This window comes from Flavobacterium hungaricum (assembly GCF_015182285.1).
Classification (GTDB): domain Bacteria; phylum Bacteroidota; class Bacteroidia; order Flavobacteriales; family Flavobacteriaceae; genus Flavobacterium; species Flavobacterium hungaricum.
Genome location: NZ_PRDM01000001.1, coordinates 1441790 through 1781887 on the forward strand (window position 1 = coordinate 1441790; position 340098 = coordinate 1781887).

The following is a 340098-nucleotide window of genomic DNA, read 5'->3' on the forward strand; positions in this document are numbered from 1 at the left end:
TATTTTCGTTATTGATCTATCAATATTATGATATGCCGTTAGATAAATTAAGAAAAAAATGGGTTTCAAGAAGAATGTAATAAGTATAAAGTATCTGCACAATTAATTTATTTTAAATCGAAGTAATGCTAAATCGAATAAAGGGACATCCGCATTATTACAAAGCGCTTCATTGGGGAAAGTTAATAAGTATTACAGGTTCTGCACAGATTATTATTCAAGTGGTAGGCTTTGCAAGCGGTCTTTTGATTATACACTTATTATCTGTAAATGAGTATGCGCTTTATACTTTGTCTAACACTATGCTTGGAACCATGACGCTGTTAGCTGACGGAGGTATCGGAACTGGAGTATTTTCGCAAGGAGGACAGCATTGGCAGGATAAGGAAAAACTAGGTGTTATCTTGGCAACAGGACTTAGTATGCGCCGCAAATTTGCCATTGGAAGTCTTATTTTTGCAGTGCCATTATTGATGTATCTATTGTTGCGTAATGGTGCAAACTGGTTAATTACGATATTAATTGTAGCTTCTTTGATTCCTGCTTTTTTTGCAGCGCTATCAGATTCGCTGCTGGAAATTTTTCCTAAACTTCATCAGGATATACTTCCATTACAAAAGAACCAGGTATCAGTAGGAATTTGGCGTTTGATTTTGACGGGCTTAACAATTTTTATTTTCCCTTATTCGTTTATAGCCATTTTAGCAAGCGGAATTCCGCGAATTTATGGAAATATAAAGCTTCGTAAAATTGCTGAAACTTTTGTAGATAATAAGCAGACCACTGATCCTGTTGTTGAAAAAGAGATTATGTCTATCGTTAAGCGAGTACTGCCAGGTGCAATTTACTATTGCTTATCAGGTCAAATTACTATTTGGCTGATTTCCATTGCAGGAAATACCGCATCAGTTGCACAAATTGGTGCATTGGGCCGAGTATCTGTTTTACTAGGAGTATTAGCGTCCTTATTTTCTACTTTATTGGTTCCTCGTTTTGCCAGACAAAAGAGTGACTTCAAAGTATTGCTGAACCAATTTTTATTAAATGTTTTCCTTTTAATAATTGTATGTATAATACTCGTTACTTGTGTTTTTCTGTTCTCAAATCAATTTCTATGGATATTGGGCGGAAATTATAGAGGCTTGAACACAGCGCTGGTTTTAAATGTAACAGGAAGCTGTTTGGGATTAATAACCGGATTCCTATTTTCGCTTAGTTCCAGCAGAGGGTGGCTTATTAATCCTTACTTGTATATTGCCAGTAATTTACTATCTATCGTAATTGGTATTTTCTTATTTGATATTTCATCTTTAATGGGGGTTTTGTATTTCAATATATTCATTTCAGTTGTTCAGGCTGTAATATACTCCTCATACACGTTTGTTAAAATTTATAAATTGAGATCAGTTTAGTTTAATCATTTTGAATATTTATTATATGAATAATCGATTAGTATCTGTTTGCATACCGGTTTATAATGCGGCAAAATACATCGAAGAGACAGTAAATTGTTTCCTATTGCAAACGTATGACAATATAGAAATAATTATACAAGATGATTTTTCGACAGATGGAACATGGGAAATTCTAAATGATTTATTTGGCAGAAACCTCAAAGTAAGTTTGTTTAGAAATGAAAAAAATCTTGGAATTGGTCCCAACTGGAATAATGCTTATGACAGGGCCACAGGCGAATATGTTGTTATTGCAAATGCAGATGATATTCACAACAATACCTTCATAGAAAAAGCTGTAGAAAAACTGACAGATCCACAAATAGATTTCGTGTCATTTAAATATAAAATGTATTTCGAAAAAACAGGTTTAAAGAAATTTACATCAAAAAATGAATTTATGAAATCTGGTTATGTTGAAAATGCATTCGAAAAAATTGCATTTGAGAATCCTTTTCACATCATTTTCACGGTCTTTAGAAAGAAAAAACTAGAAGAAATCAAGTTGAATGGCCAGCTCTTCTTAAACACTCAGGTTTGTGATGCTGAGTTGATGCTGCGATACGCAGAAAATAGAAAATTATACTATTGTGACGAAGTAATAGGGTATTACAGAATTCACGAAACCAATAATTCAACTATTCCGTTAGGCGAATTGAAAAGTTATTATAATGATGTTCTTCCTATTTGGCATTCTACGCTCTCTAAGAAGTTTGGGTATAAATTTAGAAAAGGGATCATTATGGGAACGCTGTTCTATATTAAGGCAATGGTAAAAGGCAAAAGTCCATGGAATTACAAACTATTTTCTAACATGCTTTGGTTTTCAATAAGTTGACTTTATAAAAATGAGAAAAATTATATCAGAGTTTAGATTGTACCTCTGCAATCATTTAATATCACATATTCCAAGTCATTCTATACGGTTGTTTTATTATCGCAAGATTATGAATTTTAAGATTGGCAAAGGAAGTACAATTTGTATGAATTGCAAGTTTGATGCTGCAAAAGGATTAGAGATTGGTCTTGATTCTGTAATTAATAGCGGATGCAGAATTGATACCAGAGGCAATTTAAAAATAGGAAATAATGTTTCCATTTCTGAGGAAGTAATTATTCTAACTGCTGATCATGATGAGTTATTCGACCATGCTCAAGCACGCAATAAAGAAGTTGTAATAGAAGATTACGTATGGATAGGAACAAGAGCTATGGTTTTGCCAGGTTTACATATCAAATATGGTGCAGTCATAGCGGCTTCGGCAACAATAACTAAAGATGTTGAATCTTGTAATGTAGTGGCTGGAATTCCCGCAAAGTTCATCAAAATGAGAACCAATAATTTTAATTACAGCGCCAGATATAGAAGATTATTTCAATAAATTATGAATAACGATTTTTGCATTATTTCAAATAATTGTTGGGGAGCGGAGATCTATATAGAGCGTCAGATCGAATATAATTCGCCCTTTGTAGGATTATTTATTCCGCCGCTTCAGTTTGTTAAAATGGCAAACAACTTGCCCGAATACCTTAGACAGGAATTAGTATTTAAGCAGGAAACTCAGTTTAAAGAATATGAAGAACTTTATCTGAAAGAGAAATATCCACTTGCATTGCTAGGTGATATTGAAATTCACTTTTTGCATTATAAAGATGAGAAGGAAGCTTTATCAAAATGGAAAAGAAGATTGAAAAGAATGCCAGAAGATGCATCCAATTGGTTTGTTAAAGCATGTGACAGAGAAATAAATGAATGGCCCAAATTTATTACACTATGGAATTCTATTCGCTATAAAAAAGTTTTCTTTTCGGCCAAAAAAAGAACCGGAATCAATTATTTAATTTCAATTACAGAGTCATACGATAATTATGTAACCGACGGAAAATCATTGTATCTCTTGTCAAAAGATTATTTTGATGTTGATAACTGGATCGATTCAAAAGGCTCTTCCTGGAGGGTAAAAAATATTTCGTACAAACGCAGTTTGCAATTTCTATTTACCAAACTAAAATATAAAATCAAGAAACCATGAACGGTATAAGTGTAATAGTTTGCTGCTACAACAGTGTTAGTAGATTGAAACCAACAATTGAACACTTGCAAAATCAAATCAATATAGCAGTAGGTCAGTGGGAAATACTGATCATTGATAATGCTTCTACAGATGCTACTTTTGAATTTGCCAATAATTTGTGGCAAAACAGCAAAACAGCAGACAGTCCCAACTTTAGAGTAATCAAAGAGGCAACACCTGGATTAACTGCAGCCCGAATGTGCGGTATAAAGAATTCTAGTTTTGACTTTTTATTATTTTGTGATGATGATAACTGGTTGTCAAATAATTATTTAAGTGATGCATTGGGTATCATCAACAATAATCCGAATGTGGGTATTATTGGAGGATATGGTTTGCCAGTATTTGAAGGGAAGGAGCCTCCTTTATTTTGGGAAAACCAATATCATACTTTGGCAGTCGGTTCGCAATATTTACAAGAGGGCAATATAACCAATACCCGAAAAGTGGTATATGGAGCAGGAATGATTGTAAATAAAAAGGCTTTTGCAGAATTGGTAGATGAGTATGAATTTGAGTTTCAAACCACAGGTAGAATTGGGACCTCATTGGTAAGTAGTGAAGATCATGAGTTATGTTTGGCCGTGGGTATGATTGGTTATGAAGTCTTATGGTACAAAAAGTTACAGTTTTATCATTACATTCCAAAAAGCAGAACTGAAATTAAGTATTATAAAAAATTATTTTTAGGCTTCGGACTTTCCAGCCCAATGTTGATAGGATATTATCTTGATAGAATAAACCCCATAAACTTAAAAAATGATTATAGATACATTGCTTCCAGAAATATTAAAAAGATGATATCCATTTACATAAAAATTTTCTATCAACGAATTATTCTTCAAAAAAGCGAATATCAGATATTACATCTTTTGCAGCAATTGTATTCAAATTTAGGAAGTTTCAAAACCACAATTAAAGTCAAAAATAGGATTAGAGACAGTTTTTTAAAAACAAGATTGTATAAATTAAACTAGCAACTATAGACATTCAAATTAAAAATGGAGATTGTTACAACACTTTTTGAAGGGCATTATGAAAAAGGCGTGGGAGCTTTAGTGAATTCTTTGGCTCGGTCTTCTTTTAAGGGAATAATTTATGTTGGATACAGGGGAGACCTTCCTGTATGGATCAATCAACTACAAAAATCAGATCAGACTTTCAAGATTGGAAATGATGTTCAGTTGGTTTTTGAATTATTGGATGTTGAGATGCACTTCGGCTATTATAAACCTTCTTTTATGAAAAAGGTAGCTGAAGCAAATGCAGATCTGACCAATATCTATTATTTTGATCCTGATATTGTGGTCAATGCGCCTTGGTCATTTATATCAAACTGGACAAATAATGGAGTATCAGTTTGCCTTGATAATTGTTTTCCCTTTGTACATCATACGCATCCATGGAGGAAAGAATGGCAAAAACTTGCCAATAATAAATCAACCTGCGAATTGAATTATTATGCAAATAGTGGTTTTATAGGCATACATAAAGATAGTTTGGCATTATTGGATCGATGGGTTTCATTAACTGAAAAGTATAAAGACATTGATGGAGATTTGTCCAGATTTGAAAAAGACGGTTATCGCGCCTTCAAAGGTGATCAGGATTTGTTGAATGCGGCAATGACGATATCTCAAGATATTTCTTTTAGCGTCATTGGAAGTGAGGGAATGGGATTTACAGATCCGGCTTACTTGATGGCCCATGCAGTTGAAACAGTAAAACCTTGGAAAAATAACTTCATCAAACAACTCGTATCGAAAGGTTTTAAACCCAGTACTGCGGCAAAAATGTTTTTCAACTACTGTCAATATCCAATCGAAATTTATTCTAAATCGCAATTGAAAATAAAAAAAATGGATATTAAGCTCGCTTCTATAATGGGCAGAATGCTGGGCTGATAAAGTGCCAGTAATAAATTGAATAATGATTGAGCTGCTTACATGAAAAATAACATAAATGAAAATACTTTTTTTATGTGGTTCTTTAGAGCCTGGTTCTGATGGTGTTGGTGATTATACCCGCCGTTTGGCAGGAGAACTTGTCAGGAACGGACATCAGGTGATAATTGTGGCTTTAAGTGATAATCATGTAAGGGAAGTTAGTGCTGAAATGCAGCAATGTGAAGGAAGCATTATCTCTGTATTGCGTATACCACATTTTGTGCCATCAAAACTACGCTACAATAAAACGGCGCAATACATAAAAGACTTTAGCCCCGATTGGATAAGCTTGCAATTTGTTCCCTACAGTTTTAACTCAAAAGGATTGCCTTTTTTGCTGCCAGCGTTCCTAAAGAAATTCAAAGGAAAGCACAAATGGCATATCATGTTTCATGAATTATGGCTGGGAATAGACAAGGAAGCTCCATTTAAGCATAAATGCATCGGGAGATTACAGCAAGTTATAATTAAAAACATAATTCGTACGACCAGACCCAATAGCGTTCATACGCAAAATAAATTGTATCAATTTTTTCTGAAGAAACACAACATTGATGCGCAGGTTTTACCTATTTGCGGTAATATACCGTTAGCAGCTGAAAAAAGGGAAAGTGCTGACTTTACTCAATTTGTGTTATTTGGCAGTATTCATTTTGGAGCGCCTTTTAAGGATTTTGTAGATGATTTAATGCGCAATTCAAAACTATTTATCAAACCAATAAAATTTATTTTTATTGGAAAAAATGGAGAAGAGCTGGAAGCTTATAAAACTACACTTGAAAATTATGCTATTTCTTATAAAGTATTGGGCATTCAATCTGAAAATGTTATCTCGCAAGTGCTTGCTGAAAGCGATTTTGGAATATCTACAACGCCTTATTTTCAGACAGAAAAAAGCGGGGTTTATGCAGCTTACAGAGAACACCGATTAAGTACAATTTGTGTTGCTCGAAAATGGACACCAATTAATGGGAAATACGAAATACCGCAAATTATTAAATATGAAAAAGATAATTTAAATCTCATTTATAAAAAAAATGAAGTATTTGATTTGCAAGTTATGACAAGTCAATTTGTTAATTCAATTTCCATATTATGAAATTACTAGTATCTCATCCGACTTTAAATGCAAATTCAAAAAATTTGGTTACTGGATTATTAAATAATAAACTGCTTTATAAATTATTTACTTCAGTAGCAATATTTCCAGATCAGTTATTATACAAATTAGGCAGTAATTCAAAGTTAAAAGATTTAAGAAGAAGAAATTTAGACAAGGCATGGCAGCCCTATACCTGTTCAAAATCTTTTTTTGAGTTTGGACGTTTACTAGCATCAAAACTGCAGTTGAGGTATTTGACTAGACACGAAAAAGGTTTTTTTTGTATAGATAAGGTTTATGAGAATCACGAAAAATGGGTTGCAAATAATTTGGCTAAAGCAAAAAAAGATGGTTTGTCAGCGGTGTACGGATATGAAGATGGTGCATTGGCCACTTTTACAAAAGCAAAGCAATTAGGTCTGTATTGTGTTTATGATTTGCCTATTGGTTACTGGAAAAGTGCGCGGCGGCTATTAGAAAAAGAGCTCGACATCAATCCAGAATGGTCAAGTACATTAACAGGATTTAATGATTCTGTAGATAAGTTAAATAGAAAAGATCAAGAATTGGCGCTTGCAGATGTAATTTTTGTAGCAAGTAGTTTTACCAAAAAAACGCTGCAAGAATATTCAGGAAATTTGCCGGAAATAAAAATTATACCGTACGGCTTTCCAGAAGCAAATGAAAAAAAAGTATATCAACCCCTGGTAAATCGTAAACTCAAAGTTTTGTTTGTGGGAGGGCTTTCTCAAAGAAAAGGAATTTCGTATTTATTTGAAGCAGTCGAAGGATTAAAAGATAAAGTTGAATTAACTGTTGTTGGGCATAAAGCAGTTACTGATTGTAAGGCACTGAATCAAGCTTTAGAGCAGCATCAATGGATTCCAACATTATCTCATACTCAAGTTTTGAATTGTATGCGAGAGCATGATGTCCTTGTTTTTCCTTCTCTTTTTGAAGGTTTTGGGCTGGTAATTACGGAGGCAATGTCACAAGGAGTACCGGTTATCACGACCGAGCGAACGGCAGGTCCAGATATCATAATACATGACACAGACGGATGGATTGTTCCAGCAGGATCTTCAATAGCAATTAATCAAGTTTTTACTAAAATTTTTGAAAAACCAGAGATATTGGAGCAGTTTGGGCTAGCGGCTCAAAGTAAAGCTCAAAGCAGGCCGTGGTCCGTTTATGGACAAGAAATGGCAGAAGCACTTTCTTCGTTAAAGATCTTATAAACAATTTGAATAAATGGATATAGCTAAAGAACAGCTTTTGGAACCAAAAACATATCATTCTTTAAAAATAGCTATTTGGCTGTATTTTTTACTTTGGATTTTTGAAGGTGCTTTACGCAAATGGATTTTACCTAGTTTGGCGACACCTTTATTAGTTGTTCGTGATCCAATTGCGGTATATATTATTCTAAGAGCTCTTAATTTAAAGGTCAATTTTATAACTCCATACATAGTTTTAGGTTATATTTTTACTCTATTAAGCCTTGCAATTGCTTTATGTTTTGGTCATGGTAATCTTTTTGTAGGCCTTTATGGGGCAAGGATTATGTTAGTTCATTTTCCTCTGATTTTTATCATCGGAAAAGTTTTTACAAAAGAGGATGTGCTCAAAATGGGACGATTTTTATTAGTGATGAATATTGTCATGACCATCATTGTATACTTCCAATTTAGTAGTCCGCAGACAGCTTTGATTAATGTTGGAATTGGAGGTGAAGGAAGTGCAGGATTTTCTGGAGCAATGGGATATAGCAGACCGCCTGGAACCTTTTCGTTTATATCGGGTTTGGCTAGTTTTTATACTGCGGTGTCCGTTTTTATTTTTTATTTCTGGTTGTCTAAAGAGCGTTGCTCCAAGATTTTACTCATAATAAGTACCGTTACTTTGATAATTGCTTTGCCGCTGACTATAAGTCGCGGTGCCGTAATGGCTGTTCTCATAGTGGCCTTGTTTGCTGTAATAGCATCAGTGACTTCCAGTAAAATGATTGCTAAATTAATTGTCAGCACAATTGTTTTTGGTTTAGTGATATATGCTTTGCAAGAGTACTCTACAACATTTAAGCTGGGTATAGAGGTATTTATGGATCGAGTTGATTCTGCCAATAAATCAACTGCCGGCGGTGGTTTAAAGGATTCCATTTTTTTAAGAATTTTCAATGACTTAACAGAACCAATTAGTGATTTATTCATTCAGCCCGTGTTTGCAGGTAATCTCGGAATGGGTACAAATGCCGGTGCACAAATGCTGAATGGAAAAATTACTTTTCTGATTTCCGAGACCGAGTTTGGTCGTTTAGGTGGTGAGCAGGGTATTCTTTTTGGCGGGGGACTGATTATTTTACGATTAGTTTTAGCACTAAGTATGGCCGTTCAATCATTTAGATTGCCACGGGAAGAAAAATTGCTTCCCTTCATTCTTTGCGGAGCGGCAGTTGTTACGATAATTCAGGGACAATGGGCTCAACCCAGTATTCTGGGATATGCTACAATTATGGCAGGTTTAGTTCTGGCTATTTTGATGAAAGCTGACACTCCTTTACAAAAAACGAATTTATGATTTCAAAGCTGATTTTGATTGGTAATTATAAGCCTGATAAGCAATTTAGTATGCTGATTTTCGAAGGATTAATGGCTGATGGATATAAAAAGGCCAAACTTCAGGTTAATGTTATTCGTCCTCGAGAAATATGCAGGAAGTTAGGTTTTAATAAACCCATTTTGATAAAATGGCTGGCCTATAGTGATAAATTTCTCTTATTTCCCATAGAACTATTTTTGATAAGAAGCTTGCATTTTGTTTTACTTAAAAAAGTCAATTATCATATATGTGATCATTCAAATGCTTTTTATCTCAACTTTTTGCCTAAAAATAAAACGATCATAACATGTCATGATGTTTTGGCAATAAGAGCAGGTTTGGGATTTGCAGGCACATATTGCTCAGCAACAAAATCGGGTAAAATTTTGCAGAAAATAATTTTAAAAGCACTTTCAGGAGCAAATAAATTAGTGGCGGTATCTGAATTTACATTAAACCAATTGATCGAAATTGACACAAAACCCAACATCAACAAAAAATGGATCTGTATTCATAATGCTTTGTCTGAAAAATTTGTGCCGCTATCTGCAGATCAAATTAAAGAGGAGCTTACTAATTTTCAACAATTAAAAAATAAAGCCATCATTTTGCATGTAGGTTCTGATTTGGAACGCAAAAACAGAAAATTGCTAATCCACATGATTCATGAACTGCAAAACGATTGGGACGGATTATTGGTGCTGGCTGGAGAAGCTTTAGGAGCAGAGCTTCTTGAATTAATTCAAAAATTAAATGTTTCTGATCGAATTGTACACATTAACAGCCCTAGTAACAAAGAAATTATAGCACTTTATTCGATGTGTGAGGCCATGATTTTTCCGTCTTATTCAGAAGGTTTTGGCTGGCCTATAATTGAGGCACAAGCTTGTGGTGCACCTGTTATAACAAGCAACAAAGCACCTATGATGAGCGAAGTAGGCGGCAAAGCAGCCTTATATGCAGATCCAGACAATGCAGCAGCTTTTGCAAATCAATTTTTAAAAATTAAAAATAAAGCGTTTAGAAATCAGATTATAAAATTTGGCTATGAAAACGCAAAACGGTTTGATTTTGACACTACTGTCCATAAGTACATTGAATTAATAAATAATTAAACATGGTGGTGCTCAAATTAATCATTGTTTTATTGCCTTGGCGATTGAAACGTTTTGTGTTGGTTCAATTTTTTAAATATGAAATTCATCCCTCGGCTAGAATTGGGCTTTCCTGGATTTATCCTAAAAAATTGATCATGAGTTCTCATTCCAATATAGGGCATTTTAATGTAGCCGTAAATTTAGGTTTAATAAAAATTGAACAATACTCTAGTATAGCAAGAGGTAACTGGATTACAGGATTTCCGGATGACAGTAATTCTCAACATTTTTCACATCAGCCAGATCGCAAATCACATTTAATAATGGGACAGCATTCTGCCATCACTAAAAATCACCATATCGACTGCACCAATACCATTCAAATTGGGAATTTTGTTACCATTGCAGGTTATGCCAGTCAATTTTTGAGTCATTCTATTAATATTGAATTGAATATTCAGGACAGTCAGCCCATAACGATAGGCGATTATTGTTTTTTAGGAACTGCATCAACTGTTTTGGGTGGAGCAAATTTACCTTCTTACAGTGTTCTTGGTGCAAACTCTTTACTAAACAAAACTTTTACAACTCCATATCATTTATACGGTGGAAATCCAGCCAAGGAAATCAAAGAATTGCCAAAAGATCTTAAATATTTTACCAGAGAAGTTGGCTTTGTTATATAATAAATAACCGTCACAAAATAATCAACCAATGAAAGTAATCCACTACATAGCCAGCATAGATAAAAGTGGTGGAGGAACTACAGAATATATGCGTTTGTTAAGTAAAGCATTAAAGGAGGACACTTCACTTACTATTGCGACAGGAATTTCTAAGGATCCCATAACTATTGATGGGGTATCCATAAGCTTTTTTGATAATAATATTTTAAGATGGTTTTCTTTGATTAGAGAGTTTCGTGTTTTCCTTAAAAATGAAAAACCTGATATTGTCCATATTAACGGAATTTGGAGCCCTCAAAACTGGGGTTTTCAAAAAGTCGCACAAGAGTTAAAAATAAAAGTGCTTTTGTCGCCGCACGGTATGTTAGAGTCATGGATTCTGGAGCACAACCCTTTTAAAAAAAAACTAGCGCTCCTGTTATTTCAAAATAAAGCCATAAGAAAAGTGGATCATATTCATGCAACAGCTCAAATGGAAAAAGACAGTATTAGAAAATTGGATTTCAAAAATGAAATTACAATTGTACCAAACGGTATAGATTTGACTGAATGCAAAAGTTTTAAAGTGGTTTATGGAAGCAAAAAGGTAGTTTTCCTTTCGCGAATTCACCCTAAAAAAGGCATTGAAATTTTGTTAGAAGCTTGGCGTAATTGCAATACTAAAGGCTGGACTCTGGAAATTGCCGGCAGCGGAGACGAGGCTTATACAGCAAATCTAATTCAGAGTTGTCAGGATTTGCAAAATGTATATTTTGTTGGTGCTTTCTATCAGGAAGCCAAATGGAATTTTCTGCGCTCAGCAGATGTTATGGTGCTGCCTACTTATAGTGAAAATTTTGGCATTGTCGTCGCAGAAGCTCTGGCAGCTGGAATTCCAGTGATCACAACAACAGGAACACCATGGCAAGATTTGGATAGTTACAACTGCGGCTGGTGGATTGATTTATCAGTTGAAAATTTACAGTCGACTTTAGTAAAGGTTTTTAATACGCCAGTAAACCAATTGCAAGAAATGGGAATTGAAGGTAAAAAGCTTGTCAAAGAAAAGTATGATATACAGGTAGTAGGAAAAAAAATGGTTGAATTATATAATACTATTTAAAACATGAAAATAACAATAGTTCAAGGCGCTTTTTATCCAGTTCCGCCAATATTGGGCGGAGCTGTAGAAAAAATATACTTCAAATTAGGACAGGAGTTTGCAGATTTAGGACACGAGGTAACACACATTAGCAAAACTCATCCATCTTTTGTAAATAAAGAAACCATAAACGGAGTATCACATATTCGGGTTAAAGGTTTTTCAACTCCAAAAAGCTTACTAATTTTAAAATTTTATGATTTAGTATATACTTTAAGAACATTGAAACATATTGATAGTGATATCGTAGTTTCGAATACTTTTTGGCTGCCAATTTTTTTTAGAAATAAAACAAAAGGTAAAATTTATGTCAGTGTAGAGAGAAGACCAAAATGGCAGATGAAATTTTACACGAATGTTTGGAAATTCAGAGCTTGTTCTCCAATGATTTTTGATTTAGTTAAAGAAAGACTTAAGCCCAAATATCATAACAAAGTTTCATACATCCCTAATCCTGTTCCATTTCAAATAAAAGATTTTAAAACAGATAAGACCAACAGTATTTTATTTGTAGGTCGTCTCGACAAGGAAAAAGGAGTGCATATTTTAATAGATGCTTTTAATTCGATTCCAGATCCTATTTCCAAAAATTGGACATTGGACATTGTAGGCCCTTGGGAGTTAGCAGAAGGAGGGGGAGGAGAAGCTTACTATGAAAGTTTAAAAAGCAAGAACGGAAATGTAAATTTTGCAGGTCCTATTTACGATCAAGATGCCTTATCTAAATTTTATTTCGAATCTAAAATTTTTTGTTACCCAATACAAGACGGAACTGGAGATGCCGGTCCTGTAGCTCCTCGGGAAGCAATGTCTTACGGATGTGCCACCGTTCTCTCTAATCACGATTGTTTTAATGAATATGCCCGTGACGAAATAAACTGTTTGAGATTCAATCAAAGCAGTGAAAAACAGACAGAGCAGCTTTCGGAACAATTAATAAGGCTGATGACTGATTTACAGCTTCGCGAAAAAATTTCTTTAAACGGAAGAAAAATTTTTGATGACTTTTCTACTGCTAAAATTGCAAAAATGTTTATTGACGACTTTCAAACAGTATTAAATGAATAGCGCCACTATAGAACACAGTCAAAATTCGCCTTATGACTCACCTTGGACATTATCGTATCGATTAAAAATGCTGCTTTGGGAATATGCCTGGTTACTGTTTTGCAGCTGGACACCAAAACCAGCTAATTCATGGAGATTGTTCTGGCTTAAATTATTTGGCTGCACGATTTATGGAAAACCCTTTGTACATCAAAGAGCCAGAATTCAAATTCCGTGGAATCTTACAATGCACGATCATTCTTGTCTGGGAGACAGAGCCAATGCTTATACATTGGGAAAAATAGAAATTTTTGAACATGCTACAATAGCACAAGAAGCTTATCTATGCACAGGAACTCATGCTTTTGATAAAGCTTCCTTAAATCTGATTACCAGTAAAATTACCATAGAAAAAAATGTCTTTGTAGGTGCCAGAGCTTTTATAATGCCAGGAATAACAGTAAGAGAAAATGCTGTTATTGGATCAGGAAGTCTTGTAACTAAAGATATTGAGAGAAATGCTATAGTGGGAGGAAATCCTGCAAAATTTATTAAATATAGAGTTATTGCATAATTTCTATTTAAAGACTATTCCTCTTAGTTGTTTTTTATTATCTAAAAATTGTTGATGGCAATTCGATCGTCACAATGTATTCTGTAAAAATTTAAATCTAGAAGTTTTGAGTAAAATTCCAATTTCTGTAATCGTATCAGTCAAAAATGAAGCGCTGAATTTACCATCTTGCTTGGCTAAATTAAAGCGGTTTGACCAAATAATTGTAGTAGATTCTGGAAGCACAGATGATACCACAATTATAGCTGCCGCTCTGGGAGCCGAAGTATTGCAATTTCAATGGAACGGCAAGTTTCCTAAAAAACGCAATTGGGCAATCCAGAACGCAGACATCCGCCACGAATGGATTTTGTTTTTGGATGCCGATGAATTTGTTACTGATGAATTTGTCAGCGAAATAGCAATTAAAACCCAAGACCCTTCCTATAATGGTTTTACCATACGATTTGAAAACTATTTTATGGGTAGAAAACTAAGATACGGTTATGGGTTTCAAAAATCAGCACTCTTTAGGAAATCCAAAGGCGCTTACGAAAAAATAGAAGAAGATTTGTGGAGTCATCTGGATATGGAAGTACATGAACATCCTATTATCGAAGGCAAAGTTGGAGTCATAAAAGCAAAAGTAGCTCACAAAGATTTTAAAAATTTAGAACACTATATAGCAAAACACAATGCTTATTCTACTTGGGAGGCACAACGATATTTACAGCTTAAAGAAACCAAGAACGTTCTTTTGTCTATCAATCAAAAAATTAAATATAGCCTTCTTAGTACAGGACTGCTTCCAGCTGTTTATTTCTTGGGGGCGTACTTTTTAAAATTAGGATTTTTAGACGGGAAAGAAGGATTTTATCTGGCACGTTTTAAGTCACATTACTTTTTTCAAATTCAAACTAAAATTGATTCAATAAAAAATAATATCGAATTAAAATGAAAAGAATATTGATAACAGGCGGGGCTGGATTTGTAGGTTCGCATTTATGCAAAAGATTATTAAATGAAGGAAATGAAGTAATTTGCCTGGACAATTATTTTACTGGAGCAAAATCCAATATTATTGAACTCATCGATAATCCCTACTTTGAAATAGTTAGACACGACATAACGGAGTCTTATTATGCTGAGGTAGATGAAATTTATAATTTGGCGTGTCCAGCATCTCCTGTGCATTATCAGTACAATCCAATAAAAACAATAAAAACTTCTGTAATGGGAGCTATTAATGTACTGGGGCTGGCAAAACGTGTTAATGCTAAAGTTTTGCAGGCCAGTACCAGCGAAGTCTACGGAGATCCTCTTGTGCATCCGCAGACAGAAAGCTATTGGGGGCATGTAAACCCAATTGGAATTCGTTCTTGTTATGATGAAGGCAAGCGTTGTGCAGAAACGTTGTTTATGGATTATCACAATCAGAATAAGGTTGCCATAAAAATCATCCGAATTTTCAATACTTATGGACCTAATATGAATCCGGTTGATGGAAGAGTGGTTTCTAACTTTATCGTACAAGCCTTGCAAGGAAAAGATATAACCATTTTTGGAGATGGTTTACAAACCCGTTCATTTCAATACATTGATGATTTGATTGAAGGCATGACAAGGATGATGGCTTCAAGTCTGGAGTTTCTCGGTCCTGTGAATTTAGGAAACCCAAACGAATTTACGATGCTTGAACTGGCAGAGGCAATTATTGAACTTATTGGTTCTAAATCAAAAATCATTCATCTGGATCTGCCGCAAGACGATCCGAAACAAAGAAAGCCAGATATTTCCCTGGCAAATAATAAACTGGACGGATGGCAGCCTAAAATCCAGCTTCGCGAAGGCTTGGTCACAACCATCAATTACTTTGATAAGCTATTACTTAATTCCTAAACCTTTTTTAGCAAAAACAAACAATTTACTATCGCTGTTTAACCAAAAAAAATACTATATGAGAGTAACTGTTATTACGGTATGTTTTAACCGAAAAGAGACCATCGAAAAGACCATAAAAAGTGTTTTGAATCAGCAATATAATGATATTGAATACATTATTATTGATGGCAATTCTACAGATGGAACCAAAGATATTATTGAGTCTTACAGCGATAAAATAAGTCAATATGTTTCAGAACCTGATAAAGGTATGTACGATGCAATAAACAAAGGGCTTCAACTAGCAACAGGAGAAATTGTTGGACTAATGCATTCTGATGATGAATTTTATGATAACAGAGTTATTAGCAGAATTGTAAATCAATTTGATTTTGATGAAGATATCGATGGCGTTTATGGCGATGGTGTTTATGTATCAAATGACCTGCAGGAAAAAATGATTCGAAATAGAATAGGAGGAGCTTTCAATCGTCAAAAAATCAAAATGGGCTGGCTGCCTTTACATCCTACAGTTTATTTAAAAAAGTCAGTAATTGATAAAAATGGCGCTTACAACTTGGACTTTAAAATCGCTTCTGATACTGACTTTCTGCTGCGTTATTTGTACAAAAACCATATTAAGCTGGGTTACATAAACAACTATATCGTTAAAATGAGAATGGGAGGCATGAGCACAAGTCTTAGATCTGCTTTTGAAGTTTTATATGAAGATTATAAAGTTTATAAATCACACGGTCTCTCTGCCATTTTTACTGTGTTTCTTAAAAAAACCAGTGCTTTAAGACAGTATATGCTTCATTACTAATAATTAAAAAGAATTTCCGACCACACAAAAAAAATCATCAAAAGAAACAAGTTTTAAGAGCCTTCAAATGCTGTTTGGTAATGCAATTTTAAACAACAATTGAGTAACGTTTAAGTATTCAAATAGCAGCTTAATACATTTTTTAAACCATTACATTACTACTAAATATTACAATTAACATGAAAAAAAATCTATTACTGATCATTTTGCTGCCTTTAGTGATATTGCAGTCTTGTACGACAAGAAAAGAAATGCTGTATTTGCAAGATGTTGATAAATATGCCAATACAAATTTAAATTACGTATCCACCAAAATACAGACCAATGATATCTTAAAAATAGAAGTTGGCGATCTTAATCCTGTGGTAGCAGCACCTTTCAATATTAGTTCAGGATCAGCCAGCGCACAATCTTCAGTAGAAATGATGAAATTATCTGGTTATTTAGTAACACCAAAAGGTTTTGTCATGATGCCAATTTTAAATGAAATTAAAGTAGGCGGTTTAACACCAACAGAAGCAGAAGTCGTGATCAAAAATCGTCTGATAAATGAGGGTTATTTAGTAAATCCAACTGTGCAGGTTCGAGTATTAAATAACAAATTTACCATTTTAGGCGAGGTAAATGCTCCAGGGGTAATTCCTTTTACTGAGGAGTCCATCAGTGTACTGGATGCAATAGGATTAGCAAAAGATTTAACCTATTCAGCAATAAGAAAAGACATACAGCTTATAAGAGAACAAGATGGGAAACGCTTAGTCTATCATATCGATTTGACTACTGCTCACTGGATGTCTAATCCCAATTTTAGGATAAGGCAAAATGATGTTATAGTAGTAACGCCTAATAAGCTAAAAGCAAACAGCGGCGGCTTAATAAAAGATCCATTGCAGGTTCTAGGAATTGCGGCCTCTCTTTTAGCAATTATCTTACTTATAGCTAAATAGTAAGATCTGACAAACTACTTAAGTAGTTGAGTATTTGACCCAAATTATATGTTATTAATGCCATTATTTCTAAATTAAATTATTATGGATTTTAAAAAAGAGTTTTTAAAGTATTTTCATTACTGGCCGTGGTTTTTGCTAAGCTTAACTGTATTTGTGGGAGCCGCTTTTATTTTTATAAAAATTGTGCCGCCAACATATGAATCATCTGCTTTAATCTTTATTGATAAAAAACAAGAAGATAAATCACCAATAATTACTATTAATGCAAGTCAAAAAAGTGATGAAGATGATTTGGAAGAAGAAATCAGACTGGTGACATCCAATGAGTTTTTGATTAATGTAGTAAGAAAGATGAACTTAAGTTTTAGTTATTTTGAAAAAGAATATTCAATTCAAAATAACGTAGTACATGAAGTTCCTTTTGTCCTGATACCTACAGTTTCAAATGACCTTTTACCTGTGGTTTCTTATGAAATTAAAGTAGATAAAGGCGGATTTATTATTACTGAGCCAGAATCTAAAACCGTTTACACAATTAAAGGTTATGATGGAAAACAAGTTATAAACGATTTGCCATTTAGAATTCGATTATCATCTAAAGCAGCGAAAAATCCCGCTGATTATTTTGAGAGTGAGTACAAAGTAAGTTTAGAACCTACGAGCGTAGCTTTAAAAAATTTAAAGGCGGCACTTGTCGTTCTGCCTGATGAAAATTCGAAAGGAACCTTACAATTAAGTCATACAGGAGTGAGTCCTGATCGTTCCCGAAAAATATTGACAGAAATTATCTTTTTACTGGATAAAAGCCTTATTCAAAATAAACAAAAAGTATACAACAATACCGTTACGTATTTAAAGGAAAGGATAAAAAACTTCGCAAAAGAAAAAGATTCGATTGAAAGTATAAAAGAGCAATACATGCAAAATAATGATATTGCTGAATTGCAAACATATGTTGTAGAGGAAACTGCTGACAGAAGCCAGAAAAAAGTAAATTCTATGCTGAATGAAAAGCAGATCGTGCTTGCCAGCTATGCAATTAGTGATGTAAAGAAATCGGGTCCGACAGAATCATTGGGGGCGGATTATAATATAGAGGCACCAGGAATAAAGCAGATGCTTCTGAATTATAACACAAAACTCATGGACAGTCAATTGATACTAGAAAGAGCACAAAAAAATAATCCTACTTATATCGCGGTAGTATCACAGATGAAGATTCAGAAGCAAGAAATTCTTAACGCTTTAGAAGGATATTTAAGTTTTTTGAATCAAGCAAACAAGGTTAATAAAACCGAACAAAGCATTGCCGATTCAAAAGTGAGAAGTATTCCAACCAAAGACAAAGTGTTAGGGAATATCAACAGCCATCTTAGTATGAAAGAAGAGACTTATGTTGCTTTATTACAGAAAAAAGAAGAAGCTGATATGAGTGGTGCAATTGTCGAATCCAACTTAAAAACGTTAAACTTGCCTGAAACGAATTATTCGGCAATTTACCCAAAACCAAAATCATTTATGTTAGGCAGTTTCATGTTTGGAATGCTGCTTCCTTTTGGCATTATATACGGACGTTTTTTCTTAGATACTAAAATCCATAGTGAAGAAGATATTCATAAAATAATAGGCGATATTCCTATTCTGGGACATATTCCTAAAATAAATAATAATGAAAAGCTAGACAACTCGGCAACCTCACGATCTTATATAGCAGAGGCAACAAGAGTTTTGGCTTCAAACATATCCTATTTGCTGCCCAAAAAAGAAGAAAGCAGGGGGAGCGTAATATTATTTACTTCTTCTATTCAGGGAGAAGGAAAATCATTTTGTGCCTTTCATAGTGCAATAACAGCGAGTACGATGAATAAAAAAGTGCTTTTGATTGGTATCGATTTAAGAAATCCCCAGCTGCATGATTATTTTGGAGTCGATAGAAATGAGTTAGGCCTTACGGCTTATTTGGCGAATAAAAGTGACGACTGGAAAGGATTCGTGTACAAAGACATTAAATTTTCTAAAAATCTCGATGTTCTTTTTGCCGGACTGCCGCCTCCAAATCCTTCTCAATTGCTTACAAATTCTAATTTCGAAACATTAATTGAAGAGGCAAAAAAGGAGTATGATTTTATAGTACTGGATACAGCTCCTGTACAAGTGGTATCTGATACGCTCAATTTTAGTCATTTGGCCGATGTGACAATATTTGTTGCAAAATATGATTATACCGATAAAAACAACCTATTTGGTTTAAATAATTTTATTAAAAAAAAGCAATTAAAAAATGTAGGTATTATTATTAATGGAGTAAACATGAAAACCGCTTACGGCTATGGTATGAACTACGGTTATAAATACCAAGAAGCAAAAGTAAAAAAACGTTGGTATCAAAGAAGTACTAGTTAATATCAATTTTAAGCAAATTCATTTTAGTTAATAAAAGAGGTTTTTGCTGCAATCAAATATTAAAAAATGTTTCATAAAATAGTTCGATTGGCATTGATTTTAGTTATCGGTATCGTTTTTTATTTTTCATGGCTGCCAGATCCTAGTCTTCATAGTGAAAGTTATCTGCCTAGATGGATTTTGAACTGGAGCAGCCAAAATTATAATTTGCGTACTGCCGTTCCTTTCGTAGTGGTAGGTTTTCTTTTAGAAGCCTATACTAGCGGCAGGAACTCAAATGAGCCACATGAGAATAGAAATCTGAATTTTATGCAGCTTATTGTAATCACTGCAATCATTGCGTGTACAGCCGAAGGAGGTCAATTTTTTATTAATCGAAGAAGTCCAGATTTTATGGATGTTTTTTATGGAATTGCAGGAAGTATATTAGGAATATTGAGTTACCGTTTATTGAAAAAAAATAAAAAATGCGAAACAGACATAAATTCACCTTTATAATTTGCTGTGCTATTACAGATATGATCGCTATGATAATTGGTACTGTGTTGTTTTTGAATTTTGCAAATCAAGAGAATACAGGTTGGAATGGATTATTTTTAGATAAAATGATTCCCATTACAATTTTAAGCTGGTTGTTTTCGGTTTCCTATTTTCAATTGTATAAAATTGATGTTCTTTTCAATCTAGAGCATTTTTTTCGAAACAGCTGGCGCGCCTTTTTCACACAAAGAGTGCTGTGGCACATCTATATTTTCATATTTCAGGACAATGTGCTTTACTTCTTTGGAAGTAAGGCCAATTTGTTTCAATTGAGTTTTTTGCTGTCCTATTTTCTGATGTCCAGAATTTTGTTTACTCTCGTGATTGGACAAATAAAAGGATGGGTTTTTAAACGTTACACTGTTGCAATATGGGGGTTTAACAAAACCAGTATTGAACTCGCGTCACATCTAGAAGCCAATTCCTTTTTCATCCATTTTGTAGGTATTCTAAATGAAAATTCCCCAGAAGAATATACCAGTAATGAAGATTTTAGTTTGGCACTTTATCAATCCATTCATAATGCATCCAAAGAAAATATAAATGAACTATACATTGTATCCAAGCCTGATTTTATTTCAGATTTGAATTATTTTTTCGAGCTTGGAGACAAATATTGCATGCGTTTAAAGTTTATTCCTGATTTTTCATCCATTTCAAAAAAGCATTTTAACTCAAGCCATTTAAATAATTTTCATGTTATAAAACCACGTTTTGAACCACTTCAGAACGCCTATAATCGATTGGTAAAGCGAATTTTTGATCTTGCTTTTAGCAGTTTGGTCATTGTATTTGTTTTATCGTGGCTCTATCCATTATTAGCGATTTTGATAAAGAGACAAAGCAAAGGTCCAGTGTTGTTCAAACAAATGCGGACAGGTAAGAAAAATGAACCATTTTGGTGCTATAAATTTCGCAGCATGTATACAAATGTTGGAGATGAAAGCGAGCAGGCAAAAAAAGAAGATTCCCGTGTAACACCTATTGGAAAATTCCTTCGAAGGACGAGTTTGGATGAGATGCCTCAATTTTTTAATGTCTTGATGGGAAAAATGAGTATTGTTGGACCTCGGCCTCACATGCTTAAACATACCACAGATTATAATGGTCATATCAACAATTTTATGGTTCGTCATTTTGTCAAACCCGGAATTACAGGTCTAGCTCAGGTTTCGGGACTTCGTGGAGAAACAAAAAGAGTTGTGGATATGAAACGACGCGTAACTACAGATATACAATATGTACAAAACTGGAGTTTGATTACCGATATTAAAATTTGTTTTTTAACGGTTTTAGTAACCTTAAAAGGAGATAAAAATGCTTTTTAAACTTAAAAAATAGAAACTATGGATTTTACAAATTATTTGATAGGTTTGCTTACAGGAGTTTCCGTGACGACCTTTTTTCTTGGAAAAGAATGTTATAAATATTATACCAAATACACGATCCAACAAAAACAATTGGACAGAGTTTTGAAACTGAATGACAAAATCAAAAAAATAAAAACCATGAATTCCAATGAAACTTCAAATCTGAATGTTGGTATTTAAGCATCGTTTGTTATTTAAATACTATTAAAAAGGAATCCAATATTTGATTTTCCTTTATTTTTCCAAAATGCATACTTCACCAGTACCACCCATGTAAACTACACCCCTAAGTTTAAAAGAATTTAAATTTTAATGAGCTCAATAGAGTATTGAGCTCATTTCTTTTTCTACCTGCTTTTGTCTGATTACTTTTTCAGAGTGATATAATATAATTTGTTTTAAAGACTTTTTAGCCAATTCACTAGTAAGATTAAAAAGAGAGTCTTTCCATTACTTCATGTTGATTTCTCCAGTAAACAATTATTAATAGAGGGAGGTTATGTCTTATGTCGAGATACCAATTCACCACTATTAGAGATCCATCTTTTGGGCTTCATCGTCCTCAAGTCGGCTTAACATAGCGTGGATATACTTCTCTATGGTAATTACTAATTCTTAAGAGATGATAAAAAAAACAATTTTAGTTCGAGACAATAAGGGAACTTTTCTAAAAATGTTTAAGAGAAAGTTTAAAGATGAATTTGAATTTTACGAAGATTCTTTTTTATTGAAAAATAAAACCGTAAATGCTAATTTTGATTACTCTGTATTTGTGGTATATGACTATTCAGAAGTGATAGATCTGTTTGAATTAGAAAGTATTAGTGCGAATTTTATGATTTGCTTATTTAGCAAGAATCTTTACAATAGTTTATCCCTTATAGAAGAAATAAAAGATTTAATTTTAATAGATGCTTCAAAAAATAAAGGAGAACTTTTTGAAGATTTAAAATTGTATTTTAAAAAATCTTCAAATTTGCTTCCAAAATTAAAAGGAAAGAAAATTGCAAAATCAAAAATTTCCAAAAAACAACTGGATATAATTCAAAAAGCGCTGTTTTATTTGACATAAATTATTTTGGACTTGCTGATTTTAATCAGTCTGCTGGCAAAACCTCTCCGTAAAATTTTAGTATTTTTTTAAATTATTTGAAGCTGCTAGTCCAAGTAATCAGGTGCATAAGTTCTCTGGCCGTATTTAATGTCTATTTCTTTTAAAAATTCTCTGCGTTTCTCTGTCATTTCAGGAACGGGCAGGAATTCACCAGCTTTTACTGGTGTGCCGATTTCCTGAAATAATTTCTCCAGTCCTGCAGGCACCACTGTGCATAAAAGACGTGCAAATCCTTGTGAAGTATTCTTAAAGCAGTGCACCGCTCCGCCCAAAGGGATATTTATAAAACCGTCCTGAGTTACGATTTGTTTACCGGCTTCAGTTTTAAATTCGAGTTCTCCTTCCAGTACATGAAACATTTCCTGAGTTTCGGGATGCGCATGCGGAGGTGGTCCACCTCCAGGTGGTACTATCATTTCAATAACCGCATAGCTGCCATTGGTCTGTTCGCCGGAAATAATAATTCTATAATTTCCTCCCGCAATTGCTAGTCGCTCTCCTTCATTTTTATTGATAATCTTGATAGTCTTGTCCATAATTACATTTGATTGCCGCTGTACATGCCGCCTTTAAAAATTTCTCCTTGTTCATCTGTAAAGAATAAAACCAGTTCAGCATCTTCAGAAGCTTGTATAGAAATAGTTTCATCTTTAAAGATAATGCATTCTTTTTTCTTCAAATCAATACTGCTGTTTATCTTTACAGATCCCTGAAAAACATACAAAAGGGCAGTAAGGTTTTTATTTGGCAGTTCAGGAATTTCATAGTTATTACCGCTAAGCAGTTTCATATCGTAAATCCAAGTCTGGCTGCTGAATTGAAATTCAGTTTCAGGATTTGGAGATCCAATTAAACGCCAGCTGTTTTCACTGTGCAGATTGTCAAGTTCCAAGAATACAACTTCGGGCTCTAAATCTTTTTTTCCCGGACGAATAAAAATCTGAAGTCCTTCCATTGTTTCTTGCTGTCCCATTATTTTTTCTTCATGAAAGAATGATCTTCCGGCTTTCATCAGCATGAGTGTTTTTCCACCTATTACTTTTACAAAACCTTCGGAATCGCTGTGTTCAGCTTCTCCCGTCCTGAAATAAGAAAGTATCTCATCATTAATGTGGGGATGCATTTTAATGACTGTATTGCTTTTGATCTCAGGATGGTCTATTCTTCCGATGCTTCCAATTCCGGTATCTGTGCTTGAGACTGCCGATCCCGGATACAATATTTTTATCGGACCATGCCCAAGAAATTGGGAACTGTTTATTTTCTGTATCATCGCTATATTTTTAAAGAAGCCGGATATTTTAATATCCAGCTTTGATTTATGAATTTAGAAATTATGCAAACTGTCCGACTTTAGACATTACTTCTTCAAAAAGAATTGGAAGCACTTTCTGTCCGTCTTCTGTTGCCCAGTTGTGAACCATTTCAGATATAATCTGGTTGATTGTTGTGGTTCTAACTCCTTGGCTTTCCCAGGTCTGCTGTGCGATATCATCTGCAATTTGTGAAGGAGATCCGCCTGCATCAAGAACTACCTGAACGTTAAATCCTTCTTCCTGCATTGAAATTGACGGCCAAACGATACAAACATCATTGGTAAGTCCTGCCATGATGACATTTTTTCTTCCCGCAGCTGCTTTTAGAACAGCATTTTTAAAATTCTCGTCATCCCATGCATTGGTAATTCCTTCTCTTTTTACTCTGTCTTCAAATTCTTGAGGAAGCAATTCCTGCAAATCTGTGATAAGCGGTCCCTGCGCATGGTCTTCCTGGCTGCTGGTAAGAACAACCGGAATGTTTAAAGCTTTTGCAAATTTAGCCAGTGCTCTTGTTCTGCTGATAATCATTTCATGAGGTCTATTGGCTGCAAAATTAAGTGTCCCTGTCTGATGATCTATTAATAGCATAACGGTATCATCTTTTGTAAACTGTTTCATTTTTCTAATGTTTTAAATGTCATATAAATTTTTTAAAATCTGATTACTGATTTATAGGACAAAGTTATTGCAGCTCTGAAACTGAAAACGTTGACATTTGTCAATAAAGAACATTAGAAAGGTTAGGGCAGAACAGGATATAATTTTATTTATGGACCAATTTATTTCTCACCCTGCTGAGGGTTTCTTTAGTGATTCCAAGGTAAGAGGCAATAATATGCTGTGGAAAACGCTGTATGAAATCGGGGTAGGTCTTGAGCAGTTCTTCATATCTTTCCATTGCAGGAAGAGCTATAGAATTACTTAATCTTTTTTGGGAAGCGATGAAACTGCTCTGGTTCATCTTCCAGAACATTTCCTTAATAGTGGGTATTTCCAGCAGTTGCTGCAGATCGGCAGCTTCCAGTACCAATAATTCTGTGTCTTCCCAAGCATCAATATTGTACACCGACGGGGTTTTCATCAAATAGCTTTCACGATCCACCATCCACCAGTTTTCTAAGGCCAGCTGGATAATATGCTCATTTCCGGAGCTGTCAACGCTGTACTGTCTCATAGCCCCTTTAAGTATAAAACCAGTAAACTGGCAGATATTTCCCTGTTCCAAGAAAAGTTCTTTCTTTTTTAATCTCGCAGGTTTAAATACTGATTTTATTAATTCTTCATCTTTTGTTGTAAGAGGAGATTCGCTGTATCGGGCAATATAGCTTAAAAGCTGGTCGTACATGTAAAATATTTTTTAATTAAATGTACAAAATATTTAATTTAGGAAAGAGAACCCAATTGTAATTCATAGCTATAAAAGTTATTTAATGAGCTAAATTGTGTTTAATATAGTCGAACCTAAAACTCTTAGTCGTTGATTAAGATTTCTGTTGCTCATACATGTAACATTTATCCGTTCATTGTAAAGTATTTTTGTGCCTTCTTGGGGGTGATTTTTCCTTACGCTTTTCTTCTATGAATTCCACAAACTAAAATTTGTTTAAATTAAACTTAGTGATTTTCTTAATATTAATGTTTTCAGTGTGTTAGGATGGTTTGTGTTTGTAGAGTTAACTCTACAGATTTACAAATCGATTTTTTTAGAAGTAAAGTAGGGTTAGATTGTGCCAATTAGACCAAAAAAAAAGCTAAAACGAAAGTTTTAGCTTTTTTTTTAGTGACCCTTACTGAACAATTTACAAACCATTTTATGAACGATTTAAAGAAATTAGCCTATTTTTAAGTAGATTTGTAAGATAATTACTTTTTATTTTTATTCAGAAGCGGTTTGTATGTATCGTAAAGGTTAAACGTTAAAAAATCCTAAAGAATGTGATTTCACTAATTTGTTATTGGATCAATTTCAAGTATTAAATTAGGATAGTAACTCAATATTTAAATTAAGATTTAATTGAGTTATTTGCAAAATTAAATATTTGTTTTAAGATTATTCAGGTCAAAATTTGATGATTAATGTTTACTACTTTGGATGAAAATAAAAAATGAGAGTGTCTGCTTATTTATTGTTCTTCCACTGAAACTAAAAATTGATTTATTTCCTTTTTTTATAAACAGTAATGTTCCGAAGGGAATATTGTCATTTTAGCCTGTTCTTTCAAAAAAATCAGATACAGACACTCATCCTACAATTCATCAGGTTATGAAAATTGTCCTCACCGATGAAAATTATCAGCCTACTGCCTATTACACATTGGATTTTGATGTGATTGGCAAGATTGAAATTTACAGGAATGCAAAATAAAAAAGATGTATTTATGAAGATGTCTAATATTATTTTATCAGACAGATTGCTGTTATTTGTAAAATTCCTCTAACGGAGGAAGTTGTAAATTTCAATTGCTACAGCGTATCGGTTTTTTGTTTTAAAGGAAGGGTCACCGTAAATTCGGCGCCATTGTCCTTTTCCCCGGCGGCAGTTATTTTGCCATTATGCCTTTCGGCAATCTTTCTGCACAGGGCAAGGCCCAAGCCATTTCCCTCGTACTGGTCTTTAGAATGCAGTCTTTCAAATGCCGTAAAAATCTTTTCTGCAAATTTAGGATCAATTCCAATACCATTATCCTTTATTTTTATCTGTAGAAAATCCTGGCCGTCACTATTGATGATGCTGCTTGTTATGATAACTCTGGGAGGCTCGTCCGCTTTGGAAAATTTCAGGGCATTTTGGATCAGGTTATAGAAAAGCTGGTTAATTAAAATCGGCGCTCCCTGAATCTGCGGAAGATCAGAAGTAACTAAAATAGCACCTTTTTCTCTTATTATGAGCTCGAGGTCTATTTTTATGTCTTCGATAACCTCATTAAGAGTAATTGTTTCTATAACCTGTGAAGTTTTGTCAAGGGTGGAATAGGTCAAAATTCCCTCTATAATATTTTCCATTCTCTGGGCAGACTGGCTTACTTTATGAAGGTATTTTTTAGATTTTTCATTAACATTGTCTTCTATGTCATCTCGTAAAAGGGTATTGAAAAATTTAATTTTTCGCAGCGGCTCTCGAAGATCGTGGCTTACTACGCTGGCAAAATGCATCAGATCGCTATTAGAACGCGTGAGCTCATTTGTGCGGCTTGCGACCTGCTTTTTTAGTTCCTCCTGAAATTCCTTATGCTCGTGTATATCCTGAACAATCCCAATGATGGTCTTTGCAGACCCGTCCTTGTCATTGATAATCTTTCCATTGATTTTAGCCCAGCGGTAGGAGCCGTTATCATTTAAAATTCTTGCCTCATAACATATTTTTCCCGTTGCCTCAGCCTGCTGGTGTGCTTTTTCGCGCGCCGGGAGGTCCTCTTGATGAAGTTTTGAAATTAAATCGTCATTTGTTGTTTCGCTTCCAATGGAACAGATCGTATTGAAATTTGCTGAAGTCTTGATTTTTTTTGTCTCAAGGTCTATTTCATAACTTCCTATCCCGGAGCTTTCTATGGCTATGGTTAATTTTTCATTCGCTTTCAGGGTTTCTTCTTTTGCTTTGTGCAGATCCGTGATGTCAGCGCCGGTGTTAAGCACGCCATAGACTTTTCCATGCTCGTCAAAGAGCGGAATAAAACTATAATTAAAGTAATGTTCGGTCATAATTCCCTGCATGACCAGATCTACTTTTCTGCCCACAGCATGAAAGGCTGTTCCGTTTTTGAGAACGCCAAGGGCCTCATCGAGAATCTGCTGGTTTTCAATTTCAGGAACAACACTGAGATAGGTTTTTCCAAGTACATCATTTCCTTTGCCCCATGTTTTGATCATGGCATCATTGGCCAGTGCAATTTCTAAATTATCTCCCACATACACTCCGACGGGAAGAGGGATAGCATCAATTATATTTTGTAGAAGCCCTGGATTACGATACATAGCGTTAGATTTGATTGGTATAGTTTTAATGGCGAAGCTATTGGCTTTTAAATGTTTATGGTTATATGAATTCTGCATTTTGTATCATAATTCCAATAATACAACTGATTGTTTCTATTGTTTCTGCTTCGATTTTTTGTTATTGGAAATGGCCCGCTGCTCGCTGCATCTAAAGCGTTTAATTGCGTCACTGCGTTTCCGCATATGCTTTGTTTGACAGTTTTCTACCCTTTTGCGCCAAAGTTTATAGCTGCCGAGTTTGAGTTCCTTCTTCATTAAAATTTTTACATCAGCTTCCTGAAGCTCAAACTGATATGCAATGGCCTCAAAAGGGGTTCTGTCTTCCCATGCCATTTCAATAATTCGATCCAGTTCACGATCGGTAAATTGCCGTTTTACTTTTTTCATAATTCTATTTTTTTGAGGGATTCCCAATAGGGAATTAAGGAGAGCATAGCGAAGTTAAATAAAATAGTTTTTATTTTGTTTAATATTTATTAAAAATAGTTAAACAATTATTATCTTTAACATTAAGATATCATCTTATATGAAATACCCCTTTGGTCTTTTTTATATTTAATAAATAATATCTTATTTTCTTGAAATCATAGCAGAAACAATCAGAACGGTTCTTTTAATTCTAATCTTAAAAAAAATGAAAACTATTGTAATTGTTGGCGGCAGTAAAGGAATCGGTAATGGTATTTTAGTGCAGCAGCTTGAAAATTATAAGGTAATCAATATCAGCAGGACAGCTCCCGATATTACCCAATCAAATTTAATTCATTTTTCAGTTGATGTACTCCGTGATGCTTTACCTGAATTTGAAAGTATAGATGCCTTGGTGTATTGTCCGGGGTCCATAAACCTCAAACCCATTCTGGGCTTAAGCCTGGATGATTTCAGAAAAGATTTTGAAATTAACGTGATGGGTGCCGTCAAAGTGATTCAGCATTATCTGCCTGCGTTAAAGAAAGGAGAAAACCCTTCTATTGTTTTATTCAGTACCGTTGCGGCAAAGCTCGGAATGCCTTTTCACTCCAGTATTGCGGCCTCTAAGGCCGCAGTAGAGGGTCTGGTTAAATCGCTCGGTGCCGAACTTGCCCCGTTAATTCGTATCAATGGTATTGCCCCGACTATTACAGAGACTTCTTTGTCGGGATCTATTTTAAGAAACGACCGTATGAAAGAAAATATGATCGAGCGCCACCCCTTGAAAAATTACCTCAAGCCCGCAGAGGTGGCTCGTATGGCAGGGTATCTTATTTCTGAAGATGCAGCATCAATTTCAGGCCAGATTTTCGCGATGGATTATGGTTTGGTAAGCTTTAAATTGTAAAACAGCTCAGAGATGAAAATTCTATTAACAGGTGCTACAGGTTATATCGGCAAGAGGCTGCTGCCCTTGCTCCTGGATCACGGAAATGAGGTGGTCTGCTGCGTGCGGGATAAAAACAGGTTTTATTTTCCTGAACAGTTTAAAAATAAAATACAGGTCATTGAAGCTGATTTTCTGGATCTGGAAAGTCTTAAAAATATCCCTGATGATATAGATGCAGCTTATTACCTGATCCATTCCATGTCCGGCGCTTCCAATTATGATGAATTGGAAAGCATTTCGGCACATTATTTCATTGAAAAAATAAACCAGACAAATGCAAAACAGATTATTTACCTCAGCGGAATTGTAAATGATAAATCACTATCCAAACATTTATCATCAAGAAAGGCGGTGGAAGATATTTTAAAGACCGCAGCAGTGCCGTTAACTGTACTTCGGGCGGGAATAATAGTAGGATCAGGAAGCGCCTCTTTTGAAATAATACGCGATCTGGTGGATAAACTGCCCATTATGGTTACCCCTAAATGGCTCAATACAAAATGCCAGCCGATTGCCATCAGCGATGTTTTGGAATTTTTAATCCGCTCGCTGTTAAACCCGGCAGTTTATAATGAAAGTTTTGATATCGGGGGACCTGATATTTTGACCTACAAGGAAATGCTGCTGGAGTTTGCCAGAGTAAAAAAACTCCAAAGATACATTTACACCGTACCGGTGATGACCCCGAAATTATCGTCTTACTGGCTGTATTTTGTGACTTCAACTTCCTTTAAGCTGGCCTCGGCGCTGGTCAGCAGCATGAAAGTTGAAGTCATCTGCAGCGATAACAGAATTAATAATTTACTGGGAGTTACACCGATCTCTTACCGGCAGGCATTAGAAAGGGCTTTGAAAAAGATTAGTGATGATGATATTATTTCGAGCTGGAAAGATTCACAAGTAAGCGGGCAATTTAGAGGAAATGTTTCTCAATATTTAAAGGTTCCAAAAAGAGGCTGTTATATTGACAGAAGAAAAAGAACAATTATAAACAGGGAATATACCATCGCACGGATCTGGTCCATAGGCGGGGACACAGGATGGTATTATGCCGATTGGCTCTGGGAGCTGCGCGGGTTCATCGATAAGGTTTTTGGCGGTGTGGGGACCAGAAGGGGAAGAACACATAAAAATGAAATACATTCAGGAGATGCACTCGATTTTTGGAGGGTTGTATACGCCGATAAGAAGCAAGGCAAACTGGTTTTATATGCCGAGATGAAACTTCCGGGCGAAGCCTGGCTGGAATTTAAAATAATCAACAATACCTTATATCAGGCGGCCACTTTTAAACCGTGCGGGATTATGGGCAGGCTGTACTGGTATGCTGTCCTGCCATTCCATGGTTTTATATTTGAGGGAATGCTTAAAAAACTAATTTAAGGATGTGACGGACAACATGGGATGACACGGGACTATTTTACAGCAGGGTTATTGTACTGGTATAGCCTTATTTTTTAATATTCTTCAATTTAAAAGGATTTGTAAAATGAGATCATGGGAGCATTAATTTTGCAGCATATAATTTCATTTGGGCATTTTTAGTACATTTGGAAATTATAAAACCGCTTGATATGATAAGTGCTGAGAATCCGGATGCTGAAAGGCCAAAAGAAAAAAAGCCGGTAAAAATTCTGCTGGCCGAGGATGATACCGAAGACCAGGAATTATTCATCGATGCCCTGGATGAAGCGCAGATTGCTTCTGAGGTAACGACCGTTGAAAATGGGCAGGAGCTCCTCGATACGCTCAGGGATGAATCCCAGAGCGATCCCGATATTATTTTTATAGATGTCAATATGCCCGTTAAAGGAGGCAAAAAGGCGCTGGAAGAAATAAAGAAAGACGATGATCTTCGTGGCATTCCCACCGTTATGCTCTCCACCTGGGATCATCCTGCCGATATTGAAGATGCCTTTGCTAAAGGGGCAGACCTTTATGTGCAGAAACCAAATTCTTTTAACGCTTTTGTGCTGCTGCTGAAAAAAGTCTTTCTTCTGCACTGGGCAAAAGCCTTATTGGGGCCGGTGAGAAATTTATTTTTTGTTTCGGAAAAGAATGTCGGAAAGGGTTAAAGGATTGCTTTTTAGTCTGCGTGTTTGATCTTGCGCGCTCATATAATTGATTTGGCTAATTTAGTTTCAGGCAGTTTAGGGAACTTTATAAAACTTCGGGCTGTCTAAAACCCGGTCTATAGTATCCCGGGTCAATTTTATATGATATTATTTTTTTGGAGCTCTTTCCGCTATACGTTCCACCCGAGCGCAGCGAACTGGCGAAGCAATCTTTTGCACCGAACACCAGCACAAAAGGATTTTCACTGCTATCGGGGCTAATAGGGAAAGGGCGTATCTATTTTTTCGGAAATTTATCTAATATTGTATATTGTTTATTTAGTATCGAAAATTACGATAAATCAAGAAGAAAAAAAATCCTATATCCTTAACGGGACTTCGAACCATCGTTCAGCTTCGATTAATTCTCTAATAGCGCCACTTTAAAACTGTTTATTTCAAACAGACTAAGAATTTCTTGTGAAAAAATTGAACCTTAAAATATTAGGACGTAAAGGCTTGAAAAATCTACATATTTGTGTATAAAAAAAGAGACAACTATTTACTAGTTGTCTCCTTAAGTGAGGGACAGGACAAATTACAAAATCATTTTTGGATGATTTGAAGAAATTGGCTTTCTATATGTAGTGTCTGTCTTCCATTGGCTATGTAAATTTGGTTTAGATGTCTTGTTGGGGATTGATGCAAAAATTATAAAAACTCAAGTGATTCAGTGCATTAAACTGATATCTAAATTTACAAAATTTATGGAGGATTTTAAAAGAATGTTTTACGTAAGGCAGTATTGTCTTTCTTTGGCTCTATGAATTAAATTATTCCCTGGTTGCTGAATCGTACTCTTCATCAGTAACTGGAGTAAGCCAAGTAACTTGAGTATCTTCTTTAAAATTTGTGATCGCAACATGAACCATTTTAGTTTCTGAACTGGCACCATGCCAATGTTCTACACTTTCGGGAATATTCACAACGTCACCTTTTTGAATTATCTGAGCAGGTTTGCCCCTTTCTTGATAAAGTCCTTTGCCTTCAATGACCAATAAAACCTGACCTTTTGGATGTGTATGCCAGTTTGTTCTCGCGCCAGGTTCGAAAGTTACGCTGCCTGCTGAGAATTCGTTGTTTTTATCTCTCGCAATTAAAGGCTTTAAAAAAGCATTGCCTATAAACCAATCTTTAGGTAGCGGTTCTCCTTTTGGAAATATTTCTGTTGAACTCATACTATTTTTTTAGAATTACATGCAGTTAAAAGTACTGTGAATATAATGATTAATTTTTTCATTTATTTTCTCTTTTACTATAACTTACTGATTTTGTTTGATTAAAGAGTTTTAATAGTCTTTGCAGGTATCCCACCAACGATGGTATTATCAGAAACATTTTTTGTAACGACTGCACCGGAAGCTACAATAGAATTTTTTCCAATTGTAACACCTGGAAGAATGGTTGCATTTGCTCCAATCCATGCATTTTTCTTGATGTGAACAAGGCCGGGTAGAAGTGACTGTCTATTTTCAGGTTCTAAAGGATGTGCTTCTGACAGCAGACTTACGTTTGGCGCTATTAAAACATTGTCTTCAATAATGATTCCTCCCAAATCCAAAAGAGTACAATTGAAATTGATAAAAACGTTTTTTCCTATTTTGATGTTTTTTCCGTAATTAATGTAAGAAGGCGTAAAAACAGAAGTGCTTTCGTGAATAATACTTCCTGTAATCTCACTTAATATAGCTCTGATTTCAGAAGGATCACTAGAGTTGTTCATCTTCACCAGCAGCTGTTTTGTCGCATAAGAAGATTCCTGAAGACGTTGAGCTTGCGGATCTTTTGGCGTTATTGTTTCGCCTTTTAGAAGTCGCTCAAAAATATCTTCTGTAATTTCGTTTGAATTCATGAATCAAAAATTATTTTAAATTATCTAGAAAGAAAGACTGCAGTTTTTCAAACGGAATTTTATCCAATTTGTCGTATAAATCGACATGTACGGCATTTGGTATAATCTTTAATTCTTTAGGTTCGGCTGCTGCTTTAAAAGCGTCCTCGCTAAAATATCTCGAATGTGCATTTTCTCCCGCGATAATCATTATAGGTCTTGGGCTGATTTCTTTAATGTTAGACAGAATGGGCATATTCATAAAAGAAATAGGCATAGTTGCTGTCCAAGATGCATTAGAATTGATTGAGCGAACATGAAAACCTCTTGGTGTTTTATAATAATCAAAATACTCTTTCACAAATTGAGGTTCGCTGCCAGTTAGTTTTTGAGGAAGATTATTTGCAGATGGAGCATAAGTGCCGTTTTGTGCATCTTTCCAACGCTGTTGTCCTAATTGTTCTAAGTTTTTTGAGCGCTGTTCGGCAGTTACGATATCATTATAACCTTTAGACATTACTCTAGTCATATCGTACATACTTGTTGTTGCAACGGCTTTAATGCGTTTGTCAGCTGCAGAAGCATTTAAAGCAAAACCTCCAAATCCGCAGATGCCTATAATTCCAATATTTTCTCTGTTGATGTTTTTTTGAAGACCTAAAAAGTCAACTGCAGCGCTAAAATCTTCTGTATTTATATCGGGAGAAGCTACATTACGAGGTTCACCACTGCTTTCTCCAGTGTAAGACGGATCAAAAGCCAATGCAGCAAATCCGCGTTCTGCCATTTGATTGGCATATAAACCAGATGATTGTTCTTTAACTGCCCCAAAAGGACCGCTAATTGCTATTGCAGCAAGCAATGTTTGGTCTGAGTTTTTTGGAAGATAAAGATCGCCTGAAAGAGTAATTCCGTAACGATTCTTAAAAGTTACTTTTTGTCGGGTTACTTTATCGCTTAATTTAAATGTATAATGTTCTTCTGTCGTATTCATTTTCTTTTTATTTTGAATTGATTCTTTGTTTTGTGAAAAAGCTTGTCCGATAACTAAAAGAGACATAGCTGCTAATGCTGTTATTTTCATCTGTTTGAAGTGTTTTAGATTACAGCTACAAAATTAAAACGGCATCATCAGGCGCCGTTAAAGAATATCAAACCAAAAAATAAGAATATCAAACCTCGATTTTTCTATGTGATTTTGGATTAGTTCCTGTATGTTTTTTAAAAAAGTTGTTAAAATAGGTTGGGTACTCAAACCCGAGTGCATATGCAATTTCTGCAATATTCCAGTCTGTATGCTGCAAAAGTGCTTTTGCTTCTGTCGCAATTCTTTCTGTTATGTGTGACGTGGTTGATTTGCCAGTGATTTCTTTAACCGCTCGGTTTAAATAGTTCACATGAATGTTTAAGTTTTGTGCATAATCTTTCGCTGTTGTCATACGAAGCGGACTGTCAGCACTTTCTATAGGGAATTGTCTTTCTAAAAGTTCAAGAAATACAGAAGCAATTCTTGATGTCCCGTTTCTGCCTTCATTATTATTTTCAGAAGGTTGCAATTTCAAAGATTCATGGATGATTAAATGTATGTAACTGCGTATGAGTTCATCTTTATAGGTATAATCGCTTTTTTGTTCTTCAATCATTTTTTGAAAAAGAGTATTAAGAAACAATCTCTGTTCTTCTGAAATGCGGAGAACAGGTGTTCCTCCAATTTTAAAAAAAGGCGATTGATGAAGACTTTCGGAACGTTCGGACTGTTTTAAAAATTCCTCAGAAAATAAAATCGTGTAACCGGTGTATGTTGTAGAAATTGTTTCCCATGAATAGGGTATATGCGGATTCCCAAAAAACAATATAGTTCCCTGCTGATCAAAACTTTTGTCAGCATAATGAATTTTACTGTGTCCCGTAGTCAGACATATTTTAAAGAAATCTTTTCTGCTGTAAATACGGGTCGCATTACTGTCATCTTCTATTTGAAAAGCTTTGAAACCTTTTAGCTTAAGCTCATTATTAAACTCAGAAACACTGCGAACTGTTTTTTCTTCCATGATGCAAAGTTAATAAAATCAAATCTAATTGATAGAAATATGGTATCAATGTAGTGGGAATTATATCTGTTCCTAATATTTGGAAAACTCCTTGCAAATATTAAATGTGAAATTAATTTATTTGTCTGTTTTAAAGCGATTTGTATGCATCGTAGGTGTTTAATATTAGAAAATGTTAAATTTTGTAGATTTTTTATTACAATATCTTATGATATATAATTTGATATTTAAATGAAGAATGCAAATCAGCTTTTAGTAAAATTAAATTATGCTTATGAGACTATTGACGTTAAAATTAGATGATCAAATTAGCTAATTTGCAATCCGTCCAAAAATATTTAAGCATATTAGATACCTAACTCGAGTTGATTTTTTACTAAATTAAAATAATCTGCTTTTTTATTTACTAATTCTTTGTGAGTGCCTATTTCTATAATTTTACCGTTTTTTAAAACAATAATTTGATCTGCATTTTTAACGGTACTCAATCTATGTGCTACAATTAAAACAGTTTTATCCTCAAAAAAAACATTTAAATTTTCCATTATTATTCTTTCATTCTCGGCATCCAAACTGCTTGTGGCTTCATCAAAAAATAAATATTTTGGATTTCTATAAACAGCTCTAGCAATCAGAATTCTTTGTTTTTGACCTCCGGAAATCCCACTTCCTGAAGAACCTATTTTAGTTTTTAATCCCAGAGGAAGACTATTGATAAAGTCGGACAGATTTGCTATTTTGATGGCATTTTCTAACTTTTCACTATCAATTTCTACATCAGAGGTAGCAATATTCCTTTCTATAGTTTCTGAAAAAATGAATCCGTCTTGCATAACAACTCCGTATTCATTTCTCCATTCTTCAAGTTTAGTGTCTTTCAAATTTTTTCCATTTACAAAAATCTCTCCCTCCGTTACATCATAATGCTTCAATAAAATTTTTAAAAGAGTTGTTTTACCACTTCCGCTTGAACCAACGATTGCAGTAATTTTATTTGCTGGAATAAAATGGTTAATCTTTTGCAATACATATTCAGATTTTGGGCCTTCATACTGAAAACTAATATCATTAAGTAAAATTCCATCTATTTTATCATTGATCATGTATTTTTTAGTAGACAAATATGGTATTTGATTTTCATTAACTTTGAAATTATGAATTTCGTTTAATCTTGAAAAACTCAATTTAGCGTCTTGCAGTGAACGAAAAAAAGTTATCAATTGATTTATTGGAGAATTCATTTCACCAATAATATAAGATACACTTAGCATGCTGCCTAAAGTAAGATTGTTATCAATTACATTTTGAGCAACTATAAATGTGACAACAATATTTTTTAAACTGTTTAAAAAATCATATCCGGAAAGTTGAAATTGGTCTAAATTAAGAACTTTGACGTTAATCTTTAAAAGCTTTTCCTGTAATTCTTTCCATTGATTTTTTTTGTATTCTTCAAAGTTATTCAGTTTTATCTCCTGCATTCCCGTTACAAGTTCATAAGTGGTACTTTGATTATCTGCTAGTAAGTCAAACCTGTTATAATCAAGTATTTTTCTTTGTCTTTGAAAATATAAAACCCATAAAATAGACAAGAGTGTTATACACGTGTATACTAACAATAATGACCACTTATAATATGCAAGAACTGCAAAAAAAACAGAAAAATTTATTAAAGAAAAAAGAATCTGAACACTTTGGGAAGTTAAAAAATTTTCGATTCTTTTATGATCTTGGATCCTTTGCGTCAAATCACCAATTCTTTTAGCATCGAAATATTTTAAAGGCATGCTCATTAATTTCCCAAAAAAATCAGCAATGATGTTTATATTGATTTTTGATCCAACATAAAGCAGAATTCTATTTCTTATAATCTCTACTATTGTTTGCCCAAAGAAAAGAAAAAGCTGAGCTAAAAGAATTAATGTAACAAGATTTATATTTTTAGCTTTTATGCCTTTATCAACCAAATTTTCAGTTAAAAAAGGGAAGGCCAGAGTCAGCAAACTTCCTAAAAATAGAGTTGCAAAAATTTTTGTCATTTGCCATTTAAATGGCTTTATGTAATTTAAGAGATAAGAAAAATTATTCTGTTCTTTTATTTCTTTCTGTTTAAAAAAAGAATTACCGGGAGTTAAATATAAAGCAATGCCCTTCATTGAGCTAGCAATCCATCCCTTGCAGAAATCTTCTTCATCTATTTTAATGAAACCATGGGCTGGGTCTGCTAAGTAATAATATGTTTTTTTAAGCAATCTACTCTTTTTAATTTTGTATAAGACTAAAAAGTGTGCTTGATTCCAGTGAAGTATGCAAGGCAGTTCGACTTCTTTTTCCTTAAGTTTATCAAGTGTTAATTTCGCAGATATTGTCTCAAAGCCTATCGTTTGGGCGGCCTGCGAAATCCCCAAAAGACTTACGCCATTTTTGGTTATAAAAGAACTTTCTCTAAAAAAAGACAGGCTAAATTCTTTTCCGTAATATTTAGCAATCATAACCAAACAAGATGGACCACAATCCATCTCGTCTAATTGATATGTCATTTTAATTTTTTGCAATTTCTTCTTTTTTTTGTCTGATATAATAATCCAAAAGCAGTTTGTCTTTAAAATTTGATTTAAAAGGCGGACAGGCGGGAGTTCCTTCATGCCAAGATTTTGGGCAACCACCTCCACAGACTGGCAAATGCAAACACGATTTGCACCAAGTTGTTCCTGAGTCTACCACAGTACTCCAATCCCGGAGCGTTGCATTCATATTATAAGTTTCTTTGGATTCAAAAAGATTTCCAATCAAACTATCTCCTTTGCCATAAGTTTCAGAATAAGGGAACTCCCAACAGGCATATATGTTTCCAAAAGCATCCCAAACTTCACTATCTTTCTGTTCAACCATACAAACCGAGTAGCTTCTTTTAGGCAAAATATTGACTCTTATATTATGCTCATAACATCTGAATAGCCATTCGATTTCTTTTTGTGCAAAAAAATCTTTTGTTAAACTTTCTTTTCCTGCATCATTACCTCCGAAATCAACAATTGTTGCAAAATACATCGAAACTTTATCCTGCAAATTCATTTCTTTAATGTAATCTATTAGAGGCTCCACATATTGGTAATTTGTCTTGTCGATATTTACTCGTATAGATATATTGCATCCATAATCTTTGTAAGTTGCTGTTTGAGTAACATCTGCAATATTTTTCATTATAATATCGAATGTTGGGTCTCCGGCCTTAGTAATTCTTCGTGTATCATGACTCTCTGCAGTTCCATCAATAGTTATCTGATAGTCAGTAATTCCACACTCTTTAACTAGTTCTTCAAATAATTTAGGCTTTAAACTTAAACCATTAGTAATCATATCTGAAATATATGTAAAGCCTTTTTCTTTACACAAAGCAATCATTCTTTTTGATGCTTTTTTTATTGATGAATAGCCCGTTAGAGGTTCACCGCCATACCAAGTAATGGCTAGTCCATTGTAAATATCCTTTCCATTTAATAAAAACTCGATTCTTTCAAGATATTTGTCGATAACATCTTCCTTTGCATAGTCTTTAGTATGAGTCTGACCACAATAGTGACAGCCCAATTGGCAGTTAGCAGATGGCTGAATAGTCATTGCTAAGAAGTTTACAGTATCTCTTACTTCTGCGTTTTTGGACATAATGTACTGGTATTCATCTTCTTCAGTATTGACAATAAACTCTTTTTCGACTAACGTTTTGTATATTTCGTTATCAACTTTATCAAATTCGTTGTTAATAGCAAATTGATATATATTCTCTTCAATTAAAATAGAAGTGGCAGTCCGAGTTGAGAAAATAATTCGTTTATTAGGCATGTCTACTTCACTCAATTCATCAGTAGACAAATGGTATTTTGAAAATTTCATACTTTAGTTTTGTTAAGTTTTCGGTTAATTATATCCTGATAAGTCTAGTCTATTGTAGGATAGAATGAACCGCAATCCCCAATAGTTAGCTGATCACAGTTTCCTTTAAAAACACCACAACTTGATAGTTTACCACATCCTCCAATTAATTTTGAAGCCTGTTTTTCAGATACAATCTCGAAGCTAGTTACACTGTTTTTGCTTTTAGCAAATTCAATAAATTTTTTCTTGAACATATTATAATTGTATATTAAGTACAGTAAAACCAATATTTTGGTTTTACTGTCTGTTAATTTTTTTTAAAATATTATGAATCCACCTCAACCTCGGTGAATCTAGAACAGGTTCTTAGTTCTCCACATGTTCCACTGAATGCACCACATGAACTTAATGATCTGCATCCGCCTGTAAGTTTAGATGTCTCTGTATCATTCAAAACTTCAAAAGAAGTTGAAGAAAGTTCTATATTTTGAACTAACGCTTTAAATTTATTTTTAAACATTGTTATAAAAAATTAAGAATTAAAAAATGCAGCATATAAAACACCGTGCTGACTCGGTGTGGTTGCAACCCTATTTAGTATTTCTTTCTTTCGAACTGCGCAATACGAAATACTCAAAATGATAAATCAAAATCTAGTTTCCTGCTGCTCTGGCTCTTTCTTCGCCATTACCTGCTTTATTTTCTTTGATTTTCAATTTGTTATTACCAAATTTATAAGAGACTGAAATAGAAAAACGGCGTGCATCTTCATAATTTGTATTGTATGAATTTATATCGTTGATTTTTTGTGACCATTTTTGCATATTACTTTTAAAAACATCTGACACAAGAAAATTCATAACCAATTGCTTTTTCAGCAATAAATACTTGAAGCCAAAATCAGTATTAAAAACACTTTGATTTCTTGTATTTAAAGAAGTACTGGGAAAAGAATACATTATGTCCAAATTCATTAAAATGGTTTTGGATTTGTTTAGTATAAACGAGTTATTACTCGATATACTGCTTCCCAGACCTTCTGTCGGACTTTCCACACTAACATGATCAGATTTTGTTTTGCTGTAGTATAGAAATAAAGAGTTAAAGCTTTCCCAGAACTTAAACTCATTAAAAACATAACTTTCATTTATTCCGATATTTTGAGAATCGAAATAATTTAAGTTTGTTGTAATTTGATTTATATTTCCATTTTCTATAAAAGTTATTAAAGAAAAGCCATTTTTTTCCAAGGAGTAATATAGAGATGAACTAAAATTGTTTTTTAAAATATAGCCAAAACTGACATTATGGGTTATACTAGGTTGTAAAAAGGGATTGCCTTCAATATAGGAATATGCATTATTATATTCCCGAAATGGATTCAGCATGGAGTATCTAGGCCTATTAATTCTTTTTCCATAATTAACTGAAAATGAATGGTTATCATTTGGAGTGAATGTTATGTACGATGTTGGAAAAAGTTTTGAATATTTTTGGTCGGTTTCTTTATTCAGAGTACTGGAGTAACCGTTAGTTTGGGTCATTTCATATCTTAGCCCAATCTGAATTTCCCATTTATTATTTCCGATTTTTTTAGCTCCTGAAAAGTATACGGACTGATTATTTTCTTTGTATTGAAATAAATTGCTTATTAAATTTTTAGGTATATTTTGCTCTAGATTAAGGTCATAATAATCAAGGTCGCTATTATTCTGGACAAATGATATTTTAGCTCCATAGTCAATCTTAGCCCAAGTTGACGGATTTATCACATCTACTTTTGCAGAAAAATTTTTTAAGTCTTGGTCCCCTAAATTTCTCTTCGAGACAATTACATTTGAATCATTAATCAAATCATAATCATCAGTGATGAATGCTAAATCATTTTTTTTATTATAATCAAAATAATCTATGTCTAACGATAATAAGTGTCCATCGGGATTAATTTTATATTTTGCATAAAAATTTAACGTGTTATAATTATTGTCTTTTTTTTCAAATAGTTTTGTTTGAATGTTTTGATTTGTGATTTCTGTCTCAGAATCAGAAAGGGTTGCTAAATTGTTTTGCTTCACAGTTGGATTGCTGATTCCTCCAGTATACTGAAATCCAATAGAAAAATTCTCATTTATTTTGTAATCAATTGAAAATTTACCTCCAAAAATCTTGTTGTAACTACGTAATTTATCAGTACTATTCCAATTCTCTGTTACGTAATCAATTCTTTGAGTTTCTAATATCCGATTAGAACCGTTTGAATAATTTAGATTAGAATTAAGTGCTATATTATTTTTTTGATAAGCAAATGAACCTCCTATGGAACCTGATGAATAAGTGGATTGGATATATGTCGACCGAAAACTTGCATTCCAGGAGTCCGATTTAACTTTTTTTAATTTTATATTTATAATTCCGCTATTTCCTTCAGCATCATATTTTGAAGGCGGATTTGTAATTACTTCAATAGACTTAATTTCCTCTGATTTTATTGTTCGCAAATAATTAGTTAGATCCTCTCCGGAAAGCTGTACAAATCGATCATCAATCATTATCGATAGACTGCTTTTGCCAATCATACTTATTTTATCATTTTGAATATTTATCCCAGGAGCAGCTTTTAAAGCATTAATTGCATCTCCACCTGTTGAAGCAGAAATACTATTCTCAACATTAAAAACTAAACGATCAACTTTTCTTTCTATAAGTTTCTTTTTTGAGTTAACCACCACCTCTTTAAGTTGCTTCGAGTTATCTATTTCAATTATTCCCAAATCCTGATTATCTTGAAATTCAAAACTTTTTTGATATAAAATAGTCCCAATTTGTTTAATTAATAATTGGTACTTGCCACTCTCTGTTATTATTGAAAATTTTCCCTCGGCATCAGTTAATGCACTTTGCACGACTGTAGAGTCTTTGTTTGTTAGCTGTATTTCTAAAAAATTTAGGTTTTTCTCAATTTGCCTAACCTGCCCCTTTATTTCTATTTGTGAAAATAATTTATTAGGTAATGAAAGAAGTAAAAAAAAGGATATAAAATAGGTTCTCAACATTCTTGGAGCTGTTTTATGATTTCTATTTGAATTGATTTATTTCGAATTTTATAATTTTGTTCTCAATTTGTACTTTCTGATTATTTGTAATTAATTTGTTAAAAGTTAATTATCTGTAAACACTGTACTTTCTAATGTTTTAAATCTTTAAGATAAAATAAACCATAATTATGAATAATTAATTTCACAAATTCCTTTAAAAATCTCAGTACTTGATAATTTTCCAAAACTACCAATTAGCCTCAATGTATTTTTTTTTGATATAACCTCGAAGTTTAATGCAGTATTTTTGCTTTTTACAAACGTTATATTTTTTTCTTGAGCATATTTTAATTTGTTGTTCAGTACAGCAAAATTATTTTACTGTACTGAAAATTTATTTTAGGATTATATTAAGAATCCATTTCAACTTCATCAAAACGTTGACATGTTCTTAGCTCACCACAGGTTCCGCTAAAAACTCCGCAACCTGTTAACGATCTGCAGCCTCCAGTTAATTTTGATGTTTCTTTGTCATTCAAAACCTCAAATGCATTGGAAGAAAAATCCTTATTTTGGACTAACATCTTAAATTTGTTCTTAAACATTATTTTAACAATTAAAAGTTAATAAAAGCAGCATAAAGGTACCGTGCTGACTCGGCTTGGTTGCAACCCATATTTAGATTTCTTTCTTTCGCACTGCGCACTGCGAAATACTCAAAAAAATAAATCTGCACTCTTTTCTTATAAATTCCTTATTCTTTCAAATTCTATTTTGATTTTATCCGCTTTTGGCCTTGCCATTAATGTATTCAGTAAAATTGAAAAGACATTCCAAAAATTATCAAATTTTGCTTTGCTATTGCTTCAAATTAAGAATCTTAGTCGTAGCTTATTAATGATCCTAATGTTTAAGGCTGTCGAACAAAACAAATAATTGATGGAGTGAAAAATATTTGGTGTCAAAGTATGCAGTTTTCACACTGCCAAAACTAGGAGGACTTTATTTATACTGCAAATACAATGTATCGGAATTCAGGAATTTAGATAAGAAATTCAGGAATTTTAGAATCTATTCTTCGTTAAGTTCTGATTTTTAACGCGTTATCGCGGAGCGATTTTTTGGGAATTTTAGTCTTAATTTTTTAAAAGAAATTTTATTTTTGTCAGAAATTAATATAAAATATGCCCCATTTTAAATTTTTTAGACAAGTAGTTTTAATTTTGTTTTCTTGCTTTTTATCTGCCCAGGCTCATAAGATTGAAACTGGAGAGATGTCATTCGAGAAATTAAAAGCACTTTATAATAATAATTGGAAGAATGAACGAGCTCAGCTGATTTATGCGAATGCTTATTTGGCGAAAGCAAATAAGGAAAATATTCCACTAGAGAAGGCAAGAGGCTGGTATTTGCTTTCGCTGCTTTCAAATGGAGAAAAGGCGATTCGTTATCTAGATAGCACAATTCATTATTCTAAAGACCTAAATGATATAAAGTACCCGGCATACGCTTTTTCTAGAAAAGCGTATGAACTGATATATCAGTCGAAGTATAAGGAAGCAATAGATAATTTCTTGCTTGCAGAAAGGACTGCAAAGAAAAATAATATTGATTTTTATTATGACGTTAAATATTCGATAGCAGTTTTGCGATCTGAACAATTGGGAGAGGTAAACGAAGCACTGAAATTATACAGAGAATGTTTTAATTATTACAAAGAAAAGGACGTGAGAAGTTCTAAATATTCCTATGCCTACCAGGATGTTTTGTTTGGACTAGCAGATGCATATAAGACATTAAAACAATTGGATTCGGCGACATACTTTAATAAGTTGGGATATAAGGAATCAAAATCAACTAAAGATTACAGATATAATGCACTTTTTGTATTGAATGAAGGGGCGAATTTGGTAGAAAAAAAAATATATTATACTGCAATAGACAGTATAAATAAAGCATTGCCTAGAATAATTTCAGATAAGGATTCTGCGAATACTTTAGCTTCATATTATTATTTAGGTAAAGCATATGATGGGTTGGAAAAAAAGAATTTGGCTGTTGAAAATTTTATGAAAGTAGATTCGATTTATATTAAAACAAAAAAAATTACTCCTGAGTTTACTAGTGGATACTTGTTTTTGATTTCCTATTTTAAAAATAAAAATGATAAAGAAAATCAGCTAAAATATTTAACTAGATATATGTTTATTGATAGCGTTTTGCAAACTGACTACAAAAATCTTAGCAAAAAACTTCAAAAGGAATATGATATGCCTAATTTGCTTTTAGAAAAGGAAAACTTGATAAAAGTTCTTAAAAATGATAAAACAACATCATATTGGGAAATTGGCTTATTGGTTGCATTAGTTGTTTTCTCGACAAGTTTTGGTTTTTATCAGCGACAAATAAAAAAGAAACAATATTCCCAGTTTGAAAAAATTATGCATAATAAATCAGCTACTGATAAAAAGATAGTTGGTGATGAAAGTACTAAACCTTCTAAAGATGAAAAAGCTGGAATAGACAATTTAGGCATAAATGCGGAGTTAGTTAAACAAATTTTAGAAAAACTAGATCATTTTGAAACTACTAAAGGTTACTTGTCTTCAAATATTACGATCCAGTCTTTATCGGCTAATTTTGAAACTAACAGTAAATATATCTCTAAAGTAGTAAACGCTTATAAGGAAAAATCGTTTATACAATATATTAATGATCTGAGAATCGAATATGCACTAGGATCTTTAAAAAATGATAACAAATTGCGGAAATATACTATTCAGGCATTAGCAAGCGAATTTGGTTTTAACAATGCAGAATCATTTTCCAATGCATTTTATAAAAAATCAGGTATTAAGCCGGCGTATTTTATAAAAGAATTAGATAAATTTCCTAATCTATAAAGTGTTGTAATTCAGTTTTTATTCTTTTTTTGAATGCCGAAATTCAGGAATTTCGAGAAATAGCAAGCGGTGTAAGATATTATGGTATGGAACAAAATCTATATTTGCACTTCACCTAAAAAAACATTATGAAAATCAAGAAAACAAAAAAAACGGAAAAGGAAACTAAAAAATTCGATTTAGAAAAAATGACTTTTGCAGAATTAAATAATATGCGTTTGATTGTTGGTGGAGGAGGGAATGATGATCCTTCCACGGGTACAGCAACAAGTAGTAATTGTAACGCTAAAAGCGCTGCTTGCGGCGGTGTTGATAATCAATAATATATAATGAAAAAAAAATATCTGATTTGTTTTGGTTTTCTTGTTTTTTGTAGTTGTAAATCTTCAAAAGAATTTATTAATCCTGAAACAGGAGATCCAAAACTGTCATGGTATCAGAAAGATTTCGAAAGAAACAGGATACCAGGTATTTCTTTAGAGAGGTGGTATAGCCAAAATAGAACGAAAGCTAAGCAAGATGTCATTGTCGCAGTAATTGATACTCAAATTGACAAAAATCATGAAGATCTTCACGATAAAATTTGGACAAACTCAAAAGAGATTGCTGATAATAATATTGATGATGATCAAAATGGGTACATTGACGATATCCATGGTTGGAATTTTACAGCAAAAAAAGACAGCTATGTTGTTTGGGGTAATTTTGAATATGTAAGATTAGTAAGGGAATTCCACGGCAAGTTTGAGAATAAAAAGGATATTCAGATTACCGAAGATGAGTCATCAGATTGTAAAGAGTATTTGAGAGCAAGAGCAAAACTAGACGAAAGCAAAAAATATTATGAAAACAAACTCAAATCTCTTAAATACAGTGTTGCAGTTTTTCCTATAGCCAAAGACAGTTTAAAACCTTATTTCCCTAAAGAAGATTATACCTACGAACAATTAGACAGCATGTATAAAATTCACAAGATCAATGACAAAACTTTTCGTCAACGAAGAGAAGATGGTGATAGAGACCTAGGTGCTATGATTGGTTTCATGATGCTTAGGCTTGATCTTAATGAGAAAAGACTTGCTGATGTCATCGAATCTGAAATACAAGTAGATTCAATTGTGAATAAAAACTTGAATATAAATTTTGATGAGAGAAAATTTATTGGAGATAATCCCAATATTCTAGAAAAAGGATATGGTAGTAAATACATAAGCATTTCTAAGGAAGGACATAGATCTTTTCAAGATCACAGTACAAAAGTATCTGGAATCATTAGCGCCGAAAGAAATAATAATATTGGAATTCAAGGAATTGCTGAAAATGTCAAAATAATGCCACTCACGATTTCTTATTCTGGCGATGAACATGATAAAGATATTGCTATGGCTATATATTATGCGGTTGATAACGGTGCTAAAGTAATAAATATGTCTTTTGCCAAGGAATTTTCCTTAAAGCAGAATTGGGTCTCTGAAGCCTTTAAATATGCTGAAAAACACAATGTGTTACTTGTGCACGCGGCCGGAAATGAAGGCGTTAATATTGATGAGAATCCTATTTATCCTAGTGACGTCAATTTCAAAGAAACTAAAGAGATTTGTAATAATTTTATTAATGTAGGGTCAATATCAACACGATATGACAAAACTTTTGTTTCTCGTTTTTCTAATTTTGGAAAAGAGAATGTAGATCTATTTGCTCCTGGAGAAGAGATTTATACTACTGCCGCCGGTAATATTTATAAATTTGATTCAGGAACTTCGTTAGCGGCTCCTATGGTATCAGGAACAGCAGCACTTATCTGGTCATTTTATCCCAGATTTACTGCCTCTATGGTAAAAAAAATTATTATGGACTCAGGAACTGCCTATGATATTGAAGTTGTGATTCCAGGCTCAAAAGACAAAACAGCGCCTTTTTCTCAACTGTCAAAATCTGGAAAAGTCTTAAATCTTTACAATGCGATGAAATTAGCAGAAAAAATGTATAAGAAAATATAATGGCTAAAAATTTTAAGCTCATCTCTTTTGATGCTTACGTGTTGAGAACTCCATTGTTTCCTTTGTCTTTGTATTTAGACACCGTTGAGAATTATTCTTTAGAAAAAGCTAAAAAACTTTATCAAGATCCTTTAATTAGAGAGGCCATTTATTTGGCTTCTCCTATATTGGTAAAAGAATTAGATAAATGGGCTAAGGCTTCTATAGAGACAATATCTGAAAAAAATCAAAGATTAGAATTCTCATTTTTGAAATACTTGGCTAGAATGTCTTCTCGATGTACACCTTTTGGTCTTTTTTCAGGTTGTTCAGTTGGATACATAAGAAGCGATACAAGTATTGTTATTGAAAATCCTGATAAATTTAAAAGATATACACAATTCGATATGCAATTTTGGATAAAATTACTGCAACAAATATCGGATAAAAAAGAAATCATGCCATATTTGCAATACTACCCTAATAATAGTATTTATAAAATTGGAGATTTTTATCGTTATATAGAATACAAAAATATCGAGAAAAAAAGAGAACACAGCATCGCAGCATTACGGAAATCTGAGACATTGACGGATCTTCTGAATTTTGCCAAAGGAGGAATAACAATTGATGATTTGTCGAAGATGCTTGCATGTAATGAAGGTGAGAAGTTTGAAGCAAAAAAATTTGTTTTAAAACTTATAGAGTTTCAATTTCTGGTCAGTGAACTCGATGCGACCGTGACTGGAAATAATGATTGGGAAAGAATTTTGTCTGTTGTAAAAAAGAGCCCATTCTGTAAAATAGAATATCAAATCTTGAATAAAATTCAGAAAAAGGTTTCACTATTAGATAAAACACTGGCTCAATCAGAAAAAAAATATCTTAAAATCAAAAATGATATCGACACTTTGGGGATTGGATTTGATGAAAAGTATCTTTTCCAAACAGATTTGTATTCAAGTACGCTTGTGAATACTTTAAGCAAAAATGTTGTCAACAAGGTAACCCAAGCAATTTCCTTTCTTAATAGTATTCAGCCCAAAGAGAAGTCTCAAAATCTTGAGAATTTTAAGAAGGCTTTTATAGGGCGTTATGAATATGAAAGTATGCCATTAGCTGCGGTTTTGGATACTGAGATAGGCATTGGTTATATTCAAAAGCATGATATGAACGATAGCCATGAAATCCTCAATTTCCTTTCTTTAGACAAGCTCAAAGCAAAAGAAGAAAATCAAATTTGGACCTCTTATGATTACGTGTTGCAAAGAAAACTGCAAAAATCTATTTTAGAGGGCAATATGGAAATTGTGCTTGAAGAGAAAGATTTTGATAGCTTCAATAATGATTTGAGTTGGGCTCCACCTACTTGTTCTGTACTAATAGAAGTTTTAGCAAATGATAAGATTGTAATTGAATCTTCTGGAAATATTAGTGCTGCGAAATTATTAGGAAGATTTTGCAATGGAAGTCCGAGCATACATAATTTAACCAAAGAAATAATTCAAAAAGAAGAAGGTCATTACCAAGACAAGATAATGGCTGAGATTACGCATATTCCTGAATCAAGAACTGGAAATATACTTAGAAGACCTGTTTTGAGAAATTATGAAATAAGTTATTTGGCAAAGTCTGGTGTGGAGGAATACAAAAACATAGATTTAACAGACCTGTATGTTTCCATCGAAAATGATAGCGTAAAACTGACTTCGAAAAAATACAATAAGGAAGTGATTCCTTGTTTGTCAAATGCTCATGTTTTTTCCAAAAATTCACTCCCTATTTATCATTTTCTTTGCGATCTGCAAGGGCAACATTTAAAGCCAATCTATTCGTTTGACTGGGGAATTTTAAAACATCACTACTTTTTTTTTCCACGAGTATTATATAAAGAAATTATTTTGTCAAAGGCCAGATGGACGGTAGAAAAACATGAATTATCAGCCTTGTTCAAAATAAAGGATAAAAATCTTCATCAAGATTTTTTGAAATGGAGGCATCAAAGAAATGTGCCTAGATACGTAAATTGGGTTAATTTTGATAATACGCTTTTATTCGATTTAGATTCTAGAACAGGAATAGAAATGTTCTTAAGATCAGCTCAAACTAATGATATATTAATTTTGGAAGAGTTTTTATTTGTAAAAAATACAGTTGTGCAAAATCAAAACAATAATGATTTCTCCAACCAAATCATCGTATCATTTCATAAAGAAGAAAAATAAATGCAAAGAAATTTTTGTCTTGGCAGTGAATGGCTATATTATAAAATTTACACTGGTGTTAAAACAGCAGATCATATTTTATTAGAAAGACTTTCCCCCATTATAATATCTTTAGAAAAAAAGAAAAAAATACAAAAATGGTTTTTTGTGAGATACAAAGATACTGAGGATCATATAAGACTACGCTTCTTACTTGATGATGTTAACGATTTATCTGTAATTATTAATGCTTTTCATTCCGTTTTTAAAGAACTTATGGACGAGCATCTAATTTGGAAAATACAGACGGATACATACCAAAGGGAAATTGAAAGATATGGTTTAGAAAGTATGGGGTTTTCAGAATTTCTTTTTTGGAAAGATAGTTCGATGATATTAAGTTACCTTGGTGTTAAAAACTCTTTTGATAAAAAAGAAATGCCTCTTTTTTTTAGCTTTTTGGCTATTGATTCTTTTCTGAATGACTTTAATCTTTCTGTTACTGATAAGCTGGCCTTAATGAATAATCTCCAAGCAGCATTTAAAAAAGAGTTTGAAATCGGTAAAAAACAAAAAAAAGAAATGGATGTAAATTATCGATTGTTTTATGCTGAATTCGAATCTTTTTTGAGAATATCAGATCACAAAATATTTCAAGAGCTTTTTTACATCGTTAATCAAAAATCGGATCAAGTCAAGGAAATCTCTTTAAAAATAATTGACAAAACTGAGGTTCCTTTAAGCGTATTTTTATCAAATCATGTACATATGATGATCAATAGGCAATATTCTTCAAAACAAAGGATTTATGAGCTTATTATTTATGATCATTTGTATAGATATTATAAGACCTTGGTTTACAAAAAAGAAAGGAATTAAATTTAAGAATAGTAAGTCCTGAATTAAACAAAATATAAAAAATAGTTTTTCAAATCGTATTTTCTTTTATAGTGGCAATGATAGAAAAAAAACAATTTGAACTTTCCATTGAGTAATAATCAATAATACAGATATTTTTGGGGAAGATTTAAGGAATGATGAAATGATGTATCATTTTCTAATTTTCTTCTTTTTCATTTTACAACTTCTTTAATACTACTTTTGCCATGAATTTTAAAAAGCTTAAAATTTCTTAGCTTCTTCCAATCTAAGATTTATTCCTTCATCATTAAGCATTTTTGTGCCTTTTGAGGGTCTAAGTTCTCTTATCTAATTTTCTTCTTCAGATTCCATAGACTTAAATTATTGTTAATATAAAGGTAAGAAATTTATGCAAGTATAGTATTTACAGGCTTTTGAAGTGGTTTGAATCAAGTAGGGGCAACTCAACGATACATACAAACCGTATAAAATTAGAGGTAATAACCCGTTAAATATTCGAGAAAAGCCAAAAAAAAAGCTAAAACTTTCGTTTTAACTTTTTTTAAGAGTGACCTCGACGGGACAAATTTCAACATTTTTTATGGATGATTTGAAGAAATTGGCTTATTATATGTAGTTGTCTGTCTTCCAGTGGCTTTGTGAATTTGGTTTAGATGTCCTGTTGGGGATTGATATAAAAGTTTTAAAAACTAAAATGTTTAACGGCAGTAAGCTAATATACAATTCCACAAATATTATGGAGGATTTGAAAAGATTGTTATAGTTAAGGTAGAATTGTCTTTCTTTGGCTCTATGAATTAGTGTCTGGGATTTTAAAATAAATCTATTTGATTTTCGGAACTTTTTAACAAAATGATAATTTATTTGGTTAAATAAGTCTTCTTTAAATTTTGCAGCAAAAATTTCATAAATAAACAGCAAAAAAATTTCAGCATTTGTCTTAGCTTTTTGGGTGAAAAAGTATTAAGTCCATATTTATTGATTGTTGTTCGACCGGAGTTAAAAATTGGTTTATTTCTCTATTAAGCTTCTTGATTTTAAATTTTTATTTTTTATCGTTAACAAGATTTCAAAATGGTTCCGATATTTATATTTCGCGTATCATCCGTGAAAATCTGGATCATAAAGAAATTGTAGACATTACTCAGGCTTACAGAAAAATGCAGGAGGTATTCATGGGAGAAAGCGCAATTCAGGCAATCAATGCTAAAATAAAAAACTCGTCAAAAATTTCAAAAAAGGACGTAAAGCTGTCTGTTGACCTTTCTTCAAAAAATGCATGGGAAACAAGCCTAATGACTTATCTTGATGAGATTCCGTTCCACTACATAGGCAAGGGAGAGCAATGCATGGTAAAAACACAGCTTGCATTGGAACACAAAAAGTCAAAAGAAGCAAATATTATTCTGCTTGAAGAACCAGAGAATCATCTATCACATAGTAAATTAAATGAATTGATTTCCTGCATAAAAGAGAGCGCAGGTAAAAAACAAATCTTAATTTCAACCCACAGCAGTTTTGTGGCTAATAAAATTGGCTTGGACAGTCTGATTCTTTTGAACCAGTGTGCCACACTTAAATTGAAAGATCTGAAACCAGATGCAAAGCTTTTTTTTGATCATCTGGCAGGTTATGATACTCTGCGCCTAATACTATGTAAAAAAGCCATTCTAGTGGAGGGCGATTCTGATGAACTAGTGGTTCAAAAAGCATATATGGTAAAAAATGATGGCAGATTGCCAATTCAAGATGGAATCGATGTAATTTCTGTTGGTACAGCATTCCTAAGATTTTTACAGATTGCTGAAAAATTGCAGAAACCTGTTGCGGTCTTGACCGATAGCGATGGTGATATTGAAGCAATCAAAAGTAAATATGACGAATATTTAGGCACAAATGCAAAATCGTATATAGCAATTTGTTATGACTCTATAATTGATGCTGGCACACTGGTAATAGGAAAGGCAAAAAAGCCTTTCAATTATAATACTTTGGAACCGAAACTTTTAAAGGAAAATAAAAAGGAGAAAATAAATAAAATTTTAGGGACGTCGTATACCGAAGATGACGAATTGCATAAATATATGAAAGCCCATAAGACAGAAGTGGCGCTCAAAATATTTGAAACGAAGGAAGAACTGAAATTTCCCGAGTATATCCTTAAAGCCATTTCATAAATGAAAAAAGACAAGCTTATTATCGCCGCAGCCGGTGCAGGTAAAACTACCTTTTTAGTAAATGAGTCACTTAAGATTAAGGATGAAAGAGTTCTAATTACAACTTTTACACAGGCTAGTGAAAAGGAGATCAGAAAAAAAATCATTGAAATTAATCAATGCATACCGCCGAATGTAACAATTCAAACTTGGTTTTCCTTTTTGCTTCAGCATGGCGTGCGGCCATTTCAGGGAGCATTGTATGATGGCAGCGTTACAGGACTTATTTTGATTAGTGGGCGTTCAGGAATGAAGGGTACGACAAAATTAGGCATACCATATTACTTTAGCGAAGAAACTGAATTTGAAAGACATTATTTTTCAAAGGATGGGAAAATTTTTTCAGACAAAATTGCAAAATTTGTACTTAGGGCGAATGACAGATCATCTGGCGCTGTCCTTGACAGATTATCCAAGATATATCCACATATATTTATAGATGAAGTCCAAGATCTTGCAGGTTTTGACCTGGAGCTGTTAAAGCTCCTTTTTGCATCTGCTTCAGAAATACTTATGGTAGGCGATCCACGGCAGGCAACCCTTTCAACCAATAATGGTGCAAAGAACAATAAATTCAAAAAGTCGGCGATAGTCAATTTTTTTGAAGACGATTCCATTAATGTCGAAACAGATACAAGCAAGCTTACTGTAAATTACCGCTGCAATAATAAGATTTGCGGAATATCAAACAAATTGTTTCCCGATCTTCCACAGATAACCTCTGGCAATACAGTATCTACGGATCATGATGGCGTTTTTCTAGTAAAGCCTTCTGAAGCAGAAAAATATTTAAGGTTATATGATGCAATGCAGCTGCGTGACAGTATCAAAGCAAAAACAAATGAGAAGTATGCAGCTATGAACTTTGGAGAATCGAAAGGCCTTTCCTTTGACAGGATTTTGATTTATCCAACAGATCCTATTCTTAAATGGCTAAAAGATGAAAACTCTGAATTAGCACCAATAAGTCGCTGCAAATTATATGTAGCCTTAACCCGCGCACGCTATAGTATTGGAATTGTCTGTGATTATAGGAACGGCAAAGGTTTTGAGCATATGGAGCAGTGGAGCCTCCAATCGAGCACATAGAATAATGATATGGAAAAGATAAACTATTTTTATATTGATGAAACGGGAAGCATAAGTAATAATGCCTCTTTTTTTATGCATGGATGTATACAGACCGATAGTCCGAATGTAATTTCTGATAGCATCAAAAAACTTAGACAGAATATAACAGAATCTTTGTATTTTGAAGATCTTCGGGAATCGCTGCTGAAAAAGGGCTTTCATGCCACTGCAAACAGTATGGATCTGCGGGCGGAATTTTATAAGATGTTGCCACTTCTCAATTATCGGGCGTACTTTGCTGTTACCAGAAAAGACAGCCTGTTTTTTAAAAAAGCGATGAAGGATGGAGACGAATCTGATTTTTTTGAAATTTCATTAAAAAAACTTCTTCATGACAGGATCATTTCAAATAAGGAAGCGAAGAATATATTTTTTTTTGAAACCATCCAGCTTTCGAAAAGATCACTCAAAACTGTGCTTGAGTCTTTTTTTAAGGATTATCAGGCTTACGATATAGAATATAAGATTGTGGGAAAAGAGGAGGAAAACCTGGCAGTAGTCGACTATCTGAACTTTATTTTCGATCATATTTTCACACCCGATAAAATGTATCCGACCATGGAAGGGAATTTTAAAAGGGTTTCAGCAAAAATAGGAATTGTAAAGATGTTGCATAATAATGTATATTTATCAAGAAATAAACCGTCGAATTTACAGATTACATCAAAGAATTTAATAGATAATTATTAGTCGGGTGCCAGATAAACTTTTGAATATGATTTCGTATTCGATTATAATGCATTGGTATCTGTCTTATCCTGGCATCCACTTTTAAATATGAAACATTCTGATTTAAGGACTATAAATGATTTGGCAAATTACCTACGCTGCGATGTTGCTTTCCTTGAGCGCGCTACCAGCAATGAGTTTGATGTTTTGGATCTTGCGAATGGTGACAAGCTAAAGTTAAGTCCCTCGGGAGTTACTGTTACTATTGCCAGAATCAAGAAAAAAGGAAAGAAAACAGGCTTTAGAAAAGTTCATAAGATATGGACCGATGAATTCAAAAACAGTCTGAAGATATTGAACAATTATCTGAGAGAGATTTATATTCCTAAGGACTGCGTGCAAGGGTTCATCAAAAACCGCAGTATAAAAACAAACGCAAATCTGCATTTAGGAAAGCGGCTTGTGCTTTCAGTCGATATTAAGAATTTTTTCGAGTCGATAAAAATAAAAATGATTGTGTCTGGTCTGACGGAATTAGGGTTTCAAAAAAGCATAGCAGAATTCATTTCTGAATTTGTTACAATAGAAGGCTCTTTGGTTCAAGGGTTCAGCACAAGTCCGGTCCTGGCAAATATTGTTTCCTCAAAATTAGATTTAGAGCTCATTAAATTCTGCGGTAATTCTCTTATCTATTCACGATATGCAGATGATCTCTATTTTTCAACTGATGATAATGAAATAGAATTGGACGCTATTGAGAAGATAATTTCTTCACATGGATTTTCTTTGAATCATGACAAAACAAAACTGATGAAACGAGGCCAACTGCAGTATGTTACGGGATTAACCGTTTTTGATAGCGATAGAGCCAGAATCTCCAAACAAATCAAGCGTAATCTAAGACTTGAAATCTATTATATTACTAAGTTTGGCTATAGAAGACATATCCGAGTAAAGCTTAAAAAGGAAGGTTTTGACAGCTCATTAGAACACTTTAGATTGTTTGTAAATGAAGAAATTGAAGCAACAATAAGCAGGATTTTCGGCTGGCTGAATTTTATACACTCCGTTGAGCCTGATTTTACCGCAAAATATTACAAAACCCTTATAAAGATTAAACCAAACTATTATCGTAAACTAAATTGAATTAAAAAAATGCAATATTCTACAAAATAACTTTTTTCTCGTTAAGAAAATTATACATATTAGTTTATCCATTTGTCTTTTTTAATCAATTTGAATAAATTTAACTTTGTAATATTGGTTAATGGTTTGTATTCAATTTCAATCTTTTCTATGTTGGTCATCTTTAATTTTTTTTAAATTGGTTTAATAGTGTAGACTTTGTAGGTGTATGCCTTGTATTTTATATTTTTTCTATAGTGATCTTGGACCGTATGTAGTTTAACTGCGCAACATTTTGAGATAAAATTCATCTTCTGAAGAGAGAGTTTAATATTCAAGTCCGATACTCCCATTTCAATCATTTGAGCTTTAAGGTTATCTATACCTTTCGGAACTTTTATTTCATGCACATTGATAAAATCATCATTGGCTTTTTTATACTTTTTCGATTTTTCTTGAAGAGTTCTGATATAATGCTCAGAAGCTTTGTGATTGAAATTAACAGTAGACTCGGAATTGAGAAATTGCAAGAGATTAAGCTGGTCAATACTCTTTTTATCATCTATCAATACTATATGCTCTTTTTTATTTCCGAGTTTATAGATATCGGAATCATATACAGCTAACATATACGAATCATTTAGCGGCAAGAATAGTTGCAGTCCTTTTAATCCAAAATCTCTCTGGCTACCAAATTTCCAATTTCTTTTTTCTAAAAACTGATTATACATGACAAGCGGATTATCCGAAATAATAAAAGGATTTGAGGTTTTATTTTTAATGAGCTTATATTTCAGGTTTAAAAGATCGGATACAAGAAGTTCGGCAGATTTTAGTGAATTCAGTTTTCCCTTATCGGATTGTTGTTCTTGTAATCCAGGAATCATATAGGTAGAGACATTACCTTCGCTGATTTTAGACTTAGTATTTGGAAGTCTTTGCTCAAATTTTTTTAGAATTTTGAAATGAATAGGGTTTCGAAGATCCAAAATAATAAGGAAGTGCAGCATTTTAGAATGATTAGGACTTTGTGGAATAGGCAGTTTTTCTCCTTCCCACATTTCTCTAAAGATTGGCGCAGAATCTGATTCGAGCTTTGCAAGCCACTCTTCAAGCTCGCCATCACGTCCATAAAAATGTTTTCTGCCTAGATGCGAGGATATTTTTACATGACTTTTAAAAACATTCCTATTAGTCTCGAACATGCCGATGGTTTTTCCATTATTCTCAAAGCAGAAGAAACGCTGGAAAAATTGTGGTACGAAGTGCTGTATTTTCGGAATTTGTTTTTTTTGTGCCATTTTGCATTCTCTTTATAAAACAGAATAACTATTGTTATGCTTTGCTTAAATTTAGTAATTAAAAGCTGTGAATACAATATCATTTTTTTAAAAAAAAAGCTATTGAATTTTAATGGGTTGTATATATTTTTATTATGTATAGCGTTTTTACTAGAACAACATGATAACTTTTTTATTAATAAGTTAATGTATAAAAATATTAAGTAGTAAATCTAACCAATATATTATTATATGAAGTTAGCCTATTTATACGTTCGTGTAAGTACGGACGAACAAAAAAGAAAAGGTTACTCCTTGCCAGAACAGGAGGACAGACTATTGAAGTATTGTAAATATTACGATATCGAAGTCAAAGGAATTTATCGAGAAGATTTCTCCGCGAAGAGTTTCAATAGACCAGAATGGAATCAATTATTTTCAGAAATTAAAAAGAAATCATCAGGAGAAGATAAAAATATACTATTTATCAAATGGGATCGATTCAGTCGTAATATTGAATATGCGTACGAAATGATTGGAAAGCTTCGAAGATATAAAACAACAGTAAAGGCTATTGATCAGCCAATTGATTTCTCTGTGCCGGAAAGTACAGTTATGCTGGCTGTATATTTAGCTGTCCCGGAAGCAGAAAATACCCGGAGAGCTCAAAACACTGCAAACGGCATTCGTCGAGCTAAGTTGATGGGCAGATATCCTAGTAAGGCACCATTAGGATTTATCAATTTGACATCTATGGATGGTAAAAAAGGTATCGCTCCTAAAGAGCCTGAAGCCGAAATTATAAAATGGACTTTTTATCAAGTTGCAAAGAATGATCATAAAATAACTGAAATCATGAAAATAGCTAATGATAAAGGTTTAATATGTTCAAGATCCCACTTTTTCAGGATTTTGCACAATCCAGTTTATTGCGGGCTTATACCAGTCAAACTTGACTCTAGTGAAGAGCAGATGGTAAAAGGATTACACGAACCTTTGATAGCAGAGTCTTTATTTAATCAGGTTCAGTCTGTTATTAATACAAAGAGAAGAACTACTGCTAAAAGAAATGATTTACAATCATTATTTTTTCTTAGAGGTTTTTTAACATGTCCTGTTTGTGATCGAAAACTTAGTGGAAGTGTTTCAAAAGGAAGATCAAAAAACTATCCATATTATCATTGTCATAATGGATGTAGAACAAGAATAGATGCGGTCTTTCTTAATGATTGTTATCAAAATAAACTTCAACAATTAATACTCTCAAATAATACAATTGAGTTGTTTAAAAACATTTTAGAAGACCAGAATATAAAGACACAGAAAGCAAGTTATTTATACGCTCAAAAATTATTAGAGAGGAAAATAAAAGAGGTGGGAGTAACCCTTTCTCGAGGCAGAAAATTATTTATAGCCGGAGTATTAAAAATTGATGACTACAATGAATTAAGAAAAGAGAATCAAGTCAACACAAAAAATCTTAAAAAGGAAGCACGTAATATTGTCGTTAAATTAAAAGCTATTGATAAAAAAAATCAAGTAGAAGAGAAAGCGTTAGTCGAAATCTTTCAAAGATTTTCTGAATTTGAAACCTCAGATAAAAGACATCTTGTAAATCTTATTCCACCGACGGACATTGATTTTAAAACAGGAGATCTATCTTTATGTTTAAATCAAGCATTTTTAAAAATATTTTCAAAAAAGAGAAACCGAAAAACCAATAGAAAAAATGAATTTCATTGAGAAGAATGTTTCAGTAGAAAAAGCCATTATTATTCTTTCCAAGAATTGTATTCAGGTAGATTAGAAGGAAGCCAAAATTATTTTGGAATTACTATCAAAAAATTACGATAAACTAAAAGAGAAAAAAAATCTATATCCTTAACGGGACTTCGAATCATCGTTCACCTTCGATTAAATCTCAAATAAAGCCACTTTTAGACTGTTTATTTCAAACAGACTAAAGATTTCTTGTGAAAAATCCGAACCATAAAATGATAGGCTGTAAAGGTTTGAAAAATCTAGAAATTTGTGTATAAAAAAAGAGACAACTATTTGCTAGTTGTCTCCTTAAGTGACCTCGACTGGATTCAAACCAGTAACCTTCTGAGCCGTAATCAGATGCGCTATTCAGTTGCGCCACGAGGCCTTTTTGTTATCAATTAGCTATTTTTTTGTAGCTTTGTTGATTGCTTATTGCGGGTGCAAAGATAGGCATAAATGTGAGATATACAAGCAAAAAATAACATAAAAATAAAAAAAAATGAAGATTGAAAATTATGTGCGTGATATTCAGGGATTTCCAAAAGAAGGAATTTTATTTAAAGATATCACTCCGCTGCTAAATAACCCTGAAGCAAGGAAAAAATGCTTGTCTATTTTGGTAAAATCTTTAAATGGACAAAAAATTGATAAGGTTGTGGGAGCTGAATCTCGCGGCTTTTTTTTCGGAATGTTATTGGCACAGGAATTAAATGCTGGTTTTGTTCCCGTACGTAAGCCTAAAAAACTGCCTCATGAAACAATTTCGGCTTCTTATGAATTAGAATATGGCACAGATACTTTAGAAATGCATAAAGATGCAATACAAAAAGGGAATCGTGTCTTAATTCATGACGACGTATTGGCAACGGGCGGCACAGCCAAGGCAGTTTGCGATCTTGTTACAGAATTGGGCGGTGAGATTGTGCAGTGTAATTTTTTAATGGAACTTTCTTTTCTTAATGGAAGAGAAAAAATAAAGGATAATCCTATATTTGTGGCTATAACCTATTAGCCTTTTCGTAAATGAAATTATTTTACTCTCTAGTATCGCTTGTTTTATTATCTTCTTGTAATAGTAAAGAAGAAACCAAAAAATTACCGCTTAAAACTCCGTCAAAAGGTAAAATAATTGAAAATACTGCTGGTAAGACTTCAAATACAAAATTCAAAAGTACTTTAAGACCCAATCAGGATTTAGAATTGCATAAAGTATATACGGATACCGTTCAGTTTATGGAATACAATACCGATTTTGATTATTATTTTATCGAAGTAAAAAAAGGAAATGATATCGCTGGCTTGAATACCAACAGCGACAACATAAATTTTAATCGAGGCGATATACTAGAAGTACAATGGAAGATAGATAGTATATTTATTGCTGGAGATGGTGAAACTCTAGATTTTTCGGAGTGGCTTGTAAATGCAAAGAAAATCAAAGATGGGAATTTAAGTTTGTTTAAAAAGAAGTATAAGAAAACAATAAAATTTTATACCGACAAAGAGAATATGTCTGATTGGTATAAAGATTTATTGTATAAAAACGTGGAATATTATCTGGCAAATTCTAAAAAAGAACTTGTAAAATTACACATCCAAAATGCTTCGCCAGAAGAGCAGTTGAGTTATTCTATAGAAGATCGGGAACGTGACGGAAAATCGTACACGGTATTGGGATTAGCAAACGAATTTGAACATCGTACAAGTATAATTCAATGGTTATATTTTGATCAGGAAAGCAAAAAACTTTATGAGTATGATCTGGCAAATGACAAACTAATTGAATTTCCTTAAAGTTAGTCTGCTGATTATACAAAAACGATTTTGTGTTTAATGGCATAAAGCACCAATCCGATTCGGGTTTTTATTTCGAGTTTGTCAAATAGTGATTCTCTGTAACCGTCAATGGTTTTAGGGCTTAAACACATTTGCGATGCAATTTCTTTGTAAGTCATTTCGGTACAGGCGTGTTTGATGAAAACAATTTCTTTTTCCTTAAGGCCAATTTTTTTATTATCGCCGCCTACTTTGTTAATGAGCATTCCAGAAACCAATTCGGTAAAATAAAAACCTTTTTCGATAACGCATTCTATGGCATCCTTAAATATTTCTGGCGAAGTATCTTTTAATAAATAACCTTTGGCACCGTTGGTAATCATTTTTATAATAATTTCTTCATCATCATTAACAGATAAGGCAATGACTTTTAGATCGGATCTATTGTCTTTGAGCCACTGCATAGTGCTTAAACCGTCCAGAACAGGCATATTGACATCTAGCAAAATAAGGTCTACTGCTGCAGAAGGATTTTCTTCGAGATAATCAATAAAGACTTTACCGTTTTCAAAACGCTGTATAACTTCATAATCACCAAAACTTTTAATGAGCAGTTCGAGCGATTGCGAAAAAAGCAAATGATCATCAACAATTATTATTTTACTTTTCGGATTAGTTTTCATTGCATTGTGTTAAAGGGTATTCAATAGTTACATTTGTTCCCGTTTGGTCTGAGTTCATAATTAATTTGGCACCAATTAGTTTGGCTCTTAACTTCATGTTATTTAATCCTAGTCCCGAACTGGAATTTTTTTGATCATATCCGATTCCGAAATCTTTTAATTTTAAAATAAAAACATTTGGAGTGGCTTCAATATGAACATCAAATAAATCACTTCTCGAATGTTTCAAACTGTTATGAAATGCTTCTTGAAAAATTCTGTAAATAATGAGTTCATGTTCTTCGTGAATGGCTGGAATAATTCCGATTTGATTAAAATGATATTTAATTTTTTTGAGCTTTTTTATTCTTTCTAAATCCTGCTGAATGGCTTCTACAAAATTATTTTGGAGTAGATTGTCTTTGTTTATAATCCGGGAGAGAATTCGCAGTTCGTCCAATGATTTAGCCAATACGTCTTTGAGGTCTTTAAGTTCTTTAATCTGAATCGTTTTGTTGTTTATCGAAATGTTAAGCTGCATAATGGCAACCGAAATAATCTGGCCAATATTATCATGTAATTCCTTACTAATTTCAGACAAGGTTTGGTCTTTTATTTCAATTCGTGTCTTGATTAATTCGGATTGAAAATAGAGTTCGTATTCCATTTTATCTACTAAATACCGATTTTTCTTTTTTAGAAAGTAAAAAAATAAAATCAATAGCGTGACCAGTAAAGTAAAAAAAACGATACCTAATGAAATGACTAATAATTGTATTTCTTTTCGCTCCATAAAAATCCGATAATGTAGCAGGCATGTGCCAGTAAATTTAAGATGAACAAAACAAGGCTGAAAATAGATTCATCTTGTTTGATTAAGAACCAGTCAATGGCAAGCATAAAAGGAGTAAAGGGTACATGAAAAACCAATATTCCTAAAACATACCAGAAAAAAACAGATCGTTTAAAATTTAAAATTTTGTCTGAATTAAAAATCTCAATTAAATACAAACAGGATAAAATTACGACCAATACCACGCCGATTGCAAAGCTGTAAGTAAAGGATCGATTGGTGTTTTCTTTAAAATAAATCATATTTAAAAAGAAAGCGATGATAAACAAAAGCAGGCAGAAAAATGCAGCGGTTCGGTAATTTATTTTTTGTAACAAACTGCGAATAAGAAAGATATAGGCTATAAACGATACAAACATATAAAAATTATAGACATAATAATTTAATAAGCCTGTCCAATATGTAAAATAATAGCCAATAATCTCTATTAGAATCGAAAACCAAATAAACAGCACTAAAAATTTGGCTTTAAAACCAGGAAGTTTTGGTAATGATAACAAACCAACGATTCCTGATAATAAAGCCAAATAAAGGATATAAGATCTTAAAAATTCAAACATAATTTTTTAATATGATAAGCTGGGAGGTCTTCCGATGTTTCCGTAATTCATTGGTTCTAAACTTTGAATATCCGCAGATGATTCTTGTACTGCTGCAAAACCTTGAATTTTTGCAGTATCATTTTGTGCTTTCTTTCCTGTAGGAACCAAAAACAAAGTCGTCAGACCTGCTTTTTCGCCATGTTTTTCATCATCTGGATACACTCCAAAGTAAAAACGAATTCCGTCTACATTGTAACCGTCTTTTGCGCCGTTAGTTTTTACATAATGAATATAATTTTCTAATTCTTCTAGAGAATACCAGATTGCGTTGGCATCTTCTTTCTGTCCTTTTGCAGTTGCAAGAGAAGCTCTTTTGTTGTTGTAATTTACATTGAGCTGTCTTGCAAACTCTTTTGTGATTAATTGATTTGGTTTTGAGGGAGGATTTTTCATGGTTGTTTAGTGATTAATTGGTTATGAATTATTAGTTAACTGTATTTTTTGATTGATGTGAGACAAAATTATTTGAATCCCCAAATCCGAACAAGGGGAAATATACCCTTTTTTATAGCGGTAAAATTATTAATTAAATCGGGTTAAAATACTGTTATATAGTATTTTATGTTTTTATAGATTTGTATGTCGGTTTATAAATAAAAAAAATCATGAGAACAATCAAGCTAGGAGTGAAGTCGCCGGAAGTTTATTATTTGAATGAACTTCTTTCAAAATTGAAGTATAATGTATTGGTTTCAGATTATTTTGGAACCGCAACTGATAAAGCAGTTAAGGATTTTCAATTAAAAAATAACCTTGTTGTAGATGGTGTTGTAGGTCTAAAAAGCTGGTCTTTACTTCTGGAAAAAAGCAAAAACGGTTTTTCTGTTGCTGCTAAGTTACTTTCAGAACAAGATTTGATTGATTTTGCAAAACAGTTTAATATAGAACTGGCAGTTGTAAAAGCAGTTAACGAAGTAGAAAGTAACGGAAAAGGTTTTTTGATTGACGGCCGTCCAAAGATTTTGTTTGAAGGACATATTTTTTGGAAAGAATTAGAAAAAAGAAGTATTAATCCAAAAACGTATGTCAATTCGAATACACAAGATATATTGTTCGAAAAATATACCAAGAAATATTATGTTGGTGGTACTGCAGAATATACGCGGTTAGATAAAGCGCGAAATCTTGCTCAGGACAAAAGATTTGTTGATGCAGCAAATAGTTCAGCTTCTTGGGGACTTTTTCAAATTATGGGCTTTAATGCAGTTGCTATAGGTTACAAAACAGTGGAAGAGTTTGTAGAGAAAATGAATTTAAACGAAGGCGAACAGCTGAAAGCTTTTGGACTATTTCTTCAAAAGAATAATTTGATTCCGCTTTTGAAAAATAAAAACTGGGCTTCGTTTGCCTTAAAATATAACGGACCTGCTTATAAAACCAATAAATACGACGAAAAATTAGCAAAAGCTTATGCGAAATATGCCAAGCAGTAATCTCAAATTCCACTCTAATTAGATTTGAAGCTAAGTTTTGTACTTTGAGTATATTTTTTAACCGCAAGGGCACAAAGATTTTTCCGCAAGGTTCGCAAAGGGTTTTGCTAAGAATTTTGAATCTCGCAAAGTCGCAAATATAGGAATTGCGTCCAGTTTTAGCTGGATGGAAAAATGTAGAAGGACAGCAAATGGCTTTAGCCAAACTATGTAAGTTAGGCTAAAGCCATTTATTGTAAATTTTAAAGATCCCCCAGCTAAAGCTGGAGGCAATTCATATTGAAAATAATCTTTGCGTTTTAGCGACTTTGCGAGATTAAAAAAAAACTTAGCATCTTCTGATAAACTCTGCGTTAAAATACACTCAAAACATAAAAAAACAAAACCCGACAATATCATAAATACTGTCGGGTTCTTTTATATATAAGATTGATTATCTCAAACTTGCACCAAGTTCTGTTTCAAACGTCTGTTGCAATTTAGACATGATTTTATCAATTTGAGAATCTGTCAGCGTTTTAGTATTATCTTGAATGGTAAAACTCAAAGCATAAGACTTTTTGCCTTTCGGAAGTTTGTCTCCCTGATACACATCAAATAAATTAACGTCCTTTAAAAATGCTTTTTCAGTTTGTTTTGCCAAATTGAAAATGCTTTCATAAGTTGTGGTTTCGTCAATTAATAATGCCAAATCTCTGCGAACTTCAGGGTATTTAGGAATTTCTGAGTATTTGATTTTTCCGGTAATGATTTTTAAAACCAAATCCCAGTTAAAATCAGCATAATAAACATCTTGTTTGATTCCGAAATGTTTAAGAATAGGCTTTTTAACAACACCTATTTCAACTAAAATATCATTGTTATAAGTAATTGCAGTTCCTTCAGAGAAAATATCAGAATGAACAGGAGTATTAGAAATCTTTTCAATTCCTAGTCGTCCTAAAATAGCTTTTACGTATCCTTTTAATAAAAAGAAATCTGTTGATTTTTGAGTGTTTGTCCAGGTTTCTTTATTTCTGTTTCCAGAAATGGTTAAAGAAAGGTGTTTGTGCTCCTCGTATCCGTTTAGATATTTGTGATATGTTTTTCCAAATTCAAATAATTTCAAATCCGAATTTTTTCTGTTGATATTGTAAGATACCGCTTCTAAAGCAGAGAACAATAAAGACTGACGAAGCGTTGCTAAATCACTGCTCAGCGGATTCAGCATTGATACATTATGTTCTTCTTTTAATGAAGCTGATAATTTAGCATAAGCTGCAGTAGTCAGCGAATTGGCCATCATTTCATGAAAACCCTGAGAATTCAATTGTGAAGCAATTACGTTTTGTACTTTATAGTCTTCTGTTCTTGGCGAATTGGCAACAGTAGCGTTAAATTTCTTAGAGAAATTGATATTGTTGTAGCCATAAACCCTTAAGATCTCTTCGATTACATCAATTTCGCGCTGTACGTCTACACGATAAGCCGGAATTGTTAAACCTAAACCAGAATCTGATACGCTGTTTACTTTGATATCTAGAGAAACTAAAATCTTTTTGATTGTATCTTTTGAAATTTCCTGCCCAATAATTTTAGAAACATGGCTGAAATTCAATAAAACAGAAAAATCTTCTATCTTTTTAGGATACACTTCCACAACATCAGAAGTGATTTTACCGCCTGCCACTTCTTGAATCAAAAGAGCGGCACGTTTTAAAGCATATTCCGTAATTGTCGGGTCAATACCTCTTTCAAATCTAAAAGACGCATCGGTGCTTAATTGGTGTCTTTTTGCTGTTTTACGAATACTTACCGGATCAAAATAAGCACTTTCTAAGAAAATAGTCGTTGTTCCATCCGTAACACCCGATTTTTTACCGCCAAAAACTCCCGCAATACAAAGCGGTCCTTTCTCGTCGCAGATCATTAAATCTTCTTTGCTTAAAGTTCTTTCAACATCATCCAAAGTCACAAATTTTGTTCCTTCTTCTACTGTTTTCACAATTACTTTTCCGTTGATTTTTGCAGCGTCAAAAGCATGTAAAGGCTGTCCTAATTCGTGTAAAACATAATTGGTAACGTCTACAATATTATTTTTTGGAGTTAATCCAATAGCTTTTAAACGGTCTTGTAACCAGCTTGGAGATTCATGAACAGAAATTCCAGAAATCGTTACCCCGCAATATCGTGGAGCCAAATGAGAATCCTCAACATTTACGTCGATTTTAAGCGTACGCATGTCCACTCTAAAGTTACTTACAGAAGGTGTGATTAATTCTACGTTAACGCCACGTTGCAGCATTCCAGCTCTTAAATCACGAGCAGTTCCAAAATGACTCATTGCATCGGCACGGTTTGGAGTTAATCCGATTTCAAAAACTTCGTCATTTGCAATTTGAAAAACTTCTGCAGCTGGAGTTCCAGGAACAAGATCTTCTGCCAGAACCATAATTCCGTCATGACTGCTTCCTAAACCTAATTCATCTTCTGCACAGATCATTCCGTGACTTTCCTGTCCGCGGATTTTTCCTTTTTTAATGGCAAATTCTCCGCCATCTTTATCATATAATATCGTACCAATTGTAGCTACCGGCACTTTTTGTCCTGCCGCAACATTTGCAGCACCGCATACAATTTGTATAGGAGCTTCTAGACCAATATTAACAGTCGTAACTTTCAGTCTATCAGCATCCGGATGTTTTTCGCATGTCAATACATGTCCTACAACAACGCCTTCTAAGCCTCCTTTTATCGATTGGTATTTTTCGACAACTTCAACTTCAAGACCTAAATCTGTTAGTAATTCTGAAGTCTGCTCAGATGTCCAATCTGTTTTAATAAATTGTTTTAACCAGTTGTAAGATATTTTCATTGTAACTTTTTTATTCTTGAATAAGGATACAAATATAAGGATTGCACATTGCAGAAAGAAAAATTTATTTGGTTTTTTCGTACTGATTTTTATTTGTAAAAAAAATCCCTATTAGTGATTTTATAGTAATTTATAAGCTGTTATTTTATCAATAAAATAGTATAATAAGCTTAAAGAAACAAAAACGTAAATTTTCTGCTGCAAGATGAATTTAAAGTGCTATTCTGTTTGTTTTTATGAAGTGCGTCAAGCCTGTAAAAGGACCATATTTGATGTACTTTCTCCAATAGACAGAAAAGTGTTTGTAACCATAAAAAAACGGCTAAAGCCGCCTTTACTGATTAACGTTTCATTATATCAGTTCTTCTACGTGTTTCTTGATGTTTTCTGAGATTTTTTTGGTCGGAAGATCATTTTCATCATCTCCAAAGGGATCTTCGATTTCTTCAGCGATGAGCTCCAAACTGGCCAAAACATAAAAAATAAAAACCACAACAGGTACCACCAGATAGCCCAAACTAACAGAATAACCAAACGGAAGGGTCATGGTATAAAAGAAGATAAACTTTTTTATAAAAGCACTGTAAGAGTAGGGAATAGGTGTGTTTTTGATGCGCTCGCAAGCACCGCAGATATCTGTAAAAGCAACCAACTCGTCATTTAAAGTAATTAATTGATTGCCGGTGATTTTTCCAGTATCATACAAATCATTGATTTTATGATACATTATCCTTTTTAACTGATTGGGTTTGTGTTTGTGATGGTCAATTTCTAAATCAACATCTTCAAAAAGCTGTTTGCTGGTTTCATCATCTTTTAAATGTTTATAAAGAATATCGGCATACATGGGAATGTATTTTCTAAAAAACTTTCGGTCGTTTTCGTCTTTTAATATTGCAGAAAGTTTGATCGCCATATTACGGCTGTTATTAACCAGACTGCCCCAAAGCTTGCGTCCTTCCCACCAGCGGTCATAGGCCGTATTGGTTCTAAAAACAAGTAAAAGCGAAATCACAAAACCAAGCATTCCGTGCATAATGGGAATGTTGTGTACGTAATCGCTTTTGGTAACTTTAAAATAATGAAGCTCTAAATAGCCTACAAGACCAGAATAAATTCCTATTGCAATCATAATAGGAAACAATTTTCGAACGGTATCCGATTTATGAAAATGAAAAATAAAAGTAAACCAGTCTTTGGTATTATACGAGATCATTTGTCTTTGTTTTGAGACAAATTTAGATTAAAAATTAATATTTCCCGCTAATTCTTTTAAAGCAATTTCAGATAATTTTGCTTCATATTGTGCATTGCTGTAGCGTACTTTTGCGTTGACATAATTGAGCTGAGCGGTTCTAAAATCTAGGGTTGTAATAGTTCCGATTCTGAATTTGTCCAGCGTAATATCTAAATTTTGTTTCGCAATAGCTTCGTTATCTTCTTCTAAATCAATTAATTCTAAATTGGTTAAATAAGTCTGATAAGCGGTGCTTAATTGTGTATTCAAAATCAAGTTTTGCTGCTCAATAGCGATTTGCGTATTTTGAATCTGCAATTTGGCAACCTTTTCGTTACGATGCTGATTAAAACCGTCAAAAATATTCATAGAAGCATTAAAACCATAGTTTAAACCTTTATTAGAGGTTTCACTTGTAAAACCCAAACTAGATTGGCTTTCAGAAAAATTATAACCCGTTGTCAAACGCAAAACGGGATAACGATCTGCTCGTACTTGTTTTAATTGTAATTCGGCAATACGCTTATTAATTACTTGGGCTTCAAGTGCTGGATTTTGTTTTTGAGCCAGCGCCATTAAATCAACCAAAACTAATTTATTATCAACTGTAACTTCATCTGTAACTTTAAAATCGATTTTAGGATCACGAGCTAGATGCTGATTCAATAAAATTTTAGCGTTGGCATACGATTCTTTCTGTCTTAATAAAGCTACCTGATCCGAATTTAAATCAACCTGAGCATTCAATACTTCTAGTTTGGAAGCTTTTCCGATGCTGAAACGGTTTTGTGCCAAAGTAAGACGTTGTTTCGAAATTACGATTGTAGTGTCTAAAGCTGACAATTGCTGCTGCTGTTGTACGAGATCGTAATAAGCCGAATTTACCTGACCGATTTTGACTAAAATAGTTCTTTTAAGTTCGGCGTCTCCAAGTTTTTGAAGTTCTTTTAATTGGTCTAATCGGGCGAACATTTTCATTCCGTCAAAAACCGTCCATCCTAAACTTACACCGTAGGTTAAACTATTGTTTTTTGCGTTGTCCAATTTAGTAGTTGTCCCGTCCTGACGTGTCTGAGACGAGTTCATGATACTATTGTTATCCGTAACATTTGCGGTTGCAGTCGGCAGCATTCCCGCATTACCAATTGTGACATTGGTTTCGTTGATTACGGTGTTGTTTTTGGCGATTTTAATCTCAAAATTATTTTCCAAAGCTATTTTCATAGCATCTTCAATAGTCAGAATTTCTTGTGCGGCCAAATTGGATGCAGAGAAGAAGCTCATTAGTAAACTAAAGAATAAAAATTTAGTATTCATATATTTTTCTTTTACCTTAAAATGCAATAGATTAATAATAATCAAACGAATTTAAGGTTTATAAATTATTTACTTTCTCTTTCGTATTCGTCAATTTTGTCAAATTCCGGATAGTGTTTTCTGGCTTTTGACCACATAAAATAAATTGCCGGAATTACGAATAGGGTTAAGGCTAATGAAAAAATGGTTCCTCCCACAATAACAACTCCCATACCAATTCTACTGGTTGACGCAGCTCCTAGTGACATTGCGATAGGAAGTGCTCCTAAAGCAATCGCTAAACTGGTCATCAAAATTGGACGCAAACGCGCTTCTGAAGCCTCTAAAATTGCTTCCATTTTTGGTTTTCCCTGTTCTCTAAGCTGATTGGCAAATTCTACAATCAAAATACCATTTTTGGTTACCAGACCAATTAACATAACGGTTCCGATCTGACTGAAAATATTCCAGGTTTGATTGAACAGCCATAAAGAGAATAATGCTCCTGCAACTGCCATTGGGACAGTCAGGATGATAATAAGCGGATCGATAAAACTTTCAAATTGCGCTGCTAAAATCAAGAAAATCAACAACAACGCTAATCCGAATGCGAAAGAAGTATTAGAAGAACTTTCTACGAAATCACGAGATTCACCGCTCAAATCGGTTGTAAATGTTTCATCCAAAACTTTTGCTTTAATTCGATCCATTTCTTCGATACCATCGCTGATACTTTTTCCTGGTGCTAGACCTGCAGAAACCGTTGCAGACATATAACGATTGTTATGATACAATTGCGGCGGATTACTTTGTTCTTCTACGTTTACTACATTATCCATCTGGATTAAATCGCCGTTTTTGTTTTTTACAAACATCGAAGTTAAATCTAATGGTTTAGAACGGTCTTTTTGATCAAACTGACCAATTACCTGATATTGTTTTCCGTTTTTAATGAAATATCCAAAACGCTGTCCGCTTAAAGAAAGCTGTAACGTTTGGGCAATATCAATAATCGAAATTCCAAGACTTTCTGCTTTTTCGCGGTCAATACTTACATTGATTTCCGGTTTATTAAACTTTAAATTGACATCGGTTGTCGAAAAAACATCGCTTTTGCCGACTTGATCCATGAATACCGGAATTTTTTCTCTTAGTTTTTCAAAAGTAGGAGCCTGAATAATGTATTGAATCGGCAGACCTCCACGTCTGTTTACTGCAATTGTAGGCTGTTGAATAACAGATGTTTTGGCATCAGGATATTTTTTAGTCCATTTTGATAATTTATCGGCAATATCTTTTTGAGATTTTTCTCTTTCGTCAGGCTGTTTTAAAGAAAGTCTGATAAAACCAGAATTGGTGGCAGAACCTCCAGAACCTCCGGCTGTAATGACCAAACTTACTTTTTTCTCCGGAATAGAATCATCTACCAAATTTGATATTTCCTGCATAAAACGGTTGGTGTATTCATAAGAAGAACCTTCTGGAGTTGTCATACGCATGGTAACAGAACTTCGGTCATCATAAGGTGCTGTTTCTTTTGGCAGAATGGTAAAGAATAAGTAAATGAGTCCAAAACACGCAATCAAAATAGGAAAACTAATCCATTTTTTGTTCATAAAACGAGCTAAAGCATCTGCATAACCGCTGTTTAATTTTTCAAAGAAAGGTTCTGTTTTTACGTAGAATTTGGATTTTTTCTGCTCGCCGCCTTTCATTAAATAAGCATTTAGCATTGGTGTTAAAGTCAAGGATACAAAAGCAGAAATCAATACAGCAGATCCAATAACGACACCAAATTCCCTAAAGAGTCGCCCGACGAAACCTTCTAAGAAAATTACAGGTAAAAATACAGCTGCCAATGTTACAGAGATCGAGATTACAGCATAAAAAATTTCGTTAGAACCTTTAATTGCTGCTTCAATCGGCGACATGCCTTCTTCAACTTTTTTGAAGATATTTTCTGTAACTACAATTCCGTCGTCTACCACCAAACCAGTTGCCAGAACAATCGCTAAAAGTGTTAACACGTTTATAGAGAACCCTAAAAGCCACATAACAAAAAATGTAGCAATTAATGATACCGGAATATCAATTAAGGGTCTGAAGGCAATGGCCCAGTCTCTAAAAAATAAGTAGATAATAATGATTACGAGTACAATAGAAATCCCTAAAGTTTCGGCAACTTCCAATACAGATTTTTTTACGAATTGTGTATTATCCAGCGCGATATTCAACTTGATATCTTTTGGCAGATCTTTTTGTAAAGCTTCGTATTTTTTGTAAAATTCAGACGAAATATCCAAATAATTGGCTCCAGGCATTGGTACAATTGCCAAACCAATCATCGGAAGTCCAGAGGACATTAAAGAAGTTTCAATATTTTCGGGACCCAATTCTGCGCCTCCAACATCGCTTAAACGAACAATTTTATCTCCGTCTGTACGAATGATAATATTATTAAACTCTTCTGGTTTAGAAAGGTTTCCTATTGTTTTTACGGTCAATTCGGTATTGTTTCCGGTAAGTTTACCAGATGGTAATTCGACGTTCTGAGCGTTTAGCGCATTTCGAACATCGGCTACAGTACATTTGTAAGCATTTAGTTTTACAGGATCAATCCACAAACGCATTGCGTATCGTTTTTGCCCCCAGATTTGCACAGCACTAACGCCGGGAATTGTTTCTAAACGCTGTGAAATAACGTTTTCGGCATAGTCACTCAATTCTAAAGAACTTCTGGTGTCGCTTTGAACCGTCATCGAAATGATCGATTCACTATCGGCATCGGCTTTAGAAACAACAGGCGGTGCATCTATATCCTGAGGTAGATTTCTAACGGCTTGAGAAACCTTGTCACGAACATCGTTTGCGGCTTCTTCAAGATTTTTATCAAGATTAAACTCAATAGTAATATTACTGCTTCCCTGGTTGCTAGAGGAAGTGATATTTCGAATTCCGTCAATAGCATTTACTGCTTTTTCCAGAGGTTCTGTAATTTGAGATTCGATAATGTCGGAGTTGGCACCGGTATAATTGGTACGAATAGAAACCTGTGCAGGGTCTATAGAAGGGAATTCTCGAACACCTAAAAAAGTATAACCAATAAAACCGAATAAAATAATCAAAAGATTCAGTACAATGGTTAAGACAGGTCTTCTTATGCTGGTAGTAGATAAACTCATATGTGATTTTGGATTTTAGATCTAAGGTTTTAGATTGTAGATTGCATTTGGAATCTAAAATCTAAAATCTGCAATCTGAAATTACTTAACTTTAACTTTAATTGGGGCGTCGTTTTTTAAAGTCATGACACCGCTTGTAATTAAAGTGTCTCCTGCTTTTAATCCAGATAATACAAGAATGGAAGCATCTGTTCTTGTCGTTGCTTCTACCATTACTTCTTTGGCTTTCCCCATGTTGGCAATATATACTTTTTTACCGCTTTGTACCGGAATAATAGCTTCTGTAGGAACTACAATAGCATCTTTGATAATATTTAAAGGCAGTTTTACATCGGCAAAAGTTCCAGGAAAAAGTTTACCGTCTACATTATCCGCAATTGCGCGAATCTGTAAAGTTCTTGTTTCTACTGCAACTTCTGGCTCTATTGCATAGATTTTGGCGTTGTATACTTTTTGAGATCCAGAAACGGTAAAATCTATTGTCGAACCATTTTGTACTTGTGCAGCATATTTTTCTGGGATAGAAAAAGTGATTTTTAATTTTGAGGTATTCACTAATTTTGCCACCAAAACGGTTGGTGTAATATAAGTTCCAGGAGAAATAGAACGAAGTCCGATTTTTCCAGAAAAAGGTGCTTTTACAGCTGTTTTTGCAATTTGTGCTCTGATTAATTGACTTTGAGCTTGTGCAGAAGCATGATCTGCGCGTGCAATATCATATTCTTCCTGACTGATCGCTTCTTTTTGTAAAAGTAACTTTGCTCTTCTTTCGTTTTCGGCTGTCAGACCTTCTCTGGTCACCGTTTGTCTAAGCTGTGCTTTAAGCTCAATATCATTTACTTTAAATAGAACCTGTCCTTTGCTTACGTTAGTTCCTTCTGTAAAAAAGATACCTTCAACAATTCCAGAAACCTCACTATGAATTTCGACTTGTTCGTTTGCTTCTATAGAACCAGAAAGTGATAAATTGTTATCAAAAGTAGAAGTCTTTACTATAATACCATTTACAGTAGTTGGCATGTCTTTATCGTTAAACTTTTTTGAATCGGCATTTTTGCTTTTGTTCGAAACGATTCTGTAAGCGATGAAACTTCCTATTCCAACTATTAATAGGGTGTAAATGAGGTGTTTTACTTTCATAAAATTGAGGTAAAATGAGGTTTTAGTTTTTTTTTGGTAAGCTTGCAAATTTAACTTTTTGGGGCGAAATCGAAAGAGCTTAGCGTTTATTTAACATTTGTAAGTCCAAAGGTTTTTATTAGACTGTTTAAAGAAGAAAAGGTTTAATTTAAAATTATCTTTTTTTAAACTTTTTATCCTCAAAAATAATTACTCCACCTTATTTTGCTTGTAATCAGGAGGTATCGTAATCTAGAATAAAAAAAAATTAAGTGATTTGTCTGATTTTTTTTGCACTTTATCGATTTTATTTGTAACATTGAAATGTTAAACAAAATTTAAATTTTTTCAGTAATATTTAGCTTTTTAAGTATTTTTATTGTTAAAAAATAATGTTTGAAGTTGTTTTTTAAGATTTTTTACAGGTAGTAATTATTAATTACGTTAACAATTGTTTATCTTTTTCTGTTTTTTCACTGAATAAAAATGAGTTTTTTATGAGAAAAAAAATACTTCTGACATTATGGTTTTTTGGACTAGTGCTGGCAGTCGGTTGTTTGTTCTGGAAAAATGAATTCAGATACAGTCTGCCAACTCCAATACCGCAGCACTACAAAAGCATTGCAATGGGGTCTAAGATAAATCTAGATCAATGCTGTGCCTACGATAATAAACCGATTTTCATTCATTTTTTCAATCCAGACTGTCCGTGTTCAAGGTTTAATGTGCCTCATGTTAGCAGTTTAATTAAAAAATACGGCGATAAAATCAATTTCAAAATTGTGGTTTTAAACAAAGAAAGAAACTTTACAATTCAAGAAATACAAGAAAAGTTTGATGCTCAGATTCCAGTTTATTTTGAAGAATCTATTGCCGAAAAATGTGGTGTTTTTTCTACACCTCAGGCAGTTTTAATGGACGCATCGCATCATTTATATTACAGAGGCAATTATAACAAAACCCGATATTGCACCGATTCTCAGAGTAATTATGCCCAGATGGCGATTGATTCTCTTTTAAGCAAAAATACAGCCCCGTTATTTAACGTCCTTGCACTTAGAGCATACGGATGTTCTTTACCAAAATGCACTAAATAAATCTATCAACTAACCTAAATCTATTAACCTATGAAAAGAAAAGCTAGTTTGAACGAACAAGATTATCTGCACAGTTTTATGGCGACCATGACGCAGAAATCAGATTCTATTATTAATTATGTTTTGATCGCGTATTTCCTGTTAGGCATCGGACTTTCTTTTAAGTACGACACTTTTGAAATTGGAGTCGGGGTCGGAACATTAAATCTTTTAGCGTATTATTCGGCTAAATTTTTTGTAAAAAATTCCAAGTTTTATCAGTACGTTTTGTCTGTGGTTCTGGCGGTTTTTATGGCGCAGTATATTTATCAAATGCACGGCATGTTCGAAATGCACTTTACCGTATTTATTGCCAGCACTATTTTAATCATTTACCAAAACTGGAAACTCCAGATTCCGCTTACCTTATTGGTGGTGGTGCATCACGCTGGTCTGGCGTATCTTCAGAACTTTGTTTACAGCGATGCAAATGGACTTCAGGTTTATTTTTCGCAGGTAAATTTTGATATCGAAACCTTGATTATACACGTAGTTTTAGCGGCCGTTGTATTTTTTATGAATGGCTATTGGGCTTACTATTTTAAAGAACACAGCGAAAATCATATTTCTAAAATTTCAGATGAATACGAAATTGAAAACATGAAATTGGCGTCAGCAAAGTTCAGCTCTATGTCGGCTACAAAAGATTATAACGATTTTATACATAGAACAACATTAGACTTAAAAATGCCTGTTAATTCTGTTTTAAAATTGATTGATGTATCAAAAGGACATACGGATAACGATAAACTGTTGGCTTATCTTGAAATGATGCGTGAAAGTGCCAAAAAAATTGATGATTTGGTGAATGATATTCATGTAAAGTCAACAAATAATAGAAATTAGATTTTAAAAACCAACTTCCCAATCCACAACCTGTTATGTTAAAGTATGATTTACCTGCCGCAGTGCCTACGCTGCATAATTTAAAGAAAACATTGGATGCTTTTGTATCTGATAGTATTACATTAAATTCTATCGAAAAAATTGATGCGGCAGCTGAATTTGCACAAGAAGCGGCAGAGATTTTAAGAAGGTACAGAAATTATTCGCAAGTGCACAATTTAGAATATCAATATCACAAATTGATTCGTATTGCAAGTGATATTCAACATCTGAATTTGACAGACAATAATGAGCTTCTAGAGTGGCTTCAAGACGAATTGGAAACTGTTTTTAATAAAATAAAAAATACGCTGTTTATTCTAGAGATCCAGCTCAATTGAAATTAGAATCATTCATTTAAGAAACGAATTGTATAATTAATTTAATACAACTATTTATGGACGCCAGAATTACTCGCCCAACACCTTCTGAAAGGGAAGTAGATTGGAATAAGAATAAAGTGCTGCTAAGTAAAACAGATAAAAAAGGCACTATTTTGTATGCCAATGAAGACTTTATAGATGTTTCTGGTTATGATGAATTTGAACTTGTCGGCCAGCCTCATAACATTGTACGTCATCCGGATATGCCAAAGGTGATTTTTAAATTTTTGTGGGATAGTATTAAATCGAGTGAAAATATTCATGTAATCATTAAAAACATGGCTAAAACCGGCCATTATTATTGGGTGGTAACCGATTTTAAAATTATTTCTGATACCGATGGCGAAATAATCGGATTTTTTGGAACCAGAAAATCGGTTCCGAATGAGATTATTGTAAAGTTTATAGAACCGTTGTACAAAAAGTTATTGCAGATAGAAGAAACCAGCGGTATACAAGCTTCAGAAGAATATTTGGTTGGTTTTCTAGAAGAACGCAAGAAAACGTATATGGAATACATCGACCATCTTATTGCGACGGGAAAAGATGATAAAAATAAAATAAGCAAAGGTTTCTTCGGCGGTCTTTTTGATAAAAAAGACAGTTCGAAAAAATAATGGTATATGCTTCATTGCATCAGCGGAGATACTTAAAAAAAATTAAATTTGTCCCCCAACAAATCTAATCTCATCGAGTTAATAACATAAGTATTTGGTGCAATGAAGGATATTTTTTTTGTTTCAGATTTCAGGTTTCAAGTTTCGGGTTTCAGGTTTGAAGTTTCAGGTTTGAAGTTTCAGGTTTGAAGTTTCAGGTTTGAAGTTTCAGGTTTCAAGTTTGAAGTTTCAGGTTTGAAGTTTCAGGTTTCAGGTTTCAAGTTTCAGGTTTGAAGTTTCAGGTTTCAAGTTTGAAGTTTCAGGTTTAATTTTCAACCTCAAAATCTTAGCGCCTCAGACTCTTAGACCCTTAGTACCTCAGTACCTTAGAACCTTAGTCCCTCAAACCTAACTAATATAATTCCAAATATTTTTCTTTTTGGTCAATTCAATAAAAACAGCTTTTAAGACCGCATGTTCTGGTTTTTGCATGGCCGAATCTTCTTTGAGCAGTTTCATGGCATAATTTCGGGCTAATGATAAAATTTCTTTGTCTCTTACAATATCAGCAATCTGCAGGTTTAAAACACCGCTTTGCTGTGTTCCCATCAAATCTCCGGGACCGCGGAGTTTAAGGTCAACTTCTGCTAGTTCAAAACCGTCGTTTGTGCGCACCATTGTTTCCATTCTGGTTTTGCTGTCGGCACTTAATTTATGACCTGTCATTAAAATACAATAACTCTGTTCGGCGCCTCGACCCACACGGCCGCGCAGCTGATGCAATTGCGAGAGGCCAAATCGTTCTGCGCTTTCAATAATCATCACACTCGCATTCGGGACATTAACCCCAACTTCAATAACCGTTGTAGCGACCATAATATTTGTTTTGCCCTCAGAGAAACGCTTCATTTCGGCATCTTTATCAGCAGGTTTCATTTTGCCATGCAATATGGAAATCGAATATTGCGGCAGTGGAAAATCGCGCGAAATACTCTCGTAACCGTCCATTAAATCTTTATAATCCATTTTTTCAGATTCCTGAATCAGCGGATATACAATATAAATCTGTCTGCCTTTAGCAATTTCGTTACGAAGAAATTTCCAGACTTTTAAACGATTGGTATCAAAACGATGTACTGTTTGTATGGGTTTTCTGCCAGGCGGTAATTCATCAATAACAGAAATATCCAAATCACCGTATAAACTCATCGCTAAAGTTCTCGGAATAGGAGTAGCAGTCATGACTAAAACGTGGGGCGGAATCTCATTTTTTTTCCATAATTTAGAACGCTGTTCTACGCCAAATCGATGCTGTTCATCAATTACGGCCAAACCAAGATTCTGAAATTTAACTTTATCTTCCAGCAAAGCATGCGTACCGATTAAAATCTGTAAACTGCCGTTTTCGAGTTCTTCGTGAATGATTTTTCGAGCCGCAGTTTTGGTAGACCCCGTTAAGATTTTGATATTAAGATTTAAAGTCTGCGCCAGTTCTGATAAACCCAAAAAATGCTGGTTGGCTAAAATCTCTGTAGGAGCCATTAAACAGGCCTGAAAACCATTGTCAATCGCCAAAAGAATGCTCATAAAAGCAACTATTGTTTTTCCAGATCCAACGTCACCCTGCAAAAGACGGTTCATTTGGGCGTTGCTTCCCATATCTGTTCGAATCTCTTTTATGACCCTTTTTTGAGCATTCGTTAAAGCAAAAGGCAGGTGGTTTTGGTAAAAATCATTAAAAAGTTCGCCGACTTTGGTAAACGGATGTCCTTTTATTTTGTGTTTGCGAATTAAGTTTTTAGTAATTAGCTGCAGTTGAATAAAAAACAATTCTTCAAATTTTAATCGGAATTGTGCTTTCGCTAAAATTTCGGTGCTTTTTGGGAAATGAATATTGAATAAAGCGGCTCTTTTTGGAATCAGTTTTAACTCTTCAATTAAATACGCCGGAAAAGTTTCGGTAAACAAAGCTTGAGTTTCCAAAAAAAGCTGTTCCATTAATTTGTTAATGGTGCGGTTAGAAATTCCTTTGTTAGCCAGTGCTTCTGTCGACGGATAAACCGGCTGCATGGCTGAGCGGAGGCTTTTTTCGTGCTCGCTCAATAACTCAATTTCTGGATGCGCCATGCTGAACTGACTGCCGTACAAAGAACATTTTCCAAAAATTACTAAAGGTTCATTTAGTTTTAAACTCTCGCGAATCCATTTGTGGCCTTGAAACCAATTGAGATCCATCTGTCCGGTTTCGTCAACAAAAACAGCTACAAGACGTTTTTTATTCTTTGCAAATTCAACTGTTTTAATGTTGATTATTTTTCCAATAATCTGTACTTCGCTACCCGTATTCTGCAGTTCGTTAATCTTATAATATCTGGTTCTGTCGATATATCGATTCGGAAAAAAATTGACTAAATCTCCATATTTATGAATACCCAACTCCTTTCGAAGCAACTGGCCGCGACTCGGACCAACACCTTTTAAGTATTCGATAGGGGTTTCTAGGAGATTATTAGACATTTTTTTTTTAATTGTAGATTTTAGTCCCGAAGCCTCGGGATAGATTTTTTGAGTTTTTGGATTTTGGAATTTAAATTTTGAAATATGAAAGTTTTTTTGGAGAAGCGAATATAAACCTTAATTGGCAATTTTGAAAATCAAAGAATACCATTTTAATAAAAGTTATTTTTCTTTTTATTTAAACTGATTTTTTATATTTGATCAGAAAATGAACCCCAAGATACCGTACCTAAAGCAATAACCAAGTGATGGAAAAAGAAAAAAATATTTTTGAAAAAATCAAATTTAACGGCGTAGAATTCATAGTAATAAGCAGAGAAAACGCTCATGAAATTATTGGCGATCTCAGTGATTTTGAAAATGAAAAAATCTATGATGTTTTTGAGGATACCTGGCGTTTTCCTGATGATGAAGATAACGCACTATTTTTACTGGCTGAAAATGATGTCGAAATGGATGTTTTTGAGATGGATTATGCAACCGAAGAACGTCCGGATATTTTTATTTTAGGGTTTATTTTTAAAGGAAACTTAACTGTCAAAAAATGCATCAGCTCTTTTGATACCGATAATTCGCCGGCATTGATCGTTCTTGGAAAAACCACAGCTCCAAATATTATTTTATTTGGAAACCTGCATTATCTGGGTAATGGTTTAGAATGTGAAACGATTATCGGCGAATACAACCACGGCGAACTTATAGTAAAAGGCGAAACTACAACGAAGCTTATTTACAGCGACGATATGCGAATGCGTTTTGAGAATTTTACATCTGTGCAGTCAATTGTTAATTTAAATCGCCCCGATGTATCGATCTGCAGCAGGTTGAGTGATGGCGAAGGATCGATTGTGATTTTAGAAAATTATTTTCCTTCCACTCATAAATTATCAGACATTGCTGCAGATTCTTATGTAGAATATTCGGATTCTTACGACCAGGAAACTTTTACTGCTGATTATTATGAAAAGGTTTTCAAACAAGGACTTTCCTTGATCGACGAGAATAAAGCGGAACGTTATTTATATCAAAATTTCCGTCAAAAATTTCTAAACATGATTACCGAATTGTCTAATAAAGATTATGCGGCAAGCGACGGAAGTTTGTATTATGAAGATGATTACGCAAAGTACAGCTTTGTGCATTTTGTATACGAAGATAAAAATTACACCCAAATTTCGACTACCATTCTCAACGGATTTAATATTAGAATGAGAGCTTTTTTATGTGTAGATACCAATGAAATAGCCCTTTTATTAGAATATTTATACGATGATGAAAGTACAAAATGCCAATGGATGGATAATGAGGATGCACTTGGAATTGAATATTTTGCAGTAAAAAATGCTGTTTTTGAAGCTTTTGAAATCTTAAACGATGAAAAATCTTTTGAAGAGACTGATGATGAAGAGGATTATGATGAAGAGGAGGAGGACGAAGAAGATGAACTCACGTTAGAAGATCTTGAACTGCAGTTTGATAATCGCACTTTGCCAGATGATTTGGTGAAATTATTTGAATTTGAAAAGGAATTTGGTGCTGAAACTTTTTCAGAATGCTTTCGTTTGTACATAATGGATAAAACAGGAATAAAAACCTGGTCTGAAGAAGAAGAATTTTACACTAGTTTTATTGAATTTGCTACCGCCAACGGATCGGGAAGTTCGTATGCTTATTGGTTGACAGATACGGATTTAAATAACTGTCCAATTGTTGTTTTTGGTGATGAAGGGGGGATTCATGTTGTGGCAGCGAACACAAGAGATTTTATACAGCTTTTGAGTTATGATACCGAAATTTCTGTGGATCATGAAAATGCTTATTTCTATAAAGATGAAGATTATTATGAAGAAAGTGAAAACAAAGAAGCCTACGCCGACTGGATCAAAAACACTTATGGATTTGAAGCTTTGGAAAATGATGAAGAGGCAGATCGTATTCTGAATACTGCAAAAGAAAAATATAAAAAGAAACTCAATGCTTTTTTAGAAAAGTTTGATATTGAGACTTTTGATTAACGAAAAAACTAATAAGAAGTTTATTGCGTATATAGTTCAAGAAGGTGATTAGATTAAGTTAATGTTAAGTTATTACTTTGAGACGCAACTGTTTTGGCTGCTGATAATCTTAGTAGTATTAACCTTAAACTTAAATAAAATGAAAAAAGTTGGATTATTGTTTGTTTTAGTATTCTCTTTAGTTTCTTGTTCAAACGACGACGTAAAAATGGAAGGTTTTCCGTCTTTGGAAAGCGGAAGATGGGAGCTTGCCGAAAACATTTCGCTTGTTCCGTATTATAATTCTATAAGTACGCCTCAATACAAAGAAACGTATGTATTTGATAAAGGAAAGTTTTCTAAAACAAGAATTAAAGACAATAAAACAACGACAGTTTCTGGAACGTATACCACAGTAACTACAGCTACTCAAATGAATTTGGAGCTTACTTATACAGCAGCAAATGATTTAATTGAAAGCTGTACCGTTTTAAAAGAAAGTTTATACATTAACAAGGAAGGAAAATTAAATAATAATTTAAAAGATTGTGATCCAACTTTACTTGTTTACACTAAACTTAAATAAAAGATCATTTATTTAAAAAAAAAAATGATTTAAAATATAATAATATTTGATTTTCTGCGTTGGTATACCAATGCTGGTCTTTGAATATAGAAATTAGCACGCTTAACAAAGCAAACCAAACCGATCAAAACCACCTAAATGAAAAGAATAGTAAGTTTATTTATTCTATTTTTAACGCTTGTTTCCTGCTCCAGTGATGAAGCAATAGCAACAGGCGATGTGGATTTTTTTGGAAATTGGAATCTGACAAAAATGTCCTCTGCTTTTACACCGGCGATAAGTTTTTCTGACGGATTGGAGTGGGAAGAGTCATATGATTTTAATGAAAACGGAACTTTTACGAAAACAAGATTAAGAGACAATAAATCCATAACGGTTTCTGGAACTTATAAAGTAACTACAACGCAGAATGAGGTTCAGTTTGAATTAACCTATGAAAAAGACAATGATATAATTGGCACCTGCTCTAAAGATTCTAAAGAGATCTTGTATATCAATTCATCACGAAAATTATACAGCACCTGGCAAAATTGTGACGGACCTGAGCTGGTATATGAAAAAGAGAAATAAAATTTATATAAATTTGTAAAACAAAAAGAGCATTCAATCTGGATGCTCTTTTGTTTTTTAAAACCTTATACAAATGACAACACACTTAGCTTTGTTACGCGGCATCAACGTTTCGGGACACAATATGATAAAAATGGAAGCCTTAAAAGCAATGCTTGAAAATTTAGGGTTTCAGAACATTAGAACCTATCTTCAATCGGGTAATGTTTTTGTGGATACAGACGAAGAAAGTGCAGCCAAAGTTGGTTTTATGATTAAACAGGAAATTTTTAAAGTTTTTGGACATGAAGTTCCTGTGATTGTGATCAATCAGGAAGATCTTGAATTGTGTTTTAAAAACAATCCTTATTTAAAAGAAGATGTTGATACGAAGCAGTTATACGTTTCTTTTGTTTCAATTCCGTTAAAAAAAGAAAGCATTAATGATTTGAAAATAAGTCAGTTTAAACCAGATGAAGCGAGTATTGATGCCAACAGGATTTTTATAAAATATGCCGTAAGTGCCGGAAAAACGAGATTTGATCAAAAGTATATCGAAAAAAAGTTAAATGTAACCGCAACAATGCGAAACTGGAATACCGTGACGAACCTGCTTAAAATGTATACTGAATAAAATAAGCTTTTTTTTGAGGGAATTAATCTCTCAACCATTTTTGCATAACAGGAAATGCTTCTTTGTTCTCTTTAACTGCCTTTTCTTTCCCGAATGTAAGACCAATCCATTCCAGAAAAGGCAAGCCAATATAATTTTCATCATTAAAATTTGAAATCAGCCATTTCGAATCATTTTTATAACCGTTAGGATGAAAAACAAATTCAAGAGGAAAATCAAGATGTTTTGCTGCCGCAAATGACCATAGAATAGCGGCAATTTCTTCACCTGCACTCGGCCATTCTTTAGACATGTTAGCTGTGCCGGCTGCGTTTCTCTCATGAGATGTTGTTACCGCCAAATGTCCGGCTTCATGCAGTATATCACCCGGATAAAGTAATTTTTCGAAATCAATATAAATACAGTTGGGGCCTAAATCTAAACCAGGTAAAAAGGTATCATCTAGTTTTTTTTCAAAGACTTGAATCCCAATTTCATTCAGAAACGCCAGTATTTTTTGAATTTCTAGAGTATGATTTTTATCGGCTGTCATTACACTTTAAATTTAAAGATTATTTAAAATTATTTAGGAATCAAATCGCAATACCAAAAGCCAAAATCAAAAGCAGTAGAATCGGTTGTATCGCAAGCCTTGTTGGAAGATTCTTCAGTTTTTGGTTGCTCGTATTTTCGATATACAATTTCTCCAATTTCAAAATCAATAGGTTTAGAAAAAAGAGGTCCGTCAAAAGTAAAAGTATGAAATTCACCATTTTCACCGCAGACATCTACGTTTTGAGGTAGATCCTCAATAAAATCCTGATCGATAATTCTGCCCACAAAACTCTTATCCATATATTTTTCGTTTACACAGACTACAATAGTTTTGAATCCCAGCGAAATAAATTCTTGAATCAAATCTCGAGTCGGAATTTTCCAAATCGGGAAAACTCCTGTAAAACCAATTCTGGACAATTGCTCTTCACGGTATTTTCGCAAATCTTCCAGAAAAATATCACCAAATACAGAATGCGTAATTCCTTGATTTTTTAATTCAGAAAGTGTTTCCAGCATTACCGATTCATAAATTTCCATTGAAGGCATTTCTGGAATCTGCATGATTTTTAAAGGCAGGTTTAAACTTTCTGCCTGCGCTTTCAGCAATTCGACACGAACGCCGTGCATCGAAATACGCTGGTATTTTTCGTTAACGCTGGTCACCAAAGTTTCGATTTTAAAATCGGAATTTTGTAGTATTTTGTATAATGCAAGAGCAGAATCTTTTCCGCTGCTCCAGTTAAATATGGCTTTGTGAGGTGTAGACACGTTTTTTGATTTTTATGGTAAACATACAAACAATGTTAACAACAAAAAACATTTAAAATCAATACACAGAAATTTTCCGCCCAATACATCGTAGAGACGCACCGCAGTGCGTCTACGCAAAGTATATCGACAACGAAAAACAATTTAATGCGACAAATATTAAACGGAATATCTTTGAAGAATTACACACCTGAGACTCACTGCTGTGCGCCTCTACGATATTGCATGTCGATAAAACGGTTGTCACAAAACATATTATTAAAATATTTATAAATGAAAAATCAACACAAAAAATTCACCTCCATTATATCGTAGAGACGCACCGCAGTGCGTCTACGCAAAGTATATCGACAACGAAAAACAATTTAATGCGACAAAATATTAAACGGAATATCTTTGAAGAATTACACACGTAAGACGCACTGCTGTGCGCCTCTACAATATTGCATGTCGATAAAACGGTTGTCACAAAACATATTATTAAAAATATTTATAAATGAAAATTCAACACAAAGAAAATCACCTCCAGCATATCGTAGAGACGCACCGCAGTGCGTCTACGCAAAGTATATTGACAACGAAAAACAATTAATGCGACAAAATAGTAAACGAAATATCTTTGTGGAATTACACACGTAAGACGCACTGCTGTGCGCTTCTACGATATTGCATGTCGATAAAACGGTTGTCACAAAACATATTATTAAAAATATTTATAAATGAAAAATCAAAACACAGATATTTTCCGACCAATACATCGTAGAGACGCACCGCAGTGCGTCTACGCAAAGTATATCGACAACGAAAAACAATTTAATGCGACAAAATATTAAACGGAATATCATTGTGGAATTACACACCTGAGACGCACTGCTGTGCGCCTCTACGATATTGCATGTCGATAAAACGGTTGTCACAAAACATATCATTAAAAATATTTATAAATGAAAAAATCAATACACAGAAATTTTCCGCCCAATATATCGTAGAGACGCACCGCAGTGCGTCTACGCAAAGTATATCGACAACGAAAAACAATTTGATGCGACAAAATATTAAACGGAATATCATTGTGGAATTACACACGTTAGACGCACTGCTGTGCGTCTCTACGATATTGCATTTCGATAAAACGGTTGTCACAAAACATATTATTAAAAAAATTTATAAATGAAAATTCAACACAAGAAAATCACCTCCAGCATATTGTAGAGACGCACCGCAGTGCGTCTACGCAAAGTATATCGACAACGAATAAGACAATATAAACGGAATATCATTGTGGAATTATACACGTAAGACGCACTGCTGTGCGCCTCTACGATATTGCATTTCGATAAAACGGTTGTCACAAAACATATTATTAAAATATTTATAAATGAAAAATCAACACAAAAAATTCACCTCCAGCATATCGTAGAAATACACCGCAGTGCGTCTACGCATAGTATATCGACAACGAAAAACAATTTAATACGACAATATAAACGGAATATCTTTGTGGAATTACACACGTAAGACGCACTGCTGTGCGCTCTACGATATTTTATGTCGATAAAACGGTTGTCACAAAAACATATTATTAAAAATATTTATAAATGAAAAATCAACAGAAAGAAAATCACCTCCAGTATATCGTAGAGACGCACCGCAGTGCGTCTACGCAAAGTATATCGACAACGAAAAACAATTTAATGCGACAGTATAAACAGAATATCATTGTGGAATTACACACGTGAGACGCACTGCTGTGCGCCTCTACAATATTGCATGTCGATAAAACGGTTGTCACAAAACATATTATTAAAAATAATTATAAATGAAAAATCAACACAAAGAAAATCACCTCCCAGCATACCGTAGAGACGCACCGCAGTGCGTCTACGCAATGTATATCGACAACTAAAAACAATTTAATGCGACAAATATTAAACGGAATATCTTTGTGGAATTACACACCTGAGACGCACTGCTGTGAGCCTCTACGATATTGCATTTCGATAAAACGGTTGTCACAAAACATCTTATTAAAAGTATTTATAAATGAAAAATCAACGCAAAGAAAATCACCTCGAGCATATCGTAGAGAGGCACCGCAGTGCGTCTACGCAAAGTATCTCGACAACGAAAAACAATTTAATGCGACAATATAAACGGAACATCTTTGTGGGATTACACACGTAAGACGCACTGCTGTCCGCCTCTATGATATTGCATGTCGATAAAACGGTTGTCACAAAACATCTTATTAAAAGTATTTATAAATGAAAAATCAACACAAAGAAAATCACCTCCAGTATATCGTAGAGACGCACTGCAGTGCGTCTACGCAAAGTATATCGATAACGAAAAACAATTTAATGCGACAATATAAACGGAATAGCATTGTGGAATTACTCACCTGAGAACCGCTTCGGTGCGCCTCTGCGATATTACATGTCGACAATCGGAATTAAATTATGAAATAAAAGTAGTACATAAACTCAATTTTGTTTCATCATTATTAATAACTTTGAAATCTTACACGCCGAAAATGTCATTATATAAAGAAAAATTTAAAACAGATTCCCATAGACTCAAAAATTGGGATTATTCAAATGAAGCCGTTTATTTTATTACGATTGTAACTCAAGATCGGAAATGTATTTTTGGATCTATTGTAGAAGATAAAATGGTTTTAAATGAAAATGGAAAGATTGTTGAAACAGAATTATTAAAATCAATTAAAATCCGTAAAAATTGGTTTTTTCATAATTGGGTAATAATGCCCAATCACATTCATTTATTAATTGAAATTCAAGATAAAGAAAATCACAGCCATGATAGTGTAGAGACGCACAGCAGTGCGACTAAACAAAGTTTATCGACAACAGAAAATACAATTTCAAGTGAAGCAAAATTTTCAAGAAAAACTAAATCCATTTCTTCATTTGTTGCTATATTTAAATCGGTAACAACAAAACAAATTGGCAGACAGCAGAAAATATGGCAAGCGAATTACCACGATCATATTGTTCGCAATTATAAAAGATTTGAGATTATTTACAATTATATCAAAACAAATCCGCAGCGTTGGGAAACCGATTCTATAAATTTAAAATTTTAATGAAATACATACTTCTTTTTTTTACAGGATTTCTATTCGCACAACAAACTCAATACGTTGATTTTAAATCGGTTTCTGGACAATTGTCTTTAAATGCAAAAGAAAAAACTATTTCTGGTGCGGTCAGTTATCAGTTTGAAGTTTTAAAGCCATGTGATACTCTTTCGCTTGACGCTAAAAACATGGAATTTTCAAATGTGAAAATCAACGATCAGGAAGTAATTTTCATCAATACCACCAAGCAGTTAAAAGTTGTTTTTCCTTTTGCAAAAGGAGAAAATCACTTGGCGTTTACTTATACTGCAAAACCCAAACAAGCATTGTATTTTGTTGCTGTTGAAAATGATGAAGTTCAAATCTGGACACAGGGGCAGGGAAGATACACCAGCAATTGGTTTCCGAGTTTTGATGATGTAAATGAAAAATTGATTTTTAATCTCGGTATTTCTTATGATAAAGACTATCAGGTAATTTCAAACGGAATTTTAAAAGAAAAAATAGTAAACGGCGACAAAATACATTGGCAGTACCAGATGGAAAAACCAATGAGTTCTTATTTGCTGATGCTCGCGATCGGAAAATATGATAAACGAAATTTTAAATCCAAATCAAAAATTCCGTTAGAATATTATTATGAATCTAAAGATGCAGATCGTTTTGAGCCGACTTATCGTTATTCTAAAGTTATTTTCGATTTTCTTGAAAAAGAAATTGGTGCAAAATATCCATGGCAGATTAACAAACAAATTCCGGTTCGTGATTTTCTGTATGCTGGAATGGAGAATACTACAGCAACTTTATTTACAACACGTTATGTGGTAGATTCAATCGGATTTATAGATCGAAACTACACCAATGTCGATGCACACGAATTGGCACACCATTGGTTTGGAGATTTAATCACAGCAGAAAGCAGTACTCATCATTGGCTTCAGGAAGGTTTTGCAACTTATTATGCGTTACTTGCCGAAAGAGCAATTTATGGCGACGATTATTTTTATTCTAAATTATACGATACGGCGCAACAGATCAAATTTGCTTCTAGAAGCGATACTATTCCGGTTTTAAATGCCAAAGCGAGTTCGCTTACTTTTTATGAAAAAGGGGCTTGGACGCTCTTTGTACTTCATGAATCTATTGGAGACAAAGCGTTTAAAAAAGCAGTCAAAACCTATCTTAACAAATATGCTTATCAAACTGTAAACACACAGAATTTCTTTGACGAAATTAAAAAAGTGTCTGATTTTGATTTAGAAAAATTTCAAAAAACATGGCTTGAATCAACCCTTTTTGATACGCCTACAGCCAATGCTTTGCTGAGTAAAAATAAAACCATACAAAAACGTCTGGAGATTGATAAGTTGAAGAAAACGCCATTGGCAGAAAAGAAGGAAATTCTTAACGAGACTTTAAATTCGAATGTTCATTTTTCTGTAAAAAAAGCAGTTGTAGAACAGCTTGAAAACGAAAAATACGAAGCAAAAAAAGAACTTTTATTCTTGGCGTTAGAAAGTAAAAATCTTCAAGTTCGCCAGAGCGTGGCAGAAACAATGACCAATATTCCAGAAGATTTCAGGTTAAGTTATGAAACTTTGTTAGACGACAAATCGTATCAGACACAAGAAATTGCATTGTATTGGCTGTGGAGAAATTTTCCTGATCATAGAAAAGAATATCTGGACAAATCGCAAAACTGGATTGGTTTTAACGATTATAATCTTCGCACATTATGGCTGTCGCTTGCTTTATCAACTCCAAATTATGCACAACAGCGAGAACCTTTGATTGCCGAACTCATTTCTTTTTCGTCAACAAAATATGAAGCCACAACGAGACAAAACGCATTAGAAAAGCTGATTGCTTTTAAAATTATTAACGATCAGGTTTTGAGTAATTTAGTTGCTTCTACCACGCATCATATGTGGCAGTTTTCAAAGTTTGGAAGAGATACTATTCGACTTTTATTAAAAAATTCTGAAATGCGTGCTTCATTTGAGAGAATTTTAACTAATTTGACCCCCGATGAACAGTTTCAGCTGAATCGACTTTTAAAAGAATAATTTAGAATTAAGATTTTAGAATTTAGATTTTAGATTTTAGAATTTAGATTTTAGAATTTAGATTTTAGAATATAGAATATAGAATACGGACTATAGATTTTTAAGGAATCTAAAATCTACATTCTAAAATCTAAAATAAAGATAAGAATATAGATTTTTAAGGAATCTAAAATCTATAGTCTACAATCTAAAATAAAGATAAGAATATGGATTTTGCAATTAATCTAAAATCTAAAATAAAGATAAGACTATAGATTTTTAAGGAATCTAAAATCTACATTCTAAAATCTAAAATAAAAATAATACCACATTAACATTTTATGAGAGCATTAGTTATTTCTGGTGGCGGCAGTAAAGGCGCATTTGCCGGCGGTGTAGCCCAGTATTTAATAGAAGAAAAAAGACATGAATACGATCTTTATTTAGGAACATCTACAGGAAGTCTTTTGATTCCGCATTTAGCTCTCGGACATATTAAAAAAATACATTCTGTATATACTAATGTCACCATGAGCAGTATTTTTAATATCTGCCCGTTTGTGGTCAAAAATAAAAATGGTGTTGACATCGTTACCATTAATCACTTTAATGTAATCCGACAATTTTTTAAAGGAAAAAGAACTTTTGGCGAAAGCAAAGGTTTAAAAAAATACATTCAGAATAATTTTTCGCTTTCTGATTTCAATAAGCTTAAAAAATTAAAAACAGATGTTGTTGTTACGGTAACCAATTTTACCAAAAACGAATCAGAATACAAATCGGTAAAAGATTGTACCTACGAGGAGTTTTGCGAATGGTCTTGGATCTCGAGTAACTATGTGCCATTTATGAGTCTGGTCGAAAAGAATAATTCTGAATACGGTGACGGAGGTTTCTCCAGCTTAGTGCCAATACGAGAAGCGATCAATCGTGGCGCTACTGAAATTGATGTAATTGTTTTGGAAACCGAAGTCAATACCACTAAAACAGTTATTGGTAAAAATCCTTTTTCTTTGATGATTGATTTGTTTCGAATAGCTTTAGATCAGGTTGAAAAACATGATATTGCTATAGGAAAACTTATGGCAAATAATAAAGATGTAAAGCTTAACTTATATTACACTCCGATAAAACTTACCGATAATGCCCTCATTTTTAATAAAGATGTAATGAAGGAATGGTGGGAACAAGGTTATGAATATGCGCAGAATAAGTCTGAGGTTATGAGCGATAATAGAAAAATGTAGAAACAAATTTTAATAATGAAACAATATTACGCCATTATCTTTTCGGTTATCTATGCACTGTTTTTTAGGGTTTTAGCAGATTTTAATATAATAGAAATTAACTCATTTGATTATTTTCTTGTCGTTCCGGTTGTCTTAGGATATATTCCTTTTCTGTTTGACCCGGAGACGTTTGTCAACAGCATTTATAAAATCATCTTCTTTTCCTGGATTAGTTCTTTTTTGTTTTTATTAATTGCATTTATTTTTCATTTAGAAGATATCGGGTGTCTGTTAATTTTAATTCCCACATACTTTATAGTTTCTCCTTTAATTGGGCTTATTATTCGTTCCATTTTGAAATATTCAAAGAAAGGCAGCATTGGAAATTTGAAGACCAATGTATTTTTTTTAATCCTTATTCCAATTATTATAGGGAATATTGAGAAACATATCGAAAAAGAAGAAACCCATTTTGTAGTCGAAAAATCGGTACTAATAGATACTTCAAGTAAGGTTATCTGGGGCAATTTATTTGCTGTTCCAGTTTTAACCAATCATATGAATAGATCAGTATATAATTTTTTAGGGTTTCCAAACCCTGTAAGATCTGATTATAATCCTAAAACGAATGTAAGATTGGGATATTTTGACAACGGAGTTATTCTTCACGAAAAAGTAATTGATCTGGAAGAATATAAAAAACTGTCTTTTGCAATTAATGTTCAACAATCAAAACTTGATAACAGTCAGACATTTATGCATGTTATAAAAAAGGAGAGCATGATTTTTAATTCGATTACTTATAAATTACAAAGTATCAATGAATCAAAAACCAGATTAACACTTTTGTGTGATTATAAAGTTAGAACAAACATTCCCCTATATGGAGAATTTTGTTCTAAAAATATAGTCCTTGATTTTGAGAGTAAACTCTTAAATGCTTTAAAGAGTAAAATTGAAGATTAGTACCAAAGGTCGGCAACTTCACTTTTAATAAAACTTAAAGCTGCATTACTTGGTGATTGTTTTTCTAATAAATCATTCAGAATAACTTCGCGTAATTTGTCAGCGGTGTCTACTTTGTCGCTCATTGCAGCTTTACGAATCAGTTGTATTGTTGCATTTTTTGCTGTAGTAATAATGGTCCAGCATTCTTCAGAAACGTAAATCTGCTGCGTTAAATTATGTTCAAATTCGTGTTCGATCTGGTCGATTAAGAAATTTTCGTAATCGTTTTTTAAAGGTGAGATAGGAGCAACTCTAATTAAAAGTTTGGTCAGATTAATACGCTCTAAGAATAAAGTCATACGCTCATAAGCCTGTAAACGAATCGGAAGTGATTCTGAATGAGCCTGTTTGTTTAATAAAAAAGCACGTTTTTTGTCGTTGTTTTTAATATGCAGTTCAAAAAAACGGTAAGCCACAATTCCAGTTACCAAAGCGGGTAAAGTATAGCTGGCAAGTTCAATTATTTTGTTAAAATCCATTTTATAAATTTTTCAACAAAAATATACTTTTTGAGGAGAATTCCACTTTAAATTTATGCGAATAAACAAAAAGGAAGCTGTACTTTTGCAGCTGGTCATTTATTTTGGTTAAATCAATTTTATAATGGATTCCTATATCATATTTTTTCTTTGTTTAGCGGCTTTTGCAGCCGGATTTATTGATGCCATTGTAGGTGGTGGCGGCTTGATACAGACTCCGATGGGATTAATTTTACTTCCAAATCTTCCGGTTTCGACAGTAATCGGGACTTTAAAGATTCCGGCTTTTTCAGGAACTGCTTTTGCTGCTTTTCAATATTTAAAAAAGGTAGTTATTCAATGGAAATTATTGATTATCATGATGTGTCTCGCGGTTCCGTCAGCATTTTTAGGATCAACAATTTTAACACTTGTCAGTAATGATTTTATGAAACCGCTCTTGCTGGTGGTTCTGTCTTTGTTGTTTGTGTATACGTACGCGAAAAAGAATTTTGGACAGCATGCTGCAAAAGATCATTCAGAATTAACGCAGATTATCTATGCGGTTGTCATCAGTATTATTGTGGGTTTCTATGACGGATTCATTGGTCCTGGAACGGGAAGTTTTTTTGTTGTGGCTTTTATAGCGCTTTTGGGTTTCGATTTTCTTCACGCTTCTGCGAATGCCAAAATGGTCAATCTGGCGACCAATTTTGGTTCAATTTGTTTGTTCATGATCAAAGGAAAAATCATCTGGGCAATTGCCATTCCGATGGCAGTAAGCAACGGACTCGGCGGTTGGCTGGGCGCAAAACTGGCCATTAATAAAGGAAATGGTTTTATTCGAATTTTCTTTTTGGTTGTTGTTGTTGGGACTTTGATTAGGTTTGCATACGACGTTTTCTATAACTAAAATATTGAAAACCATATAAGTCATATAAGAAATTGTAAGTTTTCTTTATTAAAAGTTAAACCATATGAGTCATATAAGAAATTATAAGCTCTGTCTTAAATTAAAATTTAGCGTTATCTAAGATCATTATTTATGAAATATAATTAAATGAACTTGTATAACTTATATGGTTCAAAATCTTCAAAAAAGACCAATTGTTTTAATCTAGCCCCGATTGAGGCGGTATCCTCGCAGCGGAGCGAAGAGATAAAGCCGAAAGCGGGAAACCATGTCAAATAAAATGCCTACTGCCGGGCTTCAAAAAAACTTAGTCCCTTAGCTCTTCAGTATCTTAGGAACTTTCTCTTTAAATTCTTATTTTTGCATAAAAGGAGAAAATTTCATGCAAAATTATATTGACCAGCTCAACGAAGCACAGAGAGCGCCTGTTTTAAAGAAAGATGGGCCAATGATTATTATTGCTGGTGCAGGTTCTGGAAAGACGAGGGTTTTAACTATTAGAATTGCTTATTTAATGCATCAGGGAGTAGATGCTTTTAATATTTTGTCGCTGACTTTTACCAATAAAGCAGCACGTGAAATGAAACACAGGATTTCGGATATTGTGGGGGCATCTGAGGCTAAAAACCTTTGGATGGGGACATTTCACTCTATATTTGCGCGTATTCTTCGTGCAGAATCGGATCATTTAGGATATCCTTCTAATTTTACTATTTATGATTCGCAGGATTCTGCAAGATTGATTTCTTCAATTATCAAAGAAATGCAGCTGGATCGTGATATTTACAAACCAAAACAGATTCTGGGCCGTATATCTAGTTATAAAAATAGTTTGATTACGGTAAAAGCGTACTTTAATAATCCTGAACTGGTGGAAGCCGATGCGATGGCTAAAAGACCGAGATTAGGAGAAATTTATCAGCAGTATGTAGAGCGCTGTTTTAAAGCCGGTGCAATGGATTTTGATGATTTATTATTGAAAACCAATGAGTTGTTGACCAGATTTCCTGAGGTTTTGGCAAAATATCAAAACCGTTTCCGTTATATTCTGGTTGATGAGTACCAAGATACGAATCATTCGCAGTATTTAATTGTAAGAGCTTTATCGGATAAGTTTCAGAATATATGTGTGGTTGGAGATGATGCGCAGAGTATTTATGCTTTTCGTGGTGCGAATATCAATAATATTTTGAATTTCCAAAAAGATTATGAAGGCGTAATCATGTTTAGATTGGAGCAGAATTATCGTTCGACCCGCAACATTGTGGAAGCGGCGAATACGGTGATGGAACATAATAAAACCAAACTGGATAAAGTGGTTTGGACAGCCAACGATTTTGGTGCAAGAATTAAAGTGCACAGAAGTTTGACTGATGCCGAAGAAGGACGTTTTGTTGCCAGTACTATTTTTGAGCAGAAAATGCAGCAGCAGCTTCATAACGGATCTTTTGCTATTTTGTACCGAACCAATGCGCAGTCGCGTGCAATGGAGGATGCTTTGAGAAAGCGTGATATTCCGTACAGGATTTATGGAGGTCTATCTTTTTATCAGCGTAAAGAAATTAAAGACGTGCTGTGTTACCTGCGTTTGGTTTTGAACCCAAAAGACGAAGAAGCTTTGATTCGTGTGATTAATTATCCGGCTCGTGGAATTGGTGATACTACGGTTGAAAAGCTGACTATTGCGGCAAATCATTACAAGAGGTCGATTTGGGAAGTAATGGTGAATATTGATAAAATTGACTTAAAACTGAATGCTGGTACAAAGAATAAATTGAAAGATTTTGTGACCATGATTCAGAGTTTTCAAGTTATTGATCAAAATCATGATGCTTTTTATATAACAGATCACGTTGCCAAGAAAACGGGTCTGGTTCAGGAATTAAAGAAAGATGCTACGCCGGAAGGAATGGCGAAAATTCAGAATATAGAAGAGCTCTTAAACGGTCTTAAAGATTTTACCGAAGGGCAAAAAGAAATTGACGGGGCCAGAGGTGCTCTTTCTGAATTTATGGAAGATGTAGCGCTGGCAACCGATTTGGATAAAGATACAAATGATGAAGATCGTGTGGCACTGATGACCATTCACCTGGCAAAAGGTTTGGAATTTCCGCATGTTTTTGTAGTCGGTATGGAGGAAGATTTGTTTCCGTCTGCTATGAGTATGAGTACCAGAAGCGAGCTGGAAGAAGAACGCCGTCTTTTTTATGTTGCTTTAACAAGGGCAGAGCATCAGGCATATTTGACTTATGCGCAGTCGCGTTACCGCTGGGGCAAATTGACCGACAGCGAACCTTCTCGTTTTATTGAAGAAATTGATGGGCAGTATTTAGATTATTTAACGCCATCTGAAACAAGTTACCGCTATAAATCGCCAATTGATGGTGATATTTTTGGAGATGTTGATAAGTCGAAATTAAGATTGAACAAACCAGTAGGAGGAACGCCGCCTGCTCATATTACTAGTAATGAACCAAAACCAGATTTAAATATTCGAAAACTAAAACCTGTTTCTGGAAATGCACCAAGCAGCGGGAATTCAAATTTATTTGACAGTAAATTAACTGTTGGAAATATTGTAATGCACGAACGATTTGGAAAAGGTGAAGTGATTAATCTTGAAGGTGCCGGCCCAGATAAAAAAGCCGAAATCAAATTTGAAGTAGGAGGAATTAAAAAACTCTTACTAAGATTTGCTAAATTAGATGTGGTTGGATAAAATTTTTGTTTCAGGTTTCAGGTTTCAAGTTTCATGTTTGTCTAGCAACGTGAAACCTGAAACTTGAAACTTGAAACAAGTAAAACTAAAAAAACAAATGGCAGAATTTATAAAAATATATCCGGATAAACCTAGTGAAGCGGCAATTGCAAAGGTTGTAAAAGTGCTTCAGAATGGTGGTTTGGTAATTTATCCAACAGATACCGTTTATGGTTTAGGTTGTGATATTACCAACTCGAGAGCATTGGAAAAAATTGCTAAAATTAAAGGAGTCAAATTAGAGAAAGCGAATTTTTCTTTTATCTGTCACGATTTGAGTAATCTCTCAGATTATGTGCGCCAGATTGATACTTCTACATTTAAAATTCTTAAAAGAGCACTTCCAGGACCTTATACTTTTATTCTTCCGGGTAATAATAATTTACCAAAAGAGTTTAAAAAGAAAACAACTGTTGGTATTCGTGTGCCTGATAATAATATTATTCTAGAAATTGTTCGTCAGTTAGGAAATCCTGTGGTTTCTACTTCTATTCGTGACGAAGATGATGTAATCGAATATACTACTGATCCTGAATTGATCTTTGAGAAATGGCAGAATCTAGTTGATTTGGTAATTGATGGAGGATATGGGGACAATGTGGGTTCGACTATTATAGATCTTTCAGATCATGAGCCGGTTATTGTGAGAGAAGGAAAAGGGGATATTGGAATTTTGTAAATAAATACTTTAATTGTATAATTTGTTAAATTATTTACCTAACTTTATTATAGTTAAAATTTAGTTAGTTAATTTACGATAATGCTATTCTTGATTTATATTTAATTGGTTATTAAAAGAATTAAGGATACATAAAAGCAGGTCATTAGACCTGCTTTTTCTGTATTTATAAGTATGTAAAACAAGGATTATTTCGCTTGTTTTTTCATTTCTTTTTCAATCATATCATAGAATTGATCGATTTTTGGCATAACCACAATACGAGTTCTTCTGTTACGAGCTTTGTTGTCTGGAGTATCATTTGCTACTAATGGTACATAAGAGCTTCTACCAGCCGCGATTAATTTTGCAGGATTAACTCCTAACTCATTAGATAATACACGAACAATTGATGTAGAACGTTTAACACTTAAATCCCAGTTGTCTAATAAAACACCATTGCTTCTGTAAGGTACGTCATCTGTGTGACCTTCAACCATACATTCGAAATCTGGTTTGTCGTTTACTACTTTAGCAACTTTAGCCAAAACAGATTTAGCTTTGTCGCTTACGTCGTAGCTGCCGCTTTTAAATAACAATTTATCAGCGATAGAGATAAATACAACTCCTTTTTCAACATTCACTTCGATGTCTGGATCGTTGATTCCAACTGCTCCTTTTAAACTTGTAACTAATGCTAAAGTAACACTGTCTTTTTTAGTTAATGCATCTTGAAGTCTAGAGATTTTTAAATCTTTTTCTTTTAAGCTTTCAAGAGATTTTTCAAGATTTTCAGCACCTTTAGTTGTCAAGATCGTCATATCTTTAGACGTATTGATCAAATCTTGATTATGTTGTTTGTAGCTTTCTGCAGTTGCAGCTAATCCAGCTTTTTCTTCTAAGCACGTATTTAATTTTACAGTACAAGAGTTTAACAAATCTTGGATTTCTTTGTTTTTAGCTTCTAATGCAGCATATTCTTTTTTAGAAACACACGACGTTAAAGCCATTAATACTGATAGTGCGATAACTATTTTTCTCATAATTTAATTTTAATTAGACGTTGATTACAAATTTAGTTTTTAATATTTTGAATACTGTTAAAGATTTCTTTAAATAGCATCATTTTCTTGATATAATAAAGGAAAACGATACTTTTTACAGTATAGTATTGCTGTATCTGAAAATCTTTTCGTTTTTTTAGATAGGGTAAAGATAAACAGTAAAAAGAAAAATGTGCCTTTAGAATTGCAAAAGTATGCCCAAATTTTCCTTGTGTAAGAAAACGGATACCTGCAATTCCGTCCAAAACCATTCTGAAGAAAATGACAAAAAACAAACCTCTTTTGGGTAAGTTTTTGACCATCATTAGCAGCGAATTTCTAAAATTTAAAAAAGTTTTTTTTGGATTTCCCTGCTGCAGAGTTGCTCCGCCAACATGATAAACCTTAGAAGCCGAGTTGTATTTTATAATGTGTCCTTCGTTTGCGGCACGCCAGCATAAATCTATTTCTTCCTGGTGCGCAAAAAAGCTTTCGTCAAAACCGCCTAATTCATGAAAAACATTTTTTCTGATGAAGAAACAAGCACCTGATGCCCAAAACAATTCGCAGTTATCATCGTATTGACCGTTGTCTTTTTCAATAGTGTCAAAAATACGGCCTCGACAAAATGGGAAACCAAATTTATCAATAAAACCGCCGGCAGCACCAGCGTACTCAAAGTATTCTTTATTTTTAAAATCCAGAATCTTCGGTTGAATTATTGCGGTTTGTTTCTCTTTATCAAAAGTTTCAATGATTGGCTGCAGCCAGTTTTCGGTAACCTCAATATCGGAATTTACTAATGCGTAAATTTCGGCATCAATATGTTTTAAAGCATCATTATAGCCTTTTGCAAAACCATGATTTCCAGTATTTTTTACAATTTTAACGGTAGGGAAATTTGCCTGCACAAAGGCAATAGAATTATCCGTAGAATCATTATCTGCAACATATATTGTTGCGCTTTCTGAAAACTGAATAACAGAGGGTAAAAACTGCTCCAGCAATTTTACTCCGTTCCAATTTAAAATGACAACAGCTATCTTATCCAAAGGTATTTTATTTTTAATGGTTTTGTTTATAATCAGGCAGGCTTCTTAAAAACTCATATTTTTCGTTTTCAAAATCCATCTGACAATAAAAATGGTTTAGTCCGTTTGTGACATTCAAAAACCGTGCCTGCATTGTCATATTGTAACGGGCAATTTGATCAAAAACAGCCTGTGATATCTTAACTTCTGGCGCTTTGCATTCTACTAATATATGTATAGTGCCATCCGGATTAAAGACTACAACATCATATCTTTTTCGCAATCCGTTGACAGTTAAAACTTTCTCAACGTTTATTAATGATTTTGGGTATTTTTTTTCATTAATTAAGTAGTGCACGACATGTTGGCGCACCCATTCTTCGGGAGTAAGAATTATGAATTTTTTCCTGATTTCATCAAAAATAGACACTTTATTTTCGCTATTTTTGAATCGAAAAGTATAGGAAGGAAAATTTAGCTTTAACATAAAGCAAAAATATAAAATAGTTTGAGGTTTCTCCCGAAGTCTCAGGATAAAGTTTCAATTAATACATCCTGAAACCTGAAATTTCAAACTTGAAACAAAAATATTGAATGGACGAAGTAATAAAAATTGTAAACGATATAAAAGCAGGAAATATAAAACCGATTTATTTTTTAATGGGGGAGGAACCTTATTATATAGATAAATTATCGGAGTATATTGAAGAAAATGTATTAGCCGAAGAAGAAAAAGGTTTTAACCAGACCGTTTTGTATGGAAGGGATGTTTCTGTTGATGATATTGTTTCAACGGCCAAGCGCTATCCGATGATGGCTGATCGTCAGGTTGTTATAGTGAAAGAAGCACAGGATTTGTCACGAACAATTGATAAAATAGAATCGTATGTCGATAATCCGATGGAAACTACTGTATTGGTTTTTTGTTACAAATACAAAACGCTGGATAAACGTAAAAAAGTGACCAAACTTCTGGCTCAAAAAGGAGTTGTTTTTGAAAGTAAAAAATTATACGAAAACCAAGTCGGAGATTGGATTAAACGCATTCTGGCTGGAAAAAAATATACGATCGATCCTAAAGCAAATGCAATGCTGGTAGAGTTTTTAGGAACAGACTTGAGTAAAATCAATAACGAACTTGAAAAATTGCAGATCATCCTTCCAAAAGGAACAATGATTACACCGCAGCATATTGAGGAAAATATTGGTTTTAGTAAAGATTATAATGTTTTTGAGCTGCGAAAAGCGATTGGAGAACGCAATCAATTAAAGGCTTACAAGATTGCAGAGAATTTTGCTCACAATCCAAAAGAATATCCATTAGTGATGACTACAGGATTGGTATTCGGTTTTTTTGTGCAGCTTCTTAAATACCACGGACTTAAAGATAAAAATCCTAAAAATGTCGCAGCGGCAATTGGTGTGAATCCTTATTTTTTGAAAGAATATGATTTAGCTTTAAAAAATTATCCAATGAGAAAAGTGAGTCAGATCGTGGGGACTTTAAGAGATGTCGATGTTAAAAGTAAAGGTGTAGGTGCCAATGGATTACCTCAAGCTGATCTGTTGAAAGAAATGCTCTATAAAATATTTAATTAAATCACTGAAAATTCACGATATTTGCATTTCGAAAAAATGGAACTACTAAAAATATTAAGCAATTATGGGAATGAATAAAAATACTGTTTTAGGATGGGCTACTTTAATAATGGTCCTTATGGGATTGTTACTTATAGGTCTTGGTGCTTTTAGATACAGTGAAGTTTCGGGATGGGGATTTGCAGCGGCAGGAGTTGGTTTTTTGGCTAATGCCTGGGTTTTTAACGCTTTGAAAGGAAGGGTTTAATTGCAATAACCATAATTGAAAAAAAAACAATTTCAGTTTAATTATATAGAAAATAATCAAAATTTAAAATAAATAAAATGTCAGACGATAAGAAAGTAATTTTCTCAATGCAGAAATTGAGTAAAACCTATCAGGGAGCAGACAAACCGGTACTTAAGAATATTTATTTGAGTTTCTTTTACGGAGCTAAAATTGGTATTTTAGGTCTTAACGGTTCTGGAAAATCTTCTCTTTTAAAAATTATTGCCGGTGTAGACAAAAACTATCAAGGAGATGTTGTTTTTCAACCGGGTTATACTGTAGGATATTTAGAGCAGGAACCAATTCTTGACGACTCTAAAACGGTTATCGAAATTGTTCGTGAAGGAGCTGCAGAAACGATGGCAGTTTTAGAAGAATACAATCAGATAAACGATTTATTCGGTCTTGAAGAGAACTATTCAGATCCTGATAAAATGGATAAATTGATGGATCGTCAAGCTGCTTTACAAGATAAAATTGATGCTCTTGGTGCTTGGGAAATCGATACCAAATTAGAAATTGCAATGGATGCTTTGCGTACGCCTGAAGGTGATACGCCTATCAAAAACCTTTCTGGAGGTGAGCGTCGTCGTGTAGCTTTATGTCGTTTGTTATTGCAGCAGCCTGATGTATTGCTTCTGGATGAGCCTACCAACCACCTTGATGCTGAATCTGTACTTTGGTTAGAGCAGCACTTAGCGCAGTATGCGGGAACTGTTATCGCGGTAACGCACGATAGATATTTCCTTGATAATGTGGCTGGTTGGATTTTAGAGCTGGATAGAGGAGAAGGTATTCCGTGGAAAGGAAACTATTCTTCTTGGTTAGATCAAAAATCAAACCGTATGGCGCAGGAAGAAAAAGTAGCTTCTAAACGCAGAAAAACTTTGGAACGTGAGTTGGAGTGGGTTCGTCAGGGTGCAAAGGGACGTCAGACCAAACAGAAAGCGCGTTTACAGAACTACGATAAGTTATTAAACGAAGATCAAAAACAACTGGATGAAAATCTAGAAATCTATATCCCGAACGGTCCGCGTTTAGGGACCAATGTTATCGAAGCAAAAAGTGTTGCCAAAGCTTTTGGTGATAAATTATTGTACGATAATCTGAATTTTACTTTGCCTCAAGCTGGTATCGTTGGAATTATCGGACCAAATGGTGCTGGTAAATCTACTATTTTCAAAATGATTATGGGAGAACAAGCTACTGACAGCGGAGAATTTTCGGTTGGAGAAACGGTAAAAATCGCTTATGTAGATCAGTCTCACTCTAATATTGATCCTAATAAATCGATCTGGGAAAATTTTGCAGATGGTCAGGAATTAATTATGATGGGCGGAAAGCAGGTAAACTCTAGAGCTTACTTATCTCGTTTCAATTTTGGAGGCGGGGAGCAGAATAAAAAAGTTTCGATGTTGTCTGGTGGAGAACGTAACAGACTTCACTTGGCAATGACTTTGAAAGAAGAAGGAAATGTACTTTTACTGGATGAGCCTACGAATGACCTTGATGTCAATACGCTTCGTGCACTAGAAGAAGGTTTAGAGAATTTTGCAGGTTGTGCCGTAATTATTTCGCACGACAGATGGTTCTTAGATAGAATTTGTACGCACATTCTAGCTTTTGAAGGAGATTCTGAGGTTTATTTCTTCGAAGGAAGTTTCTCTGATTATGAAGAAAACAAAAAGAAACGTCTTGGGGGGGATTTAACTCCTAAGCGCTTGAAATATAGAAAGTTAATTAGGTAATAAGTTCTGATAAATTTCAAATAAAAAATCCCAAATTCCAATTGATGTGAATTTGGGATTTTTTTTATTAAATATGTTTTTGCCGTTCTTAAGTTTAGTTTGTCATTTTGAAGTAAGAAGAAATCTCACTTCCAAAATGCTAATCTTTGTAGAGTTTCTCGCGAAGATTTCACCTTACGGCGAAATGACAAGATTACAGTAAAATTGAATTTTCTACAAAAATTTCGCTTTCAATTCCGGAGTAGGAATCATGCAGCTTTCTTTTTTGCCGTACCAATTGTATCTGTTTTTGGCTACGTAATCATAAATACGATCGCTTATAAAAATGGGAATAATTCTAAAAACAAAAAGCATTTTCCAAAAACCTCCAAAATCTCTTGCGATTTCAATTGCGGCAGAAGATTTATAAAAATAGGCAACTCCAGGATTGAATAAAATAATACTGTCCATTTTAGAAAAACTGATTCCCAGATGTTTGCAAATTGAAATGCCCAATTCAGATTGAAGTGCAACAAATCTAAAAACATCCTTTTTGTCATGTTTTATGATAAATTGCACGGCAGTATCACAAAGATTACAAACTCCGTCAAAAAGGATGATTTTTTTATTTTTAGGAAGATTTTCCATTTTGTATTTTAAGTTTGAACTTTGTCACGGTTTTAAACTTTTTTGACAAAGCTTTATGTGATTTAAAAAATTGATGTTTTTATATAAATTGTTGCAATACCTAATAAGGCAATAAATATAAAAGATATAAAAGTTAATTTAATTAATTCCTTGCATAAAATATACTTTTCGTATAGATTAACTCTTTTTAAATCTTCTAAATCTTTGTTATTATTAAATTGATAAATATCTATTACTAGTCCTTTGTTATAATTACTAAAGCTTCCAGAATCAGATACATGTTTAGTAAATAATTCAGAGTTTTTTATTTTGAGTATACGGCTAAACTCCATTAATTTATCAAAGAAGTTAAATACAAATACTGGAAATGTTGGTATGGCAAAAATAATTGGTGCAAAATTTTTTAAAGGTTTTGGAAAAATTAAAAGCCAAACAATGCTAGCAACAAGAATACTATAAAAATAGAGCTGCAGTTTTGATTTACTCATGATATTTCAATTGATCTTAACTGTTTAAAACAAAAGTTGTGCAAAAACAAGGTATCAGTTTTTTTTATTGAATTTTTATTTTATATAATATTTGTAAATCAAAAACGGCTCTCATAAATTGTTTTTAAGCGATTTTCTAAACTTACAAATCTTCTTGATTGTATTTTTGAAGATAACTCCTTAAATCGCTTTATTTTAATTTTTTCATTTTTTGCCTGTTTTTAATGACCAAAAAACTGAAGATTCATCTTCAAATTATTTTTTAACAGCTTCAACCAGCTCCAATTCGTCTAAACTTACTTTCGATGTAAAAATTCCGTAATTAACTGTTGCTTTATTTTTTTCGATCGAATCGATACTTCCCACAGATCTTCCGTCTTGCATTCTTACTCGGTCACCAACTTTTAAAATTGGTTTTGGTTTCTCTACAACAGGTTTAAGTTTTTTCTCTTTTTTCTCTTTTCGAATTTCTTCAACTTTTACAGTAACTTCAGCAATAATTTCTTTTTGCTTTTCAACTTTGGCTTTAGTTTCTTTTGGAGTTGCTTTTTTTCGTTTTGAATTTTCAATTTCAACAATTTTTAAAAACTCACCAATAAGTTCTTTTTTATTTTTGTTGTTGAAATATTTCTCAGCAATATCATCAATTTTTTGTCCTATATATATAATCTTTTGATTGCTGTCGTATAGTTCCTGATAGCTTTCTAATTTTTGCTGAATTCTCGTATTGATGTTTTCCATCTTTTTACTTTCCTCACGAGCCCGGGTTTCTTCTTCTTTTAAATTCAGAGAAGTTTTTTCAAGCTTTGATCTCTCTTTTTGAAGCGTTGCAATGGTCTTGTCAAAACGAACTTTTCCAACTTCTATTTTCTTTTTCGCACGATTGATCAATCCAAACGGAATTCCATTTTTCTGTGCTACTTCAAAAGTAAACGAACTTCCCGCCTGACCTAAAGCCAGTTTGTACATTGGTTCGAGAGATTTTTCGTCAAACATCATATTCGCATTTGTTGCGTATGGAAGTTCATTTGCTAAAATCTTCAAATTAGAATAATGCGTTGTAATAATTCCGAAAGCTTCACGGTGGTAAAATTCTTCGAGGAAAATTTCAGCCAAAGCGCCACCCAGTTCAGGATCAGATCCTGTCCCAAATTCATCAATTAAAAACATGGTTTTACTGTTACATTTCTTTAAAAAGTAATTCATGTTTTTTAGACGATAGGAATATGTACTTAAATGATTTTCAATAGATTGATTGTCTCCAATATCAGTTAAGATTCTATCAAATAAGAAAGTTTCACTCCTTTCATGTACTGGAATTAAGATTCCGGATTGCAGCATTAATTGTAACAAACCAACGGTTTTTAACGAAATAGTTTTTCCACCTGCGTTTGGTCCAGAAATTACAATAATTCTGTTTTCTTGTTTTAATTCAATAGTCTGCGGATGCGTAACTTCTTTTTTCTGTTTGTTATTTAAATATAAGATAGGATGATAAGCTTCTCTAAAAAACAATCGTCTTTCGTCTGTAATAGTTGGTAAGATTCCGTTAATGCGATTGGCGTATTTTGCTTTACCGGCAACAACATCAATATCACTTAAAAAATCTTGGTATTCAATTAATAACGGAAGATAAGGTCGAATGACATTCGATAAATTTTTTAAAATTCTAGTAATTTCTTCTTTCTCCTCATATTCCAGATTTGCTAATTCTCTCGAATATTTAAGAGTAGCTTCTGGTTCAATGTAAGCGATACTTCCTGTTTTAGAACTTCCTAAAATAGAGCCTTTTACCTTACGACGGTACATTGCCAAAACGGCTAAAACCCTGCGGTTTTGTACAAAGCTTTCTTTGATATCGTCCAAATATCCTAAGCCGTTGTATTGTGTTAAAGCAACTCCAAAACTTTGATTTACTTTGCCGCGAACCAAATTCATGTTTTGTCGGATTCCTGCTAAAGTCGGAGATGCATTGTCTTTTATTTCTCCATATTTGTCTACAATTGCGTCAATGGCAGTTATAATATCTTTGGTCAGTTCTACACGAGAAGCTCTTGTATTTAAGTTTGGATAATAATCGTCAAATTTTTTCAAGAAATTCAACAACACATTTGTAGTCGAAGAAAGATTGGCAATTTTTCTAAAACTTCCTACTTCAAGAAAGCTGTCTTCAATTGCTAAAAACTTAATTTCGTGCGTAATGGCATCAAACCCGTGATTTGGAATTGCGTTATTATTTTGAAAAGAAGACACATATTCTGATGTCTGCATCAGCGATTGCATTAATTCTTCTCTGTCTCTAAATGGTTTTATTTCTAAAGCCTTTTCTTTTCCGATGTCGGTATTACATCCATCTGAAATGGTTTGTAATACGGTTGGAAATTGTAGGTCTTGTAATGTTTTTTCTGTAATACTGATCATTTATTTTCTTTATGAAAGCAAAAGCAAAAGTACGAAAACATTATGATTGAAATCTACAACTGATTCTAAATTTATACTGTTAAGAATATGATTTTAAGTAATTATTTCTGAAATTCGCAAAAAAAAAGATATGGACGTAAAAATGCATGATTCCTGGAAACCAGTTTTGAATGAGGAATTTGAAAAATCCTATTTTAAAGAATTAATTGACTTTGTAAAATCAGAATATACTACTAAGGTTTGTTATCCAAAAGGAGCTCAAATTTTTGCTGCTTTTGACCATTGCCACTTTGATCAGGTAAAGGTTGTTATTATTGGACAGGATCCTTATCATGGTCCAAATCAAGCAAATGGATTGTGTTTTTCTGTAAATGATGGAATTCCGTTTCCGCCGTCCTTAAACAATATTTTTAGAGAAATCGAAACAGATTTAAATAAACCTTTGCCTAAAACCGGAAATTTGGAACGCTGGGCAGATCAAGGCGTTTTTCTTTTAAATGCCACTTTAACCGTAAGACAGTCTGAAGCTGGAAGTCACCAAGGAAAAGGCTGGGAAAAATTTACGGATGCAGTAATCAAGAAAATTTCTGAAGAAACAGAAAATGTAGTTTTTTTACTTTGGGGCGGATTTGCACAAAAAAAAGCAGCATTGATTGATGCTAAAAAACATCATATTTTAAAATCCGGACATCCTTCGCCTTTAAGCGCAAACAGAGGTTTTTGGTTTGGAAATAAACATTTCAGCCAGACCAATGATTTTTTGAAATCTAAAGGTTTGAAAGAAATTGAGTGGTAATTTTTTTATAAGTAACAAAGTTGCAGAGCGACAAAGGTGCAAAGGCAGAGCTTTGCTTCTTTGTGACTCTATTGAAAAAAAATAATTAAAAAATCTTTTGTTTCTTGCTCCCGATAGCTATCGGGAGCAAGAAACAAAAGATTTAATTTGTATTACTTTTTAATAATTTCTTCTAAAACAGCTTTCTTTTCGTAGTTTACTACTTTTAGGATAATTTCTTGATTTTTAGCTGTCTTTCCTTCAATAATATATGTTTTTCCTCCATTAAAAGGAACATTACTTTGGTCAAAATCGACATCTCCATAAGTTAACGTACTTTTGATATCAGCAGTATCAACCCATTTTTGATTTAATGTTTGTATTGCTTTCTCAGAATATTGAAAAGGTTTTGTTCTAAGATTATTTAAAACTCTGGCGTTTGGAAAATAGTTGCAGCGGGTATCTTTTCCACTAAAAACAAGTGCTACGAAAAAACAGCCCATAACAAGGCCAATCAAATAATAAGCAAAACGGTGTACGAACTTCATGAAATAATTTTTTTGCAAAGGTACATTAAAGTTGCCTTAAAATACAAGTAAATTAATATCGTTATCTGGAAGATCAAACCAATCTCCAATTGCTTTATTGGTAAGGATTCCGTGGTATAAGTAAATTCCGTTTTTAAGTCCTTTATTGCATCTTATAGCACTTTCGATACCGCCATCTTCTGCAATTTGATGCAGATAGGGTGTTAAAATGTTACTAATCGAAAGGGAAGCAGTTTTAGAATATCGCGAAGGAATATTAGGTACGCAATAATGCAGAACATTGCTTTTTATAAAAGTTGGTTTTTCGTGAGTTGTAACTTCCGAAGTTTCAAAACAGCCTCCAGTGTCAATGCTAACATCCACAATTACAGCTCCTTTTTTCATGTGTTCTACCATTGTTTCTGTTACGATAATTGGGCAGCGTTCTTTACCGCGCATGGCGCCAATAGCAACATCACAGCGGCGCAAAGCTTTTAGCAGTCCTTTTTGCTGCACCGTAGAAGTAAAAATTCTTTGGCTTAAATTGTTCTGTAAACGACGTAATTTTGTAATAGAGTTGTCAAAAACTTTTACGTTTGCGCCAAGACCAATTGCAGTTTTTGCGGCAAATTCTCCGACTGTTCCAGCTCCAAGAATAACCACTTCGGTAGGAGGTACGCCTGTAATATTTCCAAACAAAAGTCCTTTTCCGAATTCGTTTGTAATCATTAATTCGGCAGCAATTAATATAGAAGCCGTTCCGGCAATTTCACTTAACGATTTTACAGCAGGATACGATCCGTCTTCGTCTTTGATGTATTCAAAGGCAAGAGCGGTTATTTTTTTCTGGGCCAAAGCCTCAAAATAAGATTTCTTTTTAGTTTTAAGCTGGATTGCAGAAATGATAACTGTTTCCGGATTTATCATTTCGATTTCTGCCAGTGTCGGCGGTTCGACTTTTAAAAGAAACGGACAGCCAAAAACTCTTTTGGTGTCTTTTGTAATTTCTGCGCCCGCATCACTGTACTCCTTATCTGTGTAGCTCGAACTTTCGCCCGCTCCAGATTCTATCATTACGCGGTGTCCTGCATATGTTAATGAATTTACAGCGTCTGGCGTTAGGCAAATACGACGTTCTTGGTAACTTGTTTCTTTCGGAATCCCAATGAAAAGTTCGCTTTTAAAACGGCCAACTTCAAGTTTTTCTTCTTGTGGCAGCAATTGCTGTTTTGTAAATGGAGTTAAAGTAATTGACATGGGATGCTTAAAAAATTAAGAATACAAATTACGTAAAAAGTTTTAAAATTAGTGCAAATTTTCTGCTAATACTAGAACAATATTATGTTATTATTTTCTCCATTTTTATATCGGCTCTTTCGTAAACTCCTTCCTCTAAAGGAATTTCATTAAAACCAAATTTTGTATATAAATGTATAGCAGGAAGTAATTTGGTATTTGAATATAAAAATAGTCTTTTGATTTTGTGTTCTTTAGCAAATTCAATGCAATGGGTCAAAAATTTGTTTCCGATTCCAAGTCCTTGTGCTTTATCCGAAACGGCCATTTTGCTTAATTCAAAAGTTTCATTGTCAGATTTTAAAAGCGAAAAAGTTCCTAAAATTTCATCATTGTATTTTGCGTAAAAAATAAATCCTCCCTTATCAATAATTTCTTCTTTTGGATTTGAAAGTGTCAATTCGTCTTTTTCTTCTACTTTAAAGTATTTTTCCAGCCACTCTTTGTTTAGAATTTTGATGTGTTCTTTTAAATCTTCCGAAAATGCGATTATTTCTAAGGTACTTTTGGTATCCATACTAGTTATGTTATTTTTTGTGCCTCTTTGTGAGATTCTTTGCGAAACTTTGTGAAATTATTTCGCCAAGATTCTCAAAGGTTTCAACGGAGATTCTCAAAGATTTTATTGAAGTTTCAATTCTCTTTTTCCGTCTTCCAATAATTCGATAGAAATAGTGGAATGTTCTTCAGGGATTAAACTTTCAATTTTTTCTGACCATTCTATAAAACACCAATTTCCAGAATACAAGTAATCGTCAACACCCATATCCAGGGCTTCGGTTTCTTGTTTTATACGGTAAAAATCAAAGTGATAGACTTTTTTACCATTTGGAATTTGATATTCATTTACTAAAGAAAAAGTCGGACTGCTGGTAGCGTCAGTGATTCCAAGACTTTTACATAACTGTTTGATTAAAGTAGTTTTGCCAACACCCATTTCACCATTAAAGAGAATGATTTTGCTAGGATTTTGAGCCAGGATCTGCTCGGCAGTTTCTTGAATTTGATCTAAAGTAAAAGTGATCGTCATTTTGTGGTGTTTTTTATGCTACGAATTTCACAAATTCTAATGAATTAATCTAGAATAATTTGTAGAAATTTGTGCAATTCGCAGTAAATAAATATCCTTCTTAATTGTTTTTTCGCGTAAGCGTAATATATTTTTAGCCACAGATTCAAGCATTAAAATGATTTTTTGAATCAGTTTTAATCTTTGAAATCTGCGGCATTTTTTATCTGAATCAATCTGCGAAAATTCGAGAATTCGCGGCTAATAAAATTATTTAGGATTAAAAACCAAAAATGGGATAATCATTTCTTCCAAAGAAATTCCACCGTGCTGGTAGGTGTTTTTGTAATAACTAACATAATGGTTGTAATTGTTTACATAGGCTAAAAAGAAATCATTTTTAGCAAAAATAAACGAGCTGCTCATGTTAATAGCGGGTAAACCAATAGTTTTAGGTTCTTTTACTACGTAAACATCTTTTTGTTCGTACGTTAAGCTTCTTCCGGTTTTGTAACGCAGATTTAGACTTGTATTTTTGTCTCCAACCACTTTTGACGGGTTTTTCACATTGATGGTTCCATGATCCGTTGTTAGGATTAGTTTGAAACCTAAAAGCTGTGCTTGTTGAATAATTTCCAGCAAGGGGGAATTTTTAAACCAGCTCAAGGTTAACGAACGATAAGCTTTGTCATCAGAAGCCAGTTCTTTTACCACTTCCATCTCTGTTTTAGCATGCGAAAGCATGTCTACAAAATTATAAACTACGGTAACTAAATCATTTCCTTTTAATGCTTTAAAGTTTTCAGCCAGTTTTTTTCCACCTGCATAATTGGTGATTTTAAAGTAATCTTCTTTAATATTTAATCCCAAACGTTTTAATTGAGCCGATAAAAATTCTGCTTCATAAAGATTTTTTCCGCCGTCCTCTACATCATTTTTCCAATATTCAGGGTGCTTTTTTTCCATTTCCAAAGGCATTAATCCAGAGAAAATAGAGTTTCTGGCATATTGCGTAGCAGTTGGCAGAATAGAGTAGTACGGAACTTCTTTTTCTAGTTTGTAGTAATTTGAAATTACAGTTTCAAAAGATTTCCATTGGTCATAACGCAGGTTGTCAATTACAACAAAAAGAATTGGTTTGTCTTTCTTTTTTATCTCCGGAACAACTAATTCTTTAAATAAAGTATTGGACATTACAGGCTTTTCAGCTTTTGGTTCAAACCAGTCTTCGTAATTTCTCTCAATAAATTTTCCGAATTGTGAATTGGCTTCCACTTTTTGAGATTCCAAAATTTCAATCATTGCCGTATCGTTAATGTCTTCTAATTTTAGTTCCCAAAAAATTAATTTTTTATAAAGTTCCACCCAGTCTTCATAAGAATTCACCATGGCTAATTCCATAGAAATTTTTCTAAATTCTTTCTGATAATCTAAGGTTGTTTTTTCTGTAATTAACCTCGAATCGTCTAAGTTTTTCTTTAAACTCAACAAAATCTGATTCGGATTTACTGGTTTAATTAAGTAATCGGCTATTTTAGAGCCAATTGCTTCTTCCATTATATATTCTTCCTCACTTTTGGTAATCATAATCATCGGAATGGCTGATTTTTTTTCTTTCATTTCAGAAAGTGTTTCCAAACCGCTCATTCCAGGCATATTTTCATCCAAAAAAACAATGTCAAAATTATCTTCTTCAAATAAAGTTATAGCATCAAGACCGTTGTTACAAGTAGTTACGGCGTAGTTTTTCTTTTCTAAAAATAATATATGAGGCTTTAAAAGATCGATCTCGTCATCGACCCAAAGTATTTTAATCTTATCCATAAACAAATTTAATTTTACTGCAATTTAAAGCTATAGAACTTAAAAAGTATTAAAAATAGTATAAAATTATAAAAGATAAATGATGATTTTATTTAAGTTTTTTTATGCTTAAAATACAGTTTGTTGATTATCAAACTACTTTACAGATTGATTTTTAAATTAAAAAGACCAAACTCTTTATGGTTATTTACTTATATTTGTTGACCTAAAAAATAACCATAGAGTGACTCAGATCAATAAATTAAAAATATTCAATGATCCTATATACGGCTTTATTACGATTCCAAACGAGCTGATTTATGATTTAATTCAACATCCTTATTTTCAGCGTTTACGACGTATTTCGCAGATGGGTTTGTCGTATTTGGTGTATCCGGGTGCAAATCATACGCGTTTTCATCATGCTTTGGGCTGTATGCATTTGATGCAGAAAACCATTAATACACTTCGTTTTAAAGAGGTTGCCATTTCTCAAGACGAAGAAAATGCGTTGTTAATTGCTATTTTACTCCACGACATTGGTCATGGACCTTTTTCTCATGCAATGGAAAGAAGTATTGTAGAAGATGTGCATCATGAGGCTATTTCTTTATTGTTTATGAATCAGCTTAATGAAGAATTTGAAGGCCGATTAAGTCTGGCAATTCAGGTTTTTAAAGGAGAATACCACAGAAAATTCATGCTGCAGCTGATTTCAAGCCAGTTAGATATGGATCGAATGGATTATCTTAAACGAGATAGTTTTTACACTGGTGTTGCAGAGGGTAATGTGAATTCTGAACGTTTGATTCAGATGATGAATGTTGTAAATGATGTTTTGGTTATAGAAGAAAAAGGAATTTATTCTGTAGAAAAATTTCTTTTATCCAGACGATTGATGTATTGGCAGGCTTACCTTCATAAGACAAGTTTGGTAGCCGAATTGATTTTGATGAAAGTTTTAAAGAGAGCTAAAGAGTTGGTTTTAAAAGGAATTAATCTTCCTTGCAGCGAACCTCTTTCGTACTTTATGCATAATAAAATTTCTTTAGAAGATTTTGATGCTCAAAATTTAGATTTGTTTTCGCAATTAGATGATTTTGATATTATCAGCGCGCTCAAGACATGGCAGAGACAAGACGATTTTGTTTTAAGCACATTGAGTAAAATGATCATTAACAGAGATTTGCTTAAAATTAAAATGAGTGCAGAAAAAGTTTCTGCAGAAGAATCTCAAGCGTTAAAGGAGGAGTTTGCAGAAGAGCATAAAATTTCGCAATTAGAAGCAGGATATTTTATTTTTAGAGGAAAAATCAAGAATCAGGCGTATAGTAAAGAGGCAGAACCCATACGAATTTTGAAAAAAGATAAAACAATTGAGGATGTTGTAGAAGCATCTGACCAGCTGAACCTGAAATCTTTATCCAAATTGGTTACAAAATATTATATCTGTTTTCCAAAACAACTTATCTAAAATTAACATTTAAAACCTATTTTTTATATTTTTGTCGCGATGAAATTTACAGCAGAACAAATAGCAGGAATTTTAGAAGGAGAAGTTGTTGGAAATCCCAATGCAGAAGTTTCTCGACTTTCTAAGATCGAAGAAGGAGAGGAAGGGTCTCTGACTTTTTTGGCAAATCCAAAATATATAAATCATATATATACCACAAAAGCTACCGTAACTATTGTTAATGACAGCTTTGTTCCAGAAGCAGCAATCACTACTACTTTGATAAAAGTAGAGGATGCTTATAAATCTTTTTCTAAACTTTTAGAGTTTTACAATCAGGTAAAATTAAACAAAAACGGAATTGAAGCTAATTCTTTTATTTCTGAAGGGACTAAGTATGGAGAAAATCTATATTTAGGAAGTTTTAGTTATATCGGACAGAATGTAGTTTTGGGTAATAATGTAAAAATATATCCAAACAGTTTTATTGGAGACAATGTTGTTATTGGAGATAATGTTTTTGTATTTGCAGGAGCAAAAATCTATTCTGAAACAATAATTGGAAATAACTGTACGATCCATTCGGGTACTATTATAGGTGCAGACGGTTTTGGTTTTGCGCCAAATGAAGATGGAGAATATAACAAAGTACCGCAGATTGGTAATGTTATAATAGAAGATAATGTTGATATTGGTGCTAATACAACGGTAGACAGAGCAACACTAGGTTCTACAATTATTAGAAAAGGTGTCAAATTAGACAATCAAATTCAGATTGCTCATAATGTAGAAGTGGGAAAAAATACTGTAATTGCTGCGCAGACAGGAGTAGCAGGTTCTACAAAAATTGGAGAAAACTGTATGATTGGAGGGCAGGTTGGTATTGCAGGCCACTTAACAATAGGTAACAATGTACGTGTTCAAGCACAGTCGGGAATTGCCAGAAACATTAAAGATGATGAAGTGTTGCAGGGCAGTCCTACATTTGGTTTGAGCGATTTTAGCAAATCATATGTTCATTTTAAGAATTTGCCAAAAATTGTTGCGGAGCTAGAAGAATTAAAAAAACAAATAATAAACCCAAAAAATGGAAATAATGGTTAAACAGAAGACCATCAAAAATGAAATTTCACTAACAGGAGTTGGATTGCATACTGGAAAAGAAGTTACTATGACTTTTAAACCTGCTCCAATTAATAATGGTTTCACTTTTGTCAGAGTAGATTTGCAAGGTCAGCCGGTCATTGAGGCTGATGCTAATTATGTTGTAAATACTCAAAGAGGTACTAATCTTGAGAAACTAGGTGTAAAAATTCAAACACCAGAACACGTTTTGGCTGCAGTAGTTGGCTGCGATTTGGATAATATTATTATTGAATTGAATGCTTCTGAGCTTCCTATTATGGATGGTTCATCAAAATATTTTGTTGAAGCAATTGAAAATGCTGGTATAGAAGAACAAGACGCAAGTCGTAATGTTTATGTAGTAAAAGAAGTAATTTCTTTTACTGATGAAGCTACAGGAAGTGAAATTTTGGTAATGCCAAGCGATGAGTATCAGGTGACTACAATGGTAGATTTTGGTACAAAAGTTTTAGGAACCCAAAATGCAACTCTTAAAAGTTTAGCCGATTTTAAAGATGAAATTGCAAGTTCAAGAACTTTTAGTTTCTTACACGAATTAGAATCATTATTAGAGCACGGACTTATTAAAGGAGGTGACTTAAATAATGCTATTGTATATGTAGATAAAGAAATTTCAGAATCTACAATGGAGAATTTGAAGAAAGCTTTTGGTAAAGACGAGATTTCGGTTAAACCAAATGGTGTTTTAGATAATTTGACTTTACACTATCCAAACGAAGCTGCAAGACACAAATTGCTTGACGTAATTGGAGATTTATCTCTTATTGGAGTTCGTATTCAAGGAAAAATTATAGCAAATAAACCGGGTCATTTTGTAAATACTCAGTTTGCAAAAAAATTAGCAAAAATCATTAAAATTGAGCAGAGAAATCATGTTCCAACTTATGATTTAAATCAGGAGCCATTGATGGATATTCACAAGATCATGGCAATGCTTCCTCACAGACCTCCATTTTTGTTGATCGATAGAATTATTGAGATGTCAGATCGTCATGTGGTTGGTTTAAAGAATGTTACTATGAATGAGAATTTCTTTGTAGGACACTTTCCAGAAGCACCAGTAATGCCGGGAGTTTTGATTGTTGAAGCAATGGCACAGACAGGAGGAATTTTGGTTTTAAGCACAGTGCCAGATCCAGAAAATTATTTGACTTACTTTATGAAAATTGATAATGTAAAATTCAAACATAAAGTATTGCCGGGAGATACCTTAATTTTTAAATGTGAATTGATTTCTCCTATCAGAAGAGGAATCTGTCATATGCAGGCAAATGCTTATGCAAACGGAAAATTGGTTACCGAGGCAGAATTAATGGCACAAATTGCAAGAAAACAATAATAAATAATCAAAATTATTGTTTAGGTTTGTTCCCCAAAACCAGACTATTTTAATTTAAAATATAAAATACACAGATGAATCAACCATTAGCATATGTTCATCCAGGCGCTAAAATCGCTAAAAATGTTGTAATCGAGCCATTTACGACAATTCACAATAATGTTGTTATTGGTGACGGTACTTGGATTGGTTCAAACGTAACCATCATGGAAGGTGCTCGAATTGGTAAAAATTGTAATATTTTTCCAGGAGCAGTAATTTCTGCAGTACCACAAGATTTAAAATTTGGAGGTGAAGATTCTCTTGCTATTATTGGAGACAATTGTACTATTAGAGAGTGTGTTACAATAAATAGAGGTACAGTAGCTTCTGGCCAGACCACTATCGGTAACAATTGTTTAGTAATGGCTTATGCTCATATTGCGCACGATTGCGAAATTGGGAACAATGCTATTATTGTAAACGGTGTGGCACTTGCTGGTCACGTCGTAGTAGGAAATCATGCGGTAATTGGAGGTTTGGCAGCGATTCATCAGTTTATCCATATTGGTGATCATGCAATGATCTCTGGTGGATCTTTGGTAAGAAAAGATGTTCCTCCGTATACAAAAGCGGCTAAAGAACCTTTATCTTATGTTGGTATCAACTCTGTTGGTCTTAGAAGAAGAGGTTTTAGTACTGAAAAAATTAGAGAAATTCAGGAAATTTACAGAATCCTTTACCAAAAGAATTACAATACAACACAAGCTTTGAGTATTATTGAGGCTGAAATGGAGGCGACTCCAGAAAGAGACGAAATTCTGGATTTTATCAGAAATTCATCTCGTGGAATTATGAAAGGTTATTCAGGAAACTATTAATTTTAGTCCCGATAGCTATCGGGATAGATTTCTGATTTTAGATTTCTAAACCGTACATTAAAATTGAAAACAGAATTATTACAAATAAATGAATGGAGAATTTATTCTTGATGAGAATCTAAAATCTACATTCTAAAATCTAAAATAAAAACAAATGGCGTCTACATCAGATATTAGAAACGGATTGTGTATTAAATTTAATCACGATATCTATAAAATTATTGAATTTCTTCACGTAAAACCTGGAAAAGGTCCAGCTTTCGTAAGAACAAAATTAAAAAGTTTAACTTCAGGAAAAGTATTGGATAATACATTTTCTGCAGGTCATAAAATTGATGTAATTCGAGTAGAAACGCATACATTTCAGTATTTATATCCAGAAGGTGATGAATTTCACTTTATGAATGCAGAGACTTTTGAGCAGATTTCTTTAAACAAAAACATTCTGGATGCTCCAGATTTGTTGAAAGAAGGAACAAATGTAATGGTTCAGATCAATACAGAAACAGATTTGCCATTATCTGTAGATATGCCGGCATCTGTAATTCTTGAAGTTACTTATGCAGAACCAGGTGTAAAAGGAAATACAGCTACAAATGCTACAAAATCGGCTACAGTAGAAACTGGAGCGTCTGTAAACGTGCCTTTGTTTATTAACGAAGGAGATAAAATTAAAATCGATACTGCTTCTGGTTCTTACATGGAGCGTGTAAAGGAGTAATTCTTAATTGAGATAATTTGACAATGAGTCAATTAGATAATTTGTGAATCGACATAATTTTGTATATTCACATTCTAATTGACTCATTTTCTAATTGACAAATTTTCTAATTATACTATATGAAATTTCAAAAGAGTCATTCTTTACAAGAAATTGCAGATTTGCTTCAGTGCGAATTTATTGGTGACAAAGACTTTCAGGTTTTAGGCATGAACGAAATACATGTCGTTGAGCCTGGAGATATTGTTTTTGTTGATCATCCAAAATATTATGACAAAGCCTTACAATCAGCTGCTACCATTGTTTTAATAAATAAAGAAGTAGAATGCCCGGAAGGTAAAGCGCTTTTAATCTCTGATGATCCTTTTAGAGACTTTAATGTCTTAACAAGACACTTCAAACCATTTCAATTTGCAAATGTAGCAATAGCACCTTCTGCAGAAATAGGAGAAGGGACTGTTATTCAGCCTAATACCTTTGTTGGTAATCATGTTAAAATTGGAAAAAATTGTTTAATTCATTCGAATGTCTCAATTTATGATCATACTGTTATTGGAGACAATGTAATCATACATGCTGGGACTATCCTAGGAGCCGATGCTTTCTATTATAAAAAACGCCCAGAAGGTTTTGATCAGCTTATTTCTGGCGGAAGAGTTGTGATTGAAGATAATGTGGGCATTGGAGCCCTTTGTACTATTGATAAAGGGGTTACAGGAGACACAACGATTGGAGCTGGTACAAAGCTTGATAATCAGGTACATGTCGGACACGATACTGTAATCGGTAAAAAATGTTTAATAGCTTCTCAGACAGGTATTGCAGGCTGTGTAGTTATTGAAGATGAAGTAACCATGTGGGGACAAGTAGGAACTACAAGTGGTATTACAATTGGTACAAAAGCTGTGGTTATGGGACAAACTGGTGTTACTAAATCAGTTGAAGGCGGAAAGTCCTATTTTGGAACTCCAATTGAAGAGTCTAGAGAAAAGTTAAAACAATTGGCCAATATCAAGAAGATTCCGGAGATTTTAAGTAAATTGAAGTAATATGTCTATAAAAGAATTTGTTCAGAAATTTTATAAGTCAGATGCCTTAATTGATAGCGAAATTTTAAAAACGTATCTGCATCCTGAGGTTTTGCTGGATTGGAACAGCAGCAAAGGTTTTATCCAGATGGATTATCATGCGATATTAGAAATGGCTAATGAATTGAGCCGTGCTTATGTGCGTTCTAAAGTTAGAATCAGTCATATTATTTCTGAAGAAGACTTAGTATCAGTTCGTTATTCTCATTTTGTAAAAACAATCGAGAACCCTAGAGAAGAGATGCTGCTGGCGCATTTTGCAACTATTTGGCAGATAAAAGACGATAAACTCTACAGAGGTTATCAGATGAGTCAATTTTCTTAATATTTTTTTGACAATAAAAGAGGCAAAATACATTACAAAACCTTATTTTTGCAACACAAATTTAAAAACTACATAAAATATATATCATGAGTGTTTTAGTTAATAAAGATTCCAAAATAATTGTTCAGGGATTTACAGGAAGCGAAGGGACTTTCCACGCTTCTCAAATGATTGAGTACGGTACTAATGTTGTTGGAGGTGTAACTCCAGGAAAAGGTGGTACCAGCCACTTAGACCGCCCAGTTTTTAATACAGTAAAAGACGCTGTTGACCAAGCTGGAGCTGATACTTCTATCATTTTTGTACCACCTGCTTTTGCTGCTGATGCAATTATGGAAGCTGCTGATGCTGGAATTAAAGTAATTATTGCTATTACAGAAGGAATTCCTGTAGCAGATATGATTAAAGCAAATAATTATGTTAAAGAAAGAAATTCAAGATTAATTGGACCTAACTGCCCTGGAATTATTACTCCTGGAGAAGCTAAAGTTGGTATTATGCCAGGTTTTGTTTTCAAAAAAGGAACAGTTGGTATCGTTTCAAAATCTGGAACTTTAACTTACGAAGCTGCTGACCAAGTTGTAAAACAAGGTTTAGGAATTACTACAGCTATTGGTATTGGTGGAGATCCAATTATTGGAACTACTACTAAAGAAGCTGTTGAATTATTAATGAACGATCCTGAAACTGAAATTATCATCATGATTGGTGAAATTGGAGGTCAATTAGAAGCTGATGCTGCTAAATGGGTTAAAGCTGATGGTAACCGTAAACCGGTTGTTGGTTTTATTGCTGGAGAAACTGCTCCTGCTGGTAGAACAATGGGGCACGCAGGTGCTATTGTTGGTGGTTCTGATGATACTGCTGCTGCTAAAAAACAAATTATGAGAGACAACGGAATTCACGTTGTTGATTCGCCAGCTGAAATTGGTAAAAAAGTAAAAGAAGTACTTGGATAATCTTCAAGTTTCTAAATAACAAATTCAAAAAAGTCTCAATATTTGTTGAGACTTTTTTCCATTTTAAAATACTAAGGTATAATAAAAACAACGCAGCATCTGAGATCCTTAGTCTCTTGGAAGCTTAAAAAAGAAATATGTACAAAGAATTAGAAAAGTTTAAAGTAACCAGCAGTTTTACTTTTACGGTAGAAGATAGTTTAGAACAAGCTTGCAATGCTCCAGAGTCTGGTGCAGGAATTTTTGTTGTTTTTGCTGTTGAAGGTGATGCTAAAGAATTAATAATGGTTGGTTCTACAGGAACTGTTCAAAATGACGGAACTTTAAAAAGCAAAAATGGTGGTTTATACGATAAAATTGTAAACGGACATCAGTTTGCTAAAACAGGAAGAAAATATTCTTGGCCTGCACAAATGAAATTAGAAAGTATTACAGCCCTTGAAGTGGTTTGGTATGAAACTTTTAACGCTGATGTAAAAGGAATTCCGACTACTGTAGAAGGACAAGTTTTACAGAATTTCTTAGATGAAAATGGTAAATTACCAAGATGGAATGTAGCTTTCTAAGCGATTTTCTATAAAATATTATTTTAAGCCTTACTATAACTTAGTAGGGCTTTTTTTTATATAAATTAAAATCAGTTGCAACTCCATATTTGATTTAGAGAAACAAAAAATAACCATTGTAAAATTAAGATTAATAAAAAAAACGAAGCGGATACTGTTAAATTTAAAAATCTGATGGCTTTTTCGGTATTTAATTGGGTTATGAGCTAAAGCTTTTATATATTTATCGCACAAAAACAAAAAATAATGTTAAAATTACACTGTTTTTGTCAAAATGACTATTTGGTCTTCAATGTAAATTTAGAGTTATCAAATAGTTTTTCGATATAAAGATCAACTTATATATAAGACGTATTAAAAGTTTTTGAGACTTATTATCCCAAAGTTATAAATTATGAGCCATATTATAAAAAATAAACTTATTGATGATGCTGCACTTTGGAGTAATTTGAAGGCAGGTGATGAAAAGTCTTTTTCGGTGCTGTTTGAAAAATATTACAGCGATTTAATAAGTTATGGTAATTCGCTTTCGCCTTATTCAGAGAAAGTTCAGGATTGTGTACAAGATGTTTTTGCAGACATCTGGCTGTACAGAAACTCACTTCAGGAATATGTTGTTGTAAAAGCGTATTTATTATCAAGTGTTCGAAAAAGGATTGCTCGTTTGTTTGAGCGCGACCATATTTTTAGAAAAGCAGCGTCTACAGAAAGCATTGAGTTTTTGTTTGATTTTTCTATCGAAAATGATTTGGTAGAAGACGAACTTACTGCTGAAAGGGTTTTGTATCTTAATAAACTTCTTAACGAACTTCCAGCACGTCAGAAAGAAGCTTTGTACCTGCGTTACCATCAAGGTTTAAATGTAGAACAAATTGCAGAAATGCTGGATGTTAATTACCAGTCGGCAAACAATTTACTTTATCGCGGTCTGCTCAGTTTACGTAAAGATTGGAAAGGCAGTATTCCCCTTATTTTACTGCTGTCTACAAGCGTTTTATGATTTTTTTTTAGAAAATATCAAAAAAAAATCATAATTAAGTGAGTATATAATTAAAAAACTGTCCTCTATGTTTTTGTAACCTTAACTAATAAGATGCAAAAACGTAATAATTATACCGAAATAGAAGACTTCTTAGCTGATGAATCATTTCAGAAATGGATTTTACTAAAAATTGATGAAGAAGGCTGGGAAGAGTGGACTCTAGAGAATCGTCAAAGAGCCAAACTTGTAGAAGATGCAAGACTTTTACTTCTGGGCATGAAAGTTTCTAAAAATCAATTGAGTAAAGCCGAGTTGAGTGACGCTTTGAGCGCAACTTGGAAAAAAATTGCAGAAAGAGAAGCTAATTTCCAAAAAAGTGTCCTATCCTTTAAACGCGGTATTTCTAGAAATTGGCTTTTTGGTGCCGCAGCTGCACTATTAATTTGTTTTTTCTCTGTTTGGTTTTATCAAAAAGATAGTTTTTCTACTGATGCTATTGTCAGCTACAAAGAATTAATTGAAGAAAACAATGAAGGTTTGGTAGAACAAACCAATAATACCGAAAAATCTCAGATTATAACCTTATCGGATGGAAGTTCGGTTCTTTTACAACCCAATAGTAAATTAAGTTATCCTAAAATCTTTACCGGAAACGAAAGAAAGGTTTATTTATCCGGCGAAGGTTTCTTTGAAATTAGTAAAAATCCTAAAAAACCATTTTTTGTTTATGCAAACGAAATTGTGACGAGGGTGGTGGGGACTAGTTTTAGGATTAAGGCTTATCCAAACCAGCAAGACGTTGAAGTTTTGGTTCGCACCGGTAAAGTAAGGGTAATGCCTAACGATCTGCTTAAAGAGATAAAGAATGAAGAAGTAGTATTATTACCTAATCAAGCGCTTCGTTTTACTCGTAAAGAATTAACATTCAATAAAATTCTGAATATTACCGAAGATCCGATTTTAACCAGCAGCACTCGTAATATCGAACAGCTTAGTTTTGAGTTTACAGATATTCCGGTAGACCAGATTTTAAAAACCATCGAGCAGGCTTATCAAGTAGAAATAGATTTTCCGAAAGAGAAACTGCAAGAATGTCGATTAACAACCTCCTTAAGCGATCAGCCGTTGCCAGAAAAGCTTAAAATTATCTGTAAAAGTATTGGCAATGAAACGAATTATGAAATGAACGGCAATCAAATCGTGATAACATCTTTAGGTTGTAACTAATAAAAAATCCAAAACAAAAAAATAATTGTTCAAAGCTAGAAAATGTAAAATGCCTATGTAAAAAAGACCATTGCAAAAAAAAGTGCCGAAAATGCTGTAACATTCTCGACACTTAAAAGTAGTAAATCACTCTCTGTAAAGGGTAATTTACGATGTTTCTTAAAATACACTCGAATAGTATTAATCAAAACAAACCAAAATTATGAAAAAACCAGTTGTCAAGCAACGATTACTCCACCAAATCATGAAAATAACGCTATTTCAGTTTGTCTTAGCACTTGTATTTTCAAGTGTTACGATGGCAAATAATGTGAATGGGCAAAAAAAGTTAGATACTAAAGTTACAATTACAGTTGAAAATTTAACTTTAGACAATGCTTTGTCTAAAATCGAAAAATCTGCCCATGTAAAATTTTCTTACAACTCAAGACTGCCGCAATTAGCGCAAAAAGTCAGCATAGAGGCCAATCAGGAAACTTTAGCAAGCATACTAAGCAGAATTTTAGTTCCATTTAATATTACTTTTTCTGAAGTAAGCAATCAAATTGTGCTTCAAAAAAGTGCTGCAGATCCTTTTTCAAATATGAATAATCATGATTCAGTATTTGAAGTTTTAACTGCCGGACCAATTATCAAAGGAAAAGTTACAGACCAGACAGGAAGTCCGCTTCCGGGTGCTACTGTTGCCGTTAAAGGAACAAAAACAGCCGTATTAACTGATTTTGACGGGAATTTTGTTTTAGAAATGCCTTCAAATGCAGACCGTATTGTGATTTCTTATGTTGGTATGGAAACTAAAGAAATAGGAATCGATAACCTTACGCCGACTGTTGTTTTAACAGAAGCAGGTCAAAATCTTAAAGAAGTTGTGGTAACTACAGGTTACGAAAAAACTTCTAAAAGAACTTTTACAGGTGCTATTAGTAAAATCTCTGGTACCGAATTAAAGATTGACGGGGTTGTAGATGTAAGCCGTATGATTGAAGGAAAAGCGGCGGGTGTTACCGTGCAAAACGTAACTGGAACATTTGGTACTGCACCAAAAATTACTGTTCGTGGATCTTCATCTATTTTTGGAGATACAAAACCTTTATGGGTTATTGATGGAGTAGTTCAGGAAGATATTATCAATATGTCTTTTGCAGATTTAGCTTCAGGAAATTCAGAAACATTATTGAGTTCTTCTGTTGCCGGCTTAAATGCAAATGATATTCAAAGCATTGAAATCTTGAAAGATGCATCTGCAACTTCTATTTACGGATCAAGATCTTTAAACGGAGTTGTAGTGGTAACAACAAAGCAAGGTCGTAGAGATTCTCCATTAAAAATTACTTATGGTTTAGAGCAGACTGTAAGATCTGTGCCAAATTATACTCAATATGATATTTTGAATTCTCAGGAAACAATGAGTATTCTGAAAGAGATGGAATCTAAAGGATATTTGGATCTTCCATCAACTGTAAACGGAAGATACGGCGGTGTTTACAACATCATGGGGAGAGCTATTAACACATACAATCCAGAAACAGGAACGTATTTGCTTAACAATGATCCAGTGAGCAGAAATAACTTTTTGAAAAAGTATGAACTAGGAAATACAGATTGGTTCAAAGTTTTGTTTAGACCTTCAATTACTCAAAATCACTCTTTAAGTTTTTCTGGTGGTGGAAAAAACAATACGTTTTATGCTTCATTAGGATATTATACAGATCCGGGATGGACAATTGCTGATGATGTAAAACAAATTTCGTCTAACATTAAAGGAACTTTTTATGTTAATGACAGATTAAATATTACACTTTCTACACTAGCATCTGTTCGTGATCAAGGTGCGCCTGGAACTTACGAAAGTGAAAAAGACGTTGTATTTGGTAAGGTTACCCGTGATTTTGATATCAACCCATTTAACTATGTTTTAAATACCAGCAGAACGTTAAGACCTTATGACGAAAATGGAAATTTAGAATATTACAGAAATAACTGGGCTAAGATGAATATCATCAACGAATTAGAAAATAACTACATGGAAATTGAAGTTAAGGATATTCGTTTTCAATTGGATTTAGATTATAAAATCAGTAAAAACTGGAATTATAATTTAACAGGTTCTGCCCGTTATGCCAATACAAGTCGTCAGCACAAAATTCTAGAAGGATCAAATGTTGCAGCAGCCTATAGAGCAGGAACACCAGAAGGAGATGATGGTGTAAATACAATAGTAAGAGATCAAAATATCTTTTTATACCAAGATCCAAATGATTTAACAGCGCCAAAAATTTCGGTATTACCAAATGGTGGTTTTTTAAGAAAGTTTACAAACGATATGACTTCTTATAATGTTAGGAATAGTGTAACTTATAGAAATACATTTAGTGATAAACATGAATTAGAAGGATTGTTCGGAACTGAATTAAGAGTTGTAGACAGAAATAGTGATAACTTTACAGCAGCTGGTTTACAGTATGATAGAGGATTGACTGCTTTTACAGATCCTAGATTAATTGAAAAAATTATTAATGGAGGAGATTCTTACTACGGGTTTAATGTAGAAAAAGAAAGAACAGTTGGTTTCTTTGGAAAAGTAGGATATACTTATGATCGTCGTTATACAGCTTCTGTAACAGGACGTTATGATGGTTCTAACAGACAAGGAAACAGCGATTCTTCGAGATGGCTTCCTACATATACTTTTAGTGGGAAATGGAACGTTGCTGAAGAAAAATTCATGAAAAATGTAGAATCTGTAAATACATTAGCACTTAGAGCTTCTTATGGTTTAACAGCTACAGCGGGACCAGCAACGAACTCTTTAGCGATTTACAAAAGTTATATTACCGATCGTTTTAATTTAGATGATAGAGAGTCTGGAATTAATATTGAAGAATTGCAGAATGGTGATCTTACTTGGGAAAAGCAGTTTGAAACCAATATTGGGCTTGACTTAGGAATGTTCAATAACAGAGTTCAATTTACAACAGATGTTTACAGACGTAAAGCTTTTGATTTAGTAGATTATGTAATTACTTCAGGAATTGGAGGACAAAGAATCAGACAAGGAAACAATGCAGACATGGAAACCAAAGGTATTGAGGTTGGTTTTACAACTAAAAATATTGAAAGTAAAGACTTTAAATGGTCTACTACATTGAATTTCTCTGTTTACGATCAGAAAATTACAAAACTGCAAAATACACCGACAGCTTTTGATTTGATCGATGCAAACGGAGGAAATACAGTTGGACATCCTCGTAATTCATTATATTCTTATCAGTTTACAGGATTAAACTATCAAGGACTTCCAACTTTTGTTATGCAAGAAGGAGCAGATAGTAATATTACTGGAGCAGATTTTCAAGACAATATTGATGTTACAAAATATTTAAAGTATGAAGGATCAATTGAGCCAAACAAATCAATAGGTTTAGCCAATACATTTACGTATAAAAACTGGTCATTGTATGTATTTATCGTGGGTTCTGGCGGAAACAAAGTACGTTTAAATCCTGTTTATGATAGTGAATATGACGATTTAACGGTTTTCACAAAAGATTTTACTAATCGTTGGATTAATCCAGGTGACGAACAATATACAAATGTTCCGGTTATTGCAGACAAACGTCTTAATGCTAATTATGGCGGCCCGCGTACATTAGAAAGAGCTTACAATACCTATAACTATTCTGATGCTCGTATTGCTGACGGTGATTTTGTGAGATTGAAAAACATTTCTTTAAGCTGGGAATTTCCTAAAGATTTTAAGAGAAAATTAGGACTTAGCACATTTACCTTAAAAGGTTCTGCTGTAAACCCTTGGTTAATTTATTCTGACAAAAGATTAAACGGCCAAGATCCTGAGTTCCGTAATTCTGGAGGTGTTGCAATGCCAGTTACGTCTCAATATACCTTTACTTTAAATGTTTCATTATAATATTTAAAAAACATGAAAAAACTTAAAATAGCTTTATCCCTTTTGATACTTATAAGTATCGCAAGCTGCGATGAATTTCTTTCTGAAAAACCAGACAACAGAACCGAAATAGATACTCCCGAAAAAATTTCTGAAATATTAGTAAGTGCTTATCCTCAAATGAGTTACTTTGATATTGCTGAAACAATGTCGGATAATGTTTTTGACAGTCAAATGCCAACAACAGTATTGATGAATGAGCAGAATTATAACTGGTTAATACAAACCGAAACCTCAAAAATAGACACGCAGGCTTATTATTGGGATGCTTGTTACAGAGCTATAGCCCATGCAAACAAAGCCTTAGAAGCTATCGAAGAATTAGGCAGCCCGGCTAGTTTAAATCCTCAAAAAGGAGAAGCTTTGATGGCAAGAGCATATTCGCATTTTATGCTGGTATCATTGTGGTCACAGCGCTACAATCCTGCGACTGCACCATCAGATCTTGGAATTCCGTATGTAACAAAACCAGAGACAGATTTAGTTGCAAAGTATAAAAGAAACACAGTAGCCGAAGTTTTCGAATTACTTGAAAAAGACATTCAAGAAGGATTAAAATATGTAACTAACGATTATAAAGAACCAAAATTTCATTTTAATAAAGATGCTGCTAAAGCTTTTGCCAGCCGTTTTTATTTAATTAAAGGAGATTGGGACAAAGTAATTTCGCTGTCAGATGATTTGGGAAGCAGACCAGCAGGGAAATTAAGAGATTATGCTTCATACAAGCTTTTAAGCCCAGAAGACCAAATGATTAGTTACGCAAATGCAGATGTACAAACCAATTTATTAGTAGTTTCAGCTAATACAATTGTTCAAAGATCGGCTTACTTAAACAGATATTATTTATCGGGAGTTAGACAGCCTGAATTGTTTTCATCTGCAACTAGTCTTTTTAACAAAACATGGTTGTATACTTTTTATTCTTATAATACTAGTATCACATTATTCTGTCCAAAATTCTACGAGTATTTTAAATATACTAACGTAACAGCTGGGATTGGAGAACCATATGTGGCTGAAGTTTTGTTAAGTAATGATGAGTTTTTCTTGAATAGAATTGAGGCTCATGTAATGAAAGGAGATATTGCAACTGCTAATAGTGAATTGGAATACTTCTTATCAACAAGAACTACAAACTATAACGCAACAACAGATAAGTTGACAGAAGCAAAAGTTGTAGCAAAATATCCAGTTATTGCGGACGAATTTACACCATATTACACGATGACACCAGTACAGACTTCTTATGTAAAAGCAATTGCAGAAACAAGACGCAGAGACTTTATACATGAAGGTATGAGATGGTTTGATGTAAAACGTTTTAATATTGTAGTAAACCATGAATCGTATAATAAACCAGTAAATGTTTTAGCAAAAGATGATAAACGCCGTGCTTTGCAGATTCCGCTTCATGCATCTGCAACAGGCGTAGAGTTAAATCCTAGATAATCTTTTTAAATCAATTCTTATGAAACTTTTAAAATATAATAAAATAGCTGTTCTGGCATTGGTTTCTGCATTTTCTTTTTCATGTGCACATGAGGATCAGCCTACCGATAGTCAGTTAGATTTTACACAGCCGACAAAAACCGCTTTAGATAATTGGATTGATGCTAATTATTTTAGCCCTTATAATATTAATGTACAATACAAATGGAATCAAAATACGGTAGACAACAGCCGATTTTTATTTCCTCCAACAGTAGAGAAAGTGCAGCCAGCCCTAGAAATTGTGCAGACTATATGGTTGAAAAGTTACGCAACCATTGGTGGTGCCGATTTTGTAAAAAAAATTGCTCCAAGAGAAATCGTCTTAGTTGGCGGGGTAAACTTAAACAGTGTTGGAACCAGAACACTTGGTTTAGCCGAAGGTGGTCAGCGTGTGACTTTGTTTGAAACAGATTACATCAACAAAAGCAATCGTGCCAATGTGACTGAGTTTATTCATACAATTCAGCACGAATACATTCACATTTTAAACCAGCATAAACCTTTTGATGAAAAATCATGGAAAGCGATTACTCCAGCAGGTTATACAGCAGACTGGTATAATTATGATATTCCAGAATCTAACGAATTAGGGTTTATTACGAGTTATGCGAGATCAAACATAAATGAAGATTTTGCCGAAACAGCAGCAATGATTTTGATTTATTCTAAGGCAGAATATGCTGCTTTTTTAGCTAATATTAAAAGCGCAACTGCTTTGGCGGCATTAAAAGCTAAAGAAGCCTTAGTAGTGAAGTATTTTAAAGATGCATACGATATGGATTTTTATGCGTTGCGTGACGAAGCGGAGAAAAATACAACTTCAGTAGTAAACAACTAAAAACAGTATTATGAAAGTAAAAAATATAATAAAATACGTATTTGCAGCTTTTTTAATGCTGCAGTTAAGCAGCTGTAATAGTAATACAGATGCAGAACAATTATTTGATAAAACTCCGACTGAACGTTTAGAGGTACAGAAATCAGAATTAAATGATGCTCTTTTGGCTTCAGAATTTGGCTGGAAAGCAGTTTATTTTACTGATAATACAGTCTTAGGAGGATATACTCATTTGTTTAGGTTTACAGAAAACGGAAACGTAGAAATGGCGTCTGATTTTGATGATGATACTGCCGTTTATAAAAGTGAATATGCAATCCAGTTAGGAAGTACTGTGAGTTTGGTTTTTACAACCAAAAATAGAATTCATCTTTTGTCTGAATCAGATAATTACCCAATTCCAGCTTTAAGAGCAAAAGGATATTTAGGAGATTTTCAGTTTTTGTATTATGGTCAAGAAAACGGACAGATCATTTTTAAAGCGAATAGAAATAATACAGAAATTCGTTTTGTAAAAGCTACAGCACAGGATTGGATAGACCTGCCTAAGAATTTAGTAACGGAACAAAATGTAATTGGAGGAGACTCAAGACCATTGTTCAGATTGCTGGAGACTAACGACGGTACAACAAAACATCAGTTTGATTTTACTTTTTCTCCAGTAACTCGTTTTGCAGAAGCCAATTCTATAGAAACTGGTTTTTCATTTAGCTATGAAATGGGAGTAGGATACACTCCGACAGGAATTATCGTAAGCCCGGCTGTAGAAGTTGGCGGTCAAAAATTAACCGATTTTGTTTACAATAGTACTGACGGAAGTTTTACAGCTACAGGAACCGGCGGTGTGAGTGCTGTAATAAAATACACAGACAAACCGCTAGTGTTAACAGACGATTATAAAATTTTATTAGCAGGACAAGCAACTGCAGCATTTGGTTTTTATCCGGATGATTATACAATGGACGCTACAACTAATTCTGCATTATTTTATACTGAGTTAGAGCGAATAAATGCATCATTACCAGCAGGTCAAGAAATTTCTTCGGTGCAGTTGTATTTCAATCACTCTCTTGGAAATTTCATCTACTATACATTTGTGGGACGAAGCGCTTTATTCCATTATGTAGATGTCGTTGCCGATAACACAGGAAAAAAGATAATCTTAAAACACAAATCTTGGAACGGAAACACTACTGTTGCTACACCAGCTTTCCTTGCAAATTTTGACAAATATTTAATGGATCCAAATGGATTATATGTGAAAAAAGAAAGCTTTAGATTAGTATATACTAACACAGTGTACACATTCGCAAGCTCAACAAGTCCATTTAGAATAACCACGTGGAAACTTTAATTAGTATTTTTTAATTATTTTGAAGAAAAACAGCTCATTTTTTTTGAGCTGTTTTTCAATAAAAAAAATATAAAAAAACTTTATAATAGTAAGATTTTGATTTTGTTTAGGGCTTAGTACTGATTTTCTTGTGAAATTTTTGCTTGGAATAAGTTAGATGTTTTCTTCGCACTTCTTATCGATTATTGTCTCATAATGATTGTTGGTAATATAAAACAGTAAAAACAAGACCAATTAAATACTACCAAGATAGTTTAGTCTTCAATTTACAGTGTGTTGATTATCAAAATGGTATTGCTTGCTATGTTTTTGCAGCGAAACAAAATCACATTTAAAAATTTTAGTTTTATTTTTTTATTTTGGAGAAGGCGGTTCAATTTTGAATCGCTTTTCTTGTTTTTGTAAAGTATTTAGATGTTAAAATTTTTTAATGACTAATTTTATTACAAGATCAAATACTCTATATTTGTATTTCAAAAATAAAAACGAATACCTTAATATGAAATTACTAGAAGGAAAAGTAGCAATTATTACTGGCGCTAGTCGCGGAATCGGGAAAGGAATTGCTGAAGTTTTTGCTAAACATGGAGCAAACGTTGCATTTACATACAGTTCATCTGCAGCTTCTGCAGAAGCACTAGAAGCAGAATTGAATGCTTTGGGTGTAAAAGCAAAAGGATACCAATCAAATGCAGCTGATTTTAACGAAGCACAAACTTTTGTAGATGCTGTTTTAGCAGATTTCGGAACTGTTGACATCTTGATCAACAATGCTGGAATTACAAAAGATAATTTGTTAATGCGCATGTCAGAAGCAGATTTCGATCAAGTAATTGATGTTAACTTGAAATCAGTATTTAATATGACAAAAGCAATTCAGAAAACGTTCTTAAAACAAAGAGCAGGTTCAATCATCAACATCAGTTCTGTGGTTGGAGTTTCTGGAAATGCAGGTCAGACCAACTATGCAGCTTCTAAAGCCGGTGCAATCGGATTTACAAAATCTGTAGCATTAGAATTAGGTTCTCGTAACATTCGCTGCAACGCAATCGCTCCTGGTTTTATCGAAACTGAGATGACTGCAAAACTATCAGAAGATGTAGTAAAAGGATGGAGAGAAGGTATTCCGTTAAAACGCGGCGGAAGCCCAGAAGATGTAGCAAATGCTTGTCTTTTCTTAGCCTCAGACCTAAGCGGTTACATTACAGGGCAAGTTCTTAATGTTTGCGGAGGAATGCTTACGTAATAGTTTTCAATGTTCAGTTTTTAGTATTCAGTTTTTCTCTGACTCTAGAATAATCACTGAACACTTTAATAGTCGTAATTACGACTTCTTAAATCTGATCACTAAAAACTGATTACTGAATATTAAATAAATTATGACTACAAACACGATTCTTTTATTATTGCTTTCTTTAGTAATTGCTGGTGGTTTGTCGTATTTTCAATATTTTTATAAAGCCAAAAGTAAATCCAATGTGATGATACTTTTGGCTTTTTTACGTTTTCTCGCCATTTTCGGATTGTTGGTTTTATTGATAAATCCGATAATTACAAAGAATTCACTCGAAATTACCAAAACACCATTGGCGGTTGTGGTAGACAATTCGAGTTCTATAACGGCTTTAAATTCAGATAAAAAAGTTGTAGAATTATATCAAAAAATAATTTCAAATCCAGCTTTAAAAGAAAAATTTGAAATTCAGTCGTATCAATTTGATGCCGATTTTAAACCTTCTGATAAATTTGATTTCAAAGGAAATCAAACCAATCTGGACGAAGCGGCAAAAAATCTAAAAAGTATCAACAAAAACCTGATTTTTCCGACCGTAATAATTACAGACGGAAATCAGACTACAGGAAACGATTATGTATATCGTTTTGATCCTGTCAATAAAGTTTATCCTTTGGTTGTGGGAGATACAACCACGTTTTTTGATTTAAAAATCAATCAGCTCAACGTCAATAAATACGCTTTTCATAAAAATAAATTTCCTGTAGAAGTTTTTCTGCAATATGCAGGAACAAAATCAACAAACGCAGAATTTACCATTTCGCAGGGAAGTACTATAGTTGCAAAAGAAAAACTTTCATTTTCGCCTTCCAAAAAAACAGCTTCTTTAAATATACTTTTGCCAGCCGATAAAGTAGGACTGCAGCTTTATAAAGCCAGTATTTCTTCCAACGCAAAAGAAAAAAACAGCTACAACAATATCAAGAATTTTGCTGTAGAAGTAATCGATCAAAAATCTACCATTGCGATTGTTTCAGCCATAAACCATCCTGATATTGCCGCTTTAAAACGTGCTGTTGAAGTTAATGCACAACGTAAAGTGATTTTGGTTAAACCAAATCAGATTAACGAGTTACAAGAAGCTTCTGTCTTGGTTTTATACCAGCCGACAACCGCTTTTAAAGCGATTTTTGACAACAACAAAGCAGCCGGAAGAAATACCTTTATCATCACGGGAAACAATACCGATTTTAATTTTCTAAACCAGCAGCAAAACAATTTAGTTTTTAAAATGAGCGGACAGCGAGAAGATTTTCTTACCGAATTTCAATCAGACTTTAATCTTTTTGCGATCGATAATATTGGTTTCGAAAACTTTCCGCCCCTGCAAAATCCTTTTGGAACAATTACTGCAAACGGAAATGTATCTGTTTTACTTTCGTCAAAAATTAGAAACGTTTCTACCAATGCGCCTTTATTGGCTTTCGCCGAAAATCAAGGAAAAAGAACTGCATTTCTGTTAGGAGAAAACAGCTGGAAATGGCGTCTGCAAAGTCATGTCGATAATCAATCATTTGAAAAATACGATGTTTTCGTTGATAAAATAATTCAATATCTGGCCTCTGCAGCTTCAAAAAAATCTTTGGTCGTAAAACACGAAAGTTTTTATAATTCTGGAGAAGAAATTATCATCAATGCACAATACTTTAATAAAAATTATGAGTTTGACGAAAAAGCCAGATTGACAATCAGTGTTGTGAATGCCGCTACTAAGCAGACTAAAAACTATGATTTATTAAAAGGAAGTAATTCTTTCTCAGCTAATTTGGAAGGACTTCCAGCAGGAAAATATAACTTTACAGTAAAAGAATTAAACTCAAACACTTCATACACAAGTCATTTTGAAATTTTAGATTTTGATATCGAAAAACAATTTGTAAATCCAGATGTTTTGAAACTGCAGCAATTGGCACAGCAGACAAACGGAAAAGCTTTTTTCGAAAATCAAGCTGATCAATTAATCAACACACTTTTAGAAAGTAAAGAATACAAATCAATCGAAAAAAACATTTCAAGCAAAACGCCAATTATTGATTGGGTTTGGTTATTGATTTTGATTGCTTCTTTATTGACTGCTGAATGGTTCATTAGGAAATATAATGGGTTGTTGTGATGAAATAAAATTGAATCCTTCCAGCATTTTGTAATCTTGTAGTTATAAATTAAAAGTCTAAAATTATGAAAGTTAAATTCTTTTTTATTGCAGCAATTTTTATGGTAATTTTTTGTTTTTTTTCATTTTCAAAGACAAATAAAACCAACAAAAGTAATCCTTTAGGAAACACAATTCAGCAGCGTTTTCAGCCACCACAAGGATTTGTGAGAGAAGAGGAATCTAAAACTTCGTTTGATTTTTTTTTGCGCAATCTTCCATTAAAACCCTTAGGGGCAAATGTTTTGTATTTTGATGGAACTATAAAACCAAATCGAAACGTTTATGAAGCGGTTGTGGATTTATCCATTGGAAAAAAGGATTTGCACCAATGTGCTGATGCCGTGATGCGTTTACGAGCGGATTATTTTTATAGCCAAAAACAGTACAATAAAATACATTTTAATTTTACAAATGGTTTTCGAGCTGATTTTAGTAAATGGGCCGAAGGTTACAGAATTGCAATTAAAGGCAACAAAACTAGTTGGGTTAAAACTGCAAAACCATCTGACAGTTATGAAACTTATTGGAAATATTTAGAAACGGTTTTTAGCTATGCAGGAACGGCTTCGTTAGAAAAAGAGCTGAAACCAATTAATGCTTCAGACATAAAAATAGGGGATGTTTTTATAAAAGGAGGCTTTCCAGGTCATGCTGTTATTGTAGTTGATCTAGCTGTGAATCCAAAAAACAATCAGAAAATTATGCTGCTAGCACAAAGTTATATGCCGGCACAGGAAATTCAAATATTGAAAAATCCAAATGATAGTTCGTTGAGTCCTTGGTACGCTGTCGATTTTGGAACTTCTCTGAAAACCCCCGAATGGACTTTCAGTTCCTCGCAATTAAAACGTTTTTAAATGAAAAGATTCTTTTTTTTAGTCCTTATATTTCAAAATGCTTTTTCTCAAGAAATCCCATTGAACGTTCAAAAATTAATTAAAGCATATCCAGATCAAATAGTTGGTTATAAGGATAATAAAATCATTTTTAGGGATAAATCAAATTTAATTTATGATGATTTTAAAAATAAAACGAATCAAGAATTATTAGATAATCCTGATATTGAGGATCAATTTAAGTTTGTTTATACTAAAGCAGCTAAGAATTTAATTCCAAAGGAAGATGCAGGAAGAATTCGTAATGAAGTTTTTTTTAAGAAAATTTACGGAAATTCAAAATCAGAAGTTGAATCAAAAATGACGGAAATTATTTGGTGTCCGAAATTAGTCAATCAGAGGATAAGAGTAACAACTGTAAATGGAATTGATAAAATAGTAAAAAAACTCTCAGCAGAATTAGATAATAATCCAGAATTTAAAAAATACATTACTAATATTGGAGGTACGTTTAGCTGGAGGAAAATTTCAGGAACAAACCGATTGAGTATGCATAGTTATGGAATGACAATAGATATTAATGTCAAAAATTCTAATTATTGGCAATGGGATTGTAAATGTAAGAATGAAGAAGTTACTCTTTCGTATAGAAATCAAATTCCCCTCAAGCTAGTTTCAATTTTTGAAAAATATGGCTTTATTTGGGGAGGAAATTGGAAACATTATGATACAATGCATTTTGAATATCGACCGGAACTTTTGTTATAAAATTTAAAGATTATTTTATTGCAAAAAGTACGGAGGAAAGTGTATTAAGAATTAAAACTTATGATTATGGATTTCAGGCTAAAAGTATTTTACACGGTAGCGCTCCGCCTTAATTTTACTAAAGCGGCTACGGAATTATACATCTCACAGCCAGCCGTTTCCAAACATATTCAAGAACTAGAAGAAACCTATAAAACCAAGCTTTTTGAAAGAAACGGTTCTAAAATCGCTTTAACTCCAGCAGGAAAGTTACTTCTTAAATATACCAAAAATATATTCGAAATATACCGTCAGATAGACTTTGACATGAGCGCTTTTAGCAGCGAACGTCAGGGTTTCTTGCGATTAGGGTCAAGCACCACCATTTCTCAATACATTATATCTCCCATTTTAGCGCGTTTTCATCAAAAGCAAAAAGACATAAAAGTTAATTTGTTAAACGGAAATACCGAACAAATCGAAAGCGCTTTAATCAATAAAGAAATAGAAATCGGAATTGTAGAAGGACAATCTAAAAATCAGTCCATTAAATACATTCCGTTTTTAAAAGACGAATTGGTTTTGGTATGCCGAAGCGAAAATCCTTTAGCAAAGCAAAATGAAATTTCGTTAAACGATTTGAAAACAATCAAATTCATAACCCGCGAGCGAGGATCGGGAACACTTGAAGTTATCGAATTTGCACTTAAAAAAGCTGGCCTAAAATTTTCTGATCTTCAAATAGAAATGCAGTTAGGAAGCACAGAAAGCATCAAATCGTATCTTTTAAATTCTGATTGTTTTGCCTTTATGTCAATTCACGCCGTAAGCAAAGAATTACTCAATAAAGAATTAATTGTTTTAGACGTCGAAAAATTGGCGGTCGAGAGGTATTTCTACATCATTACTTTATTAGGAAAATCAGATCCGTTGTCAGAAATGTTTATTCAAAATATCTCCGATTATTATAACTTGAAGTTATAGTCGATTGCTATTTACGATTAGCAAAATTTGCAGAAAGAACAGAACTTTGCAGGGTAAATAATAAATAATCCCTGTTTTGAAAACCAAACAACACGAAGCATCACAATTAGTCGAAATTAATCACTACTTACAACAGGCCATTTTTATTGCTGTAATCGTTCTATGTTTATTTTCGGTAATCACACCGCCAATGGCATTGCTAATTGGAGTTGTTTTAGTGAACGTTTTCGGAAACCCATTTATAGCCTTTAATCACAAAGCAATTACATTTTTACTGCAATTCTCGGTTGTTGGTTTAGGATTTGGTATGAATGCATCGACTGCCGTAACAGCAGGAAAAGAAGGTTTTTTACTTACTGTATTTTCTATATTTACAACTTTAGGATTGGGATATTTTCTGGGAAAATGGTTTAGAATAGATAAGAAAACTGCTTATTTGATCTCTTCGGGAACTGCAATCTGCGGCGGAAGTGCCATTGCAGCGATTTCTCCTGTAATCAAATCAAACGAAAATCAGACCTCAATTGCTTTGGGTGTTATTTTTCTGCTCAATTCTATTGCCTTATTTGTGTTTCCGTTTATCGGGCATCAACTGGATTTATCGCAAAAAGATTTCGGGCTTTGGTGTGCAATTGCCATTCATGATACCAGTTCGGTAGTTGGAGCTGCCAATAAGTACGGTGCAGAAGCTTTGCAGATTGCCACAACGGTAAAATTAGCAAGAGCCTTATGGATTATTCCGATTTCGCTACTGACAGTATTTCTTTTCAAAACACAATCAGAAAAAAAACAAACAAAAATCAAAATCCCTTATTTTATCGGATTGTTTATCGCTGCAATGTTATTGAATTCTTATGTTCCTCAAACCGTTGCATTTTCTCCGTATATCGTAAATATTGCTAAAATAGGTCTTACGATTACTTTATTTTTAATCGGAGCAACATTAAATAGAAACACTTTAAAATCAGTAGGCTTGAAGCCTTTGCTTCAAGGGCTTTTACTTTGGATTTTTATTGCAGGTCTCAGTTTAACAGTAATATTTTATTTGGGCTGATTGCTTATTTTACTTTCGAAAACGTAACAACAGCTTTACCTGTGGGATTGTATTTTTTTCCTTTAAAAGAATAACGTTTTTCAATTACAAAATCAAACTCTTTTTTAGTCTTTGCCATTGCTGCAATTTCTTCAGGAAGATCAACTTCATAATCATCCTCAGTGTTTTTTGATTTTTTATAAGAACCGGTAGTTGTAATAACTAAATCGCGAAAAAACTTTTTACCATTGTCTGTCATTACTTTATACGAACTTGACCAATCTGAACTAACAGAATTAGAAAGGGAATAATAGTCTACTTTCATTAATTCCTGATACTTTCCATCAAAACCAGCAATGAGATATAAAAATCCATAATAAGGTGCGCCTGGTCCGCCATTAGAATGTCTTATCGTAAAGGCATATTGATCTTCTCCAATTTGCACTATTTTGGGTTTTGGAGATTGAGAAAACGAACCAAAAGCAGTAATAGCAGGCTGAAAAGATTTCATTTCCCAAGAATTTCCATTTTTGACAAATTTAGCCAATCCTAATAAGCCGCCTGTAAAACGGCTTACCTGCAAACCATCTTCATCACCTTGCGAGTGATTAAAAAATAGTAGTTTAAATTGATTTCCTTTTGAATCAGAATAATCAATATTTTCAAGCAGTCTGGTAGCAACACCTTCAGCATAAGGAAATAATTGATCCCCATCCATTTCATTAGCATCGGGATAAATTTCTGGTTTACAGGTTTTACAAATCCAGTTGATAAAAGTATTTTTATCTGGATAATGAAACAATTTACCCGGAAACAATTGATGCATCGTTTTCTCAGCATTTAACGGATCCTGAACTTTTAACGTTCTCGAAGTATTTAATATCGTATCGCTGACTTTTTTGAGGTAAGTTTCTTGATTTTGTGAACATACAGAAGCTGAAAATCCAAGAATAAAAACAAAAGAATAAATAAATCGCATTGGCGTAGATTAAAGTAAAAGTAGTACAAAAGTAGGGATTTGTTTTGAAGTTCAGTTTGGAAATACCTCAATAAAATGAACTGAAGCTGTTAATATTGAAATTATCATAATATTTGTTCCCATATTTTTGAATTATGTTTAAATAAGGTAAATTTGCCCCCTCAAATAAAAACAAATGAAAAACTTTAGAATGAAACCAAGACTAATCAGTTTATTAGTATTAGCAGTTGGTTTTTTAACCTTATCGTGGGGAATTGTTGGCCACGAGCGTATTAACAAAGCTGCAGTAATGGCTTTACCAAAACAAATGCAGTTATTTTTTTACAACCACATTGATTTTATTACACAAGAAGCATCGGTTCCAGATATTCGTAAGTATGCTTTAAATTATAAAGAAGAAGGTCCGAGACATTATTTTGATATGGAAAACTTCGGTGCTGCCGATACTTATCCAAAAACATTAGAAGAAGCAAAACAAAAATACGAGCCTAAATTTTTAAGTGATAATGGTATTTTGCCTTGGTATATCGAAGACATGATGGCAAAATTAACTAAAGCTTTTAAAGAAAAAAACAGAGCTGAAATCTTATTTCTTGCTGCAGATTTAGGGCATTATATTGGTGATGCACACATGCCATTGCATACTTCTGCAAATCATGACGGGCAATTAACTGATCAAAAAGGAATTCATTCACTTTGGGAAAGCAGATTGCCGGAATTGTATATTAAAAATTACAAATTAAATGTTCCTGAAGCTCAGTATTATGCAGATGTTCATAAAGCAATCTGGGATATGATTAATGATACGCACAGTCTGGCACAGCCTTTATTGGATATTGATAAAAAGCTGAGAACGGCAACGCCTCAGGATAAAGTATTTAAATTGGATGCAGAAGGAAAAGTGTTGAAAACGAAATACAACACAGCTGTTTTTTCTGACGACTATGCTAAAACACTGCACGAACAATTAAACGGAATGGTGGAGAGCCAGATGAGAAAAGCCATTACTGCAACAGCAAGTTTTTGGTATACTGCTTGGGTAAATGCAGGAAAACCAGATTTGAGTGATTTGGATGCACCGTCTGTTACACAAAGAAATTATCAATCTTTACAGGATGATTTAAAATTATACCAAAAAGGAGATTTATTCGGAATGAAAAATCAGAATGATTAATTTTATTTTCAAGTTTAAAAAAGCCTCAAATTCTAAATGAATTTGAGGCTTTTCTGTTTTTGGTATTTAGTGCGCTTTGGCATAAAGCTTAGTGTTTTTTCCAGTTAAATCTTTGAATTGGTATTCTTTTTCTTTTAATAAATAAGACGCAGCTTGATAATAAGAAATGGTTTCGTCAACAAGCATTTTGTTTTCAGTTTTCAAAGGAATCTCATCGTAATGTATCTGAAATTCGGATGCAATTCCGGGCTGCTCATTTCGTTTTAGTGCAAACTGTTTGATTTGCTGTTTCGGAGAAATAATCGTTAGTACATTGTCTTTTATTAATCCTAAATCCTGATAAGTAGCAATTAAAGCTCGCGGTTTATAATCGGGTTTTAAAACATCTTGACCAAAAAACTTGCTTTCATAATCAAAATGCAGTAATCCAAAAAGAGTCGGCATTAGATCAATCTGAGACATTAATTTAGCACACTTTTCAGGCTTATTTCCAGGAGTGTAAATAAGCGCGGGAATTCGATACTTATCCAATGGCAGTTCGGTTTTTCCTGCACTAGAAGCGCAGTGATCGGCCACAATTACAAATACCGTATTTTTAAACCACGGCTGTTTTGCCGCTTTTTTAAAGAATTGGCTCAAGGCATAATCGGTATATTTTACACCGCCGTCGCGGGATTTAATATCGCCTGGAATGTCAATTTTATTATTCGGATATGTAAACGGACGATGGTTGCTTACCGTCATGATATGATTAAAAAACGGCTTGTTTTGTTTTGCTTCCAGATTCATAATCTTGACAGCCTTACGGTACATATCTTCGTCACAGACCCCCCAGACATTAGAAAATGTAATTTCGTTTGCTGCAAAGTTGGATTTGTCAACAATCTGATAACCATTTCCAGTATAGAAATCCTGCATATTGTCAAAAAAAGCATCACCGCCGTACATGAATTTTACTTGATAGCCTTTCTTTAAAAATACAGATCCGGTCGAAAATTTATTCTTATTATCTTCTCGCTTTACAACACTTTCTCCAGCAGTAGCAGGCAGGCATAATGTTACCGCTTCTAGACCGCGCACCGTACGGTTTCCGGCGGCATAAGTATTGGTAAACAAAAGACTTTTTTGAGCAAGACTGTCTAGAAATGGTGTAATATGCTGCTTGTTTCCGTAGATTTCCATAAAATCGGCGCTAAGACTTTCTATCGTAATCAAAACCACATTTTTGTGTTTTTCGATGGAATCATTAGTGACATTTCGCAGCGTATTTTTTCCCGAAATAGTGGGCATTTGTTCCTTTAAAATAGCAAAAGCTTCTTGATTCGGAAGGGTTTTATAGAATTTGTAATAATCCAGTTTGTTATTTTGAAAAGCCAAATAAAACTTGTACAATCCGTTAGACTGCAATTCGTTAACAAAAATATTTTTAGAATTCTCGGTCTTCGATAAATTCGGAACCGCAAAAAGGGACAGAATAAACAACGAAACATACAAACCGCTGATTTTGAATTTTTCTTCTAAAGTTGGAATTTCCTCAATGTAGTTTTTTGATTTTTTTACAATAAAAAAAGTGATAAGAGAAGTGATCAGAAACAATCCAGAAAATAACGGAATTACGGGATAAGACTGCATGATGTTGCCAATTACTTCGTTTGTGTAAATCAGGTAATTAACAGCTATGAAATTGTATTTAACGCCAAATTCATTCCAGAAGAAAAACTCGCTTAATCCATTTTGCAGTATTACTAAAACATATAAAAAGATCACAAAAGCAAAAAGCCAAAATCTGATTTTTGCTCGGTATTTTTGGGCGAAAAGAAAGAGTGCAAACAAGATTGTTTTGATCAAAATAAATAACGAAACAATTCGGGGTAAAGCACCGCCGTATTCGTCAAAAATACTTTTTCCTGAAGCAGTATAAATTAATAATAAAGTAAAAAATCCAAGAATGATATATCCTGTAGGCTTATTGTATTTAGAATCAGATATAAAAATGAGATACAGCCAGAGAAAAAAAGAAGCCAAAACAAAAACAAAAAAGTCTGATAATAAACCTAAAGTATAGATTTTGAGAGACTCGGTTAAAGTAAAGCTGCTTTGTGTTATAGGATGAAAGAATAATACCGTTCTCAATAGAAAACTTACCGTAAAATACAGTACAGAAAGGTAGAAAAAAGGCGAAAGTTTTTTATAAAAATCCATTCAGTTTATTTTTTTACAAAATTAATTCCGAATGATTAACAGCAGATTAAGTTCCACTTTTACCTTGCTTAACGTTGGCTTAAAGTTTGCTTAAGATTCGGATTTTCTTTTGTACTTTAGTTTTTTAGATGTCTTTAGGAGATCCAAAACAGTTATCTTTGAAGCGTAAAATAATCACGAACCTTAATCTACTGCGATACATGCATATTTTAATAGTTGAAGACGAGTTGGGTATTGTACAGTTTTTAAAACAAGGCTTAGAAGAAGAAGGTTATCTGGTCTCTACTGCAAACGATGGCTCTAAGGGGTTTGAAATGACTCAAAACCAGAAATTTGACCTGATTCTATTAGATTGGATGATTCCAAAAATCAACGGATTGGATTTGTGCAAAGCCATTAGAGTCAAAGACCAAACCACTCCGATTATATTTTTGACCGCAAAAGATACTGTTCAGGAAACCATACAAGGCTTAAAAGCTGGTGCAAACGATTATATCAAAAAGCCTTTTAGTTTTGAAGAATTGGTCGAACGCATCAAAATTCATTTTAGAAGTAAAAAACAAACCGAAACCTTAACGCTGGGAACCATTACAATGGATCTCTCTAAACATGTTGTTTTAAAAGGCGGAGAAGAAATCGCATTGACACAACGTGAATTTGAGTTATTGGCCTATCTGATTCAGAATAAAGCAAAAGTCTGTACGCGAAATCAAATTTTAAGGGACGTTTGGGAAATTAACTTTGAATACGATACAGGCGTGATTGATGTTTTTATGAATGCCATTCGTAAAAAGCTGAACCTTAAGATTGAAGAAGATTATATAAAAACGATTCGCGGCGTCGGATACATAGCCAATGACTAGCGTATGATTTCACTTTCTTTTAAAAACAGAATTGCTTTAAATTATATCATAACGACAGGATTGCTGATTCTGGTCGTTTTTTGGGGAATATATTTTATTGTAAAATTGACGGTTTACAGCCATATTGATGAAAATTTAAGGATCGAAATTGAAGATCACTTAAAAGAAATTAAAATGGAAAATAATGTCGTAATCCTAATGGATGCCGAAGAATGGGAGGAACGCGAGCATAATTCTGTAGACGTAAATCCTGTTTTTGTGCAATTTTTGGATTTGAATAAAAAAATCATTGAGAAATCGCCAAACCTGAAAAACGAAAAATTAATTTTTCACGAAAACAAAGAACATTTTCAGCTTTTTGACACCAAATTATTGGGGAATAAAATCAGGCAGATCCAAGTGCCGCTTCATTTTAATACCAAAAAAATAGGATATTTGATTATTGCCATGTCCCTTTCTGATTCTTCAAAAGTGCTGGAAAATTTGTTTGATACTTTAGTAATCGCCTTTCCGATCATTCTTTTACTCTTGTTTTTTATCGCTCGTTTTTTTGCCGGAAGAAGTATAAAACCAATAAACGATATTATTTATACCTCTGGAATAATTACAAAAGACAATCTTAAAACACGCATTCCGCTGCCAAAAACGAGAGACGAATTGTTTATACTTTCTAAAACCATAAACAATTTATTAAATAGAATTGAAGACGTGATAGAACGCGAAAAACAATTTACTTCTGACGCTTCTCACGAACTCAGAACGCCGCTTACGGTTATTAAAGGAACACTTGAAGTGCTAATTCGTAAACCCAGAGATAACAAGGAATACGAAGAAAAAATAAATTATTGCATTAATGAAGTAGACCATCTGAATTCACTTGTTGACCAGCTCCTTTTAATGGCACGGTTTGAAAATGAAAAACAGAATATTAATAAAGAAAATGTCTATTTAAACGCAGCAATTTTGGATGTTCTGACTTTAAATTCAGAAAAAATAAAAGCCGGAAATCTAAAGGTAGTTTTAAATGCCAAAGAAGAATTTTCGATCTATTCGGATAATTATTTGGTTGTAACCATACTTCGAAATATTATTTCCAATGCAGTAAAATATTCCAATAAAGAAGGAGAAATAGTAATTTCTATTTTTAGAGAAGAAAACAAAATTAACTGCACGATTTCAGATCAGGGAATTGGCATTGCGAAAGAAGATTTAGAATCTATTTTAAATCCATTTTTCAGATCAGACTCATTAAATCATTCCGAAATTAAAGGTACAGGTTTAGGCTTGTTTATTGTTAAAAGAATGACCGATCTGCTGCAGATCAAATTTAAAATTGAAAGCGAAATCGGAAAAGGAACCAAGGCTTCATTGGTTTTTGATGAATTTACGAATACGTTAAAGTGATTTAAAAATTAATAGGGATCAAGCAGTTCAATATGTTTTTTAACAATAAACTATCGTTAAGTTAAATTAAAAATTGTTTTTTAATTAAATTATCTATTATATTTGCAAACGAATCAAAGAAGTAAAAAACAAAACAAATCATGATTTCAATTCAATTACATCATCATCATCTACATTATTGCTCTCAAGCGATGTGTTAATGGTATGCATGTAAATCATCATATTTTAAAACCCGTTTGAGTACATCAAACGGGTTTTTTAATTCTACACCTCTTTGTACTCAAACTATTAATCTAGCAAACAACTAAAAAATGAGTACTTTAAAAATTGCAATTCAAAAATCAGGACGATTAAACGAAGAAAGCATTCAAATCTTAAAAGACTGCGGTATTTCGATCAACAACGGAATCGATCAGTTAAAAGCCGAAGCATCTAATTTCCCTCTAGAAGTTTTATACCTTAGAAATTCGGATATTCCGCAATATCTTATAGACGGTGTAGTAGATTTGGCCATTGTTGGCGACAATCTTTTGGTAGAAAAAGGGAAAGGAATCGAAGTAGTTCAGAAATTAGGTTTTTCAAAATGCAAAGTTTCTGTTGCAGTGCCAAAGACTTTAGAATACAATTCTATCAATGATTTAGCGGGTTTAAGAATAGCCACTTCGTATCCGAATACGGTAAACGAATATTTTAATTCTTTTGGATTATCAGTTGATATTCACCAGATTTCAGGTTCTGTAGAAATTGCACCCAATATTGGACTAGCCGATGCTATTGTTGATATTGTATCTAGCGGCAGCACCTTATTCAAAAACAACTTAAAAGAAGTTGAAGTTATTTTAAAAAGTGAAGCCGTTCTAGCCGTTTCACCAAAAGTTTCTCCAGAAATTCAAAAACATATCGATACGTTAAAATTTAGAATTCAAGCAGTTTTAAGAGCCAGAAATTCTAAATATATTTTAATGAATGTTCCAAACGACAAAATCGACGCCGTTGGAAAAATCCTTCCGGTTTTAAGAAGCTTAACTGTTCTGCCTTTAGCACAGGAAGGCTGGAGCAGTGTTCATTCTGTAATTGACAAAGATACTTTCTGGGACGTAATCGACCAATTGAAAGAAGTAGGAGCAGAGGGAATTTTAGTCTGCCCAATTGAGAAAATGGTACTATAAAAAGAAATTCCAATTTTTTAAATTGCTTCGCCTGTTCGCTATCGCTCGGGTCCAAATTCCAACAGAATAAAATTTCAATATTTAAAAACCAAATTCCAAAAATCGAAAATTAAATATAAAAATTTCAAATTAGCTAACAACCTTGCAGACTTTGCAGTTAAAGATTAAGCATAGAGCATTGGAATTTGAGATTTAAAAAATTGGAATTTAATATAAAATATTATGAATAAAATATACAATCCAAAACAAGATACTTGGTCTGAAATATTAAGAAGACCAACCAAAACAATTGACGATATTGAAGTTACGGTAAAAGAGATCTTCAAAGAAGTTCAGAAAAAAGGAGATGAAGCCGTTGCAAAATACACTTCTATTTTTGACGGAATCGCTCTTGATAATTACGAGGTTTCTAAGGAAGAAATTCAAGAAGCTGTTGATTTGATTTCAAGTGAATTAAAGGAGGCTATTCAATTAGCTAAAAATAATATTTATAAATTTCACGCTGCTCAAAAAACAGAAAGAGTGTCGGTTGATACTATTGAGGGTGTAAACTGCTGGCAGGAAAAAAGACCAATTCAAAAAATTGGATTGTATATCCCAGGCGGAACTGCACCTTTGTTTTCGACGGTTTTAATGCTTGCTGTTCCGGCTGAAATTGCAGGCTGTAAAGAAATTGTATTGTGTTCTCCGCCAGACAAAAAAGGAAAAATAAATCCAGCGATTTTATACGCCGCCAATTTATGCGGTGTAACTAAAATCCTGAAAGTAGGCGGAATTCAAGCCATTGCAGGAATGACTTTTGGAACAAAATCGATTCCGCAGGTTTATAAAATTTTCGGGCCGGGAAATCAGTTTGTAACCGTGGCAAAACAATTGGCAACACAGTTTGGAGTAGCGATAGATATGCCGGCCGGACCTTCAGAATTATTGATTGTAGCCGATGACACAGCTGTACCGGCTTTTGTAGCATCCGATTTATTATCTCAAGCAGAACACGGCACAGACAGTCAGGTAATTTTGGTTTCGACTTCAAAAAAGTTAATTGATGATGTAGAGAAGGAAGTGCAAAAACAAATTGAAGAACTGCCAAGAAAAGAAATTGCTAAGAAAGCAATTGAAAATTCGAAGTTGATATTTGTTGAAAATGACCAGACTGCTTTAGATTTAATCAACGATTACGGGCCAGAGCACTTTATTATTAATTCGCAGTTTGACGATTTTTACTGTAACGGAATTGTAAATGCAGGTTCTATTTTTATCGGAAATTATACGCCAGAAAGTGCGGGTGATTATGCATCTGGAACCAATCATACCTTACCGACAAACGGTTACGCTAAAAATTACAGCGGCGTAAATCTGGATAGTTTCACCAAATCGATGACTTTTCAGAAAATCAGTCAAAAAGGGATTCAGAATATTGGTAAAGCAATTGAATTAATGGCTGAAGCCGAAGGATTGCAGGCACATAAAAATGCGGTAACTTTAAGATTGAAGAGTTTAGAGTAAAGAATATAGAACAGAGAATATAGAAAATAGAATATAAAATCATTGATCAGATAGGAAGTCTATTCTCTATATTCTAAAAATTAAGATAATGAAATTCGATATAAATACAATAACACGTGAAAACGTAAAGTCTTTAAAACCATATTCTTCAGCAAGAGATGAGTTTGAAGATTTTGACACCGCCGAAATGATTTTTTTGGATGCTAACGAAAACCCGTATCAAAATGGAGTAAACCGTTATCCAGATCCACAGCAGGTTTCGGTAAAAGCGATTTTGGCTAAAAACAATTTTGTAAAACAAAACCAGATTTTATTAGGAAACGGAAGTGATGAAGTTTTGGATTTGCTTTTTAGAGCTTTTTGTGAACCGAAAACCGATAATATTATCTCGCTGCCGCCAACCTACGGAATGTACAGCGTTTTGGCAAACATCAATAATGTAGAAAATAGAGAAGTTCTGCTTACTCAAGATTTTCAGCCGCAAGTAGATAAAATTCTGGAGGCGGTTGATGAAAACACTAAAATTATCTTTTTGTGTTCGCCAAATAACCCGACTGGAAATTCTTTTTCTGATGAAAGTGTGGTGCAGCTGCTTCAAAATTTCAAAGGTTTAGTGGTAATTGATGAAGCTTATATTGACTTTTCGGACAAAGAAAGCTGGTTGACAGAAATCGATGAATATCCTAATCTGGTGATTACACAAACTCTTTCTAAAGCCTATGGTTTGGCTGGAATTCGTTTGGGAGTTTGTTATGCGTCAGAAGCAGTAATTTCGATTTTGAATAAAATCAAACCGCCTTATAATGTCAATGAATTGACACAGCAAAAAGCCATTGAACGTCTAAAGGATTCTGAAAAAATAAAACAAGAAATTACTTCTATAATAACACAAAGAGAAGAATTACTTAAAGTTTTGGTTGAAGTGAGTTTTGTAGAAAAAGTATATCCAACAGAAGCCAATTTTGTTCTGGTAAAAGTAGATGATGCTAATAAAAGATACGATCAATTAATTGCAAAAGGTATCGTAATTCGCAATAGAACATCGCAGCCTTTGTGCGAAAACTGCCTTCGTTTTACCATTGGAACAGAAGAAGAAAATGCTGTTTTGATTAAAGAATTGAAGTTGTTAAGCTAAAGTTTAATCGCAAAGTTTGCAAAGAATTACGCGAAGAACACAAAGTTTTTTTGCCACAGATAAAATGATTTTTTCACGCAGATTTTGCTGATAAAAGCAGATTTAATTTTGATTTTTTTAATAAATGATAAATCTGTATGAATCTGCTTAAATCTTTAAAATCTGCGGGAAACAAAAATTAGTAAAAATTTGTGTCATTCGTGGCAAAAAAAATATTTAGAAAACCGATTTACAACAGTTAAATGATTTTTTCACGCAGATTTTGCTGATAAAAGCAGATTTAATTTTGATTTTTAATAATGAATAAATGGGTGTGAATCTGCTCAAATCTTTAAAATCTGCGGTAAACAAAAATTAGTGGAAATTTTGTGTCATTCGTGGCAAAAAAATATTTAGAAAACCGATTTACAACAGTTAAATGATTTTTTCACGCAGATTTTGCTGATAAAAGCAGATTTAATTTTGATTTATAATAATGAATAAATGGGTGTGAATCTGCTTAAATCTTTAAAATCTGCGGGAAATAAAAATTAGTGGAAATTTGTGTCATTCGTGGCAAAAAAATATTTAGAAAACCGATTTACAACAGATGTAATGATTTTTTCACGCAGATTTTGCTGATAAAAGCAGATTTGATTTTGATTTTTAATAATAATTAATCTGCTCAAATCTTTAAAATCTGCGGGAAACAAAAATTAGTTGAAATTTTTGTCATTCGTGGCAAAAAAAATATTTAGAAAACCGATTTACAATATTTAAATGATTTTTTCACGCAGATTTTGCTGATAAAAGCAGATTTAAGTTTAATTTTTAATAATGACTAAATGGGTGTGAATCTGCTCAAATCTTTAAAATCTGCGGGAAATAAAATTAGTGGAAATTTGTGTCATTCGTGGCAAAAAAAATATCTCGACCCGGAGGGACACGTCCAAAACATAAATAAATTATGAAAAAAGTACTTTTTATCGATCGTGACGGAACGATTGTTTTAGAACCTGAAAATTACCAATTAGACAGCTTAGATAAATTAGAATTTTATCCAAAAGCCTTTCAATACCTGTCAAAAATAGCCGCTGAATTGGATTACGAATTGGCAATGGTAACCAATCAGGACGGATTAGGAACGGATAGTTTTCCGGAAGATACGTTTTGGCCGACACAAAATTTTATTTTAAAAGCCTTTGAAAATGAAGGTGTTAAATTTGATGAAATTTTTGTAGATCGTTCATTTCCCGAGGATAATGCGCCAACACGCAAGCCAAGAACCGGAATGCTGACGAAATATTTGAACAATCCAGAATACGATTTAGAAAATTCTTTTGTTTTGGGAGATCGTTTGACCGATGTTGAATTGGCGAAAAATCTTGGGGCAAAAGCTATTTTTATGAATAGCACGGACGGAATTGGAAGTAATGAAATTTCGTCAAAGCGTGAAGAATTAAACAAGACAATTGTTTTACAGACAATGGATTGGAAGACGATTTATGAGTTTTTGAAACTAGAAGCGCGTTCGGCATCGATTACCAGAAAAACAAATGAAACAGATATTTATATCAATCTGAATCTGGACGGAACCGGAAAAAGCAAAATTGAAACCGGAATTGCCTTTTTCGATCATATGTTAGACCAAATTGCGCGTCACGGTCAAATGGATTTGGAAATTCTGGTAAAGGGCGATCTTGAAGTTGATGAACACCACACGATTGAAGATACGGCAATTGCTCTTGGAGAAGTTTTTGCGAAAGCGCTGGGAAATAAATTAGGGATTGAGCGTTACGGTTTCTGTCTGCCGATGGACGATTGTCTGGCTCAGGCTGCAATTGATTTTGGCGGTAGAAACTGGCTGGTTTGGGAAACCGAATTTAAACGCGAAATGGTGGGTAAAATGCCGACTGAAATGTTTTATCACTTCTTTAAATCGTTTACAGACGGCGCAAAAGCCAATTTAAACATCAAAGCAGAAGGAACAAACGAACATCATAAAATCGAAGCCATTTTTAAAGCTTTCGCGAAAGCCATAAAAGTGGCGGTAAAAAGAGATACTGAGAAAATGATTCTGCCTTCGACGAAAGGTATGTTATAAAAATTTGTTTCAGGTTTAAAGTTTCAGGTTTCATGTGCTGTAGGGAAACTTTAAACTTGAAATCTGAAATCTGAAACTGAACTTAGTATGGAAAATTTATATGAAAAAACTATTGCAATTTGGTCACAAACAGATCTAAAATTAAATGAAGGGATATCTTTGGATTTAATATCTCAAATGGAATCCAAGTTAGATTTTAAATTTCCTGAAGACTTTAAAGCTTTTTATCAAAAAGTTAATGGCTTTGTGGATTTTGAGTGGAATAAAGATATGTTTTCGTTGTGGTCTTTAGAGAGAATATATGAAGAATGTAAATCTGATCAGAATAGTAATTACATTCCTTTTTGCGATTATTTAATAAATTCTCATGCTATTGGTTATATGCGAAACGCGGATGGAATCTTCATAAATACTATAAATGAGAAAATATGCGAAACATTTGATGAATTTATTGGTTTGTTAAGCATAAATTCAGAGAAATTATATTAAGCAGCATTAATAATTTTGTTTCAATTTTCATGCTTTGTGAGTAACCTGAAACTTGAAACCTGAAACAAAATAAACAAAAACTAAATGAAAATAGTAATCATAAATTACGGCGCAGGAAATATTCAAAGCATTATGTTTGCGATTGAAAGACTTGGTTTTACAGCTGTTTTAAGCAATAATCCCGAAGAAATTCAATCGGCTGATAAAGTGATTTTTCCAGGAGTGGGCGAGGCGAGTTCTGCGATGGAAAAGCTGATTGAAAGTGGTTTAGACCGCTTGATTCCGACTTTGAAGCAGCCTGTTTTAGGAATCTGCCTTGGAATGCAGCTGATGTGTAATTCAAGCGAAGAAGGAAATACAAAAGGTTTGGGAATTTTTGATGTTGATGTAATTAAATTTACCTCAAAAGTGAAAGTGCCTCAAATGGGATGGAATCAGATTTACGATTTAAAATCGGATTTGTTTAAGGATGTTTCCGAAAATGAGTTCATGTATTTGGTGCACAGTTTTTACGCGCCCAATTGCGATGAAGCCATTGCTACAACCAATTATGATGTAGAATATGCGTCGGCTTTGCAGAAAGATAATTTTTACGGAACGCAGTTTCACCCAGAAAAAAGCGGGAATGTCGGGGAGAAAATTTTGGAAAACTTTCTTAAATTAAATTCCAAAGAATAAATTCCAAATTCCAATTTCAAAAATCAATATCAATCAAAATATCAATTTTAGAATCTAAAATCTAAAATCTAAAATCTAAAATTAAAAATGAGAATAATACCAGCCATAGATATCATTGACGGAAAATGCGTTCGTTTGTCCAAAGGTGATTACGATACGAAGATAATTTACAATGAGAATCCGCTTGAAGTTGCCAAATCGTTTGAGGCACACGGAATAGAATATCTGCATTTAGTAGACTTAGACGGCGCAAAATCGAGTAAAATTGTCAATTATAAGATATTAGAACAAATTGCCTCACAAACCAGCTTAAAAATTGATTTTGGCGGCGGTTTAAAATCAGATGACGATTTGCGAATTGCTTTTGAAAGCGGCGCAAACCAGATAACCGGCGGTAGTATTGCGGTAAAAAACAGAACAATTTTCGAAAAATGGATTTCTGAATACGGCTCTGAAAAAATTATTTTGGGTGCTGATGCAAAAGACGAAAAAATAGCGGTTTCGGGCTGGTTAGAAGATTCAAATGAAGATTTGATTCCGTTTATTCAGGATTATCAATCAAAAGGAATTCAGTATGTTATTTGTACCGATATTGCAAAAGATGGGATGCTTCAAGGTCCGAGTTTTGATTTGTATGGAAAAATTCTAGAAGAAGCAAAAGGTATAAAATTAATTGCTTCAGGCGGTATTTCAACTTTTGATGAATTACCAAAATTAGCTGCATTACGCTGTGAAGGAACAATTATCGGAAAAGCGATTTACGAAGGCAGAATTACGTTGAAACAGTTAGAGGATTTTATAATTAGAAAATGAGAAAATTTGATAATTAGATAATTTTTCAATTAGTCAATTAGAAAATTAGTTAATTAGAGAATTCTTAGCGTTGCGTTTAAAATTATTATAGAATAATTACTAAGCTTTGTGAGCAATTATCAAATTATCTCATTGACTAATTATCTCATTAATTAACACATTAAAAATATGATAACATGTCATTTAAAATACGTTATAGATCCTTATCAGTTAGAGGCATTTGAAGATTATGGCAAGAGATGGATTAAAATTGTAAATCGTTTGGGAGGACAGCATCACGGTTATTTTATGCCTTCGGAAGGGGCTAATAATATTGCTTATGCATTGTTTTCTTTTCCAAGTTTAACGGCTTATGAAAATTACCGAAAACAAATGTTTTCAAAGGACGATCAGGAGTGTGTAGATGCTTTTAAAATTGCAGAAGACACCAGATGTATCATCAGTTACGAAAGAACGTTTTTGAGTCCTGTATTTGAATAAATTAGATAATTAGATAATTAGTCAATTAGATAATGAGATAATTAGATAATTTTTTACGTTGCGTTTAAAATTATCTAATTATCAAACTTTCTAATTAATAAATTAAGAAAAAATGTTAGCAAAAAGAATCATACCCTGTTTGGATATAAAAAACGGTAGAACCGTAAAAGGCGTTAATTTTGTGGACTTGCGCGATGCGGGTGATCCGGTTGAACTGGCAGAAATTTATTCGGCTGAAGGTGCTGACGAATTGGTTTTTCTGGATATTTCGGCAACCGAAGAGCGACGTAAGACACTCGTAAACATGGTGCGAAGCGTGGCAGAAAAAATCAATATTCCGTTTACGGTTGGCGGCGGCATTTCGTCTATAGAAGATGTTGAAGTTCTGCTGAATAACGGTGCTGATAAAGTTTCGATCAATTCATCGGCTGTAAAAAATCCGCAATTGATTAATGATTTAGCGCAGAAATTTGGAAGCCAATGTGTGGTAGTTGCAATAGATGCCAAGCAAATTGACGGACAATGGATCGTGCATTTGGTAGGCGGAAAAGTTCCAACAGAACTCAATCTCTTCGATTGGGCTGTTGAAGTTGCAGAACGCGGAGCCGGCGAAATTTTATTCACTTCGATGGACAATGACGGAACCAAAAACGGTTTTGCAAACGAAGCTTTGGCTAAATTATCGACTTTAATTAACATTCCAATTATCGCTTCGGGCGGTGCGGGAAATATGCGGCATTTTGTAGATTCGTTTAAAGAAGGAAAAGCAGATGCGGCTTTGGCTGCGAGTGTTTTTCATTTTAAAGAAATCGAAATCAAAACTTTAAAAGAAGAATTAAGGAATAATGGGGTTGAAGTTCGAATTTAGAAAGTAGAATAAAAAAAATAGTATAAAGAGGATAGAGTTAGAAAAAGATTTAAGAATCTAAAATCTGAACTCTAAAATCTAAAATAATAAAAAATCTAAAATTAAAATGAACGTAGATATAAAAAGCGCACACGGATTGATTCCAGCAATTATTCAGGATTCAGAAACTAAAAATGTTCTGATGCTGGGTTATATGAACGAAGAATCGCTTCAAAAAACAATAGAAACACAAAAAGTAACTTTTTTCAGCCGTTCCAAACAAAGACTTTGGACAAAAGGCGAGGAGAGTGGTAACTTTTTGAATTTAGTAAGCATAAAAAATGACTGTGACGGCGATACGCTGTTGATTCAGGCAAAACCAGTTGGGCCAACATGCCATACTGGGGCAGATACATGCTGGCAGGAACCCAATGCAGAAAACTATGGCTTTATTTCTCAATTAGAAGAAACAATCAAAACCCGTAGAGAAAATGCCGATTCGGAGAAAAGTTACGTTGCTTCTCTATTCGAAAAAGGAATCAACAAAATTGCTCAAAAAGTAGGCGAAGAAGCTGTAGAAGTAGTTATTGAAGCCAAAGACGATAACGACGATTTATTCCTTAGCGAAAGCGCCGATTTATTATTTCACTACTTGATTTTGTTGCAGGCAAAAGGCTTTCAATTAAATGATGTTGTGGAAGTGCTGAAAGGGCGTCAGAAGTAAAGTTTTGTTTCAAGTTTCAGGTTTCAAGTTTCGGGCTAACATGCGTAACCTGAAACCTAAAACCTAAAACCTGAAACTTGAAACTTGAAACAAATAAAACTATTTACTCCACAAACTCAAAAACAGCAAATTCTTCTGGCTGGTGAAAACTAAATTTATTACTCTTATAAGGCTGTAAAGCAAGGTATTCGATTGTATTACCGTAATCGATTCTAAAAGTGTTTCCTTTCCATTTGGTTCCCGTTTTGGGTTTGTAAAAATTACCATTTTGAATTTTTTCGAGACTCAAAAAAGGAATTTTTATCTCCGTATTATAACCTTCAGATGTAATTTTACTTGCAGTTTCGATTCCTGTAATATCAAAATTCATTTCCATATTCCAGCCTCCGCATTTAGGCAAAATGCATTTTAATAGTACATCGTAATAGGTTGAGAAAGCATTTACGCCAATTTCTACATAATTTTGGCCGTCTCCATCTGGATCAAGAAAAATTTCGACCAGATCATCGGTGTTAAAAATCTCAGAATCTTTGCTTTGTGGTTTTCCAATTATTTTAGAATCAATGCTTTTGTACGCTATATAGAGATTTTCATCATTCCACGAAAGTGAAACCAATGTCTGCTGCGACGCTTTGTCTCTAGTATTATGAATTACAAATGGTCCCAGAAAGGGTTTGTTCCATTCAGATAAATTTCCGTCAATTGCTATTGTCTCTTTTGTCTTGTAAATAGGAAACGTTTGTGCCTGGCTTTTAAAAATACAAATCAGCAATAAGAAAGAAGATAGGAGTTTACAATTCATAAGAAACAGTTGATTTTAAAAACTGCTAAAATAGAGAACTTTAGGAACTTTAACATTAAAACCGTTAAATCACAAATGTTAATTTCTTAAAAAACTATCAGGAATGTTTACTTTTGCTCTGTTTTAATACTTTAAAAATAGATCTTTCTTAAAAAAAATAGATGATGAAAAAATATTTTGCCAGTGCTTTAATTGCTCTTTTAACTGGTCTGAATGCTAATGCGCAGGGACTTTTAAACAAATCAGAAACAGTCTTTACACATCAAGATTCTTTACGAGGAAGCATTACTAAGGAAAGAGCTTGGTGGGATTTAAAATACTATCATTTGGATATAAAAGTAAATCCAGCTGAAAAAACGATTACAGGTTTTAATACCGTTCGTTATACGGTATTGACAGAAAACAACAAAATGCAGATTGATCTGCAGGAACCAATGAATATTACCAAAGTAACTCAAAATGGTAAAGATTTGAAGTTTGAAAGAGATGGAAATGCTTTCTTTATTACTTTAAATGAAAAACAGAAAGTTGGTGATACTAAAGAAATTGTGATTTCTTTTGGCGGAAAACCTAAAGAAGCGGTGAGAGCTCCTTGGGACGGCGGTCTTTCGTGGAAAAAAGATAAGAACGGTAAAGATTTTATCGCTACATCTTGTCAGGGTTTAGGGGCAAGCGTATGGTGGCCTTGCAAAGATCATATGTACGATGAAGTCGAAAATATGCTGATTAGTGTAAATGTTCCTGGAGATTTGACAGATGTTTCTAACGGAAGACTGCAAAGCGTTAAAAAAGAAAAAGACGGAACTAAAACTTTTAATTGGTATGTTTCGAATCCTATTAATAATTACGGCGTTAATATCAATATTGGGGATTATGTGAATTTCTCTGAAGTGTTTAAAGGAGAAAAAGGAGATTTAGATTGTAATTATTATGTTTTGAAAGACAATCTGGCTTTGGCTAAAGAACATTTTAAAGATGCTCCAAAAATGCTGAAAGCTTTTGAAGATTGGTTTGGTCCTTATCCTTTTTACGAAGACAGCTATAAATTGGTAGAAGTGCCGTATTTAGGTATGGAACATCAAAGTTCTGTAACCTATGGTAATCAATATAAAAAAGGATATTTAGGACGTGATTTGAGCGGTACAGGCTGGGGATTGAAGTTTGATTTTATCATTATTCACGAATCGGGACACGAATGGTTTGCAAACAATATTACGTATAAAGATATTGCCGATATGTGGATTCATGAGAGTTTTACCAATTATTCTGAAAGTCTTTTTATAGAGTATTATTACGGAAAAGAAGCTGGAGCTGAATATGTGAGAGGCTGCAGAAAAAACATTCAAAATGATAAACCAATTATTGGTCATTACGATGTAAATAATGAAGGTTCTGGAGACATGTATCCGAAAGGAGCCAATATGCTTCACACAATTCGTCAGGTTATTAATGATGATGCCAAATGGAAATCAATTTTGAGAGGTTTAAATGAAACTTTTTATCATCAAACCGTAACTTCAAAACAGATTGAAGATTATATCAATAATCACTCTGGAGTTAATTTTAATAGAGTTTACGCGCAATATTTAACTACAACTCAAATTCCGGTTCTAGAATACATGTTTAAAAATGGAACTTTAGGATATCATTGGACCAATTGTGTTTCTAAGTTTGATATGCCTGTAAAAGTTAAAATTAATGGAGAAGAAACTTGGCTGATCCCTACTACAGAATGGCAGTCGATAAAAACCGCCAACGAAGACAGAAAGCTTGAAGTTGATAAGGATTTTTATGTTACGAGTTCTAATATTGTAGAATAGAGTTTTTGAAAACCCCAATAAAAAAATCCCAAATTCCAATTAACTGGAGTTTGGGATTTTTTTATATAAAGTTTGAGATGATTTTTGAGTATAAACCTTCGTCCAAGTTTTAAACTTGTGCAAAGGTTGCTGTTAAGTGGTTCTTTTTCTTAATGTTAATTTTAATTATTGTACGAATAGTATGATTTTATTTCTTTAATTTAGATTGTGATTTATTATAAATATTTTATAATCAATTAATTAAAGCGTAATCCGAAAAGCTTAAGAGTAGGAAAAATTCAAACTATTTCAACAATGAAAAACTTAAAAAACCTAAAGAACACTCAAACATTAAGCAAAGAAGCTCAAAAAAACATTTTTGGAGGCGGACTTCCATATGTAAATCCAACGATTGGTTTATGCGATCGATTATGCGGAGAAGCGGGAGGCGTACTATCAAACACTCCAGGAAGAGGGGATGTTTGTCTCGCAGGAACATCAACTTGCTGCTATTGCAGATAAGATTTAGTTATAATAATCAAACCCGACAGATTTTTAAAACCTGTCGGGTTTGTTGTTCTTTACTATGTTCAACTTTGACAAAGTTTTTTTAGTATTCTATAAAAATTGGAATTTGGACCCGAGCGATAGCGAACAGGCGAAGCAATTTAAAAAATTGAAACTTAAAATATTACCTGCTGTTCAACTTCGCTTTTTCTCGGATAATTTCGCCAATAGTGCGATTTTCGATTTTGCTTTCAAGCCACGAAATTATATCTAAATAAAGAAAAGCTCTTTTTTCGTAAGTGCTTTTTTCCAGCTCCACAAAACGGGCATGCATTTTTTTGAATTCCTTTTTAATATCGGCAGGATAAAAATTATTCAGGTTTCTTAAAAACTTGATGATCTCTTTTTGAACTTCGTGCAAATCGTTCATTTTTATCAAGAACTTATACGTGCTTTTAAGGTGATTTTCTAAATAATAATCTTTACCAATTTCATAATGCGCAATCAAAGACAAAAGTCTGGCAAAGCACATTAAGTCTTCACGCATGGTTAAGTTTTTGTTATTGATGATTTTATCCAAATACAAAATGCATTCGTTGTACTTTTCGTTTCCAAAATAAATAGAAGCGATTTTATAGAAAAACAACATTTCGTGGTGTTCATCAAGATGATCGCTGTGCAGTTTTAATTTTTCTAATATTTCAGGAATTAAGTATTCGCTTTCTGCAAAAGTTCCTTTTAATATATGAAGGTTCAGTTTGTTGTTATACACATATAGAAATGATAACGACGCAATGTTGTCATTTACAGGAAATTTTGGATCGGCAATTGTTTCCTCTAGTAAACTCAGATATTTTTTAAAATTCGATTTATATTTCAGCATATAAAGGGATTCTAAAAAATAATGATTTCCTTTTAAGAAAAACACCGGATTCAAGTAAATCATATTGGGATTGTCGTAGAACAACTGAACCCATTTGTACGCAAATTTATAACTGGCTAAGAAATCCTGAACCAGAAAACTGCGCCAAAGACTGGCATTGTAAAACCAATACTTTTCGCGGAAACCAAATTTGCTTTCGTCAAGCTTAGCCACATGCCTGTTAAAGTAATCGTCAATGTATTTGTATTCTTCATCACTTTTTACGTAACCTGTTTTCAGCATGATTCCGTACAGCTGCAGTGAGAGATTTGATAATTTGCTTGAAATGGTATTTCGATAATTCAATTCCTTGGCCTGAACCACCAATTCGTCAGCGCGTCCTTGAATACTGCGGGTTATATACTGCGATTCGATTAGTTTTTCAAATTCTACAATCTCATACGCCATATATTTTTCGTCATTTTCCAAAGCCTGCTGTTTGGTCTTGTCAAGAATTTTTAAACTTTGCTTGTACAATCCTTTATTATAAAGAATAACAGCAAAATCCATCTGTTCCCGTAATTGATAGCGTATGTTCTGACTCGGAATGTTTAAACGAATACTTACCAGAATTTGTTTGTACAGATATGATTTTAAGTTAGATAGCTGTACTTTTTGTATAACACCGCTTTTTAGAATAAGCTTCTCATCATAGTTTTCAGATTTATCCAAAATATTAAACAATTCAATAAATTTTGTGTTAGAACTCGTCTCTAAACGACTTGCAAAAATTTTAAATTGACGTTTTTCTGATTTTGAAAGTGACTTTATTAGAACAAATAAGAAATCTTTTTGATGGTTAGCCATTGTAAAAAATAATAATGTAACTTATTGATAATTAATTTGTTATGGTGGTATAAATTGTGTTATGAACAGTATAATTTCATTAAAATGAATTTCGTACTGTGGTAGTACAATATATATTTGTTATCAAGATGTGAAATTACATTAAATAAATGAATATGAATAGAGAGAAAGTTCAAATTTTTGACACCACTTTGCGCGATGGTGAACAAGTTCCAGGATGTAAGTTAGATACTAAACAAAAATTAGTGATCGCAGAACGACTAGATCAGATGGGAGTTGACATTATCGAAGCAGGATTTCCTGTGTCAAGTCCAGGCGATTTTTTATCGGTCTCTGAGATTTGTAAAATTGTAGAGAATGCAACCGTCTGCGGATTAACAAGAGCCGTAAAAAATGACATTGATGTTGCTGCGGCAGCTTTAAAGCATGCTAAAAAACCTAGAATCCACACTGGAATCGGAACTTCAGAATCTCACATACTCCACAAATTACAAACAACGCCAGAGGACATTATTGCACGAGCAAAATATGCTGTTGCACATGCAAAATCGTATGTAGAAGATGTTGAGTTTTATGCAGAAGATGCTGGTAGAACAGATAATGCTTTCTTAGCAAAAGTATGCGAAGAAGTGATTAAATCGGGGGCTACCGTATTAAATATCCCAGATACAACAGGATATTGTCTTCCTGAAGAATATGGAGCAAAAATTAAATACTTAAAAGAAAACGTAAAAGGAATCGAAAACGTAATCCTTTCTTGTCACTGTCACAATGATTTAGGTATGGCAACTGCAAACTCTATTGCCGGTGCTATAAATGGAGCAAGACAAATAGAATGTACTATAAATGGTATTGGAGAAAGAGCTGGAAATACAGCACTTGAAGAGGTTGTAATGATCTTTAAACAACATCCATACTTAAACCTAGATACTAGTATCAACACAAAAGAATTAAACGCTATGAGTCGTTTAGTTTCTGAAAGTATGGGAATGATTGTGCAGCCAAACAAAGCAATTGTTGGCGCTAACGCATTTGCACACAGTTCAGGAATTCACCAAGATGGTGTTATTAAAAACAGAGCAACTTACGAAATCATGGATCCGCTTGATGTGGGAGTAAATGAATCGTCTATTATATTAACTGCCAGAAGCGGAAGAGCGGCATTGGCTTACCGTGCTAAAAAAGTAGGTTACGAACTAACAAAAGTACAATTGGATATTGTATATGTGGAGTTCTTAAAATTTGCGGATATCAAAAAAGAAGTTGTAGACTCTGATATCCATCAAATTATAGAAGCTTCTAAAATCGAAGGAGATTTGATTAGAAGTTAATTAAAGAGAAAAAAAATAATACCACAAGAATAAAGAATAAAGAGCAAAGAAAAAAAGGGATTTAAATACATAAAGAACGAGACGTTATGAATTTGAAAATTGCAGTTTTGCCAGGAGATGGAATTGGACCTGAGGTTATTTTACAAGCAAAAAAAGCTTTATACGCTATTGCGGAAGTTTACAATCATGAATTTGTTTTTGAAGACGCACTTATGGGAGCTGTTGCGATTGATAAAACCGGAACTCCCTTACCGGAGCAAACCTTAAACCTGTGTCTGAACACAGATGCTGTTTTGCTTGGTGCGATCGGAGATCCAAAATATGATAACAATCCAAATGCAAAAGTTCGTCCGGAGCAGGGATTGTTAAAACTTCGTAAAGAACTTGGTCTGTTTGCTAACATTCGTCCTATTAAACCTTACAAAGCTTTAATTGAATCTTCTCCTTTAAAAAGAGAAATTATTGAAGGAGCCGATTTTACAATTTTCAGAGAACTAACAGGCGGTGCTTATTTCGGAACTAAAACTTTGAATGAAGAAGGAACACACGCATCAGATTTATGTGAGTATACAGAAGAAGAAATCACAAGAATTGCACATCTGGCTTTTAAATCGGCACAAAATCGCCGTAAAAAGTTAACATTGGTTGACAAAGCTAATGTTTTGGAAACTTCAAGATTGTGGAGAAAAGTAGTTCAGAAAGTGAGTGAAAACTATCCAGATGTTGTGCTTGATTTCTTATTCGTAGACAATGCAGCAATGCAGTTAATCTTAAATCCAAAGCAATTTGATGTGATTTTGACAGAGAATTTATTTGGAGATATTTTATCTGACGAAGCCAGCGTAATTACAGGATCAATTGGTTTGCTGCCATCAGCATCTTTAGGAGAAAAGAATGCTTTGTTTGAGCCGATTCACGGTTCTTACCCACAGGCAAAAGGAAAAAATATTGCCAATCCGATTGCTTCGATTTTAGCAGCAGGGATGTTGTTGGAGCATTTTGGATTAACTAAAGAAGCAAACGTAGTTTTTGCAGCAGTTAAAAAAGCAATTGAATACAAAGTGGTTACAATTGACTTAAAACCAGATTCTAAATTTGGTACCAATGAAGTAGGGGAGTTCGTTTCTAATTTCATTTTTAGTAAAGACGATCTGCTATATTTTAATAATGACAATGTAAGTATTGGACAATCTACAATTGTTTAATATTTTTTGTTAAAAGATGAAGATAATGACAAGAATAGTTGAAAATGTTGATATTTTATTTTTTTAGTTGCTCAAGTTTCCATACTTTTGTAACACTAAAAAAATAGAAAGATGCAAATCTCAATTATTATTATTTCTGTCGTTGTTGTCAATGTGTTTAACACATCTGCATCGGGAATGGTATAAATATAATTGAAAAACTATATTACAAACCTTCCAAATACTTGGAAGGTTTTTTTTTGAACAAAAATTAAAAAAAATAATACAATAATGGAATTAAATAAGTACAGTAAGACCATCACTCAAGATCAAACACAGCCTGCGGCACAAGCAATGTTGTACGGAATTGGTTTAACTGAAGAAGATTTGAAAAAAGCACAAGTTGGTATTGTGAGCATGGGTTACGATGGTAATACTTGCAACATGCACTTGAACGATTTAGCAAAAGATGTTAAAAAAGGTGTTTGGGATGTAGATCTGGTCGGACTTATTTTTAATACCATTGGTGTCAGTGACGGTATTTCTAACGGAACTGAGGGAATGCGTTATTCATTGGTTTCTCGTGATGTTATTGCAGATTCTATCGAGACTGTTGTGGGTGCACAATGGTACGATGGTGTAATTGCAATTCCAGGCTGTGATAAAAATATGCCGGGAGCTTTGATTGCAATGGGAAGATTAAACCGTCCATCAATGATGGTTTACGGAGGATCTATCCATTCTGGAAAATGGAAAGGAGAATCATTGAATATTGTTTCCGCTTTTGAAGCTTTAGGTAAAAAAGTGAGAAACGAAATTACTCCAGAAGATTTTAAAGGTGTGATTCAAAATTCCTGCCCTGGGCCTGGTGCTTGCGGCGGAATGTATACTGCCAATACCATGTCTTCTGCAATTGAAGCATTAGGAATGAGTCTGCCTTACAGTTCGTCAAATCCTGCTTTGAGTCAGGAAAAAAGAGACGAATGTGCAGCTGCCGGTGCGGCGATAAAAATTTTATTAGAAAAAGACATTAAGCCAAGAGATATTATGACTCGCAAAGCTTTTGAAAATGCTATTACCATTGTAGCAGTTTTAGGAGGTTCTACAAATGCGGTTATGCACTTAATTGCAATGGCACACTCTGTTGGCATCACAATCACTTTAGATGATTTTCAGGCAATTAATGACAGAACTCCGGTTTTGGCAGACATGAAACCGAGCGGTAAATACATGATGGAGGATATTCATGCAGTGGGAGGAATTCCGTCGGTAATGAAATATTTACTAAAAGTAGGACTTATTCATGGAGATTGTTTGACAGTAACAGGAAAAACAGTAGCAGAAAATTTAGCTTCAACTCCAGATTTACAAGACGGTCAAGAAGTAATTCACGAAATACAAAAAGCATTAAAACCAACAGGAAACATTCAGGTTTTATACGGAAACCTTGCTTCTGAAGGTGCTGTAGCGAAAATCAGCGGTAAAGAAGGAGAATATTTTGAAGGTCCTGCAGTAGTTTTTGAAGGAGAATTTGAAGTAATTCCAGGTCTTCAAGCCGGAAAAATTAAACCAGGCAGTGTAGTCGTCATCAGATATTGCGGACCAAAAGGTGGTCCAGGGATGCCTGAAATGCTAAAACCTACCTCGGCAATTATTGGTGCAGGTTTAGGAAGCAGCTGTGCTCTTATAACAGACGGAAGGTTCTCTGGAGGTTCGCATGGATTCGTGGTAGGACACGTAACACCAGAGGCTTATGATGGTGGTGGAATTGCATTGGTTCAAGATGGCGATATTATTGCTATTGACGCGGTGAAAAACACTATTGATCTTAAAATATCTGACGAAGAATTCGCAGCCCGTAAAGCAAGCTGGATTCAACCTCCTTTAAAAGTAGACAGAGGAGTTTTACTTAAATATGCTAGAGCCGTATCAAGCGCTTCAACAGGATGCGTTACCGATAATTAATAAAATAACAATATCAAAAATCAATAGCAATGACAATAACAATATCAAAAATCAAATAGCAAAAAAAAACAAAAAATCAATTTACAATGTATCATTGAATTTGATTTTTGAGACTGCCATTGAATTTTGATATTGAAATTGAACTTTGATATTGATAAAACAAAATATACTATGAAAATATCAGGGGCAGAAGCCGTTATAAGATGTTTATTAGCAGAAGGAGTAGATTTAATTTATGGTTATCCGGGAGGAGCTATAATGCCGGTTTACGACGAATTATATAAATTTCAAGATCAATTACACCACGTTTTAGTTCGTCACGAACAAGGCGCTACACACGCAGCTCAGGGATATGCGAGAGCAACAGGCAAGGTAGGAGTAGCGATTGCAACTTCTGGTCCTGGAGCAACAAACTTAGTTACCGGAATTGCCGATGCTCAAATCGATTCCACTCCAATGGTTTGTATTACCGGACAGGTTGGAAGACATTTATTAGGTTCTGATGCGTTTCAGGAAACAGATATTATCGGAATTTCAACTCCGGTTACCAAATGGAATTTTCAGGTTACAGAGGCTTCTCAAATACCAGAAATAATAGCAAAAGCATTTTATATTGCTCGTTCTGGACGTCCAGGTCCGGTTTTGGTTGACATTACTAAAAATGCTCAGTTTGACGAATTTGATTTCAGTTACGAAAAATGTACAGGAATCAGAAGTTATGTGCCAGTTCCAAAATTAAAATTAGATAAAGTTGCCGAAGCTGCAGCATTGATTAACAGTGCCAAAAAACCTTTAATCGTTTTTGGACAGGGAATTATCTTGGGACAAGCAGAAGCTGAATTTAAAGCATTTGTAGAAAAATCAGGAATTCCTGCTGCATGGACTATTTTAGGACTTTCAGCATTGCCGACTGATCATCCGTTAAATGTTGGAATGCTTGGAATGCACGGAAATTATGCACCCAACTTAAAAACAAACGAATGTGATGTTTTAATTGCATTGGGAATGCGTTTTGACGATCGTGTTACGGGTAATTTAAAAACCTATGCAAAACAAGCAAAAGTAATTCACTTCGAAATTGATCCGGCAGAAGTGGATAAAAATGTTAAAACAGAGGTTGCCGTTTTAGGTGATGTAAAAGAATCTCTAGCAGCGCTTTTACCATTATTAGATCAAAAATCACATGATTCTTGGCACAACGAATTTAAAGAATTGCATCAAATTGAATTTGATACCGTAATAAAAGAAGAATTAAACCCAACTGGTGATAAAGGAATTTCGATGGGAGAAACTATCGAGATGATCAACAAACATTCAAAAGGTGATGCGATTATTGTAAGCGATGTAGGCCAGCACCAGATGTTTGCCTGCCGATATGCAAAATTTAATTCTTCAAAAAGTAATATTACTTCTGGCGGTTTAGGAACTATGGGGTTTGCACTGCCGGCAGCAATTGGAGCAAAAATGGGTAAACCAGAACGCGAAGTTGTTGCTATTATTGGAGATGGAGGTTTCCAGATGACAATTCAGGAATTGGGAACTATTTTCCAAACAAAAGTACCGGTGAAAATTGTGATTCTAAACAATGAATTCCTTGGAATGGTGCGTCAATGGCAGGAATTGTTCTTTGATAACAGATATGCTTCAACAAGAATGATCAATCCAAATTTTGTTGCTATTGCAGAAGGATATCATATAAAATCTAAAAAAGTAACACAAAGAGAAGATCTCGATGCTGCCGTGGCAGAAATGCTGGCTTCAAAAGATTCTTATTTCTTAGAAGTTATGATTGAAAAAGAAAACAACGTTTTCCCAATGATTCCAACGGGAGCTTGTGTTTCTGAAATTAGATTAAGCTAAATTAAAGTTTCATGTTTCAAGTTTTTTGAGTTTCAAGTTGTAGAACGTGAAACCTGAAACTTGAAACAAAAAAAACTAAAAACAAATGGAAGATAAAACATTCACCATATCGGTATATTCAGAAAATAATGTGGGATTATTAAATAGGATATCAGGAATATTCTTAAAGCGACACATTAATATATTAAGTCTAAATGTTTCAGAATCAGAAATAGAAAACGTTTCAAGATTCATCATTGTAGTAAATACTACAGAAAAATGGGTTCAGAATATTGTCGGGCAGATCGAAAAACAAATTGACGTTATCAAAGCTTTTTATCACACAGACGAAGAGACTATTTTTCTTGAAAATGCTTTGTTCAAGATAGCTTCGAATTTATTATTTGACGAAAAACAAATTCAGAACATCATCAAAGAAAGCCAGTCAACAATTGTTACAGTTTCAAGAGATTTCTTTGTGATTTCTAAATCTGGAAGACGCTCTGAAATTGAAGAATTGTATGAAAAGATCAAACCATACGGAATCATGCAGTTTGTACGTTCTGGGAGAATTTCGGTTTCAAAACAAAAAATGGAGATTTCAGCATTGTTAGAAACCTTCAAATAATCAATAAAAATGTGATATAACAGTTTCACAATCATTTATATATAAATTAATTATTAAATTTCATTTCATTAAATATTTTAAAACAAAATGGCAAATTATTTCAACACACTACCACTTAGATTACAATTAGAGCAGCTAGGAGTTTGCGAGTTTATGGATCAGTCAGAATTTGCAGACGGAATTGCAGCATTAGCAGGAAAAAAAGTTGTAATTGTAGGCTGTGGAGCACAAGGTTTGAATCAAGGATTAAATATGAGAGATTCTGGTTTGGATATTTCTTATGCATTACGTGCAGATGCAATAGCTGAAAAAAGAGCTTCATTTAAAAACGCTTCAGAAAACGGTTTTACTGTTGGTACTTATGAAGAATTGATTCCAACTGCAGATTTAGTTTGTAACCTTACACCAGACAAACAACATACTGCTGTGGTAAATGCAATTATGCCATTAATGAAAAAAGATGCCACTCTAGCATATTCTCACGGTTTCAATATTGTTGAAGAAGGAATGCAGATTCGTAAAGACTTAACAGTAATTATGTGTGCGCCTAAATGTCCTGGTTCTGAGGTTCGTGAAGAATATAAAAGAGGTTTTGGTGTGCCGACACTTATTGCGGTTCACCCAGAAAATGATCCAAACGGATTTGGTTTAGACCAGGCAAAAGCTTACGCTGTAGCAACTGGAGGACACAGAGCAGGAGTTTTAAGATCATCTTTTGTAGCAGAGGTAAAATCAGATTTAATGGGTGAGCAGACAATCCTTTGCGGATTGCTTCAAACAGGATCTATTTTATGTTTTGATAAAATGGTAGAAAAAGGAATCGATGCTGCTTACGCTTCAAAATTAATTCAATACGGATGGGAAACTATCACAGAAGCTTTGAAACACGGTGGTATCACAAATATGATGGATCGTTTAAACAATCCTTCAAAAATTGAAGCTTATGAATTAGCAGAAGAATTAAAAGATATCATGCGTCCGTTATTCCAAAAACACCAAGACGATATTATTTCTGGAGAATTCTCAAGAACTATGATGGCGGACTGGGCTAACGACGATGTGAATTTATTAAAATGGAGAGCGGCAACAGGAGAAACTAACTTCGAAAAAACAGCACCGCAGGAAGCTCCAATTTCTGAGCAGGAATATTTTGATAATGGAGTATTGATGATTGCCATGGTTAAAGCGGGTGTAGAATTGGCTTTTGAAACAATGACAGAAGCTGGAATTATTGAAGAATCTGCATACTATGAGTCATTACACGAATTGCCTTTGATCGCTAATACAATTGCTAGAAAGAAATTATTCGAAATGAACCGTGTAATTTCTGACACAGCTGAGTACGGTTGTTATTTATTTGACCATGCTTGTAAGCCTTTGTTAACTGAATTCATGAAAAAAGTAGAAACTAATATTATTGGTAAACCATTTTCAACTTCAAACGGTGTTGACAATGCAGTACTTATCGCAGTAAACAAAGAAATCCGTCAGCATCCTATCGAAGAAGTAGGAGCTTGGTTGAGAGAGTCTATGACTGCAATGAAAAAAATTGGATAATAAATTTAGGGAATTTCCGCTTTCTTCGAGAAAGCGGGATTTGCACTGTATCAATATTTTGTAATATTTTGAATTAGTAAGCACTTATTAAAAAAATAGGATATAGATGCATATTGCATTCACTTAACTTTTATGAGTTAAGTGAAGCTGATCCCTTTACCGGGGTATATTTTAGTTGAAATATACTTGCTGAAATTTCTCTTTTTATTAATAACACTGCTGCTTTTTCAAAATAGGAAAAATACAGCACGGTCTAAAAAAAATTAATTGTTATTGAAATTTGTTAAATTTAAAAAGGCATAATATCTATTTATTATGCCTTTTTTGTCCTTACATTTGGTTTGAAAAAGAAAGTTTTAAGATAAATGCATACAATTATCATATTTTATTAAATAAATGTTTTCTTTTAATAAAATTTATGAATTAAATTATTTTTCGAATACAATCAGATTTAATACTTTTATAAAAAAATCAACAAACGATGAGCTATTACAAAATTGAAAATTTAGAACAATATTTCAAACACTACAATAAGTCAATAAGAGAACCTAGAAAGTTTTGGGGAAAAATAGCTGAAGAGAATTTTACATGGTACCAGCAATGGGACAAAGTTGTTGATTTTAATATGGCTGACGCAGAAGTAAAGTGGTTTACTGAAGCTAAAGTTAACATCACCAAAAACTGTATTGATAGACATTTAAGCAAAAGAGGAGAAAAAACGGCAATTATTTTTGAGCCGAATGATCCTTCTGAAGAAGCTTTGCATATAACGTATAATGAATTATACGAAAGAGTATCAAAAATGGCAAACGTCCTGCGCGAACAAGGTGTTCGTAAAGGCGACAGAGTTTGTATTTATTTGCCAATGATTCCAGAATTGGCGGTTTCTGTTTTGGCTTGTGCTAGGATAGGGGCGATACATTCTGTAATTTTTGCTGGATTTTCTGCTTCTGCAGTATCTGCGAGAATTAATGACTGCGAATGTAAAATGGTTATTACTTCTGATGGCGGTTACAGAGGAAACAAAACAATTGACTTAAAAGGAATTGTTGACGAAGCCTTAGAAACCTGTCCATCTGTTACAAAAGTTTTGGTAGCGAAAAGAACTAATACAGAAGTTAAAATGAAAGACGGCCGCGACGAGTGGCTGCAGCCATTATTAGATGTTGCTCTGGATAACAGCGTAGCAGAAATTATGGATGCAGAAGATCCGTTGTTTATTTTGTATACTTCTGGATCTACAGGTAAACCAAAAGGAATGGTGCATACTACAGCGGGTTATATGGTTTACACCGCTTATACTTTTAAGAATGTCTTCAGCTACGAAGAAAATGATATTTTCTGGTGTACAGCAGATATCGGCTGGATCACAGGTCACTCGTATATATTATATGGTCCGTTATTGAACGGGGCAACAACTGTAATTTTTGAAGGAGTTCCGTCTTATCCAGATTTCAGCCGTTTTTGGGACATTATCGAAAAACATAAAATCACACAATTCTATACTGCACCAACAGCAATACGTTCGCTGGCAAAAGAAAGTTTAGATTATATTCAGAAATATCCTTTAAAATCGCTTAAAGTTATTGGATCTGTTGGAGAACCAATTAACGAAGAAGCTTGGCACTGGTTTAACGACCACGTTGGAGATAAGAGATGTCCTGTTGTAGATACATGGTGGCAGACAGAAACGGGCGGAATATTAATTTCTCCGATTGCATTTGTAACCCCTACAAAACCTACTTACGCAACTTTGCCGTTACCAGGAATTCAGCCTGTTTTAATGGATGAAAAACGTAACGAAATTGAAGGCAATCAGGTAGTGGGAAGTTTGTGTATTAAGTTTCCGTGGCCGGGAATTGCCAGAACAATCTGGGGGAACCACGAACGTTATAAAGAAACGTATTTCTCTGCTTTTCCAGGAAAATATTTTACAGGAGACGGTGCATTAAGAGACGAAGTTGGTTATTATAGAATTACTGGTAGAGTTGATGATGTTGTAATTGTTTCGGGTCATAATCTTGGAACTGCTCCTATTGAAGATGCTATTAACGAACACCCAGCGGTTGCAGAATCTGCTATTGTTGGTGTACCGCACGAAATAAAAGGAAATGCCTTATATGGCTATGTAATTCTTAAAGAAACTGGTGAAGTTAGAAATAGAGAGAATTTATCAAAAGAGATCAATCAATATATTGCTGACCACATCGGGCCAATTGCAAAATTAGATAAAATACAATTCGTGTCTGGTTTGCCAAAAACACGTTCAGGAAAAATTATGCGTAGAATTTTACGTAAAATAGCCGAAGGAGATTTCTCTAATTTTGGAGATACTTCAACATTATTAAATCCTGAAGTGGTAGAGCAGATTATGAAAGAAAGAATTTCTTAAGAATTAGAATTTCGAACTTGATAGAAATCGAAGTAAATTCAAATTACTATAAAAAATGCCTCTTAAATTTAAGAGGCATTTTTTTGTTTACAAAGTGTCATAATTCCGGACGAATGAAATTTTTATAGAATTAATGAAACACGTCTCATTTTTTGCAATAGCATTATTTTTTTCTATAAACGTTCCGTTGGGACTTGTGAGAGTATTATAATATTTATAAAGTTTTGGAATTTCAAAAATTGGAATTTTACAAAACTTTATTTAATTCCCAATCTTGATTTTAGTTTTAAAAACAAAAGTCCAATTCTATAAGCGTCTTCTGAGGAAGAACTTCTGTCGCTTTTTTGAATTTTATAAATTTCGCATAAATCGTCCAGCGAAAATTGTTTATCATTTATATCGGTCAGTTTTCTATACATTACATCAACATCAAGCGCTTCATTTTTAAGTCGGCCGCAGTCTAATCTTTCCAAGGCAGCATTGAGCATTTCGATGTCAAAATTAATATGATGTCCTACCAAAATTGAATTTCCGATAAAATTAACCAAAGCTTCAAGCGCCTGTGGTTCCGGCATTTTTACCATCTTGCTTTCGATGATAAATTCATTCGAAAGTCCATTGTCCTGCAAGTATTTATATTGTAATAAAACAGTTTCAAAATTTTCTTTAATTACAATACTGTCGTCTATAACCGAAAAAGCTCCAAGAGAAAGAATAACGTCCTTATTCGGATTCAAACCAGAAGTTTCTGTTGATAAAACAACAAATCTATTGGGCTTGGTTTCGAATTTAGTTAAGTATTCTTTCCAGAATTCCGGATAATCTTTATTGATATTTTTTAGCCAGTCTAACATATTTTTATGAGAATTGTGTCAATTGAAATTTACTCTTAATCAGTTCCTCGAGGTCTTTCATTGGGGTCAAAGCATTTTTTAATTTTTCTTTGTCACTTTTAGACATTTCTCTTAAATTAATATATTGGCCAGAGTCGTCATTTTTTAATCCTTCAACAGTTCTAAATTTAGAAAGAGTTAAAAAAGCTTCTGCACAGCTTAAGTAAATTTCGGCATTTTTAGAATCTGTAATGGCTAATTGTTTGAATCTTAAATACGTATTTTGAATTCCTTTGATATTGGCATTCAATATCAATAAACGCGCACCATCGATCAAAGGCATCAGGGCGCGGGTTTTAATATCAAATTTTCCTTTATGCGGTCCTTCTTCTTCGATAATAAATTTTTTGAAGAAACTTAAAGGAGAATTTCTTTTTAAAGCATCATTTCCTAAAAAGTCAAAAAACAAGGTATTGTTTACAGCATTTTTGAAAATAACATTTTCTATTGCTTCTTCAATCTTTGGCTCACCAAAAACAATTTCATAATCAAAGAAAATACTGCTTAGATCATTGCTGTTTTCACCTGGAGTATTCATCCAATTGTTGTATTGTTTTGTCCAGTCACTCAGGGATTTACACCAAAGCATATTGCTTCCCATATGTCCGTTAGGGCAATATTCGTAACCAACTTTTTCCAGAATAGCAGTTGTTCTTTTGGCCAATCTTAAGAAATAATCTTTTACTTCGCGATATTTCTCTGGAGTAACATCTTCAAAAATTAAAATACTATCTTGGTCTGTAAGCAGTAATTGCTCTTTACGCCCCTGACTTCCAATGCTTAACCATGCAAAACGTGCAGGAGGGGAGCCCAAATCTAAAATAGACAGCTCTACTGCTCTTTTTATAATAGCCAAGTTAATCTCGCTTGCAATATTGCTGACATGCGAAATTGGAATATTTTTCTGAATCGAATTCTGGATCAAGTCTGACAGACGATCGCGAATTTGTTTTAAATCTTTTGGAAGCTGCGAACGTTTAATTTCTTTGATTAAAACGCCAGGGTTACTGGCTTGAGCCACAATAAGATCGTGTTCTGATATAATTCCTTTTACCGCAGATTTGCTTGTACCGTCTTTGGTAACACACAAATGGGTAACATTATATTTTAGCATTAACAATTGTGCTTCTGCCAGAGATACATTTTCGATAACGGTAACCACCGGCGAAGACATGATTTTGTCAATAGTTTCGGTAATCGGATAGCGGCCTGTTGCAATTTTGGATGATAAATCGGCATTGGTAACAATTCCGATTGGATGGTTTTTTTCGCCGCAGATTACAATATTATCCACCATAGAATCTGTCATCAGGATAGCAACATCCTTAATGATATGATTTGCCTGAGTGGTCAGTGGTGAATTATTGTAGTTAAGTGACTGAATATATTGCATTTCTGTCTGCTGATCTAAAAAATCAGTATCCGTAATTAACTTGCCGTTTGAGCTTACGCTGTCTTTGGTATGTCTTGAATTTACGGCAAAACTCTCTAATAAAAAGTTTAAAACGTCTGAATTATTAGCGACAAAAGGTCTAAAAACAGCAATTGGAATAGCATAAATAATACTTTCTTCACGCGCTTTTGCCGTCATCATATAGTTGTTTTTGGCAAAAAACGGACGCAGACCAAAAATATCGCCTTCATGGCATTTGTTTATAATGGTTTCTTCGGCATCTGCAATTGTAGTAAGATTGATTACACCAGAAGCCACAACATAAAAACTTTCATGAAGTGGATCGTTATTTTGAAATAAAACAGCGTGTTTTTCTAAATTTATGACACGAATATTCGTGGCAATGTCAGATAATTCCTGAAAAGTTAGATTATCAAACGGTTTGTATTCCTTCAAAAAATCTGCAATATGCTCAGCAACTGTATTCATATGTTTGATAAATTTTTTAAAATATCGAATGTAAAAATACTAAAATAAACTCTTAGAATGAAACCATCTTGATGAGAATATAATTATTTTAAAGAAATGTTAAGATTTACTGATAATAAGGCTTTAAAAAGTTTTTTTAAAATTGAAAATACATAATTATTCAATAATTGGATTTATAGAAATGTTTTAAATGAGATTTTAAAAATCAGTTTTTCAGCGATTTAAAATTCAAATAAATTAGCTGAAGGATTTTTTTATTTTTTGAATGAAAATATAAGCAGCATCATAATATTCAAAAATTGGATTTTCTGAAATGTTTTAAAGGAAATTTTAAAAATCAATTTTTGATCGATTCAAAATTCTAATAAATCAGTTAAAAGATTTTTTTATTTTTTTGAATGAAAATATGAGAAGCATACCAAGTGTGAGAGAATTAAAATCAAACATAGATTCTGTGGAATATTTTAAATTTCAAGCGTACAGCACATTGAGCAGGAGATTTCTAAAATATCCTATTTTACATAATATAAATTATAGTTCAAAAGTATCTATATGGAAATGGAGGCGTATCCGTTTGCAAACGTTTAATCACGTTCTTATTCTGTTCTACTGTATGCTTCATGCTTTGCATATTTGAAAAAATAATTTTTGTATTTTCAAATAATAAATTTTCACCCTATTGATATAAATGATTTCAAAAATTAGATTCAATATACTAAGCTTGATATTTCCCGTATTTCAGAAATAAAATTTATTTTTTCCAAATATCGGATTTTCGATAATTGATCCAGTATTCGTATTTTTAACGAAAAACGATTCTGATAAGATATTATTAAAACTAATGACGAATATTCGAAGTCTGATATTTCTCGTATTTGAAAAATAAAATTTATTTTTTCCAAATATTGAATTTTCGATCCTTGATCTAGTATTTGTATTTTGAACAAAAACTATTCTGATATCAGATACTATTAAAATTAACTACAAATATTCAAAGCTTCATAATTCGCGTATTTCAAAAAAAATAATTTCTTTTTTCAAATATCGATTTTTTGCGTATTGATCTAAGATGAGATTTTTGATTGGGAAATTATCGCCGATACTTGATGTTTTCAATTTCTCATACTTGAAAAATTATTTTATTTTTCTCGACAATTGCAATGATTGTATAATAAATTAAGCCTTTAATTATTTACAACAGCTTTTTATAATGTTATATTTAATTGATTTACAAAGTAGCTTTTCCAGAAATCTACAACTTTCTTTATTTCATCTTCAAAATATAGTTTAGTACCATCTTCTAAAATTATTTCAAGCCTGCTAACATTAAAATCTTCTTTACACCAGTCGGATGTGTGAAAATCGCCTATATGCAATCTTGCTTCTTGCATGCCTCCCTTTGGGTTGTCAACCTTACTATGTTTGCTTGAATTTGCTATATCGTGCATAATTTTTAAAGAATTACATAAAGGGTAGAGAGTTTCGCGAAAAACACCTATACTGTGTCTGTTTTGTAAATCTAAATTATGAATTGTTGAAAAATGATTAAATACCCAATCAATTAAGTGCCATGATTTTTCAGCAAGATTTTTTGCTTTTGTAGATGAAGCATAATCGTTTAAAAAATCATCATATTGAGCAATTAATTCTTTTAGCGTTTTTTCAGGTGTATCTTGATCAAAATTGTAGCTAGGCATATTTTTAATTTTAACTTTACAATACTACAAATTATTTTAGGTATAATTATTTATTCTTTTATAGCAATTGAGAAAGTGAAATTAAAATTATTAACTCCATCCTATAATATTTTAGAAATAACTATTTCTCAACATCTCTCCATTATTTTAAGTAAAAATCCTATATTTGGCATTTATGATACATACCGATATGTCAGACAAGAAAATACATCAAGGTCGAAATATAAAGCGTTTCCGTGAAATGTTAGGCATTAAACAGGAAGTACTTGCCTATGAATTAGGTGAAAACTGGAATCAAAAAAAGATTTCTCTTTTGGAGCAAAGAGAATTGATTGAAAAAGATATTTTAGAACAGGTTGCTAAAATCCTAAAAGTGCCTGCGGAATCCATTGAAAACTTTGATGAAGAACAAGCAATAAACATTATTTCAAATAATGCCTCTTTTGAGAATTGTCAACAACCAGCTTTTTTTAATAATCAACCTACTTTCAATCCTCTTGATAAAATGGTCGAGCTTTACGAACGTATGCTGGAACAACAAAAAGAAATGATTGAGAAATTGGAAAAAATAATTCAAGGAAAGTAAATTATACAAATACTGTATTCGCTCCTAAAAAAAATGATTAACTGTTATTCGTATAATTTATTCAAAATCAACTCACTAGGAACCAAATCTGCACCACCGCGTTTTGAAAACTGCAAAACGCCGTCATAAAACAATAAAACGGCACTAGATCCAACTCCATTTTTATCTTTTAGTTTAATCTGTGCTTTGTCGCCCATCGGAAATACGTGTCCTGTAACTTCTAAAATTCCGGAGTTTAATTCTTTATGATCACTTGTAATTTCTGCTGTGCCATAAATAGCATAATTTGACTGCGCAATGGTAATCGTAAAAACGAATTCTTTTTTGCAATCTTTACATTTTTCATTTCCCCAAGTTCCTGAGAATCGATTGTTTTGAGAAAAAGATTTTGAAGCAAGAATCAAGAACAGCAAAAGAAATTTTTTCATTGTAGCATTATTGTTTTAGTTGATCCAAATATAAAACGAAAAAGCATCATAATTATGATATGATGCTTTTATAAAATGAAATTTTAAATTTTTACAGCTTTTTTAGATACACCGATTTTCCGTTTAATGAAACTTCAATCTGATTTGTTTTTTCGCTAAAAGTTGTTCTCAATGCATTTCCGTTAAAAATCGTAACGTCGCCGTACACATGTCCGGCTTCTGTAGATACATAATCAAAAACTACTTTTTTGCTGCCTGGTTCAATCCCTATTTTATAGCTTGAAAATTTTGTGCCTCTTAAATCAAAATCCTGCTGCGTATCAATAATATTTCCGTCTGCGTAAAAATTAGTAACCGATTTGCTTAAGGTAATGTCTGGATAATATTGATTTACTTTTTTCAGTAATTCATATTGCTCTACGCTTGCATCTTCTTTTTTTGATGTTACAGTTTGAGCAAACGTAATGGTGGTAAACAAAATGGCCAATAATAGGATGTACTTTTTCATGTTTTTTAAATTAAATATTAGTGATTCGTTACGGCTGAAAGTTGTTGCGTAACATTAATTTATTCTTATATTCTATATAAGTTATACTACAAGGTATGAAATCTTTACCTTTGCAAAAAATTAAACGCCGTATTTTATTAAAATGACAACAAAAAAATATATTCAGCTTATCCTTATTTTGGGTTCTTTGACTGCTCTCGGGCCTTTCTCAATCGATATGTACCTTCCTGGATTTTCGGGAATTGCAAAAGATTTAAATACCACAGTTGCCAAAGTTTCTATGAGTTTGTCAAGTTATTTTATCGGAATTTCGGCTGGACAATTATTATATGGGCCTTTATTGGATCGTTTTGGACGAAAAAAACCTTTGTTTGTCGGGCTTTTGGTTTATATTTTAGCTTCTTTAGGCTGTGTTTATGTAGCTGATATTGATTCGTTTATATTGCTGCGCTTTGTTCAGGCTATCGGAAGTTGTGCTGCTACAGTGGCTTCAGTTGCGATGGTTCGCGATTTATTTCCGGTAAAAGATATACCAAAAGTATTTTCTCTTTTAATGCTGGTTCTTGGGCTTTCGCCAATGCTGGCGCCAACCATTGGCGGTTATGTAACCGCGTATTATGGCTGGCATACGGTTTTCTTTATTTTAATGTGTATGGGAATCGCTATTTTGATTGCGGCGCAAGTTGGTCTGCCAAATAGTTACAAACCCGATACTTCTATTTCATTAAAACCAAAACCGATTATCGCTAATTTTTTAAAAGTAATCAAAGAGCCTCAGTTTTTTACTTATGCCTTTACAGGATCGATTTCTTTTTCGGGTTTGTTTACTTATGTAGCGGCCTCTCCCATCATTTTTATGGATATTTATCATGTAGACGCCAAAACCTACGGATGGATTTTTGCTTTTATGTCGGTTAGTTTTATTGGTTCAAGTCAACTGAATTCTGTTTTATTAAAGAAATTTTCAAGCCAGCAGATGATTTTTGGCGCATTAATTACCCAGTCGGTAATTGCAATTGTTTTTCTGCTACTTTCTCTAAATAATTTATTAGGATTGTATGAAACGATCGCAATGCTTTTTCTGTTTTTAGGATGTTTAGGAATTTCAAATCCAAATACGGCCGGACTTACTATGGCGCCTTTTGCTAAAAATGCCGGAAGTGCCTCGGCTTTAATGGGTGCAATTCAGCTGGGTTTAGGGGCTTTGGCTTCGTTTGCTGTTGGAGTTTTTGTAAAGGATTCTGTTGCGCCAATGGTTTTTATTATGACCACGACCACTATTATTGCCTTTATCGTTCTGAATATTGGAAAACGTTTTATTAAAAATAAGGTTGAAGTTTCGGCAGATGATGATATGATAGTTGGACATTAGTTTTTTAACCGCAAAGAGCGCAAAGGTTTATGATTTAGCTTTGCGGTTAAATCTTTACAGGTTTTTTAACCGCAAAGAACGCAAAGGTTTACGCAAAGAACGCAAAGGTTAGATTAAGTAAATTTGTGTTTATATATAAAGAAAAGTTCGCCAAGCTTTATGATCTAGCTTTGCGAACTTGTTTTTATTAAAGACTATGGTAAAAAAACTTGCGAACTTTGCGGTTAAATCTTTACAGGTTTTTTAACCGCAAAGAGCGCAAAGGTTTACGCAAAGGGCGCAAAGTTTAGATTTAATAAATTTGTGCTTATATAAAAAGAAAAGTTCGCCAAGCTTTATGATTTAGTTTTGCGAACTTTATTTTTTCATTAAACACTATGATAAAAAACTTGCGGACTTTACGGTTAAATCTTTACAGCAATTCGCCGTTTTGATTTTTTTTATAAATTTTTACTGCTCTTGTCAGGTCTAATGATCATTCTAAGAGATTGATCTCTGGCGAAATAAGCAACCATCCAGTTCCAAAAAGTATTTAATCTGTTTCTGTATGTGATTAAAGATATTAAGTGGATGAATAACCATATAACCCAGGCAAAAAATCCTTTAAAATGCCATTTCGGACTTGGTAAATCGACTACGGCTTTTGCTTTTCCGATAATAGCCATTGATCCTTTGTCGTTGTAAGTAAATGGTTTAAGCGGTTTGTTTGCTACCATTGCTTTAAAGTTTTTAGCTAAGTTCAATCCTTGTTGAATTGCAACTTGAGCTACCTGCGGATGTCCTTCTGGGAAGTTTTTATCTCCAGTTAAAATGGCAGTGTCACCAATCGCATAAATATTGTCAACAGCATCTACTTTATTGTAAACATCTGTAGCCATTCGTCGGCCGCGTCCGTAACTTTCTTTTGGCATTCCTTCAAAAATCTTTGCAGAAACTCCGGCTGCCCAGATTAAGTTTTTGGTTTTGATGGTTTCTCCGTTTTCAAAATGAACTGTATCATCAATATAATCTACTACGCGAGTGTGTAATTTTACAACAACTCCGAGTTTTGTTAAAGCTTCTAATGTATCTTCTTGTGATTTTTTGCTCATTGGAGCCAAAAGGGCATCACCGCCGTCGACCAAATAAACATTACTCGCCGAAGTATCTAATTCTGGATATTCTTTCAAGAGAATATTTTTTCGCATTTCGGCAAACATTCCAGAAACCTCCACTCCTGTCGGTCCTCCTCCAGCAACAACAATTGTCAAAAGTTTTCTGCGCTTGCGCATATCTTTGCAGATTGCGGCTTTCTCTAAGTTTTTAAGCAAAGTATTGCGCATTTCGATGGCATCGTTTAAGGTCTTCATCGGAATGGCGTTTTTCATCACGTTTTCCATACCAAAATAACTAGTTTCGGCTCCGGTGGCAAAAACCAATTGATCGTATGTCAATTCACCATTGTTTAATATGATTTTTTTCTCTGATGGAACAACAGATAATAATTCGCCTAAACGGAACTGCAGATTTTTTTTACCTGCAAAGAATTTTCTAAACGGATAACTAATACTCGAAGGCTCTAAAAATGCCGTAGCAACCTGATATATAAGTGGCGGAAAAAAGTTGTAATTGTTTTTGTCTACAAGGGTAACTTGTATATGAGGATGATTTACAAGCTCTTTCGCTAGATTGATTCCTGCAAATCCGCCTCCTATAATGACTATCTTCATATAGCTGTAATTAGGTAGGTTTTTGAATAAAATACCTTATAAATATACAACTTTAATATGCAATGACAATAATCATATTTATTACTTTTTATTTTTTTTAACAGGTTTTTCAACTATATCGTTTTTGTTCTGCAGCACATAATTGGCCATTAATTTCTCAATTAACTCTTCTTTGGTTAAATGATGAAAAACGGTTTTTATTCTGGTTTTTTGTTCAGCAGAAAGATCGTGATTTGGTTTCGTTTTGAAAATCTGTTTGGCCCACAAAAGCATGTTGTTTTCTTCTAGACTTGCTGCAGACGGCTTTTTAAATTCAGAAAACTTAATGCCCAGTTCACGTTCAAAATCAGCGATTTCAAAAACTTCTTCTTGCTGTAAAACCGTCAAAGAAAGTCCATTAGCCCCTGCCCTCGCCGTTCTTCCGCTTCGGTGAACGTAGTTTTCGTAAGTATCCGGTAAATGATAATTGACCACATACGAAATTTCCTTTACGTCAATTCCTCTCGCAGCCAAATCGGTAGCAACCAAAATATTGATATGTCCTTCGCGAAACTGCTCCATAATCCTGTCACGAATTCCCTGTGTCAAACTTCCGTGCAATGCTCCAGACGAAAACTTATTAATTGCTAAGTTTTTGGCTAGTTTGTTAACTGCAGCTTTGGTTTTACAGAAAATAATACCGCGTTCTCCATCATGAGAATTTAAGAAATGCATTAGGACCTCCAGCTTTTCGATAGGATCTACCACAATATATTCGTGATCAATTCCTTCGTTGCCGACAGTTTCCATATTGGCACTAATTTGAACTACATTTTTGTTTAAGTAATTCTGAACTAATTGTTTAATAGCTCCCGGTAAAGTGGCTGAGAATAATAATGTACGGCGTTTTTTAGGCAGTTCGGCTACAATTTCATCTAATCCTTCTTTAAGAATGGCGATCATTTCGTCGGCTTCGTCTAGAACTAAATATTCCGTCTGTTTTAAATCAATTGCTTTACGCTGAATCAAATCGATCAAACGTCCTGGAGTGGCCACAACAATCTGTGCACCTTCTTTTAATCTTTCGATTTGTGGTTTTATTGGAGTTCCTCCGCAAACTGAGGCGATAGATATATTCTCAATATATTTTGAAAAAGATTCTAAGTTTCTAAAAATCTGCTGTCCAAGTTCTCTCGTAGGAACCAATATTACAGCCTGAACATGAGCAGCATCTGTCTTAACCAATTGCAATAACGGAAGTCCAAATGCAGCGGTTTTTCCTGTTCCGGTTTTGGCCAGACCAACAATATCATGATTTTCGGTTAAAAACAACGGAATTGTTTTTTGCTGAATTTCTGTTGGCGTGCTGATATTTAAATCGTTTAAAGCTTTTGCTATGGGCGCTTTGATTCCTAATTCTGAAAATGCTTTAGACATATTTTGTTTTTTATTTGTTTCAAGTTTCAGGTTCAAGTTACACAGAAACTTATTAAGTTTGAAAGGAGAAATCATATTCATTTTAAAATATGATTTCTCCTTTTATAATACTATTAGAAGTTTAGATTTCAATAACTTGAACCATGAAACCTGAAACTTTTAAACTTGCAAAAATATCAATCTGGCTCGTTCATGATTTTCTCACGATATTTTTTACCAATTAATAAAGTTAATCTTTGTTTGTAATCGTCTACAAGCCACTCACGGTAGTTTTTACTGCATTGGCTCAAACATTTTGAGTAACGCTTAATTCTGTCCTCAATATCGTCTTCCAGCTCTCTGGCAAGCATTTTTGCTTCTTGCAGCGTTTCTGTGTTGTCAACACACATTCCGGCATGCTGATCCAGAGATTTGTCCAAAACTACTTTTGAACGAAGGTTTTGTTTGATAATTAATTTATGTTCTTCGTCAACATCAAAAGAGACATCGGCTGTTTTACTGAATTTTGCACGCAATTCTGGCGGCATGCTGTATTTAAAGTACAATTCGATTTCGTGATCGTCGCGCAGATTTTCAAGATAAAATTCCGGCGATTTAAAAATATGCTGCCAGTTTACAGGATCGCTCCATAAACCAAAACGCGCGGCATTGTTTCCTAAATCGATAACTGTAAATTCATCTTTTCCAGGCAGTTTTCGAGAACCACGTCCGATCATCTGGAAATATAACGTCAACGATTTAGTCGCTCTGTTTAAGATAATGGTTTCTACAGTCGGCTCATCAAAACCAGTAGTTAAAATTCCGACAGAAGTCAAAATAGCATCTGGAGTTTTCTTAAACCATTGCAAAATATCTTTTCTCTCTTCAGAACTGCTGGTATTGTCAAGGTGGCGAATTTCGTAACCTGCTTCTCTAAAAGTCTCGTACACATACAATGATGTGTGAATACCGTTATTAAAAATCAACGTTTTTTTACCCAGTGAACGTTCTGTATAAGCATGTAAAAGCTTTTCCTGCATCAAAGTATTGGTATACAAATCATCTGAAGATTTAACTGTATAATCTCCGTTGATACCTACTTTTAATGATGTCAAACCTACATCATAGCTGTAAGTTGTTGCTTTAGCCAAAAATCCTTTGTCAATCAATGAGCCAATCGTGTCTCCCACAATAAGTTCGTTATAACTTTGGTGCATTGGCAATTTTATATTAGAACTCAAAGGTGTTGCTGTTACTCCAAGAATAAAAGCATTTTTGAATGAGTTTAATAATTTTCTAAATGAATTGTAATGCGCCTCGTCAATAATCACCAAACCAATATTGTCCAGATGCAGTTTTTCATCATTAATACGGTTTTTTAAAGTTTCAACCATCGCCACAAAACAAGAAAATTCGTTTTGATCCGGAAGCTCTTTTACTTTACTGTTGATTATTTTATTTGTTACACCAAAACCAGTTAACATTTTTGATGTTTGTTTACAAAGTTCGATACGGTGTGTTAAAACCACCACTTTTTTGTCGTTGTTTGACAAATAGCGGCGAACGATTTCTGAAAAGATTACAGTTTTTCCTCCACCTGTAGGCAATTGGTACAGTAAGTGGTGTTTTGGAGGTGCATTGTCTAAACGGTCAAAAATGGCGTCAATGTCGCCTTTTTGGTATGCATAAAGTTCTTTTTTCTCTTCTCTTTGTATTTCTAATGTGTTTTGAGACATTGTTTATTTTTGGATTTTTGCAAAAATACGTCGAAAAAACAGTTATTCATCTTATTTTAATCGAAAATAAATGTTTTTTTTAAACTAAGATTTTTTATGAGAAGTGTATTTTTTAGTCAATTTTATCGAAAATTGTCTCAAAATCGTACCTATTCTTCCATTTTTGCTGCATCGTTTCATTCAAAACTCCCTCAATTCTTAATTTAAAATCAGTTAAAATTCCATTTGAGATAACAAAATTTATGACTTGCTCAAAAGAATTAAAAATACTTTTGTAAAACAATTCCTGCTTAATGAAATTTTGAGAAGAATAAGTTTGAGCAATTTCGATATTGTACAGCATAACATCTGCAATAATGTACGGATCAACTCCAAGCATCAAAAAATGTTTGATTATTTTTTGAGCAACAGACCGTCTCATTTTGGCTTTTGGACGCCATTTTGCATTGGGTTTCTTAATCGGAAAATATTCGTGCGAAATTTTCACTTTGGCTTCTTGCAGCAGTTTGTCTTCTTTCGGGTTAAAGACAAAGTCGTAATACGTTTTTACAGGAACAAATTTCTCGTACAATTCGATAAGCTGTTCTTCCAGCTGTTCTTTTGTCAATTGTCCCAAATATTTTTTTAGATCTCTTTTGCTCATACATTAAAGGTAAAATTCCATTTTCTAAATTCCAAATTAGATATTTAAAGTCCAATAATTTGAAGTTTGTCAGGCTGAGCGGAGTCGAAGCCCACACAATCTAAAGCGTCAATCTTCGCAGAATTACTTTCCACTAGCTTCGACTCCGCTTAGTCTGACAAACTATACTTTACTTTATGTGATTCTTTGCGTTGTTGAACCTTTCAGCTTTACGATTCCTGTTTCATTTCAATTTTCGCGATCTTGTCATTTTCGAAGGAGAAATCGCAGCAAGCAGCTCCGTAAAGATTAATTGACAGTATAGTGATTAAAACATCAAATTTGATATACTATTTCAAATTAAAAAAGCATTTTAATTTTCATTTTTTAAATCTCGAAATCAATCCAGAATCCTTAATTTTGCCGGCATAAACTTAAAAAAATACATACATGCTCAAGATTTTCAAAGTTACTGCAATTTTAGAAGGAATCTCTTATTTAGTTTTGTTTGCTAATATGCTGTTAATCAAAAATAACAATCCAGAACTTTATCATACACTATTACGTCCGCTTGGAATGACACATGGAGTTTTGTTTATCGGATACATCATTTTGGCTTTCTTATTAAAGAAAACAATGAATTGGGATTTAAAAACTTTTGCAATCATTTTAATTGCCTCTTTAATACCTTTTGGAACTTTTTATATAGAGAAAAAATATCTGGAGAATGCATAAATTTTTGGATAAAATCTTTAATTTTTTATATCCGATTTTTAGAGAATGGGGAATGAGCCGCAATTTTGCGTCTTATATCAGTCTGATCTTTAATATCATTATTTTAATCGCTTTAGCGTACATTATTTATTATGCTGCCAAATTTGTTCTGGTCACGATTACTGCAATTTTTGCACAGAAGACCAAAACAAAATTTGACGATTATTTAATCCAGAATAAAACCACGCGTTATACGGCGTATTTAATTCCGTTTTTCTTTATTTATAAAGCCGTTCCTGTTATTCTGGATAAATACGAATATTGGGAATTGATTTTCGGGAAAATAGTTGGCGTTTACATTGTACTGCTTGGTTTATGGATCGTTCGAACGGTTTTTAACTCGTTACGAGATTATTTAAAACAAAAACCAGAATACAGCGACAAACCAATTGACAGTTTTGTACAGGTCATCATGATTGTGCTCTGGATTTTGGGAGTTGCCTTGATTATTTCGACTTTATTCGGAATCAAAAAAGGTGAATTATTAGCCATTTTAGGAACACTTTCGGCAATTATTATCTTGATTTTCAGAGATACTATTCTCGGTTTTGTGTCAAGCGTTCAGGTCGCGATTAACGATATGGTTCGTATTGGCGACTGGATTACGATGGATAAATTTGGTGCAGACGGTGATGTTATCGAGATCAATCTGACCACTGTAAAAGTGCGAAATTTTGATAATACGATTACCACGATTCCGACTTACGCTTTAAGTTCAGATTCGTTTCAGAACTGGCGCGGCATGCAGAAATCTGACGGAAGAAGGATCAAAAGACATGTTTTAATCAAAAGCAGCAGCATTCGTTTTCTTAATGAGCACGATTTAAATCACATGAAAAAAGTACAGCTCATTACTTCGTATATTGATACCAGACAAGCTGAAATTGAAAAGTATAATGATTTACGTGGTATTGATAAATCATTGGCTATAAACGGTAGAAACATGACAAATTTGGGATTGTTCCGAAAATACATCATGCAGTATCTGCAGGATCATCCCGGCCTCAATAAAGACATGCATATCATGTGCAGACAATTACAGTCTACAGCGCATGGAGTTCCGTTAGAAATTTATGTTTTTTCGAGCGACAAACGATGGGCAAATTACGAATATATCATGGCCGATATTTTTGATCATGTTATGGCGTCTGTCATTTATTTTGATCTTGAAATATTTGAACTGCCTTCTCAGATCGGGCGATTTGATTAGTTTTTTAGTTTCGGGTTTCAGGTTTCAGGTTTCAAGTTTCAGGTTCTTAACCGCTAAAAACACTAGCTTACAAAAAGTTCGCAAAGCTTTATCAATATAGCTTTGCGAACTTTATTTTTATAAAAACGCGCTTAAATAAACCTTGCGGACTTTGCGGTTAAAAAAACAAGCAAAGAACCAACCTGAAACCTGAAACCTGAAAGCTGAAACATGAAACTTGAAACCTGAAACTTGAAACCTGAAACCTGAAACAAATCATTTAACTTCATCAAATACAAAAGCAGGATCTTTGTACGAAAGCGTTCCGTTGATAAAACACGGCATGTTCATGTAGGTACCGATAACCCCTGTTCCTTGAATAAGCTTGTTTTCTTTTTTAAGAAGAGCCAGCGGTACTCTCTTCCATTGTCCGCCATTTGAGATGTAATGATAATCACCTTTTAGCGTATCACCTTTTACAGTGCCGCGAACATCTCCAGAATCTTTACCAAATTTGGGATAAATTATTTCGTAACGGCCAAAAAAGCGTTTTTCGCTCATTTTTAAAGCCAGAATCGCAGTATCGTTTCCGTTTACAGACTTATAATAAACATCTTTATAGACATCTTCTTTTTTAGTACAAGAAACTATTAAAATCAATAAGAGGGAAATAGCGATAGCTTTCATTTAATTTTTTATTTTTTGAGGTCTAAATCGTACAAAATTTAAGCGTAAAAAAGCTTGAATTTATTATAGGACTTATATGGATTGATTTAACAAAATGGTTTATAATTATTTTACAATTTAAACAAAAATAAACTTTTAGTATTTTATTTTTCACTAAATTTAAATAAAAACCACATGAAAGATAGAGATACTTTTTTAAAAGAATTCAGAGGCGAAACTTTAGGAACTGTAAGTACTCAATCTTCTCCAGATGAGATCTTTCAAAACCAAACGATCCGGCCTATTTTAAAACTTCAGAACGATTTGTTCCTAGCAGTTTTTATGAATTACATCAACAAAAACAAACGAGATTTTTATTCGTATTCTACAGAAAAGAAACTCCAGGCTATTGAAAACTCCATTCAAAAAGATATAAAATTCAGAAACTCCTTAAAAGGAATTGTAATGGCTTTGTTTACTATTGACGAATACGATACGTATATTCAGAACTCCTCCAATTTAAACAAGCGCATGATGAATTTGGTTATTGAGCGATTGAAAAATCAGGTGCAGTTGTTTGAAGTAGCATCTGATTTGAAATAATTTTATATTGAAAACACTAATGAAAATTATTTGTTTTTTCATTTTTATTTTTCTAAGTTCTTGCAGTATACGCGATAAGGAAAAATGGGATGATGAAAAAGAATATTGGTCGCCGCTTATGCATGCCGTTTACAATAATGACAGCGAAGAATTGATTGAATTAATTAATCGGAATGCAGATGTGAATTTTATTGCAAAAGGCGAAAATACTGGTTGGGAATTAACGGTATTAGATGTTGCTTTGTTTATGAATAACAATTTAGCTGCAGAAAAAATTTTGTCGACAGGCAAAGTGAAAAATATTAATGATTATATGATTCGAGCAGCAAGTGAAGACAATGAAAAAACGATTCAATTGCTAATTGATCACGGAGCAGATCCAAATGCATCTTTAGAGAATGGTTATACAGCCTTAATGAGTGCTTCTAGTTTTGGATCAATTGAAGTTTTAAATTGTCTTTTGAAAAACAAAGCAAATCCGAATTTAAAGAGAAGAATTGATCAAATGACTGCTTTAGAATTGGCAGAAACGAATGGAGATGCAGCAAAAGTAAAATTGCTTCTAAAGTATGGAGCAGTAAAATAATAGTTGAAATGTTTGATAAATTTCGAAATAATTTTCCTTTAACAGATGAAAAATGGAACGAATACATTGGTTGTTTTAATCGAATTGAAGTTCCTGCCAAAACAACTCTTTTAGAAGAAGGAGAAATTTCAAAAAAGCTTTTTGTTATCGAAAAAGGCTGTATTCGTGTTTGGTTTAATCACAATGGAAAAGATTTGACTTCCCAGTTTTTTTTCGAAAATCAAAGCGTTTCTTCTATCGAAAGTTTTATAAAAAAATTTCCGAGTCCGGTTTTTATAGAAACAATCGAACCTTCTATTTTATGGTGGATTCACAAAGAAGATGTAGATACTATACTCGAAGAAGTAAAGGAAATACCAGAATTAAGAGATCGATTGATCGATATGCTTTTCCAAAGGACATTTGATTATATGAAACATTTTTTCTCTTTTATAAAAGACACACCTGCCCAGCGTTACCAAAGCTTGATTGAAGAAAAGCCTCAAATTGTTCAGAGAGTGCCGCAGCATTATATCGCTTCTTATCTTGGTGTAACCACCGTTCATTTAAGCCGTATTAAAAGCAAATTATTACAGAAATAAATACTTATAAACTTTAGTATAAGTCGTAAAAAATCTCGTTTATTTCATTTAATAACAAATGTTATCGCCTGCCCATAAACGCGTCTTTAATTTTGCTTCATAAAATTTAATAATTATGAAAGCAGCAGTAGTTTATAAAAAAGGCGAATTGCCAAAATATGCAGATTTTGCAGCACCAAGCGTATCCAACGAGAACGAAGTTTTAATTTCTGTAAAAGCCGTGGCAATTACCAACCTGGACAAAGGAATTGCCAGCGGAGCACATTATTCTTCAGAAAATGACAATCAAAACGGAACAATAATTGGCAGTGACGCTGTTGGAGTTTTAGAAAACGGAATCAGAGTTTATGCGCGCGGTATTTCTGGAACCATTGCAGAAAAAGCTTTGGTCGAGAAAAACAGAATGGTGTTATTGCCAGAGGGAATTGATGATGCCGTCGCCGCGACAATGCCCAATGCAGTTGCCGGATCTGCAATGGCACTTCGTTTTAGAGCCGGTATAAAAGAGGGAGAAACTGTTTTGATAAATGGAGCAACTGGTTTTACGGGTCAGATGGCGATTCAGATTGCTAAACATTACGGAGCCAAAAGAATAATTGTCACAGGAAGAAACGAAAAAACGCTTCAAAGCCTTTTAGAATTGGGCGCTGATGAAATTGTTCCTTTAAAACAAAGTGATGAAGATTTTATTTTGCAGCTGAAAGAAATCCATAAAAATACCCCAATCGATATTGTTTTAGATTATTTGTGGGGACATTCGGCCGAGCTTATTCTTTCTGTTTTAAAGGGAAATGGAAATTTTACTCCTAAAACCCGATACGTTTCTGTAGGTTCTATGTCGGGAGATACCATCCAATTGTCAGCACAAATTTTGAGAAGTGTTGATCTTCAATTGTCGGGATCAGGTTTAGGCAGCTGGACAAAAGAAGAAGTAAAATTATTATTTTCAGAAATACTGCCCGAAATGTTTCTTTTGGCTTCTCAAAACAGATTAAAAATAAATATTGAGAAAGTGAATTTGCCGGATATTGAAAAAATTTGGAACGCCGAAGTTTCGGATGGGAAAAGACTGGTTGTAATGATATAAAAAAAAAGAAGGTTTGATTTTTTAAGTCAAACCTTCTTTTTTATTTAAAAATCCAGAAACTACTCTTGGTTCAACATCAATTCCTTGATATACTTAACCGGAGCGCTTCCAAAACTTAAGAATTTCTCGTGAAATTGTTTTAAATTGAATTTATCGCCTTGTTTCTTTTTAAGTTCTTCTCTCAAATTGTAAATTTCGGTATAACCTGTAAAATAAGAACATAACTGCACTTGAGATAAAGTAGCGCGTTTCCATTTTCCGTCTGCTTCTGCTTGCTGCTGAAAAGCTTCTTTAGTCAAAAGACTAATAGCATCTTCTTTAGACATGTTTTTGGTATGAACGCTGATGTCTAAGATAGTGTTGCAAGTAGTTCTTAAATTCCATTTATAATACATCAGCCACATTTCGTCAGAGTTTTTATAACCGCTTTCCAGCATCATTTTTTCTGCATAAACTGCCCAGCCTTCAATCATAGCGCCGTTTCCTAAAATAGATTTGATAATACTTGGCGATTGATTGCTGTATACTAACTGTGTATAATGTCCCGGAATTGCTTCGTGAATATTTAAAATCTGCAGAATATAATCATTGTATTCTCTTAGATAACTTTCGGCATTTTCTTTTGTCCAGCCCGACATGCTTCCAACATTATAATACGTGTTCGCATTTTTATCATAAGGCCCTGGCGCAGAAATAGACGCACCTGCAACTCCCGCCATATAAGCCGGTTCTTTGCGCACAACCAAAGGTTTTGAAGGATCGATGTACAATAAATCTTTTGCTTTTACATAGGCTGTCAATTCTGGGATTTGTTTTTCAATTTCAGATTGAAATTTATCAGGAGTAGTATGTTTTAACGAAATTACATCAATAACTTGTTTGATCAATTCTAATTTATCTGTTGGTTTTACTGCGTTTCCTTTGTATTTTGTCCAAAGTTTATCTGCTAAAACAAACATTTTATCGTGCAGGTCTTTCTTGTGATCAACCGCAATTTTGTAAATTTCGTCTGCAGAATAACCTGATTGAATGTCGCAGTCGAATTTTTTAGCATACAATGCGTTTCCTAATCTAAAAGAACGCGGCGTTTTGTTTTCTAATTTTTTAAGCCAGTCTGCATAATCCGTAATTGCTTTTACAGAAACCGCTGCTTTGCTTAAAATAGCTTCTTTTTCGGTTTTGCTTAATTTACTTTTTTCTAAAGCAATTTTTAAATCATCCTGAAAAACAGTAGAACCGCCAAGATTTTGCGCTATAGCCAATTCTGTATGCTCTACAGTAGGATTTTTAATATTTTGTTTAGCGGCTTCATAATAAGCAGGAATATTGTTCATTTTGGCATCAAAAGCTTTTAAACGAACTTCTAAGCTGTCATAATTTCCGTTTAATAGTTCTGCAAATGCACCGCATACATTATATTCGGCAGGATTCCATTGAGAAGATTTTAATTCTTTAATGCTGAAAATAATTCCGTCAAGTTGATTTTTGATCATATAATAATCAGTCTTGTTTTTATTCGACAAATTATCAATGCTGTATGCTTTTAAAGAATCTAATTGAGCGTTAGCAAAATCAAGCTGTTTTTGATCTTCTTCGCTGTTTGGAACCAGAAGAATACTGTCGTATTTGTGAAATCCAACTCCAGAAGCCCAGCCTGGATAGGTTTTCCATAAAGAATTTACAAATTGGTCTTTGTAGCCGTCAAACTTTTTGTTTAAGTCAAGATCTTCAGCAGATTTAGCGTTTTTATTGCAAGAAACCAAAAGGAAAATCGCAAAAAACGGAACGCAGAGTTTTTTCATAATTAAGTTTTTAATGTATAGTTTTTTTGATTAGAATAATATTAAAGTTTTGCTTATTAATTCTATAAAAATATATTGTTGAGACGGATTAAGCGGATTCGTTATACAAAAACGCAGCTAAACGGATTTCATTTTCAGCGTATAATTTTGTTTTGAAATATTAAAAAATACAACCGAACTTCTTTCACAAAAGAGCGGATTAATATATTTTAAATACAGAATTCAAAAAAATCTGTGTAAATCCGCATTTTCTTGATAACGAATCCGTATAATCCACGTTAAATTTTATCCAGCTCTTAAATTAATATTCTAATAATTCTTTTAATGCAACTTCAAATCGGTCTCTTGGTAAAAATTGGTCCTCCAGCACTTTTGTAAACGGAATCGGAGAATCTAAACTCGCAACTCTTTTTACAGGAGCATCCAGATATTCAAAACAATTTTCCATAATCAAAGCCGAAATATCGCTGGCAATACCACCAAACAAAGTATCTTCCTGATAAATAATCGCTTTTCCTGTTTTCTTAACCGAAGCAAAAATAGTCTCTGTATCTAAAGGCTGCAGCGTTCTTAAATCAATTAAGTCAGCGTCAATTTCTGGATTTTGCGCCAGAGTTTCTAATGCCCAATGTACAGGAGCACCAAATGAAATAATGGTAACAGATTTTCCTTCTTTTATTAAAGCCGCTTTTCCTAAAGGAATAGTATAATAATCTGTTGGAACATCTTGATAGATACTTCTGTATAATAATTTATGTTCGAAGAATAAAACCGGATTCGGATCTAATATCGAAGTATTTAAAAGTCCTTTTGCATCGTAAGGAAATGCCGGATAAACGACTTTTAAACCTGGAGTTTTGGTAAACCAAGCTTCATTGGTCTGCGAGTGAAAAGGTCCGGCTTGTGTACCGCCTCCGCAAGGCATTCTTACTACAACATCGGCATTTTCGCCCCAGCGGTAATGCGATTTTGCCAAAAGATTCACAATCGGATTAAAACCTGTAGAAACAAAATCGGCAAACTGCATTTCTACAATTGCTTTATACTTGTTTATCGATAATCCCATTGCGGTAGACACTACAGCGCTCTCGCAGATAGGCGTATTACGAACGCGGTCTTTTCCAAAAGCATCCACAAAACCTTCTGTTATTTTAAAAGCACCGCCGTACTCAGCAATATCCTGCCCCATAATAACTAAGTTTTTATGGCGCCACATAGACTGTTCTAAACCATTTCTGATGGCATCGATAAAGCGGCAATTTTTAACTTCTTCGCCATGAGTATATTCTTCATATTCAAAAGGTTTATATACATCATTTAGTTCTCCGCTGTAAGTCGGAACAATCTCTGGTTCTTCATTAGCAATGGCTAAATTTTCATCAATTTCTCTCTTGATTTCTTCTTTCCACTGCTGATCCTGTTCCTCCGTGAGAATTTTATTTTCAATCAAATAATCTTTGTAATTATTTACAGGATCTCTCAATGCCCACTGCTTCATTAATTCATCCGGCACATACTTTGTACCGCTCGCCTCTTCGTGTCCGCGCATCCTGAAAGTTTTAAATTCTAATAAAACCGGATGCGGGTTCTCCTGCATTTCCTCTTTTAATTTCTGTATCTTATTATATACTTCTAATATATTATTTCCGTCAAGAATATAGCTCTCAATTCCGTAACCTATTCCTTTGTCGGCAAGATTTTCGCAGTAATATTGCTCGTTAGTAGGAGTCGAAAGTCCGTAGCCGTTATTTTCGATTACAAACATAACGGGAAGCTGCCAGACTGCCGCAATATTAAGTGCTTCATGAAAATCACCTTCACTTGTGGCGCCTTCGCCTGTAAAAACAGCCGTAACCTTTTTATTTTGCTTGAGTTTATCAGCCAATGCAATTCCGTCAGCAATTCCTAACTGCGGTCCCAGATGCGAAATCATTCCTATTATATTATAGTCCTGAGTTCCGAAATGAAAACTGCGGTCTCTTCCTTTAGTAAAACCGCTTGCTTTTCCCTGCCATTGCGAAAATAAGCGGTGCAGCGGAATGTCTCTGGTTGTAAAAACTCCCAGATTACGATGCATTGGCAAGATGTATTCTGATTGGTTAAGCGCGGTTGTAATTCCCACCGAAATAGCCTCCTGTCCTATTCCAGAAAACCATTTAGAAACTTTTCCTTGTCGAATCAGGATGAGCATCTTTTCTTCGATCAAACGCGGTTTCAGCAGTTTTTTATATAAATCTAATAATTGATTATCGGTTAGGTTTTGTCTGTAAAAAATCATTTATTTTTATTATTTTAGTGTTTCAAATATAACAAATTAGAATAATCTTAAAGATTCTTGCCGCATATAATTTTATTTTTTGTAATTATTAATGCCGGATATTAAATAAAATTTTATAAAATATTCTCTACCTTTGTTAACGAAAGGCTTTTATGACGCCTTTCTTCTTTAAATAAAAATGTAAAGTATGCAAAACATTCCTAGTGTAGACTTACGTGATTTCCTTTCGGACAACCCGGAACGTAAACAAAAATTTGTAAATGAAATCGGCAGTGCATTTGAAAACATTGGCTTCGTAGCCTTAAAAGGTCATTTTCTTGATGATCAATTGGTAAACGAACTTTATGGTGAAATAAGAAACTTTTTCGCCTTGCCAATAGAAACCAAGCATAAATATGAAATTCCTGGAATTGGCGGCCAAAGAGGCTATGTTTCTTTTGGAAAAGAACATGCTAAAGGACGTAAAGAAGGAGATTTAAAGGAATTTTGGCACTTTGGTCAATATGTTGACAAAGATTCAAAATGGGCTTCTCAGTATCCAGACAACGTAGAAGTTACCGAATTACCTCGTTTTAATGCAGTAGGTAAAGATGCGTATCAAAAATTAGAAAAAACCGGGGTTTATGTGTTAAGAGCTTTGGCTTTGCACTTAGGTCTTGATGAATTTTATTTTGATGAATATGCAAAAGAAGGAAACTCTATTTTAAGACCAATCCACTACCCTCCGATTACTTCTGAGCCAGAAAACGCTATCCGCGCAGCAGCTCACGGAGACATCAATTTAATTACTTTATTGATGGGGGCTCAAGGTAAAGGATTACAAGTTCAAAATCATGACGGCGAATGGATTGATGCTATTGCTGCAGATGATGAATTGGTAATCAATGTTGGGGATATGTTATCAAGACATACCAACAACAAATTGAAATCGACGATTCACCAAGTAGTAAATCCGCCGAGAGAATTATGGGGAACATCTCGTTATTCAATTCCGTTTTTCATGCATCCTGTAAGCGATATGCGTTTGGATTGTCTTGAAAACTGTATAGACGAAGAAAACCCTAAGAAATATGAAGACATTTCTGCTGGAGAGTTTTTACACGAACGTTTAGTAGAATTGGGTTTAATTAAAAAATAAAACTTAAATAAATTCCAGAATTAAAATTCCAAATTCCAAGCTTTTATTGGAGTTTGGAATTTAATTTTTAAATACTTTTATGGTTGGAATTTTTTTTAGCATAAAAACACTATGGACTTTAAAGATCAATTAAAGAATTTATTTCCAGATCACGTAGAATCAAATGAGCCTGAAGAAGTTCAGGAACAAGAACATGTACTCTATGTTCAAAAAGAGCCGATGATCTGCAAATTTGAAAAACGAAAAGGAAAAGCAACCACTATTATTGAAGGTTACGAAGGATCTGATGAAGATTTTAAAATCCTTGCCAAAGAAATTAAAACCAAATTAAGTGTCGGCGGTACTTTTAAAGATGATTCCATTATCATTCAAGGTGATTACCGAGACAAAATTATGGCGATTTTAAAAGAAAAAGGATTTAAAACCAAACGTGTAGGAGGTTGAGAATTTTAGATTTTAGAATTTAGATTTTAGATTTTAGTCCTGATCCCGAAACCTCGGGACGAGATAGAATATAGATTAAAAATGCAAAAAATAATTGCAAAGTCCGCTAAGATTTTAAAAAATGAAGTTGAGTAAAAACAAAAAGTCTGCAAATCTTTATCTGGATTTAAGCAGTTTTTATGAAACCTCAGAACCTTAGTATCTTTGCCTCTTTGAACCTTTAAAAGAAAGAAATGATCCAATCATCAGAATTAATACTTAACCCAGACGGAAGCGTTTACCACTTAAACCTGCGTCCAGAACATATTGCACACGATATTATATTTGTCGGTGATCAAAACAGAGTAGAAAAAATCACTCAGTTTTTTGATTCGATTGAATATTCTACTCAAAAAAGAGAATTTAAAACACAAACGGGAATTTACAAAGGAAAAAGAATTTCTGTAATGTCAACCGGAATTGGTCCTGATAATATTGATATTGTAATCAACGAATTAGATGCTTTGGTAAATATTGACTTAGAAACCCGTCAGCCCAAAGAAGAATTAACTTCATTAAACATTATCAGAATCGGGACTTCTGGATCTTTGCAGGAGAATATCCCCGTTGATAGTTTTGTTTTGTCTAAATTCGGTTTAGGATTGGATAATATGCTTCGCTCCTATTTGATCGATAACGTATCGATTACAGAAATGGAAGATGCTTTTGTACAACACACCAATTGGGATCCTAAAAAAGGAAAACCTTACGTAACGGCATGTTCTGAAAAGCTAGAAAAGCTAATTGAGTCTGATAGAATTCATAAAGGAATTACCGCTACAGCTGGGGGATTTTATGGACCTCAAGGGCGTGTATTGCGTTTAAACATTCAAGACGAAGAATTAAACAATAAAATGGATAATTTTAGTTTTAATGACACAAAAATCACTAATTTAGAGATGGAAACGGCAGCAATTTATGGGCTTTCGGCACTTTTAGGGCATAATGCTTTGTCGCTGAATGCTATAATCGCAAATCGTGCTTCTGGAACTTTCAGCTCAGATCCGTACAAAGCGGTTGACGAATTGATTGCTTATACACTGGATAAATTGGCGGCTAGATAATTGGGGAATTATAATTAGATAATTAGACAATTAGATAATTAGGGAATTTGATAATTGGAATTTGATAATTATAAATTAGAAAATGAGATAATTTAAAATCTTAAACTATGTTTTTAAGAGTCGCAAGACATACTAATGATTTGAAAAAAATTGAAGATTTTTATGTCAATGTTCTTGGTTTTGAAAAGCTGGGAGGTTTTGAAAAACACGATAATTACGACGGAATTTTTATTGGAAAATCGGGTTTAGACTGGAATTTTGAGTTTACAAAATCGAAAGTAAAAGCGGCTCATAAATTTGATGAAGATGATATTATAGTGCTTTATCCTAAAACAATTTTAGATTATAATTATTTGATAGATAAAATCATAGATAGTAATATTTCAATAATAACTGCAATTAACCCTTACTGGAACGAAAACGGAAAAATGATTCAGGATCCAGATGGGTATCGCATTGTAATATCGCCTTTAAAGGCAGCAAAATTAAATTAGATAATGGAGCAGGAAACTCATAAAAAAATACTCTTTAAATACTTCAGCGATTATCTTGACGAGGTAGTTTCTGAAACCATGTGGGCAGAAATAATAGATTTAGAAAAAGGACTTTTTAAATTGGATAACATTCCTTTTTTCGGACCTTTGATTGCAACGGATGATATTTTTTATGCCGAATATGATGAAACTGAGGGGAAATTCATGCATAAAAAAACAATTCAGAATTCTGGAAATTCGATCGTACAGATTGCGGTTTTAGAAAAGGATTTTGATATAGAAATTATAAGAGAACAATTAAAAGAAATTAATTGTGTTTCTGAAGCCTTGAATACAACCTTTTTTGCTGCAGAAATTGTAAAAGATGTTGATTATTCGCAGGTAAGAAGTCTTCTAAGCGAGTACGAAGCACAAGAAATCATTGAGTTTGCCGAGCCGTGTCTTTCAGAAAAACACAGGGCAGATTTATTAAAAAATTAAAAACAAATAAGAATACGCATACCAAACAACTTAACTTAAACAACAACTTAATGAAAACTGTAAAAATTGCGGGTGTTCCGGAACACTTCAACCTGCCATGGCATTTATGCCTTGAAAATGGTGAATTTAAAGCCGAAAACATCGATTTGCAATGGAAAGATATTCCTGAAGGAACTGGAAAAATGTGTCAGATGCTTCGCGATGGAGAAACCGATTTAGCCGTTATTTTAACCGAAGGAATTCTAAAAGATATTGCAGCCGGAAACTCTAGCAAAATTGTGCAGATTTATGTGCAGTCTCCTTTGATTTGGGGAATTCATGTAGACGCAAAATCAGATTATCAAACTTTAAAAGATCTTAAAAATAAAAAAGCAGCTATTTCGAGAATTGGTTCAGGCTCGCAATTAATGGCTTATGTAAATGCGAATGAACAAGGCTGGGAAACGGATGATCTGGAATTTGAAATTGTGAACACTATTGATGGAGCAGTAGAAGCTTTGACGGCAAAAAAAGCCGACTATTTTATGTGGGAGCGTTTTATGACCAAACCATTGGTTGATCGCGGTATTTTTAGACGTATTGGCGACTGCCCTACTCCTTGGCCGTCATTTGTGATCGCTGTTCGTGAAGATTTTTTAAAGAAAAACGCCAAAACGGTAGAAAAAATATTGGAAATCATCAATAAAACAACTGTAGATTTTAAAGAAATTCCAGAAATTGATAAGACATTAGCCGAACTTTTTAATCAAAAAGCCGAAGATATTCAGGAATGGCTGCAGCTGACACAATGGTCACAAAAAAATCTTACAGAAAAAGCTTTTGATAAAATACAAAATCAATTATTTGATCTCGGAATTATTGATAAAAAAAGTATTTTTGTAGAAACCGTAAAAGCAGTATAATCCTGCTTTTTGACTTGTATGATGAAATTCCCTAAAATTGACTTTCCCCGCTTAAAATCCAAACTACAGGTTAAATCGCCTTGGGACAGGATTATTATTATGCTGTTGAGTCTTTTAGTTACCATTCCGATATTCATTATACTGCATCAAAATTTAATAGACCTCGAATGGCCGTTTAATTTAGACCGCATCTTTATTTTTATTTTCGTATTTGCGGCCATCTTCTTTTTGTTAATGTATCTCAGAACGATCATTATACTTTGTATTGCGGTATATATTTTGGTTTTGTTTTACGGAAGTGTTATCGGAAATTATGGTTTCAGCGAAATTTCGGAAGACTATAATTCCATGATTTATACCATGTCGGATAATCCTTTTCCGCAGGATATTGTAGTCGCCAAACTGCTTCCATTTCCAAATAAATCAAAAATTATAAATGCCATAGAATACCAGAACCCTAGAGTTCGAAATTTTGCCATTATGGCTACTACAAAGCATTTTAAAGGCATTAGAGGCTATTCTGATTATAGAACCATCATTCAGTGCTTTGCGGTCTTTAAAGAGATTAACGGACGTTGGAATTACGTAAACGATCCCAAAGACGGCGATTACATTGCTACTGCCAGCGAGTCTTTAGATTATTTCTCTGGCGACTGCGACGACCATTCTATTTTAATGGCTGCCGCCATTCGTTCTATTGGCGGTACTCCGAGACTTATCCATACCAAAGGCCATATTTATCCAGAAATTTTAATTGGTTCGATGATTGATCTTGAAAAAGTTAATTACCTGATTAAGAATGTACTTTTTGTAAAAGAAAGTTCGGGTAAAAAAATACACTACCACATAGACGAACGCGGTCAGGTCTGGATGAACCTGGATTACACTGCCACATATCCCGGAGGCCCTTTTATGTACGAAGAGATTTTAGGAGCCTTAACGCTTAACTAGTTTTTTTTAGATTTTAGATTTTAGAATGTAGATTGTAGATTTTAGATTGTAGAATTTAAAGAATAAAATCTGTAATGTAAGATCCTAATGTAAAATCGATATTCAACAATCCAAAATCTATTCCCTCCCGAGGTTTCGGGATCGGGACTAAAATCTACAATCTACATTCTAAAATCTAAAATCCAGAACCCAGAATCTACAATTATTTGATTACTAATAATTTAATATTGATTTTTTTTGTATCTTTTCCTAGTTTAACTTTTAATCACAAAATCATGAGAAACTCTAAATTATTTACTTTCGTAATTGCAATTGCTGTCGTATTTATGATTTCATGTCATAATAAAAGAAACAAACTGGTGAATTCATGGAAAGTAAGCGCTGTAGAAGCCAAAATACCACTTACAGATTCTGCAAAAAATGTAATTCTAACCAACGGGATGCTTACTTTTACTGAAGACGGACATGTTACTGGTTTTTTACTGCGTGAAATAACAGATGGTACTTATGCGCTGACAAAAGGAGGCAAAAGTCTGGTTATTAAAGATGAAACTGGTACGCCTTACCCTTGTGAAAGTACCATATCTTCAGACAAACTAGTTTTAGATACCAAAGAAGTTAAGTTAACCCTAGATAAAATCTAAAAAAATAATACAAACAATTGAACCTATCAAAATATATACAAGCCATTCTTTGTAGAAACAGAGAATGGTTTTTTTATTTGCAAACAAAATAAGTATCTTTGCAGCACTTCAAAACACAATAAGAGTATGTGAAAAATAATTTCTTTCGGACATTTTAGCGAGTAACTGCAAATTGGCGGGACTCCATTTATTTATCTCAAAAGAAAGAAATTATGCTTATTCTTCAAAATACCTCATACCTGCATGAGAATAAAAACATGTTGTTTAAAAACATCAGTTTTACTATAAATAAACAAGATAAAACGGCATTGGTAGGAAACAATGGAGTTGGAAAATCAACTTTGCTTAAAATTATTGCTGGTGAACTAAAACCTTTTTCAGGACAGCTTATTCAAAACTCGAAAGCCTATTTTGTGCCTCAGTTATATGGTCAGTTTAATGAATTTACAATTGCCGAAGCCTTACAAATAAAAGAAAAACTAAACGCACTTCAAGAAATACTTGAAGGTATTGTTACGGAAGAAAATCTTGAAATCTTAAATGATGATTGGTCTATTGAAGACCGATGCCGCGAAGCTCTTTTGCATTGGCAGCTCGCAGATTTAGATTGGAACCAAAAAATGAATACGTTAAGCGGAGGCCAGAAAACAAAAGTTTTTCTGGCCGGAATTATGATTCATCAGCCAGACTTGGTGCTGCTTGACGAACCGAGTAATCATTTAGACTTTGCGGGACGGGAATTATTGTATGATTTTATTCAAAATACGTCGAGTACAGTATTGCTGGTCAGCCACGACAGAACTTTGTTAAATTGCTTAAATAAAGTTTTAGAAATGACCCAGAATGGGATTGCTGCTTATGGCGGTAATTATGATTTTTACAGCGAACAGAAAAAAATAGAAAACAATGCTTTGGAAAACGATTTGCAAAGCAAAGAAAAAGCATTGCGAAAAGCCAAAGAAAAAGAGCGTGAAACTATAGAACGCCAGCAAAAACTGGACGCCAGAGGTAAAAAGAAACAAGAGAAATCGGGTGTTGCCAGAATTATGATGAACACAATGCGAAATAAGGCCGAAAATAGCACTTCGAAAGTAAAAGACGTGCACGCAGAAAAAATCAGCGGAATCACAGATGATTTGCGCGAGTTACGTTCTTCAATCTCTTCTTTTGATCAGATGAAATTTGGTTTTAATAACAGTAGTTTTCATAAAGGAAAAGTAATTTTTAAAGCGGCAAACATCAATTATAAGTATAATCATCATTCGATTTGGAAAGAGAATCTTAGTTTTGAGATTGTCAGCGGTGATCGTTTGGTTATTAAAGGTTTAAATGGTTCTGGAAAAACGACTTTGATTACTATAATCCTTCAAAAATTACATCCTACAGAAGGAAATGTACACTCAGCGATCAAAAAAACAATTTATATTGATCAAGATTATTCTTTGCTGGACAATCGTCTCAAAATTTATGAACAGGCAGAAAGCTTTAATGATACTGGTTTAGAAGAACATGAGATTAAAATGAGGCTCAGCCGGTTTCTGTTTTCACAAAAAGACTGGGACAAACCCTGTAACGCATTAAGCGGCGGCGAAAGAATGCGCCTGATGTTGTGCTGCTTAACGATTAGTAACGAGGCTCCTGAAGTAATTATTCTGGATGAACCCACAAACAATCTGGATATTCAGAATATCGAAATTCTTACGGCAGCCATTAACGAATATGAAGGTACGTTGATTGTTGTTTCTCATGATATGAATTTTCTGGACAGCATTCACATCAATAAAAATATATTGCTTTAAGAAGAAATTCTAATTTTTTTTATTGAATTTTAGTTTAAAACTTTGCGCAGTCAAATGACTTCATTATATTTGCAGTCAAATAACTGCATAATGGAAATTAGAAGAGATGTTTTTCAGGCTATAGCCGACCCTACTCGTCGTGCTATATTAAGTTTAGTGGCCGTTCAGTCGATGACGCCGGGGGCTATTGCAGAAAATTTTGAGTCATCAAGGCAGACCATTTCAAAACACATACAGATCTTAAGTGAATGTGAATTATTAAGCCAGACTCAAAACGGACGTGAAATTTATTACCATTTAAATCCACAAAAGATGAAAGAAATCGACAATTTTATAGAGCCTTTCAGAAAAATGTGGGACGATCGTTTCAACAAATTAGAATCGATTATGAAAAACTATAAAAAGTAAAATAATATGGAAAGAAAGACAAAAATCATTGCAGAAGAAGGTAAGCAGGATCTTGTAATTACCAGAGAATTTGATCTTCCGCTAGAATTACTTTTTAAAGCTTATGAAGATCCAGAAATTGTTTCGCAGTGGATGGGAACAAAAGTTTTGAAACTTGAAAATAAAAAACACGGCAGCTGGGCATTTGAAACCAGCGATCCAAACGGAAATGTAGTTTTTAAAGCAAGTGGTGTTATTCATGATTTTGTACCAAACGAAAAAATAGTACGCACTTTTGAAATGGAAAATATTCTTTTTGCACCACAGTTAGAGTTTCTGGAATTCGAAAAATTAACTGAAGACACCAGCAAATTGACCATGCAGATTATTTATAAATCTATCGAACATAGATTAACACAGTTAAAACTGCCGTTTGCTCAAGGTTTAAATATGGCGCACAACCGACTAGAAGAAATTGTAAAAAAACTAAAATAAGTAATCATGACAAAACGAAACAAAATTATTTATTGGATTGCTACGCTTTGGCTGGCATTAGGGATGACTGCTACTGGAATTGTACAAATTCTGCAGATCAAAGAAGAGGTTGATATGATGAATCATTTAAGATATCCGCTTTACTTTCTGCCACTTTTAGGAATTTGGAAAATTTTGGGTGTTATCGCAATATTGATTCCTAAATTTGGGTTATTAAAAGAATGGGCTTATGCTGGTTTTTTCTTTGCAATGTCTGGCGCAGTGGTTTCGCATTTGGCTTCTGGAGACGATGCAAAAGCGCTTTTTGGCCCTGCTCTATTAATTGTACTTACTATTGTTTCCTGGTATTTTAGACCAGAAAGCAGAAAAGTTATTTCTGTTAATTAAAAAAATTGGAAAATGAAAAAAGAATTGACAATAGAACAACAGGAAGAATTACTAAAAATCTTAGAAATTCGTTTTGAGAAAAATATGTCTCGTCACAAAGACATAAAATGGGATAAAGTTGAAGAAAAGCTTAAAGCAAATACTTCAAAATTAAGATCGCTTGACGAAATGGAAAGAACTGAAGGCGAACCCGACGTGATTGGCTATGATAAAAATAAAAATGAATATCTGTTCGTTGATTGTGCCGCAGAAAGCCCAAAAGGACGCAGAAGTATTTGTTACGATCATGAAGCGCTGGAAAAAAGAAAAGAAAACAAACCTGCCAACAGTGCCATTAATATGGCGGAAGAAATGGGAATTGAAATTCTGGACGAAACCCAATACCGAGAATTGCAGAAACTAGGAAAGTTTGATGCTAAAACCTCCAGCTGGATCAAAACGCCGTCTGAAATTAGAAAACTGGGCGGTGCTGTTTTTTCAGATTTTCGTTATAATACTGTTTTTGTGTATCATAACGGTGCAGATTCTTATTATGCCGCGAGAGGTTTTAGAGGAATATTGAGAGTTTAATTTAAAGTTTCAGCGGGACGAAATATTTATAGAGATAATTAGTTTCATTGTAAAGAGCTCCAGCGGAGCGGCATATATAATAAAATATGCCGCTCCGCTGGAGCTCTTAGGGTGTTGTGTAATTAAAGCTATAAATATTTAATTCCTCTGGAATTTTAATTGTGCTGTCATTACATGCAATTTCGTCTGTAAAAAGATTATAACGAATTGCTTCGCCTATTCACTCTTTCAGGCTCGGGTGCGGGAATAGCTCCTTGAAAATAACAAAACAATAAAACTTCGTCATTTTGGCTCATAGATCTTCCAAAATGACTAATTCGCTCCTCTCCTTTCTGCACAACTTTGCATTATAATTTTAAAACAATAAAAAATGCAAAAGACAATCTTTATTACAGGAGCATCTACAGGTTTAGGAAAAGCTACAGCTAAATTATTTCACAGCAAAGGCTGGCAGGTAATAGCTACCATGCGAAACCCAGAAAAAGAAACCGAATTAAATCTATTAGAAAACATCGTTTTACTTAAACTGGACGTCACAAATGCAGACCAAATTATCGAAACGATCCAAAACGTTACGGCTGATTATTCGGTAGATGTGGTTTTAAACAACGCCGGTTATGGTTTAATCGGCGCGTTAGAATCTTTGACAGACGAGCAGATTTTCCGTCAGATCGAAACCAATTTGCTGGGCGTTATCCGAGTGTCTAAAGCTTTTACACCTCACTTTCGTGACAAGAAAAACGGATTATTTTTAAACATCACTTCTACTTTCGGCTTTATGGGTTTTCCGACTTGTTCTGTTTACAGCGCCACAAAATTTGCCGTAGATGGTTTTTCTGAAAGTCTGGCTTCAGAATTAGTTCAGTTTGGAGTTCAGGTAAAAGTTATTGCGCCGGGCGGTATGCAGACCGATTTTGCCGTTCGTTCTATGGAAGTCGGCCAGCATGAAGCTTATGCCAAATTAACCGCAGAAGTGAGCAAAGGTTACAGTGCAGAACAATTGGCGAATTATACAAAAGTCGAAGATGTTGCGCAGATTGTCTATGAAGCAGCAACAGATGGTAAAAAACAATTACGATATATCGCCGGAAATGATGCCAATGCGTTGTATAAGGAGCGTATTAGCACTGGAGCCGAAGCGCAAGTTGAGAACATAAAAGCAATGTTTACTTTTTAATTTTAATCCAAATGAAAAATCAAGCTATAGAACTTACTACATTTAAGTTAAAAGGATTTACAACGCAGCAGTTTATCGATGCTAATGGCGAAATTGATGTTTTTTTGAAACGTCAGAAAGGTTTTCGCAGCAGGACAATTTTCGAATTAAAGCGCGGCGTTGTTTACGATATGCTTTTGTGGGACAGCGTAGAAGAAGGAACAGCTGCCATGCATTTACTCATGAGCGAGCTCAGCGATTCGGTTGTTCACGATATGATTGATCAAAGTACCGTAAGCTGGAATATTGCGCCAATAGAACATTTCGTAAGTTTGTAAAGCTATAAATGAATTAAAATGAAAAATCAGCCTCAAGTATTTCATACCCTTTCTGAACTGCACAAAGCGATGGGACAGCCCAAACCAATGCATCCGCTCATTAGTATCATCAATTATGGTGAAGCTGTTTTTGATCCGAAGGATTTTGAGAACGGAATTATTCTGGATTTCTATAAAATTTCTTTTAAAACTGCTTTTAACGGAAAAATAAAATACGGCCACGGTTTTTATGATTTTGAAGAAGGCGGTATGTCTTTTGTCGCTCCCGGACAGGTTTTAAAAATGCAGGAAGAAGAGGCCGATTACAGCGGTATGTCACTGCACATTCATCCCGATTTTATTCGTCCTTATGCTTTAAATACTACTATAAAACAATACGGATTTTTTGGCTATACGGCTTCTGAGGGTTTGTATTTGTCTGAAAAGGAAAAAGAAACCATTTTGGACGTTTATAAAAACATTCAAAATGAATTGAATGAACGTATTGATAATTTCAGCCAAGACGTAATGATTGCGCAGATTGAACTCCTGCTGAATTACAGCAATCGTTTCTATAATCGCCAGTTCATTACCAGAAAAGCAGTTAACAACGATGTTTTGGCAAAGCTGGAAAATCTTTTAAATAATTATTTTAATGATGAAAAAGCGCTTTTAAACGGTATTCCAACCGTGGCTTTTGCTGCAGAAGAATTAAATCTTTCGCCAAGATATTTAAGCGATTTGCTGCGGAATGTAAGCGGACAAAATACACAGCAGTTCATTCATGATAAATTGATTGAAAAAGCGAAAGAATACCTTGCAAAAGGTACTTTTTCAATTTCTGAAATTGCTTATAAATTAGGTTTTGAACATCCGCAGTCTTTTAATAAATTATTCAAGAAAAAGACTCATTCAACGCCTGTAGAATTTCAGCAGGCGTTTCATAAAAATTAAAATATTTTGGTATAGTAAGTTAAGGTTTGCGTTTTTTTGTCATTTTGATTGCTATTATAAAACCAAATCTTTTTTCAGGAGCTAATCCTGCACCCGAGCCTGAAAGAGTGAATAGGCGAAGCAATCCGTTACAATCTTTTTTATTTTAAAGAAAAAACAAAAAAGAATTTCCACTTCTATCGGGGCTAGGGCTAACATTTTCATAAGAATGTTTTCGTTTTTTGTCTGACAACATAAACAAGAAACCCACCAGATTTCTAAAATCTGTCGCGTTTAATTAAAATTAGCAAAAGCCCCAGCGGGGCACAATATTTATAGAAATTCAATAACCAAGGTAGAAAAGCCCCAGCGGGGTGAAATATTTGTAAAAACAATATAATTTCGCTCCGCTGGAGCTTGATTCTCAAATTGATTTTTTGCTATAAATATACAGCTCCTCCGGAGCTTACTATAGATAAAAAAAAACAAAACCTCCAAAATCATTTGACTTTGGAGGTTTGCTTTTAAATATAAATTTTGATTACCACGGACTTTCTTCGCTTTCGTTCTCAATATCAGGACTAAAGAATTTTCCAGTTGGTCCGTTTTCATCTGTATCAGTATGTTTAACGATAAAACTTGCTGCGCTTTCTACGCTTTGAGGGCCGCTGTGATGGTTGAAATCGGTTGCGGTGTAACCTGGGTCAATCGAATTTACTTTAAAAGGTAAATCTCTCAATTCGTAAGCCAATGTGATGGTAAAAGCATTTAAAGCTGCTTTTGAAGAAACATACGAAATAGCCTTGATACTGTGATATTTCCATGTCGGATCACTGTGCAAAGTAAGCGAACCCAAACCAGATGTAATATTGCTGATTCTTGGGCTTTCTGATTTTTTAAGCAAATCGATAAAAGCCTGTGTAACGTTGATTACGCCAAAGAAATTGGTGTCAAATGTTTCTCTGATTCCGTCAATATTGGCAATTGAAGCTTCTTGTGGCAAAGCGCCCAAAATGCCCGCATTATTGATTAAAACATCTAATTTTCCTTGTTCTTTTTCTACGATATTTTTGGCTGCCAGAATACTTTCTGGATTCGTAACATCAATCTGAATGGCTTGGATATTTTCAAATCCGTCTTTTGACAATTGATTTACCACGTCTTCACCTTTAGCAAGATCACGCGTTCCCAGATAAACAAAAAATCCTTTTTTAGAAAGTTGTTTTGCCGTTTCTAAACCTATACTTCTATTTGCCCCTGTTATTAATGCTGTTTTCATTTTGTATCTTATTTAAATTTTATACTGCAAAGTTGCAGCGATAAAAAATGAAAACATTTGCCATTTGGCAAAAAGCGATTTTAGCGGATATTTTTTCTAATACGGCTTAAAGAAGATTGGGTGATTCCTAAATAAGAAGCCAAATAAGAAAGCGGAATTCGATTGAGGATTTTCGGGTATTTCTCCATAAAAGATAAATAACGTGTTGTAGCGTCTTCTGAAACCAGCGGACTTCTTCTTTCTATTTTCTGCATCAAAGCTCTTGCAATGATTTTATGTACGATAGCATCCCAGCCTACAATTGTATTGAGAAGTTCTTCCCAATCGTGTTTCGAAAAAACTAAAAGTTTACAATCTGTAACCGCCTGAACATATGCAGAAGAACAGATACTGTTTTGAAAACTTTCTAAATCAACGACAAGATTTTTTTCATCAATAAAATATTTGGTGATTTCTTCGCCTTTATTGTCGTAATAACAAACGCGCATAACGCCGTCTAAAACAAAACCAACTTGCGTAGAAATTTTTCCTGCTTCAGAGAAATATTCGTCTTTAGGAAGCTCCAATTCTGAGGCTTTGCTTGTAATTAAATCAATTTGCTGCTGATTTAAATTGCCGTATTGCAATATAAAATTTACTAGTTCTTTCATGCGGGAAAGTTAGGGATAAGTTTTTATCGAAAATTTGTCATTTGGCAAAAAAGATATAGAGAGCAAAACAATTATGCTGTTTTAATCTTGTATTTAATTTCTTTAGAATTTGCGTATTCTCCTTCAATATACCAAGTAAGTAAATCTTTGAATGTCATGTCTGTAACTTTTCTTTCAGGGCTTGAAAATGAAGGTTTATTGATTTTTATATTATTAAAACTCAACAATTCAATTGTTTTAAGCGGTATCCAAACTGATAATTTCAAAAGATTGATAAGGATAAATGCTGGATTTGCAACTTCTGCCTCTGAATGAAAATGTTCGTCATACTTAAAATTAGAATAATCCAATTCGAATTTTTCTACAAATCTGATCAGCAGATCGTAATTATCATCCCCATAGAAACTTAAATCTTCTGCAATCTTAACTTTTAAGCTGTCTATATCTTCTCTTGCTTCCTTCTCTAGAAATTTTTTTACTGTACTGTAAGCAAATCTTAACTTTGCAAATTCAATCTCTTTTTCTTGCTTCATCTATATTTAATTTTAAAAAAAAAATTAAACTCTCAAAATCTTCTCCATTTTCTTGCCTTTTGCCAGTTCATCAATCAATTTATCCAGATAACGAATTTTCTGCATCAGTGGATCTTCGATTTCTTCTACGCGATAGCCGCAGATTACGCCCGTGATTTTTGACGCATTCGGATTTAGTTTTGGAGCTTCTTCAAAGAAGGTTTCAAAAGTTACTTTCTTTTCAATTTGCGCTTTAAGCTGTTCTGCATTGTAACCTGTAAGCCAAAAGATTACTTCGTCTAATTCTGCTGTCGTTCGTTCCTTTTTTTCTACCTTCTGAATGTATAACGGATACACACTCGAAAACAAAAGTTTGTATACTCTTTCATTGTTCATCATATTGAATATTTTTTAGAATCAGTTAAATTTCTATTCTTCTAATGGATTATAATTACTAAATCGAATCATCTCATCGCTAGATCCCGTGTATGCTCCAGAATATATTTTTGTTTCTTTATTATTTTTAATTACAAAACTTTCAACCTGCCCGTCCATAATATCGACTCTGGCAAATTCAGTAAGCGTATTTTTGCTGAGTTTTAAAAATGTAGTTGTAGAACCTGCGTAAACGCTTAAAGCATCAATACAATTTAATTTTTCGTTGTATGCAAGATTGGGATAATTGTCTGAATTTTTTATTTCTATAAATTGATTCTCTTTTTTAGAAAAAATAAACAATTTTCGAATATCATTTGCTCCTCGGGCTGCAGCATCATAATGAATTGTAAAATCATTTAAACCGTCATTATTAAAATCTTTAATTTCTGTAAGCAGCGGAATCTCACTTTCTTTTCTCAAAGCATCATTTTGAATAAGCTTCCATTTATTGTCTGCTTTCTGAAAAAGTTTGAAATAAACCGTTATCAGCGTATCAACTTCCGTTTGTGTAATTTCTATTTTATATTTTCCTGGAAAAGCAATTTTGGTACTGTCTGCAAAAGTTTCTGTATAGGAATGTATTTCTTTTGATTCGGTTATTTTTTGCTTATTTTCCTGTTCTGAAGGCTTTTTAGTCACATCGGTTTTGACAATTTCAGAGTTTTTGATTTCTGCTTTTTTATCGATGCAGCTTATCATCGAAAGAAAAATAATAAGGAATAGACCGTTTCTCATTTATATATTTTAATTTGGTTTAAAATTATAAAATAATTCAACACCGAAAATGATATTAGAATGTTATAATTTACTAAAAGCGATAGAAAAACGTCCTGCTATGTTTATTGGTGAGGCAACACTTAAAAATATAAAAATTTTTATTTCGGGTTATCATGTTGCTTTGGTCGAAAATAAAATAGCAACCGAATCTCAAGTCGAACCTTTTTTTGATTGGACTGCGCGTAAATTGGGTTATTACGAATCTACTGCGGGCTGGGCCAATATGATTTTAGCTTCTAGTCTGGGGATTAATCCTGAAACTGTAATTTGGGAGCATGTTTTTGCATTGCAAATTACCCAGGAACAACATTTGGATTCGATCAATTTATTTTATGAATTGCTGGAGGAATATAAAAATGAAATTCTACAAGAAAATAATTTACCTTAGTTGCAGTAAATCAATTATTTAAATTTGAAATAATATGTCAGATCTAACCAATAACAATTCCGATAATAATACGCCAAAAGTAACGGGAATCGGCGGTATTTTCTTTTTTACAAATGATCCTAAAGAAACCAGAGATTGGTACGCTAAAAATTTAGGACTTGAAACCAACGATTGGGGTTCGACTTTTGAATCGAGAAAACTCGATAATCCCGATGAAATAGAATCACTGCAATGGAGTCCGTTCAAGAAAGACGATCAATACTTCTCGCCTTCAAAAAAAGAATTCATGATTAATTACCGTGTGCAAAATATTGAAGGTCTTGTAGAACAGTTAAAACAAAATGGCGTAACGGTTCTAGATGCTGTCGAAACGTACGACTACGGCAAATTCGTTCATATTTTGGACAATGACGGTAATAAAATTGAACTTTGGGAACCAATGTGAGGTTTTGGGTTATGAGTTATGGGTTAAGGGTTAAGAGTTATGGGTTAAGAGTTAAGAGTTAAGGGTTAAGGGTTAAGAGTTAAGAGTTAAGAGTTAAGAGTTATGGGTTATGGGTTAAGCAGGCCGTTTAACTTATAACTTCTACCTCCTAACTTTTAACTCCTAACTCCTAACTCCTAACTCCTAACTTCTAACTTCTAACCTTTAACTTCCAACTTTTCCCTAATTCCAGATTCCGTTCATTTCGGTCAAAATAATAGGCTTGCCTTCTGTAACCACAATCGTATGTTCGTGCTGCGCCATAAAGCCGCCTTTATTTCCAACCATTGTCCAGCCGTCTTGCAAAGTTTCTGCGTACGTAGAAGTTGTCGAAATAAACGTTTCTATAGCAACCACAGAATTTTTCTTAAATCGGGTTTGGTTAAATCGGTCTCTGTAGTTCGCGATTTCGTGCGGTGCTTCGTGCAGGCTTCTCCCTACTCCATGTCCCGTAAGATTTTTAATGACTTTGTAACCTCTTTTTTTAGCTTCGGTTTCCATTATAAAACCAATGTCCGAAATACGTACGCCGCCTTTTATGTTGTGAATCGCTTTATGCAGTATTTCTTTAGAAGCTTCAACTAGTTTTTGATGTTCGTTTACATCTTCTCCAATTACGAACGAACCGCCGTTATCAGACCAAAATCCGTTTAATTCTGCCGAAACATCGATATTGATCAAATCCCCTTCTTTAAGAATTCTCTTTTCAGACGGAATTCCGTGGCAAAATTCATTATCAACGCTAATGCAGGTCCATCCCGGAAAACCGTAGGTAAGATAGGGCGCCGATTTAGCTCCAAGATCATTCAGTATCTCCCCTCCGTAATCGTCTAGTTGTTTGGTTGAAATGCCTGGCTGCGCAAATTTTCTCATTTCTTTTAACGTAAAAGCTACGGCTTGACTTATTTCCTGCATTCCGATTAATTCGGATTCTGTTGTAATTGACATGATTTTTTATTTTTAAGCTAGTTGTAATTTTTTATTTTTTGGATATTAGATTCAATATCATGTGCTAAATTAATTGTTCTATCTTTTTTATCTGTTTTCATACTAAAATCTTTTTTTATAAGCTCCCAATCTTTTTCTGATATTTCTTTAATCATTGGTGTTATTTGGTAATATTTAGTTTGCTTATCTAATACATCCTCAAATGATATTTCAATAAAACATCTTACTTGAATAAAACAGTAATTTTCTAGTTCTTTTTGAATAATTTTTTCATTTTGAGAATAATATCCATTATCATATTCAGCTATAAGACCTTCATTCTGCCCAGAAAAATTACCGATTCCATTAATATATTCCATCAATGGAATCTCTTTTTCTTGTGTCTCATCTCTTTTTCTTATACTTAAGAATGAAAATTGCTGTTCCAATTCAAAATTTGAAATTTTACTGTTATGATTAAATATTTGCCACTTAGTTGTTACAGAGTCCTTTTGTGATATTGTGGTTCTAATTTCAATCTTCGGAGTATTTTCTAACTTCATAATTTCTGTTTGAATATTAGATATATTATTCGCTTGAACAGAAACATAAATACTAGCTAAGATTAAAACAGTTGCTGCGAAAGTTTCAAAGAAAATTTTATTTCGTTCTAATTTAGAACGTAGTTTTACAATTTTGTTTTTCATTTTTATTTATCTGCTAAATTTCTCTTCCAAAAAACTCAAATTATTGTCTGCTAAAGCTTTTAGAATTTCAGTTGTTTGGTTTTCATTTTGGTTCCAAAGTTCAGACATATAATTATGATCTAATTTTGAGCTTAATCCGAACCAGGTTTTCTTTGTTTTGGGTCTTTTGTAAAAAATATAAAACTCGTATTTGTCTGGTTTTCCGATGGCAGAAACCGTTATTCCATTTTTATTGGATAAATTTTCAAATTGAATAGAAGGAGAAAAATAAACCTCTTTTAAGCGTTCTGTTTCCTCTAGGTATTGTTTCCAAGGAAAAGTATCGAATATTGTCACTATTGCAGCGGCGTCAATTTTCCCTTGTTCGATAATTTTTGGGTTGGCGGGTTCGCAGATACTGTATCTAAAATTGCTCATTTTATATTTTTTTCTAATAGCTAAAATAACTTTTTTTTGACAGCGATCTAAAAAATACAAATTAAAATCAGAAAATCTTTGAGTAATAAAGCTTTTGATTTCTCAATTTTACTTATTTTTCAACCTCCAAAACAAAACAAATGGATTTAGAAAAAGTAAAGCAGATTATTGATGAGAAGCTAGGATCCGAATATGTTGTCTTTGAAACTGAAGACAGTGAAAAGTATACTTTTGCGTATTACAAACACCGAGATTATGGTCTTGAGGATGACAGAGGCAGACTGGTTGGCACTGGTCCGGTAGTTTTTGTAAAAGAGACCGGCGAGCATAAATTACTTAGTTCTGGAGATTGTATTTATGGCGATTATTTTGATTTTAGAGAAGAAGTCGAGGAAGAGCCATTTGTACTTCCTAGTTTAGAACAAATTAAAGAAAGCATTCTAAGACGTAATTTTGTTAATTCTGAAGATTTGTTTTTTCTGGAAGAAAATTGGAAACAACAATTTGAAGATCCTTCTATGGCATTGACAGGAAAGAAAGATATGGATTTTACAAATTTCTTGCTTGTAAAATCTAAGAATAGTTCTTTCTTAGATTTTATTAAAGAATATTGGCTTGGTTTAGATTTAGATTTTGAAATGCTTGACGACGAGCAGCTAATGCTGCGTCGAGTAAATCCGAAGCTTGAAGAGAACAATAATTAATCTTAGATTTTATTAATCAGCAATATAAACATCAAAATGTCAGAAACAAATCAATTTCAAGAAACGATTAAAAAAGCGTATAAAGCTTTTAACGAAAGAAACATCGACAACGCACTTTCGACTATGCAGGAAGACGTACAATGGTCTAAAGCTTGGGAAGGCGGTTATATTGTAGGTCACGAAGAAATTAGATCGTATTGGACGCGACAGTGGAGTGAAATAAATCCTAAAGTTGAGCCGGTTGGTTTTGATGAAAGAGAAAATGGAAGTCTGGAAGTAAAAGTCCACCAAAATGTAAAAGATCTGCAAGACGGTTTAATTTTTGACGGATTGGTAAAACATGTTTACACTTTTCAGGACGGTCTTATTAAAACGATGGATATTGAGTTGGTAGAAAACAATAATTAATTGTATAACAATGCATTATTTAGAATTACTAAAAGCTTTTAATAAAGATTACAGAATAAACTTTATTCAGATTTTAAAAGACAAAACGCTTTTAAATGTTTCTGAATTATCTCATGCATTTGATCTTTTATTAGACTCCAAAAAAGTAATTATAACCTTTAAAGATTATGATTTTGAAACTTTAAATGGAATAGTTGAAGAGCTTTTAAAATTAGAAATATCGTTTGGAGAATGCTCATTTCATGAAGAATTTGGTATTGAGCATGACGTTTCTTAAATCAGAATTTTAATTATTATAAAATGGAACCTAATTTAACAGAGCAGTACATAGCAGCTTTTAAATCAAGACTGGATATTTTAGATGAGTTTATGAATACAGGCGCTGCTGCGCATAAAATTCTTGAACTAGAAAATTTTATAGGCGCCAAACTGCCTGATTCGCACAGAGAGTTGCTGCAGCAATACGATGGTGAAAAACGCAGCATTGGTTTTATGGGCGGATTTGGTTTCTTAGGAATTGAAGAAATCAACAGTAACTGGACTTTTTTTAGAGATGCTCCGGAAATAGAAGCCGAAGGAATTAATCAGCCGGAAAAGATCACCAATACACTCTACTCTATCAATCGAATTCCGTTTGCGCATGATGGTTCGGGAAATTTTTTGAGTATTGATTTAATTCCCAATTCAGAAGGAACTTTAGGACAGATTTTGTATCTGCCTACAGGTGATCCTGAACCAATTGCGGTTATAGCGGATAGTTTTGATGATTTTTTAGTTTTAATAATAGAAAAATTGAAATCTGAAAAGCTAATATTAATAGACGAAAGAGACGATTGGGATGAGGAAGATTGGTTTAAGGCCGAAATTTATTTTGAAAAAAACTGGGCAAACGATTGGAGCGATATTGCAGCCGAGTAGAAAGGGAATTATACTCAACAGCAGTACTCCGCAGTATAAAAAATGTGTTCCATAGAAAGTAAAATTCTATAAAAATCAATGTTAAAAGCTGGTTTATACTAAAAGCAGCAGTGAAATTATCATTTTCTCATTTGCTAATAAACTGAAAAATAGTATTCTAAATTTTATACTAAAAAAATATTGCATTTTTTTCTAGAAAATGCTTGTAAATATAAAATCTAGCTGTATATTTGCACTCGCAACAACAAACGATAGCAACCTAGTAAAATAGGGCGATTAGCTCAGCTGGTTCAGAGCACCTCGTTTACACCGAGGGGGTCGGGGGTTCGAACCCCTCATCGCCCACCAAATTATAAAACTCCAAAGTCATTTGATTTTGGAGTTTTTTTTATTCAATAGTAAATAAAATTGGCTCAGCTGGTGCAGAGCATTCCGATTAGCATCGGAAGTGGTATGGGGTTCGAATCTTCCGAGGAACCGGAACAAGCTATCATCGCCCACCAATTTTTAACAAACCTTCAAAGTCATTGATTTTGAAGTTTTTTTTATTCAATAATAAATAAAGATTGGCTCAGCTGGTGCAGAGCATTCCGATTAGCATCGGAAGTGGTCTGGGGTTCGAACCTTCCGATGAATCGGAACAAGCTATCATCGCCCACCAAATTCTAAAAACTCCAAAGTCATTTGATTTTGGAGTTTTTTTTATTTATTCAATACTATAAAGATTGGCTCAGCTAGTACAGAGCATTCCGATTAGCATCGGAAGTGGTCGGGGGTTCGAACCTTCCGATGAACCGGAACAAGCTATTATCACCCACCAAATTATAAAACTCCAAAGTCATTTGATTTTGGAGTTTTTTTTATTCAATAGTAAATAAAAATTGGCTCAGCTGGTTCAGCGCATTCCGATTAGCATCGGAAGTGGTCTGGGGTTCGAACCTTCCGATGAATCGGAACAAGCTATCATCGCCCACCAAATTATAAAACTCTAAAGTCATTTGATTTTGGAGTTTTTTTTGCTTTATTCAATACTATAAAGATTGGAATCAATACGAAAACCTGTGGAGCAGCAAAAATTAAGCATAGATATTGGATCAACCACAAAACCTAAAGAATCAGGTAAAAAGATCAAATAATCTGAATAAAAAGAAATCTATCTTTCTTACTCCCCTGAATTTATTAAAATATGCTAAAATTATGAACTTCTTTAATTTGCGTTTTTATATTCATTTGGTGTCATTCCAGTTTTTTGTTTAAAGAGACGAGTAAAGTGTTGTTGGTATTTAAATCCCAGTTCATCTGCAATTTTACTTATTGATTTAAAAGGATCAAATATTTTAACCTTTGCTTCATCTATAAGTTTTGACTGAATATAGTCTAATGCAGTATTGCCGGTTTCTTTTTTTATTAAATCGCCAAAATAATTGGGCGATAAATGCAACTGTTCTGCGCACCATGTTACACTGGGTAATCCTATTTTTTTTGGTAAATCGGAATTAAAATAATCATTAAGCAAATCTTCAAAGCGAACTAAAATATTTCTGTTTGCATTGCTGCGGGTAATAAACTGGCGGTCATAATAGCGCATGCAATAATTTAGAAAAAGTTCAATATTTGAAACAATTAATGTTTTACTATGTTTGTCTATATTCAAATCAATTTCAGCAGCAATCTTCTCCAAACAATCATTTACTGTTGCTCTTTCTTTTTTTGATAAGTGAAGCGCTTCATTAACCTCATAAGAGAAAAAAGAGTATTCTTTTATATGTCTTCCAAGTGAAGTACCCGCAATTAAATCGGGATGAAATACAAGTGCTCTTCCGGCAGGTTTAATAATTTTTCCTGTGTTTTTAATTCCGTAAACTTGTCCAGGTGCAATAAAAATTAAGGTTCCATCTTCATAATCATATGGCTGGCATCCGTAACGCATATCCCCGCAGTTTATATATTTTAGAAAAACAGCATAAACGCCCATATATCTTCTGAAATATTGATAAGTTGACAGCTCATCAAAATTAACAACACTTACTAAAGGATGTAACGTATCAACTCCAACAGAGTCGTTGTATTGTTTAACAGTATCTATTCTTTCAACTTCTTCCATAATTAAAAAATTACTATACAAATTTAAAGAAACCAAATTACCTGACTCCACCTTATAAGTAAATCAGTAAAAGTGGTAAATAAATCCGTATTCTGTCTACACTTAAAGAGAAGTATACTGACGAAATTTGCATTATAGTTTATTGCAATCTGGTTAGAATATTTAAAAATACAAAAGTGAAATTTATGATAAAAGGAATACTGAAAAGACTAACTTTAATATCAATAATGATACTGACATCGTGTAACAACAAAATAATTCAACAAAAAATGAGTATAGAAAACACTTCATCGCTTTTTTCTAAAGGCGAAAAACTAACAAACGGATATTTTACAGGAGACGCATATTTACAATTATTACTAGCTAAGGATAAAAACAACAACTTCGTAATAGGAAGCGTAACATTTGAATCAGGAGCGAGAACAAATTGGCATACACACCCTAAAGGACAGGTTTTAATAGTTACTGAAGGATTGGGTTTGTATCAGGAAAGAGGAAAACCGGCACAATCAATCCAAAAAGGAGACCTAATCAATATACCAGAGAATGTAGAACATTGGCATGGTGCTTCCGCAACTTCAAAAATGGTTCATATTGCTATTACAAATTACGAAGGAGAAATAAATGCCGTTTGGTTAAGTCCAGTAACAGATTTAGAATATGCTGAGGCAAATTAATAATTCTCAAAAAAAGAGAGAAGCAAATAATTTCGGAAAACTTTTGCTTGTTATTCTTTTATTAAATATAAATATAATGATCGCACAAGATAAAAATACAAACAGCAACAATTTGAATGCCCATCAGCAAAGCATGGCTGGTATCGCCGCATTCTCTGCCGTAGGGAATATGCAGCAACTCAAAACAGAATTAAATACTGGTCTTGATTCTGGACTTACTATTAATGAGATTAAGGAAGCGTTAGTACAGCTTTATGCTTATTGCGGTTTTCCAAGAAGTCTTAATGCAATCAATGCTTTTATGGAAGTTTTGGAAAAGAGAAAAGCCGATGGAATTACCGATTTACAAGGCAGAGAAGCATCTCCCATAAAAGCCGTAAATGACCAATATCGTGTAGGAAAAGAAACGCTTCAAAAATTAACGGGACGAGAGGAAAAAGAGCCAAAAACAGGAGCTAATGCTTTTGCACCCGTAATCGATGTTTTTTTGAAAGAGCATTTATTTGCTGCTATTTTTAGTCGCGATGTGCTTAATTATCGTCAGCGTGAGTTTGTTACTATTTCCATATTAGCAGCCATGTCAGGTGTAGAACCTCAATTGCAGGCTCATATTTCAATGGGACTAAATACAGGAATTACAGAGAACCAAATTATTGAATTGAGCACTATTATTGAAAAGAAAATTGGAAAAGAGCAGGCAGAAATAGTTAAAAGTCTCCTGAAGAAAGTAATCCAAAACAATAAAAACAATTAATTAATTGACCTGATAAATGAAAAAGTCAATCCATAATTTTCACAGCATTTTTCCAAATAGTTTATTCCTGTATATAATATTAGGAACAATGTTTTTAACTCACAGCAATATGGCTGCTCAAAAAAAAGATATGCTGGTTCGTCTTTCGGAAATTGAAATTTATCCGGAATATTTATCTGAATATTTAGCAATATTAAAAGAAGAATCTTCAGCTTCAGTAAAATTAGAACCGGGTGTATTGGCAATATTTCCTATGTATCAAAAAAGTGAATCAACTCAAGTACGAATAATCGAAATATACAACGACCAAAATGCTTATCAATCGCATTTAAAAACACCTCATTTCCAAAAATATAAAACAACGACGATTAAAATGGTCAAATCATTAAAGCTGGTTGACATGAACGCAATAGATCCAGAATCAATGAAAATGTTGTTTAAGAAAATGATAGAATAAAAAATAATTTAGAAATACCGCCATTTACAGATGAGATAGCAGCTGTAGATACTGACAGCAATTACTTATTTTCCTTTATTTGAATAATTTCCTTTTTGATAGAATCATTCTGTTGTAGTGTGTCTCTTTCTTTATTAATAATTTCATTATCCTTAATAGTATCATTATCAATTGCAGCTGGTTCTTGATATGCGACTGCTTTTCCCATGCAGCTTGTTAAAGTAAAAAGAAAGCTTAATGAAAACAATGCAGCTTTTTTAATTGGTTTAATCCTAATTTTGCTGATTCGATCTCTTAAATTAGAATACTTGGCATTGTTTTGATTTTCTATTTGATTGATTTTAAAATGGCCGCAAATACTTTCTTTACCTGAATTCTTAATTAGATAATCGTGAATTTCAAGATTCTTCATTTTTGTAAAATCGATTACCGTTTTACTGCAAGAATCACAAAATCTGCCATTTTTATTTGGTGTCATTGAATTCCAATTTTGATTGCACGGTTCAGGTATCGTTATTTTATTTTCCATCTTATTCTAATTTTAATTTTATGAGGTTTGGTTTTCTTGGAGCGGATATTACAAATACAATACCAGTATAGATCAAACTTTTCAAATTACGAAAAAATTAATGTCCGTTATTGAATAGGATTTTTGAATTTTAATACGTCCGCATTTTCCTTGAAAAAATAATATACTGTTTTTAAAAAACTTACTCAATGTATTGCTATTTTTATGTACTATTGCTAAAGATTACAGCACGTTTAGCCGTTATAAAGATTTATAAACAGATTGCTACGCGCAGCTGTTTTTAAACACGAATCAAACAAAACGTTAAATAAAAAATAGAATTGCTTTGATAACTACTAAAATTAAAATACAAAATATTCTACCCGATAAAGATTTTACTTGTTTTGTAATCCCTGCTTTATTTAGTAAATCAGAATGTGAGCAATTATTAGATACCGAAATTAAAAACTCATTTCAAAAAGCAATTTCTAATTACCCTACGTATTACAGAAATAATGACAGGTTTGTAGTGGATAGCGATGTTTTGGCGACGCAGCTTTTTGACAAAGTAAAACCGTATCTGCCGGAAATCATCGAAATAAACTCAACTATTCAATCTGAAAATGGGGTTTGGCATTTGAAGGAGCTGAACAATAGAATTAGATTTTGCAAATATTCAGCTCATCAATATTTTCACAGACATCTTGATGGAATTCATTATCGTGACAACACGACTCAATCAAAGTTGACATTTATGATTTATTTGAATAATGCATCAGAATTTAAAGGTGGACGAACTTTGTTTTACAAAACAAAAGAAACAGAAGAAATCTGGGCTTCCTATGTTCCAAAACAAGGTGACCTAATAGTTTTTGACCATAATGTCTGGCACGAAGGAGAGGTTTTGACACAAGGCGAAAAGTTTGTTTTAAGAAGTGATATTCTCTATTCAAAAAAAGAAACAGAAAGCCGTAAAGAGCCATTTGATGGTCATTTGGGCTATATTTGGTCGCTGCTCAAAATTGACGACAATACAATTTTAAGCGGCGGCAGGGACAAAGAAATAAAGGCTTGGACAATTTCTGGAGAAGAAAAGCGATCTTTGAAAGGACATGATAATTCTATTTTGTGCCTTGAGAAAATAAGCGATGCCATTTTTATTTCGGGTTCAAGAGATCAGCAGCTAATAGTTTGGAAAGACTACAAAATTTTAAATAAAATAAAAATTCATTCGGCAATTGTGCTTTCAATATGCCGAATTGACGCCAATACATTTGCTTCAAGCAGTGGAGACAATACTATCAAAATATCTACTTTAGATGGAACTGTTTTAAAAACTTTTAAAGAGCATACCAATTGGGTTTGGAAAGTCATAAAACTGGAGGATACGATTATCGCATCCGGTTCAGAAGACGGCTCTATAAAAATTTGGGATTGTCAAACTGAAATATCCATCAATACATTTGACACAAATTACCCAGTTATCAGCCTTGCTTATAACAATGAAAAAAGACAATTAATCAGCGGGAATTTAAATGGTGAAATTTCTATCCGCACTTTGACAGCAGATTATCAACAGCAAAAAATACATACATTCAAGGCGCATGCTGCAATAATTAGAACCATTAAGTTAATAGACAACAGCTATATTATAACGGGCGGCGAAGATAACAAAGTGAAAATTTGGAGTTTAGATGGGCAATTGATTTCAGAGCTAGAACACCAAAACTTTGTGCAATCCATTGAAATCTTAGACAGCAAAACGATATTAAGTGCATCGTATGATGGAACAATTAAAACTTGGACAATTGGATAATTGAGCAAAAAACATTATCGTATACAAGGTTTTCTAAAATTTTCGTACCAATTCATAAGTTGCTTTTGAGATCTTCCCTGTTTGGACCTCTACAAAAAAATGATTTCCTTTTCCGCTTTTGTTTATAGCATCCCATTTGGTAAACTCCCAAAATAAGCTCCCCTCCTTTTTTACCAGATCAACTTCTAGATTTGGCATTTCGCAGTTATAAGTCTTAGCAATTTCTAAAGCTTTGAAATAAGTTACTTTCAGTTTTTATCATTATCATGAGATTTATTTAAAAAACGCATCAAAAGATTCTTTTTTTGATTTTTGATACTTTTCGATATACACGTCTAAGAAACCGCTTTCTTTTAAGAACTGCATTGGATCTTGTATATGGAGAATCTCTTCGATTGCTTTTTGCTTGTCTTTTTGTTTATTAAAAAAAGATTCAATTATTTTATAACCAATCCAATATCCCAAATCATTGGGCCTGTCATCTTTCTTTGAAGTTCCGTATAACCAATCTTGATAGTCCGGATTTTTTAATCTCGTTACAAATTCTGGACACAATTGCTCTTTGTTTTGCTCGCCGTATTGATACGAAAACTGATTTATTGATTCGCCCGAAACAAGTTCGCCTATAAAATCTGCACCACCTTCCAACAAACACCATTTTAAGAGCATGTCTTTTCCTAAAATATTTTGCTGGTAATGAATGAGTTCATGTGCAATTAATGGCGCAACGCCGTCCAGATTTTTAAGCATTTCGATTCCAATAATAATGCCGTCAGGAGAAGTTGTTCCTCCAGAATTAAATCTTCCGTAAACAAAATAAACAGGAGGAAATTTAGCCTTAGGATACCAATATTTCAAGGCGCTGTAAATTGCTCTTACCCTTTTTTCTTTAGACGAAATGCCGTCTAAAACATGCTTTGATGCTTCATAATCGGCCTTTCTTTTCTTAACTACAGCAAAAAGAGAATCAGCATTAATTATTCTGTTTTCGGTAAAGCCTTTAACGCCTGGAGAACCATTTTGCATGTATTCAACAAACGGATTTTGTTTTGATTTGTCCATTTTAGCAAATGCTTCCCAGAAATTTTTAGAATCTTTTGTTTCAAAAACCGCATTTGAGGGATTGTCCGAGAAATTATTTTGTGCAAAAAGAAAATTAGAAAAAATGATAAAAAGGGCTGTTGCAAGACTTAACTTCATAAGGACATTTTTTTTGATTGCGGCAGTTCTTAAAGCGAATATAAGAAATATTATTACTACAATTCTGGTTCATTTTACAGTACATATCTTCGTAAATTAACTAACCAAAATGCATTTATTATTTTCATTAATCGCAAGCACTTCCAATTTTGATATTTTTATGGTTGTTGGTCATGTTTTTATCTAAAATGTAGACTCTTTTGAATTTGCTAGAGCCGGATAACTGAACAAGCTTGTTATCGAAAATTTCAAATTTTGCTTTAATTTTTACAGTGCTGGCGGTAGCAAAATCATTCCATTTTCTCTTTGGCATTTTATGATAACAGCTTATTTCAATTTTACTGTCATCTATTATTTTATAAGTATACAGACTTTCACTATTAAGCCATGTAGTTATGTTTTCATTATTCATTTTGTCCTCCCCTTCCAGATAAGAATATTTCATAAAAGAAACCTGCACCGTATTATTTTCGTTTAGTTTTAGCAAATCTACAGTAATTTCATTTTTGTATCTTTTGTCTAAAGAAAAAAGGGTATCTCGGGAAATGTAAATTCCAGCAGTATTTATTTTATTTTTTTCTAATCCATACTTTTTATTTTTTGGATTATCAACAGAATTAAAAGCACTGCTCAAACTGAGAATAAGTAATAAACACGAAGAGAAAACTAGAATTTTTAGTTTTTTAATTTTAATAAATGGCACCATTATAACTTAATCGCATTATTTTACGTTCTACGAATATAACAAATATCCTTAACTATAAAATCTTGTAATGGGTTTTAAATGGTATCTCGGGAAATTAGTTTTAAACCTAATTTAAAATTTAATGAACTTATAAGGTTTAAGGGCTAAAATAATATTTTACTATATTTGGCCTGGATATTGTTAGGCTTTAAAATTCAAAATACAGAATCGTTTTATCTTGACTAATGTTTACTAAATCGTTTAATTTAAAGGATTGTATTCTAAATAATTGCAATTGTTTCAAATTATCAAACCCAATCTAAGAAATGAAAAAAAAACTGATACCCTTTTTATTTGTATTTACTTTTATAAATATGTTTGGGCAGACGCCGGACGCTTCAAAACCTACTAAAGCGAATACTTCTAATAAAGCCCTGCCGCCTAGTGAAATGGTTACTAATAAAGCGGTTAGTTCGCTAACAAAAGTGCCATTAGACAAAGAATCGATGCTGATTTACGATTATGACGGAACTCTTTTTTCATTTGATTTGGATGCAGAAAAGATCAATTGGACAGTAAAACCTTCAGACGCCACTACCGAAATGTGCGCCAATAAAGTAACATTACTTGATGGTGTTGTATACATTCCTTTTGTTAATGGTGAAATTTTTGCAGTAGACAATCAAAGCGGTGATATTTTTTGGAAAGCAAGATTAGGAAACACTACAGATCAAATTATTTTAAAAGATCAAACTCCGGTTATACATAACGGAAAGCTTTACATAACGGCTCAAAATCAAAACCAAAGCAGTAATTTGTATGCTCTTGATGTAAAAAACGGAAGTCTGGTTTGGAATTACAAATTCGATACTGCTGCCAACGACATTTCTCCTCTCTTTTTTGACAACAAAATTTTTACTCAAAGCGGCTCAACGATGTATAGTTTTGATGCTAATACCGGAACGGTTCTAAACCAAAAAAGTTTTGATACTGTGATGTCTGGAAAACCAGTGACAGATGGTGAAAGTATTTTTGTGGCGAATGAAAAAGAGGTTCTATTTGCCTTAAGCCCTGATAAATTGGATATTTTATGGCAGTTTAAATTAGATGAAAACCAATATAATGTAAAGGAGCGTATCTTTTGCAAAGACAAAAAAGTATATTTTGCTGCCCAAGGCTCTGAGGTTTCGTCTGTATACGCTCTTGATTCTAAAACCGGAATTAAATTGTGGAAAACAGATATTAAAGGAGATAATATCGAATACATCCAGCAAGAAGGAGAAAACCTTTGGAGTTATACTCGTAACGCAAAAATGTTTGAATTGGACTTATCCAATGGTGAAATTGCATTTGAACTAAAATTAACTACTTTGCCGGTTTCAAATATTGAGTTTCCTGATAATGATAACTTACTTTATTATTATTGCGATGCCGGATTGATTGAATTTGATCTCACAGAAAAAGACGAAAACGTATACTATATGAGAACTTCTTTAAAAGACAATATTTATAGTGCGTATCTTAAAATAATTCGATAATAAAAAAGCTGTCTTAATTAGACAGCTTTTTTTATATTTTTAATTTAAAGAATTAATCTGTGGTATTCTAAAAACTATTATCCATTTCAATAAAAGAACTAGAACCTTTGTAATATTTTGAGACTTCAACAAGATCTAACAGTTTTGATAATCTTTCTATTTTCTTATCATTAAAGAATATCTTTTTGATTACAAAGTCATGCCCTAAAATTGTTATTTCTTTTTTATCTTTTAATGCTATTTTTTGTGAAGATTTTCGGTCGTAATTATAAAGCTCTATTTCGTCGGTTTCATTATCAATGGTATCATAAGTATCCACTTTATAATTTTCGTTATCAGCTGCAAATCGGTGCATTGTAGCACTCCTATTTTCATATTCTAAAGTGTAAAAATAGCTTTTGTCGGCAGAGTTTTCATAATAATAAATCAGTTTATTACAAAAATCAATTATCGTTTCTAACAACAGACTAACTTTTGGAAATAGCCGAAGCAGCGAATCATCACAATTTAATTTTAATGTTTGAAAAGTATAAATTGTTGTTTTGTCTAAGTCTATTTCTTCTAAGTTTTCATAGAAATCGTCGATTATATTACCTCGAACTAGCTGTTCTAAATCAACAGAAAATTTATAATATCCATCTTGTTCATTAAAATAATAATCTTCATCCTCTTTAAGATTAGAAAATCTTGAAAAGGGTTCTTTATCTTGTAAATCTGATTTATAAATAAGGGTCGAAAAATTCATATTGGTATATTAAAGTAAGGCAGCATTTAATTTTAGTTATTTTGAGTTGGATATTTCCCTAAAGCAGAAACTCCTGTTTCTGAAAACTTCAAAATTTCTGTCGTTACCGGATAACCCGAATTTAGATACTCCTCTACAACAACTTTCCCTATTCTGGCTGCGAAAAAGTCAAAATCGTTTTCAGAAAAAATATAACAAAAATCACGCACAGGGATTACCGCATGAAAAGGAAAACCAAAATCAGATTCTAACTTTTGCTTCATTTTTGGAGCAAATAAAAGAGCTGCTTTTAAAGATGTTCGATCAACTTCAATCATTCCTAATTTTCTATTTTCTATAAAATCAAAACTTACTTTTGTTTTGTCTAATAATAGATCCGCATTCAAGTTGGCTTGTTTTATCAAATCCTGTTCGGTAATTCCCCAGGTTTTTAAATCGTCTTTAGAAATCCATGACAATCTTTCGTTTTCGCTTACAACATAAACTTTAGAAAATTCAGGCGTAACTTCTTCATAAATGAAATTTTCGAAATCAAAATCATTAGGAAACAATTCGATATAAACATTGTCTTTTGCATTTTCCCAATCTGGGAGATCATAAGAATATGAAATGATCGTTTTAACTAAATCTGTAATATGACTTTCATCAGAATCTCGTTCGTAATTTAGTCTGACATTATCTAAACTTATTTTTAAATCATTTCCATCAATATTTATATGAATAAAGTCTTCTGAATCTATATAATTGATTTCAATATTGTTCTTTTCAAGTTCAATTTTGAATTTTTCAAATACAAAATCATTGTTTCCATTATCTTTAGAATTTTGCGGCATAAAGTAAATTTACTGTTAGTGTTGTTTTTTAGACTTTCGTTTTTCTAGCGGTGATTTAGAACAAATTTTGGACACTGCTATTTATTGTCCTGAATAATTTCGTTTAAAATTCTGTATTTTTTTAGAAGAAATAGCCAGCGAATAAGAGTACAATTACAATCAGGATTCTTTTTTCATATAGAAAATATTAAGAGTGAGATTAAAGATTATGAAAAATAAGTTAAAGCTAATTTAGAAAAAATAAGAAAAGAAACATAAAATCTATTGGTTATGTAATGCCTTTTTAAAAAAATATTTTATAAAATTTAGTTAAAAATCAATTTTCCAAAAACCTAATCCTAAATATTCCTTTGTAGTAACTCTGCATAGTCATACATTTGCATACCTTAATTTAAATACACCAATGGCACGATTTAAAGAAAATGATTTACCAAAATCAAAAATAACTGCTACTTCTCTTAATAAAGCAAAAATAATATTCAAATACGCCGGACAGCACCAATGGAAATTTTTTGTTGGTTTATTTTTTCTGCTTCTAACAGGCGCCACTGCCCTCGCATTTCCTAAATTAATGGGAATGCTTGTAGACTGCGTTAAAAACAAAGACAATGGCGAAGCCAATCAAATTGCGTTAGGATTAATTGTAATTCTGTTTTTACAATCTTTCTTTTCCTTTTTCAGACTTTCATTATTTGTCAATTTTACCGAAAATACATTGGCCAATCTTCGATTGTCTTTGTACACCAATCTGGTAAAACTGCCAATGACATTCTTTTCGCAAAAAAGAGTCGGCGAACTAAACAGCAGAATCAGCGCCGATATTACGCAGATTCAGGATACTTTAACCAGTACAATTGCAGAATTTTTACGTCAGTTTATTTTAATCATTGGCGGAATTATTCTTTTGGCAACCGAAAGTTTTAAGTTGACTTTGTTAATGCTTGCTGTTGTACCGCTTGTAGCTGTTGCAGCAGTAATTTTTGGAAGATTCATTAGAAAATATTCCAAACAAGTTCAGGATCAGGTTGCCGAAAGTCAGGTAATTGTTGAGGAAACCATGCAGGGAATCAGCATTGTAAAAGCATTTGCCAACGAATGGTACGAGATTGCCCGCTACAAAGGAAAAATCAGCGAAGTAGTAAAATTGGCAATTAAAGGCGGAAAATACCGTGGTTACTTTGCTTCTTTTATTATTTTCTGTTTATTTGGGGCTATTGTTGCCGTTGTTTGGTACGGTGTTCGTTTAAGTATTGCTGGTGAAATGAGTGTTGGACAATTAATTTCGTTCGTATTGTATTCAACATTTGTTGGGGCTTCTTTTGGAGGTATTGCCGAATTGTACGCACAAATTCAGAAAGCTATCGGGGCAACCGAAAGAGTTTTTGAGCTTTTAGACGAAAGTCCTGAGAAAATAAATGAAGAAACAAAAGGTGCTCACGAAAAAATAAAAGGAAATGTGACGTTTAAAAATGTTGCGTTCAGTTATCCAACACGTCAGGAAGTTCAGGTTTTAAAAGATGTCAACTTCACAGCAGAATTTGGACAAAAGATTGCGATTGTTGGGCCAAGCGGTGCCGGAAAATCGACAATTTCTTCGTTACTCCTTCGTTTTTACGATATCAATTCTGGTGAAATTACTGTTGACGGAAAAAATATTTACGATTATAACCTAGAAAATCTTCGCGGTAATATGAGTATTGTGCCTCAGGATGTCATCTTATTTGGAGGAACCATCAAAGAAAACATTGCTTACGGAAAACCAGACGCTTCTGACGAAGAGATTATTCTGGCTGCGAAACAGGCCAACGCTTTTAATTTTGTAGACGGATTTCCAGAGAAATTTGAAACTGTAGTTGGAGAACGCGGGGTAAAATTATCTGGCGGACAGCGCCAGCGTATCGCGATTGCGAGAGCTTTACTGAAAAACCCAAGCATTTTGATTCTGGATGAAGCAACATCATCTTTAGACAGTGAAAGCGAAAAACTGGTTCAAGAAGCCTTAGAAGTATTAATGGAAGGAAGAACAAGCATCATTATCGCTCATAGACTTTCAACGATTAGAAATGCCGATAAAATCCTGGTTTTAGACAACGGAAAAATCACAGAAGAAGGCACGCATCAGGAATTGATTAATTTAGAAAACGGAATTTATAAAAATCTAAGCAATTTACAGTTTAGTAACTCTTAGTAAATTCCATTTTTTTAATTGCTTCGCCTGTTCGCTATCGCTCGGGTCCAAATTCCAATAAAAAAGTCCAATTGCAAAGCAATTGGACTTTTTTATATACAAAATCTAAAATCTTATTTTCCTTTTCTTCTTTTGCGTTCTGCTTTAATCATCGATAACTCACGGCTTGTCTGCCCCGCAACCGAAGTATTCTCTTCTGCACGACGAATCAAGTAAGGCATAACATCTTTTACCGGTCCAAACGGAAGATATTTTGCTACGTTATATCCATTTTCTGCTAAGTTGTAACTAATATTATCGCTCATTCCGTACAATTGCCCAAACCAGATTCTAGAATCATTTTTAGCGATTCCTTTGGCAGCCATCATTTCCATCAATTTATAAGAGCTCAATTCATTATGAGTTCCGGCAAAAATGGCCATTTTCTCAATATGATCTACCATATAATGTACAGCACTATCATAGTTTTCGTCTGTAGCCTCTTTAGAAACACAGATTGGCGAAACATGTCCTTTTTCTTCAGCACGTTTGTTCTCTTTCTCCATGTACGCACCGCGAACCAATTTCATTCCGATGTAAAAACCTTCGTTTTTAGCCGTTTCATGAAGTTTTTTTAGATAGTCCAGACGATCCCAGCGGTACATTTGTAATGTATTAAAAACAATCGCTTTTTCCTTATTGTATTTGCGCATCATTTCTGTTACCAAATCATCTGCTGCATCCTGCATCCAGCTTTCTTCAGCATCAATTAATAAAGCCACATCTTTATTATGTGCTTCGCTGCAGATTTTGTCAAAACGACTCACAATGCGGTCCCATTCTGCTTGTTCTGCAGGAGTCAAAATTTGTTTTTCTCCTAATTTCTCGTATAATTCTAAACGACCTAATCCAGTTGGTTTAAAAACTGCAAACGGAATTGCCAAACGCTCTTTAGCAAAATTAACTGTTCTTAAAGTCATTTCAAGAGCAGCATCAAACTGTTCTTCTTCTTCTTTTCCTTCAACAGAATAATCTAATACAGAAGAAACACCTTTTGTAAACATTTTATCAACCACCGTAAGACAGTCATTTTCGTTTACACCGCCGCAGAAATGATCAAAAACAGTGGCACGAATCAGCCCTTCAACCGGCAGGTGCGCCTTAATAGCAAAGTTAGTTACAGCCGTTCCAATTCTTACAAGAGGCTCGCTGTCAATCATTTTAAAAAGAAAGTATGCTCTATCCAGTTCTGTATCACTCTTCAGCGAAAATGCTACCTGAGTATTATCAAATATTTTTTCCATTAAGTCTAAATTTTTATGCAAAGATATAGAGTGTTTTGAATATTATTCACTAAAATATATCCTATTTTTTAATATCTTTAATAAGAATATGAAAAATGTCAAATTATCCAGTAAATAGTTAGTGTTTGGTTTTTCAATTCAAAAACAATATAAACTATGCTTTTTAAACAAATTAGAAGTAAAGTTTGAATATTAATTAGCCAAAATTGCTTTATTTTTGCGGTTTTAATTAACAAAAGAACTATGCAGTCAATTCAAGCCAATAATTATCTCGTACATTTTAACCACAATGCTTACGAAGCTTTAAATAAACATTTAAAAGAAAATAAGTACTCTAACTTATTTATAATTGTTGATGACCAGACCAATGAATATTGCCTTCCAAAATTCCTGCCGCTTCTAGAAACCGATTTAACAATTGAAATTATTGAGTTTGAAGCTGGTGAAATCAATAAAAATATTGAAACCTGTATCGAAATCTGGAATGTTTTGACCGAACTGGGTGCCGATAGAAAATCGCTTGTGATTAACCTTGGCGGCGGTGTCGTAACCGATTTGGGCGGATTTGTTGCTTCTACCTTTAAAAGAGGTGTAAATTTCATCAATATCCCTACTACCTTACTATCTATGGTTGATGCCTCTGTGGGCGGGAAAACGGGTGTAGATTTGGGTAATCTTAAAAACCAGATTGGTGTGATCAACGTACCTGAAATGGTCTTAATTGACACCAATTACCTGGAAACTTTACCGCAAAGTGAAATGCGTTCTGGTCTTGCCGAAATGCTGAAACACGGTTTAATATACGATGCCCCTTATTGGAGACAATTTTCTGACCTAAAATCGATCATTTTTGATGATTTAGATCAATTAATTTATCGCTCTGTTGAAATTAAGAATGAAATCGTTATACAAGATCCTACTGAAAAGAATATTCGTAAGGCATTAAACTTTGGACATACTCTAGGACATGCGATTGAGGGATACTTTTTGGAAAGTGAAACCAAAAAAACACTGCTTCATGGTGAAGCCATTGCAGTCGGAATGATTTTGGAAAGTTATATTTCGTGGAAGAAAAATCTAATTTCTCAAGAAGAATACAATGAAATCAAAATAGTGATACAAGGCATTTACGATCAGATAAATTTTGAAGAAGAAGATATTGATCCGATCTTAGAATTGCTTGTTCACGACAAAAAAAATGAATACGGTTTAATTCAATTTGCATTAATTGAAGCAATCGGAAAGATAAAAATTAACCAATCCGTTGAAAATAAATTGATTCTAGACGCGTTTCAAGATTATAAATCTTAAACTTTTTTTAATCAAAAGCATTGCATTAGGTATATTTTATTTTTTACATTTGCCACCATGAAAACAAACAGTAAACAAAGACATTTCAGCTCTTATAGAAACCGCCTCAATAGTTCTCTTCTCAGAATATTGAACCGTTTTTACAATAGTAAAAGCCCGCTTTGTTTTGATGTTTTCTTGTGTTCAAAAGCAGAGCATGAAAAACTGCCTATTATATTTGCCAATATTAGAGTTTGAATTTAAGATTAGAACCCCAGTCGTAACTAAATTATATTCGCAAACTCTAAACATTGACACTTAAATGAATACAAAATATTCGGACCTAATAAACCAGACATACTATTTTCCACAAGAGGAATTTAAATTAAACAAAGACAACTTATTGTTTCACAATATCGATTTGATGAAATTGGTAGAACAATACGGTACTCCTTTAAAGTTTACTTATCTGCCTCAGATTTCTGAAAACATCAACAAAGCAAAAGCTTGGTTCAGAAAATCAATGGAGAAAAATAAATACGACGCAAAATATTACTATTGTTATTGCACAAAAAGCTCTCATTTTGAATACATTATGAATGAGGCATTCAAGAATAACATTCATATCGAAACTTCATCTGCTTTTGATGTTAATATTGTTGAAAATTTATTAGAAAACGGTAAAATCAATAAGAGCACGTATGTTATTTGTAACGGCTTTAAAAGAGACGAATACATTACAAATATTGGAAGGTTAATTAATAACGGACATAAAAATACTATTCCGATTATTGATAACTACGAGGAATTGGATTTACTGCAGGCAGAAATTAAAGGAAAATTCAAAATTGGAATCCGTATTGCTGCCGAAGAAGAACCTAAATTTGAGTTTTACACTTCAAGATTAGGAATTGGATATAAAAACATTGTTTCGTTTTATAAAAAACAAATTCAGGAAAATGACAGATTAGAGCTTAAAATGCTCCACTTCTTCATCAATACCGGAATTAACGATACTTCGTATTATTGGAATGAATTAGTTAAATGTATCAAAGTATATATTGCGCTTAAAAAAGAATGCCCTACCCTTGACGGTTTAAATATCGGAGGCGGTTTTCCAATTAAAAATTCATTGGCATTTGAATACGATTATCAATACATGATTGATGAAATTATCAATCAGATTAAAATTGCTTGTGACGAAGCTGAAGTGGATGTTCCGAATATCTTTACAGAGTTTGGATCATTTACAGTTGGCGAAAGCGGTGGCGCTATCTATCAGATTTTGTATCAAAAACAACAAAATGATAGAGAAAAATGGAATATGATTGATTCTTCATTCATTACCACTTTACCAGATACTTGGGCTATAAATAAGCGTTTTATTATGCTTGCGGTAAACCGCTGGAATGATACTTACGAACGGGTTCTGTTAGGCGGATTAACTTGTGATAGTGACGACTATTACAATTCTGAACAAAACATGAACGCGATTTATCTGCCTAAATACAGTAAAGAAAAGCCATTGTATATTGGTTTCTTTAATACAGGTGCGTATCAAGAAACCATTGGTGGATATGGAGGACTTCACCACTGTTTAATTCCGCAGCCTAAACACATTTTAATTGATCGTGACGAAAACGGGATTCTGGCGACAGAAGTTTTCTCAGAACAACAAACTTCTGACGATGTTTTGAAAATTTTAGGCTACAAAAAAAAGTTATAAAAAACGGCAGATTAAATAATAGAAATAGTTAAAAATTTCTTAATTTGCATTAACATCCAAAAAGGTTACACTTTTTAATTCAAAAAAAAACAAAAAAAAATGAAAGGACCAATCAGTCAATTTATTGAAAAACATTATTTGCATTTTAATTCTGCTTCTTTAGTAGATGCTGCAAAAGCATATGAAGAGCAGTTAGCTAATGGTGCAAAAATGCTTGTAAGTATGGCTGGCGCAATGAGTACAGCAGAAATTGGTAAAATTTTTGCAGAAGTAATTAGACAAGACAAAGTACAAATCATTTCATGTACCGGAGCCAATCTAGAAGAAGACATCATGAATTTAGTGGCACATTCTCACTATGAAAGAGTGCCTAACTATCGTGATTTAACACCAGAAGACGAATGGGCATTGCTGGAAAGAGGTTTAAACCGTGTTACAGACACTTGTATCCCTGAGCATGAAGCATTCCGTCGTTTACAAAAACACATTTACAAAATCTGGAAAGATGCAGATGATAAAGGAGAACGTTATTTTCCGCATGAATTCATGTATAAAATGTTGTTATCTGGCGTTTTAGAAGAATATTACGAAATTGATTTAAAAGATAGCTGGATGTATGCGGCTGCAGAGAAAAATTTACCGATTATCGTACCAGGATGGGAAGATAGTACAATGGGAAATATCTTTGCTTCATACGTAATTAAAGGAGAATTAAAAGCTTCTACTATGAAATCTGGAATTGAATACATGACTTTCCTAGCGGATTGGTATTCTAAAAACAGTTCTAACGGAATTGGATTTTTCCAAATTGGTGGTGGTATTGCGGGTGATTTCCCAATTTGTGTGGTGCCAATGTTGTATCAAGATATGGAAATGCACGATGTGCCGTTTTGGAGTTATTTCTGCCAAATTTCAGATTCTACAACTAGTTATGGTTCGTATTCTGGAGCAGTTCCAAACGAAAAAATCACTTGGGGTAAATTAGATATCAAAACCCCTAAATTTATTATTGAGTCGGATGCTACGATCGTTGCTCCGTTAATTTTTGCATATTTATTAGATTTATAAAATAATTTATGAAAAGAGTTATAGTAGACTACGCTAAACTTACCAATGAAATTTTAAACCTTTTGGTAGAAAAATTTCCTGATGGTTATGATGATTCGGATGTAATCCGTTTTAGAAATGCTAAAAACGAATTGGTTGAAGCTGTTGAAGTTCGTACAGAAGACACTATTTACTTAGTAAAAATCAGTACTAAATTGGCTGACAGAATTGAAAACTACGATGAAGATGATGATATCGATCTTGATGTTGATACAATCGAACCAGTAAAAGGAATAGATCTGGACGATGAAGCAGATGATGATGATGACGACGATAACCTAGACAAACCTGATTCTGACGGCGGCGATGGAGATGATGATGACGATGATGACGACAAAGCAGATACTGATTATGATGAAGAAGACGAAGAAGATGAGGATTAATTCATCTCTTTAATAAAATAAGAAGGAACTCTATTGGAGTTCCTTTTTTTATGTATTTAGGTAAAATTGAAAACCTAAATTTTAAATTTGTAAGATTATTTTTAAATTAATATTTTTAAGGATTTTTCTACTTAAAAATAAGTACCTATATGACTTCAGAAATATTACATGCCACGCTTAAGGAAAATTTTGGTTTTGAAAAATTCAGACCCAATCAGGAAACGATAATCAAGACTATTTTATCCGGTCAAGATACTTTAGCCATTATGCCGACTGGAGGCGGAAAATCGATCTGTTTTCAGCTGCCAGCATTAATTTTGCCAGGAATTACGATCGTAATCTCACCGCTGATCGCTTTGATGAAAGATCAAGTGGACAGCTTAAAAACCAACGGAATAAATGCCTGTTATATCAACAGTACACAATCTGCACAAGAACAGCAATATTATATAGACAATTTAAAATCAAATATTTTTAAGCTCGTTTATATTGCGCCAGAAAGTCTTTCTTATTTAGATGTTGCTTTTAACGAATTGACAATCAGTTTGATTGCCATAGACGAAGCGCACTGTATCTCATCGTGGGGACATGACTTTAGGCCGGCTTACACCAATTTAGGATATTTAAAAAACCGCTTCCCTTCTACTCCTGTTTTAGCACTGACAGCAACAGCAGATAAAGCAACCCGTACCGACATTACTAAACAGCTGCAATTAAAAAATCCAAAAACTTTTATTGCTTCATTTGATCGAAAAAATCTAAGTTTAGAAGTGCGCCCTGCTTTAGATCGTGTCAAACAAATTATTGATTTTATTGAAGACAAACCAAACGAATCTGGAATCATTTATTGTTTGAGCCGAAAAACCACAGAAGAACTTGCCGAGAAATTAAAAAAGCACGGAATTACTGCTAGGGCTTATCATGCAGGTTTAGAAAATACAATCCGCGCTAAGACACAGGATGAATTTATAAACGATGACTGCCAGGTAGTCTGCGCTACAGTTGCCTTTGGAATGGGAATTGATAAATCTAATGTTCGCTGGGTGATCCATTACAACCTGCCCAAAAACATAGAAGGTTATTATCAGGAAATCGGACGTGCCGGTCGTGACGGTCTTCCGGCAGAAACAGTACTTTTCGAAAGTTATGCAGATGTAATTCAGTTGCAGAAATTTGCTTCTGACGGATTAAACGCTGATGTGCAGCTGGCAAAATTAGAGCGTATGAAACAATATGCAGATGCTTTAAGCTGCCGTAGAAAAATTCTACTTTCTTATTTTGGTGAATTGGTTACAGAGAATTGCGGTAACTGTGATATTTGCAAAAATCCGCCAACATTTTTTGATGGAACGATTCTGGCGCAGAAAGCCTTATCTGCAATCACTCGCTTGAAAGAATCGGAACCGCTGGCTGTAATTGTAGATTTTTTAAGAGGCTCAAAAAACGCATATATCTATGAAAAAAATTATCAGGAGCTAAAAACGTACGGAATTGGACATGACATTTCGTGGTACGACTGGAATCAATATTTAATTCAGCTGATTAATTTAGGTTACTTAGAAATTGCTTTTCATCAGCATAATAAAATTTTATTGACTCCTTTTGCAAAGAAAGTTTTATTTGAAAACGAAAAAGTCAAATTAACAACTGTTGTTAAGAAAGTAATCGATAAAAACGAAATTAAAGAAACCAAAGCAAAACCAGCTAAAAATTCTCTTTTTGAAATACTTAGAAAATTGCGCTATGAAATTGCCAAAGACGAAGAAGTTCCTGCTTATGTAATATTTAGTGATGCTGCTCTGAGACAAATGGAAATAGTAAGACCAATGAGTGAAGAAGAATTTCTTACCATTGAAGGGGTCGGAAAAGCAAAACTTGAAAAATATGGTTCTGAATTTATTGATGCCATAACTTATTACGAAAAAGTAAAGAAAGAAAATTCGAAGAAGAAAAAAGAAGGCAACACCTATAAAACAACTTTAGAATTATATCAAAATGGGGTTTCGGTACAAGAAATCGCTGAGCAGAGAAAATTGGGACTGACAACTATTATCTCGCATTTAGCCAAGTTATATGTCGATGGAAATGATATTGATTTAAGTCAGTTTGTTTCTGATGAGGAAGTTAAACTTCTCCATAAAGCACAAATCGAATTAGAATATCCTACAGCGTTAAAACCTTATTTCGATCATTTTGAAGAAAAATTATCTTATGATAAAATTCGCTTAGGTCTTGCTATAGTTGAAAGGAATAAATAATAGTGGTTTTGAAAAAAAAAAGTTTTTATTTCATTTGAATTGAATAATACAAAAAGAAAAATCCTGTAAAATAAAAATTTTACAGGATTTTCTATTTCATTTGATTGATTACAAATACCTTTCTTCAAAAACTTTTTGATGATGTTTTTGATGTCCGATTATTACAAAACCTAAAGCACGAACTGAAATTTTATTATTAGAAGCTGTTCCAATACGTTTAAGTTGTTCTTCAGATAAGCTTTTGTAAAACAATAAATTTGAATGTCTTAAGGCAGAAAGTTCTGTTAGCAATTCCTGAATACTTCTTTTGTTTGAATCGGTGTTGTTTGCGTAATCATCTTCTTCAAAACTTGACAAAGGCGTTTGGTCATTTCTAGAAAAACGCAGCGCTCTATAAGCAAAAATTCTTTCAGAATCCATAAGGTGCTGGATAATATCTTTAATTGTCCATTTGCCTGGAGCATAACGATAATCAAATTTATCCATTGGAATGTTTTGAACAAATCGGATAAATTCATGAAGCGATATTTCTAATTCTTCGATCAAATCTCCTGATCCAGCCTGATTGATATACGTGCCAAAGTGGCCGGCATATTCATTCTCTAATAATTCAGAACTTTTCATAATATATTTTTTAAGCAGAATTTCTACTTGCGTTAGTATTTCCAAAAAGTGATCTTGTTACAATTTTCTCGTATACTTTGATCAGTTCTTCGTTTACGTTTTCTTCTTTATTCAATTCATTGATTCTCAATAAAGCATATTGCTGAATAGTCAACAATGGCAAAACAATTCGCTCTCTGATTTGAATAGAAGCAATACCGTCAGGGTAATTTTCCATTAACGTTTTGTGATCTGCAATTTTAAGAAGCAAACGTTTAGTTTCTTGAAATTCAGTATTGATAATCTGCCAAAATTCTCCAAATTCCGGATCTTTCTGCATATAAGCCGTCAATGGCAGGAATGATTTTGCCAAAGACATCATACTGTTTTCTAACAAAGTCTTAAAGAACAATGAATTATGATACAAATTACTTACTTTGTCCCATTGACCAGATTCTTCAAAATGTTTTAAAGCAGATCCTACACCAAAAAATCCAGGAACGTTTTGCTTCAACTGACTCCAAGAACCTACAAACGGAATCGCTCTAAGATCAGCAAAATCTAACGATTCTGATTTACTTCTTTTAGAAGGACGGCTTCCAATGTTGGTTTTTGAGTAATATTTCAGCGTACTCATTTTTTCCAGGTAAGGAATAAATTTTGGATGGTTTTTTAAATTAAGGTATTTGTTATAACCTAAATCTGCTAATTCAGTCAAAATCTGAGTTTCCTCAACAGTCAGCTCATTTTTTTCTTTACTAAAAACCTGATTCGTAACTCCTGCACTTAAAAGGTTTTCAATGTTATAACGACAAGAATCTAACGTTCCAAAATTAGAGCTTATGGTCTGTCCTTGAACGGTAATTTGAATTTCGTTATTTTCTATTTTTGGCCCTAATGAAGCGTAAAATTTATGTGTTTTTCCACCGCCGCGTGCTGGCGGGCCGCCACGTCCATCAAAGAATATTGCTTTTACGCCATATTTTCTAGAAATTTCAGTCAGGGCAATTTTAGCTTGATAGATACTCCAGTTCGCCATTAAATAACCACCATCTTTGGTACCATCAGAAAAACCAAGCATTATAGTCTGTTTGTTTCCTCTAGATTTAAGATGTTTAGAATATTCAGGATTGGTATACAGCTGTTCCATCACATCGTGCGCATTTTGTAAATCGTCAACCGATTCAAAAAGCGGAATAATATCTACTGTTGGATGATCCCAATTATTCAAACGAATCATGGCAAAAGTTTCCATTACATTCAATGCACTTTCATTATTACTAATGATATAGCGGTTTGCTCCTTCTTCTCCGTTATTTTCCTGAATGGTTTTAATTGCTTGAACAGACTCTAAAGTCGATCTTGTAATTTCATTTTCAAAATCAGCCGGATTTAAGTTTCCTTTTACTTTAGATAAAACAACTATTTTTTCATCTTCAGTTAAATCGAAATAATTTGCAGGAAAAATATCCGATCCAGAATTCAAATAATAATTTACTACATCTTGGAAAACGGCATTGTGAATTTTACTGTTTTGACGAATATCTAAAGTGGCAAAGTGAAAACCAAATAAATTGATTTTTACTAAAAACGCTTCTAATTCATCTAAATATAACGATTGGTGTTTTTCAATAATTATCGCTCTAATTTTATTGAGCTGCGTTAATAATTCTTCTAAAGTGATAAAAATTTCTCCTTTAGAATAAAAAACAGAACGGTAAAGTTTATGTTCAAGATCGGACACCAAAGTATCTACATCAGAGAAAGTTAGCTTACGTTTTAGATTACGCATTTCAACATAATAGCACTTAAGAATCGAAGTTCTAAGACGCTCTGCAACCTTCAAAGTAATTTCTGTAGTTACAAAAGGATTTCCGTCCCTGTCACCTCCCGGCCAGAAACCAAGTTTGATTAATTGGTTTTGAATGGCATTTCCATTTAATATGTTTTTTTGAAGATAATGAACAATTTCTCCAGAAGTAGCATAAAAAACATTCTCTAAATACCAGATCAAACTCACCGCCTCGTCATACGGATTTGGTTTTTCTTTTTGGATAAAAGGTGTTTTTCCCAGCTGTGCCAATAACTGTTTGATTTTAAGCAAATCGTTAGAGCGTATTGCTTCTGTTAAATCATTGATGATTCCTAAAACAGGTCCTGGATAAAATTGCGTTGGGTGTGCAGTTAAAACCGTACGAACATTGAAATTTTCTAAAAATTCAATTAATTCGTCGTCTTTTTCTTTAGCATCCGATTTTTCTTTAATGTCTCTAAGAGAGCCTCGCCCTTCCATATTGTTTACATTCGGAAAAGCGGCATCTTCAATAGCATCAAACAGTACGATTTGACGTTCGATATATTGAATAAATCGAAACATCAATTCAATTTTCTCTTCTTCTGATGCGTCATTTAGAAATTTATTAGAGAAAAAATCAAATATTTCTTTTGGTGTTTCTTCTTTTTTAAATCCAGTTTCGCAAGTTTCTGTAAACAAAGGCAGTAAAACCCCTGTATTATCTATAGAATCAAAAGGTAATGTTATAAAAACACTATTATAAATGTGGTATTTCGAGAGAACGTCTTGATTAAAACGTTCAATTTTTGGCAACGTATACATAATTGTGTTGTAGTTGGTTGGTTAATTAGTCATAAAAAAACCCCAAGAATAAACTTGAGGTTATATTTTTGATATAGCATTCAAGAAAAGTTCTTACATATTTTTGAAAATAGTATGCATCAAACGCTTCTTATCGTTTATACTTTCCTCTAATGAGATCATTGTTTCTGTTCTGTAAACACCCTCGATATCATCAATCATGAAGATAACTTCTTTTGCGTGTTTTGTATCTTTTGCTCTAATTTTGCAAAAAATGTTAAATTTACCAGTAGTTACAGAAGCTACAGTAACGAATGGAATTTGGTTAATTCGCTCTAATACAAATTTTGTCTGAGACGTATTATTCAGAAATACTCCCACGTAAGCAATAAATGAATACCCTAATTTATCGTAATCCAAGGCTAAAGAAGACCCCATTATTATACCTGCGTCTTCCATCTTTTTTACTCTAACATGTACTGTTCCAGCAGATATCAATAATTTCTTTGCAATGTCAGTAAACGGAACTCTCGTATTGTCTATTAACATATCTAAAATCTGGTGATCTACTTCATCTAAACGAAATTTACTCATAATTCTTTAATTAATATTACTAATTGCTATTACAAAGTATAAAATTATATATAAAAAACAACAAATTCACATAAAAATTAACTTTTTATTAATCCGTTAACAAATTTAACATTTTTATTTAAATAAAAATTTGCTTTTTGACCCACTTTCAGAATATTTCCAGTATCATCAGAATATTCTGCTCCTTTTGCATCGTATACGTAATGTCCGAAATAATTTTCCAACTCGCCTACTTCACTAATATAAGCATTAAAATGAATCTTATTTTCGATTAATTCTTCTTTGTATTGTGCGACAAAATTCGTAATAATTTCGATACCATCATAATTTATTTTGACATTTTTATACATAAAATCATAAAAAACCACATTATTTTGTGAAATATTCAAATATTCACCAAAACGATTCTTAACTAAATCGTTTTCGGAAATGAGTTTAAAGCTTAAAATTAACGAGAAAAAGATGAATTTTCGGGTAATTTCTCTTTCATAGTCCCCAGGATAGTGCCCAGCCTCAAATAAGATCGTAGGAACGCCTAAAAATTGAAAAGTGTCTCCAATACAATTAATATTAAAAGAATCGTCAAATCTTCCTACTTGTCCCGGAATATATTGCTGTAATGTTTCGTTAATTCCAGCTATAATATTGATGGCTTTTAATCTGTTTTCGTTTACATCACGCTCTTCATTATAAGATGGTGCCAAAAATGACACCGTAGCTGGTTTTCCTGTCGTACCCGCACCAAAAATAGTACGCTGATCGTGAAGGTTAAAACAGTAGTGAGGTTTAAAATCTTCAAAAACGGCTCTTAATACATTACTTTCCGGCTGGGTTAAGTCTTGCGAATCACGATTTAAGTCAACCTCATTTGCATTGGCTCGCGTATACAATCTTGCTCCATCTGGATTTAAAATAGGGATACTATAAAAGGTAAAAGTAGTAAGCATGGTATTCGCTAGATCGGATCCTCCATTAAGAAAATTGATAAAATCAAATAATGCTTTCGTGGTCGTACTTTCGTTTCCGTGCATTTGCGACCAAAGATAAATTCGTGTGCTGCCTGTACCAATTTGATAACTATAAATTGGTTCTCCCAAAACAGACTTGCCAATTACTTTAACTTGATTGTTAGCATTTAGTTTATCTAATAGAGGTTGAATATGGTCTAAGGTCAAGTAACGACCAGAAATGGTTTCTTCTTTGTACTGCGTGAAAAGTGCTTCTAAATTCATTGTGTTTTGATTAGTTTACAAAAGTAAACATCTTTATTTTTACAATTGTAAACAATTAAAAAGTTTCACAATTTAGTTTTGTAAACACATTTTTAAACGTATTTGTTTAGAGTTGTGAATCGACGCGCTTACTAAAGAAACGATTAGTATAAAAGATCTTATAATATTGAAAAACAATGATTTAATTAGTATTATTTAAATATAAAATTGAACACAAAAAGGACTTTATGTATTATATAACAGTTTATAATTTGTTAGTTGATTTCATTTTGTTACATTTGTAAATAGTCAAACAAATTAAAGTAATTTACAATGGTAAACATAGATGATTTTGTAAAAAGACTCGAAAATATATTGGAATATTACGCACTAAATGCTTCTACATTTGCCGATAAAATTGGCGTGCAGCGATCTAGTATGTCTCATTTATTATCGGGACGAAATAAGCCCAGCTTAGATTTTGTAATGAAAATTATAGAAGTTTTTCCTGAAGTTGATATTTACTGGCTGCTAAACGGTACCGGAAATTTCCCAAAAAATAATGAAGTTCCAACAGAAGTAAAAAAGAGCCCCGCTCCTATTTCATACGAAATTTCAAATTCGCCAGATCTATTTTCCACTTTTGAAAAAACAGAAAAAATGGAATCAGCACCAAAAGACATAGCGCCGCAAAAAATAAATTTAGCAGCGGATCAGGAGGAAATCGAAAAAATCGTCTTTTTTTATAAAAACGGAACCTTTAAGGTCTATAATTCTTAATTTAAAAATTAGCGCATATTCGGAGATTGGTCCAGAAAATTTTCAAATACGCGATTCTCACGCGTTAGAAAAAAAACAAATTTTTAGAATTGAAAACCATTTTTTGGAATCTTGCCTGCAACCCCGCGATAAAACTCTTTAAATATTTTTATGTCTTCCTCATAATTGCCCGTCGGAAAAAATGGTTTCCCAAATTTGACTTCTTTTTTGCCCCAGTCAAAAGCAACAGGAACAATAGGAACATTTGCTTTAAGTGCGATATAATAAAATCCTGTTTTTATTTCAGTTATTCCTTTTCGTGTTCCCTCAGGAGCAACAGCAAGTCTAAATACTTCTTTTCTGTCAAAAATAGCGGCAATAGAATCTACTTTATTCAATCCGCCCGTGCGGTCCAGCGGTTCACCGCCAACATTTCTAAAGTAATATCCAAAAGGAAATTTAAACAATTCTTTCTTCCCTACCCAATTCATTTCCAGCCCCGATATCCCTCTAGTAAAGAGTCCGATATAAAAATCATGATTGCTCGTATGAGGCATTACCATTAATACACATTTTTTTACTGCTGCATTTTCCATTCCCACTATCTTCCAGCCCATTAGCTTAAAAAAGATGAATTTGTATAATAGTTTTTTCATTAAAGATTTATTATTTAGTGCAAAATAAAAGATTTAATGGTAAATTTGAGTAAAACCAGTCTTAAAATGATTCAAAAACTTTTCAGCTATTTAATTCCCATTAAAATCTATAAAAAGAAATCGGCCAGAAGCAAAACCATAGAAGTTACCTGGGCAAATGGAGAATTAGTTTTGGATTCTGAAAACACTAATTACTCTTACGGAAGTCTGCAGCGCATATTACGATACGGACTCCGAAATATTGGCTACGATCAAGTTCTCGAAATGGATCATATTTTGGTACTGGGAGTTGCCGGCGGAAGTGTCATAAAAACATTAGTTGATGAAATTCAATACAAACATAAAATTACAGGAGTCGAGATCGATTCAGAAATGATCCAGATTGCAAATCAATATTTTGAACTTGACAAAATCAAACAGTTAAATCTTGTAATTGACGATGCTTTTGAATTTGTTCTTAAAACTAAAGATCAATATGACCTCATTATTATTGATGTTTTTGAAGATACTAATATGCCGAATTTTCTTTTTGAGAAATTCTTTTCGGATAGAATCTGCACACTTTTAAGAAGCAATGGATATATTTTGTTCAATACCATGATTTTAGACGAAGTACATAATGTTCGAAACCGAAAATACATCTCTGAAATAGATTCTAAATTATTTACTTCTAAAATGCTGCCCCGTATTGAGGTGCACAATGAATTGATAATTATTAAAAAAAATGATTAAATGCTATGAAACCTTTATCTTCTATTTTAAACGCATTACCTCCTACTAAAGTTATTGATGCCGCTATAAATCTTTCTCAGTATGTTCGGTTGGATTTATCGGTTACCAATCGCGAATTTGCCGACACAAGACCCGAAACGGCAGAAGATTTTGAAAATTATATTTCAAATTATCTTAAAAAGAATAATGCTAAAGTCGCGTTTGGCGGTTACATCGAGGGACGTTTTTTATATAAAAGAAGCAGCATTTTTAAAGATGATTCTAAGCCGGAACGAAATATTCATATTGGTTTAGACCTTTGGGCAGAAGAAGGTACAAGTGTTTTGGCAGCTTTAGACGGAAAAGTTCACAGTTTTAAAAACAATGTGGGTTTAGGGGATTACGGACCTACCATAATATTGGAACATGAAGTTCAAAAGAAAATATTTTATACTTTATACGGACATTTATCGTTAGAAAGTATAGAAAACTTAACAGTCGGAGACAATTTTAAAAAAGGAGATAAAATTGCAACGCTCGGAAATGCCTCTGTAAATGGAGATTACGCACCTCATGTGCATTTTCAAATTATTCATAATATCGAAGATTATTGGGGAGATTATCCAGGGGTCTGCAATACAAATGATTTGAATTTTTATATAGAAAACTGTCCCGATCCTAACTTATTATTAAAAATAACTTAAATGATTATGAAGAAAGCAGGATTGATTATATGTTTGTTATTGCTAATTGGATGTAAGTCAAAAACGGTTAGCAGAAATACGGAAGACTTAAAAATTAAAAAAGTTTCGGGAGCCGAAATAAATGCCGGTCAGCAGCAAAAAGCGTACGAATTAGGAAAACGAGTTTTAGAAACTTGCAATACCTCTAAATTTAAACCTTTTAACGAAACCGAAGTGACAGCGTCGGTAAGGGAAAACACTACAGAAGAGCGTTTAACCAAAACCTGCCAGAGATTTAGACAATATTACGGAAGTTTTATTGATCTTAAATTAGACGGTGTTTACAAAACTAAGAACGAAGTAATTTACCGCTACCATGCTTTGTATACTAAAAAAGTAGCGAATAAAGAATTGAGAGTTTTTGTAAACGATGACAACCTTGTTTCTGCCATAAAATCAATGGATTGGGACGAGAAATTTGATGCTAAACTAGCCGAACAATAAATATATAAAATATGAATTTAAAATTATCGCTGCTCTTATTACTATTCGTTTCAACTTTTGCCCAAGCACAGCAGACTATTAGTGTAAAAGGATCTGCGCCATTTCCGGCAACTCCTGATTATACTTTTATCTGCGAAAAATATGCTTTTACTGGCGAAGTAAATATTCAAATAGCAAAAACAGACAAAGGCGGTATTTTAAAAATAACCCTTGTAACGGCAAACGACAAAGCTAGAATTGCGGGCGGTCTGTATGTAGATCTTACTAATGCAGATGTTATTGCGTGCACAGATAAAAACGTAAAAGAATCTTCGGACGGTAAAACCACTTCTTATTACTATTTTACTCCTGCAGAATGGCAGAAGTTAAAAAAATCAGATATTTATGCTGTACGATTTATAATTGCCGGCGGTCCAAATACTTTTGGCAGTCAAACCGGTTATTTTACAGCTTATAATAAGATGAATTATTTCTCTACAGCTTTTGATAAGTCCAAAAAAACATACGATACCGCTAAAGAAATAAGTATCTTATAAATAAGATTTTAAATATCAAAATCTTATATTTATAGTTAAAACTCTCTATATGAACGCAAACGAAGCCTTAATTACAAAGTTCTATACTGCTTTCGCCAACGCAGATGCTAAAACAATGAGTGAATGCTATCATCCCAAAATTCATTTTATTGATCCGGCATTTGGTTTGCTAAAAGAAGGCCAGGTTTCTAAAATGTGGGAAATGCTGCTTCTGAAAAGCAAAGGGAACTTAAAAATAGAATTTTCAAACATAAAAGCAGATGATTCTAACGGTTCTGCCCATTGGACAGCTGCTTATAATTTTAGTAAAACAAACCGTAAAGTAATCAATAGAATCGCAGCCGAATTTGTTTTTCAAGACGGTTTAATCATCAAGCATACAGACAGTTTTGATGTTTGGAAATGGTCAAAGCAGGCCTTCGGGGCGACGGGATATTTATTAGGATGGACGGGATTCTTCCAGAAAAAAGTTCAGAAACAAGCTTTATTATCCCTACAAAAGTTTCAAGAAACGAAATAAAAAACGAATAAATATTTTAAGAAGCAGTTGTTTCGCTTTTAAAACACCTTCAGTCCCGCTATCCGTTACAATCTTTTATGTCACGTTAAAAAAAAAGCCATAAAAGGATTTTCACTTCTATCGGGGCTAAACGAGACCTCTTTGTTTCATAAGAAATAAAAAACCCGACGGTTCAAAAAACTGTCGGGTTTGCTATTTTAAGAACTTTGCAGTTACTAAGAAGTCTATGACTTGAACCAGCTTTCAACCAATTCATCTTCAAAAGAAGTGGCATTTTTATGAACAAACTCGTTTGTTTCTTTATTATAAGAATAGTCCAAAGCCCAAGATTCGTGATTTGCAGCCAATTCTTTTATACTCTTGCACACATAAGCAATCTCTTCGTCGGTAGTCGTTGGGTGAATAGACATACGAATCCATCCCGGTTTTTTGATCAAATCTCCAATCGTAATTTCGTTTACCAATTTATTAGAAGTTTCCTGATCTACGTGTAATAAATAATGTCCGTAAGTTCCTGCACAGCTGCATCCTCCTCTAGTTTGAATTCCAAAACGATCATTTAAAATTTTTACACCCAGATTAAAATGAAGGTTTTCAATAAAAAAAGAAACCACGCCTAAACGTTCTTTGTGCTGGCCAGCCAAAATTTTAATGTTAGAAACAGCTCCCAACTCACTAAAGACAAAATCAACAATTTCATGTTCACGCTCCATGATGTTTTCAATTCCCATTTCTTCTTTCAGCTCAATTGCCAAAGCCGTTTTTATAACCTGAAGAAAACCTGGAGTACCGCCATCCTCACGATCTTCGATATTATCAATATATTTATGTTCTCCCCAAGGATTTGTCCAGCTTACTGTACCGCCGCCAGGACAATCCGGAATCATATTATTATATAGTTTTTTATTAAAAATCAAAACACCAGAAGTTCCCGGGCCTCCTAAGAATTTGTGCGGAGACAAAAATACAGCATCCAGATAAGCTTCTGGATCTGCAGGATGCATATCGATTTCAACATACGGTCCAGAACAGGCAAAGTCGACAAAACAAACTCCGTTATATTGGTGCATCAATTTTGCAGCTTCATGAAATGGAGTTCTCAAGCCAGTAACATTGGAACAAGCCGTAATCGAAGCAATTTTTATAGTTCTATCATTGTATTTTTGTAATAATACTTCTAAGTTTTCTAGATTAAAAAGTCCCTTTTCGCAAGAGGGAATAATCTCCACATCAGCAATAGTCTCCAGCCAAGAAGTTTGATTAGAGTGATGCTCCATGTGCGAAATAAAAACGATCGGTTTTTTTTCTGCTGGAATATTTGTAAAACTTTTTAAATTTTCAGGAATCTTTAAGCCAAGAATACGCTGAAACTTATTAATAACACCTGTCATTCCGGTTCCGTCTGTAATCAAAACATCATCGCTGTTTGCATTGGTATGACGCTTAATGATCATTCTGGCATGATGGTATGCTTTGGTCATAGCAGTACCAGATACAGTAGTTTCTGTATGGGTATTTGCCACAAACGGCCCAAACTGATTTAGTAACTTTTCTTCAATCGGACGATATAATCTGCCACTGGCAGTCCAATCTGTATAAACAATTGATTTTCTGCCATAAGGCGAGTCAAATTCTTGATTTACACCAACAATATTCTGTCTAAATTGCTGAAAGTACGTTTCTAAGGTGATGGTATTATTTTTGCTGTTCATTAGTTGTGCCTTATGTTTGACTGCAAATATATCGCTTTTTTACAATATTGCGAATTTATCAATAGTAAACTTCAAACATTACAATACCGATTAATATCTTTAGTCAAAAGAACTTTTTTTTAATAAATTATCACAATATTCTATCGGATTAATAGGCATTAACTTAAAACAAAATATCATTTATGGAAAATTTATCTGCGGCCACATTTGGTGGTGGATGTTTTTGGTGCATAGAAGCTGTAATACAGCGTTTGAAAGGAATAGAATCGATAAGATCTGGTTTTGCCGGCGGATTTATTAAAAATCCTCCCTATCGAGAAGTGTGTACAGGAAGAACGGGTCATGCCGAAGTTGTTCAGGTTACTTTTAATCCTGACATAATTTCATATCATGACTTAATTTTTATTTTCATGACAAGTCATGACCCAACAACTTTAAATCGTCAGGGCGGCGACAACGGAACGCAGTACCGTTCTATTGTTTTGTATCATGATGAAGAACAAAAAGAAATTGCCGAGCAAGTTTTTAATGAAGTACAGCCGGCTTATGCAGATCCTATCGTTACGCAGTTAAAACCTTTTGAAGTGTTTTACCAAGCCGAGGAACAGCATCAAAATTATTACAATGAAAATCAGGACGCGGGTTATTGCCAAGTGGTAATTGATCCGAAAATTCAAAAACTAAAAAAAATGTACGCTGACCATTTGATCGAGTAAATTTTTCAGCCGCAGATTACACAGATTAAACGGATTTTTAAAAATCTTCTAAATCTGTTTAATTTGTGTAAAAAAGGTCTCGCAGATTTTGCAGATAACACAGATAATTTTTTCAACCATAGATTACACAAATAAATAGATTTTAAAAATCTCTTAATTCTGCCGAATCTGCGAGAGAAAATAGAAATTATTTATAATCATTAAAATCTGCGGCGAAAAAAAAAATAAAAAAACAATATGAAAAATCTAAAAATAAACAATCGATTTACTGCCGAAATGCCCGCGGATCCAGATTTGACAAATGAAATTCGTCAAGTCAAAAACACCGTATTTTCATATGTAGATCCAACCAAACCTTCGGCTCCTAAACTCATTCATGCCTCAGAAGAGGTTGCAGCAATGGTCGGAATTTCAAAAGATGAAATACAGTCAGAAGCATTTTTAAATGTTTTTTCAGGAAATGAAATTCTTCCTGAAACACGTCCGTTTGCGATGTGCTACGCCGGACATCAATTCGGAAACTGGGCTGGACAGTTAGGAGACGGCCGCGCGATCAATTTTACCGAGGTTGAACACGACAATGCGTTTTTTATGCTGCAGTTAAAAGGTGCTGGAAAAACTCCCTATTCGAGAACGGCAGACGGTTTGGCTGTTTTACGATCTTCTATAAGAGAATATCTATGTGCAGAAGCAATGCATTATTTGGGTGTTCCCACTACCCGATCACTTTCTTTAATGCTGTCTGGCGATCAGGTTTTACGCGATGTTTTGTATAACGGAAATCCTGCATACGAAAAAGGCGCTATTGTTTGCCGTGTAGCTCCTTCTTTCATTCGTTTTGGAAGTTTTGAAATGCTGAGCGCCAGAAATGAGTTGAGAAACTTAAAAAATCTGGTTGAATTCACGATCCAAAACTATTATCCTGAGATTAAAGGAGATCCAAAAGAACAATACATTCAGTTCTTCAAAGCAGTAGCCGATAAAACACGCGAAATGATTTTACACTGGCAGCGTGTTGGTTTTGTTCATGGTGTAATGAATACAGATAATATGTCTATTCACGGCATCACCATCGATTACGGCCCTTATGGCTGGCTGGAAAATTATGATCCGGACTGGACACCGAATACAACAGACAATCAAAATAAAAGATACCGTTTTGGGAATCAGCCTCAAGTTGCCCAGTGGAATTTATACCAATTGGCCAATGCGCTTTATCCTTTAATTAATGAAGCTGAACCTTTAGAAAAAATCTTAGAATCCTTTATAAATGATTTTGAAGAAAATTATAAAAATATGTTTTTAAGTAAATTAGGGATTTTTACTTCAAGTGAAATTGATGGTAAAATTATTCAAGGAATTGAAGAAATTTTACAGTTATCAGAAACTGACATGACAATATTCTTTAGAAATTTAAGCCAGATTAAAAAGGATGATTCAGTTGAAATGGCTTTCGAAAAGATTGAATATTCGTTTTATAAACCAGAAGAAATTAAAGAAAACACCTTGTCAGCTTGGCAAAAGTGGTTTTCGGTTTATTTAAAAAGACTGCAGTCTGAAACACTTTCTGATGAAGAGCGAGCAGCTAAAATGAATCAGGTTAATCCAAAATATGTTTTACGCAATTATATGGCGCAATTATCGATTGATGCTGCTGATAAAGGCGATTATTCTATAATTGAGGAATTATTCGAGCTGTTGAAGAAACCATACGACGAACAGCCTGAATCTGAAAAATGGTTTGCAAAACGTCCCGATTGGGCGAGAACCAAAGTGGGTTGTTCTATGCTTTCTTGCAGTTCTTAATTTTCAGCCAAGAAATTTTATTTTTTTGCCGCGAATTACACAAATAGACACGAATTTATTATAAAAAGAATTAGTGAAAATTGGTGAAATTCGCGGCAAACTCTTATTTAGAAGAAATGTGATCTATAATATTATTAGCATGAATTCTAGAATTTTCTATAAACCATTTATGCGTCTGCATGCCGCCACAGACAACACCTGCAAGAAATAAGCCTTCTACATTGGTTTCCATCGTTTCCGGATTGTAAACAGGAATTTTTAATTCGTCTGGAGAAAGTTTGATTCCTGCTTTTTCTAAAAATGCCAAATCGGGTTTATAACCTGTTAGAGCCAAAACAAAGTCATTTTGTATTGTTATTTTTCCGTTTGGCGTTTCAATTTCTACCTCATTTTCTCTAATTGCTGTAATATTAGATTCAAAATAAGCAGTGATACTTCCTTCTGCAATACGGTTTTCAATATCGGGTTTTACCCAATATTTTACACGACTGTTGATTTCGTTTTTGCGAATAACCATAGTCACCTCCGCTCCTTTTCGCCAGCATTCTAAAGCTGCATCTACAGAAGAATTATTGGCTCCCACAACTAGAATTTTTCTGAAGGCATATTCATGTGCTTCTTTATAATAGTGACGAACTTTAGGCAGTTCTTCACCTGAAATATTCATTTCAATCGGAATATCATAAAAACCCGTTGCAATGATAACATTTACCGCTTCGTATTGTGTTTTGTCGGTTGTGATTTTAAAAGATTTTGAAGTAACTTTTTGTATATCAATTACTTTTTCAAACAAATTAATGTTGAATTTAAAATAACGATGAATGTTTCTATAGTACTCCAAAGCTTCCTGACGCCCGGGTTTCGGGGCCAAACAATTAAAGGGAATATCACCGATTTCTAATCTTTCTGCTGTTGAGAAAAACGTCATGTACAAAGGATAATTGAAAATCGAATTTACAATTGCTCCTTTTTCTATAATCAAATATTTAAGACTCTTTTTTTTTGCTTCTATTGCGCAGGCAAGACCAATTGGGCCTCCTCCTACGATTACAAGATCGTATTGGGATACAGTCATTTTATTATTTTTACCAGTCTTTATAAGGTTTTTTGCTCAGGTAAGCATTGTAGAATCTTTCATCATTTGTTACTTCCTCTCCCAGCCAATCTGGTTTTTCAAATGCTTCACTTTCAGAATTCAATTCGATTTCTGCCATTGTCAAACCTTCATTTTCGCCGTAGAATTCATCTACTTCATAAACATGATTTCCAGCTTTAATTTCATAACGTGTTTTTTCAATTTTTCCTTTTTCACAAAGTTTCAAAAGTTCCACAGCCTCGTCAAGCGGAATTTCATTTTCCCATTCAAAACGCGACATACCGCTCTGCTGGCTTATTCCTTTTATGGTTATAAACCCTCTTTCTCCCTTAATGCGAACTCTTACAGTACGTTCGGGAACAGAACTGAGGTAACCTTGGGCAATTTTATTATGAGTAAAAGCCTGTTCTTTAAAATCATTCGATTTTACCAGAAACTTTCTTTCTATTTCGATCATTTTGATGCAGTTTTTTTAAGATGCAAGTTACTTAATTTAATGCTCTCATAAAAAGTTCATTAGATAAAATATAAAAAAAAGCAGCAGCTCCTCATTCAAATACAAAACATTAAATTATCTGATTATTAACAGGTTACGTATTATTTTTTTCGTTAAATTTGATAGAATCTTAATTTCATCATCTATGTCTAAAAAAGCACTTTATCTATTAGGCATTGCGGTAACCATAATTTTAGGTACTTTTTTGTATGCGAAATTTTGCTGTGATTGCTGTAGTAAAATACCAGCGGATGATACTCCAAATACGGCCGAAGCGACCGTTGAAGAGCCCAATTTTGTTCCGTTTGTGTTAAATGGTCCAGGAATTGAATATCAAACTAATGACAATCTCAAGTTCCTTAAAAACAGTGCAAGGCTCATTATGCCCGTAAGTGATTCTTTAACAATTGGAATCGAAAAACTAAAAGCATTTTTGACAGCCGATCTTAAACAGAAAGTAACCATTACGGGTTATGCCACATCTGACGAAACCAATTCGACCAGTTTTGAAAACCTTGCTTTAGCAAGGGCAAATGACATTAGAAATTTCTTTGTTTCCAGCGGATTATCTGAAAATCAATTTGATATAAAAGGAGAAATTGTTACTAATTGGAAGAGTCATGCTGATACACTCCTTGGCCCTGCAGCGTATGCTTTTGCTGATGCAGCTGCGTCACCGTCTGCTGACGAATGGACTTCTTTAAAAGAAAAAATAAATGGAGATCCCCTCATTCTTCATTTTGGTACAAACAAATCAAGTGAAACGTTGAGTGACTTAGAAAAACAAAAAGTCAGCGACATTGCAAAATATACAGAGCATGTAAAAGAAGCGGTTGTGTTGATAGTTGGCTATTCTGATAATGTCGGAAATCGGGATGCTAATATTGTTTTAGGGCAAAAGAGAGCTGAATTTTCAAAAAACTATCTCACTAAAAAAGGCATAGATCCAGCACGAATTGAAACGCAGTCAAAAGGTCCTGATGAACCAATCGGAGATAATAATACGGCTGATGGAAAAGCTTCAAACAGACGAACTGTAATTACAATTAAATAAAAAATATATCATGAATATACCTTGTATCATAATACCTGTAATAGTAGGGCTAATATGCGGCATATTGGGCTACTTACTTGGAAAAATGAATTCTAAAACAGACCATTCCCTTGCGGCATCTCTTCAGGCCGATCTTGATGCTTGCAAAGCACATACTAAAAACTTAAATACCAGAATAGCAACTCTTGAAGCTGATCTGGCTGCAAAACCTAAAGAAACCCCACAATCTTTTGCGGCAACAGCGCCTTTGATTCTGTTTGACAGTGAGTTGGCTCAAAATGCTTTGGGTAAAAAAATTAAAGAAAACGATCTTAAAATTGTGGAAGGAATCGGACCAAAAATTGAAGCGTTGTTAAACAGTGACGGAATCACGAGCTGGCGGGCGCTTTCTGAGGCTTCAACAGAAAAATTACAATCAATTTTGGATGCTGGCGGTGAAAATTATGCTATTCATAATCCGAGTACTTGGGCAAAACAAGCTTTATTTGCCTATCAAGGAAAATGGCAGGAATTGAAAGACTGGCAGGAAAATCTTCTGGGAGGGAAAGAGTGATTTTTTAAGGTGCTGAGGCTCTAAGGTTCTGAGATTCTAAGCTTTTGAGGTTCTTAGGTTCTGAGGCTTTACGTTTCTGAAGTAAAAAGGTGCAAAGAAAAATGATAATTGTTTCTTGTTTTTTTGCACCTTATTATCTTAGCAGCTCTAAATCTCTGCTCTTTTGTTTCTATAAAACTTTATCCCACTTTTTAGAAGTATTGTACCAAAGCTGGCCGTTATGAACTTCTAAAGGGCAATCTATATTATTGGTATAAAGTGCACCTGTTCCTAATCCTTGGGGCATTTTTGAATTTTGAAGAAACGTCCATTGCGCAATTGCATTGAGTCCGATGTTGCTTTCTAATGCCGAGGTAATCCACCAGCCAATATTGTATTTTTCTGCTAAAGAAATCCATTCTTGTGTTCCTCTAAAACCACCGACGAAACTAGGCTTTAAAATAATATACTGCGGTTTGATTTCTTTTAATAATTGCTCTTTATCTGCAAACGAAAAAACGCCAATTAGCTCTTCGTCCAAAGCAATAGAAAAAGGAGTGTTTTTGCATAAAGCTGCCATTTCTGTAAGCTGTCCTTTTTTGATTGGCTGTTCGATGCTATGAAGCTCAAATTGATGTAACTGCTGTAGTTTATCTAAAGCTTCTGATGAAGAAAAAGCGCCATTGGCATCTACACGAATTTCGATCTGACTGGCACTAAAATGACTTCTGATAAAACGAAGTAATTCCATCTCTTTCTCAAAATCGATTGCTCCAATTTTAAGCTTGATACAATTAAATCCAGAGGCTAATTTTTCTTCGATCTGCTCTTTCATAAACGAAGATTCGCCCATCCAAACTAACCCGTTTATGGTAATAGATTTTAAATTTTGAGTGAAATCTGAAGGAAATAAAATATGAGGATCATCACTTTTTAAAGATAAAAATGCCATTTCGATGCCGAACTGAATTGAAGGAAATTCTAATAATTCCTCCCAAAGTTTTTCTTCTCCCAAATGGATGTTGTCACAAGCCCACTGTAGTTTTTGCTCGTAATCATCACGGTCGTCGGCGCTTAAACCACGCAGAATACCGCATTCTCCGATACCTTTTTTGCCATTTTCTTCAAGGACAATAAACCAGGTTTCTTTTTCGGTCATTACGCCGCGAGAAGTTCCTGATGGACGTTTGAAATCCAGAAGATATTTATAATAAGAAGCTTTCACTATTCTTTTTTTTTTAAAGGAAACCATATAAGTGAATTTAAGTCAGATCTAAACTTACACAATTGATATGGTTATTTTTTATTAATTACTATAAGTCGTATTAATCGATTCAGTTCAGCTAAAATGACTTTATATAACTTATATGGTTAAATCTTTTTTAATTGAAGAGCTTTACTATTTTTTCAAAGTCTTTTGATGGCAGTCCTGCTTTCTTGAATGTCTCAAAATCGGCTTTTGTTTTTTCAGTCCAACTTAAACTGTCTGTAACGTTTTGATTTTGATACTTTTTGTATAATGTTTTAGCGGTACTGTAATCATCGGTTATTAAATAAGTATGTGCTAAATTAAGTTTAATCAGTAATTCTGTGTCGTCCAATTTTTCGCCGTCTTGCAGTGCTTTTAAAGCCTTTCCAAATTGCTTAGTCAAAATGTAACAATATCCCAGCGAACTGTAGTCTAAGGCTGTTGCTTTTCCTTCGTTTACAATGGTGTTTAGTTTCGGAATGGCTTCGTTATATTTTTGGAGATTGATTAAAGTAGCCGCTTGAGTTCTTAAATCATTGAATACATTCTTAGAAATATCACTGTCTTTGTAACATTCATTTCCGAAGTCTTTGTAAACTTTTGTTTTTTCTACCGCAAGCAGTTTTTGAAATTCATCATAGCGATACTGTTTGATGATTTTGTTTAAAATACAAACGCAAAAATCGTCAGAATTGGCCATTTTTTGGGCCATTGTAGAAGTTTTACACAAACTGATAATCTCGTTTTTATTATCTTGATTCCAGCCGCGGTTCAGCTTTATATCAACCCAGGGAACTACTTCTAAAACTACTTTCTGGCTTAAAAACCAATTTTTACTTTCAAAACCAAACCAGATGGTCGCAGTATCGGGTTTTAAACAAGAAGATTTATCCAGTGACAATCTTTTTGCGTCTTTGCTGACAGGTTCTGACTGCGAATAACAAGCATTGTCAATTTTTCCGTCGGCGACATATTTTTTAGCATTCTCGTTTGAAGTAAATATAGAATAAGTGCATTTGTCGTCACCTGAAATTTTAGACATTAAAAACACGGCTCCTGCAGATCCTTTTCCAATTCCGTAAGGATCTGGAATTGCTTTTAATACAGATACCAAACTGTTGGTCATTTCTTGATTTTTGTCTAATAAGGTAATTCTATAGACAATTTCTGTTGTTCCTACAGGAAGATCTTCTGTTGAAACTGAAATACGGTCTCCTGCCGGTACCATAATTTCTTTGGTTGTTGCACGCTCTTTATCCCAATATCCGTCTTTTTGAGCAAAGGAATTAAAGGAGACTAACGATAATAAGAATAAGATATTTAATTTATAAATGCCGTATCTTGATATTTTATTGACCACTGATGAAACAGATTAAAATGAATGAGTTCGTTCTTTTAAAAATTATAAATTCTGCTAACACAGATTATGCCAAAGAATCTTCTTATGAAAATGTCTGTTTTAGCCCCGATAGAAGCGGCATCCTTTTGTGTTCTCGTTTTTTCTACGAGAACACAAAAGATACAGCGGATAGCGGGATTAGCTCCTTATATCCAGTATTTTGAAGATATTATAACTCAATAGATTCGCCAATTTCTAAAAGCATTAAATCTTTTCCTTTATCGAAAAATTTACGAATAGAATCTGCGTGATCGATTTTAATATAACCAAACGTATCGAAATGATAGCCTAGAATTTTATCGCATTCAACAAAATCAGAAGCAATAATAGCATCTTCAACATCCATTGTAAAATTATTTCCGATTGGAAGAATTGCTAAGTCCAATTTGGTACGAAGCGGAATCAATTTCATGTCGTAAGTCAATGCGGTATCTCCTGCAATATAAATATTTTTATGTTCTCCCTCAATTACAAAACCTCCAGGATTTCCGCCGTATGCGCCGTCAGGAAAACAGCTGGAATGAATTGCGTTGACATATTTTACTTTTCCGAAATCAAAGTTCCAGCTGCCGCCGTGGTTCATAGGGTGAGCCTCCAGACCTAATTTTGCATAATAGCTTGCAATTTCTGCATTGGATACTATCGTTGCATTGGTGCGTTTTGCAATAGCCTCTGCGTCTAAAACGTGGTCGCCATGTGCGTGTGTCAGTAAAATATAATCGGCTTTTAAAGTCGTAATGTCTATAGCTGCTGCTTGCGGGTTTCCTGTGATGAATGGGTCAACAAGTATGTGTTTTCCTCCAACTTCGATACCTAGAGAAGCGTGTCCGTAAAATGTGATTTTCATTTTTATTAAATTTTAGGTTGAACCTGGTTTATCTGCCTCCTAAAAAGAGGTTTACAATGATGTCTGAAATCAACGAAATCATACATACTGTAAGTAATATTGAAAGTAAAAAGGTGCTTAGTGCCAGCTTTTTTAATTCTGGATCTAACAGCTTTGGGTCTTGGTTTTTATAAACCGTAATTAAATGTTTGGTTAAAGGTATGTAAGCCAATAAAAACAAGTATTGATCAAAATTGTAGCCGCTTAACACTGCGAAGACAATTACGGCTATCATGGCTGTAACGATTAATGTAGAATGGTAAATTTTAGCTTTTTGAGCCCCAATCTGTACAACAATGGTATTTTTTCCTGCTTTTTTATCAGATTCCTGATCGCGCATATTGTTAAGATTTAAAACCCCTACACTCAATAAACCAATTGAAACTGCAGGAAGTATTAAAAGCGGATCAACTTCTTTGGCGTACAAAAAGTTTACGCCCAATGTACTTACAAGACCGAAGAAAATGAAAACAAAGATATCTCCAAAACCTCTATATCCGTATGCACTATTACCTACTGTATATCGAATAGCAGAAGCAATTGCTGCGATTCCCAGCAGTAAGAAAAAGATTGAATAACCAAAATTATCTTTGCCAAAGGCGAAATAAATTAAGATTATAGACGACAAAAGTGTTAAAAGCGACGTTATAATAATTGCTTTTTTCATGGCTTGCGGTGTTATGACACCACTTTGAATAGCGCGCTTCGGCCCTATTCGATCACTGTTGTCTGTGCCTTTTACCCCATCTCCATAATCATTTGCAAAGTTTGATAAAACCTGTAATCCTAAAGTGGTTAAAAGCGCGAAACCAAAAACTTTCCAGCTGAATACTTCTGTTGGCGTATTGATGGTTTCTGTTGGATTTGATAAGGCATATATACTGCCGACAATGATTCCAGAAACTGATAAAGGTAATGTGCGCAGTCTTGCGGCTTCTATCCAATGTTTCATATTATTATTTTAAATTTTAGAATGTAGATTTTAGATTATTATCTCTGATTAAAAAATAGACTGAAAAATCTAAAATCTAAAATCAGAAATCTACAATTATTTAAGGCAGCCATTTATTCTCGCCGAAGTTTGGTTTTCTTTTTTCTAAGAAAGCATTTCTTCCTTCTTTTGCTTCTTCTGTCATGTACGCTAAACGGGTTGCTTCTCCAGCAAAAACCTGTTGTCCAACCATTCCGTCGTCGGTCAGGTTCATGGCAAATTTCAGCATTTTTATAGAAGTCGGCGATTTTTGAAGAATTTCCTGTGCCCATTCATAAGCTGTAGCTTCTAATTCGTCGTGCGGAATTACGGCGTTTACCATTCCCATTTCAAACGCTTCCTGAGCAGAATAATTACGACCTAAAAAGAAGATTTCGCGCGCTTTTTTCTGACCAACCATTTTGGCTAAATAAGCAGATCCGTAACCGCCGTCAAAGCTTGTTACATCGGCATCTGTCTGCTTAAAAATTGCGTGTTCTTTACTTGCAAGCGTCATGTCGCAAACCACATGCAAACTGTGTCCGCCGCCAACAGCCCAGCCTGGAACCACTGCAATGACAACTTTAGGCATAAATCGAATTAAACGCTGTACTTCTAGTATATTTAAACGGTGCTGGCCGTCCTCGCCAACATACCCTTGATGACCACGGGCGTTTTGATCGCCTCCGCTGCAAAAAGAATATACTCCGTCTTTTGTTGAAGGACCTTCTGCAGAAAGCAATACTACTCCGATTGAAGTATCTTCTTGTGCGTCATAAAAGGCCTGATACAATTCTGAAGTTGTTTTAGGACGAAACGCATTTCTAACATTTGGTCTGTTAAAAGCAATGCGGGCAACTCCATTACATTTTTTATACGTTATATCTTCAAATTCTCTGGCTGTAATCCAATCCATTTTAATTTTTTGTTTTATTAAATTTAAGCGTAAAAATAAGGCATTTTTACAATTTTACCTACTTAAATTATGCGAAGTCTTTCTGAAAAAATCTTTGTATGTTAACAATTGGTATTTACCTACAAAAAATAACATTTTTTAACATTCGTTTTAAAATATAATGAGTAATTTTACAACCTAGAAATCAATGAGATACATTTTGTTTCATCGATTTAAGATTGATTTTCTTTCACTGATTTATTAACCTAAAAAACGATTTTTTTGAGAAAATTTAAAAAATTTGTCGCTCATATTTTTTCGGTTTTGTTTAATAAACCACAAAACAATGGGCAAATGATTTATGTATTTGTCAAGACTTCAAGAAAGAAATAGTAACACCTAAGGTTAAATGTTAGAATAGTATTTTTAATTAGTATCAAGTTGATTGCGAAAAGGAATATACTAATTCACACTTTCTAAAAGTTATTTTTACAACCAATGGAGCAGCCGTGAAATTACTTTTTTGCTTTTGAGAGGAATGCATCAAATTGTTTAAAAGACATACCTGCTTTAGAATGATTTCTAAAATTCATAAGGCTATCATTCTGAGAAGGATTCGAAATTATTTTATTTCTGTTTTTTTTTAATTACAATTTTTTTTAAAACTAGAATAAAAACCGAAAGGCTGCTTGTAATGAGCAGCCTTTCGTGTTATTATAAGTTTGAATTATTGATTGCTAGAGTAATAATTATCTAATTGTCTTTAACCAAATAAATTCCATCCTCCTTAATTTCAATCAGTTTCTCTTTGTATAATGCTCCGATCGCTTTCTTAAATGATTTTTTACTCATTTTTAAGACTGTTTTAATGTCTTCTGGATGTGAATCATCATTTAGACGTAAAAATCCTCTGCTTGCTCTCAGCTCGCTTAAAATTTTATCTGCATTAGGCTCAATACTATTAACCCCTTGCTCTTGCAATGCCACATCTATCTTATTATCAGGACGTATGCTTTTTATAAAGCCGCGCATTCTATCTCCGGTACGAATCGAGTCGTCATAAACTTCGTCTTTATACAAAAGACCTTTATGTCTTTCGTTTATAATTACGTTGATTCCCATATCTGTGATATGAGAAACGATCAAATCAACTTCTTCTCCCTTTTCAACCGTCAGCGAGTCGTTACTCAAAAACTGATTGGTTTTGCTAGACGCCACTAATCGATTCGTTTTTTCATCCATGTATAAATACACCAGATAACGTTTCCCTTTTTCCATCGGACGGGCCTGTTCCTTAAACGGAACCAGAATGTCTTTTTCCATTCCCCAATCCATAAAAGCCCCAACATTATTGATGTAATTGACACGTAAAAGTGCAAATTCATTCAAGAATATATACGGTTCAAGAGTTGTCGCAACGGGTCTTTGTTCGTGATCTAAATAAACAAAAACGATAAGTTCCTCGCCAATTTCAAATTCGTTTGGCACATATTTATTCGGCAGTAAAACATCGTGAGTCCCTTCTGGATCTTTCTCAGGGTTTCCTAAAAACAAACCAACTTTGGTATCACGTAATATCTTTAGTGTATTGTATTTTCCTATTTCAAGCATATTCTTTAGTTTCTAAGATGCACAGCATCTAAGTTTTTCAGCAGCAAAGGTACGAAGTTTGAAAATGAGATCGTAAAAAAATATTTTGGATCAAAAACTGTTTATGGACTGTTTATTTTTTGTTTACATTTGAGAATCTATAATTAATTCCAGATTCATGAAAAAGACCCTGTTTTATACCGTTATTTTGTGTTTATTTTTTAATCAGTTTTCGATTTCCCAAGTTTCAGAAGATCCTGAAATACGAAAAATGATCGGCGAAATCAAAACAGAAAACCTTGAAGCAACAATACATAAACTAGTTTCTTTTGGAACAAGACATACTTTAAGCGATACTAAAAGCAAAACTAAAGGAATTGGAGCAGCACAGCAATGGGTAAAATCGGAGTTTGATAAAGCGGCTTTAGAATCTGGAGGAAGATTAACAGCTGCTATAGATTATTTTACAATTAAAGCCGATGGCAAAAGAATTCCTGTGGACAGCCAGCTCGGGAATGTTATGGCAACTTTAAAAGGCACAGACCCTGCAGATAACCGTGTACTGATTATCAGCGGACATTTGGACTCCAGAGTTTCTGATGTAATGAATGTAAAATCTACAGCACCTGGGGCAAATGACGATGGTTCTGGAGTGGCTGCTGTAATAGAATTGGCAAAGGTTATGAGTAAAAGATCTTTTCCGGCAACGATTATTTTTGTAGCGGTTGTGGGCGAAGAACAAGGATTATACGGCGCTCGTCATTTGGCTGAATTGGCAAAAGCATCTAACTGGAATATCGTTGCCATGCTAAACAATGACATGATTGGAAACAGTTTGTCCAGCGGCACCAATCTACGTGATAACACACAACTGCGTGTGTTTAGTGAAACCATTCCGTTTTTAGAAACCGAAGAAGAGGCTAAAATGCGTAAATCAATCAATAGAGATAACGACAGTCCGTCTAGGTTATTGGCACGTTACATCAAAACGGTGACAGAGCAGTATGTAGACCAGCTTACTGTAAAATTGGTTTATAGAAACGATCGCTTTTTGCGCGGCGGCGATCATACTCCTTTTAGTCAAAACGGCTTTACAGCAGTTCGTTTGTGTGAAATGAATGAAAACTTTGATCATCAGCATCAGGATTTACGAACCGAAAACAATGTTGTCTACGGCGATCTTCCTGAATTTATGGATTTTGAATACTTAAGAAAAAATACATGCGCCAATTTAGCAGCATTAGCCAACTTAGCTTGGTCGCCAAAAGCACCTGTAAATGTGGGGATTGAAGTAAAGAAGCTTTCTAACTCTTCAACGTTAATCTGGTCTGCTCCTGAAGGAAATCAGCCACTTGGATATCAGGTTTTAATGCGCGAAACAGCTTCTTCACATTGGGAAAAAACTTTTTTCACAAAAGATGCTCAGATTGAAATTCCGTATTCTAAAGACAATTACTTTTTTGCAGTACAATCAGTTGATGCCTTAGGACATACAAGTTTACCCGTTTTTCCAATTCCGATTCGATAATAGAATTAACTCCAAATAGAAAAGCGCCTTAACGGCGCTTTTCTTCTTTTACAAAATCTTATTATTTATAAATACTTTCTTTTTTAAAGTGTACTGTCAATAGATAATATACAACTGCTCTGTACTTGTGCTTATTCGATTTTCCGTATTTTTCCATTACGGCTTCAATTCCTTGGTCTAATTCTGGTCCGTCTTTTAAGCCTAATTTTTTAATTAGAAAATTATTTTTTACGGTATCCAATTCAGACTGTTGTGAAGAAGCTACAGTTGAAGCATCCGCATTATAAATAGCTGGCCCGCATCCAATTGTTACTTTTGTCAATAAATCCATGTCTGGTGTTACACCGCATTTGTCTTTTAAATCTGCTTCATACTTTTTAATTAACTCTTCTCTTGTGCTCATAATAAGTTTAAATATTGGTTACTAAATTTATTTGAGTCAAAAATAAAGAATTATCTTATATTAAATTTGTATTTTTAAAATTTAACAAGTTTTTATTTAGATAAACAGCATTATTGATTATTTTTCCATTCTTCATAATCATCTAAATCCGATTTGACCTGTTTAAAAACTAATCCCAAAACAGCAATATCGTCTAGAAAACCAACTACAGGAATGAAATCAGGTATCAAATCAATCGGACTTAAAAAATAAACTAAAGAACCCATTATTGCAATAATTGAACCTTTTGGAATCTCTTTATAACTCCCGTTTAGATAATCTTTTGAAATTGAAAAGAAAAGCTGTAGATAGTTCCAAACTTCTTCTAATTTTCCTTTATTTTTATTTGCTTTTTCAAAGGCATCCTCTAGTTTCTTTTTTGCTTTTTTCTTATCATTAAGAAGCTTTTCTGCTTCATCTTTTGAATTTTTAAAATTCTCTTCTTCAAATTCTTTGTTATCTATCATTTTAATGATTTAAGGTTATAAATTTCAATATATTACAGTGCAATATTTCTACAAAAAATACATACTTACTAAAATTCCAATAATGATTGTTGATCTTAGAAAACCTATAGTACCTCTTTTTGGATGAAAATAGTATGACGAATTAAAGCGTCCTAAAAAGCCGGAAACTTTTGTATCTATGTTATCAGATGCTACATCCATCATACCATTTAAAAATGCTCCGAATATTCCATCACCTGATTTTTCATTAACTTTGTTTCTAATACCATCTTTTAGATGATTTACTCCACTATTTATTGAATTTTTTCCTTGTTGGATAAATTCTCTATCTCCATTTTCTTCTTTCTCTTCAAATCTTATCCATGCAAACCAAATCAATAAAAATGCAGTAGCACCAGTAATAATTTGACTTATACGGTCTTCATGAGCGCTGTAAATAGTAGACAAGTAAAACCAAAAAGAGACATTTGCAATAATTAAATTCCAAACGGGAGAATTAGTAGTATCTTTAAGAGGGCTGCCAATTGCAAAAATCCAGCACACAATTACTACGACAATTGCACCATAATGAGTTATTGTATCTATCATATATTTATGTTTTAATTCTACAAAGCTGGTGCATGTTTCCCTTTATTTGATCCCTCTGGATGTCTGGAGCAGGAACTACCCGTTAAACTCGATAAAGACGACGAGGATGTACCGCAGTACTTGCAATTGTATTTAGATTTTTCACTTCCTTCATAAAGTTTGTGTTTTCCTCTGTTTCCACCCAGCGGGTGACGGCTGCAAGAGCTTGCCGTTAAACTTGATATACTAGAACTTTTTGTTCCGCAGTATTCGCAATAAAAATTTGGCATAATTTGGTCTGATTTAATTTGTAATTGGAAATTTTTATCCAAAATAGAAATAGTACTGCTCTCAAATTTTTTTATTTGATTTGATGCCTATTTTATCAAATGAAACCACCTTTCTGAGTTATAAAAAAAACTCTTACCTGTATTTGGGTAAGAGTTTTTTAAAAGGCTAAACCATTAATAAAATGGTAATCGTGGTTCCTTCGTTTTTTGTCTGCTTGATAATAATTGGATCAGCGATGGTTTCCTGCAGTAAAGCTAAACGCTCGCGGGCTAACTGAATCCCTTTGGATTGATGCGTTTTCTGCGCATTTCCAGTCGTAAAACCTTTACCGTTATCTATAATTCTGCACTCTAAAATATGCTCTTCACTAATCTGAAAAGAAATAATTAATGTCGGATTAGGATGCGATTCATCAAAAGCATGCATAAATACATTTTCGACAAAAGGCTGGAGCAGCATGGTCGGAATTTCATAAAAGCTGAGATCCACTTCGGGAGCAATGTCTAATTTGAAATCAATGCGGTCTTCAAAACGCATGTTTTCTATCGAAATGTAGAGTCTCAAATATTCTAATTCTTCTTCGATTGTAATGGTTTGTTTAGAGGAATTCTCTAATGTTTTTCGCATCAGTTTTGCAAAATTGCTAATGTAAAGCAGCGAATTGTCAACATCATTACTAATCACAAAATGCTGAATGGCATTCATGGCATTAAACGTAAAATGCGGATTCATCTGACTTAACAGCGCTTCTAGTTTTGTTTCTGCAATACGCTTTTGCGCAAGCGCTTTTTCTTTGGCTTTCTTTTTATTCTGAGCAATAAAATAATATGCCAGAATCATTAGTAATAAAATGCTCAACGTAATAAACCACCAAGTGAGCCAGAATGGCGGCGCAATGTTTATATATACTAACTTGAAAAGAGTAGATTTTCCTGCATTAGAGTCGTACACTTCAATTTCTAAAAGGTATTTTCCGGATGGCAGATAAGACAAAAACAAATTATTTTTGTCGCTGTAAGGGCTCCATCTGTCGGTTGTATTTAAACGATATCTAAATTTCAGCTTATTAGGAAAGGGATGTCCTTTCGGAATAAAATTGATCGAAAAAGAATTATGCTTGTAATCAGAATTAATGCTTTTGGAGTTGTATTCGAATCCTTTATAATTTGATTTATCAATACTGATTCCATTAATTTCGATCTTACTGATTTTAAGAGACGAAACAGTAATTTGATCTTTTAGGATTTTTTCGAGATCAATTTTATAAAAACCTTTTTTTGTTCCGAGCCACAATTGGTTTCCGAAAATTTGAGACGTTGTAACTGCGGCATCTTTGAGTCCTTGCTCTTTATCTATCAATCTAATTTTTCCATTTTGATAAATATTGATTCCCATTTCTGTACCAATAAAAATATAATCTTGATAAGCTTCCAGAAACAAAATCGTATTTCCTGCCAATTCGTTTTTAGAAATGGTCTTTAGGATTTTAAATTTTTTAGTATCATCAACAATAAAAACATTTCCAAATTCTGCGGCCAGAATAAGCTGTCCTTTATTATTAGTAGTAATGTGTTTAAATTTCTTTTCTTTCCAGATTCCGTCTGCCAAATACGATTGAAATTCGTTGTTATAATAAACATACAAGCCGTTAAAAACAGAAAGAAGATATGTTTTGTCTCTGTTATTTAGTATTTTGACAATGTATTGGGGTGTATTTTTCTTGAATTTAGAATAATGTTTCGATTTCAAATTATACAAATCATCATAAACTCTGGTACCGGCATAGGTAATGGTTTCAATAAATTTGCCATCTGTGGTAAATCCTATTTTTAAGCTGTGTTTTGGAATGTAGGCAATGATCCTGCCTTCGATGTTTACTTCAAATATGCCGATATTACTTCCAATCCAAAAAGATTTTTTATGTTTTACAACTTCATAAAACTCAATTTCGTCGGCTGGAATATTAAAATTCAATTCAAAATCTCTGGATTCAATTCCTTGTTTAGACGAAATATTTGTTTTTTTTCTAATATACGCTTCCTCAACATTTTTAAAGTCTTCGCAGGAAAGTGTTTTTAAAACATTATTTTCTTTGTTTAAAATAGTAAATCCCTTATTGTGAAGAATGTATTTTTGAGAACCAAAACTTTCAAAATCAATAATAGCTTTGTTGTCAAACAAATTAAAATCGATCATTTTATCCAGACGTATTTGGTAAATCCCTTTGTCGTTGGAACCTACATACAAAATGTCTTTCGACTTATCATAAACAACATTCAGTAAAACTTTAGAGTCGATACCGTAGAAAGCCGAAATATCGATCATTTTGTCATTCAGAATCTGGTACAAACCTCCATCTGGCGTGTAAACTCCCCAGGCTGCCGCAAAAACAGTATTTCGTTTATCTTTTGCAAACTCCCACACCATTGATTTTCCAAAAACAGTCGTAGAAACTTTATTTTTTAAAAGATCTGCAATGTCGTATTTATTAATAAACCCTTCATTAGCACTATACAAAGTAGTTCCAAAAAGCCCTAAAGCATAATTTTTTGTATGAAGTAAAACAGGGACAATAACAGGTTTTTCTTTTGATTCGTCGATTTTAAATAATCCTTCAAAAATGGTAGAAAAATATACTTCTCCTTTATATTCAATAAATGATCTGGATATAAAATCTTCTTTATGATCGGGAACTTTTGGTGTAAAAACTTTGTTTGTATTAATGTCAATTATAGAAACGCCCTGTTCTGTACCCACATACATTTTATTTTTGTACGGAAATACTCTTCTGGTTTTGTCTGCCAATAAACCGTCTCTGGTTGTAAAAACAGTAATTTTTTTTCCGTCAAATTTACTAACGCCTCCGCCATAACTTGCAAACCACATATTGCCATTGCTGTCTTGAGAAATATCCCAGCAGCTGTTATGTCCCAAACCGTCAGATTCGCTTATATTAAAAAAAGAGCCATTCTCCATTCTGGAAACCCCGTTTTCTGTTCCAATCCATAAAACATTCTTAGAATCTAGAAATAAAGAGCGAACTGCATTATTGGGCAGTCCGTCTGTGGTTGAATAGTTTTTTGAGGGAAAATATTGTGCCGTGACACTGTTTGCAAACCAAAAAAAGAGCCAAAACTTAATTAGTAATCGCATCTATTAATTTTTTCTTGGTAAAAAATTTATCCGAAACAGGCACTTCTGTTCCATTGGTCATCAATAAAACATAGTCTTCCGATTTAAAACCTTTAATGTAATTTCGATTGACCAAAAAACTTTTATGAACTCTGATAAACTGCGGGAGTACCAAAATATCAGAAGTCTCTTTTAAACTTTTGGTAATCAGATGTTCGTTTTCTATCGTAAAAATACTGGTGTAAGAACCATCCGATTTACAATAGATAATACTATTGGCCTGAATAACTTCAAAACCGTTTTTGGTCGGAAAAACGATTCTTTGTTTATCAATAAACTGATTATTAATATTTTCGGTCAATAATTTAAAACGGTCAATGTCAATTTTAGAATGTTTTTTTGTTTCAAAACGAGAAAGTGCCACTTTAAAATCTTCAGCATTAATCGGTTTTACTAAATAATCCAAAGCGCTGTTTCTAATTGCCTGAATGGCAAATTCTTTATGAGCGGTTGTAAAAATTATTTCAAAATTTACGGTATCAAAATACTGCAGCAATTCGAATCCGTTTTGATCCGGCATCTGAATGTCTAAAAAAACCAAATCGGGCTGATTGATTTTTATAGATCGAACCGCTGCTGCAACCGAATTGCATTCGTCGAGTACTTCTATGGTTTCTTTATAATAACGTTCGCAAAATTTCCTTAAAAAACTGCGGGCATGTAGTTCATCATCAACAATAATAACCTTTATCTTCATGTAAAATGTAAAAAATTTGATAAACTACTAAACTACAATATTTAGACACTGCCCATTTAAAAATAATATAAAAAGGCACTAAAAATGAATGTAAGGATGTTTTTGTCTAATAAAACTTTTAAGTCCTAAACCAGTTCTTTAAAATACTGCTTCAAAATTTTATCATTTTCTGCCGTTGGCGTAAAAATTTCTAAAATAGACGGAAATTCATTCTGGCTGTACATTTCATTCAAATTCTCATTCAAACTCTTTTCGTCAAAAGCTTTATAATAATTAAAATGATACATTTTGGCCAAGTGCTCTGCCGTTAATTGATGCGAGGTTTCAAAATAAGTATTGAAAACAGGTTTTTCTTCATGACCCGGAAGAATTCTAAAGATCCCTCCTCCTCCATTATTTACCAAAACAATTTTAAAATTCTTTGGAATATAAGAATTCCACAACGCATTGCTGTCGTATAAGAAACTGATGTCTCCTGTAATAAAAACAGTTTGTTTGTTGCCGCCGACAGCCGCTCCGACCGCTGTAGATGTACTGCCGTCGATACCGCTTGTGCCTCTGTTGCAAAATACCTCTATCGTTGGGTCAATATCAATTAATTGTGCATAACGAATTGCAGAGCTGTTACTGATCTGCAATAAGCTGTTTTTGGGAAGCGATTCGATTACTTTTTCGAAAACTTTAAAATCAGAAAATTCAATTCTGTTTAAATAGTTTTTTTTCTTCGTTTTTCGTTCGCTGTAAACAGATTCTATATTTTTAAAATAAGTGCTGGCAGTAAAATTTGTTTTTGAAAACAAGTCCGTAAAGAAATCATTTGGCTCCATCACAATATGTTGGGTCAAAGCGCCAAAAGTATCGTAGGCTCTCAAAGTATCTATATGCCAGTGTTGTTTTGGTTTGTATTTTCGTAAAAAACCTTTGATTCTTTTTGAAACTACCATACCGCCAAAAGTCACCAAAATTTCTGGGTTAAACTCCTTAAAAGCAGCATCATCAAATGGTGTAATTAAAGTATCAATGCTGCTGATAAAATTGGGATGATGCAGGTTTGAAGTGGTTTCTGTCAGCACAACAATTGAAGGATCTGCTGCCAAAGAATCAATTATACTCTGATCCAGAATATGCGTATCGTTTACCCCTACTAAAACCAGTTTGCGTTTTGCTTTGTTCCAAATTGCAGCAAATTCATCACTGTTTTCGATTGTTTTTGGAAACAACGTTTTCTCAAAATGCGTAATTTTTGGCTGTACCGAAAGTTCTTCTGTGGTTTCGTACAAAGGTTCTTCAAAAGGGGCATTGATGTGAACCGGTCCTTTTTGAAGAATGGCTGTCTCGATTGCCTGATTAATTTTTAAATCATTTTCTTCTGATGCATCCTCTGTTAGATTAGCATTAAAAACAGAATGATTTAAGAATACATTTTCTTGTCGAATGGTTTGTCCGTCGCCAATATCTATTTTGCTCTGCGGACGATCTGCAGAAATCACGATCATCGGAATCTGGCTGTAAAATGCTTCTGCCAAAGCCGGATAATAGTTTAATAATGCCGAACCAGAAGTACATACAACTGCCGTTGGCTGTTTGGTCTGCTGTGCAATTCCTAAAGCAAAAAAAGCAGCGCAGCGTTCGTCTGCAATACTATAACATTTAAAATTCGGATTTTGTGCAAAGCCAATGGTCAAAGGAGCATTTCTAGACCCTGGAGAAATAATAATATTGGTAATGCCTTTGGCTGATAAAATTTCGATAATGCTTTGTGCAAGCGCTATTTTGGGGTAAATCATTCTGATCTTGTATTACTTTTTGTGAAGAAAATCTTTGTTTAGATTTTTCTTAATCTTAAGATACAAAGTTACAAACTTAGCACTTCATTTAAATTATAATTAGGAATTTATTAAGTCTCTTTCTCGAAAAAGGAGCTATTTTTGTAAAATCGAATTATTAATAAAAGCCATAATAAAAATGCGATTCTTACTTATTCTTCTCTTTTCTATAACTCTTCAAACGGTATCGTCTCAAAATCAGTTTATTCCTGTTGATATTCCGTATAAAGCGGCTTTAGAAACTGCAAAAAAAGAAGGAAAACCTGTATTTGTGATGCTGTATGCAGATTGGTGCCCACATTGTAATTTAATGAAAAGTGAAGTTTTGAGCGATCCCGCTGTTATTGATTTTTTGAATAAAAATTACATCTCTACTTATAAAAATATTGAGAAAGAAGAGGGAATTGCTTTAAAGAATAAATTCAATACCAAATCGCTGCCTACTTTTTTATTTCTGGACAGTAATGAAACGCTTTTGTATGCCTTAAAAGGCGAAATGAAAAAAGGGGATTTTTTGAATGAATTAAAATACGCACTGAATCCGAAAATGCAGCTGCCTGCGTTAGAAAAAGAGTTTTTGGCAGATCCGAGCAATTCTGATAACTATTTTACTTATTTAAATACTTTGAAAAAAGGAAAAGACCGAACAGAATTATCGCCGGCAACTCATACTTATCTAAATACACAATCGGACGCACAATTGGTAAGTGAAACCAATTGGCGTGTTATTGCCAATGGTGTTACAGACATTAAATCGAGAGAATTTCAATACGTTTTAAATCATCAAAAAGAATTTGCTGCTGTGGCTTCTCAAAACAGAATTAACAGAAAGATTGAAAGCATAGTAACCGAATTACTTCGTCCGCTGGTTGATAATCTGGACACGGTAAATTATTATAAACAAAGAGAAGTTGCGAAATCGATACGTTTACAGAAAACAGATTCTTTGGTTTTTAAATTTGATCTTACCTTAGCCGAAAGAACAGAAAAATGGGATTTTTACAAAAAAGTGACTCTGGAAGACACTGAAAAATTGGTTTGGAATGATCCTGGTTTTTTAAAAGACATTGGAAATACTTATTTCAAACACATTAAAGATACTGAGAGTTTAAAGAAAGCTATTTTCTGGGTTAATCATTCCTTAGAATTAAATGATTCCTATGACGGAAATTTACTGGAAGCCAAACTTTATAACAAAATAAAAGACCGAAAGAAGGCTTTAGAATATGCCAAAAAAGCCAAAGCGATTGCCAAAGAAATGGATTGGAATTCTAAAGATGTAGACTTACTTTTGTCTGAACTAAATACAAAATAACGCATAACATATCATGGACATATTATTACGACCAGCAACTGAGAATGATTTAGAAGCAATTTTATCAATTGTAAATCATTCCATTCTTCATACAACGGCAAATTATAATTATGAAGTCCAGACTTTGGAGGTGCAAAAAAAATGGTTCGATGATAAAACAGCAAAAAAACTTCCAATTGTTGTAGCTGATTTAGACGGCGAAGTGGTTGGTTTTGGTAGTTACGGTCAGTTTCGCGAAAAGATTGGCTACCAATATACTGTAGAGCATTCTGTCTATGTAGTGGATAATGTAACCGGAAAAGGAATTGGTTCTAAATTATTAGTCGAATTAATTCGCTTGGCAAAAGAACAGGGATATCATGTGATGATTGGCGCTATTGACGCCGATAATGCTGGAAGTATTGCTTTTCACGAAAGATTTGGTTTTGTTACTGCTGGAACCGTACGAGAAGTGGGCTACAAATTTGATCATTGGCTTGATCTGGTTTTTATGCAGCTGATATTGGTTTAACCGCAAAGTAAAATCCGTCAATTGATTGTTGTCGAATCCCTTGTGAGATTTCTCGTTTACCGAAAGGACAAAAAAAATGCAGATAAGAAAACTTATCTGCATTTTATATTTTTACTATATACTTTTACAATTAACTCTTAATCCAGTTAATAATTTCTGGCTCTGTTACCAATGTTCTTGGTTTGGTTACTTTTACCAATTCTCCTTGTTCGTTGATTAAGTATTTTTGAAAATTCCATTCAACCTCAGAATCTTGCAGTCCGTTTTTAGATTTTTGAGTTAAAAATTTATACACCTCGCACATATCATTTCCTTTCACAGAAACTTTATTCATCATCGGGAAAGTTACACCGTAATTCTGCTGGCAGAAAGTTTCGATTTCTTTAGCAGTTCCAGGTTCTTGTGAAGCAAAATTGTTAGCTGGAAAACCAATAATTACAAATCCTTTGTCTTTATATTCTTTGTAAACAGCTTCTAAATCTTTGTATTGAGGCGTCAATCCGCATTTTGATGCCGTATTTACAATCATCACTTTTTTTCCTTTAAGAGAAGCAAAATCAAAAGTATCTCCTGATAAATCTTCTACTTTAAACTGATAAATGGTTTCTTTTGTCATGGTTTTATCTGTTTTAACTGATTTCGTTTTGCTCGTTTGAGCATTGGCTTGAGTGCTTAACAAAGCTGCTCCAAATAGTATAAAAAGTATTTTTTTCATCTTGTAATTTTTTATAAAATTAGCTAAAAATCATTTCACATAAATTTAAATTTTGCTAATCAAAAGTTAAATAAAAAAATGAAGCCTAACGTTAATCAGACGTTAGGCTTCCCCCCATACAAACAAATCAAACCATGAATTAATTATTATGCAATCTTTCCTTTTATTATTAAAGTAAACCCAGATGGTATAACGCACCTTGAATCCTATATTTAAATTATAGTTGATGTCTCGGTTGTAATGAAATTTTTCTGCTATCTCTTAGTGTCAAACTAACTCTCAAAATATTTCTTAATGGCTTGTAATGGTATAAACTTTAGTTTGTATATTTTCTTGACACTTGAAAAATTCATCGGCTTGGAAGTCCGAGAACATCAACTATTTCTATTTCAAAAATTTAAAGAACTATTCTATTTTGTCAACTCTTATAGATTATTATAAATAATACTGCAAAAACAAGCAAAACAAATATTTTTAAATAATTCATATCTACACCGTTTAGAGTTTACTTATCGTTTTTAATTTCATGGTTATCAGTCAGTTCGCCTCTAAAATAACCTTTACTATTAATCGTTAAAGCTAAAACCGCTGTGAGCCCAACAATCAAAATTGTAATAATGTTTTGTTTTCTTCGCATTATTTTCATTTTAAGCTGCATACTCTGATTTTCATTTTGCTCTTATAAAAACATTTACGTAATTGGATTTATTTTGGTTTTAAAAAAATGTAAAAAAAAACATCTTTTTTTGAAACCCCTTGATTTTCCTAGGGTTCGGACTACAAAAAAAAATAAAAAAAATCACAAAAAAATAATTTACCTTTATAACTGATACCAATTTATGTCTAACATTTTTGTTTAAACTTTAAAAATCCAAATCTATGAGTCAAGAAGAACTGCTTGTTTTAATTTATAAAAAAGACGAAAAGGCTTTTACACATTTGTACGATATGTACTCTAAAAGTTTGTTTTCAGTCATTCATGTTTTAATCAAAAATCGAGAAGAAGCTGAAGATGTTTTGCAAGATGTTTTTGTCAAAATCTGGAAAAACATTGATTCTTATAATGAGAGTAAGGGAAGATTTTACACCTGGATTCTTAATATAGCCCGTAATACCTCAATTGATAAGCTTAGATCTAAGGATTTTAATAACAGCCAAAAAAACCTTTCTTCAGATAATTTCGTAAATCTGTTAGATGACAGTAATAAATTAAGCAATAAACTTGATGCGATTGGAATTCAGGAGTTCGTAAAGAAACTTAAACCAAAGTGTATCGAAATTATTAATTTGTTATTCTTTAAAGGATATACCCAGCAAGAAGCTTCAGAAGAATTGGCACTGCCACTGGGAACTATTAAGACACAAAATAGAAACTGTATTAACGATTTACGTAATTATTTAAAAATATAATGGAAGCACAAGAATATATAGAATCAGGAATTCTAGAGTTGTACGTTTACGGCTTATTAAGCGAAAAAGAAAACCTAGAAATAGCTGAACTTGCCAAAAATAACCCAGAGGTAGATCAGGAAATCATTTCGATCGAAAAAGCGATTATTGCTTTATCATCAAGCTTCTCTCCTTTTCACTCTGTGGCAAATTTTGAGAAGATTAAAGCTCGTTTAGAACTTAAACACAGTAAAGTAGTCGACATAAAACCTGCATCAAACTGGTCACAATATGTGGGCTGGGCTGCAGCTGTCTTATTATTACTAGGTTTGGGGTATCAGACATTAGAATTAACAAAAACCAAAGAGGCAATCTCTACAGTTGGAAATGAAAAAAATAAAATCCAGCGTGACTATGCTTATTTAGAGCAGCAAAATAAAGAAACTGAGAAAAACCTGACTATTGTAAGAGATATTAAAAATACTGGCGTAACTCTTGGCGGACAGGCTGTTTCTCCAACTTCTTTTGCAAAAGTATATTGGAACAAAGATACCAAAACAACTTATATTGATGCTGCTGGTCTGCCAACGCCTCCAAAAGGAATGGTATATCAGGTTTGGTCTTTAAAGCTGAGCCCGGTGCTTACACCGACAAGTATTGGTTTATTGGATAATTTTGAAGGAAATTCACAAAAAATCTTTGCTGTAAGTCAAACCGATTCTGCAGAAGCATTTGGAATTACTCTTGAGCCTGCCGGCGGAAGTCCGACTCCGACAATGGAACAACTTTATACTTTAGGAAAAGTTTAAAAATCAATACAATAGAATATCTAAAACGCATATCGAAATATTTTGATATGCGTTTTTTTAGTATTTTTATTTAAATAAAAGCAAATAAATATGAATGGGAATTTACTATTAAGGATTGCAGTCGCTATCATACTTCTGACCCATTCTGTTTTTGGGATCTTTAATAACGGAATAAATGATTTTGGCAATTTGTATCTCAATCAAGTTGGTTTTGCTCCATTTGGGCTTTATTTAGCTTGGCTCATTAAAATATCGCACATCATTGCCGCTATTCTTTTACTTGTAAACAAGTATATTAAACTGGCTGGATTTGTAACTATTTTTATCTTGATAATGGGAATTATAATGGTTCATTTTCCAGAAGGCTGGTTTGTTGTGGGCGGCGGGAGAAATGGCTGTGAATACAACTTTTTGCTGATTTGTGTGCTCTTGGCAATTATGTATCCAAATGGTTTTAAATCGAAAGTCTAATTCTTAATCAGTATATATGGAAATCATCTGTAAAAACTGCCAGCATTCTTTTCACGGAAACTTTTGCAATAACTGCGGTCAAACTGCCGAAACTCACAAAATAAACTGGCATTTCTTGTGGCATGATATCCAGCATAGCTTATTACATTTTGACGCTGGAATTCCTTATTCTATAAAGCAACTATTTACGCGCCCAGGACATTCTATCCGAGAGTTTATAGAAGGAAAACGTGTAAATCATTTTAAACCTTTATCATTGGTTATGGTTTTGGGTGCGCTCTACGGTTTCCTGTGGCACTATTTTAACATCAATTTATTTGTAAATACTAATGATGACAATATCGATTGGGGGAAATTTAATGAATGGGCTTCTACTCATTTTGCCTGGGTTACAATTGCGACTATCCCTCTTTTTACATTAGGAACTGCTGTCTGCTTTAGAAAACAAGGCTACAATTTTGTAGAATATTTTGTTCTCAATACTTTCAAAGCTTCTCAAAAACTTTTCCTTTCTATACTTTTATTTCCGCTGCTTTATTATTTCTACGGAACTTCTAAGATTTCAACCGTTATCAATTCGATATATCTATTTGATATTGTTTTAATTTTCTGGACCAACATTCAATTCTTTAATAAAATACCCAAAGCAAAAGTTTTTTGGCTGTCCGTTTTGAGTCATATTATATTTTTAACGTCTTTTATTTTTATTGTAACTCTGATTATTTATTTAAAGGGGGGCGGTAAATAAAAAAAGGTCCAGCAAAAAATGCTGAACCTTAAATATGAATCAATAATTAAAAATCTATAATTATTTTTTAACCTTTTTTGTTTTATAATATTTATGGTACTTTGGATATGTTACTATACCTATAATTGAAATTACTGCAAAACAATAGTAAACCCAGTCTAATGATTGTGCTTCTCCACTTGCATAAGAGTGCAGACCAACTAAATGGAAGTTTACCCCATAATAAGTAAATAAGATCGAAATAAAGGCATACATACTCATTAAATTGAAGAACCATTTTCCTCTTAATGCAGGAACAAATCTGGCGTGAATTACAAAAGCGTAAATCATAATCGAAATTAAAGCCCAAGTCTCTTTTGGATCCCATCCCCAGTAACGTCCCCAGCTTTCATTGGCCCATTGCCCTCCAAGGAAGTTTCCAATCGTGAGCATAATAAGACCAATCGTTAAAGCCATTTCGTTTATATAACTGATCTCTTTAATATGTAAATCCATCTTTGCTTTGTTTTTCTCATTTGTAAAGAAAATCAATACTAAAGCAACAAAACCTAGAATCATTCCTAATGCAGTCGGGCCGTAACTTCCAACAATTACTGCAACGTGAATCATTAACCAATACGAATTAAGAACCGGCTGTAAGTTTGCAATTTCTGGGTCGATCCAGTTCATGTAAGCTGCCATTAAAATCATCGCTGTTACGAAAGCTGATGAAGCAACAGTTAATTTTGATTTTCTATCAAAAGCCAATCCAAAGAACATCGTTGACCATGCTACATAAACAATAGCCTCATAAGCATTACTCCAAGGAGCGTGACCCGAAATATACCAACGTGCAATTAATCCTAGAGTATGAATGACAAATAATAAACCAACAATGATGTGAAAACCGTTTATAGTAATACGAAGCCATTTTTTCTCAAAAAAGATATTGACAATAACAAACATCAGCATTAATATTGAAGCTGTTATGTACCAATAAGGCAATACTTTGAAAACATCATATTTATTGTATGCAATTTCAGCATCAATTTTTTGCTCGCTCGGTCTTACTTTACTTCCAAATTTCTTTTGAAAACCATTGATGCTTTCAACTAAATTATCTGCCGAACTAAAGTTTTTTTCAATAGAACCATTGTTTAATGCACTAAAGTACAACGGAAGGATTGAATTCACGTAAGTAGAATCCATTCCTTTAAAACCTGCACTTTCGCGCTCTAAATAAGAAACCCATTTGTTTCCGGGATCATTAGGAACTGGAAATATTTTTAAAATACGACCGCTCAAAGCAGATTCCATTAAGTTTACTTTTTTATCTGTTTCTACAAAATCCTTCTCAAAATTGTTAGGATTTGCAGCTTTGTAAGCATTATCTAAATAAGGAGATAATTTATAATTTCCCTGTTCGTCAAAGAATTTAACAAAAGGAGCGTATTTATCTTTTGAATCAATTCCGATTATTTTACGAATACTGTCGTTTCCAGATTTAATATAGATCAGCGGCACTTGAATCCAAACCTGAGCATATTGCGTCATCGATAAGAAAACCTGATCAGAATTCATTCCGTTATAAGTATCATTATGACTCACTTTTCGAAGTAATTCAGACGAAAACGTATTGATCGGTTTCATTCTACCGCCGGCATCCTGAATAATCAAGCGTCCAAATTTTGCTGCGTGAGATTCCGGCGCTTTATAAATATTCAATAAAGAATCTAATTGCTTTTTGCTTGGCGGTGCAGTAACATGATTTGCATGATCGTGCGGGTCTGTAGAATGTGCGTGATCATGATCGTGAGAATGAACATGAGGAGTTTGCTGCGCAAAACCACTCAAGCTTATCATCAAAATAAAAATCGTAATCAGCGTTTCTTTTTTCTTTTGAATTTTTTCTAATTTACTCTTCAAATCTCCAAAACGAGAATGCTTCGTAAACATGATTGCCATTAGACCTATGTATAATAAAAAGTAACCAAAATACGTGATATTGGTTCCCCAAAAATCATGATTTACCGATAACACAGTTCCTTTTTCATCTGGATCAAATGAAGACTGAAAGAAACGATATCCTTTATAATCTAAAACGTGATTCATAAAGATATCTGCATCAAAAGTCTCTGTAGAATCCTGAACGGTTACTTTACTTTTAAAAGCCGAATAGCTTTTTTCTGTCCCTGGATATTTATCGGCAATAAAATCATTTAATCTTACTTTAAAAGGTAAAACATAAGCTTTACTTCCGTAGAATAATGAATATTCCAGATTACCAATTTTTACCGTTTTTGCTTCGCCAATCTGACCTTTAGATCCCATCAGCATCACTTCTTTCTCCTGTCCTTCTGCTTTTACTTTTACTACTAAAGCATCTAAATGAGATTTTGCTTTAAAATCATTATTAGATTCATAAGTAATGCTTCCTTTCATGGCAGGATCCGGAAAAACGATACGAATATCGCCAATGCTGTATAACGAACGCATGACAAGAGGCTGTACAATATCTTTTACTACAGGACCTTTCATTTTATCTGCCATTCGCATGTATTCTCCTTCAAATGGTGTCTGGATAGTATATTGATCTCCTTTTGTATTGATATTAATTGCTCCGTCCGTCGGTTTATTCAAAGCAAATAAAACATTGTGAATGTTCTGAACTTCACCTTCTTTTAGGTAATGTTCTTCTCTTCCGCCCGAACCAGCTTCTACCATTTTCAAGTAAATTGTTCCGTTTGGATTTTCTTTAACCACTTCTTTTGCTCCCATGATATAATTCGAATAGGTAACTTCAAAAGGAGTCTCGTCAAATTTTCCTGGAATTGTAAAATTATTGTTGGTTATCGGCGATAACAGAAGATTTTTTTCAAAAACCCTTCTTCTCGGCTGTCCTTTATATTCCCCATCAACAAAAATGGTTAAAAATGTTTTGTCTGAATAAATTTGATTTTCTGCCGCGCCTTCGCGAATCGGCATCATTCCTTCATAGCTGATGTATCTTGTAATAAAAGCTCCTAAAAGGATAAAAACAAAAGATAAGTGAAGTAAAAGGGTTGCCCATTTTTCTTTTTTTAATAATTGGTAGCGCTTAATGTTTCCAAAGAAATTGATCATAAAAATGAACATTATCGCCTCAAACCACCAGGTATTATAAATTAAAATTCTGGCTGTATCGGTATTGTATTTACTTTCGATAAAAGTTCCAACACCCATTGCAATTGCGAATGTTAAAAAAAGAACGGCCATTAATCGTGTAGAAAACAAAAAAGAGAATATTTTTTTATCCATTTCTTAGGGATTACATTGTATAAAGTGGCACAAAAGTACTTAAAAAATGTTGATTAGCAGTTGCAGACTTTTGTTAATAAAAACCAAAAAGAAGCACTCATTTTTAAACGAATTGATAACGATAGAAGTTTAAACTTACAAATTACAGAAAGTAATAAGCCGATTTTTAACCGCAGATTAAAAGAGTTAGAATGTATTATCAATTTTGATTTCTAAAATCTTAACAAAATCTATTTTAATCGACATCATTCTAAACCTTACTATCTAAGGCTAAACTTTTACTGCTTTCATTTTCCTTAAAAAAAATATGCTAATTTTGCTTTCATGATTCAGATAACAATAATTGGTTCCGGAAATGTCGCACAGCATTTGATAAAAGCTTTTAAGAAAAGTGAAGCTGTCGAAATTGTTCAGGTTTTTTCTAGAAAAAAAGAAAATCTAAGTGCGGTAATTGAATTTGATAAAATTATAGATGATTTTGCCGATTTAAAAGAGTCCGATTTATATATTATTGCTGTCACAGACAACGCAATTGCAGAAGTTTCGGCACAATTGCCTTTTAACAATCAACTTGTGGCTCATACTTCGGGAACGGCTTCAATTGAAACTTTGGATGACAAAAATCGCAGAGGTGTTTTTTATCCGCTGCAAACTTTTTCTAAAAATAAAGAGATTGATTTTTCAGTGATTCCAATCTGTGTGGAGGCTGAAAATACATTTGATTTTAGAGTTTTGGAAACCGCTGCTAAAAGCATTTCAAACTCCGTTTTCGCTATAAATTCAGAACAGCGAAAAGCTCTTCACGTGGCAGCGGTTTTTGTGAATAATTTCACGAATCATTTGTATCAGATCGGGCAGGAAATCTGTGAGGATCATCAAGTTCCATTTGATATTTTAAAACCTTTGATCGAAGAAACAGCCGATAAAATCAAAACTTTAGACCCGGTCGATGCACAGACAGGCCCAGCCAAACGTCACGATTCTATCACTACAGACGCACATTTGGCTTTTATACAAAATGAAAATCAAAAAAATATTTATAAAATTCTAACACAATCTATTCAAGATAATGGCAAAAAGTTATAAGGAAATAATGAACGAGATCAACACCTTTATTTTTGATGTTGACGGCGTACTTACAGACAGTTCTGTTTTTGTAACCAATGAAGGCGAAATGCTGAGAACGATGAATATTCGTGACGGTTATGCACTTAAAGCAGCAGTAGAAAGCGGTTACAATGTATGTATTATTTCTGGCGGAAGTAATGAAGGTGTTCGTATTCGTCTTAGTAATCTAGGCGTAAAAGACATACATTTAGGGACTCATGACAAGGTAAAAACCTTTAAAGAATATACTGAACTTTACAATATTAATCCCGAAAGTGTTTTATACATGGGTGACGATATTCCCGATTTTCATGTTATGAAATTAGTGGGGCTGCCTGCCTGTCCGCAGGATGCTAGTCCAGAGATTAAAAATATCTGTCGTTACATTTCGCACGTAAAAGGCGGACGCGGTACGGTAAGAGACGTTATCGAACAAGTGATGAAAGTACAAGGAAAATGGATGGAATATTTTGATGCTAAATACGATTAAGTTTTACAGCTGATTGTTTTGGGTTTGTTTAGAGACGTAAATTTCGTCCAGCTTTGATAAAACTCAAAACAAAACCAAAAAACTCAGAATCTTAGAACCTTAGCAGCTCACAACCTAAAAAAAACCTTAGTCCCTCTGCCCTTCTGACCCTTTGAACCTAAAAAAAATGAAATACCTTAAACTAATACGTTACCAAAATCTATTAATGCTGGCTTTTATGCAGCTTCTTTTTCGTTATGCTTTTTTAAAACAGCAGAACGTTCCTTTGGCGCTGGCCGATTGGCAGTATGGTTTATTGGTTTTAAGCACCGTTTTACTGGCTGCTGCGGGTTATGTCATTAACAATATCTATGATGTTGCAACAGACAGTATTAACAAGCCCAACGATGTTGTAGTCGGAAAAGGCATCAGCGAAACTGCTGCTTACAATATCTACATTGGTTTAAATATTTCTGGTGTTGCCATTGGTTTTCTTTTGGCGAATATCATTCAGAGACCAATGTTTGCTTCGTTATTTATTCTAATTGCTTCATTGTTGTATTTCTATACAACAACCTTAAAGCAAATTATGATTTTGGGAAATTTTGTAATCGCACTTTTATTAGCGGTAAGCGTAATTATAATTGGTGTTTTTGACTTATTTCCTGCCACAACTCCAGATAATCAAGCACAAATGGCAAGTTTATTTTCGATTTTGATCGATTATGCTTTGTTTGCTTTTATGATTAATTTTATACGTGAAATCGTTAAAGATATAGAAGATGTAAACGGCGATTATAATCAAGGAATAAACACACTGCCAATTGCAATTGGAATCAGCAGGACGGCAAAAATTGTTTTAGTTTTTTCTATAATTCCTCTTATTTTATTATCCCTTTATATCAATAAGTATTTCGTACAAAATAAATTGTTTATTGTAACACTTTATGCATTTGTTTTTGTTCTGGCACCGCTGCTCTATTTTATTGTAAAAATATTCAGTGCCAAATCGCAAAAAGATTTCAAGCATTTGAGCACTATTTTAAAACTTATTATTTTTTTCGGAATATTATCGATCTTGATAATCGCCTTAAATATCAAATACAATGCTTAAAGAAAAATTAAAAAAATACAAAATCATTTTAGCGTCAGGTTCACCGCGCAGACAGCAGTTTTTTAAAGATCTGGATCTTGATTTTGAGATTCGTTTAAAAGATGTGGAAGAAATTTATCCGCCAGAATTAAAAGCTGCAGCCATAACGGATTTCCTGGCAGAACTGAAAGCAAATGCATTTGAAGGTGAATTGAAAGAAAACGAAATACTCGTAACCAGCGATACTATTGTCTGGCATGAAGGCAGGGCGTTAGGAAAACCGAAAAATGCGGACGAAGCTTTTGCTATGATCAAATCAATGTCGAATACTACGCACGAAGTTTTTACATCGGTTTGTTTTAAAACCAGCTCCTCTTCTACCCTTATCAATGATGTAACCCAAGTTACTTTTAATGATTTATCAGACGAAGCAATTTGGTATTATATAGAAAACTACAAACCTTATGATAAAGCTGGTGCTTACGGAATTCAGGAATGGTTTGGTTTTATGGCAGTTGCAAAAGTAGAAGGCTCTTATACCAATGTTATGGGGCTTCCGACAGCTAAAGTTTATAAATATTTGAGTACTTTAGTGTAAAAAAAATTATTATGTTTTCTTTTAAAGAGTATAGCCGCGAGATTTTTGCAACCATCATTCTTCTGGGAGTATTGTTTATACTTCGAATGGTAATTGCCAAACTAGTCAGGCGTTTTGCAGCCACAAGTCATTTGTTTGAAAACCGTACCAACCTAGTAATCAAATACATTAATATTTTGATGAATATCTTGGTCACCACCACTTTGATCGTAATCTGGGGGGTAGAAACACAAGATATTTTTATTACCATTTCTTCTATCGCAACAGTTATTGGGGTCGCCATGTTTGCACAGTGGTCAATTTTAAGCAACGTTACTTCGGGAATGATTTTATTTTTTTCTTTTCCGTTTCGAATTGGAGACACTATCAAAATTCACGATAAAGATTTTCCGATCGAAGCCGAAATTGAAGACATCAATACCTTTCACGTAAGTTTAAAAACAAAAGAAGGCGAAAAGATTATCTTTCCTAACAATTTACTACTTCAAAAAGGGATTTCTATTATCCCTACTAAATACGAAGAAAAAGAGTTTTTTGATTAAAGCATAATGGGAATTTTATAACGTATTGAAGAAAAGCTAAAACAGAAAAGCACAATAAATGTGTAATATTTGTTTTATAAAATCAGCTTTAAACTTCAATATATGACTCGATCCATTACGCTGCCTCTTTACGCAAAAATTTGTTTTATTCTGGTAACATTACTCTGTTTCGGATTCATTTTTTGTATCGGAAAAGACATCATTACTCCAGTCCTTATGGCATTTCTTTTTGCCGTTTTACTGCTTCCGGTTTTTACGCTATTAAATGTAAAACTTAGAATTCCCCGTCACATCGCTGCGGGAATGTGTGTACTTCTTTTTGCTGCTTTTGTAATTGGTATTTTGGTTTTCATTTCGTACCAGGTCAAAGAATTTACGAATGATTTTGATACGGTTAAAAAGAATATTAACGCCTTTATAGTTGAAATACACAAATTTGTAAATGAAAATTTTCATATCAGCATCGGCGAACAAAAAAAGTATCTGGATAATGTGACCAAAGATTCTGTTAAAAACAGCAATGCTTCTATTGGTTCTGTAATTATCTCCATTTCAGATCTTTTGTTAGACTTGACCATTATTCCTATTTATACCTTTTTATTTTTAATTTATAAAGATCATTTTGTACTCTTTCTAGCCAAATTAGTTCATAAAGAAAATCACCACCGATTAAAAAATATTTTATCCCAAATCAAGGTTTCCATCAACAATTACATTGTCAGCCTTCTTTTTGAAATGATTATCGTTTCTGTACTTACAGGATTAGGATTGTATATCGTTGGTGTCAAATATTTTATACTTCTCGGGCTTATCACTGGAATATTAAATTTGATTCCTTATATCGGAATTGCCATTGCGGGCGTTATCACACTTTTTGCTTCTTTGACGGGCACAGGAGAAAGTTCTATTATATTAAGTATATTTTTAGTTAATCTTGTCGTACAGCTTATTGATAACAATATACTTGTCCCGTTGATCATTAATTCTAAAGTAGAAATCAATGCTTTTGTTTCTATTATCGGAATCATTGTCGGAGGTGCTGCTGCCGGAATTTCTGGAATGTTTTTAGCCATTCCGCTTTTGGCCATCTTAAAAATTATTTTTGAAAGAATAGAATCTCTTGAACCGTGGGGCTACTTGATGGGCAATCATGTACCGCGAAAATTTACCTGGAGAATGCGCAGAGTCAAAACTCAAAGTTAATTTTTTCAAAGCTTACTATTAATTCCTTAAATTCATACATTAAATTATTAGCACTTCATGTCTGTAAACAAAAAAATATTGTTTTTCATTCTTTTAACCTTTTGTTTACAAGGTATATATGCACAGGTTGATCCCAAGGCAAAAGAACCTAAAACAAAAAAAGACAGTGTTGAAATTTATAATAAAATTAAAAATTACTCTAAGAAAAATAAATTTACGCAGGTAATGCACAAATTACTTTTTAGATCTAAAAAACCTAAAAAGAAACAAGAACTTCTGGTACCGCTGGATTCTACGCATTACGACGGAAAAATCATTAGAAATATTAATATTATAACCTTAGACCCGTTTGGCCATTCTGTAGCCGACACAACACAAGCGCCTAAAAATTGGGGAGAAAGAACCGGAAACAAACTTCACTTAAAGACCAAGAGAATCGCGATTCTTAATCTGTTGCTTTTTAAGAAAAATACACCGTATGACACTTATAAAATATTAGAGTCTGAACGTTTGATTCGTGCACAGCGTTATGTAACGGCGGTCCGAATTTCAAATAAAACCGTTGGCACCGCCCGTGATTCGGTTGACGTTACAATTCGTGTTTTAGATTCCTGGAGTACCATTCCGAGATTTTCGATTTCCAGCAGTCAGATTTCACTGGGTTTTAAAGAGAAAGACTTTTTCGGTTCTGGACAGCAGCTCGAATATCGTTTTACAAATCGTTTTGATGACGGCCGAAATGGTAATGAAGCTACCTATACAATTCCGAATATAAAAAACACTTACATCAGCACAGTTCTTCATTATAGAAATGATATTGACAACAATTATATCAAAAGTGTCGATATCGAAAGAGATTTTTACTCTCCTCTTACCAAATGGGCAGGCGGTTTTTATATTGACGAAAGTTTTAGAAGAGATTCCCTTCAAGCCCCTGCGCCTGATACAACTTATTCCAAACAGCCTTTCAAATATACTTCGCAGGATGTTTGGGCGGGCCGCTCTTTTAAGATGTTTGTAGATGAAAATAATGCAAGGACAAATCTAATTGTAACAGGACGATTCCTGAATGTAAATTACAGCGAAACGCCTAGTGAACTATACGATCCGAACCATTTTTATTCAAGCGAAAAATTGATTTTGAGCGGTATCGGACTTAATACCCGAAAATTCGTTAAAGACAGTTATATTTTTAGAATCGGACAAACGGAAGACGTACCCATCGGAAGAATCTACGGAATTACATTTGGTTATCAATACAAAAATACTTTTTGGAGACCGTATGTTGGTGCACAGTTTTCTTTTGGAAACTACTATAAATTTGGTTTTCTGAGTATGAATTTTGAAGCGGGTACTTTCTTCCATCAATCTAAATCCTATGATACGGCATTTCTGTTAGAATCTAATTATTTTACCAAACTGTTTACGATTGGGAATTGGAAACTTAGACAATTCGTAAATCCGAAGTTGGTTCTGGGAATGAACCGAGAAAATATTATTGGAGATCAATTGAATATTAATGAACAAAATGGTATTGCCGGTTTTAACACTGCTATTTACGGAACCAGTAAAGCGGTTTTATCGCTGCAGACGCAAACCTATTCTCCGCACGCGCTATGGGGGTTCCGTCTCAATCCGTTTTTTAATTATTCTATTGCCGTTTTAGGAAGTTCAAATGTGGCTATGACCAAAAGCAAACCGTATTCTAAAGTTACTTTGGGTTTACTAGTTAGTAATGACTACTTGGTTTTCAGTTCCTTTCAGCTTTCTTTATCCTATTATCCTAGTATTCCATATCAAGGAGACAATGTTTTTAAAACCAATACATTCGAAACAACCGATTACGGACTTCAAAGTTTTGAGCTGGCAAAACCGAGAGTTGTCGATTATAGATAAAATTTTGAACTCATGGCTGCCACTATTTTAAAATTCGAACTGCAAAAATTCGAACACTGCTAAAACAGTTTTGCTTTTACAAAAACACGAATTTGTACGTTTTTTTCTCGTTTTAAATCATAAATAATTATAAATCAAAATTTTAATATTAAAAAAACTATTCAATCCATTTTAAAATATTTTTTTTTTGAGTCAAGCCAAGCAAATAGACCTCGTATTATTCTCCAAAAAAAAATAAAATTTTATTCTTTTTTTTAGAATTTCAAAAACACTTCTAAATCAAATTATTACGCAGAAAACAAAGGCTTAAACGCTCGTCAAAATACTTTTTTATCCGACCAAAAACACTTGTTTTTATTTTTTGGCACAGTATATGAATATCCCTAAACAAGATTAACATTAAAAAAATAAAAAAAGATGAAAACGATAAAATTAGCAATCGCCGGATTATTTCTAATGGTTGCAAATGCCACGCAAGCCCAAGTATCGGTAAACGTTAATATAGGTGCTCCACCAGCTTGGGGTCCTGCAGGATACAGTGAAATGGAATATTATTATCTTCCAGATATTGAAGCTTATTATGATGTTCGTGCTTCACAGTTTATTTATTATGGAAGAGGAAAATGGGTTAGAACAACTTATTTACCAAGACAATACAGAAATTATGATTTGTACGGAGGTTACAAAGTAGTATTAACAGATTACCACGGTAGAACTCCTTATACCTATTTTGATCGTCATAAAGTAAAATATTACAGAGGATATCACGGTGCGCCGCAAAGACCTTATAAACCAAGACCTGTATATGGTTACAATGATCGTCATGACCGCAGAGATCACAAACATCATGATAAAAAACATCATGACAGACACGATAGAGACGATAGACATGACAGAGATGATCATCATGGCCACGGAGGCAGAAGATAAATATTGCTAAATCATTAGCATTCAACACAAAAGAGCATCTATTTTTAGATGCTCTTTTTGTTTTAACATGTTTTTTGTTATAAACAGTTGTTAAATCTTTATATTTTTCGAATAAATCACTGTTTAGCAGCAAGTTTCATTAAAAAAATGCCTTATTTTAGTATAATTATAACTTATATTTGCAGCGAATTTTAAAAAACCATTATCTACTATTTATGAAAAAGTATGCTTATTTACTATCGTTATTAACTGTCTCGCTTTTAATAAGCTGTGACGACAACAATGATTCAAATGACGGTCAGTCATTAAATAACATTACGATTACTTCAGACCAAACTGCCTTAAATCAGCGTCTTGATTTGACAAATGCTGGGGTAATTTCATTAGAAAACAGTTCTGCAACAGGAAAATTTGCAGCTGATGCAGGTTCAACTACTTTTCCATTAGTACAAATTGCAGAAGTAAAACCACCTGTTGACGCTAACGGAAAAACATTACAAGCAAGTCATGTAACAGTAAACGGAAACTACGCGTATGTATCGTACATCATGAGAGGCGAGACATATTCTGGAGCTATCGACGTTATTGATGTTTCTGATCCTTACAAACCAAAATTAGTTACATCGGCATTAATTGCTAATACAGATATTACATCACTTACCTATTCTAACGGAAACTTAATCATTGGAGCTGCTAAAGATGTAGATAAAGATGCGTCATTAAAAAATCCAGCAATTTTAATTAACATGCCGTTGAGTTCAGGTATGCTTACAGATAAAATAACAGTTAACGCATTAGAAAGCAGAGTAACAACGGATGTTGCTGCCAATGCTTCTTCTTATTTTGCTGTAACGGGCGATGCTGGAAGTTTGTTTAAAATAAGCAGCTCTACTAAAGCAATTGAAAACAAAGCTACTGTAGCAGATTTACGCTCAATCGCTTTAAGTGCAGATAAAGTAGTTACTTTAAGCGGTACAAAAGGAGTAAACGTTTACAATCCTTCTACCCTTGCACTGCAAAAAAGTTTTACCACTTCTACTGACATCAGCGGAGCTAAAAGAACAATGGATTTTGACGGAACTAAACTTTTAGTGTCTGAAGGTGCTAATGGTCTTGGTGTTTACGACATTAACAACGGCACAAAATTGCAGACTCTTGCTATTAGTACTGCTGGAGAAGATAATGTAACTAATGCCGTTTCTGTAAACGACGGTTATGCTTTTATTGCCAATGGTGCTTTAGGTTTAAATGTATACCAATCTGGGACTCAATACAGTTTGTTAGGGGCATTAGGAATTGCAGGTTCTACGAACTATGTAAAATCAAGCGGTAATTACATCTATGTTGCAAGCGGAACTGGAGGTTTGAAAATTATTAAAATGGAAAAACCTAATACTACTTTTGCAAGCTGCTCTTCTTACGGTTTATACAATCAAGGTAAAGATCTGATTTTAAATTCTAATGAAGTGAAATCTTACCAAGGTGCTACAGCAATTAACTCTGCGATCGTAAACTCTAAAGCTGTTTTAACACATTGCGGTTCTATTGCAGTTCTTAGCAATTTAACATTAAACAGCGAAGGTACATTTAATATGAGAGGAAGTTTGTCTCAAGGTAAATACCTGCAGTCTAATCCAACAGAATTAATCATCAACACTAATGCAGTATTAAATATTGAAGGTTCGGTTGTAATCTGGGGAGACTTAAGATTAAACAGCGGTGCTAAAATCAATTTCATCGGTAGTAGCGATTCTTCTATTACAATCTACGGTAAAGTAACCAAAGGCAGCAATGTAACGATTACCGGAACTTACAAAGACACAGAAAACAAATTGAAATAATTAGTCAATTTATAAGTCCTTATATATCAAGGAGAATATCAATTCGGTATTCTCCTTTTTTTTATGCGTTGCATTTTTTTGAGAAATTTTTTTCATCATTTGTCTTATTTTAATATAAATTTGTCTTACATTTGCACAGAAATATTCTTACAATGCTATTTTGAGAATTTAATACTAGAAAAACACGGGATCTGATTCCTTAAAAATATAAAACGCACAGAAAACAAAGAATTCTGTAATCCTAAGAATACCACACTTAAAAAAAACTGCCTGATTTATTTCAGGCAGTTTTTTTATGTTTGAACTTCATTAAAGAACATTAACATTTCATTTAAATAATCTTCAAAGATATAATTAGTATTTTTGAGGCACTTTCAAAAAATTGTAATTAAACCTATGCGAAAAATTCCAGTAAAAATTCTTCTTTTATTTTTAATGAGTGTTTCTGTTTCATTTGCACAGCAGCCACAAAAACCGAACTCTGTTGAAATTTATAATCAAATCAAAAAACTAAATTTCTTAGGCTCTGTTTTATACCTTGCCGCTCATCCTGACGATGAAAATACACGCTTAATTTCGTATTTAGCAAATGAAATGAATGCTAGAACTGGATATTTATCATTAACACGTGGTGACGGCGGCCAGAACTTAATTGGCCCCCAGCTTCGCGAACTGCTTGGTGTAATTAGGACTCAGGAATTAATTGAAGCCAGAAAAATAGACGGCGGTGAACAATTCTTTTCGCGTGCCAACGATTTTGGTTTTTCTAAAAATCCCGATGAAACTCTTGAGATCTGGGACAAAGATAAAGTTCTTGCAGATGTGGTTTGGACCATTCGTAATTTTCAACCAGACATCATTATCAATCGTTTTGATCACCGCTCGCCGGGTACTACGCACGGACATCATACGTCTTCGGCAATGTTGAGTGTAGAAAGTTTCAATCTGACCAACAATCCTAAAATTTATCCTGAACAATTAAAATATGTAAAACCGTGGCAGGTAAAAAGACAGTTTTTTAATCCGTCCTGGTGGTTTTATGGAAGTCAGGAGAAATTTGATGCCGCTAATAAATCAAAATTTGTTAAACTGGAAACGGGAGTTTATTATACCGGAATCGGAAAATCAAATCAGGAAATTGCAGCTTTAAGCCGAAGCCGACACCAATCGCAGGGATTTGGAAGCACGGGAGTCCGCGGTTTAGAAACAGAATATTTGGAACTAATTAATGGCGAAAATCCAAAAGATCGTGATCAGTTATTTGACGGAATTGATACTTCTTGGAATCGTGTTAAAAACGGGAAACCGATCGGTGATTTAGTTTCAAAAATTATCGAAAAATACAATTTCAACAATCCTTCTGCCAGTATTCCCGATTTGATCAAAGTCTACACTATGATTGAAAATCTAGAAGACGATCATTGGAAAAAAATAAAATCGGAAGCAGTTAAAAATATCATTGCATCTGCATCTGGATTGTATCTTGAAGCTGTTGCAAATGAGCAGGAAGCAGTTCCTGGAAGCACTTTAAAACTGAGTCTTGAAGCTATTAACAGATGTAGTGTAGAAATGCAGTTAACAAGCATTACGACGCTTCCGGATCAAAAAACAACTGTTCAAAACAGTACTCTCAAAAACAATAGTGATGAGAAAATAAATCTGGAAATTAAACTTCCTGAAAATTTAGAATATACGCAGCCCTATTGGTTGAAAGAAAAAGCGGCTGTTGGAATGTATACCGTTTCAAACCAGCAGCAGATCGGAATTGCAGATATTATTAGACAGGTAAAAGTTGTTTTTAATGTAAAGATTAACGGCGTAGAGCTTCCGTTTGAGCGTACTGTGGTTTACAAATACAATGATGGCGTAAAAGGCGAAATGTATAATTTCTTAGATATCGTTCCAGAAGTCACCACTTCAGTTTTAGAAAGAGTATTAATTTTTAGAGATACCAAAAGCAAAATGGTTCCTGTAAAAGTTCGTGCCGGAAAAGACAATGTGAGCGGTAATCTTCAGCTAGAATTGCCAAATAACTGGATTATTTCTCCTAAACAAATTCCGTTTGCATTAAGCAAAAAAGGAAATGAGCAGACTTTTTATTTTGAAGTTACACCGCCTGTAAATCCAGAAGAATCTACATTAAAAAGTATTGCTGTTGTAGATGAAAAACGTTTTGATAAAGACGAAACGGTTATTGATTTTAACCATATTACCAAACAAATGGTTTTAAAAGCAGCCGAATCAAAAGCAATTCGTATTGATTTAAAAACAAACGGAGATGCCGTAGCGTATATTATGGGTGCAGGTGACGAAGTTCCAGAAAGTCTTGCACAAATGGGGTATAAAGTTACCATTTTGAAACCCGAAGAAATTACTCCCGAAAAACTAGATTCTTTTAATGTTGTTATTACAGGAGTTCGTGCTTATAATACCGTAAACGCTTTGGCAAACAAACAGAACATTCTTTTCAATTTTGTGAAAAGCGGTAAAAATATGATCGTACAGTACAATACTTATGGAAAAACGGTTACCAGCCAGCTGGCGCCTTATCCATTAAAAATCTCTAATGATCGTGTGACAGAAGAAAATGCAAAAGTTACTTTTTTAGCGCCAAATCATCCTGTTTTAAATACTCCAAACAAAATTTCAGCAAAAGATTTTGAAGGCTGGAAACAAGAGCAGGGATTGTATTATCCTAACGAATACGACGATGCCTTTACTCCTATTCTATCTTCTCACGATAAGGGAGAATCGGCTAAAAAAGGAGCTTTATTGGTAGCTCCATACGGCAAAGGATATTACATTTATACGGGTTTAAGCTTCTTTAGAGAATTACCAGAAGGTGTTTCGGGAGCTTATAGACTGTTATCAAACATGATTTCGTTGAAACAGCCAATCGAGGCTAAACAAGATTTAAAGCAATAAAAATGGAAAACAAAAAACAAAAAAAATGGAAAAAAAGCTACACCTATGTTTTGGTAGCTAATGCTGTCTATATTGTTATTTTCTTCTTAATCATGCAATTATACTCCTAAATTATGCAGTTATTTGATTGGATCGTACTTATCGTTACTCTTTTATTTATTGTTGGATATGGTTCCTGGAAAACGCGAGGCAGTAAAAATGTAGAAGATTTTATTTTAGGAAACAATGAAACTCCTTGGTATACCGTCGGGCTTTCTGTAATGGCAACACAGGCCAGCGCTATTACATTTTTGTCAACTCCTGGACAGGCGTATCACGACGGAATGGGATTTGTGCAATTCTATTTTGGTCTGCCAATTGCCATGATTGTGATCTGTGTAACCTTTATTCCGCTGTATCATAAAAGCAAAGTTTATACGGCTTACGAATTTTTAGAAAGGCGTTTTGATATTAAAACTCGTTCTCTTGCCGCTATTTTGTTTTTGGTGCAGCGAGGTTTAGGGACTGGGTTGACTATTTATGCTCCCGCTATTATTTTGTCTGCTTTATTAGGATGGAATTTAACTATAATGAACATCATCATCGGTGTCATGGTGATTATTTATACTTTTTCGGGCGGAACAAAAGCGGTAAACGTAACCCAAAAACAACAGATGTTTGTCATTATGTCGGGGATGTTTATTACTTTTTTCCTGATTCTGCACTATCTGCCAAACGATATGACTTTTAACAGCGCACTGCATATTGCCGGTGCCAATGATAAAATGAATATTGTCGATTTCTCTTTTAATCCAGAAGAAAAGTATACTTTTTGGAGCGGTATAACGGGTGGTTTTTTCTTAGCCCTCGCCTATTTTGGTACCGATCAATCGCAGGTGGGGCGTTATCTGTCTGGAAAATCGGTAAAAGAAAGTCAGATGGGATTGATTATGAACGGACTTTTAAAAGTGCCGATGCAGTTTTTTATTCTATTAACCGGAGTAATGGTTTTTGTGTTTTTTCAGTTTAATCCGGTTCCCTTAAATTTTAACCCGAACAATAAAATTATAATCGAAAAATCGGTTTACAAAGAAGAATATAAAGCTTTAGAAACAAAACTGACCAAACTTTCTGAAGATAAAAAAGTAATTAATCTGCTGTACATTGATCAGTTAAATCAAGATTATGACAACCCGATTTTGCGAAAAGAATTGGTCGCTTTATCAAATAAAGAAAAAGACCTGCGCGAAAAAGCAAAAGAAATCATATCAAAAGCAGACAGTAATACCGAAACCAACGATAAAGATTATGTCTTTTTTCATTTTATCCTGCATTATCTGCCCAAAGGTTTGATCGGACTTTTATTGGCCGTTATCCTTTCTGCAGCCATGTCGTCTACAGCTTCGGGGCTTACCGCGCTTGCTTCTACAACGGCTATCGATATTTATAAGCGAAATTTGAAAACCGAAAAATCAGAGAAGCATTATTTGAACGCTACTAAATTTTTTACGCTTTTCTGGGGAATTATAGCGATACTTTTTGCCTGCATTGGTACTTTGTTTGAAAATTTGATTCAGCTGGTTAATATAATTGGTTCTATTTTTTACGGAACTGTTTTAGGAATTTTCCTTGTTGGATTTTATCTTAAACGTGTGCGTGCTAAATCTATGTTTATAAGTGCAATTATTAGTCAGCTTACCATTTTTGTAATCTTTTATTTTATGATTTATACTCAGGAAAAACTAGGTTATTTATGGCTGAATTTTATCGGCGCCATTTTGACAATCGTTTTAGCGTTGTTGATCCAGATTTTATTTTTTAGGGGAAAACCTAATGATGAAAGCGAAATTGTTCTGGAATGATTTTAAACGGATTATTTAAATTCTAAAACTTAAATACATCTTTGTCAAAATTTGAAACTTTGACAAAGATTCTTATTAATGGTAAATACATGAAATTAAAAAATTTAATTTTCTTCTATTCTTCATTTACACAAAAATCCGGGCGACCCGAGTTTGCGTTTTATGTAATTTTTAATATCACAGCCTATTATTTTGCTCTTAATTTATATCGTACTTTAAATTTGGAGAATGAAAAAATTTTAAATTTATTTTATACTTGCCTAATTATTTTATTTACGTTTGTGCCAATGCAAGCTGTAATTTCTAGACGTTTACGAGATTTAAAAGCAAATCCTAATTTTATGCTTTTTTGTTTCATTCCAATTTTGAACTTTGCGTTTCTGGTATTTCTATTATTAGCAAAAAGTAAAAATGACTAAAATAATTATTTTCTCCATCTTACTTATTTCCACTTTTCAAATCAGGAGCCAGGAAGTTTCAGATACAGAAGAATTTGTAGATAATTCTATTTCTGCTCAGTTACAAACAAAGTGTTTTGAAAATCTAAATCAAGGAAATGAAATCCTCGAAAAATATCCTGCTTTAAAAAGTGTAAGATTTTGTTCTCTGTTAGAATGTATGTTTTTAATGGCTTACAAAGAAGAAGATATTCAAATTGCTGCCGAAAAAAGGTTAATAGGAATTGCGACGCAGTTATACCGAGAAGGAAATCCGGTGTATTTGTTTAGCGGAATGGATAGTTATCGCACTCAACAAGAGGAAAATTTAGATCTGACAGATGATAATCACCTAGTGTACATCAGTTACGGCGATTGTGTTTCACCCAATTTTTTTCACAAGTCGGCAGAAATTGTAAATAAACAAACCCGTTTATTGATAAATCAAAATGCGGCTAAATAATCCTGATGCCCTAGCCCTGATGGAAGCGGCATCCTTTTGTTTTTTTCTTTAAAAAACAAAAGATACAGCGGACAGCAGGATAAGCTTCCAAAAAATTAAAAAACTTATTTTTTCAATAAAAATTCTTTTAATTATTGTAGGTAAAAACACTATTTTAGTATTTCAGAAACCGATTATTTAAAACGACTGCTCTAATGGCAGATTTGTTTTAATACTGATCCTTAACCAAATAGTAAATGAAACTTCCTGCAGACATCGAAAAATTACTGCCTTTAGGCTACCTCTATCTTGTTGTATTGGGAATCTTAAAAGAGAGCTTTCATTATTATCAGTTAGGAATTAATATTTTGAATTATTCTTCGATAATGGATATTCTGATCAGCCCGATAGCGTATATCACTTCAAGTCCAATTATCTTAATTACCATTATTGCAATGTTTGTTTTTCATTATTACCTTCCGGGTATTTTGCTCAAACATAAAATGAATAAATTTCTTCAAAAAATGCTGGAGCTAAAATCTACTGACGGTTTTACAATCGAGCAAGCTCAGACCTATTACAACGAAGTTGCGGTAAAAACATTGGCTATGACGCTACTGTCTTTTTTTATCGGTACAGGAATTGCGGGCGGTTATTTTACTCGTGAAAAAATTGAAGCCAATACTTTAAAATACGAGCACACCCTTGTCTTTAATGACGAAAAGTCAAAAAAAGTCAATATTCTCGGCACAAACAGTATGTATTATTTTTACATTTCAAAAGGGCAGAAAAATATCGAAATAGCTCCAATTGGTTCGATTAAAAATCTAGAAGTTGCCTGCAAATTAAAATATTTCACCAAGTAACGCGGCCTGTACTATCATGGGGATCAAATTTTAAAAATAGGGCTTTTTTATTTTTTAAAATTTCAAACTCAAAATCTCTATCTTTGATTAAGTTACTTTAAAATAAAGCTTTATGAAAGATCAAAAAAGATACAGCAATAAAACCAAAGCGGCTTTTATATTATTGATCGTAATGCTCATTATTTTACTTGGTAACTTTAATACGCTGCAGAATTCTAAAAATGTAAACGAAAATATCAATGCGATTTACAAAGACAGATTGGTCGTGGCACATTATATCTTTCAGTATTCTAAACAGCTGCATTTTATTAAATCGGAAGCTGAAAAACTAGATCTGAGCGACAACATCAAAAAAAATGAAATTGTGCACACACTTGATATCATTCACGATATCGATAATTTGTATGCTCAAACGGTACTCACAAATACAGAAAAGCAATATTTTGATACGTTTCTACTTTCCTGCAAAGAAATCAATACGCAAGTCGCCAATAAAAACTGGAACAAAATTGCATTTTCGAGCGGACAGGCTTTAAAAACTTTAGAATCATTATCGGAGATTCAGATTAAAGAAGGAAAATCTAAACTTGCTGCCGCCAATGCGATGTATAACAGAAATAATAGTATTGGCCAGCTGCAAATCGCTTTACTGATTATTTTAGGAGGCATTGTTTTTTATCTGCTGATTGTCAAGAAAATAAAAAAGACAGTCAAAATTCCTGAGCCGCCGAGTATGAATTAATAAATCTAAATTTCAAGAGGAAATTTCAATAAATAAAATCCAAATTCCGATTTGCAGCGCTTCGACTTCTTTCAAAATAGGATAAATGAGAAAATCCTTTGAAGATTTTGTTTGACAAACAAAATCAAAAAAAAAAATCCAAAACCCGAAGGTTTTGGAATTTGTAATTTTTATTTTGGAATTTAATAATTCGAAAGATTATCTACTCCATTCAGCAATGCTGTCCTTGTTTAATTTTACGTAATCTGCGTTGTTTGCTGCTTCTGCCGATGCCAAAGAAGCTTTTGCTGTTTCAAGAGCTCCTTTTTTATCACCTTGTTTGGCTTGGATCAACGATTTTAATCTTGTTACGTAGTATGGTTTGTCTGTACTCATATCTAGCGCTTTGTCTACGTAAACTCTTGCTGTTTCTATGTTTCCGTTTGATTGAAATAAATATTGAGAAGCAGCATAATAATCGTTCCAGCTTGGTCCTGCCAATGTTTTTTCGATACTTGCAGTAGCCGTTTTTGCAGTTGGAACTTCAAATTTTAAAGCCACATGAGAGTTTTCCCAAGCCATTTCTAAATAACCGAAATTCGGATCTAAAGTATTGATTCCGATTGTAAAAGTTTCAACTGGCGTTGGCAATGCGTCTTCTTTTACAGTTGTTTTTAACACTACATAAGACTCGTTCCAGTTTTCTGGCAATCCCCAATTATCTGTAGAAAGGTAAAAAATCACATCCCAGCTTTCAATTCTCGGCACTGTGTAAATTGCATATTTTCCTTTCTTTAATGTTTTTCCGTCGATAACTACATCATCGCTAAAATTGATGATTGTATTTTCGTTTGCTCCTGTTCTCCATAATTTTCCAAACGGAACTAAATTTCCGAAAACAGCTCTTCCTCTGGCTCCTGGTCTAGAATAGGTTACTTCTACATCAGTTAAACCAACGGTTTGTTTTATATATCCTTTTGGACTAGACTGTGGTGTTTTTACTTGTGCATCTGCTGCTAATGGCGCTATAATCAATGCTAACGCAATAAGTAGTTTTTTCATTCTTCGTTTTTTTTGTTTGTTCAAATTTACAAATTCAATTAGGGAACAAATGTTAAATATTACATAATTCAAGCAGGCAGCTGTGATATTTTTTCGGCATTTAACTCATTAAAATGCTCTATAACCAAATCTGCCAAACTTAAGTCTTGTAAATTGGAATGCTCGCTTCTATAGCCTACACAGTAAATTCCTGCTGCTTTTGCCGCTTTTACCCCATTTGTACTGTCTTCGATTACGATACAGTTTTCTTTTGGCGCAATCGATAATGAGGCGGCGTGAAGAAAAATAGCAGGATTTGGCTTGGATTGCGGAAAATCTTCGCCGCTTACAATATGAGAAAAATACTGATGGAGGTTGAATCGAGTAAAAACACGTTCTATAGTCACTTTTGAGGCCGATGAAGCTAAGATCATCTGTATCTTATTATCATACAAGTCTTTAATCAAGTCTTCTACACCGTCCAAAAGATACAAATCTTCTTTGGTGTCAAATGCATCATTAAAAATATTTCGCTTTCTCTGGATCAAGTCTTCTACTTCCTGTTCGATAGAAGGAAAATTACTTTTTAATGTCTGAAAGGTATTTCGGGTCGAAAATCCTGTAAAAGAAGTATACATTTCTTCTGGGACTTCGATGTTTAATTCTGAAAATTGTAAATAATAAGCATAACGATGAACAGGTTCTGTATCTACAATAACACCATCCATGTCAAAAATTACTGTTTTTATCATTTTTTTTATAAGTTTCTAAGGTTCCGAGGTACTGAGAGGGTAAGTTTTAGGTTTCAAGTTTCAGGTTTCAGGTTTCAGGTTTATACGTTGCGAAACATGAAACTTGAAACCTGAAACAAAAAAAAGAACCTTAGTATCTTAGCCCCTTTATTTACTCTTTTTTAAGCAGGTATCGAATCACCGTTTCTGCGGCGTGTAAACCGAATAATCCCGGCATATAACTATTTGTACCGTAAAATGATTTTTTATAGTTTTTCCCGTCGGTTAATTTCAAGCTTTTTTCGTCTTGAATTTCAGAAGAAAAAACCACTTTTAATTTATTGATTTTAAACTCTTTCAAACGTTTACGAATTGCTTTAGAAAAATAGCAGTTTATGGTTTTAGAAATATCAGCTACTTTTACTTTAGAAGCCAGCATTTTACCTCCGGCGCCCATACTGCTTATGATTTTTACTCTTTTGCGTTTTGCAGCAATAATTAAATTTAATTTGGGAGTAATGCTGTCAATACAATCTAAAACATAATCAAATTCTGGAGAAACAATTTCGAAAGCTCTTTCTGGCGAAAGAAACTCCTGTACTCGCGTCAGATTCAATTCTGGGTTGATATCCATTAAACGATCGCCGACAATTTTGATTTTTGGCTGTCCGACTGTTGAGTGAAGCGCTGGTAATTGTCTGTTAATATTGGTAATATCTACAACGTCTCCGTCTACAATTGTCATGTTTCCCACTCCTGCTCTTGCTAAAAATTCTGCAGCAAAAGAGCCGACACCGCCTAATCCGACAACTAATACATTCGATTTTTGTAATTGTTCTAATCCTTCTTTAGTAAATAAAAGCTCAGCTCTTTCTGTCCACTCTGCCATTTTCTATATTTTGTTTTTTATGTTTTTGTTTTTTTGTTTCAGGTTTAAAGTTCAGGTTTTGTTCAATTGGAGTGCCGCTTTGAGCTCTCTTTTAAATAAAAACATTACATTTTCAGCTGTTCAAAAATATTTCGATAATTAATTGAGATAAGGTCTTGTAATTCTTTTATATTGAAACCTTTGTATTCTGAAGCCAATTCATAAACTTCTTTAATACTTTCTTCTATTGTATCAGTTTCGAGAAAGAAACGATCGTTTGGAACATTTTGAAAAACAGTTTTCAAATCTGGATTTTTCAATAAATATTTGCCAAACGAAAGATAAAATCCAGCTGTAAGTAACTGTTCTGCTACTTGCCAGTTTTTTGAAAAACCATGAATAATCATCGGAACCGAGATTTTCTTATTTTTCTTAATTGCAATCACTTCCTGAAAAGCCGCTACGCAATGTATGACAACGGGTTTTTTATATTTTTCTGCTAAAACTAACTGTTGTTCAAAAACTGAAATCTGTAAATCTAACGGCATTTCAATTCTTTTGTCCAAGCCGCACTCCCCAATTGCAAGGCAGTTTTGCGTCTGCAATTTCTCTTCCATAATTTTCAAATCTTCGTCAAGACGATTTTCATCAATATACCAAGGATGAATGCCGATGGAATAAAACGGAATGGTTTCATCAAAATCTTTTGGATATTGATTGACCAACTCTAAAACATCAGGCTGATTGGTAAATTGATGGGTATGAAAATTAAAGTATTTCATTAATGAAAAGTCTTAACTCCTGCTTTAATTGCAACTTTAAGATCGTTTTCTAACGGAACAAGCGGACAAGAATATTTGTGATTATAAGCACAATATGGATTATATGCCTGATTAAAATCGACTGCAATAGTATTGCCTTTCGGAATTTCTAAATCAATATAACGGCCTCCAATATAACTTTCTTTACCACTGGTTAAATCAGAAAACGGCAGGAATAAATGATTTTTATATTTTTCTTGTTTAGAAAGTTCAATATTTCTATAAACATTTAATTGTAAATCTTTACCGTCAATTTTAAAATACAATGTTCCGTATTTAATGTATTGGGGAGTTCTGGTTCCCGTGGTTTTCATTTCAAATACTTTTTCGTTTTTTGCTTTTACCAATTTAGCATTCACAAAAAAAGTTTTATTTATTGGATAAAATTCTAAACTTTTAAAAGTTTTCAAATCCTCTTCCATCAACGGACTTGTCTTAGGATCAGCATATTCAGAATTAATTGTTTTCTGAAATTTTTCGGCATCGGCTTTACTAAATTGTTTTTGCGCAAAACCAAAATTAACAGTCAGTAATAAAACTATGGCGTTTAGAGTTTTCATCTTAGAAATTTTATGCAAAAATAGTTCAAAAGTAACAAAACAACAACCGCTTAGCAGTACAAAGTTTGCTAACTTTGTGCCGATAACCTATCACACAAAATGCTTAAAACCGCTTTTACCCATTACATTAACAACTTTCGTGGATTTTCTAGAGAAATTTGGATTCTTGCCATTGTAACCTTTATCAATCGTGCCGGTACTATGGTGCTTCCTTTTTTATCCAAATATTTAAAGGAAGATCTTAGTTTTACTTACAATCAAGTCGGATGGATTATGGTTGCATTTGGTCTTGGGTCTATGTTAGGTTCCTGGCTTGGCGGTAAGCTATCCGATAAAATAGGTTTTTATAAAATAATGATTTTCAGCCTCTTTACCAGTGGCGTTTCCTTGTTCTTTATACAATACATTACCAGTTTTGGGGCATTGTGTATTGCTATGTTTTTGTTAATGGTAATTGCAGACATGTTTAGGCCGGCAATGTTCGTTTCTTTGGGCGCTTACGCAAAACCAGAAAACAGAACCCGTGCATTAACTTTGGTTCGTCTTGCCGTAAATTTAGGATTTGCAGCCGGGCCTGCACTTGGCGGTTTAATTATTATGGGAATTGGTTATCCTGGTTTATTCTGGGTAGATGGAGCTTCTTGCATTGTATCGATCTCTATTTTTGCTTTTTTAGTAAAAGAAAAGAAAAAAGCGCCCCTAGATGACAAAATTGAAAGTGCTCCAGAAGTAAAATCAGTTTTTCAGGACAAGATTTTCTGGGTATTCTTATTTGTAAGTTTTGTAACGGCCATGATTTTCTTTCAGCTTTTTACCACTTTGCCTTTGTATCATAATGAAAAATTTGGACTCAGCGAATTTCAAACCGGTTTATTGATGACGCTTAACGGACTTTTAATTTTTGCACTCGAAATGCCAACCGTAGGCTTTATGGAACGAAAGGGATTTGCTAAAATCAGAGTTATTATTTTAGGTTCCTTTATTATGGCATTAAGTTTCTTTTTACTGCTGATCAATTTCTGGGCTGGAATATTGATTGTCAGTATGGTTTGCATTTCTATTGGCGAAATCCTAACCTTCCCTTTTTCTAATGCTTTTGCTTTGAGCCGTGCACCGCACGGACAAGAAGGCCGCTACATGGCGCTTTATACCATGAGTTTTAGTTTAGCACACATCATCAGCTCTAAAGTTGGATTCGAAATTATTACCCGATTAGGCTACCAGGTCAACTGGTTCTTTATGGCTGTTATTGGTGTCATTGCTACCGGATGTTGTTTCTGGATTAAAAATGCTTTGGTTACAGAAAGAATACAATAAACACTTTTGCATCTTAAATTACGCGTATTAAAAAATACATTTTGCTCTAAAAGATAAAGATCAATTGCCTCCAGATTTATCTGGAGGTTAAAATACAGAATACTTAAAGGCTTTAGCTGAATAAATTTATGACTTTGGGAAATTGGGCTAAAGCCATTTCGATTATTCTTCCCTATAACCATCATCTAAAGATGCTGGCAATGGATCTTTCTCTTTTTGTAAATGGGATTATTTACAAAAAATAATTTTCCATTTTCTTTTACTTATCATATATTCCATACTTAAACACTTATAATTCAATTTATTAACATTAAATTTGAATGACTTTTGAGTGTCTGAATTTTAAATGTCAACTTAATTTTTAGTTAAATAACTATTTTTATAGTTGTGTAACTAAAAAAATAGTTGTAGGTTTGAATTAAAATTAAAGGAAATGCAAAAGTTAACCAACAAAGAAGAAGAAATCATGCAGATTTTATGGAAGCTTAAAAAAGCTTTTGTAAAAGAGATTCAGGCAGAAATTACTGAGGAGCAGCCCCACTATAATACGTTATCTACTATCGTTCGTAATCTTGAGGAAAAAGGATACGTAAGTCATAATGCATTTGGAAACACGCATCAATATTTTCCTATTGTAAAAATTGAAGATTACAGAAAAGGATTTATGAAAACGGCGATTGACAATTATTTTAATAGTTCTTATAAAAGTATGGTTTCGTTTTTTGCAAAAGAAGAAAAAATCTCTGCTGCCGAATTACGCGAAATCTTAGATGCAATCGAAAATCCAAAAGAAGAAAAATAACCCATAAAAAAGAATTGTTATGGAAGCACTTTTTATTTTTATCCTAAAATCATCCGCTTTATTAATCTTGTTCTACACAGCGTATTACTTCCTGCTTAGAAAAGAAACTTTTTTTAATGCCAATCGATGGTTCTTATTAATAGGATTAGGAATAGCTGTTTTGCTTCCGTTTCTGGTTTATACAAAAACGGTTTGGATTGATCCGGATCCAGTTTCCGATTTAAATTTTCAGGAACTATATAACACAGAGACTACTCAACAAGAAAATCCCGTACAATGGAATTATATATTGTTATTTCTTTACGGAATGGGTCTTTTAACGCTTCTTGTAAAGTTTGCTTTAGATTTTTATAAATTAAATTCTATAATCAAAGGTAAAAAGGTACAGCAGCAAGCCGATTTTAAGTTTATCGATTTAAACGAAAATATTGCTCCTTTCTCCTATTTTGAATACATCGTATACAACTCATCACTGTATAGTTCAGCAGAATTAGAGAATATTTTAGAACACGAAAAAGTTCACAGCGATCAAAATCATACTGTCGATGTTTTAATTTCAAGGGTTTTCTGTATTCTTTTCTGGTTTAACCCAATAATCTGGTTATACAAAAAAGCAATTACGCAGAATCTTGAGTTTATTGCCGACAGTGAGGCTTTCAAAAAAATAGAAGACAAAAAAGCGTACCAATACACGCTTTTAAAAATCACAACACACCAAAATTGTGTTGCAATCACAAATCATTTTTATCAATCATTAATCAAAAAACGAATCGTCATGTTAAACAAAAATCAATCAAAGAAGAAGAGTATTTGGAAACATTTTGTTATTGTACCAGCTTTAGGCGCTTTTGTACTATTATTTCAAGTAGAAGTAGTTGCAAAAGAAAGACAAAAAATTACAAAAGAAAGTAATGGAGAAATTAAATCAGTAGATGTTTACAAAATAAAGAAAAACACCACAGATTTAGAATTAAAGAAAATCAAAGAAAATTTAAAATCATTGCATAATATTGATTTCGAAGCTTCTGAAATTAAACGCAACACTTCAAATGATTTAACGTCTCTAAAAATTGATGTTAAATACGGCAGTCAAACAGCGCAGTCTATTCAGACAAGACAAAATACAGCTATTCAAGACTTTGCTGTTGTGGTGACTACTGATAAAAACGACAGTAAAAAAGTGGGAATTCAAACTTTTGATAAAGAAATTACAGTAAACAGCGAGCCAAAAGTAGGCAAGAGCAAAAAACTAAACTCAAAATCTCAAACCAATGTCAGCACTAATTCTAATATTATTACAAAAACTGATCATAATAGTAATACAAATTTTAGCACTACTGTAATTACTACTAATGATAATAGTACTAAACTAACTCTTTCAAAAACAGGTTCAAAAATTGCGATCTCAGATGGTACAAAAGCAAATGGAAAAAAAGAACCTATGCTTGTTATTGTTAACGGAGAAGAGATGCCAGCTGGTTTTGACTATAACGACATAAACGCCAAAGATATCGAGACCGTAAACGTTCTTAAAGGCGAAACAGCAGTAAGTAAATATGGCGAAAAAGGAAAAGATGGTGTTCTGATTATTCAAACTCGCAACTAATCTTGTTTCTAAATTTAAAAATCGTAAAATGCAAAAACTAACCAATAAAGAAGAAGAAATCATGCATATTTTATGGAAGCTTGAAAAGGCTTTTGTAAAAGAAATTCAGGCAGAGATTTTAGAAGACCAGCCGCACTACAATACACTTTCGACTATTGTCCGCAATCTGGAAGAGAAAGGTTATGTTGCTCATAAAGCATTTGGGAACACGCATCAATATTATCCAAATGTAAGTATCGAAGATTACAGAAAAAGATTTATGAGTTCTGCAATAGACAATTATTTTAATAGTTCTTATAAAAGTATGGTTTCGTTTTTTGCTAAGGAAGAAAAAATTTCTGCCGACGAATTACGCGAAATCTTAGCAATGATCGAAAAACCAACAGAAGAAAATTAATCACTTAACCATGGAAGCACTTTTCATTTTTATTTTAAAGTCAAGCGGATTATTAGCAACGTTCTATTTTGCTTACTTTTTTTTACTTCGCAAAGAGACATTTTTTAACAGCAGCCGCTTTTTTCTATTGGCGGGGTTAGTCACTTCTGTAGTTTTACCTTTTATTGTGTATACCAAAATAATCTGGATTGAACCCGCTCCTGCACAGGTTCAGGTTCAGGCTCCTGCTGCAGTTCCGACAGAATTTAATACTGCAGATGCCGTTGCAAATTATCATTATAATCAGACCGATTCGCCGCAGATCGCAGCCGTAGAAGAAAATTTTGAAATCAACTGGAATTTAGTTTCAATGGTTGTTTACGGAATCGGTTTTGCTGCTTTTATGATCAAATTTGGTTTGGATTTCTATAGTTTGAATTCGGTATTAAAAGGAAAAGATATACAACAGCAGGAAGACTTTAAATTTATTGATGTCAACGAAAACATTGCTCCTTTTTCTTATTTCGACTACATTGTATATAACTCATCACTATATACCGCTGCAGAATTAGAAAATATACTGGAGCATGAAAAAGTGCACAGCGACCAAAAACATACTATAGATGTTTTGATTACCAGAATCTTCTGCATTTTGTTTTGGTTTAACCCAATCATCTGGCTTTACAAAAAAGCAATTCTTCAAAATCTTGAATTTATTGCCGACAGCGAAGCCGCAAAAAAAATCACAGATAAAAAAGCGTACCAATACACGCTTTTAAAAATCACAACGCACGAAACCTGCGTTGCCATTACCAATCATTTTTATCAATCATTAATCAAAAAACGAATTGTTATGTTAAACAAAAATCAGTCAAAAAAGAGAAATTACTGGAAATACTACGCGGTAATCCCGGCCTTAGGCGCTTTTGTACTGTTGTTTCAAATAGAAACTATTGCACAGGAAAAAAAACAAAATAACGCTGTTGTTCAAAGAGATACTATCAAAGAAACTAAAGAACTTATTACTATTACAAAAAATACAACAGATAAGGAATTAGATGATTTGAAAGGAAAACTGAAAACCAAGCACAATGTTGATTTTCAAGCTACTGATGTAAAAAGAAATGCTGAAAAAGAATTGACAGCCATACAAATTCAATTGCAATCAGAATCAGGTAAAAAACAGACTGTTTCAATGAATGGCAGTAAAGCGATTAAAGACATTACTTTAGCCGTTGGAACCGATACTAATGGTGCTGCAACCATAAGTGTTGAAGGGCTGAGAGCACCAACACCGCCAAATGCACCAGTTGCGGTAAATTCTGAAAGAGTTGTTATTCGTAATTACAGCAGTTCTAACGGAGATACTCCAACCCCGCCGACGCCTCCTGTTGCGCCAGTTTTTCCGCAAGGACCAATTCCGCAGGCACCTGCAATGGATATGACTAAAATGCCAAAACCGCCAAAAGCACCAAAAGATACTAATGATAAAGCGGCGATGTCTAAATTTGAAAGTGAAATGGCCGATTTTGAGAAAAAAATGGCTGCTTTTGAACCAGACATGAGAGCTTTTGAAAAAGAAATGGAAGAAACAATGGGGAAACGCTCTGCTATTTTTGAAAAAGAAATGGAGAAGTACCAAATTGCGATGGAAAAATATGGTGCCGAAATGGAGAAATACCAACTGAATCTGAATCCAAATTTCAATTATAATTTTGATATGAAGTTTCAAGAACGAGATATCAAACTTCAGGAAAAAGAGATAAGACTTCAAGAAAGAGACATAAGACTTCAGGAAAGAGACATAAAACTTCAAGCTGCAGAAATGAAAAAGCAAGCTGCAGAAATGAAAAAACAGGCCAAAGAGATGAAAAAGCAAGCTGAGGAAATGAAAAGAGAAGAGAAAAAATACAGTACTAAATCTTAATTCATTCGTTTTACTTTTTAATAACCAGTGTGATATGCACTGGTTTTTTTATCTCTACAAATACTCATTTCTAAATTTTATACATGAAAAAATCAGTCTATCTCTTTATCATACTTTTTCTTGTCTTAAATTTTTCATTCGGACAAAATAACAGTCAGAAAACAGAACAAAAAATTGACCATTATTTAAAAGAAATAATCGCAGCAAACGAAATTCCAGGCGCAGCAGCTGCCGTAATAAAAGACGGCAAAGTTATTTACGAAAAATATTTTGGAAAGGCCTCTTTGGAAGAAAACACCTTTGTAAATCAAAATACTGCTTTCAAAATTTTCTCGACTACAAAACTGATCACAAATGTTGGGATTTTTCAGCTAATAGAGAACGGGAAATTATCTTTACAAGACGAAATTTCAAAATACTTAGACAATCTGCCAAAAGAATGGCAGGCTATAAAAGTCGAAAATTTAATTACTCACTCCTCTGGTTTGCCAGATATTGTAAGGTTTGCCGATATCCCGATCACACTGTCTTATACGGAGAGAATAAAATTATTAGCCCAAAAAACAATGGATTTTTCGACTGGAGATCAATACCGTTATAATCAGACAAATTATTTGTTTTTAGCAAAAATTATTGAAAAAATAACAGGTCTCACATTTGATCAATACATAATTCAAAATCAATTTTCAGATGTAAAATGGGGAGTGTACTTTTCTTCTAACTTTGGAGAAGCCGTAAACAATAGTGCTTTTAGGTACAATTTTAGCACACAAACCAATACTTATGTAAAAAGCACTACTGACAGCGGAAAAGATTCTCATTCGGCAAACGGAATGAATATTTCGCTTCCTGAATTTATTCGATGGAATCAAAATCTGGATCACAATCTATATCTAAAAAGCGAAACAAAAACAGCTATGTGGAAGCCGTTTCAATTTAAAAAACAATATGATTTTGGATATGGATGGGGAATTTATCCTGTAAATGATATTCTTAGCTATGGATTTAGCGGCGGTAATGAAACTGCTTTCAGAAAATTTCCGGAGCAAAATTTAACGATCATCTTTTTATCAAACGGACATCGATATTCTGGCGTTCAGGATCAGGTAGTTAATCATATTGCCGGAATTGTAGATCAAAAGCTGTATAATGAATATGCCGTTACCGATGAAAAAATAACCTTTGCTTTTTTAAAACTGGACCTTAATAAAGCGATAGAAAACTATGCTCTGATTAAAAAGAAACATCCAGAATGGAATTTTGAAGAAAGATTAAACACGATTGGTTATACCTTAATGAGTAATAAAAGAATCGATGGTGCAATAAAAGTTTTTGAACTGAATACTAAGGAAAATCCACAATCTGGAAACGCCTATGATAGTCTTGCGGAAGGTTATTTTAATAATAATCAATTCGATATTTCAAAAATTACTTATAAAAAATCTTTAGAACTTTTGCCAGAAAATAAGAATGCAAAAGAAATGCTTGAAAAAATTGACAAACTCCAAGCAGAAAAGAAAACATAAAGTATCATCAAATAATTAAAGCATAACAACATGAAAGAAAAAATATTCCTCTTATTTCTTTGCTTGAGTTTTTCATGCTGGGCACAAAAAAGCATTTCAGAAAAAGAAGTTTACACCATAATGGATAAAACGGCTTCTAAACTAATTGAAAAATCAAAAGCAAATTCGGTTTCTATTGGCGTTGTAAAAAATGGTAAAACTTACACAAGACATTACGGTGAAATTGATAAAGGAAAATACAATACAGCCAGTAACAACACTGTTTTTGAAGTCGCTTCGATCACTAAATTGTTTACAGGACTTCTTATGGCTCAAGCTGTTACAGAAGGAAAAATAAGTCCTGATGATGATATTAGAAAATACATTACAGGATCGTATCCTAATTTAGAATATCAGGGAACTCCAATAAAAGTTAAAGATTTAGTTTCTTTTCGTTCTGGTTTTGAAAAAGACCTGCCTGATAATTCAGAATTGCGAAAAAATAGAAACGATACCAGTTATTTAGCCTTTAAAAAAATGGACGAGGATTATAGTCGTGAAAAGTTTTTTGAAGATTTAAAGCAGATGAAACTGGATACGCTTCCGGGAACTAAATTTAAATATTGCAACGGAAGTCTAAATCTAGCAGCGCACATGTTAGAGAATATTTATCATAAAAGTTACGAAACGCTCTTAAAAGAAAATATTCTCTCTAAAATCGGCATGAACAACAGCGGGATTACGCTGAATAAAGATGCTGTAATTGCAAATGGTTATAACAAAAAAGGAGCTGTGATGCCGAACCTATCTGATAATTTATGGATGGCTGCGGGAGGTTTAAAAGCTACTTTAGGTGATTTGGTCAAATTCATTAGTTATGAGTTGAATACCAAAAATAAAATTGTAAAAGAATCACAGCGTAATGTATTAAACAGCTCAACAAGCTGGAACGGCTATTTTTGGGATTATATTCAGATTGATGATAACGGACAAAACTGCTGGAAACATGGAGGTGCATTTGGAACTCAAAATATGCTGATCGTATATCCAGAACGTAACTTTGGACTTTCAGTTATAGTGAACATCAGCGATGATGATACAGGAAATGCTTTAGGAGAAGCAATTGCCAATCTTACAAATGATTTACTTAAAGAAAAGCAGACAAAAACTGGTATTTACGGTTATCAGTTGAGCGGAGAAGATGTTGTTTTTACTTATGAGCATGACAAAACTTTAAATCCAGATTTAGTTAAAACTGTTTCTATTGCAGGTTCATTTGATAATTGGAGTCCTGAGGATAAAAATTTTCAAATGACAAGAAAAATCAAAAATACCTTTGAATTAAAAGTTCCGAAGTCGAAATTTGAAAAAAATAAAACCTACATGTTCAAATTTGTAATCAATAAAACGGGCTGGGTTAAAGGTCCTAAAAACGCCATAAACATAGAAAATGGCGCCGATAAAAATCTCATTTTGATTCTTTAATAATTGAGATCAAAAATGCATCCAAAAGACTTTGCCAAAACGCAAAGTCTTTTTTTTATATCTTTGGAAAAACAAATCTGCTATGTATAAAATTTTAGCCAAACTAAACAAAATCCTTCTTCCAAGTTTTACTAAACAAGGTTTAGATATTTCTAAAGCTAAAAAATGGCAGATGGCAATTATCGGATACCGTGCTTATGTCACAAAACGTGCTTTGGATTAGTATTTTTTAGACTTTAATCATTCTTCTTAATTCCCCTATCCTATTTAGAATGCTTTTGTAGTATTTCTAATGCTATCGCAATACTTTCATGAAAAATAAAAAAATCAATATACCCGCTATCCCGGCGGTTCTTTTGGCTATTATCAGTGTTCAATGTGGTGCTGCGATTGCCAAAACTTTGTTTCCGGCGCTAGGCGCTGCGGCAACAGCTTCTATGCGGATTGGAATTTCGGCTGTAATTTTACTGCTAGCCTATCGTCCTAATCTAAAACAGATTACAGCGGATCAATGGAAAATTGTTATCCCATACGGATTATCGCTTGGTGCAATGAATCTGGTATTTTACTTCGCTATAGAAAGAATCCCAATCGGACTTGCTGTAACGCTTGAATTTATTGGACCTTTGTTAGTTGCAATTTTCGGCTCTAAAAGACTGGTAGATTACTGCTGGGTACTATTGGCTGCTCTAGGAATTGTATTAATAGCCCCCTGGAACAATACAAAAGTTGATTCGCTTGGCGTTTTATTTGCACTTGCAGCTGGAGGATTCTGGGCCGCTTATATTATTTTGGGCGGTAAAATTTCTAAAATAATGGAGGATGGCAAAGCCGTTTCTACAGGAATGTTGTTTGCCGGAATTCTTATTCTTCCTTTTGGTTTTCTCAGCAGCGGATTTTCTAATCTTACGCCGACATTTTTCGGTATGGGAGTTGCTTTAGCATTATTATCCAGTGCGATTCCGTTTACTTTAGAAATGAAAGCTTTAGGACAGCTTCCGCCAAGAACATTTAGTATTTTAATGAGTTTAGAACCTGCAGCAGCTTCCATTTGCGCTTTTATATTTCTGCAGGAAAAATTAAGTTTATACGAAATATTAGCGGTGATTTGTGTAATAATTGCTTCTGCTGGAAGTACTTTAACTGCTAAAAAATAAGTAACAAATGAAGGATTATTGGCAATACTGTAAAGTAGTAAACGGGCTTTTTGGCATTTCTTTAATTATCTGGTTCATTTGTAATTCTTTCCCTTTCGACAAAATGGATGCAATAAGTGCGGTTATAAGCTCATTATTTCTATTTGGATCGTTATTTCTAGTTTTTCTTTCAAGTCTTATCTTTTATCTTTTAACGAAGAATATTTTAACGATATATGAACAAGTTAGATATTCGCTGGTAAGCTTAATTGCAATTCTTAATTTCTTTTTTATTGTAGTGACGAAAGCAGATAAAAGCTATATTGTTTTGCCTCTTTTCTTTACGATCGCTTCTTTGATTTATATTATAATGAATCGTAAAATAGAAAAAAGCCCTGAATAATACAGGACTTTCAGCTGGATAATTGTTTTTGGTGCTTATTTTTTAGGCAATAATACCGCATTCACCACATGAATCACACCATTTGATTGATTAACGTCTGCAATGGTTACTTTTGCTTTGTTACCGTTTTCATCAGAAATGTATAAATCTTTACCATCCATCCACGCAGTTAGAGTACCGCCGCTTACTGTTTTAATAGTTGCTTTTCCTTTACCCGCTTTAATTGCTTTGGCAATATCAGCTGCATTCCATTTTCCTGCAACCACATGATAGGTCAAGATCGTTTGCAGCATTTTTTTGTTTTCTGGTTTCAAAAGATTTTCTACCGTTCCTTTTGGTAATTTATCAAATGCCGCATTTGTTGGAGCAAAAACAGTAAACGGTCCTTTACCTTTTAAAGTCTCTACCAAATCTGCTGCTTTTACAGCTGCAACCAATGTTGTGTGGTCTTTTGAGTTGACAGCATTCTCAATAATATTTTTATTTGGGTACATGGCTGCGCCACCAACCATTACAGTTTTTTGTGCGTGAGATGTAAATGCAATTCCTAATGCTAAAAATGCTGCTGCTAAAAATTTTTTAGTTTTCATAATAAAGTTTTTAAGTTATAAGCTCATTTACGCTGGAATAATTGTTTTGGTTTTATTAGAATACTAAAAAAAATAAAAAATTATTGAAAAGTTCCTAAAAGCAGCTTAAAAACAAAGCATTAACCTTAAAAAATATTTTCAAAAATTTTCAAATCCATATCTCTATCGTATTGTTTTTTTATTAACTTTAGTAACCAAAAACCTATTTCTATGGCAAATTTTCCTCAAAAAGTGAGAAGCAGAAAGTTAAATTCAAAAGTCGATTTAACTGCAATGGTCAGCGTATCTTTTTTGTTGATCATATTTTTTATGGTGGTTGGAGAATTGTCCAAACCGAAAATACTGAGTTTAGATTCTCCTGATCACGGATGCTGTGATTGTCCTCCCCGCCATTATGGAGAAAATAGATCCTTAACTGTAATGTTAGATAATAATAACAAAATCGTATACTACATGGGTATTTTAAGCTCCCCTATAATTTCTCCAAAAGAAATTAAATATGGGAAAGAAGGAATTCGTCAGGAATTACTAAAAAACAATAAGAGCTATCTGGAATATTCAGAAGCCTTAGGGAAACCAGGAAGAGGAATTACAGTGATCATTAAACCAACTAAAAAATCAAACTATGGTAATTTGGTTGATATTTTAGATGAAATGAAAATAACAGGTATTACATCTTACGCTATAGTACCTGAGTTTACTCCAGAAGAAACTAAATTATTGGCTTCCAATTAAAAACATTCTTAAAAATATATTTTTATGAAAAACCTACCTCAAAAAGTGAGAAGCAGAAAATTAAGCTCTAGAGTTGATCTAACAGCTATGGTCAGCGTGTCTTTTTTATTGATTATATTTTTTATGGTAGTTGGAGAATTGTCAAAACCGAAAGTTATGGAATATGATCTTGGATATCGTCGCAGTTGTGGGCCGGAACAAGAATGTAATAAACCGGATGAAAATCGTACTTTAACCATTTTATTAGATGATCACGACAAAATGATTACCTATAGAGGATTGCTTTTCTCTCCTATTCAAATGCCAAAAGAAGTACAATACGGAAAAGACGGAATAAGAAGAGAATTAATAAATATCAACGAAATTGTGCATCAATATTCAGCTGCACTGGGAAGAAATCAGGGAGTTACAGTAATTATTAAACCTAGTAAAAAATCAAACTATGGTAATTTGGTTGACATACTTGATGAAATAAATATTACAGGAATTAATTCTTATGCTATTGTAGATTATTACACTCCAGAAGAAACTAAATTATTGGCTTCCAATTAAAAACATTCTTAAAAATATATTTTTATGAAAAACCTACCTCAAAAAGTCAGAAGCAGAAAATTAAGCTCTAGAGTTGATCTAACAGCTATGGTCAGCGTGTCTTTTTTATTGATTATATTTTTTATGGTGGTTGGAGAATTAGCAAAACCGAAAATTATGGATTTGAGCATGCCAGAAAGACATTGTGATGATGGAGTTATAAGCTGTTTTGGAACTGCAAGTGAAAGAACCCTAACAGTTCTATTGGATAAAAACAACGAAATAATAACTTATGAAAATCTATTTTTTCCCTCATTAGAAAAACCGAAGAAACTTGCATATGGTAAAAATGGTATTCGAAAAGAGCTTGAAATTCAAAAGAAAAAAATATTAGATTATTATGGTGATAGCCGAAAAAGTCTTTTTGTAATTATAAAACCAAGCACTGCATCTAATTTTAAAAATTTAGTAGACATTTTGGATGAAATGGCAATTGCAGGAATTGGCACTTATGCGATTGTAAATGAATTTAGTCCAGAAGAAACTAAATTATTAGCTGCGAAATAAAAATAAATTTCTTTTGAAAATACTGCCTAGCCCTGATAGAAGTGAAAATCCTTTTACTTTTTTCTTTAAAAAGTAAAAGATTGTAGCGGATAGCGGGAAATAGCTTCTAAACAACAAATGCTATTTTAAAATTGCAAGATCCAATAGAAATGCGCTTCGACTTCGCTCAGCGTGACAACCTGAAACTTGACCACGTGAAACTTGAAACTTGAAACCTGAAACCTGAAACAAAAAAAGTCCCACATTGCTGTGGGACTTTCTATTTAGAGGAAACTAAGAATTATTTTTTCTCAGTTTTTTCCATTTTAGCTTTTAAAGCAGCTAATACATCATTGTTGTCTCCTAAAGTTGCAGCTGGTGCATTAGTAGAAGCAGATGAAGTATTTTCAGTTGCAGCTTTCACATTTTTCTCTTCTTCTTCACGGAAGATAGCAGTGTGAGAAGCAACTACTCTTTTGAATTCTTTGTTGAATTCAATTACTTTGAAATCAGCAGTATCACCTTTTTTCAATTTCTTTCCGTCTTCTTTTTCAAGGTGACGAGTTGGAATGAAAGCAACGATATCATCTCCGAATTCTACAGTAGCTCCTTTGTCAACGATTTCAGAAATTTCACCATTGTGGATAGTTCCTACAGCGAAAGAATCTTCGTATTGATCCCAAGGATTAGCAGTAGTTTGTTTGTGACCTAAAGATAATTTACGTCCTTCAACATCTAATTCTAATACAACTACATCAAGTTTTTCACCAACGTTTACAAACTCAGATGGGTGTTTAATTTTCTTAGTCCAAGATAAGTCAGAGATGTAGATTAATCCATCAATTCCTTCTTCTAATTCTACGAAAATACCAAAGTTTGTAAAGTTTCTAACGATACCTGTATGTTTAGAACCTACTGGGTATTTAGAAGTAATGTCAGTCCATGGATCTTGAGATAATTGTTTGATACCTAATGACATCTTACGGTCATCTCTATCTAAAGTTAAGATAACAGCCTCAACAACATCTCCAACTTTTACGAAATCTTGTGCAGAACGTAAGTGAGTCGACCATGACATTTCTGAAACGTGGATTAAACCTTCAACACCTTCAGCAACTTCGATAAATGCACCGTAATCAGCGATTACAACTACTTTACCTTTTACTTTATCACCAACAGTTAAGTTAGCATCTAAAGCGTCCCATGGGTGAGCGTTTAATTGTTTCAATCCTAATTGAATTCTTGTTTTCTCATCATCGAAATCAAGGATTACAACGTTTAATTTTTGGTCTAATTCAAGAACTTCACTTGGGTGGTTGATTCTGCTCCAAGAAAGGTCAGTAATGTGAATTAATCCGTCAACACCACCTAAGTCAATGAACACACCATAAGAAGTAATGTTTTTAACAACACCTTCTAATACTTGTCCTTTTTGTAATTGACCGATGATTTCTTTTTTCTGTACTTCAATATCAGCCTCGATAAGAGCTTTGTGAGATACAACAACGTTTTTGAATTCGTGGTTAATTTTTACCACTTTGAATTCCATCATTTTGTTTACATATACATCGTAGTCTCTAATTGGCTTAACGTCAATTTGAGATCCTGGTAAGAACGCTTCGATACCGAATACGTCAACGATCATACCTCCTTTAGTTCTACATTTAACAAAACCGTTAACGATTTCTCCAGTTTCATTAGCTGCAATAACTCTATCCCAAGATTTGATAGTACGTGCTTTTCTGTGAGATAATACTAATTGACCTGTTTTGTCCTCACGGATGTCGATTAATACTTCTACTTTGTCACCTACTTTTAAGTTTGGGTTGTAACGGAATTCGTTTAAAGAAATAACACCTTCAGATTTAGCATTGATATCAACGATAACGTCTCTATCTGTAATTCTAACAACAACTCCTTCAACTACTTCTTCTTGATCTGTAGCGATGAAAGTTTTTGATACTAGTTCTTCAAACTCTTGTAAGTTTTTCTCATCTACTGCATCAATTCCTTCTTGGAAGTTGTGCCAGTTAAAATTTGCTAAAAACTCTTCTTGTGATTTTAATTGTTCAGACATGCTGATAAAAAAATTTGTATTCTGCTTTTCTCGAGTTTCTTAATGCGATAGAAAATACAGAAGTTGTTTTACATAAATAGTTGATTCCTAATGGAAACTCTTCTCTGCCAAAAGGTCTGCAAAATTACTACAAATATTTTGATTTACAAAACAAATCGCAATGATTATCAGCCAATTGTTCAGGAGCAGGAAGTTTTCGGTTTTTTCAAGACCTTCTCTCCCGCTTTCGCTCTTATCTTTTCTGTCTCGTTAAAGAAACAAGACAGAAAAGGATAACCGCTCTATCGGGGCTAGATTAGAACTTTTTAGGTATTCAAAACCATATTTGTCAGGCTGAGCGAAGTCGAGGCCCTATCCTGTTATTAAGCCCTTCAACTTCACACAGGTTGACAATCGTTTAAAAAGTTTATGATGCGTAAATCTTTGTCAAAATTCTCAACTTTGAGAAACTTTTTCAACAAAAATCAATAAACGATTCGCATATATCTTTGCTCGTTCTTTGATTTCATCTTCTGTAAAACCATCAACCGCAGATGTTCCGTGAAAAAGCATCGGATCTAAAAAGTTCATTTGAGCAAAATAGGCCGTTTGTTCTATATTTTTAAAAAATTCGGCTATTCTGAAATTGTGCTTTCCAAATGGTTTGTACTCCTTTTCCAGCGAACCAACGGTAACACTTGCTAAAAGTTTTTTACCTTTCAGTTTATCGCCTTTTGAACCGTAAGCAAACTGATGCGTAAAAACAACATCAAACCATTGTTTTAAAATAGCCGGCATATTATACCAGTACAATGGATACTGCAAAATTACAATTTCATGCAGCAACAGGCAATTTTGTTCTTCTGACGCATTAATTTTAAAATCGGGATACAATTCGGCAAGGTTTCTAATTTCTATGTCTGAATTTTTTCTCTGGATTTCTTCAATAATTGCCTTATTTGCAATTGAATCGTTTATGTTCGGGTGTCCTAAAATCAGTAAAGCCATATTATCTTTTATACTATAATTATTATAGTTACAAAATTATTTATAGTTTTACTTACCCGCAATAACTATCCAATTGGATAGGATAAAAGAAATTATGAAAAATATAGAATGTCAATCAGATTTAATAAAAATTGAAAACAAAACATATCCATGCACAGTAAGTCTTGTAATGGATTTAATTGGCGGAAAGTGGAAAGCTGTTATCCTCTATCATCTAAAAGAAAATCCTAAAAGATATAACGAACTCAGAAAAGAAATGCCGACAGTTACAGAACGAACTTTGAGCTTACAACTCAAACAATTGGAAGAAGACAAAATTATATTTAGAAAAGTAGAAGGCCAAAAACCTCCAATTAAAGTTACCTACGGCTTAACCGAATTTGGAAAATCTTTTTCAGAAGTTTTAGAATCGATTACAACATTAGGCAATTCAATAGCTTCTCAAAAAGGAATTTTAATAAATAAGTGATTTAAAAAAACAACAAACCCGACTGGTTTTTAAAAACTGTCGGGTTTACTATATAAAAACTTTTTATTTCTTAATGTTTTAAGCCTTCTAAATCCTTAGGATCATGTTTGTGCTTAAATAAAACGGCAAACGCAATCGCAATTACCAAGGCGTAAATTGCAAATGACAACCAGATGGTATGCCAGTCTTTCATCAAAATCGGATTTGAAAAAATGCCATCTGCAGCAACTGAATTTCCCTGACTTTTAACAAATTCTAACATTTTAGGATTTGTGGTTTCAGTTTGCAAAAATCCAGCTAGTTCTGTTGTGCTGTTAAAAGATTTAGTAAAGAAACGATCAATAGCCCATCCAGAAGTTAAACTTCCTAAGACAGCTCCTACTCCATTGGTCATCATCATAAACAAACCTTGTGCAGAAGAACGTATTTTAGAATCGGTATTACTTTCTACGAATAAGGATCCTGAAATATTGAAGAAATCAAATGCCATTCCGTATACGATACAAGAAAGAATAATCATCCATAATCCGCCAACAGGATCACCAAAAGCAAATAATCCGAAACGTAAAACCCAAGCCAGCATACTGATCAGCATTACTTGTTTGATTCCGAAACGCTTTAAGAAAAACGGAATTGCTAATATAAACAAGGTCTCAGAAACCTGAGAAATAGACATAATAATTGTAGAATACTGTATTACAAAAGAATCTGCATACTTAGGAAAATGTTTGAATTCATCTAAGAAAACATCTCCATAAGCATTGGTCAATTGCAATGCCCCACCTAAAAACATAGAAAAAACAAAAAACAACGCCATTTTGTAGTTTCCAAATAATTTAAAAGATTCTAAGCCTAGAGTTTCAGTCCAAGTAGCATTTTCTTTTATCAAACGCTGCGGTTCACATTTTGGAAGTGTAAACGCATAGAATCCTAGAATCAAAGCTCCGATTCCTGCAATATAAAATTGATATTCTGTTGCTTTACTGCCGCTTAAATTCGTAATCCACATGGCAACAATAAAACCTATAGTTCCCCAAACCCGAATTGGCGGAAAATCTTTTACAATATCATTATTATTCAATTTTAATGAAGTGTACGAAATAGAATTACTTAATGCTATAGTTGGCATATAACAGCACATTGCAACCAACATCACTACAATAAAAGTATCCGGCGTTGCAACTTGAGCTATTGCAAACAAAACGACTGCATACAGAATATGAAGAACTCCGTAAAGCTTTTCAGCATTTACCCATCTGTCGGCAATGATACCGGTGAGAGTCGGCATAAAAAGAGAAGCAATTCCCATGGTTCCAAAAACAAGCCCAAATTGGGTTCCTTCCCAATTTTTAGTACCAAACCAATAATTTCCTATTGTAATAAGCCACGCTCCCCAAACAAAAAATTGAAGAAAGCTCATTATGATCAATCTGTTTTTAATCCCCATAAAATGAATTTGTCTTTTTTAATAAAAATGAAGTGGTAAAACTAACATTAAAAATATTATCTACAAAAAATTACTCCGTTTTAACAACATCTTGCACTAACTCCAAAACAGCTTGAAATTGTTCTTCTTTATTTAAGTAAGAATTATCTATTTCAATTGCATCAGCTGCAATTACCAAAGGAGAATCTTCACGATGCGTATCCAGGTAATCTCTCTCTACCACATTCTTCAAAACAGCTTCATAAGAGACATTATCGCCTTTTTGCTGTAATTCGTCAAAACGTCTTTGTGCGCGGGTTTCGGCACTTGCAGTCATAAATATTTTCAATTCAGCATTCGGGAAAACTACAGTTCCGATATCACGGCCATCCATTACGATAGCTTTATTAGTACCCATTTCCTGTTGCTGCTCTACTAATTTTGAACGAACTTCTGAAACTTCGGCAACTTTGCTTACAAAACTTGAAACTTCAATCGTTCTAATTGGTCTTTCGACGTTTTCACCGTTCAAATACATTTCGGCAAACCCTAGATCTGCATTAAATTTAAATTCTAACTGAATCTTCGGCAGTGCCTCAATCAATGATTTTTTATCAAAAAAATCTGCGCCGATAAATTGATGCTGCATCGCAAAATAAGCCACAGCACGATACATAGCACCTGTGTCCACATAAACATATTCTAATTCTTTTGCGAGTTGTTTTGCTAAAGTACTTTTTCCGGTTGATGAAAAACCATCGATAGCAATAGTAATTTTTTTCAATTTTTTATTTTTAAGTTTCTTAATCTTTTAAAACTGAGTTTTAATAATAAATACTCAGTAAAATATTGGTCGGAGAAGCATCAATTATTTTTGAAGTCCTTTCAAAATATTTCTTGTTTACCATCGGACAGCCGTAGCTGTTGCAAATGTAACCATCTTTCTCTTTATATGGAACATCATAATAGTAATGAAAAACAATATCTCGTTTAAAGGCATTATTATTTGTTTCGTCCAGTCCGTATAGCTTGTAAGCTTTTCCAAACTTTCCGTAATAATATTTCCCGACATAATACGTGCCTAATGAAGTGCTTAAAGAATTTGGTTTGTTACTGAATTTTAATTTCCCTTTAATAGTAGTTTCAGATCCTGATCCATGTGCGACCAAACCTTTGTCAATAATTTTATTTTGTTTTAAATCGTAAACAAAAAAACGTTTTTTTCCTGACGGTATTCTCATATCAATCAAGAAAGCGATATCCTTATTGTACTTGTTATTAGAACAAATTAATTTCTTAAGTTCTTTTGAATGATTTTTAATTCGTTTGGTTTCTTCTTTTGAGTTTTTTGATTCTCTGTTAAATGTTTTGTACAATGCAAATATTGCAATTACAACCAATAATAGTATTAGTATCTTTTTCATAACAAAAAAAACTTTTCGTTATCAAAAGATTTAAATTTCTCTTGACAACAAAAAGCTTGTTTAATTTTCAGCTGTTTTTCTTAGTAATAAATATCCATTAGAATATTCGACTTAGAACTATCAATTATCTTTTCAATTCTTTTAAAGAACTGTTCGTTTACCATTGGACAGCCATGACTGTTGCTGATGTAGTAATCTTGTTCTTCATAAGGAACTGCAGAATAATGATGCAGTACTATCGCTCTTTTTAAGGCGTTATTATTACTATCTTCTAATCCCGTCAGTTTATATGCTTTGCCAAACATTCCTTTATACGTTTTTCCAATAGAATATCTTCCTAAAGCCGTACAATTTGAATTGGGTAAATTACTAAATTTAAGCATGCCTTTGATTCCTGTTTCAGATCCGGAACCGTGAGCTACAAGACCTTGATCTATCACTTCATTTTTCTCTAAATCATAAACAAAAAAGCGATTTTTTCCAGAAGGAACTTTCATGTCTATTAAAAAAGCAATTTTCGGATTGTATTTATGATCCACGTTGATCATATTTTTGATATCCAGAATCCTAGTATTGATTCTTTCCATCTCTATAACAGAAATGGCATTTTCTTCTTCAAAATAGAGTTTCGAACCCGTTAAAAACCCTACAGTTACAAACAAAAACAAAGAAAATATCTTCATATTAATTACTGAAAATTTAAAATTAGACCAAAAAGACTTGTATTAGCTGCCAATGTATATCTAGAATACGAATAGTTAAACTTTAACTTATTCATTTTTAAACCAAAACCTAGTGAGACTCCTGAAAAATTACGTTGTTCTTCCACTCTTAATTCTTCTCCTCTTCTAAAATTATATCCAAATCGAAAATTAAATGCTTTTTTAGGAAAAAGTTCTACACCAAAGGCAACGTGCCGTAATGCGTTATTGACAAAAGAAACTTTCTCTTCACTTTTTGATCCATCGATGTTGATTTCTCCACGAACAGGGTTCGAAAAGGAAATATTCCATTGCTGTAAATTTTCCAGCGAAAGATGCCAGCGAATAGGTACGTGCTCCAATTCTTGTGAAACACCAGCAACGATTTCAAATGGTAAATTCTCTTTAATCCCAGAGTATGTAGTAAATTGAGTACCTATATTACGAATTACCAGCGCTAAATTTATATCATTCTTTTCGTTTACATATAATAGACCTAAATCTACTGCGCCGCCAATCGAATTATAATTTTCTAAAGTAGAAGTAATCAGCTTTGCACTCGCTCCAATAAAAAGATCTGTATAAGGAACGTTGTAAGCATAACCAACAGATAATGCGCCTTCGCTGCCTGTAAAACTAGATGTTGCCTGGCCGTTTTCGTCATATCCTTCAAATGCGCCATAATTTACGTAATTAATACCGGCATAAAGTGTCTGCACATGCCTGTCATACGTATAAGCATATGAAGCTGTTCCATAAGACGCTTCTCCGTAATAATTTCCGTAATTAATGGCTAAATGATTGTCCATATCTGCATTTATAAGTGCTGGATTAGACATAGCCTGATTAACATCTTCATCATAAATTGTAATTATATCTCCGCCTAACGCTGCCTGCCTTGGTGAAGTAGTCAAATTTAAAAACTGATAGGTGTAACGTCCACCAACCTGCCCAAACGCAGTTGAATAAATTAGGATGGTAAAAAATAAAACAAGGTGTTTTAGCATTCGTTTTTGGGGCGTTCCTATATGGGAATAACGCAAATACAAATATAAAATTATATAACTTAAAAAATAATTTTTATAACTAGTTGTATTCCAATAATTACACTGTATTTTTTCAATTAAAATCCTATCTAAAATGTGAAGAAAATTCAAATTCCAAACCGTATTACTTGAGAGTTTTTAATTTTTGATTCAAACAAAAAAATCCCAATTCCAATAATAAAATTGGAATTGGGATTTGAATTTTGAAATTTTAAAAGTTACTCTTTCTTACTTACTAACGTCTTAGCATTTTTAACAGCCTGATCTGTTAATGCTATAGCCAAAACGTCACTCATCTCTTTTACGTAGTGAAAAGTTAAACCTTCTAAGTATTCTTGTTTTATTTCATCAATATCACTTTTATTATCGTGACACAAAATGATTTCTTTAATATTGGCTCTTTTTGCAGCCAGTATTTTCTCTTTTATTCCGCCAACAGGAAGAACTTTACCACGCAGCGTAATTTCTCCAGTCATTGCAACGCTTTTCTTTACTTTCTTTTGTGTTAATAGAGAAACTAAAGACGTTAACATCGCAATACCAGCACTTGGCCCGTCTTTTGGAGTTGCGCCTTCTGGCACGTGCAAGTGAATATTGTATTTTTGAAAAATTTCGGTGCTTAGACCTAATTTCTTAGCATTCGCTTTAATATACTCTAAAGCAATTGTTGCCGATTCTTTCATTACAGTTCCAAGATTTCCCGTAATTGTCAAAGCTCCTTTTCCTTCTGAGATCAATGATTCTATAAACAAAATATCACCGCCGACACTTGTCCAGGCCAAACCTGTAACTACACCAGCAACATCGTTATTTTCGTATTTATCTCTTTCCAATCTAGGAACTCCCAAAATAGCTACAATATCTTCGTCAGTAACTTTTTTATTGTACTCCTCCTCCATTGCTACAGATTTTGCAGCATTTCTGATTACTTGAGCAATTTTAGTTTCTAGATTACGCACACCAGATTCACGTGTATAACCTTCTACGATTTTCTCCAATTGTTTTTTACCAATTGTCAAATCTTTAGACGTTAAACCATGAGCTTCTAATTGTTTTGGAAATAGATGCCTTTTGGCAATTTCTACTTTTTCTTCGATAGTATAACCAGACATTTTGATTACTTCCATTCTATCGCGAAGAGCGGGCTGAATAGCTCCCATGTTATTTGAAGTTGCAATAAACATCACTTTAGACAAATCATAACCCATTTCTAGGAAATTATCATAAAAAGCATTGTTTTGTTCTGGATCCAGAACTTCTAACAAAGCTGACGATGGATCGCCGCTGTTACTGCTTGACAATTTGTCTATTTCGTCTAAAATAAAAACAGGGTTTGATGTTCCAGCTTTTTTCAAACTCTGGATAATTCTTCCCGGCATTGCACCAATATAAGTTTTTCTATGACCGCGAATCTCGGCTTCGTCACGTAAACCGCCAAGAGAAATACGAACATACTCACGCCCTAAAGCTTCTGCAACAGAACGTCCGATAGAAGTTTTACCAACTCCTGGAGGCCCTGTTAAACAAATAATTGGTGATTTCATATCATTTCGCAATTTTAAAACTGCCAAATGTTCAATCATTCTTTTCTTAACTTCTTCAAGTCCGAAATGATCTTTGTCTAATATTTTTTGAGCCAGTTTTAAATCGAATTTATCTTTAGAATATTCGCCCCAAGGCAATTCTAAAAACAATTCTAAATAATTTCTTTGGATTCCGAAATCTGGCGACTGCGGATTCATACGACGCATTTTAGACAATTCTTTTTCAAAGTGTTTCTGCGTTTTTTCGTCCCATTTTTTGGTTTTAGCTTTCAGCCCCATTTCGTCCATTTCCTCTTCCTGCGAAACGCCTCCCAATTCTTCCTGAATGGTTTTCATTTGCTGATGAAGGAAATATTCTCGCTGCTGCTGATCTAAATCAAAACGAACTTTTGACTGAATATCATTCTTCAATTCTAATTTTTGAAGTTCAACATTCATATAACGCAACGTTTCTAAAGCTCTTTCTTTTAAACCATTTATAGATAAAAGACCTTGTTTTTCTTTTACCGATAAATTCATATTAGAAGAAACAAAATTGATTAAAAACGATTGGCTTTCAATATTTTTAATCGCAAAAGTGGCTTCAGAAGGAATATTTGGACTTTCTTTAATAATCTGAATAGCTAATTCTTTTACAGAATCTAAAATTGCAGTGAATTCTGTATCATTTTCTTCCGGACGTTCTTCAGAAACTTCTTTGATAGTTGCTGTCATATAAGGCTCTTCAGAAACTACTTCGTCAATTTCGAAGCGTTTTTTTCCTTGAAGAATTACTGTAACATTTCCATCAGGCATCTTTAAAACACGCAGGATTCTGGCAACAGTTCCTATTTTATGAATATCCTCTTTTGACGGATCTTCGTCTTCTTCATTAATTTGAGAAACTACACCAATAATTTTCCCGCCAGCGTTGGCATCATTAATAAGTTTGATGGACTTGTCTCTTCCGGCAGAAATTGGAATTACAACTCCTGGAAATAAAACAGTATTTCGCAAAGGTAAAATTGGAAGCGAAACAGGAAGTTCTTCATTATTCATTTCCTCCTCGTCTTCTGGAGTTAATAGTGGAATTAATTCTGCCTCTGAATCAAATTCCTGAAGTGACAGATTGTCAATAGTAAGTATTTTATGATTTGACATAATTGTATATAAGTCGTTTTGTCATTAAAAGTGTGAAACTATCTGCAAATATTTGTCTGAATGCCTAAATATCGATTAAGTATTCTATTTACAAGATAGGCCGTAAAAATAGACAATCATTATGCCAAAACCAAAAATAGTCTGCTTTGAAATTTTCAATTGACATTAATATTAGGATAGAAAAGCAAAAGCATAAAAAAAGCCGAAACTAATTTCGGCTTTAAAAACAAAAAAATGGTTATTCTAGTTTAGTTTAATTTATATGAAACTAATTCTGAAGATGTACCAGTGTATGAAAACTTGATAATACCAACACCTTTAGCCATCCAGTACTCCGCTTCTGTTGTACCAGCAGATACTCCTTGCGCAGAAGTTTCTAGTTTGAATTTAAACTTGATAACATCTTTATAGGTAACACCTTTTATAGTAGCTGTTGCTCCTTTTTCTGTAATAGTACCAGTATATTTTGTTGTTGTTTTAATTGCAGTTATTCCTGCGTAACTAGTTTCTTGTGAATAGCTTCCTGTCCAAGTTTTGTTTACATCTAAATTATCTTTGAAAAATATAAAGTCATACCCAGTGATTTTGCCTGATACACCATTAACGTTAATATTAATATCGCTTAATTTGATAAGATATTCTCCATCAGTTTTTTTCAAAGATGCTGTAGCTGAACCTCCTATGTCAAGCCCGTCAGTTGGAGCTGCAAAGAATTTATCGAATTTATAATAAGTACTTTGACCGATTTTTTCTGTACCGATAATTTTCATCGTAGTTTCTGTACCGCCTTGGTTCAAAACCCATTGGTTACCAACTGCAGCCGGCCAATAATCTCCTTGAGAAGCTTCTGGAGTTTCGTTATCGCTTTCAGAATCATCACTAGAACATGATGTAAATAATGTTGTTGACACAAATAATGCAAGCAGCGCAAGACTCTTAATTTTTTTCATAGTTTTATTTTTTTTTAAATGGTGATGGTAAATAATTTTTGGTAAAAGTATACGAATCATTTCGTGCTTCCTTACGGCATTACGTAAAAGCTAAAAAAAAATTAAAATTATTTTTATAAAACTGTAACATATCAAAATTTATCAAGTCCTTAATAAAAAACCAAAACATTACTTGAGCATAACCAATCAAAATATCGAAGAACTAATTGCGCTTTGTAAAGATAATAATCAAAAAGCGCAGTTTGAAATATACAATCGCTATAGCAGGGCGATGTATAATGTTGCGTATCGTATTGTAAAAGACGAACATTTTGCACAGGACGTCATGCAGGAAGGATTCTTGAAAGCTTTTACAAAAATTAACGATTATAAACAGGAAGTAGCTTTTGGAGCTTGGCTGAAAAAGATCATTGTGAATTACAGCATTGATTTTTATAAAAAAAACAATTCATTTCTGGTTGAAGATCTAAGCAAATCGCTTTATAAAATTGAAGAAGATGACAGCTTTTTTTCTGAGAAAATCGATTTGAATTCGCTCAAAGTAAAACAGGTTTTGGATACCATTTTAGGCCTTAAAGATAATTATCGAATGGTATTGACGCTTTTTTTTATTGAAGGTTACGATCAGGAAGAAATCTGCGAAATTTTAAAAATCAGCTACGCCAACTGCCGTACCACATTAAGCAGAGCAAGAGAAAGTTTAAGAAAAAAATTAGAGGAAATATGAAAAAGGAGAATGACAATTTAGAGCAATTATTCGAAAAATTTGAAAATCAATGGGACCTACAGGAATTAAATCCTGACCATCAAATGGATTTTCTGCAAAAATTAAATAAAAAACAGCCTAAGAAAAAATATTGGTTTGTAACTGCCATTGCAGCATCAATTGTTCTGATGCTCGGAGTTTCTATCTTTTATAAAATTGACAAACCAAAAGAATTCAAATTTGCTTCTAAAGAAACCAAAAGAACCGATTCGATTTTCAATATTTTGATCGATAATGAACTTGTTAAGCTAAAAGAAAAAAGCTCTCCAGAAAATGAACAGATCATTAATGATGCCTTAAAACAAATGAAAGTTTTTGATGCGGATTATCAAAAAATCATTAATGAACTGCAAAAAAACGGAGAAAACAAACAAATTATTTATGCAATGATCAGCAATCTTCAGACCCGTATTTCATTTTTACAAACGGTTTTGAAGCGAATTGAAGAAAACGAAAATTTTAAAAACAACAGCGATGAAAAAACATTATAATCTTCTTATTTTATTCCTACTAATTCCTTTTTTAGGATTAGCAAATGATGACAATTACATTTCTAAACAAAAAAATATTAAAAAAACCTATATCGTAAATTCTAATGCGGGAATTGACATTGACAACCGTTACGGCAATATCACGGTCACTACTTGGGACGAAGATAAAATTGATCTTGATATCACGATAAAAGTGACAGGACCAAATGAAAATTGGGTAAACGAAAAACTAAACAGTATTGAGGTAGATATTACCGCCTTAAAAAGTATGGTTACTGCGGTTACTACTATTGGAAGTTCTTATCTAAAAAGTAAAGGCAGTAATAACAGCTTTGAAATTAATTATGTCATTAAAATTCCGAAAAACGGCGGCGCAAAACTTTTCAATAAATATGGAAACATTACGACTCAAAATCTGGAAGCTCCAATTAATTTAAGCTGCAAATACGGAAAGATCAATTTAGGAAGATTAAACGGCGCTAATAATCAAATCGAAATCGCTTATTGTCAAAATTCTGCTATTGATTATATCAAAAGCGGCAATGTGCACGCACGTTATTCTGGGCTTAAAATCAATGAGTCGGGAAACTTAAATTTAGATACCAATTATACCGATTTGAATCTTAACGAAGGAGGAAATATCAGATATGAATGCAATTATGGAAATTTTAAATATCAAAAAATAAATTCACTTTCGGGATCAGGAAATTATATTACGGTTGCTGTCGAAAATGTTTCAGATAATATTAATGTAGATACTAATTATAGTAAAATAAGCGTGGCAAATCTGTCGCAAAAGGCTGGAAATGTAAGTATAAACTCTGGTTACACTGATGTTTATCTTGGGTATGATGCCAATTATGCTTTTGATTTTGATATTTCGGTTAAATATTCTGGAATAAAGCACGACAATTCACTTGATATTTCTACTTCTGAAACCAAAAATACTTCAAAGAAAATCAGCGGTTTTTACAAGAAAAAAGGTAAAAATAAAGTCAATATTACTGCTACTTACGGCAATGTCACATTGGCAAAAAAATAAGCAAATCATCTATAACAATCAAAAAATCAAACAATGAAAAAATCAATCTTACTGTTAGTCATAAGCGTATTTTCTATCACCAGCTCTATAAATGCGCAGGAAAAAAACAAATTAAATGGAAACGGAAACGTTGTATCAGAAACCCGGACAACTTCGGATTATGACGGAATTAAAATCGCAGGTTCTTTTGATGTGGATTTGGTTTCTGGAAAAGAAGGGAAAATTATCCTTAAAGGAGAAGAAAATTTATTAAGTGCTATTAAAGTGGAAGTTGAAGATAATTCGCTGAAAATTTACGTTACCAACAACACCCAAATTCGACCAAGCAGCGGGAAGAAAATTCAAATCACAGTTCCTTTCCAAAAAATATCTTCAATAGCCTTAGCAGGATCTGGAAATATTGAATCCAAAGATGTTATTAAAACAGATAACTTTTCGGTAAAACTGGCGAGTTCAGGAAGTTTTTCACTGCCTGTTGATACTAAAAGTTTAGAATTAAATGTCAGCGGTTCTGGAAACATCCATTTAAAAGGAAAAACAGATCATTTTACAACAAACCTTTCAGGTTCTGGAGATATTGACGCTTCTGATTTAAAATCAAAAATTGTTGAAGCAAGAGTGGCCGGTTCTGGAAATAGTAAAGTTAATTGTAACGAAAGTTTAACAGCCAGAGTTTCTGGTTCTGGAAATATTAAATATGCAGGAAATCCAGAGAAAAAAGATGTAAAAGTTTCTGGATCGGGAACAATCTCTAAAGTTTAATTATTGAAAATAAAAATCACGAATTACATAAAACTATCATCAATCAAATAATTTCTTGCAATTCGTGATTTGGTTATTAATAAAGACGTTTCGTCAATTCGGAACGTCTTTTTTATGTACTCTTCTCAAAAGAAATATCGCAGTAATAAAAAATATTCCTAAAATTACAATCGCTGCACGCGGGCTTCCGGTAATTTGATCAATAATTCCGTAAACACACATTCCGATCACAATTCCAACTTTTTCTGCAACGTCATAAAAACTAAAGAATGACGCCGTATCTTCTGTTTCTGGCAATAATTTTGAATAAGTAGATCTTGATAATGCCTGAATTCCTCCCATAACAAAACCTGCGACAGTTGCCATGACATAAAAATGAATTGGAAGGGTGATAAAAAAAGCTAAGGCACAAAATACCGCCCATATACCATTTATAAAAATTAATGTGGGCACATTTCCAAATTTCTCAGAAGCTCTGGATGTTAAAACAGCTCCAACAACTGCTACTAGTTGAATTATTAAAATACAAATAATAAGTCCAATTGTACTTTCTTCTTTTGAAGACCACTGGATTTCCTGCGCTCCAAAATACGTTGCGACTAACATAACTGTTTGTACTGCCATGCTCGAAACAAAAAATCCTCCTAAATAACGTTTTAACGGCACAATATTCTGCAATGTCGCCCAAACTTTCTTAAGTTCTTTAAAACCGTTAAACACAACGTTTTTGGTTAACTTCTGCCCTGTTTCTTTGCTTCCTTTTGGAAGATAATAATACGTGTATTGACTAAATAAAATCCACCAGACGCCGACCATTACAAAAGAATAACGCATGGCTTTCATTGCTGCTTCTCCCTCGGTACCAGAAATTCCAAAAATTTTCGGCTTCATTATCATCGCTAAATTGATGATCAATAAAATTACGCTTCCGATATATCCTAACGAATATCCTTTGGCACTAATTCTATCTTGTTGCTCTTCAAAAGCAATATCGGGAAGATAAGAGTTATAGAATACCAAACTGCCCCAATACCCAAGCAATCCTAAAAAATATAAAAATAAACCAACATAAATATTTTCAAGATTGAACCAATATAATCCCATACAGGATAAAGCTCCAACGTAACAGAAAAATTTCATGAACGATTTTTTATTCCCAACGTAATCGGCAATTCCAGATAATAATGGAGAAATAAAAGAAACAACCATAAAAGCAAAAGCAGTAATAAAACTAATTAATGCAGAATTTTTAAGATGCAGTCCAAAAACATCAATATAATGATCACGGTCAGAAAATAAAGCCTCGTAAAAAATTGGAAAAACTGCCGAAGCAATCGTAAGAGTATAAACTGAATTGGCCCAATCGTAAAATGCCCAGGCATTCAGAAGTTTTTTATCTCCTTTTTGTAGGTGTTTCATATTCTATTTTAGTTAAGAAGCTACGAATGTATTTATTTTTTTGGATAATTAAATTACTTTTAGATAAATCGTTTATTAAAAAATCTTAAATAATATCTAAAGCCAGCCTATAAAAAAAGCTATTCAGGTAAGAATAGCTTTTGTATTTTTAAGTTTCTGTTTTATTTGATAACGCCAACTTTTAAAGCGGTTGCTTTTGCTTCTGGAATTAAAGCTTTTAAGTTTGCAATCCTTGTGGCATCAGAAGGGTGTGTACTCATAAACTCTGGGGTACTAGAGCCTCCTGATTTTGCAGCCATTCTGCTCCAAAAAGAAATAGCTTCATCTGTATTGTAGCCTGCAATTGCCATTAAAGTTAAGCCGATTTTATCTGCTTCACTTTCATTACTTCTGCTAAACGGCAGCATCACTCCTACTTCTGTTCCCATTCCGTATGCTTGAGAAAATATAGCTTGTGTTGTTGCAGATTTACTGCTGGTTGCAGCATCTAATACGGCTCCTCCAATTTGTTGCAGCTGTGCAGCACTCATTCTTTGTGCTCCATGATTTGCCAACGCGTGAGAAACCTCATGTCCCATAACTGTTGCTAAGCCGGCTTCGTCTTGAGTAATTGGCAAAATTCCAGAGTAAACTACAATTTTTCCACCAGGAAGACACCAAGCATTCACTTCTTTATTATCAACTAATTTATATTCCCAGCGATAATCTTTTAAATATTGAGACTGACCCAAAAAAGTTAAGTATTTTTCTGCCGCCGCCTTTATCTTTAAACCGACCTGTTCTACTCTTTTTGCATCTGCAGTTCCTGTAATAACTTTGTTTTCAGACAAAAATGTACTGTATTGCTGAAAAGAGGTTGGAAATAATTCACTGTTTGAAACAAAATTCAAGTTCTGTTTTCCTGTAATTGGATTCGTTGCACAGGCTAAAACAAGACTACTGAAAATCCCTAAAAACAAATATTTTTTCATAATTAAGCTGTTTTATAAAAACAAAAATACAATTATAAATGAATTTTCAACTTATACAATTTGTCAAAAAAGTATCAGAATTAGACTATTCTCCTACCAAATGAAGTTCATTAAACTCTTTATCAACTAGTAAGAATTTATTTGCATCAAAATTAATTTTGTCAAATGCTATCTTTTCGTTATCAATTTCTATTTCTGTCACTTGAAAAGGAAGTCCGATCAGGTTTATTTTGTATTTTGAATAAGGAGTATCGTATTTACCTTCTTTATGCAGCTGAATAATCAGTTCTTTTTCTTTTCCTATAGTTCTTAGAGACAAATGGCTGTAACGTCCTTTTTTATAATCGTAACCATCCTGAGCATCCTCATAAACTGCTGATTGCTCTTTACCATTTTTATAATAAACATCAAGTGTTAGTTCATCAAATTCTAATTCGCCCACATACTGCTGTACTGGATATTTTGGAATAATAGCTCCAGCTTTTACAAAAACAGGAATTTCGTCAAATTTGGTATCTATCCAGATCTCCCTTCCGCCAACAAAAAGCTCGTTGGTCCAATAGTTATACCACTCACCTCTTGGAATATACATGCGTCTGCCTACAGCATTAGGTTCAAGTATTGGACAGACTAATATTTGATTTCCAAAGATAAATTCATCATTTCTGTAATGCGTTTGTGTATCGTCCTGATCGTAATAAACAAGTGGTTTTAACATCGGGATTCCTTCTTCGATATACTGCCAAAACATGGTATATAAATACGGCAGTAATTGGTAGCGAAGGCTGACGAATTTTCGAGTGATATTAATTACTTCTTCGTCAAAAGCCCAAGGTTCTTGATTTCCATGATCTCCAGACGAGTGTGTTCTGCAAAATGGGTGAAAAACACCTAACTGAATCCATCTGGCATACAATTCTCCTGTTGGCTGTTCTGCAAAACCTCCTATGTCTGAGCCTGTAAATCCCATTCCAGAAATAGACAAACGCTGTACTTGGATATTAGCAATCCATAAATGTTCCCAAGTGGCTACATTGTCGCCTGTCCATGATGATGTGTAGCGCTGTGCACCAGCATAAGCCGATCTGGTAATTACAAACGGACGTTTTGGATAAACAAAACGTTTTACACCATGATAAGTGGCTCTTGCCATTTGAGTTCCGTAAATATTATGCGCTTTTCTATGAGAGCAAGGATTTCCGTCATAAACATGGCGCACATCCATTGGGAATGTTTTATTGGGCACCTCCATTACGGCAGGTTCGTTCATATCGTTCCAAACTCCTTTGACTCCTATATCTGAAATTAATTCTTTAAATAAACCTGCCCACCACTCTCTAACTACGGGGTTTGTATAATCAGGAAAATTACATTCTCCAGGCCATACTTTTCCTTTCATATAAGGTCCATCAGCTCTTTTACAGAAATAATCTTTTTCTAGTCCTTCTTTATAAACCCAATAATCTTTGTCAATTTTAATTCCTGGATCGATAATCACAACCGTTTTAAAGCCATCTTCTGCCAATTCTGCCACCATTTTTTTTGGATCAGGAAAAAAGTCTTTATTCCATGTAAAACAACGAAATCCATCCATATAATCGATATCGAGGTAAATCGCATCACAAGGAATTTTAAGTTCTCTGAATTTTGACGTGATTTCTTTGACTTTACTTTCCGGATAATAACTCCATTTACATTGGTGATATCCTAAGACCCAAAGCGGCGGTAATTCTGGTTTACCTGTTAAATCCGTATAAGTGGTTACAACATCCTGCATTTGAGGACCGTACACAAAATAATAGTTCATTTCTCCTCCTTCTGCCCAAAAACTGGTAACATTTCGTCTCTCTTGGCAAAAGTCAAAAAAAGTTCTAAAAGTATTGTCGAAAAATATTCCGTAAGATTGTTTATTATGAAGACCAATATAAAAAGGAACAACTTTGTACAATGGCTCTTGATCTTTTTGATAAGCATATTGATCTGTAGCAAAATTTTCGACCCTTTTTCCTTTCAGGTTCATTTGAGTTGCTTTATCTCCAAGGCCGTAATAACACTCGCCGTCTTTAGAAAATTTGCTCATTTTTACAATGTTTCCACCGTATTCATAGCTTTCTTCCCAATGAAACCCTAATTCATCTTCTAGAATCAAAAAATCATTTAGATCATAAATCGATAAACGCAGATCAGCTTTCTGAATTTTACATTTTACCTTGCTGGTTCTGATCAAAAAATAAGTTTCTTCTTCGGTAAGTTCTAAAAAATTATATCCGTGAAGCTGCGTTTTATCAATTGCATAGGAAAAGTCATTACTAAAATACCCTTTTGTAGTAAACCTGAAACGAATTAGACTGTCTCTTAGGATGGTAACTTTTAAAATTACTTTGTTTGTAGTGTTAAAAAAAATAGAATCACCTTCATGCTCATAAGAAGCAATTTTTGATGGATATAAATCGCCTTTATATTCTAATGATGTATTTGTAATCATATCACTTCTGAATTAATTTATAGAACTTTTTTCTATTTCAAACATACAAAAAAACTAGATAAACCCCTATGAATAAAAGGTTTATTAACGAAAACGTTTTTTCTGAATGTCTGTCAAATTTGATAATCAAAAAACAGGAATTCAATAATTTTAAAACCATAAATTGACAAAACAATAGTGTTCAGAATATGATTTAAATTTTAGGCAAAAGAAAAAACAATTACACCTAACGGCGGTAAAATTAATGATGCAGAATAATCCCTTCCATCATAAGGTACAGCTTCTATCGTAATAGTTGCTTCGTTCTGGACATCACTTCCTCCATAAGCAGCAGCATTGGTATTAAATAGTTCTTTTAGCTTTCCTTTCTTAGGAATTCCGATTCTGTAATTTTCCCGAAGAACCGGGGTGAAATTGCAAACTACAACTAGATTTTCATCTTCATTATTTCCTTTTCGAATGTAAGACAGCACCGCATTTTGATGGTCAGAATAATTGATCCATTCAAAACCTTCTCCTGAAAATTGTTTTTCATATAAAGCAGGCTGTGATTTATACAATTGATTCAAATCTGTAATCAGTTTTTTAATTCCTGAATGATAGTCGTATTCAAGTAAGTGCCAATCTAAGCTGTTCTCAAAATTCCATTCGTTGGTTTGTCCAAATTCTGCCCCCATAAATAGCAGCTTCGTACCAGGGTGTGTAAACATGTAACCATAAAGTAATCTCAAGTTAGCAAAACGCTGCCATTCGTCTCCTGGCATTTTATAGATCAAAGACTTTTTTCCGTACACTACTTCATCATGTGAAAAGGGCAGCATAAAATTTTCGGTAAAGACATAAGTCATAGCAAAACTCAATTCATTTTGATGGTATTTGCGATAGACCGTTTCTCTCTGAAAATATTGTAAAGTATCGTGCATCCATCCCATCATCCATTTCATTCCAAAACCTAAACCGCCAAAAGAAGTAGGTCGAGAAACCATCGAAAAAGAAGTACTTTCTTCTGCAATTGTTTGTACATCTGAGTAATTAGAATAAATTACCTCATTAAATTCTTTAAGAAAACTTATGGTATCCAGATTTTCATTTCCGCCAAAGATGTTGGCCTCCCATTCACCATCTTTTCTAGAATAATCCAGATATAACATAGAAGCTACTGCATCTACTCTTAAACCGTCAACATGATAATGCTGCAGCCAAAAAAGCGCGTTACTGATTAGAAAAGCTCGAACTTCATTTCTTCCATAATTAAATACCAAACTTTTCCAATCTGGATGATACCCTTTTCTTCGATCGGGATGTTCGTATAAATGCGAACCATCAAAAAAACCGAGACCGTGAGCATCTTCTGGAAAATGAGACGGCACCCAATCTAAAATAACTCCAATTCCGGCTTGATGTAATTTATCGACCAAAACCATAAAATCCTGCGGTTTACCAAAACGTGAAGTTGGTGCAAAATAACCTGTGAGCTGGTACCCCCAAGAAGGATCATACGGATACTCCATTACCGGCATAAATTCGACATGAGTAAAACCAGTATCTTTTACATAAGCAACCAAATCATCGGCAAGTTCCAAATAGCTCAAAAAGCGATTATGATCGGCTCGTTTCCATGATCCTAAATGTACTTCATAAACTGAATAAGGTTTATCTAAAGCATTATAATCCTTTCGATTAACCATCCAATTTTCATCTTTCCAAGTGTAATCTAAATCCCAGACTACTGATGCAGTGTGCGGCGGTTTTTCACAATATAAAGCAAACGGATCTGCTTTTTCTGTTACTACACCATTAATCTTAGATTCAATTTTATATTTATAAAGTGCGCCTTTATCTAAATTCGGAATAAATCCTTCCCAAATTCCAGAAGAATCCCAGCGAACCTGCAGTTGATGTTCGCCTTGAACCCAATAATTAAAATCTCCTACAACCGATACCGCATTAGATGTAGGAGCCCATACAGCAAAATAAACACCTTTTACTCCATCAACTTCAATTAAATGCGCGCCCAATTTTTCATATAATCTATAATGTTTTCCGGCTTTAAAAAGAGCAATATCAAAATCGGTAAAAAGAGAATGGGTAATAACTTTATTCATAGCAGTATTTTAAGCAATATTGGAATTTTAGTGTTGAAATTGTATGAGATTATTCTATTCTGAAATTATCTAAAAGTACAACCCCTTTTTTAATAACCACAATTCCGTCCTTAATACTATACAGTTCATTGGTAAAATTATCCAAATGTTTACCGCCGTTAATGTGAACATTATTTCCAATTCTAACATTTTTGTCTAGTAAAGCATTTTTGATAAAACAATTTTCACCAATACCTACATGAATTTTATTAATACTGCTTTCATGATTTAGTTCATCCAGGTCTTGATAAAAATCATTTCCCATTACATAGCAGTTTTCCAAAATTGTTCCTACTCCAACTCTAGAGCGAATTCCTATTACAGAACTTTTTATTTCTTTGGCATTAATAATACAGCCTTCAGAAATTAAGGATTGATTGATAATAGAATTTCTAAATTTTGAAGGAGGCAGTAAACGAGGACGTGTAAAAATTTTATTATCATTATCAAACAAATTGAACTCTGGAATATCTGCTGTTAAGCCAATATTTGCCTCAAAAAAGGATTCAATATTTCCAATATCCGTCCAATATCCTTCATATTGATAACTTAAAATCTTATGTTTTCCAACGGCTTGCGGAATAATTTCTTTTCCAAAATCTTTTGTGTCAGGATCGGCCATTAACTCTTCAAGTAAAGACTTATTGAAGATATAAATTCCCATTGAAGCAAGGTATTTTTTACCTTTTGCATACATTTCTTCACTCACATCAGATTCCCATTCAGGTAAAAGTGAGGCATTTGGTTTTTCGATGAATGCTTCTATACAGCTTTCATGGTTGGTTTTCAAAATTCCAAATTCTGGTGCGTCTTTAGCATTTACGGGTAAAGTGGCTATAGAAATGGCCGCATTGTTAGCAATATGAGCTTCAAGCATTTCGTTAAAATCCATTTGATACAATTGATCTCCTGAAAGTATCAATGCATGGTCAAAATCATGTTTTAAGAAATGAGACATACACTGGCGGACAGCATCTGCAGTACCCTGAAACCATGTTGGATTGTCTGGGGTTTGTTCTGCAGCCAAAATATCAACAAATGACTGGCTAAAAATGCTAAAATTAAAGGTGTTCTTAATATGTGCATTTAGCGACGCCGAATTAAACTGAGTCAAAACAAATATTTTAAAAATATCTGAATTAATACAATTTGAAATCGGAATATCGACCAAACGATATTTTCCACCAATGGGTACAGCTGGTTTTGATCTTGTTTCTGTTAATGGAAACAAACGAGATCCCTGTCCTCCTCCTAAAATAATAGCGACAACATTTTTCTTTTTAAATTTCATTTTGCTGAATTTATTAAGTTGTATATTTTGATGTATTCCTCACATACTTTTTCCCAGGAATGATCTGTTGTCATTCCTCTTAAAATTATTTTATTAAAACTTTCTTTATCAGCAAATAACCCTATTGCACGATTAATAGAGTAACAAATATCGCCGACAGATGCCTGGTCGTGGCAGATTCCGTTTCCGTCGTCTCCAAAATCTATTACAGTATCACGCAATCCGCCAGTTCTTCTAACGATAGGAACTGTGCCATAACGCAATGCATACATTTGATTCAGTCCGCATGGCTCTACTCGAGAAGGCATTAGAATAAAATCCGAACCTGCGTAAATTAAATGTGCCAAATCTTCATTATATCCTATAAAAACATTGTAATTTCCAGTATAATCATTTCTCAGCTGCTGCAGTTGATCTTCTATTACAGCATTGCCAGAACCTAATATGAGTATGTTTATATTTTCAAAATTCTCAGACAAAGCTAATGCTGCAGCCTGAGGAAGCAGGTCACCGCCTTTTTCTTCAAATAATCTCCCAATAAAACTAAATAATGGTTTTGACGGATCTAATTCAAACTGTTCACAAAGTTTTTCTTTGTTTTTTTGTTTCCCTAACTCAAATGTTTCAGATGAATAATTAAAAGCAATCATTTGATCTTTGAATGGATTCCAAATTTCAGTATCGATTCCATTTAAGATCCCTTTCGATTTATTGCTGACAGATTTAAACAAATCCTCTAAACCGTTTGCAGCATAATTAATTTCATTCAAATAACTCGGCGAGACTGTTGTTACTGCATTTGCACATTTAACTCCCACCGCCAATGAATTAATTGAATTATTCCACTCTAAAAATCCAACATGTTTCAAATCAAATTCTGGCAGATAATATAATTTATCAAACCCAAACCATCCTTGGTACAAACCATTATGAATTGTTAAAACCGTTTTAACATCTTTAAGGTCTTCATACTTATAAGCAAATTGCAGTAAAAACGGAATTAAACCGGTATGATGATCATGGCAATTAATAACGTCCGGAACTTTACTTCTTGCAATAATCCAGTCTAATGCCGCAATCTGAAAAGACAAAAATCTTTCGATATCATCTTCATATCCATAAACATTCGGACGGTTAAACAATTCATTAATTTCTATTAGATACAATTCATAACCAAGTTTATCTGTAGTCTCTTTTAAAACACTAAAAGGAAAATTGAAATTTCCTAATTTAACTGTTCCCCAATGAACACATTCAAAGTCATTTTCATTTCTAAACTTTGTATCATAACCAGGAATTACCACTCTAACATTATGTCCCGCAGCTTTTTGATATTTAGGCAATGCTCCAACTACATCTGCTAAGCCGCCGACCTTCGCAACAGGGTAACATTCTGCACTAATATGAAATATTTCCATCTAGAAATTAATTTGTGATTATTTTTAAAGAAGCAATAATTATATGCTATTTTTATGTTCTTTAAATTTAGGAAAAAATAAGCAAACTACTGCTTCAAAATAAATTTTATCGAAATGGCAAAAAAGGCAATTAATCCTACTAAATCATTAAAAATTCCTGCAATAATTATAATATCTGCGAAAATCTGCGCATTATTATCTACAAAACTTTTAACAAAATTTACTGCAAGAATATTTACAACCCCTATAAAACATAAAGTTCCTAAAAGGGAACTGCATATGGATACTAAGAGTATTCAAAAACGCATTAACGTTCCATCAGTAGGTAAAAATATTGTTACTTATCATTATGGGCAGAATGATCGTAAAATTTTGCTTGTACACGGCTGGTCGGGACGCGGCACCCAATTGTTCAAAATTGCTGAGGAACTTTTACAAAATGGTTATTCAATCGTAAGTTTTGATGCTCCTGCACATGGAAAATCCGAAGGAAAAACTACAATAATGTCGGAATTCATTGCTTCTATCCTTGAAATTGAAAAACAATATGGCCCTTTCGAAATTGCAATCGGCCATTCATTGGGTGGAATGTCGGTATTGAATGCCATTAAAGATGGTCTCAAAGTAAAAAAAGCAGTCATAATTGGAAGTGGCGATATTGTACAGGATATTTTGGATGAATTCATATTCAAATTGAAATTGAAAAAACAAAACGGAAATCTTTTAAGAGACTTTTTCGAAAAAAAGTATCAACTAAAAATGGATGATTTTTCAGCATATCGTGCAGCACAAAAAATTAATACTCCCGTTTTAGTAATCCATGATAACGATGATCCTGAAGTTCCTGTTAAGGCTGGAATACATATTCATCAGAACCTAAAAAATGGATCATTATTTTTGACTGATGGATTGGGGCATCGGAAAATACTTGGAAATCAAAATGTTATAAAAAAAATACTAGAATTCATTAAAATCGATTAACTTTATATATAACTCTTTGTATAGCAGCATTAAAAAAAACAAAATGGATTTATTTGGAGAAACTTTGAACTGGGAAACTAAATTAAAACCCATTTTAAAAAAATATAAAGGCAAAAAACATCCTTTAGATTATCAAAATACGTATCAATTATTGGTTATGGTTGTCTTATCTGCTCAGGATTCTGATGCTAATATTAACTCAATTGCAACAGTTTTATTTGAAAAATATCCAACACTTAAAAGTTTATCACAAACAGATTTAGATACATTTCTGCCTTATATAAGCAAAGTTCGAAATCATGGAACTAAAGCACAATGGCTTTTAGAAATAGCGAAAACAATTAAAAATGACAATGATATTCCTTTAACAATGTCAGGATTAACGGCATTAAAAGGCATCGGAGGAAAATCTGCTAATGTTATTTTAAGAGAAACAAATAAACCTGCTGAAGGGATTATAGCTGATTTACATGTGATAAGAGTGGCTCCTAGAATTGGAATAATAAAAGAATCTAAAGACGGTAATAAAGTGGAGAAAGATTTGATGGAAGCCTTACCCAAAAAGATTTGGTCTGAAATTGGAATGGCAATCTCATTTTTGGGTCGTGAAATTTGCAGACCTAAACCAAAATGCCCTGAATGTCTTCTGACAGATATTTGTTTATATTATAATACTGAAATACTTAAGAACTAGCTATTTTCTTCTCGTATCAATTAAATAAATTATTTTCCAAGAATCTTTTTCTTTAAATAACGTAAAAGTATTAACGCCTGAATGACTCAATTTATCATTTAAATAAAATTCATACGGCGCCCATACATGAGCCATTGACCCGTCAATTTGAATATTATAACTCAATATTTTTTCAATGAATTTTGTATTGGAAGGAATTGATGCAATTGATTTATAAAATTCTGCCGCACTTTCGGTACTCAGCTTATTTCCTTTTACAGAATTTTCTATGATTGACTGCAAGATAATTTTATCAGAACAAACCAATTTTATTTTAGCTGAATCTTTTTGATGAAATCCTTCAAAAAAAATTTCAATACATTTCTGAACTTCCTGTTTTTGTGCCTGCGTTGTTAATACAAAAAACAAACAAAATGAAATAAAATAGATTTTCATATAATAGTGTTTTTAATTAAACTCAAAATTATAAAAAAAGGATTAAAATTCAGCAAACATAGATTTAGGTCTTGATTTGGTATTTTAGAAAAAGTAAAATTATAAAATTAAGAGGCTAAGGTTAATTTTATTCCAAAAAAAAAACTTCAATTAGCAGAAGCCAATTGAAGTTTTAGTACTCAGAGCGGGACTTGAACCCGCACGAACATTGCTGTTCACTGGATTTTAAGTCCAGCGTGTCTACCAATTTCACCATCCGAGCATTATGTGGTACCTCCAGGGATCGAACCAGGGACACATGGATTTTCAGTCCATTGCTCTACCATCTGAGCTAAGGTACCTTAAAAAACTTATAAATAAGTAATTTAGAATAAAAAACCCCGTCTATATAAAACAGGGTTTTAAAAAGAAAGGCGACGACATACTCTCCCACATAACTGCAGTACCATCTGCGCAGGCGGGCTTAACTTCTCTGTTCGGGATGGGAAGAGGTGAGCCCCGCCGCAATAACCACCTTAAGAAGTTATAATTGCTTTGGGCAATCTGTTTTAATTAACAATTGATAATTGACAATTCATAATTAAAACCAATATCTTAACATACTGAGATAAAGAAATACAATAAATTTGGTTAGAAAGTTTCCTCCCGGGTCTTTGGACCCGGGAAAAGGGTGTACATAAGCTTACGGATTATTAGTACTACTCGACTATGACATTACTGCCTTTACATCTATAGCCTATCAACGTGGTCATCTTCCACGATCCTTAAAAGAAATCTCATCTTGTGGTGGGTTTCGCGCTTATATGCTTTCAGCGCTTATCCCTTCCCAACGTAGCTACTCTGCGGTGCCCCTGGCGGGACAACAGATACACCAGCGGTTAGTCCAATTCGGTCCTCTCGTACTAGAATCAGATCCACTCAAATTTCTAACGCCCGCAGTAGATAGAGACCGAACTGTCTCACGACGTTCTGAACCCAGCTCGCGTGCCACTTTAATGGGCGAACAGCCCAACCCTTGGGACCTTCTCCAGCCCCAGGATGTGACGAGCCGACATCGAGGTGCCAAACCCCCCCGTCGATATGAGCTCTTGGGGGAGATCAGCCTGTTATCCCCGGCGTACCTTTTATCCTTTGAGCGATGGCCCTTCCATGCGGAACCACCGGATCACTATGCTCTACTTTCGTACCTGATCGACCTGTATGTCTCTCAGTCAAGCTCCCTTATGCCATTGCACTCTACGCACGGTTACCAAGCGTACTGAGGGAACCTTTAGAAGCCTCCGTTACTCTTTTGGAGGCGACCACCCCAGTCAAACTACCCACCAAGCAATGTCCCCCACAATATGGGGTTAGGCCTCAGATAAACAAAGGGTTGTATTTCAACAATGACTCCACAACGCCTGGCGACGCCGCTTCATAGTCTCCAACCTATCCTACACATCATTTATCCAAGGTCAATACTAAGCTATAGTAAAGGTGCACAGGGTCTTTTCGTCCCACTGCGGGTAAACGGCATCTTCACCGTTACTACAATTTCACCGAGCTCATGGCTGAGACAGTGTCCAGATCGTTACACCATTCGTGCAGGTCGGAACTTACCCGACAAGGAATTTCGCTACCTTAGGACCGTTATAGTTACGGCCGCCGTTTACTGGGGCTTCAATTCAATGCTTCTCCGAAGATAACATCTCCTCTTAACCTTCCAGCACCGGGCAGGTGTCAGGCCCTATACTTCATCTTACGATTTTGCAGAGCCCTGTGTTTTTGATAAACAGTCGCCTGGACCTCTTCACTGCGGCCCCGATTGCTCGGGGCGACCTTTCTCCCGAAGTTACAGGTCTATTTTGCCTAATTCCTTAGCCATGAATCTCTCGAGCACCTTAGGATTCTCTCCTCAACTACCTGTGTCGGTTTACGGTACTGGTGCTTATTACCTGAAGTTTAGAGGTTTTTCTTGGAAGCCCTTAGGCGCACTATCTCTTTGTCCGAAGACTCCGAGTACTATCGTATTTCACCAAGCTCTACGGATTTGCCTGTAGAGCCTATAGTTAGGTACTTTAACGAACTATTCCGTCAGTTCGCGGCGCTTTCATCACTCCGTCACCCCATCACAGTAATAAGCAGTACGGGAATATTAACCCGTTGGCCATCGACTGTCCCTTTCGGGTTCGCCTTAGGTCCAGACTAACCCACAGCTGATTAGCATAGCTGTGGAAACCTTAGTTTTTCGGTGTGCGGGTTTCTCGCCCGCATTATCGTTACTTATGCCTACATTTTCTTTTCTGACCAGTCCAGCATCCCTTACGGAACACCTTCAGCCCTGTCAGAATGCTCCCCTACCACTTACAGTAAACTGTAAATCCATAGCTTCGGTAATATGTTTATGCCCGATTATTATCCATGCTCGTCCGCTCGACTAGTGAGCTGTTACGCACTCTTTAAATGAATGGCTGCTTCCAAGCCAACATCCTAGCTGTCTGGGCAGACAAACCTCGTTCTTTCAACTTAACATATATTTGGGGACCTTAGCTGATGGTCTGGGTTCTTTCCCTCTCGGACTTGGACCTTAGCACCCAAGCCCTCACTGTTATCAATCATTATACAGCATTCGGAGTTTGTCAGGAATTGGTAGGCGGTGAAGCCCCCGCATCCAATCAGTAGCTCTACCTCTGTATAACTAAAATAACGCTGCACCTAAATGCATTTCGGGGAGTACGAGCTATTTCCGAGTTTGATTGGCCTTTCACCCCTACCCACAGGTCATCCGAAGACTTTTCAACGTCAACCGGTTCGGTCCTCCACTGTGTGTTACCACAGCTTCAACCTGCCCATGGGTAGATCACACGGTTTCGCGTCTAACACTACTGACTAAAGCGCCCTATTCAGACTCGCTTTCGCTGCGGATCCATACCTGAAGTACTTATCCTTGCCAGCAGCGTTAACTCGTAGGCTCATTATGCAAAAGGCACGCCGTCACCCCACGAAAGGGCTCCGACCGCTTGTAAGCGTATGGTTTCAGGATCTATTTCACTCCGTTATTCACGGTTCTTTTCACCTTTCCCTCACGGTACTGGTTCACTATCGGTCTCTCAGGAGTATTTAGCCTTAGCGGATGGTCCCGCCAAATTCAGACAGGGTTTCACGTGCCCCGCCCTACTCAGGATACCACTATCTATTACACTTGTTGCCCATACGGGGCTTTCACCCTCTGCGGCGTCACTTTCCAGCAACTTCCGGTTCCTTGTGCATAAAATATCGTGGTCCTACAACCCCAGTCAGGCCGTAACAAGACTGGTTTGGGCTGTTCCGCGTTCGCTCGCCACTACTTACGGAATCACTTTTGTTTTCTTCTCCTCCGCCTACTTAGATGTTTCAGTTCAGCGGGTTTGCCCACCTATCGGTGTGTTATGTCTTCAACATAACGGGTTGCCCCATTCAGGTATCTGCGGATCAATCGGTGTGTGCCCGTCCCCGCAGCTTTTCGCAGCTTATCACGCCTTTCATCGCCTCTGAGAGCCTAGGCATCCCCCATACGCCCTTATTTTGCTTATTGTACCCAGTCATAAAATTAATTACGACCGTTTTTTTTTGTTCTTTACAATAAAATTGTAAAAAACGCTTTCTACTTTTATTATTTTCTTATCTCAATATGTCAATGAACTTTTATTTACTATGCTTATAGTAAACCAGTGGAGAATAACGGAGTCGAACCGTTGACCTCCTGCGTGCAAGGCAGGCGCTCTAGCCAGCTGAGCTAATCCCCCATTTTTAAATCTTAGATTTTAGAATTCAGATTTTAGATTACTGATTCTGATCTAATTTCCTTTGGTGAATCCCAGCTTCCAGAATTTCCTTTAAATCAAGCTTTTCAGTCTATTGTTTTAAATCTAAAATCTGAGATCTTAAATCTAAAGTCAAATAGTAGTCCCGGGCAGACTCGAACTGCCGACCCCTACATTATCAGTGTAGTACTCTAACCAGCTGAGCTACGAGACTCTGTTTTACTTAATTTTCATTTTTTTTCAAATTAACAGCAAGAGTAATACAGTCTTGGAATTCCAAAACATCAAATATCCATCTTATTTCCAAGGCGTGTCCGAAGACTAACACCAAGGCTCTAGAAAGGAGGTGTTCCAGCCGCACCTTCCGGTACGGCTACCTTGTTACGACTTAGCCCTAGTTACCAGTTTTACCCTAGGCAGC

The 340098-nt window shown here is 33.6% G+C and carries 310 protein-coding genes, 6 tRNA genes and 3 rRNA genes (1 of these 319 running past the window's edge); 195 read left to right on the forward strand and 124 right to left on the reverse strand.

Annotated elements, in window-relative coordinates; translation table 11 throughout:
- From C4F50_RS06095 to C4F50_RS06210, 24 genes are all read left to right on the forward strand, one after another.
- Window positions 1–80, forward strand: partial view of an acyltransferase family protein gene (locus C4F50_RS06095; RefSeq protein ID WP_193845517.1) — the 3' end only. It extends 922 nt beyond the left edge of the window; the window shows 80 of its 1002 coding nt (coding positions 923–1002); its start codon lies beyond the left edge, outside the window; the stop codon is at window positions 78–80.
- Window positions 81–125: 45 nt separating this feature from the next.
- Entirely contained in the window at window positions 126–1412 is a 1287-nt protein-coding gene (locus C4F50_RS06100; RefSeq protein ID WP_228011968.1) for an MATE family efflux transporter, read from the forward strand.
- 25 nt (window positions 1413–1437) lie between these two features.
- Window positions 1438–2292 carry a glycosyltransferase family 2 protein gene (locus C4F50_RS06105; RefSeq protein ID WP_193845518.1) on the forward strand — a complete coding sequence of 285 codons (855 nt, stop codon included), beginning with the start codon at window positions 1438–1440 and terminating at the stop codon, window positions 2290–2292.
- 109 nt (window positions 2293–2401) lie between these two features.
- Window positions 2402–2836 carry an acyltransferase gene (locus tag C4F50_RS06110; RefSeq protein ID WP_228011969.1) on the forward strand — a complete coding sequence of 145 codons (435 nt, stop codon included), beginning with the start codon at window positions 2402–2404 and terminating at the stop codon, window positions 2834–2836.
- A 3-nt stretch (window positions 2837–2839) separates the two neighbouring features.
- Window positions 2840–3490: a DUF1919 domain-containing protein gene (locus tag C4F50_RS06115; protein WP_193845520.1), complete on the forward strand. Its 651-nt coding sequence runs from the start codon at window positions 2840–2842 to the stop codon at window positions 3488–3490.
- Window positions 3487–4509, forward strand: a complete 1023-nt coding sequence (locus C4F50_RS06120) for a glycosyltransferase (RefSeq protein WP_193845521.1) — start codon at window positions 3487–3489, stop codon at window positions 4507–4509. Before C4F50_RS06115 ends, C4F50_RS06120 begins: the two co-directional genes overlap by 4 nt.
- A gap of 24 nt (window positions 4510–4533) precedes the next feature.
- Complete coding sequence (locus C4F50_RS06125) at window positions 4534–5436, forward strand: glycosyltransferase family protein (RefSeq protein ID WP_193845522.1); 903 nt, start codon at window positions 4534–4536, stop codon at window positions 5434–5436.
- A 58-nt stretch (window positions 5437–5494) separates the two neighbouring features.
- Complete coding sequence (locus tag C4F50_RS06130; RefSeq protein ID WP_193845523.1) at window positions 5495–6577, forward strand: glycosyltransferase family protein; 1083 nt, start codon at window positions 5495–5497, stop codon at window positions 6575–6577.
- Window positions 6574–7818 (forward strand): glycosyltransferase family 4 protein, encoded by a 1245-nt coding sequence (locus tag C4F50_RS06135; protein WP_193845524.1) that lies wholly within the window; start codon window positions 6574–6576, stop codon window positions 7816–7818. Before C4F50_RS06130 ends, C4F50_RS06135 begins: the two co-directional genes overlap by 4 nt.
- A 13-nt stretch (window positions 7819–7831) precedes the next feature.
- A complete protein-coding gene (locus C4F50_RS06140; RefSeq protein WP_193845525.1) occupies window positions 7832–9157 on the forward strand; it encodes a hypothetical protein in 1326 nt (441 codons plus the stop codon).
- Window positions 9154–10293, forward strand: a complete 1140-nt coding sequence (locus C4F50_RS06145) for a glycosyltransferase family 4 protein (protein WP_193845526.1) — start codon at window positions 9154–9156, stop codon at window positions 10291–10293. Before C4F50_RS06140 ends, C4F50_RS06145 begins: the two co-directional genes overlap by 4 nt.
- A gap of 137 nt (window positions 10294–10430) precedes the next feature.
- On the forward strand, window positions 10431–10961 hold the full coding sequence (locus C4F50_RS06150; protein ID WP_228011970.1) for an acyltransferase: 531 nt from the start codon (window positions 10431–10433) through the stop codon (window positions 10959–10961).
- A gap of 28 nt (window positions 10962–10989) precedes the next feature.
- On the forward strand, window positions 10990–12063 hold the full coding sequence (locus C4F50_RS06155) for a glycosyltransferase (RefSeq protein WP_193845528.1): 1074 nt from the start codon (window positions 10990–10992) through the stop codon (window positions 12061–12063).
- A 3-nt stretch (window positions 12064–12066) separates the two neighbouring features.
- The gene (locus tag C4F50_RS06160) at window positions 12067–13170 is read left to right on the forward strand and encodes a glycosyltransferase family 4 protein (protein ID WP_193845529.1); all 1104 of its coding nucleotides are present in this window, start codon (window positions 12067–12069) and stop codon (window positions 13168–13170) included.
- A gap of 226 nt (window positions 13171–13396) precedes the next feature.
- The gene (locus C4F50_RS25875) at window positions 13397–13723 is read left to right on the forward strand and encodes a DapH/DapD/GlmU-related protein (RefSeq protein ID WP_431357468.1); all 327 of its coding nucleotides are present in this window, start codon (window positions 13397–13399) and stop codon (window positions 13721–13723) included.
- Between the two features lie 106 nt (window positions 13724–13829).
- Complete coding sequence (locus tag C4F50_RS06170) at window positions 13830–14660, forward strand: glycosyltransferase family 2 protein (protein ID WP_193845531.1); 831 nt, start codon at window positions 13830–13832, stop codon at window positions 14658–14660.
- Window positions 14657–15601 (forward strand): UDP-glucuronic acid decarboxylase family protein, encoded by a 945-nt coding sequence (locus C4F50_RS06175; protein ID WP_193845532.1) that lies wholly within the window; start codon window positions 14657–14659, stop codon window positions 15599–15601. Before C4F50_RS06170 ends, C4F50_RS06175 begins: the two co-directional genes overlap by 4 nt.
- Window positions 15602–15659: 58 nt before the next feature.
- The gene (locus C4F50_RS06180) at window positions 15660–16409 is read left to right on the forward strand and encodes a glycosyltransferase family 2 protein (RefSeq protein ID WP_193845533.1); all 750 of its coding nucleotides are present in this window, start codon (window positions 15660–15662) and stop codon (window positions 16407–16409) included.
- Window positions 16410–16588: 179 nt separating this feature from the next.
- A complete protein-coding gene (locus C4F50_RS06185) occupies window positions 16589–17356 on the forward strand; it encodes a polysaccharide biosynthesis/export family protein (protein WP_193845534.1) in 768 nt (255 codons plus the stop codon).
- Window positions 17357–17440: 84 nt separating this feature from the next.
- Entirely contained in the window at window positions 17441–19762 is a 2322-nt protein-coding gene (locus tag C4F50_RS06190) for a GumC family protein (protein ID WP_193845535.1), read from the forward strand.
- A 66-nt stretch (window positions 19763–19828) separates the two neighbouring features.
- Window positions 19829–20260 carry a VanZ family protein gene (locus tag C4F50_RS06195; protein WP_193845536.1) on the forward strand — a complete coding sequence of 144 codons (432 nt, stop codon included), beginning with the start codon at window positions 19829–19831 and terminating at the stop codon, window positions 20258–20260.
- A complete protein-coding gene (locus C4F50_RS06200) occupies window positions 20230–21630 on the forward strand; it encodes an exopolysaccharide biosynthesis polyprenyl glycosylphosphotransferase (protein WP_193845537.1) in 1401 nt (466 codons plus the stop codon). Before C4F50_RS06195 ends, C4F50_RS06200 begins: the two co-directional genes overlap by 31 nt.
- An 18-nt stretch (window positions 21631–21648) precedes the next feature.
- Window positions 21649–21852 carry a hypothetical protein gene (locus C4F50_RS06205; RefSeq protein ID WP_193845538.1) on the forward strand — a complete coding sequence of 68 codons (204 nt, stop codon included), beginning with the start codon at window positions 21649–21651 and terminating at the stop codon, window positions 21850–21852.
- Window positions 21853–22399: 547 nt separating this feature from the next.
- A complete protein-coding gene (locus C4F50_RS06210; RefSeq protein WP_193845539.1) occupies window positions 22400–22744 on the forward strand; it encodes a hypothetical protein in 345 nt (114 codons plus the stop codon).
- Window positions 22745–22830: 86 nt separating this feature from the next.
- On the opposite strand, the gene C4F50_RS06215 is transcribed toward C4F50_RS06210, so the two are convergent.
- The 6 genes from C4F50_RS06215 to C4F50_RS06240 all read right to left on the reverse strand — a co-directional run bounded on the left by C4F50_RS06215 (window position 22831) and on the right by C4F50_RS06240 (window position 28485).
- Window positions 22831–23322, reverse strand: a complete 492-nt coding sequence (locus C4F50_RS06215) for a cupin domain-containing protein (protein WP_193845540.1) — start codon at window positions 23320–23322, stop codon at window positions 22831–22833.
- 2 nt (window positions 23323–23324) lie between these two features.
- Window positions 23325–24059 (reverse strand): pirin family protein, encoded by a 735-nt coding sequence (locus tag C4F50_RS06220; RefSeq protein ID WP_193845541.1) that lies wholly within the window; start codon window positions 24057–24059, stop codon window positions 23325–23327.
- A gap of 61 nt (window positions 24060–24120) precedes the next feature.
- Window positions 24121–24723 (reverse strand): isochorismatase family protein, encoded by a 603-nt coding sequence (locus tag C4F50_RS06225; protein ID WP_193845542.1) that lies wholly within the window; start codon window positions 24721–24723, stop codon window positions 24121–24123.
- A 145-nt stretch (window positions 24724–24868) separates the two neighbouring features.
- On the reverse strand, window positions 24869–25450 hold the full coding sequence (locus tag C4F50_RS06230; protein ID WP_193845543.1) for a Crp/Fnr family transcriptional regulator: 582 nt from the start codon (window positions 25448–25450) through the stop codon (window positions 24869–24871).
- A gap of 1118 nt (window positions 25451–26568) precedes the next feature.
- Window positions 26569–28155, reverse strand: a complete 1587-nt coding sequence (locus C4F50_RS06235; protein WP_228011971.1) for a sensor histidine kinase — start codon at window positions 28153–28155, stop codon at window positions 26569–26571.
- 36 nt (window positions 28156–28191) lie between these two features.
- Entirely contained in the window at window positions 28192–28485 is a 294-nt protein-coding gene (locus tag C4F50_RS06240) for a TIGR03643 family protein (RefSeq protein WP_193845544.1), read from the reverse strand.
- Window positions 28486–28732: 247 nt separating this feature from the next.
- Here C4F50_RS06240 and C4F50_RS06245 point away from each other — a divergent pair, with 247 nt between their 5' ends.
- The 3 genes from C4F50_RS06245 (at window position 28733) to C4F50_RS06255 (ending at window position 31533) form a co-directional block, all read left to right on the forward strand.
- Window positions 28733–29416, forward strand: coding sequence for an SDR family NAD(P)-dependent oxidoreductase (locus C4F50_RS06245; RefSeq protein ID WP_193845545.1), 684 nt, complete (start codon window positions 28733–28735; stop codon window positions 29414–29416).
- A gap of 12 nt (window positions 29417–29428) precedes the next feature.
- Entirely contained in the window at window positions 29429–30841 is a 1413-nt protein-coding gene (locus tag C4F50_RS06250; RefSeq protein WP_193845546.1) for an SDR family oxidoreductase, read from the forward strand.
- A gap of 191 nt (window positions 30842–31032) precedes the next feature.
- The gene (locus tag C4F50_RS06255; RefSeq protein ID WP_193845547.1) at window positions 31033–31533 is read left to right on the forward strand and encodes a response regulator; all 501 of its coding nucleotides are present in this window, start codon (window positions 31033–31035) and stop codon (window positions 31531–31533) included.
- An 812-nt stretch (window positions 31534–32345) separates the two neighbouring features.
- Here C4F50_RS06255 and C4F50_RS06260 read toward each other — a convergent pair.
- The 7 genes from C4F50_RS06260 to C4F50_RS06290 all read right to left on the reverse strand — a co-directional run bounded on the left by C4F50_RS06260 (window position 32346) and on the right by C4F50_RS06290 (window position 42383).
- Window positions 32346–32750, reverse strand: a complete 405-nt coding sequence (locus C4F50_RS06260; protein ID WP_193845548.1) for a (R)-mandelonitrile lyase — start codon at window positions 32748–32750, stop codon at window positions 32346–32348.
- A 101-nt stretch (window positions 32751–32851) separates the two neighbouring features.
- Entirely contained in the window at window positions 32852–33424 is a 573-nt protein-coding gene (locus tag C4F50_RS06265) for a sugar O-acetyltransferase (RefSeq protein WP_193845549.1), read from the reverse strand.
- A gap of 10 nt (window positions 33425–33434) precedes the next feature.
- Window positions 33435–34487 (reverse strand): alpha/beta hydrolase, encoded by a 1053-nt coding sequence (locus C4F50_RS06270; protein WP_193845550.1) that lies wholly within the window; start codon window positions 34485–34487, stop codon window positions 33435–33437.
- Window positions 34488–34575: 88 nt separating this feature from the next.
- Window positions 34576–35454, reverse strand: coding sequence for a helix-turn-helix domain-containing protein (locus C4F50_RS06275; RefSeq protein ID WP_193845551.1), 879 nt, complete (start codon window positions 35452–35454; stop codon window positions 34576–34578).
- Window positions 35455–35801: 347 nt separating this feature from the next.
- Entirely contained in the window at window positions 35802–37994 is a 2193-nt protein-coding gene (locus tag C4F50_RS06280) for a peptidase domain-containing ABC transporter (protein ID WP_193845552.1), read from the reverse strand.
- 1 nt (window position 37995) lies between these two features.
- On the reverse strand, window positions 37996–39348 hold the full coding sequence (locus C4F50_RS06285) for a radical SAM/SPASM domain-containing protein (protein ID WP_193845553.1): 1353 nt from the start codon (window positions 39346–39348) through the stop codon (window positions 37996–37998).
- Between the two features lie 635 nt (window positions 39349–39983).
- Window positions 39984–42383 carry an outer membrane beta-barrel family protein gene (locus tag C4F50_RS06290; protein ID WP_193845554.1) on the reverse strand — a complete coding sequence of 800 codons (2400 nt, stop codon included), beginning with the start codon at window positions 42381–42383 and terminating at the stop codon, window positions 39984–39986.
- 1166 nt (window positions 42384–43549) lie between these two features.
- On the opposite strand from C4F50_RS06290, the gene C4F50_RS06295 reads away from it, so the two are divergent.
- The 9 genes from C4F50_RS06295 to C4F50_RS06335 all read left to right on the forward strand — a co-directional run bounded on the left by C4F50_RS06295 (window position 43550) and on the right by C4F50_RS06335 (window position 55495).
- Window positions 43550–45268, forward strand: a complete 1719-nt coding sequence (locus tag C4F50_RS06295) for a helix-turn-helix domain-containing protein (RefSeq protein WP_193845555.1) — start codon at window positions 43550–43552, stop codon at window positions 45266–45268.
- 128 nt (window positions 45269–45396) lie between these two features.
- Complete coding sequence (locus tag C4F50_RS06300; RefSeq protein ID WP_193845556.1) at window positions 45397–45591, forward strand: hypothetical protein; 195 nt, start codon at window positions 45397–45399, stop codon at window positions 45589–45591.
- A gap of 6 nt (window positions 45592–45597) precedes the next feature.
- Window positions 45598–47268, forward strand: coding sequence for a S8 family peptidase (locus tag C4F50_RS06305; RefSeq protein ID WP_193845557.1), 1671 nt, complete (start codon window positions 45598–45600; stop codon window positions 47266–47268).
- Complete coding sequence (locus C4F50_RS06310) at window positions 47268–49472, forward strand: lantibiotic dehydratase family protein (RefSeq protein ID WP_193845558.1); 2205 nt, start codon at window positions 47268–47270, stop codon at window positions 49470–49472. Before C4F50_RS06305 ends, C4F50_RS06310 begins: the two co-directional genes overlap by 1 nt.
- A complete protein-coding gene (locus C4F50_RS06315) occupies window positions 49473–50330 on the forward strand; it encodes a thiopeptide-type bacteriocin biosynthesis protein (protein WP_193845559.1) in 858 nt (285 codons plus the stop codon). It abuts the gene before it with no gap.
- Window positions 50331–51364: 1034 nt separating this feature from the next.
- The gene (locus C4F50_RS06320) at window positions 51365–52510 is read left to right on the forward strand and encodes an ATP-dependent nuclease (RefSeq protein ID WP_228011972.1); all 1146 of its coding nucleotides are present in this window, start codon (window positions 51365–51367) and stop codon (window positions 52508–52510) included.
- The gene (locus C4F50_RS06325; protein ID WP_193845560.1) at window positions 52511–53638 is read left to right on the forward strand and encodes a UvrD-helicase domain-containing protein; all 1128 of its coding nucleotides are present in this window, start codon (window positions 52511–52513) and stop codon (window positions 53636–53638) included.
- Window positions 53639–53647: 9 nt separating this feature from the next.
- Entirely contained in the window at window positions 53648–54370 is a 723-nt protein-coding gene (locus C4F50_RS06330) for a hypothetical protein (protein WP_193845561.1), read from the forward strand.
- Window positions 54371–54457: 87 nt separating this feature from the next.
- Window positions 54458–55495: a reverse transcriptase family protein gene (locus C4F50_RS06335; protein ID WP_193845562.1), complete on the forward strand. Its 1038-nt coding sequence runs from the start codon at window positions 54458–54460 to the stop codon at window positions 55493–55495.
- A gap of 173 nt (window positions 55496–55668) precedes the next feature.
- Here C4F50_RS06335 and C4F50_RS06340 read toward each other — a convergent pair whose 3' ends face one another.
- Window positions 55669–56775: a DUF4238 domain-containing protein gene (locus C4F50_RS06340; RefSeq protein ID WP_193845563.1), complete on the reverse strand. Its 1107-nt coding sequence runs from the start codon at window positions 56773–56775 to the stop codon at window positions 55669–55671.
- A gap of 231 nt (window positions 56776–57006) precedes the next feature.
- On the opposite strand from C4F50_RS06340, the gene C4F50_RS06345 reads away from it, so the two are divergent.
- On the forward strand, window positions 57007–58497 hold the full coding sequence (locus C4F50_RS06345) for a recombinase family protein (protein WP_193845564.1): 1491 nt from the start codon (window positions 57007–57009) through the stop codon (window positions 58495–58497).
- Window positions 58498–58829: 332 nt separating this feature from the next.
- Here the strand turns inward: C4F50_RS06345 and C4F50_RS06350 are convergent.
- Window positions 58830–58903, reverse strand: a tRNA-Arg gene (locus C4F50_RS06350).
- Between the two features lie 114 nt (window positions 58904–59017).
- On the opposite strand from C4F50_RS06350, the gene C4F50_RS06355 reads away from it, so the two are divergent.
- Together C4F50_RS06355 and C4F50_RS06360 are read left to right on the forward strand one after the other, a co-directional pair.
- Window positions 59018–59530, forward strand: a complete 513-nt coding sequence (locus C4F50_RS06355; protein WP_193845565.1) for an adenine phosphoribosyltransferase — start codon at window positions 59018–59020, stop codon at window positions 59528–59530.
- A gap of 11 nt (window positions 59531–59541) precedes the next feature.
- Window positions 59542–60312, forward strand: coding sequence for a hypothetical protein (locus C4F50_RS06360; protein WP_193845566.1), 771 nt, complete (start codon window positions 59542–59544; stop codon window positions 60310–60312).
- Between the two features lie 14 nt (window positions 60313–60326).
- On the opposite strand, the gene C4F50_RS06365 is transcribed toward C4F50_RS06360, so the two are convergent.
- The 4 genes from C4F50_RS06365 to C4F50_RS06380 form a co-directional block, all read right to left on the reverse strand.
- Window positions 60327–60977 carry a response regulator transcription factor gene (locus C4F50_RS06365; RefSeq protein WP_193845567.1) on the reverse strand — a complete coding sequence of 217 codons (651 nt, stop codon included), beginning with the start codon at window positions 60975–60977 and terminating at the stop codon, window positions 60327–60329.
- Window positions 60967–61623 (reverse strand): sensor histidine kinase, encoded by a 657-nt coding sequence (locus tag C4F50_RS06370; protein WP_228011973.1) that lies wholly within the window; start codon window positions 61621–61623, stop codon window positions 60967–60969. The genes C4F50_RS06365 and C4F50_RS06370 overlap by 11 nt, the downstream gene beginning before the upstream one ends.
- 98 nt (window positions 61624–61721) lie before the next feature.
- Window positions 61722–62369: a hypothetical protein gene (locus C4F50_RS06375; RefSeq protein WP_193845569.1), complete on the reverse strand. Its 648-nt coding sequence runs from the start codon at window positions 62367–62369 to the stop codon at window positions 61722–61724.
- A gap of 6 nt (window positions 62370–62375) precedes the next feature.
- The gene (locus C4F50_RS06380) at window positions 62376–62804 is read right to left on the reverse strand and encodes a hypothetical protein (protein ID WP_193845570.1); all 429 of its coding nucleotides are present in this window, start codon (window positions 62802–62804) and stop codon (window positions 62376–62378) included.
- A gap of 212 nt (window positions 62805–63016) precedes the next feature.
- Here C4F50_RS06380 and C4F50_RS06385 point away from each other — a divergent pair, with 212 nt between their 5' ends.
- A complete protein-coding gene (locus C4F50_RS06385) occupies window positions 63017–63844 on the forward strand; it encodes an N-acetylmuramidase domain-containing protein (RefSeq protein WP_193845571.1) in 828 nt (275 codons plus the stop codon).
- Between the two features lie 433 nt (window positions 63845–64277).
- Here the strand turns inward: C4F50_RS06385 and pheT are convergent, their stop codons facing one another.
- The 5 genes from pheT to C4F50_RS06410 form a co-directional block, all read right to left on the reverse strand.
- Window positions 64278–66698, reverse strand: coding sequence for a phenylalanine--tRNA ligase subunit beta (gene pheT, locus C4F50_RS06390; RefSeq protein ID WP_193845572.1), 2421 nt, complete (start codon window positions 66696–66698; stop codon window positions 64278–64280).
- Window positions 66699–67050: 352 nt separating this feature from the next.
- Complete coding sequence (locus C4F50_RS06395; RefSeq protein WP_193845573.1) at window positions 67051–67914, reverse strand: bestrophin family protein; 864 nt, start codon at window positions 67912–67914, stop codon at window positions 67051–67053.
- A gap of 27 nt (window positions 67915–67941) precedes the next feature.
- Window positions 67942–69252: a TolC family protein gene (locus C4F50_RS06400; protein WP_193845574.1), complete on the reverse strand. Its 1311-nt coding sequence runs from the start codon at window positions 69250–69252 to the stop codon at window positions 67942–67944.
- 65 nt (window positions 69253–69317) lie between these two features.
- On the reverse strand, window positions 69318–72413 hold the full coding sequence (locus tag C4F50_RS06405) for an efflux RND transporter permease subunit (RefSeq protein WP_193845575.1): 3096 nt from the start codon (window positions 72411–72413) through the stop codon (window positions 69318–69320).
- Between the two features lie 81 nt (window positions 72414–72494).
- Complete coding sequence (locus C4F50_RS06410; protein ID WP_193845576.1) at window positions 72495–73553, reverse strand: efflux RND transporter periplasmic adaptor subunit; 1059 nt, start codon at window positions 73551–73553, stop codon at window positions 72495–72497.
- Between the two features lie 476 nt (window positions 73554–74029).
- On the opposite strand from C4F50_RS06410, the gene C4F50_RS06415 reads away from it, so the two are divergent.
- From C4F50_RS06415 to C4F50_RS06430, 4 genes are read left to right on the forward strand one after another with little or no spacing between them, the layout of a single operon-like run.
- Window positions 74030–74629: a TlpA family protein disulfide reductase gene (locus C4F50_RS06415; protein WP_193845577.1), complete on the forward strand. Its 600-nt coding sequence runs from the start codon at window positions 74030–74032 to the stop codon at window positions 74627–74629.
- A gap of 30 nt (window positions 74630–74659) precedes the next feature.
- Window positions 74660–75514: a histidine kinase gene (locus C4F50_RS06420; protein ID WP_193845578.1), complete on the forward strand. Its 855-nt coding sequence runs from the start codon at window positions 74660–74662 to the stop codon at window positions 75512–75514.
- A gap of 35 nt (window positions 75515–75549) precedes the next feature.
- Window positions 75550–75894, forward strand: coding sequence for a hypothetical protein (locus tag C4F50_RS06425; RefSeq protein WP_193845579.1), 345 nt, complete (start codon window positions 75550–75552; stop codon window positions 75892–75894).
- A 56-nt stretch (window positions 75895–75950) separates the two neighbouring features.
- A complete protein-coding gene (locus tag C4F50_RS06430; protein ID WP_193845580.1) occupies window positions 75951–76553 on the forward strand; it encodes a PAS domain-containing protein in 603 nt (200 codons plus the stop codon).
- A 387-nt stretch (window positions 76554–76940) separates the two neighbouring features.
- Here C4F50_RS06430 and recG read toward each other — a convergent pair whose 3' ends face one another.
- A complete protein-coding gene (gene recG, locus C4F50_RS06435) occupies window positions 76941–79061 on the reverse strand; it encodes an ATP-dependent DNA helicase RecG (RefSeq protein WP_348536988.1) in 2121 nt (706 codons plus the stop codon).
- Between the two features lie 236 nt (window positions 79062–79297).
- Here recG and C4F50_RS06440 point away from each other — a divergent pair, with 236 nt between their 5' ends.
- The 4 genes from C4F50_RS06440 to C4F50_RS06455 all read left to right on the forward strand — a co-directional run bounded on the left by C4F50_RS06440 (window position 79298) and on the right by C4F50_RS06455 (window position 82812).
- Window positions 79298–81064 (forward strand): hypothetical protein, encoded by a 1767-nt coding sequence (locus C4F50_RS06440; protein WP_193845582.1) that lies wholly within the window; start codon window positions 79298–79300, stop codon window positions 81062–81064.
- Between the two features lie 139 nt (window positions 81065–81203).
- Entirely contained in the window at window positions 81204–81629 is a 426-nt protein-coding gene (locus C4F50_RS06445; RefSeq protein ID WP_193845583.1) for a hypothetical protein, read from the forward strand.
- Window positions 81630–81767: 138 nt separating this feature from the next.
- A complete protein-coding gene (locus C4F50_RS06450) occupies window positions 81768–82199 on the forward strand; it encodes a hypothetical protein (RefSeq protein WP_193845584.1) in 432 nt (143 codons plus the stop codon).
- Window positions 82200–82272: 73 nt separating this feature from the next.
- Complete coding sequence (locus C4F50_RS06455; RefSeq protein ID WP_193845585.1) at window positions 82273–82812, forward strand: DUF1697 domain-containing protein; 540 nt, start codon at window positions 82273–82275, stop codon at window positions 82810–82812.
- A gap of 22 nt (window positions 82813–82834) precedes the next feature.
- Here the strand turns inward: C4F50_RS06455 and C4F50_RS06460 are convergent, their stop codons facing one another.
- Both C4F50_RS06460 and C4F50_RS06465 read right to left on the reverse strand, forming a co-directional pair.
- Complete coding sequence (locus tag C4F50_RS06460) at window positions 82835–83344, reverse strand: hypothetical protein (protein WP_193845586.1); 510 nt, start codon at window positions 83342–83344, stop codon at window positions 82835–82837.
- A gap of 29 nt (window positions 83345–83373) precedes the next feature.
- A complete protein-coding gene (locus tag C4F50_RS06465) occupies window positions 83374–84117 on the reverse strand; it encodes a Dph6-related ATP pyrophosphatase (protein ID WP_193845587.1) in 744 nt (247 codons plus the stop codon).
- 2533 nt (window positions 84118–86650) lie between these two features.
- Between C4F50_RS06465 and C4F50_RS06470 the strand changes: the two genes are divergently transcribed.
- From C4F50_RS06470 to C4F50_RS06485, 4 genes are all read left to right on the forward strand, one after another.
- Window positions 86651–87223 carry a transposase gene (locus C4F50_RS06470; RefSeq protein WP_193845588.1) on the forward strand — a complete coding sequence of 191 codons (573 nt, stop codon included), beginning with the start codon at window positions 86651–86653 and terminating at the stop codon, window positions 87221–87223.
- The gene (locus C4F50_RS06475) at window positions 87223–89283 is read left to right on the forward strand and encodes a M1 family metallopeptidase (protein ID WP_193845589.1); all 2061 of its coding nucleotides are present in this window, start codon (window positions 87223–87225) and stop codon (window positions 89281–89283) included. The genes C4F50_RS06470 and C4F50_RS06475 overlap by 1 nt, the downstream gene beginning before the upstream one ends.
- Window positions 89284–89603: 320 nt before the next feature.
- Window positions 89604–90509: a patatin-like phospholipase family protein gene (locus C4F50_RS06480; RefSeq protein WP_193845590.1), complete on the forward strand. Its 906-nt coding sequence runs from the start codon at window positions 89604–89606 to the stop codon at window positions 90507–90509.
- A 15-nt stretch (window positions 90510–90524) separates the two neighbouring features.
- Window positions 90525–91457 (forward strand): hypothetical protein, encoded by a 933-nt coding sequence (locus C4F50_RS06485; protein ID WP_193845591.1) that lies wholly within the window; start codon window positions 90525–90527, stop codon window positions 91455–91457.
- Here C4F50_RS06485 and C4F50_RS06490 read toward each other — a convergent pair.
- Window positions 91454–91978, reverse strand: coding sequence for a DUF7935 family protein (locus tag C4F50_RS06490; protein ID WP_193845592.1), 525 nt, complete (start codon window positions 91976–91978; stop codon window positions 91454–91456). The genes C4F50_RS06485 and C4F50_RS06490 overlap by 4 nt on opposite strands.
- 124 nt (window positions 91979–92102) lie before the next feature.
- On the opposite strand from C4F50_RS06490, the gene C4F50_RS06495 reads away from it, so the two are divergent.
- The 3 genes from C4F50_RS06495 to C4F50_RS06505 all read left to right on the forward strand — a co-directional run bounded on the left by C4F50_RS06495 (window position 92103) and on the right by C4F50_RS06505 (window position 96307).
- Window positions 92103–92870, forward strand: coding sequence for a sulfite exporter TauE/SafE family protein (locus C4F50_RS06495; protein ID WP_193845593.1), 768 nt, complete (start codon window positions 92103–92105; stop codon window positions 92868–92870).
- Between the two features lie 382 nt (window positions 92871–93252).
- A complete protein-coding gene (locus C4F50_RS06500; protein WP_193845594.1) occupies window positions 93253–95589 on the forward strand; it encodes an ATP-dependent helicase in 2337 nt (778 codons plus the stop codon).
- 97 nt (window positions 95590–95686) lie between these two features.
- Window positions 95687–96307, forward strand: a complete 621-nt coding sequence (locus tag C4F50_RS06505; protein WP_193845595.1) for an L-threonylcarbamoyladenylate synthase — start codon at window positions 95687–95689, stop codon at window positions 96305–96307.
- 188 nt (window positions 96308–96495) lie between these two features.
- On the opposite strand, the gene C4F50_RS06510 is transcribed toward C4F50_RS06505, so the two are convergent.
- Genes C4F50_RS06510 through C4F50_RS06520 form a run of 3 tightly spaced genes read right to left on the reverse strand, consistent with a single transcriptional unit; the run spans window position 96496 to window position 98847 of the window.
- A complete protein-coding gene (locus C4F50_RS06510; RefSeq protein ID WP_193845596.1) occupies window positions 96496–97329 on the reverse strand; it encodes an OmpA/MotB family protein in 834 nt (277 codons plus the stop codon).
- 32 nt (window positions 97330–97361) lie between these two features.
- A complete protein-coding gene (locus C4F50_RS06515) occupies window positions 97362–98381 on the reverse strand; it encodes a glycosyltransferase family 2 protein (protein WP_193845597.1) in 1020 nt (339 codons plus the stop codon).
- 13 nt (window positions 98382–98394) lie between these two features.
- Complete coding sequence (locus C4F50_RS06520) at window positions 98395–98847, reverse strand: type I restriction enzyme HsdR N-terminal domain-containing protein (RefSeq protein WP_193845598.1); 453 nt, start codon at window positions 98845–98847, stop codon at window positions 98395–98397.
- A 107-nt stretch (window positions 98848–98954) separates the two neighbouring features.
- Between C4F50_RS06520 and holA the strand changes: the two genes are divergently transcribed.
- From holA to ettA, 3 genes are all read left to right on the forward strand, one after another.
- Window positions 98955–99959: a DNA polymerase III subunit delta gene (gene holA / locus C4F50_RS06525; RefSeq protein WP_193845599.1), complete on the forward strand. Its 1005-nt coding sequence runs from the start codon at window positions 98955–98957 to the stop codon at window positions 99957–99959.
- A gap of 70 nt (window positions 99960–100029) precedes the next feature.
- Window positions 100030–100206: a CAL67264 family membrane protein gene (locus tag C4F50_RS06530; RefSeq protein ID WP_228011989.1), complete on the forward strand. Its 177-nt coding sequence runs from the start codon at window positions 100030–100032 to the stop codon at window positions 100204–100206.
- Window positions 100207–100283: 77 nt separating this feature from the next.
- Complete coding sequence (gene ettA / locus C4F50_RS06535) at window positions 100284–101975, forward strand: energy-dependent translational throttle protein EttA (protein ID WP_180910271.1); 1692 nt, start codon at window positions 100284–100286, stop codon at window positions 101973–101975.
- A gap of 213 nt (window positions 101976–102188) precedes the next feature.
- On the opposite strand, the gene C4F50_RS06540 is transcribed toward ettA, so the two are convergent.
- From C4F50_RS06540 to C4F50_RS06550, 3 genes are all read right to left on the reverse strand, one after another.
- Window positions 102189–102602, reverse strand: a complete 414-nt coding sequence (locus C4F50_RS06540) for a thiol-disulfide oxidoreductase DCC family protein (protein ID WP_193845601.1) — start codon at window positions 102600–102602, stop codon at window positions 102189–102191.
- A gap of 62 nt (window positions 102603–102664) precedes the next feature.
- Entirely contained in the window at window positions 102665–103090 is a 426-nt protein-coding gene (locus C4F50_RS06545; RefSeq protein WP_193845602.1) for a hypothetical protein, read from the reverse strand.
- Between the two features lie 255 nt (window positions 103091–103345).
- Window positions 103346–105511, reverse strand: a complete 2166-nt coding sequence (locus tag C4F50_RS06550; RefSeq protein ID WP_193845603.1) for an endonuclease MutS2 — start codon at window positions 105509–105511, stop codon at window positions 103346–103348.
- 130 nt (window positions 105512–105641) lie between these two features.
- On the opposite strand from C4F50_RS06550, the gene C4F50_RS06555 reads away from it, so the two are divergent.
- Window positions 105642–106307, forward strand: a complete 666-nt coding sequence (locus C4F50_RS06555) for a uracil-DNA glycosylase (RefSeq protein ID WP_193845604.1) — start codon at window positions 105642–105644, stop codon at window positions 106305–106307.
- Window positions 106308–106459: 152 nt separating this feature from the next.
- Here C4F50_RS06555 and C4F50_RS06560 read toward each other — a convergent pair whose 3' ends face one another.
- The 5 genes from C4F50_RS06560 to porX form a co-directional block, all read right to left on the reverse strand.
- The gene (locus tag C4F50_RS06560) at window positions 106460–106834 is read right to left on the reverse strand and encodes a DUF4258 domain-containing protein (RefSeq protein WP_193845605.1); all 375 of its coding nucleotides are present in this window, start codon (window positions 106832–106834) and stop codon (window positions 106460–106462) included.
- A 36-nt stretch (window positions 106835–106870) separates the two neighbouring features.
- Window positions 106871–108070, reverse strand: a complete 1200-nt coding sequence (locus C4F50_RS06565; RefSeq protein WP_193845606.1) for an alanine dehydrogenase — start codon at window positions 108068–108070, stop codon at window positions 106871–106873.
- 82 nt (window positions 108071–108152) lie between these two features.
- Entirely contained in the window at window positions 108153–108626 is a 474-nt protein-coding gene (locus C4F50_RS06570) for a GNAT family N-acetyltransferase (RefSeq protein WP_193845607.1), read from the reverse strand.
- Between the two features lie 105 nt (window positions 108627–108731).
- Window positions 108732–109139, reverse strand: coding sequence for a tRNA (adenosine(37)-N6)-threonylcarbamoyltransferase complex ATPase subunit type 1 TsaE (tsaE, locus tag C4F50_RS06575; RefSeq protein ID WP_193845608.1), 408 nt, complete (start codon window positions 109137–109139; stop codon window positions 108732–108734).
- A 249-nt stretch (window positions 109140–109388) separates the two neighbouring features.
- Window positions 109389–110942, reverse strand: coding sequence for a T9SS response regulator signal transducer PorX (gene porX / locus C4F50_RS06580; RefSeq protein WP_193845609.1), 1554 nt, complete (start codon window positions 110940–110942; stop codon window positions 109389–109391).
- 223 nt (window positions 110943–111165) lie between these two features.
- On the opposite strand from porX, the gene C4F50_RS06585 reads away from it, so the two are divergent.
- The 21 genes from C4F50_RS06585 to C4F50_RS06685 all read left to right on the forward strand — a co-directional run bounded on the left by C4F50_RS06585 (window position 111166) and on the right by C4F50_RS06685 (window position 136310).
- Window positions 111166–112395 (forward strand): HD domain-containing protein, encoded by a 1230-nt coding sequence (locus C4F50_RS06585; RefSeq protein WP_193845610.1) that lies wholly within the window; start codon window positions 111166–111168, stop codon window positions 112393–112395.
- 39 nt (window positions 112396–112434) lie between these two features.
- Window positions 112435–113478, forward strand: coding sequence for a UDP-3-O-(3-hydroxymyristoyl)glucosamine N-acyltransferase (gene lpxD, locus C4F50_RS06590; RefSeq protein WP_193845611.1), 1044 nt, complete (start codon window positions 112435–112437; stop codon window positions 113476–113478).
- Window positions 113471–114859 carry a bifunctional UDP-3-O-[3-hydroxymyristoyl] N-acetylglucosamine deacetylase/3-hydroxyacyl-ACP dehydratase gene (locus C4F50_RS06595; protein ID WP_193845612.1) on the forward strand — a complete coding sequence of 463 codons (1389 nt, stop codon included), beginning with the start codon at window positions 113471–113473 and terminating at the stop codon, window positions 114857–114859. The genes lpxD and C4F50_RS06595 overlap by 8 nt, the downstream gene beginning before the upstream one ends.
- 74 nt (window positions 114860–114933) lie before the next feature.
- Complete coding sequence (gene lpxA, locus C4F50_RS06600; RefSeq protein ID WP_193845613.1) at window positions 114934–115719, forward strand: acyl-ACP--UDP-N-acetylglucosamine O-acyltransferase; 786 nt, start codon at window positions 114934–114936, stop codon at window positions 115717–115719.
- Between the two features lie 154 nt (window positions 115720–115873).
- Entirely contained in the window at window positions 115874–116440 is a 567-nt protein-coding gene (gene efp, locus C4F50_RS06605; protein ID WP_193845614.1) for an elongation factor P, read from the forward strand.
- A 119-nt stretch (window positions 116441–116559) separates the two neighbouring features.
- Window positions 116560–117489, forward strand: coding sequence for a UDP-3-O-(3-hydroxymyristoyl)glucosamine N-acyltransferase (locus C4F50_RS06610; RefSeq protein WP_193845615.1), 930 nt, complete (start codon window positions 116560–116562; stop codon window positions 117487–117489).
- 1 nt (window position 117490) lies between these two features.
- Window positions 117491–117853: a nuclear transport factor 2 family protein gene (locus tag C4F50_RS06615; RefSeq protein ID WP_193845616.1), complete on the forward strand. Its 363-nt coding sequence runs from the start codon at window positions 117491–117493 to the stop codon at window positions 117851–117853.
- 86 nt (window positions 117854–117939) lie between these two features.
- A complete protein-coding gene (gene sucD / locus C4F50_RS06620; RefSeq protein ID WP_031455321.1) occupies window positions 117940–118812 on the forward strand; it encodes a succinate--CoA ligase subunit alpha in 873 nt (290 codons plus the stop codon).
- 137 nt (window positions 118813–118949) lie between these two features.
- Entirely contained in the window at window positions 118950–119378 is a 429-nt protein-coding gene (locus C4F50_RS06625) for a hypothetical protein (RefSeq protein WP_193845617.1), read from the forward strand.
- Window positions 119379–119772: 394 nt separating this feature from the next.
- A complete protein-coding gene (locus C4F50_RS06630) occupies window positions 119773–120378 on the forward strand; it encodes an RNA polymerase sigma factor (protein WP_193845618.1) in 606 nt (201 codons plus the stop codon).
- Between the two features lie 93 nt (window positions 120379–120471).
- Entirely contained in the window at window positions 120472–121587 is a 1116-nt protein-coding gene (locus C4F50_RS06635) for a FecR family protein (protein ID WP_193845619.1), read from the forward strand.
- Window positions 121588–121789: 202 nt separating this feature from the next.
- Window positions 121790–125515: a SusC/RagA family TonB-linked outer membrane protein gene (locus tag C4F50_RS06640; RefSeq protein ID WP_193845620.1), complete on the forward strand. Its 3726-nt coding sequence runs from the start codon at window positions 121790–121792 to the stop codon at window positions 125513–125515.
- 12 nt (window positions 125516–125527) lie between these two features.
- A complete protein-coding gene (locus C4F50_RS06645) occupies window positions 125528–127006 on the forward strand; it encodes a RagB/SusD family nutrient uptake outer membrane protein (RefSeq protein WP_193845621.1) in 1479 nt (492 codons plus the stop codon).
- Between the two features lie 19 nt (window positions 127007–127025).
- Complete coding sequence (locus C4F50_RS06650; protein ID WP_193845622.1) at window positions 127026–127886, forward strand: substrate import-associated zinc metallohydrolase lipoprotein; 861 nt, start codon at window positions 127026–127028, stop codon at window positions 127884–127886.
- A 10-nt stretch (window positions 127887–127896) separates the two neighbouring features.
- On the forward strand, window positions 127897–129240 hold the full coding sequence (locus tag C4F50_RS06655; protein ID WP_193845623.1) for a DUF4302 domain-containing protein: 1344 nt from the start codon (window positions 127897–127899) through the stop codon (window positions 129238–129240).
- Between the two features lie 499 nt (window positions 129241–129739).
- A complete protein-coding gene (gene fabG / locus C4F50_RS06660) occupies window positions 129740–130486 on the forward strand; it encodes a 3-oxoacyl-[acyl-carrier-protein] reductase (protein WP_193845624.1) in 747 nt (248 codons plus the stop codon).
- Between the two features lie 133 nt (window positions 130487–130619).
- Complete coding sequence (locus C4F50_RS06665) at window positions 130620–132647, forward strand: hypothetical protein (protein WP_193845625.1); 2028 nt, start codon at window positions 130620–130622, stop codon at window positions 132645–132647.
- A gap of 65 nt (window positions 132648–132712) precedes the next feature.
- Window positions 132713–133546: a DUF4846 domain-containing protein gene (locus tag C4F50_RS06670; protein WP_193845626.1), complete on the forward strand. Its 834-nt coding sequence runs from the start codon at window positions 132713–132715 to the stop codon at window positions 133544–133546.
- The gene (locus tag C4F50_RS06675; protein ID WP_193845627.1) at window positions 133547–134293 is read left to right on the forward strand and encodes a M15 family metallopeptidase; all 747 of its coding nucleotides are present in this window, start codon (window positions 133547–133549) and stop codon (window positions 134291–134293) included.
- A 66-nt stretch (window positions 134294–134359) separates the two neighbouring features.
- Entirely contained in the window at window positions 134360–135256 is an 897-nt protein-coding gene (locus tag C4F50_RS06680) for a LysR family transcriptional regulator (RefSeq protein WP_193845628.1), read from the forward strand.
- Window positions 135257–135332: 76 nt separating this feature from the next.
- Window positions 135333–136310, forward strand: a complete 978-nt coding sequence (locus tag C4F50_RS06685; protein ID WP_193845629.1) for a YeiH family protein — start codon at window positions 135333–135335, stop codon at window positions 136308–136310.
- Window positions 136311–136314: 4 nt separating this feature from the next.
- Here the strand turns inward: C4F50_RS06685 and C4F50_RS06690 are convergent, their stop codons facing one another.
- The gene (locus C4F50_RS06690) at window positions 136315–137268 is read right to left on the reverse strand and encodes a hypothetical protein (RefSeq protein WP_193845630.1); all 954 of its coding nucleotides are present in this window, start codon (window positions 137266–137268) and stop codon (window positions 136315–136317) included.
- 175 nt (window positions 137269–137443) lie between these two features.
- Between C4F50_RS06690 and C4F50_RS06695 the strand changes: the two genes are divergently transcribed.
- Window positions 137444–138442, forward strand: coding sequence for a zinc dependent phospholipase C family protein (locus C4F50_RS06695; protein ID WP_193845631.1), 999 nt, complete (start codon window positions 137444–137446; stop codon window positions 138440–138442).
- A 66-nt stretch (window positions 138443–138508) separates the two neighbouring features.
- Here C4F50_RS06695 and C4F50_RS06700 read toward each other — a convergent pair whose 3' ends face one another.
- On the reverse strand, window positions 138509–140644 hold the full coding sequence (locus tag C4F50_RS06700) for an LTA synthase family protein (RefSeq protein ID WP_193845632.1): 2136 nt from the start codon (window positions 140642–140644) through the stop codon (window positions 138509–138511).
- Window positions 140645–140844: 200 nt separating this feature from the next.
- Here C4F50_RS06700 and C4F50_RS06705 point away from each other — a divergent pair, with 200 nt between their 5' ends.
- The 12 genes from C4F50_RS06705 to hisIE all read left to right on the forward strand — a co-directional run bounded on the left by C4F50_RS06705 (window position 140845) and on the right by hisIE (window position 152835).
- Window positions 140845–141507: a response regulator transcription factor gene (locus C4F50_RS06705; protein WP_193845633.1), complete on the forward strand. Its 663-nt coding sequence runs from the start codon at window positions 140845–140847 to the stop codon at window positions 141505–141507.
- Between the two features lie 3 nt (window positions 141508–141510).
- Window positions 141511–142911, forward strand: a complete 1401-nt coding sequence (locus tag C4F50_RS06710; protein WP_193845634.1) for a sensor histidine kinase — start codon at window positions 141511–141513, stop codon at window positions 142909–142911.
- Between the two features lie 311 nt (window positions 142912–143222).
- Window positions 143223–144080 (forward strand): ATP phosphoribosyltransferase, encoded by an 858-nt coding sequence (hisG, locus tag C4F50_RS06715; protein ID WP_193845635.1) that lies wholly within the window; start codon window positions 143223–143225, stop codon window positions 144078–144080.
- A gap of 222 nt (window positions 144081–144302) precedes the next feature.
- Window positions 144303–145586: a histidinol dehydrogenase gene (gene hisD / locus C4F50_RS06720; protein ID WP_193845636.1), complete on the forward strand. Its 1284-nt coding sequence runs from the start codon at window positions 144303–144305 to the stop codon at window positions 145584–145586.
- Between the two features lie 88 nt (window positions 145587–145674).
- Window positions 145675–146721 (forward strand): histidinol-phosphate transaminase, encoded by a 1047-nt coding sequence (gene hisC, locus C4F50_RS06725; RefSeq protein WP_193845637.1) that lies wholly within the window; start codon window positions 145675–145677, stop codon window positions 146719–146721.
- Between the two features lie 946 nt (window positions 146722–147667).
- Window positions 147668–148804, forward strand: a complete 1137-nt coding sequence (hisB, locus tag C4F50_RS06730; RefSeq protein ID WP_193845638.1) for a bifunctional histidinol-phosphatase/imidazoleglycerol-phosphate dehydratase HisB — start codon at window positions 147668–147670, stop codon at window positions 148802–148804.
- Window positions 148805–148891: 87 nt separating this feature from the next.
- Window positions 148892–149293, forward strand: a complete 402-nt coding sequence (locus C4F50_RS06735) for an SMI1/KNR4 family protein (protein WP_193845639.1) — start codon at window positions 148892–148894, stop codon at window positions 149291–149293.
- Between the two features lie 84 nt (window positions 149294–149377).
- Window positions 149378–149971, forward strand: coding sequence for an imidazole glycerol phosphate synthase subunit HisH (gene hisH / locus C4F50_RS06740; RefSeq protein WP_193845640.1), 594 nt, complete (start codon window positions 149378–149380; stop codon window positions 149969–149971).
- An 87-nt stretch (window positions 149972–150058) separates the two neighbouring features.
- Entirely contained in the window at window positions 150059–150784 is a 726-nt protein-coding gene (gene hisA / locus C4F50_RS06745; RefSeq protein ID WP_193845641.1) for a 1-(5-phosphoribosyl)-5-[(5-phosphoribosylamino)methylideneamino]imidazole-4-carboxamide isomerase, read from the forward strand.
- A 168-nt stretch (window positions 150785–150952) separates the two neighbouring features.
- Window positions 150953–151264 (forward strand): NIPSNAP family protein, encoded by a 312-nt coding sequence (locus C4F50_RS06750; RefSeq protein WP_193845642.1) that lies wholly within the window; start codon window positions 150953–150955, stop codon window positions 151262–151264.
- Between the two features lie 112 nt (window positions 151265–151376).
- Window positions 151377–152132 (forward strand): imidazole glycerol phosphate synthase subunit HisF, encoded by a 756-nt coding sequence (gene hisF / locus C4F50_RS06755; RefSeq protein ID WP_193845643.1) that lies wholly within the window; start codon window positions 151377–151379, stop codon window positions 152130–152132.
- A gap of 100 nt (window positions 152133–152232) precedes the next feature.
- Window positions 152233–152835, forward strand: coding sequence for a bifunctional phosphoribosyl-AMP cyclohydrolase/phosphoribosyl-ATP diphosphatase HisIE (gene hisIE, locus C4F50_RS06760; protein WP_348536989.1), 603 nt, complete (start codon window positions 152233–152235; stop codon window positions 152833–152835).
- A gap of 103 nt (window positions 152836–152938) precedes the next feature.
- Here hisIE and C4F50_RS06765 read toward each other — a convergent pair whose 3' ends face one another.
- Window positions 152939–153637, reverse strand: coding sequence for a carbohydrate-binding family 9-like protein (locus tag C4F50_RS06765; protein WP_193845645.1), 699 nt, complete (start codon window positions 153635–153637; stop codon window positions 152939–152941).
- 164 nt (window positions 153638–153801) lie between these two features.
- On the opposite strand from C4F50_RS06765, the gene C4F50_RS06770 reads away from it, so the two are divergent.
- Complete coding sequence (locus C4F50_RS06770) at window positions 153802–155457, forward strand: M1 family metallopeptidase (protein ID WP_193845646.1); 1656 nt, start codon at window positions 153802–153804, stop codon at window positions 155455–155457.
- Window positions 155458–155751: 294 nt separating this feature from the next.
- Window positions 155752–155958, forward strand: a complete 207-nt coding sequence (locus tag C4F50_RS06775) for a hypothetical protein (protein WP_193845647.1) — start codon at window positions 155752–155754, stop codon at window positions 155956–155958.
- Between the two features lie 169 nt (window positions 155959–156127).
- Here C4F50_RS06775 and C4F50_RS06780 read toward each other — a convergent pair whose 3' ends face one another.
- Complete coding sequence (locus C4F50_RS06780) at window positions 156128–157672, reverse strand: hypothetical protein (RefSeq protein WP_193845648.1); 1545 nt, start codon at window positions 157670–157672, stop codon at window positions 156128–156130.
- A gap of 155 nt (window positions 157673–157827) precedes the next feature.
- Here C4F50_RS06780 and C4F50_RS06785 point away from each other — a divergent pair, with 155 nt between their 5' ends.
- From C4F50_RS06785 to acs, 7 genes are all read left to right on the forward strand, one after another.
- A complete protein-coding gene (locus tag C4F50_RS06785) occupies window positions 157828–159003 on the forward strand; it encodes a 2-isopropylmalate synthase (protein ID WP_193845649.1) in 1176 nt (391 codons plus the stop codon).
- 86 nt (window positions 159004–159089) lie between these two features.
- On the forward strand, window positions 159090–160208 hold the full coding sequence (gene leuB, locus C4F50_RS06790; protein WP_193845650.1) for a 3-isopropylmalate dehydrogenase: 1119 nt from the start codon (window positions 159090–159092) through the stop codon (window positions 160206–160208).
- 270 nt (window positions 160209–160478) lie between these two features.
- Window positions 160479–162152 carry a dihydroxy-acid dehydratase gene (ilvD, locus tag C4F50_RS06795; protein ID WP_193845651.1) on the forward strand — a complete coding sequence of 558 codons (1674 nt, stop codon included), beginning with the start codon at window positions 160479–160481 and terminating at the stop codon, window positions 162150–162152.
- Between the two features lie 171 nt (window positions 162153–162323).
- Complete coding sequence (gene ilvB, locus C4F50_RS06800) at window positions 162324–164012, forward strand: biosynthetic-type acetolactate synthase large subunit (RefSeq protein WP_193845652.1); 1689 nt, start codon at window positions 162324–162326, stop codon at window positions 164010–164012.
- 85 nt (window positions 164013–164097) lie between these two features.
- Complete coding sequence (gene ilvN / locus C4F50_RS06805) at window positions 164098–164619, forward strand: acetolactate synthase small subunit (protein ID WP_193845653.1); 522 nt, start codon at window positions 164098–164100, stop codon at window positions 164617–164619.
- Between the two features lie 87 nt (window positions 164620–164706).
- On the forward strand, window positions 164707–166176 hold the full coding sequence (gene ilvC / locus C4F50_RS06810) for a ketol-acid reductoisomerase (RefSeq protein WP_193845654.1): 1470 nt from the start codon (window positions 164707–164709) through the stop codon (window positions 166174–166176).
- A 481-nt stretch (window positions 166177–166657) separates the two neighbouring features.
- Window positions 166658–168568, forward strand: coding sequence for an acetate--CoA ligase (gene acs / locus C4F50_RS06815; RefSeq protein ID WP_193845655.1), 1911 nt, complete (start codon window positions 166658–166660; stop codon window positions 168566–168568).
- A gap of 257 nt (window positions 168569–168825) precedes the next feature.
- Here acs and C4F50_RS06820 read toward each other — a convergent pair whose 3' ends face one another.
- The 3 genes from C4F50_RS06820 to C4F50_RS06830 all read right to left on the reverse strand — a co-directional run bounded on the left by C4F50_RS06820 (window position 168826) and on the right by C4F50_RS06830 (window position 173040).
- Window positions 168826–169422 carry a 3'-5' exonuclease gene (locus tag C4F50_RS06820; protein WP_193845656.1) on the reverse strand — a complete coding sequence of 199 codons (597 nt, stop codon included), beginning with the start codon at window positions 169420–169422 and terminating at the stop codon, window positions 168826–168828.
- A 4-nt stretch (window positions 169423–169426) separates the two neighbouring features.
- Window positions 169427–171343, reverse strand: a complete 1917-nt coding sequence (locus C4F50_RS06825; RefSeq protein WP_193845657.1) for a DUF294 nucleotidyltransferase-like domain-containing protein — start codon at window positions 171341–171343, stop codon at window positions 169427–169429.
- Between the two features lie 1205 nt (window positions 171344–172548).
- Window positions 172549–173040: a hypothetical protein gene (locus C4F50_RS06830; protein WP_193845658.1), complete on the reverse strand. Its 492-nt coding sequence runs from the start codon at window positions 173038–173040 to the stop codon at window positions 172549–172551.
- Between the two features lie 175 nt (window positions 173041–173215).
- Between C4F50_RS06830 and C4F50_RS06835 the strand changes: the two genes are divergently transcribed.
- The gene (locus tag C4F50_RS06835; RefSeq protein WP_193845659.1) at window positions 173216–173626 is read left to right on the forward strand and encodes a helix-turn-helix domain-containing protein; all 411 of its coding nucleotides are present in this window, start codon (window positions 173216–173218) and stop codon (window positions 173624–173626) included.
- Between the two features lie 44 nt (window positions 173627–173670).
- Here the strand turns inward: C4F50_RS06835 and C4F50_RS06840 are convergent, their stop codons facing one another.
- Window positions 173671–174054 (reverse strand): hypothetical protein, encoded by a 384-nt coding sequence (locus C4F50_RS06840; protein WP_193845660.1) that lies wholly within the window; start codon window positions 174052–174054, stop codon window positions 173671–173673.
- Window positions 174055–174145: 91 nt separating this feature from the next.
- Window positions 174146–174562, reverse strand: a complete 417-nt coding sequence (locus tag C4F50_RS06845; RefSeq protein WP_193845661.1) for a hypothetical protein — start codon at window positions 174560–174562, stop codon at window positions 174146–174148.
- Between the two features lie 142 nt (window positions 174563–174704).
- Between C4F50_RS06845 and C4F50_RS06850 the strand changes: the two genes are divergently transcribed.
- The gene (locus tag C4F50_RS06850; protein ID WP_193845662.1) at window positions 174705–175934 is read left to right on the forward strand and encodes a multidrug effflux MFS transporter; all 1230 of its coding nucleotides are present in this window, start codon (window positions 174705–174707) and stop codon (window positions 175932–175934) included.
- A 440-nt stretch (window positions 175935–176374) separates the two neighbouring features.
- Here the strand turns inward: C4F50_RS06850 and C4F50_RS06855 are convergent, their stop codons facing one another.
- The 4 genes from C4F50_RS06855 to C4F50_RS06870 form a co-directional block, all read right to left on the reverse strand.
- Window positions 176375–177643: an NAD(P)/FAD-dependent oxidoreductase gene (locus C4F50_RS06855; protein WP_193845663.1), complete on the reverse strand. Its 1269-nt coding sequence runs from the start codon at window positions 177641–177643 to the stop codon at window positions 176375–176377.
- Window positions 177644–177724: 81 nt separating this feature from the next.
- Window positions 177725–179059 (reverse strand): DEAD/DEAH box helicase, encoded by a 1335-nt coding sequence (locus C4F50_RS06860; protein ID WP_193845664.1) that lies wholly within the window; start codon window positions 179057–179059, stop codon window positions 177725–177727.
- A gap of 176 nt (window positions 179060–179235) precedes the next feature.
- Window positions 179236–180774, reverse strand: a complete 1539-nt coding sequence (locus C4F50_RS06865) for a DEAD/DEAH box helicase (protein WP_193845665.1) — start codon at window positions 180772–180774, stop codon at window positions 179236–179238.
- A 112-nt stretch (window positions 180775–180886) separates the two neighbouring features.
- Window positions 180887–181417: a DUF6155 family protein gene (locus C4F50_RS06870; RefSeq protein ID WP_193845666.1), complete on the reverse strand. Its 531-nt coding sequence runs from the start codon at window positions 181415–181417 to the stop codon at window positions 180887–180889.
- A gap of 429 nt (window positions 181418–181846) precedes the next feature.
- On the opposite strand from C4F50_RS06870, the gene C4F50_RS06875 reads away from it, so the two are divergent.
- Together C4F50_RS06875 and C4F50_RS06880 are read left to right on the forward strand one after the other, a co-directional pair.
- Window positions 181847–182131: a DUF3817 domain-containing protein gene (locus tag C4F50_RS06875; RefSeq protein WP_193845667.1), complete on the forward strand. Its 285-nt coding sequence runs from the start codon at window positions 181847–181849 to the stop codon at window positions 182129–182131.
- Window positions 182124–183380: a mechanosensitive ion channel family protein gene (locus C4F50_RS06880; RefSeq protein WP_193845668.1), complete on the forward strand. Its 1257-nt coding sequence runs from the start codon at window positions 182124–182126 to the stop codon at window positions 183378–183380. The genes C4F50_RS06875 and C4F50_RS06880 overlap by 8 nt, the downstream gene beginning before the upstream one ends.
- Window positions 183381–183635: 255 nt before the next feature.
- Here C4F50_RS06880 and C4F50_RS06885 read toward each other — a convergent pair whose 3' ends face one another.
- The gene (locus C4F50_RS06885; RefSeq protein WP_193845669.1) at window positions 183636–184046 is read right to left on the reverse strand and encodes a hypothetical protein; all 411 of its coding nucleotides are present in this window, start codon (window positions 184044–184046) and stop codon (window positions 183636–183638) included.
- A 174-nt stretch (window positions 184047–184220) separates the two neighbouring features.
- Here C4F50_RS06885 and C4F50_RS06890 point away from each other — a divergent pair, with 174 nt between their 5' ends.
- From C4F50_RS06890 to C4F50_RS06905, 4 genes are all read left to right on the forward strand, one after another.
- A complete protein-coding gene (locus C4F50_RS06890; RefSeq protein WP_193845670.1) occupies window positions 184221–184628 on the forward strand; it encodes a glyoxalase in 408 nt (135 codons plus the stop codon).
- A 19-nt stretch (window positions 184629–184647) separates the two neighbouring features.
- Window positions 184648–185214 (forward strand): ankyrin repeat domain-containing protein, encoded by a 567-nt coding sequence (locus C4F50_RS06895; RefSeq protein ID WP_193845671.1) that lies wholly within the window; start codon window positions 184648–184650, stop codon window positions 185212–185214.
- 8 nt (window positions 185215–185222) lie between these two features.
- Entirely contained in the window at window positions 185223–185795 is a 573-nt protein-coding gene (locus C4F50_RS06900; protein ID WP_193845672.1) for a Crp/Fnr family transcriptional regulator, read from the forward strand.
- A 115-nt stretch (window positions 185796–185910) separates the two neighbouring features.
- A complete protein-coding gene (locus C4F50_RS06905; RefSeq protein WP_193845673.1) occupies window positions 185911–186882 on the forward strand; it encodes a quinone oxidoreductase family protein in 972 nt (323 codons plus the stop codon).
- 59 nt (window positions 186883–186941) lie between these two features.
- Here C4F50_RS06905 and C4F50_RS06910 read toward each other — a convergent pair whose 3' ends face one another.
- Window positions 186942–188684: a DUF885 domain-containing protein gene (locus C4F50_RS06910; protein ID WP_193845674.1), complete on the reverse strand. Its 1743-nt coding sequence runs from the start codon at window positions 188682–188684 to the stop codon at window positions 186942–186944.
- A 301-nt stretch (window positions 188685–188985) separates the two neighbouring features.
- Window positions 188986–190962, reverse strand: a complete 1977-nt coding sequence (locus C4F50_RS06915; RefSeq protein WP_193845675.1) for an alpha-ketoacid dehydrogenase subunit alpha/beta — start codon at window positions 190960–190962, stop codon at window positions 188986–188988.
- A 187-nt stretch (window positions 190963–191149) separates the two neighbouring features.
- Here C4F50_RS06915 and C4F50_RS06920 point away from each other — a divergent pair, with 187 nt between their 5' ends.
- From C4F50_RS06920 to C4F50_RS06995, 16 genes are all read left to right on the forward strand, one after another.
- Window positions 191150–192100 (forward strand): isopenicillin N synthase family dioxygenase, encoded by a 951-nt coding sequence (locus C4F50_RS06920; RefSeq protein ID WP_193845676.1) that lies wholly within the window; start codon window positions 191150–191152, stop codon window positions 192098–192100.
- Between the two features lie 111 nt (window positions 192101–192211).
- The gene (locus C4F50_RS06925) at window positions 192212–192544 is read left to right on the forward strand and encodes a translation initiation factor (RefSeq protein WP_193845677.1); all 333 of its coding nucleotides are present in this window, start codon (window positions 192212–192214) and stop codon (window positions 192542–192544) included.
- A gap of 233 nt (window positions 192545–192777) precedes the next feature.
- Window positions 192778–193647: a nucleoside phosphorylase gene (locus C4F50_RS06930; RefSeq protein ID WP_193845678.1), complete on the forward strand. Its 870-nt coding sequence runs from the start codon at window positions 192778–192780 to the stop codon at window positions 193645–193647.
- A 107-nt stretch (window positions 193648–193754) separates the two neighbouring features.
- On the forward strand, window positions 193755–194141 hold the full coding sequence (locus C4F50_RS06935; protein ID WP_193845679.1) for a VOC family protein: 387 nt from the start codon (window positions 193755–193757) through the stop codon (window positions 194139–194141).
- A 3-nt stretch (window positions 194142–194144) separates the two neighbouring features.
- A complete protein-coding gene (locus C4F50_RS06940; RefSeq protein ID WP_193845680.1) occupies window positions 194145–194621 on the forward strand; it encodes a DUF4265 domain-containing protein in 477 nt (158 codons plus the stop codon).
- Window positions 194622–194671: 50 nt separating this feature from the next.
- Window positions 194672–195523, forward strand: a complete 852-nt coding sequence (locus C4F50_RS06945) for a substrate-binding domain-containing protein (RefSeq protein ID WP_193845681.1) — start codon at window positions 194672–194674, stop codon at window positions 195521–195523.
- Window positions 195524–195541: 18 nt separating this feature from the next.
- Window positions 195542–196474 carry a transglutaminase-like domain-containing protein gene (locus tag C4F50_RS06950; RefSeq protein WP_193845682.1) on the forward strand — a complete coding sequence of 311 codons (933 nt, stop codon included), beginning with the start codon at window positions 195542–195544 and terminating at the stop codon, window positions 196472–196474.
- 275 nt (window positions 196475–196749) lie between these two features.
- Entirely contained in the window at window positions 196750–197118 is a 369-nt protein-coding gene (locus C4F50_RS06955; protein WP_193845683.1) for a hypothetical protein, read from the forward strand.
- Between the two features lie 212 nt (window positions 197119–197330).
- On the forward strand, window positions 197331–198917 hold the full coding sequence (locus tag C4F50_RS06960) for an ABC-F family ATP-binding cassette domain-containing protein (RefSeq protein ID WP_193845684.1): 1587 nt from the start codon (window positions 197331–197333) through the stop codon (window positions 198915–198917).
- 90 nt (window positions 198918–199007) lie between these two features.
- On the forward strand, window positions 199008–199325 hold the full coding sequence (locus tag C4F50_RS06965; RefSeq protein ID WP_193845685.1) for an ArsR/SmtB family transcription factor: 318 nt from the start codon (window positions 199008–199010) through the stop codon (window positions 199323–199325).
- Window positions 199326–199331: 6 nt separating this feature from the next.
- Window positions 199332–199799: an SRPBCC domain-containing protein gene (locus C4F50_RS06970; RefSeq protein WP_193845686.1), complete on the forward strand. Its 468-nt coding sequence runs from the start codon at window positions 199332–199334 to the stop codon at window positions 199797–199799.
- 6 nt (window positions 199800–199805) lie between these two features.
- Window positions 199806–200186, forward strand: a complete 381-nt coding sequence (locus tag C4F50_RS06975) for a DoxX family protein (protein WP_193845687.1) — start codon at window positions 199806–199808, stop codon at window positions 200184–200186.
- Between the two features lie 12 nt (window positions 200187–200198).
- On the forward strand, window positions 200199–200756 hold the full coding sequence (locus tag C4F50_RS06980) for a DUF4256 domain-containing protein (RefSeq protein WP_193845688.1): 558 nt from the start codon (window positions 200199–200201) through the stop codon (window positions 200754–200756).
- Window positions 200757–201126: 370 nt separating this feature from the next.
- On the forward strand, window positions 201127–201933 hold the full coding sequence (locus C4F50_RS06985; protein ID WP_193845689.1) for an SDR family oxidoreductase: 807 nt from the start codon (window positions 201127–201129) through the stop codon (window positions 201931–201933).
- An 11-nt stretch (window positions 201934–201944) separates the two neighbouring features.
- Window positions 201945–202250, forward strand: a complete 306-nt coding sequence (locus C4F50_RS06990; protein ID WP_193845690.1) for a hypothetical protein — start codon at window positions 201945–201947, stop codon at window positions 202248–202250.
- An 18-nt stretch (window positions 202251–202268) separates the two neighbouring features.
- Window positions 202269–203183: a helix-turn-helix domain-containing protein gene (locus tag C4F50_RS06995; protein ID WP_193845691.1), complete on the forward strand. Its 915-nt coding sequence runs from the start codon at window positions 202269–202271 to the stop codon at window positions 203181–203183.
- Window positions 203184–203703: 520 nt separating this feature from the next.
- On the opposite strand, the gene C4F50_RS07000 is transcribed toward C4F50_RS06995, so the two are convergent.
- The 5 genes from C4F50_RS07000 to C4F50_RS07020 form a co-directional block, all read right to left on the reverse strand.
- Entirely contained in the window at window positions 203704–204441 is a 738-nt protein-coding gene (locus C4F50_RS07000; protein WP_193845692.1) for an SDR family oxidoreductase, read from the reverse strand.
- Between the two features lie 80 nt (window positions 204442–204521).
- Entirely contained in the window at window positions 204522–205091 is a 570-nt protein-coding gene (locus tag C4F50_RS07005) for a Crp/Fnr family transcriptional regulator (protein WP_193845693.1), read from the reverse strand.
- 71 nt (window positions 205092–205162) lie between these two features.
- A complete protein-coding gene (locus C4F50_RS07010; protein ID WP_193845694.1) occupies window positions 205163–205624 on the reverse strand; it encodes a DUF1493 family protein in 462 nt (153 codons plus the stop codon).
- Between the two features lie 24 nt (window positions 205625–205648).
- The gene (locus C4F50_RS07015; RefSeq protein ID WP_193845860.1) at window positions 205649–205999 is read right to left on the reverse strand and encodes a DUF2200 domain-containing protein; all 351 of its coding nucleotides are present in this window, start codon (window positions 205997–205999) and stop codon (window positions 205649–205651) included.
- 33 nt (window positions 206000–206032) lie between these two features.
- Window positions 206033–206776: an XAC2610-related protein gene (locus C4F50_RS07020; RefSeq protein ID WP_193845695.1), complete on the reverse strand. Its 744-nt coding sequence runs from the start codon at window positions 206774–206776 to the stop codon at window positions 206033–206035.
- A 49-nt stretch (window positions 206777–206825) separates the two neighbouring features.
- Here C4F50_RS07020 and C4F50_RS07025 point away from each other — a divergent pair, with 49 nt between their 5' ends.
- Window positions 206826–207206 (forward strand): hypothetical protein, encoded by a 381-nt coding sequence (locus C4F50_RS07025; RefSeq protein WP_193845696.1) that lies wholly within the window; start codon window positions 206826–206828, stop codon window positions 207204–207206.
- Window positions 207207–207240: 34 nt separating this feature from the next.
- A complete protein-coding gene (locus tag C4F50_RS07030; RefSeq protein ID WP_193845697.1) occupies window positions 207241–207651 on the forward strand; it encodes a VOC family protein in 411 nt (136 codons plus the stop codon).
- Window positions 207652–207873: 222 nt separating this feature from the next.
- Here the strand turns inward: C4F50_RS07030 and map are convergent, their stop codons facing one another.
- Genes map through C4F50_RS07045 form a run of 3 tightly spaced genes read right to left on the reverse strand, consistent with a single transcriptional unit; the run spans window position 207874 to window position 209741 of the window.
- A complete protein-coding gene (gene map / locus C4F50_RS07035) occupies window positions 207874–208638 on the reverse strand; it encodes a type I methionyl aminopeptidase (protein WP_193845698.1) in 765 nt (254 codons plus the stop codon).
- 17 nt (window positions 208639–208655) lie between these two features.
- On the reverse strand, window positions 208656–209324 hold the full coding sequence (locus tag C4F50_RS07040; RefSeq protein ID WP_193845699.1) for a hypothetical protein: 669 nt from the start codon (window positions 209322–209324) through the stop codon (window positions 208656–208658).
- 6 nt (window positions 209325–209330) lie between these two features.
- Window positions 209331–209741, reverse strand: coding sequence for a hypothetical protein (locus C4F50_RS07045; protein WP_193845700.1), 411 nt, complete (start codon window positions 209739–209741; stop codon window positions 209331–209333).
- Window positions 209742–209881: 140 nt separating this feature from the next.
- On the opposite strand from C4F50_RS07045, the gene C4F50_RS07050 reads away from it, so the two are divergent.
- The 5 genes from C4F50_RS07050 to C4F50_RS07070 all read left to right on the forward strand — a co-directional run bounded on the left by C4F50_RS07050 (window position 209882) and on the right by C4F50_RS07070 (window position 212119).
- A complete protein-coding gene (locus C4F50_RS07050) occupies window positions 209882–210445 on the forward strand; it encodes a hypothetical protein (protein ID WP_193845701.1) in 564 nt (187 codons plus the stop codon).
- 36 nt (window positions 210446–210481) lie between these two features.
- Window positions 210482–210853, forward strand: a complete 372-nt coding sequence (locus C4F50_RS07055) for a nuclear transport factor 2 family protein (protein ID WP_193845702.1) — start codon at window positions 210482–210484, stop codon at window positions 210851–210853.
- A gap of 10 nt (window positions 210854–210863) precedes the next feature.
- Window positions 210864–211130: a hypothetical protein gene (locus C4F50_RS07060; protein WP_193845703.1), complete on the forward strand. Its 267-nt coding sequence runs from the start codon at window positions 210864–210866 to the stop codon at window positions 211128–211130.
- Window positions 211131–211153: 23 nt separating this feature from the next.
- The gene (locus tag C4F50_RS07065; RefSeq protein ID WP_193845704.1) at window positions 211154–211771 is read left to right on the forward strand and encodes an SMI1/KNR4 family protein; all 618 of its coding nucleotides are present in this window, start codon (window positions 211154–211156) and stop codon (window positions 211769–211771) included.
- A 270-nt stretch (window positions 211772–212041) separates the two neighbouring features.
- Window positions 212042–212119: transfer RNA gene (locus C4F50_RS07070), tRNA-Val, on the forward strand.
- An 859-nt stretch (window positions 212120–212978) separates the two neighbouring features.
- Here C4F50_RS07070 and C4F50_RS07075 read toward each other — a convergent pair.
- The gene (locus C4F50_RS07075; RefSeq protein ID WP_193845705.1) at window positions 212979–213875 is read right to left on the reverse strand and encodes a helix-turn-helix domain-containing protein; all 897 of its coding nucleotides are present in this window, start codon (window positions 213873–213875) and stop codon (window positions 212979–212981) included.
- A 269-nt stretch (window positions 213876–214144) separates the two neighbouring features.
- On the opposite strand from C4F50_RS07075, the gene C4F50_RS07080 reads away from it, so the two are divergent.
- From C4F50_RS07080 to C4F50_RS07090, 3 genes are all read left to right on the forward strand, one after another.
- Entirely contained in the window at window positions 214145–214552 is a 408-nt protein-coding gene (locus C4F50_RS07080; RefSeq protein ID WP_193845706.1) for a (R)-mandelonitrile lyase, read from the forward strand.
- Window positions 214553–214628: 76 nt separating this feature from the next.
- The gene (locus tag C4F50_RS07085) at window positions 214629–215306 is read left to right on the forward strand and encodes a carboxymuconolactone decarboxylase family protein (protein WP_228011974.1); all 678 of its coding nucleotides are present in this window, start codon (window positions 214629–214631) and stop codon (window positions 215304–215306) included.
- Window positions 215307–215415: 109 nt separating this feature from the next.
- On the forward strand, window positions 215416–215763 hold the full coding sequence (locus tag C4F50_RS07090; RefSeq protein ID WP_228011975.1) for a putative quinol monooxygenase: 348 nt from the start codon (window positions 215416–215418) through the stop codon (window positions 215761–215763).
- Between the two features lie 61 nt (window positions 215764–215824).
- On the opposite strand, the gene C4F50_RS07095 is transcribed toward C4F50_RS07090, so the two are convergent.
- Window positions 215825–216292: a hypothetical protein gene (locus C4F50_RS07095; RefSeq protein WP_193845708.1), complete on the reverse strand. Its 468-nt coding sequence runs from the start codon at window positions 216290–216292 to the stop codon at window positions 215825–215827.
- A gap of 325 nt (window positions 216293–216617) precedes the next feature.
- Between C4F50_RS07095 and C4F50_RS07100 the strand changes: the two genes are divergently transcribed.
- Complete coding sequence (locus tag C4F50_RS07100) at window positions 216618–218087, forward strand: 2OG-Fe(II) oxygenase (RefSeq protein WP_193845709.1); 1470 nt, start codon at window positions 216618–216620, stop codon at window positions 218085–218087.
- Between the two features lie 33 nt (window positions 218088–218120).
- Here the strand turns inward: C4F50_RS07100 and C4F50_RS07105 are convergent, their stop codons facing one another.
- The 3 genes from C4F50_RS07105 to C4F50_RS07115 all read right to left on the reverse strand — a co-directional run bounded on the left by C4F50_RS07105 (window position 218121) and on the right by C4F50_RS07115 (window position 219921).
- Entirely contained in the window at window positions 218121–218285 is a 165-nt protein-coding gene (locus C4F50_RS07105) for a hypothetical protein (RefSeq protein WP_193845710.1), read from the reverse strand.
- Between the two features lie 75 nt (window positions 218286–218360).
- Window positions 218361–219287 (reverse strand): DUF2268 domain-containing putative Zn-dependent protease, encoded by a 927-nt coding sequence (locus C4F50_RS07110; RefSeq protein WP_193845711.1) that lies wholly within the window; start codon window positions 219285–219287, stop codon window positions 218361–218363.
- Window positions 219288–219414: 127 nt separating this feature from the next.
- Window positions 219415–219921, reverse strand: a complete 507-nt coding sequence (locus C4F50_RS07115) for a hypothetical protein (RefSeq protein ID WP_193845712.1) — start codon at window positions 219919–219921, stop codon at window positions 219415–219417.
- Window positions 219922–220298: 377 nt separating this feature from the next.
- On the opposite strand from C4F50_RS07115, the gene C4F50_RS07120 reads away from it, so the two are divergent.
- Window positions 220299–221510: an outer membrane protein assembly factor BamB family protein gene (locus C4F50_RS07120; RefSeq protein WP_193845713.1), complete on the forward strand. Its 1212-nt coding sequence runs from the start codon at window positions 220299–220301 to the stop codon at window positions 221508–221510.
- A 67-nt stretch (window positions 221511–221577) separates the two neighbouring features.
- On the opposite strand, the gene C4F50_RS07125 is transcribed toward C4F50_RS07120, so the two are convergent.
- Together C4F50_RS07125 and C4F50_RS07130 are read right to left on the reverse strand one after the other, a co-directional pair.
- On the reverse strand, window positions 221578–222255 hold the full coding sequence (locus C4F50_RS07125; protein WP_193845714.1) for a hypothetical protein: 678 nt from the start codon (window positions 222253–222255) through the stop codon (window positions 221578–221580).
- 32 nt (window positions 222256–222287) lie between these two features.
- Window positions 222288–223088: a DUF1444 domain-containing protein gene (locus tag C4F50_RS07130; protein WP_193845715.1), complete on the reverse strand. Its 801-nt coding sequence runs from the start codon at window positions 223086–223088 to the stop codon at window positions 222288–222290.
- 403 nt (window positions 223089–223491) lie between these two features.
- Between C4F50_RS07130 and C4F50_RS07135 the strand changes: the two genes are divergently transcribed.
- On the forward strand, window positions 223492–225276 hold the full coding sequence (locus tag C4F50_RS07135) for an ABC transporter ATP-binding protein (RefSeq protein WP_193845716.1): 1785 nt from the start codon (window positions 223492–223494) through the stop codon (window positions 225274–225276).
- A 113-nt stretch (window positions 225277–225389) separates the two neighbouring features.
- On the opposite strand, the gene C4F50_RS07140 is transcribed toward C4F50_RS07135, so the two are convergent.
- The gene (locus C4F50_RS07140) at window positions 225390–226559 is read right to left on the reverse strand and encodes a proline dehydrogenase family protein (protein WP_193845717.1); all 1170 of its coding nucleotides are present in this window, start codon (window positions 226557–226559) and stop codon (window positions 225390–225392) included.
- A gap of 243 nt (window positions 226560–226802) precedes the next feature.
- Here C4F50_RS07140 and aroB point away from each other — a divergent pair, with 243 nt between their 5' ends.
- From aroB to recQ, 5 genes are all read left to right on the forward strand, one after another.
- Window positions 226803–227870: a 3-dehydroquinate synthase gene (gene aroB, locus C4F50_RS07145; protein ID WP_193845718.1), complete on the forward strand. Its 1068-nt coding sequence runs from the start codon at window positions 226803–226805 to the stop codon at window positions 227868–227870.
- 301 nt (window positions 227871–228171) lie between these two features.
- Window positions 228172–229575 (forward strand): type III PLP-dependent enzyme domain-containing protein, encoded by a 1404-nt coding sequence (locus tag C4F50_RS07150; protein WP_193845719.1) that lies wholly within the window; start codon window positions 228172–228174, stop codon window positions 229573–229575.
- A 99-nt stretch (window positions 229576–229674) separates the two neighbouring features.
- Window positions 229675–230643, forward strand: a complete 969-nt coding sequence (locus C4F50_RS07155; RefSeq protein WP_193845720.1) for a deoxyhypusine synthase family protein — start codon at window positions 229675–229677, stop codon at window positions 230641–230643.
- An 8-nt stretch (window positions 230644–230651) separates the two neighbouring features.
- The gene (locus C4F50_RS07160) at window positions 230652–231065 is read left to right on the forward strand and encodes a DNA primase (RefSeq protein ID WP_193845721.1); all 414 of its coding nucleotides are present in this window, start codon (window positions 230652–230654) and stop codon (window positions 231063–231065) included.
- Window positions 231066–231214: 149 nt separating this feature from the next.
- Entirely contained in the window at window positions 231215–233323 is a 2109-nt protein-coding gene (gene recQ / locus C4F50_RS07165) for a DNA helicase RecQ (RefSeq protein ID WP_193845722.1), read from the forward strand.
- A gap of 108 nt (window positions 233324–233431) precedes the next feature.
- Here recQ and C4F50_RS07170 read toward each other — a convergent pair whose 3' ends face one another.
- From C4F50_RS07170 to C4F50_RS07185, 4 genes are all read right to left on the reverse strand, one after another.
- Window positions 233432–233947 (reverse strand): DinB family protein, encoded by a 516-nt coding sequence (locus C4F50_RS07170; RefSeq protein ID WP_193845723.1) that lies wholly within the window; start codon window positions 233945–233947, stop codon window positions 233432–233434.
- Between the two features lie 10 nt (window positions 233948–233957).
- Entirely contained in the window at window positions 233958–236543 is a 2586-nt protein-coding gene (locus C4F50_RS07175; RefSeq protein WP_193845724.1) for a phosphoenolpyruvate carboxylase, read from the reverse strand.
- A 93-nt stretch (window positions 236544–236636) separates the two neighbouring features.
- Window positions 236637–237116, reverse strand: coding sequence for an Lrp/AsnC family transcriptional regulator (locus C4F50_RS07180; protein ID WP_007805990.1), 480 nt, complete (start codon window positions 237114–237116; stop codon window positions 236637–236639).
- Window positions 237117–237193: 77 nt separating this feature from the next.
- The gene (locus C4F50_RS07185; RefSeq protein ID WP_193845725.1) at window positions 237194–238348 is read right to left on the reverse strand and encodes a M14 family metallopeptidase; all 1155 of its coding nucleotides are present in this window, start codon (window positions 238346–238348) and stop codon (window positions 237194–237196) included.
- A 312-nt stretch (window positions 238349–238660) separates the two neighbouring features.
- On the opposite strand from C4F50_RS07185, the gene C4F50_RS07190 reads away from it, so the two are divergent.
- The gene (locus tag C4F50_RS07190; RefSeq protein ID WP_193845726.1) at window positions 238661–239107 is read left to right on the forward strand and encodes a helix-turn-helix domain-containing protein; all 447 of its coding nucleotides are present in this window, start codon (window positions 238661–238663) and stop codon (window positions 239105–239107) included.
- 83 nt (window positions 239108–239190) lie between these two features.
- Here C4F50_RS07190 and C4F50_RS07195 read toward each other — a convergent pair whose 3' ends face one another.
- Window positions 239191–239742 (reverse strand): 1-acyl-sn-glycerol-3-phosphate acyltransferase, encoded by a 552-nt coding sequence (locus C4F50_RS07195; RefSeq protein ID WP_193845727.1) that lies wholly within the window; start codon window positions 239740–239742, stop codon window positions 239191–239193.
- A gap of 66 nt (window positions 239743–239808) precedes the next feature.
- Here C4F50_RS07195 and C4F50_RS07200 point away from each other — a divergent pair, with 66 nt between their 5' ends.
- Genes C4F50_RS07200 through C4F50_RS07220 form a run of 5 tightly spaced genes read left to right on the forward strand, consistent with a single transcriptional unit; the run spans window position 239809 to window position 242696 of the window.
- Window positions 239809–240474 carry a spermidine synthase gene (locus C4F50_RS07200; protein ID WP_193845728.1) on the forward strand — a complete coding sequence of 222 codons (666 nt, stop codon included), beginning with the start codon at window positions 239809–239811 and terminating at the stop codon, window positions 240472–240474.
- 5 nt (window positions 240475–240479) lie between these two features.
- On the forward strand, window positions 240480–241157 hold the full coding sequence (locus tag C4F50_RS07205; RefSeq protein WP_193845729.1) for a peptidoglycan DD-metalloendopeptidase family protein: 678 nt from the start codon (window positions 240480–240482) through the stop codon (window positions 241155–241157).
- 6 nt (window positions 241158–241163) lie between these two features.
- Window positions 241164–241640 carry a hypothetical protein gene (locus C4F50_RS07210; protein WP_193845863.1) on the forward strand — a complete coding sequence of 159 codons (477 nt, stop codon included), beginning with the start codon at window positions 241164–241166 and terminating at the stop codon, window positions 241638–241640.
- Window positions 241641–241651: 11 nt separating this feature from the next.
- Window positions 241652–242176, forward strand: coding sequence for a hypothetical protein (locus C4F50_RS07215; RefSeq protein WP_193845730.1), 525 nt, complete (start codon window positions 241652–241654; stop codon window positions 242174–242176).
- Window positions 242177–242225: 49 nt separating this feature from the next.
- Complete coding sequence (locus C4F50_RS07220) at window positions 242226–242696, forward strand: nuclear transport factor 2 family protein (RefSeq protein ID WP_193845731.1); 471 nt, start codon at window positions 242226–242228, stop codon at window positions 242694–242696.
- 224 nt (window positions 242697–242920) lie between these two features.
- Here the strand turns inward: C4F50_RS07220 and C4F50_RS07225 are convergent, their stop codons facing one another.
- Window positions 242921–244408, reverse strand: a complete 1488-nt coding sequence (locus tag C4F50_RS07225) for an aminotransferase class V-fold PLP-dependent enzyme (RefSeq protein ID WP_193845732.1) — start codon at window positions 244406–244408, stop codon at window positions 242921–242923.
- A gap of 182 nt (window positions 244409–244590) precedes the next feature.
- Between C4F50_RS07225 and msrA the strand changes: the two genes are divergently transcribed.
- Window positions 244591–245124, forward strand: coding sequence for a peptide-methionine (S)-S-oxide reductase MsrA (gene msrA, locus C4F50_RS07230; protein WP_193845733.1), 534 nt, complete (start codon window positions 244591–244593; stop codon window positions 245122–245124).
- 237 nt (window positions 245125–245361) lie between these two features.
- A complete protein-coding gene (locus tag C4F50_RS07235; RefSeq protein WP_193845734.1) occupies window positions 245362–246930 on the forward strand; it encodes a protein adenylyltransferase SelO in 1569 nt (522 codons plus the stop codon).
- A 103-nt stretch (window positions 246931–247033) separates the two neighbouring features.
- Here the strand turns inward: C4F50_RS07235 and C4F50_RS07240 are convergent, their stop codons facing one another.
- Window positions 247034–248005, reverse strand: coding sequence for a YpdA family putative bacillithiol disulfide reductase (locus tag C4F50_RS07240; RefSeq protein WP_193845735.1), 972 nt, complete (start codon window positions 248003–248005; stop codon window positions 247034–247036).
- Between the two features lie 10 nt (window positions 248006–248015).
- Window positions 248016–248483 carry a CYTH domain-containing protein gene (locus C4F50_RS07245; RefSeq protein WP_193845736.1) on the reverse strand — a complete coding sequence of 156 codons (468 nt, stop codon included), beginning with the start codon at window positions 248481–248483 and terminating at the stop codon, window positions 248016–248018.
- Window positions 248484–248667: 184 nt separating this feature from the next.
- Between C4F50_RS07245 and C4F50_RS07250 the strand changes: the two genes are divergently transcribed.
- Together C4F50_RS07250 and C4F50_RS07255 are read left to right on the forward strand one after the other, a co-directional pair.
- Window positions 248668–249576, forward strand: a complete 909-nt coding sequence (locus C4F50_RS07250) for an OmpA family protein (protein WP_193845737.1) — start codon at window positions 248668–248670, stop codon at window positions 249574–249576.
- A gap of 10 nt (window positions 249577–249586) precedes the next feature.
- The gene (locus tag C4F50_RS07255; protein ID WP_193845738.1) at window positions 249587–250129 is read left to right on the forward strand and encodes a hypothetical protein; all 543 of its coding nucleotides are present in this window, start codon (window positions 249587–249589) and stop codon (window positions 250127–250129) included.
- A 169-nt stretch (window positions 250130–250298) separates the two neighbouring features.
- Here C4F50_RS07255 and C4F50_RS07260 read toward each other — a convergent pair whose 3' ends face one another.
- The 6 genes from C4F50_RS07260 to C4F50_RS07285 all read right to left on the reverse strand — a co-directional run bounded on the left by C4F50_RS07260 (window position 250299) and on the right by C4F50_RS07285 (window position 257118).
- Complete coding sequence (locus C4F50_RS07260) at window positions 250299–251333, reverse strand: enolase C-terminal domain-like protein (protein ID WP_193845864.1); 1035 nt, start codon at window positions 251331–251333, stop codon at window positions 250299–250301.
- Window positions 251334–251490: 157 nt separating this feature from the next.
- Complete coding sequence (locus C4F50_RS07265) at window positions 251491–252717, reverse strand: tetratricopeptide repeat protein (protein WP_348536979.1); 1227 nt, start codon at window positions 252715–252717, stop codon at window positions 251491–251493.
- Between the two features lie 208 nt (window positions 252718–252925).
- The gene (locus C4F50_RS07270; RefSeq protein WP_193845739.1) at window positions 252926–253603 is read right to left on the reverse strand and encodes a metal-dependent hydrolase; all 678 of its coding nucleotides are present in this window, start codon (window positions 253601–253603) and stop codon (window positions 252926–252928) included.
- 28 nt (window positions 253604–253631) lie between these two features.
- Entirely contained in the window at window positions 253632–254594 is a 963-nt protein-coding gene (gene menA / locus C4F50_RS07275) for a 1,4-dihydroxy-2-naphthoate octaprenyltransferase (RefSeq protein WP_193845740.1), read from the reverse strand.
- A 100-nt stretch (window positions 254595–254694) separates the two neighbouring features.
- Complete coding sequence (locus tag C4F50_RS07280; RefSeq protein WP_053473251.1) at window positions 254695–255528, reverse strand: 1,4-dihydroxy-2-naphthoyl-CoA synthase; 834 nt, start codon at window positions 255526–255528, stop codon at window positions 254695–254697.
- A 732-nt stretch (window positions 255529–256260) separates the two neighbouring features.
- Window positions 256261–257118: a CvfB family protein gene (locus C4F50_RS07285; RefSeq protein WP_193845741.1), complete on the reverse strand. Its 858-nt coding sequence runs from the start codon at window positions 257116–257118 to the stop codon at window positions 256261–256263.
- A 157-nt stretch (window positions 257119–257275) separates the two neighbouring features.
- Here C4F50_RS07285 and C4F50_RS07290 point away from each other — a divergent pair, with 157 nt between their 5' ends.
- A complete protein-coding gene (locus C4F50_RS07290) occupies window positions 257276–258625 on the forward strand; it encodes a M20/M25/M40 family metallo-hydrolase (RefSeq protein WP_193845742.1) in 1350 nt (449 codons plus the stop codon).
- Window positions 258626–258686: 61 nt separating this feature from the next.
- On the opposite strand, the gene C4F50_RS07295 is transcribed toward C4F50_RS07290, so the two are convergent.
- The 7 genes from C4F50_RS07295 to menD form a co-directional block, all read right to left on the reverse strand.
- A complete protein-coding gene (locus C4F50_RS07295) occupies window positions 258687–259028 on the reverse strand; it encodes a DUF2853 family protein (RefSeq protein WP_193845743.1) in 342 nt (113 codons plus the stop codon).
- A 110-nt stretch (window positions 259029–259138) separates the two neighbouring features.
- Window positions 259139–259534, reverse strand: a complete 396-nt coding sequence (locus C4F50_RS25760) for a YkvA family protein (protein ID WP_193845744.1) — start codon at window positions 259532–259534, stop codon at window positions 259139–259141.
- A gap of 48 nt (window positions 259535–259582) precedes the next feature.
- Window positions 259583–260122: a hypothetical protein gene (locus C4F50_RS07305; RefSeq protein WP_193845745.1), complete on the reverse strand. Its 540-nt coding sequence runs from the start codon at window positions 260120–260122 to the stop codon at window positions 259583–259585.
- Between the two features lie 17 nt (window positions 260123–260139).
- A complete protein-coding gene (locus C4F50_RS07310; protein ID WP_193845746.1) occupies window positions 260140–260391 on the reverse strand; it encodes a hypothetical protein in 252 nt (83 codons plus the stop codon).
- Between the two features lie 166 nt (window positions 260392–260557).
- A complete protein-coding gene (locus C4F50_RS07315) occupies window positions 260558–263545 on the reverse strand; it encodes a sensor histidine kinase (protein WP_193845747.1) in 2988 nt (995 codons plus the stop codon).
- Complete coding sequence (locus C4F50_RS07320) at window positions 263529–264281, reverse strand: LytR/AlgR family response regulator transcription factor (protein ID WP_193845748.1); 753 nt, start codon at window positions 264279–264281, stop codon at window positions 263529–263531. The genes C4F50_RS07315 and C4F50_RS07320 overlap by 17 nt, the downstream gene beginning before the upstream one ends.
- A gap of 125 nt (window positions 264282–264406) precedes the next feature.
- Window positions 264407–266068: a 2-succinyl-5-enolpyruvyl-6-hydroxy-3-cyclohexene-1-carboxylic-acid synthase gene (gene menD, locus C4F50_RS07325; protein ID WP_193845749.1), complete on the reverse strand. Its 1662-nt coding sequence runs from the start codon at window positions 266066–266068 to the stop codon at window positions 264407–264409.
- A gap of 178 nt (window positions 266069–266246) precedes the next feature.
- Between menD and C4F50_RS07330 the strand changes: the two genes are divergently transcribed.
- Complete coding sequence (locus C4F50_RS07330) at window positions 266247–267422, forward strand: thioredoxin family protein (protein ID WP_193845750.1); 1176 nt, start codon at window positions 266247–266249, stop codon at window positions 267420–267422.
- A gap of 13 nt (window positions 267423–267435) precedes the next feature.
- The gene (locus C4F50_RS07335) at window positions 267436–267933 is read left to right on the forward strand and encodes a GNAT family N-acetyltransferase (protein WP_193845751.1); all 498 of its coding nucleotides are present in this window, start codon (window positions 267436–267438) and stop codon (window positions 267931–267933) included.
- A 130-nt stretch (window positions 267934–268063) separates the two neighbouring features.
- Here the strand turns inward: C4F50_RS07335 and C4F50_RS07340 are convergent, their stop codons facing one another.
- Both C4F50_RS07340 and C4F50_RS25765 read right to left on the reverse strand, forming a co-directional pair.
- A complete protein-coding gene (locus tag C4F50_RS07340; protein ID WP_193845752.1) occupies window positions 268064–268648 on the reverse strand; it encodes a glutathione peroxidase in 585 nt (194 codons plus the stop codon).
- A 505-nt stretch (window positions 268649–269153) separates the two neighbouring features.
- Window positions 269154–269285: a hypothetical protein gene (locus C4F50_RS25765; RefSeq protein WP_255521106.1), complete on the reverse strand. Its 132-nt coding sequence runs from the start codon at window positions 269283–269285 to the stop codon at window positions 269154–269156.
- A 242-nt stretch (window positions 269286–269527) separates the two neighbouring features.
- Here C4F50_RS25765 and C4F50_RS07345 point away from each other — a divergent pair, with 242 nt between their 5' ends.
- From C4F50_RS07345 to C4F50_RS07360, 4 genes are all read left to right on the forward strand, one after another.
- Window positions 269528–270058 carry an RNA polymerase sigma factor gene (locus C4F50_RS07345; RefSeq protein WP_193845753.1) on the forward strand — a complete coding sequence of 177 codons (531 nt, stop codon included), beginning with the start codon at window positions 269528–269530 and terminating at the stop codon, window positions 270056–270058.
- Window positions 270058–270846, forward strand: coding sequence for an anti-sigma factor (locus C4F50_RS07350; protein WP_193845754.1), 789 nt, complete (start codon window positions 270058–270060; stop codon window positions 270844–270846). Before C4F50_RS07345 ends, C4F50_RS07350 begins: the two co-directional genes overlap by 1 nt.
- Window positions 270847–270936: 90 nt before the next feature.
- Window positions 270937–271317 carry a DoxX family protein gene (locus C4F50_RS07355; protein ID WP_193845755.1) on the forward strand — a complete coding sequence of 127 codons (381 nt, stop codon included), beginning with the start codon at window positions 270937–270939 and terminating at the stop codon, window positions 271315–271317.
- A 16-nt stretch (window positions 271318–271333) separates the two neighbouring features.
- Entirely contained in the window at window positions 271334–272065 is a 732-nt protein-coding gene (locus C4F50_RS07360; protein ID WP_193845756.1) for a DUF3667 domain-containing protein, read from the forward strand.
- Window positions 272066–272125: 60 nt separating this feature from the next.
- On the opposite strand, the gene C4F50_RS07365 is transcribed toward C4F50_RS07360, so the two are convergent.
- Window positions 272126–275341, reverse strand: coding sequence for a cytochrome c biogenesis protein CcsA (locus tag C4F50_RS07365; protein ID WP_193845757.1), 3216 nt, complete (start codon window positions 275339–275341; stop codon window positions 272126–272128).
- A gap of 324 nt (window positions 275342–275665) precedes the next feature.
- Between C4F50_RS07365 and C4F50_RS07370 the strand changes: the two genes are divergently transcribed.
- From C4F50_RS07370 to C4F50_RS07440, 15 genes are all read left to right on the forward strand, one after another.
- Window positions 275666–276427, forward strand: coding sequence for a Rossmann-like and DUF2520 domain-containing protein (locus C4F50_RS07370; RefSeq protein WP_193845758.1), 762 nt, complete (start codon window positions 275666–275668; stop codon window positions 276425–276427).
- Complete coding sequence (locus C4F50_RS07375) at window positions 276411–276938, forward strand: KdsC family phosphatase (protein ID WP_193845759.1); 528 nt, start codon at window positions 276411–276413, stop codon at window positions 276936–276938. The genes C4F50_RS07370 and C4F50_RS07375 overlap by 17 nt, the downstream gene beginning before the upstream one ends.
- 166 nt (window positions 276939–277104) lie before the next feature.
- Window positions 277105–278031: a geranylgeranylglycerol-phosphate geranylgeranyltransferase gene (locus C4F50_RS07380; protein ID WP_193845760.1), complete on the forward strand. Its 927-nt coding sequence runs from the start codon at window positions 277105–277107 to the stop codon at window positions 278029–278031.
- Window positions 278024–278608 (forward strand): Maf-like protein, encoded by a 585-nt coding sequence (locus tag C4F50_RS07385; protein ID WP_193845761.1) that lies wholly within the window; start codon window positions 278024–278026, stop codon window positions 278606–278608. Before C4F50_RS07380 ends, C4F50_RS07385 begins: the two co-directional genes overlap by 8 nt.
- Window positions 278609–278619: 11 nt before the next feature.
- Window positions 278620–279150 (forward strand): mechanosensitive ion channel family protein, encoded by a 531-nt coding sequence (locus C4F50_RS07390; protein WP_193845762.1) that lies wholly within the window; start codon window positions 278620–278622, stop codon window positions 279148–279150.
- A gap of 102 nt (window positions 279151–279252) precedes the next feature.
- Window positions 279253–280353 (forward strand): AI-2E family transporter, encoded by a 1101-nt coding sequence (locus tag C4F50_RS07395; protein WP_193845763.1) that lies wholly within the window; start codon window positions 279253–279255, stop codon window positions 280351–280353.
- 57 nt (window positions 280354–280410) lie between these two features.
- Window positions 280411–282249: a BamA/TamA family outer membrane protein gene (locus C4F50_RS07400; protein WP_193845764.1), complete on the forward strand. Its 1839-nt coding sequence runs from the start codon at window positions 280411–280413 to the stop codon at window positions 282247–282249.
- 417 nt (window positions 282250–282666) lie between these two features.
- Window positions 282667–283179: a hypothetical protein gene (locus C4F50_RS07405; RefSeq protein ID WP_193845765.1), complete on the forward strand. Its 513-nt coding sequence runs from the start codon at window positions 282667–282669 to the stop codon at window positions 283177–283179.
- A 215-nt stretch (window positions 283180–283394) separates the two neighbouring features.
- Entirely contained in the window at window positions 283395–285020 is a 1626-nt protein-coding gene (locus C4F50_RS07410; protein ID WP_193845766.1) for an LVIVD repeat-containing protein, read from the forward strand.
- Between the two features lie 396 nt (window positions 285021–285416).
- Window positions 285417–287945 (forward strand): PIG-L family deacetylase, encoded by a 2529-nt coding sequence (locus tag C4F50_RS07415; RefSeq protein WP_193845767.1) that lies wholly within the window; start codon window positions 285417–285419, stop codon window positions 287943–287945.
- A gap of 113 nt (window positions 287946–288058) precedes the next feature.
- Window positions 288059–289786 (forward strand): sodium:solute symporter family protein, encoded by a 1728-nt coding sequence (locus C4F50_RS07420; protein ID WP_193845768.1) that lies wholly within the window; start codon window positions 288059–288061, stop codon window positions 289784–289786.
- 89 nt (window positions 289787–289875) lie between these two features.
- Window positions 289876–290205 carry a DUF805 domain-containing protein gene (locus tag C4F50_RS25880; protein ID WP_193845769.1) on the forward strand — a complete coding sequence of 110 codons (330 nt, stop codon included), beginning with the start codon at window positions 289876–289878 and terminating at the stop codon, window positions 290203–290205.
- Window positions 290198–290686, forward strand: coding sequence for a hypothetical protein (locus C4F50_RS07430; protein WP_193845770.1), 489 nt, complete (start codon window positions 290198–290200; stop codon window positions 290684–290686). The genes C4F50_RS25880 and C4F50_RS07430 overlap by 8 nt, the downstream gene beginning before the upstream one ends.
- A 236-nt stretch (window positions 290687–290922) precedes the next feature.
- Window positions 290923–291531: a hypothetical protein gene (locus C4F50_RS07435; protein WP_193845771.1), complete on the forward strand. Its 609-nt coding sequence runs from the start codon at window positions 290923–290925 to the stop codon at window positions 291529–291531.
- Between the two features lie 112 nt (window positions 291532–291643).
- Window positions 291644–292273 (forward strand): MCP four helix bundle domain-containing protein, encoded by a 630-nt coding sequence (locus C4F50_RS07440; RefSeq protein WP_193845772.1) that lies wholly within the window; start codon window positions 291644–291646, stop codon window positions 292271–292273.
- 198 nt (window positions 292274–292471) lie between these two features.
- On the opposite strand, the gene C4F50_RS07445 is transcribed toward C4F50_RS07440, so the two are convergent.
- From C4F50_RS07445 to C4F50_RS07465, 5 genes are all read right to left on the reverse strand, one after another.
- Entirely contained in the window at window positions 292472–293314 is an 843-nt protein-coding gene (locus C4F50_RS07445; RefSeq protein WP_193845773.1) for a DUF2911 domain-containing protein, read from the reverse strand.
- A gap of 68 nt (window positions 293315–293382) precedes the next feature.
- Entirely contained in the window at window positions 293383–294045 is a 663-nt protein-coding gene (locus C4F50_RS07450) for an HAD family hydrolase (protein WP_193845774.1), read from the reverse strand.
- Between the two features lie 151 nt (window positions 294046–294196).
- Window positions 294197–294913, reverse strand: coding sequence for a tRNA threonylcarbamoyladenosine dehydratase (locus C4F50_RS07455; RefSeq protein WP_193845775.1), 717 nt, complete (start codon window positions 294911–294913; stop codon window positions 294197–294199).
- A 104-nt stretch (window positions 294914–295017) separates the two neighbouring features.
- Window positions 295018–295674, reverse strand: a complete 657-nt coding sequence (locus C4F50_RS07460) for a TatD family hydrolase (RefSeq protein ID WP_193845776.1) — start codon at window positions 295672–295674, stop codon at window positions 295018–295020.
- Window positions 295674–296273 carry a DUF1684 domain-containing protein gene (locus C4F50_RS07465; protein WP_193845777.1) on the reverse strand — a complete coding sequence of 200 codons (600 nt, stop codon included), beginning with the start codon at window positions 296271–296273 and terminating at the stop codon, window positions 295674–295676. The genes C4F50_RS07460 and C4F50_RS07465 overlap by 1 nt, the downstream gene beginning before the upstream one ends.
- A 99-nt stretch (window positions 296274–296372) precedes the next feature.
- On the opposite strand from C4F50_RS07465, the gene C4F50_RS07470 reads away from it, so the two are divergent.
- From C4F50_RS07470 to C4F50_RS07510, 9 genes are all read left to right on the forward strand, one after another.
- On the forward strand, window positions 296373–297590 hold the full coding sequence (locus tag C4F50_RS07470) for an MDR family MFS transporter (protein WP_193845778.1): 1218 nt from the start codon (window positions 296373–296375) through the stop codon (window positions 297588–297590).
- A gap of 433 nt (window positions 297591–298023) precedes the next feature.
- Window positions 298024–298392, forward strand: a complete 369-nt coding sequence (locus C4F50_RS07475) for a BlaI/MecI/CopY family transcriptional regulator (protein ID WP_193845779.1) — start codon at window positions 298024–298026, stop codon at window positions 298390–298392.
- Window positions 298393–298411: 19 nt separating this feature from the next.
- Window positions 298412–299998: a M56 family metallopeptidase gene (locus C4F50_RS07480; protein ID WP_193845780.1), complete on the forward strand. Its 1587-nt coding sequence runs from the start codon at window positions 298412–298414 to the stop codon at window positions 299996–299998.
- A gap of 28 nt (window positions 299999–300026) precedes the next feature.
- Entirely contained in the window at window positions 300027–300395 is a 369-nt protein-coding gene (locus C4F50_RS07485; protein ID WP_193845781.1) for a BlaI/MecI/CopY family transcriptional regulator, read from the forward strand.
- Between the two features lie 10 nt (window positions 300396–300405).
- The gene (locus C4F50_RS07490) at window positions 300406–302301 is read left to right on the forward strand and encodes a M56 family metallopeptidase (RefSeq protein WP_193845782.1); all 1896 of its coding nucleotides are present in this window, start codon (window positions 300406–300408) and stop codon (window positions 302299–302301) included.
- An 83-nt stretch (window positions 302302–302384) separates the two neighbouring features.
- Complete coding sequence (locus C4F50_RS07495) at window positions 302385–303827, forward strand: serine hydrolase domain-containing protein (RefSeq protein ID WP_193845783.1); 1443 nt, start codon at window positions 302385–302387, stop codon at window positions 303825–303827.
- A gap of 30 nt (window positions 303828–303857) precedes the next feature.
- The gene (locus C4F50_RS07500) at window positions 303858–305291 is read left to right on the forward strand and encodes a serine hydrolase (RefSeq protein ID WP_193845784.1); all 1434 of its coding nucleotides are present in this window, start codon (window positions 303858–303860) and stop codon (window positions 305289–305291) included.
- Window positions 305292–305373: 82 nt separating this feature from the next.
- Complete coding sequence (locus C4F50_RS07505) at window positions 305374–305514, forward strand: SsrA-binding protein (RefSeq protein ID WP_193845785.1); 141 nt, start codon at window positions 305374–305376, stop codon at window positions 305512–305514.
- An 88-nt stretch (window positions 305515–305602) separates the two neighbouring features.
- Window positions 305603–306448, forward strand: a complete 846-nt coding sequence (locus C4F50_RS07510; protein ID WP_193845786.1) for an EamA family transporter — start codon at window positions 305603–305605, stop codon at window positions 306446–306448.
- Window positions 306449–306865: 417 nt separating this feature from the next.
- On the opposite strand, the gene C4F50_RS07515 is transcribed toward C4F50_RS07510, so the two are convergent.
- Window positions 306866–307420, reverse strand: a complete 555-nt coding sequence (locus tag C4F50_RS07515) for a fasciclin domain-containing protein (protein ID WP_193845787.1) — start codon at window positions 307418–307420, stop codon at window positions 306866–306868.
- Between the two features lie 210 nt (window positions 307421–307630).
- On the opposite strand from C4F50_RS07515, the gene C4F50_RS07520 reads away from it, so the two are divergent.
- From C4F50_RS07520 to C4F50_RS07530, 3 genes are read left to right on the forward strand one after another with little or no spacing between them, the layout of a single operon-like run.
- Window positions 307631–308155: an ExbD/TolR family protein gene (locus C4F50_RS07520; protein ID WP_193845788.1), complete on the forward strand. Its 525-nt coding sequence runs from the start codon at window positions 307631–307633 to the stop codon at window positions 308153–308155.
- Window positions 308156–308179: 24 nt separating this feature from the next.
- Window positions 308180–308707, forward strand: coding sequence for an ExbD/TolR family protein (locus tag C4F50_RS07525; RefSeq protein WP_193845789.1), 528 nt, complete (start codon window positions 308180–308182; stop codon window positions 308705–308707).
- Window positions 308708–308731: 24 nt separating this feature from the next.
- Window positions 308732–309253: an ExbD/TolR family protein gene (locus C4F50_RS07530; protein ID WP_193845790.1), complete on the forward strand. Its 522-nt coding sequence runs from the start codon at window positions 308732–308734 to the stop codon at window positions 309251–309253.
- Window positions 309254–309533: 280 nt separating this feature from the next.
- Here C4F50_RS07530 and rpsA read toward each other — a convergent pair whose 3' ends face one another.
- Together rpsA and C4F50_RS07540 are read right to left on the reverse strand one after the other, a co-directional pair.
- Window positions 309534–311309 (reverse strand): 30S ribosomal protein S1, encoded by a 1776-nt coding sequence (gene rpsA, locus C4F50_RS07535; RefSeq protein ID WP_125723688.1) that lies wholly within the window; start codon window positions 311307–311309, stop codon window positions 309534–309536.
- Window positions 311310–311744: 435 nt separating this feature from the next.
- Complete coding sequence (locus C4F50_RS07540) at window positions 311745–312296, reverse strand: NAD(P)H-dependent oxidoreductase (protein ID WP_193845791.1); 552 nt, start codon at window positions 312294–312296, stop codon at window positions 311745–311747.
- A 91-nt stretch (window positions 312297–312387) separates the two neighbouring features.
- Between C4F50_RS07540 and C4F50_RS07545 the strand changes: the two genes are divergently transcribed.
- On the forward strand, window positions 312388–312765 hold the full coding sequence (locus C4F50_RS07545; protein WP_431357469.1) for a winged helix-turn-helix transcriptional regulator: 378 nt from the start codon (window positions 312388–312390) through the stop codon (window positions 312763–312765).
- A 70-nt stretch (window positions 312766–312835) separates the two neighbouring features.
- Here the strand turns inward: C4F50_RS07545 and C4F50_RS07550 are convergent, their stop codons facing one another.
- The 7 genes from C4F50_RS07550 to C4F50_RS07580 form a co-directional block, all read right to left on the reverse strand.
- Window positions 312836–314212: a nucleoside permease gene (locus C4F50_RS07550; RefSeq protein WP_193845793.1), complete on the reverse strand. Its 1377-nt coding sequence runs from the start codon at window positions 314210–314212 to the stop codon at window positions 312836–312838.
- 70 nt (window positions 314213–314282) lie between these two features.
- Window positions 314283–314975, reverse strand: coding sequence for a (d)CMP kinase (gene cmk / locus C4F50_RS07555; protein ID WP_193845794.1), 693 nt, complete (start codon window positions 314973–314975; stop codon window positions 314283–314285).
- A gap of 40 nt (window positions 314976–315015) precedes the next feature.
- Window positions 315016–315615 carry a murein L,D-transpeptidase catalytic domain-containing protein gene (locus C4F50_RS07560; protein WP_193845795.1) on the reverse strand — a complete coding sequence of 200 codons (600 nt, stop codon included), beginning with the start codon at window positions 315613–315615 and terminating at the stop codon, window positions 315016–315018.
- Between the two features lie 80 nt (window positions 315616–315695).
- On the reverse strand, window positions 315696–316298 hold the full coding sequence (locus C4F50_RS07565; RefSeq protein ID WP_193845796.1) for a murein L,D-transpeptidase catalytic domain-containing protein: 603 nt from the start codon (window positions 316296–316298) through the stop codon (window positions 315696–315698).
- A gap of 5 nt (window positions 316299–316303) precedes the next feature.
- Window positions 316304–317323, reverse strand: a complete 1020-nt coding sequence (gene porQ / locus C4F50_RS07570; RefSeq protein WP_193845797.1) for a type IX secretion system protein PorQ — start codon at window positions 317321–317323, stop codon at window positions 316304–316306.
- A 257-nt stretch (window positions 317324–317580) separates the two neighbouring features.
- Window positions 317581–320046 (reverse strand): endopeptidase La, encoded by a 2466-nt coding sequence (gene lon / locus C4F50_RS07575; RefSeq protein WP_193845798.1) that lies wholly within the window; start codon window positions 320044–320046, stop codon window positions 317581–317583.
- 248 nt (window positions 320047–320294) lie between these two features.
- Entirely contained in the window at window positions 320295–320996 is a 702-nt protein-coding gene (locus tag C4F50_RS07580) for a hypothetical protein (protein WP_193845799.1), read from the reverse strand.
- 172 nt (window positions 320997–321168) lie between these two features.
- Between C4F50_RS07580 and C4F50_RS07585 the strand changes: the two genes are divergently transcribed.
- From C4F50_RS07585 to C4F50_RS07600, 4 genes are read left to right on the forward strand one after another with little or no spacing between them, the layout of a single operon-like run.
- Window positions 321169–321723, forward strand: coding sequence for an RNA polymerase sigma factor (locus tag C4F50_RS07585; protein WP_193845800.1), 555 nt, complete (start codon window positions 321169–321171; stop codon window positions 321721–321723).
- Window positions 321720–322253, forward strand: coding sequence for an anti-sigma factor (locus C4F50_RS07590; protein ID WP_193845801.1), 534 nt, complete (start codon window positions 321720–321722; stop codon window positions 322251–322253). Before C4F50_RS07585 ends, C4F50_RS07590 begins: the two co-directional genes overlap by 4 nt.
- On the forward strand, window positions 322237–323295 hold the full coding sequence (locus tag C4F50_RS07595; protein WP_193845802.1) for a DUF4097 family beta strand repeat-containing protein: 1059 nt from the start codon (window positions 322237–322239) through the stop codon (window positions 323293–323295). Before C4F50_RS07590 ends, C4F50_RS07595 begins: the two co-directional genes overlap by 17 nt.
- A 33-nt stretch (window positions 323296–323328) precedes the next feature.
- Window positions 323329–324057, forward strand: coding sequence for a head GIN domain-containing protein (locus C4F50_RS07600; RefSeq protein WP_193845803.1), 729 nt, complete (start codon window positions 323329–323331; stop codon window positions 324055–324057).
- Window positions 324058–324150: 93 nt separating this feature from the next.
- Here the strand turns inward: C4F50_RS07600 and C4F50_RS07605 are convergent, their stop codons facing one another.
- The 6 genes from C4F50_RS07605 to C4F50_RS07630 form a co-directional block, all read right to left on the reverse strand.
- Window positions 324151–325476: an MFS transporter gene (locus C4F50_RS07605; RefSeq protein ID WP_193845804.1), complete on the reverse strand. Its 1326-nt coding sequence runs from the start codon at window positions 325474–325476 to the stop codon at window positions 324151–324153.
- Window positions 325477–325637: 161 nt separating this feature from the next.
- Window positions 325638–326447, reverse strand: coding sequence for a M48 family metallopeptidase (locus C4F50_RS07610; protein ID WP_193845805.1), 810 nt, complete (start codon window positions 326445–326447; stop codon window positions 325638–325640).
- An 85-nt stretch (window positions 326448–326532) separates the two neighbouring features.
- Window positions 326533–328932, reverse strand: coding sequence for a glycoside hydrolase family 31 protein (locus C4F50_RS07615; protein ID WP_193845806.1), 2400 nt, complete (start codon window positions 328930–328932; stop codon window positions 326533–326535).
- Between the two features lie 200 nt (window positions 328933–329132).
- Window positions 329133–331037, reverse strand: coding sequence for a 1,4-alpha-glucan branching protein GlgB (gene glgB / locus C4F50_RS07620; RefSeq protein WP_193845807.1), 1905 nt, complete (start codon window positions 331035–331037; stop codon window positions 329133–329135).
- Between the two features lie 49 nt (window positions 331038–331086).
- A complete protein-coding gene (locus C4F50_RS07625) occupies window positions 331087–332367 on the reverse strand; it encodes a glucose-1-phosphate adenylyltransferase (RefSeq protein WP_193845808.1) in 1281 nt (426 codons plus the stop codon).
- Window positions 332364–333785 (reverse strand): glycogen synthase, encoded by a 1422-nt coding sequence (locus tag C4F50_RS07630; protein WP_193845809.1) that lies wholly within the window; start codon window positions 333783–333785, stop codon window positions 332364–332366. Before C4F50_RS07630 ends, C4F50_RS07625 begins: the two co-directional genes overlap by 4 nt.
- A 114-nt stretch (window positions 333786–333899) precedes the next feature.
- Between C4F50_RS07630 and C4F50_RS07635 the strand changes: the two genes are divergently transcribed.
- Together C4F50_RS07635 and C4F50_RS07640 are read left to right on the forward strand one after the other, a co-directional pair.
- A complete protein-coding gene (locus tag C4F50_RS07635) occupies window positions 333900–334766 on the forward strand; it encodes an alpha/beta hydrolase (protein ID WP_193845810.1) in 867 nt (288 codons plus the stop codon).
- A gap of 43 nt (window positions 334767–334809) precedes the next feature.
- On the forward strand, window positions 334810–335460 hold the full coding sequence (locus C4F50_RS07640) for an endonuclease III domain-containing protein (protein ID WP_193845811.1): 651 nt from the start codon (window positions 334810–334812) through the stop codon (window positions 335458–335460).
- Here the strand turns inward: C4F50_RS07640 and C4F50_RS07645 are convergent, their stop codons facing one another.
- The 8 genes from C4F50_RS07645 to C4F50_RS07680 form a co-directional block, all read right to left on the reverse strand.
- Window positions 335461–335895, reverse strand: coding sequence for a nuclear transport factor 2 family protein (locus C4F50_RS07645; protein WP_193845812.1), 435 nt, complete (start codon window positions 335893–335895; stop codon window positions 335461–335463). It lies immediately after the preceding gene.
- A 176-nt stretch (window positions 335896–336071) separates the two neighbouring features.
- Window positions 336072–336157: transfer RNA gene (locus C4F50_RS07650), tRNA-Leu, on the reverse strand.
- 6 nt (window positions 336158–336163) lie between these two features.
- Window positions 336164–336236 (reverse strand) — tRNA-Phe (locus C4F50_RS07655).
- Window positions 336237–336303: 67 nt separating this feature from the next.
- Window positions 336304–336413: ribosomal RNA gene (gene rrf / locus C4F50_RS07660) — 5S ribosomal RNA — on the reverse strand.
- 154 nt (window positions 336414–336567) lie between these two features.
- Window positions 336568–339448: ribosomal RNA gene (locus C4F50_RS07665) — 23S ribosomal RNA — on the reverse strand.
- A gap of 137 nt (window positions 339449–339585) precedes the next feature.
- Window positions 339586–339659: transfer RNA gene (locus C4F50_RS07670), tRNA-Ala, on the reverse strand.
- Between the two features lie 158 nt (window positions 339660–339817).
- Window positions 339818–339891: transfer RNA gene (locus C4F50_RS07675), tRNA-Ile, on the reverse strand.
- A 125-nt stretch (window positions 339892–340016) separates the two neighbouring features.
- Window positions 340017–340098, reverse strand: a 16S ribosomal RNA gene (locus tag C4F50_RS07680); the annotation flags it as partial.

Coding starts and splice junctions, on each gene's coding strand:
- C4F50_RS06885 (WP_193845669.1), bottom strand. CDS start 184,046: ATGAAAGCTATCGCTATTTCCCTCTTATTGATTTTAATAGTTTCTTGT.
- C4F50_RS06955 (WP_193845683.1), top strand. CDS start 196,750: ATGAGAAACTCTAAATTATTTACTTTCGTAATTGCAATTGCTGTCGTA.
- C4F50_RS06865 (WP_193845665.1), bottom strand. CDS start 180,774: ATGTCTCAAAACACATTAGAAATACAAAGAGAAGAGAAAAAAGAACTT.
- C4F50_RS06160 (WP_193845529.1), top strand. CDS start 12,067: ATGAAAATAACAATAGTTCAAGGCGCTTTTTATCCAGTTCCGCCAATA.
- C4F50_RS06490 (WP_193845592.1), bottom strand. CDS start 91,978: ATGGATTTTAACAAAATAATTGAACTTGCCAGCTATACTTTACCCGCT.
- C4F50_RS07505 (WP_193845785.1), top strand. CDS start 305,374: ATGTATAAAATTTTAGCCAAACTAAACAAAATCCTTCTTCCAAGTTTT.
- C4F50_RS07250 (WP_193845737.1), top strand. CDS start 248,668: ATGTCTAAAAAAGCACTTTATCTATTAGGCATTGCGGTAACCATAATT.
- C4F50_RS07630 (WP_193845809.1), bottom strand. CDS start 333,785: ATGGAAATATTTCATATTAGTGCAGAATGTTACCCTGTTGCGAAGGTC.
- C4F50_RS06130 (WP_193845523.1), top strand. CDS start 5,495: ATGAAAATACTTTTTTTATGTGGTTCTTTAGAGCCTGGTTCTGATGGT.
- msrA (WP_193845733.1), top strand. CDS start 244,591: ATGGAAAATTTATCTGCGGCCACATTTGGTGGTGGATGTTTTTGGTGC.
- C4F50_RS06750 (WP_193845642.1), top strand. CDS start 150,953: ATGATAACATGTCATTTAAAATACGTTATAGATCCTTATCAGTTAGAG.
- C4F50_RS06840 (WP_193845660.1), bottom strand. CDS start 174,054: ATGAAAAAATTTCTTTTGCTGTTCTTGATTCTTGCTTCAAAATCTTTT.
- C4F50_RS07190 (WP_193845726.1), top strand. CDS start 238,661: ATGGTAAACATAGATGATTTTGTAAAAAGACTCGAAAATATATTGGAA.
- C4F50_RS07365 (WP_193845757.1), bottom strand. CDS start 275,341: ATGGATAAAAAAATATTCTCTTTTTTGTTTTCTACACGATTAATGGCC.
- hisA (WP_193845641.1), top strand. CDS start 150,059: ATGAGAATAATACCAGCCATAGATATCATTGACGGAAAATGCGTTCGT.
- C4F50_RS06675 (WP_193845627.1), top strand. CDS start 133,547: ATGAAAAGATTCTTTTTTTTAGTCCTTATATTTCAAAATGCTTTTTCT.
- C4F50_RS06965 (WP_193845685.1), top strand. CDS start 199,008: ATGGAAATTAGAAGAGATGTTTTTCAGGCTATAGCCGACCCTACTCGT.
- C4F50_RS06115 (WP_193845520.1), top strand. CDS start 2,840: ATGAATAACGATTTTTGCATTATTTCAAATAATTGTTGGGGAGCGGAG.
- C4F50_RS06625 (WP_193845617.1), top strand. CDS start 118,950: ATGTACAAAGAATTAGAAAAGTTTAAAGTAACCAGCAGTTTTACTTTT.
- C4F50_RS06995 (WP_193845691.1), top strand. CDS start 202,269: ATGAAAAATCAGCCTCAAGTATTTCATACCCTTTCTGAACTGCACAAA.
- C4F50_RS06215 (WP_193845540.1), bottom strand. CDS start 23,322: ATGGACAAGACTATCAAGATTATCAATAAAAATGAAGGAGAGCGACTA.
- C4F50_RS06295 (WP_193845555.1), top strand. CDS start 43,550: ATGCCCCATTTTAAATTTTTTAGACAAGTAGTTTTAATTTTGTTTTCT.
- C4F50_RS25875 (WP_431357468.1), top strand. CDS start 13,397: ATGCACGATCATTCTTGTCTGGGAGACAGAGCCAATGCTTATACATTG.
- C4F50_RS06340 (WP_193845563.1), bottom strand. CDS start 56,775: ATGGCACAAAAAAAACAAATTCCGAAAATACAGCACTTCGTACCACAA.
- C4F50_RS07305 (WP_193845745.1), bottom strand. CDS start 260,122: ATGATAGATACAATAACTCATTATGGTGCAATTGTCGTAGTAATTGTG.
- C4F50_RS06710 (WP_193845634.1), top strand. CDS start 141,511: ATGATTTCACTTTCTTTTAAAAACAGAATTGCTTTAAATTATATCATA.
- C4F50_RS07025 (WP_193845696.1), top strand. CDS start 206,826: ATGATATTAGAATGTTATAATTTACTAAAAGCGATAGAAAAACGTCCT.
- C4F50_RS25765 (WP_255521106.1), bottom strand. CDS start 269,285: ATGCGAAGAAAACAAAACATTATTACAATTTTGATTGTTGGGCTCACA.
- C4F50_RS06565 (WP_193845606.1), bottom strand. CDS start 108,070: ATGTCAATTACTTTAACTCCATTTACAAAACAGCAATTGCTGCCACAA.
- holA (WP_193845599.1), top strand. CDS start 98,955: ATGGACGAAGTAATAAAAATTGTAAACGATATAAAAGCAGGAAATATA.
- C4F50_RS06665 (WP_193845625.1), top strand. CDS start 130,620: ATGACTACAAACACGATTCTTTTATTATTGCTTTCTTTAGTAATTGCT.
- C4F50_RS06950 (WP_193845682.1), top strand. CDS start 195,542: ATGATGAAATTCCCTAAAATTGACTTTCCCCGCTTAAAATCCAAACTA.
- C4F50_RS07270 (WP_193845739.1), bottom strand. CDS start 253,603: ATGAAAATCACATTTTACGGACACGCTTCTCTAGGTATCGAAGTTGGA.
- C4F50_RS07440 (WP_193845772.1), top strand. CDS start 291,644: ATGAAAGATCAAAAAAGATACAGCAATAAAACCAAAGCGGCTTTTATA.
- C4F50_RS07405 (WP_193845765.1), top strand. CDS start 282,667: ATGAAAACGATAAAATTAGCAATCGCCGGATTATTTCTAATGGTTGCA.
- C4F50_RS07185 (WP_193845725.1), bottom strand. CDS start 238,348: ATGAATTTAGAAGCACTTTTCACGCAGTACAAAGAAGAAACCATTTCT.
- C4F50_RS07470 (WP_193845778.1), top strand. CDS start 296,373: ATGCTTAAAACCGCTTTTACCCATTACATTAACAACTTTCGTGGATTT.
- C4F50_RS07495 (WP_193845783.1), top strand. CDS start 302,385: ATGAAAAAATCAGTCTATCTCTTTATCATACTTTTTCTTGTCTTAAAT.
- fabG (WP_193845624.1), top strand. CDS start 129,740: ATGAAATTACTAGAAGGAAAAGTAGCAATTATTACTGGCGCTAGTCGC.
- C4F50_RS06375 (WP_193845569.1), bottom strand. CDS start 62,369: ATGTTTGAATTTTTAAGATCTTATATCCTTTATTTGGCTTTATTATCA.
- hisC (WP_193845637.1), top strand. CDS start 145,675: ATGAAATTCGATATAAATACAATAACACGTGAAAACGTAAAGTCTTTA.
- C4F50_RS07320 (WP_193845748.1), bottom strand. CDS start 264,281: ATGAAGATAAAGGTTATTATTGTTGATGATGAACTACATGCCCGCAGT.
- C4F50_RS06540 (WP_193845601.1), bottom strand. CDS start 102,602: ATGGAAAATCTTCCTAAAAATAAAAAAATCATCCTTTTTGACGGAGTT.
- C4F50_RS07160 (WP_193845721.1), top strand. CDS start 230,652: ATGAAAAGAGTTATAGTAGACTACGCTAAACTTACCAATGAAATTTTA.
- C4F50_RS06135 (WP_193845524.1), top strand. CDS start 6,574: ATGAAATTACTAGTATCTCATCCGACTTTAAATGCAAATTCAAAAAAT.
- C4F50_RS07500 (WP_193845784.1), top strand. CDS start 303,858: ATGAAAGAAAAAATATTCCTCTTATTTCTTTGCTTGAGTTTTTCATGC.
- C4F50_RS06140 (WP_193845525.1), top strand. CDS start 7,832: ATGGATATAGCTAAAGAACAGCTTTTGGAACCAAAAACATATCATTCT.
- C4F50_RS07590 (WP_193845801.1), top strand. CDS start 321,720: ATGAAAAAGGAGAATGACAATTTAGAGCAATTATTCGAAAAATTTGAA.
- C4F50_RS07360 (WP_193845756.1), top strand. CDS start 271,334: ATGGAAATCATCTGTAAAAACTGCCAGCATTCTTTTCACGGAAACTTT.
- C4F50_RS06230 (WP_193845543.1), bottom strand. CDS start 25,450: ATGTACGACCAGCTTTTAAGCTATATTGCCCGATACAGCGAATCTCCT.
- hisG (WP_193845635.1), top strand. CDS start 143,223: ATGAGTACTTTAAAAATTGCAATTCAAAAATCAGGACGATTAAACGAA.
- C4F50_RS06705 (WP_193845633.1), top strand. CDS start 140,845: ATGCATATTTTAATAGTTGAAGACGAGTTGGGTATTGTACAGTTTTTA.
- C4F50_RS07645 (WP_193845812.1), bottom strand. CDS start 335,895: ATGAAAATCTATTTTATTTCATTTTGTTTGTTTTTTGTATTAACAACG.
- C4F50_RS06480 (WP_193845590.1), top strand. CDS start 89,604: ATGAGAGCATTAGTTATTTCTGGTGGCGGCAGTAAAGGCGCATTTGCC.
- C4F50_RS06700 (WP_193845632.1), bottom strand. CDS start 140,644: ATGGATTTTTATAAAAAACTTTCGCCTTTTTTCTACCTTTCTGTACTG.
- C4F50_RS07215 (WP_193845730.1), top strand. CDS start 241,652: ATGAATTTAAAATTATCGCTGCTCTTATTACTATTCGTTTCAACTTTT.
- C4F50_RS06405 (WP_193845575.1), bottom strand. CDS start 72,413: ATGAGTTTATCTACTACCAGCATAAGAAGACCTGTCTTAACCATTGTA.
- C4F50_RS06100 (WP_228011968.1), top strand. CDS start 126: ATGCTAAATCGAATAAAGGGACATCCGCATTATTACAAAGCGCTTCAT.
- C4F50_RS07485 (WP_193845781.1), top strand. CDS start 300,027: ATGCAAAAACTAACCAATAAAGAAGAAGAAATCATGCATATTTTATGG.
- C4F50_RS06125 (WP_193845522.1), top strand. CDS start 4,534: ATGGAGATTGTTACAACACTTTTTGAAGGGCATTATGAAAAAGGCGTG.
- C4F50_RS07280 (WP_053473251.1), bottom strand. CDS start 255,528: ATGGATTGGATTACAGCCAGAGAATTTGAAGATATAACGTATAAAAAA.
- C4F50_RS07210 (WP_193845863.1), top strand. CDS start 241,164: ATGAAGAAAGCAGGATTGATTATATGTTTGTTATTGCTAATTGGATGT.
- C4F50_RS07490 (WP_193845782.1), top strand. CDS start 300,406: ATGGAAGCACTTTTCATTTTTATTTTAAAGTCAAGCGGATTATTAGCA.
- efp (WP_193845614.1), top strand. CDS start 115,874: ATGGCGTCTACATCAGATATTAGAAACGGATTGTGTATTAAATTTAAT.
- C4F50_RS07225 (WP_193845732.1), bottom strand. CDS start 244,408: ATGAACAGCAAAAATAATACCATCACCTTAGAAACGTACTTTCAGCAA.
- C4F50_RS06830 (WP_193845658.1), bottom strand. CDS start 173,040: ATGCCTAGCTACAATTTTGATCAAGATACACCTGAAAAAACGCTAAAA.
- C4F50_RS07385 (WP_193845761.1), top strand. CDS start 278,024: ATGCTTAAAGAAAAATTAAAAAAATACAAAATCATTTTAGCGTCAGGT.
- ilvB (WP_193845652.1), top strand. CDS start 162,324: ATGAAAATATCAGGGGCAGAAGCCGTTATAAGATGTTTATTAGCAGAA.
- C4F50_RS06630 (WP_193845618.1), top strand. CDS start 119,773: ATGAGCCATATTATAAAAAATAAACTTATTGATGATGCTGCACTTTGG.
- C4F50_RS06880 (WP_193845668.1), top strand. CDS start 182,124: ATGCATAAATTTTTGGATAAAATCTTTAATTTTTTATATCCGATTTTT.
- C4F50_RS07525 (WP_193845789.1), top strand. CDS start 308,180: ATGAAAAACCTACCTCAAAAAGTGAGAAGCAGAAAATTAAGCTCTAGA.
- C4F50_RS06335 (WP_193845562.1), top strand. CDS start 54,458: ATGAAACATTCTGATTTAAGGACTATAAATGATTTGGCAAATTACCTA.
- C4F50_RS07515 (WP_193845787.1), bottom strand. CDS start 307,420: ATGAAAACTAAAAAATTTTTAGCAGCAGCATTTTTAGCATTAGGAATT.
- C4F50_RS07430 (WP_193845770.1), top strand. CDS start 290,198: ATGACTAAAATAATTATTTTCTCCATCTTACTTATTTCCACTTTTCAA.
- C4F50_RS07000 (WP_193845692.1), bottom strand. CDS start 204,441: ATGAAAACAGCATTAATAACAGGGGCAAATAGAAGTATAGGTTTAGAA.
- C4F50_RS07085 (WP_228011974.1), top strand. CDS start 214,629: ATGATCGCACAAGATAAAAATACAAACAGCAACAATTTGAATGCCCAT.
- acs (WP_193845655.1), top strand. CDS start 166,658: ATGAGCTATTACAAAATTGAAAATTTAGAACAATATTTCAAACACTAC.
- C4F50_RS07135 (WP_193845716.1), top strand. CDS start 223,492: ATGGCACGATTTAAAGAAAATGATTTACCAAAATCAAAAATAACTGCT.
- ilvC (WP_193845654.1), top strand. CDS start 164,707: ATGGCAAATTATTTCAACACACTACCACTTAGATTACAATTAGAGCAG.
- C4F50_RS06650 (WP_193845622.1), top strand. CDS start 127,026: ATGAAACTTTTAAAATATAATAAAATAGCTGTTCTGGCATTGGTTTCT.
- C4F50_RS06430 (WP_193845580.1), top strand. CDS start 75,951: ATGGACGCCAGAATTACTCGCCCAACACCTTCTGAAAGGGAAGTAGAT.
- C4F50_RS06145 (WP_193845526.1), top strand. CDS start 9,154: ATGATTTCAAAGCTGATTTTGATTGGTAATTATAAGCCTGATAAGCAA.
- C4F50_RS06370 (WP_228011973.1), bottom strand. CDS start 61,623: ATGGAATACGAACTCTATTTTCAATCCGAATTAATCAAGACACGAATT.
- C4F50_RS06695 (WP_193845631.1), top strand. CDS start 137,444: ATGAAAAACTTTAGAATGAAACCAAGACTAATCAGTTTATTAGTATTA.
- C4F50_RS07295 (WP_193845743.1), bottom strand. CDS start 259,028: ATGAGCACAAGAGAAGAGTTAATTAAAAAGTATGAAGCAGATTTAAAA.
- C4F50_RS07340 (WP_193845752.1), bottom strand. CDS start 268,648: ATGAAAAAAATACTTTTTATACTATTTGGAGCAGCTTTGTTAAGCACT.
- C4F50_RS07455 (WP_193845775.1), bottom strand. CDS start 294,913: ATGGCAGAGTGGACAGAAAGAGCTGAGCTTTTATTTACTAAAGAAGGA.
- C4F50_RS06360 (WP_193845566.1), top strand. CDS start 59,542: ATGAAATTATTTTACTCTCTAGTATCGCTTGTTTTATTATCTTCTTGT.
- C4F50_RS06775 (WP_193845647.1), top strand. CDS start 155,752: ATGAAAAACTTAAAAAACCTAAAGAACACTCAAACATTAAGCAAAGAA.
- C4F50_RS07350 (WP_193845754.1), top strand. CDS start 270,058: ATGGAAGCACAAGAATATATAGAATCAGGAATTCTAGAGTTGTACGTT.
- C4F50_RS06645 (WP_193845621.1), top strand. CDS start 125,528: ATGAAAAAACTTAAAATAGCTTTATCCCTTTTGATACTTATAAGTATC.
- C4F50_RS06175 (WP_193845532.1), top strand. CDS start 14,657: ATGAAAAGAATATTGATAACAGGCGGGGCTGGATTTGTAGGTTCGCAT.
- C4F50_RS06185 (WP_193845534.1), top strand. CDS start 16,589: ATGAAAAAAAATCTATTACTGATCATTTTGCTGCCTTTAGTGATATTG.
- C4F50_RS06285 (WP_193845553.1), bottom strand. CDS start 39,348: ATGAAATTTTCAAAATACCATTTGTCTACTGATGAATTGAGTGAAGTA.
- hisH (WP_193845640.1), top strand. CDS start 149,378: ATGAAAATAGTAATCATAAATTACGGCGCAGGAAATATTCAAAGCATT.
- C4F50_RS07015 (WP_193845860.1), bottom strand. CDS start 205,999: ATGAACAATGAAAGAGTATACAAACTTTTGTTTTCGAGTGTGTATCCG.
- C4F50_RS06500 (WP_193845594.1), top strand. CDS start 93,253: ATGCAAAATTATATTGACCAGCTCAACGAAGCACAGAGAGCGCCTGTT.
- menD (WP_193845749.1), bottom strand. CDS start 266,068: ATGATTTACCCCAAAATAGCGCTTGCACAAAGCATTATCGAAATTTTA.
- hisD (WP_193845636.1), top strand. CDS start 144,303: ATGAATAAAATATACAATCCAAAACAAGATACTTGGTCTGAAATATTA.
- C4F50_RS07255 (WP_193845738.1), top strand. CDS start 249,587: ATGAATATACCTTGTATCATAATACCTGTAATAGTAGGGCTAATATGC.
- recQ (WP_193845722.1), top strand. CDS start 231,215: ATGACTTCAGAAATATTACATGCCACGCTTAAGGAAAATTTTGGTTTT.
- leuB (WP_193845650.1), top strand. CDS start 159,090: ATGAATTTGAAAATTGCAGTTTTGCCAGGAGATGGAATTGGACCTGAG.
- C4F50_RS06870 (WP_193845666.1), bottom strand. CDS start 181,417: ATGAGCAAAAGAGATCTAAAAAAATATTTGGGACAATTGACAAAAGAA.
- C4F50_RS06855 (WP_193845663.1), bottom strand. CDS start 177,643: ATGAAGATAGTCATTATAGGAGGCGGATTTGCAGGAATCAATCTAGCG.
- C4F50_RS07285 (WP_193845741.1), bottom strand. CDS start 257,118: ATGCTTGAAATAGGAAAATACAATACACTAAAGATATTACGTGATACC.
- C4F50_RS06970 (WP_193845686.1), top strand. CDS start 199,332: ATGGAAAGAAAGACAAAAATCATTGCAGAAGAAGGTAAGCAGGATCTT.
- aroB (WP_193845718.1), top strand. CDS start 226,803: ATGCAGTCAATTCAAGCCAATAATTATCTCGTACATTTTAACCACAAT.
- C4F50_RS07605 (WP_193845804.1), bottom strand. CDS start 325,476: ATGAAACACCTACAAAAAGGAGATAAAAAACTTCTGAATGCCTGGGCA.
- C4F50_RS07355 (WP_193845755.1), top strand. CDS start 270,937: ATGAATGGGAATTTACTATTAAGGATTGCAGTCGCTATCATACTTCTG.
- C4F50_RS06460 (WP_193845586.1), bottom strand. CDS start 83,344: ATGACAGCCGATAAAAATCATACTCTAGAAATTCAAAAAATACTGGCG.
- C4F50_RS06545 (WP_193845602.1), bottom strand. CDS start 103,090: ATGAGTAAATCAAAACTGCAGCTCTATTTTTATAGTATTCTTGTTGCT.
- C4F50_RS06655 (WP_193845623.1), top strand. CDS start 127,897: ATGAAAGTAAAAAATATAATAAAATACGTATTTGCAGCTTTTTTAATG.
- menA (WP_193845740.1), bottom strand. CDS start 254,594: ATGAAACATTGGATAGAAGCCGCAAGACTGCGCACATTACCTTTATCA.
- C4F50_RS06910 (WP_193845674.1), bottom strand. CDS start 188,684: ATGAAAAAACTCTGCGTTCCGTTTTTTGCGATTTTCCTTTTGGTTTCT.
- C4F50_RS07625 (WP_193845808.1), bottom strand. CDS start 332,367: ATGAAATTTAAAAAGAAAAATGTTGTCGCTATTATTTTAGGAGGAGGA.
- C4F50_RS07240 (WP_193845735.1), bottom strand. CDS start 248,005: ATGACTGTATCCCAATACGATCTTGTAATCGTAGGAGGAGGCCCAATT.
- sucD (WP_031455321.1), top strand. CDS start 117,940: ATGAGTGTTTTAGTTAATAAAGATTCCAAAATAATTGTTCAGGGATTT.
- C4F50_RS07445 (WP_193845773.1), bottom strand. CDS start 293,314: ATGAAAAAACTACTTATTGCGTTAGCATTGATTATAGCGCCATTAGCA.
- C4F50_RS06780 (WP_193845648.1), bottom strand. CDS start 157,672: ATGGCTAACCATCAAAAAGATTTCTTATTTGTTCTAATAAAGTCACTT.
- C4F50_RS06280 (WP_193845552.1), bottom strand. CDS start 37,994: ATGACATATCAATTAGACGAGATGGATTGTGGTCCATCTTGTTTGGTT.
- C4F50_RS07390 (WP_193845762.1), top strand. CDS start 278,620: ATGTTTTCTTTTAAAGAGTATAGCCGCGAGATTTTTGCAACCATCATT.
- C4F50_RS06395 (WP_193845573.1), bottom strand. CDS start 67,914: ATGATCTCGTATAATACCAAAGACTGGTTTACTTTTATTTTTCATTTT.
- C4F50_RS07530 (WP_193845790.1), top strand. CDS start 308,732: ATGAAAAACCTACCTCAAAAAGTCAGAAGCAGAAAATTAAGCTCTAGA.
- C4F50_RS07125 (WP_193845714.1), bottom strand. CDS start 222,255: ATGAATTTTTCGACCCTTATTTATAAATCAGATTTACAAGATAAAGAA.
- C4F50_RS07375 (WP_193845759.1), top strand. CDS start 276,411: ATGGCAAAAAGTTATAAGGAAATAATGAACGAGATCAACACCTTTATT.
- C4F50_RS06470 (WP_193845588.1), top strand. CDS start 86,651: ATGTCATTATATAAAGAAAAATTTAAAACAGATTCCCATAGACTCAAA.
- C4F50_RS06845 (WP_193845661.1), bottom strand. CDS start 174,562: ATGAAAAAGTACATCCTATTATTGGCCATTTTGTTTACCACCATTACG.
- C4F50_RS06610 (WP_193845615.1), top strand. CDS start 116,560: ATGAAATTTCAAAAGAGTCATTCTTTACAAGAAATTGCAGATTTGCTT.
- C4F50_RS07110 (WP_193845711.1), bottom strand. CDS start 219,287: ATGAAGTTAAGTCTTGCAACAGCCCTTTTTATCATTTTTTCTAATTTT.
- C4F50_RS07380 (WP_193845760.1), top strand. CDS start 277,105: ATGAAATACCTTAAACTAATACGTTACCAAAATCTATTAATGCTGGCT.
- C4F50_RS06420 (WP_193845578.1), top strand. CDS start 74,660: ATGAAAAGAAAAGCTAGTTTGAACGAACAAGATTATCTGCACAGTTTT.
- C4F50_RS07395 (WP_193845763.1), top strand. CDS start 279,253: ATGACTCGATCCATTACGCTGCCTCTTTACGCAAAAATTTGTTTTATT.
- C4F50_RS06235 (WP_228011971.1), bottom strand. CDS start 28,155: ATGCAGAATTCATATAACCATAAACATTTAAAAGCCAATAGCTTCGCC.
- C4F50_RS07475 (WP_193845779.1), top strand. CDS start 298,024: ATGCAAAAGTTAACCAACAAAGAAGAAGAAATCATGCAGATTTTATGG.
- C4F50_RS06595 (WP_193845612.1), top strand. CDS start 113,471: ATGGTTAAACAGAAGACCATCAAAAATGAAATTTCACTAACAGGAGTT.
- C4F50_RS07205 (WP_193845729.1), top strand. CDS start 240,480: ATGAAACCTTTATCTTCTATTTTAAACGCATTACCTCCTACTAAAGTT.
- C4F50_RS07010 (WP_193845694.1), bottom strand. CDS start 205,624: ATGAAGCAAGAAAAAGAGATTGAATTTGCAAAGTTAAGATTTGCTTAC.
- C4F50_RS06150 (WP_228011970.1), top strand. CDS start 10,431: ATGAGTTCTCATTCCAATATAGGGCATTTTAATGTAGCCGTAAATTTA.
- C4F50_RS06365 (WP_193845567.1), bottom strand. CDS start 60,977: ATGAAAACTAATCCGAAAAGTAAAATAATAATTGTTGATGATCATTTG.
- C4F50_RS07420 (WP_193845768.1), top strand. CDS start 288,059: ATGCAGTTATTTGATTGGATCGTACTTATCGTTACTCTTTTATTTATT.
- C4F50_RS06850 (WP_193845662.1), top strand. CDS start 174,705: ATGACAACAAAAAAATATATTCAGCTTATCCTTATTTTGGGTTCTTTG.
- C4F50_RS06385 (WP_193845571.1), top strand. CDS start 63,017: ATGAGAACAATCAAGCTAGGAGTGAAGTCGCCGGAAGTTTATTATTTG.
- ilvN (WP_193845653.1), top strand. CDS start 164,098: ATGGAAGATAAAACATTCACCATATCGGTATATTCAGAAAATAATGTG.
- lpxA (WP_193845613.1), top strand. CDS start 114,934: ATGAATCAACCATTAGCATATGTTCATCCAGGCGCTAAAATCGCTAAA.
- C4F50_RS06895 (WP_193845671.1), top strand. CDS start 184,648: ATGAAAATTATTTGTTTTTTCATTTTTATTTTTCTAAGTTCTTGCAGT.
- C4F50_RS07635 (WP_193845810.1), top strand. CDS start 333,900: ATGGCAAAAAAGGCAATTAATCCTACTAAATCATTAAAAATTCCTGCA.
- C4F50_RS06930 (WP_193845678.1), top strand. CDS start 192,778: ATGATCCAATCATCAGAATTAATACTTAACCCAGACGGAAGCGTTTAC.
- C4F50_RS06635 (WP_193845619.1), top strand. CDS start 120,472: ATGCAAAAACGTAATAATTATACCGAAATAGAAGACTTCTTAGCTGAT.
- C4F50_RS07065 (WP_193845704.1), top strand. CDS start 211,154: ATGGAACCTAATTTAACAGAGCAGTACATAGCAGCTTTTAAATCAAGA.
- C4F50_RS07090 (WP_228011975.1), top strand. CDS start 215,416: ATGGCTGCTCAAAAAAAAGATATGCTGGTTCGTCTTTCGGAAATTGAA.
- C4F50_RS06735 (WP_193845639.1), top strand. CDS start 148,892: ATGGAAAATTTATATGAAAAAACTATTGCAATTTGGTCACAAACAGAT.
- C4F50_RS06200 (WP_193845537.1), top strand. CDS start 20,230: ATGCGAAACAGACATAAATTCACCTTTATAATTTGCTGTGCTATTACA.
- C4F50_RS07450 (WP_193845774.1), bottom strand. CDS start 294,045: ATGATAAAAACAGTAATTTTTGACATGGATGGTGTTATTGTAGATACA.
- C4F50_RS07560 (WP_193845795.1), bottom strand. CDS start 315,615: ATGAAAAAGATACTAATACTATTATTGGTTGTAATTGCAATATTTGCA.
- C4F50_RS06550 (WP_193845603.1), bottom strand. CDS start 105,511: ATGATCAGTATTACAGAAAAAACATTACAAGACCTACAATTTCCAACC.
- ilvD (WP_193845651.1), top strand. CDS start 160,479: ATGGAATTAAATAAGTACAGTAAGACCATCACTCAAGATCAAACACAG.
- C4F50_RS06905 (WP_193845673.1), top strand. CDS start 185,911: ATGAAAGCAGCAGTAGTTTATAAAAAAGGCGAATTGCCAAAATATGCA.
- C4F50_RS07020 (WP_193845695.1), bottom strand. CDS start 206,776: ATGAGAAACGGTCTATTCCTTATTATTTTTCTTTCGATGATAAGCTGC.
- pheT (WP_193845572.1), bottom strand. CDS start 66,698: ATGAAAATATCTTACAACTGGTTAAAACAATTTATTAAAACAGATTGG.
- C4F50_RS07005 (WP_193845693.1), bottom strand. CDS start 205,091: ATGAAAGAACTAGTAAATTTTATATTGCAATACGGCAATTTAAATCAG.
- C4F50_RS06485 (WP_193845591.1), top strand. CDS start 90,525: ATGAAACAATATTACGCCATTATCTTTTCGGTTATCTATGCACTGTTT.
- C4F50_RS07200 (WP_193845728.1), top strand. CDS start 239,809: ATGATTCAAAAACTTTTCAGCTATTTAATTCCCATTAAAATCTATAAA.
- C4F50_RS07640 (WP_193845811.1), top strand. CDS start 334,810: ATGGATTTATTTGGAGAAACTTTGAACTGGGAAACTAAATTAAAACCC.
- C4F50_RS07550 (WP_193845793.1), bottom strand. CDS start 314,212: ATGGGGATTAAAAACAGATTGATCATAATGAGCTTTCTTCAATTTTTT.
- C4F50_RS06990 (WP_193845690.1), top strand. CDS start 201,945: ATGAAAAATCAAGCTATAGAACTTACTACATTTAAGTTAAAAGGATTT.
- C4F50_RS06920 (WP_193845676.1), top strand. CDS start 191,150: ATGCAAAACATTCCTAGTGTAGACTTACGTGATTTCCTTTCGGACAAC.
- C4F50_RS07095 (WP_193845708.1), bottom strand. CDS start 216,292: ATGGAAAATAAAATAACGATACCTGAACCGTGCAATCAAAATTGGAAT.
- C4F50_RS06440 (WP_193845582.1), top strand. CDS start 79,298: ATGGAAAAAGAAAAAAATATTTTTGAAAAAATCAAATTTAACGGCGTA.
- hisB (WP_193845638.1), top strand. CDS start 147,668: ATGAAAAAAGTACTTTTTATCGATCGTGACGGAACGATTGTTTTAGAA.
- lpxD (WP_193845611.1), top strand. CDS start 112,435: ATGAAATTTACAGCAGAACAAATAGCAGGAATTTTAGAAGGAGAAGTT.
- C4F50_RS07080 (WP_193845706.1), top strand. CDS start 214,145: ATGAGTATAGAAAACACTTCATCGCTTTTTTCTAAAGGCGAAAAACTA.
- tsaE (WP_193845608.1), bottom strand. CDS start 109,139: ATGACGATCACTTTTACTTTAGATCAAATTCAAGAAACTGCCGAGCAG.
- C4F50_RS07315 (WP_193845747.1), bottom strand. CDS start 263,545: ATGCGATTACTAATTAAGTTTTGGCTCTTTTTTTGGTTTGCAAACAGT.
- C4F50_RS07415 (WP_193845767.1), top strand. CDS start 285,417: ATGCGAAAAATTCCAGTAAAAATTCTTCTTTTATTTTTAATGAGTGTT.
- C4F50_RS06445 (WP_193845583.1), top strand. CDS start 81,204: ATGAAAAAAGTTGGATTATTGTTTGTTTTAGTATTCTCTTTAGTTTCT.
- C4F50_RS07465 (WP_193845777.1), bottom strand. CDS start 296,273: ATGAAAACTCTAAACGCCATAGTTTTATTACTGACTGTTAATTTTGGT.
- C4F50_RS06680 (WP_193845628.1), top strand. CDS start 134,360: ATGGATTTCAGGCTAAAAGTATTTTACACGGTAGCGCTCCGCCTTAAT.
- map (WP_193845698.1), bottom strand. CDS start 208,638: ATGTCAATTACAACAGAATCCGAATTAATCGGAATGCAGGAAATAAGT.
- C4F50_RS07540 (WP_193845791.1), bottom strand. CDS start 312,296: ATGGCTTTACTGATTTTAGGACACCCGAACATAAACGATTCAATTGCA.
- C4F50_RS07155 (WP_193845720.1), top strand. CDS start 229,675: ATGAAAGGACCAATCAGTCAATTTATTGAAAAACATTATTTGCATTTT.
- C4F50_RS06640 (WP_193845620.1), top strand. CDS start 121,790: ATGAAAAAACCAGTTGTCAAGCAACGATTACTCCACCAAATCATGAAA.
- C4F50_RS06475 (WP_193845589.1), top strand. CDS start 87,223: ATGAAATACATACTTCTTTTTTTTACAGGATTTCTATTCGCACAACAA.
- ettA (WP_180910271.1), top strand. CDS start 100,284: ATGTCAGACGATAAGAAAGTAATTTTCTCAATGCAGAAATTGAGTAAA.
- C4F50_RS06915 (WP_193845675.1), bottom strand. CDS start 190,962: ATGATTTTTTACAGACAAAACCTAACCGATAATCAATTATTAGATTTA.
- C4F50_RS06275 (WP_193845551.1), bottom strand. CDS start 35,454: ATGGAAGAAAAAACAGTTCGCAGTGTTTCTGAGTTTAATAATGAGCTT.
- C4F50_RS07060 (WP_193845703.1), top strand. CDS start 210,864: ATGCATTATTTAGAATTACTAAAAGCTTTTAATAAAGATTACAGAATA.
- C4F50_RS06330 (WP_193845561.1), top strand. CDS start 53,648: ATGGAAAAGATAAACTATTTTTATATTGATGAAACGGGAAGCATAAGT.
- C4F50_RS06250 (WP_193845546.1), top strand. CDS start 29,429: ATGAAAATTCTATTAACAGGTGCTACAGGTTATATCGGCAAGAGGCTG.
- C4F50_RS07310 (WP_193845746.1), bottom strand. CDS start 260,391: ATGCCAAATTTTTATTGCGAATACTGCGGAACAAAAAGTTCTAGTATA.
- C4F50_RS06935 (WP_193845679.1), top strand. CDS start 193,755: ATGTTTTTAAGAGTCGCAAGACATACTAATGATTTGAAAAAAATTGAA.
- C4F50_RS06985 (WP_193845689.1), top strand. CDS start 201,127: ATGCAAAAGACAATCTTTATTACAGGAGCATCTACAGGTTTAGGAAAA.
- C4F50_RS06265 (WP_193845549.1), bottom strand. CDS start 33,424: ATGAATTCAAACGAAATTACAGAAGATATTTTTGAGCGACTTCTAAAA.
- C4F50_RS06980 (WP_193845688.1), top strand. CDS start 200,199: ATGAAAAAAGAATTGACAATAGAACAACAGGAAGAATTACTAAAAATC.
- C4F50_RS07055 (WP_193845702.1), top strand. CDS start 210,482: ATGTCAGAAACAAATCAATTTCAAGAAACGATTAAAAAAGCGTATAAA.
- C4F50_RS07045 (WP_193845700.1), bottom strand. CDS start 209,741: ATGAGCAATTTTAGATACAGTATCTGCGAACCCGCCAACCCAAAAATT.
- C4F50_RS07435 (WP_193845771.1), top strand. CDS start 290,923: ATGAAACTTCCTGCAGACATCGAAAAATTACTGCCTTTAGGCTACCTC.
- C4F50_RS06940 (WP_193845680.1), top strand. CDS start 194,145: ATGGAGCAGGAAACTCATAAAAAAATACTCTTTAAATACTTCAGCGAT.
- C4F50_RS06270 (WP_193845550.1), bottom strand. CDS start 34,487: ATGAAAATAACAGCATTAGCAGCTATGTCTCTTTTAGTTATCGGACAA.
- C4F50_RS07170 (WP_193845723.1), bottom strand. CDS start 233,947: ATGAAAAGTTCTGAATTATTAGAGAATGAATATGCCGGCCACTTTGGC.
- C4F50_RS07480 (WP_193845780.1), top strand. CDS start 298,412: ATGGAAGCACTTTTTATTTTTATCCTAAAATCATCCGCTTTATTAATC.
- C4F50_RS06380 (WP_193845570.1), bottom strand. CDS start 62,804: ATGAAAAATCCTCCCTCAAAACCAAATCAATTAATCACAAAAGAGTTT.
- C4F50_RS06225 (WP_193845542.1), bottom strand. CDS start 24,723: ATGAAACAGTTTACAAAAGATGATACCGTTATGCTATTAATAGATCAT.
- C4F50_RS06520 (WP_193845598.1), bottom strand. CDS start 98,847: ATGTTAAAGCTAAATTTTCCTTCCTATACTTTTCGATTCAAAAATAGC.
- C4F50_RS06510 (WP_193845596.1), bottom strand. CDS start 97,329: ATGAGAAAAATAGTTATCGCACTATCAGTATTAATGGCTTTAACGTCG.
- porX (WP_193845609.1), bottom strand. CDS start 110,942: ATGGATAAGATTAAAATACTTTGGGTCGATGACGAGATCGATCTTTTA.
- C4F50_RS06860 (WP_193845664.1), bottom strand. CDS start 179,059: ATGTCTAAAGCATTTTCAGAATTAGGAATCAAAGCGCCCATAGCAAAA.
- rpsA (WP_125723688.1), bottom strand. CDS start 311,309: ATGTCTGAACAATTAAAATCACAAGAAGAGTTTTTAGCAAATTTTAAC.
- C4F50_RS07330 (WP_193845750.1), top strand. CDS start 266,247: ATGCGATTCTTACTTATTCTTCTCTTTTCTATAACTCTTCAAACGGTA.
- C4F50_RS07510 (WP_193845786.1), top strand. CDS start 305,603: ATGAAAAATAAAAAAATCAATATACCCGCTATCCCGGCGGTTCTTTTG.
- C4F50_RS07335 (WP_193845751.1), top strand. CDS start 267,436: ATGGACATATTATTACGACCAGCAACTGAGAATGATTTAGAAGCAATT.
- C4F50_RS06925 (WP_193845677.1), top strand. CDS start 192,212: ATGGACTTTAAAGATCAATTAAAGAATTTATTTCCAGATCACGTAGAA.
- C4F50_RS06245 (WP_193845545.1), top strand. CDS start 28,733: ATGAAAACTATTGTAATTGTTGGCGGCAGTAAAGGAATCGGTAATGGT.
- C4F50_RS06960 (WP_193845684.1), top strand. CDS start 197,331: ATGCTTATTCTTCAAAATACCTCATACCTGCATGAGAATAAAAACATG.
- C4F50_RS07175 (WP_193845724.1), bottom strand. CDS start 236,543: ATGTATACGTTGCCAAAAATTGAACGTTTTAATCAAGACGTTCTCTCG.
- C4F50_RS07370 (WP_193845758.1), top strand. CDS start 275,666: ATGATTCAGATAACAATAATTGGTTCCGGAAATGTCGCACAGCATTTG.
- C4F50_RS06315 (WP_193845559.1), top strand. CDS start 49,473: ATGCAAAGAAATTTTTGTCTTGGCAGTGAATGGCTATATTATAAAATT.
- C4F50_RS06255 (WP_193845547.1), top strand. CDS start 31,033: ATGATAAGTGCTGAGAATCCGGATGCTGAAAGGCCAAAAGAAAAAAAG.
- C4F50_RS07030 (WP_193845697.1), top strand. CDS start 207,241: ATGTCAGATCTAACCAATAACAATTCCGATAATAATACGCCAAAAGTA.
- C4F50_RS06180 (WP_193845533.1), top strand. CDS start 15,660: ATGAGAGTAACTGTTATTACGGTATGTTTTAACCGAAAAGAGACCATC.
- porQ (WP_193845797.1), bottom strand. CDS start 317,323: ATGCTAAAACACCTTGTTTTATTTTTTACCATCCTAATTTATTCAACT.
- C4F50_RS06310 (WP_193845558.1), top strand. CDS start 47,268: ATGGCTAAAAATTTTAAGCTCATCTCTTTTGATGCTTACGTGTTGAGA.
- C4F50_RS06240 (WP_193845544.1), bottom strand. CDS start 28,485: ATGAAAAAAGTAAAACGGCAATTTACCGATCGTGAACTGGATCGAATT.
- C4F50_RS06190 (WP_193845535.1), top strand. CDS start 17,441: ATGGATTTTAAAAAAGAGTTTTTAAAGTATTTTCATTACTGGCCGTGG.
- glgB (WP_193845807.1), bottom strand. CDS start 331,037: ATGAATAAAGTTATTACCCATTCTCTTTTTACCGATTTTGATATTGCT.
- C4F50_RS07520 (WP_193845788.1), top strand. CDS start 307,631: ATGGCAAATTTTCCTCAAAAAGTGAGAAGCAGAAAGTTAAATTCAAAA.
- C4F50_RS07290 (WP_193845742.1), top strand. CDS start 257,276: ATGAAAAAGACCCTGTTTTATACCGTTATTTTGTGTTTATTTTTTAAT.
- C4F50_RS07040 (WP_193845699.1), bottom strand. CDS start 209,324: ATGAAAAACAAAATTGTAAAACTACGTTCTAAATTAGAACGAAATAAA.
- C4F50_RS06835 (WP_193845659.1), top strand. CDS start 173,216: ATGATACATACCGATATGTCAGACAAGAAAATACATCAAGGTCGAAAT.
- C4F50_RS07600 (WP_193845803.1), top strand. CDS start 323,329: ATGAAAAAATCAATCTTACTGTTAGTCATAAGCGTATTTTCTATCACC.
- C4F50_RS07195 (WP_193845727.1), bottom strand. CDS start 239,742: ATGAAAAAACTATTATACAAATTCATCTTTTTTAAGCTAATGGGCTGG.
- C4F50_RS06690 (WP_193845630.1), bottom strand. CDS start 137,268: ATGCGATTTATTTATTCTTTTGTTTTTATTCTTGGATTTTCAGCTTCT.
- C4F50_RS06410 (WP_193845576.1), bottom strand. CDS start 73,553: ATGAAAGTAAAACACCTCATTTACACCCTATTAATAGTTGGAATAGGA.
- C4F50_RS07075 (WP_193845705.1), bottom strand. CDS start 213,875: ATGGAAGAAGTTGAAAGAATAGATACTGTTAAACAATACAACGACTCT.
- C4F50_RS06505 (WP_193845595.1), top strand. CDS start 95,687: ATGGCAGAATTTATAAAAATATATCCGGATAAACCTAGTGAAGCGGCA.
- C4F50_RS07400 (WP_193845764.1), top strand. CDS start 280,411: ATGTCTGTAAACAAAAAAATATTGTTTTTCATTCTTTTAACCTTTTGT.
- C4F50_RS06785 (WP_193845649.1), top strand. CDS start 157,828: ATGAATAGAGAGAAAGTTCAAATTTTTGACACCACTTTGCGCGATGGT.
- C4F50_RS06770 (WP_193845646.1), top strand. CDS start 153,802: ATGAAAAAATATTTTGCCAGTGCTTTAATTGCTCTTTTAACTGGTCTG.
- C4F50_RS06425 (WP_193845579.1), top strand. CDS start 75,550: ATGTTAAAGTATGATTTACCTGCCGCAGTGCCTACGCTGCATAATTTA.
- C4F50_RS07410 (WP_193845766.1), top strand. CDS start 283,395: ATGAAAAAGTATGCTTATTTACTATCGTTATTAACTGTCTCGCTTTTA.
- C4F50_RS06205 (WP_193845538.1), top strand. CDS start 21,649: ATGGATTTTACAAATTATTTGATAGGTTTGCTTACAGGAGTTTCCGTG.
- C4F50_RS07130 (WP_193845715.1), bottom strand. CDS start 223,088: ATGCCGCAAAATTCTAAAGATAATGGAAACAATGATTTTGTATTTGAA.
- C4F50_RS07245 (WP_193845736.1), bottom strand. CDS start 248,483: ATGATCGAAATAGAAAGAAAGTTTCTGGTAAAATCGAATGATTTTAAA.
- C4F50_RS06155 (WP_193845528.1), top strand. CDS start 10,990: ATGAAAGTAATCCACTACATAGCCAGCATAGATAAAAGTGGTGGAGGA.
- C4F50_RS25880 (WP_193845769.1), top strand. CDS start 289,876: ATGAAATTAAAAAATTTAATTTTCTTCTATTCTTCATTTACACAAAAA.
- hisF (WP_193845643.1), top strand. CDS start 151,377: ATGTTAGCAAAAAGAATCATACCCTGTTTGGATATAAAAAACGGTAGA.
- C4F50_RS06975 (WP_193845687.1), top strand. CDS start 199,806: ATGACAAAACGAAACAAAATTATTTATTGGATTGCTACGCTTTGGCTG.
- C4F50_RS06300 (WP_193845556.1), top strand. CDS start 45,397: ATGAAAATCAAGAAAACAAAAAAAACGGAAAAGGAAACTAAAAAATTC.
- C4F50_RS07580 (WP_193845799.1), bottom strand. CDS start 320,996: ATGAAAAAAATTAAGAGTCTTGCGCTGCTTGCATTATTTGTGTCAACA.
- lon (WP_193845798.1), bottom strand. CDS start 320,046: ATGTCAAATCATAAAATACTTACTATTGACAATCTGTCACTTCAGGAA.
- C4F50_RS06260 (WP_193845548.1), bottom strand. CDS start 32,750: ATGAGTTCAACAGAAATATTTCCAAAAGGAGAACCGCTACCTAAAGAT.
- C4F50_RS06325 (WP_193845560.1), top strand. CDS start 52,511: ATGAAAAAAGACAAGCTTATTATCGCCGCAGCCGGTGCAGGTAAAACT.
- C4F50_RS06110 (WP_228011969.1), top strand. CDS start 2,402: ATGAATTTTAAGATTGGCAAAGGAAGTACAATTTGTATGAATTGCAAG.
- C4F50_RS06615 (WP_193845616.1), top strand. CDS start 117,491: ATGTCTATAAAAGAATTTGTTCAGAAATTTTATAAGTCAGATGCCTTA.
- C4F50_RS07105 (WP_193845710.1), bottom strand. CDS start 218,285: ATGCCAAATCTAGAAGTTGATCTGGTAAAAAAGGAGGGGAGCTTATTT.
- C4F50_RS06570 (WP_193845607.1), bottom strand. CDS start 108,626: ATGGATACCAAAAGTACCTTAGAAATAATCGCATTTTCGGAAGATTTA.
- C4F50_RS07220 (WP_193845731.1), top strand. CDS start 242,226: ATGAACGCAAACGAAGCCTTAATTACAAAGTTCTATACTGCTTTCGCC.
- C4F50_RS06765 (WP_193845645.1), bottom strand. CDS start 153,637: ATGAATTGTAAACTCCTATCTTCTTTCTTATTGCTGATTTGTATTTTT.
- C4F50_RS06555 (WP_193845604.1), top strand. CDS start 105,642: ATGGACGTAAAAATGCATGATTCCTGGAAACCAGTTTTGAATGAGGAA.
- C4F50_RS06355 (WP_193845565.1), top strand. CDS start 59,018: ATGAAGATTGAAAATTATGTGCGTGATATTCAGGGATTTCCAAAAGAA.
- C4F50_RS06670 (WP_193845626.1), top strand. CDS start 132,713: ATGAAAGTTAAATTCTTTTTTATTGCAGCAATTTTTATGGTAATTTTT.
- C4F50_RS06120 (WP_193845521.1), top strand. CDS start 3,487: ATGAACGGTATAAGTGTAATAGTTTGCTGCTACAACAGTGTTAGTAGA.
- C4F50_RS25760 (WP_193845744.1), bottom strand. CDS start 259,534: ATGATAGATAACAAAGAATTTGAAGAAGAGAATTTTAAAAATTCAAAA.
- C4F50_RS06820 (WP_193845656.1), bottom strand. CDS start 169,422: ATGTTAGACTGGCTAAAAAATATCAATAAAGATTATCCGGAATTCTGG.
- C4F50_RS06400 (WP_193845574.1), bottom strand. CDS start 69,252: ATGAATACTAAATTTTTATTCTTTAGTTTACTAATGAGCTTCTTCTCT.
- C4F50_RS06560 (WP_193845605.1), bottom strand. CDS start 106,834: ATGAAGTTCGTACACCGTTTTGCTTATTATTTGATTGGCCTTGTTATG.
- C4F50_RS06195 (WP_193845536.1), top strand. CDS start 19,829: ATGTTTCATAAAATAGTTCGATTGGCATTGATTTTAGTTATCGGTATC.
- C4F50_RS07615 (WP_193845806.1), bottom strand. CDS start 328,932: ATGATTACAAATACATCATTAGAATATAAAGGCGATTTATATCCATCA.
- C4F50_RS06530 (WP_228011989.1), top strand. CDS start 100,030: ATGAATAAAAATACTGTTTTAGGATGGGCTACTTTAATAATGGTCCTT.
- C4F50_RS06900 (WP_193845672.1), top strand. CDS start 185,223: ATGTTTGATAAATTTCGAAATAATTTTCCTTTAACAGATGAAAAATGG.
- C4F50_RS07235 (WP_193845734.1), top strand. CDS start 245,362: ATGAAAAATCTAAAAATAAACAATCGATTTACTGCCGAAATGCCCGCG.
- C4F50_RS07595 (WP_193845802.1), top strand. CDS start 322,237: ATGAAAAAACATTATAATCTTCTTATTTTATTCCTACTAATTCCTTTT.
- C4F50_RS07120 (WP_193845713.1), top strand. CDS start 220,299: ATGAAAAAAAAACTGATACCCTTTTTATTTGTATTTACTTTTATAAAT.
- C4F50_RS06890 (WP_193845670.1), top strand. CDS start 184,221: ATGAAAGATAGAGATACTTTTTTAAAAGAATTCAGAGGCGAAACTTTA.
- C4F50_RS06105 (WP_193845518.1), top strand. CDS start 1,438: ATGAATAATCGATTAGTATCTGTTTGCATACCGGTTTATAATGCGGCA.
- C4F50_RS07150 (WP_193845719.1), top strand. CDS start 228,172: ATGAATACAAAATATTCGGACCTAATAAACCAGACATACTATTTTCCA.
- C4F50_RS07460 (WP_193845776.1), bottom strand. CDS start 295,674: ATGAAATACTTTAATTTTCATACCCATCAATTTACCAATCAGCCTGAT.
- C4F50_RS06305 (WP_193845557.1), top strand. CDS start 45,598: ATGAAAAAAAAATATCTGATTTGTTTTGGTTTTCTTGTTTTTTGTAGT.
- C4F50_RS06945 (WP_193845681.1), top strand. CDS start 194,672: ATGAAAACTGTAAAAATTGCGGGTGTTCCGGAACACTTCAACCTGCCA.
- C4F50_RS07140 (WP_193845717.1), bottom strand. CDS start 226,559: ATGGAAAAAATATTTGATAATACTCAGGTAGCATTTTCGCTGAAGAGT.
- C4F50_RS07050 (WP_193845701.1), top strand. CDS start 209,882: ATGGATTTAGAAAAAGTAAAGCAGATTATTGATGAGAAGCTAGGATCC.
- C4F50_RS06825 (WP_193845657.1), bottom strand. CDS start 171,343: ATGAATACAGTTGCTGAGCATATTGCAGATTTTTTGAAGGAATACAAA.
- C4F50_RS06415 (WP_193845577.1), top strand. CDS start 74,030: ATGAGAAAAAAAATACTTCTGACATTATGGTTTTTTGGACTAGTGCTG.
- C4F50_RS06875 (WP_193845667.1), top strand. CDS start 181,847: ATGCTCAAGATTTTCAAAGTTACTGCAATTTTAGAAGGAATCTCTTAT.
- C4F50_RS06450 (WP_193845584.1), top strand. CDS start 81,768: ATGAAAAGAATAGTAAGTTTATTTATTCTATTTTTAACGCTTGTTTCC.
- C4F50_RS07565 (WP_193845796.1), bottom strand. CDS start 316,298: ATGAAGATATTTTCTTTGTTTTTGTTTGTAACTGTAGGGTTTTTAACG.
- C4F50_RS07345 (WP_193845753.1), top strand. CDS start 269,528: ATGAGTCAAGAAGAACTGCTTGTTTTAATTTATAAAAAAGACGAAAAG.
- C4F50_RS06220 (WP_193845541.1), bottom strand. CDS start 24,059: ATGATACAGAAAATAAACAGTTCCCAATTTCTTGGGCATGGTCCGATA.
- C4F50_RS06345 (WP_193845564.1), top strand. CDS start 57,007: ATGAAGTTAGCCTATTTATACGTTCGTGTAAGTACGGACGAACAAAAA.
- C4F50_RS07180 (WP_007805990.1), bottom strand. CDS start 237,116: ATGAGTAAATTTCGTTTAGATGAAGTAGATCACCAGATTTTAGATATG.
- C4F50_RS06495 (WP_193845593.1), top strand. CDS start 92,103: ATGGATTCCTATATCATATTTTTTCTTTGTTTAGCGGCTTTTGCAGCC.
- C4F50_RS07610 (WP_193845805.1), bottom strand. CDS start 326,447: ATGAAAAAATATTTGTTTTTAGGGATTTTCAGTAGTCTTGTTTTAGCC.
- C4F50_RS06290 (WP_193845554.1), bottom strand. CDS start 42,383: ATGTTGAGAACCTATTTTATATCCTTTTTTTTACTTCTTTCATTACCT.
- C4F50_RS06455 (WP_193845585.1), top strand. CDS start 82,273: ATGACAACACACTTAGCTTTGTTACGCGGCATCAACGTTTCGGGACAC.